396 protein-coding genes and 10 pseudogenes (2 of these 406 running past the window's edge) are annotated in these 460,022 nt (G+C 60.0%); 189 read left to right on the forward strand and 217 right to left on the reverse strand.

What is annotated here, in order from left to right; translation table 11 throughout:
* The 9 genes from ACEN8R_RS06750 to ACEN8R_RS06790 form a co-directional block, all read right to left on the reverse strand.
* On the reverse strand, positions 1–484 hold the 5' portion of the coding sequence (locus ACEN8R_RS06750) for an ABC transporter permease (protein WP_064618600.1). The gene continues 227 nt to the left of window position 1, outside the view; only the first 484 of its 711 coding nucleotides appear in the window; it begins with the start codon at positions 482–484; the stop codon falls past the left edge of the window.
* The gene (locus ACEN8R_RS06755; protein WP_018925638.1) at positions 481–1,209 is read right to left on the reverse strand and encodes an ABC transporter permease; all 729 of its coding nucleotides are present in this window, start codon (positions 1,207–1,209) and stop codon (positions 481–483) included. Before ACEN8R_RS06755 ends, ACEN8R_RS06750 begins: the two co-directional genes overlap by 4 nt.
* Positions 1,210–1,265: 56 nt before the next feature.
* Positions 1,266–2,048 (reverse strand): transporter substrate-binding domain-containing protein, encoded by a 783-nt coding sequence (locus ACEN8R_RS06760; RefSeq protein ID WP_495624682.1) that lies wholly within the window; start codon positions 2,046–2,048, stop codon positions 1,266–1,268.
* Between the two features lie 291 nt (positions 2,049–2,339).
* On the reverse strand, positions 2,340–3,107 hold the full coding sequence (gene phnE, locus ACEN8R_RS06765) for a phosphonate ABC transporter, permease protein PhnE (protein ID WP_018925640.1): 768 nt from the start codon (positions 3,105–3,107) through the stop codon (positions 2,340–2,342).
* Positions 3,104–3,931 carry a phosphonate ABC transporter, permease protein PhnE gene (gene phnE / locus ACEN8R_RS06770; RefSeq protein WP_018925641.1) on the reverse strand — a complete coding sequence of 276 codons (828 nt, stop codon included), beginning with the start codon at positions 3,929–3,931 and terminating at the stop codon, positions 3,104–3,106. Before phnE (ACEN8R_RS06770) ends, phnE (ACEN8R_RS06765) begins: the two co-directional genes overlap by 4 nt.
* A complete protein-coding gene (locus ACEN8R_RS06775; RefSeq protein WP_018925642.1) occupies positions 3,925–4,722 on the reverse strand; it encodes a phosphonate ABC transporter ATP-binding protein in 798 nt (265 codons plus the stop codon). The genes phnE (ACEN8R_RS06770) and ACEN8R_RS06775 overlap by 7 nt, the downstream gene beginning before the upstream one ends.
* Positions 4,719–5,570 carry a putative selenate ABC transporter substrate-binding protein gene (locus tag ACEN8R_RS06780; protein ID WP_018925643.1) on the reverse strand — a complete coding sequence of 284 codons (852 nt, stop codon included), beginning with the start codon at positions 5,568–5,570 and terminating at the stop codon, positions 4,719–4,721. The genes ACEN8R_RS06775 and ACEN8R_RS06780 overlap by 4 nt, the downstream gene beginning before the upstream one ends.
* Before the next feature lie 534 nt (positions 5,571–6,104).
* Positions 6,105–6,440, reverse strand: a complete 336-nt coding sequence (locus ACEN8R_RS06785; protein ID WP_111455126.1) for a c-type cytochrome — start codon at positions 6,438–6,440, stop codon at positions 6,105–6,107.
* A 572-nt stretch (positions 6,441–7,012) separates the two neighbouring features.
* Positions 7,013–7,675, reverse strand: a complete 663-nt coding sequence (locus ACEN8R_RS06790; RefSeq protein WP_495625003.1) for an NADPH-dependent F420 reductase — start codon at positions 7,673–7,675, stop codon at positions 7,013–7,015.
* 101 nt (positions 7,676–7,776) lie between these two features.
* On the opposite strand from ACEN8R_RS06790, the gene ACEN8R_RS06795 reads away from it, so the two are divergent.
* Positions 7,777–8,673, forward strand: a complete 897-nt coding sequence (locus ACEN8R_RS06795; RefSeq protein ID WP_177431133.1) for a LysR family transcriptional regulator — start codon at positions 7,777–7,779, stop codon at positions 8,671–8,673.
* Positions 8,674–8,930: 257 nt separating this feature from the next.
* Here the strand turns inward: ACEN8R_RS06795 and ACEN8R_RS06800 are convergent, their stop codons facing one another.
* Positions 8,931–9,743 carry a DeoR/GlpR family DNA-binding transcription regulator gene (locus ACEN8R_RS06800; RefSeq protein ID WP_429541933.1) on the reverse strand — a complete coding sequence of 271 codons (813 nt, stop codon included), beginning with the start codon at positions 9,741–9,743 and terminating at the stop codon, positions 8,931–8,933.
* 222 nt (positions 9,744–9,965) lie between these two features.
* Between ACEN8R_RS06800 and ACEN8R_RS06805 the strand changes: the two genes are divergently transcribed.
* A complete protein-coding gene (locus ACEN8R_RS06805; protein WP_495624683.1) occupies positions 9,966–11,246 on the forward strand; it encodes a haloacid dehalogenase-like hydrolase in 1,281 nt (426 codons plus the stop codon).
* Between the two features lie 289 nt (positions 11,247–11,535).
* Here the strand turns inward: ACEN8R_RS06805 and ACEN8R_RS06810 are convergent.
* A pseudogene (locus ACEN8R_RS06810) lies at positions 11,536–11,847 on the reverse strand (NADPH-dependent F420 reductase); the annotation flags it as partial.
* Between ACEN8R_RS06810 and ACEN8R_RS06815 the strand changes: the two are divergent.
* Positions 11,842–12,645: pseudogene (locus ACEN8R_RS06815) on the forward strand (LysR substrate-binding domain-containing protein); the annotation flags it as partial. The pseudogenes ACEN8R_RS06810 and ACEN8R_RS06815 sit on opposite strands and share 6 nt — an antisense overlap.
* Positions 12,646–12,778: 133 nt before the next feature.
* Here ACEN8R_RS06815 and ACEN8R_RS06820 read toward each other — a convergent pair.
* Both ACEN8R_RS06820 and ACEN8R_RS06825 read right to left on the reverse strand, forming a co-directional pair.
* Positions 12,779–14,020: an OprD family porin gene (locus ACEN8R_RS06820; protein ID WP_495624684.1), complete on the reverse strand. Its 1,242-nt coding sequence runs from the start codon at positions 14,018–14,020 to the stop codon at positions 12,779–12,781.
* Between the two features lie 121 nt (positions 14,021–14,141).
* Positions 14,142–15,437, reverse strand: coding sequence for an MFS transporter (locus tag ACEN8R_RS06825; RefSeq protein ID WP_230175042.1), 1,296 nt, complete (start codon positions 15,435–15,437; stop codon positions 14,142–14,144).
* A gap of 284 nt (positions 15,438–15,721) precedes the next feature.
* Between ACEN8R_RS06825 and ACEN8R_RS06830 the strand changes: the two genes are divergently transcribed.
* From ACEN8R_RS06830 to ACEN8R_RS06840, 3 genes are all read left to right on the forward strand, one after another.
* Entirely contained in the window at positions 15,722–16,669 is a 948-nt protein-coding gene (locus ACEN8R_RS06830) for a LysR family transcriptional regulator (RefSeq protein WP_495624685.1), read from the forward strand.
* Positions 16,670–16,760: 91 nt separating this feature from the next.
* Entirely contained in the window at positions 16,761–17,564 is an 804-nt protein-coding gene (locus ACEN8R_RS06835) for a putative hydro-lyase (RefSeq protein WP_495624686.1), read from the forward strand.
* Positions 17,565–17,645: 81 nt separating this feature from the next.
* A complete protein-coding gene (locus ACEN8R_RS06840) occupies positions 17,646–18,179 on the forward strand; it encodes a hypothetical protein (RefSeq protein WP_495624687.1) in 534 nt (177 codons plus the stop codon).
* Between the two features lie 5 nt (positions 18,180–18,184).
* On the opposite strand, the gene ACEN8R_RS06845 is transcribed toward ACEN8R_RS06840, so the two are convergent.
* The 7 genes from ACEN8R_RS06845 to ACEN8R_RS06875 form a co-directional block, all read right to left on the reverse strand.
* Positions 18,185–18,496 carry a DUF7693 family protein gene (locus ACEN8R_RS06845; protein ID WP_081626570.1) on the reverse strand — a complete coding sequence of 104 codons (312 nt, stop codon included), beginning with the start codon at positions 18,494–18,496 and terminating at the stop codon, positions 18,185–18,187.
* Positions 18,497–18,550: 54 nt separating this feature from the next.
* Entirely contained in the window at positions 18,551–19,582 is a 1,032-nt protein-coding gene (locus tag ACEN8R_RS06850; RefSeq protein WP_111455118.1) for an HlyD family secretion protein, read from the reverse strand.
* A gap of 6 nt (positions 19,583–19,588) precedes the next feature.
* Positions 19,589–21,085, reverse strand: coding sequence for an MFS transporter (locus tag ACEN8R_RS06855; protein WP_495624688.1), 1,497 nt, complete (start codon positions 21,083–21,085; stop codon positions 19,589–19,591).
* 71 nt (positions 21,086–21,156) lie between these two features.
* Positions 21,157–22,683: an efflux transporter outer membrane subunit gene (locus tag ACEN8R_RS06860; RefSeq protein WP_495624689.1), complete on the reverse strand. Its 1,527-nt coding sequence runs from the start codon at positions 22,681–22,683 to the stop codon at positions 21,157–21,159.
* Positions 22,684–22,796: 113 nt separating this feature from the next.
* Complete coding sequence (locus ACEN8R_RS06865) at positions 22,797–23,198, reverse strand: cupin domain-containing protein (RefSeq protein WP_018930042.1); 402 nt, start codon at positions 23,196–23,198, stop codon at positions 22,797–22,799.
* 73 nt (positions 23,199–23,271) lie between these two features.
* On the reverse strand, positions 23,272–23,751 hold the full coding sequence (locus ACEN8R_RS06870) for a carboxymuconolactone decarboxylase family protein (protein ID WP_018930043.1): 480 nt from the start codon (positions 23,749–23,751) through the stop codon (positions 23,272–23,274).
* Between the two features lie 72 nt (positions 23,752–23,823).
* Positions 23,824–24,573 carry an SDR family oxidoreductase gene (locus ACEN8R_RS06875; protein ID WP_026286720.1) on the reverse strand — a complete coding sequence of 250 codons (750 nt, stop codon included), beginning with the start codon at positions 24,571–24,573 and terminating at the stop codon, positions 23,824–23,826.
* Between the two features lie 226 nt (positions 24,574–24,799).
* Here ACEN8R_RS06875 and ACEN8R_RS06880 point away from each other — a divergent pair, with 226 nt between their 5' ends.
* Positions 24,800–26,374: a winged helix-turn-helix domain-containing tetratricopeptide repeat protein gene (locus ACEN8R_RS06880; protein ID WP_018930045.1), complete on the forward strand. Its 1,575-nt coding sequence runs from the start codon at positions 24,800–24,802 to the stop codon at positions 26,372–26,374.
* Positions 26,375–26,461: 87 nt separating this feature from the next.
* Here the strand turns inward: ACEN8R_RS06880 and ACEN8R_RS06885 are convergent.
* Together ACEN8R_RS06885 and ACEN8R_RS06890 are read right to left on the reverse strand one after the other, a co-directional pair.
* Positions 26,462–26,554: pseudogene (locus tag ACEN8R_RS06885) on the reverse strand (VOC family protein); the annotation flags it as partial.
* Positions 26,555–26,657: 103 nt separating this feature from the next.
* A complete protein-coding gene (locus ACEN8R_RS06890) occupies positions 26,658–27,005 on the reverse strand; it encodes a darcynin family protein (RefSeq protein ID WP_026286721.1) in 348 nt (115 codons plus the stop codon).
* An 85-nt stretch (positions 27,006–27,090) separates the two neighbouring features.
* Here ACEN8R_RS06890 and ACEN8R_RS06895 point away from each other — a divergent pair, with 85 nt between their 5' ends.
* A complete protein-coding gene (locus ACEN8R_RS06895; protein WP_018930048.1) occupies positions 27,091–27,702 on the forward strand; it encodes a TetR/AcrR family transcriptional regulator in 612 nt (203 codons plus the stop codon).
* 283 nt (positions 27,703–27,985) lie between these two features.
* On the opposite strand, the gene ACEN8R_RS06900 is transcribed toward ACEN8R_RS06895, so the two are convergent.
* Positions 27,986–28,375: a MerR family transcriptional regulator gene (locus tag ACEN8R_RS06900; RefSeq protein WP_018930049.1), complete on the reverse strand. Its 390-nt coding sequence runs from the start codon at positions 28,373–28,375 to the stop codon at positions 27,986–27,988.
* A 74-nt stretch (positions 28,376–28,449) separates the two neighbouring features.
* Between ACEN8R_RS06900 and ACEN8R_RS06905 the strand changes: the two genes are divergently transcribed.
* Positions 28,450–29,529 carry an SDR family oxidoreductase gene (locus ACEN8R_RS06905; RefSeq protein ID WP_018930050.1) on the forward strand — a complete coding sequence of 360 codons (1,080 nt, stop codon included), beginning with the start codon at positions 28,450–28,452 and terminating at the stop codon, positions 29,527–29,529.
* A 147-nt stretch (positions 29,530–29,676) separates the two neighbouring features.
* The gene (locus tag ACEN8R_RS06910; RefSeq protein ID WP_018930051.1) at positions 29,677–30,576 is read left to right on the forward strand and encodes a DMT family transporter; all 900 of its coding nucleotides are present in this window, start codon (positions 29,677–29,679) and stop codon (positions 30,574–30,576) included.
* 87 nt (positions 30,577–30,663) lie between these two features.
* Here ACEN8R_RS06910 and ACEN8R_RS06915 read toward each other — a convergent pair whose 3' ends face one another.
* From ACEN8R_RS06915 to xylA, 4 genes are all read right to left on the reverse strand, one after another.
* Positions 30,664–31,800: a sugar ABC transporter permease gene (locus ACEN8R_RS06915; protein ID WP_018930052.1), complete on the reverse strand. Its 1,137-nt coding sequence runs from the start codon at positions 31,798–31,800 to the stop codon at positions 30,664–30,666.
* Complete coding sequence (xylG, locus tag ACEN8R_RS06920; RefSeq protein ID WP_018930053.1) at positions 31,801–33,357, reverse strand: D-xylose ABC transporter ATP-binding protein; 1,557 nt, start codon at positions 33,355–33,357, stop codon at positions 31,801–31,803. It lies immediately after the preceding gene.
* Positions 33,358–33,436: 79 nt separating this feature from the next.
* Positions 33,437–34,438 carry a D-xylose ABC transporter substrate-binding protein gene (gene xylF, locus ACEN8R_RS06925; RefSeq protein ID WP_018930054.1) on the reverse strand — a complete coding sequence of 334 codons (1,002 nt, stop codon included), beginning with the start codon at positions 34,436–34,438 and terminating at the stop codon, positions 33,437–33,439.
* Positions 34,439–34,586: 148 nt separating this feature from the next.
* Positions 34,587–35,903, reverse strand: a complete 1,317-nt coding sequence (gene xylA / locus ACEN8R_RS06930) for a xylose isomerase (RefSeq protein WP_018930055.1) — start codon at positions 35,901–35,903, stop codon at positions 34,587–34,589.
* 175 nt (positions 35,904–36,078) lie between these two features.
* On the opposite strand from xylA, the gene ACEN8R_RS06935 reads away from it, so the two are divergent.
* A complete protein-coding gene (locus tag ACEN8R_RS06935) occupies positions 36,079–37,254 on the forward strand; it encodes a XylR family transcriptional regulator (protein WP_018930056.1) in 1,176 nt (391 codons plus the stop codon).
* A gap of 105 nt (positions 37,255–37,359) precedes the next feature.
* Here the strand turns inward: ACEN8R_RS06935 and ACEN8R_RS06940 are convergent, their stop codons facing one another.
* Positions 37,360–38,136, reverse strand: a complete 777-nt coding sequence (locus ACEN8R_RS06940) for a nucleotidyltransferase domain-containing protein (protein WP_018930057.1) — start codon at positions 38,134–38,136, stop codon at positions 37,360–37,362.
* A 353-nt stretch (positions 38,137–38,489) separates the two neighbouring features.
* Between ACEN8R_RS06940 and ACEN8R_RS06945 the strand changes: the two genes are divergently transcribed.
* Complete coding sequence (locus ACEN8R_RS06945; protein WP_026286722.1) at positions 38,490–39,473, forward strand: GlxA family transcriptional regulator; 984 nt, start codon at positions 38,490–38,492, stop codon at positions 39,471–39,473.
* An 84-nt stretch (positions 39,474–39,557) separates the two neighbouring features.
* Here ACEN8R_RS06945 and ACEN8R_RS06950 read toward each other — a convergent pair whose 3' ends face one another.
* From ACEN8R_RS06950 to ACEN8R_RS06960, 3 genes are all read right to left on the reverse strand, one after another.
* A complete protein-coding gene (locus ACEN8R_RS06950) occupies positions 39,558–40,484 on the reverse strand; it encodes a sugar ABC transporter substrate-binding protein (protein WP_018930059.1) in 927 nt (308 codons plus the stop codon).
* A gap of 99 nt (positions 40,485–40,583) precedes the next feature.
* Complete coding sequence (locus ACEN8R_RS06955) at positions 40,584–41,372, reverse strand: TIM barrel protein (protein WP_018930060.1); 789 nt, start codon at positions 41,370–41,372, stop codon at positions 40,584–40,586.
* Positions 41,369–42,391 (reverse strand): Gfo/Idh/MocA family oxidoreductase, encoded by a 1,023-nt coding sequence (locus tag ACEN8R_RS06960; RefSeq protein WP_018930061.1) that lies wholly within the window; start codon positions 42,389–42,391, stop codon positions 41,369–41,371. Before ACEN8R_RS06960 ends, ACEN8R_RS06955 begins: the two co-directional genes overlap by 4 nt.
* A 193-nt stretch (positions 42,392–42,584) precedes the next feature.
* On the opposite strand from ACEN8R_RS06960, the pseudogene ACEN8R_RS06965 reads away from it, so the two are divergent.
* Positions 42,585–44,601, forward strand: a pseudogene (locus ACEN8R_RS06965) (sigma-54 interaction domain-containing protein).
* 60 nt (positions 44,602–44,661) lie between these two features.
* Here the strand turns inward: ACEN8R_RS06965 and ACEN8R_RS06970 are convergent.
* Positions 44,662–45,711, reverse strand: coding sequence for a substrate-binding domain-containing protein (locus ACEN8R_RS06970; RefSeq protein ID WP_018930063.1), 1,050 nt, complete (start codon positions 45,709–45,711; stop codon positions 44,662–44,664).
* Between the two features lie 181 nt (positions 45,712–45,892).
* Here ACEN8R_RS06970 and ACEN8R_RS06975 point away from each other — a divergent pair, with 181 nt between their 5' ends.
* The 4 genes from ACEN8R_RS06975 to ACEN8R_RS06990 are packed head-to-tail and all read left to right on the forward strand — an operon-like array spanning position 45,893 to position 49,463.
* Positions 45,893–47,005, forward strand: coding sequence for a fatty acid desaturase family protein (locus ACEN8R_RS06975; RefSeq protein WP_018930064.1), 1,113 nt, complete (start codon positions 45,893–45,895; stop codon positions 47,003–47,005).
* 36 nt (positions 47,006–47,041) lie between these two features.
* Positions 47,042–47,362 carry a MocE family 2Fe-2S type ferredoxin gene (locus ACEN8R_RS06980; protein WP_018930065.1) on the forward strand — a complete coding sequence of 107 codons (321 nt, stop codon included), beginning with the start codon at positions 47,042–47,044 and terminating at the stop codon, positions 47,360–47,362.
* An 18-nt stretch (positions 47,363–47,380) separates the two neighbouring features.
* Entirely contained in the window at positions 47,381–48,622 is a 1,242-nt protein-coding gene (locus ACEN8R_RS06985; RefSeq protein ID WP_018930066.1) for an NAD(P)/FAD-dependent oxidoreductase, read from the forward strand.
* A 1-nt stretch (position 48,623) separates the two neighbouring features.
* Positions 48,624–49,463, forward strand: a complete 840-nt coding sequence (locus ACEN8R_RS06990; protein ID WP_018930067.1) for a sugar phosphate isomerase/epimerase family protein — start codon at positions 48,624–48,626, stop codon at positions 49,461–49,463.
* Between the two features lie 42 nt (positions 49,464–49,505).
* Here ACEN8R_RS06990 and ACEN8R_RS06995 read toward each other — a convergent pair whose 3' ends face one another.
* A complete protein-coding gene (locus ACEN8R_RS06995) occupies positions 49,506–51,047 on the reverse strand; it encodes a sensor domain-containing diguanylate cyclase (RefSeq protein WP_032834283.1) in 1,542 nt (513 codons plus the stop codon).
* A gap of 125 nt (positions 51,048–51,172) precedes the next feature.
* Positions 51,173–52,411: an SGNH/GDSL hydrolase family protein gene (locus ACEN8R_RS07000; RefSeq protein ID WP_018930069.1), complete on the reverse strand. Its 1,239-nt coding sequence runs from the start codon at positions 52,409–52,411 to the stop codon at positions 51,173–51,175.
* A 109-nt stretch (positions 52,412–52,520) separates the two neighbouring features.
* Here ACEN8R_RS07000 and ACEN8R_RS07005 point away from each other — a divergent pair, with 109 nt between their 5' ends.
* Positions 52,521–53,426 (forward strand): LysR family transcriptional regulator, encoded by a 906-nt coding sequence (locus tag ACEN8R_RS07005; RefSeq protein WP_026286723.1) that lies wholly within the window; start codon positions 52,521–52,523, stop codon positions 53,424–53,426.
* A 47-nt stretch (positions 53,427–53,473) separates the two neighbouring features.
* Positions 53,474–54,505 (forward strand): bifunctional helix-turn-helix transcriptional regulator/GNAT family N-acetyltransferase, encoded by a 1,032-nt coding sequence (locus tag ACEN8R_RS07010; protein WP_018930071.1) that lies wholly within the window; start codon positions 53,474–53,476, stop codon positions 54,503–54,505.
* Here ACEN8R_RS07010 and mug read toward each other — a convergent pair.
* Together mug and ACEN8R_RS07020 are read right to left on the reverse strand one after the other, a co-directional pair.
* Positions 54,417–54,956 carry a G/U mismatch-specific DNA glycosylase gene (gene mug / locus ACEN8R_RS07015; protein WP_081626571.1) on the reverse strand — a complete coding sequence of 180 codons (540 nt, stop codon included), beginning with the start codon at positions 54,954–54,956 and terminating at the stop codon, positions 54,417–54,419. The genes ACEN8R_RS07010 and mug overlap by 89 nt on opposite strands.
* Before the next feature lie 8 nt (positions 54,957–54,964).
* Positions 54,965–55,591, reverse strand: coding sequence for a TetR/AcrR family transcriptional regulator (locus tag ACEN8R_RS07020; RefSeq protein WP_018930072.1), 627 nt, complete (start codon positions 55,589–55,591; stop codon positions 54,965–54,967).
* Positions 55,592–55,851: 260 nt separating this feature from the next.
* Between ACEN8R_RS07020 and ACEN8R_RS07025 the strand changes: the two genes are divergently transcribed.
* From ACEN8R_RS07025 to ACEN8R_RS07045, 5 genes are all read left to right on the forward strand, one after another.
* Entirely contained in the window at positions 55,852–56,979 is a 1,128-nt protein-coding gene (locus ACEN8R_RS07025; protein WP_018930073.1) for an HlyD family secretion protein, read from the forward strand.
* Positions 56,979–58,463: a DHA2 family efflux MFS transporter permease subunit gene (locus ACEN8R_RS07030; protein WP_018930074.1), complete on the forward strand. Its 1,485-nt coding sequence runs from the start codon at positions 56,979–56,981 to the stop codon at positions 58,461–58,463. Before ACEN8R_RS07025 ends, ACEN8R_RS07030 begins: the two co-directional genes overlap by 1 nt.
* A 19-nt stretch (positions 58,464–58,482) precedes the next feature.
* A complete protein-coding gene (locus tag ACEN8R_RS07035) occupies positions 58,483–59,973 on the forward strand; it encodes an efflux transporter outer membrane subunit (RefSeq protein WP_495624690.1) in 1,491 nt (496 codons plus the stop codon).
* Between the two features lie 31 nt (positions 59,974–60,004).
* Complete coding sequence (locus ACEN8R_RS07040) at positions 60,005–60,955, forward strand: aldo/keto reductase (RefSeq protein WP_138867833.1); 951 nt, start codon at positions 60,005–60,007, stop codon at positions 60,953–60,955.
* A gap of 66 nt (positions 60,956–61,021) precedes the next feature.
* A complete protein-coding gene (locus ACEN8R_RS07045) occupies positions 61,022–61,969 on the forward strand; it encodes a LysR family transcriptional regulator (protein ID WP_019020948.1) in 948 nt (315 codons plus the stop codon).
* 48 nt (positions 61,970–62,017) lie between these two features.
* Here ACEN8R_RS07045 and ACEN8R_RS07050 read toward each other — a convergent pair whose 3' ends face one another.
* The 12 genes from ACEN8R_RS07050 to ACEN8R_RS07105 all read right to left on the reverse strand — a co-directional run bounded on the left by ACEN8R_RS07050 (position 62,018) and on the right by ACEN8R_RS07105 (position 74,344).
* The gene (locus tag ACEN8R_RS07050; protein WP_026286724.1) at positions 62,018–62,290 is read right to left on the reverse strand and encodes a DUF2790 domain-containing protein; all 273 of its coding nucleotides are present in this window, start codon (positions 62,288–62,290) and stop codon (positions 62,018–62,020) included.
* 270 nt (positions 62,291–62,560) lie between these two features.
* Positions 62,561–64,276, reverse strand: a complete 1,716-nt coding sequence (locus ACEN8R_RS07055) for an amidase (RefSeq protein WP_018930079.1) — start codon at positions 64,274–64,276, stop codon at positions 62,561–62,563.
* Between the two features lie 198 nt (positions 64,277–64,474).
* Positions 64,475–64,690: a hypothetical protein gene (locus tag ACEN8R_RS07060; protein ID WP_018930080.1), complete on the reverse strand. Its 216-nt coding sequence runs from the start codon at positions 64,688–64,690 to the stop codon at positions 64,475–64,477.
* A 158-nt stretch (positions 64,691–64,848) separates the two neighbouring features.
* Positions 64,849–66,009, reverse strand: coding sequence for an iron-containing alcohol dehydrogenase (locus tag ACEN8R_RS07065; protein ID WP_018930081.1), 1,161 nt, complete (start codon positions 66,007–66,009; stop codon positions 64,849–64,851).
* Positions 66,010–66,012: 3 nt separating this feature from the next.
* Positions 66,013–67,404, reverse strand: coding sequence for an aldehyde dehydrogenase family protein (locus ACEN8R_RS07070; protein WP_018930082.1), 1,392 nt, complete (start codon positions 67,402–67,404; stop codon positions 66,013–66,015).
* 7 nt (positions 67,405–67,411) lie between these two features.
* Positions 67,412–68,785, reverse strand: a complete 1,374-nt coding sequence (locus ACEN8R_RS07075; protein WP_495624691.1) for a glutamine synthetase family protein — start codon at positions 68,783–68,785, stop codon at positions 67,412–67,414.
* A gap of 449 nt (positions 68,786–69,234) precedes the next feature.
* Positions 69,235–69,597: a DUF6124 family protein gene (locus ACEN8R_RS07080; protein WP_018930084.1), complete on the reverse strand. Its 363-nt coding sequence runs from the start codon at positions 69,595–69,597 to the stop codon at positions 69,235–69,237.
* A gap of 454 nt (positions 69,598–70,051) precedes the next feature.
* On the reverse strand, positions 70,052–71,728 hold the full coding sequence (locus ACEN8R_RS07085) for an MFS transporter (RefSeq protein WP_018930086.1): 1,677 nt from the start codon (positions 71,726–71,728) through the stop codon (positions 70,052–70,054).
* 228 nt (positions 71,729–71,956) lie between these two features.
* The gene (locus ACEN8R_RS07090; protein ID WP_018930087.1) at positions 71,957–72,337 is read right to left on the reverse strand and encodes a RidA family protein; all 381 of its coding nucleotides are present in this window, start codon (positions 72,335–72,337) and stop codon (positions 71,957–71,959) included.
* 171 nt (positions 72,338–72,508) lie between these two features.
* Positions 72,509–72,835 (reverse strand): hypothetical protein, encoded by a 327-nt coding sequence (locus ACEN8R_RS07095; RefSeq protein ID WP_495624692.1) that lies wholly within the window; start codon positions 72,833–72,835, stop codon positions 72,509–72,511.
* Positions 72,836–72,899: 64 nt separating this feature from the next.
* On the reverse strand, positions 72,900–73,199 hold the full coding sequence (locus ACEN8R_RS07100) for a hypothetical protein (protein WP_495624693.1): 300 nt from the start codon (positions 73,197–73,199) through the stop codon (positions 72,900–72,902).
* Positions 73,200–73,255: 56 nt separating this feature from the next.
* Positions 73,256–74,344 carry a LacI family DNA-binding transcriptional regulator gene (locus ACEN8R_RS07105; protein ID WP_495624694.1) on the reverse strand — a complete coding sequence of 363 codons (1,089 nt, stop codon included), beginning with the start codon at positions 74,342–74,344 and terminating at the stop codon, positions 73,256–73,258.
* 138 nt (positions 74,345–74,482) lie between these two features.
* Between ACEN8R_RS07105 and ACEN8R_RS07110 the strand changes: the two genes are divergently transcribed.
* The 4 genes from ACEN8R_RS07110 to ACEN8R_RS07125 all read left to right on the forward strand — a co-directional run bounded on the left by ACEN8R_RS07110 (position 74,483) and on the right by ACEN8R_RS07125 (position 78,605).
* Positions 74,483–75,406: a TIM barrel protein gene (locus ACEN8R_RS07110; protein WP_064618506.1), complete on the forward strand. Its 924-nt coding sequence runs from the start codon at positions 74,483–74,485 to the stop codon at positions 75,404–75,406.
* Positions 75,407–75,431: 25 nt separating this feature from the next.
* The gene (locus ACEN8R_RS07115; RefSeq protein ID WP_018930092.1) at positions 75,432–76,601 is read left to right on the forward strand and encodes a Gfo/Idh/MocA family protein; all 1,170 of its coding nucleotides are present in this window, start codon (positions 75,432–75,434) and stop codon (positions 76,599–76,601) included.
* Between the two features lie 100 nt (positions 76,602–76,701).
* Positions 76,702–77,922, forward strand: coding sequence for a hypothetical protein (locus ACEN8R_RS07120; RefSeq protein ID WP_018930093.1), 1,221 nt, complete (start codon positions 76,702–76,704; stop codon positions 77,920–77,922).
* Between the two features lie 50 nt (positions 77,923–77,972).
* A complete protein-coding gene (locus ACEN8R_RS07125; RefSeq protein WP_018930094.1) occupies positions 77,973–78,605 on the forward strand; it encodes a Vgb family protein in 633 nt (210 codons plus the stop codon).
* 18 nt (positions 78,606–78,623) lie between these two features.
* Here ACEN8R_RS07125 and ACEN8R_RS07130 read toward each other — a convergent pair whose 3' ends face one another.
* Positions 78,624–78,893: a hypothetical protein gene (locus ACEN8R_RS07130; protein ID WP_018930095.1), complete on the reverse strand. Its 270-nt coding sequence runs from the start codon at positions 78,891–78,893 to the stop codon at positions 78,624–78,626.
* 370 nt (positions 78,894–79,263) lie between these two features.
* On the opposite strand from ACEN8R_RS07130, the gene ACEN8R_RS07135 reads away from it, so the two are divergent.
* Together ACEN8R_RS07135 and ACEN8R_RS07140 are read left to right on the forward strand one after the other, a co-directional pair.
* Positions 79,264–80,364 carry a hypothetical protein gene (locus ACEN8R_RS07135; RefSeq protein ID WP_018930097.1) on the forward strand — a complete coding sequence of 367 codons (1,101 nt, stop codon included), beginning with the start codon at positions 79,264–79,266 and terminating at the stop codon, positions 80,362–80,364.
* Positions 80,365–80,380: 16 nt separating this feature from the next.
* Positions 80,381–80,734 (forward strand): DUF1428 domain-containing protein, encoded by a 354-nt coding sequence (locus tag ACEN8R_RS07140; RefSeq protein WP_018930098.1) that lies wholly within the window; start codon positions 80,381–80,383, stop codon positions 80,732–80,734.
* A gap of 13 nt (positions 80,735–80,747) precedes the next feature.
* Here ACEN8R_RS07140 and ACEN8R_RS07145 read toward each other — a convergent pair whose 3' ends face one another.
* Positions 80,748–80,942 carry a hypothetical protein gene (locus tag ACEN8R_RS07145; protein WP_018930099.1) on the reverse strand — a complete coding sequence of 65 codons (195 nt, stop codon included), beginning with the start codon at positions 80,940–80,942 and terminating at the stop codon, positions 80,748–80,750.
* A gap of 125 nt (positions 80,943–81,067) precedes the next feature.
* Between ACEN8R_RS07145 and thpR the strand changes: the two genes are divergently transcribed.
* Positions 81,068–81,607 carry an RNA 2',3'-cyclic phosphodiesterase gene (gene thpR, locus ACEN8R_RS07150; protein ID WP_018930100.1) on the forward strand — a complete coding sequence of 180 codons (540 nt, stop codon included), beginning with the start codon at positions 81,068–81,070 and terminating at the stop codon, positions 81,605–81,607.
* 175 nt (positions 81,608–81,782) lie between these two features.
* Here the strand turns inward: thpR and ACEN8R_RS07155 are convergent, their stop codons facing one another.
* The 5 genes from ACEN8R_RS07155 to ACEN8R_RS07175 form a co-directional block, all read right to left on the reverse strand.
* A complete protein-coding gene (locus ACEN8R_RS07155; RefSeq protein WP_018930101.1) occupies positions 81,783–82,880 on the reverse strand; it encodes a polyamine ABC transporter substrate-binding protein in 1,098 nt (365 codons plus the stop codon).
* A 218-nt stretch (positions 82,881–83,098) separates the two neighbouring features.
* The gene (locus ACEN8R_RS07160) at positions 83,099–83,983 is read right to left on the reverse strand and encodes an ABC transporter permease subunit (protein ID WP_018930102.1); all 885 of its coding nucleotides are present in this window, start codon (positions 83,981–83,983) and stop codon (positions 83,099–83,101) included.
* Positions 83,980–84,861 carry an ABC transporter permease subunit gene (locus ACEN8R_RS07165; RefSeq protein WP_177343113.1) on the reverse strand — a complete coding sequence of 294 codons (882 nt, stop codon included), beginning with the start codon at positions 84,859–84,861 and terminating at the stop codon, positions 83,980–83,982. Before ACEN8R_RS07165 ends, ACEN8R_RS07160 begins: the two co-directional genes overlap by 4 nt.
* Positions 84,862–84,890: 29 nt before the next feature.
* Entirely contained in the window at positions 84,891–86,033 is a 1,143-nt protein-coding gene (gene potA / locus ACEN8R_RS07170; RefSeq protein ID WP_018930104.1) for a polyamine ABC transporter ATP-binding protein, read from the reverse strand.
* Between the two features lie 244 nt (positions 86,034–86,277).
* Positions 86,278–87,039 carry a gamma-glutamyl-gamma-aminobutyrate hydrolase family protein gene (locus ACEN8R_RS07175; RefSeq protein ID WP_495624695.1) on the reverse strand — a complete coding sequence of 254 codons (762 nt, stop codon included), beginning with the start codon at positions 87,037–87,039 and terminating at the stop codon, positions 86,278–86,280.
* Positions 87,040–87,318: 279 nt separating this feature from the next.
* On the opposite strand from ACEN8R_RS07175, the gene ACEN8R_RS07180 reads away from it, so the two are divergent.
* The 4 genes from ACEN8R_RS07180 (at position 87,319) to ACEN8R_RS07195 (ending at position 92,544) form a co-directional block, all read left to right on the forward strand.
* Positions 87,319–88,695 (forward strand): glutamine synthetase family protein, encoded by a 1,377-nt coding sequence (locus ACEN8R_RS07180; RefSeq protein WP_018930106.1) that lies wholly within the window; start codon positions 87,319–87,321, stop codon positions 88,693–88,695.
* Positions 88,696–88,807: 112 nt separating this feature from the next.
* On the forward strand, positions 88,808–90,298 hold the full coding sequence (locus ACEN8R_RS07185; protein WP_495624696.1) for an aldehyde dehydrogenase: 1,491 nt from the start codon (positions 88,808–88,810) through the stop codon (positions 90,296–90,298).
* A gap of 52 nt (positions 90,299–90,350) precedes the next feature.
* On the forward strand, positions 90,351–91,634 hold the full coding sequence (locus tag ACEN8R_RS07190; RefSeq protein WP_495624697.1) for an NAD(P)/FAD-dependent oxidoreductase: 1,284 nt from the start codon (positions 90,351–90,353) through the stop codon (positions 91,632–91,634).
* A 361-nt stretch (positions 91,635–91,995) separates the two neighbouring features.
* Complete coding sequence (locus tag ACEN8R_RS07195; RefSeq protein ID WP_008011722.1) at positions 91,996–92,544, forward strand: cupin domain-containing protein; 549 nt, start codon at positions 91,996–91,998, stop codon at positions 92,542–92,544.
* Positions 92,545–92,659: 115 nt separating this feature from the next.
* Here the strand turns inward: ACEN8R_RS07195 and ACEN8R_RS07200 are convergent, their stop codons facing one another.
* Positions 92,660–94,477, reverse strand: coding sequence for a di-heme-cytochrome C peroxidase (locus tag ACEN8R_RS07200; RefSeq protein WP_495624698.1), 1,818 nt, complete (start codon positions 94,475–94,477; stop codon positions 92,660–92,662).
* Positions 94,478–94,864: 387 nt separating this feature from the next.
* Between ACEN8R_RS07200 and ACEN8R_RS07205 the strand changes: the two genes are divergently transcribed.
* The 10 genes from ACEN8R_RS07205 (at position 94,865) to ACEN8R_RS07250 (ending at position 112,125) form a co-directional block, all read left to right on the forward strand.
* Complete coding sequence (locus ACEN8R_RS07205; RefSeq protein ID WP_495624699.1) at positions 94,865–96,571, forward strand: ShlB/FhaC/HecB family hemolysin secretion/activation protein; 1,707 nt, start codon at positions 94,865–94,867, stop codon at positions 96,569–96,571.
* Between the two features lie 24 nt (positions 96,572–96,595).
* Entirely contained in the window at positions 96,596–105,187 is an 8,592-nt protein-coding gene (locus ACEN8R_RS07210; RefSeq protein ID WP_495624700.1) for a two-partner secretion domain-containing protein, read from the forward strand.
* Positions 105,188–105,191: 4 nt separating this feature from the next.
* Positions 105,192–105,440 carry a hypothetical protein gene (locus ACEN8R_RS07215; RefSeq protein ID WP_155944825.1) on the forward strand — a complete coding sequence of 83 codons (249 nt, stop codon included), beginning with the start codon at positions 105,192–105,194 and terminating at the stop codon, positions 105,438–105,440.
* A 764-nt stretch (positions 105,441–106,204) separates the two neighbouring features.
* On the forward strand, positions 106,205–106,867 hold the full coding sequence (locus ACEN8R_RS07220; protein WP_495625004.1) for a transposase: 663 nt from the start codon (positions 106,205–106,207) through the stop codon (positions 106,865–106,867).
* An 87-nt stretch (positions 106,868–106,954) separates the two neighbouring features.
* A complete protein-coding gene (locus ACEN8R_RS07225) occupies positions 106,955–107,512 on the forward strand; it encodes a hypothetical protein (RefSeq protein ID WP_230172385.1) in 558 nt (185 codons plus the stop codon).
* 80 nt (positions 107,513–107,592) lie between these two features.
* On the forward strand, positions 107,593–107,997 hold the full coding sequence (locus ACEN8R_RS07230; protein ID WP_155944826.1) for a hypothetical protein: 405 nt from the start codon (positions 107,593–107,595) through the stop codon (positions 107,995–107,997).
* Positions 107,998–108,312, forward strand: a complete 315-nt coding sequence (locus ACEN8R_RS07235) for a hypothetical protein (protein ID WP_177325213.1) — start codon at positions 107,998–108,000, stop codon at positions 108,310–108,312.
* A gap of 313 nt (positions 108,313–108,625) precedes the next feature.
* Positions 108,626–109,621, forward strand: coding sequence for an isocyanide synthase family protein (locus ACEN8R_RS07240; protein ID WP_111453411.1), 996 nt, complete (start codon positions 108,626–108,628; stop codon positions 109,619–109,621).
* Positions 109,621–110,337, forward strand: a complete 717-nt coding sequence (locus tag ACEN8R_RS07245) for an HAD family hydrolase (protein ID WP_018930227.1) — start codon at positions 109,621–109,623, stop codon at positions 110,335–110,337. The genes ACEN8R_RS07240 and ACEN8R_RS07245 overlap by 1 nt, the downstream gene beginning before the upstream one ends.
* 27 nt (positions 110,338–110,364) lie before the next feature.
* Positions 110,365–112,125: an isocyanide synthase family protein gene (locus ACEN8R_RS07250; RefSeq protein ID WP_018930228.1), complete on the forward strand. Its 1,761-nt coding sequence runs from the start codon at positions 110,365–110,367 to the stop codon at positions 112,123–112,125.
* A 72-nt stretch (positions 112,126–112,197) separates the two neighbouring features.
* Here the strand turns inward: ACEN8R_RS07250 and ACEN8R_RS07255 are convergent, their stop codons facing one another.
* Complete coding sequence (locus tag ACEN8R_RS07255) at positions 112,198–112,491, reverse strand: fructose-bisphosphate aldolase (RefSeq protein ID WP_018930229.1); 294 nt, start codon at positions 112,489–112,491, stop codon at positions 112,198–112,200.
* 519 nt (positions 112,492–113,010) lie between these two features.
* On the opposite strand from ACEN8R_RS07255, the gene ACEN8R_RS07260 reads away from it, so the two are divergent.
* Positions 113,011–113,433, forward strand: a complete 423-nt coding sequence (locus ACEN8R_RS07260; RefSeq protein ID WP_495624701.1) for an HD domain-containing protein — start codon at positions 113,011–113,013, stop codon at positions 113,431–113,433.
* A gap of 720 nt (positions 113,434–114,153) precedes the next feature.
* On the opposite strand, the gene ACEN8R_RS07265 is transcribed toward ACEN8R_RS07260, so the two are convergent.
* Positions 114,154–115,569 carry a purine-cytosine permease family protein gene (locus ACEN8R_RS07265; protein WP_495624702.1) on the reverse strand — a complete coding sequence of 472 codons (1,416 nt, stop codon included), beginning with the start codon at positions 115,567–115,569 and terminating at the stop codon, positions 114,154–114,156.
* 376 nt (positions 115,570–115,945) lie between these two features.
* On the opposite strand from ACEN8R_RS07265, the gene ACEN8R_RS07270 reads away from it, so the two are divergent.
* Positions 115,946–116,857 carry a LysR family transcriptional regulator gene (locus ACEN8R_RS07270; RefSeq protein ID WP_018930232.1) on the forward strand — a complete coding sequence of 304 codons (912 nt, stop codon included), beginning with the start codon at positions 115,946–115,948 and terminating at the stop codon, positions 116,855–116,857.
* A gap of 15 nt (positions 116,858–116,872) precedes the next feature.
* Here the strand turns inward: ACEN8R_RS07270 and argE are convergent, their stop codons facing one another.
* The 5 genes from argE to ACEN8R_RS07295 all read right to left on the reverse strand — a co-directional run bounded on the left by argE (position 116,873) and on the right by ACEN8R_RS07295 (position 122,087).
* The gene (gene argE / locus ACEN8R_RS07275) at positions 116,873–118,024 is read right to left on the reverse strand and encodes an acetylornithine deacetylase (RefSeq protein ID WP_018930233.1); all 1,152 of its coding nucleotides are present in this window, start codon (positions 118,022–118,024) and stop codon (positions 116,873–116,875) included.
* The gene (locus tag ACEN8R_RS07280; protein ID WP_018930234.1) at positions 118,021–118,698 is read right to left on the reverse strand and encodes a DUF1028 domain-containing protein; all 678 of its coding nucleotides are present in this window, start codon (positions 118,696–118,698) and stop codon (positions 118,021–118,023) included. The genes argE and ACEN8R_RS07280 overlap by 4 nt, the downstream gene beginning before the upstream one ends.
* A 156-nt stretch (positions 118,699–118,854) precedes the next feature.
* Positions 118,855–119,271 (reverse strand): RidA family protein, encoded by a 417-nt coding sequence (locus ACEN8R_RS07285; RefSeq protein ID WP_018930235.1) that lies wholly within the window; start codon positions 119,269–119,271, stop codon positions 118,855–118,857.
* Between the two features lie 24 nt (positions 119,272–119,295).
* Positions 119,296–120,606, reverse strand: a complete 1,311-nt coding sequence (locus tag ACEN8R_RS07290; RefSeq protein WP_018930236.1) for a flavin-containing monooxygenase — start codon at positions 120,604–120,606, stop codon at positions 119,296–119,298.
* Between the two features lie 686 nt (positions 120,607–121,292).
* Entirely contained in the window at positions 121,293–122,087 is a 795-nt protein-coding gene (locus tag ACEN8R_RS07295) for an NAD(P)H-dependent oxidoreductase (protein ID WP_495624703.1), read from the reverse strand.
* 86 nt (positions 122,088–122,173) lie between these two features.
* Between ACEN8R_RS07295 and ACEN8R_RS07300 the strand changes: the two genes are divergently transcribed.
* The 5 genes from ACEN8R_RS07300 (at position 122,174) to ACEN8R_RS07320 (ending at position 125,060) form a co-directional block, all read left to right on the forward strand.
* A complete protein-coding gene (locus tag ACEN8R_RS07300) occupies positions 122,174–123,067 on the forward strand; it encodes a LysR family transcriptional regulator (RefSeq protein WP_026286736.1) in 894 nt (297 codons plus the stop codon).
* A gap of 95 nt (positions 123,068–123,162) precedes the next feature.
* Positions 123,163–123,951, forward strand: a complete 789-nt coding sequence (locus ACEN8R_RS07305; RefSeq protein ID WP_018930239.1) for a DeoR/GlpR family DNA-binding transcription regulator — start codon at positions 123,163–123,165, stop codon at positions 123,949–123,951.
* A gap of 61 nt (positions 123,952–124,012) precedes the next feature.
* Entirely contained in the window at positions 124,013–124,249 is a 237-nt protein-coding gene (locus ACEN8R_RS07310) for a hypothetical protein (RefSeq protein WP_007942075.1), read from the forward strand.
* A 123-nt stretch (positions 124,250–124,372) separates the two neighbouring features.
* Positions 124,373–124,597 carry a hypothetical protein gene (locus ACEN8R_RS07315; RefSeq protein ID WP_081626573.1) on the forward strand — a complete coding sequence of 75 codons (225 nt, stop codon included), beginning with the start codon at positions 124,373–124,375 and terminating at the stop codon, positions 124,595–124,597.
* A gap of 58 nt (positions 124,598–124,655) precedes the next feature.
* Positions 124,656–125,060, forward strand: a complete 405-nt coding sequence (locus ACEN8R_RS07320) for a YfeK family protein (RefSeq protein ID WP_018930241.1) — start codon at positions 124,656–124,658, stop codon at positions 125,058–125,060.
* A 43-nt stretch (positions 125,061–125,103) separates the two neighbouring features.
* On the opposite strand, the gene ACEN8R_RS07325 is transcribed toward ACEN8R_RS07320, so the two are convergent.
* On the reverse strand, positions 125,104–125,955 hold the full coding sequence (locus tag ACEN8R_RS07325; protein WP_258612278.1) for a CAP domain-containing protein: 852 nt from the start codon (positions 125,953–125,955) through the stop codon (positions 125,104–125,106).
* Positions 125,956–126,136: 181 nt separating this feature from the next.
* On the opposite strand from ACEN8R_RS07325, the gene ACEN8R_RS07330 reads away from it, so the two are divergent.
* Positions 126,137–126,757, forward strand: coding sequence for a cell wall hydrolase (locus ACEN8R_RS07330; protein WP_018930243.1), 621 nt, complete (start codon positions 126,137–126,139; stop codon positions 126,755–126,757).
* Positions 126,758–126,792: 35 nt separating this feature from the next.
* Here ACEN8R_RS07330 and ACEN8R_RS07335 read toward each other — a convergent pair whose 3' ends face one another.
* The gene (locus ACEN8R_RS07335; RefSeq protein ID WP_018930244.1) at positions 126,793–128,139 is read right to left on the reverse strand and encodes a PAS domain-containing HWE histidine kinase family protein; all 1,347 of its coding nucleotides are present in this window, start codon (positions 128,137–128,139) and stop codon (positions 126,793–126,795) included.
* 517 nt (positions 128,140–128,656) lie between these two features.
* Here ACEN8R_RS07335 and ACEN8R_RS07340 point away from each other — a divergent pair.
* From ACEN8R_RS07340 to ACEN8R_RS07350, 3 genes and pseudogenes are all read left to right on the forward strand, one after another.
* A complete protein-coding gene (locus tag ACEN8R_RS07340) occupies positions 128,657–130,558 on the forward strand; it encodes a potassium transporter Kup (RefSeq protein ID WP_050563969.1) in 1,902 nt (633 codons plus the stop codon).
* Positions 130,559–130,578: 20 nt separating this feature from the next.
* Positions 130,579–130,749, forward strand: a pseudogene (locus ACEN8R_RS07345) (LysR family transcriptional regulator); the annotation flags it as partial.
* Between the two features lie 235 nt (positions 130,750–130,984).
* Entirely contained in the window at positions 130,985–132,034 is a 1,050-nt protein-coding gene (locus ACEN8R_RS07350; RefSeq protein ID WP_018930246.1) for an alpha/beta hydrolase family protein, read from the forward strand.
* 135 nt (positions 132,035–132,169) lie between these two features.
* Here ACEN8R_RS07350 and ACEN8R_RS07355 read toward each other — a convergent pair whose 3' ends face one another.
* On the reverse strand, positions 132,170–132,331 hold the full coding sequence (locus tag ACEN8R_RS07355) for a DUF2986 domain-containing protein (RefSeq protein WP_018930247.1): 162 nt from the start codon (positions 132,329–132,331) through the stop codon (positions 132,170–132,172).
* A 228-nt stretch (positions 132,332–132,559) separates the two neighbouring features.
* Between ACEN8R_RS07355 and ACEN8R_RS07360 the strand changes: the two genes are divergently transcribed.
* Positions 132,560–133,282: a tetratricopeptide repeat protein gene (locus tag ACEN8R_RS07360; RefSeq protein ID WP_026286737.1), complete on the forward strand. Its 723-nt coding sequence runs from the start codon at positions 132,560–132,562 to the stop codon at positions 133,280–133,282.
* Between the two features lie 119 nt (positions 133,283–133,401).
* Here the strand turns inward: ACEN8R_RS07360 and ACEN8R_RS07365 are convergent, their stop codons facing one another.
* The 3 genes and pseudogenes from ACEN8R_RS07365 to ACEN8R_RS07375 form a co-directional block, all read right to left on the reverse strand.
* Positions 133,402–133,800 carry a hypothetical protein gene (locus ACEN8R_RS07365; RefSeq protein WP_245220381.1) on the reverse strand — a complete coding sequence of 133 codons (399 nt, stop codon included), beginning with the start codon at positions 133,798–133,800 and terminating at the stop codon, positions 133,402–133,404.
* A 227-nt stretch (positions 133,801–134,027) separates the two neighbouring features.
* A pseudogene (locus tag ACEN8R_RS07370) lies at positions 134,028–134,255 on the reverse strand (transposase); the annotation flags it as partial.
* Positions 134,256–134,618, reverse strand: coding sequence for a winged helix-turn-helix transcriptional regulator (locus ACEN8R_RS07375; protein ID WP_018930252.1), 363 nt, complete (start codon positions 134,616–134,618; stop codon positions 134,256–134,258).
* 113 nt (positions 134,619–134,731) lie between these two features.
* Between ACEN8R_RS07375 and ACEN8R_RS07380 the strand changes: the two genes are divergently transcribed.
* Both ACEN8R_RS07380 and ACEN8R_RS07385 read left to right on the forward strand, forming a co-directional pair.
* Positions 134,732–135,466, forward strand: a complete 735-nt coding sequence (locus ACEN8R_RS07380) for an SDR family NAD(P)-dependent oxidoreductase (RefSeq protein WP_018930253.1) — start codon at positions 134,732–134,734, stop codon at positions 135,464–135,466.
* A 59-nt stretch (positions 135,467–135,525) separates the two neighbouring features.
* Complete coding sequence (locus ACEN8R_RS07385) at positions 135,526–136,125, forward strand: NADPH-dependent F420 reductase (RefSeq protein ID WP_018930254.1); 600 nt, start codon at positions 135,526–135,528, stop codon at positions 136,123–136,125.
* Between the two features lie 252 nt (positions 136,126–136,377).
* Here ACEN8R_RS07385 and ACEN8R_RS07390 read toward each other — a convergent pair whose 3' ends face one another.
* Positions 136,378–136,830, reverse strand: a complete 453-nt coding sequence (locus ACEN8R_RS07390) for a winged helix-turn-helix transcriptional regulator (RefSeq protein ID WP_018930255.1) — start codon at positions 136,828–136,830, stop codon at positions 136,378–136,380.
* Positions 136,831–136,988: 158 nt separating this feature from the next.
* Here ACEN8R_RS07390 and ACEN8R_RS07395 point away from each other — a divergent pair, with 158 nt between their 5' ends.
* The 4 genes from ACEN8R_RS07395 to ACEN8R_RS07410 all read left to right on the forward strand — a co-directional run bounded on the left by ACEN8R_RS07395 (position 136,989) and on the right by ACEN8R_RS07410 (position 139,879).
* On the forward strand, positions 136,989–137,624 hold the full coding sequence (locus ACEN8R_RS07395) for an NADPH-dependent F420 reductase (protein WP_018930256.1): 636 nt from the start codon (positions 136,989–136,991) through the stop codon (positions 137,622–137,624).
* Positions 137,625–137,671: 47 nt separating this feature from the next.
* The gene (locus ACEN8R_RS07400; protein ID WP_018930257.1) at positions 137,672–138,637 is read left to right on the forward strand and encodes an SDR family oxidoreductase; all 966 of its coding nucleotides are present in this window, start codon (positions 137,672–137,674) and stop codon (positions 138,635–138,637) included.
* Positions 138,638–138,751: 114 nt separating this feature from the next.
* A complete protein-coding gene (locus ACEN8R_RS07405) occupies positions 138,752–139,372 on the forward strand; it encodes an NADPH-dependent F420 reductase (RefSeq protein ID WP_018930258.1) in 621 nt (206 codons plus the stop codon).
* A 90-nt stretch (positions 139,373–139,462) separates the two neighbouring features.
* A complete protein-coding gene (locus ACEN8R_RS07410) occupies positions 139,463–139,879 on the forward strand; it encodes a nuclear transport factor 2 family protein (protein WP_018930259.1) in 417 nt (138 codons plus the stop codon).
* Positions 139,880–139,970: 91 nt separating this feature from the next.
* On the opposite strand, the gene ACEN8R_RS07415 is transcribed toward ACEN8R_RS07410, so the two are convergent.
* Positions 139,971–140,585, reverse strand: coding sequence for a LysE family translocator (locus ACEN8R_RS07415; RefSeq protein ID WP_018930260.1), 615 nt, complete (start codon positions 140,583–140,585; stop codon positions 139,971–139,973).
* 230 nt (positions 140,586–140,815) lie between these two features.
* On the opposite strand from ACEN8R_RS07415, the gene ACEN8R_RS07420 reads away from it, so the two are divergent.
* Positions 140,816–141,394 (forward strand): DUF4337 domain-containing protein, encoded by a 579-nt coding sequence (locus tag ACEN8R_RS07420; protein WP_018930261.1) that lies wholly within the window; start codon positions 140,816–140,818, stop codon positions 141,392–141,394.
* A gap of 210 nt (positions 141,395–141,604) precedes the next feature.
* Positions 141,605–141,988 (forward strand): tautomerase family protein, encoded by a 384-nt coding sequence (locus ACEN8R_RS07425; protein ID WP_018930326.1) that lies wholly within the window; start codon positions 141,605–141,607, stop codon positions 141,986–141,988.
* Between the two features lie 166 nt (positions 141,989–142,154).
* On the opposite strand, the gene ACEN8R_RS07430 is transcribed toward ACEN8R_RS07425, so the two are convergent.
* Entirely contained in the window at positions 142,155–142,613 is a 459-nt protein-coding gene (locus tag ACEN8R_RS07430; RefSeq protein WP_245220384.1) for a DUF6196 family protein, read from the reverse strand.
* A 127-nt stretch (positions 142,614–142,740) separates the two neighbouring features.
* Between ACEN8R_RS07430 and ACEN8R_RS07435 the strand changes: the two genes are divergently transcribed.
* The 3 genes and pseudogenes from ACEN8R_RS07435 to ACEN8R_RS07445 all read left to right on the forward strand — a co-directional run bounded on the left by ACEN8R_RS07435 (position 142,741) and on the right by ACEN8R_RS07445 (position 147,144).
* Positions 142,741–143,637, forward strand: coding sequence for a LysR family transcriptional regulator (locus tag ACEN8R_RS07435; RefSeq protein WP_018930328.1), 897 nt, complete (start codon positions 142,741–142,743; stop codon positions 143,635–143,637).
* A gap of 47 nt (positions 143,638–143,684) precedes the next feature.
* Positions 143,685–144,364, forward strand: a pseudogene (locus ACEN8R_RS07440) (transposase); the annotation flags it as partial.
* 68 nt (positions 144,365–144,432) lie between these two features.
* On the forward strand, positions 144,433–147,144 hold the full coding sequence (locus ACEN8R_RS07445) for an AAA domain-containing protein (RefSeq protein ID WP_018930329.1): 2,712 nt from the start codon (positions 144,433–144,435) through the stop codon (positions 147,142–147,144).
* Between the two features lie 594 nt (positions 147,145–147,738).
* Here ACEN8R_RS07445 and ACEN8R_RS07450 read toward each other — a convergent pair.
* Positions 147,739–148,680 carry a LysR family transcriptional regulator gene (locus tag ACEN8R_RS07450; RefSeq protein ID WP_064618400.1) on the reverse strand — a complete coding sequence of 314 codons (942 nt, stop codon included), beginning with the start codon at positions 148,678–148,680 and terminating at the stop codon, positions 147,739–147,741.
* A gap of 98 nt (positions 148,681–148,778) precedes the next feature.
* Here ACEN8R_RS07450 and ACEN8R_RS07455 point away from each other — a divergent pair, with 98 nt between their 5' ends.
* The 7 genes and pseudogenes from ACEN8R_RS07455 (at position 148,779) to ACEN8R_RS07485 (ending at position 157,444) form a co-directional block, all read left to right on the forward strand.
* Positions 148,779–149,993, forward strand: a complete 1,215-nt coding sequence (locus ACEN8R_RS07455; protein ID WP_495624704.1) for an MFS transporter — start codon at positions 148,779–148,781, stop codon at positions 149,991–149,993.
* A gap of 397 nt (positions 149,994–150,390) precedes the next feature.
* Positions 150,391–151,227, forward strand: coding sequence for an AraC family transcriptional regulator (locus ACEN8R_RS07460; protein WP_018929790.1), 837 nt, complete (start codon positions 150,391–150,393; stop codon positions 151,225–151,227).
* A 108-nt stretch (positions 151,228–151,335) separates the two neighbouring features.
* Complete coding sequence (locus ACEN8R_RS07465; protein WP_018929789.1) at positions 151,336–151,932, forward strand: LysE family translocator; 597 nt, start codon at positions 151,336–151,338, stop codon at positions 151,930–151,932.
* Positions 151,933–152,150: 218 nt separating this feature from the next.
* Positions 152,151–152,330, forward strand: a pseudogene (locus ACEN8R_RS07470) (integrase); the annotation flags it as partial.
* 211 nt (positions 152,331–152,541) lie between these two features.
* Complete coding sequence (fabV, locus tag ACEN8R_RS07475; RefSeq protein WP_018929787.1) at positions 152,542–153,738, forward strand: enoyl-ACP reductase FabV; 1,197 nt, start codon at positions 152,542–152,544, stop codon at positions 153,736–153,738.
* 321 nt (positions 153,739–154,059) lie between these two features.
* Entirely contained in the window at positions 154,060–155,919 is a 1,860-nt protein-coding gene (locus tag ACEN8R_RS07480; protein ID WP_258614476.1) for an ABC transporter ATP-binding protein, read from the forward strand.
* A 472-nt stretch (positions 155,920–156,391) separates the two neighbouring features.
* Complete coding sequence (locus tag ACEN8R_RS07485) at positions 156,392–157,444, forward strand: alpha/beta hydrolase family protein (protein ID WP_495624705.1); 1,053 nt, start codon at positions 156,392–156,394, stop codon at positions 157,442–157,444.
* A gap of 158 nt (positions 157,445–157,602) precedes the next feature.
* On the opposite strand, the gene ACEN8R_RS07490 is transcribed toward ACEN8R_RS07485, so the two are convergent.
* From ACEN8R_RS07490 to ACEN8R_RS07500, 3 genes are all read right to left on the reverse strand, one after another.
* On the reverse strand, positions 157,603–158,121 hold the full coding sequence (locus tag ACEN8R_RS07490; RefSeq protein WP_349747399.1) for a cysteine hydrolase family protein: 519 nt from the start codon (positions 158,119–158,121) through the stop codon (positions 157,603–157,605).
* A gap of 307 nt (positions 158,122–158,428) precedes the next feature.
* The gene (locus tag ACEN8R_RS07495; RefSeq protein ID WP_495624706.1) at positions 158,429–158,854 is read right to left on the reverse strand and encodes a GNAT family N-acetyltransferase; all 426 of its coding nucleotides are present in this window, start codon (positions 158,852–158,854) and stop codon (positions 158,429–158,431) included.
* A gap of 47 nt (positions 158,855–158,901) precedes the next feature.
* On the reverse strand, positions 158,902–159,756 hold the full coding sequence (locus ACEN8R_RS07500) for a LysR family transcriptional regulator (protein ID WP_495624707.1): 855 nt from the start codon (positions 159,754–159,756) through the stop codon (positions 158,902–158,904).
* A 104-nt stretch (positions 159,757–159,860) separates the two neighbouring features.
* Between ACEN8R_RS07500 and ACEN8R_RS07505 the strand changes: the two genes are divergently transcribed.
* A complete protein-coding gene (locus ACEN8R_RS07505; protein ID WP_495624708.1) occupies positions 159,861–160,502 on the forward strand; it encodes an FMN-dependent NADH-azoreductase in 642 nt (213 codons plus the stop codon).
* Between the two features lie 20 nt (positions 160,503–160,522).
* Here the strand turns inward: ACEN8R_RS07505 and ACEN8R_RS07510 are convergent.
* A pseudogene (locus ACEN8R_RS07510) lies at positions 160,523–160,663 on the reverse strand (AsnC family transcriptional regulator); the annotation flags it as partial.
* 335 nt (positions 160,664–160,998) lie between these two features.
* Between ACEN8R_RS07510 and ACEN8R_RS07515 the strand changes: the two are divergent.
* The gene (locus ACEN8R_RS07515; RefSeq protein ID WP_495624709.1) at positions 160,999–161,502 is read left to right on the forward strand and encodes a hypothetical protein; all 504 of its coding nucleotides are present in this window, start codon (positions 160,999–161,001) and stop codon (positions 161,500–161,502) included.
* Between the two features lie 123 nt (positions 161,503–161,625).
* On the opposite strand, the gene ACEN8R_RS07520 is transcribed toward ACEN8R_RS07515, so the two are convergent.
* The 3 genes from ACEN8R_RS07520 to ACEN8R_RS07530 form a co-directional block, all read right to left on the reverse strand.
* A complete protein-coding gene (locus ACEN8R_RS07520) occupies positions 161,626–162,216 on the reverse strand; it encodes a helix-turn-helix domain-containing protein (protein WP_230172704.1) in 591 nt (196 codons plus the stop codon).
* Between the two features lie 53 nt (positions 162,217–162,269).
* Positions 162,270–162,431 carry a hypothetical protein gene (locus ACEN8R_RS07525; RefSeq protein WP_230172414.1) on the reverse strand — a complete coding sequence of 54 codons (162 nt, stop codon included), beginning with the start codon at positions 162,429–162,431 and terminating at the stop codon, positions 162,270–162,272.
* A 118-nt stretch (positions 162,432–162,549) separates the two neighbouring features.
* Positions 162,550–163,410 carry a LysR substrate-binding domain-containing protein gene (locus ACEN8R_RS07530; RefSeq protein WP_258612264.1) on the reverse strand — a complete coding sequence of 287 codons (861 nt, stop codon included), beginning with the start codon at positions 163,408–163,410 and terminating at the stop codon, positions 162,550–162,552.
* A 251-nt stretch (positions 163,411–163,661) separates the two neighbouring features.
* On the opposite strand from ACEN8R_RS07530, the gene ACEN8R_RS07535 reads away from it, so the two are divergent.
* The 9 genes from ACEN8R_RS07535 to metC all read left to right on the forward strand — a co-directional run bounded on the left by ACEN8R_RS07535 (position 163,662) and on the right by metC (position 173,752).
* The gene (locus tag ACEN8R_RS07535) at positions 163,662–164,504 is read left to right on the forward strand and encodes a transporter substrate-binding domain-containing protein (RefSeq protein WP_026345767.1); all 843 of its coding nucleotides are present in this window, start codon (positions 163,662–163,664) and stop codon (positions 164,502–164,504) included.
* A gap of 65 nt (positions 164,505–164,569) precedes the next feature.
* Positions 164,570–165,421 (forward strand): transporter substrate-binding domain-containing protein, encoded by an 852-nt coding sequence (locus ACEN8R_RS07540; protein WP_026286690.1) that lies wholly within the window; start codon positions 164,570–164,572, stop codon positions 165,419–165,421.
* The gene (locus ACEN8R_RS07545) at positions 165,418–166,842 is read left to right on the forward strand and encodes an FAD-binding oxidoreductase (protein WP_028940218.1); all 1,425 of its coding nucleotides are present in this window, start codon (positions 165,418–165,420) and stop codon (positions 166,840–166,842) included. Before ACEN8R_RS07540 ends, ACEN8R_RS07545 begins: the two co-directional genes overlap by 4 nt.
* Positions 166,839–168,050: an aminotransferase class I/II-fold pyridoxal phosphate-dependent enzyme gene (locus ACEN8R_RS07550; RefSeq protein WP_018929772.1), complete on the forward strand. Its 1,212-nt coding sequence runs from the start codon at positions 166,839–166,841 to the stop codon at positions 168,048–168,050. The genes ACEN8R_RS07545 and ACEN8R_RS07550 overlap by 4 nt, the downstream gene beginning before the upstream one ends.
* Complete coding sequence (locus ACEN8R_RS07555) at positions 168,047–168,781, forward strand: amino acid ABC transporter permease (RefSeq protein ID WP_495624710.1); 735 nt, start codon at positions 168,047–168,049, stop codon at positions 168,779–168,781. The genes ACEN8R_RS07550 and ACEN8R_RS07555 overlap by 4 nt, the downstream gene beginning before the upstream one ends.
* Positions 168,771–169,559: an amino acid ABC transporter permease gene (locus tag ACEN8R_RS07560; RefSeq protein ID WP_019579457.1), complete on the forward strand. Its 789-nt coding sequence runs from the start codon at positions 168,771–168,773 to the stop codon at positions 169,557–169,559. Before ACEN8R_RS07555 ends, ACEN8R_RS07560 begins: the two co-directional genes overlap by 11 nt.
* Positions 169,546–170,382 carry an amino acid ABC transporter ATP-binding protein gene (locus ACEN8R_RS07565; RefSeq protein ID WP_019579456.1) on the forward strand — a complete coding sequence of 279 codons (837 nt, stop codon included), beginning with the start codon at positions 169,546–169,548 and terminating at the stop codon, positions 170,380–170,382. Before ACEN8R_RS07560 ends, ACEN8R_RS07565 begins: the two co-directional genes overlap by 14 nt.
* Positions 170,383–170,399: 17 nt before the next feature.
* On the forward strand, positions 170,400–170,996 hold the full coding sequence (locus ACEN8R_RS07570; protein WP_064618368.1) for a cysteine dioxygenase family protein: 597 nt from the start codon (positions 170,400–170,402) through the stop codon (positions 170,994–170,996).
* Positions 170,993–173,752, forward strand: a complete 2,760-nt coding sequence (gene metC / locus ACEN8R_RS07575; protein WP_495624711.1) for a cystathionine beta-lyase — start codon at positions 170,993–170,995, stop codon at positions 173,750–173,752. Before ACEN8R_RS07570 ends, metC begins: the two co-directional genes overlap by 4 nt.
* 212 nt (positions 173,753–173,964) lie before the next feature.
* Here metC and ACEN8R_RS07580 read toward each other — a convergent pair whose 3' ends face one another.
* The 4 genes from ACEN8R_RS07580 to ACEN8R_RS07595 all read right to left on the reverse strand — a co-directional run bounded on the left by ACEN8R_RS07580 (position 173,965) and on the right by ACEN8R_RS07595 (position 177,315).
* On the reverse strand, positions 173,965–175,152 hold the full coding sequence (locus tag ACEN8R_RS07580) for an MFS transporter (protein WP_495624712.1): 1,188 nt from the start codon (positions 175,150–175,152) through the stop codon (positions 173,965–173,967).
* 53 nt (positions 175,153–175,205) lie between these two features.
* Positions 175,206–175,904, reverse strand: coding sequence for a dienelactone hydrolase family protein (locus ACEN8R_RS07585; RefSeq protein WP_018929765.1), 699 nt, complete (start codon positions 175,902–175,904; stop codon positions 175,206–175,208).
* A 47-nt stretch (positions 175,905–175,951) separates the two neighbouring features.
* Complete coding sequence (locus ACEN8R_RS07590; RefSeq protein WP_018929764.1) at positions 175,952–176,467, reverse strand: HvfX family Cu-binding RiPP maturation protein; 516 nt, start codon at positions 176,465–176,467, stop codon at positions 175,952–175,954.
* A 206-nt stretch (positions 176,468–176,673) separates the two neighbouring features.
* Positions 176,674–177,315 carry a ferric reductase-like transmembrane domain-containing protein gene (locus tag ACEN8R_RS07595; RefSeq protein WP_495624713.1) on the reverse strand — a complete coding sequence of 214 codons (642 nt, stop codon included), beginning with the start codon at positions 177,313–177,315 and terminating at the stop codon, positions 176,674–176,676.
* Positions 177,316–177,543: 228 nt separating this feature from the next.
* Here ACEN8R_RS07595 and glsB point away from each other — a divergent pair, with 228 nt between their 5' ends.
* The 4 genes from glsB (at position 177,544) to ACEN8R_RS07615 (ending at position 181,743) form a co-directional block, all read left to right on the forward strand.
* The gene (glsB, locus tag ACEN8R_RS07600; RefSeq protein WP_018929762.1) at positions 177,544–178,452 is read left to right on the forward strand and encodes a glutaminase B; all 909 of its coding nucleotides are present in this window, start codon (positions 177,544–177,546) and stop codon (positions 178,450–178,452) included.
* Positions 178,453–178,541: 89 nt separating this feature from the next.
* Positions 178,542–179,660 carry a DUF3616 domain-containing protein gene (locus tag ACEN8R_RS07605; RefSeq protein ID WP_495624714.1) on the forward strand — a complete coding sequence of 373 codons (1,119 nt, stop codon included), beginning with the start codon at positions 178,542–178,544 and terminating at the stop codon, positions 179,658–179,660.
* An 82-nt stretch (positions 179,661–179,742) separates the two neighbouring features.
* The gene (locus ACEN8R_RS07610; RefSeq protein WP_495624715.1) at positions 179,743–181,245 is read left to right on the forward strand and encodes an aldehyde dehydrogenase family protein; all 1,503 of its coding nucleotides are present in this window, start codon (positions 179,743–179,745) and stop codon (positions 181,243–181,245) included.
* Positions 181,246–181,392: 147 nt separating this feature from the next.
* Entirely contained in the window at positions 181,393–181,743 is a 351-nt protein-coding gene (locus ACEN8R_RS07615; protein WP_081625598.1) for a BON domain-containing protein, read from the forward strand.
* Positions 181,744–181,861: 118 nt separating this feature from the next.
* Here the strand turns inward: ACEN8R_RS07615 and ACEN8R_RS07620 are convergent, their stop codons facing one another.
* Together ACEN8R_RS07620 and cynS are read right to left on the reverse strand one after the other, a co-directional pair.
* On the reverse strand, positions 181,862–182,521 hold the full coding sequence (locus ACEN8R_RS07620) for a carbonic anhydrase (RefSeq protein WP_495624716.1): 660 nt from the start codon (positions 182,519–182,521) through the stop codon (positions 181,862–181,864).
* Between the two features lie 92 nt (positions 182,522–182,613).
* The gene (cynS, locus tag ACEN8R_RS07625; RefSeq protein ID WP_018929757.1) at positions 182,614–183,081 is read right to left on the reverse strand and encodes a cyanase; all 468 of its coding nucleotides are present in this window, start codon (positions 183,079–183,081) and stop codon (positions 182,614–182,616) included.
* A 118-nt stretch (positions 183,082–183,199) separates the two neighbouring features.
* On the opposite strand from cynS, the gene cynR reads away from it, so the two are divergent.
* Positions 183,200–184,084 (forward strand): transcriptional regulator CynR, encoded by an 885-nt coding sequence (gene cynR / locus ACEN8R_RS07630; RefSeq protein WP_495624717.1) that lies wholly within the window; start codon positions 183,200–183,202, stop codon positions 184,082–184,084.
* A 1-nt stretch (position 184,085) separates the two neighbouring features.
* Here the strand turns inward: cynR and ACEN8R_RS07635 are convergent, their stop codons facing one another.
* The 4 genes from ACEN8R_RS07635 to ACEN8R_RS07650 all read right to left on the reverse strand — a co-directional run bounded on the left by ACEN8R_RS07635 (position 184,086) and on the right by ACEN8R_RS07650 (position 187,959).
* On the reverse strand, positions 184,086–184,388 hold the full coding sequence (locus ACEN8R_RS07635; RefSeq protein ID WP_018929755.1) for a hypothetical protein: 303 nt from the start codon (positions 184,386–184,388) through the stop codon (positions 184,086–184,088).
* Positions 184,389–184,540: 152 nt separating this feature from the next.
* Positions 184,541–184,870 carry a hypothetical protein gene (locus tag ACEN8R_RS07640; RefSeq protein WP_018929754.1) on the reverse strand — a complete coding sequence of 110 codons (330 nt, stop codon included), beginning with the start codon at positions 184,868–184,870 and terminating at the stop codon, positions 184,541–184,543.
* A gap of 537 nt (positions 184,871–185,407) precedes the next feature.
* Positions 185,408–185,947, reverse strand: coding sequence for a GNAT family N-acetyltransferase (locus ACEN8R_RS07645; RefSeq protein ID WP_495624718.1), 540 nt, complete (start codon positions 185,945–185,947; stop codon positions 185,408–185,410).
* 62 nt (positions 185,948–186,009) lie between these two features.
* On the reverse strand, positions 186,010–187,959 hold the full coding sequence (locus tag ACEN8R_RS07650) for a DNA topoisomerase III (RefSeq protein ID WP_495625005.1): 1,950 nt from the start codon (positions 187,957–187,959) through the stop codon (positions 186,010–186,012).
* Positions 187,960–188,190: 231 nt separating this feature from the next.
* Between ACEN8R_RS07650 and ACEN8R_RS07655 the strand changes: the two genes are divergently transcribed.
* On the forward strand, positions 188,191–188,553 hold the full coding sequence (locus ACEN8R_RS07655) for a DUF427 domain-containing protein (protein WP_018929751.1): 363 nt from the start codon (positions 188,191–188,193) through the stop codon (positions 188,551–188,553).
* 66 nt (positions 188,554–188,619) lie between these two features.
* On the opposite strand, the gene ACEN8R_RS07660 is transcribed toward ACEN8R_RS07655, so the two are convergent.
* The gene (locus tag ACEN8R_RS07660) at positions 188,620–190,242 is read right to left on the reverse strand and encodes an MFS transporter (RefSeq protein WP_096480041.1); all 1,623 of its coding nucleotides are present in this window, start codon (positions 190,240–190,242) and stop codon (positions 188,620–188,622) included.
* An 80-nt stretch (positions 190,243–190,322) separates the two neighbouring features.
* Positions 190,323–191,972, reverse strand: coding sequence for a GMC family oxidoreductase (locus ACEN8R_RS07665; RefSeq protein ID WP_495624719.1), 1,650 nt, complete (start codon positions 191,970–191,972; stop codon positions 190,323–190,325).
* 134 nt (positions 191,973–192,106) lie between these two features.
* Between ACEN8R_RS07665 and ACEN8R_RS07670 the strand changes: the two genes are divergently transcribed.
* Positions 192,107–193,003: a LysR family transcriptional regulator gene (locus ACEN8R_RS07670; RefSeq protein WP_018929748.1), complete on the forward strand. Its 897-nt coding sequence runs from the start codon at positions 192,107–192,109 to the stop codon at positions 193,001–193,003.
* Between the two features lie 235 nt (positions 193,004–193,238).
* Here ACEN8R_RS07670 and ACEN8R_RS07675 read toward each other — a convergent pair whose 3' ends face one another.
* From ACEN8R_RS07675 to ACEN8R_RS07705, 7 genes are read right to left on the reverse strand one after another with little or no spacing between them, the layout of a single operon-like run.
* Positions 193,239–194,615 (reverse strand): sensor histidine kinase, encoded by a 1,377-nt coding sequence (locus ACEN8R_RS07675; RefSeq protein WP_138867771.1) that lies wholly within the window; start codon positions 194,613–194,615, stop codon positions 193,239–193,241.
* Entirely contained in the window at positions 194,612–195,274 is a 663-nt protein-coding gene (locus ACEN8R_RS07680; protein ID WP_018929746.1) for a response regulator, read from the reverse strand. Before ACEN8R_RS07680 ends, ACEN8R_RS07675 begins: the two co-directional genes overlap by 4 nt.
* A gap of 12 nt (positions 195,275–195,286) precedes the next feature.
* Complete coding sequence (locus tag ACEN8R_RS07685; protein ID WP_495624720.1) at positions 195,287–195,931, reverse strand: tetratricopeptide repeat protein; 645 nt, start codon at positions 195,929–195,931, stop codon at positions 195,287–195,289.
* Positions 195,928–196,737, reverse strand: coding sequence for an SDR family oxidoreductase (locus ACEN8R_RS07690; RefSeq protein WP_477742942.1), 810 nt, complete (start codon positions 196,735–196,737; stop codon positions 195,928–195,930). Before ACEN8R_RS07690 ends, ACEN8R_RS07685 begins: the two co-directional genes overlap by 4 nt.
* Positions 196,724–197,398 carry an iron-containing redox enzyme family protein gene (locus tag ACEN8R_RS07695; RefSeq protein ID WP_349747417.1) on the reverse strand — a complete coding sequence of 225 codons (675 nt, stop codon included), beginning with the start codon at positions 197,396–197,398 and terminating at the stop codon, positions 196,724–196,726. The genes ACEN8R_RS07690 and ACEN8R_RS07695 overlap by 14 nt, the downstream gene beginning before the upstream one ends.
* Complete coding sequence (locus ACEN8R_RS07700; RefSeq protein WP_495624721.1) at positions 197,395–198,876, reverse strand: AMP-binding protein; 1,482 nt, start codon at positions 198,874–198,876, stop codon at positions 197,395–197,397. Before ACEN8R_RS07700 ends, ACEN8R_RS07695 begins: the two co-directional genes overlap by 4 nt.
* Positions 198,866–199,543, reverse strand: a complete 678-nt coding sequence (locus tag ACEN8R_RS07705; protein WP_495624722.1) for a thermostable hemolysin — start codon at positions 199,541–199,543, stop codon at positions 198,866–198,868. Before ACEN8R_RS07705 ends, ACEN8R_RS07700 begins: the two co-directional genes overlap by 11 nt.
* A gap of 186 nt (positions 199,544–199,729) precedes the next feature.
* Here ACEN8R_RS07705 and ACEN8R_RS07710 point away from each other — a divergent pair, with 186 nt between their 5' ends.
* A complete protein-coding gene (locus ACEN8R_RS07710; protein WP_495624723.1) occupies positions 199,730–200,302 on the forward strand; it encodes a cytochrome b in 573 nt (190 codons plus the stop codon).
* 83 nt (positions 200,303–200,385) lie between these two features.
* Here the strand turns inward: ACEN8R_RS07710 and ACEN8R_RS07715 are convergent, their stop codons facing one another.
* Positions 200,386–202,194 (reverse strand): monovalent cation:proton antiporter-2 (CPA2) family protein, encoded by a 1,809-nt coding sequence (locus ACEN8R_RS07715; protein ID WP_018929739.1) that lies wholly within the window; start codon positions 202,192–202,194, stop codon positions 200,386–200,388.
* A 193-nt stretch (positions 202,195–202,387) separates the two neighbouring features.
* Between ACEN8R_RS07715 and ACEN8R_RS07720 the strand changes: the two genes are divergently transcribed.
* Entirely contained in the window at positions 202,388–203,302 is a 915-nt protein-coding gene (locus ACEN8R_RS07720) for a LysR family transcriptional regulator (RefSeq protein ID WP_018929738.1), read from the forward strand.
* On the opposite strand, the gene ACEN8R_RS07725 is transcribed toward ACEN8R_RS07720, so the two are convergent.
* The 4 genes from ACEN8R_RS07725 to ACEN8R_RS07740 form a co-directional block, all read right to left on the reverse strand.
* A complete protein-coding gene (locus ACEN8R_RS07725) occupies positions 203,292–204,068 on the reverse strand; it encodes a substrate-binding domain-containing protein (protein ID WP_018929737.1) in 777 nt (258 codons plus the stop codon). The genes ACEN8R_RS07720 and ACEN8R_RS07725 overlap by 11 nt on opposite strands.
* A 32-nt stretch (positions 204,069–204,100) precedes the next feature.
* On the reverse strand, positions 204,101–205,393 hold the full coding sequence (locus ACEN8R_RS07730) for an MFS transporter (protein ID WP_018929736.1): 1,293 nt from the start codon (positions 205,391–205,393) through the stop codon (positions 204,101–204,103).
* 171 nt (positions 205,394–205,564) lie between these two features.
* Entirely contained in the window at positions 205,565–206,638 is a 1,074-nt protein-coding gene (locus tag ACEN8R_RS07735) for a sensor domain-containing diguanylate cyclase (RefSeq protein WP_018929735.1), read from the reverse strand.
* A 216-nt stretch (positions 206,639–206,854) separates the two neighbouring features.
* Positions 206,855–207,316 (reverse strand): hypothetical protein, encoded by a 462-nt coding sequence (locus tag ACEN8R_RS07740; RefSeq protein ID WP_018929734.1) that lies wholly within the window; start codon positions 207,314–207,316, stop codon positions 206,855–206,857.
* A 272-nt stretch (positions 207,317–207,588) separates the two neighbouring features.
* Here ACEN8R_RS07740 and ACEN8R_RS07745 point away from each other — a divergent pair, with 272 nt between their 5' ends.
* Positions 207,589–207,927 carry an FKBP-type peptidyl-prolyl cis-trans isomerase gene (locus ACEN8R_RS07745; RefSeq protein ID WP_018929733.1) on the forward strand — a complete coding sequence of 113 codons (339 nt, stop codon included), beginning with the start codon at positions 207,589–207,591 and terminating at the stop codon, positions 207,925–207,927.
* A gap of 166 nt (positions 207,928–208,093) precedes the next feature.
* Here the strand turns inward: ACEN8R_RS07745 and ACEN8R_RS07750 are convergent, their stop codons facing one another.
* Positions 208,094–209,212 carry a cytochrome P450 gene (locus ACEN8R_RS07750; RefSeq protein ID WP_495624724.1) on the reverse strand — a complete coding sequence of 373 codons (1,119 nt, stop codon included), beginning with the start codon at positions 209,210–209,212 and terminating at the stop codon, positions 208,094–208,096.
* A gap of 81 nt (positions 209,213–209,293) precedes the next feature.
* Here ACEN8R_RS07750 and ACEN8R_RS07755 point away from each other — a divergent pair, with 81 nt between their 5' ends.
* Positions 209,294–210,058, forward strand: a complete 765-nt coding sequence (locus tag ACEN8R_RS07755) for an ArsR/SmtB family transcription factor (protein ID WP_495624725.1) — start codon at positions 209,294–209,296, stop codon at positions 210,056–210,058.
* On the opposite strand, the gene ACEN8R_RS07760 is transcribed toward ACEN8R_RS07755, so the two are convergent.
* Complete coding sequence (locus ACEN8R_RS07760) at positions 210,055–210,663, reverse strand: LysE family translocator (protein WP_111453481.1); 609 nt, start codon at positions 210,661–210,663, stop codon at positions 210,055–210,057. The two genes, ACEN8R_RS07755 and ACEN8R_RS07760, sit on opposite strands and share 4 nt — an antisense overlap.
* A 105-nt stretch (positions 210,664–210,768) precedes the next feature.
* Here ACEN8R_RS07760 and ACEN8R_RS07765 point away from each other — a divergent pair, with 105 nt between their 5' ends.
* On the forward strand, positions 210,769–211,692 hold the full coding sequence (locus tag ACEN8R_RS07765) for a LysR substrate-binding domain-containing protein (RefSeq protein ID WP_018929729.1): 924 nt from the start codon (positions 210,769–210,771) through the stop codon (positions 211,690–211,692).
* Here the strand turns inward: ACEN8R_RS07765 and ACEN8R_RS07770 are convergent.
* From ACEN8R_RS07770 to ACEN8R_RS07795, 6 genes are all read right to left on the reverse strand, one after another.
* Positions 211,682–212,023: a hypothetical protein gene (locus ACEN8R_RS07770; RefSeq protein ID WP_018929728.1), complete on the reverse strand. Its 342-nt coding sequence runs from the start codon at positions 212,021–212,023 to the stop codon at positions 211,682–211,684. The genes ACEN8R_RS07765 and ACEN8R_RS07770 overlap by 11 nt on opposite strands.
* A 135-nt stretch (positions 212,024–212,158) precedes the next feature.
* A complete protein-coding gene (locus ACEN8R_RS07775) occupies positions 212,159–213,178 on the reverse strand; it encodes a branched-chain amino acid aminotransferase (RefSeq protein WP_018929727.1) in 1,020 nt (339 codons plus the stop codon).
* A gap of 316 nt (positions 213,179–213,494) precedes the next feature.
* Complete coding sequence (lpdA, locus tag ACEN8R_RS07780) at positions 213,495–214,880, reverse strand: dihydrolipoyl dehydrogenase (RefSeq protein ID WP_477742948.1); 1,386 nt, start codon at positions 214,878–214,880, stop codon at positions 213,495–213,497.
* Between the two features lie 3 nt (positions 214,881–214,883).
* Positions 214,884–216,158, reverse strand: coding sequence for a dihydrolipoamide acetyltransferase family protein (locus ACEN8R_RS07785; RefSeq protein WP_495624726.1), 1,275 nt, complete (start codon positions 216,156–216,158; stop codon positions 214,884–214,886).
* A complete protein-coding gene (locus ACEN8R_RS07790) occupies positions 216,159–217,217 on the reverse strand; it encodes an alpha-ketoacid dehydrogenase subunit beta (protein ID WP_495624727.1) in 1,059 nt (352 codons plus the stop codon).
* 1 nt (position 217,218) lies between these two features.
* Entirely contained in the window at positions 217,219–218,454 is a 1,236-nt protein-coding gene (locus tag ACEN8R_RS07795; protein WP_018929723.1) for a 3-methyl-2-oxobutanoate dehydrogenase (2-methylpropanoyl-transferring) subunit alpha, read from the reverse strand.
* A gap of 185 nt (positions 218,455–218,639) precedes the next feature.
* Between ACEN8R_RS07795 and bkdR the strand changes: the two genes are divergently transcribed.
* Positions 218,640–219,128, forward strand: a complete 489-nt coding sequence (gene bkdR / locus ACEN8R_RS07800) for a Bkd operon transcriptional regulator BkdR (RefSeq protein ID WP_017339472.1) — start codon at positions 218,640–218,642, stop codon at positions 219,126–219,128.
* A 66-nt stretch (positions 219,129–219,194) separates the two neighbouring features.
* Here bkdR and ACEN8R_RS07805 read toward each other — a convergent pair whose 3' ends face one another.
* Positions 219,195–220,058 carry an MBL fold metallo-hydrolase gene (locus tag ACEN8R_RS07805; protein ID WP_495624728.1) on the reverse strand — a complete coding sequence of 288 codons (864 nt, stop codon included), beginning with the start codon at positions 220,056–220,058 and terminating at the stop codon, positions 219,195–219,197.
* 163 nt (positions 220,059–220,221) lie between these two features.
* On the opposite strand from ACEN8R_RS07805, the gene ACEN8R_RS07810 reads away from it, so the two are divergent.
* The 4 genes from ACEN8R_RS07810 to nahK all read left to right on the forward strand — a co-directional run bounded on the left by ACEN8R_RS07810 (position 220,222) and on the right by nahK (position 226,433).
* A complete protein-coding gene (locus ACEN8R_RS07810) occupies positions 220,222–221,028 on the forward strand; it encodes a sulfite exporter TauE/SafE family protein (protein ID WP_495624729.1) in 807 nt (268 codons plus the stop codon).
* A 208-nt stretch (positions 221,029–221,236) separates the two neighbouring features.
* Positions 221,237–222,421 (forward strand): porin, encoded by a 1,185-nt coding sequence (locus ACEN8R_RS07815; RefSeq protein ID WP_086946228.1) that lies wholly within the window; start codon positions 221,237–221,239, stop codon positions 222,419–222,421.
* A gap of 282 nt (positions 222,422–222,703) precedes the next feature.
* Entirely contained in the window at positions 222,704–223,867 is a 1,164-nt protein-coding gene (nosP, locus tag ACEN8R_RS07820) for a nitric oxide-sensing protein NosP (RefSeq protein WP_019648886.1), read from the forward strand.
* A complete protein-coding gene (nahK, locus tag ACEN8R_RS07825) occupies positions 223,797–226,433 on the forward strand; it encodes a hybrid sensor histidine kinase/response regulator NahK/ErcS' (RefSeq protein WP_495624730.1) in 2,637 nt (878 codons plus the stop codon). Before nosP ends, nahK begins: the two co-directional genes overlap by 71 nt.
* 144 nt (positions 226,434–226,577) lie before the next feature.
* Here nahK and ACEN8R_RS07830 read toward each other — a convergent pair whose 3' ends face one another.
* The 6 genes from ACEN8R_RS07830 to ACEN8R_RS07855 form a co-directional block, all read right to left on the reverse strand.
* Entirely contained in the window at positions 226,578–227,243 is a 666-nt protein-coding gene (locus ACEN8R_RS07830) for a response regulator transcription factor (RefSeq protein ID WP_018929713.1), read from the reverse strand.
* Positions 227,244–227,300: 57 nt separating this feature from the next.
* Entirely contained in the window at positions 227,301–227,858 is a 558-nt protein-coding gene (locus ACEN8R_RS07835; RefSeq protein ID WP_477742954.1) for a PQQ-dependent catabolism-associated CXXCW motif protein, read from the reverse strand.
* 125 nt (positions 227,859–227,983) lie between these two features.
* Positions 227,984–228,775, reverse strand: coding sequence for an ABC transporter permease (locus tag ACEN8R_RS07840; protein ID WP_064618314.1), 792 nt, complete (start codon positions 228,773–228,775; stop codon positions 227,984–227,986).
* Entirely contained in the window at positions 228,772–229,515 is a 744-nt protein-coding gene (locus tag ACEN8R_RS07845; protein WP_018929710.1) for an ABC transporter ATP-binding protein, read from the reverse strand. Before ACEN8R_RS07845 ends, ACEN8R_RS07840 begins: the two co-directional genes overlap by 4 nt.
* Entirely contained in the window at positions 229,512–230,471 is a 960-nt protein-coding gene (locus ACEN8R_RS07850; RefSeq protein WP_018929709.1) for a YVTN family beta-propeller repeat protein, read from the reverse strand. Before ACEN8R_RS07850 ends, ACEN8R_RS07845 begins: the two co-directional genes overlap by 4 nt.
* A gap of 33 nt (positions 230,472–230,504) precedes the next feature.
* Positions 230,505–231,689: an ABC transporter substrate-binding protein gene (locus ACEN8R_RS07855; RefSeq protein WP_111453490.1), complete on the reverse strand. Its 1,185-nt coding sequence runs from the start codon at positions 231,687–231,689 to the stop codon at positions 230,505–230,507.
* Positions 231,690–231,940: 251 nt separating this feature from the next.
* Here ACEN8R_RS07855 and pedF point away from each other — a divergent pair, with 251 nt between their 5' ends.
* From pedF to ACEN8R_RS07915, 12 genes are all read left to right on the forward strand, one after another.
* Positions 231,941–232,402 carry a cytochrome c-550 PedF gene (gene pedF, locus ACEN8R_RS07860; protein ID WP_007937645.1) on the forward strand — a complete coding sequence of 154 codons (462 nt, stop codon included), beginning with the start codon at positions 231,941–231,943 and terminating at the stop codon, positions 232,400–232,402.
* 3 nt (positions 232,403–232,405) lie between these two features.
* Entirely contained in the window at positions 232,406–233,284 is an 879-nt protein-coding gene (locus ACEN8R_RS07865) for a substrate-binding periplasmic protein (protein ID WP_111453491.1), read from the forward strand.
* On the forward strand, positions 233,281–234,030 hold the full coding sequence (locus tag ACEN8R_RS07870) for a quinoprotein dehydrogenase-associated SoxYZ-like carrier (protein WP_064618306.1): 750 nt from the start codon (positions 233,281–233,283) through the stop codon (positions 234,028–234,030). Before ACEN8R_RS07865 ends, ACEN8R_RS07870 begins: the two co-directional genes overlap by 4 nt.
* 15 nt (positions 234,031–234,045) lie before the next feature.
* Positions 234,046–234,984: a quinoprotein relay system zinc metallohydrolase 1 gene (locus ACEN8R_RS07875; RefSeq protein ID WP_495624731.1), complete on the forward strand. Its 939-nt coding sequence runs from the start codon at positions 234,046–234,048 to the stop codon at positions 234,982–234,984.
* Positions 234,985–235,167: 183 nt separating this feature from the next.
* Positions 235,168–236,943 carry a PQQ-dependent methanol/ethanol family dehydrogenase gene (locus ACEN8R_RS07880; protein WP_018929703.1) on the forward strand — a complete coding sequence of 592 codons (1,776 nt, stop codon included), beginning with the start codon at positions 235,168–235,170 and terminating at the stop codon, positions 236,941–236,943.
* Between the two features lie 302 nt (positions 236,944–237,245).
* Positions 237,246–238,766 carry an acetaldehyde dehydrogenase ExaC gene (exaC, locus tag ACEN8R_RS07885; protein WP_019648895.1) on the forward strand — a complete coding sequence of 507 codons (1,521 nt, stop codon included), beginning with the start codon at positions 237,246–237,248 and terminating at the stop codon, positions 238,764–238,766.
* A 310-nt stretch (positions 238,767–239,076) separates the two neighbouring features.
* Positions 239,077–239,148 carry a pyrroloquinoline quinone precursor peptide PqqA gene (gene pqqA, locus ACEN8R_RS07890; RefSeq protein ID WP_081499480.1) on the forward strand — a complete coding sequence of 24 codons (72 nt, stop codon included), beginning with the start codon at positions 239,077–239,079 and terminating at the stop codon, positions 239,146–239,148.
* Positions 239,149–239,201: 53 nt separating this feature from the next.
* On the forward strand, positions 239,202–240,116 hold the full coding sequence (pqqB, locus tag ACEN8R_RS07895) for a pyrroloquinoline quinone biosynthesis protein PqqB (RefSeq protein WP_258612241.1): 915 nt from the start codon (positions 239,202–239,204) through the stop codon (positions 240,114–240,116).
* Positions 240,117–240,164: 48 nt separating this feature from the next.
* Positions 240,165–240,917 carry a pyrroloquinoline-quinone synthase PqqC gene (gene pqqC / locus ACEN8R_RS07900; RefSeq protein ID WP_495624732.1) on the forward strand — a complete coding sequence of 251 codons (753 nt, stop codon included), beginning with the start codon at positions 240,165–240,167 and terminating at the stop codon, positions 240,915–240,917.
* Complete coding sequence (gene pqqE / locus ACEN8R_RS07905) at positions 240,914–242,047, forward strand: pyrroloquinoline quinone biosynthesis protein PqqE (protein ID WP_495624733.1); 1,134 nt, start codon at positions 240,914–240,916, stop codon at positions 242,045–242,047. Before pqqC ends, pqqE begins: the two co-directional genes overlap by 4 nt.
* Before the next feature lie 116 nt (positions 242,048–242,163).
* Positions 242,164–243,327 (forward strand): alcohol dehydrogenase-like regulatory protein ErcA, encoded by a 1,164-nt coding sequence (gene ercA / locus ACEN8R_RS07910; RefSeq protein WP_253424277.1) that lies wholly within the window; start codon positions 242,164–242,166, stop codon positions 243,325–243,327.
* Positions 243,311–245,038: a hybrid sensor histidine kinase/response regulator gene (locus tag ACEN8R_RS07915; protein WP_018929697.1), complete on the forward strand. Its 1,728-nt coding sequence runs from the start codon at positions 243,311–243,313 to the stop codon at positions 245,036–245,038. The genes ercA and ACEN8R_RS07915 overlap by 17 nt, the downstream gene beginning before the upstream one ends.
* Before the next feature lie 15 nt (positions 245,039–245,053).
* On the opposite strand, the gene ACEN8R_RS07920 is transcribed toward ACEN8R_RS07915, so the two are convergent.
* From ACEN8R_RS07920 to ACEN8R_RS07945, 6 genes are all read right to left on the reverse strand, one after another.
* Positions 245,054–246,334, reverse strand: coding sequence for a TRAP transporter large permease (locus ACEN8R_RS07920; protein ID WP_018929696.1), 1,281 nt, complete (start codon positions 246,332–246,334; stop codon positions 245,054–245,056).
* On the reverse strand, positions 246,335–246,862 hold the full coding sequence (locus tag ACEN8R_RS07925) for a TRAP transporter small permease (RefSeq protein WP_018929695.1): 528 nt from the start codon (positions 246,860–246,862) through the stop codon (positions 246,335–246,337). It abuts the gene before it with no gap.
* A 77-nt stretch (positions 246,863–246,939) separates the two neighbouring features.
* Positions 246,940–247,923, reverse strand: a complete 984-nt coding sequence (locus tag ACEN8R_RS07930) for a TRAP transporter substrate-binding protein (protein WP_018929694.1) — start codon at positions 247,921–247,923, stop codon at positions 246,940–246,942.
* A 60-nt stretch (positions 247,924–247,983) separates the two neighbouring features.
* Positions 247,984–248,877 (reverse strand): SMP-30/gluconolactonase/LRE family protein, encoded by an 894-nt coding sequence (locus ACEN8R_RS07935; protein ID WP_111453496.1) that lies wholly within the window; start codon positions 248,875–248,877, stop codon positions 247,984–247,986.
* A gap of 43 nt (positions 248,878–248,920) precedes the next feature.
* A complete protein-coding gene (locus ACEN8R_RS07940) occupies positions 248,921–249,745 on the reverse strand; it encodes an NAD-dependent epimerase/dehydratase family protein (protein ID WP_018929692.1) in 825 nt (274 codons plus the stop codon).
* Between the two features lie 264 nt (positions 249,746–250,009).
* Positions 250,010–250,960, reverse strand: a complete 951-nt coding sequence (locus ACEN8R_RS07945; protein WP_018929691.1) for a polysaccharide deacetylase family protein — start codon at positions 250,958–250,960, stop codon at positions 250,010–250,012.
* A 332-nt stretch (positions 250,961–251,292) separates the two neighbouring features.
* Between ACEN8R_RS07945 and ACEN8R_RS07950 the strand changes: the two genes are divergently transcribed.
* Together ACEN8R_RS07950 and ACEN8R_RS07955 are read left to right on the forward strand one after the other, a co-directional pair.
* Positions 251,293–252,957 carry an MFS transporter gene (locus ACEN8R_RS07950; protein WP_495624734.1) on the forward strand — a complete coding sequence of 555 codons (1,665 nt, stop codon included), beginning with the start codon at positions 251,293–251,295 and terminating at the stop codon, positions 252,955–252,957.
* The gene (locus ACEN8R_RS07955; RefSeq protein ID WP_018929689.1) at positions 252,954–254,093 is read left to right on the forward strand and encodes an HlyD family secretion protein; all 1,140 of its coding nucleotides are present in this window, start codon (positions 252,954–252,956) and stop codon (positions 254,091–254,093) included. The genes ACEN8R_RS07950 and ACEN8R_RS07955 overlap by 4 nt, the downstream gene beginning before the upstream one ends.
* A gap of 28 nt (positions 254,094–254,121) precedes the next feature.
* Here ACEN8R_RS07955 and copD read toward each other — a convergent pair whose 3' ends face one another.
* Positions 254,122–254,982, reverse strand: a complete 861-nt coding sequence (gene copD, locus ACEN8R_RS07960; protein ID WP_495624735.1) for a copper homeostasis membrane protein CopD — start codon at positions 254,980–254,982, stop codon at positions 254,122–254,124.
* A 3-nt stretch (positions 254,983–254,985) separates the two neighbouring features.
* On the reverse strand, positions 254,986–255,351 hold the full coding sequence (gene copC / locus ACEN8R_RS07965; RefSeq protein WP_495624736.1) for a copper homeostasis periplasmic binding protein CopC: 366 nt from the start codon (positions 255,349–255,351) through the stop codon (positions 254,986–254,988).
* A 139-nt stretch (positions 255,352–255,490) separates the two neighbouring features.
* Between copC and ACEN8R_RS07970 the strand changes: the two genes are divergently transcribed.
* Positions 255,491–256,111, forward strand: coding sequence for a TetR/AcrR family transcriptional regulator (locus tag ACEN8R_RS07970; RefSeq protein ID WP_007937670.1), 621 nt, complete (start codon positions 255,491–255,493; stop codon positions 256,109–256,111).
* A gap of 139 nt (positions 256,112–256,250) precedes the next feature.
* Here ACEN8R_RS07970 and preA read toward each other — a convergent pair whose 3' ends face one another.
* The 3 genes from preA to hydA all read right to left on the reverse strand — a co-directional run bounded on the left by preA (position 256,251) and on the right by hydA (position 260,539).
* Positions 256,251–257,525, reverse strand: coding sequence for an NAD-dependent dihydropyrimidine dehydrogenase subunit PreA (preA, locus tag ACEN8R_RS07975; RefSeq protein ID WP_064618286.1), 1,275 nt, complete (start codon positions 257,523–257,525; stop codon positions 256,251–256,253).
* Positions 257,526–258,893, reverse strand: coding sequence for an NAD(P)-dependent oxidoreductase (locus tag ACEN8R_RS07980; RefSeq protein WP_138867746.1), 1,368 nt, complete (start codon positions 258,891–258,893; stop codon positions 257,526–257,528).
* A gap of 206 nt (positions 258,894–259,099) precedes the next feature.
* A complete protein-coding gene (hydA, locus tag ACEN8R_RS07985) occupies positions 259,100–260,539 on the reverse strand; it encodes a dihydropyrimidinase (protein WP_018929684.1) in 1,440 nt (479 codons plus the stop codon).
* A gap of 621 nt (positions 260,540–261,160) precedes the next feature.
* Here hydA and ACEN8R_RS07990 point away from each other — a divergent pair.
* Together ACEN8R_RS07990 and ACEN8R_RS07995 are read left to right on the forward strand one after the other, a co-directional pair.
* Positions 261,161–262,645, forward strand: a complete 1,485-nt coding sequence (locus ACEN8R_RS07990; RefSeq protein WP_018929683.1) for an NCS1 family nucleobase:cation symporter-1 — start codon at positions 261,161–261,163, stop codon at positions 262,643–262,645.
* A 147-nt stretch (positions 262,646–262,792) separates the two neighbouring features.
* Positions 262,793–264,076, forward strand: a complete 1,284-nt coding sequence (locus ACEN8R_RS07995; RefSeq protein ID WP_111453504.1) for a Zn-dependent hydrolase — start codon at positions 262,793–262,795, stop codon at positions 264,074–264,076.
* A gap of 21 nt (positions 264,077–264,097) precedes the next feature.
* Here the strand turns inward: ACEN8R_RS07995 and ACEN8R_RS08000 are convergent, their stop codons facing one another.
* Positions 264,098–264,511 carry a DUF6691 family protein gene (locus tag ACEN8R_RS08000; protein WP_477745666.1) on the reverse strand — a complete coding sequence of 138 codons (414 nt, stop codon included), beginning with the start codon at positions 264,509–264,511 and terminating at the stop codon, positions 264,098–264,100.
* A 2-nt stretch (positions 264,512–264,513) separates the two neighbouring features.
* The gene (locus ACEN8R_RS08005) at positions 264,514–264,948 is read right to left on the reverse strand and encodes a YeeE/YedE family protein (RefSeq protein WP_111453505.1); all 435 of its coding nucleotides are present in this window, start codon (positions 264,946–264,948) and stop codon (positions 264,514–264,516) included.
* Positions 264,949–265,119: 171 nt separating this feature from the next.
* Here ACEN8R_RS08005 and ACEN8R_RS08010 point away from each other — a divergent pair, with 171 nt between their 5' ends.
* Entirely contained in the window at positions 265,120–266,616 is a 1,497-nt protein-coding gene (locus tag ACEN8R_RS08010) for a helix-turn-helix transcriptional regulator (protein WP_495624737.1), read from the forward strand.
* A 194-nt stretch (positions 266,617–266,810) separates the two neighbouring features.
* Positions 266,811–267,059 carry a DUF1652 domain-containing protein gene (locus ACEN8R_RS08015; RefSeq protein ID WP_064618276.1) on the forward strand — a complete coding sequence of 83 codons (249 nt, stop codon included), beginning with the start codon at positions 266,811–266,813 and terminating at the stop codon, positions 267,057–267,059.
* Between the two features lie 454 nt (positions 267,060–267,513).
* Here ACEN8R_RS08015 and ACEN8R_RS08020 read toward each other — a convergent pair whose 3' ends face one another.
* From ACEN8R_RS08020 to ACEN8R_RS08030, 3 genes are all read right to left on the reverse strand, one after another.
* Positions 267,514–268,629, reverse strand: coding sequence for a Gfo/Idh/MocA family protein (locus ACEN8R_RS08020; protein ID WP_495624738.1), 1,116 nt, complete (start codon positions 268,627–268,629; stop codon positions 267,514–267,516).
* A 187-nt stretch (positions 268,630–268,816) separates the two neighbouring features.
* Positions 268,817–269,584, reverse strand: coding sequence for an SDR family oxidoreductase (locus tag ACEN8R_RS08025; RefSeq protein ID WP_018929676.1), 768 nt, complete (start codon positions 269,582–269,584; stop codon positions 268,817–268,819).
* 25 nt (positions 269,585–269,609) lie between these two features.
* On the reverse strand, positions 269,610–270,677 hold the full coding sequence (locus tag ACEN8R_RS08030; RefSeq protein WP_258612232.1) for a phosphotransferase family protein: 1,068 nt from the start codon (positions 270,675–270,677) through the stop codon (positions 269,610–269,612).
* Positions 270,678–270,865: 188 nt separating this feature from the next.
* Between ACEN8R_RS08030 and ACEN8R_RS08035 the strand changes: the two genes are divergently transcribed.
* Complete coding sequence (locus tag ACEN8R_RS08035; protein ID WP_018929674.1) at positions 270,866–271,261, forward strand: DUF4280 domain-containing protein; 396 nt, start codon at positions 270,866–270,868, stop codon at positions 271,259–271,261.
* A gap of 194 nt (positions 271,262–271,455) precedes the next feature.
* On the opposite strand, the gene ACEN8R_RS08040 is transcribed toward ACEN8R_RS08035, so the two are convergent.
* The 10 genes from ACEN8R_RS08040 to tssB all read right to left on the reverse strand — a co-directional run bounded on the left by ACEN8R_RS08040 (position 271,456) and on the right by tssB (position 284,083).
* Positions 271,456–271,998, reverse strand: a complete 543-nt coding sequence (locus ACEN8R_RS08040; protein WP_495624739.1) for a toxin-antitoxin system YwqK family antitoxin — start codon at positions 271,996–271,998, stop codon at positions 271,456–271,458.
* 12 nt (positions 271,999–272,010) lie between these two features.
* Positions 272,011–274,020, reverse strand: coding sequence for a type VI secretion system Vgr family protein (locus ACEN8R_RS08045; protein ID WP_495624740.1), 2,010 nt, complete (start codon positions 274,018–274,020; stop codon positions 272,011–272,013).
* Positions 274,021–274,081: 61 nt separating this feature from the next.
* Positions 274,082–275,533, reverse strand: a complete 1,452-nt coding sequence (locus tag ACEN8R_RS08050) for a hypothetical protein (RefSeq protein ID WP_064618264.1) — start codon at positions 275,531–275,533, stop codon at positions 274,082–274,084.
* Between the two features lie 140 nt (positions 275,534–275,673).
* Entirely contained in the window at positions 275,674–278,217 is a 2,544-nt protein-coding gene (gene tssH / locus ACEN8R_RS08055; protein WP_495624741.1) for a type VI secretion system ATPase TssH, read from the reverse strand.
* A gap of 2 nt (positions 278,218–278,219) precedes the next feature.
* The gene (gene tssG, locus ACEN8R_RS08060; protein WP_111453516.1) at positions 278,220–279,245 is read right to left on the reverse strand and encodes a type VI secretion system baseplate subunit TssG; all 1,026 of its coding nucleotides are present in this window, start codon (positions 279,243–279,245) and stop codon (positions 278,220–278,222) included.
* On the reverse strand, positions 279,209–281,002 hold the full coding sequence (gene tssF / locus ACEN8R_RS08065) for a type VI secretion system baseplate subunit TssF (RefSeq protein ID WP_495624742.1): 1,794 nt from the start codon (positions 281,000–281,002) through the stop codon (positions 279,209–279,211). Before tssF ends, tssG begins: the two co-directional genes overlap by 37 nt.
* Positions 280,986–281,429 carry a type VI secretion system baseplate subunit TssE gene (tssE, locus tag ACEN8R_RS08070; RefSeq protein ID WP_111453518.1) on the reverse strand — a complete coding sequence of 148 codons (444 nt, stop codon included), beginning with the start codon at positions 281,427–281,429 and terminating at the stop codon, positions 280,986–280,988. Before tssE ends, tssF begins: the two co-directional genes overlap by 17 nt.
* Positions 281,430–281,444: 15 nt before the next feature.
* Positions 281,445–281,942 (reverse strand): Hcp family type VI secretion system effector, encoded by a 498-nt coding sequence (locus ACEN8R_RS08075; RefSeq protein WP_007937704.1) that lies wholly within the window; start codon positions 281,940–281,942, stop codon positions 281,445–281,447.
* Between the two features lie 75 nt (positions 281,943–282,017).
* Positions 282,018–283,505 (reverse strand): type VI secretion system contractile sheath large subunit, encoded by a 1,488-nt coding sequence (gene tssC, locus ACEN8R_RS08080; protein ID WP_495624743.1) that lies wholly within the window; start codon positions 283,503–283,505, stop codon positions 282,018–282,020.
* A gap of 29 nt (positions 283,506–283,534) precedes the next feature.
* Positions 283,535–284,083 (reverse strand): type VI secretion system contractile sheath small subunit, encoded by a 549-nt coding sequence (gene tssB, locus ACEN8R_RS08085; protein WP_026331704.1) that lies wholly within the window; start codon positions 284,081–284,083, stop codon positions 283,535–283,537.
* A 228-nt stretch (positions 284,084–284,311) separates the two neighbouring features.
* On the opposite strand from tssB, the gene ACEN8R_RS08090 reads away from it, so the two are divergent.
* The 5 genes from ACEN8R_RS08090 (at position 284,312) to tssA (ending at position 291,942) form a co-directional block, all read left to right on the forward strand.
* Entirely contained in the window at positions 284,312–284,761 is a 450-nt protein-coding gene (locus ACEN8R_RS08090) for a hypothetical protein (protein ID WP_007937709.1), read from the forward strand.
* Between the two features lie 154 nt (positions 284,762–284,915).
* Entirely contained in the window at positions 284,916–286,247 is a 1,332-nt protein-coding gene (tssK, locus tag ACEN8R_RS08095; RefSeq protein ID WP_064618253.1) for a type VI secretion system baseplate subunit TssK, read from the forward strand.
* An 18-nt stretch (positions 286,248–286,265) separates the two neighbouring features.
* Positions 286,266–287,033, forward strand: a complete 768-nt coding sequence (locus tag ACEN8R_RS08100; RefSeq protein ID WP_258612227.1) for a DotU family type IV/VI secretion system protein — start codon at positions 286,266–286,268, stop codon at positions 287,031–287,033.
* The gene (locus ACEN8R_RS08105; protein ID WP_495624744.1) at positions 287,030–290,848 is read left to right on the forward strand and encodes a type VI secretion system protein; all 3,819 of its coding nucleotides are present in this window, start codon (positions 287,030–287,032) and stop codon (positions 290,846–290,848) included. Before ACEN8R_RS08100 ends, ACEN8R_RS08105 begins: the two co-directional genes overlap by 4 nt.
* Positions 290,845–291,942 carry a type VI secretion system protein TssA gene (gene tssA, locus ACEN8R_RS08110; RefSeq protein WP_018929657.1) on the forward strand — a complete coding sequence of 366 codons (1,098 nt, stop codon included), beginning with the start codon at positions 290,845–290,847 and terminating at the stop codon, positions 291,940–291,942. Before ACEN8R_RS08105 ends, tssA begins: the two co-directional genes overlap by 4 nt.
* Here tssA and ACEN8R_RS08115 read toward each other — a convergent pair.
* The gene (locus tag ACEN8R_RS08115; protein WP_495624745.1) at positions 291,939–292,913 is read right to left on the reverse strand and encodes a 2-hydroxyacid dehydrogenase; all 975 of its coding nucleotides are present in this window, start codon (positions 292,911–292,913) and stop codon (positions 291,939–291,941) included. The genes tssA and ACEN8R_RS08115 overlap by 4 nt on opposite strands.
* A 520-nt stretch (positions 292,914–293,433) precedes the next feature.
* Here ACEN8R_RS08115 and ACEN8R_RS08120 point away from each other — a divergent pair.
* Positions 293,434–294,714 carry a serine/threonine transporter gene (locus ACEN8R_RS08120; protein ID WP_064618247.1) on the forward strand — a complete coding sequence of 427 codons (1,281 nt, stop codon included), beginning with the start codon at positions 293,434–293,436 and terminating at the stop codon, positions 294,712–294,714.
* 12 nt (positions 294,715–294,726) lie between these two features.
* On the opposite strand, the gene ACEN8R_RS08125 is transcribed toward ACEN8R_RS08120, so the two are convergent.
* Together ACEN8R_RS08125 and acnB are read right to left on the reverse strand one after the other, a co-directional pair.
* Positions 294,727–295,407 carry a glycosyltransferase gene (locus ACEN8R_RS08125; RefSeq protein WP_158538457.1) on the reverse strand — a complete coding sequence of 227 codons (681 nt, stop codon included), beginning with the start codon at positions 295,405–295,407 and terminating at the stop codon, positions 294,727–294,729.
* 147 nt (positions 295,408–295,554) lie between these two features.
* On the reverse strand, positions 295,555–298,164 hold the full coding sequence (gene acnB, locus ACEN8R_RS08130; RefSeq protein ID WP_018929654.1) for a bifunctional aconitate hydratase 2/2-methylisocitrate dehydratase: 2,610 nt from the start codon (positions 298,162–298,164) through the stop codon (positions 295,555–295,557).
* A gap of 409 nt (positions 298,165–298,573) precedes the next feature.
* Here acnB and ACEN8R_RS08135 point away from each other — a divergent pair, with 409 nt between their 5' ends.
* Positions 298,574–299,044 (forward strand): DUF1289 domain-containing protein, encoded by a 471-nt coding sequence (locus ACEN8R_RS08135; RefSeq protein ID WP_007937731.1) that lies wholly within the window; start codon positions 298,574–298,576, stop codon positions 299,042–299,044.
* A 169-nt stretch (positions 299,045–299,213) separates the two neighbouring features.
* On the opposite strand, the gene ACEN8R_RS08140 is transcribed toward ACEN8R_RS08135, so the two are convergent.
* The gene (locus ACEN8R_RS08140) at positions 299,214–300,077 is read right to left on the reverse strand and encodes a universal stress protein (RefSeq protein WP_018929653.1); all 864 of its coding nucleotides are present in this window, start codon (positions 300,075–300,077) and stop codon (positions 299,214–299,216) included.
* Positions 300,078–300,236: 159 nt separating this feature from the next.
* Between ACEN8R_RS08140 and ACEN8R_RS08145 the strand changes: the two genes are divergently transcribed.
* From ACEN8R_RS08145 to ACEN8R_RS08155, 3 genes are all read left to right on the forward strand, one after another.
* Positions 300,237–300,845 carry a MiaE family protein gene (locus ACEN8R_RS08145; RefSeq protein WP_018929651.1) on the forward strand — a complete coding sequence of 203 codons (609 nt, stop codon included), beginning with the start codon at positions 300,237–300,239 and terminating at the stop codon, positions 300,843–300,845.
* A 160-nt stretch (positions 300,846–301,005) separates the two neighbouring features.
* Positions 301,006–301,713, forward strand: a complete 708-nt coding sequence (locus ACEN8R_RS08150) for a winged helix-turn-helix domain-containing protein (RefSeq protein ID WP_064621290.1) — start codon at positions 301,006–301,008, stop codon at positions 301,711–301,713.
* Positions 301,714–303,000 (forward strand): ATP-binding protein, encoded by a 1,287-nt coding sequence (locus ACEN8R_RS08155; RefSeq protein WP_018929649.1) that lies wholly within the window; start codon positions 301,714–301,716, stop codon positions 302,998–303,000.
* Here the strand turns inward: ACEN8R_RS08155 and ACEN8R_RS08160 are convergent.
* From ACEN8R_RS08160 to ACEN8R_RS08175, 4 genes are all read right to left on the reverse strand, one after another.
* Positions 302,997–303,485: a GFA family protein gene (locus ACEN8R_RS08160; protein WP_019648936.1), complete on the reverse strand. Its 489-nt coding sequence runs from the start codon at positions 303,483–303,485 to the stop codon at positions 302,997–302,999. The two genes, ACEN8R_RS08155 and ACEN8R_RS08160, sit on opposite strands and share 4 nt — an antisense overlap.
* A gap of 145 nt (positions 303,486–303,630) precedes the next feature.
* On the reverse strand, positions 303,631–304,902 hold the full coding sequence (locus tag ACEN8R_RS08165; RefSeq protein WP_018929647.1) for a cation:dicarboxylate symporter family transporter: 1,272 nt from the start codon (positions 304,900–304,902) through the stop codon (positions 303,631–303,633).
* A gap of 89 nt (positions 304,903–304,991) precedes the next feature.
* Entirely contained in the window at positions 304,992–306,200 is a 1,209-nt protein-coding gene (locus ACEN8R_RS08170; RefSeq protein ID WP_018929646.1) for a pyridoxal phosphate-dependent aminotransferase, read from the reverse strand.
* Between the two features lie 10 nt (positions 306,201–306,210).
* A complete protein-coding gene (locus tag ACEN8R_RS08175; RefSeq protein ID WP_018929645.1) occupies positions 306,211–306,876 on the reverse strand; it encodes an RraA family protein in 666 nt (221 codons plus the stop codon).
* A 128-nt stretch (positions 306,877–307,004) separates the two neighbouring features.
* Here ACEN8R_RS08175 and ACEN8R_RS08180 point away from each other — a divergent pair, with 128 nt between their 5' ends.
* Positions 307,005–307,901, forward strand: coding sequence for a LysR family transcriptional regulator (locus ACEN8R_RS08180; protein ID WP_018929644.1), 897 nt, complete (start codon positions 307,005–307,007; stop codon positions 307,899–307,901).
* A gap of 46 nt (positions 307,902–307,947) precedes the next feature.
* On the opposite strand, the gene ACEN8R_RS08185 is transcribed toward ACEN8R_RS08180, so the two are convergent.
* The 3 genes from ACEN8R_RS08185 to ACEN8R_RS08195 form a co-directional block, all read right to left on the reverse strand.
* Positions 307,948–308,565 carry a DNA-3-methyladenine glycosylase family protein gene (locus ACEN8R_RS08185; protein ID WP_018929643.1) on the reverse strand — a complete coding sequence of 206 codons (618 nt, stop codon included), beginning with the start codon at positions 308,563–308,565 and terminating at the stop codon, positions 307,948–307,950.
* A 74-nt stretch (positions 308,566–308,639) separates the two neighbouring features.
* Positions 308,640–309,452: an isocitrate lyase/PEP mutase family protein gene (locus tag ACEN8R_RS08190; protein ID WP_018929642.1), complete on the reverse strand. Its 813-nt coding sequence runs from the start codon at positions 309,450–309,452 to the stop codon at positions 308,640–308,642.
* Between the two features lie 45 nt (positions 309,453–309,497).
* Positions 309,498–310,580 carry a bifunctional transcriptional activator/DNA repair enzyme AdaA gene (locus ACEN8R_RS08195; protein ID WP_138867728.1) on the reverse strand — a complete coding sequence of 361 codons (1,083 nt, stop codon included), beginning with the start codon at positions 310,578–310,580 and terminating at the stop codon, positions 309,498–309,500.
* A gap of 126 nt (positions 310,581–310,706) precedes the next feature.
* Between ACEN8R_RS08195 and ACEN8R_RS08200 the strand changes: the two genes are divergently transcribed.
* Entirely contained in the window at positions 310,707–311,120 is a 414-nt protein-coding gene (locus tag ACEN8R_RS08200) for a VOC family protein (protein ID WP_018929640.1), read from the forward strand.
* A 3-nt stretch (positions 311,121–311,123) separates the two neighbouring features.
* On the opposite strand, the gene ACEN8R_RS08205 is transcribed toward ACEN8R_RS08200, so the two are convergent.
* Positions 311,124–311,744: a LysE family translocator gene (locus ACEN8R_RS08205; RefSeq protein ID WP_019579340.1), complete on the reverse strand. Its 621-nt coding sequence runs from the start codon at positions 311,742–311,744 to the stop codon at positions 311,124–311,126.
* 174 nt (positions 311,745–311,918) lie between these two features.
* Entirely contained in the window at positions 311,919–312,131 is a 213-nt protein-coding gene (locus ACEN8R_RS08210; protein ID WP_007937743.1) for a DUF1059 domain-containing protein, read from the reverse strand.
* A 241-nt stretch (positions 312,132–312,372) separates the two neighbouring features.
* Between ACEN8R_RS08210 and ACEN8R_RS08215 the strand changes: the two genes are divergently transcribed.
* Positions 312,373–312,960 carry a LysE family translocator gene (locus ACEN8R_RS08215; RefSeq protein WP_018929638.1) on the forward strand — a complete coding sequence of 196 codons (588 nt, stop codon included), beginning with the start codon at positions 312,373–312,375 and terminating at the stop codon, positions 312,958–312,960.
* Positions 312,961–312,984: 24 nt separating this feature from the next.
* On the opposite strand, the gene ACEN8R_RS08220 is transcribed toward ACEN8R_RS08215, so the two are convergent.
* The 3 genes from ACEN8R_RS08220 to ACEN8R_RS08230 all read right to left on the reverse strand — a co-directional run bounded on the left by ACEN8R_RS08220 (position 312,985) and on the right by ACEN8R_RS08230 (position 318,211).
* Complete coding sequence (locus tag ACEN8R_RS08220) at positions 312,985–316,668, reverse strand: hypothetical protein (protein ID WP_495624746.1); 3,684 nt, start codon at positions 316,666–316,668, stop codon at positions 312,985–312,987.
* Positions 316,669–316,839: 171 nt separating this feature from the next.
* Positions 316,840–317,673, reverse strand: a complete 834-nt coding sequence (locus tag ACEN8R_RS08225; RefSeq protein WP_495624747.1) for an AraC family ligand binding domain-containing protein — start codon at positions 317,671–317,673, stop codon at positions 316,840–316,842.
* A 34-nt stretch (positions 317,674–317,707) separates the two neighbouring features.
* Positions 317,708–318,211: a VOC family protein gene (locus tag ACEN8R_RS08230; RefSeq protein WP_018929635.1), complete on the reverse strand. Its 504-nt coding sequence runs from the start codon at positions 318,209–318,211 to the stop codon at positions 317,708–317,710.
* Positions 318,212–318,476: 265 nt separating this feature from the next.
* Between ACEN8R_RS08230 and ACEN8R_RS08235 the strand changes: the two genes are divergently transcribed.
* The 4 genes from ACEN8R_RS08235 to ACEN8R_RS08250 all read left to right on the forward strand — a co-directional run bounded on the left by ACEN8R_RS08235 (position 318,477) and on the right by ACEN8R_RS08250 (position 322,400).
* Positions 318,477–318,932: a (2Fe-2S)-binding protein gene (locus ACEN8R_RS08235; protein ID WP_007937751.1), complete on the forward strand. Its 456-nt coding sequence runs from the start codon at positions 318,477–318,479 to the stop codon at positions 318,930–318,932.
* A gap of 36 nt (positions 318,933–318,968) precedes the next feature.
* Positions 318,969–321,137, forward strand: a complete 2,169-nt coding sequence (locus ACEN8R_RS08240) for a xanthine dehydrogenase family protein molybdopterin-binding subunit (protein WP_495624748.1) — start codon at positions 318,969–318,971, stop codon at positions 321,135–321,137.
* A 1-nt stretch (position 321,138) separates the two neighbouring features.
* Entirely contained in the window at positions 321,139–321,717 is a 579-nt protein-coding gene (locus ACEN8R_RS08245; RefSeq protein ID WP_018929632.1) for a hypothetical protein, read from the forward strand.
* 74 nt (positions 321,718–321,791) lie between these two features.
* Positions 321,792–322,400, forward strand: coding sequence for a GGDEF domain-containing protein (locus ACEN8R_RS08250; RefSeq protein WP_064618228.1), 609 nt, complete (start codon positions 321,792–321,794; stop codon positions 322,398–322,400).
* Here ACEN8R_RS08250 and ACEN8R_RS08255 read toward each other — a convergent pair.
* Together ACEN8R_RS08255 and ACEN8R_RS08260 are read right to left on the reverse strand one after the other, a co-directional pair.
* Positions 322,391–323,668, reverse strand: a complete 1,278-nt coding sequence (locus tag ACEN8R_RS08255) for an amidase (protein ID WP_111453536.1) — start codon at positions 323,666–323,668, stop codon at positions 322,391–322,393. The two genes, ACEN8R_RS08250 and ACEN8R_RS08255, sit on opposite strands and share 10 nt — an antisense overlap.
* Complete coding sequence (locus tag ACEN8R_RS08260; protein WP_495624749.1) at positions 323,665–324,090, reverse strand: VOC family protein; 426 nt, start codon at positions 324,088–324,090, stop codon at positions 323,665–323,667. The genes ACEN8R_RS08255 and ACEN8R_RS08260 overlap by 4 nt, the downstream gene beginning before the upstream one ends.
* 113 nt (positions 324,091–324,203) lie before the next feature.
* Between ACEN8R_RS08260 and ACEN8R_RS08265 the strand changes: the two genes are divergently transcribed.
* Positions 324,204–325,058, forward strand: a complete 855-nt coding sequence (locus ACEN8R_RS08265; protein ID WP_018929628.1) for a LysR family transcriptional regulator — start codon at positions 324,204–324,206, stop codon at positions 325,056–325,058.
* A gap of 69 nt (positions 325,059–325,127) precedes the next feature.
* Here the strand turns inward: ACEN8R_RS08265 and fabI are convergent, their stop codons facing one another.
* The 8 genes from fabI to gloB all read right to left on the reverse strand — a co-directional run bounded on the left by fabI (position 325,128) and on the right by gloB (position 335,933).
* On the reverse strand, positions 325,128–325,922 hold the full coding sequence (fabI, locus tag ACEN8R_RS08270; RefSeq protein ID WP_007937760.1) for an enoyl-ACP reductase FabI: 795 nt from the start codon (positions 325,920–325,922) through the stop codon (positions 325,128–325,130).
* 22 nt (positions 325,923–325,944) lie between these two features.
* The gene (locus tag ACEN8R_RS08275) at positions 325,945–327,555 is read right to left on the reverse strand and encodes an ABC transporter ATP-binding protein (RefSeq protein ID WP_018929627.1); all 1,611 of its coding nucleotides are present in this window, start codon (positions 327,553–327,555) and stop codon (positions 325,945–325,947) included.
* A 1-nt stretch (position 327,556) separates the two neighbouring features.
* A complete protein-coding gene (locus tag ACEN8R_RS08280) occupies positions 327,557–328,576 on the reverse strand; it encodes an ABC transporter permease (protein ID WP_007906755.1) in 1,020 nt (339 codons plus the stop codon).
* 1 nt (position 328,577) lies between these two features.
* Entirely contained in the window at positions 328,578–329,651 is a 1,074-nt protein-coding gene (locus tag ACEN8R_RS08285) for a microcin C ABC transporter permease YejB (protein ID WP_018929626.1), read from the reverse strand.
* A 4-nt stretch (positions 329,652–329,655) separates the two neighbouring features.
* Positions 329,656–331,497 carry an extracellular solute-binding protein gene (locus ACEN8R_RS08290; protein WP_018929625.1) on the reverse strand — a complete coding sequence of 614 codons (1,842 nt, stop codon included), beginning with the start codon at positions 331,495–331,497 and terminating at the stop codon, positions 329,656–329,658.
* Positions 331,494–333,326, reverse strand: a complete 1,833-nt coding sequence (locus tag ACEN8R_RS08295; protein ID WP_018929624.1) for an extracellular solute-binding protein — start codon at positions 333,324–333,326, stop codon at positions 331,494–331,496. The genes ACEN8R_RS08290 and ACEN8R_RS08295 overlap by 4 nt, the downstream gene beginning before the upstream one ends.
* Positions 333,327–333,611: 285 nt before the next feature.
* Positions 333,612–335,066 (reverse strand): transglycosylase SLT domain-containing protein, encoded by a 1,455-nt coding sequence (locus tag ACEN8R_RS08300; protein ID WP_018929623.1) that lies wholly within the window; start codon positions 335,064–335,066, stop codon positions 333,612–333,614.
* A gap of 99 nt (positions 335,067–335,165) precedes the next feature.
* Positions 335,166–335,933, reverse strand: a complete 768-nt coding sequence (gene gloB, locus ACEN8R_RS08305; protein WP_018929622.1) for a hydroxyacylglutathione hydrolase — start codon at positions 335,931–335,933, stop codon at positions 335,166–335,168.
* Between the two features lie 65 nt (positions 335,934–335,998).
* On the opposite strand from gloB, the gene ACEN8R_RS08310 reads away from it, so the two are divergent.
* From ACEN8R_RS08310 to ACEN8R_RS08330, 5 genes are all read left to right on the forward strand, one after another.
* Entirely contained in the window at positions 335,999–336,757 is a 759-nt protein-coding gene (locus tag ACEN8R_RS08310) for a methyltransferase domain-containing protein (protein WP_018929621.1), read from the forward strand.
* A gap of 93 nt (positions 336,758–336,850) precedes the next feature.
* Complete coding sequence (rnhA, locus tag ACEN8R_RS08315; protein WP_003180633.1) at positions 336,851–337,303, forward strand: ribonuclease HI; 453 nt, start codon at positions 336,851–336,853, stop codon at positions 337,301–337,303.
* A gap of 91 nt (positions 337,304–337,394) precedes the next feature.
* The gene (gene dnaQ / locus ACEN8R_RS08320) at positions 337,395–338,153 is read left to right on the forward strand and encodes a DNA polymerase III subunit epsilon (protein ID WP_007937771.1); all 759 of its coding nucleotides are present in this window, start codon (positions 337,395–337,397) and stop codon (positions 338,151–338,153) included.
* A 292-nt stretch (positions 338,154–338,445) separates the two neighbouring features.
* Entirely contained in the window at positions 338,446–340,701 is a 2,256-nt protein-coding gene (locus ACEN8R_RS08325; RefSeq protein ID WP_495624750.1) for an Orn/Lys/Arg family decarboxylase, read from the forward strand.
* 14 nt (positions 340,702–340,715) lie between these two features.
* Positions 340,716–341,330, forward strand: a complete 615-nt coding sequence (locus ACEN8R_RS08330) for a GNAT family N-acetyltransferase (protein WP_007937773.1) — start codon at positions 340,716–340,718, stop codon at positions 341,328–341,330.
* Here ACEN8R_RS08330 and ACEN8R_RS08335 read toward each other — a convergent pair.
* Positions 341,296–342,189 (reverse strand): LysR substrate-binding domain-containing protein, encoded by an 894-nt coding sequence (locus tag ACEN8R_RS08335; RefSeq protein ID WP_018929618.1) that lies wholly within the window; start codon positions 342,187–342,189, stop codon positions 341,296–341,298. The genes ACEN8R_RS08330 and ACEN8R_RS08335 overlap by 35 nt on opposite strands.
* Positions 342,190–342,277: 88 nt before the next feature.
* Positions 342,278–342,514, reverse strand: a complete 237-nt coding sequence (locus ACEN8R_RS08340) for a hypothetical protein (protein ID WP_018929617.1) — start codon at positions 342,512–342,514, stop codon at positions 342,278–342,280.
* Between the two features lie 184 nt (positions 342,515–342,698).
* Between ACEN8R_RS08340 and ACEN8R_RS08345 the strand changes: the two genes are divergently transcribed.
* Together ACEN8R_RS08345 and ACEN8R_RS08350 are read left to right on the forward strand one after the other, a co-directional pair.
* A complete protein-coding gene (locus ACEN8R_RS08345; protein ID WP_018929616.1) occupies positions 342,699–343,259 on the forward strand; it encodes an NADPH-dependent FMN reductase in 561 nt (186 codons plus the stop codon).
* Positions 343,260–343,403: 144 nt separating this feature from the next.
* Positions 343,404–344,687, forward strand: coding sequence for an arsenic transporter (locus tag ACEN8R_RS08350; protein WP_018929615.1), 1,284 nt, complete (start codon positions 343,404–343,406; stop codon positions 344,685–344,687).
* Between the two features lie 22 nt (positions 344,688–344,709).
* Here ACEN8R_RS08350 and ACEN8R_RS08355 read toward each other — a convergent pair whose 3' ends face one another.
* Positions 344,710–345,660, reverse strand: a complete 951-nt coding sequence (locus ACEN8R_RS08355; protein WP_018929614.1) for a DUF1853 family protein — start codon at positions 345,658–345,660, stop codon at positions 344,710–344,712.
* A gap of 123 nt (positions 345,661–345,783) precedes the next feature.
* Between ACEN8R_RS08355 and ACEN8R_RS08360 the strand changes: the two genes are divergently transcribed.
* The 8 genes from ACEN8R_RS08360 (at position 345,784) to ACEN8R_RS08395 (ending at position 356,840) form a co-directional block, all read left to right on the forward strand.
* Positions 345,784–346,674, forward strand: coding sequence for an NAD(+) kinase (locus ACEN8R_RS08360; RefSeq protein ID WP_495624751.1), 891 nt, complete (start codon positions 345,784–345,786; stop codon positions 346,672–346,674).
* Positions 346,671–347,645, forward strand: a complete 975-nt coding sequence (locus tag ACEN8R_RS08365; protein WP_172901237.1) for a metallophosphoesterase — start codon at positions 346,671–346,673, stop codon at positions 347,643–347,645. The genes ACEN8R_RS08360 and ACEN8R_RS08365 overlap by 4 nt, the downstream gene beginning before the upstream one ends.
* Positions 347,642–348,511: a rhomboid family intramembrane serine protease gene (locus tag ACEN8R_RS08370; protein WP_018929612.1), complete on the forward strand. Its 870-nt coding sequence runs from the start codon at positions 347,642–347,644 to the stop codon at positions 348,509–348,511. Before ACEN8R_RS08365 ends, ACEN8R_RS08370 begins: the two co-directional genes overlap by 4 nt.
* 31 nt (positions 348,512–348,542) lie before the next feature.
* Entirely contained in the window at positions 348,543–348,803 is a 261-nt protein-coding gene (locus ACEN8R_RS08375) for a YeaC family protein (protein WP_007937782.1), read from the forward strand.
* The gene (locus tag ACEN8R_RS08380; protein WP_018929611.1) at positions 348,800–349,630 is read left to right on the forward strand and encodes a DUF2797 domain-containing protein; all 831 of its coding nucleotides are present in this window, start codon (positions 348,800–348,802) and stop codon (positions 349,628–349,630) included. Before ACEN8R_RS08375 ends, ACEN8R_RS08380 begins: the two co-directional genes overlap by 4 nt.
* Positions 349,631–349,640: 10 nt before the next feature.
* A complete protein-coding gene (gene pepN, locus ACEN8R_RS08385; RefSeq protein ID WP_018929610.1) occupies positions 349,641–352,298 on the forward strand; it encodes an aminopeptidase N in 2,658 nt (885 codons plus the stop codon).
* 1,061 nt (positions 352,299–353,359) lie between these two features.
* Positions 353,360–354,427 (forward strand): WD40/YVTN/BNR-like repeat-containing protein, encoded by a 1,068-nt coding sequence (locus ACEN8R_RS08390; RefSeq protein WP_477742990.1) that lies wholly within the window; start codon positions 353,360–353,362, stop codon positions 354,425–354,427.
* 28 nt (positions 354,428–354,455) lie between these two features.
* Positions 354,456–356,840 (forward strand): efflux RND transporter permease subunit, encoded by a 2,385-nt coding sequence (locus ACEN8R_RS08395; protein ID WP_495624752.1) that lies wholly within the window; start codon positions 354,456–354,458, stop codon positions 356,838–356,840.
* A 64-nt stretch (positions 356,841–356,904) separates the two neighbouring features.
* On the opposite strand, the gene ACEN8R_RS08400 is transcribed toward ACEN8R_RS08395, so the two are convergent.
* The 3 genes from ACEN8R_RS08400 to ACEN8R_RS08410 form a co-directional block, all read right to left on the reverse strand.
* Positions 356,905–361,620 (reverse strand): dermonecrotic toxin domain-containing protein, encoded by a 4,716-nt coding sequence (locus ACEN8R_RS08400; protein WP_495624753.1) that lies wholly within the window; start codon positions 361,618–361,620, stop codon positions 356,905–356,907.
* A gap of 144 nt (positions 361,621–361,764) precedes the next feature.
* Positions 361,765–362,484, reverse strand: a complete 720-nt coding sequence (locus ACEN8R_RS08405; RefSeq protein ID WP_018926179.1) for a FadR/GntR family transcriptional regulator — start codon at positions 362,482–362,484, stop codon at positions 361,765–361,767.
* A 122-nt stretch (positions 362,485–362,606) separates the two neighbouring features.
* A complete protein-coding gene (locus tag ACEN8R_RS08410; RefSeq protein ID WP_018926177.1) occupies positions 362,607–364,343 on the reverse strand; it encodes an IlvD/Edd family dehydratase in 1,737 nt (578 codons plus the stop codon).
* Positions 364,344–364,536: 193 nt separating this feature from the next.
* On the opposite strand from ACEN8R_RS08410, the gene ACEN8R_RS08415 reads away from it, so the two are divergent.
* The 9 genes from ACEN8R_RS08415 to ACEN8R_RS08455 all read left to right on the forward strand — a co-directional run bounded on the left by ACEN8R_RS08415 (position 364,537) and on the right by ACEN8R_RS08455 (position 371,382).
* Positions 364,537–365,859 (forward strand): MFS transporter, encoded by a 1,323-nt coding sequence (locus tag ACEN8R_RS08415; protein WP_018926176.1) that lies wholly within the window; start codon positions 364,537–364,539, stop codon positions 365,857–365,859.
* Between the two features lie 43 nt (positions 365,860–365,902).
* Positions 365,903–366,895, forward strand: a complete 993-nt coding sequence (gene araD1, locus ACEN8R_RS08420) for an AraD1 family protein (protein ID WP_018926175.1) — start codon at positions 365,903–365,905, stop codon at positions 366,893–366,895.
* A 10-nt stretch (positions 366,896–366,905) separates the two neighbouring features.
* A complete protein-coding gene (locus ACEN8R_RS08425; RefSeq protein WP_018926174.1) occupies positions 366,906–368,486 on the forward strand; it encodes an aldehyde dehydrogenase (NADP(+)) in 1,581 nt (526 codons plus the stop codon).
* A gap of 186 nt (positions 368,487–368,672) precedes the next feature.
* Complete coding sequence (locus ACEN8R_RS08430) at positions 368,673–368,969, forward strand: DUF5629 family protein (protein ID WP_018926173.1); 297 nt, start codon at positions 368,673–368,675, stop codon at positions 368,967–368,969.
* Positions 368,962–370,131, forward strand: a complete 1,170-nt coding sequence (locus ACEN8R_RS08435) for a lactonase family protein (protein WP_018926172.1) — start codon at positions 368,962–368,964, stop codon at positions 370,129–370,131. The genes ACEN8R_RS08430 and ACEN8R_RS08435 overlap by 8 nt, the downstream gene beginning before the upstream one ends.
* Before the next feature lie 155 nt (positions 370,132–370,286).
* Positions 370,287–370,466 carry a hypothetical protein gene (locus ACEN8R_RS08440; RefSeq protein WP_018926171.1) on the forward strand — a complete coding sequence of 60 codons (180 nt, stop codon included), beginning with the start codon at positions 370,287–370,289 and terminating at the stop codon, positions 370,464–370,466.
* A 208-nt stretch (positions 370,467–370,674) separates the two neighbouring features.
* The gene (locus tag ACEN8R_RS08445) at positions 370,675–370,800 is read left to right on the forward strand and encodes a hypothetical protein (protein WP_007901166.1); all 126 of its coding nucleotides are present in this window, start codon (positions 370,675–370,677) and stop codon (positions 370,798–370,800) included.
* Positions 370,801–370,915: 115 nt separating this feature from the next.
* Positions 370,916–371,128, forward strand: coding sequence for a hypothetical protein (locus ACEN8R_RS08450; RefSeq protein WP_018926170.1), 213 nt, complete (start codon positions 370,916–370,918; stop codon positions 371,126–371,128).
* A complete protein-coding gene (locus ACEN8R_RS08455; RefSeq protein WP_018926169.1) occupies positions 371,125–371,382 on the forward strand; it encodes a hypothetical protein in 258 nt (85 codons plus the stop codon). Before ACEN8R_RS08450 ends, ACEN8R_RS08455 begins: the two co-directional genes overlap by 4 nt.
* Before the next feature lie 170 nt (positions 371,383–371,552).
* Here the strand turns inward: ACEN8R_RS08455 and ACEN8R_RS08460 are convergent, their stop codons facing one another.
* The 10 genes from ACEN8R_RS08460 to ACEN8R_RS08505 all read right to left on the reverse strand — a co-directional run bounded on the left by ACEN8R_RS08460 (position 371,553) and on the right by ACEN8R_RS08505 (position 384,762).
* Positions 371,553–372,149 (reverse strand): glutathione S-transferase, encoded by a 597-nt coding sequence (locus ACEN8R_RS08460; RefSeq protein WP_495624754.1) that lies wholly within the window; start codon positions 372,147–372,149, stop codon positions 371,553–371,555.
* Positions 372,146–375,787: an AAA family ATPase gene (locus ACEN8R_RS08465; RefSeq protein ID WP_495624755.1), complete on the reverse strand. Its 3,642-nt coding sequence runs from the start codon at positions 375,785–375,787 to the stop codon at positions 372,146–372,148. Before ACEN8R_RS08465 ends, ACEN8R_RS08460 begins: the two co-directional genes overlap by 4 nt.
* On the reverse strand, positions 375,784–377,028 hold the full coding sequence (locus ACEN8R_RS08470) for an exonuclease SbcCD subunit D C-terminal domain-containing protein (RefSeq protein WP_019650037.1): 1,245 nt from the start codon (positions 377,026–377,028) through the stop codon (positions 375,784–375,786). Before ACEN8R_RS08470 ends, ACEN8R_RS08465 begins: the two co-directional genes overlap by 4 nt.
* A 275-nt stretch (positions 377,029–377,303) precedes the next feature.
* Entirely contained in the window at positions 377,304–378,944 is a 1,641-nt protein-coding gene (locus ACEN8R_RS08475) for a BatD family protein (RefSeq protein WP_495624756.1), read from the reverse strand.
* Positions 378,941–380,677 carry a tetratricopeptide repeat protein gene (locus ACEN8R_RS08480; protein ID WP_018926164.1) on the reverse strand — a complete coding sequence of 579 codons (1,737 nt, stop codon included), beginning with the start codon at positions 380,675–380,677 and terminating at the stop codon, positions 378,941–378,943. Before ACEN8R_RS08480 ends, ACEN8R_RS08475 begins: the two co-directional genes overlap by 4 nt.
* Entirely contained in the window at positions 380,674–381,768 is a 1,095-nt protein-coding gene (locus ACEN8R_RS08485; protein WP_258612132.1) for a vWA domain-containing protein, read from the reverse strand. Before ACEN8R_RS08485 ends, ACEN8R_RS08480 begins: the two co-directional genes overlap by 4 nt.
* Positions 381,761–382,255, reverse strand: a complete 495-nt coding sequence (locus ACEN8R_RS08490) for a DUF4381 domain-containing protein (protein WP_019579298.1) — start codon at positions 382,253–382,255, stop codon at positions 381,761–381,763. The genes ACEN8R_RS08485 and ACEN8R_RS08490 overlap by 8 nt, the downstream gene beginning before the upstream one ends.
* On the reverse strand, positions 382,252–383,196 hold the full coding sequence (locus ACEN8R_RS08495) for a DUF58 domain-containing protein (protein WP_019579297.1): 945 nt from the start codon (positions 383,194–383,196) through the stop codon (positions 382,252–382,254). The genes ACEN8R_RS08490 and ACEN8R_RS08495 overlap by 4 nt, the downstream gene beginning before the upstream one ends.
* 5 nt (positions 383,197–383,201) lie before the next feature.
* Complete coding sequence (locus ACEN8R_RS08500; RefSeq protein WP_007941298.1) at positions 383,202–384,161, reverse strand: AAA family ATPase; 960 nt, start codon at positions 384,159–384,161, stop codon at positions 383,202–383,204.
* Between the two features lie 247 nt (positions 384,162–384,408).
* Entirely contained in the window at positions 384,409–384,762 is a 354-nt protein-coding gene (locus ACEN8R_RS08505; protein ID WP_018926161.1) for a hypothetical protein, read from the reverse strand.
* A 515-nt stretch (positions 384,763–385,277) separates the two neighbouring features.
* Between ACEN8R_RS08505 and ACEN8R_RS08510 the strand changes: the two genes are divergently transcribed.
* On the forward strand, positions 385,278–390,185 hold the full coding sequence (locus ACEN8R_RS08510; RefSeq protein WP_018926160.1) for an NAD-glutamate dehydrogenase: 4,908 nt from the start codon (positions 385,278–385,280) through the stop codon (positions 390,183–390,185).
* 225 nt (positions 390,186–390,410) lie between these two features.
* Here the strand turns inward: ACEN8R_RS08510 and ACEN8R_RS08515 are convergent, their stop codons facing one another.
* From ACEN8R_RS08515 to pdxR, 3 genes are all read right to left on the reverse strand, one after another.
* Entirely contained in the window at positions 390,411–390,830 is a 420-nt protein-coding gene (locus tag ACEN8R_RS08515; protein ID WP_495624757.1) for a cupin domain-containing protein, read from the reverse strand.
* 174 nt (positions 390,831–391,004) lie between these two features.
* The gene (locus ACEN8R_RS08520) at positions 391,005–391,298 is read right to left on the reverse strand and encodes a putative quinol monooxygenase (RefSeq protein ID WP_018926158.1); all 294 of its coding nucleotides are present in this window, start codon (positions 391,296–391,298) and stop codon (positions 391,005–391,007) included.
* A gap of 123 nt (positions 391,299–391,421) precedes the next feature.
* Positions 391,422–392,855: a MocR-like pyridoxine biosynthesis transcription factor PdxR gene (gene pdxR, locus ACEN8R_RS08525; RefSeq protein WP_018926157.1), complete on the reverse strand. Its 1,434-nt coding sequence runs from the start codon at positions 392,853–392,855 to the stop codon at positions 391,422–391,424.
* A 207-nt stretch (positions 392,856–393,062) separates the two neighbouring features.
* Here pdxR and ACEN8R_RS08530 point away from each other — a divergent pair, with 207 nt between their 5' ends.
* The 3 genes from ACEN8R_RS08530 to ACEN8R_RS08540 all read left to right on the forward strand — a co-directional run bounded on the left by ACEN8R_RS08530 (position 393,063) and on the right by ACEN8R_RS08540 (position 395,182).
* Positions 393,063–393,503 (forward strand): carboxymuconolactone decarboxylase family protein, encoded by a 441-nt coding sequence (locus ACEN8R_RS08530; RefSeq protein WP_018926156.1) that lies wholly within the window; start codon positions 393,063–393,065, stop codon positions 393,501–393,503.
* 92 nt (positions 393,504–393,595) lie between these two features.
* The gene (locus ACEN8R_RS08535; protein ID WP_026286425.1) at positions 393,596–394,582 is read left to right on the forward strand and encodes a LysR family transcriptional regulator; all 987 of its coding nucleotides are present in this window, start codon (positions 393,596–393,598) and stop codon (positions 394,580–394,582) included.
* Positions 394,583–394,663: 81 nt separating this feature from the next.
* Positions 394,664–395,182, forward strand: a complete 519-nt coding sequence (locus ACEN8R_RS08540; RefSeq protein ID WP_018926154.1) for a GNAT family N-acetyltransferase — start codon at positions 394,664–394,666, stop codon at positions 395,180–395,182.
* Between the two features lies 1 nt (position 395,183).
* Here the strand turns inward: ACEN8R_RS08540 and ACEN8R_RS08545 are convergent, their stop codons facing one another.
* Positions 395,184–395,876, reverse strand: coding sequence for an aspartate/glutamate racemase family protein (locus ACEN8R_RS08545; protein WP_018926153.1), 693 nt, complete (start codon positions 395,874–395,876; stop codon positions 395,184–395,186).
* Between the two features lie 77 nt (positions 395,877–395,953).
* Between ACEN8R_RS08545 and ACEN8R_RS08550 the strand changes: the two genes are divergently transcribed.
* Positions 395,954–396,730, forward strand: coding sequence for a helix-turn-helix domain-containing protein (locus tag ACEN8R_RS08550; RefSeq protein ID WP_018926152.1), 777 nt, complete (start codon positions 395,954–395,956; stop codon positions 396,728–396,730).
* Positions 396,731–396,800: 70 nt separating this feature from the next.
* Positions 396,801–397,295, forward strand: coding sequence for a hypothetical protein (locus tag ACEN8R_RS08555; RefSeq protein WP_064618184.1), 495 nt, complete (start codon positions 396,801–396,803; stop codon positions 397,293–397,295).
* Positions 397,296–397,416: 121 nt separating this feature from the next.
* Here the strand turns inward: ACEN8R_RS08555 and ACEN8R_RS08560 are convergent, their stop codons facing one another.
* Complete coding sequence (locus ACEN8R_RS08560; RefSeq protein ID WP_018926150.1) at positions 397,417–397,638, reverse strand: hypothetical protein; 222 nt, start codon at positions 397,636–397,638, stop codon at positions 397,417–397,419.
* A 15-nt stretch (positions 397,639–397,653) separates the two neighbouring features.
* Complete coding sequence (ccoN, locus tag ACEN8R_RS08565) at positions 397,654–399,081, reverse strand: cytochrome-c oxidase, cbb3-type subunit I (RefSeq protein WP_026286424.1); 1,428 nt, start codon at positions 399,079–399,081, stop codon at positions 397,654–397,656.
* 264 nt (positions 399,082–399,345) lie between these two features.
* Between ccoN and ACEN8R_RS08570 the strand changes: the two genes are divergently transcribed.
* The 4 genes from ACEN8R_RS08570 (at position 399,346) to ACEN8R_RS08585 (ending at position 403,357) form a co-directional block, all read left to right on the forward strand.
* Positions 399,346–401,019 carry a nitrite/sulfite reductase gene (locus tag ACEN8R_RS08570; RefSeq protein ID WP_495624758.1) on the forward strand — a complete coding sequence of 558 codons (1,674 nt, stop codon included), beginning with the start codon at positions 399,346–399,348 and terminating at the stop codon, positions 401,017–401,019.
* The gene (locus ACEN8R_RS08575) at positions 401,016–401,510 is read left to right on the forward strand and encodes a DUF934 domain-containing protein (protein ID WP_018926147.1); all 495 of its coding nucleotides are present in this window, start codon (positions 401,016–401,018) and stop codon (positions 401,508–401,510) included. The genes ACEN8R_RS08570 and ACEN8R_RS08575 overlap by 4 nt, the downstream gene beginning before the upstream one ends.
* An 86-nt stretch (positions 401,511–401,596) precedes the next feature.
* A complete protein-coding gene (locus tag ACEN8R_RS08580; protein WP_495624759.1) occupies positions 401,597–402,565 on the forward strand; it encodes a hypothetical protein in 969 nt (322 codons plus the stop codon).
* 120 nt (positions 402,566–402,685) lie between these two features.
* Complete coding sequence (locus ACEN8R_RS08585) at positions 402,686–403,357, forward strand: DUF3313 domain-containing protein (protein WP_019650018.1); 672 nt, start codon at positions 402,686–402,688, stop codon at positions 403,355–403,357.
* Between the two features lie 455 nt (positions 403,358–403,812).
* Here the strand turns inward: ACEN8R_RS08585 and ACEN8R_RS08590 are convergent, their stop codons facing one another.
* Positions 403,813–404,238, reverse strand: a complete 426-nt coding sequence (locus ACEN8R_RS08590) for a YciI family protein (RefSeq protein WP_019579276.1) — start codon at positions 404,236–404,238, stop codon at positions 403,813–403,815.
* Positions 404,239–404,419: 181 nt separating this feature from the next.
* On the opposite strand from ACEN8R_RS08590, the pseudogene ACEN8R_RS08595 reads away from it, so the two are divergent.
* The 8 genes and pseudogenes from ACEN8R_RS08595 to ACEN8R_RS08630 all read left to right on the forward strand — a co-directional run.
* Positions 404,420–404,716: pseudogene (locus tag ACEN8R_RS08595) on the forward strand (SRPBCC family protein); the annotation flags it as partial.
* A 149-nt stretch (positions 404,717–404,865) separates the two neighbouring features.
* A complete protein-coding gene (gene tpx / locus ACEN8R_RS08600; protein WP_018926141.1) occupies positions 404,866–405,366 on the forward strand; it encodes a thiol peroxidase in 501 nt (166 codons plus the stop codon).
* Positions 405,367–405,532: 166 nt separating this feature from the next.
* A complete protein-coding gene (locus ACEN8R_RS08605) occupies positions 405,533–406,849 on the forward strand; it encodes an MdtA/MuxA family multidrug efflux RND transporter periplasmic adaptor subunit (protein WP_019020895.1) in 1,317 nt (438 codons plus the stop codon).
* The gene (locus ACEN8R_RS08610) at positions 406,846–409,950 is read left to right on the forward strand and encodes an MdtB/MuxB family multidrug efflux RND transporter permease subunit (RefSeq protein WP_018926139.1); all 3,105 of its coding nucleotides are present in this window, start codon (positions 406,846–406,848) and stop codon (positions 409,948–409,950) included. The genes ACEN8R_RS08605 and ACEN8R_RS08610 overlap by 4 nt, the downstream gene beginning before the upstream one ends.
* The gene (locus ACEN8R_RS08615; protein ID WP_018926138.1) at positions 409,947–413,054 is read left to right on the forward strand and encodes an efflux RND transporter permease subunit; all 3,108 of its coding nucleotides are present in this window, start codon (positions 409,947–409,949) and stop codon (positions 413,052–413,054) included. The genes ACEN8R_RS08610 and ACEN8R_RS08615 overlap by 4 nt, the downstream gene beginning before the upstream one ends.
* Positions 413,051–414,532, forward strand: a complete 1,482-nt coding sequence (locus tag ACEN8R_RS08620; RefSeq protein WP_018926137.1) for an efflux transporter outer membrane subunit — start codon at positions 413,051–413,053, stop codon at positions 414,530–414,532. The genes ACEN8R_RS08615 and ACEN8R_RS08620 overlap by 4 nt, the downstream gene beginning before the upstream one ends.
* 259 nt (positions 414,533–414,791) lie before the next feature.
* Entirely contained in the window at positions 414,792–416,873 is a 2,082-nt protein-coding gene (locus ACEN8R_RS08625; protein WP_026286423.1) for a putative bifunctional diguanylate cyclase/phosphodiesterase, read from the forward strand.
* 249 nt (positions 416,874–417,122) lie between these two features.
* Entirely contained in the window at positions 417,123–417,869 is a 747-nt protein-coding gene (locus ACEN8R_RS08630) for an SDR family oxidoreductase (protein ID WP_018926135.1), read from the forward strand.
* Positions 417,870–417,944: 75 nt separating this feature from the next.
* Here the strand turns inward: ACEN8R_RS08630 and mapR are convergent, their stop codons facing one another.
* From mapR to ACEN8R_RS08645, 3 genes are all read right to left on the reverse strand, one after another.
* Positions 417,945–419,354 carry a GntR family transcriptional regulator MpaR gene (gene mapR / locus ACEN8R_RS08635; protein ID WP_018926134.1) on the reverse strand — a complete coding sequence of 470 codons (1,410 nt, stop codon included), beginning with the start codon at positions 419,352–419,354 and terminating at the stop codon, positions 417,945–417,947.
* A gap of 169 nt (positions 419,355–419,523) precedes the next feature.
* On the reverse strand, positions 419,524–420,954 hold the full coding sequence (gene ccoG / locus ACEN8R_RS08640; RefSeq protein WP_026286422.1) for a cytochrome c oxidase accessory protein CcoG: 1,431 nt from the start codon (positions 420,952–420,954) through the stop codon (positions 419,524–419,526).
* A gap of 195 nt (positions 420,955–421,149) precedes the next feature.
* A complete protein-coding gene (locus tag ACEN8R_RS08645; RefSeq protein WP_018926132.1) occupies positions 421,150–421,383 on the reverse strand; it encodes a DUF3203 family protein in 234 nt (77 codons plus the stop codon).
* Positions 421,384–421,661: 278 nt separating this feature from the next.
* Between ACEN8R_RS08645 and ACEN8R_RS08650 the strand changes: the two genes are divergently transcribed.
* The 3 genes from ACEN8R_RS08650 (at position 421,662) to glgB (ending at position 429,413) form a co-directional block, all read left to right on the forward strand.
* Positions 421,662–423,659: an alpha-1,4-glucan--maltose-1-phosphate maltosyltransferase gene (locus ACEN8R_RS08650; protein WP_018926131.1), complete on the forward strand. Its 1,998-nt coding sequence runs from the start codon at positions 421,662–421,664 to the stop codon at positions 423,657–423,659.
* Positions 423,660–423,837: 178 nt separating this feature from the next.
* Positions 423,838–427,179, forward strand: coding sequence for a maltose alpha-D-glucosyltransferase (gene treS, locus ACEN8R_RS08655; protein WP_018926130.1), 3,342 nt, complete (start codon positions 423,838–423,840; stop codon positions 427,177–427,179).
* 2 nt (positions 427,180–427,181) lie between these two features.
* Positions 427,182–429,413, forward strand: a complete 2,232-nt coding sequence (gene glgB / locus ACEN8R_RS08660) for a 1,4-alpha-glucan branching protein GlgB (protein ID WP_018926129.1) — start codon at positions 427,182–427,184, stop codon at positions 429,411–429,413.
* Positions 429,414–429,522: 109 nt separating this feature from the next.
* Here glgB and ACEN8R_RS08665 read toward each other — a convergent pair whose 3' ends face one another.
* From ACEN8R_RS08665 to ACEN8R_RS08730, 14 genes are all read right to left on the reverse strand, one after another.
* Positions 429,523–430,587, reverse strand: coding sequence for an autotransporter domain-containing protein (locus ACEN8R_RS08665; protein ID WP_026286421.1), 1,065 nt, complete (start codon positions 430,585–430,587; stop codon positions 429,523–429,525).
* 426 nt (positions 430,588–431,013) lie between these two features.
* The gene (locus ACEN8R_RS08670; RefSeq protein ID WP_018926127.1) at positions 431,014–431,814 is read right to left on the reverse strand and encodes an endonuclease/exonuclease/phosphatase family protein; all 801 of its coding nucleotides are present in this window, start codon (positions 431,812–431,814) and stop codon (positions 431,014–431,016) included.
* Between the two features lie 251 nt (positions 431,815–432,065).
* The gene (locus ACEN8R_RS08675) at positions 432,066–432,824 is read right to left on the reverse strand and encodes a PIG-L deacetylase family protein (protein ID WP_018926126.1); all 759 of its coding nucleotides are present in this window, start codon (positions 432,822–432,824) and stop codon (positions 432,066–432,068) included.
* 266 nt (positions 432,825–433,090) lie between these two features.
* A complete protein-coding gene (gene glgX, locus ACEN8R_RS08680) occupies positions 433,091–435,247 on the reverse strand; it encodes a glycogen debranching protein GlgX (protein ID WP_018926125.1) in 2,157 nt (718 codons plus the stop codon).
* A gap of 93 nt (positions 435,248–435,340) precedes the next feature.
* Entirely contained in the window at positions 435,341–435,682 is a 342-nt protein-coding gene (locus tag ACEN8R_RS08685; RefSeq protein ID WP_018926124.1) for a DUF2934 domain-containing protein, read from the reverse strand.
* A 21-nt stretch (positions 435,683–435,703) separates the two neighbouring features.
* Complete coding sequence (locus ACEN8R_RS08690) at positions 435,704–438,490, reverse strand: malto-oligosyltrehalose synthase (protein ID WP_018926123.1); 2,787 nt, start codon at positions 438,488–438,490, stop codon at positions 435,704–435,706.
* Positions 438,487–440,565 carry a 4-alpha-glucanotransferase gene (gene malQ, locus ACEN8R_RS08695; protein WP_018926122.1) on the reverse strand — a complete coding sequence of 693 codons (2,079 nt, stop codon included), beginning with the start codon at positions 440,563–440,565 and terminating at the stop codon, positions 438,487–438,489. The genes ACEN8R_RS08690 and malQ overlap by 4 nt, the downstream gene beginning before the upstream one ends.
* Entirely contained in the window at positions 440,562–442,358 is a 1,797-nt protein-coding gene (gene treZ, locus ACEN8R_RS08700) for a malto-oligosyltrehalose trehalohydrolase (RefSeq protein WP_026286420.1), read from the reverse strand. The genes malQ and treZ overlap by 4 nt, the downstream gene beginning before the upstream one ends.
* Positions 442,359–442,371: 13 nt before the next feature.
* Entirely contained in the window at positions 442,372–443,958 is a 1,587-nt protein-coding gene (gene glgA, locus ACEN8R_RS08705) for a glycogen synthase GlgA (RefSeq protein WP_018926120.1), read from the reverse strand.
* 570 nt (positions 443,959–444,528) lie between these two features.
* Complete coding sequence (locus tag ACEN8R_RS08710) at positions 444,529–445,482, reverse strand: D-2-hydroxyacid dehydrogenase family protein (protein WP_018926119.1); 954 nt, start codon at positions 445,480–445,482, stop codon at positions 444,529–444,531.
* Between the two features lie 13 nt (positions 445,483–445,495).
* Positions 445,496–446,539 carry an alpha/beta fold hydrolase gene (locus ACEN8R_RS08715; protein ID WP_018926118.1) on the reverse strand — a complete coding sequence of 348 codons (1,044 nt, stop codon included), beginning with the start codon at positions 446,537–446,539 and terminating at the stop codon, positions 445,496–445,498.
* Positions 446,540–446,678: 139 nt separating this feature from the next.
* Positions 446,679–447,113: a YqaA family protein gene (locus ACEN8R_RS08720; protein WP_018926117.1), complete on the reverse strand. Its 435-nt coding sequence runs from the start codon at positions 447,111–447,113 to the stop codon at positions 446,679–446,681.
* Complete coding sequence (locus ACEN8R_RS08725; RefSeq protein WP_018926116.1) at positions 447,113–447,559, reverse strand: DUF411 domain-containing protein; 447 nt, start codon at positions 447,557–447,559, stop codon at positions 447,113–447,115. The genes ACEN8R_RS08720 and ACEN8R_RS08725 overlap by 1 nt, the downstream gene beginning before the upstream one ends.
* A gap of 240 nt (positions 447,560–447,799) precedes the next feature.
* Positions 447,800–448,795, reverse strand: coding sequence for an aldo/keto reductase (locus ACEN8R_RS08730; protein ID WP_018926115.1), 996 nt, complete (start codon positions 448,793–448,795; stop codon positions 447,800–447,802).
* Between the two features lie 115 nt (positions 448,796–448,910).
* On the opposite strand from ACEN8R_RS08730, the gene ACEN8R_RS08735 reads away from it, so the two are divergent.
* A complete protein-coding gene (locus ACEN8R_RS08735) occupies positions 448,911–449,837 on the forward strand; it encodes a LysR family transcriptional regulator (RefSeq protein ID WP_018926114.1) in 927 nt (308 codons plus the stop codon).
* Here ACEN8R_RS08735 and ACEN8R_RS08740 read toward each other — a convergent pair.
* The 5 genes from ACEN8R_RS08740 to ACEN8R_RS08760 are packed head-to-tail and all read right to left on the reverse strand — an operon-like array spanning position 449,826 to position 456,912.
* Positions 449,826–450,785 carry a GNAT family N-acetyltransferase gene (locus ACEN8R_RS08740; protein WP_018926113.1) on the reverse strand — a complete coding sequence of 320 codons (960 nt, stop codon included), beginning with the start codon at positions 450,783–450,785 and terminating at the stop codon, positions 449,826–449,828. The genes ACEN8R_RS08735 and ACEN8R_RS08740 overlap by 12 nt on opposite strands.
* Positions 450,785–452,074, reverse strand: a complete 1,290-nt coding sequence (locus ACEN8R_RS08745; RefSeq protein ID WP_167331179.1) for a phenylacetate--CoA ligase family protein — start codon at positions 452,072–452,074, stop codon at positions 450,785–450,787. The genes ACEN8R_RS08740 and ACEN8R_RS08745 overlap by 1 nt, the downstream gene beginning before the upstream one ends.
* A 40-nt stretch (positions 452,075–452,114) precedes the next feature.
* Entirely contained in the window at positions 452,115–454,517 is a 2,403-nt protein-coding gene (locus ACEN8R_RS08750) for an aldehyde dehydrogenase family protein (RefSeq protein WP_018926111.1), read from the reverse strand.
* A gap of 1 nt (position 454,518) precedes the next feature.
* Positions 454,519–455,649 carry a LuxE/PaaK family acyltransferase gene (locus ACEN8R_RS08755; RefSeq protein ID WP_026286419.1) on the reverse strand — a complete coding sequence of 377 codons (1,131 nt, stop codon included), beginning with the start codon at positions 455,647–455,649 and terminating at the stop codon, positions 454,519–454,521.
* Positions 455,650–455,670: 21 nt separating this feature from the next.
* Complete coding sequence (locus ACEN8R_RS08760; protein ID WP_026286418.1) at positions 455,671–456,912, reverse strand: MdfA family multidrug efflux MFS transporter; 1,242 nt, start codon at positions 456,910–456,912, stop codon at positions 455,671–455,673.
* Positions 456,913–457,506: 594 nt separating this feature from the next.
* On the opposite strand from ACEN8R_RS08760, the gene ACEN8R_RS08765 reads away from it, so the two are divergent.
* Complete coding sequence (locus tag ACEN8R_RS08765) at positions 457,507–457,695, forward strand: hypothetical protein (RefSeq protein ID WP_018926107.1); 189 nt, start codon at positions 457,507–457,509, stop codon at positions 457,693–457,695.
* On the opposite strand, the gene ACEN8R_RS08770 is transcribed toward ACEN8R_RS08765, so the two are convergent.
* Positions 457,685–458,086, reverse strand: a complete 402-nt coding sequence (locus ACEN8R_RS08770; RefSeq protein ID WP_018926106.1) for a hypothetical protein — start codon at positions 458,084–458,086, stop codon at positions 457,685–457,687. The genes ACEN8R_RS08765 and ACEN8R_RS08770 overlap by 11 nt on opposite strands.
* A 235-nt stretch (positions 458,087–458,321) precedes the next feature.
* Between ACEN8R_RS08770 and pvdQ the strand changes: the two genes are divergently transcribed.
* Positions 458,322–460,022: the 5' portion of a bifunctional acylase PvdQ gene (gene pvdQ / locus ACEN8R_RS08775; RefSeq protein ID WP_026286417.1), read on the forward strand. The gene runs 645 nt beyond the window's last position; 1,701 of the gene's 2,346 nt are visible here — the first part of the coding sequence; it begins with the start codon at positions 458,322–458,324; its stop codon lies beyond the right edge, outside the window.

The raw sequence follows: 460,022 nt of genomic DNA on the forward strand, positions 1-460,022 counted from the left end.
AAGGCAGCGAGCGACGCAGGGCGGAGGGCATGATCACGTAGGTGTACAGCTTCCAGCCGGTCAGCCCGTAGGCTTTGGCCGCTTCGACTTCACCGTGGTTCATGCTGCGAATCGCCCCGGCGAAGATCTCCGTGGTGTAGGCGCAGGTGTTCAGGGCGAAGGCCAGGATGGTGCAGTTCATCGCATCGCGAAAGAACGCATCCAGTACTGGCTGCGCACGCACCGCGGCCAGGCTGTAAATGCCGGTGTAACAAATCAGCAGCTGGATATACAGCGGCGTACCGCGAAACAGGTAGGTGTAGAACTGCACCGGCCAGCGCACCCAGACATTGCTCGAGACCCGGGCGATCGACAGCGGGATCGACATCACGAAGCCGAAGAAGATCGAAGCGCTGAGCAGCCAAAGGGTCATGGCCAGCCCGGTGATGTGATTGCCGTCCTGGAACAGGAACGGTTTCCAGTATTCCTGCAGTAGCTCGATCATCGCACGGCCTCCCGGGTGCCTGCGGCGTAGAAGATTTCCATCCGGCGCAAGACGTAGTTCGAAACGGTGGTGATCACCAGATAGATCAAGGCGGCCAGAATCAGGAAGAAGAACAACTGATAGGTGCTCTTGCCCGCGTCCTGGGCCACCTTGACCAGATCGGCCAGGCCGATGATCGACACCAGCGCGGTGGCCTTGAGGATCACCATCCAGTTATTACCGATGCCCGGCAGGGCAAAACGCATCATTTGCGGGAACACCACCAGGCGGAAGCGCTGGGCGCGGGTCAGGCCGTAGGCGGTAGCCGCTTCCATCTGCCCTCGCGGTACGGCAAGGATGGCGCCACGAAAGGTTTCGGTGAAATAAGCCCCGTAGATGAAGCCCAGGGTAATGACCCCGGCGCTGAACGGGTTGATCTCGACGTATTCCCATTCCATGAAGTCGGTAAACGAGGACAGCCAGGTTTGCAGGCTGTAGAAGATCAGCAGCATCAGCACCAGGTCCGGCACCCCGCGAATCAGCGTGGTGTAGGCCTGCGCAGGGACACGCAGCAGTGCCGATTTCGAAAGCTTGGCGCTGGCGCCGATCAGGCCCAGGCCAACGCTCACCAGCAAGCACAGAAAGGATAATTTGACCGTCATCCAGGAGCCTTGCAGCAACAGCGGGCCGAAACCCTTGAGGCTAAAGTCTGACAGCCCAAGAATCTGCAATAGGTTTTCTAACATTGAGCAGCCCTACGTCAAATCAAAAAAGCGCCCATCGGGAAATGGGCGCAGGGTCATTATTTGCCGCTGTAGAGATTCATATCGCCAAAGTGCTTCTGCTGGACGGCCGCATAGGTGCCATTGTCGTGCAGTACCTTGATACCTTTGTTCAGCAAGGCCTGGAGCTCGACGTTGCCTTTGGCGAGACCCACGGCGGTCTTGGCTGGAAGGAGGGGGTTTTCGACCGGTTCGCTGACCTGGAAGTCGGCGCCTGGTGGCGACTTCAGGAAGCCCAGTTCGGCTTGCAGCATGTCCTGGATCGAGGCATCGAGGCGTCCGGAGATCAAGTCAGCGTACACCTGGTCCTGGTTGGCGTAGGCCTGGGTCTCTACCCCGGCCTTGTCCAGCACGGCCTTGGCGTAGGCTTCCTGGATGGAGCCTTGCTCGTAGCCGATTTTCTTGCCCTTGAGGGAGGCCGGATCGGTGCCGATGGCCGCGCCTTTCTTGAATACCAGCGCGGTCGGGCCAGAGAACAGCTCGTTCGAGAAATCGATGACTTTCTCACGCGCCGGCGTGACGGTCATGGAAGAGATCACGCCATCGAACTTGTTGGCCTTGAGGCCGGGAATCATGCCGTCGAAGTCGCTTTCAACCCACTTGCACTTGACCTTCAGCTCCGCGCAGATCGCGTTGCCCAGGTCGATATCGAAGCCCACCAGGCCGCCGTCGGCGGCCTTGGATTCGAACGGCGCATATGAGGGGTCGACGCCAAAGCGCAACTCCTTGTACTCCTTGGCCAGCGCAGAACCGGCAGCCATACACAAAGCCAATGCAGAAAGAGTGAGAAATGCTTTTTTCATTATTTTATTCCCAGGGACCATCGAAAGCGCTTGTGCCGCAAGAGCGCGTGTACTGCGCTGCGAAATGTCCTATGCACACGCAAGTACTTGTACAGACAAGCATATGCAATCACCCGGCCAATTCGCCGATTGGGCGCTTGAGAAAGCGCGTACAGCGCTCTGGGATGGGCTTGGCAGGCAGGTGAACGCTGGGGAGAGGTAGCCTGCGAGGCTGTTACCTAAGCAGGCTTTTACACCCGGCTGGGGTATGCGGTAACAAAGTGTGGGGTTAAGGGCGCTGACTTTCCTGGCTCAAGCCTTGACCCAACGCTGACGGCTCCAGCTACTCAATGTATCGACGGCCAAGACCAATAACAGCATCGCCAGAATAACCGTGCTGGCTTGAGCTTCCTGGAACAGGCTGAGGCTGACATAGAGCATTTGCCCCAAACCACCGGCGCCGACGAAGCCGAGCACACTGGCCATGCGGATGTTGTTTTCCCAGCGGTACAGGATGTAGGCCAGTAGCTGTGGCAACAGATTGGGCAGGGTGCCGTAACAGAACGCCCATACGGCATTGGCGCCCTGCAAACGGATAGCGTCGGCCGGTTCTGGTGGGGTGTTTTCCAGTGCTTCGGCGAACAACCGGCCGAGCACGCCGGTGGTGTGCAGGGCCAAGGCCAGGGTGCCGGCGTTGGGGCCGAGCCCGGCGGCCAGGACCATCAGTGCGGCCCATACCAGTTCCGGCACCGCGCGCAAGGCGTTGAGCACCAGGCGTGACGCGCTCTGCAAAGGCCAGCCGTAGCGCCCGGCTGCGGGCAATGCCAATAACAGGCCGAACACCGCCGCGAGCAGGGTGCCAAGGGCCGACATGGCCAGGGTTTCCAGGGCGCCGTGGCCGATGGCTTGCAGATGGCCCGGGCTCAGGTCCGGGCTGAGAAAACGCTGGGCATAAGCGCCCATCTGCTTCAGGTTGCCGGCGCCGCCGAGCTCGCCGAGGTCGATGCCCAGGTAGTTGAACGAGGCGATGACCGCTGCGCCGATGCACAGGAGCAGTGCCAGGTTGAACAGGCGATTCATGTCAGCCTCCAGCGCAGCAGACGGCTGAGTTGATCGGCGAGCAGCACCAGGACGAGGAACGTCAATAACAGACTGGCCACTTCACCGCCGGCGAACATGCGCAACGACAAATCCATTTGCTGGCCCAGGCCGCCGGCTCCGACGAAGCCCATCACCACTGAGGCGCGGATTGCGCATTCCCAGCGGTACACCGTGTACGACAGCAGTTCCGCAGCGACATTGGGCAGGATTCCGTAGCAAAAGGCGGCGAGCCGACCACTGCCGGACTGCAGTAGCGCGTGTACCGGGCGCTGGTCGACCGACTCGAAAATTTCCGCATAGACCTTGCCCAACATGCCGCTGTAGGTGATGGCAATGGCCAGTACCCCGGCCGTCGGACCGAGGCCGACGGCGCGCACGAACAGCAGGGCCCAGACGATTTCCGGCACGCTGCGCAGGAAGATCAGCAAGCCGCGTATGGGCCAACGCAGCAGTTGGCCCCAATAGCTCGGGTGGCCAGCGCGGGAGGCAGCAGACAGCGACAGGGCACGACTGGCGAGCAGGCCGGCGGGAACAGCCAACAGCAACGCCAGGGCCATGCCGGCCGTGGCGATGGCCAGGGTCTGCAGGGTGGCTTGCAACAACAGCTGGATGAACTCGTCGCCATGGGCCGGTGGCCAGAAGGCGGATACAAACCGGCCCATCTCGCTCTGACTGTCACTCGCCACCAGCACGCGGAGGTCCAACTCGCTGAAGCGGATGCCGGGCCACAGCAAGGCAAGGGCCAGCAGGGTGAGCAGCAGACGGGGCAGTGCGGCCGGATCGCGGGTGTCAGACGTCAGCATCGGGGGATCTGCACACTCAAGGGAGCCGGAGGAATCGGCGAGGACTGCAACTGCTCATTGGCGTAGAGCTTGTCGAGCAGCTCGCGATCGACGGCGCTGGCCGCAAGGTCGAACAGGATCTGTCCATCACGCAAGCCGATGATGCGCGAAAAGTGCGCCAGGGCCAGCTCCACCGCGTGCAGGCTGGCGACCAGGGTGACGTTCTGCTCCCGGGCATGGCGGCACAGCACCGAAAGCGTGTGCTGGGCCAACACCGGGTCCATGGCCGATACCGGCTCATCGGCCAGCAACACCTCGGGCGCTTGATATAACACGCGGGCAATGCCCACGCGCTGTAGCTGTCCGCCGGACAGTTGCTGGCAATGCGCGAACAACTTGTCACTCAGGTCCAGCCTGGCCAATGCCGCGCGTGCGCCCGGAACATCCAGCGGATGCAGCAGGTTCAGCAGGCTCTTGCCCAGACCCCACTGACCCAGCTTGCCGGCCAGCACCGCGGTGACCACGCGCTGGCGCGGGGGCAGGGGAGGCGCCTGATGAATCAGGCCGATGCGCGCGCGCAGCCGCTGACGCTGACGGGCAGAAAGCTGCCAGACACGCTCGCCGAGCACCTGCAGCTCGCCGTTGCCCGGTCGCAGGGCGGTGGCCAGCAGGTTGAGCAGACTCGACTTACCCGCGCCGGACGGGCCGATGATCGCGACCTGTTCGCGTGCACCGATGTGCAGGTCCACGCCACGCAGCGCCTGGACACCGTTGGCGTGGGTAAGGCTGACCTCGGTCAGATGCAATGTCATTTGAGCAGTTCGGCGGCGCGTGCGGCTTCCTCGATGCCCTTGTAGTTCTCAGGCTTGGTTTCGATGAAGCGGCTGGCGGCCTGCAGGTCCAGAATCTCCTTGTCCCTCGGGTTCGCCGGATCGAGCGCCAGGAACGCAGCCTTTATCTTGGCCGCCAGCGCCGGGTCGAGGGTTCCGCGCACCGTCCAGTTGTAGTCGAAGTACGCAGGGGTGGTCGAAAACACTTTGACCTTGGTGGTATCGACCTTGCCGGCGGCGACCAGTTTTTCCCACACGCTGGCGTTGAGCACCCCGGCGTCGACCTTGCCAGCCTGGACCCAGGCAACGGTGGCGTCATGGGCGCCGGAGTACCCCACGCGGCTAAAGTACGTTTCCGGCTTGATGCCCTCCTTGAGCATGAAGTAGCGCGGCATGAGACTGCCGGAAGTCGAGGACACCGAGCCGAAGGCAAAGGTCTTGCCCTTGAGATCGGCGAGGGACTTGACGGCTGGGTCGGCGGTGATGAATTTGCTGGTGAATTGGGCGTCCTGTTCACGCTGCACCAACGGAATGGCATTGCCGGTTTTCAGGCGTGCCTGCACGAACGTGAAGCCGCCCAGCCAGGCCAGATCGATGCGATCGGTAGCCAGCGCCTCGACCACCGCCGGATAGTCACTCACGGGCACGAACTCGACCTTCATGCCCAATTGTTGTTCCAGATAGGCGCCAAGCGGCTTGAACTTGCGCAGCAGTTCGGTCGGGGCCTCATCAGGAATCGCGCTGACTTTCAGGGTCTCGGCGGCTTGCGCCAGCAGGGTGCAAAAAGACAAGGACAAGCCGACGGCCAGTGCCAGGGTACGCTTGAGCATGGAAGATCTCCGGTGCATTTACGGAAGAATGTCGAGGCGCCTGGCACAAGGTGATTGCTGCGTGGCGCTTTGTGAGGGTAGCCGAAATGGAGCGAAATTGACTGCTTTTGGGCTATTGCGGTTTATTGCGAAGGGCGGCATACGACCCATAGCAGCCCTCCATAACAGCCTCCCGACCTAACGTAGCCGCCAATGCTAACAGTGCTAAATGACTTCTTACGATAGCCCGCAGCCTAGATCTGGCCGCCAGCTCCATCCGTACTGCTAGATGCCTTTGGCGCGTTTAGGTTTGTGGGATGCTAACCACTCTTTCTGCTCAGCGTCGATGAAGCTGCCGAAGATGCGAAACATAGACGTCAGGTATGGCCACTTCTCCTTTGAATCAGGAGCGCGTAGCAGCCAAAAAAATGGCCCGCATGCGGGCGGGCCAAATGGGAATTCTTCAAAGGAGCAGGGGTAGTCTGCGCTCCATTCTGTGAGCACTGCGTGAAAAGCATGTCGCCGAAACGAAAGCATTCGGTCGAAGCAAGCACACTACTTTTGCTGATGCAGGTATTTCTGAATTGCATCAATTTCAAGTTTGCTTGGCTTTACACCGCTGTCAGATTTGAAGCTAGCGCTAGCCCAATGCGGCATTGGCGCCTTCAGAGGCTTCCCATGGTCGTCGATACCGCTCAGCACTGCTCGCTCAAATACTTTTGATTTCCATTCACTGGCATCTCCGGCCAGCTTAGGTGCCGATCCTCCCGTGCCTCGAGGCCCGTGACAAACAATGCAGTTATCTTGAAAAAGTGTTTCTCCATCTGGCGGTGATGCTATTGCCGATGAGCAGGTGAGTAGGGTTATGAACGTCAGAAATGCGCATTTCATTTTAGGCTCCTGGCGACCCAACGATGCCGTGAGCTGCTTAGGGGCGCTAAGTGAGAGCGTAGCAGGAGGCGAATGGCGATGGGCGAGAGGACTTCAGGTAGCGAATCCCGAAACTGGGCCGGACTGCTTTCTCATGCGTGCTGGATTAGCTTGATCCGCCGCTGGACTGCGGTAAGCGACTCGCCAGCCTCCTTGACGGCTGATCTTATCTCATTCTTGGAATCCACAATTTTTTTGTGCCCAGTACTTAAGCTCGCTACCGTCCTTAAGGTGAACTCTGATCTCGTCTGTGCCGCAAATGTGTTTGTGCTGCTCCATAGGGCTCTCCGTGTCTTGTTCATGATGTGAGGCGATTAAAGGATTTTGGGTATTCGGCGCGAGTACGCGCCGCTTAGCTATCCAGTCGTGCAGATATGCAGAAAAAGCGGCCCATTTGGGGTGCTGGAGTTTTAGCGATTGACTGCTTCTGGCCGATTGCTGCGAGTCGCGACTGACCGAAATCCACAACCCAAAGCTGACACTGTCCGCAGTCAGCTCCAAGCCTTCTCTCGATCCAGCAGGTTGTGGGCTATTCAGCGGCGCCACGATCCCTCGGGCAATTCGACCTGCCGATGGGCCGCAGCCAAGGCAACCTTCAGCCCCTCTTTATCCAGCGGTATGCAGTAGGCGGGTTTAGCCCGTTCGAATCGCCAGCTTTCATCAAGACTGCCCGCATCTACCGCGTCGAATCCAATCTCGTCCAGTAACTTGATCACCAGCGCTTTCGCCGCCGGATCATCCGCCGCGATCGGCAGTGCGCGTCGGTCGGGCGCTGCTTTCGGGCGCGCGTCCTGCACCAGGTCCTGGGCAAGGATTGCATTGAACACCTTGACCACGCTGGAGTGGGGCAGGTGCTCGGCGAGCAAGCGGCTGGTGGTGGTTTCGAATCGGTCGAGAGCGGCAATGTGACCGTCGCGCTCCGGGTAGTAATTATTGGCATCCAGCACGGTTTTGCCCTCTAGCCACTTGGCCGGCACGCTTCGGTAATGCTCAAGAGGAATTGCCACGAGTACAACTTCGCCAAATTGTGCTGCGTCCTCGATAGTGCCGACCTGACTGCCAGGAATGCCATTGCGCACGCTGCTCATGGTCTGTGGCCCACGTGAATTGCTGAGCATCGCCTCGTGTCCCGCGGCGATGACCAATTGCGCCACTGCACGTCCGATGAAGCCTGCCCCAATAATGCCGATACGCATGTCCTTGCTCCGCTGGTTAAGTAAGAAGAAACCATGATGATTGCCAACCAACAGCAGATAAATAATCATCGGCTACTTAGTCTCGTTACCAGGAGTGTTGAATGATGGACCGTCTGACGAGCATGGGAGCGTTTGTGATGGCGGCGGAATCCGGCTCCTATGCCAGTGCTGCCGAGCGATTGGGCCTGTCGGCGCAGATGGTGGCCAAGCATGTTGCCGCGCTTGAGCAGAGGCTAGGTGCGCGGCTGCTGAACCGGACCACCCGACGCCAGAGCCTGACTGAGTTGGGCAGCGCTTACTACGAACGCTGTAAGCACATTTTGAGCGAAGCTCAGGCTGCCGACTCCCTGGCGCAGATCATGAACGACACCCCGCGCGGCAAACTGAAAATCAGCGCTCCCGTCACGTTCGGTTCCTATAGCCTCATGCCTTTTGTGACGGAGTTTTTGCGTCAACATCCGGAAGTCGAAATCGATCTGCATTTGACCGATCGCTTCGTCGATCTGGTGGAGGAGGGTTATGAAGTGACTTTCAGAATTGGCCCGTTGACCGCGTCCAGTTTGACCGCCAGGCCGTTGGCGCCTTATCGGTTGGTAGCCTGTGCGGCACCGAGCTACCTGATCGACCGCGGAGTGCCACAAATACCGGATGATCTGAAGAACCATGAGTGTCTGGGGTATGCCTATTGGTCCCGGCCGGCCGACCGCGAATGGGTATTCTGCAAAGGCTCCGCAGTTGAACGGGTACAAGTCGTCAGTCGATTGCAGGTCAACGAGAGCAAAGCACTGCTGTCGGCAGCGCTGGACGGGTTCGGGATTGTCCTTGGTCCCGAAGACTTTCTTGAGCCCGCGTTGCGCAGCGGTGAGTTGGTTCGACTGTTAGCTGATTACGAAGCACCGAGCCGACAAATGCATTTGCTCTACACGGCCAATCGTCAGAGAACAGCCAAACTCCGACGATTTATCGAGGCTGCGCTCGTCCGCTTTGGTGCTCCTTGAGCAGGCTTTTGAGTTGTCTCAGCCGCATTGGCTTGTGATTGATCGCGGTCGCAGGCCACTGCTTCATTGACTGGCTGTTGTTGGGCCGATTGTTGCCTGTCGCCAAGGGCAGTAAACGACCCATTGCAAGCGATCGCAGCCAATGCAGTTACGGTCAGTTTGCCCGCGCCGAGAGTCGCGTCGTGCAAGATCTACCCGGTTGCGCCGCACTGGAGCATCACGCTGCGTCAATGCCTGTTGCAACCGCCGAGCCACTACTACACCAGGACAATACGTTTGAGCTTGGCGTTCAGTGCGGCGAACGCCGCTTCGGTACTGGCCTTGTGGTTGGTGATGAGCACGTCGATGCGTTCTGGCGGGCAGAAAGCGACGCGGCTCTCCACGCCGATCTTGCTGTAGTCGGCGAGGATGACCACGCCTTCGGCATTGTCGGCCATGGCGCGCGCCACTTCGGCTTCGCGGTGGTCGTAGTTGCTGGCACCGCGCTGGGCGTCGATGCCGACGGGCGATAACAGCGCGAGGTCGGCCCGATAGCGGCCAATTTCCGCCACCGTGGTGCCGCCAACCGTAGCGGGAGCACGGTCGCCGAGTGAACCGCCCAGTACGATCACCTCGTTGTGCTGGCCGCCTGGCACAGCGGGATTACGCAATTGCAACGCCACGTTGAACGAGTTGGTGATCACGGTCAGCCCTCCCAGCTTGGCCAGCTCTTCGGCGAGGATGACGGTGGTGGTGCCCGCGTCGATAAACACAGTCTGTCCGTGCGACAGCAGACTGACCGCTGCGCGCGCGAGGTCACGCTTGAATTTGACGTTGATGTTCGCCCGCTCGGCGATGGGCGCTTCGTCTTCAACGCGGATGGCGCCGCCGTGTATCCGCTTCAACTCCCCCTGTTCCTCCAGAGCGACCAGGTCGCGTCGCACCGTCTCGCGTGAAACGTTCAGCTCCGTGACAATGCGGTCGGTGGTGACGCGCTGCAAAGTCGATAGTAGTGCGCGGATCCGCTGGTAACGCTCTTCTTGCCACATACCGGGTGTCCCTGCTGTTCGAGTCGCTGTCCGAGCACGCATTGTGGAGAGGCGTCAGTCGCTGTCAAGTTTGGCGCGGCCTTGTGATCATTGGGTTGGCGCAGCCTGCGCGTCATGTTTGTGTGATATTGAGGCATTATTGTTTTTTTGTGTATTTGGAGCTAGCCTCGTGGCCGGACGGTTTCTTCCCCTCGTCCGCATTTCGAAACACGCTTTCGCCATCGCCTCGGTTGTAACCTCTCATTTAGAAGTAGGAGCTATGCCATGCAGCGTCGCCAGTTTCTGAACACCCTCGCCACCGTTTCCGTTGTCAGTCCGCTGTTGTTGTCGTCCCGCATAACGCAAGCCGCCACGCCCCCGGCCACACCAAGTGCGCTGGACCCGGCGCGCTGGTCGCCGCTCAACCAAAAGCGTCTGCAGGCGGTGATCGATGAGCACGGCGTCAAGAGCGCGTCCTACCGCCCTGACCAGCGCCCGTACGCGGTGTTCGACTGGGACAACACCTGCATCATGAACGACTGTGAAGAAGCGCTGCTGGTCTACCAGATCAATCATCTGCAGTACAAGCTGACGCCCGATGAGTTCGCTGAGGTGGTGCGTCAGGACGTGCCGAACGGCGCGTTCATGAAGGACTACACCACGGTGGACGGCAAGCCGGTCAAGATGGAAGACATCGCCAGCGACGTAGAAGCGGATTACCGCTGGTTGCACGCCAACTACAAGGGGCTCGCCGGCGACAAGAGCCTGGAAGAGATTCAGGCCAGCGAGCAGTACAAGGATTTTCTCGCCAAGCTCTACTTTATGTACGACGCGATCTGCGACAGTTACCCGGTGGAGATCGGCTATAAGTGGATTCTGTATTTCTACAAGAACATGACCACGGCTGAGTTGCAGGCGATGGCCGAGGCTTCCAACAACTACGCCATCGGCGACGCACTGCGCAAGGTCAAGTACGAGAGCTCACGCACGTTGCCGGGCAAGGCCGGGGTGGTGGCGGATACGCACTTTCATGGCATCCGCATCCATGAGGAAATCCGCGGCCTGATGCACACGCTGCGCGCCAACGGCATCGACGTCTATGTCAGCACCGCCTCCATCGACGATGTGGTACGCGTGTTCGCGGGCAATTCTCATTACGGATACGACGTTCCGCCTGAGAACGTGATCGGCCTGCGCATGGCGATGGAAGGCGGCAAGTACACCACTCGCTATCAGCCGGACTGGCACTTCAACTACGGGCCGGGCAAGACCGTCGGCATCAAGAACGTGCTGGTTAAACAGAAGGGCTATGGCCCGGTGTTGGTGGCTGGCGACAGCGATGGCGATGCCTGGATGCTGCGCGACTTCAACGATACGGCGGTGGGGGTGATCGTCAACCGCATGAAGAAGGGCGAGATCGGCGCCGACAGCCAGCAGGCCGCTACCCAGTTGGGCACCCCGAACGCCCGCTTCATCCTGCAGGGGCGCAACGAGCACACTGGCCTGATGATTCCAGACGAGAAATCGCTCAAGTACGGTAAAGACGAGCTTAAGCTGCTGGCTTGATGGCACTGGCTCGCGGGTGGCCGGCGGCCATCCGCGAGCCGCAGTGCAACTCGCCTTGTACCTGCGGGAATGATGATTCTGCGCCGGAAAGTCGTTACCGCTACCGGCCCGAGTGAGTCAGTCGTATCGAGTCAAAATTGTGAGTGACCCTGGAATTACGAGGCGCGCTCCACAGACCGCTTTTTGGCCGAATGCTGCCTGTTACGTCGACCGGTTGAATCCACAACCCAAAGCTGACTGTCCGCAGTCAGCTCCAAGCCTTCTCTCGATCCAGCAGGTTGTGGGCTATTCAGCGGCGCCACGATCCCTCGGGCAATTCGACCTGCCGATGGGCCGCAGCCAAGGCAACCTTCAGCCCCTCTTTATCCAGCGGTATGCAGTAGGCGGGTTTAGCCCGTTCGAATCGCCAGCTTTCATCAAGACTGCCCGCATCTACCGCGTCGAATCCAATCTCGTCCAGTAACTTGATCACCAGCGCTTTCGCCGCCGGATCATCCGCCGCGATCGGCAGTGCGCGTCGGTCGGGCGCTGCTTTCGAGCGCGTGTCCTGCACCAGGTCCTGGGCGAGGATTGCATTGAACACCTTGACCAGGCGCAGATGGTGGCCAAGCATGTTTCCGCGCTTGAGCAGCGGCTAGGTGCACGGCTACTGAACCGTACCACCCGACGCCAGAGCCTGACTGAGTTGGGTAGCGCTTACTACGAACGCTGTAAGCACATTTTGAGCGAAGCTCAGGCTGCCGACTCCCTTGCGCAGATCATGAACGACACCCCGCGCGGCAAACTGAAAATCAGTGCTCCCGTCACGTTCGGCTCCTATAGCCTCATGCCTTTTGTGACGGAGTTTTTGCGTCAACACCCGGAAGTCGAAATCGATTTGCATTTGACCGATCGCTTCGTCGATCTGGTGGAGGAGGGTTATGAAGTGACTTTCAGAATTGGCCCGTTGACCGCGTCCAGTTTGACCGCCAGGCCGTTGGCACCTTATCGGTTGGTAGCCTGTGCAGCACCGAGCTACCTGACCGACCGCGGAGTGCCACAAATACCGGATGATCTGAAGAACCATGAGTGTCTGGGGTATGCCTATTGGTCCCGGCCGGCCGACCGCGAATGGGTATTCTGCAAAGGCTCCGCAGTTGAACGGGTACAAGTCGTCAGTCGATTGCAGGTCAACGAGAGCAAAGCACTGCTGTCGGCAACGCTGGACGGGTTCGGGATTGTCCTTGGTCCCGAAGACTTTCTTGAGCCCGCGTTGCGCAGCGGCGAGTTGGTTCGACTGTTAGCTGATTACGAAGCACCGAGCCGACAAATGCATTTGCTCTACACGGCCAATCGTCAGAGAACAGCCAAACTCCGACGATTTATCGAGGCTGCGCTCGTCCGCTTTGGTGCTCCTTGAGCAGGCTTTTGAGTTGTCTCAGCCGCATTGGCTTGTGATTGATCTCGGCCTTGTGTATTCCGCGGTAGCAAGGGTTCATAGGCATGACCTGAAGCTAGCCGGCAAAAGAAGCTGCGCCTTAACTGACTGGCATTTACCAAAGCGCCAGGGTGTAGCTGAGGATCAAGCGGTTCTCATCCAGATCATTACCGAAGTTCGAACGCACCGACGCGTTGCGCCATTTGAGGCCCAGCCCTTTCAGCGTACCGTCCTGCACCACGTAAGCGATATCGGTGTTGCGCTCCCATTCCTTGCCTTCACCTGGCGCTGCGCGTTGCACATTGTCGCCAGAGATGTAGCGGGTCATAAAGCTCAGCCCCGGCACACCGAGTGCGGCAAAGTTGTAGTCGTAGCGTGCTTGCCAGGAATGCTCGTCGATGTTGGCGAAGTCGCCGATCTGCACGAAGTTGACCAGGAATGGATCGCTGCGCCCAATATACGGAAACGGATCGTTGCCGCTCATGCGTTGGTAGCCGAAGCCCAGAGCATGGCCACCAAGGCTGTAGGTAAACAGTGCACCAAAGGCCTTGTTGTCGAGCTCACGGAAGCTGCCGTCTTCGGTACTGCGCGCATAGCGCACGTCGCTCTTGAGCGACTGGCCCTTGCCCAGGTCCAGCAAGTGCACCAGCCCGAGGTAGTTCTGCTGGTAGATATTCTCCAGCGTGCCATAGCGGTACTGCGCAGTCAGGTTTGGCATGAACTGATAGTCAGCCCCGGCAAACTGGAACTTGTCGCTTTGCCCGCCGATGCGGTTGGCGGTCATGTTCTGATAATTGGTAGAGTCAACAACATTGATCTGTGTGAGTTGACCTCCTGTAAGTTTCAAACGGTCGATTTCCTGCACATTGACCATGCCGCCCTTGAAGGTTGACGGCAACAAACGAGTGTCATTGGAGTTCACTACCGGGTCCTTGATTTGCAAAGTCCCAAGCTTCAGGGTGCTGTTGGACAAGCGCACTTTGGCGGTCATGCCCAATTTGCTGTAGCTATTCTGGGAGCCACCGGACAAATCTGCCGGCAACAGATTGGTGCCCGCCGTCCCCCCACCGGAGTCCAGTTTGAAACCGGCCATGCCCAAGGCATCCAGGCCAAAGCCCAGAGTGCCGGCGGTGTAACCGGACTCCATCCGCAACAGGAAACCCTGCGCCCATTCCTCTGCCTTGTCCCGCGAACCTGCCTGGCGGAAATCGCGATTGAAATAGAAGTTGCGCGCTTCGAGACTGCCTTTACTGTCGGCAATGAAATCCGCCTGGGCAACCGGTGCACAGAACAGGCTCAAGCCGAGCAATGTGCCAACCGGGACGTACACGCGCTGGGTGGAAATGAAATCGTTCATGCCATGCTCCTTTTGCAGGCGCGAGCGAACCCTCTCGGGGGGCGTTGCCGCTCGCGACCGATGTTGTCGATAAGAAGTGGATCAGCGACGTCTGAGCAGTCTTGCTCAGACGTGTCGGGGCTCAGGACTCGAGTTGTCGACCGCGGGTTTCCGGCAGACTCAGCGCCGCCAGAATCACCACGCCATAAGCACCTGCTGCGAAGATTCCGATACCCGTACCAATTGGCAGCTTGTCGCTCAGCGCACCGATGAGCAACGGGAACAGCGCGGCGATGGAGCGTCCGGCGTTGTAGCAGAAGCCCTGGCCCGAACCACGCATGCGAGTCGGAAACAACTCAGTGAGAAAAGCCCCCATGCCGGCGAAGATGCCCGAGGCGAAAAAGCCCAGCGGGAACCCGAGCCAGAGCATCAAGCTGTTATCGATGGGCAACTGGGTGTAGGCCAGGACTATTGCCATGGAGCCGACAGCGAACAGGATGAAGTTCTTCTTGCGACCGATGGCATCGGTCAGCAGTGCACTGGTCACATAACCAATGTACGAACCGACGATAACCATCGCCAGATATCCCCCGGTGCCGAGCACGCTCAGGCCCCGTTCGGTTTTCAGGTAGGTCGGCAACCAGGTGGTGATCGCGTAGTAGCCGCCCAGCGCGCCGGTGGTCAGCAACGACGCACGCAAGGTGGTGCTGAGCATCCGTGGTGCGAAGATTTCGAAGAACGCCCACGGCGAATCCTGCTCGGGTTTGGCCTTGCGCTCACGCCGGGTGTGCTCAAAGGTGTCCGATTCCTTGACCAGCCGGCGAATCACCAGCACAAACAACGCCGGCACCAACCCGATCATGAACAGCGCCCGCCAGGCTTCTTCCGGCGGTAGAAAGCTGAACAACCCGGCATAGAGCAACGCCGTCAGCCCCCAACCCAGAGCCCACCCGGCCTGCACCATGCCTACCGCTTTGCCCCGATCCTGTGAGCGAATCACTTCGCCGATCAGCACCGCGCCCGCCGTCCACTCTCCACCGAAGCCAAAGCCCATCAACGTCCGGGCCACCAGCAATTGCTCGTAGTTCTGCGCCAGCCCACACAAAAAGGTGAAGAACGCGAACCACAGGACCGTCAGTTGCAGGGTTCGTACCCGGCCGATGCGGTCGGACAAAATCCCGGCAACCCACCCGCCTGCCGCCGAGGCCAGCAGCGTACAGGTGCCGATCATTCCGGCATCCCCCTTGGAGATGCCCCAGGTGGCGATCAGTGTGGGAATGACGAAACTCAGCATCTGGGTGTCCATGCCGTCCAGGGCATAGCCGATTTTGCAGCTCCAGAATGTGCGTTTTTCATTTTTTGACAGAGGGCCGTACCAACTGAACGGACCGGCGCGGCCCGTGCCTGAAGGCACGCTGTCAATTATGGTCTTTTCCATAGGGGTTCCTGCGGCAGCAAGCGAAGATGACGGACACGCCTCATTATTTTTTTGTGAAGGCGGTGTCGTGGGAGGCAGGCGCAGTGGCTGCGTCATGGCGTGGATTCTTCGCGCCGCGGCAGAATGGCGTCAAACGGGAAAAAAGCGAGGTTGCACATAAGAAAATTTGATACCTGCGCGACGGCTTCTGGAGTAACAATTGCCAGGTGCCGAACATGTTTCCCTGTGGGAGAGCAGTGTCCGCACTCCCACATACAAAAGCTGCGAAAGCCACGAGAGTCGCCATGAACCTCAAATTTCTCGAAACCTTCGTCTGGGTTGCCCGACTGCAAAGCTTCAGCCTGACCGCGGAGAAAATGTTCAGCACTCAGGCCGCCATCTCCAGCCGGATTGCCTCGCTGGAAGAGGAGTTGGGCCTGCGCTTGTTCGTGCGTGATTCGCGGGGGGTGTCGCTAACACCCGAAGGTGTGAAAGTGCTCGACTATGCCGAGCAGATGCTTGAGGTTCAGCGAGCGTTGAAGCACTCGCTGGACAACACCAGCCAGCAGCAGGGCCTGGTGCGTATCGGCGTGATGGATACGGTGATCCACACCTGGCTCAGCCCGTTCATGTCGACCTTGATGCAGACTTTCCCCACCGTGGAAATCGAGATCAACGCCGACGCCGCGCGCAACCTGTGCGACCAGCTGCAAAAGGGCTATCTGGACATCGTTTTCCAGACTGACCTGATCCGCCACGAAAGCGTACGTAATCTCGAACTGGCGCACTATCCCATGCACTGGATCGCCGCCAGCAACTCAATCTATGCCCGCCCCTTTGCCTCCCTTGCCGAGTTGGCCAGCGAGCGCATCATCACCTTCGTTAAAAACTCACGACCCCATCAGGATGTGCTCAACCTTATGCACGCCCATGGCATCAGTACGCCGCGAGTCAGTTGCGTCAACTCTGTTTCGGCCATGACCCGGTTGATTCGAGACGGCTTCGGTATTGGCGCATTACCGGCCGCATTAGTGGCTAAGCCCTTGGCCAGTGGCGAGCTGATTCAGCTGGAACCGGGCACAAGCTTGCCGCAATTGGATGTCGTGGCTTCGTGGCGCGCCGGGGTCGGCCTGGAATTGATCGAGAGCATCGTAAACATGAGCCGCCAAGTGGTTTGCCAATACGCTGAGGATGTCGGCCCGCTTCGAATGGTTCCAACGCCCGGTCTCAACAGTCGACAGCCCCTTGAATAATTATTAGTTGTTCGGGGGTAACAACATTCCTAGTTGGACGGCGTCGTCATGGTTTTCTAAAAAGAGTCATCGAACCTGAAGAGATGCCGTGATGAATCAGTCAGTCCTGTCCTTTGAGCAATTACAGCAGCGTTCCCCTTTGGCCCTGCGCCAAAGCATCGCCGCCGGGCAATATCGGGACCACACCAGCGGCTTGGCCCAAGGTCGGGTGCAAGCCAATATCGTGATTCTGCCCACTGATTGGGCTAACGAGTTTCTCCGGTATTGCACACTCAATCGGCAGGCATGTCCGGTGCTCGACGTTACTGAACCGGGTGATCCATATTTTCGTAATCTCGGGACGGCCATTGATATCCGCCATGACGTGCCCCGATACAGGGTCTATCGCCATGGCGAGCTGAGCGAAGAACCGTCGGATATCGAGCATTTGTGGCAGGACGACATGGTCGCCTTTGCCCTCGGCTGCTCGTTCTCTTTTGAACAACCTCTGCTTGAGGCTGGTATCCGCCTCAGGCACATAGATCTGGGGCGCAATGTCGCAATGTTCCGGACCAACATCGACACACGTTCCACCGCTCGCCTGTCTGGCAAAATGGTGGTGAGCATGCGCCCGATGAAAGCCGCCGCAGTGATCCAGGCGATTCAGATCACCGCACGCATGCCCAATGTCCATGGGGCGCCCGTACACATCGGTGATCCGGCGCTAATCGGCATCCATTCGCTAAGCAACCCGGACTACGGCGATGCCGTACCGATCGAAGCCGACGAAATCCCGGTGTTCTGGGCCTGCGGCGTGACCCCGCAATCGGTGGTGCAAGCTTCACGTCCGCCGCTGTGCATCACCCATGCGCCCGGTTGCATGCTGGTGACGGATTTGTGGAATAGCGCTTTATAAAGGCGTACGGGGTCTGTGTAATAGTCATGTGAGCCTCGTATGAGGCGGCTCTCAACCCAGAATGGATGCGACGGACACACAATGAACACTGCTCAACTATCGATTCGACAGTACATCAAAGCCAAGGACGGCAACCGTCCACATTTGTTAGACCAGGCCTTTGCGCCGGACGCGATCCTGGACATGGTCGTGCACACCGGATCCATCTCGTTTCCACCCCACGTCGAAGGCCTTGGGCCTATCGGTGATGTGCTGGTCAGGCGGTTCGGCCAGACCTTCGAAAACGTCTATACCTTCTGCCTGGGACACCCACCTGAACCGCAGGCCAAAACCTTCCAGTGCAAATGGCTGGTCGGCATGTCCGACAAGCACTCCGGCGACGCCCGGGTCGGTTGCGGTCTGTATGAATGGCAGTTCAGCCCCGAGTCGGGACTTGTCCAGAGGCTCACTATCACCATCGAGCACATGAAAACCCTGCCAGCGACTGATCTGCACTGCATCATGGAGTGGCTATCGCATCTGGATTACCCATGGTGCCGCCCGCAAGCGTTAGTGAGCAATGCTCCAGACATAGACACGCTTGAAGAGGTGATCCATTACGTGAAGCAGGGCTGATCGCGCTATCTCAATAGTCGCTCAACCTGCGCCAACTCCCAGGTGCTCAGTAAACTGACCGGGTCAGTGCCGTAACGCCAGGCCTGGAGTGTTCCCTCGCGACCGTCCGGACTCCGGCAGTGTTGGCAGTGGTGCAAGCGGTTGCCGTCGAAGTCGAGGGTCAGATGCCAGCCTTCGATATCGACCTGTACCTGACCGGGTTCACACGGTTCGTGGAGGCGCCGCAACGGGAGGACTTCCAGGGCGGCGTCTCGCAGGCGTTGGCAGACTTCGCGGGCGGTGAGGGCGGGTGTCGGGGTTAGGCTCTGCAAGGTCATTCTCATTCTTGGGAGTAGCTTTGGAGCATTGTAACGAGACACGCCGGCGTCATATCACCGGATACGGATTTTCGGCGTCACGGACATGCCGACTCGCAGCTTCGCCGCCGCGGGCTGATCGGGATCGATGCGAATGCGTACAGGCAAGCGCTGGACGATCTTCGTGAAGTTGCCGGTGGCGTTGTGCGGCGCGACGGCGGAGTAGGTGACTCCGCTGGCCGGTCCCAGGCTGTCCACCGTTCCTTGCAGCGTCTCGCCCGGCAAGGCATCCACCTCGATATCCACGGCTTGACCCTTTTGTACGCGCGCCAGTTGCGTCTCCCTGTAGTTGGCCGTGACATAGACGGCATCGAGCGGAACAATCGCCAGCAAGGGTTTCCCTGCATTGACGAAGGCGCCGATACGTACCGATTTCTGCCCGATCGTGCCGCCGATTGGCGCCGTGATGCGGGTGTAGGAAAGTTTCAGCTCTGCGGTGGCTTGTGCGGCTTGAGCGTGGGCAAGAGCCGCCCTGGCTTTCTCCAGATCAGCTTTCAGGATATCCACTTGTTGCCGAGCGGCCTGTAAACCTGCCTGGCTCGTTTCCCCACGGGCCTGTTGAATGCTCAGTTGCGCTTCGGCCTGTTGCCGCGCTTGCACCGTTCCCGAGCCGTCGGTGGCCAGGTTGCGATAACGGGTCTGATTGACGCTGGCCAGCTTGAGCGCAGCATCGTCTGCGGCAACGGCCGCTTGGGCCTGGCGGATGGCGGTTTCCTGCTGAATCAGGTGCGCTTGCAGGCTGGCGATGCCGGCCCGGGCACTGGCGACCTCGGCCTTCGCCGCGTTCAGGGTCGCAACGAAATCACGGTCGTCAATGATTGCGAGTAGATCGCCTTTCTTGACCAGCTGGTTGTCTTCGACCATCACTGAGTCGACCGTTCCCGACACCTGCGGTGCAACCGTGGTGAAGTCGGCGAGGACGTAGGCATCGTCCGTGGACTGGGTCGATGCGCTGGATTCGGGGCGATTGAGATAGAGAACACCGCCGATCGCCACTGCAAGCAGTAGCACCGCACTGATGATCCTGGCTTTCTTTGGCAAGGCCATGATGAGTTATCCGTGTGAGGAAGATGAAGGAGAGGTAGAGGGTGAGGCCGCGCGCACGTCGGGTGCGGGGATGTAGGTCAGCCGCAGCACCAGAGGAATCAACACCAGCGCCAGAATGCCCAGCACGCGATAGGCGTCGGCGATCGACAGCACCTGCGACTGCTGGCCGATGAGGTCCATCAGTTGGGACGGCTCAAGCGCCAGGGCGTTATCTGTCAGGGCTGCATGGTCCAGCAGCATTTCCCCATGGAAACGACTGCGCACGGTCATCAGCTGTCCGACCACTGCCGCACCGGCCAGTGAACCGAAGGCGCGCAGGGTGTTGATGGTGCCGGACACATAAGGTCCTTCGGGGGGCTGCACAACGCTGGTGACCAGAAACAGCATCGATACCACCGCCATTGGCTGGCCGAACGCTTGCAGCGTTTGCACCACGACGAACTGCTCGCGGTTCCAGTCGGAAGTCAATTGCGCCCCGCAAAAACAAGCCAGCGCGATCAACAACAGCCCCAACGCGAACACGATGCGCGCATCGACCCGCTTCTGATACAGCAGCAGCGCCACCACAGGCCCCAGGACCAGTTGCGGCAAGGCGACGATCAAACCGATCGATGCCATTTGCAGGGGCCGGTAGTTCTGCAAAGGGCCGAGATAACTGGCCGGCAAGAGTGAGCTGGACATCAGCACCACCAGCAGGCAGACGAACAGAATGCAGCCCAGCCCCAGGTTGCGGCGGCCGAGAATCTGCAATTTGATGAACGGTGAGGGGTGATACCACTCGGTCAGCAGGTAGACGGCCAGCAGGGCCAGCCCGGCCACCAGCGATAAGGTGATCAAGGGCGAATGAAACCAGTCCAGCCGTACGCCTTGATCCAGTGCGACGGTGATCAAGCCGAGCGCGGGCACACCGCAGGTCATGCCGGACCAATTGGCCTGCCCAAAGCGTGGGATCTGGATGGGCTCCCGCGGCAGTCCCCACCCGACCAACAATCCGGCGATGAGGGTCAGGGGAATGATCTGCCAGTACACCCAGCGCCAGTCGAACAGCCCATCCGTCCAGTACCCGGCCAGCCAGATCGAGAGATTGGGCGCGAAGGTCGCGGTCATCGCATACAACGCCAGCCCATACAGCCGGATGGGCGCTGGCAGGAATTTCAGCGCCGCCATCATCAGCAACGGAATCGTCGTGCCGCAGGCAATGCCTTGCACAAAGCGCAAGGTCAGCAGCAGGTTCAGATCGTGGATGAAGGGCAGGATCACCGCCAGCAGTGCACAACTGCCGAGCATCCACAGCTCGAAGCGACGCAGCGAAAGGGTAATGGCAAACCACGCCGCAAAGGGCATGGCAATCAGTTCCCCGGCGCTGTACGCGGTGGTCAGCCAGGAGGCGTCGTCGAGGCCAAAACCGAGTGCGCCGCGTACATCCGCCAACGCCAATGCGCCGACGCGGGTGTTCAAACCCGCCATCATGGCTGCGATGAAAATCCCGACGAGACCTGCCATTGGGCGTATCGAGGGTTTGGCCCCGGGCGTTGTGGTAGCAGGGACGTCCGCTGGCGACAGTGCGACTCCGTTCATTGGTCGGCCTTCGAAGGTGAAACAACCGGAGACGCGAGGGCAACCGATGGAGGTGCCGTTGAATGATCGATGCCAGCCTGCGGGTCCCAACCGCCACCCAGCGACTTGTAGAGGTTGACCACGGTGAGCGTGGCGTTGGTCGCGCTGTCATTGAGACTGGTTTGGCTGGCAAGCACATTGAGCTGCGCCGTCAGTACGCTCAGATAGTCCGTAGCGCCTTGCTGATAGCCGCGTTCGGCAGACTGCAGTGCTTGCTTGTTCTGTTCGTACGAATCCAGCAATTCAGCGTGCCGGCGTTGTTGTGCCGCCCAGGCATCCAGGGCGTTGTCCACTTCATGCCAGGCTCGCAATACCGTTTGCCGATAAGCCAGCGCGGCGGTTTTTTGCCGTGATTCGTTCAGGGCCAGACGCTGCGTCAACCGCCCTCCCTGGAAGATCGGAAGGTAAACCGTCGGGCCGACGGAAAAGAAGCGCGAGTCCCAACTCGCGAGATCGCCGCTTTCAAAAGCTTCCACGCCGACTTTTCCTTTCAAGCCGATACGCGGGTAGAAATCAGCCTTGGCCACACCGATGGCGGCTGTCGCGGCATGCAGCTGGGCTTCGGCGCGCAGGATGTCGGGTCGCCGGTGAGCCAGTTCAGAAGAGACGCCGACCGGTACGTGAGTCGGCAGCGAAGGCAAGGGCATGGCTTGACGCAGTTGCGCATCGAGTGCGCGCGGCTGCTCTCCCAACAGCAACGCCAGAGCATTCATCAGGGCATTGCGACGCTGGATCAGTTCGGGAACCAAGGCTTTGATCGTCGCCAATTGCGCGCGAGCGGACGAGGTTTCGAAGCGCGTCGCGACGCCGTTACGCTCGCGGCTTTCGGCCAGGCCGAGGGTGCGTTCGGCAATCCCCAGATTTTGCTGTGCAATGTCCAGTTGTGCCTGCGTTCCGCGCAACTGCAAATAGGTGCGCGCCACTTCGGCGGACAAAGCTACCCGTGCCGCTTCGCGGTCATACACCGTGGCTTCCAGGGTCGCTGCAGCACCTTCACGCGTACGTTGGGCTCGGCCCCACAGGTCGAGCTCCCAACTGGCATCGAATCCAAGCTGCCAGAAATTATCGGGGGCAGTAGGCGCTCCCAGGGCGGCGAACTTGCCATGTTCGCTGAGCCCCTCACGCGTGTAGCTGGCATTGGCCGCCACGCTGGGCAGCAACTGCGAGGAGGCGATGCCCAGTTGCGCTCGGCTTTGCTCAATGCGTTCGGAGGCTATGAGCAGATCAAGGTTGTCAGCCTGCGCACGTGATTGCAGCTCGGCGAGCACGGCGTCGTTGAACAACAACCACCACTGGGAGGGCACTGTGGCGTCGGAAGTCAGGGCGGCGCTTGGGTAGTCCTGTCTGGGCGCTAGCACCGTTTGGTGAAGACCGTTTTCAGGCTTCACGAAGTCGGGGCCGACCATGCAGCCGGCCAGCGAAACTGCGCCTAGGGTTGCGATTGCGCACTGCCGTAATTGTGAAAGCAGCCGTTGAGAAGTCATTGCAGCGTCCTGTCGAGGAAGGGAGCGCCCCAGGCCGATATCGTTGAACGGATGATGTCGGCCGAGTAGGGCGTCACCGAGCACGCAGCTGGCCGCGTGTGCGGGCGGTGCTGTCAGTGCACCGGAGTAAAAATGGGCTTGCTCTTGTCCTTCAACAGGACGACCAGAAACTTGGCGGGTTTGGTGAGGCTGGCGTTGCGCCCGACCGTGTGGACGTCGTCCGGGCCTTCGTAGAAGGTCTGGCCCGGTGTCAGCGTGACGGATTCGCCGCCGCGCACGCCCATCACAATCGAACCCTCCAGCACATAGATGAATCCGTGTGCATTGTGCCGATGCACGGGATCGCCTCCACCCGGTGGAAACTCCACCGTGATCATCACCGCCTCCTTATCGGGATAGTCCGCCAGTGCTTTGGTCATCAGCGGTGTTACCTGCGCCGGTGGCAATGCCTCCTGTGCGCCGGCGGTGCCGGTGGTCAACAGGAGCCCTATGGCGAACGTTCTGAAAATGGACATGGCGTGTTCCTCGTTGTCGATTAGTAGATGGCGCGGCACCCTGGCGGGGCTGCGCCTGTGTGCCGATGCCTGATCAGGACAGGCCGGACTTGTCTACGCCGAATGCCTTGTCGTACGAGCCGGGCACGACCTGGAAGCCCACGTTGATGCGATTCCAGGCATTGATCGACATGATCAGGAAGGTCAGGTCCGATAGCTCTTTCTCGGACAGTTGTATACGAACACGCTCATAGAGCTCATCAGGCACGCCATGGGCGGGAATCTGGGTGAGGATTTCGGTCCATGCCAAGGCCGCGCGTTCGCGTGGGCTGAACAGCGTTGACTCACGCCAGATGGCGACATGGTGGATCCTGAGCGGCCGCTCGCCATGGATCGTGGCTTCCTTCACGTGCATGTCCACGCAGAAGGCGCAGCCGTTGAGTTGCGATGCCCTGATATCCACGAGATCGCGCAGCGACTCCTCGATGGCGCATTGCTTGAAGGCAAGGCTGAACTCGACGAACTTCTTGAACAGCTCGGGGGATTGCTTCTGGTAATCGATGCGCTGGGTCATGGTGAATCCTCTGTGTGAGAAATACGTAGGTGGAGATTCGATAGCGTCCTGCCTGGCTGACTGGCGCGGTCTTTAAGCCGATGTGCGGCTGAGCCAGTTCAGGAAGCGTGTCGGACCGATGTGCGCGTCGTCGCCCGCGACCAAGGATCGATCATTCAACTCATCGCCGAAGTAGCGCGCATGCACGTCGGCGATGACCTGCCGTTTGTCGTGGTGCGCGGCAAGAAACTTGCGCGCCAGTTCATCGAGAGGGAAACGATCCGGTCCGCCCACTTCGACGATGCCATTGACCGGTGCCCCGACCGCAAGATCGGCCAGCACCGCCGAGACGTCATCCGATGCGATGGGCTGGATAAGGGCAGGCGAGAGGCGAATCGTGTCGCCGTCGGCACCCGAATTGACAATGCCTTCGATGAACTCGAAGAACTGCGTCGAACGCAGGATGGTGTAGGGGATCTTCGACGCCTTGATCAGCTCTTCCTGGGCGACTTTTGCCCGGAAGTAACCGCTTTGCGGAAGACGATCGGGGCCTACGACAGAGAGCGCGACATGGTGCTCCACCCCAGCGGCCGCTTCGGCTGCAAGCAGGTTTCGACCGGACGTTTGAAAGAACTCCATGACGGCCCGGTCTTCAAATGAGGGGGAGTTCGCCACATCGACGACGACCTGGGCACCGGCAAGCGCTTCGGCCAGCCCCTCGCCGGTGAGGGTGTTCACGCCCGTACGTGGAGAGGCCGCCACCGTCTCGTGTCCATAGAGACGTAGCCTGCTGACAATGTTCGACCCGATCAGTCCGCTACCGCCAATAACGACAATTTTCATGTCCCGCTCCTCGGTTGGGTGTCGATCAAATTCGTTGCAGTGATCGATGTAGGGAGCATGCTCGCCAGACGGGCGCGATACTTTGTCGAAGCCTTGGGTTTCCATTGAATTTGGCTTGGCTATTTGTCCAGGAACCCGTGTTATAAATCACGTCGCCTGGCCGCCAATCGTCGGCCGGTAACCACGGGCATGTGCCCGGCGCGTGAGTACGGGACAGGAGCCCTGAATGCTATTGGTGTTTGATGACTGCGTGCTCGACCTGGACCGGCGAGAACTCCTTCGGGCCTCCCAGGTCGTTGCCACTGCGCCCCAGGTTTTCGACCTGCTGGTTTACCTGGCGCAGAACCGCGAGCACGTCGTCAGCAGGGACGATCTGATCAATGCGATATGGACCGGCCGAATCGTCTCCGAGTCGACCCTGGCCAGCCACATCAATGCGGTGCGCAAGGCAGTCGGTGACAACGGTCAGCAGCAGCGTGTGATTCGAACGGTGGCCCGCAAGGGATTCCGCTTCGTCGCCGACGTCAAGTCGCTGGATTGCGTTGGCCTTCCAGGCACCGAATCCGCCCCCTCGGTTCAAGCCTCTGCATCCGAGCCGGCGCTGCCGGCCAAACCGTCCATCGCGGTCTTGCCGTTCGTGAACTTGAGCGGGGACGAAGAGCAGGATTACCTGGCCGACGGCGTGGTAGGGGACATCATCGCGGCGCTGTCGCAGTATCGCTGGCTGTTTGTCGTCGCGCGCAACTCGAGCTTTACCTACAAGACCCGTACGGTGGACGTGAAACAAGTCGGTCGCGAATTGGGCGTTCGCTATGTGCTGGAGGGCAGTTGGCGCAAAGCCAACAATCGCGTGCGCATCACGGCCCAGCTGATCGATGCGACAACCGGGGCTCACCATTGGGCGGGTCGTTTCGAAGGTGTGCTGGGGGACATTTTCGAACTGCAGGACCAGATCACCGAAAGCGTGGTTGGCGCGATCGCGCCACAGCTTGAGCGGGCGGAGATCGAACGTGCGAGGCACACGCCCACCGAAAGTCTCGACGCCTACGATTACTATCTGCGCGCAATGGCCAAGCTTCATCATGGCACCCGGGAGGCCATCGACCAGGCGCTGCCGCTCTTCCATAGGGCCATAGCGTTTGACCCGGATTTTGCATCGGCCTATGCGATGGCGGCCTGGTGTCATAGTTGGCGCAAAGCCAATCGCTGGATGACTGATCACCCACGGGAGGTCGCGGAGGGTATCCGACTCGCTCGCCGGGCAGTGGAGTTGGACAAGGGCGATGCGGTCGCTCTCACCCGAAGCGGCCATACGCTTGGCTATCTTGCCGGCGACCTGCGGGGTGGCATTGCATTGCTGGACAAGGCACTCGTGCTCAATCCGAACCTCGCCGCCGCATGGTTCCTCGGCGCGTTCCTCAGGCTCTGGCACGGCGAAACCGATGCAGCCATCGAGTACTTTACGCACGCCATGCGGTTCAGCCCCCTCGACCCGGAGCTGTACAGAATGCAAGCCGGAATGGCAGTCGCGAATCTCTTCGTGGGCCGCTTCGATACGGCGTCGTCATGGGCGGAGAAAGCACTTCGGGATTTGCCCGATTTTCTGTTGGCTGTCGCCATCCTTGCAGCGAGCCATGCGCTTGCCGGACGGATGGCCGAAGCGCAGCGTGCGATGGACCATTTGCGCAAGCTCGATCCTACGTTGTGCCTCAGCAATATCTCTGATTGGCTACCGATCCACAGGCCGGAGAATCTCGCCACGCTGGTGGACGGTCTACGCAAAGCGGGACTGCCGGAATAAGGGGCACCGCCTGTTCACTGCGCGGGGAGAGGCGTCTGGAGCAGCCAGAATCGACATATCCAAACGCCCAGCCCCAAGCAGCGTTGGCTAACGCCCCAGCGCCGCTTCGATCGCTGCGATGTCGATCTTGCTCATCCCCATCATGGCGTCGAACGCGCGCTTGGCCGCCGCTCGATCAGGAACAACTCTTTACGGGTCTGCTTGCGTTTTCCGGCGTACTCGGCATCGGCGAAAGTCATTTGCTTCATCGGAAAACTTGGCGGGTGGAGTCGGGGTATTTTCATTACGCACTCAACAACGGTGCCTGATCATAATTCTTGGCATAGGCATTCTCCACCCCCGGCAAAATCTCGACGATGGTGAAATACCGATCCCAGAACGGCGTCTCCCGCAGATCCTCCACCAGCAGTTCATACGCATGATGACTGTCGGTTTCCCACAACCACAGATCGGTGACCCGCGCCGAATAGAACTCGATGTCGAAAAACCGCATCGAGACCTGCGCCGCATGCTTTTGCAAAATCGGCTCCATCTGCGTGCGCATCAGCTCAAAGCGATGCTCGACTGAAAACCCCAGCCATTCCTGGGTGGTCTTGACCAACATGAAAACACTCAGTGATGTCGTAGCCATGATAATGATTCCTGGTAGTTGAAGAGTGGGGAAAGCCAATCCAGAATACGAGTCATAACTCATATTTAAAACTCGCATCCCGATCATGACCAAACACCGCGAAATGCCGCCCTTAAACCCCCGCAAACTCCCGAGCCAGCGCCGTTCGGCCAACACCGTCGAGACCATTCTCGAAGCCGCTGCTCGCATTCTCGAAACCGACGGCCTCGCCGCCTGCTCCACCAACGCCGTGGCGCAGCGCGCCGGCGTAAGCATCGGCTCGCTGTACCAGTACTTCCCCAACCGCGACGCCCTGACCGTCGCCTTGATCGAACGCGAAACCACTCAGTTGCTCGATGACGTCCAGCACGTCCATCAACACGACGACGCCCTCGCACGCATCCGCGCACTGGTCCAGGCCTCCGTCGCCCACCAGCTACGGCGCCCGGAACTGGCCAGAATCATCGACTTCGAAGAGCGCCGCTTACCGCTGCAAGAGCGCCATGAGCGCGTGGCCAACGTCATTCTTACCGAACTGATAGCGGCGCTGACCCTTCCGTCAGCCCCGTGGGTCTGCGCCAATGTACTGCAGACCGCGCAAGACCTGCTGGCGATGGCCCACGGCATGATCGATGCGGCGGGGGAGCGGGGGGAGACGGATGCGGTGAGTTTGGAAGGACGGGTGATGCGAGCGTTGCTGGGGTTTTTGTGCGGGTAGTGGGCTGTCTGGGCCAGCTCTTGGCGGCCAGGAGACAAGACCGGATGGTGTAAGGGTGGTGATCGATTGTGCTCGGCGAACCTCTGACTGGAACGGTGGGCGAGAGGAAGCGCTATCGGAACTCTCTGGAAGCTCGGCGGGGGAAGTCCGGAAATTTTGCCAAAACCAGGAAGTCTTTTTCAGAATTTCCCTAGGGCCTGGCCACAAGGTTTTAGAACATGCGTAAGCGATGGGCTTGAAACGGTAAGCAGGCTACAGCTTCCGTTTCCCAGAAGCTGACAGTTCAGTTGGAAGCGTTGTTCCGCTGCTGAAGCTCAAGTTGCTTGGCAGCACTGGCTTCGAGGTTTGCACGCTCTTCATCCAGATATCGATAAATGCTTTGGAAGCTGGCGATTTTCTGTTTGATTTCTGCCATCTTTTTTTCAATTAGCTTAGCGCCGTCAGCACAATCGATCAGCTTGTTCCGCTGCGCATCCAGAATCTCGCCTATTTCCCCCAGGGAAAACCCCATGCTTTGCGCGCGCTGGATAAAGTCCAGATCCTGCAGAGTTTGCGCTGTGTAAACGCGATAGTTGTTAGTTTGCCGCAGCGATGAGATCAGGCCGATTTGCTCGTAGTAACGCAGCGTATGGCGGCTGGCGCCGCTGCGGGTTTCGAGTTCACCGATTTTCATGAAAACACCTCTTGACTGTAGAGTTGGGTCGATAGTTTACGCTTGATTTCTCACCTTAAACAAGGAACAGGGAAATGAGCGTGGAGTGCTTTGTCACGGGGGGTACCGGCTTCATCGGTCAACATTTGGTGGCGTACCTGAGTGCAAAAGGTCACACCATTCGGGTGTTGATGCGTCGCCCGGAGCGACTAGCTGCACTGCGGGAGCAAGTCGATAATTTGGGAGGGTGCGCAACCCGGGTATTTGCCGTAGCTGGCGATCTGGAGCGGGACAACCTCGGGCTGAGTCTTGCTGACCGAGAAGTGCTAAGGCGTGCCAGAGTCATATTCCACCTGGGCGCCCACTTCGCATGGGGGCTTTCAGTGGAGCATTCTCGTGCGGTGAATGTGGAAGGGGCAAAGCGCGTGGCGCTGTTGGCGGCTGAGCAAAAAAGCCGGTTAGTGATGATCGGCGGCTACATGCTGAAAAATCATGAACATCTGCAGCGCATCGGAATTGATCCTCGTTATCCGGAGCTGACGAATTGGCCTGCCGTCTACCGACATGTCGGTGGTTACGAGGGGAGCAAGCTGGAGGCGCATTTTGCGACCCTGGAGGTCATGTCCGCCAAGGGCGGGGAGATGACCGTTGTCCACCCCTCGACGGTTTGTGGCCACAGCCGCACGGGGCATATCCTTGAAGGTCAGCCGCTGGTGGAGCTGATACGCAACCTTGTGCAGGGAAAGCTGACTGCAGTGCCCGGTACCGCCGAGCACTGGCTGCCACTGGTCACCGTGGATTACCTGGTTGAGCTGGTGGCGGTTTGTGCTTTTGATCCTGCCATGGTGGGCCAGGAACTGCTGGCGCTGGATGACCAAACTCCCAACTTGCGAGAACTCCTGGTACAGGTGGCACAACCTTTGGGCTTAAAGTCTCCCAAGCATTACATTCCACTCCGTTTGCTGAAGTTGCTACTGAGTATTCCTCCCGTGGCGCGGTTTTTGAATACAAAACCCGAAGCCTTGGACTTTATCCAGACCACTCGTTTTGATACAGCAGCGGTCGAGCAATTTGCCAACAGACATGGAATAGCCAAACCGGATATACGTCAGTCTTTGCAGCACACTGCAACGTTCGTCAACTCATATTGCATAGCCAAAGGCGAGGCTCTCTGACTTCGCCCTTGGGGGCGACAAAATCGTTAGCCCCTTATGTCACAATAAATAGTGGGGTTGGGGGGATCTTCGTATCCTCAACCTTTGCGCCGTCGATGTAGGGCGGCATTCTATCGAACGACAATTCAGCGACAGGGATCGTCATCAATGCAATCTACTTTCAGCAAAGGCATCATATTTGCCCTCTCCGCCGCGGCACTGAACGCAACGATCGGTGTACTCAGCAAAGTACTCATGAGTAATGGCTTCACCGCCAGCAGTGTCGCTGTCATCAAGACCGTACTGGGTTGCATGCTTCTCTCGATCTTGCTGCTTTTCCTCAAGCGTCCGGCGTCGACGACCAAATGGACTCAGGCGGCTATCTGCGCATTCCTTGGCATCTTTGTGCTGTTCCACTTCGAAACGTCCGCCTATCGGCACTACGCTGCGGCAGGTGTGGTGGTTGTGCTGATGGCCAGTGCCTCAATTTCCTCGATCATTCTGGGGCGCATTTTCCTCAAGGATGCCATCACCGCGAACGCGACCGTGGGCGCCGCACTGGCTATCGCTGGGATCGCGGTGATCTTCGGCGCCGACCTGCAGCAGGGCTTTACCCTGCAAGGTGCCGCGCTAGCTTCCATGGCCGGCTGCGGCTACGGGGCCTTTTCGGTTGCCATGAAGCGGATGGGTGTGTCGGGGGGGCTGCACTTCACCCGGCAATTGTTGTTCTTTGGCAGCCTGTACCTGCTGATGCCGGCTGCGGCCGATGGTTTCGCGATCGGCGAGCTGTCGCCGCTGGCGATCGCCGCACTGCTGGCGCTGGCCGCGCTGCCGACAATCCTGGGCTTCTTCTGCACCACCAAGGCCATCGAGTATCTCAAGCCATCCCAAGTGCAGGCGCTGGAGCTGACCGAGCCGTTGTTCGCCGCGCTGCTGGCGTTTGTGGTGCTCAATGAAGTACCGCGCGAAAGCCTGTACGCAGGGGCAGTACTGATCATCGTCGGCCTGTGTTTTTCCAATGAGCTGATCCGCTTGGGCAGCAAAGCATCCGTCCCTTCGACCGAGTGAGCTATTTTCGGATCCTGATTGCTTTAGCAATCAGTGGCTTTTAAGTGTTTTGAGCGACTGACCGCTTCTGGCCTCATCCGCAACGGATCAGCGTCGTCCGGTCCGGGTGCTTACATCTACCCACACGGCCAACACCAGAATGCTGCCCTTGACGATCATCTGCCAATAACTGTCGACGTCGAGCATGGACATGCCGTTGTCCAGGCTGGTGATGACCAGCGCGCCGAGGAGGGCGCCGTAGACAGTGCCGGAGCCGCCGCGCATGGAGGTGCCGCCGATGAAGCAGGCGGCGATGGCGTCGAGTTCGCCCATGCTGCCGGCCGAGGGCGAACCGGCAGCCAGGCGCGCGGTGTTGACCACCCCGGCGAGGGCGCACATCACGCCCATGATCCCGAAAATCCAGAGCTTCACGGCCTGTACATTGATACCGGACAGGCGCGTCGCTTCCATGTTGCTGCCCACGGAATAGACGCGTCGGCCGAAGACGGTCTGACTGGTCACGTAGCTGAACCCGCCCAGCAGGATCAGCAGAAGCAGGACCGGCACGGGAATGCCGTCATAGCTGTTGAGGGTCTGGACGAAGCCGGCCAGTACCGCGCCGATCAACAGCACGCGTGCTACGTCGCGCACCAGTGAATGTGCCGCCAGGCCGTGAAGGGCGCGATTACGCCGTTGTTTCCAGGTCAGGAACAACGTCAGTGCGAACAGCAGAACGCCCAGGCCCGTGCCGATCGTGTGTGGCAAATAACCCTGGCCAATGTAGACGAGCTCCGGCGACACCGGGGCGATGGTCGTGCCGCCGGTAATCCCCAGCAAAATGCCCCGGAAAGCCAGCATGCCCCCCAGCCCCACGATGAATGACGGAATGCGCAGGTAGGCGGCCATGTAGCCGTTGGCGAGGCCGATCAGCAGTCCGCACAGGACGACAAGGCTCAGGTTCGCCAGCAGCGGTATGTGGTAGATAACGTCGAGAATGGCCGCGACGCCACCGAGCAGGCCCAGCAATGAGCCGACCGACAAATCGATCTCGCCGCTGATGATGACCAGCACCATGCCGCAGGCGAGAATCCCGGTAATGGACATCTGGCGCAGCAGATTGGAGAGGTTGCGCGGTGTCAGGAATCCGCCCTCGGTCTGCCAGCTGAAGAACAGCCAGATAAACGCCACGGCAAACACCAGCGCGAGCATCTTGTAGCGGGTGAAGAGTTGTTTGACCTGATTCATTTACGCGGATTTCCGATCTTTATTGTTATGGCTGTCAGGCTGGCTGAGTGCGGCGGCGAGCAGCTGTTCCTGAGTGAGTTCATGGTTGATGAAGTCGCCCTGCAACCGGCCTTCGCCGATCACCAGTACGCGGTCGGAAACGCCGAGCACTTCGGCCAGCTCCGAAGACACCATGATGATCGACACGCCTTCGGCCGCCAGCGCCCCCATCAGCTTGTAGATCTCGTACTTGGCGCCGACATCGACACCTCGGGTGGGCTCATCGAGAATCAGGACCCGGGGTTTGGTCAGCAGCATCTTCGCCAATACGGCTTTTTGTTGATTGCCGCCGGATAGACTGGTGATCGGCAGGAACGGGCTCGCGGTCTTGAGGTGCAGGCGCGAAATTTCTCGATCGATGCTGCCCAGTTCGGCTTCGGCATCGATGCGGGTCAGTTTCGAGTAACTGTCCAGCACGGCCAGGGTGATGTTCTGTCCGACTCCCAAGTCTGGAATGATGCCCTGGCGCTTGCGGTCCTCGGGCACCAGGCACAGGCCGGCACGGATTGACTTGAGCGGCGTGCGGGTGTCGATGAGTTGGCCATCCAGCCAGACTTCGCCTTCGTGACGACCGGGGTAGGCGCCGAACAGCGCGGTCACCAGTTCGGTGCGGCCTGCACCGACCAGCCCGGCGATGCCGAGGATTTCCCCGCGTTTGAGGGTGAACGAAATATCGTCGACCCGTTTGCGTCTGGGGTTGTCGACGTCGTAGCAGGTGATGTGGCGGGCTTCGAAAATCACCTCGCCGATGTCGTGTGGCTCGGTGGGGTAGAGGTTGCTCATTTCCCGTCCGACCATCTGGGTGATGATCTGTGGAATATCCATGTCCGCCATGGCGGTCGTGGCGATGTGTTTGCCGTCCCGGATTACCGAAATGGTGTCGCACACGGCGGCCACTTCATCGAGCTTGTGGGAGATGTAGACACAGGCAACACCCTTGGCCTTGAGGTCGCGGATGATGTCCAGCAACACCTCGATTTCCGAACGGGTCAGGGCCGATGAAGGCTCGTCGAGGATCAGCAGGCGTGCCTGCTTGTTCAGTGCCTTAGCGATTTCCACCAGTTGCTGATAGCCGCCGCCGTATTGCGAAACCGGCAGCGATACGTTCATGTCCGGCACTTTCAGTTCACGCATCAGGGCTTCGGCGCGGTGGATCATCGCCGGGTAATTCATCCGCCCACCAGGCAGCGTCAGTTCATGGCCCATGAAAATGTTCTCGGCCACCGACAGGTCGGGAACCAGCGTCAGTTCCTGGTGAATGATGACGATACCGGCGGCTTCCGTTTCGCTGATCGATTGCGCCTTGAGCGGTTGACCGTCCCAGAGGATCTCACCGTCCCAGGTGCCATGGGGGTACACCGCGGAAAGGATCTTCATCAGCGTGGACTTGCCGGCGCCATTCTCGCCGCACAGCCCGACGCACTCACCCGGCTTGACCTTAATGTCGATGCCATTGAGCGCTTTGACACCGCCGAAGGTTTTGACGATACCGTTCATTTGCAGCAGATAGTCGGACATGGCAGAGACTCATAAGCGGCAGGTACGAGGCTGGTCCCGCAGGAGCGAGCTCCTGCAGGGGGGCATTACGGGGTGATGATCACTTTCCGGCAATCTGCGCCTTGGTGTAGAACCCGTCCTGTTCCAGCAGGTCGATGTTGTCCTTGGTCAACGGAGTCGGAGTGAGCAGGATGGTGTCGACTTTTTTGCTGCCGTTGTCGTACTGCGAGCTGTAGGCGGGTTTCTCGTTACGCGCCAGTTGCACCGAGAGCTTGGCGGCTTCGGAGGCGATGAGTTTCAGCGGCTTGTACACGGTCATGGTTTGAGTGCCGGCGATCACTCGCTTGACCGCTGCAAGGTCCGCATCCTGCCCCGAAATCGGCACCTTGCCGGCCAGTTGCTGAGCGGCCAGGGCCTGGATGGCGCCGCCTGCCGTGGCGTCGTTGGAGGCGACGATGCCGTCGATTTTGTTGGCGTTGCGGGTCAAGGCGTTTTCAACAATGCTCAGCGCTTCGGTAGGGTTCCATTCCTTCACCCATTGTTGGCCGACGATCTTGATATCACCCTTGTCGATGGCCGGTTGCAGCACTTTCATCTGCCCTTCGCGCAGGACTTTTGCGTTGTTGTCGGTGGGCGCTCCACCGAGCAGGAAGTAATTGCCCTTGGGCGCTGCGTGCAGCACGCCGCTGGCCTGCATCTCGCCGACCTTTTCGTTATCGAAGGAAATGTAGGCGTCGATATCCGCGTTGAGTATCAGACGGTCATAGGACACGACCTTGATTCCGGCTTTCTTCGCTTCGGCCACTGCGTTGGTCAGGACCGTGGCGTTGAACGGCACGATGACGATGACATCGACGCCACGGGAAATGAGGTTTTCGATTTGCGAAATCTGCTTTTGCTCGTTGGCATCGGCCGACTGTACGAAGACCTTGGCGTCCATTTTCTCCGCCGCCGCAACGAAGTAATCGCGGTCACGTGACCAGCGTTCCAGCCGCAGATCATCAATGGAGAAACCGATTTTCGGGTGGGCGGCATCGGCCATCACCGGCAGCGACAGCAGAGCCAGGGCGCTGGCCAATAGCGCGCGTTTTACTTTCTTCATGGTGGTGCGTCCTTTTATTTTTGTTTGAAAGACACGGCCTGACGATGAGTATCGGGCTGGTAGAACTGTAGAGAATCTGCAGACGCAGCGGACACAGATTTGTCGTGCGAATGTCACAGCGTTGTTGCGCCCGCAGACCCGTTGGCGATCAGCGATAGATAAACCGGTTGACGAGGTTTTCGAGCATCTCCTGCCTGCCGCTGACGGCCTGCGGATTCAGCTCGTTGGCGAATGCGTGTTCGGCTAACGACTGGAGGTTGAACTCACCCGCCAGCACCGCCTGCCCGAACGGCTGCTGCCAGCCCGCGTAGCGTTGATCCTTGAGCAGCTGGAGCTGGTCGTTCTGCACCATGGCGGCTGCCCGCTCCAGGGACAGGGCTAAGACGTCCATTGCGCCGACGTGACCATGGAACAGATCGATCTCATCGAGGCTCTGGCGGCGGACCTTGGAGTCGAAGTTGAACCCGCCATTCTTGAACCCGCCGGCCTTGAGAATTTCGTAGGTGACCAGGGTCATTTCTTCGACGCTGTTGGGGAATTGATCGGTGTCCCAGCCGTTTTGCGGATCACCGCGGTTGGCGTCGATGCTGCCGAAAATCCCCAGCGAGACGGCCGTCGCAATCTCGTGATGAAAGCTATGACCGGCCAGGGTCGCGTGGTTGGCCTCGATGTTGACCTTGATTTCCTTTTCCAGGCCGAACTGCTGGAGAAAGCCAAACACGGTGGCGCTGTCGTAATCGTATTGGTGCTTGGTCGGCTCCTGCGGCTTGGGTTCGATCAGCAAGTCGCCTTTGAAACCGATCTTGTGCTTGTGCTCGACCACCATGCGCATGAAGCGACCCAGTTGTTCGCGTTCACGTTTCAAGTCGGTGTTGAGCAGGGTTTCGTAGCCTTCGCGACCGCCCCACAACACGTAGTTGGACCCTTTCAGCCGTTGGGTCGCGTTCATGGCGCTGAATACCTGGGCAGCAGCGCAGGCGAACACTTCGGGGTCAGGGTTGCTGGCGGCGCCTGCGGCAAAGCGCGGGTTGCTGAAGCAGTTGGCGGTTCCCCACAGCAGCTTGATCCCGCTTTCTTCCTGGTGTCGCTCCAGGTGATCAATCATTTGCGCGAAGTGGTTGCGGTACTCCTTCAGCGAATTGCCTTCCGGGGCGACATCCGTGTCATGGAAGCAGTAATAGTCGATACCCAATTTGGAGAAGAACTCGAACGCGGCTGCCGCCTTGCCAATGGCCAGCTCCATCGGGTCGCCGGCGTGTTGCCACGGGCGCTTGAAAGTACCTGCACCGAACACATCGGAACCCGGCCAGACGAAGGTGTGCCAATAACAGGCGGCCATGCGCAGGTGTTCGCGCATGGGTTTGCCGAGGATGATTTTGTCGGCGTCGTAGTGACGGAAGGCGAGGGGAGAATCACTGGCAGGGCCTTCGTAGCGGATCCGGTCGACATCGGGGAAGTACGGCATTGGCAATGTCCTTGTTGTTCTTGGGCGTGTCTCGATACTAACAACGGCCCCGTGCCTGCTGATTATGAAAATCACCAACAGCGGGTGCGATTTTGCGTATTGAGATTCGCCGTCTGCACGCCTAGTCTGTGCAAATCGCCTCCGTGACAAGGGGCCCGGAACAAGCCTGAAAACAATGAAAACCGTACCGCCTGTTCACCGCATCGCACTGTTGTTCAACGGGAGCAAGATCTATGACCGCGGCATCATCAGCGGCATCGGCAACTACCTGAGCAGCACCCGCGCGTCCTGGGACCTGTTCCTGGAAGAGGATTTTCTCTGCCGGTTGAAAGGGATCGAGCGCTGGCAAGGTGACGGAATCATTGCCGACTTCGACGATCCGCTGATTGGCGAGGCGCTGGCCGATATCAAGTTGCCCGTGGTGGCGGTGGGTGGTTCTTATCAGGATGAACGGGCCTATCCCAAAGGGATCCCGTACGTCGCTACCGACAATAACGCACTGATCACACTGGCTTACACGCACTTGATCGAGGCAGGGCTGCAGCGTTTTGCCTGCTTCAGCCTGCCTGAAGCGCAGGCAAATCGTTGGGCTCAGGAGCGGGAAAAATCCTTTCGACGACTGATGCAACGTGACGGCTTGCACGCCGAGGTCTATCGCGGCATGGGTACCAGCGCACCGCTCTGGGACAGCGCCGTCGAACAACTGATCGCCTGGCTCCAGAGCCTGCCCAAGCCCATTGGCATCATCGCCGTCAGTGACGCCCGCGCCCGGCAGTTGCTGCAAGCCTGCCTGACCGCAGGAATCGCCGTACCGGAGCAGGTGGCGTTGATCGGCATCGACAACGACCCCCTGACACGCAGCCTGACCCGGGTCCCCCTGAGCTCGGTCATCCAGGGCACTGAAACCATGGGCCGCACCGCCGCGCAACTGCTGCACCAGATGCTGCATGGCAAGCCGTCCACGGGCACGCACATCCTGATCCCGCCTGATGCGATCAACGTGCAGGTGTCGAGTTTGCACCAACCTTTGGGCAACCCCTACGTCATGCAAGCGCTGCTGTTTATCCGCCAATATGCCTGCCAGGGCATCAAAACGGCGCAAGTGGCGGCTTATGTCGGCGTGTCGCGCTCATCGCTGGAGTCGCACTTTCGCACTGTGCGAGGCTGCAGCGTGCACGACGAGATTCTGCGTTTCAAACTGGCGGCCGCCACCAGCGGGCTGGAAAATACCGACACAGCGATTGCGGACGTTGCCCGTAATTGCGGTTTCAAATCCGCACAATATCTACACACGGTGTTCCGTCGCGAGTTTGGATGTACGCCCCGTGAATACCAGCAGGGCGTCAGATAGCGATGCGGGGTGCAATTGGTCGATTGTTGTGTGGTGCGAAGGGCTGGATTCAACTGGTCGATACAACACTCCTTCTACCTGTTGAATCCACAATCCAAAGCGGACCTAACCGGTTTTTGAAGTCATCCAGGTCAAAAAATTATTGAGCTGAGTCGTAAACTCTTTTGGCTTAGCGTACGGGTTCCTGGCCTGGGACAAGAAAAAAGATATCTGCATTCTCATACACGGGTAATGCTGAACAAACAGCTCGACATGCTCTTCCAGTGTTTGCGGCCACATCAGGTCCTGTTCAGAGCGAAGTACTTGAGTTGACCGGATGAGTTTGCGCGAAGCTTCGCGTTGCAAGCGTAGCGATTGCGTCGGTGTGGTCGCCTGATCAATAAGATCGGCATATCGGGTCAGTACGGATTCAAAGTCACCATTCACGGCAATGGCGATATCACGCGACGGCTTGAACCGGTCGAAGCGCTTGGCCAGATCATTCCCCCATAAGCAACGACAGTGATGCTTGAGCCAAAAACCCCAGCTCAATCGATTGTCAGCCGCCAATATTTCAGAACGACTACCGATGTCGAAATCGATCTTGATGACTTCGGTATGCCGACTTTCCAGCGTGCGCCTTTTCGACTCCAACATTTCGAGACTCTGCGACGTAGGAGGGCTGTGCAGAACAAGGGTTAGGTCCAGGTCAGAAACCCCCGGGACAGCATCGCCCCTAGCGACGCTGCCATAAAGATAAACCCCGTCCAGCAGAGGTTCCGATCGAGCGAGCATCATGCAAACGTCCACCAGTAAGTCCTGAAACTGTGGCTGCACCTCGACGTTGGGCACGGTGAGGATATAACCGTCTGCATCAATGCCACGAGGATGGAATCGTTCCATGAAGCCGTCCGTGAGTTGTGTTCAGAGAGGTACTTTAACAGCCAATAGTGACTGCTTTTGACCCCGAGTATGTCAAAACCCTTGTTAGCCGCTTTCCACTCCGGAATGTTTTGCTCTACTCAACCATCACCCGGGATCAGCCGGCTTTCCAGCAGCTTTATGATGAACGCCTCTCCACGCTGCCTAACGTCCAGCGCCTGGCAAAGACCCGCTTCGTCACGGCTTTCAACTGGCTTGATCGGTCGCATAATGTTGCTAGGGCTTTTTGCGCTTCTACAGTTAGCATTAGGCTTTATCTACGCAGTAACCGAGTGGGTCGAACATTGATCGAACGACGCCAATTCAGCGGAGGCATGAAGGGAAAAAATCTCCGCTATCTGAATGAAAACCCTGATGAGCCTGCTCGTATGACCCGGGCAGGCTTTGTGCTGCTCGAGCATTTTTCGCTGCCCGCATTCACCCAGGCACTGGACACCATTGTCACCGCGAATCTTCTACGACCCAGGTTGTTCTCTTCGCGAACGTTCGGTTTGAACGACGGCGAGGTCATCAGCGATTTGGGGCTGGTCATCCGGCCGGATGCACGTCTGGATGCTTCAGCCATTCACGACCTGGATCTGCTGGTGATTTGTGGCGGCTACAGGACAGAGCTCAAGGCTGATGATGAGTTCATCAGCCTGTTGCGTATGGCGGCGAACCAGGGTGTCTGCCTGGCCGGGTTGTGGAATGGCGCATGGTTTCTGGGCAGCGCAGGTTTGCTCGATGGGTATCGTTGCGCCATTCACCCCGAACATCGCCCCGCACTCGCGGAAATCTCCAAGGCGACGCAAGTCACCAGTGAACCCTACGTCATTGATCGCGAACGCCTCACCGCGTCCAGCCCCTCAGGGGCATTTCATATGGCGCTGGACTGGATCAAGGGCCTGCACGATAAAGCCCTCGTCGAGGGGATCGAGGACATTCTGGCGTTCGAGGAGTCTCGCTATCGGCGCATCAAACCGGCCGAAAATATCTGTGTGAGCGCGCCCTTGCGCGAGGTGGTCAAGCTGATGGACGCCAACCTCGAAGAGCCTCTGGAGCTGGAGCAACTGGCGGCCTATGCTGGCCGTTCCCGGCGGCAACTGGAACGCTTGTTCAAGGAGCAACTCGGTACAACGCCGCAGCGGTATTACATGGAACTGCGGATCACCGAAGCACGGCGACTGCTCCAGCACACCGAACTGTCCCAGGTCGACGTGTTGGTGGCCTGTGGCTTCGTGTCGCCCAGTCATTTCAGCAAGTGTTATAGCTCGTACTTCGGGTACAGACCTTCCAAGGAAAAGCGGCTCGTTAAATAAAGGCTTTCCTTCACCTCTGCGCACCTGACTTCCGGCCCGATTGCTGCCCCGTCCCGCAGGGCAGCCATCGATCGGCTTTTGACGCTATTTGTAATGCTGCTCAAACATCGCCACCTGATCCGGCGTGATCAGCTGAAAGGGTACCCAGACATCCGCTTCGACCGGCTCGCCCTTGATCATCTTGATGGCCGCTTGTACCGCGCTGGTCGCCTGGGCCTTGGGGTCTTGAAAGACGGAGGCGACCAGCATCCCGCGCTTGATCGCCGCCAGGCCGTCGGGCAGGCCATCGATGCCGACAATCGCAATCTCGCCCTTGGCTTTGCCGGCTTGCTGCAGTGCCATGGCCGCGCCGATGGCCATCTCGTCGTTGTTGGCGACGATGGCATCGAAGCCAGTGCCAGCCAGCAGCCAATTGCTGGTCAAGTCCATCCCTTTGTTGCGCTGCCACTCGGCACTTTGCTGTTCGATGATTTTGATCCCGGGGTAGTCCTTGAGCACCTGTTTGACCCCTTCGGTGCGGTCGTGCGTGGAGTTCTGTGCCAGGTCGCCCATGATGATCGCGATGTTGCCTTTGCCCCCCAGCTTGTCGGCCAGGTAGCGCATTTGCAGTTGCCCGGCCTCGATGTCATTGGACGCCACCGTGACCACGCCTTTGGGCAGCACGCGTTCGTCCGGGTGGCGGTTGACGTAGACCAGAGGAATCTTCGCCTCGACGGCTGCGCGGGTCATGTTGGCGGTGGCGGCGGTATCCACGGGCAGGACGATGACGGCATCCACCTTTTGACCGAGAAAGCCCTGAATCTGATTGAGCTGGCGAACCACATCGCCCTGGGCATCCTCGAACTGGATCTGGACGTTCTCCTTCCTGGCGGCATTTTCCAGGCCGCTGCGCACATAGGTCATGAAGTTGTCGTCAACCCTGGCAATGCTGACGCCGATGCGATAGTCGGCGGCGGCCCATTGGCTGACGAGTAATAACAGCGTGGCGAATAGCAGTGTGCAGCGACGCATGATGGTTTTCCTTTTGTTGTTATGAGTTGAAATTCATCAAGATCAAACGTGAGGTTTGTGGCGCTCTCTGAATCAGATTCGCCGAGAGCGCCAGCGTCCTCAATCAAGCGTGAAGGCTTGCCGAAAACGCTCAAGTGCCACTTCGCTGTCGCCGCTGGCCCAGCCCTCGAGCCCGACGACCCCGGTGTATCCCATGCGGAACAAGGCCTTGGCAATGGCCGGATAATGGATTTCACCGGTGCCGGGCTCCATGCGGCCGGGGACATCGGCCACCTGGATTTCGCCGATGGCGCTGCCGGCGCGCTGGATCAGTTCGATCAGGTTTCCTTCGCCGATCTGGGCGTGATAAAGGTCCAGGTTCATCTTCAAATGCGGGCTGCCCACGGCCTCGATCAGCGCCAGGGTATCGTCTGCGCGGGCGAAGGGTGTGCCGGGGTGGTCCACTTCGGTATTGAGGTTTTCCAGCAGGAACACTCGGCCCGCGTCTTCGCCCAGGCGAGCGATTTTTTCCAGGGTCTTGCAGGCGCTCAACCACATGCGTCCGGTGGTGTGGGCCACGGGTTTGACCGGCAAGCCTTTATCGCCCAAGCCTGTGCCATGCAGGTTGAGGCTCGGGCAATTCAGTTGTGCGGCGACGGCCAGCGATTCCCGTGCGCTGTCGAGCAGATGCTGGATGCCTTCGGCGTCGGTCAGGTTGCCTGAGATGTAGCCGGTCATGGAGGTGAAGTCGGCGCCGGTGGCGACCAGGGCCGGAATGTCTTTCTGGGTCCAGTCCCAAATTTCGGCGCTGAAACCCAGCGCGTGAATCCGTTTGACGCGTTCGGTGAACGGCAGGTCGAGGAATACCATCTCGGCGCTGATCGCCAGTTTGAACGGGATAAAACTCATGAACGGGCTCCTTGCACGCGCACTGCTTTGCCCTGTTGGACGGACTCGATACACGCGCGGGCAATGGTCAGTGCCGCTCGGGCATCTTCACCGCTGGCCAGTGGTTTTTCACCGGTGCGCAGGCAGTCGACAAAGTGATTGAGCTCGGCCACATAGGCATCCCGCAACAGGTCGGTGTCCATGCGTTGGGTGTCGGCCTGGATGCCATTAGCCAAGTAGCGCACCAGGTCTGAGTCATTGACGCTGCCCATGGTCAGCATGCCGGCGCTGCCGAACACTTCCCCCCGAACATCGTAGCCATAAACGGCCTGGAAATTGGCCTCGGCGGTGGCGATGGCGCCGTTGTCGAAACGGATCGTGACCACGGCGGTGTCCAGAAACCCTTTGCTCTTGTAGTCCGGTGCAATCAGCGCATCGGCCATGACATAAACCTCGACCGCTTCGGCGCCGGGATTGAGGTAGCGCAGGGTATCGAAGTCATGGATCAGGGTTTCGAGAAAAATCACCCACTGCGGCGAAGCGGCCGGATTGTTCAGCGCCGGGTCGCGGGTCAGCGAGCGCAGCAGTTGCGGCGTACCGATACGGCCGGCGACCACGTCCAGATGGGCGGCGCGGAAGCTTTTGGCAAAACGACGATTGAAGCCAACCTGCAGCGGCACGCGGGCATCGGCGGCTGCGGCGATAGCGCGGTCGGCCTCGTCGAGGGTGATGGCCATGGGTTTTTCACAGAACACCCCTTTGCCGGCCCGGGCCGCACTGATCACCAGTTCGGCATGGCTGCGGGCGGGGGCGGCGATCAGGACGCCGTCAATTTCCGGGTCATCGAGCAGTTGCTGTGGATCGGTATAGACCTTCTGCACCCCCAACTCTGCCGCCAACCGAGCGGCCTGGCCGGGGGTAGGGTCGGCGATGGCGGCCAGGCAGGCGCCGGGGATGTGCCGGGCGGCCGTCTGGCCGTGAAAACTGCCCATGCGGCCGGCGCCGATGAGGCCCAGGCGGATGATCTTGGACGTACTCATGAATTGACTCCCTTTTATTGTTGTTCAATGACTTGGCCGCAGGAATGTCCTCGCTGGCATAACCCTTTGAGCAAGTGCTGTGCCAGTATTTAAGTCATTGATATTCAAAGGGTTAATCAATATTTTTTGAAAGAAGTGTTCATTCTCAGGACATGTCTACACTGACATGTCTAAAACATGAACATGGAAGCGGATGTCGATGATGGTCAACCCGCAGGTAACAGCCTTCAGCGCGCAAGACCTCGATTACATCACCGCTCTCGGCCCCGCGTCGTTGAACGAAGGCTCGATCGCCGCGCTGGAACAGGCCTGGCTGGCGTGTCTGAACGGGCGCACCGATCGACCTGCCGGGGTCAGGCAGGTGATTTGGGATTCCTGGCGGCGCAGCGTCGGCACCGGCCTCGATCCTGAGGATGGCGAATATCGATTTGTTGCTCCTGCCGTTCTGGCCGCGACGCTGGCGGCCAATCGCACGTTGATTGCAGCGGCGGCGCAGGTCATGGGGGGATTGCTGGCCTACAACCCCAGGGGGCCATATCAACCTGACCGATGCTCAAGGCACGACCCTGTATTTCTGTGGTCTGGACCTCACACCGGTGGGCAGCCGATTGCTGGAGTCGGTGCAGGGCACCAACTGCACGGGGCTGGCGCTTGCCGAAGATCGCTTGGTGTATGTGCTGGCCGAGGAAAACTTCGCCAGCGGCTTGCGTCGACGGCGCATGCACTGCGCCGCCGCGCCGATCAGGGATGCGCAGGGCAGGACGCTCGCCATGCTGACCCTGACCGCTGAGCCGGGCTGGTTTCATTTTCATACGCTGGGCACCGTCCAGGCCGCGGCCGAAGCGGTCTCGCGGCAGATGGCGCTGCAGAGCCTGCTGGAAGAACAACAAACCGTGCTTGAAGTGCTCAACGAGGGACTGGTGGTGCTGGATGAGCAGGGCTGCATCAAGGCGCTCAACCGTTATGCCCGGCAATTGTTCCGCGTGGGCCAGGATCTGCTCGGCAGCCCGTTCCGTCGTCTGGGGCAAAGCGAACTGACCGATAAGATTCTGCTGCATGGCGGGGAAGGGCTACGAGATCTGGATTGCACGTTTGAACTGCATGATCGCAGCCATTTGGCGTGTCTGGTGTCGGTGTGCCCGCTGGAGCAGGGTGGGCGGATTGTTTCGTTGCGTGAGAACCGGCGCATCCGCGAAATTACGCGCCGGGTCATCGGCACTCAAGCCAGCTACACCTTCGAGACCATTCAAGGTAATTCGCGAGCGATACAAGACGCCTTGCGCCTGGGACGGATCGCCAGTCGCAGTGAATCGACCACGCTGATTCTGGGTGAGAGCGGTACCGGCAAGGAGCTGTTCGCCCAGGCGATCCATAACGCCAGCGAGCGTTGCGACGGTCCTTTCGTGGCGGTCAATTGCGGAGCCATTCCGCGCGATCTGGTGCAAAGCGAACTGTTTGGTCATGTCGAGGGTGCCTTCACCGGGTCGGCCCGTGGCGGATCTGCCGGGAAGTTTGAGTTGGCCGATGGCGGAACGATCTTCCTCGACGAAATCGGTGACATGTCTTTCGATGCCCAGGTCAGTCTGCTACGGGTCTTGCAGGAAGGTGAGGTGACGCGCGTGGGGGCGAAAAAATCGCAGCAGGTGGATGTGCGCATCATCGCCGCCACCCACCGCAACCTGAGCCAGGCGGTGGCCAATGGCGCTTTCCGTGAGGATCTTTACTACCGGCTCAACGTCCTGAATCTGACGGTTCCGCCGCTGCGGATGCGCCGGGAAGATGTGCCCTTGCTGGCGCGACATTTTCTCGCTCGTTGCGCGCGGTCATTGCGCAAATCGGTGCAGGGCATCTCGCCAGAGGCGCTGGATATTCTTTCGGCCTACAGCTGGCCGGGTAATGTTCGGGAGCTTGAAAACACCATCGAGCGCGCAACCAATCTGGCGATGACCGAGATGATCCAGCCGGGTGATCTGCCACTTGAAATCAAGCAAAGGCTGCGGCCATCGGTGCCGGGAAGTGTGCCCGAGCCCCGGGCTGCGCTGGACCTTGGCACCCATGAAATGAACGCGATCATCGCCGCCCTCAAGGATGCCCGAGGCAACATCCGCCTGGCCGCCCGGCAACTGAACGTTTCTCGTGGCGGCTTGTACAACAAGATGAATCGGTTCGGGCTGAGCGCCGATGCTTTTCGTGCGAGCACCGACCTCTGACAGGCGGCACCCCTGTGGCGAGGGAGCTTGCTCCCTCGCCACAGGTTCAGTGTTTCACTGTCAGCTTCTAGCGTTCTCTGAGGTAATGATCTGCAACGGGATATGCACCCGATGCCGGAGCGGATCGAAGTCCGGCGTGGTCTGTAACTCGACCAGCAAGTCGACCAGCGCGGCCGCCAGCAATCGCGGCTGGGAGTCGATGACCAGGTCGATCAACCCTTGATCCAGTGCTTGTCGCGACAGCTCGGTCGACTCCTGCAAAATGCAGCACAGCGACGGCCGCTTCGGCAGCTGCGACAGGGCGCTGATAATGCCGTCGCCGCCACCGCCGACCACGCACAGCCCTCGCAAGTCAGCATGGCGCGCGAGGAGTTCCAGCGTCGCCTCTTCGGTGACGTCGCAGTTGTCCAGGTTGATCACCGCTTCGAGTAGCCGCAGCCCCGGTGCGCGCTCCGCCAGGTAACTGCGCAACCCCTCGACCCGAGCCTGATGACCAAGAAAACGATGACCGCCGAGCAGCACGCCGACGCTGCCCTTGCGTGCACCGCAGGTGTGGGCCAGCAGCCAGCCCATGGTGCGCCCGACCTCATGATTGTTCAGACCAACGTAAGGTTCTTCCGCCGCCTCGTGGATGTCGGACAGCAGGGCGATCACCGGCACTCCCGCTGCTCTGATTTGCGCGATGGCGGCATTGATCAGCGGGTGAGCGAAGCTGACCACCGCCAGGCCATCGCACTGCACCGCCAGTTGTTCGATCTGGGCAATGATGGCGCCGGGTGTGCGATCGAAGACGTATTCGAACTGGCAGCTCAGGTTCGCGCCGGTCTGACGCTGTGCCGCCTCGGTGATGGCGGCGGCAACGTTGGCATAGAACGCCTGGGCAGTACCGAGCAGCAGGATGCCGAAACGATAGCTGGGACGACGTTCGCGAATGCGCTGGCCGATCAGCCGGGCGGCGAAATAACCGACCGCTTCGGCGGCCTGGAACACCTGCTCGGCGGTGGCTGGGCTGACCGGAGCCCGGGCGTTGAGCACCCGGTCCACGGTGGCGACACTCAAGCGAGCGTGCTCGGCAACGGTGGCGATGGTGGGGCGTTTTTTGTTGTTCATGCTGGGCCCTTGAGTCGCTTTGATAGAAAACTATCAAGCTGCAATGGGCCTGGATGATAGCTTGATAGGGAATGTATTCAAGGGATTGAGGGTGGTTTGTGCGCTCTCTATATTTTCTCCAGCGATGCCATCCGCATCGAAAGCAAGTGCTTAAACCATCAAGCTTGCGGAGAACAATAAAATGCACGAACACAACGCAGCCTTTGAAAAAACCGATAAACCCGTGCCAAGGGATTATCGATTGACCGGTCCCGAAGCCGCCCGAGCGGCGCAAAAAGGTTTGGTATCGGCAACGTGGTACCAATCGCCCATCTCCCGCAAACGCATGAAAGAATTGATGCAGCGTCGCGATGGCCCGGCCCTGCGTGATACCGCCATCTGGCTGTCGGCGATGGCTGTGACCGGCTTCGGTGGCTACTGGTTCTGGGGCTCCTGGGCCTGCGTTCCGTTCTTCTTCGTCTATGGGCTGCTCTATGGCACCGCGTCCAATGCCCGTTGGCACGAAACGGGTCACGGTACGGCATTCAAGACCCGCTGGATGAATGATGCGGTCTACCAGCTGTCGAGCTTCATGTTCATGTTTGAACCCCAGGTCTGGCGCTGGAGCCATGCGCGGCATCACACCGACACCATCATCGTTGGTCGCGATCCGGAAATCGTCGAGCCGCGTCCACCGAGTCTGATCATGATGGTGCTGAGTCTGTTCAGAATGCCTTACGCGTTGAAGACGATGGGGTCAGTTTGCCGGCATGCAGTCGGGCGGATGGGTGAAGAAGAGCAGACCTTCATCCCCGAATCCGAATGGCCCAAAGTGGCGCGAGACGCACGCGTCTGGCTGGTCATCTATGGGCTTACCGTGGGCACGGCGCTTTTTCTGCAGAGCTGGTTGCCGCTGATGTTTATCGGTCTGCCGACCCTCTATGGCGGTTGGTTGTCCTACCTGTTCGGCCTTTCGCAGCACGTCGGCCTGGCGGAAGACGTACTCGATCACCGCAGCAACTGCCGCACGATTTACATGAACCGACTGCTGCGTTTCCTGTACCTCGACATGAACTATCACCTGGAACATCACATGTATCCGATGGTGCCTTTTCATGCGCTGGCGCAGCTTCACGAAGAGATCCGCCGCGACTGCCCGCCGCCTTACGGCAGCCTGTCCGAGGCCTTCAAGGAAATCATCCCGACTATCTGGAGGCAGCGCAAAGACCCGAGCCATTTCGTCTGTCGTCCTTTGCCACAACGCGCAGCATCGGCCGCCACCGTCCAGGCAGAGCCTGAAGTAACGCCGGCCTGACACCTTCCTGTCTGTACCACTACCAGAGAAAACGCCATGACCGATCAATGGATCGATGTATGTGCCGTGGGCGATATCAACGAAGAAGATGTCATTCGTTTCGACCATGGCCCGCACACCTATGCCGTCTACCGCTCTGCCAACAGCGAGTTTTTCGCCACGGCGGGCCTATGCACCCACGAGTCCATTCACCTCGCCGATGGCCTGGTGATGGAGCACGTCATCGAGTGCCCCAAACACAACGGGCGTTTCGACTACCGCTCCGGCAAAGCCCTCGGCGCACCGGTGTGCGTCAACCTCAAGACCTATGAAGTCCGGGTCGAGGCGGGGCGTGTGTTGCTCGCCATCACGGTTTAACTGCACGGAGTCTGTGCCATGAGTCCTGCCAATGCTCCACTGGTCATTGTTGGCGCCGGGCATGCCGGTGGCCGCGCGGCCCTGACCCTGCGCGACGAAGGTTATAGCGGTCGCCTGATCCTGATAGGCGACGAGTTTCACCCGCCTTATGAACGTCCGCCGCTGTCCAAAGGGTTGCTGCAGGGCACGGTCGATCTGGCGGGCTACAGCCTGTGCAATAGCGCTCGGCTCGCTGAACTGGGCATCGAACACCTGGCCGGCAACCCGGTAAAAGGCCTGGACCCGCAACGGCATCGTCTGCAATTGGCCGACGGCAGCTGGCTGCATTACGCCCGGCTGTTGCTGGCGACGGGAGGGTGCTCGCGCAAGCTTGCCTGTGTGCCCGAGCATCTGCGCAATGTGCTTTATCTGCGTAGCCATGACGAGGCACTGGCACTGCGCGCTTCGTTGCGGCCCGACACCCGACTGGTGATCATCGGCGGTGGCTTCATCGGCCTCGAAGTCGCAGCCACCGCCCGAGCCTTGGGTTGCGCGGTGACCTTGCTCGAAGCCGGGCCGCGTCTGGCGGGGCGGGTGTTGCCGGAACGGTTGTCCAGCGTTCTGTTGGAACTGCATCGCAGCCAGGGTGTGGATGTCCGACTCAACGTGGCGATCGAGGCGGTGCAGGGCACTACTCATGTTGAATCGGTGCAACTGGCCGATGGCCAACTGCTGCCCTGTGATCTGGTGGTGGTAGGCATCGGCATGCAACCCAACACCGAGTTGGCCATGGCTGCCGGGCTTGAGGTCGGCCAAGGCATTCGCGTCGATGCCCAATTGCGCACCAGCGCGCCGGACATCTTTGCGGCAGGGGATGTCTGTGAATTTCGGCTGCACCCGCAAGGCGGTTTCCAGCGTCAGGAAACTTGGCGCAACGCCGAAACCCAGGGCCGCCACGCCGCCCTGAATCTGCTGGGCGGCGAGCTGCCTTTCGAAATCATTCCCGGTTTCTGGTCCGACCAGTACGACTGGGGATTGCAGACCGTGGGTGTGATCGCAAACACAGAACCCACGGCGAGCCGGACAACCCCGGGCGGCGGTTTCCTGCTGTTCTACCTCGATGCTGAGCAGCGTTTGCAAGGTGCTTGCGGCTGGGGCCGGGGCAATAGCGTCGCCAAGGACATCAAGTTGTGCGAACGACTGATCGCTTCGCATAACCCCCTCTTGGTAGAGGCTCTGGCCTACGCCGAAGTATCGCTCAAACAACTGCTGAGGAACTGACATGCGTGAATTCCTGGTCTTCCAGTCCCTTTGGGCCATGCAAGATCACCATGGCCAATGCGAACTTGCGTTGGAAGCGCAACTGGAGAAAATCGCTGCCGCCGGTTTCGACGGAATCACTGACCATTTCTGGGTGGCGAACCATGCCGCACGCTTGCATGCCGCCGCCAAGGCGCAGGGCCTGCAAATCGAAGGTCAGGTGTTCCCCCGCACCGTGGATGATCTGGCGGCAGCGATCGACGTCGCGTCCCGCTACGGCTGCCACCATCTCACGCTGCAAGCCGACGTCCGGCCACGCACGCTGGCGCAAGCCATCCAGTTGATCGAGGGGTGGCAGCGACTGGCCGAGCAGGTGGACTTTCCGATCCTGCTGGAAACCCACCGTTATCGCCTCACCAGTGACCTGTTGTTCACCCTCGACATTCTCGCGCAAATGCCCGATCTCAAACTGTTGGCCGACTTGTCCCACTATGTCGTGGGCCGCGAACTGCCGGAGCCGGCCGCGGCCGAAGACGACGAACAGATCCAGACCATTCTGCGCAATAGTTGGGGGTTTCACGGCCGTGTCGCCAACAGCGAACAGGTCCAGGTGCCTTTGAGTTTCGCCCAGCATCGACCTTGGCTGGAGCGTTTCCTGGGCTGGTGGCGCTATGGGATCGAGAACTGGCTGGCCCGACCGGACACGCCCAGCAGCCTGTCCTTCACCTGTGAACTCGGCCCGCCACCCTATGCCATCACCGGGGCCGACGGACGCGACATCACCGACCGCTGGGCCGAGGCGTTGATGCTTAAGGAATTGATGCGTGAGGTCTGGGATGAGTGTCGGGAACGGTCTTGCTGAGCGACGAAAACCCTGGAGCGAGCGGTGCTCGCTCCTACAGCCTTATCCGGCCTCGATCAAAGACAAGCAGGCAGTCTGATTCCGGCCTGAGCGTTTCGCCCGGTACAGTGCCGAGTCCGCCTGTGTCAGCAGGTGCTTATATTCGGCAGCCTCCGGCACGCAGGTATAAACCCCTAAACTGACGGTCACACTCTTGGCCGGGTTGCCATCGTGTGCAATAGCAAGGTTCAGCACCGCGAGCCTGATGTCTTCGGCAATGGAGTAGGCACCTTCGGCATCTGTATCGGGTAGTAATACCGCAAACTCTTCGCCACCGTACCGCGCGGCTAAATCCGATGGCCTGTGAATGCATTGTGCGATTGCCTGCGCTACGGAAGCGATGCAATGGTCGCCGGCAATGTGCCCGTATTGATCGTTGAAGCTTTTGAAATAATCAATGTCGAGCATTATCAAACTGATCGGAGAGTGATGTCTTACCGCGCGAAGCCATTCCTGCTGCAAGCTGTTTTCGAGGTGGCGTCGGTTTGCAAGTCCGGTGAGGGCATCTTGCAATACCAGTTTTTCCAGGGCTGCCCGGGTCTGCTTCAAATGATTTTCTACCGAGACGCCGTAACGTATTTTCTTGATGAGCAAGAGGCCGACAAGAAGGTTGACCAGCAACACTGCGCCAATCATCAATGCCATCTTGATTGTTCCGGTTTTCCACTCGGCAAAAATGGCTTCCCGTGAATTGGCGGCAGCGACGACCAGCGGATATTTTTGAAGCAACCTGTAGCCGAAGAGTCGATCAACGCCGTCGATAATCGATTTGATCATGACGGTATCAGCCGGAGACTTGGGTAAATAGATGGAAAATATTTCCCCTTTGGCTAGCGACGCACCGATGAACTCTTCAGCAAATGGCCGCCTGGCGATTATCGTTCCGTCGGGAAGGGCCAGGAAAATGGCGCCTTTGCGGTCAATGGAGAACGTTGAGAAGAACTTGTCAAAGTAGGCCATTTTGATCGTGGCCAGCACGACACCCTTAAAATGGCCCTCGCTATCGTTGATTCGTCGGGAAAGAGGAATAATCCATTCGCCGGTCGTGCGGCTGCGGATGGCCCGGCCGATGCGAGGCGACAGGGTTACGTTGTTTTTGTGAAAGATGAAGTAATCACGATCGGCATTGTTGGGCGCTTCAGGTTTCGAATCGAACGAAGTCAGGATCCAGTTGCCGTTTTCATCATAGTAAAAAAGGCCGTGCAACTGTTCGGTGGTAAAGACTCTGCGCTTAAGCAGTTTTTGCGTTTTATCGAGCTGTTGGGCACTTGGGTTGTCTTTTATTCTGTCGATCAGTTCATCCAGGATCAGGTTGGCTTCATCAAACGTGTCAGTCGCTTGTTGGGCCATCGACCACGTCAAATTGCCTGATACCAGTTTTGCTTGTGAGAGTTCATAGGCTTTACTTTGGGCGGCTTGAAGCCAGTAAATACTCAGTATCGAGAGGGTGACTAAAGCCATGAACACGACGGAGATCGCTGTTGCCGGCAGTCTTCTCGGCTGCAAAGGGGAGTGGCGGGTATTGTCTTCGGAGCGGTTTTCCACAAAACCCCCTGGGATGAATTTCGACTACATTATCTGCTGATCTCCATCGGTGCCAACAGTTCATGTCATTCTCGAACTTGGGCAATTCAAGATCCATATGGTTTTTCGCGTTTTGTTTCAAACGACTAGATCAGCGTTTTCAGGTCGATATTCTCGGCCATCGCCTTGTTGCCGGTATCGCCGGGATGCAAGTGGTCGCCGGAGTCGATAGTCGGCAGTAAGCGACTTGGGTGTTCAGGGTCGCGGGTCATTAGATCGAAGTCGATCACGGAATCGAATGCGTGGCTGCTACGTATCCAGTCATTAATGGCCTGGCGCAGTTGTTCTTTCTCGGCGCTGTGATAGTTCTTCACGATCGTTCCATCCAGGGCGCCTTCGACCGGCATCAGGGTTGTTCCAATGATGCGAATGTTGTTCAGGCGCGCTTGATCGATCAGTTGCCGATAGCCCGCGATCAACTGTTCCTTGGCTGGCAGGTGTTCGTTCGGAGCGAAGGAGGAGCCCGGCCAACTGATGTCATTGATGCCGAGCATCACAATCACCGTTTTGACTCCGGGCTTGCCCAGCACATCGCGCTTGAAACGCGCCAGTGCACTGACACCCATGCCATCTTCGAGCAGGCGAGCCCCGGATATCCCAGCGTTGAGCACCGCGAGCCTCTGCGCGGCCAAGCGTTGAGCGAGGAAGTCCGGCCAGCGTCGATTGCTGTCCAGGGTCGAGCCATTGCCATCGGTAATCGAGTCGCCGAGCACCACAAGGGCACGGGTGTCGAGCGGTGCATCCACCAGGATGTCGCTGAGAAACAGCCGCGCCTCCACCTGCTCGCTGCCTTCCAGTCGCTGAGCGTCGACATGTTTGCCAGGGGTGATAAATGCGGTTTGTTTGCCATCCCAGTGAAAGGTCGTCAACGGCGTGTGCTGCGGCAGATAAAGAGCGATCGCAAGCTCACTGAGCGCCGGCACTGCCAGTTCTATCGGATCACTGATCCGCGTTTCACCCGCAGCGAGGGTGACCTGTTCCTGATCACTGAACTTCAGCGTGTGCCCGGAGCCTGGGCGAATCTGATCGACGCCCTCAGTGAAGGCGATACGCGCGGCACCGATGACCAGCGGTTGCTTGCCATATTCGTTGGAAACCACCACCCGTAACCGGCTTCCGCCGCTGCTGATGCGCACCCTCTGGTGAAGGGTGCTATCGGTCAGCGCTTCCGGAATTCGCGTGGGCAGTGGCAGTTCGTTGCCCCAGGTGGGTTGAGGGCTGGCCATCCAGGTGGTGACCCAGTTTTCCGCCGCCATGACAGGGCTTGCGGCAAGCAGGGCAGTCAAGGCAAGAGGTAACGGTATTCTCGAGTGAAAGGCTTTCATCCAGGTATCTCCTTGGGCGGTAATGATTCAAGAAGGCCAGATTGGTCTATTCAAAATGCGTGTGGTAGAAGGGGAAACTGCATACAGCCCATTCCAGAATCGAATGCCCATGGACAGTCTTAGAGCGATGCATTGTTTTGTCCGCGCCATTGAGCTCGGAAGCCTGTCATCTGCCGCGCGTGAGTTAGGCAGCACTCAGCCCACCGTCAGCAAACTGGTCGCGGCCCTGGAAAAGCAATTGGGAGCCCGTTTGTTGATTCGTGGCACCACCGGGTTGACGCCTACCGAACAGGGAAAGCGTTTCTACGAGCGTGCCAAAGGCGTGCTGGAAGAGTACGGCGAGGCCGTTGCGGATGTGCGTGGTCTGACCGAACGCCCCGAAGGTTTTCTGCGCGTCAACGCTCCGGTCAGCCTCGGTGTGTTGCGGTTGAATGTGTTGCTGTTGTCGTTCATGGAGCAGTACCCGGCTATTGAAGTGGAGCTGATCCTCAATGATCGTTTCGTCGATCTCACTGAGGAAAACGTCGACCTGGCCCTGCGCCTGGGGGGCAGCCTGCCGCCGAACGCCGTTGCCCGACGCATAGCGACTTCACCGCGCTATCTGGTGGCCGCACCGGAATACCTGCGCAACCATTCCCCATTGAAAATCCCGGCGGACTTGAGCGAACACAACTTCCTGCGTTTTGCGTGGTTGACCGCGGGCGACCGTCTGGAGCTCAACGGCCCCCATGGTGAGCTAATCAGTGTCACGACTCAGGGGCGCTATCGAACCAACAGCTCATTGGCCATTCGCGACGGTCTTCTGCAGGGTGCGGGGCTGTGTATCACGCCGGCCTGGCTGGTCAGCGACCTGCTTGAAAACGGGCAGTTGGTCCGGGTGCTGCCCGACTGGAGCGGCCCACCGAACGACGCTTTTCTGATCTATCCCGAACGCCGCTACCGCCCGCTGCGCACGCGTTTATTGATGCAGTATCTGGCCGAACGGGTAGGGCAATTGCCTGGTTTCTTGCCTTGACGTAGCACCCTTGATTTGACGGGTATTTGGTTGTGTTATACAACTAAATGCACATTCTGTTCGAGGTGCTTGCCGTGACCCGTACCCAGTCAGACCTGATCAACCAAGTCCGTTCGGCGTCGCGCCTCATGGTTCGCGAGTTGGGGTTCATGCAAACCACGCTGGCGGCGACGGACTATTCGCCTTCGTTTGTTCACACGATCGTGGAGATTGGAGATCGGGGGGCGCTGACAGCAGGGGAACTTGTGGAACTGCTCGGCCTGGAAAAATCCACCGTGAGCCGGATGGTGCGCAAGCTCATTGAGGCCGGCGAGATCGAAGAAATTCCACACGAGGAGGATGCGCGCTCCAAGAAGCTGCGACTCACGGCACAGGGCAAGAAAACCCTGCGAGCCATTGATTCGTTCGCCAGGCAACAGGTGGACGCTGCCTTGGTTTATCTGACGAATGAGCAACAACAAGCGGTGAGTGAGGGCATCGCCAACTATGCCGGCGCACTGCAAGCTCATCGACTCGGTACAGCGCCGCAGCCACCCGCGCAGCTGGAGATCGCTCGGGGCTACCGGCCCGGAATCATCGGCCGCATGGTGCAAATGCATGCCGACTACTACGCACGGCATTCGAATTTCGGCCAGCCATTCGAAAGCCTGGTTGCATCGGACATGGCGGAGTTGATGGGGCGTTTGCACAATCCACGCAACGAGGTTTGGGCGGCGTTGGATGGCCAGCGAATTGTCGGTTCCATCGCCATAGACGGTGAAGGCGAGGGCGGCGAAGCGATTCTGCGCTGTTTCATTCTGGATGACTCGGCGCGAGGCAAAGGCGCAGGCAAACGCTTGTTGGCTGAAGCCATGAAATTCTGTGACGAACAGGGCTTTTGCGCGACGCGGTTGTGGACGTTCAAAGGCCTGGATGTGGCTCGTAAACTGTATGAAGACTTTGGCTTCAAGTTGGAACAGGAGCAGGAGGGCCAGCAGTGGGGGGCGACGGTTATCGAACAGTGTTTTGTGCGACCTGGCCCGGTTGCTGGGCCGCTAAATGGAGTTGGCGATACGCATCCACCAATTGATCTTGCGTGAACGCGCGATTTCGCCCGCTGGGATTGGGCAGTACCCAGACCGAGGCATCACCAAAAGTTTTTGACTGAAGCCCCCACGCGATGTCCCGTTGACCGGACAACGCGCTGTACGCAGCTTTGCCGAGAAACGCCACAAAGCGTGGCGCATAGTGTGCGATCTTTTGTTCAAAATCCGCGGCGGCAGCGGTGAACTCACGCACGGACAGCTGATCCGCTCGCGCTGTAGGCCGTTCAACCACTGCGGTTAATCCACATTGATATTGCAAGATCGTCCGGTCGTTTTCCGGGTGCACCTCTGTAGGCGTAAAACCGGCGAGATGGAGTGTGCGCCAGAAGCGATTGCCTCGACCCGCAAAATGATGGCCCAGGGCGGCGGCAGTCACGCCCGGATTAATGCCACAAAAAATCACCGCAAGCCGTTCGGTGAGAATGTCTTCGAGTCCTTCACTCACCCTACACCTCACACACCGCAAATCACGTTGACCGCATTGCGGGCAAGCTCCGTCAATTCCGCGCGGGATTTGCCCGCTCGCGCCCGTATCGAAATGCTATGCAACAGGGATGAGGCGAGTACGGCGAGGGCGGCTGGGTCGACATCGTCTTTCAACTCACCGGCGCTGACTGCCGCGCGTAGACGTGTTTCGAGATCGGCATCGAGCCGGCTGAGCCGGTCCGCAAGAACCTCTCGTATTGCAGAATCCTCGACGGCTTCGGTCGTCGCCGTGCCGATCGCAAAGCAGCCACGCGGTTGCCCCTCGCCCGAGAAGTAGATCGACAACTGTCCCTCATAGAAGCCCATTAGCGCCTGCTCCAAAGTCAGGTCTTTGTCCATAAGCGCCTCCTGCATGGCAGCGGAGGCAGACTCCCAATACTGCTCAAGCGCCTTGATGTAGAGCGCGTGCTTGTCACCGAATGCCGCATAGAGGCTTGGGCGATTCATGCCGGCGGCGGTGGCGATGCTGTCCAGGGAAGCGCCGGAATATCCAGTGCTCCAGAAAACCCCAAGTGCCTGTTGCAGCGCTGTCTGCGGGTCATATGCGCGGGGGCGGCCTCGGCCTTTGCCCTCTGTAATCTTTTTTTGTGCCATGTCGTACAAAATCCTTGTGTGGGGATGGACTGCTCTATATTCTTACATCATCGCACAAAATTAAGGAACCAGAAGTTCCTGAACGTCAGGTTTGTTGTAGCTGAGCTCGAACTGGGTGTTGCGGCGACGAAACCGGTGCGGTGGAGCGATCCTCCCTGACCGTGCACGGGTTTGCTTTCTCACAGCAATTTTTGCCATCAGGGCCGCAGGCGATTCTCGCAGGTGCTGGCCCGATTTCCCGGTTAAAGGTGTATTCGATCATGACTAAACAGTTCGACATCCCGGCTACGCAGACCTTCGAGCACGCAAGGCCTGACGCGCCCATCAAAAAACCGTTCAAGCAGAAATTTCGGCCCTTGTTGATTGTCGGTTTGCCGGTGCTCTTCGCAGCGCTGGGCTATGCCCGCTATCAAGCAGGCGAGGCGTTCATTTCGACCGATAACGCCTACGCTCGAGTGGCGAAGGCGTCGATCAACGCGCGTATTTCCGGACAAGTCGTCGAAATCGCCGTCGAGGACAATCAACCGGTTCACAAAGGCCAGATGCTGTTTCGGATCGACCCGAAACCGTTCCAGATCGCGGTTGACCGTGCGCAAGCACAGCTGAGCGTGGCGCGGCTGCGCATCGATGGGCTCAAGGCCGGTTATCGCCAGCAGCAGGCTGAACTGCAATCGGCCAAAGAGTCGGCCGATTTCGATCAGCGCGAGTTTGCCCGCAAGAAAGCGCTGGTCGCTACCGAGTTCGTCTCGCGGGCGATTTACGAGCGCGCCGACACCGACCTCAAAGTTGCCCGGCAACGCATCGCGTCGATCGAACAACAGATCGCCAGCACGGTTGTCGCGTTGAACGGTAATCCAGACATCGAAGCCGATAACCACCCGACGGTTCGTGAAGCGAGGGCGCAGCTGGACGAGGCGCAACTCTACCTCTCGTACACGACGGTATATGCGCCGGACGATGGCATCGTGGCCAAGGTCGACGATCTGCAGGTTGGCAACTATGTCAGCAACGGTGCACCGGCTTTTGCGCTGCTGTCCGATCGGCAGATTTGGGTCGAGGCCAACTTCCGCGAAACGCAGGTGACCCACATGCGCCCAGGCCAGGAAGCAACCATCAGCATCGATACCTATCCCGATCATGTTTTCAAAGCCCACGTGACCAGCATGAGCCCCGGTGCCGGATCGGACTTCGCCTTGCTGCCGCCTGAAAATGCCACCGGCAACTGGGTCAAGGTTGTCCAGCGGGTACCGGTGCGCCTTGAACTCGACGAGGCCGACCCTGCGTTTCCGCTTTTTTCGGGCACCAGCGCCACGGTCAAGGTCGATACCGGGTATCACACGCCATGGTGGCATCCGCTCAAGGCGCTGTTAACCGCAGGTAACTTCTGATGAACGCCAATTCTATCGGGCCTCAAGGTGCGGGAACATTGAGGTTCGCCGCGCTGCTCGCGACCTATATGCAGTCGGCGAACCTGCCGTTGCCGAATGCGGTACTCAGGTTTATCCAAGGCAGTCTGTCGATGACTGACGACCAGGCAGGCTGGGTATTCACCTCATACCTCGCGGCGAGCGCCATCACCATGCCGGTTGCGCAGTGGCTGGCCGGGCGTTATGGCCTGAAGCGGGTTTATCAGGCCGCGCTGGCCTTCTTCGTTCTTGGCTTGCTGCTCGCCACGGTTGCGACGACTCCGCTGGAGTTCGTCGGTGCGCGAATTATCCAAGGCCTGGCGAGTGGCGTGCTGGCGCCGCTGTCGATGGCGATTTCAATGGAGACGTTGCCACTGGAGAAGCGTGCGAAATTTGGCGCGACATGGACGGCAATCGTGCTCTTCGGAATCGTCAGCGGCCCGAGCATCGGTGGTTGGGTCAGCGAGCATTTCGGCTGGCGGCCGATCTTCTACATCAGCCTTCCGTTGTCGGCATTCATCTTCCTGGTGATGGCGCTTTTGCTTGCCGAGAAGAAGGCCGAGCAACGTCCGTCGTTCGATTTCTTCGGCTTCGGCAGCTTCACGCTGGCGTTGATCAGCCTGCAAATGTTGCTCGACCGCGGCGAACGCCTGGACTGGTTTGCCTCGACCGAAATCTGGCTGGAGGCGGCGGGCTGCGCGTTGGGGCTGTATCTGTTCGCCGTGCATCTGTTGAGCGAGAAGGTGCATTTCCTCAACAAGCGTCTGTTCAAGGACCGCAACTTCGTACTGTCGACGATTATCTTTTTCGCCGTGGGTTTCGTGCTGTTGTCGACCATGGCACTGACGTCGCCGATGCTGGACGAGATCCTCGGCTATCCGCCTGATACGACAGGTTCGCTGACGATACCGCGCGGTATGGGGCTGGTAGGGGCGTTCCTGCTGATGGGTCGTGTTCCCGAGCGTTTCGACCGTCGGTGGTTCGTGGCGATTGGCGTGGCCGTGGTGATTTACGCCAACTGGCTGATGCTCGGTTATTCGCCGTTGATGGACTGGTCGCCGGTGGCGATCGCCGGGGCAATCCAGGGGATTGGCATCGGCATCTTGATGCCGTCGCTCACCAAGATCGCGTTCAGCACGCTCGATCCCAAGTTACGCCCGGAAGGCACCGGCTTTTTCAATCTGTCGCGTGTTTACGGGAGCACCCTCGGCGTTGCGATCGTGCAGATTTTCTTCTTCAACAATACGCAAGCGATGCACCTGGCACTGGTCAGCCATCTGACGCCTTATCGCACCGCTGCGCATGCCGCGCCGATGTCCCTGCAAGCACTGGCGGGGCTCAACGAAATGATCACCGGCCAGGCGGCTTTTATCGCGGTGGTCGACCAATTCAAGCTGTTGATGGTGGCGATGCTGGTGGTCAGTCCACTGGTTGTCTTTCTTCGCAAGCCCGTTCCGACCAACTAGTTTTCGTGGAGTTTGCCCAATGAAATCCAATGCACGCTTCATCAACAGACAGACGTTAAAAACCACGTTCGGTGCGGTGTCGGTTCTTGCGTTCCTGACGGCTTGCACCGTCGGCCCCGACTATCAAATGCAGCCGCCGAGCCTGTCGCAGCACTACGACCGACAGGCCGAGCAGCGTCTCGGCCAGGGCGGCAACCAGCCTGGCGGGCAACACATCAACCTTGGCCAAAAGGTCAGCGGTGACTGGTGGACGGCCTTCCATTCGCAGAAGCTCGACCAGGTTGTGCGTCGCGCCATCGAGGGCAATCTTGAGCTCGTGGCGGCGGATGCAACGATCCGGCAAGCGGCGTCGTCCGTCGCGGCGGCGGAGGGTGCGCTTTATCCGCAGGTCGACTTTGGCGCCCAGGCGGGTCGTCAGCGGGTACACAACGCGAAAGAGCCTTCGATCTCCAATTTCTACGCGATCGGGCCGCGGGTCGGTTTCGACCTTGATGCGTTCGGCGGTAACAAGCGGCGGGTCGAGCAGCAGCAAGCGTTTGCCGATCTTCAGAAGCATCGATACGAAGCGGCGTACCTGACCCTGACGGGGAATGTCGCCAGCCAGGCATTGTTGGTGGCGTCTGCCAATGCGCAGATGGCAGCCGTCGAAAAGCTGCTCGCCAATGACGCCAAGAACCTCGACCTGGTGCGCAGGGCACACGCCAGCGGCGTCACCACGCAGATCGACGTTTCGCTGGCCGAGACCCGGCTCGCCCAGGACCGCACACTGTTGCCGCCCCTCGCCAAGCAGCGTGATGCCGCGCGCCATGCGCTGTCGATTCTCACCGGCAAAGGCCCTGGCGACTGGATCGCGCCGGACTTCGATTTTGCCGAGTTCGTATTGCCGGCCAACGTGCCGGTGAGTGTGCCTTCGGAAATGGCCCACGGCCGACCGGACGTCCTGCAAGCAGAGGCGGAACTGCACATGGCCAGCGCGGCAGTCGGTGTCGCGACTGCGAACCTCTATCCCCATGTAACGCTGTCCGCCTCGCTGGTACAGGCCGCTTCCGGCAATGGTGGTGCCGCGCTCTGGGGTTTGGCTGCAGGGTTGGCGGGGCCGATCTTTGACGGCGGAACGCTCAAGGCTGAACGTCAGGCTGCCGTCGACGGTTACAAGGCGACGCTCGCCGGTTATCAGCAGACGGTCATTCAGTCGTTCGGCCAGGTCGCGGACTCGTTGCAGGCGATCAACCATGACGCCGAGCAAAACCTGGCGCAGGAAGACGCGTTACGCGCTGCAGAAACCAGTTTTCGGTTGAACCAGCAAGCCTACGCGCAAGGCGAGAACAGCACTCTCCAGGTGCTGGAAGCGGAACGAGCCTATGAGCAAGCGTTGCTGGGGCAAATTCGGGTGAAGACCGCGCAGTATCTCGACACGGTGCAACTGTATGTAGCCCTCGGTGGTAATTCCGTCGGCGCGTTTGAGCAACGGATTGCCAGTCGCGAAGCACATAACCCTTCGTATCAATAACGGCTACGGCCCCGAACATTGGAGTCAAGAGATGTCTTACGAAGCTTTTCACGATGCACTTCGCGATACCCGGTTTGCGCTGAACCACGGCTCAGGTGAAATGCCGGCCGTTGGGTTTGGCACGCTGTTCAGTGATCTCAGCGTCACCACACAAGCGGTCAAGGACGCCTTGGAAGCGGGCTTTCGCCATTTCGATTGTGCAGAGCGCTATCGCAATGAGGAGAGTGTCGGCGCTGCGATAAAAGAGATGCTGGAGGCGGGCAAGATCCGCCGGGAGGACGTGTTCATTACCACTAAACTGTGGAACACCAACCATCGTCCCGAGCGAGTCAAACCTGCCTTCGAGGCCAGCTGCCGCCGCCTCCAAGTGGACTCTATCGACTGCTACCTGATCCATACGCCGTTTGCCTTTCAACCCGGTGAGAATCAGGACCCGAGAGACGAACAGGGTCGCGTCATCTACGACTCCGGCGTGACACTGATCGAGACCTGGAGAGCACTCGAACGCCTGGTGGATGAAGGCCGCTGCAAGTCCATCGGCTTGTCTGATATCACGTTGGAAGCGTTAAAAGAGATTGTGGCAGTGGCCCGGATCAAACCTGCCGTGGTGCAGGTTGAATCCCACCCTTATCTGCCGGAATGGGAACTGCTTGAGTTCTGCAAACAGCATGGAATCGTACTCCTGGCGTTCGCGCCACTGGGCCATGGCATGGAGCCGAAAGTGTTGGAGGATTCGGTGATTACAGGGATCGCCAAGCGCTTGCAGAAGACTCCGGCTCAAGTGGCATTGGCCTGGTCTGTACAGCGGGGCGTTGCTTTTTTGACCACGTCCGCTACACCAAGTCATATCAAGGAAAACCTGGATATCTCCACCCTGCCGCATAGGGCGATGCTTGAGATCAAGGAAGATATTACGACCAGGGTACGATTCAACTCGGTCGTGGAAACCGGTGTGCCTGGATTTATTCCACGGAAAAAGTGACACGTGACGAGGAGGGCGGCCTGCTGTAAGGCCGCCCCTGTTATCCACGGCCTTGAGGTGAAAACGATGGACGTTTTCCAAACCATGCGGTTTTTCATGGCTGTTGCCCAGAGCGGCAGTTTTACCGCGGCAGCCGAGCTATTGGACACCACGACAACCAACGTCTCCAAAGCCGTTTCCAGCCTCGAGACCAGGCTTCAAACCCGTCTGATTAACCGCACCACCAGACGCCTGGCGCTGACCGAAGCCGGTGCGCGCTATTTGCAACGATGCGAGAGGATTCTTGACGAGGTACGTGAAGCCGATGAGGAAGCCGGGAGCGCTCACACCCGGCCCGTGGGCAGGCTGAAAATTCATGCCATGTCAGCCATCGGTAATCACTATGTGATCGATACCATTGCCAAATACAGAGAGACTCATCCCTCGGTCATGTTTGATTTGACGCTGACCAATCGGCTACCTGACTTGCTTGAGGAAGGGTATGACATGTCGATTGTTTTAGCGCGGGATCTGCCCGATTCAGGGTTTGTCGCTCAGCGGCTTGGCATCACTTACAGCATTCTCTGCGCTTCGCCTGCTTATCTGAAGAAACGCGGAATCCCGGACTCTCCGGGTTCTCTTGGTACACATGATTGTTTGAGGATTGTTAATACGGTAATGCCGGTTGAACACTGGGCATTTGAGGGGCCTGAAGGCGTGGAGTCAATCAACGTCCCATTGTCTCCCTTTCACATCAATACGGCTGATGGAATGACCGTTGCGATAACAAACGGGATGGGCATCGGTATTCAGCCGATTGCTTCTGCGGTCAATGGTCTCAGGGCCGGCACGTTAGTGCGCGTGTTGCCGGAGTATCGGCTTGAAGAGTTGAATCTATTTGCAATCTACCCATCACGAAAATTCGTGGATGCGAAGACAAAGACTTGGGTGGAGTTTCTTAAACATCACATCCCGGGCATGTTGGCATCCGATGAAAAAATCGTAGGCTCAGGCAAAACATCAGTTTTTGAGTGAGTTGCACCACAGGCAAGGAGTGTCGACCCTCCTTCGTCCGCACGGTATTCAACCGTTTGAACATCCAGTGCCCATCACTTGATATTGCATGACATGCCGTTGATCGTGGGAGTCTTCATAGGTCATTTGCACCGGGACCGGTTTGCACTCGTCCGGAATCTCTGAGAGGTAAATGACTTTCTTAATGTCGAGCTTCGTTTCGTACGTGTAGATCTCAACAGGTGTTTTGCTGGTCGCGTTAATTGAATGGCCATCGTCTGCAAAGGCGTGTGCGCCTATACCGGCAAGTGCCAGAAGAACCGCAATTTTTAAAGTTTTCATTATCTTCACCGTATCGTCCAAGGTTTACTCTGGGGCCGAGATGATCGTAAAACTCATCTCGGTTTTTCGAGTGGCTACCTCGTGAGCTAATGGATACTGACGCTATTGGCTCACTGGGTAGAGACGATGTTAGGTGTTTGAACTTCTTTCAAATAGCAGCCGACTGGACAAACACTGTTGCCGGAATTCGCATGAATGGCCCAAAGATCGCAGGCTCCTACAGGGCATGGGTACGGGTGTACTCAACCTCTGCAGGAACCTGCGATCTTTCTATTTTTGGCTACCCGACAAGGGCGGGGTACGCGGTGGGATCAAGCGTTTCGTCCCCGTCGACTCGAACGCCGAAGCCAGGCGAAGCAGCGTCGAGTCGTCATAGGCGCGACCGGCAAATGTCAGCCCGACGGGCATGCCGATATCCGGCATGACACCCATCGGCACCGTGACCGTGGGAACGCCCAGGTGGCGGATGGCGAGATTGCCGTTGGCAACCCATACCCCGTTACTCCACGCGATGTCCGCAGACTTCGGATCGACATCGGCATTCGCCGGCCCAACGTCGGCTACCGTCGGAAAGATCACCGCGTCGAGCCCCAGCCGATCCATCCATTCCTCCAGATCGATTCGACGGGTCTGTTCCAGCCCGCGCAATCCATCCGGCAGCGTGTCGATCTGATCCCACGGCGTAATACCGCGTTCGGCCATCCGTACATACTCGTCCATGCCCGCGGCAAGATCGCCCTCGCGGTTGGGCAGCGTCCCCGGGTCGTGGGGGAAAATCAGCGGCCCGTTCACGTCGACCAGGCGATTGAGTTTTGGATCGCCGTTGGCTCGCAGAAAATCATCGAACGCCCAGGCCGTCAGATCCCACAACTCATGGCGCAGGAACTCTTTGGACACCAGGCCCCGGTTAAACACCGTTGGCGCCCCAGGACGATCACCCTCGCAATTGGAAACCAGCGGGAAATCGACCTCGAGCACTTCAGCACCGGCCGCTTCGAGTGCCTTGCGCGCCTGCTCCCAGAGCCCGATCACGGAAGGGCGGGTGTTGATGCGCTGGCCCGTCGGCCCACCGATGCCAGGCGCATCGCTGGTGCCCGCGTCGGGATCGGCGTTGATGTACATACGAGGCACGCCGAAGCGCTTTCCTTTCAGCGCATCGCTTTTCGCGGCCAGCGATCCGTAGGAAGCGGGGCGCACCGAAGCGACACTCGGAATTGGCACCCAAGGTTGCATCCGCCATAGATCACCGCGTGTGTCGGGATCATCGGCCACCACCACATCGAGCACCTCGAGCAGGTCCGCCATCGTCCGGGCGAACGGCACGACCACGTCCATCGTCGGCGTCAACGGCCAGTTGCCGCGCACCGAGATCACCCCACGCGAAGGCGTATAGGCGCACAGGCCATTGTTCGAGGCAGGGCCACGTCCGCTCGACCAGGTTTCTTCCGCCAAGCCAAATGCCGAGAAACTGGCGGCGGTTGCGGTACCGGCGCCGTTCGAAGAGCCCGAAGCGAAAGGGGCGGTGAGGTAGTCGGCGTTGTACGGACTCTCGGCACGGCCATACACCCCGCGCTGCATCCCGCCGTTGGCCATTGGCGGCATATTGGTCTTGCCCAGGCAGATCGCCCCGGCGGCGCGAAGCCGTTCGATGGTGAACGCATCGCGATAAGCGATCAGGTTGGCGAAGGCGGGACTTCCAGAGGCGGCGGTCAGCCCCTTCACCAGATAACTGTCCTTGGCCGTGTAGGGGATACCGTCGAGCGGGCCTAGCGTTTCGCCCTTGGCCCGACGGGCATCGGACGCCTGCGCGTCTTTGAGCGCATCGGGGTTGCGCACCACCACCGCGTTGAGGGCGGTGGGCGTGTCAGCGCCATTGTAGGCGTCGATCCGGGCGAGATAGGCCTGCACAAGCTCAACCGCCGTGGTCCGGCCGGATTCGAGCGCAGCACGCAGCTCGGCAATGGAAACCTCGGTGACCTCGATCATGCTGTTACCGCCTGCTGCAGACGGGTAGCGTGGTGAAGGTTGCTGTTACGCCGGGTTTTCGGCTCAGGGACATCACTTATTTCACAATGGGTTTTCATTTCGGTTCTCATTGCACTGCATTTACGCGACAGTATCGGAGAACTCATTGCCCTCTGTCATTCGCCTGTGCCCTGAACCTGATGAGGCGCGTGTTTTTTTCTAATTGCCATCCGCCACCTTGCGTTCGATCTCGGCTATTTTTCGGCTGCGCTCTTCAGCTTCCTGCTTCTGGGTTCGAGTCGCAGTGGCATCTTCAACGTTGCTGTCCTCAAGCTCTGTGTCGACCACATCGATGGGTTCATCAGACGGATCGGTGGGTGGGGTGTTCGAGGTTGTTTCTGATTCGACGTCGTTGACACGGTCATCATTGTTCATTTCGCTTACCTCCGTTGGCCTACACATTGGATTCAGCGATACGGTCTGAGTTCGAGATTTTTCCGGTATGCCAGCCCAATGGATACCAGAAGCTTGATGGCGCTGATATCAAAATCACATAAGTGTGATGTGTACCCAAAAAGGCAGATTGCTGAGCTCTAAAGACGGCCGTGGTAAGCCGCTTCGAAAATTTCGGCCGCGCCATTTCGTGTCAATGGCAGCGGATTACCGCCAGCGCAGGGGTCGACAATCGCCATATCCGCGATCAGGTCGGCCTGCTGATCATCCACCCCCAGCTCCACCAGCGTATGCGGTACGCCGATGTCCTTGCGCAGTTTGAGGACGAAGGCCATAAAACTGTCGAAGCCCGGGGAGGGCAGGCGCAGATACGCCGCCAGACGGGTGATGCGCTCCTCGATGGCCGGGCGATTGAACTTCAGCACATAGGGCATGAACGTGGCATTGGTCATGCCGTGATGGGTGTCGTACAGGGCGCCCACCGGATGCGAGAGCGCGTGCATGCCTCCCAGACCTTTCTGGAATGCGGTGGCGCCCATCGCCGCCGCCGCCAGCATTTGTGCGCGCGCGTCGAGGTCGGAAGGGGTGTGCACCGCCCGCACCAGGGCATTGGCCACCAGGCGCATGCCTTCCACCGCAATGCCTTCGGCCATGGGATGAAAGCCGGGAGCGCAGTACGATTCCAGGCAATGGGAAAACGCGTCCATGCCGGTGCCGGCGGTGACCTTGGCTGGCATGCCGACGGTAAGGGCGGGGTCGCTGATGACCACCCGCGGCATCATCTTCGGATGGAAAATGATGCGTTTGGTGTGCGTGCGCTCGTCGATGATCACCGCCGCACGGCCGACCTCGGAACCGGTGCCCGCCGTGGTCGGCACCGCGATGATCGGGGCGATGCGGCTTTCGTCGGCGCGTGTCCAGTAGTCGCCGATGTCTTCGAAATCCCACACCGGTCGGGTCTGGCCGCTCATGAACGCAATGAGCTTGCCCATGTCCAGGCCGCTGCCACCGCCGAACGCCACCACGCCGTCATGGTTGCCGTCGCGCCAGGCGTCGAGCCCACCCGCCAGGTTGGCTTCAACCGGATTGGGTTTGAGATCACAGAACAACGCGACACCGAGGCCGGCGGCGCGCAAGGACTCCAGCGCCGCCGTGGTGATCGGCGCACGCGCCAGGCCACTGTCGGTGACCAGCAACGGTCGCTGGATCCCTTGACTGCGGCAGATATCGGCCAGTTCGGCGATTCGGCCGACACCGAAGCGGATGCTCGTGGGGTAGTTCCAGTTCGCGGTCAGGCTCATGGCTCAGATCTCGTGGCGCAAGTGGAAGGATTTGGCTCGGGTCAGGTGCTCATAGCCCAGGCGTGACAGCGTTACGCCGCGCCCGCTGTTCTTCACCCCGGTCCAGGCCAGGGCCGGGTCCAGGTAATCGCAGCGGTTCATGAACACGGTGCCGGTGGCGATCTCGTTGCCGATGCGTTCGGCGGCGGTCAGGTCCTGGGTCCAGATCGAGGCACTGAGCCCGAACTCGCTGTCGTTCATCAAGGCGATGGCTTCGTCGTCGCTGGCCACCGGCATGATGCCCACCACCGGGCCGAAGCTTTCCTCGCGCATCACCGCCATTTGATGGGTGACGTCCACCAACACCTGCGGCGCGAGGTAGGCGCTGCCCGGCGGGCCGGCAGCGAAGTCCTTTGGATCGATCAGCGCCCTGGCCCCTTGTGCCAGTGCATCGGCGATCTGCTTGCGAACGAACTCAGCGGCGCCCGGTGTGACCATTGGCCCGAGGGTGGTGGCTTCGTCCAGCGGGTTGCCCAGCACGTATTGGCGGGTCAGGGCAGCGAAGCGCTCGACAAAGTCCGGGTAAATTTTTTTATCGACATAAATACGTTCGACGGCGCAGCAGCTCTGCCCGGAGTTGAAGAAGCTGCCGTCCACCAGGTTTTCCACCGCATGCTCAAGGTTGGCGTCTGCCCGGACGTAGGCCGGGTCTTTGCCGCCAAGCTCCAGCCCCACGCCGAGGAAACCTCCGACGGCCGCGTGTTCCATGGCCTCGCCGCCGCTGACAGAACCGGTGAAGTTCACCTGCTGCACCCGTCCAGAGGTAATGATCGCCGCGGCATAGACATGACTGAGCAGCAGGTTATGGAACAGCCCTTCGGGCAGCTGGGCGCGGCGAAAGGCTTCGGCGAAACGCTCCCCGACCAGCAGCGTTTGCGTGGCGTGTTTGAGGATCACGCTGTTGCCCGCCATCAGCGCCGGGATGATCGTATTCACCGCCGTCAAATACGGATAATTCCACGGCGCGACGACCAGCACCGTACCCAGCGGCTCGCGTTTGATATAGCGCCGAAAACCCGCGACAGGCGTGGGCTCTATCGCTGCCAACGCTTCAGGCGCAATGGCGATCATATGCCGGGCACGTTCTTCGAAACCGCGCAGTTCGCCAGCGCCGAAGCGTATCGGGCGGCCCATCTGCCAGGCCAATTCCGGCACGATCTCATCCTTCATCGCCAGCATCGCGTCCACGGCAGCGCTGCAAAACGCGGCGCGTTCGCTCAGTGGTCGGCGTTTCCATTGCGCCTGGGCGGTTTCGGCCGCCGTCAGGGCTTGCTCGATCTGTACCGCATCGGCACGGCGGCGTTCGGCATAGACCCGGCCATCGACCGGGGAGATAAGTTGAACGGTCTCAGTCATGGCGTGCTCAATAGCGCTCGAAGCCGCGCTGCAGTTCCCAGTCGGTTATCCGTCGGTCGTACTCTTTCTGTTCCCAGTCGGCGGTGTGCACGTAGTGGTCGATCACTTCATCACCGAACGCCTCGCGCAACATGCTCGACGCCTTGAGGGCGGCGCAGGCCTCGCGCAGGGTTTTCGACACTTCAGGCAAATGCTCATCGACATAGGCATCGCCCTCGAACGGCGCCGCGAGTTCGAGCTTTTCGTCGATCCCGGCCAGGCCTGCGGCGATCAACGCGGCGAAGGCCAGATAGGGGTTGAGGTCGGCACCGCCGATGCGGCATTCGATGCGGATGGATTTGCTGCCCTCGGCGCACAAACGAAAGCCGGCGGTGCGATTGTCCCTGCTCCAGACCGCCCGCGTTGGCGCGAAGGTGCCGGCCTGAAAGCGCTTGTACGAATTGATGTAGGGCGCCAGAAAACAGGTGATGTCGTTAGCGTATTTGAGCTGCCCGGCGACCCACGAGCGCATCAACTTCGACATGCCGAACTCGGCCTTGGGGTCGAAGAACAGCGGCTTTTTCGCATGCTTGTCCCACAACGAATTATGGATGTGGCTGCTGGAACCGGCGGCGTCATAGCGCCACTTGGCCATGAAGGTGATCGCCTTGCTTTGTAGTTGCGCGATCTCTTTGCAGGCGTGCTTGATGATGACGTGGTGGTCGGCCATGGTCATGGCATCGGCATAACGGATGTTGATTTCTTCCTGCCCCGGCCCCCATTCGCCCTTGGAGTTTTCCACGGGAATGCCGGATGCCTGCAGGTGCTTGCGAATCGCCCGCAACACCGGTTCCTCGCGGGTGGTCTGCAGGATGTTGTAGTCCTCGATGTAATGGCCGGCGGTCTTCGGCTGGTGGTAGTTGCGCTCGTGGATCGCCTCATAGCTCTCATCGAACAGATAGAACTCCAGCTCAGAGGCGAACATGCCGGTATAGCCGCGCTCGCGCAGGCGCTCGACCTGTTTTTTCAGGATCGCTCGCGGGCTGTGGGGCAGGTCTTTTCTATGGTGATGATCGAGCACATCGCAGAGCACCAGCGCCGTGCATTCCAGCCACGGCACACGTCGTAACGTGGACATGTCGGGTTTGAGCACAAAGTCGCCATAGCCTTTGCTCCAACTGGCAGCGGCGTAACCCGGCACCGGCTCCATGTCGATGTCGTCGGCCAGCAGGTAATTGCAGCAGTGGGTTTCTTCGTGGCCGCTGTCGATGAAAAATTCGACCTGGAAGCGCTTGCCGACCAGTCGCCCCTGCATATCGACCATGCACACCAGCACGGTATCGATCTCGCCGGCGGCAGCGGCGCGTTTAAGTGCTTCGAAACTGAGAAGGGGCTCGGTCATCGCGTCAGTCCTGCGTGAATGATCTGGACCTGTCTGAAATAGCTGTTGCAGACGCTCTCCAGAAAAAACCCAAACCTGCAGACGCGAGCATCGTGAGCAATAAGCTGCTGAAAGCTTAGCCTACTGTTGCTAGGCGCACGTTTCGGTGAGTGGGGCTTGATGATTCAATGCTGTTCACGTAGGCAATTTTGGTCGCGACGCGTTCTTTCGTAGCAGCTGCCGAAGGCTGCGTTCGGCTGCGAAGCAGTCGTCAAACCAGACATTTCGGTACGTCAGGCAGGCCGCGTCAGCCGGATTCACGACTGCTGCGCAGCCGAACGCAGGCTTCGCCAGCTGCTACAGATCGCGGCATTGGCCTGTTTGGCGGTGGTTTGCTCCACCGCTTGGGACGTTCGTTTCCCCAATCTGGTGTGGCGAGGAGCAAATCCCCTCGCCACTGGTTGCGTTAGTTACTCCTTTGGTTCGACGTGATCCAGTGCCTGGTTCACCGCCAGTTCACCGAGCATGACCACTTGCGCAATGCCCAGCAGGGTCTTGCGATGTGAGGTCTCCAGCAACGCTGCGAAATTGTTGAGCATGAGGGTGGCGGAGCCGAGTGTTTCGCTGGCGTTGGCCAGCAGGGATTCGGTGTTGTACTTCGGGTTGGCGAAGTACATGGGCTCGGGTTCGTTGGCCGTGGCCATGATTTGGGCGGCGGGGTTGAGGTAGTGGTCGAGGGCGCGCTCGGCGGCTTCGTGGAGTTTTTTTGAATCGAGGGATTCGTAGGGGGATGTCGGGTCTGTGATCGGCGGATTGGGCGTAGGTTTGAACATGGATGAAACTCCTGGAATAACTATTTAAGGAGCCATCACCCTTTGCTACCAAACGAAGGGTGGCGGCCATGCACAGGTTGGTAGACCGGTCCAGGAACCCGGCGCGCCCGAAGGAGCCCTACGCATGGCCACCATAAAAACAGAGATGAAAAAACAACCTCTGCAAAAGGCGGCGCTATGCGCCTGGAAATACCGGGCTACCAAACCCGATCACTGTTTTTCAGTGACCGGGAAGCGATAAAACCCGAGCCCAAAGCGCACAAGCCGGCGGATTCTGGCGCAGGCGTAGGCAACGACGCAAGGCGTTGTAGCCTTGATGAAGTAACACCGGGTGTCTTTAAACACGCAGCTTAAACACCGTGGGTGTATGTGGTGATTCGCCCCGTCAGGAACGGACTGACGGGGCGTTTTTATTGCGTGGGATGCAAATCTATCGCGGCCCAACCCTGAACGCTTACGTGTGATGAATCTCCCGATCCTTGGTTTCCGGCAGGAAGAAAGTACCAAGGATGGCCGTCATCACCGCGATCACGATCGGGTACCACAGCCCGTAGTAGATATCACCCGTGGCCGCGACCATGGCGAACGCCACCGTGGGCAGGAAGCCGCCGAACCAGCCATTGCCGATGTGGTAGGGCAGCGACATCGAGGTGTAGCGGATGCGCGCCGGGAAGAGCTCCACCAGCCAGGCAGCGATCGGGCCGTAGACCATGGTCACGTAGATCACCAGGATGGTCAGGAGCAGCAACACCATCGGGTAGTTGGTCTTGGCCGGGTCGGCCTTCTCGGGGTAGCCGGCGTCCTTGAGGGCGGTGCCGAGGGTGGCGATGAAGGCATCATTGTGGGTCTTGAAGTCAGCGGCCGGCATGCCGGTGCCTTCGAAACTCGGGATGACCTTGTCACCGATGCGCACCTGCGCGACGGCGCCAGGCGCGGCTTTCTCGTTTTTGTAGGGGATGGCCTTCTTCGCCAGCACAGTCTTGGCGAGGTCACAGGAACTGGTGAATTTGGCCTTGCCCACCGGGTCGAACTGGAACGAGCACTGGCCGGGATCGGCGACCACCGTGACCGGATTCTTCGCCTGCGCGGCAAACACGTCGGGGTTACCGAACTCGGTCAACGCATGGAAGATCGGGAAGTAGGTCACGGCGGCGAGGATGCACCCGGCCATGATGATGCCCTTGCGGCCGATGCGGTCGGACAGGCTGCCGAACAGGATGAAGAACGGCGTGCCAATCAGCAGCGAGCCGGCAATCAAAAAGTTGGCGGTTTGCGGGTCAATCTTCAGCGTCTGCAGCAGGAAGAACAGCGCATAGAACTGCCCGGTGTACCAGACGACGGCCTGGCCAGCCGTGCCGCCGAGCAAGGCCATGATCACTATCTTGAGGTTGTCCCAGCGGGCGAAGGATTCGGTCAGCGGTGCCTTGGAAGACTTGCCTTCTTCTTTCATCTTCTTGAACACCGGCGACTCGGCGAGTTGCAAGCGAATGTAGACCGAGACGATCAGCAGCAGGATCGACACCAGGAAGGGAATCCGCCAGCCCCAGGCCTCGAAGGCTTCGGTGCCGAGGAGGGTGCGGCAGGCGAGGATCACCAGCAACGACAGAAACAGGCCGAGGGTCGCGGTGGTCTGGATCCACGAAGTGAAGTAGCCGCGCTTGCCTTTGGGCGCATGCTCGGCCACGTAAGTCGCCGCGCCACCATACTCACCACCCAGGGCCAGGCCTTGCATCAGGCGCAGGCTGATCAGGATGACCGGTGCCGCCACGCCGATGGTCTCGTAGCCGGGCAGAAAACCCACGACAGCGGTGGAGACACCCATGATCACAATGGTGATGAGAAAGGTGTGCTTGCGCCCGATCATGTCGCCCAGTCGGCCGAACACGATGGCGCCGAAGGGCCGCACGGCGAAACCCGCGGCGAACGCGAGCAGCGCAAAGATGAAGGAGGTTGTTTCATTGACGCCCGCGAAGAAGTGCTTGGCGATGATCGCCGCGAGGGAGCCGTAAAGATAGAAGTCGTACCACTCGAAAACCGTGCCCAGGGACGAGGCGAAAATGACCTTGCGTTCCTCCTTGGTGATCCCTCGGTTGGGCATGCTGCCCGTGGCTGTAGTGTCAATCGTGGCCATGAGTCTTCTCCGTCTTGCTCTTGTTGAAGGCCGGAGTACCTCACCAACTTTATTACCGCACCCAGGCCCTAGGGCTGATGTCGTCGGATTACATAATGCGCGAAGCAGAGGAACAGGCTGACGGCCTCGCATTGCTGCATGGTTTCTTAAAGCATAATCACCTTCTCGCAGATATCCACTCGCCAACGTGCCCGGCGATGGCCACTCCCACCGGGCACGTTCGCGGATTTAGCCCTTGGCCGCCATCGCAGTGACTTCCACACGCATGCCTTCGACCGCCAACGCGGCCACGCCAACGGCGGCGCGAACCGGCCAGGGCTTGGCGAAGAAGCGCTGGTAGACCTCGTTGAACGCGGCGCGGTCGGCCATGTCGGTGAGGTAGATGGTCAGATGCAGCACCCGGTCCATCGAACTGCCGGCGTTCTCCAGAGCGACCTTGAGCGCCTGCAGAGTGCACTCGCTTTGCAGGGTGATGTCGCCCAGTTCCAGGCTGCCGTCGGCGTGGGTAGGAATTTGAGTGGAGACCAGCAGGCCGCCGAAACCGGCGACGTCGGAGGAGATGGATTCCGCGTCGGGATCGGGGAGGAACGTGATGTCGTGGTTTGCCATGGGGATCTCTTGTTTGTGGGGGTGAAGGGGCGCCGGGGTATTCAATGATGCAGCGCCTTTTTTTGCGCGGCCAGTTTACAGCCTCGTCGTCGGACCGTTCGTGAATCAGCTCGAAAACTCGGAAGGCAAGCAGGCGGGTGCTCCCCGCGGCATGGCAGCCGCCCAACGTAGTCAGCTGAGCGAGGTTATTTTCAATGTCGCAATAACGTCTTTTGGCTTGCGTTTATAACAACGAACCATGTGTTCACAATAATCGCCGACGGTGTAAATGGTCAGGTTGCCAGAGCTTATGGTCTTGTACGTCTCTCTGTCGCATACATCAAGAATGTCGCCTTCAATTGCATCATATTCATTTCTAGTGAATAGACCGGAAGAACGGGTGGCTTTCAAGTCTTCCCCAAATACGTTTTCTTCATTAAGAAGGTCCACGGAAATGTTGAAGAGGTTCGCAATTCTCTGTAAGGCAAATGTACGAACGATTTCATCTGGATCGCTCATGATGCACGCTCATCTTATTGCTTCAATAAACACGGTCGACTGATAAGTAGCGCATGGCTGCAAGTCATGCTCCACGAGTGTTTAAAATTATAAATAGTGAAAGTGCTAATACAAAAATAGCTGTGACTGTGGCATAGCAAAGACCAAAGCCGATTTTGATGAGGCGTATTTCATCTGCCAGGGCTTTATAGCCGATAAAACCTCCAAGCAATGCAGAGGTGGCGATTCCGATGACTAGAATGTAGTAGGTCTTATAGGCGGGTGCAAATGCCGGGATGACAACTGCATACGATCCGCTTATCAGGGTAGTGAATATGACAATAAATTTTATTGCCGAAATAATGCTGTTTTTTGTCATGCTCATTTTTTGTTTTTCTCCTGACAAAGCACCTCGGAATGTTCTAGGCCTGCTGCCGACCACTAAACACTTTCAGCCACATCAATCTGCAACGAAAGCATGAACTTCGCTGCGCTGTCCGACGCTGGATCTATCGCGGCATCCACCATGGCCCTGACCGCCATTTGCGCCAGCGCCTCGACAGGGTGTGACAGCACGGCTTGAACGATGCCGTCACGCAGGGCTGCCCGGGTGATGGGGGTCAGGTCGTGGCACACCACGACGGGTAGCGCGATGTGCTGGGCTTTCAGTTCGCGCAAGGCGTTGATGACCCCCTCGATACCGCCACCTGCCACATACAGGCCGACAAGGTCGGGTTGGCTGGTGAGCAGGTCGAGCGTGCCGGCATAGGCGAATTCCTCGTCCTCCAGAGTCAGGCGCGTAGCCAGCAATTCCCAGTCCTGGGGTTGTTCCGACAGGAAGGAGCGAAAACTCATTTCACACAGTTCCTGGCACTGAAAGCGCTGGGTGCCGACCATCACGGCCGCTGGCCCCGGTTGCGCTGCCAGGTGCTTGATGAACCAGCCGGCGGTGCGGCCCATGGCACGGTTGTCGACGCCGACATAACCGGCGCCGGCCGAGGCGCTCAGCTCGGACACCAGGGCGACCACAGGAATACCGGCCGCTCGCAATTGCGCCATGGCCTCGCGCACAGCCGGATGGTCGGCGGCCACCACGCCCAGGGCATCGACTTCGCCCTGCAACTTGAGAATGCGTTCTGCGGTGGCGGCCGGGGCCAGGTCGTCGATGTAGTGGATCATCACCCGAACCTGGGCCCGCACGCTGGCCGTCGCCGCCTCAGCCAAGGCCTTGGCCAGCCCTTGATAAAACGCCACTCCACGCTTTTGCAGCAGAAACCCCAAACGCACGGTCGGGCGCTGCTGCAGCACTCGTTGTTCGATCACATTACGCCCGTAGAAGCCCAGTCGGGCGGCGGCCTCGGCAATGCGTTGCGCGGTATCGGCGCGCACATTGGCCCGCAGATTCATCACCCGGTCCACGGTGGACAGGCTCACCCCGGCGGCCAGGGCCACGTCTTCCATGGTTGAACGACGGCCGAGCGGGTTGTCGGCTTTTGACGAGGAATGTTCTGACGAAGAATGCTCTGACATGAAATGAAAGCCTATCTGAAACTTTTGACGGGTTTTGACAGGTATCGCTCAGGGACTATAGCAGCCGTGCATCTGCCCACCTTAGGATTTCTCCCAGCGAAACATCGCCACCCATAACAATAATCATCGGAGCCTGACATGACCCTCCACATCTCCACCGCGCCTTGTTGCTGGGGCGTCGACGACGTCAACAATCCTCATCTGCCGGCGTGGCAACAGGTTCTTGGCGAAGCGGCGCAAGCGGGGTATCGCGGCATCGAATTGGGGCCATACGGTTACCTGCCACTGGACGCCGATGCGGTGGGCTCGGTGCTGGTCAAACACGGCCTGCACGTGGTGGCCGGCACGGTGTTCGACAATCTGGTCGATCCCGCCAACCTGCCCAGCCTGCTGCATCAAACCCGTAATATCTGCGCATTGCTCAAGCAGCTGCCGGCAATTCCCCTGGAGCCGGGGCAACGTTTCGCCATGCCGTGTCTGGTGGTCATCGATTGGGGGCATGAGGAGCGTGACTACGCCGCTGGCCACTCTGACCGCGCGCCGCGCCTGGCGCCCGATGCCTGGCGGGGCATGATGGCCCATATCCGCGCCATCGCCGAGTTGGCGTGGACGGAATTCGGTGTGCGCACGGTGATTCATCCGCACGCCGGGGGCTACATCGAGTTCGCTGATGAGCTGGCCCGACTGGTCGAAGACATCCCCTACGAAGTGGCTGGCCTGTGTCTGGACACCGGCCATCTGTACTACGCCGGTATGGACCCGGTGCAGACCCTGCGCCAGTACGCGGACCGCGTGGATTACCTGCATTTCAAAGACATCGATCAGGCCGTGTTCGATCAAGTGCTGGGCGAACACATCACCTTCTTCGCCGCGTGCGCAAGAGGCGTGATGTGCCCGATCGGCCAGGGTGTCATCGACTACGGCGCCTTGCGCGAGCTGATCACCGAGATCGGTTACCAGGGTTACATCACGGTCGAGCAAGAACGTGATCCACGTAACGCCCACGGCAGTCTGCGCGACGTGGCTGCCAGCCGTGACTACCTGTCCCGGGCGGGTTTCTGATTTCTCTCATGCGAAGGACTTTTCGATGATCAATGGCAGCAAGCGAATTCCTCAACCAATCCGCTGGGCGATGGTGGGCGGCGGGCGTGACAGTCAGATCGGCTACATCCATCGTTCGGCGGCCCTGCGTGACCAGTCGTTTGCACTGGTGGCCGGCGCCTTCGACCTGGACCCGCAACGCGGTCGCGACTTCGGTGTGCAACTGGGGGTCGACCCCGAGCGTTGCTACGCCGACTATCGCAGCCTGATTGAGGGCGAAGCCGGGCGGGCGGATGGTATCCAGGCCATTTCCGTGGCGACGCCCAATGGCACTCACTTTGAAATCACCAAGACCGCTCTGGAAGCGGGGCTGCATGTGGTCTGTGAAAAGCCGCTGTGCTTCACCCTCGAGGAGGCGCAAACCCTGCGCGAAATCGCGTTGTCGCGAAACCGGGTGGTGGGGGTGACCTACGGCTATGCCGGGCACCAGTTGATCGAGCAGGCGCGGGAAATGATCGCCCAGGGTGAGTTGGGTGAGGTGCGCATGGTGCACATGCAGTTTGCCCATGGCTTCCACTGTGAGGCGGTCGAGGCGCAGAGCGAGGCGACCAAATGGCGGGTCGATCCGCGCCTCGCTGGCCCCAGTTATGTGCTGGGAGACGTTGGCACTCATCCGCTGTACCTGTCGGAAGTCATGCTGCCCGAGCTCAAGATCAAACGGCTGTTGTGCACACGCCAGAGCTTTGTCAAAAGCCGCGCACCACTCGAGGACAACGCCTACACACTGATGGAATACGAAGGCGGGGCCATGGGCAGTGTGTGGTCGAGCGCGGTGAACGCCGGATCCATGCATGGCCAGAAAATTCGGGTGATCGGCTCCAGGGCCAGCCTTGAATGGTGGGATGAGCGGCCGAACCAGCTGTCATTCGAAGTCCAGGGTAAACCTGCCCAGGTGCTGGAGCGCGGGATGGGTTATCTGCATCCCCATGCGTTGCTTGATGACCGGATCGGTGCCGGGCATCCGGAAGGGCTGTTCGATGCCTGGGCCAACCTCTATTACCGTTTCGCCTTGGCCATGGACGCCGCCAACCGTGGTGATCATGAACAACTGGCAACGCTGCGTTATCCAGACATCAATGCCGGTGTCGAAGGCGTGCGCTGGGTCGAGCGCTGCGTCCATTCTGCGGACCTGGGTGGGGTGTGGGTCGATTACTGAGTAACGGGTGCCCCTGGCGGATCGGCGTGCGGCTGAGCAGTCGTGAGATAGACTGATCAGCGGACATCGGACGGTGGGGGTCACAAGTGGCGCAATTCACATGGATTCGCTGATCACCGCAGCAGCGCGTGCGCTCGCGGCGGGTGATCCGCTCGGCGCGCTGAACCGCATCGCCTTGCGCAACGACGCGCCTGCACTCGCGCTTCGAGGCATCGCGATGGCGCAACTGGGTGACCTTGTGCGGGCGAAGGCGCTGGTGCGAAGTGCCGCGCGGGCGTTCGGTGCGAAGGAGGCCTTGGCCCGCGCGCGGTGTGTTGTTGCCGAGGCCGAGATCGCGCTCGCCTCGCGTGACCTTAACTGGCCGGCGAAGGCGCTCGACACCGCACGGACGACGCTTCAGGCACACGGCGATAGGGTCAACGCCGCCCATGCGCGCTATCTCGAGATTCGCCGCTTGCTGCTGATCGGGCATCTCGACGAGGCCGAGGGCCGTCTCGCCGAACTCGACCCGACGCCATTACTGCCCGCGTCGAGGGCTGCTTACGAACTGGTTCTGGCGGGCATCGCGATGCGTCGTCTGCAAACGAAAGCGGCGCGCGCGGCACTTGAGCGGGCCGGGCATGCTGCGCAGCACGCGGGCATTGCGGCACTCACCGCCGAGGTCGAAAGCGCCAGGCATATCCTCGATACACCAGCGGCGCGGCTGATTATCGGTGGGCAGGAACAGCCGCTGCTGCTCGATGAGATTGAAGCGTTATTGGCATCCCCCACGCTGGTGGTGGACGCTTGCCGGTATGTGGTGCGCGACGCAGGCGCGTCGGTTTCGCTCGCCCGGCGTCCGGTGTTGTTCGCGCTCGCCCGGGCGCTGGGCGAAGCGTGGCCGGCCGACGTGCCGAGGGAAACGTTGATTGCGCGAGCCTTTCGGATGAAGCACGCGGATGAGTCCCATCGCGCACGGTTGCGCGTCGAACTCGGGCGGCTGCGCGGGGCGCTGCACTTGATTGCCGACGTGATCGCGACCCCACGAGGGTTTGCACTGGTGCCACGGGTTGCGCCTGACGTCGTGGTGCTGGCGCGGCCTGTCGAAGAACAGCATGCGACGCTGCTCGCTTTTCTAGCCGACGGTGAGTCGTGGTCGAGTTCGGCCCTGGCGTTGGTGCTCGGCGCCAGTCAGCGCACCGTGCAACGAGCCCTCGACACGCTGGCGGCGACCGGCAAGGTGCAGTCGTTCGGTCACGGTCGGGCTCGTCGCTGGATGCTCCCGCCGGTACCTGGATTCGCGACGGGATTGTTACTCACGGCGTTGCTGCCCAGTGATTAGCATCCTCTTCACTACCCCAGTGAACGCAGTCAGTAAACGAGGAGCAAGACATGAAACATTCAACGGCTGAAGTCATCCGCGAATACGGGCCTTTTCCGGGCATCGACCATGTGCATGGCGTCACCCATGACGGCCAGCGTGTCTGGTTTGCCTCAGGCGATAAACTCAACGCCCTGGACCCGGCCAGCGGCAAAACCCTGAAATCGATCGATGTCGCCGCCCATGCCGGCACCGCCTTCGATGGCCAGCATCTGTTTCAGATCGCCGAGGATCGCATCCAGAAGATCGACCCGCAGACCGGCCGCGTGCTCTCCACCATCCCCGCGCCCGGTGGCGGTGGTGACTCGGGGCTGGCGTGGGCCGAAGGCACGCTCTGGGTCGGTGAGTATCGCGAGCGCAAGATCCATCAGGTCGATCCCCAGACCGGAGCGGTGCTGCGCACCCTGGAATCCAACCGCTTTGTTACCGGGGTGACCTGGGTCGAGGGTGATCTGTGGCACGGCACCTGGGAAGGTGACGAGAGCGAGTTGCGGCGAGTCGATCCTGCCACGGGCGAGGTGCTGGAGAGTGTCCAGATGCCGGCTGGCGTCGGCGTGTCGGGGCTTGAGTTCGATGGCCACGACCGGTTTTTCTGTGGCGGCGGCAACAGCGGGAAGGTGAGAGCCGTGCGCCGGCCAGAATGACAGGCTGCACCCAGCCCGTCAGAAGGTGAACGCTTGCGCCGAGCGTGAAGGACGCTGAGTCATCTCGATTTCCAGCAGATGCTCAACCAGCACATCATTCAAAAAGCGGAACTGATCGTTAAGCCCGACCACTTCGTTACTGAAGTGGTGGGTGGCCGCCGGCATCAGCAAGGTTTCGAATTGCTTGTCGAACACCAGCGCGACGGCTTTTCGAGAGACGACCTGCTGCGAATAGTAGTTGCTGCCGAACACCGGAAAGCTCACGGCGAGGCTGACGGAATAAATCATGATGTCGGCTCCTCGGTTTGACCGATATCCAGCACCAGGCGGGAAAACAGGGTCAGGGTGATGGCCGTCAGGGCCAGGCAGGTCAGAAGGTGGATCAACATGGTCTGCCCCTCCGATGCGGGGTTTGAGTGGCGATGAGTTGATCCTGCACCTGACGGTTTTTTTGCGGAAGGCATTCGCGGCGATGGTGAATATCGACGTGGATGATGGTGGCGTTCCTCGATGGACTTGCGGGTCTGCTCGCGCAGGTATTTTTGAGGGCGCTACCACACTTCCTGACGGACGGCCCCCAGCCCCGACCTATACTCAAATCAACATGCTTTTACGCGTCGAACGCTCCGTTCGACGCAGACTGTAGGACACTGCGATCTTGAACCTGCGTTCGCTGATCGTCGCTGTGTTGGTGGTACTGGCGGGATGCGTAACGACTGCGCGTGCCCCGGTAGTCGTGGCGCCGGTAGTGGTTTCCCAGAGCACCTGGCAGCAGGTTGACCAGGAAATTGTCGCGGCTTCGCAGCAGGCCACCGAACAGGCCAGGGTCTATGCCCGCGGATCCATGGAGCATTGGCGCACGCGGGTTTACGAACAGACCGAAGAAGTCTTCATTCCGTGGTTCAGCAGCTATTGGACCCAGGAATGGCTGTCGATGAAGGTCAGCTGGTACACCCTCAGTGCCGGGGGTGAGCAGGATGCCTCGGCCAAACGCCTGGCGGCCTATCTGTTGGAGCAATATCACCACAAAGTGCTGGACCCGGTAGCGGTGGAGATCGATCCCGACGAGATCCTCGGGCAGGCGACAGCGTATTACGTGCAAGCTCTCGGCCAGCAACTTCAGGTCATCTCCCAGCGTCATGGCGTGCCGATGGCGCAGCTCAACGACCGTATCCAGAAAATTCCGGCGATTTCGCTGGGACCGCCGCCCGCCCGTGACGCGTCGCTGTATCAGGTGGTGCACAGTGAACCGCTGACTAAGTTGCCGGCCTACGCGGCGTTGATCGACAAGATCCACACGGCAGGCGGTGAGAAGGGCATTGCCTCGACGGACGCCGGCATGACGCCAGTGGCCAAGCGCGCGAGCAAACGAATGGAAGCCGAAATGGCCCCACGAGGCGCGGCTGGTGCCGTGGCGGCAGCGGCGGGGAAACTGGCCGGGGCGGTGATTTCCCTGGGAGTGGCGGGGGTGCGTGCGGTTATTCAAGCCAACGACCGACCCGATAGCGAGGCGCTGATCCGCAGCAGCCTGGGCGACTCATTCGACAAGGCGTGGCTGAAGCTGGTGCAAAACCCCACCACCGGTGTCATGGCCGGAACGCTGTACATGGCCGGGCAAATCGAAGGCGGCTTGGCCCAGTCCCTGGCCCAGCCTGTTGCACAACCTGTTGCTCAGCCCGTCGAGCCGTCGGTCGGCTTGGGTGCGGGAACTGTCGATTGGAGCCACGCTGGATCGACTACCCAGCAGATCAACCCATAACCCGAGGAGAATGATCATGGCTTACGTTGATGGCTTCGTCGCAGCGGTGCCCAAGGCCAACCGCGAAAAGTTCAAGAAACACGCGGAGTCCGCCGCCGCGATTTTCAAGGAAAACGGCGCGCTCAGCCTCGCTGAATGCTGGGGCGACGACGTGCCTGATGGCAAAGTGACGTCGTTTCCCATGGCGGTCAAACTCAAGGAAGACGAGACCGTGGTGTTTTCCTGGATCGTCTGGCCGGACAAGGCCACCCGTGACGCTGGCATGGCGAAACTGATGAGCGATCCGCGGATGCAACCGGACGTCAATCCGATGCCGTTCGACGGCCAGCGGGCGATTTTTGGCGGTTTCGAAATGCTCGTCAAAGCCTGAAGAGGCGGCAGGATCACTCCGGCGTCGGGGTGATCCTGCAGCTTTTGCGATTGCGAATCTCGCTGTCCGACGGCCGCTCCTTGATGAACTCGAAGCGCGGCTCGCCTTCGTTGTAATGAACCAGCCAGCCCCATTCCAGCTCGGACTCATCCTGGCCGGGCTTCGGTGGTACGGCCCACCATGGCTCTTTGCTGATGACCTGACGCATGGCGTCCTCCCGTCGATTCGGTTGCTTCAACTATAACGCGCATGCCGGCAGGTGCCAGAAATGGGCTTGCTGGCGGGGTATCCCTTTGTAAAATCAAAGGGTCCCCAAGCATTGAGGTGCCAGACATGAGCGATGAAACCCGCGAGCCGTTCAAACGGCTGTTTTTCGCCCTGAACTGCGCCCCCGAACAACGCCGGGCCATCGCCCAGTGGCGTGGCGCGCTGGGGCTCAACGTCGGGCGCCCGGTGCCGGCAGAAAACTTTCATCTGACCCTGCTGTTTCTCGGCACGGTGGGCATGGCGCAAATAGCCGGTGTCTGCAAGGCCGCCGCCAATATCCGCACGTCCGGCGTGCCGTTGACGGTGGTGCTGGATCGGCTGGACGTCTGGCGTCGCTCCGGGGTGTTGCTGCTGGCGCCCGCGCAGGCGGCACCGGAGCTGCTGCGCCTGGTGTATGCGCTGGAGCAGGCCATGTTGCCGTTCGGTTTTGAAGACACCCATCGGGAATTTCGCCCGCATTTGACCCTGATGCGCGACTACCGGGCGCCGGTCCCCGAATCCGCGACGCCGCCGGAGTTTTACCTGCGCGCCGATCGCTTCAGCCTGTTCGAGTCCCATAAAGGCCGATACATAGCGCTGGCCGAGTGGCCGCTGGTCACTTCATAAGCCCACAAAAAAAGGCGCCCGAGGGCGCCTGAATTCACCTAAACCGAGGAAGCCAGGTGAAGCCGTTCTGCAGAGAGGAGTGCAGCGGTGGTAAGGCGCTGCGTGAACGGAAAAGGGAAAGCTGTAATGGATGATCGTTCCCACGCGGAGCATGGGGACGATCAGTGAGGCGGGATTACTTGCCCAGCTTCACCCGCGTCCAGCCCCGGGTCATGATCCGCTGGGTGGCAATCGGCATGTCAGGAATGGCATACAACGTCGCCATCACCGCTTGCGGCGGATACGATCCCGGGTCGTCACGAATCGCTTCGTCCACCAACGGCGTGGCCGCCGCGTTGGCATTGCTGTAGCCGATGCTGTTGGTGACTTCGGCGATGATGTCCGGGCGCATCAGGAAGTTCATGAACAGGTAGGCGTTGTCGACGTTGGCGGCGTCCCGAGGGATGGCGACCATGTCGTAAAAGCTGCCGGCGCCTTCTTTCGGGATGCTGTACTCGATCTTGACCTTGTCGCCGGCTTCCTGGGCGCGGGCCTTGGCTTGCAGCACGTCGCCGGAGTAACCGACGGCGACGCAGATGTTGCCGTTGGCCAGGTCGGAGATGTATTTCGACGAATGAAAGTAGGCCACCGATGGCCGGATCTTCATGAACAGCGCCTCGGCTTCGGTGATTTGCGCCTTGTCCCGGGAGTTCACCGGATAGCCCAGATAGTGCAGGGCAGCCGGAAGCATTTCCGTCGGTGAATCAAGAAAGCTGATGCCACAGGCTTTGAGCTTGGCGGCGTTTTCCGGTTTGAACAGCAAGTCCCAGGAATTCACCGGGGCATCAGTGCCGAGCACTTCCTTGACCTTGGCCGGGTTGTAACCGATGCCGATCGAACCCCACATGTACGGGAAGGCGTGGCCGTTATCCGGGTCGCTGGCCGAGGCATTTTTCAGCAGCACCGGGTTGAGATTCTTCCAGTTCGGCAGCTTCGATTTGTCCAGTTCCTGATAGACCCCGGCCTTGATCTGCTTGGCCAGGAAACTGTTGGACGGCACCACGATGTCATAGCCCGATTTTCCCGCCAGCAGCCGTGCTTCAAGGGTTTCGTTACTGTCGAACACATCGTAGGTCACGCGGATACCGGTCTCGTCTTCGAACTTCTTGACGGTGTCCGGGGCGATGTAATCCGACCAGTTGTAGACGCGCAGTACCTTGTCATTGGCCTGGGCGCCAGCGGTGATTGCGCCCAATAAGGACAGTGTCAGCAGAGTCCTGCCAAACATTTTCATCGGTACAACTCCATTCTTTTTATTCAAATCACATAAAACAAAAATGCGGTGAACACAAAACCTGTGGCTAGCGGACTTACCTGTGGCGAGGGAGCTTGCTCCCGCTGGGCTGCGTAGCGGCCCCAAAATTCTGGCAACCCATACCTATTTGTGAGTGCTGCGCACTCAAGCGCGAGCAAGCTCGCTCGCCACAGGTCAGTGCTCACTTGACAGTGGCACTAGACCGTCGCTTCTACCATTTGCTTTTTCGGTTGTTGCCAGGACTCGCTGGCAGTCTGGTCCATCGCTTCCTGAATCGCTCGTTTGCGGGTGGCTTCGGCCCTGCGGCTGAAATACCAGACCATGAACGTGACGATCGACACCGCCAGCAGAATCAGGCTGGCCACGGCATTGATCTCAGGCTTAACGCCCAGGCGCACCGCCGAGAACACTTCCATCGGCAGGGTCGTGGAGCCTGGCCCCGACACGAAGCTCGCCAACACCAAATCATCCAGCGACAAGGCAAACGACATCATGCCGCCGGCCGCCAGTGACGGCGCGATCATTGGAATGGTGATCAGGAAGAACACCTTGAGCGGCCGTGCACCGAGGTCCATGGCCGCTTCTTCGATGGACAAATCCAGCTCACGCAAGCGCGCCGACACCACCACCGCCACATAGGCTGCACAGAATGTGGTGTGAGCGATCCAGATGGTGACGATGCCGCGCTCCTGCGGCCAGCCGATCATCTGCGCCATGGCCACGAACAGCAGCAGCAGCGACAGACCGGTGATCACTTCCGGCATCACCAGCGGCGCCGTCACCAAGCCACCGAACAGCGTACGGCCCTTGAAGCGGGTCACGCGGGTCAGCACGAACGCCGCCAATGTGCCGAGCGCCACCGCGGCAATCGCCGTGTAGCAGGCGATTTCCAGCGAGCGCACCACCGAGCCCATCAGTTGCGTGTTGTCGAGCAGGCCGACATACCACTTCACCGACCAGCCGCCCCACACCGTCACCAGCTTCGAGGCGTTGAACGAGTAGATCACCAGAATCAGCATCGGCAGGTAGATAAACGACAGGCCGAGCACCAGCATCAATCGTGAAAATCCGAAACGGTTCATCCCCGTCCCTCCATCTCTTTGGCCTGGCTACGGTTGAACAGCAGAATCGGCACAATCAGGATCGCCAGCATCACCACCGCCAGGGCGGACGCCACCGGCCAGTCGCGGTTGTTGAAGAACTCCTGCCACAGCACGCGGCCGATCATCAGGGTTTCCGGGCCACCCAACAGTTCCGGAATCACGAACTCACCGACCACCGGAATGAACACCAGCATGCAGCCGGCGATGATCCCGTTCTTGGCCAGCGGCACGGTGATTTTCCAGAAGTTGTTGAAGTTGCTCGAACCCAGGTCCGACGCGGCTTCCAGCAGGCTGCCATCGTGCTTCACCAGGTTGGCGTACAGCGGCAGCACCATGAACGGCAGGTACGCGTAAACCACCCCGATGTACACGGCGGTGTTGGTGTTGAGGATCTCGATCGGCTGTGACGTGAGCCCGCTCCACATCAGGAACGCATTGAGCAATCCGTTGTTGCTGAGGATGCCCATCCACGCATACACGCGGATCAGGATCGCGGTCCAGGTCGGCATCATGATCAACAGCAGCAAGACGTTTTGCGCTTCCTTGCTGGCCTTGGTGATCGCATAAGCCATCGGGAAACCGATCACCAGGCACATCAGCGTACTTAAGAATGCGACCTTCAACGAGCCGAAGTAAGCCGAGATGTACAGCTCATCCTCGGTCAGCAGCGAGTAGTTGCCGAGGTTCAGCAGCAGCTGGAATTTCTGTTCGGCGAAGGTGTAAATCTCGGAGTAGGGCGGAATGGCCAGGGCTGCTTCCGAGAAGCTGATCTTCATCACCAGGAAGAACGGCAACAGGAAAAACAGGCACAGCCACAGGAATGGAATGCCGATGACCATTTTGCGGCCACTGGGCACCAGGCGCAGGAACTGCTGATTGAAGGTTCTCATGAGCGCAGTACCACGCCGCTGTCGTCTTCCCACCACACGTAGACCTGATCGTCCCAGGTCGGGCGTGCGCCACGGCGTTCGGCGTTGGCCATGAACGACTGGACGATCTTGCCGCCAGGCAGCTCCACATAAAACACCGAGTGGCCACCGAGGTAGGCGATGTCATGCACCTTGCCTTCGGACCAGTTGTAGCGGGTCTCGGGCTTGAGGGTGCTGACCAGCATTTTTTCCGGGCGGATAGCGTAGGTGATCGACTTGTCCTGCACCGAGGTACTCACGCCGTGGCCGACGTAAATCTTCTGCGCAAGGTCCGGGCTGTGGATGATCGCGTGACCTTCCAGGTCTTCCACAACGGTGCCGTCGAAGGCGTTCACGTTGCCGATGAACTCGCAGACCATGCGGCTGACCGGTGCTTCATAGATGTCGACCGGGCTGCCGATCTGGGCGATCCAGCCCAGGTGCATGATCGCGATGCGCTCGGCCATGGTCATGGCTTCTTCCTGGTCGTGGGTCACCATCACGCAGGTCACGCCGACGCGCTCGATGATTTCCACCAGCTCCAGTTGCATCTGCGAACGCAGCTTTTTATCCAGTGCGCCCATCGGTTCATCGAGCAGCAACAGCTTCGGTCGCTTGGCCAACGAGCGCGCCAGTGCCACACGCTGACGCTGACCGCCGGACAATTGATGCGGCTTGCGTTTGGCGTATTGGGTCATGTGCACCAGGCGCAGCATTTCTTCGACACGGGCGTCGATTTCGCTGGCAGGCAAACGGTCCTGCTTGAGGCCGAAGGCGATGTTCTGCGCCACCGTCATGTGCGGGAACAGCGCATAGGACTGGAACATCATGTTGATCGGCCGTTCGTAGGGCGGCATGTCAGTGATGTCGACACCGTCGAGCAGAATCCGCCCTTCGGTCGGGCGCTCGAAGCCGGCGAGCATGCGCAGCAGCGTCGATTTGCCCGAGCCGGAACCACCGAGCAAGGCGAAGATTTCGCCTTGATGGATTTCCAGGGACACATCGTCCACGGCGGTGGTTTCGTCGAATTTCTTGGTGACGCGGTCGACTTTCACCAGCACCTTTTTCGGTGCCTGGTGACCATCAAGAGCCTTCCTGTAGATGCTGGAGGCGTTTGCCATATGAAACTCCCAACAGGTTTCAGTCGTCGGGCCAACACGGCCTGACTTAAGAGTGGATTGCAAACCCGGGCCGGGCGATGCCATTGAATTCAACGCTTACCGCTCGGGCTTATTCGGCACCGCCGTCCTGGCTGCCTGGTCGTACTTGTTGTTATTGCGGTTCATCTATTACGTGAGCCACCGGCGCGCAAAGGCACGCCCGCCAGACTCACGGGGGCAGTCAATCGATTGGTAACGTCTGAAGTCAGCGCGTATTGCGCAGCGCCGCCCGTTGTCGGCACGCCTCGCCAAACGCCTGGAAAATACTCAAGTAAGGGGGATTCGAAAGCACCTGCCATTCCGGGTGCCATTGCACGCCGACGGCGAAGGTCTTGCTGTGCTCGACGGAGATCGCCTCGATCAAACCATCCGGCGCGATCGCCTCAGCGCGCAGGCCCGGTGCGAGTCGGTCGATGCCCTGGCTGTGAATCGAATTGACCTGGAACACCTGCGGCAGGTCCAGTGCTTCGAACACACCGCCCGGTTGCACATTCACTGCATGGGCCGCTGCGTACTGCACGGCCAGATCGGGACTGTCCGCTTCCCGGTGATCGAGCATGCCGGGCAGTTCGTGCACCTTCTGATGCAGGCTGCCGCCGAACGCCACGTTCATTTCCTGAAAGCCCCGGCAGATGCCGAGCACCGGAACACCGGCGGCGATGGCTGCACGCAATAAGGGCAGGGTGGTGGCGTCCCGTTGCGGATCGTGATTCGTACCGGGAGCGCTGGCCGGGCCTTGATAGTGGAAAGGCTCCACATTCGACGGCGAGCCGGTCAGCAACAGACCGTCGAGCTGCACGAGCAGCGCATCGGTTTCGGTCAGGTCGCCTAAGGAAGGAATGACCACTGGCAGCCCCAATGCCGCGACGCTGACAGCACGCAAGTACTTGTCGCCGCTGACGTGGTAGGGGTGCAGGCCAATCTGTTTGACGCACGCAGTAACGCCGATCAATGGCTTGAATGCCATTTTTATCACCTCGAAGTTTCACACTTGAACGAGCTTTTCCGGAGCTTAGCCTTGTTGATTTTAATTAACAACTCTCATGTAAAAAATTCTAAACGCCGAACGTCCGATGCTGAGGGTCTGCGCGGTGTGCAAGCCTGATATGGCACTCTGGCGCCCAAAAAAGGCCAGAAAATAAAGGCTGAAAGGCCATGTGTTCGCTATTGACTTCACTTTGCCGTTCGGGTTGACTGGCTATCGCAAGTGAAGTGAACATAATAATTAACAGCTAATAGGTGCATCATGTCGGTCCCTCTGCGTGCCGTTCAACTCAACGAAGCAAACGCATTCCTTAAGCAACATCCTGAGGTTTTGTACGTCGACCTTCTGATTGCGGATATGAACGGCGTGGTGCGCGGCAAGCGCATCGAGCGCACCAGTCTCCACAAGGTCTACGAAAAAGGCATCAACCTGCCGGCGTCACTGTTTGCCTTGGACATCAACGGTTCCACGGTGGAAAGCACTGGCCTGGGTCTGGACATCGGCGACTCGGATCGCATCTGCTATCCCATCCCCGATACCCTCAGCATCGAACCCTGGCAGAAGCGCCCGACCGCGCAGTTGCTGATGACCATGCACGAGCTCGAAGGCCAGCCGTTCTTTGCTGACCCGCGCGAAGTGCTGCGTCAGGTGGTGAGCAAGTTCGATGACATGGGTCTGACCATTTGCGCGGCGTTCGAACTGGAGTTCTACCTGATCGACCAGGACAACGTGAACGGTCGTCCGCAGTCGCCACGCTCGCCGGTGTCGGGCAAGCGTCCGCACTCGACGCAGGTGTACCTGATCGACGATCTGGACGAATACGTCGACTGCCTGCAAGACATCCTCGAAGGCGCGAAAGAGCAGGGCATCCCGGCTGACGCGATCGTCAAGGAAAGCGCCCCGGCGCAATTCGAAGTCAACCTGCATCACGTCTCCGACCCTATAAAGGCCTGCGACTACGCGGTGCTGCTCAAGCGTCTGGTGAAGAACATCGCCTACGACCACGAGATGGACACCACGTTTATGGCCAAGCCATATCCGGGTCAGGCGGGCAACGGTTTGCACGTGCACATTTCGATTCTCGACAAGCAAGGCAACAACATCTTCGCCAGCGAGGATCCCGAGCAGAACGCCGCGCTGCGACACGCGATCGGCGGTGTGCTCGAGACCCTGCCGGCGCAGATGGCGTTCCTCTGCCCGAACGTCAACTCCTACCGTCGTTTCGGCGCGCAGTTCTACGTACCGAACTCGCCAAGCTGGGGCATCGACAACCGTACCGTGGCGGTGCGCGTACCCACCGGTTCGGCGGATGCCGTGCGCATCGAGCATCGTGTCGCTGGCGCCGATGCCAACCCGTACCTGCTGATGGCCTCGGTGCTGGCTGGTATTCACCACGGCCTGACCAACGAAATCGAGCCGGGCGCCCCGGTTGAAGGCAATAGCTACGAGCAGAACGAGCAAAGCCTGCCGAACAACCTGCGCGACGCATTGCGTGAACTGGACGACAGCGAAGTCATGGCGCGCTACATCGACCCGCTGTACATCGACGTGTTCGTGGCGTGCAAGGAAAGCGAGCTGGCCGAGTTCGAGAACTCCATTTCAGACCTTGAGTACAACTGGTACCTGCACACGGTTTAACGGGGGCTGACACTAAACCTGTGGAGAGGGAGCAAGCTCCCTCGCCACAGGTTACTCATCGCTTGCCCATCGGTTAACACGATCACTTATTCCTCTGCGTAGAGTCACAACCATGACAAACACTCGCAGCGACTGGGAGCAACGCTTCCAGTCCTTGACACTAGAAGGCCGCGCATTCATCGACGGCCAATACTGCCCGGCACTCAGTGGCGACACCTTCGAATGCATCAGCCCGGTCGACGGCCGCTTTCTGGCGAACATCGCCAGCACTGACGAAGCCGACGCCAATGCGGCAGTCGCCGTCGCGCGTCGTGCATTTGAATCCGGCATCTGGGCGCGGTTGGCGCCTGCAGAACGCAAGCGCATCTTGATTCGCTTCGCGGACTTGATCCTGGCCAACCAGGAAGAACTGGCGCTGCTGGAAACCCTCGACATGGGTAAACCGATCAGCGATTCCATGGCCATCGACATTCCAGCGGCCGCCAACGCGATCCGCTGGAGCGCCGAAGCCATCGACAAAATCTACGACGAAGTCGCCGCCACCCCGCACGACCAATTGGGCCTCGTCACTCGTGAGCCGGCAGGCGTTGTCGCCGCAATCGTGCCGTGGAACTTCCCGCTGATCATGGCCAGCTGGAAGTTCGCCCCAGCCCTGGCGGCAGGCAACTCGTTCATCCTCAAGCCCTCGGAAAAATCACCGCTGACGGCGATCCGCATCGCGCAACTAGCCCTCGACGCCGGCATTCCCAAAGGCGTGTTCAACGTGTTGCCGGGCTTCGGTCACACCGTCGGCAAGGCGCTGGCGTTGCACATGGACGTCGACGTGCTGGCCTTCACTGGCTCCACCGCGATTGCCAAGCAACTGATGATCTACGCCGGGCAAAGCAACATGAAGCGCGTGTGGCTGGAGGCGGGCGGCAAGAGCCCGAACGTGGTGTTCGCCGACGCGCCGGACTTGCGCGCAGCGGCTCGGGCAGCGGCCAGTGCGATTGCCTTCAACCAGGGCGAAGTCTGCACCGCCGGCTCGCGCCTGCTGGTGGAGCGCTCGATCCGCGAGCAGTTCATTCCGCTGCTGCTGGAAGCGCTGCAAGCCTGGAAACCAGGCCATGCGCTCGACCCTGAAACCACCGTCGGCGCCGTCGTCGATCAGCGCCAATTGGACAATGTGCTGCGCTACATCCAGGTCGGCAAAGAGCAGGGCGCGCAACTGATTGCTGGCGGCAATCGCACCCTTGAAGGCACCGGTGGCCTGTACGTGGAGCCAGCGATATTCGACGGCGTGACCAACGCCATGACCATCGCCCGGGAAGAAATCTTCGGCCCGGTGCTGTCGCTGATCACCTTTGACACCGCCGAAGAAGCGCTGCAGATCGCCAACGACAGCATCTTCGGCCTCGCCGCCGGAGTCTGGACCAGCAACCTTAGCAAGGCCCACACGTTCGCTCGCGGCTTGCGCGCCGGCAGCGTCTGGGTCAACCAGTACGACGGCGGCGACATGACCGCGCCGTTCGGCGGGTTCAAGCAGTCGGGCAACGGTCGGGACAAATCGCTGCACGCGTTCGACAAGTACACCGAACTCAAAGCGACCTGGATCAAGCTCTGACACCTTTACAGCGGCGGTCGCCGGCACATGCCGGCGGCCCTCGGAGAAATGTATGAAGCACACCCATGTAAACAGCTATTACGCCGCAACCCGCAACCAGACCGGCGATTACCCGATTCTTGAAGAATTGGTGGAATGCGACGTCTGCGTGATCGGCGCTGGCTACACCGGCCTGTCCTCGGCGCTGTTCCTCAGCGAAGCGGGCTATAGCGTAACGGTACTGGAAGCCGCCAAAGTCGGCTTCGGCGCCAGCGGTCGCAACGGCGGTCAGTTGGTCAACTCCTACAGCCGCGACGTCGATGTAATCGAAGAGCGCTACGGCGACAAGACCGCCGGAGTCCTTGGCAGCATGATCTTCGAAGGCGCCGACATCATCCGTTCGCGCATCAAGGAGTACGACATCAAATGCGACTACCGCCCCGGCGGCATCTTCGCAGCGCTGAACAAGAAGCAACTCAACGGCCTGGCCGAGCAGAAGCGTAACTGGGAACGCTACGGCAACAACAACCTGAAAATGCTCGACGCCTCGGACATCCAGCGCGAAGTCGGTTGCGACAACTACGTCGGCGGCCTGCTGGACATGCAGGGCGGCCATATCCACCCGCTGAACCTGGCCCTCGGCGAAGCCGCTGCGATCATTCGCCTGGGCGGCAAAATCTACGAACAATCCGCCGCCGTGGACATCTCCTACGGCGAGCCAATCACCGTGCGCACCGCCAAAGGCGTGGTGCGGGCCAAGTACCTGCTGATCGCCGGCAACGCCTACCTGCCGCAAGACCTCGACAACCGCGTGACCCGCAAAAGCATGCCCTGCGGTTCGCAAATCGTCGTCACCGAGCCGTTGTCGGAGAAGATCGCCCGCAGCCTGATCACCAATAACTACTGCGTCGAAGACTGCAATTACCTGCTCGACTACTACCGCCTCACCGCCGACAACCGCCTGCTGTACGGCGGCGGCGTGGTCTACGGCGCCCGCGAGCCGGACGACATCGAACAACTGATCCGCCCGAAGATCCTCAAGACCTTCCCGCAACTCAAGGACGTGAAAATCGACTACCGCTGGACCGGCAACTTCCTGCTGACCATGTCGCGCATGCCGCAATTCGGCCGCATCGAGAAAAACGCCTACTACATGCAAGGCTACAGCGGCCACGGCGTCACCTGCTCGCACCTGGCCGGCAAACTGATCTCGGAAATGATCCGCGGCGACGCCGAACGCTTCGACGCCTTCGCCTCCCTGCCACACATGCCGATGCTCGGCGGCCGCACTTTCCAGGCCCCACTCACCGCCATGGGCGCGGCTTATTACGCCTTGCGAGATCGCTTCGGCATCTAGCTTTAACCTTGCCGGCGGCCTCCGCCGGCCAAGGCTGCGCATCACTCCCGTGGCGAGGGAGCTTGCTCCCGCTGGGGCGCTAAGCGGCCCCGCTTTTTGCCATTGATGCAATCCATGCGGGACAAATCTTCGTGGCGAGGGGGCAAGCCCCCTCGCCACAGTTTCTAAACCAGAACTGACTGACATCAGAAGCCGACAGCTTTTTTGCCAGCCGTTTATCGAACCTGCTGAGCAACACCCACAAACGTGATTTAATACCCGCCTTCCACGGTTCCGGGACGGGAAACGGCGTAATCCGCGGCCACCAGTCGCCCGCCACCCACCCCCATTACCCCTTAAGTAGTTCTCACATAAGGCTGTCATGGACACGGGCTCACGACTCAAATTAGTACGCGAAAGCTACAAACTGTCCCAGCGCGAGCTGGCCCGGCGTAGCGGCGTCACCAATGCCACCATCTCCCTGATCGAACAGAATCGCGTCAGTCCCTCCGTCAGCTCCCTCAAAAAACTGCTCGAAGGCATCCCCATGTCTTTGGCGGACTTCTTCACCTTCGACCAACCGCCGCGCGAGCATCAGTACGTGTTTCGCGCCAATGAACAGCCGGACCTCGGGCGTCATGGGCTGCGGTTGTTGCTGATTGGCGCTTCGGTGCCGAGTCGGCAGATGCGGCTGTTGCGTGAGCAGTACGCGCCTGGGGCGAGTTCGGGGGAAGAGCCGATTGTGCATGCTGAGGGGGAGGAGTGTGGGCTCGTAACCCGTGGCACCGTCGAGTTGACGGTGGATGGGCAGATTAGTGTGTTGAATGCCGGGGATGGGTATTACTTCCCGACGACGCTGCCGCATCGGTTTCGCAATATTGGGGCGGATGAGGCTGAAATCATCAGTGCCAACACCCCGGCTAACTTCTGATACCTGAAGCAAACATTAAATCTGTACAGGCCTCCGGCGGGGCGACCAATACTTTCGGTCGCCCCTACCAGCAATTACCACTCCATACCTCAAGTGAGAGCGTCTGCGACGCCGTTCAAAGTGACTTCAAGTAGTCGAGAAGTTGTGACCTTTGGACATCACTGAGGCTGCCCACGCCATAGTCATGCCCGGCGTTGCTATTGCCATCAAGCTTGGTGTCGAAAAGAAACCAGTTCTTGTCCGATTTCTCGGTCTTGAATCCAACCCTTTTGTTATCGAACTCATTGGTCCCTGTGTAAAAACTCGACGGGCGCTGATGGGGTGGCAGCAGAAGGTCATTCAGGCTCGGTACAGAGCCGTTATGCAAATAGGGAGCGGTGGCCCAGATGCCGGTCAGGGGTCTTGCTTTATAGGCGAGAAGAGGAACGGTTGAGCTGGCACGGTAGCAGTTGTATAGCCGTAGCGCTTTCTCATCCAAACGACTGAACAGGGCACGGTCCTTGAAGCCAGGGACTTTTTGAGGTTTGGTATCTATACCAAGCAATCCATCGAAAGCCAGTTCGGCGACATCGCGTCCTTTACCCAGTAACGTCTCCAGGACGGTCACACCCAGCATGTTGTAGAGAAGGTCATTTGACTTGATGGGTCCTGTTTTATCGACTTTGGAATAACCCGCCAACACTCCAGAATCCGCTTTAAATTGATAGGCATTGCACGCCATCCAGGGATCCGTGCCAATGGTCGAGTCTTTTGGGCTCTGGGCATTGAAATTGTCATTCGCAGAGATTGGAATCATGACCGCTTTGATGGGCGTGGCGAGATTGTTTCTATCAAGGGGGGCATGGCAGCCGGCACAATTTTCCGTAAATAATTTGGCGCCAGGCGTGAGGTCTTTTGGCAACTGCCCAGGCCACCGCGGAGGCTTCAGGGTATAAAGAGAACGTTCTAGAACATCCAGATTTTTCACGTTCACACTGGAGACAAACCCTGCCTTGGCCGCGGATTCTTTAACCGGGCGAATGTCGGCGAACACACCGATGGCCTCTCCTGCATTACGCCCCAGACCTCCGACATCGAGGCCTTCGCCCGTGAGCGAGAAGAGTTTTGCTTTACTGACCATTCCGTTCCATTGGAGAACGTTGTGTTGAGGCGTATTCCAGAGAAATGGATAACTCACCGGCGCATCGGAGGGGTTAGGGGTAGGCGGTTTCGCTTGGGTGACTTGACTGATTTTGTTGAGAATGTGGCCCACTGCATCAAGGCGACCTGGGCCATATTGCAGATCTGTGGCATTCAGTGTCTCGTTTTGGGCATAAAACGCATTCAAGCTATCCAGGGATTTTTTCAACCGTTGGCGATTCCCTTTCGACAGATCATCACCCAGGACACTCTTTGCAAAGCGTTCAAATTTTTCAGGGTCGGAAGCCGTTTTGCTCAAGGCCTCTCTAAAATATTTAAAGAAATTTTGAAAGTCGGCGTTCGTTGGCCCGCCATTGATCACAAGATTCTGCTCTTCAAATTTGATCTGAGCCGTGTGACAAGCAGAACAGTTCATCCCCACCCACGGTTCTCTCGACCCTTGTCCAAAAAACCAGCGGAGTTTCGTGAAAGACAACTTGCTGTCGTGACTGTCATCCAAAACGAAACCCATCGGCAACGTAAAGCGCTTACCGTTATAAGACGGACGATAAGGCGTGTAACCGTAGGCGGAGATCGTTTTGTCACTCATGAACTTCTCCTCTGAACCAGGCTCTTCCAATGCAAGCGCCCAGGAGAGAGGGAGAATTCTCGATCCTTGTGAAAGTTCAAGCCAATTGGACTGGGTGGTGTCACTCCATCCCTGATCCAGAATGTCGGCAGCCTGAGCCATGGAATGAGCGCCGAAAAACAACAATGCAGCGCAGGCAAACGGGGGGGCTTTTAACGTGTTCATCAGATTCCCTTCTATTTGTAATTCCTGTTGAGACCCATCACGTTGGTAGCCAATAGCTACCAGCCATGAGTGTAGCCACAAAAAATACGGCTCTTTAATTTTGTTCCATGCCCCGTACCCGGACAGAGCCCGGGTTGTTCATTACGTAAAAAAGACCTTGCCGTTTGGCACTCGGCTTTTTCTCTGCGGACTACAGCGCCTTGGTGTTGTGAGCATTTTTCTACACCACATCAGGAAACGTCCTGCGCTCTCATCGGAAGCGCCCGATTTAGCCATTACAAGTCATCCCTTAACCTCCTCGAATGAATCCATTCATTGACGTCAAAATAGTGGCCATCTAATATCGCGCCACTATTGTGCTATCAGTCTCCATTCGAGGGATCGAACATGTATCCACCCGCCCTCGTGGCGAGGTTGTGCCTGGCTTTGCTGTGCCTTTCTCCGCTGAATCTTGCTCACGCTGCCCCCACCCCCGGTGAAACCGATCTGATCCGCGAACGTCAGGATCGCTTGCTCGACGAGCAGCGTCGGCGTCTCGAGGAGCTCAAGGAATTACCCGGCAAGGCAGCCAAACCCGCGCCCGCGACGGCCCCGGCCGACGCCCGTTGTTTCCCCATCAAGGACATCGAACTCAAAGGCGCCGACAGTCTTTCGGACAGCGAGAAAAATCGCCTGCTCAAGCCATATATCGGCCAATGCCTGGGCGTCACGCAGCTCAACGAGCTGCTGAAAGTCATCACCGATCTGTACATCGAGAAGGGCTTGGTCACCAGCCGGGCCTACTTGCCGCAGCAGGATTTGTCCGCTGGGCATCTGAAGGTGCTGGTGGTCGAGGGTCGGCTCGAAGGGTTGAAGGGCGCGCAGGATAGCAAGCTGTCGGACCGCGAATTGGCGATGGCTTTCCCCGGTAAGAGCGGGGAGCTGGTCAATCTGCGGGAAATCGAGCAGATGGTGGATCAGCTCAACCGTTTGCCGTCGAATCAGGCGCAGATGGAGTTGTCGCCGGGCAAGAACGTCGGTGGCAGCGAAGTGCTGGTCAAGAACACGCCGCAGAAGCCGTGGCGTGCCGGGTTGTCCCGCAGTAACGACGGCCAGCGCAGCACCGGCGAGCAGCAGTGGGGCACGACGTTCGATTGGGACAGCCCGCTGGGCCTGGCCGATCAGTTGATGCTGCGCGGTGGTCACGATGCGATGACCGATCACCAGCACACCTCCAACAACGCCATGCTCAATTACAGCCTGCCGTGGGGCTGGTGGAACTTCAGTTACACCTACAGCCAGAGCGAGTACCGCTCGCAAGCCCAGGCCAACGGTTTCAATTTCAAGCAGACCGGCGACAGCGAAAACCATCAGTTGCGCGCCGAGCGGGTGATCCATCGCGACGCCCTGAGCAAGACCTCCCTCAGCACCGGCCTGTCGTACCTGCGCACCAGCAACTTCATCGAAGACAGCAAGCTCAAGCTGAGCAGCAACCGCATCAGCGAAGCGCAGTTCGGCATCAACCACGGTCGGCGGGTCGGCAGTGCCTTCGTCAACCTCGACCTGGGCATGCAACAAGGCATTGGCGCGTTCGACGCCCAGGGTAACGGTGATCCGGGCCCCGGCGAGCCGAACGCGCGTTACCGCAAATACACCGCCACCGCGAGTTATCTGCAGCCGTTCAAGCTGTGGGGCGAGTCCTTCAGTTTCAGCAGCCTGATGACCGGCCAGCGTAGTGAAGACGTGCTGTTCAGCCCGCAGCGCACCAGCCTCGGCGGGCAGTCGTCGATCCGTGGCTATAAGGACCAGTCGTTGTCCGGTGACAGCGGCGGCTACTGGCGCAACGAACTGCGCTGGAGCCATCCGATCACTTTGGAATGGCTGCGCCCGGTGTTCGCCGAGTACGGCACCAGCCTCGGTTACGACCAGGGCGTGATCCGTGGCGACCGCTATAACGGCGATCAGCACGGGCGCATGTCCAGCGATTCCGTGGAGTTGTTCGCCCGGGGTCAGCATGTGGCCGCCAGCGTGACTTTTGCCCATTCCCTAGAACGCCCTGACGTGCTGACCGAGCGCGAAGCGCCGATCTACTTCCGCGTGGATTTCTTCCTCTAAATTCTGTTTTAACGAGATTCGATCATGGATGTTCGCCAACTGGCCTTTCTGGCCGGCCAGCCCGCTGCTGCCTTAAAAAACCGTGAACGCTTCTGGGGCATGCCCAAGCGCGGGCTGGCGTTCCTGTTGGCCAACGTCATGTTCTGGCAGCCGATGTGGGCCCAGGCCGACGGGATCGTGGTGGCCACGCCCGGCACCAGCCTCGGCCAGGCGGGCAACGGCGTGCCGATCATCCAGATCGCCACGCCCAACGGCACGGGCCTGTCGCATAACCAGTTCCACGATTACAACGTCGGCAGCCAGGGGGTGATCCTCAACAACGTCGCCGCGCAGACCGGCGCGACGCAACTGGGCGGGATCATTGTCGGCAACCCGAACCTGACCAACGGGATCGCGGCGCAAACCATCCTCAACGAAGTGGTCGGCGGCAGTCCCAGCCAGTTGCGCGGCTACACCGAAGTGGCGGGGCAGTCGGCACGGGTCATCGTCGCCAACCCCTACGGCATCAGCTGCAACGGCTGCGGCTTCATCAACACCCCGCGCGTGACGTTGACCACCGGCAAGCCGGTGCTCGACGGTAGCGGTCGCCTCGATCGCTTCCAGGTCGATCAGGGCAGCGTCACCATCGACGGCGCCGGGCTGAACGCCAACAACGTCGACCGCTTCGAAATCATCACCCGCAGCGCGAAGATCAATGCCGAGATCCAGGCGAAGAACCTGACCATCGTTGCCGGTCGCAACGACGTCAACGCCGACAGCCTCAACGCCACTGCCCGTGCCGATGACGGCAGTGCCAAACCGCAACTGGCGATCGACTCCTCGGCGTTGGGTGGCATGTACGCCGGGGCGATCAAACTGGTGGGCACCGAGGCCGGGGTCGGGGTGAAACTCGATGGCAACCTGGCCGCCAGCGGTGGTGATATACAGCTCGACGCCAACGGCCATCTCAGCCTGGCGCAAACCTCGGCCGCAGGCGCCGTCAATGTCAAAGCCGCCAGTCTCGATGCGCGTGGCCCGGTCTACGCCGGCACCGCCGTCAACGTGCAAACCCAAGGCAACCTGACCAACCAGCAAACCCTCGCCGCCCGGGACAGCATCGCGCTGACGGCCGGTGGTGTATTGACCAACAACGGCATCATCGAAGCCGGGGTCAACGCCGATACCAGCCGCAATGCCAGCGGTGATGTGAACCTGAATGCGCAGAACCTCACCAACACTGGCAAGAGCGTGGTGGCCAGCCGCAACCTGACGGTCAATACCAGCCAGACCCTGAACAATCAGGGCGGCACGTTGAGCGCCGGGCAAACCGCCAACATCACCGTCGGGACTTTGGACAACCAGAACAGCGGTCGGGTGCTGAGCAGCGGCAACCTCAACCTCACGGCCAATCAGGTCCTCAACAGCAACGGTCTGATCACCAGTACCGGTCATCTCGACGCCACCCTCGGTCACCTGAACAACCGCACTGGCGAGCTCTCGAGCCTGGCCACCGCGACGCTGCGCATGGCCACACTGGATAACGTAGCGGGGCTGGTGAACGCCGGTCAGGCCTTGAGCATCACCGCCACGGGGGCGGTGAACAACCAGGGCGGCAAACTGACCAGCCTCGACAGCCTGAGCCTCAACGCCGGCCAAGTCGATAACAGCAGCAAGGGCCGGATCGCCAGCAACAAGGCCCTGACGATCAGTGTCGGCAGCCTCGACCAACACGATGGCGGGCAGCTCACCAGTAACACGTCGCTGACCCTGGACCTGAATCACGGCGAGCTGAACAATCAGAACGGTTTGATCAATGCCCCGGCACTGGTGCTGAAAAACCTCGCCCAGGTGAACAACCGCAACGGCGAAATATCCAGTGCCCAGGCGTTCACGCTGGCGGCCGACAGCCTCGACAATAGCGACGGCAAACTGCTCGGCAATCAGGCCGTGACCCTGCGCGTGCAGCAGGCGCTGACCAACATCAAAGGCTTGATCGCGGCGGCCAACGTCGATGTGCAGGCCGGTAGCCTGAACAACAACGGCGGCACCCTGACCAGTCGCACCGGCCTCGAACTTCGGGTTACCGGCCAGCTCGACAATCAGGACCAAGGACTGATCAACGCCAGCCAAAACCTGAACATCAACGCGGCGAGCTTGAACAACCAGAACGGCGGCTCGTTGCTCGGCAGCGCCATTGCCATCGACTTCAGCGGCGCCATGGGCGACCTGAACAACGCCAACGGCCTGATCACCACCACCGGTCAATTGAGCATCCGCAACCTGCGGGATTTGAACAACCGTGGCGGTGAACTTTCCAGCAGCCAAAGCTACACGCTGACGGGCCGTAACCTGGACAACAGCGACGGCAAACTCATCAGTCGTCAGCAACTGGACCTCACCGCCGATGTCACCACGAACCTCAATGGACTGATTTCCGGCTGGCAGAGTTTGAGCCTTCTGGGCGGCAGCCTCGACAACCGCAATCAGGGCACCTTGTCGAGCCGCGACGGTGACGTGCTGGTGGACCTCACCGGCGCCGTGCGTAACAGCAACGCCGGCGCTCTGGTCAGTCACGGCACGCTGAAGGTCACGGCGGCCAGCCTCGACAACAGCGACAACGGCATTCTTTCCAGTGCCGGTGCGCAAACCTTCGTCATTGCCGGAACACTGAATAATGCCCAGGGCGGTTTGATCGACAGCGGCGCCGCTCTGGATATTCAGGCCCAAACCCTCAGCAACGCCAATGCAACCATCAATGCCCAGCAGGACATCCGCTTCACCGGTACCGATCTGAACAACAGCGCCGGTACCTTCGCGGGCAAGGGCGCGATCACCCTCGATCTGCTCGGCACCCTGACCAATACCAGCGGCAAACTGGCGAGCAACGGCCCGCTGGTGATTCAGCGCGCGCGGCAGATCGACAACCAGGGCGGCCAGCTTGCAAGCCAGGGTTTGCTGAACCTGTTGACCGGTGGCCTCGATAACCGCAATGGCGGCACTGTCGCGGCCACTGATGGGTTGACGCTCACGGCCAATGGCGTCGTACAGAACAGCGCCAACGGTCAGATCTTCAGCAGCAACGCGGGCCTGACGCTCAACGCCGCCAGCCTCGATAACGCCAAAGGCACCCTGCAAAGCCAGGGCGACCTGACGGTGAAAACCAGCGGCGCCATCGATAACCAGAGCGGGCGCATCGTCGCCAAGGACGGCAACCTCGACATCACCGCCGCCAGCCTCGACAGTCGTGGCGGTGTGCTCTCCAGCCTGAAAGGCGCCTTCAGCAGCCACATCACTGGCGTACTGCGCAACGGCTATGACCTGAACAATAACCGTCAGGGCGGGGTCATTCAGGCCCAGAGCCTGAACCTCAAGGCACTGGCCGGCCTCGACAATTATGGCGGGCGGATCACCGCGCAAACCGGTGACGCCATCGTCGACACCGGCACCAACGGCAACTTCGACAACCGCAATGGCGGCCTCTACGCCAAGGGCCGGGTCAGCGTCACCGGCAATAACTTCGACAACAGCGGCGACAACGACGGGCAGATCGGCGGGCAACAGATCGACCTGAGCCTGCGCGGTGCATTGAACAACCGCCTGGGCATCATCGAAAGTGAAAGCACGCTGACCATCACCGCCGCCAGCCTCGACAACCAGACCGGTCAACTTCGCGCACTGGGCGACAATGGTAAAACCGCGTTCGCCATCGGGGGCCTGTTCGACAACCGCAATGGCACCGTGGAATCCGCCAACACCAACCTGACCCTCACTGCCGGTAGTTTGCTGAACGTCAGCGGCAACGTGCTGCACGTCGGTACCGGTATTTTCGACATCGCCACCGGTCAACTCGGCAGCGCCGGCGGCACCTTCGTCACCCGTGGCAGCCTGACGCTCAACGCCGACGGCTGGACCAACAGCAGTGTGATCCAGGCCGATCGCCTGACCGTCAACGTCAACAGCCTCAATCAGACATCCGGCGGCCAATTGTTGGCGGTCAGCCAATTGACCGGCAACGGCGGCAATTGGAATAACGATGGCTTGATCGCCAGCGATGGCAAACTCAATCTGACCCTCTGGGGCAACTACAGCGGCAATGGTCGCACCAGCAGCCTCGGTGATCTGACACTCAAAGCCAATCAACTGACCCTCAACGCGGCGACCAGCATCGCCGGTGGTGGCAACACCACGGTTAACATCAATGGCGAGTTGAACAACCAGGGCCGTTTGACCTCCAGCGGCGACCTGATCATCAGCGCCGCCAACCTTAACAACTACGGCACGATCGGTTCCGGTAAAGACCTGACCCTCACCACCGGCGCACTGCTCAACAGTCGCGGCCTGATTTCCAGCGGCGGCGATATGCGGCTGCTGCTGTCCAGCTTCACCAACGCCTATGGCCAGGTTTATGGCCTGAGCAACGTGCACATTGGCCGGGACCGCGACAGCGGCAAGGCCGACTTGCTGGACAACCGTTCCGGCGACATCTACAGCGCGCAGGACCTGACCATCAATGCCCTGACCGTGAACAACGTACGGGACATTCTGGAATACACCGCGCATGAGAAAAGTTCGGTGGTGATCACTGAGCTGGACTGCAACCTGATCCCGATTGCGGGGTGCGACTTCCGCAGCGGTTCGCGTCGTAACGGCCATTGGGAGATTGCCGAGACCGACCGCCTGAAGGTTTCTGACAGCAGCGAGGCTGCGAGTCTGACCAGCGGCGGCGACATGACGATCAACGCTCAGGTGCTGAACAACACCAGCAGCACCATCGCGTCCACAGGCAACATCACTGTCACTGCCGACACGATAAATAACACCGGCCTGCAAGAGCAGGACATCATCACCAAGCGCACATTCTGGAACTACGTCGACCAAATCTTCGCCACGGTGCCTGCAGCGGCTGAGTTCAATCAGAAAAACAGCCCAGCCCCCTCGGCCACGGTCGAATCCGACCTGAGCTACTTCATCAGTTTGCTGGGCGGCGGCATGCTGACCGAAAGCACCACCACGGTAGCGGGCTCCGGCAGTTCCTATGATGCGGTGATCCAGGCCGGCGGCAACATTTCACTCAACGCGACGCAGACCATCGACAACAGCGTGGTGCGTCCTTATTACAGCTACGTCGCTGGCGGAAAGACCAACACTGACACGGGTGCCGGCAACGGCTTCTCCACGCCGGTGACTATCAACGCGCAACTGCCGCCGGACCTTGCCCAGCAGCACGTCAACCCGGTGGATCTGCCCGGCTTCAGCCTGCCCACCGGCCAGAACGGGATGTTCCGTCTGAGCCAGGAAGGCATCAGCGTCCCGACCTCGACCGGCCCGCAGAGCTGGACGCTTAGCGGCGGCAAAGTCACCGCCGGTGCATCGTCTGCGCCGGTCACCATCAACCGCGTCCAGGGCCTGCCCAGCAACGCCGGCAAATCCCAGCCGCACAAATACCTGATCGAAACCAACCCGGTACTCACCGACCTCAAGCAATTCATGAGCTCGGACTACCTGCTCCAAGGCTTGGGTTACAACCCCGACCAGAGCGCCAAGCGCCTGGGCGACGGCCTCTTCGAACAGAAACTGATCCAGCAAGCCGTGGTCGCCCGCACCGGCCAGCGCTTCATCGACGGCCAGACCTCGGAGGAGGCGGTTTTCAAGTACCTGATGAACAACGCCATCGCCAGCAAGGACGCGTTGAACCTCAGCCTCGGCGTCACCCTTACCGCACAACAAGTCGCGGCCCTGACCCACGACATCGTCTGGCTCGAAGAGCACGAAGTGAATGGCGAAAAAGTCCTGGTGCCGGTGCTGTACCTGGCCAACGCCAACAACCGCCTCGCCGCCAACGGCGCATTGATCCAGGGCAGCGACGTGACCCTGATCGCGGGTAAAGACCTGAACAACGCCGGAACCCTGCGCGCCAGCCAGAACCTGGAGGCGACGGCCAAAAAAGACCTGGTCAGCAGCGGGTTGGTGGAGGCGGGAGAGCGGTTGGACTTGCTCGCCACCAATAATTTGACCAACAAGGCGGGGGGGATCATTGCCGGGCGGGACGTGACGCTCAAGGCCACGAACGGCGACGTCGTCAACGAACGCACGGTGACCTCCCACGACAGCAGCGTCGGCGACTACAGCCATGCGCGCGACTTCGTGGACAGCGCCGCCCGCATCGAGGCCGCCAACAAACTGGTGATCAACGCCGGGCGCGACGTCCTCAACAGCGGCGGTGTGTTGAAAAGCGGTGGCGACATGACCATCGATGCCAAGCGCGATGTCAGCATCATCGCCGTGGAAGAGCGCCACTCCGACAGCCGTACCGACTTCCTCGACTCAACACTCACCCAGCACGGCGCCAGCGTCAGCGCGGGCGGTGGCCTGACGGTCAATTCCGGCGGCGACGTGACCGTGGTGGCGAGCAAGCTCGACGCCAAAGGCGACGTGACGATGGACGCCAAGGGCAACCTGCTGTTCGCCTCCGCCGCCGACGAACAACACAGCTACTTCAAGGACAAAAAAGAAACCCGCCAGGAAGACCACGTCAGCCAGATCGGCACCACGCTGGAGGCCGGCGGCAAACTCACCCTCAAGTCCGGCAAGGACATGACCCTGATCGCCAGCGACATCAGCGCCGGCAAAGAAGCCTACCTGCACGCCGACGGCGACCTGCAACTGCTGGCCGCACAGGACCGCGACTACACGCTGTACGACATGAAAAAAAGCGGCAGCTGGGGCAGTAAAAAGACCCAGCACGATGAAGTGACGCAGATCACCCACATCGGTACGCAGATCAAGTCCGGTGGTGACCTGACGCTGTCCAGTGGTGGGGATCAGCGGTATCAGGTGGCGAAGCTCAATAGTGATCAGGACATCATTCTCGACAGTGGTGGAAACATCACGTTTGAAGGCGTGAAGGACCTTCACGACGAGAGCCATACCAAAAGCGATGGCGACCTGGCCTGGTTTAAGGCCAAAGGTTCGGGCACCACGGATGAAACCCTCCGTCAGAGTCAACTCGTCGCTCAGGGACGACTGGTGATCAAAGCGGCTGGCCAGATCAGCATCGACATCAAACAAGTCGATCAGCAAAGCGTCAGCCAGACCATCGACGCCATGGTGAAAGCCGATCCGGCCCTTGCCTGGATGAAAGAGGCTGAGGCTCGAGGCGACATCGACTGGCGTCAGGTGAAGGAGATTCACGAGAGCTTTAAGTACGACACCTCAGGGCTTGGTGCCGGCGCAAAAATCGCCATCGCCATCCTGATGTCTTTCATCATGGGGCCGGCGGGACTGGGCTTGGTGGGCGCTGGCGCCGGGGGAGCAGTTGTCACCAGCCTGGCGACCACTGCGGTCACCAGCACCATCAGTAATAAAGGCAACCTGGGCGCGGCATTCAAGGAAACATTCAGTGCTGACAGCCTCAAAGGCGCCGCCATTGCTGGATTTACTGCGGGCATGCTCGATTACGCGGACGCCAATTGGTTTGCCGGTGCGTCGGAAGGTACAAAGTCCATTCTCACCAGTACCAACTTCACCGACATTGCGACACGGGTGGCTGGGCGTGCGGTGATTTCCAGCGGCATCTCAACCGCCATTGGGGGCGGCAGTTTTGGCGACAACCTCGGTGCGGCACTGGTGGGGGAGGCGGGCAATGTGGCCATGGCTACCGGGTTTAACTGGATTGGCGACATTACGATCAAGTTCCCGGAAGGCAGTCTCGAGAAAGTAGTCGCTCATGCGTTGATGGGCGGCTTGCTATCGAAGGCGATGGGGGGCGATTTTGCCACTGGCGCAGCGGCGGCGGGGCTCAACGAAGCGATGATGAATCAGCTGATCAGCCTTGCGAATGGCAACGATCAATTGCAAGTAATGATGTCGCAGTTGACGGGGCTTGTGGCTGCTGCGGCGGTAGATGGGGATCTTCAGCAGGGAGCCAACATTGCGGAGAATGCCACGACCTACAACTATCTCTATCACCGTGAGGTGAAAGAAATGCTGGCGGAAATGGATAGCAAGGAGACTGAGGAAGAGAAGCGAGCTGTTAGAGATCGATACACCGCCCTCGACGAGCAGCGTGAGTTGGAGCGTGATGAGCTTTGCAAGCGGTCCCCCGAAATCTGTCAAGCAATTGCTCATGGCCTGGTGGATGATGATCAGAAACTGACAGCACTGATTGAGCAACTGAGAGCTGAAGGTAAGGGGGGGGCAGCTTTCTACGTAGGTCATATACAGGAGGGGAATCTAAGCTCAGCAGGGTCCATGGCGGCTGATGTGAGTTCTTTGAACGGTAGCGCCCTGACTAGGGTTGCTGCAGATTTTGTAAAAATGGGCATCGGAATTATTCCTGGTCTAGGAGCTGGAAAGGGAGCAACTACACCGAAAGAGATTGGGACCATTACGACAAGAACAACAAAAAATGAAACCCGTCTAGGTGGTCAACCGGGGGAGCCTGGTGTAAAAATAGTATTCAAGGATGGCACCGAGTTTGATATGACGCGAACTAGAGTTAAGGAAACAGAGAGTAATCCTTATGTTCCAGGTCGCACTAGACCAGTAAAATTTGACGACGCTGTTAATAAACAAGGTGATAAGCGAGCTCCGACTAAAGCGGAGTTAGAGTGGTTTGATAGTATTAAATGGGACTGATGAGATGATTGACTCAAAAACTGGTGAGCGAATTTTGGTCCAAATGGATGAGGTATATGGTCCTTATATTCGCGTGTCAACATTTCAAGATGGTGGCGCCTTGGAAGAAGTTTTGGATGAGATTTATTATGTGCTTTATTGGAAGGGAACCCCTGAGGATCTCAAAGATTTTGGCGGTAATGAATACTACTTTGGTGGTGCTGCTGATCCGGTAAAGTTGCAAGCTATTCTCGATGCTATTGAATTTCACTGACGGCGGATGTCCGTAACGGAGAGGATTTATTTTGCTAGGGGGGGCACCGTGAGGGTGGGAAAAAGAAGAAAAGGGGCCGCCCATTAGCCGGTCTCAAGTCAAAGAGAAAAGGGGACGGATTTATTTGTTTGTAACGGAGATATCGTACGTTATAACCCGACTACAGATGAGTTTGGTGTCGTATCGAGCGGGGGAAATATTCGCACATATTACAAACCTGATCCAGCAGTGCATGGGAAGGGATCTAATTTGGACTATTTCAATGCTCAATAGTAATAAAACATATATTTGTCCGGTCTGTAGGTGTCCTGATCTTAATGAGGCCGCATATGATGGTATTGGCTGCGCTTCGTATAATATTTGTCCATGTTGTGGAACGGAATTTGGATATGATGACTCGACAGTAGCTCACGCTGATTTACGTAAAAAATGGATTTCTGAGGGGATGCAATGGTGGAGTAAACATCAGCTAAAACCCACTGACTGGGATCCAGTTAGGCAACTAAAAGCAGCTAAAGTCATCGATTAGTTTTTGCGAAAGGTGGGGCGCAAAAGGCGATCCCCCCCCCAAAAAAAAAGAAAAACGGGGACAGACCACGTTTATCCTGAGAATGGGGGGCAGACTACGTTTTTCTGTGTCGCACTTTAGCGATCTGAAATAGTGTGAAATAGATAGGGAGATTGTTTTTCATAGAATTGACTAAGCTATTGGCATCATTAATTGTGAGCGGATTCACCATATGCCACGCAGAGCACGTCTCTTGATGCCAGGTGTCCCCTTACATCTGATTCAACGAGGAAATAATAGATCAGTTTGCTTTTTTTCAGAGGATGATTACCTTTTTTATTTAGAGCTGCTTGCTGAACAGGTCAACAAAAATTCGTGTGAAATTCACGCATGGTGTCTTATGACTAATCATGTCCATTTGTTGATTAGCCCTCATGAGTACAGCAGTACCAGTTCGCTTATGAAAGGAATAGGGCAACGATATGTGCAATACATAAATCGTACATATGGACGTAGTGGGGCTTTATGGGAAGGACGCTTCCGTTCGTGCCTTGTTCAAAGTGATAGTTATGTATTGGCCTGTTATCGCTACATTGAGATGAATTCTGTCAGAGCCAAAATGGTGACGCATCCTGCGGAATATCGTTGGTCGAGTTATCGTGCTAACGCACAATCAGAGTTTTCGCATCTCATTACCCCGCATGCTCAGTACCTATCGCTTGGGGACACAGATGTATCGACTGCTGAAGTCTATCGCGAGCTTTTTAGAGGCGAGTTGGAGATAGGATTGGTTGACCAGATTCGGGCTGCCACCAATGGCAACTATGTACTTGGTGGTTCGCGATTTGCAGCCGAAATTGAAGCTATGATTGGGCGACGAGCTCGGCGGGGATGCCCGGGCAGACCGAAAAAGCACTAGATTTTTTAGATGGAAAACGTGGTCTGTCCCCGTTTATACTCTTACTTATGTCCCCGTTTATACTGCTAACAATACGTGGGTGCCAAAATGACCCTGTCTAAAGAGTTTTCAATATCGTGGGTGGCACCAATTGTGCCATCTGTGTCACTTGCAGGAATACCATTGCATGTCGATGCGGATGTATTGAAGTGCGTGTTGTTAGGGTGTTTGGTTGATGAGGGTAACTCTCTATACCAATTCGATGGCTCTCCAGTGCTTCGTTTAAAGTTTTATAGTTTGGACGAAGGCGGAAATGGTGGCTATTCTTTTGCTCTGGCGGATGTAAGTGTTGTTAATGATTTAAATAAATTTATCCCTGCTTTATCAGTTGTGATTAAAAGTGGTGAGGTGTGCGCTGTTAAAGTTTATGATTTTAGCTTTTCTGGTGAGCAGGCTCAAAGTTTAATTTATAAGGGTACCTTGCCGGAAGGTATTGGTTTGGGTGGTTTGGTTTCGGATTTATTATCATTTACAACTTTGGAGTTTGACGAGGCTGAAGAGTGGTTTTATACCGACGAGGACTATGGTGGGCTTGAAGTTACCGGCTGGGGAGTTTTTCTGGAAGATCATCCCAATCAAGTTATTACTGCTTTATGTGTGATATAGGAAAAAAGGGGGCACCCGCTAGCTGGTCTCGAGTCAAGGTTAAAAGCCGCCGCGCCCTGCAGAACGAAAACGGGGGGGGGGTGTCCAGAAGAAAAGGGGACGGATTTATTTGTTTGGTAATGGAAAAAACATATCTTATGACGTGCGAGCAGTGTGGCGGAGAGTTGGCTAGTTTCAGACAAGGCAGCGCTCAGGGGGTGAAGTGTACTCGGTGCGGCTGGTCGGTAGTGACAACAAATATTCAGGGCATTAAAGTTGATGAGACGAAGTATGAAGTGCGTTGTCACGGTGACTATCAAGATAAAGCTCATATAAGAGCTGTTTCTGAAGTGACAGGTAGCAATTTTTTAACGTCAAGAAATATGCTCCAGAAAGGCCTTGTTCTAGTATTTGTCGGTGAGGCGGAGGAGGTTTTGCGAGTTCGAACTATTCTTGTGTCTGCTGGGGTTGTTTGTGAAATTACGCCTGATTTTAACTGGGTGTAAATGGGGCGTATTCTGAGCGCGGGAGCTCAGCCTGTTAGCCCTACATTGATGTGGGAGGGAATCCCTTTATTTGATGTTTCAGACGCGATTAGGCTAATTGAGTATTGTGAGGGTAATGATATTGCAGTTCTCGGCATAGAGGGGTTTAGAATTGCAGGCGATAAGAGAGTTCCAGATATGGATTGTATTGTGGGTTTTTCTGCATCGATAAATGAGGATGGGTTTGTTGGTAAGTCGCTAGAGGTGAGTAAGCGAATTATAAAGGAAGTAGATGATTTGGAAACTTTGCTAGAGTTTTTGTTGGTTAAAATTTAGTGAGGAAAGGGGACGGATTTATTTGTCTTGTCTGGTTTGTCCCATCCTGAACAAGGTTCACACCTTCCGATCTATTTTTCAGGAGAGCGTAATGGAATCAGGACCAGACACACTTGTGTGGCCGCAGTATGGCCTTGCCAGCCTGGACGTTGCATGAGCCTGTGTGAGGGTTTTCGGTGATTTTGGTGCCGTAATATTCCGGATTGCCACGATTGACAGCCCTCACAACTTGTAGGAATTTAGCCGCCCGCAGGTAAGGGATATCTGCTGATGGCCAAAAGATGGCCGTTGTTCACCACACAAGGGATTGTCTATGCAAGGTTCAAACACCGTTGCTCAACAGGTGTGCGGTCAGCTGGTGCACGAGCATCAGAACACCCCACACATGAACATTGCCGAGCAAATCCTTGAATGCCTGTTTCGCCGTCGTAGCCTCGCCCCGGGGCAGGATCACGAACTGTCGTCGCAGGTGCTGGAACCCCATCTGACCAAGGTCATGCAGGCGGTCGAGAGCGGTCGCAAGATTGAAATGGTCTTGCCAGCCTTTCCCGGCAAGTCGCCCAGCCGCAAGAAAACCCTCAGCCATCTGCCTGATCTTGCGGAACATCATGCAATCGACGAGTTACATCGCCTGTGCAAGGAGATCCAGGAGATCTACGCACCGGGCGCGCTGATTCATATCTGCTCCGATGGCTATGTGTTCTCTGACTTGGTGCATGTTCCCGATGCGGACGTTAAGGCCTACACCGACGCTATCCAGGACTACGCCGAACAGCACTATCCCGGCACGTTCGCCCATTTCGACCTCCAGGATGCCTACCCTCAGCTGGATTGTCTGGACGCCATGCGTGAAGAGATGATGATCGAGCACGGTCAGTCATTGATCTTGTTGCAGCAGCGCTTCAAGGATGATCCGCACATGATGTTGATGTACTGCGGCATCCATCGCTTTCTTTCCGAGGATTACTCGGGACTGAAAGTATTCGCTGGCATGAGCCTCAACGCGGTGAAGAAGGTCGCCAAACCGGCCTCGCAGCGGGTGATCCAGCGCAGTGAAGCCTGGGGGGCGCTGTTGCAGGCGCGTTACCCGCATTGCCTGCGCTTGTCGATTCACCCGCAGTTGGCGGTCTCGACGAAGATCGGTATCCGGTTGGTGCCAACCAGTGACCTGTGGCGTACGCCCTGGCATTCGGTGGCCATCAAGCGACGGGGTGTGGTCACCCTCGAAAAACGCAGCAATGTCGATGAGCGCTATCACCGCCTGGTGTTCCGCAAGGGGCGTCCTTGTCACTACGCCAGTGCTCAATGATGACGTCTCGGTTACGGGTCGAAGCCGTACTCTTCGATTTGGACGGGACTCTGGTCGACACCTTGCCCGACATCACCTGGTGCTTGAACCAAGTGCTGCTCGAACACGGTTGCCCGGCGCTGACCACGGAAATAGTGTGCGGGTATATCGGCGGCGGCACCACGGCGATGATCGAGCGAGTTGCCACGCAGTTTGGTGTCGCTGATGCGCTCGCCATGCACCAGCGCTATGTAGCGCTCTACCAAAACAACCTGGTTCAATTTTCCCGGCCATTCAGCGGCGTATTGGAATTGCTCGAAGGCTGTCGCCGGTTGGAAGTGCCGCTAGCTATCGTCACCAACAAGGCTGACAAAATGGCCCGGCAAGTCGCCGATGCACTGCTTCCACAGAATACCTTCGGGACGATTCTGGGGCATCGCGCGGGCAGGGCGCTCAAGCCTCAGCCGGATGTGGCATGGGAAGCCGCCCGGCGATTGTCGGTTGATCCGCACCACTGCTTGTTCGTCGGTGACACGGAGATCGATCTGCAAACGGCCCGTGCTGCAGGCATGTATTCGGCGGCAGTCACTTGGGGCTATGGCCTGACACCAGACTTGCAGGCCCAGGCCCCGAACTTGTGCTGTGAACACCCGGCCGAATTGCTGCGCGTTTTGCAGCGAGCCTGCGGGGCTGCGCATGCGTTCACCGAGCATGGCGACACCGTCAAATCCTATTGATACACACACCCTCAAGGAAGTTGTTCTATGGAACATAGAGACGCCTGGATCGCTGCCGTCAGCGATTTGCTGGCCGGTTATCTGCTCAAAGGCACGGATGATTGTTTCGACACACAAGGCAGGGCGCATCTGGCGCTTCGATTGGGGCACTGCTTCGATCAGGGCCTGCCAGTGCGTCTGGTTTTGCCAGGCTTTCCCTGCAAGTCGCCAAACGCCAGCGACCAGACCTTCGGCGTGCTGCCGGACTACGGCGAGGTCATGGCCATCGAGCGCCTCGACCAACTCGGCCAAGCCATCGCCGCGTTGCACGCACCGGGCTGCGTGGTGTCGATCCTCAGCGACGGCACGACCTTCAATGACATCGTCGGCGTGGCCGACGACGTTCGCGCCGCTTACAACCGGGCGTTGCGTGAACTGTGCACCACCCACACGATTGAGTGGGTCAGCATGGAAGACCTGTTTCCCCAGGCCCAAAGTGCCGAGTCGGTTCGCGCCAGCCTGATCAAGCAGGCCCGTCTACCGTGGAAAAACCTTGGTGACCTGATCGAGCAGAGCCGCGACGATGAGTCCCTCAGCCGGGCGCATGACAACCTCTGCAGTCACCTCTACAACGACCTGCGTCTGTGCCGCGAAGAAGGACAGAGCGAGGACGAGTACCTGCAACAAATCAACTTCAAAGCCTACCAAATGATGTATCGCGGGCACGCATTGAACGCGGCGGTGGACCGTTTCTTTGGCGATGACATTCGCTTGTCGGTCCATCAATACAACAATGCCGGCCCCAAATTCACCTTCGGCCTGGCCGAAGGGCTGACCCGCGCGGACAGCCCTTGGCATGCCGTGCCGGTGTGCAACCTGGATGGCGGCCAAACCCTTCGCGCCCGCGCCCAGGTCGACCTCGACCACCATGTGCTGGTCACCTATGAGGGGCGGCCATGGCTCTACCATCAAACAGAAAACCCGCAGGCCCAAGGCTTCGAGTACGAACTGCAAAAACTTCCGCTGTTTGGCCTGGTGGTGCGAGACCCGTTGGGGCTGGGGTTCGAACGACTGTCCACCGGCCTGCTGGAAGCACTGGTGGAAACCTTCGGTTTCGTCTGCCTCAAAGGCTGCCGCTTCGATGACCAGGACAGCTTTGCTCGCAGCTGCGAACGCTTCGGCACGCTCTACGAATGGGCCTTCGGCGCCGTCCACGTGGTCAAGCCTGCGGACAAACCCCAAGGCGTGGTGCACTCGCTGGAAAAAACTCCGTTGCACTGGGACCTGAACATGCTGCCCGACAGCGACGCGCAAGTTCAACGCAACCCGAAATTCTGCGCCAGCAAATTCATGCTGTACTGCAAGACCGCGCCGCAGCCGGGCGAGGGTCAGACCACCATCGTTGACAGCCGTAACGTACTGCGCAAAGTCGGGCAGCAAGTCGCCCGACAATGGCAGGGCGTGAACATCACCTACTACACCAAAATGACCTACTTCGGCGGCTCGCCGCGCATGTACAGCCTGGTGGACCACCACCCCCGCAGCGGCGAGCTTATCCTGCGCTACCAAGAGGGCACCGACTCGACATTGCAGACCTTGAGCCAGTCGGTGCAGGACCATGACGAGCAGGCTCAGCAGGCGTTGCTGGAACAGGTCAACGCGCTGGTTTATGACCCGGAGTGTCTGCTTGCTCATCAATGGAGCGAGGGGGATTTGGTGCTGATCGACAACTATCGGACGCTGCATGGGCGACTGCCGATGTCGGCGGGTTCTTCGTCGCGGGAGTTGTGGCGGGTGCAGGTTTACTGATTGTTGTTGTCAGAGTCGGAGCAGGAAGCAGAAAAACCGCAGTAATGCGGTTTTTCTACGACTGAAATTTAATCACTGCCCCTTGGGCGTATCGAACCCACGCTGCTCAATCACCCGAAACACATCACTCACATCCTGGACCATAATCCGCGCGATATTGGTGACGGTGTTGATGTCGTGTTCGGCGTAGTCGGGGAGGCTGGTGCAGGCCATGAGGTTGAGGTATTTGAGGACGGCGTTTAAGCGTTCGCTGAGGCAACTGTGGAGTTCGCGTATCGGAGCGTCGGCGTCGATGAGGAGGACGGGGTGGTCGGTGGCGAAGTGGGACATTGGGGTGTAGTGGCGGAGCGGGGTATTCGTGCTCATAAGTAAATCTTCCTCGTATCTGTAAGAAGAACTACTGCCGTTCGCTGCGAAACGAATGGGTGGTAGCTATGTGCGGGTTCGCAGACCGAGGATACGAGGAACCCGGCAGACCCGAAGATCTCCCACACACAGCCACCATAAACGGAGTACGGGCGCGTTTGTGCGACCGTTGCTGGTTTTGGGGTGCAAGGTTACTACACGTATCGTCAGGGCTGCGAAACCCTATCGCTGAATTCGCTCAGCGACAGACTCACTCTAGGCAGTGATTTTGATAGCCGCAATCGGGGTGTAGGACGCTCGGATGGTCATTTCGCAAAGTGGCTTTTCTCCACTCCATGGCGAAAACGCAGTAAAACCGGGCGTTGCGGTGTGTCTTAGGAAACGGGCTAGCAGGGTTTGGGGTTGCTTCGCAGCCCAGCGGGAGCAAGCTCCCTCGCCACAAAGGGCAAATTCCTACATATTTTACAGACTTCAAAATCCTGACCGCGACGTCACGGCATTTAACCCAAGGAGAACCCCATGAGTCAGTCACTGGAACGCGCCATTGCCATCGCCGCCGCGGCGCATGAGGGGCAGGTGGACAAGGGCGGGGCGCCTTACATCCTGCATCCGCTGAAAGTCATGCTGCGGGTGAACGCGCTGGAAGAGCGCATCGTCGCGGTACTGCATGACGTGGTCGAGGACTGCGGCGTCAGCCTTGACGATCTGCGCAAGGAAGGCTTCAGCGAAGCGGTGCTGACGGCGATTGCGTCGGTGACCAAGGTGCCGGGCGAGTCCTACGAGGCGTTCGTCGAGCGCGCGGCGAAGAACCCGATCGGGCGGGTGGTGAAGCTGGCTGATCTGGAAGAGAACAGCGACTTGTCGCGGATTGCGCAGCCGTCCTGGGACGATCTGGAGCGCGTGGAGAAGTATCGGCGGGCGATGGGGGTGTTGCGTTCGTAGCGGGTATTGGCAACGCGGGCGTTGCGGATGTCAGAATCAAAAGACCGGCAACCCCTAAGCGGATCGGGACTCGGTAGTTATTTTGTGCCCTGACAACCTCGCGAGCGGTCTTAACGTGATTCGACTCTGTCTGTCGACTGCCATTGCCTGACCATTGGATTTACGGATGAAACCAACGATGCGACTCCCGTTCCACACCAAGAAAATCATCGCCATAACAGCCATGTTCCTGTCTCTCTCTGGTTGTGTCGGGGTGGTGGTTACAACGCCGGAACCGGAAAGAGAACGCATTCCCCTGACCTATCAGAAAACAGATGGCGACCTGACTACGCGGGCGTGGTGTGGCGTAACGTTATGGGCGGTGATTGTACCTGTCCCCTTGAAGTTGCCCGTCTGCAAGCTTCACGAGGGGCAGTCTTTAACATCATCCTTTTCTGCTTGCGGTCCACTGATGACCCTGGGACCTATCTCTCAGGGTTATAAGGGAAATGCCCTATGTGGGACATTTCACGGGTGGTGAACATGACGGTAGGAGATACCGGGGACAGACCACGATTTCTCCATTCAACGATTTTTTGAAATCGTGGACTGTCATGTGCTGAAGATCAAAAGATCGCAGCCTTCGGCAGCTCTACCGGGAGAAGTGGAATAGCTTGCCGGCGATGTTGAGGACGTCTTCGCCGGCAAGCCTGGCTCCTATAGGGTTTTGCGGTGCTTCGGTTATAGGCTGTTGGCCAGTTTCCCAGTCGCCAACCGGCGCTTGTAGGCGCTGTCGCGGTTGGCCAGCCAGTAATACAGCGGAGAGGTAATCAACAACCCCACCACCCAAGACAAATCCGCCCCATTGATGTGCGCCGAGATCGGCCCGACATACAACGGCGTGTTCATGAACGGAATCTGCACCGCAATCCCTATCGCATACGCCAACAACGCCTGCGGGTTGTATCGGCCATAGATTCCGCCATCGACCTGGAAGATCGAATCAATGTCGTACTGACCTTTATGAATGGCATAGAAGTCGATCAGGTTGATCGCGGTCCAGGGCACCAGCACCACGAGTAATACCAGCACCATGTCGACGAAGTGGCCGATGAAGTCGGCCGAGGCGCCGACGGCGGCGAAGCAGCAGGCGGCGAGGACGATGACCGAGAGGACGGCGCGGCTCTTGGCGGTGGGGATCCAGCGGTAGGCGAAGGTTTGCACCAGGGTGATCAGTGACAGCACGGCGCCGTAGAGGTTGAGGGCGTTGTGGCTGATGACGCTGAGCAGGAACAGCACGAGCATCAATGGGCCGATGGAGCCGGTGGCGAGTTTGACCGCGTCCATGGTGTCCATGCCGACGGGCGTGGCGAGGACTGCGACGGCGCCGAAGATGAACGACAGGCTGGAGCCGAGTGCCGAGCCCAGGTAAGTGGTCCAGAACGTGGCGGCGACGGGCACGTCTTCCGGCAGGTAGCGTGAGTAATCGGACACGTAGGGGGCGAAGGCGATTTGCCAGAGCGCGGCCAACGATACGGTGGCCAGCCAACCGGAGATGTTGAAGTTGCCGCGGGTGAGGAAGTCGGCGGTCTGTACGTGGGTGAGGATGTAGCCGAAGCCCAGCACGATGCCGATACCCAGCACCCAGGTACCGATGCGGTTGAGCACGTGGATGAAGCGGTAGCCGATGATGCCGATGATGCCCGACCCGAGCGCGCCGATGACGATGCCCACCGGTACCGGCACGCTGTCGACCACGCCGTGCAGGGACTTGCCGGCGAGGACGATGTTGGAGGCGAAGAAGCCGATGTACATGATGCCGGCGATCAGCACCACCAGCAGGGCGCCGAGGGAGCCGAACTGGGCGCGGCTCTGGATCATTTGTGGAATGCCCATCTGCGGGCCTTGCGCCGAGTGCAGGGCCATCAGCACGCCGCCGACCAGGTGGCCGACCAGAATGGCGACGATGCCCCACACCAGGTTCAGCTGGAACAGCTGCACGCCGAGGGCGCCGGTGACGATGGGCAACGGCGCGATGTTGCCGCCGAACCAGAGGGTGAACAGGTCTCTTACCTTTCCGTGGCGATCTTCCGGGGGGACGTATCCAATCGTGTGTTTTTCGATGAGCGGAGCGGAGGGTGTTGCTGCGGTGGACATGGTGAACTCCAAGGCAAGGATGAGTACGTGGACGTACTTCGGTGAGCGCCGCGCGAGCGACGCTTTTCTTGTTGGAGCGATGATGTGCAATGCGTCGGGATAGATAAATTAGTAAGTTTGTTGCTTCAAACCTTAAAAAATATATGCCCGGGGTTTGGGTGTGTCGGGTATGTTCAGGCTTGAACGTGTGCCCAAATAATACGAAGTCGAACGCTGTTCTGTGGCGAGCGAGCTTGCTCGCGCTGGGCTGCGTAGCGGCCCCAAAAAATATGGCAGTAGCTGCCGATTTTTGTGAGTGCTGCGCACTCAAGCGGGAGCAAGCTCCCTCGCCACGCGCTACTCATTTGTGCGCGAACCGGTATTTTCTGGAGGTCCCATGGCCGCTTACAACCTGCGACAGCTTCGATATTTCGTCACCACCGCCGACTGCGGCAGCGTGGCGGAGGCTTCGCGCAAGCTTTATATCGCGCAGCCGTCGGTGTCGACGGCGATCAAGCACCTTGAAGAAAGTTTTGGCGTGCAGCTGTTTATCCGGCATCACGCCCAGGGTGTTTCGCTGACGCCGAGCGGGTCGCGGTTTTATCGCAAGGCGCTGGAGCTGCTGCGGGTCGCCCATGAGTTTGAACAGAACGCGCTGGCGGACAACGACGTGGTCGCGGGGCAGATCGATATCGGTTGTTTTGAAACGGTGGCACCGCTGTACCTGCCGCGTTTGATCGCCGGTTTCAAAGAGCGTTGGCCAGGTGTGGAGATCCGCATTCGCGATGGCGAGCAGCAGGAACTGGTGCAGGCACTGACCGCCGGCAGCATCGACCTGGCGATGCTGTTCGAACACGATCTGGACAGCACGATTGAGACAGTGCCGCTGATGCCGCCGCAACAGCCTTACGCCTTGTTGCCGGCGGATCACCGCTTCGCGCAACAGGCGAAAGTGTCGCTGAATGACCTGGTGCTGGAGCCGATGATTCTGCTGGATGTGGTGCCGAGCCGGACCTACTTCGTGAGCATTTTTGAAGAGCGTGGGCTGACGCCACACATCGTGTTCAGCTCGCCTTCGATCGAGATGGTGCGGGGGATGGTCGGGCGCGGTTTTGGCTTTTCGATTCTGGTCACCAAACCGTTTTCCGAATACACCTATGACGGGCAGAAAGTCGTGTGCATACCGCTGGCCGAAACCGTGACCGGTTCGGGTCTGTCGGCGGCATGGTTGAGAAGGTCGCAGCTGACCAAACCGGTACAGCTGTTCGTGGATTACTGCCAGGAAGAACTGGCCCGACTGTATACCTGAGCGTCGGGCCAACCATCAGCGGCTGATTGATAACAGCATTCGTTGCAGCATTTGGTCGCAGCCGTTTAGTTGTTCGAGGCTGACAAATTCGTCCGGCTTATGACCCTGATCCATGCTGCCCGGACCGCACACCACTGTCGCAATTCCCGCCGCGTCAAACAGACCGCCCTCGGTGCCAAACGCCACCGTACCGAACTCCCCAGAACCGGAAAATGCCGCGATCAGCTCAGCGGCTTCGCTGTGCGCATCGGTCGCCAAACCGGGATAGGCCGACAATTCACTGAAGCGGATTTCACTCTGATCACTCACGGCGCGCATGCGCGGTAGCACTTGTTGCTCGGCGTAGGTCTTCAACTCTTGCGCCACCTCGCTTGGATCGTGTGAGGGCAGGGCGCGGATTTCAAAGTCAAAGCGGCAATCGGCGGGGACGATGTTCAAGGCTTTGCCGCCGGAAATTACGCCGGTTTGCACCGTGCTGAACGGCGGATCGAAACGGGCGTCGTGATGCTCCGGTGCCCTGAGCCTGTGGCCAATCCGCCCCAGTTCACCGATCAGTTCGGCGGCGTATTCAATCGCATTGACCCCGAGCGGCGCGTACGCCGAATGGCAGGCTTCGCCATGAATGTCGCAGCGCATCGCCAGCTTGCCCTTGTGGCCCAGCACCGGTTTGAGTTCGGTGGGTTCGCCGATGATGCAGAGCATCGGTTTGACCGGGCGCTGTTCGAGGGCTTTCAAAAGCGAACGAACGCCGAGACAGCCGACTTCCTCATCGTAGGACAGCGCGATGTGCACTGGCAGCCGCAGCGAGGCCTGCACCAGTGACGGCACCAGGGCAAGTACACAGGCGATGTAGCCTTTCATGTCCGCGGTGCCGCGACCGTACAGGTTGCCGTCGCGTTCGGTGAGCTGGAATGGCGCGACGGTCCACGGCTGGCCGTCGACGGGCACCACATCGGTGTGCCCCGACAACACGATGCCCGGCTGATCCGCCGGGCCAATGGTGGCGAACAGATTGGCCTTGCTGCGCTCGTCGTTGTAGATCAATTCGCAAGGCACCTCGAAGCGGGCGAGGTAGTCGCGGACGAACTCGATCAGCTGCAGATTTGATTCGCGGCTGGTGGTGTCGAACGCCACCAAGGCTTCAAGCAAATCGCGGCTGCTGCTCATCGGTCGTCTCCGGCGACACCGTAGCCAGGGGATTTGTCGGGGGCGAGGGCGCGGTCGATGTAGTCCTTGACCTGTGGGCGATAGGCGTCCCACAACTGCTGCAATTTGCCTATCGGATCTTCATCAGCCCAATCGACCCGCAGGTTGATGATCGGCCAGGTCAGTTCGCCGACCACTACAACGGCAGCCGAATGCACCGGCCCGGCTTCACCGCCTGCGACCACCGCCGCTTTCATCGCGGTGAGCAAGCGGTCGGTCAGTTGGCCCTCGCCATGTTCGTACGCCTCGACCATGACCTCGATCACGGCTCGGTCCGCGAGCATGTTGCCCGCGGCCACGCATTGCTCGCCCGACACGGCATTGTGGTTGCCCAGGGTTTCTGAACCGCTGAAATGCGCAGTGCGGCCGAGGTGGTCAATCGCCGTGATTTGTCGGTATTGGCTGTAGCCGTTGCGGGTCAATGCCTTGTCCAGAGCCTCGGCAGGTGAGAGCCCTTGTTCCATGAGGGCGAGGGTTTCCGGGCCGAGGGATGGCAGGGTGATATTTTGTGTGGAGACCGCGCCGACACCGGGCAATAGCCAGGGGCAGCGGGCGCCGACGGCGATGCTTGAGGAACTGATTGCAATGCCGAACTGACCGGTTTCGGGGCAACGGGCGGCGATGGAGAAGGTCATGGTTTTGCTCCTTGGTTGGCCTTGGCAAAGTTGTTGTCTGTGCGGGCGTCTTCGCGAGCAAGCTTCGCTCCTACAGATGATCAGGGTCGTTCATGAAACAGCGATCTACTGTAGGAGCGAAGCTTGCTCGCGAAAGCCGCGACTCGGTCTACCTGCTTACTCAGGAATCACCGCAATCACATCAATCTCCATCAACCACTGCGGCTGCCCCAGTGCCGACACCACCAACCCGGTGGAAATCGGAAACACCCCTTTGAGCCACTTGCCCACTTCCCGATAAACCGGCTCGCGGTAACGTGGGTCGATCAGGTAAGTGGTGGTTTTGACGATGTGGCTAAGGTCGCTGCCAGCTTCTTCCAGCAACTGTTTGACGTTGCGCATGGCTTGCTCGGTTTGCGCGCGCGGGTCGCCGAGGCCCACCAGGTTGCCTTCGAAATCGGTGCCGACCTGGCCGCGAACATAAACGGTGTTGCCGGCCCGCACGGCCTGGCACAGGTCATTGTCCAGGCTCTGGTTCGGGTAGGTTTCCTTGGTGTTGAACATGCGAATACGGGTATGGGTTGGCGTGGACATCTGAGGCTCCTGAAGAACTATTCGTTAAGCGCTGACGGTGGTTTTATGCACGACGGGGGCGGTTTCAGCTTCGCGTTGCAGGGCATCGCGGTAGTCGTGGTATGAGCGCTGAATGGCGATCTGATCAGCCACGTACTTGGCGTCGTGCCAAACACCCCAGATGAACGAAGAGCCGCGACGCGATTGCCATGGCAGGCCGAGGAAATACACCCCAGGCTCGCTCGACACTCCGCGCTGATGCTGCGGCTTGCCGTTGTCGTCGAACGCGTTGACCTTCAGCCAGCTGTAATCCGTGGCAAACCCGGTGGCCCAGATGATCGAAGTCACGCCAGCCTTGGCCAGGTCGAGTTCAAGAATCGGGTTGGTGACGCAATCCGGATCCGGGAAGGTATGCCGCGCCTCAGGTTCCTCCGGCAAGTCCAGGCCATTGCGCTCGACGTAGGCGTCGGCGGCATTGAGCAGCGCCAGATAGTTCTCATCGCCGCGTGCCAGGTTGTCGGCAAGGTTGGGCTGGAACGTCGCCACGCTGCCATTGAACGATTGGGTCAGACCCACCAGCGTCATTCCGCGATGGGCTAGCCCACGGAAGTCCACCGTACGGCCACCATGCGCGCCGCTCACCGCGATGGTCACGTGTTCCCGGCCGGGTTTCATCGCGGCCTGATCCCACTCGCCGAGCACGCCCAGCCACCAGCAGAAATCACGGTTGCGATAGGCGCGAGGAGGGCGATCGTGCGCACCCACCGAGAGGTAAACCTGCTTGCCGGCACTCTGTAATTCATCGGCGATCTGCACCCCGGACGAGCCGGCGCCCACCACCAGCACAGCGCCCTCTGGCAGTTGCTGCGGGTTGCGGTATTCGGCGGAGTGGATCTGGGTGAATGGCTGATCTTTCGGCGCGATCGGCGGAATAACCGGGCGCTGGAAAGGTCCGGTGGCGGCCACTACGCGGTTGGCCTCGATCACGCCTTCGGAGGTTTCAATGGTGAAGCCTGGACGACCGACATTGCGCTCGACTTTCTTCACGTCCACGCCGGTGCGGATGGGGGCGTTGAACTTCTTCGCGTAGGCTTCGAAATAATCCGCCACCCGTTCTTTCGGGGCAAAGCTGTCGGGGCTGAGATCGTCGAACTCAAGGCCCGGAAACCGATCGTGCCAGGCCGGGCCGTTGGCCACCAGCGAATCCCAACGACCGCTGCGCCAGCGCTCGGCGATGCGGCTGCGCTCCAGTACGAGGTGAGGCACGCCGAGTTTGCTCAGGTGTTCACTCATGGCCACGCCAGCCTGACCGGCGCCCACAATCAGCGTATCTATTTTTGTTTTTTCAGTGGTCATCTCTATACCCATCGAAGTTGGAATCAGGTCGGTTGTGGCCTGCCATTTCTTGGGTCAAGACTAGGGATCACCCCTGGATCGGTAAAATATTATAAAGCTGGCATTTGAATACAAATTACCGATGTAGCGCCTGCAAAGATTGCGGGCGTGTTGGAGGCAGCGCGGAAGTCCGTCCTGCGGCGTTAGTATTTTTCCATTTACCCATCATTTCTCTTGAAAATAATCAGTCTAAAAACCCCGACCCAGGTTTCGTATGGTTTGCTATTCTGAGGTTGTAGGTGAAGACGCAGACTGATGCGCAAAGGGATAGCGAGGAGGCGTGGGGCGCGCTCCCAAGGGTACACGGTTAGAAAGATCTCCGCGCTGAGATCCAGCCCTTATGCCGTGTGAGGCAGAACAGCCCAAAGCTAAAAATCCTGTTCTGTGAGAGGCCCGATAAACCTTGTAAGCCAGAGACCAGCGCTGGCCACCTACTCGATTTCTAAAGCCCGCCTTGTGCGGGCTTTTTCGTGTTCGCTGTAGCAGCTGTCGAGCCTGCGAGGCTGCGTTCGGCTGCGAAGCAGTCGTGAATCCGGCTGACGCGGTCTGCCTGACACACCGCGAGTTCTGGTTTGACGACTGCTGCGCAGCCGAACGCAGCCTCGCAAGCTCGACAGCTGCTACGGCGAACGCAGCCTCGCAAGCTGCTACAACGAATGTGCCGCCTGACTGACGTGAGCCGCAAAGCCCGACTGATCCGCAGCAATCTCATCACGCAATGTGAGTTGCGGAATGTCATACGCCCCTGAATTTTGCGGTCGGAACGCAATCGGCGCGGTTTCCCACAGGTCATCCAACCGTTGGCCGAGCGCCTCACAAGTTGCTGAAAATCTCGCCTCATCCATTCGGCTGGTCCGATAGATCACGAACGGTGGCAGCACGTCGAAGCCGGGGTAGAACAGTACGCCATGCTGGATCGGGAATAGCACATCGTCGATCGGCCCGTTGATGCCCCGTGGGCTGTAATGAGATTCCCAGCCACCCGTGGTGACGACCAGCATCGCCCGTTTGCCCGCCAGCGTGCCTTCCCCGTAACGGTCGCCCCAGCGCGCATCGGAATGCTCCCCTACGCCGTAGGCAAAACCATAGGCATAGACGCGTTCCACCCAGCCTTTGAGGATCGCCGGCATCGAGAACCACCACAGCGGAAACTGCAGGATGACGGTATCGGCCCAGAGCAGTTTTTCTTGTTCGAGGACGATGTCCTGGCGTTGCCGGCCTTCTTTGAAGGCACGCTTGGAGTCTTGCGACGGATCGAATCGTGCGTCGGCAGGCCGGCCGAAACTGTCATCGGCGTCCAGCGAGGCTTTCCAGTCCATCGCATACAAGTCGGAAACCTGTACCTGGTGGCCGGCAGCTTCCAGGCGTTTGACGGCAAAGTCCTTGAGCGAACCGTTTAACGATTTGGGTTCGGGATGGGCGTAAACGAGCAGAACATTCATGGGCTGAGTCTCCGTTGTCAGAAGCCAGCAGAATCAGGCCTTACCCGGTATATTGGAAATGAATAACCAATATGCCAGGTATTGTCATGAATAATCTGCGACGTCTGGACATCAACCTGCTGCTGACGCTTGATGTCCTGCTCTCGGAACACAACGTGACCCGTGCGGCGCAACGTCTGAATCTGTCGCAACCTTCGGTGAGCGTTCATCTCGCCAAATTGAGGGATATTTTCAACGATCCGCTGTTACTGCCAGGGCCACGGGGCATGCGGCCCACGGCTCGGGCGGATGAGTTGCGCGAGCCGTTGCGCCAGGCCCTGGAAGCCCTGGAGCGCGCGGTGTCGCCCGCCAGCCCTTTCAACCCGGCCGAGGCACGGCAGACGTGGAATGTCATGGCGTCGGACTACGGCGAGTCGACCATCATCTTGCCCGCGTTGGCCGGGCTGCGTTCGGCGGCACCCGGCACGCGTTTGGCGGTGCTTGACCTGATGCCGTCACAATTGGCCAAACAAGCGGAGCAGGGGGCAATCGACCTGGCGTTTCATACCACCGAGGATGCTCCCCCAGGCTTGCGACGTCGTGCATTGTTTACCGAACGCTATGTGTTGGTGGGGCGTACTGGCCATCCGCTGTTGAGAAAGCGACCGACACTCGCGCAGTTCTGCGAACTCGACCACGTCATCGTATCCCGGGATGGCGGAGGCTTTCAGGGTGTCACCGATCAGGCGCTTTCCCAGCTGGGCATGACGCGCCGAGTGGTGCTTTCGCTCCCCCATTTTCTGTTTGTCCCGTCGGTGGTGGAGAGCACCGATATGGTCGCGATGCTGCCAGCGCGCCTGGTTCGCGATACGCATGCCTTGGCGATGATCGAGCCTCCCCTTGAAGTTCCGGGATACGAGATGTCGATGCTCTGGCCCGAGCGCTGTCACCGCGACCCTGGGCATCAATGGTTGCGTGAGTTCATCGTGAGTGCCTTGTGATGGGTATCAATCAAACACAATCCCTTGTGGGAGCGCCTTGTGTTCATTGAGGTGTTTGGCTAATCTCGCACAAACACGCAAAAACAGGCATAACCATGCACGCTGAGCATTCCTCCGCCGAACTCCCCCAACTGCGCCGCCAAAAAATCCTGCTGATCCTCGAACGTGACGGCAAGGTCATGGCTTCCGAGCTGAGTCAGCATTTCGCCGTGTCCGAGGACACCATTCGCCGGGACCTGTCGGAGCTGGCCAGTGCCGGGCTGGTGCAGCGGGTGCACGGCGGGGCGTTGCCGCGTCCCAAGGACACGGGCAAGGATTACTTCACTCGGGTCAGCGAAACCGACGAGGTGAAAACCCGGTTGGCGCAGCTCGCCGCGCGCCGGGTCAAGGACGGCCAGATCGTGATGTTCGATTCCGGGAGCACCACGCTGCAGATCGCACGCTCGCTGCCCACTGACATTGTCATCACGGCCGTCACCGCGTCGCCGATGATTGCGATCACCTTGGCCGAATACAAAGGCATCACGGTGATCGTCGCCGGTGGTCAGCTCAACCCTGCGACGATGTCTTCCAGCGGGCATGAAACCCTGCGGCTGATCGAGGGCATCAAGGCCGACTTGGTGTTCACCGGGGTCTGTGCCATTCATCCGGAAGTCGGCCTCAGCTCGCTGCATTTCGACGAGGTGCCAGTGAAACAGGCGATGCTCGCCAGCGCCTCCCACGTGATTGCCGTAACCACCGCGGACAAACTGGGGGCGGTTGAGCCCTTTGTGGTTGCGCCTTGTGCCCGTGTGCATACGCTGATTACCGAGCGTCACGTGGCCTCGGGCAATCTTGAGGATTATCAAAAACTGGGGATCGAGGTGGTGCAGGTAAGCGTCTGAGCGTCATCGCGCTCGGCGCCGCATGGGTTACGCTGATAGCAACGACGGGAGGAATGCAGTTATGACTGAGCGCCATATAACCCACTCAGAAACGCTGTCGAACGGATGCACGATTGAGGTTAAAGCCGAGATTTTGAGAGACGGTTCGCTGAAGATGTTCATGGGGGTCTATTGGCCGGACGGCTCGGCCATCGTTGAGGACAAACACCCCTCGCCGCATCTGCTGGACATGGAAGCGGCGATGGAGTGGGCCATCGAAAAAGCCAAAACCATCGGTAACAGCCAGAGAACGCTGTAAGGCCCGGCGATAACGGAATCATTGATCGGCTTGAGGGTCGTAATTATGGGTTTGAACGCACTGCGATCGATTCGCCGCTAGCGTCACCTCATCCCCGTAGTTCTGACCTTTTAGGACGTTAAAATGAAGCGCACCGCGATAATGACCCTGGCCATTGCAAGTACTCTCCTGCTGGGAGGTTGCTTTCCTTACTGGGAAGAGGGAGACAGGTACGATCGGGATCACCGTGAATACCGTCGCGACCATGACCGTGGCTATTATTACCGTGATGATCGTGGGTATGACCGGGATTACGATCGTCGTGATGATCGCCGTCGGCACCGCGACCATGACGACCGAGACGATTGACCTGTCTGCGCCCAGCTCCAGAGCGGCCATCACCGCTCTGATCTCCTGAGGAATAATCATGCGAAGGCTGACTGGGCATATTGTTGCACCCCTCACTCAATGGCTGACGGCGGCAGGTATCGGCCTGACTGCCGTGGTGTTCAATGCACAGGCACAAATCCCACCTCAAGCCACTCAGGAAATAAACAGCTTGCTGGACTTTGTCGAGCACAGTGAATGCCGGTTTGTGCGCAACGGAAGCGAATACGGCGGCCCTCAAGCCCGGGCGCATCTGGAGAAGAAGCTGGAGTACCTTGAAGAACAGGACAGGGTGAACAGCGCCGAAGACTTTATTGAGCTGGCGGCCACCCAAAGCAGCATGAGTGGCCGCGCCTATGAAGTGCGCTGTCCGGCAGGCATACAACCGGCCAACCTCTGGTTGAAGACCGAGCTACAGCGGCAGCGGCAGCGGCAACGTCATTGATGGTGTCTTGATGCGCTAGCGCAGCACAATCAAGCAGCCGCCTTTACGGCGTGCCAAACATCGCCGTCCAGTAAATACCCGCGTCACTCTTCGGGTCCACCGCATAGGCTGCACCCAATTCGCGAAATTGTGGGTTCATCAGGTTGGCGCAATGCCCCGGGCTGGCCAGCCAGCCATCGACCACCTTGCGCACTGTGTCCTGCCCGGCGGCGATGTTCTCACCGACCTGCTGGCCGGCGTACCCCGCCAGTTCAGCCCGATCACCCGGCGTGCGGCCGTCGCGGTCCTTGTGATCGAAAAAGTTTTGGTTGGCCATGGCCCGGCTATGGCCCTCGGCGGCTGATCCCAGCGTGGCGTTCCAGACCAGCGGCGTGGTGGCGGCGAAGGATTGGGTACCGCACTGGCGCGCTTGCGTGCGGGCGCTGTTCATCGCTTCAAGGAGTTTCTGTCCCTCCGCCTGCCAGTCGCCCAAGCGCCCCGTCAACAGCGGGCGCGCCAGCACGATGCGCCACTCGCGGCCCTCCCGGCTGACGCCTATATCGACAAATTGCGGGTCCAGCACCACCCGGCAGAAGCTCTCCTGAATCGCCTTCATCGCGGCGGGCGCATCACGTGGGCCGGACAAGCTGATCGCCTGCACATTAACCATCGGGTACGCCGCGCGGGCCAGTGCCTGCTGCAGGTCGCCGATGCTGTTGGCGGACAGCACCAGGCGCGGATCGCTGGCCAGCGGTGGTAACTCCGAAGACGCCTGTCCGGCACAGCGCTGTACCTGGCTGCGGTAAACGTTGATCGACTCTACCAGCTGTTGTTCATCGGCCGCCGACGCGATGACGCTGAACACCAACCCGAATGACAACACGCCAAGATGCAAAACGGATGACAGGCTGCGCATGAAAATCTCCCTGGAATGGACCCTGCCATGATGCGCGATGTCACCCCTCCTTATGCAATGCCTTTTCGCGCCCAAATGCAGTTTACTGCCTGCCTGTTGGCATGAATTCCGGCGACTACAATCAACTCAGGTCTGCGATCGTGTCGTTGTTCACATCGGTTTCAATCAGAAGGATCGGAACATGCGATTTAAAGGGGTAGCCACCTGCTTCGCAATCATCCTTCTGTGCGGCCAGGTGTGGGCGACTGATCAGGAGCAAAAAAAGGAAGTGGCTGAAGACAAGGCACAGGTCCTGGAGCAGAAAGCGGCAGAGAAGGGTAACGAAGCTCCGGTGCCCAAATCCGAGGTCATCACCCCCTCCGAAGCGCAGGCGGTCGATCCGGCGGGCACGGCGCCGCTGGAGGATGCCATTACGTGCCTTGCACGCAGTATCTACTGGGAAGCCAAAGGGGTAACTGCTGCCGACATGGAAGGCGTCGCCAGCGTGGTCATGAATCGGCTGGGTCACGAAGGTTTTCCGGATACGGTGTGCGCTGTGGTCAAGCAAGGTTCCGAAAAGCATGCCTGCCAGTTTTCCTGGTGGTGCGACGGGCGTGCGGATCAGGTAAAGGAAGACGACGCATATGCCATCGCCAAGGAGATCGCGCGCAAGGCACTCAACAAGCAACTGACGGACCGCACCCACGGTGCCTTGTATTTCCACGACAGAACGGTGAAACCCGACTGGGCGAAGCAGTACATCAAGACGGGCGAGACCCGGAAGTTTCTGTTCTATAAACCTGGTGGCGGGACGGCAAAGTAGGTGCGAATCGCTTCGCACCACCTGGAGCCAACCCTCTACTGGCCGCTTATGCTACGGGTGGGAAACGCCACGGTGATGGTCAGCCCCTCGCGCTTCCAGTCACGGCGGATTTCGCCGTGAAGCTGGCCATGCACGGTCGCTTTGGCGAGAAGGGTGCCGAACCCGGTGCTGTCGGGTTCCCGGTCAATGAGCGGGCCATTCCTTTCGCTCCAGACCACGGTGAATACCTCCTCACTCTCGCTACAGGCAATATCCAAAAGCCCTTCAGGCAAAGAGAGCGCCCCATATTTCGCGGCGTTGGTTGCGAACTCATGCAACAGCAGAGCGAAGCTGGTGACTGATGCACCGTCAATCGTTATGTCAGGGCCGGTCACGACGGCGCGTGACTGGCTGGTATCCCCGCTATCGGCATAAGGCGCGAGAATGGTTTGAATGAGGGCATGCAATGTCGTTGGCTGCTCGTTACTCAAACCGTGCGGTATGGTCAGGGTATGGGCTCGCGCCAATGCGTTCAGCCGTGCGCAAACGGCGGAGGCGAGTTCACCGGGGGTCGTTGCCGAACGGGCGCTCAGTGAGACCACGCTGTTCGCCAGGGTGAACAGGTTTTTCACCCGGTGATCCATCTCTCTGATGAGCAGGCTCTTTTGTTCTTCCGCCTGTCGTCGCTCGGTGATATCGCGAGCGATTTTGGCCGCTCCGACAATACGGCCTTGCCGATTTCTGATGGGGGAGACGGCGAGAGAGATCTCGACCAGGCTGCCGTCTTTGCGCCGCCGGAGGGTTTCATAGTGTTCGATGCGCTCGCCTCGACGGATGCGCGCCAAAATGCCGGGTTCCTCATCCCGCCGATCCAGGGGGATGAGCATATCAATGGGTTGGCCGACCGCTTCCTCGGCCGTGTAACCGAAGAGTCGCTGGGCGCCAGCGTTCCAGTTGGTAATCGTGCCGTTCAGGTCTTTGGCGATGATCGCGTCGGCGGACGATTCGACCAGCGCGTCATGGATCAGCGCGGCTTTGTCGGCGACGGTCTGGTCAGTCAGATCGATCAGCATGTTAACGGCGCCTATCAGGCTGCCTTCTGCATCGAAGATCGGCGAGGGGCACGCCAGAAAACGAACGCGTGTGCCATCCGGACGCTCGGCGATGGCTTCAATCCCTCTGACAGGACGTTGTTCCTTCAATGCCATGGACATGGGGCATTCATCGTGGGGCAGCGGCGTGCCGTCAGGCCAATAGAGCTTCCAGGAGCCGCAAAAGGTGCTCTCCCCAAGCGTCGGGGTCACTCCCCACAGTGCCACCGCTGCACGGTTGTAAAAGGTGATCAGACCCTTGGCATCGGTGGTGTAGATGGCCTCGGGCAGTGCCTCAAGGACATCGCTCAACCCCAGGTCATGAAGGGACGGGGAGGTTTGCTCGCTACCTTCTGAGGGTGTACAGGTAGGTCCAATAGCGGTGTCGTCCTCATGGACAGGCCCTTGGCTCATTCGCAAACTCCATGCTGGTGGTGCCTTGGCACTCGATTCAGGTGATTCGGGTTGAAACACAGGATATAGCGATGTGGCGAGGTCCCGGAAAGAACCTTGCCTCTAATTAAGGACTATTTTTGGTCGCGCACAAGAAGCTTGATCGAAATTCGCTCGCTGCTGCCCGTACATTTTTACGCTTTCTTTACGGTAGGTGTTTTCCCTTGCGAGGATACTTGCCGCGTTTTTTTGATCGTCGACAGGCCTGCAAACTCTCCAGGTCGCTTGAACGAACGGCATGACACCCATGGACTAATCTCATTATCAAGCCGTGGGGTTTCAAGGCTGAGTTCCAATGTTTGCCCGGTAGCCCCGCAAACCCTCTTGCTCGAAGGTGGCATGCCATTTATTTCCTTCAATCTCAGAGAAGCTACCCGTGAGCGAAACAGCGATCCCCGCCCATGAAAACTCCCACGCCAAAACATCAGGAGTGGGCTTGCTCGTCGCCGCGGTCGGCGTGGTTTATGGGGACATTGGTACCAGCCCGCTTTACACCCTCAAGGAAGTGTTCGCCGGCCACTATGGTGTCCAGGCCAATCAGGACGGTGTACTGGGCATTCTGTCGTTGATTTTCTGGTCGCTGATCTGGGTCGTCTCGATCAAGTACGTGCTGTTTATACTGCGCGCCAACAACCAGGGCGAGGGCGGCATCATGGCCTTGACGGCACTGGCACGCCGGGCCTCGGCGCCTTATCCGAAAATGAGCCGGAACCTGGTGTTGCTCGGGCTGTTTGGCGCGGCACTGTTTTACGGGGACAGTATGATCACCCCGGCCATTTCGGTGCTCTCCGCGGTTGAAGGTCTGCAACTTGCGTTCGAGGGCATCGGGCACTGGGTCGTTCCGCTGTCCGTTATCGTTCTGGTAGCACTGTTCCTGATCCAGAAACATGGCACGGCGCGTATCGGCATCCTGTTCGGCCCGGTCATGGTGCTGTGGTTCGTGGTGTTGGGCATTCTCGGTACATTCGGCATTCTGCAACGCCCGGAAGTGCTGCAAGCGCTCAATCCTGCTTGGGCGGTGCGATTCTTCGTGGTTCATCCGGGCATTGGCATCGCCATTCTGGGCGCCGTGGTATTGGCATTGACCGGTGCTGAAGCGCTGTATGCCGACATGGGCCATTTCGGTCGCAAACCGATTGCCCGTGCCTGGTTCATGCTGGTGCTGCCTGGCCTGGTGCTCAATTACTTTGGCCAGGGGGCGTTGATCCTCGGGAACCCGGAAGCGGTACGCAACCCATTCTATCTATTGGCACCCGACTGGGCGCTGCTGCCGATGGTCGCGCTGTCGACACTGGCCACCATCATCGCCTCCCAGGCGGTTATTTCCGGGGCGTTCTCACTGACTCGCCAGGCTATTCAGCTGGGTTACGTGCCGCGTATGTTTATCCAGCACACCTCCAGTCAGGAGCAGGGGCAGATTTACATCGGCCTCGTGAACTGGGCGCTGATGGTCGGCGTCGTGTTGCTGGTCATCGGCTTCGAGTCGTCCAGTGCGCTGGCAGCGGCGTATGGCGTGGCGGTGACGGGGACCATGTTGATCACGACCATCCTGTCCTCGGCCGTGGTCCTGCTGCTGTGGAAAACACCGCGCTGGCTGGCGATTCCGATGCTATTGGGTTTTCTCGTGGTCGACAGTCTGTACTTCGCCGCCAACATATCGAAGATCTTCCAGGGTGGTGCGTTCCCGGTAATCGCCGGTATTGCCCTGTTCATTTTGATGACCACCTGGAAGCGCGGCCGCAAGATCATTGTCGAGCGACTGGACGAAACCGCTCTGCCGCTGCCGTTGTTCATCAGCAGCATTCGCGCGCAACCACCCCATCGTGTGCAGGGTACGGCGGTATTTCTGACGGCCAGATCCGATGCAGTTCCCCATGCGCTGTTGCACAACCTGTTGCACAACCAGGTGCTGCACGAGCAGGTGGTGTTGCTCACCGTGGTGTCTGAAGACCGCCCGCGTGTGCCTGCGGATCAGCGGTTCGAGATCGAGTCTTTTGGCGAAGGGTTCTTCCGGGTCAGTCTGCACTTCGGCTTTATAGAGGAGCCCGATGTGCCGCTGGCGTTGAGCCTGTGTCATTTGAAAGAGCTGGATTTCAGCCCGATGCGCACCACCTATTTCCTCAGCCGCGAGACGGTCGTCCCGACCAAGCGTATCGGCATGGCCCGTTGGCGCGAGACCCTGTTCGCGTTCTTGCTGAAGAACGCCAACAGCAACCTCAAATACTTCAATTTGCCGCTCAATCGTGTGATTGAGCTGGGTACGCAGGTTGAGATGTAGCGACTCATCCCTGTGGGAGCGGCGGTGCGCTGCTCCCACAGGTAGACCTCGCCGATGGCACGCTGCGCAGAGTGTTGCCGCTGTGGCAGGCTTCGCCCGTCTCGGTTTATGCCCTCACCGAGACGCGACTGTTACCGGCGAAAACCCAACGGTTCATCGAGTTTCTGCGTGAGAAATTGCAGGATGCTTAGTGGGTGGTGACTGCCTTTCACTAGGCAAGACCCGCGGGAAAGCGGACGTTCAGCCTTCTCTCTAAAAGACCGCGAACAGAGTTAACGATGAAATTTATGCCCGTGGATTCGATTGTGGGCTTTAATGTCCGTGCTCACTATGCAGCCACGTTAGCTTCGACTCCGTACGAAGGTGGATGCGCCTGACGGCGGATTCAGGTTGCTGTGCACTTGTCCAATCAAGGAAGAAACGACATTGAAAATAGCTTTTGGCGCCCTGTTGTTGATCTGCCTGACTACTCTCGCACTCGCTGACGAGAACCCTGTCGGCTTCCAATCTTCCACACTGGCGGACCCGCACAGTGACCGCTCACTGGAGATGGTCGTTTGGTACCCCAGTGCGACTACCGCCGCCACGCAATTGATCGGCGATGATGTGGTGTTTGTCGGTGCTTCTGCCGTTCGTAACGCGCCGCCCGCTGCTGGCAAGCATCCCTTGTTGGTGCTCTCCCACGGATACAGGGGGAACTGGAGCAACCAGATCTGGCTTGCCAGTGCTCTGGCTCATAGGGGGTACATCGTCGCCGCAATCAATCACCCTGGCACCACCACTCATGACCGTAGCCCTCAAGCTGCGGCGCAGTTATGGCAGCGCCCGGTTGATTTACGCCGAGCCATAGATGCGGTCACGACTCAACCAGAAAAATTCGGCTTGGTCGCCAATGACCGAATTGCAGTAGTGGGCCATTCACTCGGCGGCTGGACCGCCCTGGAGATAGCCGGCGCTCGTTTCGATCCAGACCGCTTCGCCCTTGACTGCAAAGCTCACCCGCAGTTAGCGAGTTGCACCGTCTACGAAACGATAAACCCTGCAAGCACCTCAAAATCAAAGGCCGCGTTGGCCGCCGATTTGCGCGATAAACGCGTCTCTGCTGTGGTCACATTGGACCTGGGCCTTTCACGGGGCCTGACCGATGAAAGCCTGGCGGCGCTGCCGGTACCAACGCTGGTGATCGCTGCCGGTGTACCGTCGCGCGAGCTTCCTGCTGAGTTGGAGTCTGCCAACCTGGCCAAACGCTTGCCTGCGGCGACAAGCCGTTACGTCGAAATCAGCGACGCAAGCCATTTCAGCTTCTTGTCGATGTGCAAACCTGGCGCGCAGAAACTGCTCGAAGACGATGTACCAGGCGATGGCATCATTTGCCTGGATGGCGACGGCGGTCGCTCACGTGGGGTGATTCAGCAGCAGATCACATCGCTGATAGCAGAGTTTCTTCAGTCATCCTACAAAGAAGCAAGTTTGTAAACTCGTGGTGCGGGAACTGCTGCAGCTCAACAAAAAACCGCTGTAGCAGTTTTGGCGTCCGCGCGATCTGTCAGATCGGTTGGGCAGGGAAGTGGGCTCTGGGGCGGAAGCGGTCGGTTGCGAAGGCTAGGTAGATCAGCTCTCAGCGCAAGTGATTGAGTCCTGACCGGCTTCAGCCGCCAGCTTCAATCGGTCAGCTTTACTAATGTATTTAGTCTTGCTTTTCGGTGCCAGTTTGGCGCTGGCCTTTTTGGCGTTAGCCTTTAATAACTGATTTATTTTTTTACGACGATTCATATTTTCTGCTCGGTTTGTCAGTGCTTGAATGATACCAGCTTAAAATTTCAGGTAAAAATTGATACCGGTGCGGCGGCCTGCGAATTCCACTCCGTCTGCAGTGGCGGTTGCGGCGGGAACTTCAGGGTACTGGCCAGGTCAATGGGGGCCCTGTATCGCAGATGCCGAGCAGTGCTGGTGGCCTGTTTTACGACAGTGCCGTCCGAGATCAGCTGAGTCCGCCCCCTGATGCCAACCAAGATTTCTCTGCCGAGCCTCCTCCTGGCGTTCTGCGTCGTCACGTCGCTTTGTTCGGTTGCTGCCGAGCGAAGGGCGCCCTCGCAAAGCAACAGCGCATCAACCACCCTGATCGAAACCGCATCGCGGCAGTATGGAGATGGCCAGTTGGACCAAGCCGCTGCCACGCTGGAGCGTGCTCTGCATATCCAGCCGAACAATCCCGCGACGCTGCATTATCTCGGTGTGTTGCGTCTTCAGCAGGGGCAGTACCAACAGGCTGAAACGTTGGCGGTGCGCTCGAACATGAGAGTTGGTAGCAACGTAGCGTTACGCAACCGCAACTTCCAATTGATCCAGGCGGCGCAGCAGGCCAACGCATCGAGCACCTCACCCAACGCCAAAGAGGACCAGGTCGCAGTACAGAAGGGGCTTGAAGAGGAGGCCCAAAGGCTGCGCGAAGCAGAAATGGCCGCTGCTGAACAAGCCGCTCCGGATACTGGGCGCGATGCTGGCAACTTCGCTCGCGCAATGCCCGAAGGAGAATTGCAATCGGCTTCCGCCGAGCCAGCGCCCGCGTACGATGGTGTTGAGATTCCCCGTGGCCATTGGCCGTCTCCGGGTAAATGCCGAATCTGGTTTCCTGATCGTCCGCCCGGGCATCAGCCCCCACCGGGCAAATGCAAGAAGCTACGGCATCGGGTTCCGTTGGGAGCCTATCTGGTACACGGATGAGTTTCTGAGTGTCTTCTGGCGGGTCGGCGACGGTCCAGCTTCGACCGTCGCGTCACATCAATTGTCAGACTTCCGTCTGTTCCGCCATTCCCAAGGCATCATCGATATCTATTCTCAGGCTAGCGACGATAGTAGCGGTGATCGTCCTCGTAGCGGTGCCGCATGGGCCGATCATCGTGGCGCTCCCAATAACGATGGCGTTCAGCTTCTCGACGGGCTTGCTCTCTGCGCCACTGTTCTCTACGCCATTCGTCTCGGCGCCAATCGTCTCTACGATCGTGCCAACGGCCGTCATGCCAGTATCGGTCGTCATGGGCCAGCAAGGGGCCTGGCTGTTTGCCGGCCGTACTGGCCAAGGTTGGCCAAGGGTTACCGGCGGCCTCGACCGGAGCCTGAACGGCTGCCACTTCAGTTGCGAAAACAGGGGTTGAGGTCTTCATTTGTGTTGCTGATGCGGAGCCCATTGCCGCGAACGCGAACAGGCCGAAGAGCACCATCCGTGGGTCATGGAATTTCATGAGCGAAGACAACCTCTGATTGACAATGGACGTGTGGCCATCTGACTGCGGGAAGCCTGCGAGGTCGCGCTTACCGAGGATGTGCCTGTCCACATAGACCGATAAAAAGAGAAAAGTTCTAGGACCCCGCGGCTTAAATAGCCGACGACCTCATTGTTCGGCTTCTTTGAGGTTTGTTATCTAGTGGATTGGGTTAATTTGAGATTTATTACTTGGTGCAGGCGCACCTATCCCGTGACCGGTGGCCCTTGCGGTAAAAGTTTGGCCAGCCGGCGCAGGTTCTGCACTGCGGCGGCCAGCGTGAACTCATCGGTTGCGCCACTCATGCCACGTAGTCGTAAACGATCCACTTTCAAGATGCGCTTGAGGTGGGCAAACGACATTTCAAGATTCTTGCGTTCGTGGCGAGAGCGCATGTACTCCGGTGTCGCTGCAATATGCCGAGCCACATCCCGCTAGGGCAGCGTGTCGCGCTTGGCGAAGATGCTTGCCACTTCCGCCATGTTCTCGGTTCCCCAGGTGCACAGCGGGATGATCGCGTCAGCCAGGCTGCGACCGAGCGGGGTCAGCGTGTAATCCACGCGCGGCGGCACTTCCTTGTAGTCGGTCCGCGCCAGCACGTGATCGGCCTCCAAATCCTTCAATTGCTGGATCAGCACCTTGTCACTGACGCCAGGGATCAAACGCTTGAGTTCGCCATAGCGCTTTGGGCCGTCGCGCAGGAAAAACAGGACCAGCGGTTTCCACTTGCCCGAGATGATGCGCAGCGTGGCGTTGAGCCCGCAGCCGGGGTCGCAGGTTTCAGAAGGTGTGGTCATATTGGGGTACTTACCTAAAAGTGCATACTTGTCGTTAGGTTATTAGATCCGCATAGTCGTTCTCAAGCAAGCAGCTCCCTGCTTCCATACAACGCTTAGGAAGGATGTACGACATGACCAGACTGAATGGAAAGACCGCTGTGATCACCGGTGGCGCTACGGGCATCGGCCTCGCCGCTGCAAAACGCTTCATCGAGGAGGGCGCCTTCGTCTTCATCTTTGGCCGCCGGCAGGAAGCGCTTGACGCCGCTGTGGCCGAACTTGGGCCCAATGCCCGCGCGGTGAAGGGCTCGGTCTCCGATGAGGCCGACCTCGACCGACTCTACGCGGCGGTGAAGGCCGAGCGCGGAACCCTCGACATCGTTTTCGCCAATGCCGGGGCGGGAGGCCCGCTTCCGCTCGGCAAGCTCACTGCCGAGCACATTGACGAAACCTTCGAAACCAATGTGAAGGGGACGATCTTCACGGTCCAGAAGGCGCTGCCGCTGATGGGCCAGGGCGGTTCGATCATCCTGACCGGGTCGAGCGCCGGCACCACGGGCGCCCCGGCATTCAGCGTCTACAGCGCGAGCAAGGCGGCAGTGCGCAACCTCGCGCGGACCTGGGCGGAGGACTTGAAGGGCACTGGCATCCGGGTAAACGTGCTGTCGCCCGGGCCGACGGCGACCGAACTCGCGAAGGCCGCGCTAGGCGAGGAGGGCATGAAGGTCTTCGCCTCGATGAATCCGCTCCAGCGCATGGCCGATCCAGCGGAGATCGGAGCGGTGGCTGCCTTTCTCGCGTCGCAGGACAGCAGCTTCATGACCGCCAGCGAGGTCGCCGTCGACGGCGGCCTGGCGCAAATCTGACTCGCCACGCCCGGCCCGCTATTTGGCGCCGCCGGGGGTGGTAAACCTGAGGAGAATATATGAGCTACGCAATCATCGGTTTCGGCAATATCGGCCAGGCCCTGGCCAAGGCGTTTGCCCGCAACGGCATCGAAGTAGCCGTTGCAACCACGCGCGCCCCGGAAAGCTTTGCATCCGTCGCAGCAGCGATCGGACCTCAGATCATTCCCAAAAAACTGGCGGACGCGGTCAAGGCGGACATCGTCTTTTTGGCTGTCCGTTTCGAGTCGCACCCGGATGTCGCTAAGGCGTTGCCGACCTGGAAGGGGAAGACCATCATCGATGTGACCAATGCCTACGGCGTGTCCCCTGAAGAACTGGGAGGAGAGCCATCTTCCAGAGTCGTCGCGCAGGCCTTTACTGGTGGACGACTGGTCAAGGGCTTCAATCATTTGGGCGCTGCCGTCCTTGGCCAGGATCCGGCCGTACAGGGTGGCAGGAGAGTCGTGTTCCTGGCGAGCGACGATGACGGCGCCGCAACGGAAGTGGGTGCGCTTGCAGAAAATCTCGGTTTCTCGCCGATCAAACTGGGCGGGCTTTCGGAAGGTGGACTGCTTGTGCAGGCGCGCGGAAATACCTGGGGTCAACTGATCTTCAAGGACTTGGTCAAGTTCGGCTGATGAATCGCGATCGTAAATGTTGATGCGGTCCTGGCCACAACTTGGAAAGTCAAAGCCACGAACAGGAGGTTTGAGGACCATTTTGTCTTCGCCATCACTGTTCGCAATGGCAAGCTGACGAACATCCGGGAGTACGTCGACACGCAAGCATTGGCGCGGGCCTCGGAAATGGTCGCGAGCCCTCGGACCTGAGTCATCGGAACCGATACCAACTCATTTGCGCGCTGTGACAGGGCGCGTTCGCTGCCTTGTTCATCCCCCGCTCTCAGGAAAGAGGCACCCGCCATTGCGGACCAGCGCCTTCACTTCCTCGCTCACCTGCATGGGGTTTTGACTTAATCGAGCAACCAAATCCTCGTGGCGCCGCACGTACGACTTCGAATCATGCTTCGCGCTCCAGAGCACAATGTTGATCACGATGGGAATGAGGTCCAGGCCCTTCTCGGTCAACGTGTAAAAGTCCTTGCGTCTGTCGTCGGGGCTGGGCGCCTTCGAGAGAACGCCTTGCTCCTCAAGAAAGGCAAGTCGGGAAGCAAGAACATTGGTCGCGATTCCCTCTTCCGATTTCAGAAACTGGCCATACGTCTTCTTTCCAACAAAAACGATGTCGCGAATGATCAAGAGCGACCACCGGTCGCCAAAAATCTCCACGCCGTAGTTCACCGCGCAATGGGATCGAAAGTCTTCTTTAAGAGTTGTCTTCATGGCTGGATCTTAGCATCGCTTGCATGTTGCAAGTAAAATTCCATAGATCACTTGCTATTTGCAAGTAAAGCGACCAGCATGGATCGCACGTTGAATGAGTTCGCCGGATCGCACCAGCAGCCATGGAATGATCAACCCCATACCTGCGGAGACTGCGCATGAGCACTATCAGCATCATCGGCTCAGGTGGCATGGCCGCAGCGATCGGCGGCCTTGCCGCCCAAGCCGGACACACCGTCGAGGTGATGAGTCGTGACGCCACCAAGGCGCGGGCGCTGGCCGAGCAGATCGGAGCCGGCGCGACGACAGGAACGTTCGGCGCCGCGCCGGCCGGGGATATTGTCATTCTGGCGGTTCCCTATTCAGTCGTTCTCGACGTGGTGAAGCAGTACGGCGAAGAATTGGCAGGCAAGCTTCTTGTCGACATCACCAACCCCGTCGCCCCCGACTTCACAAGCTTTGTGACTCCTGAGAATAGTTTCGGCGCGCAGGAAATCGCCAAAGCAGCCCCAGCCGACGCCGAAGTCATCAAGGCGTTCAACACCCATTTCTCCCACGTCCTGGCTGCCGCTCCTGTCGAGGGCCACCCGTTGGACGTGTTCATCGCTGGAGACGACGCGCAGGCGAAGGCACGCGTCTCGGCATTCATCGAGAGCCTCGGATTACGCCCGATGGACACCGGGCCGTTACTCATGGCGCGAACGTTGGAGCACGCCTGCCTGCTTTCGCTGGGCCTCATTGCCCACTCCGTCAAGCACACGCACTTCTCAATCGGCGTCAGCCTTCTCGGCTGACCGCACCCGCAGCACCATTTTTTATCCCACTTACAAGGAACACCAACATGCGCGTTTTCGTAACTGGCGGGACCGGCCATTCCGGTCCATACATCATCTCCGACCTCATCGCTGCAGGCCACGAGGTCACCGCTTTGGCCCGGTCAGACAGCGCGGCGGAGGCGATCACTGCGCTCGGCGCAAAGGTGCGTCGCGGTGATCTCGATGATCTCGAGGGGCTCAAGGAGGCGGCTGCAGCCGCCGACGGCGTAATCCACGTCGCGCACCGACAAGACCTGCTTCCGGTCGGCGGGATCGACGCTGTTGCCGCAGCGGAGGTCCAGATCATGCTCGCATACGGTGATGCACTGGCTGGAACGGGAAAGCCGCTGGTCGTGTCGGGCAGCATCGGTTCGCCGACTAACGAGGGTTGGCCGGTTCCTGGGCCGCTCCAGAGCCGACCGGCGACCGAGGAGGATCCGGCTCTTTCTCCGGCTGGCGATCAATATAAGGGCTCCCTGCGGGTTCGTAACATCGTGGAGCTGACTGTAATCGGTCTCGCAGAGCGGGGCGTACGGTCTTCGGTCGTGCGCATTTCTGAAATCATGCACAGCTCAACCGACAAGGCCGGTTTCCTTCAGGTCCTCATCGGGCAAGCAAAGGAAAAGGGCGTCGTTGGCTTCCCCGGCGACGGCTCCAACCGGTGGGCGGCAGTGCATGCCCGCGACCTCGCTACCCTGTTCCGCCTGGCGCTGGAGAAGGGGCCCGCTGGCAGATCCTGGCATGCGGTTGCCGAAGGGGCTATCCCGTACCGCGAGATCGCGCAGGCCATTGGCAGCCGTCTGAACCTTCCCGTCGTGCCCATTCCTGCGGACGTAATGATGGGGCCGGGTTTCTTCGGCTTCCTCGCGAACTTGGTGACGCTGGATACCCCGGCGTCGAGCGATATCACGCGCCGGATGCTCGGCTGGACACCAATGCAGCCGGGCCTGTTTGCCGATATGGACAATGGCCATTACTTCCCTGCCGCCTGAGTGAGCTGAGGCTGTTCGCCGGGTCGCAACGAGCCCGGCACAACACGGGATACCGACCGGGGGAAGCCCGTTCAGAGATTGCGGGCAATACCCCAACTCATTTGGAGATTACACATGAGCACTATCAGCATCATCGGTTCAGGAGGCATGGCTGCGGCCATTGCCGGTCGTGCCGCCAAAGCTGGACACACCGTCGAGGTGGTCAGCCGCGACCCCACCAAGGCGCAGGCGCTGGTCGACAAGTTCGCAGCAGGAGCGACCACAGGAACCTATGGGGCCGCGCCCGCTGGCGACATCGTCATCCTCGCCGTGCCTTACACCGGTGCGGCCTCGGTGGTGGCCGATTACGGGGACGCGCTCGACGGCAAGGTGATCATCGACATCACCAACACGGCCTCGCCGGACCTCACGGGTCTCGTCTCTCCCGCCGGCAGTTCTGGTGCGCAGGAGATCGCCAGGATCGCCCCCGCCAGCGCGCATGTCGTGAAGGCATTCAACACCCTTTTCGGCCACGTCCTTGCCAAGGGAGGCCCCCTCGATGCGTTCATCGCCGCCGACGATCCGCAGGCCAAGGCACGCGTCTCGACGTTCATCGAAAGTCTCGGGCTGCGTCCGTTGGATGTTGGTGGCCTGCACATGGCCCAGACGCTCGAGGCGCTCGGCCTGATGATGATCGGCCTGGCGAAAAACGGCGCCGGCACTTGGGACATCGCCTTGAAAGTCGATATCGGCTGAGTCTCCGACACCACGCCCCTCACCGGCAGGTCCACAAGGTATCTGATTAGAACGGACGCGAGCAGATGCGAGAGAAGCGGAGAGATTTTGGTGAACACACAAAAGAATGTTCAGGTTGTTAAGGACTTCTTTACTGCAATGGGCCGCAGCGATAGGCGAGGTCTAATGGCGCTGACTTCCGAAGATATTGAATGGATCATTCCGGGCGAGGACTGGCCGCTGGCTGGCACGCATCGCGGGCACGCGGGATTGGAAGATCTGCTTCAGAAGGCTTCCGAAAAGATGGAAACCTCTGTCATGGAGTTCCACGAATACGTGGCGCAGGGTGACCGGGTTCTGGTCGTCGGCTTCGCCAAGGGGAGAATCAAAGCCACGAATAAAACGTGGGAGGACGATTGGGTCTTCGCCATTACCGTGCGAAATGGAAAGCTGACGAACATCCGGGAGTATATCGATACGCAAGCACTGACGCGGGCCTGCGAAATGGACGCGGGCTCCAGGCCCTGACCCATCGAGAAGAACTGTACGCAGCCGGGGAGGGGAGCGGGGAAGACATCGCGAAGTGTGTCTCCTTCTTCTCGGATAAAGGAGAGGATTGCTAAACCAGTTGGCGAATCCCCAAAGACAAAATCAACCCACCGCACAGTCGATCAATTGCTTTTTTCCTCCCTTGGTACCCGGCAGCGATCTTGGATTGCGAAAGAGCGATTGCGACCATTCCATACCAGGTCATTGAAACCACCACGACAACTGCCAGCATCGACAAAAACGTGCCTGGCGAAACGTGGGCGGGGGCTGCGGCTGAAAAGACAGCGGCATAGAAAGCCATGGACTTGGGGTTGCCAATATTGGTAACCACACCCTGAATGAAGGACTGCCGGCAACTGCCGGCGATGGCATCATTTAGCGGGCCAAGCGCATTCTTCCCTGCGTTGATCAGCAGTCGGAATCCGAACCACATCAGGTAGGCGGCGCCCAGAACCTTTACAACAAGCGCAGCCCAAGGGAGCGCAGCAAATACAACCCCGAGACCTGCAATTGCACAGGTGGACCAGAACAAGTTGACCAGTACGATGCCCGCGACCAAAGCCAGAGCTTCTGACCGCGTAGCAGCCACCGCTTTATGGACCACCGCAACGAAATTTGGCCCGGGGATAACGACGCCGGCCAAGTAGACCAAAAAGACTGTCAAAACGGCGGAACCATCGATCATGTGTTTCCTCGCGAGTCCTGTGGACGGTGACCGTCACGGGTGAGATGTACTAAGAGCTAAGGTCGCTTGTGACCTCAACGTCCATCGAAATAAGAGTCTTGCACAGCGTTATCGAGATCAGGGGCTTTTTACACACTTTGGACCACTGGCTGCCAGTCAATTGTGTCCAAAGAATCAGGGACAATTCATAATGCTGTCCATCTCCACTAACACCTCCAAGATCGACACCCATGCCTGAAGAGTTCGAAGTCCCCAGCCCTCACGAGCAACACATTGAGCACACCACCCATCATGCGCATGCACAAGGCGACAGCTTTGCCAGCAAGATTGCGGTGATGACAGCCATCATGGCGACCGTCGGCGCCCTGATGAGCTATCAGGCCGGCTCAACGGAGAATGAGGCGGCCATGGACAAAAACAACGCCGCTATCCAGAAAACCGAAGCCGCCAACGAGTGGAATTATTACCAGGCCAAGTCCAGCCGGCAGAACCTGTCGGATCTGGCAAGCCATCTCCCAGGGCTGGACTCCGCCCATTATGTTGCTGAGGCGCGGCGGTACGGGGAACAGAAGGAGGAGGCGCGCAAGAAGGCTGAAGCATTCGAACAACGGGCAAGAGAGTGGGACGAGAAGTCAGAGCAGGCGTTGCATCAGCATCACCGCTGGGCCCAGGCAATGACAGCGATTCAAATAGCAATTTCACTGGCGGCCATTACCTTGCTGACGCGTAAGGAATGGCTCAAGCGGCTCTCGTTTGGGGCCGCGGGTGTTGGCGTCATGCTGGGTTCGCTGGCTTGGCTGCATATCTGAGCGAGGCGCTCAGACGTTCACCTGTCGAATGCGACCGCTACTGGTCGATTTCTGCCCTTCACGAACGGCAGAAATCGGTCAAAAGTGGACGGTGGACACGGTGATGGCAAAGCTAGACAAGGACTTACAGGACGACAAGGAACTTTATACGGCACGCCATCGCGACATGGCATGTCACCTATAGTAGTTATACGCTTGCAAGGAATCGCAATGATCACCGTCTATGGAATTGACTACAATTTAAATGCCAAAAAAGCACAGATGTCCGATGTGCTACATAATTGCATGACTACCGTTCTTGGGTTACCCGAAGACAAGCGTGCTCACCGTTTCGTCCCGCTAGATAAAACTAATTTCTATTACCCCGGCGGCAGATCTGAAAAATACACAGTAATCGAAATAAGCATGATTTCTGGGCGAACGGAAGAAACAAAAAAGAAGCTCATAAAGCAAATATTTACAGACTTTGAGCGAAACTTGGCTATAAATCCGGTTGACGTTGAAATCACAATATTTGAGCAACCAAGTCATTGCTGGGGATTCCGAGGGATCACAGGCGATGAGGCAACCTTGAGTTACAGGGTTAACGTATAACAAGCGGTTCAAGCCGTTCGCTTCGCTCTCTGGGACCGCGCACCGCGGTTCCTTGATTTATTTTCTCGACTCAAATCATCCACTTTTTGGCCGGTTTAGGTCTTCCGGGAACGGCTGCTATTCAATCGGCCAAAAGCGAACACTTGGGCACGCGCGACCATATCCGCTACAGGGAAACTCCCATTTCCCCGGCCGCTCGGCCATCAACCAAAGCCTGGATCTCTGCGAAGACACCCGAAGCAAGGCTGGCCGGGACGCCCCAATAATCAAATATCCCGCCCTCATCTCTGTTTTGGCCGCAAGTGACGAAAACGCCAGTTCCAAAATGCCGCTTCAGACGCATCGCCAACCAGCCCACGAATCCGCTGTTGTCTACGTTTTCAGGGAAATGGAAACGGAAGACGCCGAACAGTTCTCGCTCGATGTCGTCGCAAGGGACCAGTTGACTCCATACCTTGTCGTCTCGAACGAGCGCCAGTGCGTCGGGATATGCCGCACCAGGAAACGATGACAAGGGAAACTCCAAAAACGTATATGTGCCAGGAAAGAACCGGACGCGCGCCTGAGAGGTCACGTGCAGTAGTCGGCGCTCGGTATCCGCTGCCGTTTCATGCGATATGTTCACCAATTCATAATCTCCGCTCTACGAAGCGCAACGCGCTTACTTTGATTGACCCGAGGCATGATGAACAGCAAGATCTTGAAGATAAATGCTCAAGATTTAATAACATTGACAACTAAAGGTTGTAGATATGGACAAGCTGAAAAGCATGGCAGCGTTCGTGGCGGCAGCCGAATCAGACTCGTTCTCGGCAGCCGCTGCCTTGTTAGGCGTGACCCCGCAATTGATTGCCAAACAGGTCGGCAATCTGGAATCTGAGCTAGGCCTCAAATTGATCACGCGAACCACTCGCCGTCAAAGCTTGACTGCCGTGGGCAGGGAATATTACTCACGCTGCAAGGCCATTCTGAGCGACGTTGATGACGCCGATGCTCTGGCCTTGGCAGCGAACTCAACACCGCGAGGAAAAATAAGGATCAGCGCGCCGTATAATTATGGCTCTCATCGACTGATCCCGTTCCTCACCCAATACCTGACGCGTTACCCCGAAACGGAAATCGAGTTGGAGTTGACGGACAGGTTCGTGAATGTCGTGGAAGAAGGTTACGAAGTCGTCTTCCGGCTGGGAAAACCTCAACTGGCCGACAGTGCAGCTCTGGTTCAACGCGGTTTGAAACCTTTCAGGATGTTAGCCTGCGCATCCCCCGCTTATCTCTCCCGCAAAGGGGTCCCGCTCCATCCTGAGCAGCTCGTGGACCATGACTGTCTGGGCTACCTGTTTTCCGATCGAATGACAGACAAGCTCTGGCGATTCACTAAAGATATGCAGACGTTCACGATCCCCATTGCGAGTCGACTGAAAGTAAACAACACCATGGCCAAGGTGAACGCCGCATTGTCGGGTTTCGGTATTACGCTCTGCGTCGAGGACGTGCTGACGCCCTACGTGCGACGAGGTGAGTTGGTCGTGCTTTTTGAGAACTTCGAAGGCCCCATCTACCCTGTCAACCTGATCTACCCCGCCGACCGTCGCCCTTCAGCAAAGCTCCGACACTTCGTGGATGAGGTCATCCAAAGCTTGGGTTGACCGCAGCTAGAGCTGATTGCACACAGCTTGAGCAAGCGTGCCAGTCGATGGATGGCGAGCACTGCGTGATCATGGATGTGGAACCCACACCGGCTCATCGAACCCCAGAAGTCGAGAGCACCAAGACGATGATCGATCGGGTCGAAGTGCAGTTCGACATCAAGCCAGAGCGCCTCATTGGCGACACCGCTTACGGTACTGCGCCGATGCTGGCCTGGATGGTGGAGAAAAAAGACATCGAGCCGCATATGCCGGTGTGGGACAAAACTGAGCGCAAGAACGACAGCTTTTCGAGTAACGATTTCCACTGGAATGAAGAGGCCGAGGAATACCGCTGCCCGGCCGGCAACGTATTACGCAGCGAATGGCGAGCCTTCAAGACGAGCGTTCGCACGTCACCAACACCATCATCTTCCGATCCAGGCAGACCGACTGCGCGACATGCCTGCTGAACGCCAAGTGCTGTCCGAACACCTCGATTCGCAAGATTGCTCGCAGCGTCCATGAAGCCGCTCGTGATGTGGCTCGGCGCATTGCAGCAACGCCGGAGTACGTGCGCTCTCACCATGAGCGCAAGAAGGTCGAAATGCTGTTTGCCCACTTCAAGCGCATCCTGAAACTGGATCGCCTGCGACTACGGGGCATGAGTGGTGCGGCCGACGAATTCACGCTGGCCGTCGCAGTGCAGAACCGGCTATCGATCCTGCACGCAATGATGGCAATATGACTCATCTTGGAGAAAGTAACATTCGGCGCGAGGCGAAGCCGGATGTCATGCGCATAGGGATAAGGAATATGGTTTCGATTCAGGTGGATGGTGAGGACAAGACCGCAAAGATCAGCGACTGGGCGATTCGCTGGAGCGACAAGTACGAAGCCCTGGAACTGACCTGTCACTTCCCCTCCAAGAAAAAATACACCCGTGCGCTCAGTAACTGCCAAGTTTCGCCCACCCGCGAGTTGACCAATGTATTGCTGCACAAGCCCGGCAGCACGATCGTCACGCCCATTGCCAAAGCTACGATTTACGGCGAGCGATATGCCGTCGTGCACTACCCGGGCGCCGAAAAGCCCTATGTCTACAAGATGGACGGTATCGGCTTTACCGCCCCGACATCGATGAAGGAAACGCCGGTCTTCCGCTATTTCACTCTCGTGGCGAATGCCCGACAGGATCACGCTGAGTCGAAAACTGATCGTGAAATTGCCGACAATGTGGTGCGCCAGCTCGGAAAACTGCCCGCCATCGCTGGCACTGCCCTGCAAGCCTATTGTACGGGGCGAAACGGCACGCTGGCGCCGGGTCAGGGGCTCATCTATCCGTTCGGGCTTAACGAGAGTCAGCTTCAGGCGGTCGAGCGGGCGTTCAGCGCGCAAATCAGCGTGATCGAAGGCCCGCCAGGGACCGGCAAGACCCAGACGATCCTCAACATTCTTGCCAATATTCTGTTACGTGGGCAGACGGTAGCGGTGCTGTCCAACAACAATGCTGCCGTGGAAAACGTCTACGAAAAGCTGGAGAAATACGGCCTGGGCTACTTGGTCGCCAAGCTTGGCAACCAGGACAAACGTGAGGCCTTCTTTGCCGATCTGCCTGCTTGGCCATCAAACGCGCCCGAGCCGGCACCATCCCTAGATGAAATCCAGGCCTTGCTGACCCGCTTGAAGCAGCACCTGCAAGACCACAACAGGGCGGCACAACTGCAAATCGAGCTGGACGAGCTGGTCATCGAGCGGCGCTACCTGCAGCAGTGGCAGGCAGAAAGCGATGTACAGGCCACAGTCTCGCTCGACAAGTACGGCCTGACACCGCGCAAGACTGCGGACCTCATGGCCTACCTGGCGTACCTCGGCGAGCAGCGCATTCATCTCAAAGACCGTATCGAGCTTCTGTTCAAATTCAGAATCTTTCGCACCAAGCCATTCACCGAGGGCGAGGCGCGCATGGCCGTTTTCCATGCACTGCAGATGCATTACTACGACAAGTCGCTACGGGACAAGGAAGCGGAGCTGCGGGCGTGCCGTGAATCGTTGGCACGCGCGAATTTCACGGCCCTGCTGAAAGAACTGACAACAGCATCGATGCACCATCTCAAGCAGCATCTGCAACTTCAGGTACCGCCGTCGGACAGCTTTGATGTCAAAACTTACCGCAGGCATTTCGATGTCTTCTTGCAGCGCTTCCCTATCCTGGGCAGCGGCACGCACTCCATCGTCAATTCGATCGCGCCGGGAGCGGTCCTCGACTACGTGATCATCGACGAAGCCTCTTTGCAGGACATCGTGCCGGGCATCCTGCCACTGGGCTGCGCAAAGAACCTGATCGTCGTTGGAGACAACCGCCAGTTGCCGCATATCCCTGTGGCACTGGGGCTTCAAGCGCCCGCCGAAGTCTACGATTGCGAGCACTACAGCCTGCTGGATTCGTGCATTGCCGTGTTTCAGGACACGCTGCCCAGAACCCTGCTGAAAGAACATTACCGCTGCCACCCCAGGATCATCCAGTTCTGCAACCAGCAGTTCTACGACAACGCACTGGTGCCGATGACCGAGGACAAGGGCGAAGCCCCCCTGCGCCTGGTGGTGACAGCCAAGGGCAACCACGCCAGGAAGAACACCAACCTTCGGGAATTGGACTCCCTGCTGAAGGTGCTTGGGGACGAGGGGCCGCCCGTCGGTATGGACGGCGAAGGCCGCGGTTACATCGCCCCGTTCCGGGCGCAAGTCAACCTTTCCGACACGCACTTGCCGACGGATTTCGTCAAGGACACCGTGCACAAGTTTCAGGGGCGCGAATGCGACGAGATCGTCTTCTCCACCGTGCTGGACAAGAAGCGCTACAACCAGGCGCGAACTCGCCTGGATTTCGTCGACGACCCACGCATGATCAACGTGGCAGTTTCGCGGGCCAAACATCGCTTCACCCTGGTGACTGGCGACGAGGTGTTCACTGACAACAATGGCCACATCGCCGCGCTGATTCGCTACATCAGCTATTACGCGCAGGACGATCAGATCGTACGCGCGCCGGTGGTGTCGGCATTCGACTTGCTGTACCGCGAGTACGACCAGTCTCTGGCACGCTTGGACGCCCGCCTGCGGCCCGAGGATTCACGCTACAAGTCCGAGCAGATCGTGGCACAGTTGCTGCGTGAAGCGCTGTCAGCCCCGGCGTGCCAGGCATTGAAGTACCACACACAGATCCAGCTGGATAAGCTTGCATCGCCGGGTAGCCTCGACTGGACGGAGCCCCAGCGGGCGTTCATGAGGCGCGCCAGTTGCGATTTCGTGATCTATTTCAAAGTGGGCAAAAAACCGATAGGGGTGATCGAGGTTGATGGCGGGTACCACGACCGACCCGTGCAGGCAGCTCGGGACGCCATGAAAAATGAGATTTTGGCTAGAAGTGGCATTCCTATTCTGCGGCTGCGGACAGTTGAGAGTGACATTGAGCGGAGAGTTGGCGACTTTATCGGGCAGTGGGCTAGTCCTACGCATGGCGCATAAGAACTGGGTCAGAGGTCGTCAGTCGTGGATAGTAGCAATCGACCCGAAGCTGCCTGTAGCTAAGCCGCAAGCTAGCCGATCGAAGGGTTACCGAAAGTATTCGCGACTCCTGTGGGAGCGGGCTTACCGGAGTGCCGCACCACCGCGAACACGGGCGAAGCCCTTGCCATCCAACACGATGCCAGAGACAGCATTTCGCATGTAAGGATCAGGCTTGGTCAGTAATCGCTTCAGGGATCGGGTCGAAAGCAGCCGCTGGTGAGGGACCGCTTTCGACCCAGGCTGTGTAAAAACGTTTTAGAGCAGGTTTGAAGGTTCGAATCGGAACGAAAACCGCGTTCCTACGCACATTTCAGGACCACTGATCTGCCAATCACGGTCAGATTTTACGTAGCGACACAGACTTCAAAACGAGGCCTGCGTTTTTACACAGCCTGGACCCATAGCGGACACTCCAGCAGCCAGTCAGATGTGTCTGCGAGACCAGAGGGCCATTCAACTTACTGGAAATTGTCTGCCCCCGACCTAGGCAACCTCATTGCGCACTTGACGGCAACTCTTATCCGGTATGGCGTGGCTTACAACCTCCTAACATCAGGCATTAGGTACTTTAAGGTCGAACAACAGCTCATCGGTTGCGCGATCAAAATGGTCGGTAAGGAAATCCAGCAATACACGCACGCGGGGAATCCGGTAACGATTGCCGTGTAATACCGCGTAGACGCCGGCCTCTCGGACACAAAAGTCAGGTAACAGGACCTTCAGTCGTCCAGCACGGATATCGGCTGCCGCATCCCAAATAGTCTTGCGTGCGATGCCATGTCCAGCCAACGCCCATGCGCGCGCGAGGGCGCCGTCGTTGGTTTCCCATGCCTGGCTCATGGGAACGGTGTGGTTCCATTCCTGACCATCCACCACAAAGTGAAAGGTGTTCAATGGACCTGCAGACGTCACCAGCACGATGAACTTGTGGCTAGGCAAGTCAGTAGGGGTTTGGGGTTCACCGTATCGCGCCAGATAATCAGGCGAAGCGCACAGTACTCGCCAGTTGGGAGCCAACTGCCTGGCGATCATCGAGCTGTCATGCGGCTGTCCAAACCGGATTGCCAGATCGACATCGTCCTGCACCAGATTTGACACCGAGTCCGACAACGTCAGTGCGACGTACAGTTCCGGGTGCAATGTACTGAATGTCTCAAGCCAGTCATTTAAAAGATTGCGGCCAAAATCGGCGGATGCGGATATCCGGACCTTGCCACGCACCTCTGTTTGACTGGCTTGAAGCCCAGCTTCCGCCTCATCGATAGCCCGCAATGCGACCCAGCATTGCTGCAAATAAAACCGACCTTCTTCCGTGAGGCGCAACTGACGCGTTGTGCGATCAAACAACTTGGTGCGCAGCGCCGCCTCAAGCTTGATAAGTCGCGCGCTGGCCGCGGCCGGCGACAGCGCCAGTTTGCGCCCTGCGGCAGACAAGCTGCCGAGTGCTGCCGCTTCGACAAACAAACGCATGTCGCCCAATCGGTCAGTAGCCATATTCAATTCAAATTTGATGGTTCATCAAATGGTAGACCAATTATCAAATTCGTAGCAATTCATCACACTCACGTCTCCCATTCCTCTGAGCACAGGTCATGACCGGCAAATCGCAATTTGAAAATGGCTCTTTCACGACATCGGGCAATACCGAATACCTCACTACTGGGCGTCTCCCATTGGCGGCCCTGTTGGCGCTGACAATGGGGAGCTTTATCGCCACCGCCAACGAAACGGTGCCAGCAGGACTTTTGCCGCAAATCGCCGAGGCATTTGGTGTGTCGCAAGCGTGGGCTGGTCAGATGGTGACCCTATGTGCGCTGGGCTCAGGGTTAGCGGCTATTCCATTGACTCTCGCGTTGCAGGGCTGGCGTCGGCGCTTGGTGCTATTACTGGCTGTCGGGGTGTTTTGCGCCTGTAATGCGGTGACCGCCCTGTCGCCCTGGTTTTCATTGACGCTGGCTGCCCGCTTCGTGGTGGGTATCGCAACCGGTCTGGCCTGGAGCCTGCTGGCCGGCTATGCCAGACGATTGGTCGCCCCACAGCAGCACGGTCGCGCAATGGCGCTGGCCATGCTCGGCATCCCTTTGGCACTTGCCCTAGGCGTACCGCTAGGTGCCTGGCTCGGCAAGCTGCTGGGATGGCGTTGTGTGTTCGGGACTCTCTCAGGACTCAGCCTTTTGCTGATGGCCTGGATATATCGGAAAGTGCCTGATTATCCCGGACAACGCTCCGATCGACGCTTGCCGCTACGCAGGGTCCTGCAAACCCCAGGCGTGCGGCCCGTGCTGGCGGTGGTCATGCTCTGGATCCTGGCTCACTACACCCTCTATACCTATATTGCTGCGTTCCTGGCTTCTGTTGGATTGGCCGATCAGATAGATCGGGGCCTCCTTTCATTCGGTATTGCGGCCTTGTTCGGTCTATGGATGATCGGCACGCTGATTGATGACAGGCTTCGGAGTCTGGTACTGCTCAGCCTGACAGCATTCATCCTGGTTTCGTTTGCCCTGGGCCTGGGTGACCTGCCCGTCAGTGCGATCTATATCGGCATCGTCCTGTGGGGGATGAGCTTCGGTGGTGCGCCAACCTTATTGCAAACCTCCTTGGCTGATGTTGCCAGTGACGGCGCTGATATTGCGCAATCAATGTTGGTGACCGTCTTCAATCTGGCGTTTGCAGGCAGTGGTGTGATCGGCGGCATTTTCCTGGAAACATGGGGGGCAGGTGCTATTCCCTGGGTAGCGCTGGCATTGTTACTACCAGCGCTGTTGATTGTTTCGATAGCCAAGGGGCATGCTTTCAGGCGTTAACTACTGCCGAGGTGTTGAGGATTTATCAACCCTAAGAGGGTGGGCAGAGGTGATCATTGAGGCTTCATTTGATTTGGCCTTGATACACCCTTGGTTTAAGGGCGATCCCTTCAATGAGCCTCCGTAGTTGTGCTCGCGATCGCCCTCGTGATGAGCAAGTGACCGATCTCTACCTATAAACGCGGTCAGCTGCTGGTCGATTTCTATCCGCGAAAGGCTGTTTCTGGTCGCTTTCTGCCTATCACGACTGACGGAGATCGACCCGTTTTCTGCCTTTCAGCATAGGCAGCTATGGCTCAGCATCAAACCGCACAAATCTTCTAAACGTCCTTTTCAAAAGCGCGGTAATTTAGTCGCCCGCACAGTTCAAAGCTGAACCATACCTCTGGAGCCTTCCGTGGATAAACGCAACTGGATTGAGCTGTCCCAGGATGCCGATACCGGGATTGAATCGATTCGTGCCCATTTTCAGGGGCATGCCTACGATCCGCACTGGCATGACAGTTTTCTGGTGGGGGTCACCGAACAGGGGGTGCAGCAGTTCAATTGCCGACGCGTTCGCCATCTTAGTACGCCGGGCAAGGTATTCATGCTGGAGCCGGGGGAAATCCACGATGGGCATGCGCCGACCGAGGAAGGGTTTACCTATTCCATGCTCTACCTCGATCCGCACTGGCTTGAACGGGAGTTGCATGCGTTGTTTGAGCACGCGCCGGCCGATAGTCAGCCGGGCTTTGCCGACACCCTGAGCCAGGATCCGGGCCTGGCCACTGCCATTTATCAAGCCTTCCACGTGCTCCATGAGGGGGACTTGCGCATCGTGCGCCAGAGCGCCATCGATACCTTGTTGGGGTCGCTCACTTGCCACCTTGATTGGCGCAAGCGGCAGGCCTTTGATCCGCGTCTGCCGTTGGTGGCCCAGGTTGCGCGTGACTATCTGCATGCCCATGTCTACGAGGACATCGGGTTGGATGATCTGGCTCAAGCCTGTGGTGTTGATCGCTTTCGCTTGACGCGGGCCTTCAAGGCAGCCTTTGGGCTGGCGCCTCATGCTTATCTGATCCAGCTGCGCCTGGCCAAGGCGCGGCAGCTACTGGCGCGGGGCGAGTCGCCGGTGCAGGTGGCCAGTGCTCTCGGGTTCTCCGATCAAAGCCATATGGGGCGCTGGTTCCGCCGTGCCTACCAGCTCACGCCAGCGGACTATCGCAAGCGTTGCTCAAACCTTCCAGACTGAAACCAGCTGACCCGCGACCATGGCCTCCTATCTGATCAAGGAGTCCATGCCATGTCTTTTTCGCTGTTCCTTTCTGCGCCTTCGATGTGTCCTCAGGGAGTCTGAGTCATGGAATCGTTGTTGCCTTTCCTGCTGTTTGCGTTCGTTGCCTCGATCACTCCGGGGCCGACCAATATTCTGGTGCTGAGCCACAGTTCGCGGTGGGGGCTGGGCGCTACGCTGCCGATCATTTTTGGCGCATGCGTGGCGGCGGCGCTGATTGTGTTTGCCGTCGGGCTCGGCGTGGGCGAGACGCTGCTGCGGTTTCCGCGAGTGCAGCAGGCGATGGCCTGGATCGGGGCGTTCTGGTTGAGTTGGCTGGCCTGGCAGATCTTTCAAAGCGCGCCGCCGTCCCTGAACCCGACTACCCCGCGCGATGAGGGCCTGAGCGTGTTCGGTGCCGCCACCCTGCAATTGCTCAACCCCAAAGTCTGGATGATGGCGGTGGCGGTGGTGAGCGTGTTTGCCGGTGGCGGCGACAAGACCATGCGGTTGGTGTTGTTGTCGCTGGTGTTCCTGTTGGTCTCTTTGCCGTGCATGACTCTGTGGGCGTTGCTCGGCGTGGGTAGTGCTCGGTTTTTTGGTTCGCCACAGGCGTTCAAACGCGTGAACCATGCACTGGCTTTTTTGCTGCTGGTGTCGGCCTGGTTGACCGTGCTGGTGTAGGTCGAGCATGCCTGGGCAGGGCGCTTTAATCAGCAGCCAGACCCCGCCTGTCACGACAGGCAGAAAACGACCCAAAGCTGCCGGTGGCGATAGATAGTCAAAAACGGCCAAGTGCGGACTGACACACGGATTCCGTCCATTTGCGCGAGCCAATGGGCACTCCGTAACAACCGCTGAACCTAACGACTTTCGTAGAGAGGCTGCCGATGCAGGACATTCCAACCATGTACGGTACCCACACGCTACGGAGAATCAAGGTATCGCTAATCTATCGCAGGACGAAGAACCTGAGAGCAGTGCAACTCCTGCTTGGCCGTACGAAGCTTGAATGTACCGTTAGATACTTGGGGATCGAGGTCGATGACGCCCTGGAAATGGCGGAACAGACGGACGTCTGACCACCCACTGCAACGGTCGAGACTAGACCGTTGCAGTCTCTTGCCAGGCTCTAGGTCGCCAATGCTATATGACCAGTAGGAAGGATTTGTTCAAGCATTGCTTGGCGAGGTACCAATCGCTGCAGATCCTTCATCGTGACGTTCCAGCTTTCCAGGCGTCTATAACTTCGTAGCCAAGGTTGGCTCTCATCCTGGAAGAGGGAGATCTTTTATGATCATTAAACCGCGCGTTCGCGGCTTTGTCTGTGTGACTACCCACCCCACTGGCTGCGAAGCCAACGTCAAGAATCAGATCGATTACGTTACTACGAAAGGATTGATCACCGGGGGGCCAAAGAACGTACTGGTGATTGGTGCATCGACCGGATACGGACTTGCTGCGCGGATAACGGCAGCTTTTGGTTGTGGCGCCAGCACTCTCGGTGTGTTTTTCGAACGTGAAGGCGATGAGGGCAAGCTCGGCACCGCCGGCTGGTACAACACAGCGGCCTTTCACACGTTTGCCGAGTCCGACGGACTCTACGCCAAGAGCATCAACGGCGATGCTTTTTCCGATGAGATCAAACAGAAGACTATCGACGTTATCAAGCGCGACTTCGGGAAGGTCGACCTGGTTGTTTACAGTCTTGCCGCACCGCGCCGGACACACCCCAAGACGGGTGAAGTATTCAGTTCTACCCTCAAGCCGCTCGACAAGGCCGTGACCTTGCGGGGCCTGGATACTGATAAGGAAGTGGTCAAGGACACCACGCTACTACCCGCGACCCAAAGCGAAATCGATGGCACGGTGGCCGTGATGGGCGGCGAAGATTGGCAGATGTGGATCGATGCCCTGCACGAAGCGGGTGTTCTGGCTGATGGGGCGAAAACGACCGCGTTCACTTATCTGGGCGAAAAGCTGACTCATGACATCTACTGGAACGGCTCCATTGGTGCGGCCAAGAAGGACCTGGATCAGAAAGTCCTTGGTATCCGTGAACGGTTGGCTGTTCTGGGAGGTGACGCGCGGGTCTCGGTATTGAAAGCGGTGGTTACCCAGGCAAGTTCAGCTATCCCGATCATGCCGCTGTATCTGTCATTGTTGTTCAAAGTCATGAAGGAGCAGGGCACACACGAGGGATGCGTCGAGCAGGTCTACGCGCTCTACAAAGACAGCTTGTACGGCCATTCTCCAGTTATGGATCAAGAGGGTCGCCTGCGCGCGGACTACAAGGAGCTGGCTCCCGAAGTCCAGGACCGGGTCAAGCAACTATGGGATCAGGTCAGCAATGACAACCTTTATGAACTTACTGATTTTGTCGGTTACAAGGCGGAGTTCCTGCGTCTCTTCGGTTTCGGGATCGAAGGGGTGGACTACGAGGCTGACGTCGATCCGGACGTCAAGATCTACAACCTGCTCCAAGCTTAGGTCGTAAGTATGGATAGCTGCCTCGATGCCCATGCAGAGGCAGCTGCTGCCCAAGAGGGGTTGTAACGGGATGTCTGTTTTGGCCGGTTGAATCCACAGCTGAAAGCGGTGCTTCGATGAACGTCCGGTCTTGGCCAGCCCCCTTCGATACCGACAAATTTATCCCTGCCGAGCGGATCTCTGGCAGCGTATAAGAGGCCGCCCCCGGCAGCCCAATCCTCAGAGCGACCTGCCTAAGCGCCATACCTCTAACTTCGCAACCCCCTCAAAGCAACCGTTCAATGGCAGAATCTCCTCAACTTGATCGTTTTGGAGAACACCATGCTTCGTGCGTTTGAACGAAGGCTCGACCCTTTTCCTCCTGACGAGGTACCACCGCCACCCGACGGCCTGGCTCGCTTCCTGTGGGCCTGTACGCGGGGTGCCCGCGGTTACATTCTGGTGTTTGCGCTGCTCAGTGCCGGTGTGTCGATTTACGAAGCCTGGCTATTTTCCTTCCTCGGGCAGGTCGTGGACCTGCTCTCGACCTGGCAGGCAGGCGGTGAAGCGGCTGCGCAGGAAAGTCGCGTGTTGTGGGGCATGGGCATCATCATGGTGGCCAGTGTCGGGCTGGTGGCGTTGCGCACCATGGTGCAGCATCAGATATTGGCGATTAACTTGCCGTTGCGGCTGCGCTGGGACTTCCATCGCTTGATGCTGCGGCAAAGCCTTTCGTTTTTTTCCGATGAGTTTTCCGGCCGGGTCACGACCAAGGTGATGCAGACGGCGCTAGCGGTGCGCGACATGCTATTCACCCTTATCGAGATCGCGCCCGGGATCGGGGTATATTTCATCGCGATCATCGCACTGGCCGGCGGCTTCGCCCTGAAACTGATGCTGCCTTTCATTGCCTGGGTCGTGTTGTTCGGGCTGGCCATGTGGTACTTCGTGCCCCGCCTGGGGAAAGTCGGGCAGGAACAGGCCAATGCGCGGTCGATGATGACCGGGCGTATCTCAGACGCCTACACGAACATCACGACGGTGAAGCTGTTCTCCCACTCCAATCGTGAAGCGCATTTCGCGCGTGCAGCGATGGAGGATTTCAAACAAACCGGCTTTCGTCAGATGCGCCTGGTAAGCCAGTTCGAGATCGTCAACCAGGCATTGGTGGTGGCGTTGATCATGGCAGCAGGGGGGTATGCCCTGTGGCTATGGCACCAGGGTGAGGTCGGCGCAGGTGCCGTGGCGGCAATCACCGCCATGGCGTTGCGTATCAACGGCATGTCGCACTGGATCATGTGGCAAATGACCTCGCTGTTCGAGAGCATCGGCACCGTGCAGGATGGCATGGCAACCTTTACCCGGGGCCCAAAGGTGCAGGATGCGCCGGACGCGGGCGTGCTCGTGACCTCCGGCGGCGCGGTCACCTTCGATAAGGTGAGCTTCAACTACAATGGCGAACGTCAGGTGCTCGATGGCCTGAGCCTGCACATCCGTCCGGGCGAAAAGATCGGTCTGGTTGGCCGCTCTGGCGCCGGCAAATCCACACTTATCAACTTGCTGCTGCGCTTTTATGACGTCGACAGCGGGGAGATCCGCATCGACGGCCAGAACATCGCAAAAGTGACGCAAGACAGCCTGCGCGGCGCCATCGGTATGGTCACGCAGGATACCTCCCTGCTGCACCGTTCCATTCGTGACAACATCGCCTACGGCCGCCCCGATGCGACCGACGCGCAAATCCGCAGCGCCGCGGCCAATGCCCAGGCCGACGAGTTCATCAGCCAACTGAGCGACCGGCAAGGCCATACCGGTTACGACACCCTTGTGGGTGAGCGCGGCATCAAGCTGTCGGGCGGCCAGCGCCAACGCGTCGCGATTGCCCGGGTGATGCTCAAGAATGCCCCGATCCTGCTTCTTGACGAGGCCACCAGCGCGCTGGACTCGGAAGTAGAAGTGGCCATACAGGAAAGCCTCGATGAAATGATGCAGGGCAAGACGGTGATCGCCATCGCCCATCGACTGTCCACCATTGCGGCCATGGACCGGCTCATCGTCATGGACAACGGACGCATCATCGAGCAGGGCACCCACACCGAATTGCTCGGGAAGAACGGGATTTATGCGCGGCTGTGGCAGCATCAAAGCGGCGGGTTTCTGGGTGAGGATCAGGGAGTGGTCGAGGCTATGGATCAGGTGTGAGCGTGAAGAGGGCGCAGCAGGGGGGGGCGATAGGGGCGGGCCACGACCATTCCACACGGCAACGGCTGCTGTCGGCTGATTCTGTTGAAAAAGTCGGTCTGCCCAAACTGCCTGATCATTGACTGGTGAAAACACCTTTTTTGCACGCTGCTACGTGAAATCTGAGTCCGGAAGCCACTGCAAAAAGTAAAGATTTCAATCTCGGACGCGTACTTTTCTGATACGCAAACCATGGCCGACTTTTTCAACAGAATCGGCTCATAGCGGCCCTTCGGACTTGCCCAGAAAGCCCGGCTGCTGACCGGTCAATCCAGATAACGAAAACTATGCATGTCAGTCGGAGTACGGGCTTTAATGTCGGTGCAGATTCACCTGCTCACGGCGCTGGATTTCTATAATTTGCGAGATGTGATGCACGCTATCGGTGGGTTCCAGGTTCTGAACCCCTATTTAAATCAAGGAAGACAACCCATTGAAAACAGCTCTCGGCGCTCTGCTTTTAACCTGTCTGACGACCAGCGCTCTCGCTGACGTCAACTCTGTCGGCTTCCAATCCTACACCCTGCCGGACCCACACAATGAGCGTCCGCTGGAGATGGTCGTTTGGTATCCCAGTACAACGACCGTCACCCCACAGTTGATCGGCGACGATGTGGTGTTTGTCGGTGCTTCTGCGGTTCGCAACGCGCCACCCTCTGCTGGCGAGCACCCATTGGTGGTGCTCTCCCATGGATTCAGAGGCAATTGGAACAATCAGAACTGGTTGGCGAGTGCATTGGCCCATAAGGGTTACATTGTCGCAGCGGTCAACCACCCCGGCACCACGACCCATGATCGAAGCCCGCAAGCGGCGGCGCAGTTATGGCAACGGCCCATTGACCTGCATCGGGCCATTGAGGCGGTCACCACTCAACCTGAAAAATTGGGCGTGGTCACAAAGCGTCAAATTGCTGTAGTGGGCCATTCACTCGGCGGCTGGACTGCAATGGAGATCGCCGGCGCTCGTTTCGACCCGGCCCTGTTTGCCCGTGACTGCAAACTCCATCCGCAGTTATCCAGTTGCACCAATTATCAAAAGATCAACCCTGAGAGTACTCCGGCATTAAAGGCTGGTCTGGCCGGCGATTTGCGCGATCAACGCGTCACCGCTGTGGTTTCTTTGGACCTGGGACTCTCGCGCGGGATGACCGATGAGAGCCTTGCGGCACTGCCGGTGCCGGTGCTAGTTATCGCTGCCGGCGCACCATCGGTGGAACTGCCTGCTCAGTTGGAGTCCGCCAATCTGGCCACACGCCTGCCCCAAGCGTCCAGCCGCTATGTCGAGATAAGTGACGCCAGCCATTTCAGCTTCTTGCAGATTTGCAAACCAGGTGCTGTGGCATTGCTCGAAGAGGACACTCCTGGCGATGGCATCATTTGCGGGGATGGCGACAATGCTCGCCCGCGCAAGGTAATCCAGCAGCAGGTTACGTCACTGATCACCGAGTTTTTGACGCAGTCCGCGAACAACAAAGTGGAGCTCTAGGATTGCTGGCGCTCGGCAACTCGGCAGACCTGAAATTTGCGTAGGAGCGCAATTTTTGTGTCGAATCCAGCCACCTATTACGATCAAAAACGTTTTTACACAGCCTCGACCCAAAACGGACAGATCGGTCCTGACTCGGACCGGTCTGTCGATGGCGGTTAGAAACACCAGTCCTCAGCATATACGACGCGACAGAATGGTCCTGCCAGAGTCGCATTGTGATGAGCAACAATCTCTTCAGCCTTCAGCGCAGGGGTGCTGTTGCAGGTGTGGCCATCGGCGATCAGCACTGCATCGAATCCAAAATCCCGTGCAGCGCGGCAGGTGCTGTCGACACAGTATTGGGTCTTCATTCCGGTAATGACCACGCCCTGAGCGCCACAAGCTCGTAGCTGATCGGCCAGAGCAGTCTTGGTGAAGGCGTTGGGTCGGCTTTTCTCGAAGATCACTTCGTCACCCTGTAGCTCCAGTTCCTGCACCAGTTGCGTCAACGGACTTCCGGACTCGATAGGCGAACCAGGTGGACCAATATGGCGTGCGAGAAAAATCGGCGCACCTGCACGCCGGGCTTTACTCAACAGGTTATTCAATGTGTCTAGCAGCGCTTCGCCAGCCCACGGTTTATCCGGGCCATGAAACAACCCAACCTGCATATCGAGAATCAACAGTGCATACATAGTGCTTTTCCTTGCGTTTGGACCAGCGACACAAGGGCAAAAGAAAAGGCCCTATCCATCACTGGCGGGCCTTTGAAGTTCGTGTGTTATTGGCTCACGTCACCTCTCACGACCCGCCTCTGGCGGTCGTGGTAGTCGTGGTCAAGGCAATTCGTGGCTGATTCATAACGCTGACAGTAGCTGCACGGCACCGGGTTGGCAAATGAGCGCATGAAGGTGAGGACTGATTCACCATCGTTAAGGTTCGCTTTTGGCCGATAGCCGTCCGCTGTAAAGCGCAACTAACGGCCCTGGATCGAAAACGCGGTCAGCACAACAACTTCTGGTAATAGAGCCGGGTATGTCCTGGTGGATAGTCTGCCAAGCGTCCGAATTCGGAGTAACCCAGTTTTCGATAAAAACCGGGAGCCTGAAAACTGAAGGTCTCCAGCCAGATACCAATGCAGTGTTTTTTCTGCGCGACTTCTTCAGCCATGCGCATTAGCCGTTCTCCGATACCCTGACCGCGCATTGACTCGGGAACGCTGACAAGATCGATGAGCAGCCATCGATAAGAGATCTTGCCGTACAGCCCACCAATAACTTCGTTACTGTCAGCGTCTCGTAGCAACAGAGCAAAAGTTTCATAGGCGTCGTCGCCACCGTTGGCCAGGTTATGGGCCAGCAATGGGCTCAAAATTCCTAGTCGCTCTGCTTCGGTCGCATTTTCCGAAAGCTGGATTTCTACAGACATGGCGCTCTCCCTGAGCAGTGAGTAACGGGGTCAACAAGGTATGATTCTTAGGTCCTGCGCGTAGAGCAATACTCCACAATGAGTTGAGTGACCGCTGCCACAATCGCCTGATCCGCTTCAGGAGCGCTGAACAACCGATACTGCGCATCCGGCAAATCCGGCAATCCTTGTTCCGCGCCAAGAACCGCCAGTCCTTGCCCCAACTGGCTGACTGGCGTGGGCGCTACCGCGAAGCCAGCAAGCGCCGCGGCTCGCAATCCGGCCGCGCTGCTGCACAACATCGCCGTTCGTTGGGCGATCCCCGCCCGAGCCAGTTGTGTCAGGGCCACCTCGCGATAAGGGCACGGCTCGGGGAACAGGGCCAGCGGCAACGGCGTCGGTAACTCGGTGACGGGCTGCGCCGACCAGGCCCACACCAGCGGTTCTTTCCACAGCAGCAGCCCCGTGTCGCTGGTTTCGCACAGAGAGCCGATGACCAGTTCCAGATGCCCTTGTTTCATCGAGGCCAGCAACGTGCCCGGAATGCCCACCTGCACGTCGATCTCCATCCCCGGGTACTGCGCCGCGAAATCCTGAAAAGTCCGCATTAATCGCGATTCGACAAAATCTTCGGATACCCCGATCCGCAGTCGCCCGTGAAACGGCGTGCGTGTCAGTTCTGCCCAGGCATCACGGTTCAGCGCGAGGATGGTGCGTGCATAAGCCACCAGGCGTTCGCCATCGGGCGTCAGTTGTTGGGAACGGGTGGTACGCCTCAACAGGGGTTTACCAATCTGTTCTTCCAGTCGTCGCACGTGCCCACTGACCGCGGACTGGGTCAGGTGCAGCTTCTCGGCTGCACGGCTGAAGCCTTCTTCATCGACGACCGTGACAAATGTCTTGAGTAGCAGAGCATCGAACATAGTTTGATACGTGATTAATGGCTTATTTATTTACGATTTATATTCCAAATAAAACTATGTTGCAATGTTTGCCGCCCCCCATCTCCCATTACCCGAGGCGTGCCATGACTACTCTTCTACATATCGAATGTTCCCCGCGCAAACAGCGCTCGGCCTCCCTTGAAGTCGCCCGCAGCTTCATTGCGCGCTATCAGGAAAACACCCCGGACACCGAAATCATCACCCTTGACCTTTGGAACATGGCGTTGCCGGAATTCAATGATCTGGTCATGGAGGCCAAATACGCCGGACTCAATGGCACGCCCTTGACCCCGGTACAACAAGACGCCTGGAACACCTTGAAAGATCTGGCCGCGCATCTGCACAGCGCGGATGTGCTGGTGATGTCCGTCCCACTGTGGAATTTCAGCATCCCGTACAAACTCAAGCACTTCATCGACCTGGTGTCGCAGAAAGACATCCTGTTCAGCTTCGACCCGGAGCGCGGTCTGGAAGGCATGCTGCACAACAAGACCGCTGTGGTGATGTATGCCCGCGGCCTGGATTTTTCGGCGCAGTCGATCACCCCGGCAGAGCGCTTCGACTTCCAGAAGCCCTACGTTGAAGCCTGGCTGAAATTTATCGGCGTGACGGATGTGCACTCGGTGACTGTAGAGAAAACCATCCTGGGGGAAGACGTTGACCTCTGCGCGCGTGAGGTCGCGACTCAGCAGGCCAGGGGGGTGGCGGATAGTCTTGGTCGTTGACGCTTCCACTGCACCGTAGGCTATTCAACGCCCAACGGGATATTCAAACCCAGCTTCACGGTGCTCATCGAAACAAGGGTTTTGAATCGTTTGACGTTATTGTTCTCAAAGAACAACTGGCGGGTCAGGTCGGTGTGCTGCTGCATGCTCCTGACCGCAACAGCGCCAGCAGGCCTGGTTGCGAATGCACAAGCCTTGCTAGCTCCTGGCACGGGTAAAAAACTCTGCGCTGTTTAGATCGATTATTTCTTTCGGTTCTTTATATAGCGCTGGGTCGAATATCCATAACCGATAAAACCACGTCTTCGCTTTGATTCTGTATGCGATGAATTCCATAGGGGCGCTACAGCAGACAACGGCGTCCCCGCCACGGCACTAAAGCGGTTTCAACATCAATTTCTGCTGCTCGGCCATCATCTTGTCGTCCCTTCGCCAGTCCTTAGAATCCGCCCCCATCAGCTTCGTCCAACTATCGAATCGCTTAGGGAGTTACACCATGATGAACGCCATGCAGATGCCAATGCCGATGATGAACGCCAACATGCCGATGATGGGTATGCCGATGATGATGGCGACCATGAGCTGCGAAATGATGGACGACGGCATGATGTGCAAAATGATGCCGGCCGCTGGCATGGACATGGCGATGTTCAAGAACAGCGCTGAAATGATGCAGATGATGATGAACTGCGGCATGCCGATGATGATGCACTGCGGCAACATGAGCATGATGTGCATGTCTCAGGCGAGCATGGCCATGCCCATGATGAACATGATGATGCCAATGCCCATGATGGGCATGCCGATGCCATCGATGAAGTGCATGATGGAATGCACCATGATGGCCGACGGCATGATGTGCAAAATCATGCCGATGGCTGGCATGAACATGGACATGATGAAAAGCTGCTGCGCCCTGATGATGAAAATGATGAACGATTGCAGCATGCCGATGATGATGAGCTGCAACGGCATGCCAATGATGTGCTGCACCTGCTGATCCCTGGCAGCAGACATTTAAAGGCCCCCGCAACCTGACGGTTGCGGGGGCTTTTTCATTCATTCCAGCAGGCACTGCATTCCCTTGTAGGAGCGAGGCTTGGGTGTTTAGACCTGAAGGGGGTTAGTCCAGGCGCTCCGGGTAGGTCACCACCAGATAAGCCACGGCCTCACTGTCGGCGGGGTTGCGATAGCGGTGGGGCTGGTCGGCGTAGAACAGGATCGAGTCGCCGGTGGACAGCAGATAACGTTCATCGTTGACGCTGATTTCCAGTACTCCCTGCGACACCACCAGGTTCTCCTGCACACCCGGGCCATGGCCCTCGGAGTGGTCTTCGCCCAACGGGCTCAAGCGTAGTTCGTAGAATTCCGATTGGCGTGCCACGTCGAACGGAAACAGCGCGCGGCTGACGAAGGCGCCACTGGCGCTGACCAGGCGTTTGCTCTGGTTCGCCGACAGCACGGCCACACCTTCGAAAGCCCGGTGCTCGAGAAACGCCGCCACCGAAACCTTCAGGCCTTTGGCAATTTTGCACAGCACTTTGATCGACGGCACGCTGCGTCCGGATTCGATCTGCGCCAGCATGGCCCGACTCACGCCGCATTGCCGGGCCAGAGCGTCGAGGGACAGATGACGCTTGCCCCGCAGCCGTTGCAGGTTCTGCGCGACCCGCTCGCAGATCGGCTCTTCTTCCAGTTGTTCGAGGTTATTCAAGTCCGTCACGGGGTCGTCCGTGCTCACCAGAAAACGCGAGGGTTGCTGCGCGTTCACGCGTGACGGGTCTCGGTCGATTGGGCAGCCTGGACCCACTGAAAAGCCTGCAGGCCGGCGTTGCGTGCGTACATTTCCCACATGGCCCGTGCCCGTTGCTGAGCCTGTTTGCGTTTGCGGTAGCTGGCGAAGTCAATGAGGTTGTCAGTCGGATTCATGGGGCACTTCACTGTGGTGATGAATGACGGGATGAGCTGAGAGTACGCGGATATTTTTATAACGATAAATACTGATTTTGTATTTATTAATGCTCTTTGGTTCTTATGATTGGCCGCGTCAAAGCCCCCGACTGCTCCTGATCAACTCATAGGCCCGACGCACCAGCGGATTCACGGTATTGGGTCGAATCCACAAGTGGTAGGTCACGTCCGGCAGCCGTGGCAGGCCATCGTTTTCGCCGAGCACGCGCATGTCCGGGCCGAGCATTTCCATGCTTCTGGGCGTGACGCCCAGCCCGGCACGCGTTGCGGCCTTGATGCCGATCAGGTTCGACGCCAGGTACGCCTGGCGCCATGGAATGTTGGCGCGCTCCAGCGCCTCCAGGGCGTAGCGACGATAGATGCTCGGCTCATCCACCAGAATCAGCGGCAAAGGCTCACCGGGCGTATGGATGTACTGCGCCGAGCAAATCCACCACACCGGCGAGGTGCGCAAGGCGAAGCCTTCGAGCGTCGGGTCTTCACGGGTGGAGATCACCATGTCGACCTTGCCTCGGTGCAGGTCGTCCATCAGAAACGGGCTGCGGCCGACATCGATCTCCAGGCGCAAGCGCGGGGCCGAGCGGGCGATATGGCTGAGGATCGGCGGCAGGATGGTGTCGGCGATGTCATGGGGCGAGCCGATCCGCAGCACACCGCTCAAGTTGCTTTCGCGCAGGGAATTCAGCGCATCGTCGTTGAGCGAAAGCATCTGCCGCGCATGACGCAACAACTGCAAACCGGCTTCAGTCAGTTGCTTCTGACGCCCGCGCTTCTCGAACAGATTCACCCCCACTTGTTGTTCCAGGCGTTGCATGTGCTGGGTGACCGACGATTGTGTGCGGGCCAGTTGCGCACCGGCCTCGGCAAAACTGTGGTGATCGACCACGGCAATGAAGGTGCGCAGTAATTCGAGATCGAGGGTAGGTGAGGTCGGCATGGCCATTTCCGGGGCTGTTTTTATATCAAGGCTGCAAACATAAACATTACATTTGTTTATGTGTTTTTGGCGATATTTTAGTGTTTAGGTCGATGGCGTCAGTAAATTCGGGCGTCGTGAAGGTTGTTACTTGGAGCAAACACAGCAAGTTATAACGATATTAGATATTTGAATTTCCGTTACTTCAGGACTGTACCTAGGATGCCGCCTCATCAGGTCGGGGAACGCCGATCATCCATGAGGGGAAATCCATGTTGCTTGAGCGCTCACCTGTAAAACGCTGGTTGCCTGTAATGCTGGGCGCCTTGATCTCATTGGCCGCCAGTGCCGGGGCTCAGGCTGATGCCACGCTGGACAAGATCCAGCAACGCCATGTGCTGACGGTGGGGGTCGTACTGTCCGGCGGCCCTTTCGGCAGTATTGATCCGGGTACTCAGAAACCTCGGGGCTTGAACGTCGACCTCGCTCAGGAACTGGGCCGGCAGTTGGGCGCCGAGGTGCAACTGGTGCCGGTATTGCCCGCCAACCGCGTGCAGTTTTTGCAGCAGGGCAAAGTGGATTTGTTGATCGCCAACATGGAATGGACCGCCGAGCGCGGTGAGATCCTCGGTTTTGTGCCGACACCGTTCTACCGCGTCGGCGGTACCGCGGCGCTGCTCAAGGACAGCAAGATCAGCCGTTGGGAAGACCTCAAGGGCCAGCCCGTCTGCACCTCTCAGGGCAGCAGCTACATCAAGCCGCTCACCGAGTTGGGCGTGGAGATCAAGGCATTCAAGAGCTCGTCGGAATCCTTGCTCGCGCTGCGTGGCAACAACTGCGTCGCGGCAGTGCATGACGCCACGCTGATCAACCCGTTGATCGCTGACAACGCCGAATGGCAGGGCTATCGCGCGCTGAGTCCGGAGCTCAACCCGGCCCCTTCGGTGATCTGGACCCGACCTGGCGAACGCGATACCCAGGCCCGGCTCGACCCCATCGTCAAGGAACTGCACCGCAGCGGCTGGCTGATCGACGCCCAGACCCGCAACCGCATAACGCCCGCGTCACCGGCCTTGGTGGAGTTGCAGAAACAGTTCCAGGCCAACGGCGCCTGAGCGGTTCACCTCATTGTTTTCAATAGACCGCCGACGGATTCGGCGGTCGTTCAAGGTAGTCGTGCATGAACCGATATTTTTCCGCTAGAAGCCTGGCCATGCTGTGCCTGGCAGGATGCGCCGTGCTGGGCGCCAGCCTCGCTCAGGCCGATGCCACGCTGGACAAGATCGAACAACGCCACGCGATCAGCGTCGGGGTGATGCTCAGTGGTCCGCCGTTCGGCACCCTCGACCCCAAGACCGGCGAACACCTGGGGTACAACGTCGAACTGGCTAAGGGCATCGCCAAGGCGCTGGGTGTCGAGGCCCAGACTGTTTCGGTGCTGGCACCCAACCGGGTGCAGTTCCTGCAGCAGGGCAAGGTCGACATCCTGATCGCCAATATGCAGTTCACCGAAGAACGCGCCGAGATTCTCGATTACGTGCCCACGCCCTATGAAGAAGTCGGTGGCGCCGCGTTGATTCGCAAGGGTGCGGGTATCACCCAGTGGAGCGACTTTAAGGACAAACCGGTGTGCGTGTCCCAGGGCAGCAACTTCATCAAGCCATTACAGGAAACCTACGGCGCGCAGATCAAGGCGTTTCGCAGCCAGTCCGAATCGCTGTTGTCGTTGCGCGGCAATGGCTGCGTGGCGGCGGTGCATGTCAGCCCGACCATGCATACCTTATTGAGCGATGCTGAGTGGGCCGGGTATGAAATTCCGCTGCCGGGTGACTTGATCCCGTCGAACTCGGTGATCTGGATACGCAAGGGCGAGCACGATACCCAGGCGAAGCTGGATGCCATCGTGCGCGACTGGCACCGCAGCGGCTGGCTGATCGAATTGGGCGAACGCACGGGCATGGCACCGTCGCAAGCCTTGCGTGACCTGCACGAGCAATACCGCAACGCGGCACCGCTGGCAGTGCGGTCATGAGTCGACCGTTGTTCGTGGCCTTGCAGCAACTGCTCGGCGCCCGTCATGTGCAGACCAGCGAAGAGGCCGCGCCGTACCTGACCGACAAACAGGGCCGTTACGTGGGGCAGGTGATTGCCGCCGTGCACCCGGCAAGCACCGAAGAAGTTGCGGCGGTGGTGCGCGCGTGCGTGGCCTGCGATACGCCGGTGGTGGTGCAGGGCGGCAACACCGGGCTGATGGGCGGCGCGACTCCGGACGCCAGTGGCCGCGCGGTGTTGTTGCTGCTCGACCGGATGAATCGCGTTCGGGCAGTGGACACCGACAACGACACCCTGACCGTCGAGGCGGGCTGCATTCTGCACACCATTCAGGGCGTCGCCCGCGATGCCGGGCGCCTGTTCCCGCTGAGCCTGGGCGCCGAAGGCAGCTGCACTATTGGCGGCAATCTGGGCACCAATGCCGGTGGCACGGCGGTGCTGCGCTATGGCAATACCCGCGAATTGACCCTTGGTCTGGAAGTGGTCACCGCCCAGGGCGACATCTGGAATGGCCTGCGCGGTTTGCGCAAGGACAACACCGGCTACGACTTGCGCGACCTGTTCATCGGCAGCGAAGGCACCCTCGGCATCATCACCGCCGCCACCCTGAGACTGTTCCCGTTGCCCAAGGCCCAGGCCACAGCGCTGTTGGCCTTCGACTCGCTGGCCCAAACGGTGACGTTCCTGTCCCATGCCCGCGCCGGTTTCGGTGCCAGCCTGACCGCGTTCGAACTGCTCAGTGCCGGGTGCCTTGCGTTGCTGCGCGAGCAATTTCCCGAAGGCCCACAACCCTTTTCCGGTGCCCGTCAGCCTTGGTTTGCGTTGTTGGAATTGTCCGATAACCACAGCGAAAGCCATGCCCGCGAAGCGTTTGAACAGGTACTGGGCGAGGCCTACGAGCAGAGCCTGCTGGCCGATGCGCTGATCGCCGAAAGCCTCGCCCAGAGCCAGGCGTTTTGGCTGTTGCGCGAGAACATGAGCGAGGCGCAGAAGCGTGCCGGTCGCAATATGAAGCACGACATCTCGGTGCCGATTTCCCAGGTCGTGGCATTTGTCGCCCATACCGATGCGCTGTTGCAGCGCCATTTCCCTGGTGTGCGGCATTACACCTTCGGCCATCTGGGCGACGGTAACCTGCATTACAACGTCGCCCATCCGCACAACTCAACGGTCGAGGCGCACATGGCCCATTACGCAGCACTCAGCCAACTGGTGCACGACAGCGCCCACGCTCACGGCGGCTCCATTAGCGCCGAGCACGGTGTCGGCCAGCGCAAACGGGACATGCTAGGGCGCTACAAAAGCCCGGTGGAACTCGACCTGATGCGCCGGATCAAGCAAGCGCTGGACCCGAACAATCTGCTGAACCCCGGCAAGGTTTTGAAGGGGAGTCAGTCATGACGCTTCGTCTGTCCAAACGCGTACAGCGCGTCTCGCTGTCGGCCAATGCCGCCGCGAAATCTCAAGCCACGGCATTGCGCGAGGCTGGTCGCGACATCCTCGACCTGACCACCGGCGAGCCGGATTTTGACACCCCGGAGCACATCAAGCAGGCCGCTTATGCCGCCATCGCCGCCGGTGCCACCAAGTACACGCCGACACCGGGCGTGAAGGCCTTGCGCATCGCGGTGCAACGCAAACTACAGCAGGAAAACCAGCTGGACTATCCGCTGGAATCGATCGTGATTGGCAACGGTGCCAAACAGATCATCTTCAATGCCTTTGCCGCCACCCTCGACGACGGCGATCAGGTGCTGGTGCCAACGCCGTACTGGCCGTCGTTCCCCGACAGCGTGCGCTTCAATGGCGGCGAGCCGGTGTTTATCGAATGCGGGCTGGCGCAGGGCTGCAAACTGACGGCCGAACAATTGGAGCAACGGATTGGCGAACGGACTCGCTGGCTGATCCTCAACGGCCCCGGCAACCCCAGCGGCGCGGTGTACAGCGCGGCCGAGCTGCGCGCCCTGGCCGAGGTGCTGCGGCGCCATCCCCACGTGCTGATTCTGCTGGATGAGCTCTACGAACATATCCGTTTCGACGGTTTGCCTGCCCAGAGCCTGCTCAACGTTGCGCCGGATTTGCAGGCGCGCAGCCTGCTGGTGGGCGGGGTGTCCAAGACCTACGCCATGACCGGTTGGCGCATCGGTTTCGGCGCCGGACCGCAAGCGCTGACCCAGGCCATGACCGTGGTGCAATCGCAATCCACCTCGGGCGCTTCCTCGGTCGGACAAGCCGCCGCATTGGCGGCATTCGAAGGTGGACTGGATTTCTTGCGGTCGCAAGTCGCGGCCTATCAACAACGCCGGGATTCACTGGTCAGCGCCTTACGCGAAGTGGACGGTCTTGAAGTGCTCGAACCTCAAGGTGGTTTCTTCGTGTTTGTGCGCTGCGCCGGGTTGTTGGGGCGCTATCGCCCGGACGGTCGACGTCTGCAAAGCGATGCCGACGTCGTCGCGTATTTGCTGGAAGAGGGCGTGGCCGGCGTGGCGGGCAGCGCTTATGGCTTGTCGCCGTGGTTTCGCCTGTCCATTGCCACGGCGACCGACACCGTAGTCGAAGCCGGATGCCGCATCGCTCAAGCCTGCAGGCAATTGCGGGGCGAACCATGAGTCATTTGTTGGAACTGTTCGTCCACTGGGCCGCCGGATTCGGCCTGAACTACGGCTTTCTGCTGGACGCTTATCAGCGCGGAACCCTGGAGAAGGGCGCGCTGACCACGGTGCTGCTGTGCCTGTTCACCATCGTCGGCAGCCTGCTGGCGGGGGTCGGTTTGGCGGCGATGCTGACCTCGGGTAAACCTTGGCTGGCAAAACCTGCGCGGGTGTTTGTCGAAGTCACCCGCAACACGCCGACGCTGGTGCAGCTGTATTGCGCGTTCCTGGTGCTGAACATGCTGCTGACCCAGGCCGTTGGCGCGGCCAACCCGCTGACGCCGTTCGCCTGGGTGGTGATCGTGATTTCGCTGCACAAAGGCGCGTTCCATGCCGAAGCCTTGCGCGCCGGGATCGAAGCGGTGCCGGCGGTGACGATGGAGGCAGCCAGTTCGCTGGCGTTCAGCAGCCGCCAGTTGTTGTGGAATGTGCAACTGCCACTGGCCTTGCGCTTCGCCTTGCCGTCGCTGATCAACAACCTGATCGACCTGGTAAAAATGACCGCTGTCGCCTCGGCCATTGCCGTCGGCGACATCACCTACGCGGCGATCATGATCTGGACCCAGAGCGATAACGTGTTGGAGCTGATGATTCTGATCCTGACGTTCTTCGGCTTGCTGAGTTTTACCGTCAATTGTGTGGGACGCCTGCTCGAAGCGCGCCTGAGGATGCCCGGTTATGGCCATTGAATCGTCCGTCACCGCGCCGCTGGCCTGGCCGCGTCGGCATGTCGGCAAGTTGCTGCTGTTGGTGGGGGCCGTGCTCTGGCTGGTGTATTTCGCGCCGCACAGCCCGGTACTCAAGGCTTTGCTGCAATGGTCGCCAGCCTTGGTCATCGGGTTTGGCCAGAACATTCTGATCAGTCTGGTGGCGATCGGGCTGGGCTCGTTGCTGGGGTTGTTGGTCGGTGCCCTGACGTTGTCGCCGTTGCGGCTGCTGCGCTTGCCGGCGCGGATCTGGGTGCAGATTTTTCGCAACGCGCCGTGGCTGGTGCTGATCTATTTCACCACCTATGTGTTCCCGTTCGAGATCCACATCGGCAGCACTTATGTCTCGTTCCCGGACTGGGTCAAGGTCACGATTGGCCTGGCGTTGCCGGCGAGCGCCAATGTTGCGGAGATCTTCCGTGGTGCAGTCGCCTCGATCCCCAGTACCCAGTGGGAAGCGGCGCGATCCCTGGCCTTCACTCGCGGGCAGATTTTCCGCTCGATCATCCTGCCGCAGTGCTTCAAGCGCATGTTGCCGCCGTGGATGAACCTCTACGCGGTGATCACCATGGGCACCGCACTGGCGTCTTTGGTGGGCGTGCATGACGTGATCGACACCGCGCAAATCGCCAGCAACACGGTGAACCTCACTGGCTTCACCGTGGTGATTTACCTGAGCCTGCTGGTGCTGTTCTTTGCTTACTGCTACCCGATTTCCCGACTCACCCAACGCCTGGAGCGACGTTATGCCTTCTACTGAAACCGTCGCCGAGCCCTTGGTCAGCCTGCGCGACCTGCACCTGTCATTTGGCAGCAACCCGGTGCTCAAGGGCATAGACCTCGACGTGCACCGCGGCCAGGCCGTGTCGATCATCGGCCCGTCCGGCTCCGGCAAGTCGACGATCCTGCGCTGCATCACCGGCCTGTTGCAGCCCCAGCGCGGGAGCATCCGCGTCGGCGCCACCGAGGTTCACACCCTGGCCCAGGAAAGTCAGCGTATCGAATTGCGCAAGCGTGTGGGGTTTGTGTTCCAGCAGTACAACCTGTTTCCGCATTTGTCGGTGCTGGAGAACCTGGTGATCGCCCCGCGCAAAGTGCTGGGGCGCAACCGCGCCGAGGCCGAAAAAGACGCCCGCGCCCTGCTGGCCAAGGTGCGCATGGAGCACAAGGCCGATGCTTATCCGGGGCAACTCTCCGGCGGTCAGCAACAGCGGGTGGCGATTGCCCGGGCGTTGGCCATGCGCCCGGAACTGATTCTGTTCGATGAGGTGACTTCGGCCCTCGACCCGGAAACCGTTGGCGAGGTGCTGACGGTGATTCGCGAACTCACCGAAGAGGGCATGACCTGCGTGCTGGTGACCCACGAAATGCGCTTCGCCGAAGAGATCAGCGACATCGTCTACTTCACCGAAAACGGCGTGATTGTCGAACGCGGCAGTGCCGAGCAGATCTTCCAGCACCCCACCAGCGAACGGACCCAGGAGTTTCTGCGTCACGCCCTGGGCGATCCGGGACGCCGTCCCCGTGTCGCCAACGATCCATATCTGTTGAGTAACCTGAGCCGCTACAGCCTGTCCGTCTAATACCGAGGAGTCTGTTCATGAGTACCGATAACCGTGCCGCCGTCATCGAGGATTTCCTCAAGAAAATCCGCGTCATCCATCAGCGTGGCGTCGACCGCGCCGCGTTGACGGAGATCGTCGCCTTGCTCGAAACCCTGGCCGAGCGCCGTGATCTGTTCAATTTCGACGCGTTCCCGGCGCCCGTGCCGGGACAGGGCAGCACCGCGTTCCGCTACCGCCTCAACGACGATGGCGACACACCGACGCTGTACCTCAACTCATTGCTGCCGGGTAAAAGTACGATCCCGCACAACCACGAAACCTGGGCGATCATCAGCGCCATCGAAGGTCAGGAAATCAATTACGTCTACACCCGTGATGACGAGGGCCGCGAGCCTGGGTTCACCACGTTGCACCTGGAAAAGGAAGTGATCGTGCAACCCGGCACGTCGATCTCGTTTCTCGGTGAAGACCTGCATGGCATCCGTGTCGAAGGCGAGCAGCCGACCCTGCATTTCCACCTGTACGGCTTGCCGCTGGAATCGCTCAACGGCCGTTACGGGGTCGAGGCCGACGGGCGCATTCTCAATTACAACGCCTCGCAAATGGCGCCGTCGATCAAGGCCTACACATGAGCCAGACCGTAACCCCAGGGCAACTGCAGCAATGGCTGTTCGACGGGCAGGAAATTGCCCTGTTTGATGTGCGTGAGCATGGCCAATATGGCGAAGCCCACCTGTTTCACGGGGTGAACCTGCCCTACAGTCGCCTGGAGCTGGAGGTCCGACGCCTGGCGCCGAATCCTCAGGTGCGGCTGGTGATCTATGACCAGAACGGCGGGGACATCGCGGTGCGCTCTGCTCGGCGTTTGCAGGCGCTGGGGTACAGCCGCGTGCATATTCTCGACGGCGGTGCCGATGCCTGGCAGGCGGCAGGCCTGCAACTGTTCGCGGGTGTGCATGTGCCGTCCAAAGCCTTTGGCGAGTTGGTGGAAGAGGCCAGTGATACGCCGCATGTCACTGCCAGGCAGTTGGCTGAATGGCAAGCCCGGGGCGAGCCTCTGGTGGTGCTGGACGGTCGGCCGTTCGACGAATACCGCAAGATGACCATCCCCGGTTCTGTCTGCTGCCCGAACGGCGAGCTGGGCTATCGCGTACAGGATCTGGTGCCGGACGACAGCACGCCGATCGTGGTCAATTGTGCCGGTCGAACCCGCAGCATTATTGGCGCCCAGACCCTGATCAATCTGGGATTGAAGAATCCGGTCTACGCCTTGGAAAACGGTACGCAGGGCTGGTACCTGGAAGATTTCCGGCTGGAACATGGCAGCACCCGCCGCTATGCCGATGAGGTGTCATCCAAGACCTTGCCGCAACAACGCCTCGCCGCGGCACAACTGGCCGCACGGGCCGGGGTAAACACCGTTACGGCGGCGCAGGTCGAGCAGTGGGCCGGGGAGGCCGCACGCAGTTTGTTTCTGTGCGATGTGCGTACCGCCGAGGAGTTTGTCGCCGGCAGTTTGCCCGGCGCGCAACACACGCCGGGCGGGCAGTTGATTCAGTCTACCGACCTGTACATCGGCGTACGTCAGGCGCGGTTGGTGCTGATCGACAGTGATGGCATACGGGCGCCGATCATCGCCAGTTGGCTTCGGCAGTTGGGGCATGAAGCTTATGTGCTGGAAGGTGGGGTGAGTAGCGGTCTGGCGTTGCCCGCGCTTGAGGTATCCATTCACGAAACATTGCCCGTGATCACCGCGCAGGCCTTGGCCGATGCGTTGAAGGACAGCGCGGTGGCATTGGTTGACCTGCGCCCGAGCATGACCTTCCGCAAAGGTCATATCGCCGGCTCACGCTGGTCGATTCGTTCGTTGCTGGCAAGTGAAGTGGCCGGTGAACAGCGACCTCTGGTGTTGCTGGCCGATGACCCGCAACTGGCAGCGTTCGCGGCGCTGGAATTGCCCGATGTTCAACGTGCGCAAACCCGGCTGTTGAGCGGCGGTGTTGACGCCTGGCGCGAGGCGGGTTTTGCGTTGCAAGAGGATGCCAACACGCCGCCGGATCAGCAGTGCATCGATTTTCTGTTCTTTACCCATGATCGCCACGCCGGTAACAAGGACGCGGCGCGTCAGTACCTGGCCTGGGAAGTCGGTCTGTTGGCGCAAATGAGCGCAGACGAAATCGCCAGCCTGAAACCGCTGCGTGCGCCGTCTCAAGCGACTCGTGATGCGCGGGTGCGTACCCGTCTGGTGCAGGCGGCGCGTACCGAAAAGGGCAGTGGCAGTCGAGGTGTCAACGTGCCCGTCACTCGTTTGAGCACGGTGCTGTTCGACAACCTGGCGCAGATGCGCGATGCCCGTGCTCGCCGTGACCGGGAGCGGGTGCTGAGCTATGGCGCTCGGGGCAATCCGACCGCTTTTGCCTTGGAAGACCTGGTGACGGAGCTGGAAGGCGGTTATCGCACCCGCTTGTTTGGCACCGGGCTGGCGGCGGTGGCGCAGACCTTCCTGGCCTACCTGCGGCCCGGCGATCATGTGCTGATCACCGACGCGGTGTATGCGCCCGTGCGGCGTCTGGCTCGGGAGCTGCTTGGGCCGTTCGGCATCCAGGTCAGCTACTTCGCGCCTGACGGCAGCGGCCTGCAAGGGCAACTGCAAGCCAACACCAAAATGGTCTACACCGAAGTGCCCGGCTCGCTGCTGTATGAACTCTGCGACCTGCCGGCCATTGCCGCGCTGTGCAAACCACGGGGTATCCTGCTGGCCGTCGATAATACTTGGGGCTCGGGCTACCTGTACCGGCCGCTGACCCTGGGCGCGGACATCTCGATCATGGCGTTGACCAAGTACCTGTGTGGCCACAGCGATGTGGTCATGGGCAGCGTCTGTACCCGGCAAGAAGTCTGGCAGCCGCTGGCGTCCATGAGCGACACCTTTGGCAGCGCCGTCAGCCCCGACGACGCCTGGCTGGTGCTGCGCGGCGCCCGAACCCTGGCGCCACGCCTGGAGGTGCACGAACGCCAGGCCCTGGAAATCGCTCATTGGCTACAAGCGCAACCGCAGGTGAAACGGGTGTTCCATCCGGCGCTGGCCGATCATCCCCACCATGCACTGTGGCGACGGGACTTCACGGGCAGTAACGGCTTACTGTCCTTCGAACTGCGTGATGCCGACGCTACGTATGTAGAGCGCTTCATCGATGCGTTGCAGGTGTTTGGTCTGGGCGCGTCCTGGGGCGGCTATGAAAGCCTGGTCACCGTCGCCGACACCCAGGATCGCAACAGTGCGGCAGATCGCGCATTGAACCCGGTGCTGCGGTTGCACATTGGCCTGGAAGATGTCGACGCGTTGATCGAGGATTTGCAACGCGGGTTCACCGCGATCGCGGACTAGGACTTGCGCTGATGCGGGTAAGTCGCATCGCGATCTGTAGCAGCTGTCGAGCTTGCGAGGCTGCGTTCGGCTGCGAAGCAGTCGTCAAACCAGAACTTGCGGTGTGTCAGGCGAATCGCGTTAGCCGGATTCACGACTGCTGCGCAGCCGAACGCAGCCTCGCAAGCTCGACAGCTGCTACAAAGAGTGCGCTGCGGCTTAATTTGCCGGCATTAGGACTTGCGTAGCAGGAGCAACGCCAGCGCCGCAGCCGCCAGCACCGCCCCGGCGATGAAAGTGCTGGTGGAGCCCGAGGTTTCCCATAGCGCGCCAGCCAGTACGCTGGCGATCAACAGGCACACGCCGCTGATCAGATTGAACAGGCCGAAGGCCGTGCCCCTGAGATGTTCGGGTGCGGTGTCGGCGATCAGCGTCGCGAGAATGCCCTGGCTGAACCCCATATGCAGACCCCACAAGGCCACGCCCGCCATCATGGTCATGATTGAATCCGCTTGCGCCAGCAGCAGGTCCGCCAGGATCAGCAGCCCCATGCCGACACACAGCAACTTGGTGCGGCTGATCCGGTCGGACAACCATCCGGCAGGGTAGGCCGACACCGCATACAGCAGCGACATGACCACCATCACCATCGGCACCCAAGTGGCCGTCAGGCCTGTCTGCTGCGCTTTCAAGACCAGAAAGGCCTCGCTGAAACGGGCCAGCGTGAAGAGCCCGCCGACGATCACCACCCACCAGTAACCCCGGGAAAACTCCCGCAGTACCTTCCAGTGGATAGGCGAGCGAAAGGTGTGTTTCCCGGCGACATCGGTAGGTTCTTTGACGCCACCGACAATCAACGCCACCGATATCACCGCCGGGATCACCGCAAACCACAACACCAGATGGATCTGCCCGAGCCAGAGCATCAGCACGATCGCCAGAACCGGACCCAGAATCGCCCCCACGGTGTCCATCGACTGGCGCAGACCAAAGCAGGCGCCACGAATTTCGGCGGGGGCGACATCGGCGACCAGCGCATCGCGCGGCGCGCCACGAATGCCTTTGCCGATGCGGTCCAGAAAGCGCGCGGTAAATACCACATCAACCGAGTGCGCGAGGGGAAACAGCGGCTTCGACAACGCCGCCAGACCGTAGCCCATCAACAGCAGGCCTTTACGCCGGCCGATAAAGTCGCTGATGGCGCCGGAGAATATCTTGACCACCATCGCGGTCGCCTCGGCGATGCCCTCGATCACCCCGACGGTCAGTGCGCTGGCGCCTAAAGTAGTGACCAGAAATACCGGCAACAGGCTGTGCACCAGCTCTGACGAAAGGTCCATGAACAGGCTGACAAAACCCAGGGCCCAGACCGTGGAGGGGATACGCAGTGAGGCTGATCTGGGTTTTGCGAGGTTGTCCATGCTGGTTTCCGGGTTGAATACTCATCGATTATTGATAGTGCCAACCTCGGCTATCAAAGGTTCTGACTTAAAAAGATCAACGTATTGCCATGCGCCTCGGCCGCCGCCCGTTGGTTGTAGCTGTCACGGTGCGAGCAGTTGAAACCATGTTCGGCCCCCGGATACACCTCGATATCGACATCGTCGTTGAACTCGAAACGCTCGGCGATTTGCTTCACGGCGTCGATGGGGATGTGGCTGTCCTGTTCGCCAAAGTGCATCAGCAGCGGCACCTTGATTTCACCGGCCCGATCCAGTTGATTCTGAATGCCGCCGCCGTAATAGGCGATCGCCACGTCGACGAAACCGTTGGCTGCGGTGTTGTACGACAGCATGCCGCCGAAGCAGTAACCGATGGAGGCGATCCTGCCGTCGAGCCCGGTATGCGTCTTCAGGGTATCGATGGCCAGTTTGATGTCAGCCTGGGCTTTATAGCGGTCGGTGGCGTTCATCAATTCGACGGCGCGTTTCCAGCCGGCTTCGTCGTAGCCCAGTTCGATACGGTGGCCGTGGCGCCAGAACAGATCCGGCGCTATGACCAGATAGCCATCGGCGGCGTATTGCTCGGCGACCGAGCGGATGTGCTCGTTGACCCCGAAGATTTCCTGAATCAGCACGATCCCCGGCCCTTTACGGGTGTGGGGGATGGCCAGGTAAGCGCCGAAGGTGCCTTCGGGGCTGCTGATTTCGATCCATTGGCTGGTTACGCTCATGATGGCTCCTTTGCATAAGTTGGATGGGGTATCGAGACGCTGGCGTCTCAGCGGTGACTGCGCCGCCAGAAGAGTCGAGCCAACAACGCGTCCATGCTGAGTTTGCCGGCCCCCGAGAACAACAACGGCATGAGGGCTACGAGGTAGATCAACGGCAGCTTGAAGTTGCCGTGGCCCTTGTTGCTGATGGCATAACCCTGGGCAAGTTCACTCAATGTAGACCAATCGGCCGGCCAGTGGACGGCAGCGGTCGCGACGACCGTGACCACCACCAGAATAATCGCCGAGAGCCGTGTCCCGAGGCCTGCCAGCAGGGTGAGGGCGCAGATCAGCTCGGCCCACATCGCCAGTTCCCAGTTCAGCGTGGCGGGAACGTGGTTGAAGGGAAACGGGAAGCGGTCCTGGATGTCCGCGAACCAGTTCTGGCCGTTCCATTTTTCCAGGCCAGACTCGAAAAACTCCCAGGCCAGAAACAGCCGCAGGGTGAGGGGCGCGATCCAGTTGCCGACGCGGTCGAGGTTCAGGTGCAGGCCTTTGACGGCTGATGAAAGGGAAGTGTTCATGGGTTTGATCTCCGTGAGTTTGATCGTTGGCAGGCAATCACCCGTAGCCGCTGTAGCAGCTGCCGAGCAGCGCGAGGCTGCGTTCGGCTGCGAAGCAGTCGTACAGCCTGACGTTGCGGTGCGTCAGGCTGACCGCGTTAGTCGAATTCACGACTGCTGCGCAGCCGAACGCAGGCTCGACAGCTGCTACAGCGAGCGCAGAGCTGCTACGGGGTGTTGTTGGTCAGGGGATAGGCGCGGGGCAGGCTACGTTTGTACTTCTGCGCAATCGTGCCCAGCAGCCGAATGACAATCGCTGAAAACATCAGGCCGAACGGCAGGACGTACCAGGCGCTCAGTGGGATGCGTTTGAAGTTGGAAAAGGCGAACACCGCCGCGATCACCCACATGCCGCAGGTGTGCAGGGCTTTCCAGGCTTTGGGGCCGATCAGGCGCGCCGTGGTTTTGAATGAGGTCAATGCCATCAACAGAATGAACAGGTAACCGACCGAACCCGGAATATTGCCGACGGTGGTGCGACCGGGCCAGAACTCGGGGTTCAGTTGGCCGTAGCTGTAGATCAGAATGGCGTGGACCAGATGGGAAAACGCGAAGGCCAGGCCGATGAAGCGTCGTTCACGCACCAGCGAGCGGCTGAAAGGCGAGGGCACCAGCACCGCCAGGGCCGATGCAGTGAACGCAGCAAGAAACAGCGCAAACGAAGTGCGTGCGGTGGCGCGAATGGCGCTGCGGGTGGCTTCCACCAGATCGGGGTTGAGCAGCAGAATCAGGCCGGTCATCAACAGCACCAGCATGGCCAGCAGGCCAAACAGCGACCAACCATGGTAACGGGGGACTTGGGTCATCATGACGACACTCCTGAGCAAGGGCCGACCCGGTTTGCCGGTGGTCAGCGGACGACAGAAGTGTTGCAATCAGCTGTATTGGCGATATGTCTGAAACGCCGCCCGGTGCAAGTTGGTGTATCCCGGACCGTGACAGATACATTCCCATACAAAACTGTGATTCAGCGCCGTCCAGCGGCGTCTAGCGACAGTGTCCCCGCAATCCCATGGGGCGAGACTTCGGAACCCGGCATGCAAGCGCTGTTGAACGAGATCCTTGACGCAGTCCGACCGTTGATCGGTCAGGGCAAAGTGGCTGACTACATTCCCGCCCTCGGCGAGGTACCGGGCAATCAATTGGGCATTGCCGTGTATGGCAATGACGGCGAGTTGTTTTGCGCGGGGGACGCCGACACGCCGTTCTCGGTGCAGAGTATTTCCAAGGTGTTCAGCCTGGTGCAGGCCATCGAACACTCCGGCGAAGCGATATGGGAACGCCTGGGCCACGAGCCGTCGGGCCAGCCGTTCAACTCGCTGGTGCAGCTGGAATTCGAGCGCGGGCGCCCGCGCAATCCCTTCATCAATGCCGGTGCGCTGGTGATCTGCGACATCAATCAATCGCGCTTTGCAGCGCCGGCATTGTCGATGCGCGATTTTGTCCGGCGCTTGTCCGGCAACCCGAACATCATGGTGGACGGCAAGGTCGCCGAATCCGAATACCAGCACCGCGCGCGTAACGCGGCTATGGCGTATCTGATGCAGTCGTTCGGCAACTTCCATAACGATGTCGAGGCGGTGCTGCGCAGCTACTTCAGCCATTGCGCGCTGCGCATGAGTTGCGTGGACCTGGCCCGGGCGTTCTGCTTCCTGGCCAACGACGGTTTCTGCAAACACAGCGGCGCACAGATCCTCAGCGCCCGCCAGACCCAACAAGTCAACTCGATCATGGCCACCAGCGGGCTGTACGACGAAGCGGGCAACTTTGCCTATCGCGTCGGTCTGCCGGGCAAGAGCGGCGTGGGCGGGGGGATCGTCGCGGTGGTGCCGGGGCAATTCACGGTGTGCGTCTGGTCCCCGGAATTGAACGCCGCCGGTAACTCGCTCGCGGGCATGGCGGCGCTGGAGTTGTTGAGTCAGCGGATTGGCTGGTCGGTGTTCTGATGGCGCTCCTTGACTTGCACCGGGTGGTCGCTAACGTGAAGTAGATCTTTTGACTGCTCACCCGATCGGGTGGAGGCGCGGGTGAATCCATGATGAAGTTCGGTTCCGCGCTTCTCGTCTTCAATGAGGCGGACGCTCATTTGCGCGACGGGTTGTCTGCCGTGGTGCAGGTCGGTAATACCCTGTGGGTCGCCAATGATGAATCATTGAGCCTTGAACGTTTCACCCGGCGCGAGCGCGCCAGCCCGGGCCAATTTCTGTTTGATCAGCAGAAGCGGTTCCCGTTGGCATCCCTGTTGACGCTGCCGGTCATGCCGGACGTTGGCAAAGAAGACGTTGAAGCAGACCTGGAGGGCATGAGCTACGACCGCGACACAGGGTATCTCTGGATCGTGGGCTCTCACAGCCTGAAACGGAAAAAGCCCGATAGCACCAAGTCCCTGAAGAAAAACGCCGAACGTCTGGCCATTGTCAGCCGTGATGGCAATCGTTTTCTCCTGGCCCGGATTCCGCTGGTCGAAGAAAACGGGACGTTCACTTTGGTGAAGAGCACCACCAGCGATGATCGAGTCGCCGCTCAATTGGCCGGCAATCAACTGGGTAACGAATTGCTCGATGAACTCAAGGACGACGAACATGTCGGGGCATTCCTGCACATTCCCGGCAAGGACAACGGGTTCGATACCGAAGGCCTCGAGGTCAATGGCAAGCGTGTTTTTATAGGGTTGCGAGGGCCTGTGCTGCGGGGATGGGCAATCATTCTGGAGGTCGAACCCGAAGACCATCCCAAGCTTGCTCACACACTGAGGCTGAAGAAAATCGGGCCGGGTGGGCGAAAGTATCGAAAGCATTTTTTCCAGCTGAATGGACTCGGCGTCAGGGACTTATGCCTCGATGGTGACGATATGTTGATCCTGGCTGGACCGACGATGGACCTCGACGGGCCCGTCACTGTATTTCGATGGCGCGACGGCGCCAGGCCAGCAGATGAAGGTTTCGTTTTCAGCGAACAATTGACGTCGGTCCTGGAGGTTCCTTACGGGCAAGGAGAAGATAAAGGCTGCGATCATGCCGAAGGGATGACCTTTATAGGCACCGATGGTGTAGAAGAGCCCTTGTTGCTGGTGGTTTATGACGTGAATTCGGACAAGCGTAAACAAGGTAGCAATGGACTGGAGCAGGACGTATTTCGACTTGCGAAAAAGTAACCACCACCGCGTCCCGGTGAATGACGCTCCACGGATTTTCCTATACATTTTCCGACCGTCCCCTGCATGGTGAAACCGCTTCATGTCTCTTGCGCTCGAACGTCTAGTCGCTGGCACGCCGATCCCATTTGCCGGTAATCGTGTCACGGTCGTCAGCCCCGAACTGGCGGCGCGCTTTCAGCCCGGCGACCATCTGCTGGTGGAGCAGGTCAGCGGCGAGTTGTTGCTGATCCCTGTGGTGGATCAGCAAGCGGCGACGATCGCCATCGAGCGCGCCGAAGCGGCGTTTGCCGCAATGTCCAGCGTTTCGGATCACGCCATCAGCGAGTTCTTCGATCGCTTCGCGCAACGCCTGGAAACCCCGGAATGCTGGGCTTTGATTGCAGCCGCCAACCTGGCCGACATCGAGCGGGCCAAGGCACGCGGGCGTTCCACCACGCGATTGCTGGCTGATGAGCGCATGCGCCGCGACATGATCGCCGGCCTGCGGGCCTGGCGCGATGCGCCGGCCACCCGCGGTCAAGTCGTGAGCTGCGTCGAGCACGACGGCTGGAAAGTCGAGCAGGTGGTTTCGCCGCTGGGCATCGTCGCTTTTGTGTTCGAAGGCCGGCCCAATGTCTTCGCCGACGCTGCCGGTGTGCTACGCACTGGTAACACCGCGGTGCTGCGCATTGGCAGCGACGCGTTGGGCACCGCCCAGGCCATCGTCACCCATGCATTGAATCCGGCACTGGCCGATGCCGGGTTGCCGAGCGGTGCAGTGTCGCTGGTCGAAAGTGTCAATCACGCCGCCGGCTGGGCAATGTTCGCCGACCGGCGCCTGTCGCTGGCCGTGGCCCGTGGTTCGGGGCATGCGGTCAGCCAGTTGGGCAGCATCGCGCAACAGGCCGGTACCGCCGTCAGCCTGCATGGCACCGGTGGCGCCTGGCTGATCGCGAATAAAGATGCCGATGCCCAGCGCTTCGCCGCCGTGGTGCGCAATTCGCTGGACCGCAAAGTCTGCAACACTTTGAACGTTTGCCTGATCCACCGCGACCGAGCAGCCGAACTGGTGCCGCTGTTTCTCGATGCACTGCAACAGGCCGGCACCGCGCGAGGCCAGGGCTGCAAACTGCACATCGTCGAGGGCAGCGAGCAGCATTTGCCGAGCGATTGGCGCACCGCGAGCGTCGAGGTGTACCGCGCCGAAGGCTATCAGACCGAAGCACAGGCCGAACCGCTGCCCGAGGACCAATTGGGCCGCGAGTGGGAATGGGAAGAAACCCCGGAAGTCAGCCTGAAGATCGTCGACGATCTGGATCAGGCCATTGCCTTGTTCAACCGCTACAGCCCGCAATTCACCGTGTCGCTGATCAGTGAAGATGCCCAGGCGCAGGCGCGGTTCTACAACGCGGTCAACGCGCCTTTTGTCGGCAACGGGATCACCCGCTGGGTCGACGGACAGTACGCGCTGAACAAGCCGGAACTGGGGCTTTCGAACTGGGAGAGCGGTCGCCTGTTTGCGCGCAGCGCGATTCTCTCGGGTGATGGCGTGTTCACGATCCGCAGCCGCATGACCCAGACGAGTCTGTCGGTCAAACGCTGAGAGCGGTAAGTAAAGCTGCTCCCAGAGGATTTTCATCGCTCATCAGGAGCCGCCGGCCGCAGGCAACGGCACGCACTATACTTATTGTGTGTCCGTGCCCGCGCGGGGACGGACAGCGCATCTGATTACGTGTGAGAGGATTGCGCCATGAAACTTCATGACTTCCAACATTACTCCCATGGTCTGGAAACGGTCGTTCACGACACGTGGATTACCACCCGAGTGAAGTCGGCCCTGGCCTTGGCCGATACCACTCTTGGCCTGAATGTCCATGTCAAAACCCATGCGGGTGCGGTGGCATTGAGCGGTCGCGTCAATACCCATAGACAGTGTGAGCACGCTGTTGCTCTGGCCCGTTCGGTTCCTGGTGTCGTCAACATCGATGCCAGCGAATTGCTCACTCATGTGTTCACCCCAGGCAGTTTTCCAGAAGCGCCCAACGCTGAAGACACACCTGAACGTCGGCCACAATCGTCAGCCAAGACGGACGACAAATAACCAGGGCGACCGTGTGAGTGTCACATTCCCGGCCGGGAAACGAGGATGGGCGCAGTAGCGCGCCTGTCCACTTTGTAACGCTGCGCCAAGCCTGGTGCAGCTTGTGCGGTCGACACCTTCAGGCGGCTTCGACCGTTTTGCCGTGCACGGCGCAAGTGCCGGGGTGTTCGGCCAGCGACACGAAGCTGTGACTGCCGGCATCCAGGGCATCGACCGAGCCGGTTTCGATGTCATAGACCCAGCCATGCAGGTTCAACAGGCCTTTTTCCAGGGCCAGGCGCACGCTCGGGTGGGTCTGGATATTCGCCAGTTGGGCGATGACGTTTTCCCGCACCATCGAACTGACCTTGGCCGCGTCGCTGGCATGAGGGCGGGCTTCGTTGATCACCTTGGCCGACTCGGCGTGCTGCAACCAGCCGCTGACGGCGGGCAGGTGATCCATGCATTTGCACTGGGCAATGGCGGTCATGGCGCCACAGTCCGAATGCCCGCAGATCACGATGTCCGTCACGCCCAATACCGCGACCGCATATTCCACCGTGGCCGACACGCCGCCCGGATGCGGGCTGTAAGAGGGCACGATATTGCCGGCGTTGCGCACCACGAACAGTTCGCCGGGTTCTTGCTGGGTCAGCAGTTCCGGTACCACGCGGCTGTCGGAACAGGTGATGAACAAGGTGCCGGGATGCTGGGCGGTGGCCAGGTGTTTGAACAGGTCGGTACGTTGCGGAAACGCTTCTTTCTGAAACTTCAATAAACCTTCGATGAGCGCTTTCATGGCGGACTTCCTTGCAATGAATGAGGGGGCGTAGCAGCCTCGCAGGCTCGGCAACTGCTACGGGGTATCGCTTGCTAAAGGTGGCCAGTTACTTAGAACGGACGCAGCGGCAGGAACTTGCCGTCCAGGGTAATCACGGCGCGGGAGCCGCCTTCCGGGTCTTCGACCTTTTTCAGGTCCAGCTTGAAGTTGATCGCGCTGATGATGCCGTCGCCGAACTGCTCGTGAACCAGGGCTTTGAGCGTGGTGCCGTAGATCTGGATCATTTCGTAGAAACGGTAGATGGTCGGGTCGGTCGGAACACCCGACAGGCTGCCGCGCAGCGGGATGATTTGCAGGCGGGCCACGGAGTCGGCGTCCAGCTCGAGTTTTTCGCCGATTACTCTGGCGGCGGCTTCCGGCAGTGGATGCTGACCGAGCAGGGCGGCGGTGACGTAGGCCAGACCCAGGCCGGTGCCGTCAGTCAGATCCTGCCAGGACAGATTCTTGCGCGCCTTGGCATCGAGGATCGAAGTGGTCAGGGCCAGACTGGTGTCCTGGTAAGCGTGGGACTGTTGCATGGTGTGACTCCTATCGGTTGTGGCTGGAAAGTGGAGCCATCTTCGGTTGATTGATCCATAGCGTCCAAGATCGATATACAATGCTTTGCATAAGTCTTGCCTATAGATGATGAGCCCCATGCTGCTCCGACATTTGCGCTACCTGCTGGCGGTCGCCGACCACGGCGGCTTCACCCGCGCTGCGGAGGCGTTGCACGTCTCCCAACCGACGCTGTCCCAGCAGATCCGGCAACTGGAGGAAACCCTGGGTGTCAGCCTGTTCGACCGCACCTCGCGCACGGTCAAAGCGACCGACGCGGGGCAGGCCTATATCGAATGCGCCCGGCGGGTGCTGGTGGAACTGGAAGCGGGCAAACGCGCGCTGCATGATGTGAAGGACTTGTCTCGCGGCACCTTGCGACTGGCCATGACGCCAACGTTCATGGCGTATCTGGTGGGGCCGCTGGTGCGCGATTACGCGGCGAAGTTTCCGAACATCCATCTGCAGATTTTCGAGTTGTCGATGGATGACATCGAGACGGGGTTGCTTGATGACTCGCTGGACATTGCCATTGCCTTCACCCCGGTGAGGAGCCCGGATATCGAGTGCGTGCCGGCGTTTGTCGAGACTCTGGGTGTGGTGGTCGGGCACCGTCATCCGTTGTACGAACGGCAGATCCCGCTATCGCCCAAGGAGATGGCGCAATTGGAATTCGCGTTGCTGACGCCGGACTTCATCACCCGATCCTCAGTCGACGAGTATTTTCGGCAGCAGAACATCACGCCCAAGGTGACGATCGAGGTGAATTCGGTGAGTACGTTGCTGGAGGTCATTCGCCACACGCCGATGGCCACCATCCTCCCGGAGCCCATCGCCACGGCGGAACGGGCATTGCGCCGAATTGAATTACAGGGCGAGGCACCCCGGCGCGACGCGGCATTGCTGCGCAGGAAGAACAACTATCACAGTGCCGCGTCTGTGGCGTTCGCGAACCTGGTGATGGCCGGCAGCGCCAGCGTGTGAATCAATCATCCACCGACTGACAGATGCCATTGCCGCCTTTCTTGCTGGTATAGGTCACGGCTACCGTGTCGTCATCCGCGATGCTGATCGAGATCGTCACATCCGGTCCCTTGGCCTCGAAAAGGCGATCATTGATCATTTTGGTCTGGGCTTCTTTGCTGTTGATCATCACCGGACCATCCTGGTCGGCGTGGACCATGATTTTTCCAGGGCAGTCCACATCGAAGGCGGGAATGCCGGGGAGACTGTTCGCATGGGCTGCACTCGCCAATGCCAGTAGCATGAATGTCAGGGTTGTTTTCATCGCAGACCTCCAGCGGATAAACCGATGTCCAGCGCACTGTTAACCATAGCCCTGTTCTTTTGACCCGGTGCAAAGTCAGAGGTGCAGACGGTGACGAATAAAAAAGGCCCCGCTCGATAAAACGAGCGGGGCCTTCTTGTGTTTGGGAGAGATCAGTACAACCGATCAATCACCCGAACTTCATTCTGGTTCTGCAGCGAGGCCCACGCCTGTGTCAGCGTTTGCAGCACATTACCGATGAAGTCCTTGTCGGCCGCGGCTTTCTTGCCGACATAGCCCTGGCCGCGACGGTACATCTTCATGCGGGCCAGCAGGTTCTGGTTGTTCTTGTCGAACTCTTCTTCGTGGGCATGGGGCGACAGGCAGTCGATATGGACCTGGCCCGATTTGCTGATCCACAGAATATGGCTGTCATGGCTGTCTTTTTGCGCAGCGAACAAACGAGCCAGTTCATCGATAGTAGGTTGATTGTTCAGATTCATTGTAAGCCCCTTGACCATTTGGTGATCTTTCAAAGTTGATTCGCTAATACAGGTAGCCCATCGGTTAGTTGATCCCTGGCACCGAAACCAGGACGTCAGCGGTCGACCGTCAATACGACGGGGTCGCGCATCTGTTGCATGTAGTCGTGTTGAATAACTGCTACGCAATAGCGTCACAACGAAGAGAAGCAGCGAAAACCTGGAGGCCACTGCCGACGTTTTCAGGGTCGGCCACAAGCTTCATGAGGATTGATCGCTAGCGTTTCTCGCCCTTGTACTGGACGTTCAGGCCAGGTCAGCTTCTTCAATCTGCCTTGTGGGCAGCGTGTATCCGGGAAAAACAGCTCGGCGGTCAGACGAACTTGCTCAAACGTGTTGCCTGTACTCCCGATCGGGGAGACGTCTGCATCATGCAAGGGCAAATCGGAGGCGTCAACGGTTTTGTAGTGATTATTTTTGTTCACTACATATTGTCGGACAAAGTGGTTTTGGAATTAGAAAGTCAGCGTGGCCACCGTTTGGAATCTTCGGCAGCGCTTACCCCGGCCCCGTAGGCGTTGCCGAGGGCTGCGATCTTTCAAAGCGGTAAACGGTGCATGGATAACCGTCGATCGGCAGCTGATGCACGGTGAACACTCCGGCCGTGAGATCGGGCATCACCCTGGCCCAGAACAGCCGCGCAGGCTGGTTGGCATCGATGTGGAAAATCTGCCATTGACCGGGGAAGCGGCTCAAGAGGGCAGAGACGACAAACTTCGCGACACCTTGGCCACGAAAGCGTCGACTGACAAAAAAGTAGCCGATGTTGTACTCGGCGCCGACGATATGGGTTTGGTTATCCACGGTCACGAACCCTGCCAGCTCGCCGTCGACCTTGATCAGAAACGGCCGGGTTGCCGGGTTGCGCCAGTAGTCCAGTTTGGGCTGGATGTTGAAGTAACCATGTTCCCCGAGCTTCAGCGGCAGCCATTCGCTGAAATCGTACATGTAGAACTGCATCAGGTTTTCGATGGTTTCCAGTTCGTCGCGCTGGGCGGGGTGCAGTTCTATCGAGGGCTGGCTCCTGATTGTCGCCATGGTCGTACCTTCGGTGTCTTAACTGACATTGAAGAACACTAGACCATTTCGATTCGCTGCCCTCAAACCTTGCCCGCCGGTTTCGCCGCGCGCTTGGTTCCAGTCGAAGGCTTGCGTTTGGCGGGTTTGCGTTTGTTTTTCCACGGTGTGGCGCCACGCCCGGCCGGGCTTGCCGGCCCGCTGATGGTCAGGTTCAGGCCGGCGCAGCGTGCCACTTGCTTGCTCATCCACGCGGCCTGTTTGGTGACGAATTCTTCCAGGCTCATTTCACCGCTCTGCACCATGTCCAGCGCCTGTTCCCAGATCGCCGTGGTGCCGGGGTCGGCAATCGCTCGCGGCACCGCATCGATCAGGCTGAAAGCCGCCGGCGTCGCGGCCAGGGCCTTGCCGTTCTTGATCAGATAACCACGATCCAACAGGCCCTGGATGATCGAGGCGCGTGTGGCTTCGGTGCCGATGCCGGTGGTGTCCTTGAGCTTTTGCTTGAGCAGCGGATCTTCCACCAGTTTGGCAACATTCTTCATTGCCTTGATCAGATCGCCTTCGGTGAATGGCTTGGGCGGCTGGGTCCAGAGGTCCTTGAGTTTCACGTCAGCCACCGCGCAGTCACGCCCTTCGGCCAGTGTCGGCAGTGTTTGCGGTGCCGGTGTTTCGCGGCCCTTGGCGGGCGCGAGGGCTTCGGGCAGGGCGCGTTTCCAGCCGGGCTCGACAATCTGCTTGCCCACGGCGCGCAAGGCTTCACCGGCGCAGTCGAAGTCGGCCTGGGTGCGGTCGTATTCGTGGTTGGGCAGGAACTGCGCCAGGTAACGCGCACGAATCAGGGTGTAGACCGCCCGTTGCTTGCCCACCAGTCGATCAAGATTCTTCGCCGCGGCGGTCGGAATGATGCCGTGGTGCGCGCTGACCTTGGCATCGTTCCAGGCCCGCGATCGGCGTTGCGGCTCCAGATAATCGTGCAAGGCGTTCAGGGCCGGATCGGCTTGCCGGAGCGCCGCCAGAATACCCGGCGCTTCGCTGTGCTGACTCAGGGGCAGGCAGCCGCAGTCGCTGCGCGGGTAGGTGATGACTTTATGGGTTTCATACAGGGCCTGGGCGATATCGAGGGTTTCCTGGGCGCCGAGCCCGAGTTTTTTCGAGCAGACTTCCTGCAAAGTACCCAGGTCGAACGGCAGCGGCGCGACTTCGCGCATGCGCTCGGTACGTAGCTTGATCACCCGAGCGCTCGCCGCATTGCCAATGGCTGCAGCCGCCTGCTGGGCCAGCGCCTGGTTCAGGCAGCGATCCTGATCGTCACAAGCATCGGACGCCGCACGCCACTGGGCCATGAATGCCGTGCCATCGTGCAGCAGTTGCACATCGATAGCCCAGTAGGCCACCGGGACGAAATCGGCAATGCTGCGGTCGCGATCCACCACCAGGCGCAAAGTCGGCGTCTGCACCCGACCGACCGGCAACACGCCCTGATAGCCGGACTGACGCCCCAGCAGGGTGAACAGCCGACTCATGTTCATCCCGATCAACCAGTCGGCCCGGGAGCGCCCCAACGCCGAATGATAGAGGCTGAACGTCTCGGCCCCCGGCTTGAGCGCCGCCAGCGCCTTGCGGATCGATGCATCGTCCAGGGCCGACAACCACAGCCGCTGGATCGGCCCGCGATAACGGCAATGTTCCACCAGTTCCCGGGCGATCATCTCGCCCTCACGGTCGGCGTCGGTGGCAATCACCAGTTCACTGGCCTCGCCGAGCAGGCGTTTGACTGCCTTGTACTGGCTGGCCGTGCGCGGCTTGACGGTCATTTTCCATTTTTCGGGAATGATCGGCAGATCCGCCAGCACCCAACGTTTGTAACGCGCGTCGTAGGCATCCGGCGGCGCGGTTTCCAGCAGGTGGCCGATGCACCAGGTCACCGTGACGTCCGTTCCCAGCCAGCAGCCGTCGCCTCGACGCCTGGCGCCGAGCACGGCCGCGATATCTTTGGCCTGGGAAGGTTTTTCACAGAGGTACAGCCGCATAACCACCATCATCGATCAGTGTTCGAGAGGTGCACAGAATGGCGGTTGATGAGCGATGGAGCAATCTTTATCTGTATGGATGTACAGCTTGAGCTGTTGCGTTTGATGACAGCGGTCAATTCAGCGACTGAAGCACGCTCCGTTCGGCTGCGAAGTACTCGCGATACCAGAACATGGGGTATACCTGTTGGGGCGCGGAAACCGCACAACAGCAACAGAGGAACCTACTTCATGAAAGTCCCAGGTGCCGGTAGTCCCATCTCCATCGTCCCCCAACCCGGCTGCGTGGTGGTGAAGTTCCATGGCATTCAAGTGGCGTCGTCCACTCGGGCGCTGGTCATGCATGAGACCAATTATCCTCCGGTGTACTACATCCCGCGGGAGGACATCGCCGAACAGTATTTCGCCCGCACCGACCACACCAGCTATTGCCCGTACAAGGGCGATGCCAGCTATTACAGCCTGCAGATCCCCGGGCATGAAGGTGCCAATGCGGTATGGAGTTATGAGCACCCCAAGGTGTCGGTTGCGCAGATTGGCGGGTATGTGGCGTTCTATCCTGACGAAGTGACGTTTGAGGTGCTCAAGACCTGATGTGCAGAAAACATTTTGTGGCGAGGGGGCTTGCACCCTCGCCACAAACTAACCTCCCGTTAGCGCTCAGTTTTTATCGAGGTCCACGTTTTTCGTCTCCCGCAAACACATCATCCCCACCACCAGGCTCACCCCGGTAATCACCACCGGGTACCACAGCCCGTAGAAAATATCCCCGGTGTACACCACCAGGGCAAACGACACCGTCGGCAGGAAACCACCAAACCAGCCGTTGCCGATGTGATAGGGCAGGGACATCGAGGTGTAGCGAATGCGGGTCGGGAACAGTTCGACCATCAGCGCCGCCAGCGGGCCGTAGCACATGGCGGAGATGATGATCAGCGCGACGATCAACACCACGATCATCGGTTTATTGATCAGCTGGATGTCGGCTTTTGACGGATACCCGGCCAGGGTCACTGCGCCGCGCAGGGCCGCTTCGTCAAAGCCGTCGAGCTTCACGTCACCGACGCTCACCTGCACACCGCTGCCGGTCGGGGCCGCTTCGCTGTTGTAGGGCAGGCCCTGTTTGACCAGGAAGGTTTTGACCTTGTCGCACGGGCTATCAAATTTCGCCTTGCCCACCGGGTCGAACTGGAAGGTGCAGGTGGCCGGGTCGGCCAGCACGGTGATCGGAGCCTGACGGCTGGCCTGGTCGATGGCCGGGTTGGCGTAGTGGGCGATGGACTTGAAGATCGGAAAGTACAGTGCAGTCGCCAGCAGCAGGCCGATCATCAGCACGGGTTTGCGTCCGACCTTGTCCGACAGCCAGCCAAAAAAGATGAAGAACGGCGCGCCAATGATCACGCTGACAATCAGCAGACTGTTGGCCAGGGCCGGGTCCATTTTCAGGAACTGCGTGAGGAAGAACAGCACGTAGAACTGCGCGGCATAGAAGGTCACCGCTTGCCCGGCGTTGATGCTGAACAGGGCGATCAGCACCACTTTAAGGTTTTCCCATTTGCCGAAGGAGTCGCGCAGCGGCGACTTGCAGAGTTTGCCTTCCTCTTTCATTTTCACGAACGCAGGCGACTCGTGCAGGCTCAGGCGAATCCAGGTGGAAATGCCCAGCAGCACGATCGAAAACAGAAACGGAATACGCCAGCCCCAGACTTCGAACTGGTCGCCGGTGAAGTAACGGCAGCCGAGCACCACCAGCAGCGACAGCAGCAAGCCGAGGGTGGCGGTGGATTGAATCCAGCTGGTGTGGAAGCCGCGCTTGCCGATCGGTGCGTGTTCGGCGACGTAAGTGGCAGCGCCGCCGTACTCACCACCCAGCGCCAGCCCCTGGAGCATGCGCAGCACCACGAGGATGATCGGCGCGGCGATGCCGATGCTCGCGTAAGTCGGCAGCAAACCGACGCAGAAAGTCGCCAGGCCCATGAGGACGATGGTCGCGAGGAACGTGTATTTACGTCCGATCATGTCCCCCAGGCGTCCGAACACCAACGCACCGAACGGGCGCACGATGAAGCCGGCGGCGAAGGCCATCAGCGCGAAAATGAACGCCGTGGTGTCGTTGACCCCGGCGAAGAACTGTTTGCTGATGACCGCCGCGAGGGCGCCGTAGAGGAAAAAGTCGTACCACTCGAACACCGTCCCCAGGGACGAGGCGAAGATGACTTTCTGGGTTTCCTGACTGGTGCCCGCGCTGCGGACGGCTTCCAGGGGCTGAACATGTTCTGACATATCGGTATCCCTCACAGTGATTGTTTTTGTTGTTCCACTGTCGACGCCAGCCTTGTGGGCGGGTGCCGCTATTCCTTTGCTCAAGAGACTGCGGTCAGTGCTTTTTCGTCAGGGGCAAAACTCCTTGCGGTTGTTTCGAGGATCAGTTGCGCGGCTTTCTCGGCGATCATCAATGTCGGCGAGCAGGTGTTGCCCGAGGTGATGCGCGGCATGATCGAGGCGTCGGCGATGCGCAGGCCGGGGATGCCATGAACGCGCAGCTCAGCGTCGACTACCGCGTCCGCGTCGTTGCCCATCCGGCAGGTGCCCACCGGGTGGAAAATGGTGGTGCCGATTCGGGCGGCGGCTTCGTGCAATTGCTCTTCGCTCTGCAAGCTGTCGCCGGGCAGGTATTCCACCGGTTTGAACGCTTGCAGGGCGGGGGCGCGAACGATGCGGCGGGTCAGGCGGATCGCGTCGGCCGCCACTCGCAAGTCTTCGGGATGGCTCAGGTAATTGGGCTGGATCAGCGGCGCTTCTCGCGGGTCGGCGGAACGAATGTCTATGCGCCCACGGCTTTGCGGGCGCAGATCGCAGACCGACGCGGTGAAGGCGGGGAAGGCGTGCAGCGGTTCGCCAAAGCGCTCCAGCGACAGGGGTTGCACGTGGTATTCGAGGTTCGCCGAGGTCTGTTCCGGCCCCGAACGGGCGAAGGCGCCGAGTTGGCTTGGGGCCATGGACAATGGGCCGCTGCGGTCATACAGATAACGCAGGCCCATGCCCATCTTGCCCCACAGCGTGCCGGCGATCTGGTTCAGGGTACGGGCGTTTTCCAGTTTGTAGATCAGCCGCAGTTGCAGGTGATCCTGCAGGTTGCCGCCCACGCCGGGCAGTTCATGGGCAACGCCGATGCCAAGTTGTTGCAACAGCGGGCGAGGGCCGATGCCGGAACGCTGGAGGATGCCTGGTGAACCGACGGAGCCGGCACACAGGATGATTTCCTTGCGAGCCTTGAAGGTTTTCGCCTGATCTTGCCAACGGGCGCTGATCGCCGAGGCACGGCCGTTTTCCAGCAGCACGCGGTCGACTTCAACATCAGTCAGCACCGTGAGGTTGGTGCGGTGACGGACCGGTTTGAGAAACGCCTTGGCCGCGTTCCAGCGCACCCCGGCTTTCTGGTTGACCTGGAAATAGCCGCAGCCTTCGTTGTCGCCCTGGTTGAAGTCATCGATGCTGGCAATGCCGCTTTGTTCGGCAGCGGTGCGGAAGGCATCGAGAATCGGCCACGACAGACGTTGCCGCTCGATCCGCCATTCGCCGGCGGCGCCGTGAAACTCCGAATCGCCAGCAAAATGGTTTTCGCTTTGTTTGAACAGCGGCAGCACGTCTTGCCAGCCCCACCCAGGATTACCCTCGGCCGCCCAGCCATCGTAGTCGCCAGCCTGGCCGCGCATGTAGATCATGCCGTTGATCGAGGAACAGCCGCCGAGTACCTTGCCGCGCGGGTAGCTCAGGGCGCGGCCTTGCAGGCCCGGTTGCGACTCGGTCTTGAAACACCAGTCGGTGCGCGGGTTGCCGATGCAGAACAGGTAACCCACGGGGATGTGAATCCACGGATAGTTGTCGCGGCCGCCGGCTTCGAGCAGCAACACGCGGTGTTGCGGGTTGGCTGACAGTCGATTGGCCAGCAAACACCCGGCCGGCCCGGCGCCGACCACGATGTAATCGTATTCATCAAGGGAAGTCTGCATCCCTGACCTCGTATTGTTGTTCTTGTTGTCGGTCATCCTAGTTGTTAGCTTTCGTTAAAAGAATGTTAGTTTTTGCGCAGCTGCTGTGCGTTTTTAAACAGCCGTTAGTAACGGCATAACGTCAAGGATGGTTCATGTTCGACTGGAATGACCTGCGGTTTTTTCTTGAATTGCAGCGCAGCGGCCGCTTGCTGACCGCCGCCCGCCGCTTGAACACCACCCACGCCACCGTGGCCCGGCACATCGAGGCCATCGAAAAAAGCCTCGGCACCGCGCTGTTCGTCCAGCATGCCCAAGGCTACGAATTGACCCCGGCCGGCGAAGCGCTGCTCAAGCATGCCGAGGCCATGGAAAACGTCGCGTTGCTGGCCCAGGAAGAAATCACCCAATCCACCGCGCCGCTGGGCAAGATCCGCGTCGGGGTGACGGAGGGGCTGGGCATCATGTTCCTCGCCAGCCGCATGAACGGGTTGTTCGAACGCTATCCGGGGTTGGAAGTGGAACTGGTGGCGGTGCCGCGCTTCGTCAGCATCCTCAACCGTGAAGCGGAGATCAGCATTCACCTCGAACGCCCGGCCGCCGACATGCTGGTCACCCGCAAACTCACCGACTATCGACTGGCGCTCTACGCCAGCCAGGCCTATCTGGACCGCTCGCCACCGCTGCGCAGCCGCGAAGACCTCGGCCGCCACGCGTGGATCGGCTACGTCGATGATTTGCTGTTCAGCCAGGAACTGATGTTCCTCAACAGCTTTTGCCGCAACCCCCAGGTGGTGTTTCACAGCACCAGCGTCATCGCCCAACAACAGGCCGCACGCTCGGGCCTGGGGATCGCCGTGCTGCCGTGCTACATGGCCAGCGCCGATCCTGAACTGGTGCCGTTGCTGCCGGACGAAAGCATCCAGCGCAGTTATTGGATCAGTACGCGGCGCGAGCTGCACAAGTCGGTGCGGCTGCGGGTGTTGTGGGATTACGTGGTGGAGTTGTGTGAGCGTGAGCAGGCTCTGCTGCGAGGCTCCATTCCTTTGTAGGAGCGAGCGGTGCGGCGATCCGACTTGCCTGCGAAGGCGTCAGGTCTGGCACACCGCGTTATCGTTCTTCGCGGGCTAGCCTCGCTCGGGTAATGGAATCTTGAGTCAGTGAGAAACCTGTGGCGAGGGAGCTTGCTCCCGCTTGAGTGCGTAGCACTCACAAAAATCGGCGATTGTTCAGATTTTGGGGCCGCTACGTAGCCCAGCGGGAGCAAGCTCCCTCGCCACAGAGTGTTCAATGGTGCTGGTCAACAGGAATCGACAGCGTCGCCCGCAACCCGCCTTCGGGCGGATTGACCAGGGTAATCCGCCCACCCAGCTGGGTCGCGATGGTGTTGACGATGGCCAGCCCCAGGCCCGCGCCGCCGGTGTTTCCACGGCTGTAAAAGCGTTCGAACAATCGTGCGCGATCCGCTTCGTCGATGCCCGGTCCCTGGTCCTGGACGCTCAAGTTGTAGAACCCGTCATCCTGGCTCAATTGCACGGTGATGACGCCATGCTCCGGCGAAAAATTCGCCGCGTTGGTGACCAGGTTGTTCAGGGCGATGTCGATGGTGCCGGCGTCGGCGAGGACTTTGAAAGGTCGGTCCTCGGCGTCGAAAGCCAGTTCCAGGTTCCTGCTCAGCAGCCAGGGTGTGAGCTGGGCCAGGCTGGCGCGCACGGTTTCACTCAGGTCGATGCTGTGCAGCACCGGCGTCACGGCCTTGGGTTCGAGACGGGCCATGGTCAGCAATTGATTGACCAGACGGCTGGCGCGGTCGACCCCGGCAATCAGAAACGCCAGGGACTCACGACGCTCCTGTTCCGTGCCGGCTTCCAGCAGGTTTTGCGCATGCACCCGCAACACGGCCAGTGGCGTACGTAATTCGTGGGCGGCGTCGGCGATGAAGCGCCGCTCACGGCCAAGCACCTCTTGAATTTGCGCGAGCATCCGATTGAGCGCCGCTTGCATCGGTTCCAGTTCGCTGGGCAACGGGGTCAGTTGCAACGGCTCCAGAGAACCGCTGTGCCGTGCCCGCAACGTTGCCGCCATATCGGCCAGGGGTTTGAGCCCCCAGCCAATGGCCAGCCAGACCATGGCCGCCAGCATCAGGCTGCCCAGCACATTGGGCCACAGGGTGTGACGCACGATCCGGTCGACCAGGTCTGCACGCACGTCGTCCCGTTCACCGACCCAGATGCGCAGGTCATTCTCTTTGTCTTCGAGCACGAACACCCGCCAATGACGGCTGCTCAAATCCACCACATCGCTGAAACCATGTGTCGTCGGCGGCACGGTGAAGGAGGGGGCGCTGGCGGTGTGCACCAGCACTTCGCCTTTGCTATTCCACACCTGAAAGGCAATTTTGCCTTCATAGGGGTGACCATCGACGCCCGGCACCGCTTCACTCAAGGCCTTGTTGAACGCTTGATACAGTTCGGCGTGTTCATGGCTGGCCAGCGGCATGCGCATCACACCCTGCAGCAGCCGGGCATTCTGCGCCAGTTGGGCGTCGTAGACTTCGGCGATTTCGTGATTGCTGTCGTGCAGGTTGAACACGCTGAGGATTGCCAACCCCGTCAGCATCAGGCCGATGATCAGCGTCAGGGTGCGACGCCGGATCGAAGTCATCGACGCTCCTCCACCAGATAACCCACTCCACGAATGGTGCGGATCAGGTCGGTGGAGAACTTCTTGCGCAAGTGATGGATGTGCACTTCCAGGGTGTTGCTTTCGGCTTCTTCGTTCCAGCCGTAAAGCAGTTGCATCAGGTGATCGCGGGTCATGACCCGGCCCGGAGGCGAGAGCAATTCATGGAGCAGTTGATATTCCTTGGGCGTCAGCGCCACCGGTTCGCCCTGATAGCTGACTTGCTGGGTGCCGGGGTTCAGGCAGATGCCAGCGTGTTCGATCAGCACTTGCGCGCGACCGGCACTGCGGCGCAACAAAGCTCGCAGGCGAGCCTTGAGTTCGGCCAGATCGAAGGGTTTAACCAGGTAATCGTCGGCGCCGGCATCCAGCCCGGCGATGCGGTCTTCAGTGGCATCCCGGGAGGTGAGGATCAGCACCGGCAGGTTCGAGCCGCTGTCACGCAAGCGGCGCAACACTTCCAGACCGTCCATGCGCGGCAGGCCGAGGTCGAGCACGGCCACATCGAAGGTTTCGCTGAGCAGTGAATGCAAGGCGTTGCTGCCGTCCTGCAGCCAGTCGACGGTGTAACCCTCACGGCCCAGGGCCTGATGAATGCCCTCGCCAAGGGCTACGTCATCCTCGATCAGTAATAAGCGCACACGGGACTCCTGTCAGTCGAGTTTCTTGTTCACATCACCCAGTAATGCTTCGATCTCTTTGCGACGCCCGGCGTCGGCGCTTTCCCGGCCAGGACGGGGCGCGGCGTGCAGGGCTTTTTGCAGTGCATCCCGAGCTTCACCATAGCGCTTTTGACGGTAAAGGTGATCACCCCAGAAGTACAGGCTGTCGATGCCGGTCGGGTTCAGCTCCAAGGCCTGCTTCAACAGTTTTTCGGCCTTGTCGGCGTCGCCGAAACCGATAGGCCAGCCGGGCACCCGATCATACAGCGCCGCGAGGCTGGTGTAGGCCGAGCCTTGCAGGGCCTTGGGATCGATGGCCAGGGCTTTTTCCAGATCGACTTTGGCGGCCTTGGCCTTGCTCAGGGCACCGAGGCCACCCTGGGCGCCGGCCCAACTGCTGGTGACGATGCCGGACCAGATCCACGCTTCGGCCAGGGACTGGCGTTCCCGGGTGAACGCCGAGGCCTGGGCTGCGAGTTTTTCGAAGGCGGCGCTGCGCTGCTCGGCGGGCAATTCGTACTGGATGTGCGCCCAGCTTTGTTGAATGGCATTGAGGCGCTGCTGATCGGCGGCTTCCAGCGCCCAGACGCTTTGGCTCAGCACGGCGAACAACAAGCAAGTGAGAATTTTCTTCATGGTTTGAGGCTCTCCTTATCGGGCTTCTGACTCAGGCGACGGATCAGCGGCAATTGCTTGCGCAAGCCACGGTCCACCAGATGCGGCAACAGACTGTTCAGGCGCACGAAAAAGCGTTCCGGCCAGCCCAGGTACAAGTCGCGACGGTCACCGGCAATGGCGTGGATGACCGCCGAGGCAACGGTTTGCGGGTCGTCGACATTGGCTTTGAGCGCATCGTTCAGCGCTTGGGCCGCCGCACTGTTCATGCTGGTGCGGGTCGCTCGGGGGGCGACGTAGAGCACGTTGATCCGGGTATCGGCCAGTTCCCGGCGCAGGGCTTCGGAGAAACCGCGCAGGGCAAACTTGGTGGCGCAATAGCTGGCGTAACCGGGGTAGCCGATGGAGCCGTAGGTCGAACCGACGTTCACCACCATGGCACTCTCGGCCTGCTTGAGCAGCGGCAGCAATAACTTGGTCAGGCTGATCGGCGCGCCGACGTTCACCGCGAGCATGGCGTTGATCTCGCTGTCATCGAGTTGTTCGAGCATGGCGAAGTGATTGACGCCCGCGGCATTGATCAGCAGGTTGATGCCGCCGATGGCCTCGGCCGCCGCCAGCACTTTGCGCCGGTCGTCGGGCAGGGTCAGGTCCGCCCCGACCCAGCGCAACTGCTCCGGGTAGCGCTCGAGCAAGGGCTCCAGCGACTCTCGATGCCGGGCCACGGCCAATACGTGTGCACCACTGGCACACAGGGTGCCAGCGATGGCCAGGCCGATGCCGCCGCTGGCACCGGTCAATACCACGCGAGCCTCAGACGGGCGCATGCAGATTCTCCCCATCGCGCGGCAGGCCACGGAACATGTCGGTGTAGAGCGTGTACACGACCTTCGAGGCATGAATCACCGCAGCCTGGTCGGCCGGGTCTTCGAGCAGGTTCATCAAGCGGCGGTAGGTCTGCATGTGTTCGATATCCAGTGAGCCGTGGGAACTGAGGTAGCTGAAGGCGCTTTCCGGCAGCGCCAGGCGTTCACGGATGCTGCCGGCCGCGTGGGTGGCCAGGGCGATGCTGGTGCCTTCCAGCACGTTGACCATGCCGAACAGGCCCACCGGGTTGTCCCGGGCAATCAAGTCGTAAAGAAAGCTGACCATCAACTCGATCGGCAGCGATGGACGACCATCACGCACGGCGTCTTTGTCGCCGCCACAGGCTGCGATGTCGTCGAGCACCCACTGTTCGTGGCCGTATTCGTCCTCGATGTACTCGCACACCGCTTTGCGCAGCCATTCCAGACGCTGCGGCAGACGTGCGCCGCACGCCATCATCAACGGCACGGTATGGCGCACATGGTAGTAGGCCTGGGTGAGGAAGGCGCGGTAGCTGTCCAGGCTCACGTTGCCCTCAAGGGCATCGCGGATGATCGGCAGATTGAACAGCTCGTGGCGTTCTTGATAGGTGGCTTCTTGCAGCGTGTCGAAAAAACTCATGGTGCAGATACCTCGGGGAAAACGGATTCAGTGAGCAGCGCCCGGTAACGCTCGACAATGGCATCGCGGCGCGGTCGGCCATTGGCGGTCAGCAGGCCGTTGGCGGGGGTGAAGGGTTGATCGAGACGGGTCCAGTGATGAACCTGGGCGTAATCGGGCAAGGCCTCATTGGCCTGGGCCACGGCGGTGGCCAGCTCTTCATCGGTGCAGTCCGGTCGATGGGGCCAGAGCAGGGCGTGGTTGCTCGGCATCGCTTCGCCGTAGACGAACGCCTGGGCGATGTGGCGACGCTGGGTGAGTTCGGCCTCGACCCATTCCGGGTTGACGTTGCGGCCGAAACTGGTGATGAACTGATGTTTCTTGCGCCCGTTGAGGTAGAGAAAGCCTTCCGGGTCGAACTCGCCGAGATCGCCGGTCGGCCACCATTCATCGTGGTAGGGCGCTTGCCCCAGATAGCCGAGCAGGGTCGAGCCCTTGACCAGCACTTCGCCGTCGTCGGCCAGGCGAATTTCTACATGGGGCAGGGGCCGGCCGACGCTGCCGGGGCGGTGTGCTCCGGGGCGATTGAGGCACACCACCGACGCGCACTCCGACAACCCGTAACCCTCGTACACCGGCATGCCGATGCGTTGGGCACGGTGCAGCAGCTCTTCGGAAACCCGCGCACCGCCCACGGCGGCAAAACGCAACGATTGGGGGGTGAACGCCTTTTGCTCGGCGGCGCTGACCAGCATCAGCAGCAACTGTGGCACCAGGATCAAGCTCTCGGGCGCGCGGGAGGCCAGACACCCCAACAAGCGCGGCACATCGACACCGCTGGCCCCCTGAATGCCCAGGGTTTTCTGGCTCGGCACGCTCAGGGTCGCGCCGGCATACAGCGCGGCATAACAGCCGAGGTTTTCCAGCAGAATCGCCAGGGGCAGCAGTGCCAGGTGATGTCGCGGATGGGTGGGCTTGCTCGCCTGATCCAGTTCACGGGCCACTCGCAAAAGGCTTTCGGCGCTCAGGCATACACCTTTGGGGGTGCCGGTGGTGCCGGAAGTGAAGGTGAGTTTGGCGGTGCCTTCGGGGATGAGGTTCGGGCCGCTGAAGGAACGACGCCAGAATTCGCCTGTGTGTTCATAGCCGGCCCCTTGCAGTTCGGCGTCCAGTTCCGGCTCGGCAATCACCCGTTCGGCCTGGCTCTGTTGCAGGCAATGAATGCGTTGTGCCGGGCTGAAGAAGGGCGGCAACGTCAGGCAGGTCAGGCCTTCGAACAGGATGGCCAGGTCCCAGAGCATCGCCTCGGTACCGTTGTCCAGAGCCAGCGCGACCACTTTGACGTGCTCATCACGAAGACGCTGTTGGCGATCCGTGACCTCGGCGTACAGCGTGGCGTAGTCGAGTTTCAACTGATCGCCCCACAGAGCGACGGCGTTGCCTTTGTGTTCGGCGTGATGGCGCAGGGTTTGTTTGAAGCGCTCCATTTCAGGCGACATGGCTGGACTCCTCAGGGGAGGTTGGCAGCCCCAGGCGATTGAACAGGCCGATGTTGCGCAGATGAATGAAACCGGCACGGATGTTGCCGACATGCACCCATGGCTGGCTCTCGTAATAACTGCCCCAGTGGTGACGGTCGTCGCCCAACCGCTCGGGATCGGCGGCGCAGAGCGTCACCGGCTTCAAACCCAGGCGATGAAAACTGTTTACCAGCCCGATGTTGCCGGTGAACGCCACCCATTCCAGCCCGCCCATGGCCAACAGATAGGTGATGGCGACGATGCTCAGCCGCGCGCTGCCGGTATCGCTGGCTGCGAGGTTACCGACCTCGACAATCCCGGCCCGGTCCACCGGTTGGCCGGCAGCGGCGCTGATCAGCGGATCGATCGCCTCGTCCAGGTAACGCTCCAGAAACAAGGGCTCGGTACTGGCGAGTCGTAGGCCGGCCACCGCACACAGCGTGTCGGACTCATCGCTCAGGCCGAACAGTTGCGGCATGAAATGGCGGATATCGGCGCCATGGGCCTTGCGAAAACGCTGCTGGATAAAAGCTTCGAAGACGGGTCGCTGGGTATCGTCCGGCAAGGCCCTGGCCAGACTCATCTGCGAGGATTCGGCTTGACCGAAGTGCAGGGGCAGAGGGATGTTCCAGTCAAAATCGTGCATGGGCAAGAACGCCTCCCCGAGTCAGTTTGGGGGGAGTATCAAAGGCGATTCTTAACGAAGTCTGAAGGTTATCTTCAGATTGTCTTAAGACTGGACAGGCAGGGTGGCGCCGGTCGGTTCGACGAAACCGGATCCAGGCTGCACGAAATGAGTCGGCAGCCGCCACCGATCTTCAAGAGGCTCTGTATGACCCGAGATTCAGCAGTACACCGGTATGGAAAACTCTCGATCACCTTGCACTGGCTGATGTTGGCGCTGTTCGTCGGCGTTTATGGCTGCATCGAGATCAAAGGGCTACTGCCCCGTGGAAGTGATTTGAGGGGCCTTTTTCTGGGGCTTCACGGCTTATTCGGATTGAGCATTTTTGCGTTGGTCTGGGTCCGCCTGCTCGGGCGCCTCACCCCCCGGCCACCGATTACCCCGGCTCTGTCAACCTGGCAGACCGGCGTCTCGCACCTCATGCACCTGGCGCTGTATGTGCTGATGATCGCAACACCGCTATTGGCCTGGTTGATGCTGGCCGCCGGCGGCAAGCCAATGCCGTATTTCGATTTCTTCCTGCCGGCGCCCGTGGCGGTTGATCCCGTGCTGGCCAAGCAATTCAAGCATTGGCATGAGTGGCTCGGCAGTGCCGGTTACTGGCTGATCGGTTTGCACGCGGCGGCGGGGTTGGTCCATCACTACTGGGTTCGCGACAACACGCTCACGCGCATGCTGCCCGAGGGCTTTGGTGCGGGTGTCAACGAGCGTCAGCGATAAGTTTCCCTGGACGTTCGGGCTGCCTCGAACACTGCGTTATCGTTCATCGCGAGCTTGCTCGCGATGAAGTCATCACTGTCACCTCAAACCTTGCCCGCTTGCTCTTCCAGCTGATCCGATTCAAACAACTTCGCCAGTTCCGCCCGCGCTTCCTGCGCCGTCTGCATCACCTTGGCCGCATCGTCATACACCGCGTGCTGAGCCTCCAGCACCTGTTCGTCGTGATGGGTAAAGCGCTTGATCCGCGCATCCGCCTGGGCTTGGGTCAGCCCCAGTCCAACCAGGGTGCGCCGGGTCATTTCCAGGCTGGAGTAATAGGTTTCCCGCACCGCCTGCGCCCCGACATCCACCAACCGGTGCACATGCTGACGGTTACGGGCACGGGCGATGATTTTGATGTGCGGATACAGCTTGTGCACCACCTCGGCCGTCTTGATGTTGGTGTCCGGATCATCGGTGGCGATCACAAAGAACTCCGCTTGCTCGACCTTGGCCGCGCTGAGGATTTCCGGGCGCATCGGGTCGCCGTAGAACACCGGCACGCCGCCGAAGCTGCGGGACAGTTCGATGGTTTCCACCGAGGTGTCGAGGGCGATGAACTTGATGTTCTGCGCCCGCAGAATCCGCGCCACGATCTGACCCATACGGCCCATGCCCGCGATGACCACGCGGGGCGTGTCGGCGTCGATTTCGCGGAACTTCTGCGGCACCTCCACCGGTTGCACCTTGGGTTTGACCAGGCGTGCGCAGGCGAGCAGCAACAGCGGCGTCAGCGCCATCGACAGGGTGATGGTCAGCACCAGCAAGTCGTACAGGCGCGGCTCGAACAAGCCCTGGTCCCGGCCGATCTTGAACACCACGAAGGCAAACTCACCACCGGCCGCCAGCACGATCCCCAAACGAATCGCATTGACCTTGCCCAACCCCCCGGCCAGTCGACCGACCACAAACAGCAGCGGCAGCTTGATGGCGATCAGCAGCAGGGTCAGCCCCAGCACCACGACCGGCGCACTGAGCAGCAGACTCAAGTTGGCACCCATGCCGACGCTGATGAAAAATAGCCCCAGCAGCAGGCCCTTGAACGGTTCGATCTGCGCTTCCAGTTCGTGACGGTATTCGGAGTCCGCCAGCAGCAGGCCGGCGAGGAACGCGCCGAGTGCCATGGACACGCCCACCAGGTCCATCAGCCACGCCGTACCGATCACCACCAGCAATGCGGTGGCGGTGGACACCTCCGGCAGACCGGTCTTGGCCACCACGCGAAACACCGGGCGCAACAGATAGCGCCCGCCGATCACCACCACCGCGATGCTGCCCAGCACCCGCAAGCCATGGTTCAAATCTTCGGCCGCACTGCTGGTGTGATCACCGCCGGCCAGCAACGGCACCATCGCGATCAACGGGATCGCGGCGATGTCCTGGAACAGCAAAATCGCGAACGCCAACCGCCCATGGGGGCTGGTCAGTTCCTTGCGCTCGGCCAGGCTTTGCAAGCCAAACGCGGTGGACGACAACGCCAGGCCGAGGCCCAACACGATGGCACTGTTCAGGGACTGGCCGAACACGAACAACGCCAGCACACCAATCACCGAACCGGTCAACAGCACCTGTGCCAGGCCCACGCCGAACACCGATTTGCGCATCACCCACAAACGTCGCGGCGACAGCTCAAGGCCGATGATGAACAGCAACAACACCACCCCGAGTTCGGAGATGTGGCTGACGCTTTGTGGATTACCGATCAAACCCAGCACCGACGGCCCGATGATCACCCCGGCAAACAGATAGCCGAGCACCGCCCCCAATTGCAGGCGCTTGGCCAAGGGAACGGCGAGCACCGCCGCGAACAAAAAGACGACAGCGGCTTGTAACAGGTTGCCTTCATGGGGCATGTGAAACTCCAAAAACTCGATACGGCGGGGGCGATAAGGATAAAGGCTGGAGCCGGATGCGTCAGCCATGAACGAAAATGTTTGGGCCTCGCGATGGCAATTTTGCAGGCACCCAAGATGTCGTTACATTTAGCATCAATTAGTGACATTCATAGGATAAGCTGATCAAACTGTTCGTTCCCGAGTGCGCACCATGACCATCAACTTCGACCTTAACGATCTGCAAGCCTTTCGCGCCGTGGTGGAGCAGGGCAGCTTTCGCAAGGCTGCGGACACCGTACGCATCTCCCAACCAGCCCTCAGCCGGCGGATCGAAAAGCTCGAAGACGCTCTGGGCGTGAAATTGTTCGAACGCACGACTCGCCGGGTCAGCCTGACTCAGGCCGGGCGTGGTTTCATGCCCAGCGTCGAGCGCCTGCTGGATGACCTGGACGTGGCGCTACTGGGTATCAGCGAAGTCGCCTCGACCCGGCTCGGGCATGTCACCGTCGCCTGTGTGCCGTCGGCGGCGTACTACTTCATGCCGCGTGTGATCGCCCACTACCATCGGCAATTTCCGCGGATCAAGGTCAAGGTGCTCGACTCCAGTGCTCACGAGGTATTGAGTGCCGTGGTCAACGGTGAAGCGGACTTTGGCCTGAGCTTCATGGGCACCCTGGAAGCCGAAGTCGAATTCGAGCCGCTGGTGCAGGAAGGTTATGTGGTAGCGTGCAGACGAGATCACCCCCTTGCAGGACGCAGCAGCGTGACATGGGATGAGTTTTATCAGCAGGATTACATCTCGCTGGACAAGACTTCGGGCAATCGCTTTTTGCTGGATCAAGCGCTGGCTGGCGTGGTGCCGCAGCGGCCGAGCATCTGCGAAACCCGTCATGTGACGACCATGATCGGTCTGGTGGAGGCCGGGTTGGGCGTGGCTGCCGTGCCGTTGATGGCGATGCCGGCGGCGGACCACCCGATTCTGACGCGGGTACCGTTGACCGATCCGCAGGTGATGCGCAATGTCGGGTTGATCAAGCGCCGGGGTCGTACGTTAACCCCGGCGGCATTGGCGTTGGAGCGCCTGGTGGTGGAAATGAAAGTCCAGCAACCTTCGGTCAGTGGCTGACTGAGTCCAGCCCCGTCGCTTTTACGTCCGGCTGGGCTGCGCTGGAGGCCAGGTACTCAAGCAGCGCCTTGGCCTCGGCCGGGTGTTGCGCATTGACCGGAATACCGGCGGCGAAACGGGTGACCGATTGCACCGATTCCGGAATTTTCGCCACAAAACTCACCCCAGGCACCGGTAGCAATTCGCTGACCTGCTGGAAGCCCAGTTGATAATCGCCGGTGGCAACCACCGAGCCCACCGGGATTTTCGGGATCATCTTCGATTTGGGTTTGAGCTGGTTTTCGATGCCCAGACGCTTGAACAGTTGATCCTCGATATACACGCCGCTGGCACTGTCGGAGTAGGCGACTGACTTGGCGTCGAGCAGGGTTTTTTTCAGGCCTTCCACCGAGCTGATGTCCGGCTTCGGCGCACCTTCACGCACCACCATGCCGATCCGCGAATCCGCCAGTTCGACCCGTGAAGCGGGATCGACTTTGCCTTGCTTGATCAGGTCGTCGAGGGCATAGCCGACCATGATGACCACGTCTGCTTTCTCACCGCGGGCCAGACGATTGGGAATCGCTTCCGGGGCTTTTCCCATGGATGGACCGAGGGCGGTGTCCAGGGTGTTGCCGCTAGACTCGGCGAATTTCGGACCGAGGATTTTGTAGGCCGCCGTGAAACCACCGGAGGTCATTACACGGATTTCTTCGGCCTGGGCGATCGAACTCAGACCGAGACTGGCCACCAGGGCCAGGGCGGTAAAGTTGAAAAACCTTTTCATCAAATAGCTCTCGCAGTTAGAGGTTGGGTGGTTCACGACACGGCCGGTTGCAGGCGGCCAGAGGCACGGCGATAGAGAAACAGCGTCGCGCACAGGGCACAGAACGCGGCGAAACTCATCCAGTAACCGGGTGCGGCCTTATCGCCGGTGTACTGGATCAGGAAGGTCGATATGGCCGGTGTGAAACCGCCGAACACCGCCGTCGCCAGGCTATAAGCCAAGGAGAAACCTGCGACCCGAACCTCGACCGGCATGATTTCCGTCAGCGCGGCGATCATTGCGCCGTTGTACAAGCCATAAATGAACGACAACCACAGCAGCACCAACAGCATGTTGATGAAACTCGGTGCTTGCACCAGATAGGTCAGCGCTGGGTAGGCCGTGGCCAACGTCAGCAACGCCATGGCGATCAGTACCGGGCGACGACCGATGCGATCTGAAAGCGCGCCGCCAATCGGCAACCAGAAAAAATTCGAAACGCCCACCAGCAAGGTCACCAACAGCGCATCGGAGGTATTGAGGTGCAGCACGGTTTTGCCGAAGGTCGGCGCGTACACGGTGATCAGATAGAACGCGGTAGTGGTCAGGGCGACCATCATCATCCCGGCGAACACGATGACCCAGTTCTGTCCCAGGGTGCGGAACACGTCGCCCATGCTTGGCCGGTGTTTACGGGCGGTGAACTCTTCGGTTTCTTCCAGGTTACGGCGCAGGAAGAAGATGAAAGGCACGATCATGCAGCCGACGAAAAACGGAATCCGCCATCCCCAATCGGCAATCATCGTCGGCGCCATCCATTGGTTCAGACCATAGCCCAAAGCCGCCGCGACGATGATCGCCACTTGCTGGCTCGCGGATTGCCAACTGGTGAAGAAACCTTTGTTGCCGGGAGTGGCGATCTCCGCGAGGTACACTGATACACCGCCCAGTTCCGCACCGGCCGAGAAGCCTTGCAGCAATCGGCCGATCAGCACGATGGCCGGGGCGAACAGCCCGATGGTTTCGTATCCGGGCACCAGCACAATCAGAATCGTACCGCTGGCCATGATCGACAGGGTGACGATCAGCCCTTTGCGGCGCCCCACATCATCGATGTAAGCGCCCAGTATCACGGCGCCCAACGGACGCATCAGGAAGCCCGCGCCGAACACCGCGAACGTCATCATCAGGGACGCAAACTCGCTGCTGGCAGGGAAAAATACGGCAGCGATCTGCGTGGCATAGAAGCCGAAAAGGAAGAAATCGAATTGCTCGAGGAAGTTGCCCGAGGTCACTCGGAAAATCGCACTGGTCCGGGAGCGACCGGAATGGATTGATGCTGTCATTGACGTGTACTCCACCGCTTTTATGACGTGCACTGCCTGGACGCGGTGCACGGTTCTTATTGGGGTGGATAGTGGAGCAGGGACATCGATATGTTAATTGCATAGTTGGTATGTATTGATGCATGAAGCGGATCAATGCTGCCGACCCAGAGACGCGGCGTTTACCCAAGGCTATTCGCTGTGTACGCGTATCGGGCTGATGTTCCCCAACCGATACTGATTATTCCCGCTGCGCTTGGCCTCATACATCGCCAGGTCGGCAATGTGAATCAACCGGTCCATGCTCGGCGCATGGTCCGGGAACACCGCAACCCCAAGGCTGCTGCCGATGTGGCGCTGGTCGTTGCCAATGGTCACCGGCGGTGCGAGTTCGATGAAGATTTTCTGGCAGATGCTGCGGGCTTCGTCTTGCAGGCTGTTGCCTTGGGGAAGTCCTTGGAGGATGACCACGAACTCGTCGCCGCCGATCCGGGCAACGGTGTCGGTTGAACGCAGGATCTTCTTCAGGCGTGTCGCGGTGGTGATCAGCACGCGGTCGCCGGCCGCATGGCCATAGTGGTCGTTGATCGCCTTGAAACCATTGAGGTCGACAAATACCAGTGCCACCCGCGTGGCGCTGAGGCGGGCGTGTTCCAGGGCAGCGGACAGGCGCTCTTCGAGCACCAGGCGATTGGGCAGGCCGGTCAGCGGGTCGTAATGGGCCAGGTGTTGCAGGTAGCTGGCGGAGGCTTTTTCCTCGGTGATGTCGCGGACCACGCCCATCATCTTGATCGTTGCGTCATGCTCATTCTTGACCACATTGCCGGTCTCCCGCAGCCAGCGGATGCTGCCGTCCGGCCAGACCACGCGGTATTCCTCGTCGTGGTTTTCGCCGGTTTCCAGGCAACGCAATTCACCGGCGCGGACCTTGACCCGGTCGTCCGGGTGCACACAGGAACAGAACAGGGCGTAGGAGGGCGTCACCTCGCCGATCTTGAACCCGAACATCCCGTAGATTGCATCCGACCAATAGAGCTTGTCGGTATCAACCTCCCAGTCCCAGGTGCCGATGCGGGCGAAGTATTGGCTGCGTTTGAAGCGCTCGGCGTCGCCTTCCTGGTGGATACTTTGTCCCTCGGTGAGGCTATCGATCAGCGCACGGCACTCGGCCAACTGCTTTTGCAGCGAACGATCGCGCCAAATCAGCGCGACGATCAGGGCAAGGGTCAGCGAGCCGATGGTGACGTCGGTCCAGAGCTGACTCATTGAGAAATTGCGCTCATGGCGTATCGAACCGTGGGGGAGGTGGCGGGTATATTAAGGCTCTGTACGAAAAACTGCCTGCGTGTCGATCATGCTGCGTTAAAAACAGGCTCGGAATGCTCATTTACAACCCGTAAACTCCGCTTCATCGCCTGTTTTTGCCTTGCCTGATCGACACTCGGCGACTTTTCGTACAGACCCTGGCAAGCAGGAGGTGGGTCAGTTCACCACTGACGGTTGCGTCGCGACCGAGACGGTGAAGGTCACGACAACCAGCACGACGAGTACCCAGAACATCACCATGACTGTCAGCATGACGACCTTCAGGCTTTGATAAAGCCAGCGCAACCAATGGCCTTCGGGTTTTGCTTCTGAGCGGGTTCTGAGTACGCCTTTCAAATAGAAGCCGAGGAGGGCCAGCAGTGCGCCGTCAATCAACAGCGCAGGCAGGCCGGCTTCGGGGAAAATGCTTCCCCACCGATAGAATGACGACCGGCTCAGGAACACCACATAACAAATGAGGCTGCCGTAGGGGATGGCTCTCCACCATTTACCGGCCAGCGCTCCGACCATCAGGCACATAATCACCATGAACGGGTTGAAGAGAATATTGATCATCCACTCCAGTACGTTGGGGAAGTAGCCCGGGGAATGGATGCTGCGCCAGATGTGTTCAAACATTGTTCAGGCTCCTGCCTTCTATGGAGTAAGTGCTGCTTCGGTGCTTCCGTGCCGCTGCACGGTATCGGCGTATTGTCGGGTTACATAAGTCCTGTTGTGTAAATTAGGGTCTGTACGAAAAGTCGCCGAGTTGCGATCAGGCAGTTTTCGTACAGTGCCCAGTTCACGACCACTGCCGGATGCAGAGCGAAATGGTTGCCAATAGCCTGCATTTCTGGGAAAACGGCGCCCATCAAGCCCGCTCGGGCAAGCGCACAGATAGAGTGAATGTAATGAATGATGAGTTGCAGGTAATCGACCTTGAAGTGGGCGACGGCAAAGCCGCCGTCAAAGGCGCGCTGATCACTACCCAATATCGCGGGTGGTTGGAAGACGGCACCGAATTCGATTCTTCCTACAGCCGGGGCAAACCGTTTCAGTGCGTGATTGGCACCGGGCGGGTAATCAAGGGCTGGGACCAGGGAATCATGGGCATGCAGGTCGGCGGTAAGCGCAAGCTGCTGGTGCCGGCGCACCTGGCCTACGGCGAGCGCTCGATGGGGGCGATTACGCCGAATTCGAATCTGATTTTCGAGATTGAATTGCTGGAAGTGCTGACGCGGGATGATTGATGGGCGAGTGAATTGAAATGATTAACCCCGCTGTCTCTGAGAGGAGAGAGCGGGGTTTTTGCTATCTGTGGCGAGGGGGCTTGCCCCCTTGGGTTGCGCAGCGATTTTGCTGCAAGCCTGATCCGCTATTACCGCGATACAAGGCGAAGAGCGATGACACGGTCTGTCAGGCGTTCGGCAGATCAGTAAACAAAGGAATGCGCCCGTTCAGAGAGGCGCGGTAGTGCCAGGTCAACCGGCTCAAAGCAGGTTTCATCGCCAGGATCTCAACCAACGTCGCGCGGGCAATGCTCAAGGCCAGCACTTGCCCCGGGCATTGATGACGGCCGGCGCCGAAGGTGAAGCTGCGGCGGTTTGGGCGTTCGAGCAGGAATGTATCGGGATCGTCATTGAGCAGCGGATCACGATTGGCCGAGGCCAGCAGCACCAGAATGACGTCGCCGGGGTTCAGGTTCACGCCGTCGATTTCGCAGGGCGCTGCGACGAAGCGGCGGGTGTTCTGTACCGAAGGATCGAAGCGCTGCACTTCGGCGATCAGGTCGTTGACTTGAGTCGAATCGATCTGCGGGTTGCGACTCAATGCCAGTAGCGCATTGCCGATCAGCCCGGCGGTGGCTTCGTAGGTCTGGGAGAACAGGCCGATCAGGTTGGCGATCAAGGTTTCCGGGTCGGTCGAGGTGGCGAAGCGCTGCCGGATACCGGCGAGCACGGCGCTTCGATTGTTCGGATCAGCCAGAAGCTCGATGAAATATCCCTTCAGCTGTTCTGCCGCAACATGGGCAGCGTCCAGTTGGGCCTGGTCGCTGAGGGGTGACAGGCAGGCGACGAAGTCTGCGGTCAGCTCGCTGATGGCCCGGCCCTGAGCCGGAGAAAAGCCCAGCAACGTCGCCACTACACAGACCGGCCCGCGAAACATCGCCGCGTACAACCCATCGGCTCCAGGGGTAATCAACCGAGCGCTGACCAGTGAATTGACGTCATTCCCATCAATCAGCGTCAGCCCCGGCTCAATCGCTGCCCTCGGGCAACGCTGCCGCTCACCCTCGTTCATCCGCATTAGCTGACCGAACACTTTGCCCGCCATGCCCTGAGCAATTGCCTTGGGCACCGGCTCATGCGCCGGCCGCACATGGCAATCCGGATGCGCCAGCACGGCAGCAACCGCTCGGGCGCTGCTGGCCACCCACAGTTTCAGTCCCTGATGAAAAACCAATCCACCCTCGGCACGCAGTTGCGCGTAGTAGGGGTAAGGATCGGCGTGAGTCGCAGCGATGATCGGGTCCATGGGTCGCAGCCTTATCGATGGTTGAAAAGTGTTGCTACTATCACCAGTCCGAAAGGGCCTTGATTCGTCCGGGAGCGAAATATGAACGCAGAACAACATGACGTTGGCGTCTCTCAAGTGGCCGCAGCGATTGCAGAGCCTGCGCGGACGAAAATCCTCTGCTCGCTGATGGACGGCCATGCCCGCACCAGCACCGAGCTGGCGGCGGTTGCCGAAGTCAGCGCCTCGACCGCCAGCGCACACCTGGCCAAGCTCAAGGAACTGGCGCTGGTGCGTTTGCACGTTCAGGGCCGTCACCGCTATTACAGCCTCGCGGACAAGCGCGTGGCCCAGGCACTCGAAGCACTGATGGTGATCGGCCAGAACGCCGCGCCGACGTTCAACCCGCGCACCCCGGACCGTCTGCAATTCGCCCGTACCTGTTACGACCACATGGCCGGCACGTTGGCAGTGGTGCTGCATGACCGGATGATCGACGCGGGGTGGTTGCTGCAAACCGATGAGCAGGCTTATCGATTGAGCGACAGTGGTGAAGCGTTGTTCGAAGGATTGGGCATCGACGTCAAAGACCTCGGCACTTTGCGCCGCCGCTTTGCCTGCCCGTGCCTGGACTGGAGCATGCGTCGGCCGCACCTGGGCGGTGCCTTGGGCGCGGCGTTGCTGCAAACGGCGATCAAACGCCAATGGGTGACGCAGGATCTGGACAGTCGGGCGTTGGCGTTGACGGCGGTGGGGCGAAAGGAACTCGGTCACCGGTTCGCCGTTGAACTGCCGATTCAGGGAATGACAGCGCCACTCACGTCCACCGGGAACAGGCGCCGCGCGATCGCCAGTCCTGCGACTTAGCGACTGGCCGAGGCCATGAGCACGCCAAAACCGGCGAAGGTCACGCCCGAAACTTTTGCGGTCAGCCAGGAACCTTTCGGGCTCGACAACCAGCCTTTGGCGGCATTGGCGAGCAAGGCATAGCTGCCGTGCACCAGGATCACCAGTACGCCGTAGGAGGCGACCAGCTTGATGAACTGGCTGTAGAAGTGCGCCGAAGTGTCGATGAATTGCGGGAACACCGCCAAAAAGAAAAACACCGCCTTGGGGTTCAGAAGCTGCATCGAAGCCGCTTCAAGGAAGCGATAACCCGGGCTTGAAGGGCGTGTTTCAAGCAGCGTGCTGAAACGATCCGAGCGCCAGCTTTTGTAGCCCAGGTACAACAAATAGGCGGCTCCTGCGTATTTCAATGCGATAAAGGCGTTCGCCGAGGTGCTGAGTATCAGGCCAACACTGGTGGCGCTGATGGCAGCGACCACAAACGCCCCCGACGCGATCCCCAGAATGCCCGGCACGGCCCCCCTCCAACCGTGGCGCACCGCGTTGGACAGGGTCAGGACCACACCAGGTCCCGGGCTCAAAATGGTCAGGGTGGCGAAGAGTACAAAGAGTCCGTAACTGTTCATGGCTTGCTCTGTCAGGTGGCATTGGCTGCGTGCTGGCAGATTGGCGTGGCGAGGAGGGCGTGACAAACGCTTTAATTACAGCGCATAGGTGACTAAATTAGACGCATGAATCCACTACCGCCTCTTAATGCTGTTCGCGCCTTCGCCGTTGCTGCTCGTCATCAGAGCTTCAGCCTGGCGGCTGAAGAGCTGCATGTCAGCCACAGTGCCGTCAGCCGGCATATCAAATTGCTCGAGGAATACCTGGGGGTGCTGCTGTTTGAGCGACGTATCCGGCAATCTGTGCTGACGCCGGCCGGCCAGCGCTTTTATGAGCAGGTCAGCGCCGGGCTGTCGCAGATCGCCAATGCCGCCACTGCGCTCAAGCAGCATGCCTCGCTGCCTACCGTGAAGATCAATGTACGTCCGTCCTTCGCCATGCTTTGGCTGACGCCCAGGCTGGCGGATTTCGTTGCGCGGCACCCCGGCATCAAGCCGCAGGTGATCACCCAGACCCAGGCACCCGATCAGGCACGCGACGGGTTCGATATCGTCATTCGCCGTGGTCGTGACGATTGGGCACCGGCGATTGAGGCGCGAGCGCTGTTCGAAGACGAACTGTTGCTGGTCGCGGCCCCTGCGCTGATCGAGCGCCTGCCACTTGAAGACCTCACGTCCCTGAGTCGGCATACGTTACTGACCGCCAAGGCCCGTCGCGAAGACTGGCACAATTGGGCCATGCACTTTGGTCAAAGCCAGTCAGCCACTCAGGTCACCCGGCAGTTTGATCACATGCACCTGGTGCTTCAGGCCGCAGTGGATGGACAGGGCGTTGCCCTGTGCCCGACCTCTTTGTTGGGCAGCCATATCTCGAGCGGACGCCTGATCTGCCCGTTACCCGAGTTGCGCATGCCGTTGCCGCGTTATTACTACGGTGTTGCGCCGGACGTGACGGCTCACACGCGGATCTTTGTGGAGTGGTTATTTGCCCGGATCGCTCAGGATGAGCTGAGTTGGCAGACACCTCGTGCCGTGACCGCTACGCTCTGAAATCCCAGACGATCTCCACCACCCGCACCGCCAGCACCAGGTAAACCAGACCCAGGATGATCTGGAACGCCGTGTGATACGGCAACCTGGACAGCCGGCGCAAGCCGTCGCTGACACTGAGCAGCATCAACAGTGCTGATATTGCAATCAACCCCCAGCCGGCAAGGTTTGAGGCGAGCAATCCCATAAACAGTTGATGACCGCCTCGCAACGCGTTGGTGCCCGCCGCGAACAACAGGGCGCACACCAGCAGGTTCTTGATGTTGTCGAACACCTGCGTGGTGAAGTCGGTTTCCAGCAAGGCCAGATACTTTCGCCAGAATTTATCCATGGTTGTGGTGGCACCTGTTGATGGCGGTTGCACGTGGCAAGTCTAGTGGCGTTTTGCACGAAACGCGGGCGAAAAAAAGCCCGGCCTTCAATGTGATGGCCGGGCTTTTGTGTTCAAACGGACTGTGGCGTCAGATCAAACCTTGACGATCCAGCCCGCTGGCGCTTCGATGTCGCCGGTCTGTACACCGGTCAGCTCTTTGTAGAGCTTCTGGGTGACCGGACCGACTTCGGTTTCGCTGTGGAACACGTGCAGCTTGTCGTTGTAGCTGATGCCGCCGATCGGGGTGATCACCGCGGCAGTACCGCATGCACCGGCTTCCTTGAAGTCGGACAGCTTGTCGATGAACACGTCACCTTCAACCACTTCCAGGCCCAGACGGGTCTTGGCCAGTTCGATCAACGACAGACGGGTGATGCCCGGCAACACCGAAGGGGAGTTCGGGGTGACGAACTTGTTGTCGTGGGTGATCCCGAAGAAGTTGGCCGAGCCGACTTCTTCGATTTTGGTGTGGGTCATCGGGTCCAGGTAGATGGCGTCGGCGAAGTGCGCCTTCTTGGCCTGGGAGCCTGGCATCAGGCTGGCGGCGTAGTTGCCACCGACCTTGGCCGCGCCGGTGCCTTGTGGAGCGGCACGGTCGTAGCTGGAGATCTGGAAGTTGTGTGGGGTCAGGCCGCCCTTGAAGTAGGCGCCGACCGGGATGCAGAAGATCGAGAAGATGAACTCGGGTGCGGTACGCACGCCGATGTTGTCACCCACGCCGATCACGAACGGACGCAGGTACAGCGCGCCGCCGGTGCCGTAAGGCGGAATGAAACGCTCGTTGGCGCGGACCACGTCCTTGCACGCTTCGATGAACTGTTCGGTGGACACTTGCGGCATCAGCAGGCGCGCGCAGCTGCGTTGCATGCGGGCGGCGTTCTGGTCCGGGCGGAACAGGTTGATCGAACCGTCCTTGCAACGGTAGGCCTTCAGGCCTTCGAAGCACTGCTGGCCATAGTGAAGGGCAGTCGAGCCTTCGCTGATGTGCAGCACGTTGTCTTCGGTCAGGGTGCCTTTGTCCCACTCGCCATTACGCCAGTGCGACAGATAGCGCTTGTCTGTCTTGATGTAGTCAAAACCCAGCTTGTCCCAATTGATGCTTTCGTTACCCATGACACCCTCTATCACTTAACAACCGTCGAAACGGTTCAAGGCTTCTGACATTTTTCTGGATGGGGACAACAATACTTCATTCCGGGCCTAAATCGCAGCCCGGACTATCGGGTGATTGGCAGATTTCTTAGCCAGCTCATGAAACTTGTCGCCGATCTTTCATCATTCGAAACCCTGTGGCGAGGGAGCTTGCTCCCGTTCCGGTGCGCAGCACTGGTAAAACCGGACACTGCGGTGCATCAGGCAGATCGCAGTGACGCGGTTGGGGCCGCTTCGCAGCCCAGCGGGAGCAAGCTCCCTCGCCACAGTTGAGCGGTTACAGATGCAGCGCGTGCCCCAACGCACGCAGCGCCGCTTCCTGCACCGCCTCGCCGAGCGTCGGATGCGCGTGGATGGTGCCGGCGATGTCTTCCAGTCGGGCGCCCATTTCCAGGCTCTGACCGAACGCGGTCGACAACTCCGAAACACCCACACCCACCGCCTGCCAGCCAATAATCAGATGATTGTCACGCCGCGCCACGACCCGAACGAAGCCACTTTTGGACTCCAGTGTCATCGCCCGGCCATTGGCGGCGAACGGGAAGCTGGACACGATGCAGTCCAGCCCCGCAGCCTTGGCCTCGTCCGGGGTCTTGCCGACCACCACCAGTTCCGGGTCGGTGAAACACACGGCGGCAATGGCGGTCGGGTTGAATTCGCGGTGTTTGCCGCTGATCAGTTCGGCAACCATCTCGCCCTGGGCCATGGCCCGGTGGGCGAGCATCGGTTCGCCGCTGAGGTCGCCGATGGCGTAGACGTTGCGCATGCTGGTCTGGCAACGGTTGTCGATCTTGATCGCCGAACCGTTCATGTCCAGGTTCAAGGTTTCGAGGTTCCAGCCCTGGGTGTTGGGTTTGCGACCGACGGCCACCAGCACCTGATCGGTTGCAAGATTCAGGATGTCGCCGTTCGGGTCGCGAACTTGCAGTGAATTTCTTTGAGAATCAAAGCCTTCAACGCTGTGCTTCAAGTAAAGCTTCACGTCGAGTTGTTTGAGTGCTTCGTGCACCGGATGGGTCAGTTCGGCATCGTAAGCCGGCAGAATACGATCCTGCGCCTCGACTACGCTGACCTCGGCGCCGAGCTTGCGATAAGCAATCCCCAGCTCCAGACCGATGTAACCGCCACCGACCACAACCAACCGTTTCGGCACGCTTTTCGGCGCCAGGGCTTCAGTGGAGGAGATGATCGGCCCGCCAATCGGCAGCATCGGCAGGTTGACGCTTGTCGAACCGGTGGCCAGCACCAGGTGCTCGCACTGAATCCGCGTGTCGCCGACCTCAACGGTTTTGCCGTCGATCACTTTCGCCCAGCCGTGGATGACCTGGACCTTGTGCTTCTTTAATAGCGCGGAGACGCCAGTGGTCAGGCGATCAACGATGCCGTCCTTCCACTCGACGCTTTTGCCGATGTCCAGGGTCGGCGCCGATACGCTGATACCCAGCGCCGAGTATTGGCTGTGGTGCTGTGTCTGATGGAACTGTTCGGCGACGTGGATCAACGCCTTGGACGGAATGCAGCCGATGTTCAGGCAGGTGCCGCCCAACGATTGGCCTTCCACCAGAATGGTCGAAATACCCAATTGACCGGCACGGATCGCCGTCACATAGCCGCCAGGGCCGCCGCCGATGATCAGCAGCGTAGTATTTAGAGTCTGTTGCATTCCTTACTCCACAAACAGCGTTGCGGGTTGTTCGAGCAAGCCACGAACGGCCTGGATGAATTGCGCCGCGTCCATGCCATCGACCACGCGGTGATCGAAGGAGCTGGAGAGGTTCATCATCTTGCGGATCACGATCTGGCCTTTGATCACCATTGGTCGCTCGACGATTTTGTTCACGCCGACGATCGCCACTTCCGGCAGGTTCAGCACCGGCGTGCTGACGATGCCGCCCAGGGCGCCGAGGCTGGTCAGCGTGATGGTCGAGCCGGACAGCTCATCGCGGCTGGCCTTGCCAGTGCGTGCGGCAGTTGCCAGGCGGGAGATTTCCGCGGCGTTGTCCCACAGGCTGCGGGCTTCGGCGTGACGCACCACCGGCACCATCAAACCGATGTCGGCTTGCGTGGCGACGCCCACATGCACCGCGCCGAGGCGGGTGATGACCTGGGCCTCGTCGTCGTAACGGGCGTTGATCTGCGGGAAGTCGCGCAGGGCCACGACCAGGGCGCGCACCAGGAACGGCAGCAAGGTCAGCTTGCCACGGGTCGCGCCGTGTTTTTCGTTCAGGTGCGCACGCAGCTCTTCGACGGCGGTTACGTCGATTTCTTCGACGTAACTGAAGTGGGCGGCACGCTGGGTGGCGTCCTGCATACGCTGGGCGATCTTGCGGCGCATGCCGATCACCGGGATTTGCTGTTCGTCGTCGCGCTGGGCGTAAGCGGCGGTGGCCGTCGATGCGTTCGACTGACCCTGAGCCAGATAAGCTTCGAGGTCTTCGTGCAGAATCCGCCCGGCAGGGCCGCTGCCACGCACCAGGCGCAGTTGAATGCCAAGGTCCAACGCATGCTTGCGCACGGCCGGGGAGGCCAGCGGACGTTCGTCGGCTTCGCGGGCGACCATCGGTCCTTGGCAAGCGGCAGCCGGACGCGGGGCCGCTGCAGCCGGTGCGCTTTCTACGACGGCTTCAACTTTCGGCGCCGCCACAGGTGCTTCTTTAACAACAGCCGCTGGCGCAGTCGATTCCTTAACGTTACCCGCGCCTTCGACTTCAATGCTGATCAGCACGCTGCCGACCGCCATGACTTCGCCCGGCTGTCCGCCCAGTGCAATCACCTTGCCGTTCACCGGCGAGGGGATGTCGACCATCGCCTTGTCGGTCATGACATCGGCCAGCACCTGATCTTCGACGACCATGTCGCCGACCTTGACGTGCCACTGAGACAATTCAACTTCTGCAATGCCTTCGCCAATGTCCGGCATTTTAATAACGTGCGTGCCCATTCAGACCTCCATAACCCGATGCAAAGCCGCGCCCACACGGGACGGACCAGGGAAATACGCCCACTCTTGCGCGTGCGGGTAGGGGGTGTCCCAACCGGTCACGCGCTCGATTGGCGCTTCCAGGTAGTGGAAGCAATGCTCTTGCACCAGCGCGACCAGCTCGGCGCCGAATCCGCAGGTACGGGTCGCTTCGTGAACAACTACGCAGCGTCCGGTTTTCTTCACCGACTTGACGATGGTTTCCAGGTCCAGCGGCCACAGGCTGCGCAGGTCGATGACTTCGGCGTCGATGCCGGTTTCTTCAGCGGCGACTTGCGAGACGTAGACGGTGGTGCCGTAAGTGAGCACGGTCACGTCCTTGCCCGGGCGGGTGATGGCGGCAACATCCAGCGGTACGGTGTAGTAGCCGTCCGGCACTTGCGCGGCGGGGTGTTTCGACCACGGGGTTACCGGGCGGTCGTGGTGGCCGTCGAACGGGCCGTTGTACAGGCGTTTTGGCTCAAGGAAGATCACCGGGTCATCGTTTTCGATGGAGGCGATCAGCAGGCCTTTGGCGTCGTAAGGGTTGGATGGCATGACGGTGCGCAAGCCGCAGACCTGGGTGAACATCGCCTCGATGCTCTGGCTGTGAGTCTGGCCGCCATAGATGCCGCCGCCGCAGGGCATGCGCAGGGTCATCGGCGCGGTGAACTCGCCGGCCGAGCGATAACGCAAGCGCGCCGCTTCGGAAATGATCTGGTCCGACGCCGGGTACACGTAATCGGCGAACTGGATCTCGGCCACTGGCCGCAAACCGTAAGCACCCATGCCCACGGCGACGCCGACGATGCCGCTTTCGGAGATCGGTGCATCGAATACGCGGGAGGTGCCGTACTTGTTCTGCAGCCCTTCGGTGCAACGGAATACGCCGCCGAAGTAGCCCACGTCCTGGCCGAACACCACGACGTTGTCGTCACGCTCAAGCATCACATCCATGGCCGAGCGCAGGGCCTGGATCATGGTCATGGTGGTCGTGGTCATGGCGGTTTCCAACTGAATATTATTGTTGTGATCGTTCATGTCAGATCCCCAACTCCTGACGCTGGCGCTTCAAGTGCTCCGGCATCTCTTTGTAGACGTCTTCGAACATGGTCGCGGCGCTCGGAATCTGACCGCCGGCGAGGGTGCCGTACTGCTCGGCTTCTTTCTGCGCGGCGATCACTTCGGCTTCCAGTTCGGCGCTGACAGCGGCGTGTTCCTCCTCGGACCACTGACCGATTTTGATCAGGTGCTGCTTGAGGCGAGCAATCGGGTCACCCAACGGGAAGTGACTCCAGTCGTCGGCCGGACGGTATTTGGAAGGATCATCGGAGGTCGAGTGCGGGCCGGCACGGTAGGTGACCCATTCGATCATGGTCGGGCCGAGGTTGCGCCGCGCGCGTTCGGCAGCCCAGGCGGATGCAGCGTAGACCGCGTAGAAATCGTTGCCATCGACCCGCAGGGAGGCGATGCCGCAACCGACGCCGCGTCCGGCAAAGGTGGTGGCTTCACCGCCGGCAATCGCCTGGAACGTCGAGATCGCCCACTGGTTGTTGACCACATTGAGGATCACTGGCGCACGGTACACGTGGGCGAAGGTGAGGGCGGTGTGGAAGTCCGATTCAGCGGTGGCACCGTCGCCGATCCACGCCGAGGCGATTTTGGTGTCGCCCTTGATCGCCGAGGCCATGCCCCAGCCCACCGCCTGGACGAATTGGGTGGCGAGGTTGCCGGAGATGGTGAAGAAACCGGCTTCCTTGACCGAGTACATGATTGGCAACTGACGGCCCTTGAGCGGATCGCGCTCGTTGGACAGCAGTTGGCAGATCAGGTCCACCAGCGGCACTTCGCGGGCCATCAGGATGCTTTGCTGACGGTAGGTGGGGAAGCACATGTCGTCGATGTTCAGGGCCAGGGCCTGGGCGCTGCCGATGGCTTCTTCGCCGAGGCTCTGCATGTAGAACGACATTTTTTTCTGGCGCTGGGCGACCACCATGCGGTTGTCGTAGATCCGCGTCTTGAGCATGGCGCGCATGCCTTTACGCAGGATCTCGACGGGTACGCCTTCAGCCCATGGGCCGAGGGCATTGCCCTGGTCGTCGAGCACGCGAATCAGGCCTTTGGCCAGATCAGCGGTATCGGCCGGTTCTACGTCGATTGGGGGTTTGCGCACCGTGCCGGCATCGGTCAGATGCAGGTAGGAGAAGTCGGTTTTGCAGCCGGGACGGCCCGAAGGTTCGGGAACGTGCAGGCGCAGCGGTTCGTACGCTTGGTTCATGGCTTCTACGCTCGATCTTGTGAATTTCTTGTAGTGAGCTGGCAGTCATTCTTCGGTAAAAGAATTCTTGTCCTACAACAATCATAGGCCGGGCCAAGAAGAATATTTCTCTGTGTTTCGTTGCGCTGGAGGTCATTTGAGGATAAAAAATCTGCATAAACATAAAAAACAGGTGTTTTTGTCTCATGCGCAAACTGGACCGTACCGACATCGGCATTCTCAACAGCCTTCAGGAGAACGCGCGCATCACCAACGCCGACCTCGCGCGCTCGGTGAACCTGTCGCCCACGCCGTGCTTCAATCGGGTCAAGGCGATGGAAGAATTAGGGCTGATTCGCGAGCAGGTGACGTTGCTGGATGCCGACTTGCTGGGGCTGCATGTGAATGTGTTCATTCACGTCAGCCTGGAGAAGCAGGTGGAAGAGGCGCTGCAGCATTTCGAAGAGGCGATTTCGGATCGCCCGGAAGTGATGGAGTGCTATTTGATGGCCGGTGACCCGGACTATTTGATCCGCGTGCTGGTGCCGACCATCCAGTCGCTGGAGCGCTTCATGATGGACTTCCTGACCAAGGTGCCGGGGGTGGCGAACATTCGTTCGAGCTTTGCGCTCAAGCAAGTGCGCTACAAGACGGCGTTGCCGTTGCCAGCCAACGGCCTGACCCTGGCCAATTGACGATCGCAGTTGTAGCGGCTGTAGCAGCCGTAGCAGCTGTCGAGCACCGCGAGGCAGCGTTCGGGGCTAGAGTTGGTTCAGGGGGATCTTCAGGTAAGTGACGCCATTGTCTTCCGCGGGCGGCAAATTCCCCGCCCGCACATTCACCTGAATCGCCGGCAGCAACAGCGTCGGCATGCACAAACCGGCGTCACGCTGGGTACGCATGGCGACGAAGGCGGCCTCATCAATACCATCGTGGATATGAATGTTGCTTTTACGCTGCTCGCCAACCGTGGTCTGGCACTGTGGAGCGCGACTGTCGGGCGGGTAATCGTGGCAAACGAAGAGACGCACACTGGCGGGGAAGGCCAGCAGTTTGCGGATCGAGGCGAACATCTGGTTGGCGTTGCCGCCGGGGAAGTCGCAACGCGCGGTGCCGACGTCCGGCATGAACAACGTGTCGCCCACCATAATCACATCGCCGTCGATCAAATAAGCCATATCTGCCGGAGTATGCCCTGGCACATGCAGGGCCGTGGCCTTGAGATTGCCAATGCGGAATGACTCGTCCGGCGCGAACAGGTGATCGAACTGCGAACCGTCGGTCCTGAATCCTGGTTCAAGATTGAACAGTGTCTTGAACACCCCCTGAACCTTGCTGATCGACTGACCGATCGCAATCTTGCCCCCCAGTTCCCGGCGCAGATAAGGCGCGGCCGACAGGTGGTCGGCGTGGGCATGGGTTTCAAGCAGCCATTGCACCTGCAACTGGTGTTGGCGAACGAAGGCGATGATCCTGTCGGCCTGGACGGTCGAAGTGCGCCCTGCGGCGGCGTTGTAATCGAGCACCGGGTCGACAATCGCGCAGTGCCCGCCATCGTGCTCGTAGATCACGTAGCTGTAGGTCTTGGATGCGGGGTCGAGGAAGGCTTCAATCAAGGCGGGCATGGTGGCTGTTTCTGTTTGGACAAGCCTTGAGGGTAGTTTCATTTTCCCTGCGTTGACCAGCCCCGCATCAATTCAATTAATGAAAAAAACTGTGCGGGCTCTATCCTGTCACTCAATCGATACCGGGCGTCCCCGGCCTTTTTTCGCGGATCATGAGTGTTTTATGTTGTTGGCAAGTTTTTTTGGCCTGGTCATGGGCCTGGTGCTCGGTTTGACTGGCGCCGGTGGCGGTATTCTTGCGGTGCCGGCGCTGGTGCTCGGGCTGGGTTTGACCATGACCCAGGCGGCGCCCGTCGCCTTGTTCGCGGTGGGCAGTGCGGCGGGGATCGGTGCGATCGACGGGTTGCGCCATGGTCTGGTGCGCTATCGCGCGGCGCTGTTGATTGCTTTGCTTGGCGCGGTGTTTTCGCCGGTGGGTATCTACTTCGCTCATCAGTTGCCGGAAAAGATCCTGAAAATCCTGTTCAGTCTGCTGATGGTCATGGTGGCCTGGCGGATGCTGCGCCCGGAAAAGCTCGATGCCGGCCCCAGCGACCACGGCCACGCCAACTGGGGCCAGAAGAACTGCATGCTCGATCAGCAGACCGGGCGTTTTTCCTGGACCGCCAAATGCACCGCGACCCTCGCCGCGCTCGGCGCGGTCACTGGTGTGGTCTCGGGGTTGCTCGGGGTCGGTGGCGGTTTTCTGATAGTGCCGGCGTTCAAGCAACTGACCGATGTGCAGATGCGCGGGATCGTCGCCACGTCGTTGATGGTGATCAGCCTGATCTCGATCATCGGGGTGATTGGCGCGTTTCACGCCGGGGTGCGGATCGATGGTTTGGGCGTGTCGTTCATTGTCGCCAGCATCGTCGGGATGATCCTCGGCCGAAAACTCTGCGCGCGGGTGCCGGCCCGAGGGTTGCAGATCGGCTTTGCCAGCGTCTGCGTGGTGGTTGCCGTTTACATGCTGTTTAGAGCACTCGCCTAGCGCGCACCGGTTCCTGTGGACGTCTGTGTGGCCCGCAGGCTTACGCCCTAAGTTCCGGGCCTGGCCGACGGGCGGTCTTACACCGAATTTGCCGCGCGCTACCGGCCAGCCCAAAGCACCCGACAACCGCCCCCAAGGCAGCGTATGACGCCGCCTGTCCGCTTTCGATAATCGCCTCCGACATCAAGTCCCCGTAGCGGAGCGCGTCATGCACAACAATAAGAATTTCAAGCATCGTTTCTTGCCGGCTTTCATCGTTAGTCTGTCATCCCTGGGCCTGAGCTCGATGGTCCAGGCTGAGATCATGCTGTACGACAAGGACCAGACCACTTTCTCCACCGATGGCTACATCAACGCCTTCTACGTCAATAGCAACGTGGACCGGGCCGGCGATCAGTACGACCGGCGCCAGGCGCGGGTGAAGATGGGTTTTTTGCCTAACTATCTGGGTTTCAACATGGGCAAGCAGGTCGATGACCTCAAGCTCGGCGCCCGGGCCTCGTTCTGGGTGACCATCAACGACAGCGAAACCAACGGCACCAACACCGCCATTGACGTGCGGCAGTTCTACGGCACGGTGGCCAACCCGGAATGGGGCGAGGTGTTGATCGGCAAGGATTTCGGCCTGTTTGCCCGTTCCAACATCCTGCTCGACGAACTGCTCTCTGGTTACGGTCAGGTCAGCGATACGTTGGGCCTGGTGGACGGCGGCGGGGTGTCGTTCGGCAACATCGGCAGCGGTTATCCGTACCCGTTCCCGACCTCGCAGATTACCTATCGCACCCCGATGATGGACGGCTTGCGGGTGGCGGTGGGGATCATGGACCCGGTCGACACCAACGACAGCAGCGCAACCGGCAAGGCGTACCAGAAGAACCCGCGCACCGAGAGCGAGATCACCTATCAGTTCGACCTCGGCGGGGCGAAGATTTACAGCTGGCTCAACGGCAGCTACCAGACCTCGGACAACACCGATTCCAGCGTCGGGTCCGTCACCTCCAAAGGCGTCGGCTATGGCTTGCAGGCGAAGATGGGCGGGCTGTCGCTGACCGGCTCCGGTTTCCAGGCCAAAGGCATTAACCCGTTCTTCACCAACAATGCCGGTGAACCGACCCTGCGCAATGTCGACAGCAACGGTTACCTGTTGCAGGGCTCCTACAAACTGGGCAAGAACCGTCTGGCCTTGTCTTATGGCAAGACCAAGGACGACGGTAACGGCGTGGTCGGCAGCGGCGCCGATTATGAGACTCGCGGCGTTGCGCTGTTCCATGACGTCAACGACAACCTCAAGCTGGTGGCCGAGTACAACCAGTTCGAAATCAACGGCCACGACACCAGCGCCCAGAATGAAAACACCGATACGTTTGCGGTGGGGGCGGTGTTGACCTGGTAGGGGCTGACTAACCACTCCTTGTGGCGAGAGCGCTTTCTGTGGAGAGGGAGCTTGCTCCCGTTGGGTCGCGCAGCGGCCCCGATCCTGGTCGCGCATCGGCCAGTATTCGGGGGACTGCTTCGCAGTCCAGCGGGAGCAAGCTCCCTCGCCACAATTGCGCTAGTCACCCACTGATCAGGCCACCATTCTCATCCCATCGAACCACCCACCCGCTACCCAAGTAGCATTCGTCGCCGCCCGCAGGCTTCGTACACTCGAGCCTCATACAGGCGAGGGGCGACGATGCAGCAGGTTCAGAGCGACGGTGTGGTCAGTGCCATGTCCCAGGCCATCGATGCCCAGCAAGCGGCGCAGGATCTGGCGCGACAACTCCTGCACCCGCATCTGGGCTTCGTGCTGTTCTTCTGTTCCGCCGAGTACGACTTGCAGGCGCTGGGGCAGGCGTTGCAGCAGAGCTTCGGCGGCATTCGGCTGGTGGGCTGCACCAGTGCCGGCGAAATCACCCCCCAAGGTTATGGCCGCAGCTGCGTGACGGCGGTGGGCTTCGATCATCGGCACTTTTCCATCTCTACCGAACTGATCGATGAGATGGAGCATTTCAGCCTGATCGATGCCCAGCAAATGGTCGAGCGCCTGGTCAGCGGTTGTCGCAGCAATACCCTGGCGCCGATCAAGGGCAACAGCTTCGCCCTGACCCTGCTCGATGGCTTGTCCAGTCGTGAAGAAATGGTGCTCGCGGCCTTGAGCGCGGCGTTGGGCGATATTCCGCATTTCGGCGGTTCGGCCGGCGACGACAATTACCTGACCCACACTCATGTGTATTTCGGCGGCGAGTTTCACAGCGGCGCGGCGGTGGTGGTGCTGGTCAATACCTGGCTGGACTTTGAAGTCTTCACCACCCACCACATCCTGCCCAGGGCCGAAAAACTGGTGGTCACCGCTGCCGACAGCACTTCGCGCCGGGTATTCGAACTCAACGCCGAACCGGCCGCCGAGGAGTACGCCCGGCATATCGGCGTGCCGGTGGCCGACCTCGATTACCGGACCTTTGCCGCACACCCATTGGCGGTACGGATCAACGATCAGTATTACGTGCGGGCGATCCAGCAGGTTCACCCAGACCTGAGCCTGAGTTTCTACTGTGCGGTGGAAAACGGCATCGTCCTCACCGTCATGAAACCCGGCCCCATGCTGCCGAATCTGCAAGGCCTGTTCGAGGGCTTGCGCGAGCGTCTCGGGGACTTGTTGCTGACCATCGGCTGTGACTGTTTTCTCCGGCGCCTGGAACTGGAAGACGCCGGCAGTCTCGAGCAGATCGGCGCGTTTTTGCGGGACCAGCGGGTGATGGGTTTCAACACCTACGGAGAACAGTTCAATGGCATGCACATCAACCAGACCTTCACCGGGGTCGCCATTGCCCGAGGACGCGCCCCTGGACAGCGCTGACCTTCAGGCGCAAATCGCCAGCCTGCGGCACGAGAACCAAAAATTGCAGCGCATCAATGACGCGTTGATCGAACGCATCGAGTCCGGTATCACCCGGGGCAACGACCCGTATGCGGCGTTCCAGCATTCGGTGGTGCTGGCCGAACAGGTGCGTGAGCGCACCGACGCCCTGAACCAGGCCATGGCCGAACTCAAGGCTGGCAACCATTTGCTCAGCGAAGCGCGACTACGGGCCGAAACCGCCCATCAACACTTGATCGACGCCATTGAAAGCATCTCCGACGCTTTTGTGCTGTTCGATGCCGAGCAGCGGATCGTGCTGTTCAACAGCCGTTTCAAGGCGTTTTGGGGTAACAGCCGGGTACGGATCAACGCGGGCATGCGCCTGAGTGAGGTCAAACGGTTGATGACTTCGACCGGGTTGTTTAGTGAAGAACCCCGGTCGCCTGTCGACGAAAGCCTGCTCTATCGCCTGCACAATGGCCGTTGGCTGCAAGTCAGCGAGCGGCCGACCCAGGAAGGCGGGCGGGTGATCCTGTTCACCGACATTACCGACGTCAAACTCAGCGAAACCCTGCGCCGCGAGCAGGCGGTGGCGCAGAAATCGCACCTATTGCAACGGGCGGTCGACAACCTGTCCCAAGGGGTGGCGATGGTCAACGCCGAGGGCATTCTGGAGTTGTGGAACCGGCGCTTCCTGGAACTCAGTGGCCTGGCCCCGGTGGCGGCTCATCGGCCGTTCGCCGAAGTGATCGCCGACAGCGAATTGAACCTGCTGACCCCGGCCAGTCGCGATGCCAACGGGCGGTACGTGCAGGAATGCGAGCAGCGCCTCTACGATGGCCGGGTCCTGGAAATCCGCACCCATCCGTTGCCCACCGGCGGCTTCGTCAACACCTTCACCGACATCACCGAACGCTATCAGCATGCCGAAGCCCTCAGCGAAAGCGAGCGCTGGATTCGCTTGATCACCGACCATGTGCCGGCGCTGATCGCCTACCTGAATGCCGATCTGGTCTATGAGTTCACCAACAAAGTCTATGAAGAATGGTACTGCTGGCCCCGGGGCGTGATGCTCGGGCAGAGCCTGCGCGAAGTGCACAGCGAGCAGCACTATCAGCGCCTCGAGGCCTATGTGGCTCGTGCCCTGGCCGGCGAGAGCGTGACGTTCGAGTTTGCCGAAACCAACATCAACAATCAGGAGCGCTACATGCTGCGCTCCTATGTGCCCAACCGCCTGGCCAGCGGGGAAGTGGTGGGGATTTTCGTGTTGATCCGCGACATCACCGAGCGCCGCCGTACCGCCGAGGCGCTGCATCAGGCCTATCAGAACCTTGAGTTGCGGGTACGCGAACGCACCACCGAACTGACCACCCTCAATGACCAATTGCTGCGCGAAATCGACGAGCGCCGCCGCGTGGAATCACGCTTGCGCGAGGCCAAGCTCGAGGCCGAGCAGGCCAACCTGTCGAAGACCAAATTTCTCGCCGCCGTCAGTCACGACCTGCTGCAACCGCTCAACGCCGCACGATTGTTTACCAGCGCGTTGCTGGAGCGCCGGGAACCGGTGGCCAACGAGAATCTGGTGCGCAATGTCAGCAATTCCCTGGAAGACGTGGAAAACCTGTTGGGCACACTGGTGGACATTTCCAAACTGGATGCCGGGGTGATCAAGGCCGACATTGCGCCGTTCGCCCTCAGCGAATTGCTGGAAAACCTGGCCGCCGAATACACCCAAGTGGCCCGCAGTGAAGGCCTCGAGCTGCATTTCATCCCGTGTTCGGCGCTGGTGCGCAGTGACATTCAATTGCTCGCGCGGATCCTGCGCAACCTGCTGAGCAACGCAATCCGCTATACCTACAGCGGGCGGGTGGTACTCGGTTGCCGGCGCCATCACCAGCGGCTGACCATCGAAGTCTGGGACAGCGGCATGGGCATTGCCGAGAACCGTCTGGAGGAGATTTTTCAGGAGTTCAAACGCGGTGACGTACAGCGCCCCGATCAAGATCGCGGCTTGGGGCTGGGCCTGGCGATCGTCGAGAAAATCGCGCGTATTCTTGGCCACCGGATTCACGTGCGTTCATGGCCGGGCAAGGGCTCGATGTTTTCCGTCGAAGTGCCTTTGAGCGCCACGGCGCCGAAGGCATTGCCGAGTTTGTTGATGAGTGAACCGATGCTCGAGCGCCTGCGCGGTGCACGGGTGTGGGTGCTGGACAACGACGCGGCAATTTGTGCCGGGATGCGCACCTTGCTCGAAGGTTGGGGCTGCCGGGTGGTTACGGCGCTGTCGGAGGAGGATCTGGCGCGGCAAGTGGATAATTATCACGCCGAAGCCGACCTGTTGATCGCCGACTATCACCTGGATGACGAGCAGAACGGTGTCGACGCCGTGGCCCGCATCAACGCCCGTCGCGCTTCGGCGATCCCGGCGATGATGATCACCGCCAACTACAGCAACGAACTCAAGCAACAGATCCGCGAACTGGGCCACACCCTGATGCACAAACCGGTGCGGCCGATGAAGCTCAAGACGGCGATGAGTCATTTGCTCGGCCCATCCAGATAACACCGAACCTGTGGCGAGGGAGCTTGCTCCCGCTGGGGCGCGAAGCGGCCCTTTACAAACCACCGAGTCGCCTGGATTGACGACTGCTTCGCAGCCGAGCGGGAGCAAGCTCCCTCGCCACAGGTCAGCTTTCAAACCGGGCAGTTACCGCCGCAAATACGACCCGAAATCAATATCCCCGGCACTCAATATCGCCTGCACCCGGTTGTGCACATTGAGTTTGCGCAAGATCGCCGAGACGTGGGCCTTGACCGTGGTTTCGGCGATTTCCAGGGTGTAGGCGATCTGTTTGTTCGACTCGCCCTTGGTCATGCGTTCAAGCACCAGCAGCTGTTTGCGGGTCAGCGCCTGGAGCAGCTCCGGCGGGAAGCTCGGGGTCTCGCTCATGCGCCGGCTGGCACCGCTCTTTTGCGTGCGGATGATGTCCGGCGGCAGGTACACATTGCCATTGAGAATCTGCTGGATGGCTTCGGTCATCTGCACCCGTGGCGAGGACTTGGTGATGAACCCCACCGCACCATAGGTGATGGCTTGCAGCACGATCTGCTTGTCCTGTTCGGCCGAGACGATCACCACCGGAATGGTCGGCGCCTCGTTGCGCAGGTTGATCAGGCCATTGAGGCCGTGCATGCCGGGCATGTTCAGGTCGAGCAGGATCAGGTCCAGGTCGTCGTGCTCCTGGGTCAGGGCCAGGGCGCTGTCGAGGTCGGCGGTTTCCATGACCTCGCTGCCGGGGAAACCGTCGCTGATGACGTTATGAATGGCTTCGCGAAACAGCGGGTGATCGTCGGCAATCAGAATTTTGTACATGGCCTTTCACCTCATTATTTTTTTTCAGGGTGTGGCAACAACACGCAAATGCTCAAGTCAGGGAAAAGGCTCGGGCTTCGCCTGCGTCACGGGCAGATTCGCCGCTTGCCAGGCATCCAGTCCGTCGCGGTACCAATACAGTGTTTTATAGCCCATGGAAGCAGCGCGTTTTACCGCGTTCCAGCTCAACCAGCAATCGGAGCGGCAGTAAAAGACCAACGGTTGCGTGTGATCGCCAGCGGTCAATGTGTTCAGGTTACGCGCAAAATAGTCTTGCCAGTCGGGCGTCAGATCGCCGTCACCGGTATTGGCCAACCAATGGCTGCCGGGCAGGTTTTCGTGGGGCTGGTCTTCAATGAAGCGGCCTTGCAGCCATTGTCGGCGGTAGACGTCGATCAGCACCGGCGGGGGTGTCTGCTTGAGCAGGTCTTGCAGGGCGGGCGTGTCGATGATGCTCGCGCCCTGAAGCTGAGTCGGGGTCGGGCTGCGGTACAGGCCGATGCGATAACCGTCGGCGGAGAACAGCGCTGTTTCGGCCTGCGCGGTGCCCAGCAACAGGCTCAGCGACAGCGCAGCGAGAGCAGGGCGCAACAGAACACGTCGGGCACGCGGCATAGGGGTCAGTCCTTATAGTTATGAACCCATTACATGCCAGTAGCGATGCGTTGTGAATGCGACGATAGACAGGTAAACCAGTACCAAAGTAGTAATTTTGTCCTGTTTTTTATCGTTCGGAGTAGTCAGCCGGATTTACGCAAGGCCGCATGTTGCGGGTTGAAGGTGAGCACGGCGAGCAGGGCGAACACCAGCGTCAGCCCCGCGCACACCGCCAGCGCCAAGAGGTTGAAGCGTTCGTACAGCGCGAAGCGCACCAGCTCCACCGCATGGGTGAACGGGTTCAAGGCGCACAGCCAATACAGCCACTCGCTGGAATCGCGCATTTTCCACAGCGGATATAGCGCCGACGACAGGAAAAACAGCGGGAAGATCACGAAATTCATCACCCCGGCAAAGTTCTCCAGTTGGCGAATCGCATTGGACAGCAACAGGCCCAGCGCACTGAGCATCAACGCCACCAGCAGCAACGCCGGCAACGCCAGCAACAGGCCCATGGCCGGCGGTTGCACGCCGTACAGCCAGGCAATCGCGAGGAAGGCGTACACCTGCAACAACGAAATCAGCGACGTCGCCAGTAATTTGCTGCACAGCAGAAAGGTCCGGGGCAGGGGGCTGGTCAGCAGCACGCGCATGCTGCCCATCTCCCGGTCATACACCATCGACAACGAACCTTGCATGCCGTTGAACAGCAGGATCATGCAGGCAAGGCCGGGGATGATGTAAACCTCATAGGGAATGTAGGTGTCGTAGGGCTCGATGATGGCGATGCCCAGTGCCGCGCGGAATCCAGCGGCGAACACCAGCAGCCACAACAACGGCCGCACCAGCGCACTGAGAAACCGCGTGCGCTGCAACACGAAGCGCAGCCATTCGCGCAGCACGATACCGCTGAAACATTGCCAGTAAGCGTTCATCTGCTGACTGCTCCTGAAGGGGCCGAGGTGGTCAGGCGAGCGAAGGCCGAATCGAGGTCGCCGCCATGTTCCAGGCTCAGCGCATCAGCTTGTCCGCTGGCGACCAAACGGCCTTGATGCAGGATCAGCAAGTCGTCGCTGGGCTGCACTTCATCCAGCAAATGAGTGGTCCAGAGCACGCTGATGGTTTGCTCGCGGCACAGGCTGCGGATGTGCTGGTTGAGCGCCAGGCGACTGGCCGGGTCGAGGCCGACACTCGCCTCGTCAAGCAACAACAGGCGTGGTTCGTGCAGCAACGCGCGGGCGATTTCCACCCGCCGGCGGTGGCCGCCATTGAGTTCGCGTACTCGCTCGCGACGGCGCTCGGTCAGGGCCTGACGCGCCAGCTCCGCGTCGACCCGCAGCCCGGTCTGGCGTCGGGACAGACCATGCAGCGCGGCGTGATAACGCAGGTTCTGCTCGACGCTGAGGTCCAGATCCAGCGTGCTTTGCTGAAACACCACCCCTAATTGCTTGAGCGCCGGGCGTGCCGCGTCGCGCAACGAGCAGCCGCCGACCCGGATATCACCGCGTTGCAGATCATAGAGGCGGGTGAGCAGGGCGATCAGGGTTGATTTGCCCGCGCCATTGGGCCCAAGCAGCGCCGCAAAACGCCCCGGTGCCAGGCTGAAACTCACCTGGCGCAAGGCCTCGCGTGGGCCGTAGGCGAAACTCAGGTCGCTGACCTCAAGGGCGTTCATGGCGTCACCACCACGCCCCAGGGATAGCGCCCGACCTTCACCGATTTGCTGACTTTGAGGGTGTCGACATCGATCACCGACACATCGCCACTGACGCCATTGGTGGCCAGCAATTGCCGTTGATCCGGGGTAAACGCCATCTGCCAGACCCGTCGCCCCACCAGCAGGTAATCAACAATCTCGAAGGTCTTGGCGTCGATCACCGCCACATGGTTGGCCGGGCCGAGGGCGACGAAGCCGTACTTGCCGTCGGCGCTGAGCTTGATGCCGACAGGCTGGACTTTGTCCGGGTGCACGCCTTTGATCTGAAAGCTCAGGGTCTTGAGGATCTTGCGGCTGGCGACGTCGAGAATCGTCACCGTGCCACCGATTTCCGCCGAGGCCCAAAGCTGCGAGCCATCGGGATTGAACTCGACGAAACGTGGCCGCTGATCCACCAGCGTATTGTCGGCCAGTGTCTGGGTGCCGGTGTCGATCCAGTGCAGCATGTTGGTGGTTTCGCTGGTGTTCACCGCCCATTTGCCATCGGGGCTGACCGCCATGCCTTCGGGCTCGACGCCGACGTTGATCTGCCCTAGCACCTTGGAGGTTTCGGTGTCGATCACCGTCACCAGCGCATCGTCCTCGTTGGAGACATACAACCAGCGATTGTTGGGGTGCAGGGCGAATTGTTCGGGGTCTTTGCCCGAGGGCAGTTCCTTGATGATCTTGCGCGTGGCGACGTCCATCACCTGGACCCGGTCCGAATCGCTGGCGCAGATGTACAGCAGCTTGTTGTCGTGGGACAGCAACAGGCCGCGCGGGCGCTGGCCGACGGGCAGGGTGTCGGTGACTTGCAGGGTCTGCATGTCGATCAGGCTCAGGCTGTTGTCCTTTTCGTTGGAGACCCAGGCGGTGCTGGCCGCCGCATGCCCGGCGGCGAGCAGTAGAGCGCATGAAAGCAGGGTGCGGCGCATGGCAGATTCCTTATTGTTGTGGTGGTAGAGCTTTCAGGGAAAGCGGCAGCTGACCTCGGCTTTGTCGTAACCCAGGCTGTCCATTTCGTTGAAGGGGTGCAGGAAACCGTCTTGCGGCGAGGTGCTGACCAGCGCCCGGGGTTGCACGATGGGAATCGGTTGGCGCAACTGACCGTTCCATGGCCGATAACTGAGCTTGCGACCCTTGAAGCCGTCCAGCGGCAATTGCTCGCTGATTTCAAGGGTACGAATCGCCATGGCATCGGCCTGACGCAGTTTGCCCACCGCGCTGGCAATGCTGCGCACCGCCATCCATGCGGCGAAATCCCGGTCGTTCATCCAGCGCCCGGCCAGGGCTTCGAAGCGTTTTTGCAACTGCGCGGCACCGTAGGTTTCCACGGTCTTGTGCCAGCCCACCGGGGTCAGGCCCTGGGTGCCGGCGACCGGGCGTGGGTACCAGGTCTGGTAGGGCACGTACTCGCCGAAGTCACCGCGTTCATCGGCCACCAGCACCACGTCGTACTCGGCGGTTTGGGTGAACAGCGGCATGTCGGCCTGGGCGCTGCGCCGTTGATCGTTATCGAAGCTCCAGGCTTTCTCCGCCACCAGTTGCAGGCCGAAGCGTTTTGCCGCCCGGCGCAGGGCGGCGGCGTAGGCTTGATCGTCGGCGGTGGGGCCGACGATCAGCAGCGCCCGTTGCCATTTGCGCAGCACCAGAAACTGCGCCAACGCATCGGCCAGCATCGCCCGGCTCGGCAGGCTGTGCAGCACGTTCGGCAGGCAATCGGTAGTGCGCAGGCTGTCATCGGGGCTGCCGGCATTGAACAGCAGGCTGTCGGGGAGCATGGCGCTGAGTCGGCGCAGGTTTTCCGCCGGTGCATTCACCACAAACAGCCGCAGGCCTTGTTCGTGTTGGGCTTTGGCGGCTTCGAGCAAGGCGTCGGGGTTGTCGACATTGGCGCTGACCAACTCGTAGCGCTGGTTGAGAAAGTGCCCGGTGCTGTTGCTGTCGATGATTGCCAGTTCAGCGCCCCGCAGGCCGGCATCGGTCGGTTCAGGAATAACGTTCGACAGCAATGGCCCAGGATCGGGGCGATACCCCAGGTAGCCGATCCGCACCTGCAACGGAGCATCCGCCGCCTGACTCTGGGTCGCCAACCCGGCGGCGCAGGCAATCGCCAGCAGGTAGATCAAGGCATAAGGGGCGAGCTGGCGCATAAGGCACTCCATCACAGGTAGCGCCAGCATAGGAACCCCGGTCGGTCGGGGAAATATGCAGAAAGTACCGATGAGCCAGTACCAAGGTAGTAACGGCGCCAGAACGCCCCCGGACTGTTCGCCGCAAGCCCTACTACCAAGGGAGTAGGCCGCGACCACCAAAGCAGCATGGGGTTGGCGCGAAGCCGTTCCTAAGATGGGTGCCATAGCCTCTTCAGAGAGGTCTTGCGTGCAATCTTGAGGGCATAACAATGACAACAAAACGCAACGCCTTGCTCGTTGCCGGACTGCTGGCCGGCTTCATCAGCGCAGGTTCCGTCTGGGCTCACGGCAACGTGGTACCCCAGGCCGTCGAAACCAAGGGACTGACCCCGATCAAGGATGCCGGCGTGCAGGTTAATGCCGATGGTTGGGCGGCGGTGAACCCGTACCGCTCCTCCCCGGAACACGATAAAGCGTTGGAGATCGGCTCTTCGGCCTACAACCAGAACTGCGCGGCCTGTCATGGCCTCGAAGCCAAATCCGGCGGCATTGCCCCTGACTTGCGCATGCTCGATGTCGGCGAGGCTGGTGATGAGTGGTTCGTCGAACGGGTGCGTAATGGTGCCGTGCGTGATGGCCGGGTGTACATGCCGAAGATGGCCGACTACTTGAGCCAGGAAGCCTTGTGGGCGGTACGCACCTACCTGGACAGCGTGCACGTCGAGGAGTGACCCATGCGCCTGCTCGCGGTGTTGATCAGCGCTGTGTGGTTGTGCTGCCAGGCAGCGCAGGCACAGGTCCGGACCTATGACGAAATGATCGCCGCCGCCGAGCTGAAAGTCGCGGTCTACAAGGACTTCGCGCCCTACAGTTTCGAGGACGCCGGCCAGCCTCGCGGAGTCGATGTCGAACTCGCCCAGGCCTTGGCCAAGGCCATGGGGGTACGCCTGAAACTGATCTGGGCACCCGCCGGAGAGAAGCTCGACGACGACCTGCGCGATTACATCTGGCGGGCCAGTCAGCTGCACAATCAGCAACTGGCCGACCTGATGATGCGCGTCCCCTACGACCGCGATTACTCACAGAAACGCAATGAGCTGGGCGAACTGGAGAACGGCCATGTGGTGATGTTCGGGCCGTACCAGACCGAACAATGGCAGGTGGCGTATGACCGTCGTCGACTGGACTCGGTGGCCAGCGTCGCGGTGTTCCAGCAGCACCCGATTGGCGTCGAAGTCGACAGTGTGCCCTCGTTTTACCTGACCTCGGTGTTCAACGGCATGCTCGCCGCCAAGACCCACCATTACCCCGGTGTGCCCCAGGCGTTTGCCGCGATGAAGGCCGGTGAAGTCGACGCGGTGATGGCGATGCGCGGCGAGATCGACTGGCAGGTGCATCAGGCCGCCGATCCGCAAGTGGCGCTGGCGGAAAACGCCTATCCGAACATGGGTAAGCAACGCTGGGAGATCGGCATGGCGGTGCATGAAAGCAACCGGCAACTGGCCTATGCCGTGGAAGAGGCGTTGGAAACGTTGATTCGCGAGGGCACGCTCAAAAGCATTTATGCCCATTACGGCCTGCGCTATGACGTGCCCGAGATGTATCAACAATGAATTGGCGCGCGCGTTGGCTGTTGGCCTGCTGGTTGCCCTTGGCCGCGCAGGCGGTTGAGGTCGATCCGGTGCCGTCGGTGATGTGGGCGTTCTATCACAAGCAGATGCTTGGCGACGCACCGTTCGTGTTCGACGAGCGGGTCAAGCTGCTGGCGCCGCCGTTCGCCGAAGACGCCCGGCAAGTGCCGTTGGAAATCGACGCTCGGGCGTTCAAGGGCGAAGTGGTGCGAATCCTTGCCTGGGCCGAACTCAACCCGCTGCCGAAAATCGTCGACTTCGAGCCTTTGACCGGTGTGCTGCCCTGGCTGTCGATCCGCATCCGCGTCGAACAGGCCACGCCATTGCGCGCGGCGGTGTTGACCCGCGACGGGCTGTGGCATGTCGGCTCGACCCTGATCGACGCGGCCGGCGGCGGTTGCACGGCGCCGAGCGTGGTGCGCACCCAGCCGGGCTGGGAAGAACACATCGGCGAAGTGCTCGGCGGTCGTTATCCCCGTGGTGAGTTCAGTCGCGTGCGTTTGCAAGTGGCGCATCCGATGGACAACGGCATGGTCAGCGGCATCCCGGAGTTTTTCCTCAACCAGGCCGAGCTGCGGGACTCAGACAACCGGGTATTGGCGCGTCTGGAGCTGTTCCCGGCGGTCAGCGAAAACCCCAACCTGGCTTTCGACATCGAAGGGGCGGGGCAGACGCGTCTGATACTGCGCGACAACAGCGGCAATCAATTCGATGCGGCCATACCCTGACCCAAGGAGCGTGTGATGCGCTGGATGCTGTTGTTGTTCATCTGTGTGAGCCTGCCGACCCTGGCCGATCCCGATTACGCACTCATGCCCCGACAGATTGCCGAAGACACCTGGCTGCTTGAGGGCAGCACCGATAACTTCGCCAAGAACAACGGCGGCAACATCGTCAACACCGCGTTCATCGTCACCGGGCAAGGGGTGGTGGTGATCGACACCGGGCCATCGAAGCGCTACGGCGAGGCCCTGCGCAAAGCGATTGCCACAACCACCGATAAACCGGTGATCCAGGTGTTGCTGACCCATCACCATCCCGACCATGTGCTGGGCAATCAGGCCTTCATCGACGTGCCGATTGGTGCACTGGCCGGCACCACCGAGCTGTTGCATCAACAGGGTGATGCGATGGCCGAGAACATGTATCGACTGGTGGGTGACTGGATGCGCGGCACCGAAGTGGTGTTGCCGACGCAGACGCTGACGCCTGGCGTGCAAAGTTTTGGGAACCACGATTTGCGGCTGCTGAGTCTGGGTGGGCACACCGGCGCGGATCTGGCTATTCTCGACCAGAAAACCGGCGTGCTGTTTGCCGGGGATCTGGTGTTTTATCAGCGGGCCTTGACCACGCCGAATAGCCCGGGGTTGTCGGTGTGGCTGGCGGATATCGCCACGCTTCAGGGGCTGCCGTGGACGCTGATTGTGCCCGGGCATGGGCCCGTGGCAACGGACAACAAACCGTTCGAGCAGATGCGCGATTACCTCTCATGGCTCGATCAACTGATGCGCGACGGTGCGGCGAACGGCAGCGACATGGCCGAGATGATCCGCAGTCCCATCCCCGAACGTTTCGCCGGGATCAACCTGAGCCGCTATGAACTGATCCGTAGCGTCAGCCATTTGTACCCGCGCTATGAGCGCGCGCAGATGACGCGGGTGGATTCCGGCAAGGATCAGTAGTCCATCTCAGATACGACGCATCCTTTGTGGTGAGCCTTCGTTGATTGGCATCATCCGACCCGCTACCAAGGAACTAGAAATCTCCGCATTGCGGGCAATTGTTGCAAGGGCGGCGGCGCCCAAGAATCTGCACCAGACCGGGAAAATTTCCCGGGTATAACAAAAACCGCAGAGGTAGCCGTCATGACCCAACCCGCACGTCGCCAACCCTTCGTCTTGAGCGTGCTGCTCAGTGCCATGCTGTTGTCCGGCCAGGCAATGGCCGCAGTCTCCGATCAAGACATCCTCCAGGATCCGAAGAATCCGGAACAGGTCGTCACCAATGGCCTGGGCGTCCAGGGTCAGCGCTACAGCCCGCTGGACACCCTCAATGTCGACAACGTGAAAGACTTGCGCCCGGTCTGGGCCTTTTCGTTCGGCGGTGAAAAACAGCGCGGTCAGCAAGCGCAGCCGATGATCAAGGACGGCGTGATGTACATGACCGGTTCCTACTCACGGGTGTTCGCCGTGGATGCGCGCACCGGCCGCAAGCTCTGGCAATACGACGCGCGCCTGCCGGATGACATCCGTCCGTGCTGTGACGTGATCAACCGTGGCGTGGCGCTGTATGGCGACCTGGTGATCTTCGGCACTCTCGACGCCAAGCTCGTGGCCCTGAATAAAGACACCGGCAAAGTGGTATGGAGCAAGAAAGTCGCCGACCACAAGGAAGGCTACTCCATCAGCGCCGCGCCACTGGTGATCAACGGCAAACTGATCACTGGCGTGGCGGGTGGCGAGTTCGGGGTGGTGGGCAAGATCGAAGCCTACGACCCGAAAAACGGTGATCTACTGTGGACCCGGCCAACGGTCGAAGGCCACATGGGTTACGTCTACAAAGACGGCAAGGCCGTAGAGAACGGCATCTCCGGCGGCGAAGCGGGCAAGACCTGGCCGGGCGATTTGTGGAAAACCGGCGGCGCGGCGCCGTGGCTGGGCGGCTACTACGACCCGGAAACCAATCTGCTGCTGTTCGGCACCGGCAACCCGGCACCCTGGAACTCGCACCTGCGCCCTGGCGACAACCTTTACTCGTCCTCGCGCCTGGCGCTGAACCCGGACGACGGCACGATCAAATGGCACTTCCAGAGCACCCCTCACGACGGCTGGGACTATGACGGCGTGAACGAACTGGTGTCGTTCAACTACAACGAAGGCGGCAAGGAAATCAAAGCCGCGGCCACCGCGGACCGTAACGGTTTCTTCTATGTGCTGGATCGCACCAACGGCAAATTCATCCGCGGCTTCCCGTTCGTGGACAAGATCACCTGGGCCAGTGGCCTGGATAAAAACGGTCGGCCGATCTACAACGAAGACAGCCGTCCGGGTGCACCGGGCTCCGAGGCCAAAGGCAGTTCGGTGTTTGTAGCGCCGGCGTTCCTGGGGGCGAAAAACTGGATGCCGATGGCCTACAACCGCGACACCGGCCTGTTCTATGTGCCGTCCAACGAGTGGGGCATGGACATCTGGAACGAAGGCATCGCCTATAAAAAAGGCGCGGCGTTCCTCGGCGCCGGTTTCACCATCAAGCCATTGAATGAAGACTACATCGGCGTGCTGCGCGCCATCGACCCGAAAACCGGCAAGGAAGTCTGGCGCCACAAGAACTTCGCGCCGTTGTGGGGCGGGGTGCTGACCACCAAGGGCAACCTGGTGTTCACCGGTACGCCGGAAGGTTTCCTACAAGCGTTCAACGCCAAGACCGGCGAGAAAGTCTGGGAATTCCAGACCGGCTCCGGCGTGCTCGGCTCGCCCATCACCTGGGAAATGGATGGCGAACAATACGTTTCGGTGCTCTCCGGCTGGGGCGGCGCGGTACCGCTGTGGGGCGGCGAAGTGGCCAAGCGCATCAAGGACTTCAACCAGGGCGGCATGCTGTGGACCTTCAAGCTGCCGAAGGACCTGGTTGCCAAGCACTAACCCTGGCAACCACAACCTGAGTGGCGATGAATGACCTGTGGCGAGGGAGCTTGCTCCCGCTGGGCTGCGAAGCCGCCCCCAACGTTCCCGGCCCCAACCGAGTCGTTTGGATTTACGACTGCTTCGCAGCCGAACGGGAGCAAGCTCCCTCGCCACAAAAGCCCGCTGACACAGCGGCGCCTTCTACTACCAAATAACGAGAGTCCCCCTGCCAACGGCGCATTCGTCTGACAGGCGGGGCTCTCTACTATCGGTTCATCGCCTGTTGGCCTGACAGGCATCGACCCAGACAGAGGCCCATCATGATCTACGCACAACCCGGAACACCTGGCGCCATCGTTTCCTTCAAACCGCGCTACGGCAATTTCATCGGCGGCGAGTTCGTCGCCCCGGTCAATGGCGAGTACTTCACCAATACCTCACCGGTCACCGGTGAAGTGATCGCCGAATTCCCGCGCTCCAGCGCCGCCGACATCGAAAAGGCTCTCGACGCCGCCCATGCCGCCGCTGATGCCTGGGGCAAAACCTCGGCGCAGGACCGCTCGCTGGTGCTGCTGAAAATCGCTGACCGCATCGAACAGAACCTGGAAATCCTCGCCGTCACCGAAACCTGGGACAACGGCAAGGCCGTGCGCGAAACCCTCAACGCTGACGTGCCGCTGGCCGCCGACCACTTCCGTTACTTCGCCGGTTGCATCCGCGCTCAAGAGGGCGGTGCCGCTGAAATCAACGAACTGACTACCGCCTATCATTTCCACGAACCACTGGGCGTGGTCGGGCAGATCATTCCGTGGAACTTCCCGCTGCTGATGGCCGCGTGGAAACTCGCCCCGGCGCTGGCGGCCGGCAACTGCATCGTGCTCAAACCCGCCGAGCAAACACCGCTGTCGATCATGGTGTTCGCCGAGCTGATCGCCGATTTGCTGCCGGCCGGCGTGCTGAACATCGTCCAGGGCTTCGGTCGCGAAGCCGGTGAAGCGCTGGCCACCAGCAAGCGCATCGCCAAGATCGCCTTCACCGGTTCCACCCCGGTGGGCGCGCACATCATGCATTGCGCAGCCGAGAACATCATTCCAAGCACCGTTGAGCTGGGCGGCAAGTCGCCGAACATCTTCTTCGAAGACATCATGAACGCCGAGCCACAGTTCATCGAAAAAGCTGCCGAAGGCCTGGTGCTGGCGTTCTTCAACCAGGGCGAAGTCTGCACTTGTCCGTCGCGGGCACTGGTGCAGGAATCGATCTACGAGCCGTTCATGGCCGAGGTGATGAAGAAGATCGTCAAGATCAAGCGTGGCAACCCGCTGGACACCGAGACCATGGTCGGCGCCCAGGCGTCCGAGCAGCAATACGACAAGATCCTCTCGTATCTGAAAATCGCCCAGGAGGAGGGCGCCGAGCTGCTCACTGGCGGCGCGGCCGAGCGGCTGGAAGGCGACTTGTCCAGCGGCTATTACATCCAGCCGACGCTGCTCAAGGGCCACAACAAAATGCGCGTGTTCCAGGAAGAAATCTTCGGCCCGGTGGTGGGTGTCACCACCTTCAAGGACGAAGCCGAAGCCCTGGCGATCGCCAACGACAGCGAATTCGGCCTCGGCGCCGGCCTGTGGACCCGCGACATCAACCGCGCCTACCGCATGGGCCGGGCGATCAAGGCCGGGCGCGTCTGGACCAACTGCTACCACCTGTACCCGGCCCACGCCGCGTTCGGTGGCTACAAGAAGTCCGGTGTCGGCCGTGAGAACCACAAGATGATGCTCGACCATTACCAACAGACCAAAAACCTGCTGGTGAGCTACGACATCAATCCGCTGGGGTTCTTCTAACTCATAAGCACACCACAGACCCTTTGGGAGCGAGCCTTTGTGGCGAGGGGGCTTGCCTGTGGCGAGGGAGCTTGCTCCCGTTCGGCTGCGAAGCAGTCGCGAAGCTTTTGGGGCCGCTTCGCGACCCAACGGGAGCAAGCTCCCTCGCCACTCAAACCCGCTCCCACAGGATTTTGTGTGGTGCTTAAGATCTGCGCGCCCCCCTACCAACGCACGCCGCCACCTCCTTCGAAAGTAGCATTCGGGCAGTCGGCGCCCCGTGCATTAATGGCTCCACCGGAATCGTCCGGCACAAGAAGAGGAATGACCCATGTGGCATAAACCCGCGTTTACCGATCTGCGCATTGGCTTCGAAGTGACGATGTATTTCGCCAACCGTTGATTGATCGCCCGGTCAGCCGTCGCGTTGGCCGGGCCTGCTTTCTGGAGCCTGCCATGCACATCCGCGTTCTCGGTTCCGCCGCCGGCGGCGGTTTTCCGCAATGGAACTGCAACTGCCGCCAGTGCGCGGCGATGCGTCACGGCAACCTGCGTGCGCAACGCCGTACGCAGTCGTCCATTGCCCTGAGCGACGACGGTGTGGAATGGATACTCTGCAATGCTTCACCAGACATCCGCGCCCAACTCGAAAGCTTCCCGACGCTGCAACCGGCCCGCCGCGTGCGTGACACGGCGATTGCCGGCGTGGTCCTGCTGGACAGTCAGATCGACCATTGCACCGGCCTGTTGAGCCTGCGCGAAGGCTGCCCGCATTCGGTCTGGTGCACCGAGCGGGTGTATGAAGACCTGAGCAGCGGCTTCCCGTTGTTCACCATGCTCAAACACTGGAACGGTGGTTTGCAGTGGCAACCGATCGAACTGGACCGTGAGCCGTTCAGCATCGCAGCCTGCCAACACCTGCAATTTCGCGCCATTCCATTGGTCAGCAACGCACCGCCGTATTCCCCCAACCGTGGCAACCCGCAGCCGGGGGACACCATCGGCCTGTTCATCGAAGACCTGCGCAACGGTGCATCGGTGTTCTATGCGCCGGGTCTGGGGCAGGTCGATGCCGAGGTATTGAGCTGGATGCAGCGCGCCGATTGCCTGCTGCTGGACGGCACGCTGTGGCGCGACGATGAAATGCGCGTATGTGAAGTCGGCCAGAGCCTGGGCCGCGAAATGGGCCACCTGCCACAAAGCGGTCCCGGCGGGATGCTCGAAGTGCTGGAGGGCTTCAATCGCCAGCGCAAGGTGCTGATCCACATCAACAACACCAACCCGATCCTCGACGAAGACTCGGCCGAGCGGGCGTTGCTGGAACGGCGGGGGATTGAAGTGGCTTATGACGGCATGAGTATTGAGCTGTAGCGGATGGCCTCATCGCAGAACCCAACGGTTATTCCCCGGAGAACCGCAATGACTGACACCCCCATGACCCCCACCGAATTCGAAGCAGCCCTGCGCGCCAAAGGCGCCTATTACCACATCCATCATCCATTCCACCAAGCCATGTACGCCGGGCGCGCCACCCGCGAGCAGATCCAGGGCTGGGTCGCCAATCGCTTCTACTATCAGGTGAACATTCCACTGAAGGACGCGGCCATTCTCGCCAACTGCGCGGACCGCGACGTGCGGCGGGAATGGCTGCAACGGATTCTCGACCATGACGGAGTCCCCGGCAGCGAAGGCGGCATCGAAGCCTGGTTGCGTCTGGGCGAAGCGGTGGGGCTGGATCGCGAACAAATTCTCTCGCAAGAGTTGGTGCTGCCGGGTGTGCGATTTGCCGTGGACGCCTACGTCAATTTCGCCCGCCGTGCTTGCTGGCAGGAAGCGGCCAGCAGTTCGCTGACCGAGCTGTTCGCGCCGCAGATCCATCAGTCTCGGCTCGACGCCTGGCCCAGCCATTACCCATGGATCGACCCGGCCGGTTACGACTATTTCCGTACGCGCCTGAGCCAGGCCCGGCGCGATGTCGAGCATGGTTTGCGCATCACCCTGGCGCATTACGTCACGGTCGAGGGCCAGCAGCGCATGCTGGAGATTCTGCAGTTCAAGCTTGATGTGCTGTGGAGCATGCTCGACGCGATGAGCATGGCCTATGAGCTGGACCGCCCGCCGTATCACACGGTCACCGCCGAGCGGGTCTGGCACCGGGGGATCGCCCTGTGAACGCGATCGAGCAGCAACCCGGCCCACCGTTGTGGCTGTTGGCGGAGCTGACCTATCGCTGCCCGCTGCAATGCCCGTATTGCTCCAATCCCTTGGATTTCGCCCAACAGGGTGAGGAGTTGAGCACAGAAGAGTGGATCCGGGTGTTTCGCGAAGCCAGGGAGATGGGCGCCGCGCAACTGGGGTTTTCCGGTGGCGAGCCGTTGGTGCGCCAGGACCTGGCCGAGCTGATCAAGGCCGCGCGGGATATGGGTTACTACACTAACCTGATCACCTCGGGTATCGGCCTGACCGAGCAGAAGGTCCGCGACTTCAAGGTCGCCGGGCTGGACCACATCCAGATCAGCTTTCAGGCCGCCGACGAAGCGGTCAACAACATGCTCGCCGGCTCACGCAAGGCCTTCGCCCAGAAACTGGCCATGGCCCGGGCGGTGAAAGCCCAGGGCTACCCGATGGTGCTGAACTTCGTTACCCATCGGCACAACATCGACCAGATCGCGCAGATCATCGAGCTGTGCCTGGAGCTGGAAGCGGATTTCGTCGAGTTGGCGACCTGCCAGTTCTATGGCTGGGCCGAACTCAACCGCGTCGGCCTGTTGCCGACCCGCGAACAATTACAGCGCGCCGAGCGCATCACCAACGAGTATCGCCAGCGGCTTGAGGCCGAGGGCCACCCGTGCAAGCTGATTTTCGTCACCCCGGACTATTACGAAGAGCGCCCCAAGACCTGCATGAATGGCTGGGCCAACCTGTTTCTCGACATCACCCCGGACGGCACGGCGTTGCCTTGTCATAGCGCGCGTCAGCTGCCGGTGCAGTTCCCCAATGTGCGCGAGCACAGCGTCGAACATATCTGGAACGACTCCTTCGGTTTCAACCGGTTTCGTGGCAATGACTGGATGAAAGAGCCGTGCCGTTCCTGCGATGAAAAGCATAAGGACCTGGGCGGCTGCCGCTGCCAGGCGTTCATGCTCACGGGGGACGCGAGCAACGCCGACCCGGTGTGCAGCAAGTCGCCGCACCACAGCGTCATCCTCAAGGCCCGGGACGAAGCCGACGCGCCGGGGCAGGGCATGGAACACCTGACATTGCGCAATGAAAAGGCTTCGCGGCTGATCTATCGCGGATAAATTGCGAACGCGAAGCCCCCACCCCCGGTAGTTGCTACCCATTGGTCTGATTGCATTCGCAGCCGGATGCTTTAGTGTTGGCTTTACCTTTCAAAACAATAAAAACAGGCTTTCCAATGAGCCAGAATCTCAGTCAACTGCGTAAATTCGTTTCACCTGAAATCATCTTCGGTGCCGGCTGTCGGCATAACGTCGGCAATTACGCCAAGACCTTCGGCGCCCGCAAGGTGCTGGTGGTCAGCGACCCCGGTGTGATCGCCGCCGGTTGGGTCGCCGATGTCGAGGCCAGCCTGCAAGCCCAGGGCATCGATTACTTTGTGTACAGTGACGTTTCGCCCAACCCGCGGATCGAGGAAGTCATGCTCGGCGCCGAGCTGTACCGGGAGAATCATTGCGATGTGATCGTTGCAATCGGCGGCGGCAGCCCGATGGATTGCGGCAAGGGCATCGGCATCGTCGTCGCCCACGGGCGCAACATCCTTGAATTCGAGGGTGTGGACACCCTGCGCATGCCCAGCCCACCGCTGATCCTGATCCCGACCACCGCCGGCACGTCGGCCGATGTGTCGCAGTTCGTGATCATCTCCAATCAGCAAGAACGCATGAAATTCTCCATCGTCAGCAAGGCTGCGGTGCCGGACGTGTCGCTGATCGACCCGGAAACCACCTTGAGCATGGACCCGTTCCTGTCGGCCTGTACCGGCATCGACGCGTTGGTCCACGCCATCGAGGCCTTCGTTTCCACCGGCCACGGGCCGCTCACCGACCCGCATGCGCTGGAGGCGATGCGGCTGATCAACGGCAATCTGGTACAAATGATCGCCAACCCCGGCGATATCGCCCTGCGGGAAAAGATCATGCTCGGCAGCATGCAGGCCGGGCTGGCGTTCTCCAACGCGATCCTCGGCGCGGTGCACGCCATGTCTCACAGCCTCGGTGGATTCCTCGATCTGCCTCACGGCTTGTGCAACGCGGTGTTGGTGGAACACGTGGTGGCGTTCAACTACAGCTCGGCGCCGGAGCGCTTCAAGGTGATCGCCGAGACCTTCGGCATCGATTGTCGCGGCCTGAACCACCGGCAGATCTGCGGACGTTTGGTCGACCACTTGATCGCCCTCAAACACGCCATCGGTTTTCACGAAACCCTGGGCCTGCACGGGGTGAGCACGTCGGACATTCCGTTCCTGTCGCAACATGCCATGGATGACCCCTGCATCCTTACCAACCCGCGCGAGTCCAGCCAGCGCGACGTCGAGGTCGTCTATGGCGAAGCCCTCTGACGAACAGCAACGGGCGCTGACCGGGTTACTCGGCCTGGGCAATCACTCGGCGCGCAAGAGTCATTACCCGGAACTGGCCGCGCGCCTGGATGAACTGGAGGCCGAGCGCAATCGCTACAAATGGCTGTTCGAAAACGCCGTGCACGGAATCTTCCAGGCCAGCCTGCAGGAAGGCATGCGCGCCGCCAACCCGGCGCTGGCGCGGATGCTTGGCTATCAGGACCCGCAGGAGGTGCTGTTTTCCCTGACGGACCTGGCGGGCACGCTGTTCGTCGGCGGCGCGCAAGAGCTGGAAGGCATCGGCGAAGTCCTCCAGCGTGAGCGCAGCCTGCTGGGCTATGAAACCCAGCTGCGGCGCAAGGACGGCACTGTCCTCGACGTGTTGATGAACCTGCTGCTCAAACCGGATCAGGAAGGCCTGGTGGAGGGGTTCGTCGCCGACATCACCGAACGAAAACAGGCCCAGGAGCGCTTGCAACAGCTCAATGATCAACTGGAGCAACGGGTCACCGCGCGCACCAATGAGTTGCTGGACGCCAACCGCAATCTGCAACAACAGATCACCGAGCGTAAACAGATCGCCGAAGCCTTGCGCGACGCCCGTGATGCCGCCGAAGCGGCCAATCGCAGCAAGGACAAATACCTCGCCGCCGCCAGTCACGACCTGCTGCAACCGCTCAACGCCGCGCGTTTGCTGATCTCGACCTTGCGCGAGCGCAAGCTGCCCGACGTCGAGCAGGTGTTGGTGGAACGCACGCATCAGGCGCTGGAAGGGGCCGAGGACTTGCTCACCGATCTGCTGGATATTTCCCGGCTCGATCAGGCCGCGGTAAAGCCGGACATCGCCCTGTACCGCCTCGATGAATTGTTCGCGCCACTGGTTTCGGAGTTTCAGTCGGTGGCTGCGGCGACCGGGTTGAACCTGCGGGTGCACATGGGTGATTACGCGATTCATACCGACTTGCGGCTGATGACGCGGATTCTGCGCAACTTCCTCAGCAATGCCTGCCGCTACACCGACGACGGCAGCATCCTGCTGGGTGCCCGGCGCCGGGGCGACGTACTGCGAATCGAAGTCTGGGACACCGGGCGCGGGATCCCGGCGGATCGTCTCGATTCGATCTTCCTTGAATTTAACCAACTGGACGTTGGCCGCGCCGCCGATCGCAAGGGCGTGGGCCTGGGACTGGCGATTGTCGAACGCATCGCCAAGATCCTCGATTACCGGATTCAGGTGCATTCGCGGCCAGGGCGCGGTTCGATGTTCAGCATCGAGGTGCCGATTTCCCGTGAGATTCCACTGCCGATCAGCCAGGCCGCGCCGCAGCCGAGCACCGGCAACCCGCTGCCGGGGCGGCGCCTGCTGGTGCTGGACAACGAAGTCAGCATCCTTGAAAGCATGAGCGCACTGCTCGGGCAGTGGGGCTGCGAGGTGGTCACCGCCACCGATGAGGCCACCGCGCTGGTGGCTTTGCAGGGGCAGGCGCCGGAACTGATTCTGGCGGACTACCACCTGGATCACGGGGTGGTGGGTTGTGAAGTGGTCCGGCATCTGCGCGAGCATTTCAGCCGGGCGATACCGGCGGTGATCATCACCGCCGACCGCACCGACCAGTGTCGGCGTTCGTTGCAGCGACTCGACGCGCCGCTGCTGAATAAACCGGTGAAGCCCGGCAAGTTGCGTGCGGTGTTGAGTCAGCTGTTGGCGTAGCGATTTTTCAAAGGGTCACAACACCAAATGCGGTAACCACAGCGAAATGGCGGGGATGTAGGTCACGGCCATCAGCACCAGGAACAGCACGCCGTAGAACGGCAGCAGCGCTTTCACGGTGCTTTCGATGCTGACCTTGCCCACCGCCGAGCCGACAAACAGCACCGCGCCCACCGGCGGTGTGATCAAGCCGATCCCCAGGTTCACCAGCATGATCATGCCGAATTGCACCGGGTCTACGCCGATGCCGAGAATCACCGGCATCAGAATCGGCGTGAGGATCAAAATCAGCGGCGCCATATCCATCACCGTGCCGAGCAACAGCAGCATCACGTTGATGCACATCAGGATCACGTAACGGTTGTCCGACAGGGTCAGGAACATCGTGGTGATCTTCGCCGGGATCTGCATCAGCGTCATGATGTAGCCGAAGCTGGCAGCGAAGCCGATCAGGATCATTACGATCGAGATGGTGCGCACCGTGCGGTGCATCAACTTGGGCAGTTCGCGCCATTTGTAGTCGCGGTAGATGAACATGGTGACGAAGAACGACCAGAGCACCGCGATCGCCGCTGATTCGGTGGCGGTGAAAATGCCCGAGAGAATGCCGCCGAGGATGATCACCATCGCCATCAAGCCCCACATCGCTTCACCGCAGATTTTCAGCGCCTGGCGCATGGGGATGACTTCGCCCTTGGGGTAGTTGCGCTTTCTGGCGAAGAGCAGACACAGCACCATCAGGCACGCGCTCATCAACAGCCCCGGCACCACGCCGGCCATGAACAGCGAAGCGATCGAAACGGTACCGCCGGCAGCCAGCGAGTACAGCACCGAGTTATGGCTGGGCGGCGTCAGCAGGGCTTGCACCGAACCGCTGACCGTCACTGCGGTGGAGAAATCCCGCGGGTAGCCGCGACGCTCCATTTCCGGAATCAGCACCGAACCGACTGACGCCGTGTCCGCTACCGAAGAGCCGGAAATCGCCCCGAAGAAGGTCGAGGCCATGATGTTCACCAGCGACAACCCGCCCCGCACGAACCCCACCAGCACGCCGGCAAAAGCCACCAATCGCCGGGACATGCCGCCCTCGGCCATGATCGCCCCGGCGAGCACGAAGAACGGAATCGCCAGCAACGAGAATTTGTTCACCCCACCCGCTACCTGAATCATCAGCGCCTGGAACGGAATGTCGATCCACCACGCACCGATCAGGGCCGAAAGCCCCAGGGCGTAGGCGACCGGCATGCCGATCAGGATCAACGCGATAAAACTGCCCAACAGGATCAATGCGTCCATTCATGCCGCCCCTTCGCTTTCTTCAACCAGATCGAAACGCACGACCCGACGGTTGCTCTGGTCACCGAGCAAGAGTTTTTCCAGCACGAAAATCAGCGTCAGTACACCGCCCACTGGGATCGGCATGTAGGTGATGCCCACGCGCAGGGTGGGCAGAGAGCTCATGAACTGGTTCCAGGTGGACAGGCAGAGCTTGGTGCCCCAGATGGCCATGAACAGGCAAATGGTCGCCATCAGCAGCTGCGAAACGATGCTCATGGTCTTGCGCAGTCCGGGGGCCATGCGGTCGGTGAGCATGGCCACGGCCATGTGCGCACCGGCGCGATAACTGGCGGCGGCGCCAATGAAGGTGAACAGCATCATCAGCAGAATCGCGGTGGGCTCCGGCCAACTCGAACCGGTGCCCAGGACATAACGGGCGAAGACGCCCCAGGGAATGATCAGGGCAATGGCCAGGACCGACAGGCCGGCGACCCAGATGCAGGTCATGTAAATCCTGTCGTTGATGCGCAGCAGCAGATTCTTCATCGGGTTTCACCGTAACCGGGCGTCGCTGACGATCCGTTCGTCAACGGTGCCGGGCCTTTCATGAAGGTTAGGGAGGGTTACTGAACGGCTTCGATGCGCTTGATCAGGTCGGCGTAAGGCGCGCCGTATTTTTCCCGGACCGAGGCTGTGGCTTCATAGAAAGGTTTCTTGTCGACCGTGATGAACTCGACGCCGGCAGCCTTGAGTTTCTCTTCGCTACTGGCGGATTTGGCGTCCCACAGCGTGCGTTCCTGGGCCTGTGCGGCTTTGGCGGCTTTCTTCACAAGGGCTTGCTGATCGGGGGTGAGTTTTTCCCAGGTGATTTTCGACATCACGATTGGCTCGGGCAGGATCAGGTGCCCGGTCAGGCTGTAGAACTTGGCGTTCTGGTAGTGGTTGTGTTCAAGCAGGGTCGGCGGGTTGTTTTCCGCGCCGTCGATCACCCCGGTCTGCAAGGCGCTGAAGATCTCGCCGGTGTCCATCGCGATGCCGTTGCCACCCATGGCGTTGATGGTGTCGATGAACATCGGGTTGCCTTGCACGCGGATCTTCATGCCCTTGAGGTCGGCGAGGCTGCGCACCGGTTTCTTGGTGTAGATATTGCGCGTGCCGCCGTCCATCCAGGCCAGGGCGACCAGGTTGAATTCGGAGTGAGTGATCTTGTCGAGGATCTCGTCACCGACCTCACCGTCGATGACTTTGCGCATGTGCGCCTGGTCGCGGAACACGAACGGCATGTTGAACACGTTCACGTCCGGCACCACTGGTCCGACGATGCCAAGGCTGACCCGGGCCATCTGGATGGCGCCGACCTGAGCCTGTTCGATCACCTCTTTTTCCGAGCCGAGCACACCGCCGGCGAACATCTTGAAGGTCAGCTTGCCGTCGCTGTCGGCCACCAGGGTTTTACCCAGCTGTTCCTCGGCGATCACGGTCGGGTAACCGGCGGGGTGGATGTCGGCGAATTTGATTTCCAGCGCCTGGGCGGCACTGCTGAGGGAGAAGGTGAGTGCTGCGGTGATGGGAAGTGCGGCGGCGAGCAAGGTGCGTTTGAAGTCCATGGGGTGGTTCTCCAGTCTTGTTATTTTTTTATTCAAGGCACAGCGGTGCGGCGGGAGCGGTTAAAGCGAGTCGTTGAACTGGGGTTCGGGTAAACCTTGAACGCCGGGGTTGAGGGCGAATACGCCGCCGGCCAGGGACTGTTCGTCATGGTCGTCAGCGGGGCGGATCGAGGTCACGAACAGCGTGTCGAGCCGGCTGCCACCGAAGGCGCACATGGTCGGTTTCTTCACCGGCACGGGGAGGGAACGTTCCAGTCGGCCATCGGGGGTGAAACGGTGAATCAGCCCGACGTCGTTGGCGCAGATCCAGTAGCAACCTTCGGCATCCACGGCGGCGCCATCGGGGCGGCCAAGGAAGTGATGCATGTCGACGAACAGTCGACGGTTGGACGGCGTACCGCTGTGGATGTCGTAATCGAAGGCCCAGATCTGCTGCACGTTCGGGTGCGAGTCCGAGAGGTACATCGTCTTGCCGTCCGGGCTGAAGCCCAGGCCATTGGGCACGATGAAATCGCCGAGTCGGGCGGCGAGTGGTCCGGGTTGCCCGGCGCTGTAGCGATAGAGCCGGCCGTCAGCGGCGTTGGCGCCCATGTTCAGCACCATGCTGCCGGCCCAGAACCGCCCCTGACGATCACAGCGGCCATCGTTCAGGCGCATGTCGGGGCGGGTGTGATCGACGTGGGCCAGCAGTTCGCTGTCGAGGCTGCCATCGTTGTGCGGATGCAGGTGAAACAATCCGCTTTCCATGCCGGCGATCCAGCCACCGGCGCTGTGACGGGCGATGCAGGCGAGCATTTGCGGGGCTTTCCAGACGTGAACGTGCCCGCTGTCGGCACTCCAGCGCTGCAACCTTCCGGCCGGAATATCGACCCAGTACAGGGCGTTTTCCTCGAGGACCCACACCGGGCTTTCACCGACCGCATTGCGGGCATCGACAATCAATTCGGCTTGCATGGCAACTCATTCCCTTGGGTTGTGATGGGGCAGTGGCGAGGGTTCAGTCGCCGAACGGCCCGGCCGCGACAAAGGCTCCGCCCTGATAGACCCGGGCCGGATCATCCTCGGCGGGCATCGGCTGGGCTTCGACTGTTTCGCGGAACACTTCGGACGTGTCTTGCGGCGCATAACCCAGGTGCGCGGCGAAACGGTTGTCCCACCAGACGTGCTGGTTGTCGGACATGCCATACACCACGGTGTGGCCGACATCCGGGGTGTACAGCGCGCGTTCGAGCAGCTGGGTCAGGTCGCCGAAGCTCAGCCAGGTGCTCATCATTCGACGGTTTTGCGGTTCCGGGAACGAGGAGCCGATGCGGATGCTGACAGTCTCGATGCCATGGCGATCGAAGTAGAAACTGGCCATGTCTTCGCCGTAGGACTTGGACAAGCCGTAGTAGCCGTCCGGGCGGCGAGGGGAGTGGGCGTCGAGGGTTTCGTCCTGCTTGTAGAAGCCAATGACGTGGTTGGAACTGGCGAAGATCACCCGCTTCACGCCGTGATGGCGGGCCGCTTCGTAGATATGGAACACCCCGCAGATATTGGCACCGAGGATCTCTTCGAACGGACGCTCCACCGACACGCCGCCGAAGTGCAGGATCGCGTCCACGCCTTCGACCAGCTGATGCACCGCTTGCTTGTCGGCGAGGTCGCAAGGCACGACTTCTTCGCGGTCATCGATGGCCGGCGTCATGGCGGCGATGTCCGACAGGCGGATCACGTTGGCGTATGGCCGCAGGCGTTCGCGCAGGACTTTACCGAGGCCACCGGCGGCGCCGGTCAGGAGCAGGCGATTGAAAGGCGCACGGACTGGGGGGGTGGTCGTCATGAAAGTCCCTGTACATGAAGTTGTTATTGGTTTGTTGTAGGTTGTCGTATGACTTAGCGAAGTATTGGTAGGCTTTCCGGTGCTTGTCAACGACAGGTTCGTGGAAATTGACGGAGGGTCATTCCACATTGCAGGCGACCGAGTGCTGAAATAGATCGCCGTGATGGTGACCTATCAATGAGCCGGATAACCGCCCGGCCAAGGGTGGGTTATACGATGACTTGCCGAAGGATGCAGCCCCGGCAAGGGCTGCGTTCACCTGAGTCAGTGGTTATACGCCGCCTCGGTGTTATCGATCAGCGGGTTCTTTTCGGTCAGCACGATCTGGGCGATCTGATCCTTGCGCATGAAGCTGACCTTCGGATGGGACTTGGCGTAACGGATAAAACGCTCCACCGCCTCGACCATCGCCGGAGTGCCGCCGATGCGGTCATGCAGACTCACCGACATCATCCGCCGCTGGCTGGCACCTTCGGCGTACAGGCGGTCGAATTCCAGCACCAATTGCCGGTAGAACTGTTGCGCCGAGAAGTGCCGGCCTTCGATCAGCACGATGTCGTTGTTGCGCAGGGTGTAAGGCACCACGGCGAATTTCCTGCCACGGACCAGTGTCACAAACGGCTCATCACGGCTGACGTCATCGATGTGATAGGTGAAGTTCAGATCCTGCAGCACTTTCAGGGTATTGGGGCTGCGCCGCAGCCAATTGGCGTTGTAGCCCACCGAGCGCTGGCCGGTGAGTTTCTGCACCGCCTCGACGCCGTCGCCGATGAAGGCCTTCTCTTGCTCGTAGCTCATGTTGTAGGAGTCGGCCCAGCGCATGCCATGGGCGGCGACTTCATGGCCGCGATCGGCGATCGCCCGCACCAGTTCAGGGTGTTTCAATGCCGCTTCGCCCACCACATGGGACGTGACCTTGATGCCGTTGCGGTCCCACAAGTCGAGCATCCGCCACAGGCCTTCCTTGTAGCCGTAGTCGAACCAGGTCTGTGCCGGCATGTCCGGGTAACCCTTGGGCAATGGAGTGCCGGAGAACGGACTTTCGGCACCGTCGGGCTGGCCGCCGGTTTCGAATTGCATGGAGAACGAAATCACCAGTTGCGAGCCATCCGGCCACGGGCGTTCCTGGGCGAACGCGAGGGACGGCAGCAGCAGGGCGGCGGCCAGCAGATTTTTCAGCCAGCGGGGGGAGCGTTGCCAATGGGCAGTGGTCATAAGGGGCACCTTTTGAGTTGAACAGTGCCGTGAGGGTGTCATTTGGATTGCCCCGGAAAAATCCGCTACGGGCGAGAAGACTTTTAAACAGAATTTACGAATCCCGCCGAACACACCGTCCAGTGCGGGAGAAGTCCTGTGGCGAGGGGGCTTGCCCCCGTTGGGGCGCGAAGCGGCCCCTATTTTTTCCTGCATGTCGAGTTGTCTGAATTGCGACTGCTTCGCAGCCGAACGGGGGCAAGCCCCCTCGCCACAGGCTCGTGTTTGCAAGGGTGTGTTCTCCCCGTGATTTTGCGGCAAACTGACAACACTCCTTGAACCAAGGCCACTGAATGAATCACTACACCCCGCGCGACTGGCAGCCCCACGAGCGGCCCAGCCTGCCCGGATCGCCCTCGACGCCGTTGCACTCCAACCCCAGGCGGCTGGCCTACGCGCTGGTGGGGGTGTTGGTGGCATTGACCGGTGGTCTCGGCAACTCGCTGGTGGTCGCCAACCTGCCGTATCTGCAAGGCGCGCTGGGCGCGACCACGGCCGAGATGGCCTGGCTGCCGGCGGCCTTTGTCATGACCAACGTGTCGATGAACCTGCTGCTGGTGAAGTTTCGTCAGCAGTTCGGCCTGCGGGCTTTCACCGAAGTGTTCCTGATGCTTTATGCGCTGGTGACCTTCGGCCATTTGTTCGTCAACGACCTGAGTTCGGCGATCGCCGTGCGCGCGGCCCACGGCATGGTCGGCGCAGCGCTGAGTTCGTTGGGCCTGTATTACATGATCCAGGCCTTCCCGGCGAAATGGCGGATGAAGGCGCTGGTATTGGGCCTCGGCACCTCGCAACTGGCTTTGCCCATGGCGCGGTTGTTTTCCGAAGACCTGCTGCAGATCGCCGAATGGCGCGGGCTGTACCTGTTCGAACTGGGCATGGCGCTGTTGTCCCTGGGCTGCGTGTTTCTGCTGAAACTGCCGCCGGGTGACCGCTTCAAGACCTTCGAAAAACTCGACTTCCTGACCTTCGCCATCCTCGCCACCGGCGTGGCCTTGCTCTGCGCGGTGTTGTCTTTGGGGCGGATCGACTGGTGGCTGGAAGCGCAGTGGATCGGCGTGGCGTCGGCGGCTTCGATCGTGTTGATCCTCGCGGGCCTGGCCATCGAGCACAATCGCAGCAACCCGATGCTGATGACCCGCTGGCTCGGCAGCGGGGCGATGATTCGCCTGGCCCTGGCGGTGATCCTGATTCGCATGGTGACGTCGGAACAGTCCACCGGCGCGGTGGGGTTCATGCAGACGCTGAACATGAGCAGTCAACAGCTGCACAGCCTGTATGTGGTGATGTTGATCGGCAGTATCGCCGGCCTGGTCACCAGCGCCCTGACCATCGACCCCAAGCACCTGATCATGCCGCTGAACATCTCCCTGGCGCTGATGGCGGTCGGTTCGGTGATGGACAGTTATTCGAACAACCTGACCCGCCCGGAAAACCTGTATTTCAGCCAGTTTCTGCTGGCCTTCGGCGGGACGTTCTTCCTCGGGCCGACCATGGTCTTCGGCATGCGTAACGTGCTGTCCAGCCCGCGCAACCTGGTGAGTTTCTCGGTGCTGTTCGGTATCTGTCAGAACCTCGGCGGCTTGATCGGCGCGGCACTACTGGGGACGTTCCAGATCGCGCGCGAGAAGTTTCATTCCAGTCACATCGTCGAGCAGCTGACGTTGCTCGACCCGCGTGTGGCGGCGCGGGTCCAGAGCGGCGGCAACGCGGTCGGCTCGATAATTGCCGACCCGAGCCTGCGCAACCTGCAGGGCATCCGTAGCCTGGCCGCTGCTGCCACTCGCGAGGCTAATGTCCTGGCCTATAACGATGTGTTCATGCTGATTGCCGTGATCGCGGTGCTGACCATGATCTGGATTTCCATTCGCGCCCTGTGGCTGATGAGCACTACCCAAGCCGTTGCCCCGGCGCCTGCCACTCCAACCAAACAATCCAGCGGTGCCACTTCTTCATGACCGAACCGACCACCACGACCACCAACACTATTGCCGCCACCCCCGAAGGCGTGACGCCGCCATCCTCGCCGGGCTCTGAACCGCGCTCGCTGGGGGTGCGGATCATCTCGTCCCTGGGCTTTGCGGCGATTGCTCTCGTCGGTGTACTGATCGTGTTGTACGCCTGGCAACTGCCACCGTTCAGCAGCGCGGTCGAGACCACGGAAAATGCCCTGGTGCGCGGGCAGGTGACGATCATCGGCCCGCAACTCAGCGGTTACGTGTACGAAGTGCCGGTGCAGGATTTCCAGTTTGTGAAGGCCGGGGATTTACTTGTGCGCCTCGACGACCGCATCTACAAGCAGCGTCTCGATCAATCCCTGGCACAACTGGCGGTGCAGAAAGCCGCGCTGGCCAACGTGGTGCAGCAACGCAACAGCGCCGAAGCGACCATCAAATTGCGTCAGGCCGCCGTCGCCGACGCCCAGGCACAGTTGCGCAAAAGTGAAGCGGATTTGCGCCGCAACAAAGAGCTGGTCGGTGATGGCTCGGTGTCGAAACGCGAGCTGGACGTGACCCTGGCCGCCAACGCCCAGACCGTTGCCGCCGTGGCGCAAGCCCAGGCCAATCTGGACATCGCCCGCCAGGATCTGCAAACGGTGATCGTCAATCGCGGCTCGCTGGAAGCGGCGGTGGCCAGTGCTGAAGCGGCGGTGCAACTGGCGCGGATCGACCTGTCGAACACCCGCGTGGTGGCGCCGCGCGACGGTCAACTCGGGCAGATCGGCGTGCGCCTTGGCGCCTACGTCAACTCCGGGGCGCAGCTGATGGCGTTGGTGCCGAACCAGTTGTGGGTGATCGCCAACATGAAGGAAACCCAGATGGACAACGTGCGGGTCGGCCAGCCGGTGAGCTTCACCGTCGATGCGCTGAACCACCAGAAATTTCACGGGCGGGTGCAGCGGATTTCACCGGCCACAGGCTCCGAGTTCAGTCTGCTGCAGGCTGACAATGCCACTGGCAACTTCGTCAAGATCGCCCAGCGGGTGCCGGTGCGGATCAGCGTCGATGCCGATCAGGAACAGAGCGAACGGCTGCGGCCGGGGATGTCGGTGGTGGTGAGTATTGATACCGCTGCGCCGATTACCCCTGACTGACACCGCCCTTGTAGGAGCGAGGTGTGTTTCAGTTGGCGATCATTGGGGGCAGGGTGCCCAGCAGTGAAACCGCCGCTACCGCGCCGATTCCCAGTATCCATTCCAGCATGACGCTGGTGCGCAACAGCCCCGGACGCTGCTGGCAATCTTTGACCCGCAGCCGATTGAACAGCGCCAACCCCAGCATCGCGATCACCAGCACAACCTTGATCAACAGAATCAGCGCAAACCCGGACAGCAACGGCGTCGGCCAGAACACGCCGGTCAGTACGCGCACGTTGATCAGGCCGGTCATCACCAACCCCGCCACCAACGTGTAACCGATCCCGCTGAAGCGTTGCAGTATCGCGCTCAAGGGATGATCGTCCGGTTGGCGCAGGGTCATCACCAGCAACATCAAACCACCGAGCCAGGCGCCGACGCACGTCAGGTGAACAATCTGGTTGAGGATTAACAGTTGGCCTTGCAGGCCATCGAGCATGGCGCCATGACCGACCGGGGCCAGGGTCGCCAGCAGCAGGCTGGAAAGGCCGATGTGCCAGGCCATGTTGGAACGCCAGGGCGTCAACAACAATGCCACGAGCAACAGATTTAGCAGCAGATGCCAGCGCCATACCTGACCGAAAAAGGTATTGCTCAGCACCAGGTTCAGCATCGCCGGGTCGAATGCCGCCTCCGGGGAACTGGCCATGCTGGCGGTGATCAGCAGCAACCAGCCGACGCCGCTGAGCAACGCCACCACGCTGAGCCAGCGGGTCACTCGCGCCAGTGCCGGATCCAGCCATTTCGTTTCGCGGCCCAACAGCAAAGGCCTGAACACCCAGGCCCCAAACAGCATCAGCACCACGGTGAAATGCAGGAAGCGGCACAGCACCAGCGCCTCGGTCATGAATTACTGACCCACCTTGAAGCGGTAGGCGCCTTCACTTTTATGGGTGTCGACCGACACGGCATGCCATTCGACCTTGTAATCGCCAGCGGCCAACGGCGCTGCCGGGGTGACGATCAGGGTTTTCTTGTCGCTGCCTTCAGTGGCCAGGCTTTTCACCGGCACGTCGGCACCGTCCTTGCTGATCGTCACTTTGGTGAACGATGCTTCAACCCCTTCGGAAAACACCAGGCGCAGTTCCGTAGGCGCGCTCACCGTGCTGTCGGCCGCCGGGGTCTGGCTTTTCAGATGGGCGTGGGCAAACACCGATGAGGCGGCGAGCAGCGAGCCGAGCAGGGCAGCGGTGGTCAGGGCGTTCTTGATCAGCATCGTGAAGACCTCAGCGGCAGGTTCAAAGTGGCGGGCAGTTTACCTGCCGCAGGGCTGCTGTACGAAGTTTCGTTTTCCCCTGTCGCCGCGACGTAGAGCGGATGCTAGTCTTGAGCAACGCTGTTGTCAGGGAGCCCTCATGGGCAATCACAAGATCGAGATTCGTCGCAGTAACGTCGAAAAAATCCTGTTGGCGGCCGAAAAGGTCTTCGCCGAAAAAGGCTTCGGCAGCACCGCCATGGCCGACATCGCCGCTGAAGTGCAACTGCCGCGCTCCAACCTGCATTACTACTTCAGCACCAAGAGTGAGCTGTACAGCGCGGTGCTCCTGGGTTTGCTGGAGGTCTGGAAGCAGGACGCCCTGTGCTTCGAAATGTTCGACGACCCGCGCGTGGTGCTCAGCAGCTACATCCGCGCCAAGATGAACCATTCCCGCAGCCGGCCGTACGGTTCGAAAGTCTGGGCCAACGAAATCATCCACGGCGCGCCGACCCTCGGTGAGAAGCTGGACGCGAGCCTGTACGACTGGGCCAAGATGAAGGAAGCGAAAATTCGCCAGTGGGTGGAAGACAAACGCATCCTGCCGGTGGAGCCTTCCAGCCTGTTGTACATGATCTGGGCCTCGACCCAGCACTACGCCGACTTCGATCATCAGGTGAACATCCTGAATGATCATCAGCCGTTGTCGGACATGCAGTTCGAACGGGCGGTGCAGACGGTGACCAGTGTGATCTTGCGTGGGATCGGGTTGGAGCCTTGAGGTTGGTGGTGCGGCTGCCGACCTCTTCGCGGGCAAGCCTCGCTCCTACAGATTTAGCGTCGATCATTTGATGTGGCTCGACATTAAACTGTAGGAGCGAGGCTTGCCCGCGAAGGCGTCAGTTCAGGCAACGCTGCGTTCAGACCGTGACATGGTAGGGATTCCTCGGATCATGGTTCCAATCCAGAAACGGCTTGCCCGTATCCACCGGCACCATCTCGATGCAATCCTGCACCGGGCAGGTGATCTGGCACAGGTTGCAGCCCACGCACTCCTCATCGATCACTTGATATTTATGCGTGCCGTCCGCCTGTTTGAGGCTGGCAATCGCCTGGTGCGAGGTGTCTTCGCAAGCGATGTGGCAGCGACCGCAACCGATGCACGCCTCCTGATCGATTTTCGCAATCACCTGATAGTTGATGTCCAGGTACTTCCAGTCCGTGGTATTGCCCACTGCGCGCCCGGAAAAATCCGACACGCGGGCGTAGCCCTGACTGTCCATCCAGCGTGACAAACCGTCCTTCATCTCCTCGACAATCCGGAAGCCATGCAGCATCGCCGCCGTGCACACCTGCACCGAGCCGCTGCCCAGGGCAATGAATTCCGCCGCATCGCGCCAACTGCCGATGCCGCCAATGCCGCTGATCGGCAAGCCCTGGGTCTGCGGGTCGCGGGCGATCTCGGCGACCATGTTCAACGCAATCGGCTTCACTGCCGAGCCGCAATAACCGCCGTGGGTGCTTTGGCTGCCGACGGCGGGATTGGCGACCATGCGCTCCAGATTGACGCTGGTGATCGAGTTGATGGTGTTGATCAACGACACCGCATCGGCGCCACCACGGTGGGCGGCGCGGGCGGCGACGCGGATGTCGGTGATGTTTGGCGTGAGCTTGACGATCACCGGCAACGAGCAATAGGTCTTGCACCAGCGAGTGACTTGTTCGACGTATTCCGGCACCTGGCCGACCGCCGCGCCCATGCCCCGTTCCGGCATGCCGTGGGGGCAACCGAAATTCAGCTCGATGCCATCGGCGCCGGTGGCTTCCACCAGCGGCAGGATGTTTTTCCACGACTCCTCGACGCAGGGCACCATCAGCGACACGATCAGTGCGCGGTCCGGCCAGTCCTTTTTGACCTGGGTGATTTCCCGCAGGTTGATCTCCAGCGAACGGTCGGTGATCAGCTCGATGTTGTTGAAGCCCATGACTTCACGGTTAGCCCCGAAGTGCGCCGAGTAGCGTGAGGACACGTTGACTGCCGCCGGGTCTTCCCCCAGGGTTTTCCAGACCACGCCACCCCAGCCAGCCTCGAACGCACGGACCACGTTGTAGGCTTTGTCGGTCGGCGGCGCGGAAGCGAGCCAGAACGGGTTGGGGGCCTTGATGCCGGCGAAGACAATCGAGAGATCGGCCATTTACGCAGCCTCCACGTTGAGCATGAGTTGAGCGTTGATCGCCTCGGCGGCCAGCTTGCCGTGCTGCACGGCTTGCACGGTGAGGTCCTGATCGAGGCTGGTGCAGTCGCCACCGGCATACACGCCGGGAATGCTGGTGCGCAGCTGCTCGTCGACGAGGATGCGATCGCCCTGACGCTTGAGTTCACGGGCCAGCGGGTCGGCGAGGGCGGAAGTGTCGAAGGTCTGGCCGATGGCTTTGAAGATCGCATCGGCGGCCAGTTCAAAGGTTTCGCCGGTGGTTTGCAGGCGACCTTCCACCAGGCGGGTACGGGCGAAGCGCATGCCGCGCACATTGCCCTGATCGTCGAGCAGCACCTCTTCGGGTTGCGCCCAGGTCAACAGCCGCACCTGATTGGCCTTGGCGATGTCCTGTTCGTGACCGGTGGCGCCCATGTCCGCGACACCACGGCGGTACACCAGGTTCACGTCCCGGGCACCGAGACGGGCCATTTGCACGGCCATGTCGATGGCGGTGTTGCCGGCACCGAGGACGATGCAGCGTTCGGCCAGCGGCAGTTGCGTCAGGTCATCGGCCTGGCGCAGTTCGCGGATGTAGTCGGTGGCGGGGAGCAGGCCGGGGGCATCCTCGTTGGGCAGGCCCAGTTGTTTGCTGGCGGCCAGGCCCAGGCCGAGGAACACCGCGTCGAATTGCTGATGCAGTTCGCTGAGGGTCAGGTTGTCGCCGAGTTTCTGCCCGTGACGAATCTCGATCCCGCCAATCCCCATCAGGAACTCAAGCTCCTTCTGCGCGTAGTCGTCCACCAGCTTGTACTTGGCGATCCCGTATTCGTTGAGGCCGCCGGCCTTTTCCCGGGCCTCGAAAATCACTACGTCATGGCCGTGCATGGCGCTGCGGTGCGCGCAGGACAAACCGGCCGGGCCTGCCCCCACCACGGCAATGCGCTTGCCGGTTGCGGCGGCGCGCTGGAACGGGTGTTCGCTGAAGTGTGCGTTGTCCACGGCATAGCGTTGCAACAGGCCGATCAGTACCGGCGCGCATTCCTGGGCGTTGTTGCGCACGCAGGCTTGCTCGCAGAGGATTTCCGTCGGACAGACCCGGGCACAACTGCCACCGAGGATGTTGGCCGAGAGGATTTTCTGCGCCGCACCCTGCACGTTTTCCTGATGGATATTGCGGATGAACGATGGAATGTCGATGTCGCTTGGGCACGCGTTCACGCACGGCGCGTCGTAGCAATACAGGCAGCGCGAGGCTTCCAGATGCGCCTGACGCTCGTTGAGCGGCGGCGCCAGGTCGGTGAAATGGCCGGCGAGGGCGGCCGCGTCCTCATGGGGATGCGGGAGGTGGTTCAAAGTCTTGATCACGGTGTTGGCCTCACGGTTAATTGAGGTACTGCCTCTGGTGGGCATTGGTTTTTTCGCATCATCCTGTGGCGAGGGAGCTTGCTCCCGCTGGGTGGCGAAGCCGCCCCACATCCTGCCAAATCGGTTGTCCTGCCCCCCCGAGTCGACTGGCTTTGGGCCTGCTGCGCAGTCCAGCGGGAGCAAGCTCCCTCGCCACAGAGGGCAGATCAGCGTTTCACTGCGGTCGGCTTGTGCAACTCAGCCCGCTTGCTCAGCAAATCAAACACCGCCGGATACGCCGGCCGTTCGATATACCGGCCCGCGCCACGCTCGGCGCGCAAATCACCATCGGCCCACACCACACGGCCCTGGCTGACGGTGTGACTCGGTACGCCACGCACGGTCTTGCCTTCGAAGATGTTGAAGTCGACCTGCTGGTGGTGAGTCTTGGCTGAAATCGTCCGCGTGCCTTCCGGGTCCCACAGCACCAGATCGGCATCGGCACCGACACGGATCGCACCTTTGCGCGGGTAGAGGTTGAAGATCTTCGCGGTGTTGGTGGAGGTGAGCGCTACGAAGTGCTGCATCGACAAACGCCCGGTGTTCACCCCTTCATCCCAAAGCACTGCCATGCGGTCTTCGATACCGGCGGTGCCGTTGGGGATCTTGCTGAAGTCGTCACGGCCGGCGGCTTTTTGCTCGGCGCAGAAGCAGCAGTGGTCGGTGGCGGTGGTGTGCAGGTTGCCCGCTTGCAGGCCGTGCCAAAGGGCTTCTTGATGACCGCGCGGGCGGAAGGGTGGGCTCATCACGTAACCGGCGGCGGTCTGCCAGTCCGGGTGTTGGTAAACGCTGTCGTCCAGCAGCAGATGCCCGGCCAGCACTTCGCCGTACACCGGTTGGCCCTTGGCGCGGGCGTAGGTGATTTCGTCGAGGGCTTCCTTGGTCGAGACGTGGACCAGGTACAGCGGCGTGCCCAACGTTTCGGCAATGCGGATCGCCCGGCTCGCGGCTTCACCTTCCACCTGCGAAGGTCGTGATAGCGGATGTGCTTCCGGCCCGGTGATGCCCTGGGCCATCAACTTGCGTTGCAGGTGATAGACCAGCTCGCCGTTTTCCGCGTGCACGGTCGGCACCGCGCCCAATTCCAGGCAGCGCTCGAAACTCGCCACCAGCGTATCGTCGGCGGCCATGATCGCGTTCTTGTAGGCCATGAAATGCTTGAAGCTGTTGACCCCGTGCTGGCTGACCAGCTCGGCCATTTCCTCGCGGACTTGCTCGCTCCACCAGGTGATGGCGACGTGAAAGCCGTAGTCAGACGCCGACTTCTCGGCCCAGCCACGCCATTGATGAAAGGCCTCCATCAATGATTGCTGTGGGTTGGGTATCACGAAGTCGATGATCGACGTGGTGCCACCGGCCAATCCCGCTGCGGTGCCGCTGAAAAAATCTTCGCTGGCCACCGTGCCCATGAAGGGCAGTTGCATGTGCGTGTGCGGATCGATGCCGCCGGGCATCAGGTATTGGCCGCTGCCGTCGAGCACTTGCGCATCGGCGGGAACATCGAGGTTTTCACCGATGGCTTTGATCACGCCGTCGGCGCAATAGACGTCGGCGCGATAACTTTCATCATGGGTAATAACGGTGGCGCCACGGATCAACAGAGACATTCCGAGTTCCTCGCAGGCATGACCGACTATTGCCGGTTCTAGATGTTTTATATGAAGCAGACGCCAATCGGTGTATTCCTGTCAGCGCTGTCAAGAATAGACGCTAGCTGCAGTTTGTGGATTGAGCAAGAATATTTTTTATAAGCTTATTATTGTTTTAACTATTTGATAAATAACAATAAAAAATGAAAATCACCAAAATGGTGAGACCGCTCACCATTTTGACGCACTTGACAGGTTGGAAATATGGTCAAGATTTTCTATGTGAAATCAGCCGGTTGAGGATGGTCTATGGTTGATGCGCAACCTTACAAAAAAGATCGACGCACCAGATTGAGTCCTGACTGTTCGGACAACTTGCCTGGCATTCGGCCTGAGTGACAGGGCAACTGACCGGGGACTCGCTAGTTGGATAAATAAAGCTGATTAACATCAGTTGGTTAGCAAAGTTTTATGGCACTGCCCGAGGCGCAAGCGGGGCACCCGGCACGTTTATTGATGCCGCCGCTGACACCGTGGCCGGTCCGTAAAAGTTGTCAGTTTCTCCGGCCATCGTCCGGCTCGCGCGCATTGCGCCAGCCTCTGATGAGCAAAAATAATCAAAAGAACAGTGGAGCGGCCATGCAACAGATCAGATCGCAAGTGACCGAGCGCGACGGCTTGTTTGAGCTCGAAGCCGGCAGCGATGTCCTCGACAGTCCCCGATACAACCACGACATGGCTCCGACCAAGGTGCGCGAACGAACCTGGAACAAATGGCACATCACCGCGCTGTGGGTCGGCATGGCGATCTGCGTGCCGACTTACACCCTCGGCGGCGTACTCACGGCCTACTTCGGCCTGACCGTGGGCGAAGCGCTGCTGGCGATTCTGTTCGCCAATATCATCGTGCTGATCCCGCTGACCCTGAATGCCTTCCCCGGCACCAAGTACGGCATTCCGTTTCCGGTATTGCTGCGCTCGTCCTTCGGCATTCTCGGTTCCAACATCCCGTGCCTGATCCGCGCCCTGGTGGCGTGTGGCTGGTTCGGCATCCAGACCATGTTCGGCGGGCTGGCGATTCACCTGTTTCTCGGCTCGGTGTTCGATGGCTGGAAGGCCCTCGGCGGTACCGGCGAGGTGATCGGCTTCATGCTGTTCTGGGCCTTGAACCTGTGGGTGGTGATTCGCGGCGCGGACTCGATCAAGTGGCTGGAAACCCTATCGGCGCCGTTGTTGGTACTGGTGGGCGTGGGCCTGCTGGTGTGGGCTATGCCAAACGTGTCGATGACCGAGTTGCTGGCGATCCCGGCCAAGCGTCCGGAAGGGGCCGGCGTGGCCAGTTATTTTGCCGCCGGGCTGACCGCCATGGTCGGCTTCTGGGCCACTTTGTCGCTGAATATTCCAGACTTCAGCCGCTACGCGAAAAGCCAGAAGGACCAGATCGTCGGGCAGATCATCGGTTTACCCCTGACCATGTTCCTGTTCGCCTCCCTCGGCGTGGTGATGACGGCCGCGTCGGTCAAACTGGTGGGTGTCACCGTCTCTGATCCGGTCACCCTGATCGGCCATATCCAGAGCCCGGTCTGGGTCGCACTGGCCATGGCGCTGATCATCATCGCCACCTTGTCCACCAACACTGCGGCCAACATCGTGTCGCCAACCAACGATTTCCAGAACGTCGCGCCCAAGTACATCAACCGCACCACGGCGGTGATGCTCACGGGGTTGGTCGGGTTGGCGCTGATGGCCCATGAACTGCTGAAAAAGCTCGGGCTGATTGTCTCGGATCTGAGCCTGGAGACGGTGTATTCCAACTGGTTGCTCGGCTATTCGAGCCTGCTGGGGCCGATCGCCGGGATCATGGTGGTGGACTATTTCCTGATCAAGAAACAGCAACTGGATCTGGCCGGCCTCTATCGTGATGACGTGTACCCGGCGTGGAACGGGTTTGGCTTCATCGCGTTCGGCGTGCCGGTGGTGTTGACGCTGCTGTCGCTGGGCAGCGATGCCTTCAGCTGGTTCTACAGCTACGGCTGGTTCACCGGCTCGGCCTTGGGAGGGCTGATTTATTACGGGTTGAGTTCGATGCGGCCGAGTCCGACTGTCGTGAAATCTCCAGTGTGATGAGTGATCGTTCCCACGCTCTGCGTGGGAACGCAGCCAGGGACGCTCCGCGTTCCAGGAGCGGACGCAGAGCGTCCAGGGATGAATTCCCATGCGGGGCGTGGGAACTAGCGAAGAAACCGATAACAACTGCCTGAGGAGATCACCATGAACGCTGCTGTAGACGTTCTGCAATCCACCCATCAGCACATCAATCGCGACCGTCTGTGGCAGTCGCTCATGGACCTGGCCAAGCTCGGCGCGACGGTCAAGGGCGGTGTCTGCCGGCTGGCCCTGACCGACCTCGACCGCCAGGCGCGCGATATCTTCGTGAAGTGGTGCGAGGAGGCCGGTTGCACGGTCAGCATCGACGCCGTCGGCAACATCTTCGCCCGTCGTCCGGGGCGCAATCCGAACCTGCCACCGGTAATGACCGGCAGCCACATCGACACTCAGCCCACCGGCGGCAAGTTCGACGGTTGCTTCGGCGTGCTGGCCGGGGTCGAAGTCTTACGTACCCTCAACGACCTCGGCGTGGAAACCGAAGCGCCGCTGGAAGTGGTGGTCTGGACCAACGAGGAAGGCTCACGCTTCGCCCCGTGCATGATGGGCTCCGGCGTGTTCGCGGAAAAATTCACCCTCGAGGAAACCCTGGCCAAGGTCGATGCCGAGGGCGTGACTGTCGGCGAAGCCTTGAACGCCATCGGTTACGCCGGGCCGCGCCAGGTCAGCGGTCATGCTGTGGGTGCGTACTTCGAGGCGCACATCGAGCAAGGGCCGATTCTTGAGGACGAACACAAAACCATCGGCGTGGTGATGGGCGCGCTGGGGCAGAAATGGTTCGACTTGAAACTGCGCGGCGTCGAAGCCCACGCCGGTCCGACGCCAATGCACCTGCGCAAGGACGCGCTGGTCGGCGCCGCGGTGATCGTTGGCGCAGTCAATCGCGCAGCCCTCGGTCATCAACCCCACGCCTGCGGCACCGTCGGCTGCCTGCAAGCCTATCCCGGTTCGCGCAACGTGATTCCCGGCGAAGTGCGCATGACCCTGGACTTCCGTCATCTGGAACCGGCGCGACTCGACTCAATGATCGCCGAAGTCCGCGAGGTCATCGAAACCACCTGCGAGCAACACGGCCTGACCTTCGAACTGACACCCACCGCCGACTTCCCGCCGCTGTATTTCGACAAGGGCTGCGTCGAAGCGGTACGCGGTGCGGCTCAAGGGCTCGGTCTGTCGCACATGGACATCGTCAGTGGAGCAGGGCACGACGCAATCTTCCTCGCCGAACTCGGCCCGGCCGGGATGATCTTCGTGCCTTGTGAAGGTGGCATCAGCCACAACGAAATCGAAAACGCCGCGCCGGATGATCTGGCCGCCGGGTGCGCCGTGTTGTTGCGGGCGATGCTGGCGGCGTCGCAGGCGATTGCCAGTGGTAAGCAGGCGGCTTGACCACTGGCCTGGCGGGGATGCTCAACGGCGGGTTTGCAGCGCTTTGAACATCAGCATCCCCGCCAGCATGGCGATGGCGAACACCCAGGCCTGCCAGTGCCCCGTCGGCAACAACACCAGTGCCGGGCCGGGGCAGATGCCGGCAATACCCCAACCGATGCCGAAGAGCAGGCTGCCACCGATCAGGCGTCGGTCCAGCTCACGGCTGACCGGCAATTGCATAGGCGCACCCAGCAAGGACGTCGATTGTTTCATGGCCCAGTGAAACGGCCCCCAAGCCACGGCAATGGCGCCGATCATGACCAGCGCCAGTGACGGATCCCACAGGCCGGCAATGTCCAGAAAACCCAGCACTTTGGCCGGGTTCGCCATGCCGGCCAGCAACAGGCCGACGCCGAACAGCAGGCCGGCGAGGAAAGCGGTCAGTTTGCGCATGTTCAATACCCCAGCAGATGGCGCAGGACGAACACGGTCACGAAGCCTGTGAACATGAAACTCAATGTCGCGGCAATGGAGCGTGGTGACAGGCGCGAGATACCGCACACGCCGTGGCCACTGGTGCAGCCGGAGCCATAACGAGTGCCGATGCCGACGCACAATCCGGCGATGATCAGCCCCACCGTACCGGTTTTGAATTCGATGGTCGGCCACACATGAAACAGCGCCCACACCAACGGTGCCGCCAACAGTCCGAGCAGGAACAGGGCTTTCTCACCTCGTCCTGAATCATTACGCTCAAGCAGGCTGCCCAACAGCCCGCTGATCCCGGCAACTCGCCCGTTGGCCACCACCATTACGCTTGCGGCGAGGCCAATCAGCGCTCCTCCCGCGAGGGCAGACCAGGGGGTGAAGTGAAGAGAATCAAACACCATGGCAACTCTCCGTATAGACAAAAAGCGGCACTAAACCACTCTTTCCCTATTGAGCATAGGGCTACTTTGGGAGGGCCGCGGGTGCCAGGCTTTTTGCACTATCACAAACGTCTGCGGTCGTAATCTTCACTGGGCAGCGCGCAAAAGTGCCGCCGCAATTGTGGAGTTCCAATGAGCCAGGACGTCCTGAGCACTGAAACCAATCGCCGCCAGTTGCAGCAGATCATCGCCGGCCTGTCCGATGGGGTGATTCTGCTGGAGCTCGACCAGACCATTCTCTGGGCCAATGACGCCGCGCTGGCCATGCACGGTGTCAGCGAGATTGGCGAGTTGGGGGCCAATGCCGGGGAGTACGCCAAGCGTTTTGCCTTGCGTTATCGCAACAATCATCCGGTAGCGATCGAGAACTATCCGATCAGCCGCGTGGCCCATGGCGAGACGTTCAGCGATGTGATGGTGGAGGTGACGCAGCTGGAAAATGAAGAGCGCACCTGGGTTCACAGCGTGCGCAGCATGGTGCTGGCGGACCGTGCCGGTGAGCCGGAATCGTTGGTGCTGATCATGAACGATGTCACCGACTGGGCCAGCGCCGAGCAGCGTTTCGAAAGGACCTTCAACGCCAACCCGGCCCCGGCAGTGATCTGCCGCCTCAGCGATTTGCGCTACATCAAGGTCAACCAGGGCTTCGTGGACATGACCGGCTATGCCCGTGATCAGGTGATCGGCGCTTCGGCTTATGAGCTGGATGTGCTGGAGCGCGCCGAGAACAAGGACCTGGCCAAGCAGCGTCTGCGTGACGGCGCGACCATTCCGCAGATGCAGGCAGAACTGCAATTGGCCGACGGTGGCAGCAAGCAGGTGATCGTTGCCGGGCAACCGCTTGAGCTCAACGACGAAGCTTGCATGCTGTTTTCCTTCGTCGACATGGAGCTTCGGCACAAGGCCGAAATCGCCCTGCGCCAGAGCGAGGAACGGTTCGCCAAAGCCTTTCGCCTCACTCCGGTGCCGATCCTGGTGTGCCGCGCCGCCGACCAAGTGGTGATGGACGTCAACGAAGCCTTTCTCGAGTCTCTGGCGTACCCCAGTGATGAGGTGCTCGGCAAGACCGTGGCGCAACTCGGTTTCATTGATGACGCGGGCGCTCGCACGCGACTGTTTGCGACCCTGGAGAAAAGCGGGCGCGTGGATCGTGTCGATGTCAGGGTGCGCCGGAAGGATGCCGGGCTGATTGATTGTGCGGTCTCGGCGGACACCGTGAACATTCAGGATGGCTCTTGCTACCTGCTGGTGTTGATGGACATCACCGAGCGCAAACGCACCGAGCTGGAGTTGGTGTCGGCGATTGAAGAGGTGATGAAAGATGCGTCCTGGTTCAGCCGCACGCTGATCGAAAAACTGGCCAATGTGAAGAACGTCAATTCGCCGCAGTTACTCAGTGTGTCGTTCACCGACATGACCACCCGGGAGCGCGATGTGCTCGGCCTGATTTGTGAAGGCCTGGCCGACAAGGAGATCGCCGCGCGCCTGAAACTCGCGCCCAATACAGTGCGCAATCATGTGTCGACGGTGTATTCCAAACTCGATGTGCATAGCCGTAGCGAGGCGATTGTCTGGGCTCGCGAGCGAGGTCTGTTCTCCGGCGTGAAGCGGACCAAGGGGCAACGTTAAGGTGCAAATGCACTAGTGCGGGTGGTGCAATTTCATGTATTGATCAGATGGGGCTTTTTTCTAGGCTGTCGGGGTGCGAGACGTGGCTTGGGCCCGGTATCGCGTCCTCTTCGATGCAGCTGAAGGAGCAACCTCATGGGTGCGAAAAGAACAGGCGGGCAGTCGACGTTACGCTGTCGCCAAGGTGAGTCGGGATGAGTTACCTGGTGCAATTGCGTATGCGGTTGGAGCGGAGCTTTTTGCCGTTGGCCTGTGAGTGTGCGCTTGCCGGGGATAATTCGTTGACGGTGAAGCTTTACCATCCGGCGACAGGGCAGGTGGATCTGGTGGTCAGCGGGTTGAACGTGGCGACGCTCCGGACGCCGGAGGCAGTGGCGGCGTTGATTGAAGAGCTGCGCTATGAGCTTGAAAGCAGTGGCTTGAATCGATCCTCCGCTCTTTAGGCGTCATATCCCGCAGGCCTGCGGTAATGGAATGGTCGCTGTCTTTCTGGCATTGGCGGGTAGCTAAGCTATAAGGAATGCGAGGGTATTTCTTTTCTGTGACAGGGCCGCGGGTTCGCGGGATGGTTTTCGAGTCGCGGAAAATGTCGATTACTTACCGCGGGTCAGCCTATGAACAATTTTGGGAAATGTGCTTTTTCACCACTGTCGCTCGCACTCTGCATGGCGATTCTGGGTGGTTGCGCCAGTCCGCCGCCTCCACCCCCGGCCGTACCGCCACCGACACCGGTTCGTACCTGTTCGACCACCGAAAGTACCGATGTACAGGGTGATATGAGGGCTGAAGGGCAGGTGACCCGAACCACGACCCTGACCCGTTGCGTCACTCAGTAAACCGGGTCCGGTGTACCGCCAGTAGCACGTGCAACTGGCGGTGTATGACCTGAGCGTCGGTTCAGACTTCCTCGATCCTGACCCACCGCGACTCCCGTGCCGCCAGACGAATCGCCGTCGCCAGGCGTTCGACTTCCCACGCCTGCTCGAAATCGGTCCCGTCCTGGCCGAGACCGGCCAGCGCCATCACCAACTCATGCACTTCAAGGGTCTTGAGTTCGTTGTAACCCAACTGGTGCCCCGGCGCCGGGCTGAAGGCGGCGTAACCCGGCAAATCCGGCCCCGCCAGCAGCCGTTGGAAACCGTCTTGCCCGGCACGATACAGCCGCAGTTCATTCAAGCGTTCCTGATCGAACGCCAGGGTGCCTTGGGTGCCGCTGATTTCAAAACTCAGGTGATTCTTGTAACCGTGTTTGAGCCAGCTGCTGCTGAACGTCCCTCGCGCGCCATTGGCGAACCGCAGCAACGCGTGGACCTGATCGTCGACCGCGACCTCGCGTCGTTCCTGACCACCCGCCATCACGGGGCGTTGCGCATGTACGGTCTGGGTATCCGCGCACACCGCCTCGACGTCGCCCAGCAGATGACGAGCCATGGCCAGTAAATGACTGCCCAGGTCCGCGAGGGCGCCGCCGGCGTAATTGGCGTCGCAGCGCCAGGACCAGGGTGAAACGGGATCGGCCATGAAGTCTTCGCTGAACTCGCCCTGGAAACTGATGATCTGCCCCAGCGCGCCGTTTTGAATCAAATCCCGAGCCAGGCCGATGATCGGGTTGTGCTGATAGTTGTAACCCACCCGCGTCACCACGCCTGCGGCTTTGGCTGCAAGGTGCATGGTACTGGCCTGCTGGAGGCTGACCGCCAGCGGCTTTTCGCAATACACCGGTTTACCGGCGGCGATGGCAGCCATGGCCATGGGGTAGTGCAGATGGTTGGGGGTGGTGATGGCGATCAGGTTGACCTTGGGGTCATCAATCAGCTGTTGCCAGTCGCTGTGAGCAGCATCGAAGCCCCAAGCGTCGGCGCAGTGGCGGGCGCGCTGCGGGTCGGCGTCGGCAAGGGCGGCGAGTTTGAGCTTCAGCGGCAATTCAAAAACAGCGCTGACATTGCGAAAGGCCAGGGCGTGGGCGCGGCCCATGAAACCTGTGCCGATGAGTCCGATACCGAGTTCGCGCATAGCCGGGGTCCTTTGGATTTTTATTTTCAGGAGGGCTATTTATGGAATAAAAATTCGCAATATGCAAATTTCGGAATAAATATTCTTGTAGTGAGAGTGCCAATCCCCCTACGCAGGGGCGGGGTGCACGCGAGGGAAACAAAAAAGGCAACCCTGAGGCTGCCTTTGATTTATTCGCAAAACCGAATCAGGACAGGAACCCGCCATCCACATTCAGCGAAACCCCGGTCGTATAACTCGAAGCATCACTCGCCAGGTACAACACCGCACCGGCCATTTCACTCGGATCCGCCACGCGCTTGAGTGGAATCTGCTGCAATGCGGTGTTCAAAATTGCCTCGTTCTTCACCAGCGCCGATGCAAACTTGGTGTCGGTCAAACCCGGCAGCAAGGCGTTGCAGCGAATGCCGAACTGCGCGCATTCCTTGGCGAACACCTTGGTCATGTTGATCACCGCTGCCTTGGTCACCGAGTAGATGCCCTGGAAGATCCCCGGCGAGATGCCGTTGATCGAGGCGACGTTGATGATGCTGCCGCCACCGTGTTCGCGCATCAGCTTGCCGGCTTCCACCGACATGAAGAAGTAGCCGCGAATGTTCACGTCGACGGTTTTCTGGAAGGCGCTGAGGTCGGTGTCCAGCACGTTGCAGAACTGCGGGTTGGTCGCGGCGTTGTTGACCAGGATGTCCAGACGCCCGAATTGTTCGCGGATGGCGGCGAAGACCTGGGTGATCTGTTCCATCTCACCGATGTGGCAGGCAATGGCGGTGGCCTTGCCGCCGGCGGCGATGATCGCGTCGGCGACGTGCTGGCAGCCGTCGAGCTTGCGGCTCGAAACGATCACGTGGGCACCTTGCTGCGCCAGCAGTTTGGCGATGGCTTCACCGATGCCGCGACTGGCACCTGAGACGAAAGCGATCTTGCCGTCGAGGTCGAACAACTGAGTCTTGGACATGATTTTTCCTTGTTATGGGGCCTGATCAGAGGCTGGATTTCTGAATGACCTGCAAGCTCATCTGCTCCAGCAGTTTGTTCATGTGAATGAACTGTGCGAAGCGTTTGTCCTGGGTCTGACCATGGAAGAAGCGGTAGTAGATCTGCTGCACGATGCCGGCCAGACGGAACAGGCCATAGGTGTAGTAGAAGTCGAAATTGTCGATCTGGATGCCGGCGCGCTCGGCGTAGTAATCGACGAATTCGCGGCGGGTCAGCATGCCGGGGGCGTGGCTTGGCTGGCGGCGCATCAGTTGCACCGGTGCCGGGTCGTCGGCTTCGATCCAGTAGGCGAGGGTGTTGCCCAGGTCCATCAGCGGGTCACCGAGGGTGGTCAGCTCCCAATCCAGCACGCCGATGATCTGCATCGGGTTGTTCGGATCGAGGATCACGTTGTCGAAGCGGTAATCGTTGTGGACGATGCTCGACGTCGGGTGATCGGCTGGCATCTTGTCGTTGAGCCAGGCCTTTACTGCTTCCCACTTCGGCGCGTCCGGGGTCAGGGCTTTTTCGTAGCGCTCGCTCCAGCCTTTGATTTGCCGCGCGACATAACCTTCGGGTTTACCGAGGTCACCCAGGCCATAAGCCTTGTAGTCGACCCGGTGCAGTTCGACGAACTTGTCGATGAAGTTCTTGCACAGGGTTTCGGTCTTCGCCGAATCCAGGCCCAGTTCCGGTGGCAGTTCGGCGCGCAGGATGATCCCCTTGACCCGTTCCATCACATAGAACTCGGCGCCGATCACCGATTCGTCGGTGCAGTGCACATAGGCTTTGGGGCAATAGGGAAAACCGTCCCGTAGCTGATTGAGGATGCGAAATTCACGGCCCATGTCGTGGGCGGACTTGGCTTTGTGGCCGAACGGCGGCCGACGCAGGACGAATTCCTGTTCGGGGTATTCCAGCAGGTAAGTCAGGTTCGACGCACCGCCCGGAAACTGGCTGATCACAGGCAAACCACTCAGACCCGGAATGTGCGCCTTGAGGTATGGATCGATCAGGCTGGCATCGAGTTCTTCGCCAGAGCGGATACGGGTGGACTGGTCAGTAAGCGCCATGCTTATCCCTTCTGCTTATTTTGGAGGCCAGACATCATTGGCTAATCTAATGGCGCGCCGGGGTGGCCACAAGCGCGGCACGGTCTTATAGGTTAGCGTGTTGCCGGATAATCAGCGTTCCTGATGTGCGCGAACAGGCGCGGCGGACTATGGTTCAGGGAGCGTCGCTTCCAGGAAGGAGATTCAACATGGGCTGTCCGCAAGTTTGCGCCACCGCGACCCTGCAATGCAGTTTCGGCGCGGCGCCGGCGGTACTCAACGTGCTGCCAGTGAACCGCACAATGACCGGGGGCATGCCGGCGGCGAACATCATGGACCACATTCCGTTGGTGAACGTCATGCCGTTCGGCACGTGCATGAGCATGGCCAACCCGATGGTCGCGGCCGCCACCGCCGCGGCGCTTGGCGTGCTGACGCCGATGCCGTGCATCCCGGCCACCGCCACCCCGTGGATCCCCGGCGGCGCGCCGACCCTACTGCTGGGTGGCATGCCGGCCATCGATGCCAACAGCACCTTGATGTGCAACTGGGCCGGAGTGATCAAAATCGTGATGCCGGGGCAAATGCAGATGCTGATTCCCTGATCGCCACAACCTCTGTAGCAGCTGCCGAAGCCTGCGTTCGGCCGTAGCAGCTGTCGAGCTTGCGAGGCTGCGTTCGGCTGCGAAGCAGTCGTAAAACCTGAGACTGCGGTACATCAGGCAGACCGCATCAGCCGGACTTGCGACTGCTTCGCAGCCGAACGCAGCCTCGCGCTGCTCGGCAGCTGCTACAGAACTTAGGCTTGAGCAGGATCGCTCCAGCGCCTGAACCACCAGCGCACCCGTGAGATCGGCTTGCCGTCGGCGTCCAATGGTCGTCCGTCGCTGGCGAAGCCCTGTTCCGGTTCCAGCAATTGACCGTTGAGATATCGAGCCTCGACGGCCGGCTTGCCGTTCGGATGAAAGCGTTGATAGCGCCCGTCGCGCACGCCGTCGCGGTAAAACTCGACCTCCGCCAGTTGCCCATCGGGAAAGTAATTGAACGCCTCGCCATGCAACAGCCCTCGGCGATAAGTCGCCTTGCGCTGCAGACTGCCTTCGGGGGCATAGAAACTGGCAACCCCCTGCAGCTTGTCATGGACAAACGGCAGCTGCGCCGAGACCTTGCCATTGGGGTGGTAGAGCAGGGTGGTGCCTTGCAGCTCGCCGTGGCTGTAGTGCAAATCAGCCTGCGCACGCCCGTCATCCTTGATGTGCAGCGCACCGTCGAGCTGGCCATCGAGCAGGCGCCCTTTGAGCTGTTTATCGTTCTGTTGCAAATCCAGCGGCGTGATGGCCATGGGTTCTCCTTGTCAGTTGACCTGCACCAGACCCCCCTTGATGGTCAGCATGCCGCCGCCATCCACGGTCTGCGAAGCGGCGCCCTTGTTGGTCAGGCTGATCCCGGCATCGTTGGTCATCGTCGTGCCGGCCTTGTTCTCCAATGAGGTACCAGCCTGATTGCTCATAGAGGTGCCGGCCTTCTGGCTGATCGAAGTACTGGCCTCGGCCGCCAGATCGGCGCCGCTCTTGATCGCGAAACTGCCACCGCTTTGCAGGGTCAGGGTGCCAGTCACTTTAATGGTCAGGTTGCCGTCCACCGTCAGGCTGTAATCGCCGGTGACCTTGTGCGTGTAATTGCCACCGGTACTGTGGGTCTGGTCAGCGCCCACGGTCACCGTGCGGCTGTCCTTCACATCGAGCGTGTCGCTGCCGGTCTGGATGGTCACGCTGCGTTTGCCTTTCTCCAGGGTCACGGTCTCGTCGCCGTCCTTCACCGTGCGCGTGCGGGCGTTCTGCACGGTCAGGGTTTCATCGTGGCCGACCGTGGCGGTGGTGTCGTTGAGCACGTTGATCTTCAGGTCTTTCTGCGCCTGCAAAAACACCTCTTCGGCGTCTTTCTTGTCCTCGAAGCGCAACTCGTTGAAACCGCCGCCGCCCTTGGACGATTGGGTCTTGATTCCCGACTGGGTCTGATTCGCCGGCAGCGCATAGGGCAGCGCGTTGTCACCGTTGTAGACGCAGCCGGTTACCAGCGGTCGATCCGGATCGCCATCGATAAAGGTCACGATCACTTCCTGGCCGATGCGCGGCACGAACTGCATGCCGAAGCCCTTGCCGCTCCAGGGCAGTACAACTCGCACCCAACAGGAACTGGTTTCGTCGTTCTTGCCGTCGCGGTCCCAAGGGAACTGCAACTTGATCCGGCCGTATTCGTCGGTCCAGATTTCTTCGCCCGACTTGCCGACGACAATTGCCGTTTGCGGGTGCATGCGCGGTTTGGGGGTGATGCGTTCCGGGCGGTACGGCGTGGCCTTGGGGATTGCCTCGAAGCGATTGCGATAGCTGTCGTGACTGGCGTCATGTGTCACCGCCGTCACCACCCAATCGATGTTCAATGTTGAATCATCGTGCCCGGCGAGGGTGAACCAGTGCCCCGGCACCAGCCAGCGGCAGTCGCTTTCACCGACAAAGCGTTTCTCCTGACTGCGCAAGCCGTCGACCCGCTGCTTGGTCAATGCATCGCCGCGCGCCTTGGCGTTGTAGCCGCCCGGATGCTCATACATCGAACGCGGCCCGGCCACCGCTTCGGCTTGGCCGTACAGCGATGTGGTCGGGGTGGTGAATTCATAATCCGTCGACCGATACACACCAGCCACGGCCTGAACGCAGACCTGCCCGGAGCGAATGCCGTGCAGTTCACGTTCGCCCAGTTGCTGGCCGAGATAGCTGACCTTGGGTCCATTGGGAATCGGCACAAACGCATCGGTACTGTCACCCAGCACCAGCGTGTGCTTGCCGTCCTCATGGGTGAAAAACCAGAAAATCCCTTCTTCCTCCAGCAACCGCGAGACGAACGCGAAATCGGTTTCGCCGTACTGCACGCAGTATTCGCGCGGGGTGTAACTGCCGGTGAGTGAGAGCTTGAAGTCGGTGAAGGCGTGGGCCTTGAAAATCGTGGTGACGATGTCCGAGGTGCTGAGGTTCTGGAACACCCGGTTGTTGCTGGCGAGGGTCAGCCACCAGAGCCATGGCCGTAGTACAAGCTGATAGCGCTCGGCGGTGGCGTCGGCGGGGAGTTGTCGGATTTCGGCGACCAGCGCGTCCAGCGGGCGGGTGAGGGCGTCGTTGTGCAGGGTGGCGGTGACGTGGGTGGCGACGGCGGTGGTCAGGGTGAGCGAGGAGCCGTCGTTGAGGCCGTTGAGAATTTGCGAGCCGAGCTGGTTGAGGGCCTCTTCGCCGGAAAGGGATTCAGGGTAAAGCGCCGACAGCGAGGCGGCGGTGAGGGAAAGGCTGGTGGTGGCATCGACGGAGCGGGGCATCAAGTAGCCTCAGGTGGTCAATGAATCAGCTTCGCAGCGAACCATTCTTGGCGCGGCGGCATCAACTAAGCTTAAGTCCGGCCAATGAGCAGCGTTCATCTATTGAAGTGTCTGATATGAAACTAATTCTCGACTTGATAAGGTTGTAGAAGTCGCGTTTGCTGAGGCCGAATACCTCAGTGCTACCCTTGGTTTTTCTGCTGCGGGCCATGATGGTCCGAATCACAAGATCGTTGATCTGATTGGCCGATAACTCGTCAAACATTAAGGTGAACAATACGGCTAATTGGTTGGCGTCTGCCAGATTTATGTTGGTGTTGTTTTCAGTAATGGCATATTCCTGATAGGTGTTCTGATAGTTGAGTGTCAGACGCTGTTTGATGGGAATATAGTGGTTCAGGGCAGAAATACTGGCCACCACCACGGCGATACCATCGGGAACTTGAGCATTCCAGGGTAAATGGGCCATGGGGGCCGGTTTCTTTTTAGTGGGAACCGGTTTTCCTGAGGTAGGATTGACTGTCATGGCGGTGAAGTTGTAAGTGGCAGCACCGACAATCATCACTCCGTTGTCACTGGTGCCCAGTGCCAATACACTTTTGTATTGCGTGCCTAATGCACCGCTGGCGTCGAGGATAGGAGAAAGGTCATCCCTGATGTCTGGGTCCATTACCTGATAGATATGATCCGTAACAGTAGGGTTGTCGTCCCCGCCTAATGAATAAATGAACTGATCGGCGATATAACAGAAATCTTCGTCTTTGACGTGTATATGCAACCGTTCACCAACATATTCGACCTCGGTAACCTCTTTTAATAACTGCAGGTTGTGAGTTTCGCAAAGCTTGATGATCTTTGCATTCCTGGCCCCAGGCAGTACTGCTCCCGTGAATTCGGAGCCGCCGGGGCGGGCAAGCCAGTTCATCTTTGGCGAGTGTTTGCTGGCAATATCGACCACCCAGGCGGCGGTGGCGCTACCGCCGTAGATAGCGCGGTCAATATTGGGAACTTGTTGCTCCTCGTCTTCAAGAAATTCGATACCTTCGATAACTTGTGAGTATTCAACACCGGGCGCAGGTGTTCCTGTTATTTTGGGCGGTTTACGTTGGGCGCCAATGCCGGTGGCAATCACTATTTTTTCAACGATTAAGGCATGCGAGGTATCAAACCATGCGACGTAATTTCCTGGTTGGGTGAGTGACTTGGATATCCGCCGTACCTTGCGTGAAGGATTGTGACCGTAGCGACTACCTTTGACGATTTCACTGACGCCTTGCTGAAAAACACCTGAGGAGAGGAAGTTGTCCAGGCTCATTTCACCATTGGCAACCGTGAACGACGGTGGTGGAGAACCCGGTAAGTGCAGGAGGTGGGCGGGCTGGCCCATGGGGTGTTCTACGAGTTTTGCCCATAGTCCATCCTCACCGACAACTACAGTTTTATAGCCATCGGATGAGGTGTTCAGGAACACTGCAGCGGAAACGCCTGCGCCTATTATCAGTCGGGTCGGCATGATGACTTACCTCATATTGGCTGCACTACCTTCATCGAAAAATAACCAGCACAGCACATGGCAACTGCTTCCTCTGCTATGCGACATCTTCGGGTTTACACTTTGCTCCTGTTTACACAAGAGAGTCAGTCGTCCGGGACTTACTCCAACACCCACTCCGCCAACTTCCCCGTCACCTGCGTCATCAACACATTCTCGACATCCCTCGCCCCGGCAGCACTGCACTTGGCCAACACCGCCTGCACGATCCCGGCATCGAACTCAAACTGCTTGCCGGTCGCGGCCTTGTACCGGCTGCGCAATTTCTCCAGCTTCGCCAACACAATCCCTTCCAGCGTCGCTTCATCCAGCGGTCGATACGCCACCACCGTCATGCGCGCCAGAAACGCCGGGCGAAAGGCTTTCAGCAGCACGTGATGCAGCACTTCGTTGAAGGCATCGGTGCCCAGTTGAGCGGTCGGTGTGTCGAGCAGCAACTCAGCCCCGACGTTGCTGGTGGCGAGCATTACGGTGTTTTTGAAGTCCACCACCAGCCCGGTGCCGTCTTCCATCACGCCTTTGTCGAAGACGTTGTAGAAGGCTTCGAGCACGTCCGGATGGGCCTTTTCGATTTCGTCGAGCAGCACCACCGAATAGGGTTTGCGCCGCACCGCTTCGGTGAGTACACCGCCGCTGCCGTAGCCGACGTAGCCGGGTGGGGCGCCTTTGAGTTGGCTGACGGTGTGGGCTTCCTGGTATTCGGAAAGGTTGATGCTGATCAGGTTGCGTTCGCCGCCATACAGCGCGTCGGCCAGGGCGTAAGCGGTTTCGGTTTTGCCGACGCCGGTGGGGCCGACCAGCAGGAACACGCCGACCGGTTTTTGCGGGTCGGTGAGGCCGGCGCGGTAGGCTTGCAGGCGTTGGGCGATGGTGTTCAGCGCGGTGCTCTGGCCCATCACCCGCAGGCCCATGCGCTGGCCGAGGGTGCGCACGGCGTGGGCTTCGTCGGCGAGCATCTTGCCCACCGGGATGCCGGTCCATCCGGCGATCACGGCGGCCACGGTTTTGCCGTCGACCTGTTCCGGCACCAGCGGATCGTCCTGGCGAATGGCATCCAGCCCAGCCTCCAGGCGCACCAGTTCGGCGGCCAGATGATCGATGTGGCTGTCGGTGGCTTCGTCCGGTTTGTCGTTGTCGGCGCGTTCGCTCAAGGCGAGTAATTCGCGACGGGTTTCCAGCAGTTCGCGCACGGCGACCCGTTCTTCGTTCCAACGGGTTTCCAGCTCGCGAATGGCCTGCACGTTACCCACGGATTCGGTTTCCAGCAGGGTGATGCGTTCACGGTGATCGAGCCCGGTGGCCTGTTCGCGACGCAGGCGTTCGACTTCCTCCTTGAGGCTCTGCTGACGATGGCGCAGGCTTTCCAGCGGTGGCGGCACGTCGTGCTGGCCGAGGGCGACCCGGGCGCACGCGGTGTCGAGCACGCTGATGGCCTTGTCCGGTAACTGGCGCCCGGAGATGTAGCGGTGGGACAGTTTCACCGCTTCGTGGATCGCCGCGTCGAGCACCTGCACACCGTGATGCTGTTCCAGTTTCGCAGCCACGCCACGGAGCATTTCCACAGCGGTGATTTCGTCCGGCTCCTCGACTTGCACCAACTGAAATCGCCGGGCGAGGGCGGGGTCTTTCTCGAAGTATTTTTTGTACTCAAGCCAGGTGGTCGCGGCCAGGGTGCGCAACTCGCCACGGGCCAGCGCCGGTTTCAGCAGATTGGCCGCGTCGCTGCCGCCTTCCGCGCCGCCAGCACCAATCAGGGTGTGGGCTTCGTCGATGAACAGAATGATCGGTTTGTCGGCGCTGCGCACCGCGTCGATCACGCCTTTGAGGCGCTGCTCGAACTCGCCCTTGACCCCGGCGCCAGCTTGCAACAGACCGAGGTCGAGTACCCGCAGGCTGACCTCTTGCAACGACGGCGGCACATCCCCGGCGGCAATGCGCAACGCCAGGCCTTCGACCACCGCCGTTTTGCCCACCCCCGGTGCGCCGACCAGGATCGGGTTGTTCTGCCGACGGCGCAGCAGGATGTCGATGCACTGACGAATCTCGCCGTCGCGGCCGACGATGGGGTCGATGCGCCCAGCGTGGGCATCGGCGGTCAGGTCCTGGGTGAACTGGTCGAGCACCGAATCCTGTTTCGGTTGCGGATGGCCGGCACTGACCGGCCGCGTGCCGCCAACGTGTTCGCGCGAGTTTTCGGTCCACTCCAGCAAATTACTGCGCAAGGCTTCCCGTGGAATTTTCAACAGCGACGAGGCGCTATTGAGCAGCAGGCTGCGACGTTCATCACGGTCGAGCAGGGCCAGTAGCAGCAAACCCGAGCGGATGCTCTCCAGGCCAAGCACACTGGCCTGAACCACCGCATCTTCAAGCAGGCCGATGGTGTGCGCCGAGAGCGCCGGGGTGCGGGTACTGCCGGATTTGAACAGTTCCAGGGCCTTGTTGATTTCCGCCGTCAGGGCATCGCGCTCCAGCCCGAAGCGCGGCAGCAGCCAGGCGAAGTCGCCGCCCTCGATGTCCAGCAACTCCAGCAGCAAGTGTTCGATTTCGACGTAATGATGACCCCGTTGCAGGCAGCGCTGTGCGGCCCGTTCGAGGGCGCGGCGGTTGTCCGGGTTGAGGCGTCCGATCAGACTGGCCAGTTCCATGTTCAGGTGATCTCCAGCTGACGAAGGCGGGTTTCGATCCGTTGCACGGCAAGGCTGGTCTGGCGTTGCAGGCCGCCGTTCCAACTGAGCAAGGGCGGGGCCTGGCGACCGAGTTTCATCGGACTGGCACCGCGCACCAACAGCACCAGTGTGCAATCCAGGTCGGGGCCGAAATACAGCGCGCTGAGACTGGCCAGCGCCGGATGGGCTTCACCGTCCGGCAGAAACCGCGCCGCCTGCGCCGAGGTCAGTGGGCCAAGGGTCAGGCGGATGCCGGCGTGTTCATCCCAGACCCGAGTGCCGGCCACCGCGTTACGACCCAGTTGCAGGTTGCGCCCGCCCGGTTGCAGTCGACTGCGACTGGCCGGCGGGATTTCCCGCCAGGCACCTTCATAGGCGCTGAGTTCTACCGGCAATTCGAAGTGCTCGCGCACGATCGCGGCGAAGCCGGCCAGGGAACGACGACCGTCGGCAAACAGTGCGCTGCACGCCAAGACGGCAGAGTCGGGTACGGCCTGGCGTTCCTGCAAGGCTTTGGGCAACAGCCCGGTCAGCGCCCGCAGTTGCGCCTGCACCGGCGACGCGCCGGGGGCCGTGAAGCCGACGGCGATCCGGTGTTTGCGCATCACCTTGTACAGCAGGCTGAGCAAGCGATGCTGGAACAGATCGAGGAACTCGGCCGGGGCATAGTCCTTGGCGCGGGCCCGTTGTTGCAGCCATTCCTGATAGGCGTAGGGCAGGGGGCCGTCCGGCCCGCCGAGGCCAAACACTGGTGTCGTGAGCGTCGGTGGCTGGCCCGCGTCCAGGGTCAGACTTTCAATTTCACTGGCGGAAAACAGCGGCGTCAACGGCCCGCGCAGGCGCAAGGCTTCTGCTTGAGGGGCGGTGCCGCTGCCCAGGGACTCGGCTTGCGGGTGTTCGCGTTCCAGCAGCAACAACGCCTGCAACAACTCGAACGCCTGCGGATCGCGCCGCAGCTTCTGACTCAGACTCAGAGGGACAGCGGCATGCCGGCTTGGGGTTGCCATGTCTTGACCTCCTTGTCTGACTGGACCAGAACCGTGCGCACGAAGCGATTGGCCGTGGCATAGAGTGAAAAGAACTGCGCCAGCACCGCTGAGAACAGCACGGCGCTGCTGCCGACGAAATGCTGTGGGTCGAGTTGCAGCCGGACCTCCAGCCCATTGCGCCAGCCGCGCCAGGCGTCTTCACCAACATGGGCGATCACCCGTTCGCAGCCGAGGCTTAACAAACCGTCGATTTGCCGCAAGGCGCTGGCCTCGTCACGCAGGTTGTGCAACTGGAGGATTTCCTTGAGGGCATCCAGCGCTTGCGGCCCCTCGACCAGTGACAAATGATTGAGGGTCAGTTGCGACACCAGCCGCCAACGGGATTCGCCATCCAGTCGCGGCAAACTCTGCGGGCTCGGCGGGTTACGCAAACGGGCCCAGGCCACCGGCCCCGGTCGTTCGAAACCCAGGGGCGTGCCGGCCGGCAGGCTCTGGGCCAGATGCCGGTTGGTGCACAGCAGTTCCCCGGTGAGGCTGTATTCGCTGGCCTCGGTCAGCGGATCGAGCCGGGTGTCCACCAGACTCACCATCAGGTCGGTGCCCAGACGATTCGGGGTCATGCCGCTGACCCGTCGCGTATGCCAATAGCATTGTTTGTCGCCGCCGATATGCTGACTGCCGTAATACGCTGGCACCCGTTGCACGCCCTGGCTTGAGCTGGCGCGCATGGCGCGGATGCTGTGGATCTCGACGCTGTTTTCCCGGTGACTGTCGGCGACCAGGCGATACTCGCTGCGGGTGCCGTCCGGGCGCAGTGGTTCCGAGGTTCGTGGAAACAGGTTGATCACCGGTGCGCAGCCCAGGGCGAAGTCGCTGGCCTGAAGGTGCAGGCGGTTGGCCGGGGCACGGTCGAACACGATGTACAGGTACAGCGTCTGGCTGTCGCTGGAGGCGCCGGCCAATGGAATGTCGAAGAAGTTGAATTTGTCCGGGAATGCAAAGTACTCGGCGAGCAGGCGCATGCCCGGATGCACACCATCCTCGTCCGGCAACAGCACTTCGTCGCTGGCAAAACCGACGATTTGCGGTAACCCCGCCAGCATGACCGGCACGCTGCCGACCGGTCCGGCCAGCACCTTCACCGCGTGGGCGCCGAGCAGGTCATACAGGCAGGCGTTGATCACCGGTGAGGCGGCCAGGTGCACGCGCAATTGTTTGATGGCCAGCGTCGACCACTGGCTCTCACCCAGGCAACGCAGGCTCAGGCGCAAGGCCGAACGCGCCTGCGCCACACCGGTCAGGGCCTGTGCTTCATCGCTGCCCAGCAGCAGCGCTTCGTTGATTTCCACCGGCCACAATCGAACCGCAGCGCTGGTGCGAAAGTGGATGCTCTCGCCTTTGCTGGTGGTGACGAATAGCGGTGTGTCGCGGGGCAATGGATAACCATCGTTCAGGTTGCCCTTGCTCGGGTCCGGCTCGAACTGCACGATCGCGCAGGACGGCAGCGGCCGCATGGCCAACGGGTAAAGCTGTTCGAGCAAGGCGTCGCTGAACTCGGCGTAATCGTCATCGAGCCGCCGTTGCAAGCGTGCGGCGAGCAGGGCGAAACCTTCGAGCAGTCGTTCGACATGTGGGTCGGGGCATTCACCGGGGGACAGTTCCAGGCGTCTGGCGACCTTGGGATAACGCTCGGCAAAAATGCTCCCGGCGTGGCGCAGCCAGGTCAGTTCGCGTTGGTAGTAATCGAGCAGTTGCGGGTCAATCGAGTCGCTCATGACGCACCTCAAGACCATGGCTGGCCTTCTCGATGACAAAGGCCACGGGCCAGTGCTGCTGGCCGCTGCGTAACTCGCCCACCAGCCGAATGCTCAATTGCTGCGGATGGCCGGGGACCGGATTGACCTGGACCTCGCCCAGTTGCAGGCGCGGTTCGAAATGGGTGATCGCCTCGCGGACTTCCCGCGCCAACTGACGACGGTCATCGCTGCGCTGCTGTTGCAAGGCCGTCCAGTCAGCGATGCCGTAGTCGAGAATGCTCGGTGGAGAGGTCAGCGGACGTGAGCCGCGTCGGGTGTTGAACAGGCGTAGCAACTCCGTGTGCACCGAGTCGAGCAGCCCCTGGCGATCGAACACCTGCACGGTGTCGACCTCGCTGGCGGCGAGGCGCTCGAACAACGGTGGGAGCATGCCGGTGCCTGCCATGGCCGACGCGCCCGCTTACTTGACGAGCTTGTTGGCGGCCATGTCCCAGGTCGAGGCGGCCGTGCCTTCCTTGGTGCCGTCGTCTTTCTGGGCGGTGAGCTCCCACTTGATCTTGGTGAAGTTCAGGGAAATGGTTTCCACCGGTTTGCCACCCGTGCCGCCGCTGACGCTGACGTTGGACAGCACCACGTTGGTCAGGGTGTAGATAATGAACGGCATCAGCTGACCGCTGCCTTCGGCGGCGTTACGGCCGATGGTGATCTTGGCTTCGGGGATCGGTTTGCCGGCGCAGCAATATTCGTTGAGGGAAGGCGTCGAGCTGTCGACGAACTTGGTCAGGGTGAACTCGCCGATGTGCGGCTTGCCGGAGGTGCGCTCCGAGTTGCTGACGTCATTGGTCACCTGCATGGCCACGTTGTGGCTGTAGGACATGACTTCGATCTTGTCCTTGTAACCCTCGAGCAAGCTATCGCCTTTGATGTCGCCGCCGAGGTCGAGAATGATTGCATCCATCGCATGAAACTCCTGAAAGTAATCGTGCTAGATAAGCAGGGGAATCCCGCCGGGTTGACCCCGACGGGAGGCAGGTCAGGCGGCTACCGGTGGCGGCAGGGTCGCGACCAGGCGGATCGACGCGGTCAGTTCCTCAAGCTGGAAGTGCGGCCGCAGGAACACCGTGGCCTTGTAGGCTCCGGGCTTGCCGGCGACCTCGGTCACATCCACCCGGGCTTCACGCAACGGGTACTGCGCCTTGATCTCTTGCGGCGCGTTGTCGTTGATCAGCACGTAGTCGGCGATCCAGTTGTTGAGGTAGGTCTGCACGTTGTCGCGGGTCATGAAGCTGCCGACTTTGTCGCGCATGATCACCTTCAGGTAGTGCGCGAAACGCGAGGCCGCGAGCACGTACGGCAGCATCGCCGAAATCCGCGCGTTGGCATTCGCCTCGTTGGTGTTGTAGACCTTGGACTTGTTGGTGGTCTGGCCGCCGAAGAACACCGCCACGTCGCTGTTTTTCTTGTGGCACAGGGCGATGAATCCGAGATCGTTGAGCTCTTTCTCGCGACGGTCGGTGATCGCCACTTCGGTCGGGCATTTGAGCGACAGGTCGCCGGAGGTTGTACGGAAGGTATGGGCCGGCAGGCCCTCCACCGCACCACCGCCTTCGGCACCGCGAATCGCCGCGCACCAGCCGTATTTGGCGAAGGCTTCGGTGATCCGTTGCGACAAGGCCCACGCGGCGTTGCCCCACAGGTATTTGCCGTGGTCGCTGCCGTTGACGTCTTCGACGTAGTTGATGCCTTCCACCGGCGACGTGTCAGGACCGTAAGGCAGGCGCAGCAGGAAGTGCGGCAGCACCAGCGACACGTAGCGCGAATCTTCGCTTTCACGGAACGAGCGCCACTTGATCAGCTCCTGGCTCTCGAACACTTTCGACAGATCCCGTGGCACGGCCAGTTCGGTGAAGCTGTTCATGTCGAACAACCGAGGGCTGGCGGCGGCAATGAATGGCGCATGGGCGGCCGCCGCGACGTTCGACAGTTTCTCCAGCAGGCCGATGTCCTGCGGGTGCCGGCCGAAGGTGTAGTCACCCACCAACAGGCTGAACGGGTGGCCGCCGAAGGTGCCGTATTCCTCTTCGTAGATCTTCTTGAACAGCGCGCTCTGGTCGAACTCGACGGCTTTTTCCAGGTCGTTCTGCAGCTCTTTCTGGGTCACGTTGAGCAGGCGCAATTTCAGCCGGGAACTGGTCTCGGTGTTCTTAACCAACAAGTGCAGGCCGCGCCAGGAGGCTTCAAGTTTCTGCAGGTCCGGGTGGTGCAGCACTTCGTTCAGTTGAGCGCTGATCAGCTCGTCGATCTGGCTGATGCGGTCGTTGATCATCGCCACGGTGTCCTTGTCGACGGCCATGCCTTCATCGAGGACCTGGGTGGCGAATTCCGCGAGCATGTCGCGGGCGTAATCCTGTTGGCTGTCGTCATGGGCCATGCGGCCTTTGGCGATTATTTCATCGAGCAAGGACAAGGTCTCGCTTGCACTGTCACTGGCTTGGGTCTCGGCGGCGGATGAGGCGGGCATGGCAAAATTCTCCCTGGGTGGATGAGCGATCAGGCTTGCGGTTCAGCCGGTGCTTCGCTGTCGCCAGCAGGAGCGGGAGCGGCGGTGTCCGGACGAGCCGACTTGATCTCTTGCAGTCCCTCGGTGTTGGCAATGACGTCACGCAACAGCTTGTCCAGATCATCGTTGCCGTCGAGTTTGGTCAGCAGGTCGCGCAGACGTTGACGCGCTTCGAACAGGCGCCGCAGCGGAGTGACTTGCTCGACCACCTTGACCGGATCGAAGTCATCGATGTGTTTGAAGTTGAGCTCGATGTTGAGCTTGCTGTCGTCGCCGCTGAGGGTGTTGTTGACCTGCAAGGTGGCGCGCGGGCCGATCGAGGCGAGGACTTCATTGAAGTTGTCGCGGTCGATTTCGGTGAAACGCCGTTCATTCAATTTCGGGAGTGGTTCGAGAGGCTTGCCGGAGAGGTCGGCAAGAATACCGACAACCAATGGCAATTCTTTCTTCTCGATCGCGTTGCCGATTTCGACGTCGTAGGTGATTTGCACCCGGGGTGGGCGAACCCTGTCTAGCTTGTGCTGAGTACTTTCTGCCATGGTGGCTGACTCCGATGCATGAGGCGGGAGCAATGCATCGGGAGGCCCGTTTCATCGCATTCCCTTACTGGACCGTAGGTTAGAAAGGGAGGGCAGAGGACCTGTCATTCCTTTGACGAACCTTCCGAATTCGTCGTGCCGACCGAACTACCCAAGACGCTAGAACAGGTCTATAAAAAAGCAAACGAAAAACGTTTTTGGACCGTGTCGAGAAAAGGAAAATTCATTTTGTACGCACGTCTCTTTTCTTTGGTTCTGCTCCTCTCACTCGCCGGGTGTTCGTTGTTCGGGCCTCGCGTCGATCTCGATAACCTGACGCTGGACGTCGCGCCCCGCGCCAACGACGACACCCCGATTGCGGTGGACTTCATTGCGGTGAACGACGCAGATCTGCTCAAGCAATTGTCGGGTATCACCGCCCGCCAGTGGTTCGCCGAGCGTGAGCAGTATCAGCGCGACTACCGACAGCTGATGACAGTCTGGGGACTGGAGCTGGTGCCGGGTCAATTCATCGACAAACAACCCTTTCCGCTGGGGGGCAAGCGGGCGGCTGGACTTTTAGTCTTCGCCAGCTATACCACTCCCGGAGCACACCGGTTGCGGCTGGACGATCAAAGCAACGCCTGGCTCAAGTTCGACAGTCGCGAGATGACATTGGTCAGCGACCACCCGAACTGAACACCGGGGGATTAAGGCGCGTAAACAGACATGTAGGAGCCAGGCTTGCCGGCGAAGGCGTCCTTGCGAGCGCCTTCGCCGGCAAGCCTGGCTCCTACGAAAAGCGGGCCAGGCCGCCATTGGTGCGGCGTCACGAGAGGTCGAAGGGAATCGTATGAGTCTGCTTCCTGACGCGGTTTGCTGGCATGAGGGCATGCAGTTGCTGCCCCAGCATTTTCAGTTGCAAGGGCTGCGGGCCGAGGCGTTGGTAGCGCATTTCGCCCAAGCATGTAATCCGTGGTTCTGGGGCGTGACCCGCGTTGAATTCGACCCCTCGGCACTGAGCGCCGGGCTGGTGCGCCTGCTCAATTTGCAGGCGACGTTGCCGGACGGTTTGCCGGTCAATTTGCAGGCCGGTGTCGGGCCGATGCTGGAGCTCGACGTCAGTGAAGCGATCGACGCCACGGACAACGCCACTGTCACCGTTTACCTGGCGGTCAGTCCGCTGTGGCGTGCCGGTCAGTTACTGCCGCTCAAGGGGCGATTGCAGTCTGTCGTCGGCGATGCGCTGCCGGATCTCACCAGCGGCGAGTACCCCGAATCGATCACGGTGTGGCGCCCGAATCCGCGTTTGTGCACGCAACTGAACAAGGCCGATTCGGTCTGCCTGCCGCTGCTGAGAATTCGCAAGGAAGGCGGCGGTTTTCTTGCGTTGCCTTACACACCACCGACGCCGTGCCTGTTACCCGAATCGGTGGTGGGCCGGCGCGTGGCGGGACTGTGTGCCAGGGCGCGGGAGAAATGCATGTTCCTCGCCGGTCGCTTGCGCCAGGCGCAGCAGGCCGGCAATCAGGATGATTCGATGGAAATCCGGCGTCAGTTGACCGCGCTGTGGGCGCGGTTGCCGGAAGTCGAAGGTCTGCTGAACAGTCGCGTGGCCACGCCGCAGGCGCTGTATGGCTCGCTGCTCGGGCTGACCGGCGCCTGGTCGGCGCTCGATCCATTGGCGGGTGTTCCGGCGTTCGCCCCGCTGGATTTTCTGGAGTTGCAGCGCGGCTATGAAACGGTGCTCGACTGGCTGGAAAAGACCCTCGAACTGATCCGCGCCGGCTATCGCAGCCTGGCGTTCGAGCGCAACGAACAATCCTTCTCGATTCAATTGCCCGACGACCAACCGAGCCAACGGCTGGTCATCGGTTTGCGCATGCCCAATGGCGCCAGCGAACAGGCCGCCAGCGAATGGCTGAGCGGAGCGATCATCGCCTCGCAGCCGCACATCCCGTTGCTCAGCCGTCAGCGCATGAGCGGTTTGTCCCATCAGGCCATGAGTCGCAATGAGCAAGTGGCCTACGGCGTCGGCGACGATACGCGGTTGTTCGTGGTGACGGCCGAAGGCCAATGGTTCGACGGGCAGTTGCCGTTGCTGATTGCCGCACCGGCTTCCAGGCTGGCCAGCAGTCCATGGCAAGTGGTGTTGTTTGTGGCCCAGGCGAGTGAAAGTGCTTGATCGAGGAAGGAACGTCATATGTCTGAGGGGAATGCCGGGACAGGTACACGAGGCCTCAACGAAGCGCCGCTGAGCAGTGCTTTTCGCCAGGCCTGGCAGCAATGGTCCCAGGACTGGAGCCAGTTGCCCAAGGACAGCGAAGACGAAGCGCTGGTGGAAGCGGTGGTCGAACTCTCCACGCAAATCTCCCAGCGACTCTGGCGAACGGCTTTTGCCAAAGTCGGTGATGCCGCCACCGAACAAGTCAAAGCGCTGGTTTATGCCTTTGTCGCGCTGGTCGATGAAACCTTGCTGTTCACGCCGTGGCCGGGCCAGTCGGCCTGGCAGGATAAACCCCTGGAATCGCGGATGTACTCCAGTCGTCAGGCCGGCGAGCGGATACCGTTGGCGATCAAGGAACTGCTGGATGAGCAAATCCCTACCACTCGCGATCTGGCCAATGTCTATTTGCAGTGCCTGGTGCTGGGCTTTCAGGGGCGTCTGCGGGGTGAACAGAATCAGGCCCAGCATGAAAAATGGCGCCTGGCGCTGTTCACCTTTGCCTGGCAGCACGAGGCGGATTATGCCGATGTCAGCGCCCGGCTCGAACAACCTTCGGCGGTGACGCCGCTGCAATTGCCGGTGCGTCTTTCGTTGCCCGATGGCTTTCGCCTGGGGTTGGGAATTCTTGCCGTGGTCCTGCTGCTGACCGGGTTGGGGCAGTTGTTCTGGCGTGACATTCGCCAGGAGCTCGAACCGGTCTTGCAACTGACCGATTCGGTGGCCACCTCGGAGCAAGACTCATGAGCACGCTGGGGATTATCGGCCTGATCATCGTCGTGCTGTTGGTGCTGGCGATCGTCGCCGTGGCGGTCTGGTGGTTGCGCACGCAAAGCGGCGCGGCGATCCGCAGTTTTTACCTGGCGGTGCGGCAGATGGAGCAGGAGCAGGGCACCCGGGATCGCTACCAGATTCCCTGGCTGCTGATGCTCGGCAACGAGACTCAGGGCACGCAGTTGTGCACCCAGTGGCGCTTGCAGCCCACCGACAAACCGGGCTGGTTCGGTCGCTGGTGGTCGGACCCCGAAGGTGCCGTATTGGTGGTGCCCCAGGCGCTGTTTTTGCCGGATGAAGGCATGCACCTGCAACGGGGTGGCTGGTGGCGCTTGCTGGGGTTGATCCTGCGCTTGCGCAGTCAGCGTCCGCTGGACGGCGTGATCTGGACGGTGCCGATCAGTCGGCTGGGCAATGCCGAGCAGGCGGCGGCCCTCGGCCTGGCGGCGCGTCGACGTTTTATCGATCTATTGCAGCGCTTCGGTTTGAGTCTGCCGGTGTACGTGGTCGTTACCGGCATGGAAGAGTTGCCGGGTTTTCAGGAGTTGATTAGCGCGCTGCCGGCCGAGGCTCGCGAACGTACGCTCGGCTGGTCCTCGCCCCACGGGCCCGATGCGGTGTGGCAGGCGCAATGGAGCGATCAGGCGCTGGATCAGGTCAACCGGGCCCTGGCGGAATCGATCATCGAAATCGGCGCCTTGTCCGGGCAATTGAGCGTCGATCTGTACGGCTTGCCGGAGCGCTTCGAAGCCTTGCGGCGCAATCTGCAATCCTTGCTGGAACCGGTTTTCCAGGGTAATGCGCAAGGCGAAGCACCGCGTTTTCGCGGGGTTTATTTCACCGCCAACCAGCCCTCGGATGACAGCGCCGACGGGTTTTCGGCCTACGACACCGGCTTGCAGCAGAGCGCTTTCGCCCGGCAACTGTGGCAGCGGCGGGTGGTCGCCGAGCGCGGTCTGGCTCAGGTGGTGCCGCGTCTGTTACGCCTGCGTCAGCGCTGGCAGCGCGTGACCGGTGGGGTGGCGCTGGTGGTCGCGCTGCTCTGGGGCGCTGGCATGCTGTGGGTGTGGCAGGACTCGGAAAAGGATGCCCATGAGTTGTCGCGCCTGATGCAAGGGGCGCAGAAAAATTACGTGGCGGTCACGGATGAATCTCATCGGCTGGAGGCGACCCGGCGCAACGTCCAGGGTTTCTGGCGGGTGCTGGAGAAGGCGCAGCGCTGGCGCTTCACCTCGGTGGTGTTTCCGACCTCCTGGTTCTCCTCGCTGGATGCGCAGTTGGAGAACGAATTGCGCCTGACCGCACAAAGTCACTTGTTGTTGCCGCTGCGCGATCTGTTGAGCGCGGATCTGGCGCAACTCAAGACCATTCGCAACACCGAACGACGGGGCAACGTCGAAAGCGAAGACCCGGCCCAATGGCAAAACTACGTCAAGGCCACGGAGCTGGTCGGGCGTGCGGTGAGTCTGGAGCAGCAGAACCAGTGGTTCAGTCAGGCGCTGAACAACACCAAGGCGCCGCTCGAAGACCTGGTGTTGCTGAGCAACAACGCCCTGTCGCTGAACCTCAACGCAGGCACTCTGCACCGCGCCGGCTTTTACAACCGGGCGCTGTTGGATGCCGACAACAGTGAGTTGAAGCCGCTGGACCTGACCGTCGAGCGCGCGCAGATCGAGGAAAACTTCCTCGGGCTCATGGAGCGCTGGCTGGACCAGTATTTTCTCGCTGACAACTTTGTCCGTCAGGCCGGTTATCTACGTTTGCACCTGGAGCGGCTGGAGGTCGGCAGCGGCAATTCCCTCACCGAGCTGGAAGATCTACGGGCGTTGATCGACGACCTGCAAGCGCTGGTCGGCTTGACCAACTCGGCGTGGAGCCGGGGCAAGGGACAGGATCTGGTGCCCGGTTACCGGGCGATGATGGACAAGGTGCGCCAAAGCACATTGCTTGGTCCGCAGGTCGAACAGCAACTGGATCAACAGGCGTCGAAGTTGCAGCAGAGCTTTCGTGACCAGTGGATCACCCAGACCGGGGCCAGGGACAATTTGCTGATTCAGCTAGGCAGCGGGCAACTGGTCTTGCAGGAGCATGTGGTGCAGTTGAACAACGCCGTGCAGGCACTGTTCAAGCGTGATTTTGTCGCCATCGCCTTGCAGGCGGATCAGTCCGACGTCCCGGATGGACAGGGGCGCGGTGTTGATGGCGACGACCTCGACAGTGCGCTGAACTACTTCGCCAGTTACAAGAGTTATGCCGCCGAAGAGCTGCCGCGCATCCCCCCGGCGTATCGCGGCGCGTTGCTGCAAGCGGCCGAAGGCGCGGTGGTCAAGGCCATGTTGTCGAGCCTGCGCGAGCACAATGCGCAGGTCCAAAGTGGTGTCTTCAATGTGCAGGCCTCTCAGGCGATTGCCTTGCAAAAGGCTTTTGTCGAAGTGCGCCGCAGCGATCTGGCCACGCGTTTGCAAACCGCTTTGAACCGCCGCGCCCTGGCCGACATCGTCAGTGGCCTCGATGAAATCGTCGCCCAGCCGCTGTTCAGCGGGCGCACCGAAATCAGCCAGTGGGACGGCTCGAAAAACTTCGGCCTGCAACTGTATGGCGCCAATGACGTTCAGGATCTGAAACTGAGCCTCAAGCAGCAGTTCAATACCATGCTCGGCATCACCGAGCGCCGCACTTCGGCGCTGGAATGGCTGAAAGTCCAGCAACAGAACCTCTCGGCGCTGGATTACGAACGGGTGACGCAGTTCAGTGCGCTCAACGATGAACTGCTCAAATACAAAGAACAGAACCCCGCCAGTTCGCCAGCGCAGATCGAGCAGTTGGTGAGCCGCGACTTCATCGAAATGGACGTCGCGTCCTGTGGCCAGATCCTGCAAACCGCCAACCTGTCCGGTGGGCGCGGAACGTTGGCATTGCGCGCCGTGGATCTGCAACAAACCGCCATGCAACGCTGCCAGTTCCTGCAACAGCAGCAGGCTGCGGCGGCCTGGAATGAGTTGGCCAATTATTTCAACCAGTACCTGGCAGAGCGCTTTCCGTTTGCCAATGGCTTGCAGGCCAGCGACGCCGACCCGGCCCGGGTCCAGCATTTGCTGGAGCTGATCGACAAGCGTTTGCCGGTGGCGCAGGCCGGATTGGCTCTGAGCCAGACCCCGGAACGCCTGGCCGCCGAGGACTTTCTCAATCGTCTGAAGCAAGCCAGCACCTGGCTGGGGCCGATGTTCGTGCGCGACAAGAGCGGCGTGCTGGGGTTGGAGATGGATGTGCGCTGGCGCACCGATCGGGAGGAAGAGCGCGGTGCCGACCAGGTGATTGCCTGGGGCTTGAATGCCGGGAATCAACAGATCAACTACCCCGGCGAGGCTCAGCAGAACCTGCGCTGGATGGTCGGCCAACCAGTCCGGCTGACCTTGCGTTGGGCCAGAAATGGCTATCAGCGTCCGGCCAACGATCCGTTACAGCCGAGCCTGGTGGTGCGTGATCTGGAAGCGGGTTGGGAGTACAGCGGTCCATGGTCGCTGTTGCGCTTGATGCGTTCGCACGTGTCGGTGCAGCGCCAGCCGAACCTGGACTACACGGATTTTCCGTTGACCTTGCGCTTGCCCGTGACCACGCAGGCCAGCGCAGCGGAGCAAACCCTGATGTTTGTGCGCCTGTCGTTGATGACCCAGGGCTCGAAACTGCCGTTGTCCATTCAGCCCTTGCCGACCCGGGCTCCGCGTTCACCGTTCCTGGTGACGCGCTCGACCGCGGCGATTGATTCCCATGAGGAGGAGGGCCTGTGAATCAACCATCAACACCGTTGCCGGAACTGATTGCGCAACTGCTCGAACCGATCAGCAAGGAGGCGCCTTGTGGTCAGGATTTGCGTTATGAACCCGAGTTCGACCGGTTGCGCGAATTGCGCCGCGAGGATGACACCAGTTTGCCGACGGGGGTGTGGCAGTCGTCGATCAAGCGCGCCCAGTGGCCGGAGCTGGAAAAACTGGCCACGAGCCTGCTGCTCGAGCGCAGCAAGGATTTGATGCTCAGCGCCTGGCTGGGGGAGGCCTGGCTGCATCAGGACGGGCTCGATGGGTTGCCGGGCAGCCTGGCGCTGGTGGCCGGGTTGTGCGAACGCTATCCCGAACACCTGCACCCACAGGCTGAGGATGGCGACCTGTCGTGGCGAGTGATACCGCTGGAATGGTTGGCTCGACGCTACGCTGAAGTGTTGCTGACCCGAGTGCCGTTGTTCGAACCGCACAACCACGAATTCGACGGCTTCTGTCTGGACGCCTGGCGCCGGTTGCAGTTGCAACAGGTGCAGGGCAGCGACAGTAAAGCGGCCAAGACCTCGGCCGAGAACGCGCGCAACGAACAGAAAAAAATCACCGAACAGATTCGTGCCACACCGTTGTCATTCTGGTTGCGCAGCCAGGGCAGCCTGCTGCTCAGTCAGCAGCACTTGCAGCGCCTGGAGGTGTGGAGCGACGCTTTTCTCGGGAATCAGGCCCCAGGCTTCAAGGCGCTGCAGGACGTGATCGACGCGTTGTTGACCCTGGTTCAGGAGTTTATCGCCATGCATCCACGAAAACCGACCCCGGCGCCTCCGGTCGAAACGCCAGTGGTGGCTGCATCGAGCCCCAGCCCGACCGCCGCGCCTGAAGTCCTTGCAGTGCCCCAGGTGTTCAGCGAACCGGCGAATCGTGAAGAGGCGTACCGGCAATTGCTGCTGATCGCCGAGTACCTGGCGCGCACCGAACCCCACAGCCCGGTGCCCTATCTGATCAAGCGGGGTGTGGAGTGGGGCAACAAGCCCCTGAGCGAGCTGCTGGGCGAACTGATCAGCGCCGATGCCGAATCCCGACGACTCTGGACACTGTTAGGCGTTCTTTAGTGATTGAGCCGGGTGGTTGTTGTCGATGGTGGCGGTAACGCAATGGGCGTCAGTACCGGTTGACCGGAAAAAAAAGCCGTCAGGTTTTTGCCGGCCAGTTCGACGGTGCCTTGGGTGGCCTCCGGGGACAATCCGGCGACATGCGGAGTCAGAATCACGTTGGCCAACCCCTTGAGGGCGTCCGGTACCTGGGGTTCGTGGTCGAAGACATCCAGCGCGGCACCGGCGATCCGCCGCTGTTCGAGCGCGGTGATCAGGTCTGCCGTGACGACCACGCTGGCTCGGGCGATGTTGACGAGGAATCCGTTGGGCCCCAGGGCGTCGAGCACTTGCCGGTTGATCAGGTGTTGGGTGCCGATCCCGCCCGGGGTGGCAACTATCAGAAAGTCTGATTGGCGTGCCAGCTCGGTAGGCGTCGAGCAATAGCTGTACGGCACATCGCTGCGATGCTGGCGGTTGTGGTAACTCACTCTCATATCGAAGCCGTTGGCGGCACGTTTGGCGATAGCGAGGCCAACGGCACCGAGGCCGAGAATGCCTATGTGTTTGCCGGCCAGCGAAGGACGCATGATCTTCGGCCACTCGCCCCGACGGACGGCAGCATCTGCCCGAGGGATGTCACGAACCAGTGCCAGCAGCAACGCCATGGCGTGATCGGCAACGGAGGAGGCATTGACGCCGGCGCCGTTGGTGACAGTGATGCCCCGGTTGACGGCGGCCTGCAGGTCAACGTGTTCGTAACCGGCGCCGATCACGCAGATGATCTTGAGGTTGGGCAGGGCGGCGATTTCATTGGCATACAGGCCCAACGGGCCACGCGTCAGCACCGCATCGATCTGGCTGCCCTGCCGGGCAATGGCGGCAGCGCGCTCGGCCGGGGTTGGGGCCAGGATCAAATGAAACCCCTGATGTTCGAGAATCGGCAGGTATTCATTGATGGTTTCAACCAGTACCAGAACGGTTGCGGTCATGCTGGGCTCCTGTGGGCAGCGGAGTGTGGGGCTCGAACGTCGCGTCAGATTGCTGACTCCAGAGCAGATTGGCAATGGTCCGAGATCATAGGCTATTGGTTGGCAAGCACCTGTGCAGGCGTTGGCGATACCGGCGAGCTTCTTAGATACAACACTAGATCAGTGCGCGGCAGGTGGAGAGGATTTGTCCGCGATGAAATTGCCGCAGCAGTTGTCGAGCCTGCGTTCGGCTGCGCAGCAGTCGTAAAGTCAGGCGCTGCGGTTCGTCAGGCACACCGTACATTAGGGTTTACTAAAGCGTGTCAGAAAACGACACATCGCATACCCGCTGCCGACAATTATTTTTCTAAAAGCGACAGGCCTTTGATCTGCTCCGCACAACCATTGCTCAGCTAAGCCTTTGCTTCTGCTCGTTTATCGCGGAGAATCCCGCCCCTGTTTCGGCCGGAGCATGTCTGTCGGTTTTTTCCGACGCGTCCTGACCGAGTGGCAAGTGACCGGAAAGCGGAGATCCGACCGGATGAATGATCAGGCCAATAGCGTCGACGAACGCTATGTAGCGGCGACACCAGCGAGCCTCGAAAGCTGGAATCGCCATGACACCACCTGGATGCTGGGCCTGTTTGGCACGGCAATCGGGGCCGGTACCCTGTTTTTACCCATCAACGCGGGGCTGGGCGGCTTTTGGCCGTTGCTGATCCTGGCGTTGCTGGCGTTCCCCATGACGTTTTACGCGCACCGTGGCCTGACCCGCTTTGTGCTGTCCGGTCGTGAAGGTGCAGACATCACCGAAGTGGTGGAAGAACATTTCGGCATTAAGGCCGGCGCGCTGATCACCTTGTTGTATTTCTTCGCGATCTTCCCGATCCTGCTGATCTACAGCGTGGCCCTGACCAACACCGTGGGCAGTTTCCTCGAACATCAGCTGCACATCATGCCGCCACCGCGCGCCGTGCTGTCGTTCGTGCTGATTCTCGGCCTGCTGGCGGTGGTGCGTTGCGGTGAGCAGGTGATCGTCAAGGCCATGAGCCTGATGGTGTATCCGTTCATCGTCGCGCTGCTGTTCCTGGCGGTGTTCCTGATTCCTCACTGGAATGGCGGCATCCTCAGCACCGCGTCCACGCTGCCTGAGTCGTCGGCGCTGCTGCACACCCTGTGGCTGGCGATTCCGGTGATGGTGTTCTCGTTCAACCATTCGCCGATCATTTCGGCGTTCGCGGTGGACCAGAAACGTCGCTACGGCACGCATGCCCAAGAGCGCAGTTCGCAGATCCTGTCCCGCGCCCACCTCTTGATGGTGGTGATGGTGCTGTTCTTCGTCTTCAGCTGCGTGTTGACCCTGTCGCCGGCGCAACTGGCGGAAGCCAAGGCACAGAACCTGTCGATCCTGTCGTACCTGGCCAACCACTTCAGCAACCCGACTATCGCCTTCGCGGCGCCGTTGATTGCCTTCGTGGCCATTTCCAAGTCATTCCTGGGCCACTACATCGGCGCCAGCGAAGGCTTGAAGGGCTTGATCGTCAAGAGCGGCAAACGCCCGGCGCCGAAGACCCTGGACCGCATGACCGCAGCGTTCATGCTGGTGGTCTGCTGGGTCGTCGCGACCCTGAACCCGAGCATTCTCGGCATGATCGAAACCCTCGGTGGCCCGGTCATCGCGGCGATTCTGTTCCTGATGCCGATGTACGCGATCCGCAAAGTACCGGCGATGGCGCGTTACCGTGGCCAAGCCTCCAACGTCTTCGTGACGCTGGTGGGTCTGGTGGCCATTTCGGCGTTGATCTACTCGCTCAGCGCCTGAAACAGCGGGCGATCAATCGGAGCTGCCCCGGTTGATCGCCCCCTTCGAATGCCCGGCCAGACGACCTTTGGTTCGCTGGCGGCAATGCTCGATAGCCGCAACGGCTTTTTCGCAGGCCTTGCACAGCGTGGCCGGCGCAGAAGCTTGCTGCGGTGCGAACCACTCGGGGCAGAAGCTGATCACACCGTCCGGCGAATGCATCCATTGGCTCATAACGTGTTGAACCGTCCCGCTCAGGCCCTTTCTGGCGCGCAAGGCGTTAAGTGATGGCGCACAGAGCTGGTCCAGCGCCAGCCGATGGACCTCGCGCAAGAACGGTGAAATCTGTACCGAAAGGTAGGCAATGCCGAACGTCTCCTGGGCCACTCGTGCGCCCAACGCCCAAAACGAGCCCACCACCACGATATCCTCATGGCGCCGCGCTGCGATGTAGTCATAGGTCGGTTCGAGCAGGTGCGAGACTGCGTTCCACTGCTCTGCCAAAGCGCTTTTCGAGTCTCGCGGGCGGGGCGTGTCGTCGCAGGTTTGCTGGCCTAACGGCTCGAATTCCAGCCCGTACTGTTCGACGGTGGCTTTGAACGCCGGCAGGCTGCACAAGGTCGCGCGATGACCGCGCAGGTTCAGCGCATTGGCCAGGCCAATGAAGGGGAAAACGTCACCGGGCGAACCGATGGCGATCAGGATGACCCGCATGACTCCTCCTTGAGATAAGGCCCGTGGGGCCTCGTGGCACGCCGTCCTGGTGCCGACATCAGGCAAAGATAGCTGGGTAATCGGCGTCAGGTATAAAAAAACGCCGCTCATCTCACGATGGGCGGCGTTTTTTATGGCTTTGTAGCGTTAGGCTTGAACGACCGGGATGTTGGCGTTCGCAGCAGCTTCACGGAACTCGGCGATCTGGTCGAAGGACAGGTAGCGGTAAACGTCGGCCGCCATGCTGTCGATCTTGCCAGCGTATTCCATGTACTCCTCGACGGTCGGCAGGCGACCCAGGATGGACGCAACGGACGCCAGCTCGGCCGAAGCCAGGTAGACGTTCGCGCCGTCACCCAGACGGTTCGGGAAGTTACGGGTCGACGTCGACACCACGGTGGAGTTCGGCTCTACACGTGCCTGGTTACCCATGCACAGCGAGCAGCCCGGCATTTCCATGCGTGCGCCGGCCTTGCCGTAGATGCCGTAGTAGCCTTCTTCGGTCAGCTGGTGAGCGTCCATTTTGGTCGGCGGCGACAGCCACAGACGGGTTGGCAGCTGACCTTTGACCTGTTCCAGCAACTTGCCGGCAGCGCGGAAGTGACCGATGTTGGTCATGCACGAACCGATGAACACTTCGTCGATCTTCTCGCCAGCAACGCTGGAGAGCAGACGGGCGTCGTCCGGATCGTTCGGTGCGCAGAGCACAGGCTCATTGATGTCCGCCAGATCGATTTCGATGACTTCGGCGTATTCGGCGTCGGCATCGGCTTCCATCAGTTGCGGGTTGGCGATCCAGGCTTCCATCGCTTGAGCGCGACGCTCCAGGGTACGTGCATCGCCGTAGCCTTCGCCGATCATCCAGCGCAGCAGGGTGATGTTGGATTGCAGGTACTCGGTGATCGACTCTTTCGACAGCTTGATGGTGCAACCGGCAGCCGAACGTTCGGCCGACGCGTCGGACAGCTCGAAAGCCTGTTCCAGCGTCAGGCCTTCCAGGCCTTCGATTTCCAGGATGCGGCCGGAGAAGGCGTTTTTCTTGCCTTTCTTCTCGACGGTCAGCAGACCGTTCTGGATGGCGAAGTAAGGAATGGCATGAACCAGGTCACGCAGGGTGATGCCAGGTTTCATTTTGCCTTTGAAGCGCACCAGGATCGATTCCGGCATGTCCAGCGGCATGACGCCGGTGGCTGCGGCGAACGCGACCAGACCGGAACCGGCCGGGAACGAGATGCCCATCGGGAAACGGGTGTGCGAGTCGCCACCGGTACCCACGGTGTCTGGCAGCAGCATGCGGTTCAGCCACGAGTGGATGATGCCGTCGCCCGGACGCAGGGAAACGCCGCCGCGGGTCATGATGAAGTCAGGCAGGGTGTGGTGGGTGGTCACGTCGATCGGCTTTGGATAAGCCGCGGTGTGGCAGAAGGACTGCATCACCAGATCAGCGGAGAAGCCCAGGCACGCCAGGTCTTTCAGTTCGTCACGGGTCATAGGACCGGTGGTGTCCTGGGAACCCACGGTGGTCATCTTCGGTTCGCAGTAGGTGCCAGGACGAACGCCTTTGCCTTCTGCCAGGCCGCAAGCCTTGCCGACCATTTTCTGCGCCAGGGTGAAACCCTTGGTGCTTTCGGCCGGTGCTTCAGGCTTCTTGAACAGGTCGAACGGTGGCAGACCCAGTTCGGCGCGAGCCTTCTCGGTCAGGCCACGGCCGATGATCAGCGGAATACGGCCGCCAGCGCGGACTTCGTCCAGCAGAACCGGGGTCTTCATTTCGAAGGTGGTCAGGACTTCGTCGCTGTTGTGCTTGGTGACTTTGCCAGCATGCGGGTACAGGTCGATCACATCGCCCATGTTCATGTTGGAAACGTCGAACTCGATTGGCAGTGCGCCGGCATCTTCCATGGTGTTGTAGAAGATCGGAGCGATTTTGCTGCCGAAGCAGAAACCGCCAGCGCGCTTGTTCGGCACGTAAGGAATGTCGTCGCCGAAGAACCACAGTACCGAGTTGGTAGCGGATTTACGCGAGGAACCGGTACCGACCACGTCACCGACGTAGGCGATAGGGAAGCCCTGGCCGCGCATTTCTTCGATCTGCTTCATCGGGCCGGTCTTGCCTTGCTCGTCCGGAACGATGCCGTCACGGGCCATTTTCAGCATGGCCAGGGCGTGCAGCGGGATGTCTGGACGCGACCAGGCGTCTGGAGCAGGGGACAGGTCGTCGGTGTTGGTTTCGCCGGTCACCTTGAAGACGCGCAGGCTGATCTTGTCGGCCAGCACCGGGCGCTTCTTGAACCACTCGCCGTCAGCCCAGGACTGCAGCACGGCCTTGGCGTGAACGTTGCCGTTCTTGGCTTTTTCAGCCACGTCGTGGAAGGCATCGAACATCAGCAGGGTGTGCTTGAGTTCTTCGGCAGCCACTGGCGCCAGTTCGGCGTCGTCCAGCAGGTTTACCAGGGTCACGATGTTGTAGCCGCCCTGCATGGTGCCGAGCAGTTCAACAGCGCGCTTCTTGTCGATCAGAGGGGATTTGGCTTCGCCCTTGGCGAGGGCAGACAGGAAACCGGCCTTTACATAGGCGGCTTCGTCCACTCCTGGCGGAACGCGATTGGTGATCAGGTCAACGAGGAAAGCTTCTTCGCCAGCCGGGGGATTCTTCAGCAGCTCGACCAGGCCTGCAGTTTGTTCGGCGTTAAGCGGCTGGGGAACGATACCCAGTGCTGCGCGCTCTTCGATATGTTTGCGGTAGGCTTCAAGCACAGTTATTACCCTCATCAGTGGTCCCAAATGGGTGTCCGGGACGCTCATCCCGAAATTGCCGTACTCATGCGCTGCGTGGCGTTGTGGGCCGCTTAGCCAGAATTACCGGCAATTCCTTACAGAAGCTGCTTTCAAAGTTTTACGCCTGCAGAACGGGGAGCTGATGAGGGTTGGCGTTGGGCTTTTCCCCGCTGGAAAAACCCTTCGCCAACACCGCTCTGAAGGAACGACTGTGCTCGTGACGCTTTGAAAACAGCTTCTTAACGGACATTGGCGCCTTAAAAGGCTGGCTGATTCTACGGCAAAAAAATTTGAAAGGTAAGTTAGGTCCAAAACTTTGAGGGGTGATGAATGTTAGACAAAGGGCTAACATGCCGACCTGTTCTGCTTTCCCGTGTTTTGTCTACCTATGCCCAATCAGACCATCAAGACCCCCTGCGTCGGCCTCTGCTCCACTGTTTACGGTGATTTGGTGTGCCGTGGCTGCAAGCGTTTCCACCACGAAGTGATCCATTGGAACGGTTACAACGAGGAAGAAAAACGCGCGGTGTGGTTGCGGCTTGAGCAGCTGTTGTCGCAGGTGATGGCTGCCAAGGTAGAAATTTTCGATCCCGCGCTGCTGAGAATGCAGCTGGAACAGCGCAAGATCCGCTTTGTGCCGCATCAGTCGGAGTATTGCTGGGCTTATCAGCTGATCGCCCGGGGCGCGCGGGTCATCAATAATCTGGAAGCCTACGGGATGGTGCTGCTGCCGGAGTTCCGCGACTGGAACCTGCCGGAATTGCGCGATGCCATTGATCGGGAATTTTTCCTGCTCTCGGAAGCGCATTACCAGCGCTACATTGCGCCGGGGTTCCTAAAAGACGCCTTTGGCGGCTGATTGCTTAACCTGTGGCGAGGGAGCTTGTCGGAACGCCGCACCGTCCCGTTCGGCTGCGCAGCAGTCGTCAATCGGCCAATGATTTTTGTCTGACACACTGCGCTGACCGAATTGGGGTCGCTTCGCAACCCAACGGGAGCAAGCTCCCTCGCCACAAGTCTTCGTAGCCTCAATGCCGGGTCACGATCTCTTCCAGGTGATCCATGATGTCGTCCGGCTTGAGCACCAGCACATCGCTTTCCAGCGCATCGAGCACCACTTCCGCCGTATTGCCGATCAACGCCCCGGACAACCCGGTCCGCGCCACCGTGCCGATCACCGTCACGGAGGCCCCCAGCTTATGGGCCATGAATGGAATCAATACATCCGCCGGGCCTTCCTCGATGTGCAGGTGGTCGTCGTCGATGTCGAACTCGGCCTGGAACGCCTGGCACTGCTCGCGGTAACGGGCCTCGATGGTTTCCTTGAGCTGCATCGTCGGGTCGGCCGCCGACAGCATCGGCGACGGATGGGCGCTGATGACATGCAAGTGGGCTTTGGCCAGGCTGGCAATGTCGTAGCCATGATCGATGATGCTGGCATGCAAGGTGCGGTGTTCGCCGTCCATGTTGCCGACATCGATGGCCGCCAGGATCACTCCACCGGTCCAGGGTTTGGCGGTTTTCACCAGCAGCACCGGAGTCGGGCAGTAGCGCAGCAGTTTCCAGTCCGCCGGAGTCAGCAGGGCCTTTTTCAGTGGGCTGTCGGGATAATGCTGCTTGACCACCAGCCCGCAACCTTCAGCCTGCTGCACATCGATAATGGTGTCGTGCAGGCTTTCGTTCCAGGCTTGCTCGGTGGTGACGTTGTACCCGTCCGCCAGCAGAGCCGCCTTGAGCACGCCGAGCATCGCGCTGTGATCATGCTTTTTATCGCAGACCAGCAGGTGCAGATGAGCCTGGGTCACGCCAGCGATCAATTTGGCCCGTTTGAGCGCCAGGCTTTCCGAGTGTTCGGGTTCGATGACCACCAGAATGCTGCGAATGGCTTGCATGATCGGGATCTCCAGGAAGGTAAAAACACTGCGTTGGACAACTATAGTTGCTGGTCGGGCATTCGCGACTTGATGCATATCAACGGTGGCGACTGGTGGTCTGTCGGCAGGCCGGTATAATCGGCGCCCTTCGTTTTGAACCTTTTATCCGTGAGCCCCATGATCCTTCCCGAAATTCACGAGTTCCTCGGCTGCCGCACGCCCGACGGTTGGGTCCAGGCCGCGCTGGCCGATCAGGAAACGCTGCTGATCGACCACAAAAACTGCGAATTCAAGGCGGCCAGCACGGCGTTGAGCCTGATTGCCAAGTATCACTCCCACGTCGATCTGATCAACCTGATGTCGCGTCTGGCCCGGGAAGAGCTGGTGCACCACGAGCAGGTCATGCGCCTGATGAAAAGGCGCAAGATTGAACTGCGCCAGCTGTCCGCCGGGCGTTACGCCTCGGGGCTGCGCAAAGTGGTGCGCAGCCACGAGCCGGTGAAGCTGGTGGATACGCTGGTGGTCGGCGCGTTCATCGAAGCCCGCAGTTGCGAGCGTTTCGAGGCGTTGGTGCCGCATCTGGATGAGGAGCTGGGCAAGTTCTATTTCGGCCTGCTGAAAAGCGAGGCCCGGCATTTCCAGGGGTATCTGAAACTGGCCTATCAATACGGTGACGCCAAGGACATCGCCCAGGTGATCGACAAGGTGCGCGACGCCGAACAGGCGTTGATCGAGTCGCCGGATGTGGAGTTCAGGTTTCACAGTGGTGTGCCGGTCGCGGCGTGAAAACGTGTCATCTTCAATAATTGTAAAAAACTCTTAAAAGAATGAAACATCGCCAAAAACCGGCTCTCGTGGCCGGTTTTTGCTGTCTGCGATAACCGTCCCTTCACCGATTGGCGCCATAATGCCGGCCATTTCATTCAAGGGTTGGCAGACGGTCATCATGGAGAGTCTGGGTTTTGGCAAAGTATTGCTGGTGGAAGACGACGAGAAGCTCGCCGGGCTGATTGCGCATTTCCTGTCCCAACACGGTTTTGAAGTCCGCGAGGTACACCGCGGAGATCTCGCGGTAGCCGCTTTCCTTGAATTCAAACCGAAAATCGTCGTACTCGACCTGATGTTGCCGGGCCAGAGCGGCCTGCACGTGTGCCGCGAAATCCGCAGCGTATCCGACACCCCCATCGTCATTCTCACCGCCAAGGAAGACGACCTCGATCACATTCTCGGCCTGGAATCCGGTGCCGACGACTACGTGATCAAACCCATCAAGCCCCCTGTGCTGCTCGCTCGTCTGCGTGCCTTGCAACGCCGTCAGATGCCGGACAGCAGTGTGTGCAGCTCACTGGAATTCGGCCATCTGAGCATCGATCGCAGTTGCCGCGAAGTGCGCCTGGCGGGCGAAGGCATCGAGCTCACCACCATGGAATTCGAACTGCTGTGGTTGCTGGCCAGCGCCGCCGGCAAGACGCTGTCCCGCGACGACATCCTCAACCGCATGCGCGGTATCGCCTTCGACGGCCTCAACCGCAGCGTCGACGTGTACATCAGCAAACTGCGCGGCAAGCTCAAGGACAACCCGCGCGAACCGGTGTGCATCAAGACCGTGTGGGGCAAGGGTTATCTGTTCAATCCGTTTGCGTGGGAGCTGTAAATGCTGCGGTTATTTTTGGGACTGTTTCTGGTGATGACGGTTGGCCTGGTACTGGGGCTGCAAACCGTCGAGCGCACGTTCGATGCGCTGCTCGACGGTCAGATGCGCAGCTACAACCAAGAGGCGGTGCGTGGTCAGGCCTGGTCGCTGGTCGAGCAATTGCGCGGCCTGGACAGTCCGGCCCGGGAGCGACAGCTGGAAGCCATACGCCCTCACTACGGTTTGGGCCTGGCTCTGGTCGAGACCGATCAATTGTCTCTGACCGATCAGGAACAAGCCGAGTTGGCCCAGGGCCTGCTGGTGATGCGCGACAAGTACACGCAGTTCATCTCGCGCATTGACGACGGTTCGCAACTGCTCAGCATCAAGCTGCCGGCCGAGCCGAGTCTGATGCCGTTCTACATTGCCGCTGCCTATCTGATGATCGCGGTGATGATCGGTTTTGTATTGTTTTTCTGGGTGCGCCCGCACTGGCGCGATCTGGAGACACTGCGCCTGGCCGCCGAACGCTTTGGCGATAACGACCTGTCGGCGCGTATCCAGTTGTCCAAGCGCTCGAACATTCGTGACCTGGCCGAACACTTCAACCTGATGGCCGCGCGCATCGAGGGGCTGATCGCCAACCAGCGCGAGCTGACCAACGCGGTGTCCCATGAGCTGCGCACACCCATCGCGCGGTTGTCGTTCGAACTCGACCAACTCAAGCAACAGCCCGACCCAACCCAGAGCCGCGAGTTGATCGCCGACATGTACGCCGACCTCGGCGAGCTGGAAGAAATGGTTTCCGAGTTGCTGACGTACGCCAGCCTTGAACGCGGTGCTACGGTGATTACCCGGGAGAACATTCAGGCCAGCCATTGGCTAGACAGCGTGGTGGGCAGCGTGACGCTGGAGGCTGAAGCCGCCGGGGTGCAACTGCTGATTGTCGAATGCCAGGTTGACGAAGTTCGTATCGAACCGCGCTTCATGGCCCGGGCAGTGATCAATTTGCTGCGCAATGCCATTCGTTATGCCGACCAGAGGGTAGAGGTGTCGTTGGTGCGCACCGGTGATCGTTACGAGGTGCAGGTCAATGATGATGGGCCGGGCGTGCCGCTGGACGGGCGGGAGAAAATCTTCGAACCGTTCTCGCGCCTCGATGCCAGCCGCGACCGCCGCACCGGTGGTTTCGGCCTGGGCCTGGCGCTGGTGCGGCGGGTGTCTCAATCCCATGGCGGGCAAGTGGAAGTGGCGGATTCGCCGTGGGGCGGGGCGTCGTTTCGCATGACCTGGGCGCATCTGGATTAGCGGCTCAAGCCCAGGCGTTCATGCCACTGGGCAATGGACTCTACGGGGTAGACCTCGAATTGCTGGTCCCCCGGATACACCTCGACTTCCACCCACGGCGCCTTGGAGCCGAGCATCAGGTGCGTGTGCTCGGGCGGCACCGGCAACGGGGTGTCGATGGCCGAGGCAAACGGGTGAATCAGCTCCGGCCATTCAGGGCTGAACAGCCATAATCCCGAGCCGCACAGGGAACAGAAATGCCGCTCGGCGGTGCTGCGCCGGGCGCGCTTATCGCCTTCGTCCTTGAGCCGCGCATGGTAAATCGAGATGTGCTTGCGACCTCGCACCTTGAGGCTCTGGGCGTCGCCCGCCAGGTTGATCGCGTAACCGCCACCGCCCTGGGTCTTGCGACAGATGGAGCAGTAGCAACGCTGATAAGGGTAGGGGTGGGCGCTGGTCAGGCTGAACGACACCGCGCCGCAATGGCAGGAGCCTTCGAGCTGCATGGGGGCCTCCGATGGGGTTGGGATGACTCAAGACAGACTAGACCGTAAGCGTTTCTGGACAGTTGAATTTATGGTGGCCGTTCAGGCGCCTTCGCGGGCAAGACACAAGCGGGCTTGCTCGCGAAGAGCGATGACGCGGTCTGCGCTACGAGCACTGCCCCTGCGGCACCCTCAGGCAATGAGCCTCGCGACCCTCCCACTTGGCGATCACCAGTGGCGCCAGTGCATTGCCAAGCACATTCAGGGCGGTGGTCGGCATCTCCATCAACCGATAAACCCCGGCAATGAACGCGATGCCTTCCAGCGGTAATCCGGCACTGGCCAGGGTGGCCGAGAGAATCACGAACATGAACCCCGGCACGCCGGCAGCCCCTTTGGACGTCAGGACCATGGTCACCACCAGCAACGCCTGATCGCCCAGGCTCAGGTCGATGCCGTACAACTGGGCGACGAACAAGGTGCCGATACCGAGAAACAGCGACGCACCGTCAAGGTTGAAGGAATAACCCACCGGCACCACGAAACTGACCAGCGACGGGGGCACGCCATAGGTCTCGAGTTTCTTCATCAGTTGCGGCATCACCGCCGCCGAGCTGGCGCTGGAGAAGGCCAGGACCAGTTCATCCTTGATGTGGCGCATCAGCGCGAACAGGTTGATCCCGCACAGTCGCGCCACCAGGTTGAGCACCACCAGCACGAAGAACGCGATCGCCACGTAGCTGACCATGATCAGCTTGGCCAGTGGCAGCAAAGAGCTGAAACCGAAGTTTGCCACGGTCACGGCAATCATCCCGAACACACCGATCGGCGAGTAGGCCATGATCATCGATGTGACCTTGAACATCGCTTCCGAGACACCGCGCAGCAACGCGATCAACGGCTCCTTGCGTTCGTTGCCCAGCTTCGAAACGCCGAGGCCGAACATCACGGCGAAGAACAGCACCGACAGCAGACTGCCTTGGGCCATCGCGTTGATGACGTTGTCCGGAATAATGCCGACGATGATTTGCCCCAGGCTGTGCCCTCCGGCTGCGCTGCTGGTCGGCAGGGTAACGGCGGCCGCCTTGAGGCTCGCCAGATCAGTGCCGGCACCGGGTTTGAGCAGGTTGCCGATTACCAGTCCGACGATGATTGCCAGCGTGGTGATGCTGAAGAAATACGTCAGCGACTTGACCCCGATGCGGCCCAGGGATTTGCCGTCGCCATGACCGGCAATGCCGACCACCATGCAGGAAAACACAATGGGTACGACGATCATCTTCATCAGCTTGATGAAAATGTCGCCGGCCGGTTGCAGCAGGTTGTTCACCAGCCATGGACGAGACTCGGGAAAGCTGTGCAGCAGGGCGCCGATGGCAATGCCGGCGAGTAGGCCGATCATGATTTGCCAGACCAGCGCGATACGGGGCTTGTGCATGGGGGATGCCTCGATGACATGATTATGAGTGTTGTTCTAGGCAGTCAATGAGCAGCCGTCCGATGGCTGTCGGGTGTTGCGATCAGCCGTCAGCGCAAGCGTTGGCACGCTTGTTCAAGTCGACGGCAACCTTCTTCGATCACGTCCAGCGAACTGGCGAATGACAGGCGGATATACGGCGACATGCCGTATGCCGCGCCGCTGACCGTGGCCAGGCCGTGCTCCCTGAGCAGGTAGGCGACCAGTTGCGTATCGCTGTCGATGCGCTCGCCGCTGGTGGTGGTTTTGCCCATCAACCCGCTGACGTTGGCGAACACATAGAACGCCCCGTCCGGTGGGGTGAAGCTCAGGCCGTTGATCGGTTGCAACAGTTCGAGCATGCGGTCACGGCGTTGTTGGTAAACCTTGCGCATGCCGGCAATCGGTGCCTGATCTCCGGCGAAAGCCGCGACCGCTGCCGCCTGGCTGACCGAACTCGGACACGTGGTGGTCTGCGACAGCAGTTTGCCGATGGCACCGATCAACCACGCCGGACCTGCGCCAAACCCAAGACGCCAACCGGTCATGGCGTAACCCTTGGACGCGCCGTTGACGATCAGCGTGCGCGGTTTCAGGTCTGGGGCGAGCAGGGTCAGCGACACATGCCGGGCGTCGCCATAAACGAACTGCTCGTAGATTTCGTCGGCCATGATCAATACGTGAGGATGCCGACGCAGGACGTCTGCCAGTGTCAACAGCTCGGTTTCGCTGTAGACCGCGCCACTCGGGTTGTTCGGCGTGTTGAGGATCACCCATTTGCTGCGCGGGGTGATTGCCTGCTCCAGCGCCGCTGGCGAGAGCTTGAAACCGTTGGATTCATCGCCGGGAATGATGACTGGAGTGGCGTCGTTCAACCGGGCGATGTCCGGGTAAGACACCCAGTACGGCGTGTGCACGATCACTTCATCGCCCAGGTTCAGTGTTGCGGCCAGGGCGTGGTAGATGATGTGCTTGCCGCCGCAGCCGGTAACCACTTCGTCGAGCCCGTAATTCAGACCGTTATCGCGCTCAAGCTTGAGGCAGATCGCTTTTCGCAAGGCGAGTGTGCCGTGGGTGGCCGTGTAGTGCGTGTCACCGCTGTGCATCGCGGTGCTGGCGGCGTCGAGGATATGTGCCGGGGTGTCGAAATCCGGTTCGCCCATGGTGAAGTTGACGATGTCCCGACCCTGGGCGCGCAACTCTGTCACCAGTGCGTTGGCGGCGATGCTCGGCGAAGGCTGAATGCCCAGCACCCGATCAGACAAGAATGAAGTGCTCATTGTGTTCCCCTTAATCGGCCAGGCCGGCCTGCTGCAAGACCTTGTCCATCCAGCTCTGGCGCAGGGCACCGGTGGCGATTTCGGCTTTGACTTGTTCTTCGTGGGCCGCATGTTGTGCCGCGCGACGCAGTACTTCGGCAGCATCGGCCTGGGAAAACGCCACCAGGCCGTCTTCGTCGCCGACCAGCAAATCGCCCGGTTGAACCAGCATGCCGCCAATCGACACCGGTACGTTGATCTCGCCCGGACCGCTCTTGTAAGGGCCGCAGTGCACGACGCCGCGGGCGTAGCAGGGGGTATCGTCGAAACTGGCGACATCGCGAATCGCGCCGTCAATCACGAAACCGACGCAGCCACGCTGCTGGGCGTAGAGCTTGACCAGTTCGCCGATCACCGCGTTGTTGGTATCGCCCTGGGCGTCCACCACCAACACATGGCCGGGTTGCAGCATGCTCATGGCCTTGTAGATCAGCAGGTTGTCGCCCGGACGGGTTTTGACGGTCAGGGCGGTGCCGACCAATTTGCCGCTGCGGTTGTAGCGGGTCAGGCCGCGAGCACCAATGTGCCGGCCGAGGTTGTCGCTGATGTGCGGCGTGACCACATTGGCGAACGCTTCGAGCACTTCGGCAGCGGCCAGCGGTGGGTTGGGAAGAATGCGTGAACCGGGCAAGGACATGGCTGATCTCCTGAAGAATGAGTTAGCAGCCGATGAGGGCTGTGGCTCGATCTTAGGAGTGATAAACAAACAGTTTTAGCGATATTTTATTATGCGGTAGTATCGCTTTTTTTCATGTGGTGTTTGCAATGATCACCTTCAAGCAGATTGACGCGTTGTTCTGGATTGCCGAGTTGGGCAGCTTCGAAGCCGCAGCGAACAAGCTGAACATGTCTCAGTCGGCGATTTCCAAACGTATCCAGGAGCTGGAAGAAACCTTCGACGTGGAGATTTTCGACCGCAGCAAGCGCAACGCACGGCTGACCGAGAAGGGCGGCGAACTGCTGGATTACGCCAAGGATTTGCTGGAACGCCGTGACTATTTGCTGGAGCGGGTCAGCGCCCGTGAAGTATTGGTGCGCAGGTTTCGCCTCGGGGTCACCGAACTGACGGCGTTGACCTGGTTACCGGCGCTGGTCGAGTCGCTACGGCAGGCTTACCCCAAGGTGCAAATCGAGCCTTCGGTGGAACTGAGCAGCGAACTGTTTCGCAAACTGGAAAACGATCAACTCGATCTGGTCATCGTCCCGGATGTCTACAACGATGCGCGGTTCGTCAGCACCCCACTGAAGTCCGTCGAAAACGCCTGGATGTGCGCGCCAGGTCTGATTACCGACCCGGATCCGGTGAGTATCGAGCGCCTGGCCGGTTGCACGGTGTTGACCCAGGGTTCGCAGTCCGGGACAGGCTTGATCTACGAGCGCTGGATGGCCTCCCACAACGTGCAGATGCCTAAAACCATCACCAGCCATAACTTGCTGGTGCAGGTCGGATTGACCTTGTCCGGAGTTGGCGTGAGTTATTTGCCCAAGGCTTGCCTGTCGCACTTGATCGAACGAGGCGCATTGCGCGCCTTGGTGACGACGCCGGGCCTGCCACGGATTCGCTACGCCGCGTTGCACCGCACCGATCGTCAATTCGGTCTGAACCAGGATGTCGCGCAACTGGCGTTGCAGTGTTGCGATTTTTCGCGGCTGTTGCTCTAAGCACTCTGTAGCCGCCAGGCTTGCCCGCGATGAACGATAGCGCCGTCTACCGGTTAGGCACCCGCCACAAATACCACGACGCCACCGTCCGATAAGGGCTCCATGCCAGCCCGATATCAATCATCTGCTTGCGACTCGGCTGTTGTTCCAGCCCCTTCAACCGGCGATAACCCTCTCGCACTCCAAAGTCATCGGCCGGCAAAACGTCCGGGCGCTCCAGGCTGTAGATCAGCAGCATCTCCACGGTCCAGCGGCCCACTCCGCGCAAGGTGATCAAACGCTCGATCAATGCTTCATCGTCCATCGCCAGCGCCGTGGCGTAGTCCGGCACCACGCCGTCCAGAGCCGCCTGGGCGATGCCCTGAATGGTTGCGATCTTGCTGGCGGAAAAGCCGCAACCGCGCATCTGCTCGAAGTCGGTCGCCAGGATCTGCTCGGGTCTGAGGAAGGTGCTCGCGGGAAACAATGCCAGCAGCCGGCCGACAATCGCATCGCCAGCCTTTGCATGCAGTTGCTGATAGGCAATCGCCCGCACCAGCGACTCATAAGGATCGCGCGCCGCATGGGGTTGATGCAGGCAAGGGCCGATGGCGCTGATGTGGCGCTGCCAGTCGGTATCGAGGGCCGAGAGAAATTCGCTGGCCAGTTGATAGGTGTCGGGCATGGAGCATCCTGAGGGGCGGGTGGCTGCGGGAAGACTAGTCGTCTCCCCGCAGCGCCGCACTCCATTGCTTGCGGTCAAACTTTCCCGGTCGGGGCCAGCAGGGCGTTCACTTGGCTGTAGGTGAAGGCCTTGAGGTGACTGCTGTCGAGCGTGCCGGTTTGCAGAAAGCTTTTGGCCAGGCCGGCCATGGCGCCGTAGAGGAACTCGGCGATGCCCGAGCCGGCACTCAAACGGCGCACGCCAAGGGCTTGCAGTTCTTCAGGCGAAGGCAGGCCCGGGAAGCCGAGCACGTTCAGCGGCAGCGTCGTGCCGTGGCACAGGGCGTCGATCTCGTACGCCGCCGTGACGCCAGCGGCGAACAGTCCGTCGGCACCGGCCGCCTGATACAACGCGGCGCGTTTGAGCGTCTCGGCGACGCGATCTTCGGCCGGCACCAGGCCCCTGAGGTACACGTCAGTGCGGGCATTGATGAACAGCTTCACATCCCGGCGATTGGCAACCTGGCGCGCGATTTCGATCTTGCGGGCCAGCAGGTCGGGCGAGGCAGCACCGTCCTCGATATTGATCCCCACGGCACCGGCGGCGATCACCGCGTCGACCACTTGCGCAACTCGCTCCAGGTCATCGGAATAACCCGCCTCAATGTCCACGCTCAACGGCACGCTGATGACCCGGGCGATGGATTCGACGGTGGAAACCAGCCGCTCAAGCGGCAAGGTGTTGCCATCCGGATAACCATGCACCCAGGCCACCGCTGCGCTGCTGGTGGCCACGGCTTTGCTGCCCAGCTGCTCCACCAGTCGCGCCCCGGTGGCATCGGCGACGTTGGTCAGAATCAACAGCCCGCTCTGGTGCAGTTGATGGAATTGAGTGTCGAGTGTGTCCATTGAATGTCCCTCCTTATGACTTTTTATTGAAAAACAATGGAGTGATCAGAATGCCAGTTGTTGGGTGATTTGCACCGCGGCGCTTTCCAGCCTGAGCAGAAACGCTTTACGCGGTTGTCCACCACCATAGCCGGTCAACGAGCCGTCTGCGCCGATCACCCGATGACAGGGCAGCACAATCGCCAGGCGGTTTTGTCCGTTGGCCATGCCTACGGCGCGACTGGCGCCGGGCTTGCCCAGTTGCGCGGCAATCGCGCCATAGGTGCTGGTCTGGCCGTAGGGGATCTTCATCAATTCGCTCCACACCTGCTTGGCGAACGCGCTGCCGGGCAGGTGCAGGGGCACGTTGAATTCGCTCCGTTTGCCGGCGAAGTATTGCGCCAGTTCTTCTTCAATCTGCTGCAAATGGCCGTTGTGGCCGGGGGCCACGGCGTAGCCATAGTGGTTCTGCAGTTCTTCGATTTCCTTGGTCAATGCCGGTCGGTCGAGAAACTCCAATAGCACCAGCCCACGCCGTTCGGCCATGGCGATCATCGGTCCCAGTGGCGTGGTCAATCGGGTGAACAGCAACGGCTCGCTGTGGGCGGCGCGACCGGGGGTGATGTGGAATGACTTTTGAAACGCATCGCGAAAACCGCTCAAGGATTCGTAGCCGGAATCGAACGCCGCGTTGTCGATGGATTCGCCCTGTTTGATGCCACCGAGGGCGATGCCCAGGCGTCGGCTGCGCAACCAGGCGTGAAAGGTCATGCCGAAATGCTGCTTGAACCAGCGCCGCAGTTTCAGCGGCTCGATGCCCTCGGCGAGCAATTGGGCATCGGTCCAGCGCTGGTCGGGGTCGGCGTCGACGGATTTCAGCAGTCGTTGCACCCAGTCCGGCGCAATGGCCGCGGCGTCCAGCGGCTTGCACCGCAGGCAGGCCCGATAACCCGCCGACATCGCCTCATCGGCATGGGCGAAGAACTCGACGTTTTCCGGCTTCGGTTTGCGCGCCGTGCAACTGGGGCGGCAGAAGATGCCGGTGGTTTTGACCGCGGTAAAGAACACCCCCTCGTAGGCGGTGTCGCGTTCGAGCATGGCGCGAACCATCTCGGCGTGGGGCGGAAGCACAGCGTTTTGTAGGTTCATGGGCTGAGCATAAGCCGCGTTGCCTGGCGCCTCCACCGGAAAATCGACAGAGAATTTTTGTACCCTGAGCTACAGTCATCGGGTCACCGGCAATGCTGTAAACGATATGTTCAGGAATCCATCCCAATGCAAGCATTCACGATTAAACACATCGATCACATCGTCCTGCGCGTCGAGGACCTCGAACGCAGCATCGCGTTTTACGGCGAGGTACTCGGCGCCGAACTGGTCAAGCGCCGCGACGATCTGGGCCTGGTGCATTTGCGTGCGGGCACCTCGATGATCGACCTCGTCGATATCCAGGGCGAACTCGGCCGCACGGGCGGGGCTGCCGCTGGTCGCGAACGGCGCAACGTCGATCACTTCTGCCTGCGCATCGAACCGTTTGACGAGGATGCGCTGGTCAGTCACTTGCAGTCCTTCGGCCTGAAACCCGAGAAAGCCGCCGTGCGTTTTGGTGCCGAGGGCAACGGGCTGTCGATCTATTGCTTCGATCCGGACGGCAACCAGGTCGAGCTGAAAGGACCGTCCCAAGCGTAAAGGTCAGGCCCGTTTCGCCATCAACAGCACCGAAGCTGCCGCCGACAGCAACCCCGCGCAGCAACGGTTGAACATCCGCTTGCCCCGTGGTTCAGCGAACCAGCGGCGCATGTGCAGGCCCATGTAGGCGTAGGCGCTGATGGCGATCCATTCCAGCAGCAGGAACAACGCGCCGAGCACCGCGAATTGTGGCGCCACCGCCTGGGTCGGGTCGACGAACTGCGGCAGGAAGGCGGTGAACAGCAAAATGGCCTTGGGATTACCCGCTGCCACCAGAAACTCCTGCCGCGCCAGGGCCAGGATCCCCACTGGCGTGCCGGTGATGTGCTGCTCGGCCTCGGGATTGGCACGCCACAGTTGCCACGCCAGGTACAACAGGTAGGCGGCACCGATGATCTTGATCGCGTAGAACAACCATTCCGAGGTTTTCAGCACCACCGACAATCCGGCGGCGGCCAGGCCAATCATCCCGGCAAACGCCAGCAAACGCCCGACGCCGGCCACACAGGCGCGACGATAGCCATAACGGGTGGCGTTGCTGACCGACAACAGATTGTTTGGGCCGGGGGCCATGTTCAGGGCGAAGCAGGCCGGCAAAAACAGGAGGAGGGTGGCGAGGTCCATGAACGGGGCTCCAGGAACGAGAGCGGTATTTTTATCATGGGTGGTTGGTGATTTGGCCCATACAGCGGTGGATGCAAATAGCCGTACAGAGAAAAACACAGGACAGACCACGATTGTTCGGCATTTGCCTTGAATCGTGGTCTGTCCCTTTTTGCGTTTAGACTTCGGCAGTTCCTACGCCGGACGCGGTGCTTCTACGGGCGGGGTGCCGTCGTGGAACATTGTCTTCAGTTGAGCACGCAGTTCTGGTGAATCGGTGTGCTTGTGAACACTGACCGCATGCTGTGCCGCGGCCTCCAGCAGTTCGTTTTCAGAGTCTGCGGACAGTGCGACCGAGCATTTGGAAGCGCTTGGGAACTCGCGGCAGTCGATGTATTTACGCGCCATGATCTTCTCCTCCCTACGATGAAGGCAGGCTGTGGCCTGCGTGAACGATCACTCGACGCGCCCCGCATCGAGTGTGCCGACTCTTGAAGTATAGGCCCGCCATAAGGTGCCTCGTGACGGTCTTGCAACCTACAGGAAGTGACATGCGTCGCGGGACAGGCAAGGGTTGTTTTCTTCAATACAGCATTCCCCTGGCTCTTTACCTTGAGCCCTGGTTCAACTGAATTGAAGAAGGTATGCAATGAGTCTGATTCTTTCCATGGCGGCGTTTGCCTTGGTCGCTTCCATTACACCGGGGCCGGTGAACATTGTGGCGTTGAGTTCGGGGGCGCAGTTCGGTTTTCGCGCCAGTCAGCGACATGTCGCCGGAGCAACGCTGGGTTTCGTTTTATTGCTGGTATTGATGGGATTGGGGTTGCATGAGGTATTGCGGTTGTGGCCGGCGCTGACGCAAGTGGTGCAACTGGCGGGTGTTGCGTTTCTGTTGTTCATGGCCTGGAAACTGGCGGCGGACGATGGCCGCATCGATGCGGATAAATCGCGCCGGGCGCCGTCGATGTTATATGGCGCGATGATGCAATGGCTCAATCCGAAAGCCTGGCTGGCCTGTGTAGCGGGCATGGGCGCGTTCGTCGCGGACGGTGAGGCGCGGCTGGTCTGGCAGTTTGCGGCGGTGTATCTGGTGATCTGCTATGTGTCAGTCGGCTGTTGGGCGTATGCCGGGACATGCCTGCAGGGTTATCTGAATAATCCTGTAGGCATGCGATGGTTCAACCGGCTCATGGCATTGTTGCTAGGGCTGAGTGCGGTGTATTTGTTGCTTTCCTAAGCAACATACCCTCAGTCATTCACCTTAATCGAGTCCGTGCAGCAAACTGAACTCTTGTTTTGTCAGCGGTGTGAACCGGTTGTTTCGAAGCTGGCTGATGGCATACAGGGCACGACCCGTACGGCCATTGCCGTCGCCTAGACCGTGGAAACCTACGACGGTCGCCAGCAACTGTTTGTCGAAATGCTCATGACTGGAGTTCAGTGTTTTCAGATGCTGTTCCATCGCGGCGAATCCACTGATGTTGCTAGCGTATTTCTTGTCATTGACGCCCACGCGCACGACGTCCGAGGTGGCTGGCGCGATACGGGCATGCAGCTGTTTGATCACGGTTGGATCAGTCAGTGCTTTTTGATTGCCGGCGTACTCGCGCAGTACCGAAACGATGCTGTCGAGGTCGTTGCCAGGGGAGGTAGAACCATTGACGATCCAGGCACCGGCCCTTTGCGAGTTATCGGTAAAACCCATTGGATTGAAGGCTGACTCTGGCATGACTTGATTGAATGGAGCCTTGCCCAGGTTTTTCTCTAATAGATTTTGTTGGTAATTCTTCATGTAGGTGACGTTTTTCGCTTCGACCTGGGCAAAGGTTGCCAGTGTATCGGCGTAACCTTGAGCACCGGATGCGGAGCGGGCGCTGGTGTAGCTGTATTGAGCTTTTTCCAGGACTGCCTTGAAAAGATCTTCAACAGGCGTTCGACCGATCAATCCCTGCAGATCTTGCGCTTGCTTGAGTCCGAGCGCCGATTCAACAAGCGCATTGTTGAACAGATGCTCCAGTTCGGACGGCAGAGCGCCATCTGGCAGTCGACTGTGCTTGTTGCCCAGGCGGGTCACAATCTGTTCAACGGTTTGAATGCTGTCGTCCTTGAACAGCGCTCGACCATGGGCAACCGTGTCCAGCGACATTCGAATCCGGGGGCCTGCGCCGGTATGGTTGATGGCCCGGAGCAGATCATAGCTGTTCGCGCCCGTCAGATAGCGCAACTGCCGCCGAGCCAGATACGGGGTGGAGAGCGCATGAGCGCCTAGTTTCTTCACGCCCCGAGCCAATAGTTTTCCGCCGCCCTTGAGCAGTTGAGGCACTCCGTCAATGGGGTTGAAAAGGCTGATGACAGTACTGCCAACAACTTTGGACGTGGAAAGGAGTTTGGAGACCAGGGTCGTGGCCTTGGCGCTGATAGCGGTAACTTTAATGCCGACGACGGCAAAGGAAACAGCGAGGGCCGCCGCGTCCATGACACAGCCGTGAATAGCGCGGTTTTGTCGGGCAGCAACCCCCGAGGAAAGCTCCTCGACGCACTCCTTGAACGGAATGATCAGGTTCAGAATGAATGTGAAGATGGCGTCGGTCTTTTCAATCGCTTTTTCCCGTCGTGTCTGATCGAGGCCCAGTTGCATCAGTTCATCTACAGTGAAATAGGGGTTCTCTTTTGCAATAAGGTCGCTGATTGCTTCTTTTCGCGTGGAACGAAAGTAACGGTTCGGCGAGGGGGGGCCTGCACTGGCCGACGATGGGTTGAATTCTCCGATCTTGCGGATAAAAAAGGCGGACCGGGAATAGCTGCGGGGGGCCGTGTTCGCTCGATAAGCCTGTATATCCAGACGGCCTTCCAAATGGTGTTTGTGGTTCACAAACGTCGCTACAGCGGACCCACTGGCCATGAAGAGAGGGCGAAACACTTCGCCAAGTTCCTCGCTGTATACGCATTCCGTCCTCATTGGAAACAGTTGATAACAACGAAGCTCTGAATCAAGTACCGCACAAATGAGAACGCCATAACGGCCCGTCTTCCCTGGAACGGGCGTCGCTGGTCTGACTACGCCCGTCGGGTTGGGAATATTGGTAAATCGGGTGGTTGTGTATTCCTGAACACTATAGATACCCAGGTGGCCGTCCTCGATGAACGACCTGTCCGTCGGGCTTAGTTGCGAGAAGGTAACGCTGATAATGGCCGCCAATGCTTCGGTCATTGAGTTGTGATGATTGTGGATCGCTTGCTGAAATAGATCCGCAACGGGGTACATGTCAGCCAGATCAGGAAAGGACTCGTAAATGCTGGTGCCTTTGGCTCGATCCCAATCCCGGGTGTGAAGCTCATCGCCCAGGTAAAGATCGACAACCGATACCCGCCTTCCTGCGCCGCCGCCCGTTCCGCGATGTTTGACCAACAGTTCCTCGGGGTCACAATCCGGCACCTGGGATTTCAGTTCTTTAAGCGCGAGCGCCTTGCGATGGGGCGGCGGTTTGCCCAGATCAATCAAGGCGCTCGTCATCATGTCCGCATGTTGCTTGTACTCATCCATCGCCACCGTAACGGCTTGCTGATTGAGGTTGCCCTCTGAATCCCGGGAGATCAGGTCGTTCATCAGCGCCCAAGTGATCACCGGGTCAGCCGAGTGTGCGGCAAACACTGCTTTGAGCTCGGGTGTCAATTGCGATGCGCGGGCGAACCCCAGCAGGTGTTGGTAGGCCATGCTCCGGGAAACACCGGGGGTGATCGCTTCGGCAAAGTGTACGGCCTGGGTGAAGACGACCCACGCCGGTGTGCCGATACGCAGATTGGACGGCAGTTCATCGGCAAGATATTCCGGCGCCATGCCACCCAGGACCAGTTCCGCGACGAGCGGGGCAATCATGGCGTCGAGCTTGAGTTGGCTGACCAGATGCTGTTCAAGTTGCGTGCGGACCGCTGAGGGGGAAAGCAGTAAATGACGTTTCGAGTAGAGGTCAAAACCTGCAAACGAGGTATTGGCGCTGTCCAGTTCCGGATCAAGGTCAAGCAGCATCACCGCAATCATCAGCTGTTCGATGAACTGCTCGGTGGGCTTGGGGCCGTTTTCATCTGCGAACCAGCCTAATGCCGTCATGAACGCATGCCCATTATTCGCGCTCGACACTGCAATATCGATCAGCCGTGTCAGACGGTAACCTTGGCTGGTGGGCAGTTTGTCGGCGGAAAAGCTTTCAAGTTTCAGCGCATGGCCATAAAGCGAAACCAAAGGAAGTTCGCCTCCGGTTTCTTCCTCGATCACATCGCGAATGAGGGCGCGATTTTTCTCCGTGAGTTCGAACGGTGAGTCTTTGGGAGGGCTCAGCAACTCCCAGTAGTTCCCATAGGGCGACGGTGCTGGAAGGGGGGTGACATTCAGTAAATCAATTAACTCTTTTGCACTTTCCACGCTGGCCGGAAGTGGCAAGCTGTGAAAACGCAACCACTGACTTATTGTGATTTTTTCGGTGGACGTCACCCATCCGCCAGTCAGCTTGGCACTGCCTGAAAGGAGGCGTAGTTGTTCATCGATATCGGCAACGCCAGTTAAGTGATGGGCGATATCGTTACGCTCGGAGAAGAAACTGACAGTGATCAGCTCACCGTTGGCTTCACGGGTACTGATGTTGTCATAGGAATAAAAGAGTTGGCCGTGTTCATTGACATGAAAGATGTTTGTTCGGGAGATGCCTTGTTCGACTGCGATTTTTTTGAAGTCGGGTTGCCGGCTGAGCCTCGCCAGGCAGGTAGTAGCTGGACGATGTAGTTGGGAGAAGTCGGAATTCGGGTCACAGGTAACTGATACACGATCCCACGACCATCCAACGGTTGCCATGACGTCTTCATCGCTGAGGAAGTTGGCGATGGCTTCAATGACTAATTGTTTTTCGCGTTGGTTGCTGGAATGAAATACGTTGTTGTTCGGCGTGTTCAAGTAAGAAGCTCCATCTTCTGATATTGGGTTGTAGCGTGGGAAGGGAGCTTAAATAAGAGTTTGGAGTGTTGTCATATTAGTTATATGACTTTGTATGAATTTTACCGGCATGGCTCGTGGGTTTATATTAACTAACCTGTTTTTGACAGGGGCGCATGTCGACATATTAACTTACCCGCGATATTGCCCTGGTGTCGCCGCCAGATGTTGCTTGAACGCCCGCTGAAAATGCGCCTGATCAGCAAATCCGGCCTCCAATGCGACATCGGCGATCAGCCTGCCGCTACGCAGTCGATCCCGGGCGAACTGGATGCGCCGGTTGACCAGAAATGCATGGGGCGTCATGCCGTAATGCTGTTTGAAGGCGCGGATAAGGTAGGACGGCGACAGTTGCGCCGCTTCGCAAATGTCTTCGAGCTTGAGCTGATGCGTGCAGTTATCGCGGATGTAGTCGGCGGCCCGTTCGAGCTTGAAATTGGGTTCGCGCAGCGGTTGATCGACCGGGTTGAGCCGCTGTTGCACCTCGGTGAAAAACTCCACCGCCGCGCTGTGCTTGCGCAGCACGTCTTGCTGCTGATCGATCAACACCTCGTATACGTTCTTCAGGCCGGCAAACAGCTCGAGATCGCGATTGTGGGTGATGGAAAACCGGCGAAACGCCGAATCCTGGCTGAAGCCGAGCTGATGCTGCAAGTCAGTCAGCCAAGGCGTCTCGACGTACAGCATCAGGTACGACCAAGGCTGGTCATCGATCGGATTGCAGGCATGCACATCGCCGGGGTTCATCAACACCACGGTACCGGCGCTGACCTGAAACTCCGATTGCTCGTGGATGTAGGTGCTGCGCCCAGCGGTGATAGCACCGATGGAAAAGTGTTCGTGGGAATGCCGGGCGTAGCAGACCTCGCGGCCGTCGGCGATGGAGCGGGCTTCGATGAAGGGCAGGGCGTCGTCGCGCCAGAAACGCGGGGCTTTGTCTGCATCTTTGGCGACGGTGTGCTTCATCTCGATGTCCTTGGCGGGCCAGTGCCTGAGTGTATTAGCTCTGGCCCGCAAAGGCTCGTTCCAGTTCGGCGATGTCGAGCTTTTTCATTTGCAGCATCGCTTGCATCGCGCGCTGGGACTTGTGCGTATCGGGGTCTTGCATCATGTGCATCAGCGCGATCGGCACGATCTGCCATGACACGCCGAATTTATCCTTGAGCCAACCACATTGCTGCGCCTGCACAGGCCCACCGGCGGACAGGTTGCCCCAGAAGTGGTCGACTTCCTCCTGATTCTGACAATTGACCTGGAACGACACCGCTTCGTTGAAGGTGAACACTGGCCCGCCATTGAGACCGGTGAAGGTCTGGCCATCAAGCTCGAAGCTGACCGTCATCACCGAACCTTCCGGGCGGCCGTGGATTTCCTGACCGGCCTTGCCGTAATGGGTGATGGCGGTGATTTTCGAGTGATCGAAGATCGAGCAATAGAATTTCGCCGCCGTTTCGGCCTGATCGTCAAACCACAGGCAGGGCGTGATTTTTGGAAAGCGTTGCATGGCGGTTGTCCTCGGCAGGTTGAACACACTGGATTATCAGATTAGCCAGTCCGCAGTAGACGGGTGGCGCCGTAGATCGACAAGTCCGTAGCAGCTGCCGAGCTGTGCGAGGCTGCTGCTACGGGACGGGAGCGACCGGTGGTCGATGAACATGGCTTGTGGGTCAAATTGCGCTTAGCTGTAGGGATGACCCAAGGCGCCGCGTAGGTATTTCGCTGCCACAACGGCGCCCCTTCAGAACACCGTGAGTCTGAGGAAATCAGCCATGCTGACCCTGAATATCAATGGCAAGGACCAGGAACTGGATGTCCCCGCGGACATGCCGTTGCTCTGGGTTCTGCGCGATGTCGCGCACCTGACGGGCACCAAATTCGGTTGCGGCATGGCCCAGTGTGGCGCCTGCACCGTCCACGTCGACGGCGCGCCGCTGCGCTCTTGCATCACGCCCGCCACGGCGGTGGCCCACGGGCAGAAAATTCTCACCATCGAAGGCCTGTCCAGCGACGGCTCGCACCCGGTGCAACAGGCCTGGGCCGAACTCGATGTGGTTCAGTGCGGTTATTGCCAGTCCGGGCAGATCATGTCGGCGGCCGCGTTGCTGGCGAAGATCCCCAAGCCTACCGACAGCGACATCGACCAGGCGTTGTCCGGCAACATTTGCCGCTGCGGCACCTACCCAAGAATCCGCGCCGCGGTCAAACGCGCTGCCGAGATCGGGTGAGGCGACGTTGAAGCCACGTTGAAGGGAGTCTGAGCAATGAACAGCATCAACCCTGTTTCGCGTCGCGGTTTTCTCAAGGGCAGTGCCGTGTTGGGAGGCGGTCTGGTGGTGGCGTTTGTCATTCCTGGCGGCCATCGCTTCGCCTTCGGTGCCGAGAATCAAGGAGAGGTGTTCGCGCCCAATGCCTTTTTACGCATCGGCAACGACAACAGCGTCACTGTGCTGCTCGGCCATTCGGAAATGGGCCAGGGCATCTGGACCGGCCTGACCATGTTGATCGCCGAAGAACTGGACGCCGATTGGTCGAAAATACGCGTCGAACACGCGCCAGCCTCGGCCGCCGAGTATGGCCTGCCGGCGTTTGGCGGGATGCAGATCACCGGCGGTTCGACCTCGACCTGGATGGAGTTCGATCGCTATCGCCAGGCTGGAGCGGCGGCGCGCCTGATGCTGATCGAGGCGGCGGCCAAGCGATTCGACATGGCGCCCTCGCAGATCCACACCGAATCGGGCGTGGTCATTGCCGGCGACAAACGCGCCACTTACGGCGAACTGGCGGATGACGCCGGCAAGTTGCCGGTGCCGGATCCAGCCTCGATCAAGTTCAAGGAAGCCAAGGACTGGAAGGTCATCGGCAAACCCACCAAGCGCCTCGATACCCCGGAGAAAATCACCGGGCAGGCGAAGTTCGGCATGGACGTGCAATTCGACGGGCTCATGACTGCGGTGGTCGCTCGGCCGCCAGTGTTCGGTGGTAGCGTCAAATCCTTCGAAGGCGCCGAGGCGCTGGCGGTGCCTGGCGTGCACAAAGTGGTGCAGGTGCCCACGGGAGTCGCGGTGATTGCCGATCATTATTGGGCGGCGAAGCTGGGGCGCGATGCGCTGAAGGTTGTATGGGAACCGGGGCCGAACGCCGGGCTCGACAGCCAGCAACTGCTGGAAAGCTTCCGTAAACTCGCCGCCACCCCCGGGACCTCGGTCAGCCAGGCCGGGGACGCGACGGTCATGTTTGGCAGGGCGGCGAAGACTATCGAGGCCGAATACAGCGTGCCGTACCTGGCCCACGCACCGATGGAACCGCTCAATTGCACGGTGAAAATCACCAAGGACAAATGCGAAATCTGGACCGGCACGCAGTTCCAGACCCTGGATCAGATGATCGCGGGGAAGATCACCGGGCTCAAACCCGAACAGGTCGAGATCCACACCCAATTCCTCGGTGGCGGCTTCGGGCGTCGGGCCAACCCGACCTCGGATTTTGTCAGCGAGGCGGTGTACGTCGCCAAAGCGGCGGGCGAACCGGTGAAAACCGTCTGGTCCCGAGAGGATGACATTCGCGGCGGTTACTATCGCTCGGCATTCCTGCATCAGGCACGCATCGGGCTGGACGCCGACGGTATGCCGATCGCCTGGAAGCATGTGCTGGTCGGGCAGTCGATCATGGCCGGCACGTCGTTCGAGGCGACCATGGTCAAGGACGGTGTCGACAAAACCTCCGTCGAAGGTGTGGCCGACAGTCCTTATTTTGAGGGGCTGGCCAATCACCTGATCGACCTGCATTCCCCGCAAACCGGCATCAGCGTGCTGTGGTTGCGGTCGGTGGGGCATACCCATACGGCATTCGTCATGGAGTCGTTGATCGATGAGTTGGCCGAGGCGGCCGGCAAGGATCCGGTGGAATACCGACGAACCTTGCTCAAGGCGCATCCACGGCATCTGGGGGTGCTGAATCTGGCAGTGGAGAAAGCCGACTGGAAAGCGCCGTTGCCGGACGGCCACGCATTGGGCGTGGCGGTGCATGAGTCTTTCGGCAGCTACGTCGCCCATGTGGCGGAGGTGTCGCAGGACAACCTGGCGATTCGCGTACACCGGGTGGTGTGTGCGGTGGACTGCGGCATTGCGGTCAACCCGCAGAGCATCGCCGCGCAGATGGAGTCAGGCATCACCTTCGGTCTCGGATTTACCTTGCACAGCAAACTGACGTTCAAGAACGGCCAGGTGCAGCAATCCAATTTTCACGACTATCAGGTGTTGCGCCTGAACGAAATGCCCGTGGTCCAAGTGCATATCGTCCCCAGCACCGACAAACCCGGCGGCATCGGCGAGGTTGGTGTACCGCCCGTGGCGCCGGCCGTGGCGAACGCGGTGTTTGCCCTGACCGGGCAGCGTCTGCGGGAACTGCCGCTGCAATTGTCGGGGGTGTGACATGAAACGACATCTGTTGCTGGGCGCGGTGGTGCTGATCGGGCTGACTGGCTATGCCTCGGACCTGTTCGCTGATGATAAAGAGGCGCTGAAGGCGTTTGACACGGTACAGAAGGTGTTCCAGAGCCCGCGCTGTCAGAACTGCCATATCCCCGGCGATTCGCCTTTACAGTTCGACGCCGGCAATCCTCACGCGATGAGGGTGGTTCGCGGGATGGATGGCAAAGGGGCGGCCGGTCTGCCGTGTGCCAGTTGCCATGCCGACAGCAATCCGCCCGCCAGTTATGGGCCTCACACACCGCCCGGAGCGCCGCATTGGAGCCTGCCGCCAGCCGCGCACAAAATGGCCTGGATCGGCCTGCCGCCCGACAGGTTGTGCGCAATGATCAAGGATCGTTCCAGTAATGGCGATCGTGATTTTGCGGCACTGATCAAACATGTCAGCGAGGACAAACTGGTGCTCTGGGGCTGGCATCCAGGTGAGGGACGGACGCCGGTGCCGGTGCCCCACGACATTTTCGTCACCCAGTTCAAACTCTGGGCGGACGCTGGAGGGCCGTGTCCGGTGGCGGGTAGCTGACCAGCGGCGCGTTTATAGGGAGTCAAACCGGGTGTGAACGACTCTAACGTTTATATCCATCAAGGGAGTGAGTAATGCTAACCCCAGAAAAACCGCTCAAACCCGGCGTGGGCACGCCGAACGTCCTCGACGGCGCCGTGCAGGACCGCGATGTACTGCGCGACCTGGCGCGCAAGGCCGAGCAAGAACTGATGGGCGTGCAGATGGCGAGCATGGATGAGTTGACGCTGCTGTCCAATCGTCATGGCTTCGAGGCTCTGGCCCAATTGGCGCTGGAGGCTTGTCGGCAGTTGGGCCAACCTGCGACCCTGTTGTTTTTCGACCTTGACGACTTCAAGCGCATCAACCGGTTGTATGGGCGTGCCGAGGGCGACAACGCCCTGAAAACCTTTGCCGACGTGCTGCGCATCGCTTTTCGTGAAAGCGATGTGATCGGTCGGCTGGGCAGCGATGAGTTTGCTGCCTTGTTGACCGGCGCCAACACGGTGGAGATTGCCGCGATCAGGGCGCGCCTCGAAGAAATACTCGATGAGCGTAATGCCACGGTGCATCGTGGCTATGACATTCGCTTCAGTGTCGGGCAGATCGAGTTTGATGCTCAGCTAACCCAAACGGCGCAAGATCTGCTGGCTCTGGTCGATAAGGCGTTGCGTGCCCGACAGTTCGAAGCTCGTCATTCTTGAATGGCGCCTTGCAAAACCGCTGCAACGTGCTCGGCCGTTCGTAACAGCCGACCATCCTCTCTGAACCTTCCGATCATCTGTAGCCCGACAGGCAACATGGCTTGGCCGGGCCTCAGCGGTATGTTCAGTTGCGGCCAGCCAAACGCCCCCCAGAACTTGATGAAGTCCGACGGCCCGGTGCTTTCCAGGCCGACCGGCGCGACCATCCCGCAAGAGGCGCCGAGCATGGCGTCGAAGGGGCGGCAAAGCTCGCTCAAGCGTGGGGCAAGATCGGCCAGGCGCGCCTTGGCAGCGGATTCCTGTTGCCAGGTTGTGGTTGCCGCCCGCTCGAACATGGCCAGGGTCGAAGGGCTCAATTGTGTTCGGTGTTGTTGAAACTCCTTTGCCAGCGAGCGGGCACCTTCGCAATCGTTAATCAACTGATGATCGTCGAACACACCGGCAAACTCATCCGGCAGCCGTACGTCGCTCACGTGATGGCCGGCGCTGCGCAACTGATCCACCGCCTGTTCCAGGGCAAGGACCACGTCGGGGTCCACTTGATCCCAGCGCGACGTGCGGCAGAACCCCAAGTGCAGCGGACGTCGCTCGATGTCCGGCACCACGAACCCGGGAATCAACACGCGCGCTACCAGGTGCAGGTCGCGCACTGACTGGCCATACCAACCCACGGTGTCGAAGCTCGGCGCCAACGGTTTTACCCCTTCCAGCGACACCAGTCCCAGCGACGGTTTGAAAGCGAAGAGGCCGCAGTAGGATGCCGGCTTGAGCAACGAGCCAGCGGTCTGGGTGCCCAGCGCCAGGGCAAAGAACCCTGCAGCCATCCCGGCCGCCGAGCCCGCGCTGGAGCTGCCCGGCGTTCGCGTAAGGTCGTGGGGATTGCGGGTTGGACCGGTGTGCATGTACGCAAACTCGGTGGTATGGGTCTTGCCCATGATCAGCGCCCCGGCCTGGCGCAGCAGCGTCACGACGTGGGCGTCCCGGGAGGGTTGATGGTCGGTATAGATGGGTGAATAGAACTGCGTGGGGTGGGTCGCAGTGTCGAAAATGTCCTTGATACCCACGGGGACGCCGGCCAGCAGACCCTGGCCGTTGTGCTGCGCCGCATCGGCGCGGACCTGCCGGGCGTCGAACGAGACAAAAGCCTGGATATCCGGCTCTTGCGCCTGAATGCGTTGAAGAAAGGTTTCGACGACGATGGCAGCGGTGGTCTCGCCATTGACCACCGCTTCACTGAGGGTGGTGGCGTCAAGGGGCAGGCGGATCATTTGGCGAACAACTGATTGATATTTTTGAACGCCTTGAACTCCAGAGCATTGCCGCAGGGATCGAAAAGAAACATCGTGGCTTGTTCGCCCACCAATCCCTGAAACCGGATGCCCGGCTCGATCACGAAGTGTGTACCCAGGGCTTTCAGGCGTTCGGCCAGCGCCTCCCATTCTTCCATCGGCAATACCACACCGAAATGCGGCACCGGTACGTTGTGGCCGTCCACGGCGTTGGTATGGGCGGCTTCCTGAGAAGCGTTTTTCGGGGCCAGATGAATCACCAGTTGATGGCCGAAAAAGTTGAAATCGACCCAGTGATCGCTGGAGCGACCTTCTTCCAGGCCGAACACCTCACCATAGAAACGCCGGGTAGCGTCCAGATCGTAAACCGGGATGGCCAAATGAAAAGGGGACAGTTGCATCGGATGTGCCTCGACGGGTTGAGCGTTGAGGCTGAGTTTAGTCCTGTGCTTTTTGATTAAAAGACGATAATTTTTGCAGCGAGCTCAAATTATTTCGATCAATTGGGGGCAGTATGCTGCGGGAACTGAAAACCTTCATTGCTGTGACGCGCCATGGCACGTTCGCAGCGGCAGGCATGCACATCGGCCTGACTCAGTCGGCGGTCAGCGCGCAGATCCGCAATCTGGAGCAGGCGTTGGGCATCCGTCTGTTCGATCGCACCGGGCGTCAGGCACTCCTCAATGCCGCAGGGCAGCGAGCGTTGCCGATGGCTCAGGAAATGCTCGAGATCTTCAGTCGCATGGCCGTCAGTGATGACATCAGCGAGTTTCGTGGCGAATTGAAGATCGGCGCGGTGGCCACCGTCCAGACCGGTTTGTTGCCACGGGCGCTGTTGCGACTCAGGCAACAGGCGCCGTTGCTGGAGGCGAAACTGGTGCCGGGGGTATCCCTGAACCTGCTGAGCCAGGTGGACACTGGCGAAGTGGACCTGGCGATTCTGATCAAGCCGCCGTTTGAATTACCCAAGGAATTATCGGTGCAAGTCATTCGCCGGGAGCCGTTTGTGCTGATCGTGCCGGCCGACCTTGAGGGGGATGACCCGCTGCAGTTACTCGCCAGCCATCCTCACGTACGCTACGACCGCAATTCATTCGGTGGGCGATTGGTGACGCGTTTTTTGCGCGAGCAGCAGATTGATGTACAGGTGGCTCTGGAGCTGGATGAGCTGGAAGCCATTGTCAAGATGGTGGAATGCGGGCTGGGTGTTTCGCTATTGCCCGAGGCGGGGCTGTGGCTTGAGCATGGGGCGAAGGTCAGGATCATCCCGCTGGGAGAGCTGACGTTCTACCGGGAGATCGTGCTGTTGCAGCGTTATAGCCAGCGTACACAGCCGATCCAGCAGTTGTTTGCTCAGTGTTTGTTGTGAAGATCTTTTGAATTTGAGGGCACAAAAAACCCGCCTGAAGAGGCGGGTTTTTTAACGGCTAACCGAAGATCACTCTTCGATGTTGCCCATGGCGGTGGTGTTGAAGCCGCCGTCTACGTACATGATTTCGCCGCTGATGCCGGACGCCAGGTCCGAGCACAGGAAGGCGCCGGCGTTGCCGACTTCTTCGATGGTGACGTTACGACGCAGCGGGGTTTGCGCTTCGTTGGCGGCCAGCATTTTGCGGAAGTTCTTGATGCCGGAAGCGGCGAGGGTGCGGATCGGGCCAGCCGATACGCAGTTGACGCGGGTGCCGTCCGGGCCCAGGGAGCCGGCCAGGTAACGTACGCCAGCTTCCAGGGAAGCCTTGGCCATGCCCATTACGTTGTAGTTCGGCATGGTGCGCTCGGCGCCCAGGTACGACAGGGTCAGCAGGCTGCCATTGCGGCCTTTCATCATTTCGCGACCAGCCTTGGCCAGGGCCACGAAGCTGTAGGCGCTGATGTCGTGAGCGATGCGGAAACCTTCACGGGTGGTGGCTTCGGTGAAGTCGCCGTCCAGTTGGTCGCCCGGGGCGAAGCCGACGGAGTGCACGATGCAGTCCAGGCCGTCCCACTTCTTGCTCAACTCTTCGAAGACCTTGGCGATTTCGGCATCGCTGGCCACGTCGCACGGGAAGCACAGCTCAGGGCTCGAACCCCAGCCCTGTGCGAATTCTTCGACACGACCCTTGAGTTTGTCGTTCTGATAAGTGAAGGCAAGCTCAGCGCCCTCGCGATGCATGGCGGCAGCGATGCCGGATGCGATGGACAGCTTGCTGGCGACACCGACGATCAGTACGCGCTTACCGGCGAGAAAACCCATGTGTTGCTCCTCTCTTTCAGGTTTATTGCGCAGTGGCTGGTGCCAGAAAAGCGGCTTCCAGCAACTGCTGTGTATACGGATGTTGGGGGGCGGCAAAGATACTTTGCGCGTCTCCCTGTTCGACCACTTGGCCATGCTTGACCACCATCAGCTGGTGGCTCAGCGCTTTGACGACAGCCAGGTCATGGCTGATAAACAAATACGTCAGGTTGTACTTGGTTTGCAGTGAACGTAGCAGCTCCACCACTTGGCGTTGCACGGTGCGGTCGAGGGCCGAAGTCGGCTCGTCCAGCAGAATCAACGCCGGTTTTAGCACTAAAGCCCGGGCAATGGCGATTCTCTGCCGCTGCCCACCGGAAAATTCATGGGGGTAGCGGTGCCGGGTTTCCGGGTCCAGGCCTACCTCCTTGAGTGCCGCAATAATCGCTTGTTCCTGCTCGGCCTCGGTGCCCATCTTGTGGATCCGCAGGCCTTCGCCGACGATCTGGCTCACGCACATCCGTGGGCTCAGGCTGCCGAAAGGGTCCTGGAACACCACCTGCATTTCCCGCCGCAGCGGCCGAACCTGTTGCTGCGTCAGGCAGTCTAGCTGCTTGCCTTCAAAACGGATTGCCCCTTTGCTGCCGATCAGCCGCAAAATCGCCAAACCGAGCGTCGACTTGCCGGAACCGCTTTCTCCCACAATCCCCAGAGTCTGTCCCTGGGGCAGGCTGAAATTGATGCCGTCCACCGCCTTGATGTGGTCGACGGTCTTTTTCAGAAAGCCTTTCTTGATCGGGAACCAGACTTTCAGGTCCTCGACCTGCAGCAATGGCGGGCCAATTACATTGGTCGCAGGCTTGCCGCTGGGCTCCGCTGCCAGCAGTTCCCGGGTGTACGGATGCTGCGGCGCGCGGAACAATTCTTCGCACGATGCCTGTTCGACGATGCAACCGCGCTGCATGACACATACGCGATGCGCAATTCTTCGTACAAGGTTCAAATCGTGACTGATCAGTAACAGCGCCATGCCCAGGCGGGCCTGCAATTCCTTGAGCAATTCGAGGATTTTCAGCTGAACAGTCACGTCCAGAGCGGTGGTCGGTTCGTCGGCGATCAGCAGTTCCGGCTCGTTGGCCAGGGCCATGGCGATCATGACCCGCTGGCGCTGGCCACCGGACAATTCGTGGGGCAGGGCCTTGAGACGCTTCTCGGGTTCCGGGATGCCGACCATCTCCAGCAGCTCCAGCGTGCGCCTGGTCGCGACTTTGCCGGTCAGGCCCTTGTGGATGCCCAATACCTCGTTGATCTGCTTCTCGATCGAGTGCAGTGGGTTGAGCGAGGTCATCGGCTCTTGAAAGATCATCGCGATCCGGTTGCCGCGGATGTGGCGGATGGTTTTCTCTTTCAGCTCCAACAAGTTCCGGTCGGAATAGGTGATGGTGCCGGACGGATGCCGGGCCAGCGGATAGGGCAGCAGCCGCAGGATCGAGTGGGCAGTCACCGATTTGCCGGAGCCGCTTTCACCCACCAGCGCCAGGGTTTCGCCGCGCTTGATGTCGAAGCTGACGCCTTCGACCACCCGCTGAACGTGCTCGCCAACGACAAATTCGACGGCCAGGTCGCGCACTTCGATCAGATTGTCCTGATTCATTTCACTTCCTCGGGTCGAAGGCATCGCGAGCGGACTCGCCGATGAATACCAGCAAACTCAACATCAACGCCAGCACCGCAAACGCACTCATACCGAGCCACGGCGCTTGCAGGTTGGATTTGCCCTGAGCCACCAACTCACCCAGCGACGGGGCGCCCGGCGGCAAACCGAAGCCGAGGAAGTCGAGGGCGGTCAGCGTACCGATGGCGCCGGTCAGGATGAACGGCATGAAGGTCATGGTCGAGACCATGGCGTTGGGCAAAATGTGGCGGAACATGATCGCACCATTCTGCATGCCCAGCGCCCGGGCCGCGCGCACGTACTCCAGATTCCGCCCGCGCAGGAACTCCGCGCGCACCACATCCACCAGGCTCATCCACGAAAACAGCAACATGATCCCCAGCAGCCACCAGAAGTTCGGCTGCACGAAACTGGCGAGGATGATCAGCAGGTACAGTACCGGCAGCCCGGACCAGATCTCCAGGAAACGCTGCCCGGCCAGGTCGACCCAGCCGCCATAAAAGCCCTGCAAGGCGCCGGCGATCACGCCGATGATCGAGCTGAGAATGGTCAGCGTCAAAGCGAACAGCACCGAAATCCGGAAACCGTAAATCACCCGGGCCAACACGTCGCGGCCCTGGTCATCGGTGCCCAGCAGGTTGTCGGCGGACGGCGGCGCCGGGGCCGGGACTTTCAGGTCGTAGTTGATGCTCTGGTAGCTGTAGGGGATCGGCGCCCACACCACCCAGGCGTCCTTGGCCTTGAGCAGTTCGCGGATGTACGGGCTCTTGTAGTTGGCTTCCAGCGGGAATTCACCGCCGAACGCGGTTTCCGGATAGCGCTTGAGCGCCGGGAAGTACCAGGCGTTGTCGTAATGCACCACCAGCGGTTTGTCGTTGGCGATCAGCTCGGCGCCGAGGCTTGCGCCGAACAGAATCAGAAACAGCCACAACGACCACCAGCCTCGCTTGTTGGCCTTGAACAGCTCGAAACGTCGGCGATTGAGAGGGGACAGGTTCATCTCAATGCTCCCGGCTTTCGAAGTCGATGCGCGGATCGACAAGGGTGTACGTGAGGTCGCCGATCAGCTTGAGCACCAGCCCCAGCAGCGTGAAGATGAACAGCGTGCCGAAGACGATCGGGTAGTCGCGGTTGATCGCTGCTTCGAAACTCATCAGGCCGAGGCCGTCGAGGGAGAAGATCACTTCCACCAGCAATGAGCCGGTGAAGAAGATCCCGATGAGCGCTGAAGGGAAGCCGGCGATCACCAACAGCATCGCGTTGCGAAACACGTGGCCGTAGAGCACGCGGTGACGGGTCAGGCCCTTGGCTTTGGCGGTGACCACGTATTGCTTGTTGATTTCGTCGAGGAAGCTGTTTTTGGTCAGCAGCGTCATGGTCGCGAAGTGGCCGATCACCAGTGCAGTGACCGGCAGAGCCAGGTGCCAGAAATAATCGAGGATCTTGCCGCCGGTGCTGAGCTCATCAAAGTTGTTCGAGGTCAGGCCCCGTAGCGGGAACCAGTCGAAATAGCTGCCGCCGGCGAACACCACAATCAGCAGGATGGCGAACAGGAACGCCGGGATCGCGTAACCGACGATGATCGCCGAACTGGTCCACACATCGAAGTGGCTGCCGTGGCGTGTCGCCTTGGCGATCCCCAGCGGGATCGACACCAGGTACATGATCAGCGTGCTCCACAGCCCGAGGGAGATCGACACCGGCATCTTTTCCTTGATCAGGTCGATGACCTTGGCGTCGCGGAAGAAGCTGTCGCCGAAATCCAGGGTGGCGTAGTTCTTGATCATGATCCACAAGCGTTCCGGCGCCGATTTGTCGAAGCCATACATGTGCTCGATTTCCTTGACCAGCGCCGGGTCCAGGCCCTGGGCGCCGCGATAGGCGGAACCTGCCACCGACACTTCGGCTCCGCCGCCGGCAATGCGGCTGGTGGCGCCTTCGAAGCCTTCGAGTTTGGCGATCATCTGTTCCACCGGCCCACCGGGGGCGGCCTGGATGATCACGAAGTTGATCAGCAAAATGCCAAACAGGGTCGGGATGATCAGCAGCAGTCGCCGAAAAATATACGCCAGCATCTGATTACTCCGTGCCCGCAGGGTCGGCTTGCAGTTTTGTTTCGACTTCTATCGCAGGTGTCGCGTCGGGCTTGACCCACCAGGTATTGATGCCGATGTCATATTTGGGTGAAACCTTCGGGTGGCCGATGTGGTTCCAGTACGCCACACGCCAGGTCTTGATGTGCCAGTTGGGGATCACGTAATAGCCCCATTGCAGCACCCGGTCCAGCGCCCGGGCGTGGGCCACCAGGCTTTTGCGCGAATCGGCGTTGATCAGTTGCTCGACCAGTTGGTCCACTACTGGGTCTTTAAGGCCCATGGAGTTGCGGCTGCCGGGTTTGTCGGCGGCGGCAGTCATCCAGAACTCGCGCTGTTCGTTACCCGGTGAGTTGGATTGCGGGAAACTGCCGACGATCATGTCGAAGTCCCGGGAGCGTACGCGGTTGATGTATTGCGAGACGTCGACCCGACGGATCACCAGATCGATGCCCAGGTCGCTGAGGTTGCGCTTGAACGGCAGCAGCACCCGCTCGAACTCGGTCTGGGCCAGCAGGAACTCGATGGTCACCGGTTTGCCGGTGGCGTCGACCATCTTGTCGTCGACGATCCGCCAGCCGGCCTCTTGCAGCAGTTGATAGGCTTTGCGCTGCTGGGTGCGGATCATGCCGCTGGCGTCGGTCAGCGGGTTCTGGAACGCCTCGCTGAACACTTGCTCGGGAATCTTGCCGCGGAACGGGTCGAGAATCGCCAGTTGATCGGCGTCCGGCAGGCCAGTGGCGGCCATTTCCGAGTTTTCGAAGTAACTGCGGGTACGCACGTAGGCGCCGTTGAACAGTTGCTTGTTGGTCCACTCGAAGTCCAGCAACAGGGTCAGCGCCTGGCGCACGCGCACATCCTGGAACACCGGACGACGCAGGTTGAACACGAAGCCTTGCATGCCGGTGGGGTTGCCGTTGGGAATTTCTTCCTTGATCAGCCGCCCTTCGGTCACCGCCGGAAGGTTGTAGGCCTTGGCCCAGTTTTTCGCGGACATTTCCAGCCAGTAGTCGAACTGACCGGCCTTGAGCGCTTCCAGCGCGACGGTGTTGTCGCGGTAATAGTCAGTGGTCATCACATCGAAGTTGTAGAACCCGCGATTGACCGGCAGGTCCTTGCCCCAGTAATCCTTGACCCGTTCATAGCGCACCGAACGCCCGGCCTTCACTTCGGTGACTTTGTACGGGCCGCTGCCCAGCGGCAGTTCCAGGTTGCCCTTGTTGAAATCGCGGGTGGCCCACCAATGCTTGGGCAATACCGGCAATTGGCCGAGGATCAGCGGCAGTTCGCGGTTGTTGGTGTGCTTGAACTTGAACAGCACGGTGAGCGGGTCTTCGGCGATCGCTTCTTCCACGTCGCTGTAATAGCCGCGGTAGAGCGGGGCGCCGTCCTTGATCAGGGTCTGGAAGCTGAACACCACGTCTTCGGCGCGCACCGGGTGGCCGTCGTGAAAACGAGCTTCGGGACGCAGGTAGAAGCGCACCCAGCTGTTGTCCGGGGCTTTCTCGATTTTGCCGGCGATCAGGCCGTATTCAGTGAAGGGTTCATCCAGACCCTGTTTGGCCAGGGTGTCGTAGATCATGCTGATGTCGTCGGCCGGCACGCCTTTGCTGATGAACGGATTGAGGCTGTCGAAGCCACCGAACCCGGCCTGACGGAAGATCCCGCCCTTCGGCGCGTCGGGGTTTACGTAATCGAAGTGCTTGAAGTCGGCCGGGTATTTCGGCGGCTCGTTGTACAGGGTCAAGGCGTGTTGCGGGGCGGCGCAGGCCAGCCCGGCGAACAACAGACCGCTGGCCTGCAAGAGCAGGGCGCGTAAGGGAGTCATTGATCTTTCTCCGAAGATTTCAGCCACCAAGCGCTCAGGCCCAGGGTGTAGGGCGGCGTGGTGACGAAGGCGAACCGGTTGCGGTAGGCCAAGCGGTGATAATTGAGGTACCAGTTGGGAATGATGTAGTGCTGCCATAGCAGCACCCGGTCGAGCGCCTTGCCGGCGGCGACTTGTTCATCCCGGGTCTGGGCGCCGAGCAGTTGTTCGAGCAAATGGTCGACCACCGGGTCGGCGATGCCTGCGTAGTTCTTGCTGCCCTTGATCCCGACCTGGCTGGAGTGGAAGTACTGCCATTGTTCCAGGCCCGGGCTGAGGGTCTGGTTGAGGGTCATCAGGATCATGTCGAAATCGAATTGATCGAGGCGCTGTTTGTACTGGGCGCGATCGACCGTGCGCAGCCGTGCGTCGATACCGATGCTGGCGAGGTTCTCGACGTAAGGCTGAAGGATCCGCTCCAGGTTCGGGTTGACCAGCAGGATCTCGAAGCGTAGCGGTTGGCCGATGCTGTTCTGCAGCCGCTGGCCATTGAGCTTCCAACCGGCTTCGGCGAGCAGGCCCAAGGCCTTGCGCATGGTTTCGCGCGGAATGCCGCGGCCTTCGGTCTGCGGCAGGCTGAACGGCTCGGTGAGCAGCTTGGCGGGCAACTGATCGCGATAGGGCTTGAGCAACAGCCACTCGTGGCCGACCGGCAGTCCCGTGGCAGAGAACTCGCTGTTGGGGTAGTAACTCATGGCGCGTGTGTAGGCGCCGCTGAACAGCGTGCGGTTGGTCCACTCGAAATCGAACATCAGTCCCAGCGCTTCACGGACCTTGATCTGGGCGAAGGTCGACCGCCGAGTGTTCATGAACAGGCCCTGGCTCTGGGTCGGGATCTGGTGCGGGATCTGCGCCTTGATCACCTCGCCACGGCGCACGGCCGGGAAGTCGTAGCCGTTGTCCCAGTTTTTCGCCTGATGCTCGATGTAGATGTCGAACTCGCCGGCCTTGAACGCTTCGAAGGCCACGTCGCTGTCACGGTAGAACTCGACTTCCATGCGATCGACGTTGTATTTGCCGCGATTGACCGGCAGGTCCTTGCCCCAGTAATCCTTGACCCGTTCGAAGACGATCTGCCGCCCGGGGGTTACCGAAGTGATGCGATACGGCCCACTGCCCAATGGCGGCTCGAAGGTGGTGGCCTTGAAGTCGCGATCTTTCCAGTAATGCTGGGGCAACACCGGCAACTCGCCCAGGCGCAGGATCAGCAACGGATTACCGGAGCGCTTGAAGACGAAGCGAATGCGCTGCGGGTTGAGGATGTCGACCCGCGACACTTCCTGCAGGTTGGTGCGGTATTGCGGATGACCTTCCTTGAGCAGCAGACGGTAAGAAAACGCGACATCGTAAGCGGTGATCGGCGTGCCATCGTGGAAGCGCGCTTCGGGGCGCAGGTTGAACACCACCCAGCTGCGGTCTTCGCTGTATTCCACCGATTGGGCGATCAGGCCATAACTGGACGTCGGCTCATCGCCCGACGGTGCGTACTGGCCGGTGCCGACCATCAGCGGTTCGTTGAGTTCGTTGATGCCGTATTGCAGGAAGTTGGCCGTGGAAACCGGGCTCGAACCTTTGAAGGTGTAAGGGTTGAGCGTATCGAAGGTGCCAAACGCCATCACCCGCAACGTACCGCCCTTGGGCGCTTGCGGGTTGACCCAGTCGAAGTGGGTAAATCTGGCCGGGTACTTGAGCGTGCCGAACTGCGCATAACCGTGGCTTTCGCTGATCGTCGCGCTTGCGGGGGAGCTCAAGGCCAGGCTGATCAGGAGCAGGAGGAGGGGACGCTTCAAGTCAGAGATCCGATCCAGGCGGCTTGGGCTTTGTGGGCCGTACAGTAACAGCTTGTATCGACAGGAAAAAGACGGGGGCTTAATGCATTGTTAACCGCTGCCTCGATAGCCCTGCGGATCGCAGAACCTGTGGCGAGGGAGCTTGCTCCCGCTGGGTTGCGAAGCAGCCCCAAAACCTGAAATCCGGTAACTTCTGACACGCCGCGTACTTGGGTTTACGACTGCTTCGCAGCCGAGCGGGAGCAAGCTCCCTCGCCACAAAAGCCCCTAGGCAGGGCGTGCTGATTAATGCGGGGAAGAAACCGTCAGCATCTGACCCGGTTTCAGCGCCTGGCCTACCCGAGGGTTCCAGCGCTTGAGGTGTTGCATTTCGACATTGAAACGTTTGGCAACCATGTACAACGAGTCACCTTGCTGGACCTTGTACTGGGTCTGCGGCTTCTGTTTGTCTGACTTGCCGCTGGTTTTGCTGTTCGCCGCCACGACAGTGTTGATGCGACCGCCGCTGCGCTTGGTGGTGTCCTGCATCACAAGGGTCTGGCCGACCTTGAGGTTCTTGCCGTTCAGCTTGTTCCAGCGTTGCAGGTCCTTGACGTCAACCTTGTTGGCCCTGGCAATGGAGGCCAGATTTTCTCCGCGCTTGACCCGGTAGGCGCGCTTGATGCTGGCGATTTCGTTGTCGTCGGCACCTTCGAACACCGGCTTGAGCGGCCGCTGGCTGATCAGCTCTTCAGGACGCATGGTCGACAGGCTGGCAGTCAGCAGTTGCGCCTTGGACGTCGGCACCAGCAGATGCTGGGGACCGTCGATGGTAGTGCGTTGCTTGAAGGCCGGGTTGAGCTGGAACAGTTCGTCTTCGTCGATGTTGGCCACCGCGGCAACCTTGGACAGGTCCATGCGCTGGTTGATTTCGACGACCTGGAAGTACGGTTCGTTGGCGATCGACTTGAGGTTCACGCCATAGGCATCGGGCGCCAACACCACTTGCGACAGAGCCAGCAGCTTCGGCACATAGGCCTGGGTTTCCGCTGGCAGCGGCAGGTTCCAATAGTCGGTTGGAAGACCGAGTTTCTCGTTGCGCTCGATGGCCCGGCTGACCGTGCCTTCGCCGGCGTTGTAGGCCGCCAGGGCCAATAGCCAGTCACCGTTGAACATGTCGTGCAGGCGGGTCAGGTAATCCATGGCCGCGGTGGTCGAGGCGGTGATATCGCGACGGCCATCATAGAAACGGGTTTGACGAAGGTTGAAGTAACGCCCGGTGGAAGGAATGAATTGCCAAAGGCCCACCGCGTCGGCCCGGGAATAGGCCATCGGGTTGTAGGCGCTTTCAATCACTGGCAACAGCGCCAGTTCCAGCGGCATGTTGCGCTCTTCAAGGCGTTCGACGATGTAGTGAATGTAGAGGCTGCCGCGTTCGCCGGCGTTTTCGAGGAAGGACGGGTTGCTGGCGAACCACAGGCGCTGCTGCTCGATGCGCGGGTTGACGCCCAGGTTGTCCTGCAACTGGAAGCCCTGGCGCATGCGCTCCCAGACGTCCTGGGGAACTTGCGGTGTTGGTTTTTCGCTGAGCCAGATTGGTTTTTGCTTGGCTCGCGCTGCGATATTCGGTGTGTGTGTCGCTTCGGTCTGCGGCACATGGCTTGAACAGCCCGCCAAAGTGGCGGACACAGCCACCGCGATGGCTTGAGCCAAGCGGGTCAATGCGTCTGAATTGGTGGCTTTACGAATAGGTGACGACATTGGCTGGAAGTAAGTTCCGGGCGAAAATGTCGGGCGATTCTAGAAAGCACACCCCCTGCGGTCAACCATTCAGAATTTTTGTACCATTGCGCAGGCAGCTTAGAACGTATCTTTCCAAGCCCGCAATGCAGCAAAGACCGCACTCGGAGCCCGGTTTTCGGTTCCATTCCGTTCGTCCACTTTTTCTTTAACGGATGTTTCGCCGGTACGCAAAAACGGATTGGTGAGCTTTTCCAGCGCCAGGGTCGAAGGCAGCGTCATGATTCCGGCTTCCCGTTGACGGGTGACTTTGGCCAGTCGTTCGAGGGTGTCGGGATTGCCCGGTTCGACCGCCACGGCAAACTTCAGATTGCTCAGGGTGTACTCGTGGGTGCAGTAGACCAGCGTGTCTTCGGGAAGCGCCGCGAGGCGGCTCAGCGAGTGATGCATTTGCTCGGGCGTGCCTTCGAACAAGCGTCCGCAACCGGCAGCGAACAGGGTGTCGCCGCAAAACAGATGACCACGGTGGTAATAGGCGATATGCCCGAGGGTATGGCCCGGTACTGTGATGACATCGAAATCCCAGCCCAGCACGTTGATCCGGTCGCTGTCCTTGAGGGCCACGTCCCGTGCCGGGATGGTCTCGCTGGCCGGGCCATGGACGGTTGCGTCTGTCGCTTTTTTCAGCCGCTCGACGCCGCCGACATGGTCATGATGGTGATGAGTGATCAGAATATCGCTTAGCACCCAACCCGGGTGCGCCGCGAGCCACGCCTCTACGGGCGCGGCATCGCCCGGATCGACTACGGCGCAGCGCTGGGTGCTGTGGTCTTGTAGCAACCAGATGTAGTTGTCGGTGAAGGCGGGCAGGGCACTGATCTGTATCATCGTCGGATTCGCCAAGCGGAAAACATTGGCGCATCTTAGAGCTTCCTGGCGCGTTGGAGAATGCAATGACCGATAAAGCGTTCGCTCAGGCTGATCCTGACTGGCTGGCATTGATCAGCGCGGCCCGTGACTGGCTGTCCGGTCCCATCGGGCAATTTTTGCTGGACGAAGAACGACGCATGCTCGAAGACGAGTTGGGGCGTTTCTTCGGCGGCTATCTGGTGCATTACGGCCCCTCGGCACAGACGCCACCGGCGGCGCCGCAGGTGCAGCGCAATGTGCGACTCGGCGCGCCGTTGCCGGGGGTCGAGATCGTCTGCGAAGAGCAGGCCTGGCCCTTGAGCGAGCATGCCGCCGATGTGGTGGTGTTGCAGCATGGGCTGGATTTCTGCCTGTCGCCACACGGCTTGTTGCGCGAAGCGGCGAGCAGTGTGCGCCCTGGCGGGCATCTGCTGATTATCGGGATCAACCCCTGGAGCAGTTGGGGCCTGCGTCATGTGTTCGCCCATGACGCCTTGCGCAAGGCGCGCTGCATTTCGCCGTCGCGGGTCAGCGACTGGCTGAACCTGCTGGGCTTCGCGCTGGAGAAACGCCGCTTCGGGTGCTATCGTCCGCCGCTTGCGTCACCTGCCTGGCAAGCTCGTCTGGCCGGTTGGGAGCGCAAGGCCGGTGACTGGCAATTGTCGGGTGGCGGCTTCTATTTATTAGTCGCGCGCAAGATCGTGGTGGGGCTGCGGCCGGTGCGCCAGGTACGGCGCGAGCCGATGGGCAAGCTGATTCCGTTGCCGATGGCCAAGGTCAATCGTCGTCACATCGAACCGTAATACACTTTTTTATATTCCCGGCCGGGTATGCCCCGGCCTCGGGCATCGTCGGTCACCGATCGGCGAGCCAGCGCATTTTCTGGATAGATTGGCATGAGCGATAGCGTAGAACTCTTCACCGATGGCGCCTGCAAGGGCAACCCTGGCCCAGGCGGCTGGGGCGCGTTGCTGGTGTGCAAGGGAGTCGAAAAAGAACTCTGGGGCGGCGAAGCCAACACCACCAACAACCGCATGGAGCTGATGGGGGCGATCCGTGGCCTGGAAGAGCTCAAGCGTTCTTGCGACGTGCTGCTGGTGACCGACTCCCAGTACGTGATGAAAGGCATCAACGAGTGGATGGCCAACTGGAAGAAACGCGGCTGGAAAACCGCCGCGAAGGAACCAGTGAAAAACGCCGACCTGTGGAAACTGCTCGACGAGCAGGTCAACCGCCACAACGTCACCTGGAAATGGGTGCGCGGGCACATCGGCCATCATGGCAACGAACGGGCCGACCAACTGGCCAACCGTGGCGTGGATGAAGTGCGCGGGTACAAGCAGGCTTGATTCCGGCGTAACACGGTCTATCTGAAAGACCCCCGCGAGCGTGTTAACATCGCCGCTTTTGCACGATTGACCCGTTGAGAGCTGAGCACTGATGGCCACCAGATCCGTTGTACTCGATACCGAAACCACCGGCATGCCGGTGACTGACGGCCACCGGATTATCGAAATCGGTTGTGTCGAGTTGATCGGTCGGCGGCTGACCGGCCGGCATTTCCACGTTTACCTGCAACCGGATCGCGAGAGTGACGAAGGCGCCATCGGCGTCCACGGCATCACTAACGAATTTCTGGTGGGCAAGCCGCGTTTCACTGAAGTGGCCGATGAATTTTTCGAGTTCATCAAGGGCGCGCAGCTGATCATCCATAACGCGGCGTTCGACGTTGGCTTTATCAACAACGAATTTGCCTTGATGGGCCAGCACGATCGCGCGGACATCACACAACACTGCACGATCCTCGACACCCTGATAATGGCCCGGGAACGTCACCCGGGGCAGCGCAACAGCCTCGACGCCTTGTGCAAACGCTATGGCGTCGACAACTCCGGCCGTGAACTGCACGGCGCCTTGCTCGACTCCGAGATTCTCGCCGACGTTTACCTGACCATGACCGGCGGCCAGACCAGCCTGTCGCTGGCCGGTAACGCGTCCGATGGCAACGGTTCGGGCGAAGGCGCCGATAATTCCGCCACGGAAATCCGTCGTCTGCCGGCCGATCGTCAGCCGACCCGGATCATCCGCGCCAGTGAAGAGGATCTGGCCCAACACGTTGCGCGCCTGGAAGCCATCGCCAAATCCGCCGGCGCGCCGTCGCTGTGGCAGCAATTGGCCGAGGCCAAGGCTCAGGCCTGAGTCCCTTCGAGCGGAAGGTTTTTTGTGGCGAGGGAGCTTGCTCCTGCTCGACTGCGCAGCAGTCGCAAATCCTGCCAATATGGTTCCGAGCGAATGCAGGGGGGGGCGCTTCGCAGCCCAACGGGAGCAAGCTCCCTCGCCACAGGTATCTTTCTCGACACCGAGTTTGCTGGCCACATGATGGTGCGCCGGCCGGCCCACTTCAGGGCATCCCCCTCGCCACATGCGCTCCAACCCTCTACCCTGAGGTGATTGGCAGGCCACGGTCTGCCGCCTCAGGACGCCGAGCCTCATGTATAAAGATTTGAAATTCCCGGTCCTGATCGTCCACCGCGACATCAAGGCAGACACCGTTGCCGGTGATCGTGTGCGTGGCATTGCCCAGGAGCTGGAGCAGGAAGGTTTCAGTATCGTTTCGGCGGTCGATTACACCGAGGGGCGTCTGGTCGCCTCGACCCATCACGGCCTTGCCTGCATGTTGATTGCCGCCGAAGACGCCAGCACCCACGCGCATCTTCTGCACAACATGGCCGAACTGATCCGCCTGGCGCGGGTTCGGGCGCCGGACCTGCCGATTTTCGCCCTGGGCGAACAAGTCACCCTGGAAAACGCCCCGGCCGACGCCATGGCCGAGCTCAATCAGCTGCGCGGCATTCTCTATTTGTTCGAAGACACCGTGCCATTCCTTGCTCGTCAGGTTGCCCGCGCGGCGCGCAAGTACCTGGACGGCCTGTTGCCGCCGTTCTTCAAGGCGCTGGTGCAGCACACCGCAGACTCCAATTATTCCTGGCACACGCCGGGGCATGGCGGCGGCGTGGCGTATCACAAGAGCCCGGTAGGGCAGGCGTTTCACCAGTTTTTCGGGGAAAATACCCTGCGTTCGGATTTGTCGGTGTCGGTGCCGGAACTCGGTTCGCTGCTCGATCACACTGGCCCGCTGGCTGAGGCGGAAGCGCGAGCGGCTCGCAACTTCGGCGCCGATCACACCTTTTTCGTGATCAATGGCACCTCGACCGCCAACAAGATCGTCTGGCATTCCATGGTGGCACGCGATGATCTGGTGCTGGTGGATCGCAACTGCCACAAGTCAGTGTTGCACGCGATCATCATGACCGGCGCGATTCCGCTGTACCTGTGCCCGGAGCGCAATGAGCTGGGGATCATTGGCCCGATTCCGTTGAGTGAGTTCAGCCGCGAATCAATCCAGGCCAAGATCGACGCGAGCCCGCTGACCCAAGGCCGCGAGCCCAAGGTCAAGTTGGCGGTGGTGACCAACTCGACTTATGACGGCCTCTGTTACAACGCCGAACTGATCAAACAGAGCCTGGGCAACAGCGTCGAGGTGCTGCATTTCGACGAGGCCTGGTTCGCCTACGCGGCATTCCACGAGTTCTTCGCCGGCCGTTATGGCATGGGCACGTCCCGCAGCGAAGACAGCCCCTTGGTGTTCACCACTCACTCCACACACAAACTGCTGGCGGCGTTCAGCCAGGCGTCGATGATTCACGTGCAGGACGGCGGTGCGCGGCAGCTGGATCGCGATCGTTTCAACGAAGCGTTCATGATGCACATCTCGACCTCGCCGCAGTACAGCATCATCGCCTCGCTGGACGTGGCCTCGGCGATGATGGAAGGGCCGGCCGGTCGTTCGTTGCTACAGGAAATGTTCGACGAAGCGCTGAGTTTTCGCCGGGCGCTGGCCAATCTGCGCCAGCATATCGCCGCCGATGACTGGTGGTTTTCCATCTGGCAGCCGCCCTCGGTCGAAGCCATCGAGCAGGTGGCCGCCGAAGACTGGCTGCTGCAACCCGACGCCGATTGGCACGGCTTTGGCGGCGTGACTGACGACTATGTGCTGCTCGATCCTATCAAGGTCACGCTGGTGATGCCGGGGCTGACGGCGGGCGGCGCGCTGAGTGCGCGGGGGATTCCGGCGGCGGTAGTCAGCAAGTTCCTCTGGGAACGCGGGCTGGTCGTGGAAAAGACTGGGCTGTATTCATTCCTGGTGCTGTTCTCGATGGGCATTACCAAGGGCAAATGGAGCACGCTGCTGACCGAGTTACTGGAGTTCAAGCGCAGCTACGACGCCAACGTCAGCCTGGCCACCTGCCTGCCGTGCGTGGCGCAACAGAACATGGCCCGTTATCAAGGCATGGGGTTGCGCGATCTGTGCGATCAATTGCACGCCTGTTATCGCAGCAACGCCACGGCCAAACACCTCAAACGCATGTACACGGTGTTGCCGGAAGTCGCGATGAAGCCAGCGGACGCCTATGATCAATTGGTACGCGGGGAAGTGGAGGCCGTTTCGATCGATGCCCTGGACGGGCGGATCGCGGCAGTGATGCTGGTGCCATACCCGCCGGGGATCCCGTTGATCATGCCCGGCGAGCGTTTCACCGAGTCGACCCGCTCGATCATCGATTACCTGAAGTTTGCCCGGGCGTTCGACAGCAGCTTCCCCGGGTTTGTCGCCGATGTGCATGGCTTGCAACATGAAGACGAGGGCAATGGACGGCACTACACCGTCGATTGCATCAAGGAATGAGGACCTTTGCGAGTATGCAGCCCGTCATGAATCCCAAATACCCGGGCCTCTCGGTGCGTGTCGCCGATGAGGGTTTTGCGGCTTATATCTGGGGCAGTGATTTCAGTTTTGAAGTCGCCGCCTATGGCGCAGCAGAAATCGGCAAGCCGGTGGCGCAGTGGCCGGTGACGCCAATCACCCCGTATCGCAAGTGCTACGGCATCGATCCCGAAGAGTTCAGCAGCTTTCGCGACGCCGCCGACAGTGCGATTTTCATGGCCTATCTGGATGATGAGCCGGTGGGCCACCTGGTGGTCAGCACCAACTGGAACGGTTTCGCCCATATCGATGAATTGGCGGTGCATGCACCGGCGCGTCGCCATGGTGTGGCCAAGGCGTTGCTGGACGTAGCGCAGTTCTGGAGCCGCAAGAAAAAGCTGCCGGGCATCATGCTGGAAACCCAGAACAATAATCTTGGGGCCTGCCGGCTGTATGAACGCTGTGGCTACGTGGTTGGCGGGATCGATCATCTGCGTTATCGCGGGATCGACCCGAACACCGCCGAAGTCGCATTGTTCTGGTATCGATTGTTCGATAACCCGCTGGAAAAACCGATCAGCTCGCCAGCATCGCCGCGGCTTGTTCCGTGATGATGTCCAGCAGCGTCTGAACCGCCGGAGAGGGCTCGGCGTTTTTCAGGCGCAGAGCGTAGACGCTGACCGGTACCGCAGGCGCCAGCGGGCAGGCATCGAGCCCGGCCGATTTGGCGCCGAGGGCGGTAAATGGATCGACAATCGCCAGGCCTTCACCGGCCTCGACCATGCTGCGCATCATTTGATGCGTCTGCACTCGGGTCTGGATGACCGGGGCAGGGCGCAGCGCATGCAGCTTGTTGTCCAGCGCCGGACTGAGCGGGTCGTGACCTTCCAGGCCGACCATTGACTGGCCGGCCAAGTCTTGCAGGGAAATGTACTTTTGTTTCGGTTGCAGCCAGCCATGGGGTGCCAATAGCTGGAGCTTGCCCTGGGCGATGACCTGGCAATCGATATCGGCATGGTCCGGGTCGTGCAGGCTCAGGCCCAGATCGCTTTCGCGCAGCAGCAGGCTTCTGACAATCTCGCGGGTCGGTTGGCTCAGGAGGGTGCAAGGTGCATCGGGGAGACGTCGGCGCAGCGCCGCGATGCTCTGCGGCAACAGTTGTTGCGCCAGCGGCGGGGTGCAGATGATTCGCAGGGGCGGGGCCAGATATTGCTTGAGGCTGCTGGCCAGTCGCTGGACCGGCTCAAGGGCCTCGTAGACGCGGGCGATCTCGACCTGCAACTCCCGCGCCTCGCGCGTGGCTTGCAGACGGCCACGCACGCTGGCAAACAGCATGAAACCCAACTGATCCTCGGCATCGCGCAACGTGCGTTCAACCTCGGTCACGGGCAACTGCAACCATTCGGCCGCGGTGCCCAGGTGACCGGTCTGCAGGAGCGCCTGGATCACTTCGATATGACGTAAACGCATGCGTGAAGTCCATGTTCAGCAGGTGAGGGAGTCAGTGACTGAATCCTAACTCAAGTGCGCGCATATGACTTCTGCTCATAACAGCGGGTTATGAAGCGACGTTCGTTTCAGGCTCGCGAATGAGGGTGACACCGGTTTGCACCAGCACAAACGCGTTGTCGTCGAGTTTGTTGACCCGATCGCCAATGGCCAGTTTATAGGTGGTGACAGGCGCAGAGCCGGCGAGGCCGTCGTGCGACAGGGTGGATTCCTGGAACTCATGCACGGAATAAACACGGCCTTCCGCGTCTCTTGCATGGAACTGACCGACGAGTACTGCTGCCATCTGCTTAGAACCTCTGGAGATAAATCACTCAATTTGCGGTTCTGTAGACCGTGGTTGGGCGAGGTAAGTTTTCCTACAGGAAAAAAATAGTCAGGGGCGGCGATTTTCCGTCGCCCGCTGGTTGAATCGTCATTTGATCATCTATAACTAGAAGCTCTTTCCATCGAACAGTCGAGTATCTTCCATGAGCAACGTCTACGAGATCGCCGTTCTGGTCGGCAGCCTGAGAAAAGCATCGATCAACCGCAAGGTCGCGCTGGCGCTGGCCGAGCTGGCGCCTGCCAATCTGAAGCTGACTATCGTCGAAATCGGCGATTTGCCGCTGTACAACGAAGACATCGATGGCGATTCACCGCCGGCAGCCTACAGCACTTTCCGACAACAGGTGCGTTCATCCGACGCGGTGCTGTTCGTGACCCCGGAATACAACCGTTCGGTGCCGGCGCCGTTGAAGAATGCGATTGACGTTGGTTCGCGTCCCTATGGCCAGAGTGTCTGGGACGGCAAGCCGGGTGCAGTGATCAGCGCTTCACCGGGCGCCGTCGGCGGATTTGGCGCCAACCACAATGTGCGCCAGTCGATGGTGTTTCTCAATGTGCCGTGCATGCAGCAGCCGGAAGCTTATCTGGGCGGCGCGGGTTCAGCGTTCGACGAGGCGGGCAAGTTGTCGGAGTCGCTCAAGCCGTTCCTGCAGAAGTTCATCAATGCGTATGCGCAGTGGGTCGAGCAGCATAAAAAGCCATGACCGCTTCCTTTTAGCTCGTAGCGGCTGTCTCGCAGGCTCGGCAGCTGCTACATCGGGCATTTCATCCCACCTTCACTTTACGGCCTATTCAAACCTCCCTATATTCCGCGCTTCGTTTTTCCGTCGGGCTGGAACCGGGTTTATATGCTCATCGCATCATTGATTTTTTTGCTGACCATCACCCTGGTGATCTGGCAACCCAAAGGCCTGGGCGTTGGCTGGAGTGCGGTATTCGGCGCGGTGCTGGCACTGCTGTCCGGGGTGGTGCACCTGAGCGATATTCCGCTGGTATGGCAGATCATCTGGAATGCCACTGGCACCTTCGTTGCGCTGATTATCATCAGCCTGCTGCTGGATGAGGCGGGGTTCTTTGCCTGGGCCGCGTTGCATGTGGCCCGTTGGGGGCGGGGCAGCGGGCGCAAGCTCTTTGCTTATATGGTGTTGCTCGGCGCACTGGTGTCGGCGTTGTTCGCCAATGACGGCGCGGCGCTGATTCTTACGCCGATCGTGATTTCCATGCTGCTGGCGTTGCGTTTTTCCCCGGCGGCGACCCTGGCGTTCGTGATGGGGGCCGGTTTCATCGCCGACACCGCGAGCCTGCCGCTGGTGGTGTCGAACCTGGTGAACATTGTTTCGGCTGACTTCTTCAAGATCAGTTTCAACCGCTACGCCGCGGTGATGATCCCGGTCAATCTGGTAAGCGTGGCAGCGACCCTGGCGATGTTGATGGTGTTTTTCCGTCGCGACATCCCCCGTGATTACCATCCCGAGCAATTGGCAGACCCGGCCACCGCGATTCACGACACTGCAACGTTTTATGCCGGTTGGGTGGTGTTGGTGATTCTGCTGCTCGGCTGCTTTGCCCTTGAGCCGTTGGGCATTCCGATCAGCGCGATCTCCGCGGTGTGCGCTGCATTGCTGCTGGCCATTGCCGCCCGTGGCCACAAGATTTCCACGCGTAAGGTGATGAAAGAAGCGCCGTGGCAGATCGTGATTTTTTCCTTAGGGATGTACCTCGTGGTGTATGGCCTGCGCAACGCCGGGCTAACCGGGTATCTGGCCGGTTGGCTGGATGGCTTCGCCGGTTACGGCGTGTGGGGCGCGGCCATGGGCACCGGGGTGCTGACGGCGTTGCTGTCGTCGGTGATGAACAATCTGCCGACCGTGCTGATCGGCTTGCTCTCGATCGATGCCAGTCAGGCGACCGGCGTGGCGAAAGAGGCGATGATCTACGCCAACGTCATCGGCAGCGACCTGGGGCCGAAAATCACCCCGATCGGCAGTCTGGCGACCTTGCTGTGGCTGCATGTGCTGCAGCGCAAGAATATCCGGATTGGCTGGGGCTACTACTTCAAGGTCGGGGTTGTGCTGACGGTGCCGGTGTTGTTGGTGACGTTGGCGGCCTTGGCGTTGCGGTTATCCATCTAGACCGGGCGGGCACTGCAAGCGCTCAACCACTGCCCGGCACATTCGGCCAAAGATCGGACACCAGAAACAGCCGCTCGGCCTCTTCCCAATCCCCTTTGGCATTCTCTGTCAGCCGCACCATCAATTGCGCCGGTGCCAGCGGGTCCAGATCGCTCAGCCACGTGTCCAGCTGTTCAGCGCTCCAGGTCTGCTCCTTGGGATAGTGCGCTGGCGCCAGCCAGGCATGGCGGGGCAGGGGTTGCCAGCGACCGTACGGACGCTGGACGACAAACTCCGCCCAGTCCTTCTGGTGCAGCCAGCTACCGCGTAAATGCTGAGGATGTGCACCGCTAGGTGGTTCGGCCTGCCCCGGCCACGGATAGAGCAGATAACCGCCCAGCCATAGATGCGCGCTGAACTGCTGGATATCCAGCGACGCCAGCACATCACGGCTCTCCGCCCGCGCGGAAATCGGCAATTGATGCCGGCTCAGGTGTTCCAGTTTGCGGTCCAGCCGATCATGACAGCCTGGTCCGAGCCACTGCGCGGTGTCACGGCCGTCACCGTTCTGCGGGCCGAGATAGAGCTTGATCGCCAGTTCCAGGTGATGCACGCCATCGCGATCGCGCAGCAGCATGTCCAGCTCGCCCAAGGTGTGGCCTTCACGGCGGATCGGCATGTTGGCGGCGATCAGCTCGATCCCCGGCGCGTGCCGCACGGCGTACTGCCACAGCCGTTCGTAGTACAAACCCAGGCGCCGGGTCCTGGCCTGGGCCAGCCAGTGCAGCAAATCGTAACTGTCACGATCCAGATGCCTGAGCCAGTGTTCCAGGCGCTCCGGCGCCTGCACCCAATCGCTGCCGGCCAGGGGATGACGCTGCGGCCACGGGGTGGCGTCGAGCATCGGCGGCGCGAGGATGACCCAAGCCAGGTCGCGCACTTCAGGGTGGCGCAACTGGTGAGGTAACTGGAGCAAGTCTGGAAATAGGATCATCTTGCGAGCATAGCCCGAAACTAGAGCACACCGTTGTGGCTGAAAGGGTTTTGTCTACGCCGCGCTTTCGCCCATAATCGTGTTTTTCGCCGTCGCAGGCCGCCGCGTCCCAATAGGAGCCCCATGGAGCAATTACGTAATATCGGCATCATCGGTCGCCTGGGCAGTTCTCAGGTGCTGGATACCGTCCGCCGACTGAAACGGTTTCTGCTCGATCGTCACCTGCACGTGATCCTCGAAGACACCATCGCCGAAGTCCTGCCGGGCCATGGCCTGCAAACTTCGTCGCGCAAGATGCTCGGTGAAGTCTGTGACATGGTGATTGTGGTCGGCGGTGACGGCAGCCTGCTGGGCGCTGCCCGGGCGCTGGCCCGGCACAACATCCCGGTGCTCGGTATCAACCGTGGCAGCCTGGGATTCCTCACCGATATTCGCCCCGATGAGCTGGAAGTCAAAGTCGCCGAAGTGCTCGACGGCCATTACCTGGTGGAAAACCGCTTCCTGTTGCAAGCCGAAGTCCGGCGCCACGCCGAAGCCATCGGCCAGGGCGATGCGCTGAACGATGTAGTGCTGCACCCCGGCAAGTCGACGCGAATGATCGAGTTCGAGCTGTACATCGACGGCCAGTTCGTCTGCAGCCAGAAGGCCGACGGCCTGATCGTTGCCACGCCGACCGGTTCGACCGCTTACGCGCTGTCTGCGGGCGGCCCGATCATGCATCCCAAGCTCGACGCTATTGTGATTGTGCCGATGTACCCCCATACCTTGTCGGGTAGGCCGATTGTGGTCGATGGCAACAGTGAGCTGAAAATCGTCGTGTCCAAAGATATGCAGATTTACCCGCAAGTCTCCTGTGATGGGCAGAACCACTTCACCTGCGCGCCCGGTGACACCATCACCATCAGCAAGAAAGCGCAGAAGCTGCGGCTGATTCACCCACTCGACCACAACTACTACGAAGTCTGCCGGACCAAGCTCGGCTGGGGCAGCAAGTTGGGTGGTGGAGGCGACTGATGCTCGATCCCGCGCGTAGCTACGACCTGATCGGTGACGTGCACGGTTGCGCTCTGACCCTTGAGCACTTGCTCGACCGGCTCGGTTACCACAAACAGGCAGGTGTCTGGCGGCATCCGTCGCGCATGGCGGTGTTCCTCGGCGACATCATCGACCGCGGCCCGCGGATTCGCGAGGCGCTGCACATCGTCCACGACATGGTCGAGGCCGGCCAGGCGCTGTGCATCATGGGCAATCATGAATTCAACGCCCTCGGCTGGAGCACGCCGGCGCTGCCGGGCAGCGGCAAACAGTTCGTGCGCGAGCACACCCCGCGCCACGCCCGCCTGCTTCAGGAAACCCTGACCCAGTTCGAAGATCATCCCCAGGATTGGCACGACTTCCTGCAATGGTTCTACAAGCTGCCATTGTTCGTCGATGCCGAGCGTTTCCGCGTGGTGCATGCCTGTTGGGATGCCAGCCTGATCGAGCCGTTGCGCGGGTTGTTCCCCGACGGTTGCATCGACGAGCATTTCCTCCAGGCCTCCGCAGTGCCCGGCAGTTTCGCCTGCACCGTGTTCGATCGCCTGCTGCGCGGCACCGACATGCGCTTGCCCCACGGTTTGACCATGACCAGCGGCGACGGCCTGACGCGCTCGTTTTTCCGCACTAAATTCTGGGAAGACGACCCGCAAACCTACGGAGACATCGTGTTCCAGCCCGACGCCTTGCCCGAGCCGGTGGCCCGCACGCCGCTGTCGTCCAGTGAAAAAGACAACTTGCTGCGCTACGGCATCGATGAGCCGATGCTGTTCGTCGGCCACTACTGGCGCAGCGGCAAACCGGCGCCGATCCGCCCGAACCTGGCGTGCCTGGATTACAGCGCGGTGCTCTACGGCAAACTGGTCGCTTATCGTCTGGATCAGGAAACCCGTCTCGACCCGCATAAATTTGTCTGGGTCGATGTCGAGCGGCCGGAGGTGTTGCAATGACGGCGGTGGCGGTATTGCGTCTACCACTGGCGGTAGATTTGAGCGGGTTCGTCAAACTGCTGCAGCGCATGCAAGTGCCCCATCGGGTCAGCGAAGAGGCGGGCGAGCAGGTGCTGTGGGTACCGGCCAGCATCAGCGAAGACGTTCGCTCGTTGTACGAACGCTTTCCGGCCGGCGACCCCGATCAGCAACTGGATATCCCGGTGGCGCCGACCCTGCAACGTCCGGGTTTTGTCGAGCAGTTGCGCCACAGCAAGGCCACGGCGTTCGTGCTGTTGCTGAGCCTGATCGTCGGCGTGGTGACGCTGCTGGGCGAAAACCTCGAGACGATGCGCTGGCTGACCTTCCTCGATTTCCGCGTGGTCGGCGACTACATCCATTTCACGCCACTGGCCGACAGCCTGGCGGCGGGGCAGTGGTGGCGTCTGGTGACGCCGATGCTGATCCACTTCGGCATCCTGCACCTGGCCATGAACGGCATGTGGTATTGGGAGCTGGGGCGGCGCATCGAGTCGCGTCAGGGCAGCATCAACCTGATCGGCCTGACGTTGCTGTTCAGCCTGGTATCCAACTATGCCCAGTTTTTTTTCAGCGGCCCGACCCTGTTTGGCGGGTTGTCCGGGGTGCTGTACGGCCTGCTCGGGCATTGCTGGATCTTCCAGTTGTTGTCGCCGAACCCTGCTTATCGCCTGCCTCGTGGGGTGTTGGTGATGATGCTGGTGTGGCTGTTGTTGTGCCTGTCGGGGCTGGTCTCGATGATCGGTTTCGGCGAAATTGCCAACGCGGCCCACGTCGGCGGGTTACTCATCGGATGCTTCACCGGTTTGTTGGGCGGTTTGTACAACCGCCGTAAACTGGCCGTCTAATCAGTTATGAATGAAGAGCGCGGAGCCCTTGATGTCCTCTTTTAACGAAATGATCAAAAACATTACCCCGGATATCTACCAGAGCCTGAAACTGGCGGTGGAAATCGGCAAATGGTCCGACGGTGGCAAACTCACCGCCGAGCAGCGCGAACTCTCCCTGCAAGCGATGATCGCCTGGGAAATCCAGAACCTGCCCGAGGAACAGCGCACCGGCTACATGGGCCCGCAGGAGTGCGCGTCGAAGTCGATCGAAGTGCCGAATATTCTGTTCAAGTCGGATGCCATCCATTGATCGAGATTGGCCGCGGTGCAATCAGCAAAATGTCGGCGCGCCTTGACGGGCCGAACGTGCAGTACGCTTTTCGTCTGGGCGACGCCGAGGTACCGGTCAATCCGTTGATCGGCACCACGGTGCGCCTGGAGTACCTGGGGGCGATCCACTGCACCCATTGCGGACGCAAGACCAAAACCAGTTTCAGCCAGGGTTACTGCTACCCGTGCATGACCAAACTGGCCCAGTGTGACATCTGCATCATGAGCCCGGAGCGTTGCCACTACGACGCCGGCACTTGCCGGGAGCCTGAGTGGGGCGAGAAGTTCTGCATGACCGACCATGTGGTTTACCTGGCCAATTCGTCGGGGATCAAGGTCGGCATTACCCGCGCCACCCAACTGCCGACCCGTTGGCTCGATCAGGGTGCCAGCCAGGCCTTGCCGATCGTGCGCGTCTCGACCCGCCAGCAGTCGGGCTTCGTCGAAGACCTGTTCCGCAGTCAAGTCGCTGACAAGACCAACTGGCGTGCTTTGCTCAAGGGCGATGCGGTGTCGGTGGACCTGGCGCAGGTTCGCGATCAGCTGTTTGAAAGCTGTGCCGAAGGTTTGCACAGTTTGCAGGAACGATTCGGCCTACAAGCAATCCAGACAATTACCGACGTCGAACCGCTCGAAATCCGCTATCCGGTCGAGCAGTACCCGGCCAAAATCGTCAGCTTCAACCTGGACAAGAACCCGATTGCCGAAGGCACGCTGTTGGGGATCAAGGGTCAATACCTGATTTTCGACACCGGCGTGATCAATATTCGTAAATACACGGCCTACCAGCTCGCCGTGCATCAGTAAGGACTCAAGCATGCGCACCGAACAACCGAAGATGATTTACCTGAAGGACTATCAGGCGCCCGAGTACCTGATCGACGAGACGCACCTGACCTTCGAGTTGTTCGAGGACCACAGCCTGGTCCATGCGCAACTGGTGATGCGCCGCAACCCTGAGCGTGGCCCGGGCCTGCCGCCATTGGTGCTCGACGGCCAGCAACTCGAGCTGCTGTCGGTGACCCTGGCCGACCAGGAGCTGAGCGCCACCGACTACCAACTGACCGAGAACCATCTGACCCTGCACCCGACCGCAACAAGCTTCACGGTCGACACCAGCGTCCGGATCCACCCGGAAACCAACACCGCCCTGGAAGGCCTGTACAAATCCGGCACGATGTTCTGCACCCAGTGCGAGGCCGAAGGTTTCCGCAAGATCACCTATTACCTCGACCGCCCGGACGTGATGAGCACGTTCACCACCACGGTGGTCGCCGAGCAGCACAGCTATCCGGTGCTGCTGTCCAACGGCAACCCGATTGCCTCCGGTCCCGGCGAAGACGGCCGCCACTGGGCGACCTGGGAAGACCCATTCAAGAAGCCTGCCTACCTGTTCGCGTTGGTGGCCGGTGACTTGTGGTGTGTCGAAGACACCTTCACCACCATGACCGAGCGCTCCGTGGCGCTGCGCATTTATGTCGAGCCAGAAAACATCGACAAGTGCCAGCACGCCATGAACAGCCTGAAGAAGTCCATGCGTTGGGACGAAGAAGTCTACGGTCGCGAGTACGACCTGGACATCTTCATGATCGTCGCGGTCAACGACTTCAACATGGGCGCCATGGAGAACAAGGGCCTCAACATCTTCAACTCCAGCGCCGTGCTGGCCCGTGCCGAAACCGCTACCGACGCCGCGCACCAGCGGGTCGAAGCGATCGTCGCCCACGAATACTTCCACAACTGGTCGGGCAACCGCGTGACCTGCCGCGACTGGTTCCAGCTGTCGCTCAAGGAAGGCTTCACCGTGTTCCGCGATTCGGAGTTCTCGGCCGACATGAACTCGGCCACGGTCAAGCGCATCCAGGACGTGGCGTACCTGCGCACCCACCAGTTCGCCGAAGACGCCGGCCCCATGGCTCACGCCGTACGCCCGGACAGCTTCATCGAGATTTCCAACTTCTACACCCTGACCGTGTACGAAAAGGGTTCGGAAGTGGTCGGCATGATCCACACCTTGCTCGGGGCCGATGGCTTCCGCAAAGGCAGCGACCTGTACTTCGAACGCCATGACGGCCAGGCCGTGACCTGCGACGACTTCATCAAGGCCATGGAAGATGCCAATGGCGTCGACCTGACCCAGTTCAAGCGCTGGTACAGCCAGGCCGGCACACCGCGTCTGGCGGTGAGCGAGTCCTACGACGCCACGGCGAAAACCTACAGCCTGACCTTCCGCCAGAGCTGCCCGGAAACCCCGGACAAGGTTGAGAAGCTGCCGTTCGTGATTCCGGTGGAGCTGGGTCTGCTTGATTCGAAAGGCGCGGCAATTGCATTGCGTCTGTCCGGTGAAGCCAGTGCTCAAGGCACTTCGCGGGTGATCTCGGTGACTGAAGCCGAGCAGACCTTCACCTTCGTCGACATTGCTGAAAAACCACTGCCGTCGTTGCTGCGCGGCTTCTCGGCGCCGGTAAAACTGAGCTTCCCGTACGACCGCGATCAACTGATGTTCCTGATGCAGCATGACAGCGACGGTTTCAACCGTTGGGATGCCGGCCAGCAGTTGTCGGTGCAGGTGCTGCAAGAGTTGATCGCCCAGCAGCAGAAGGGCGAGGCGCTGGTGCTGGATCAGCGTCTGGTTGCAGCCCTGCGTACCGTGCTGTCCGACGAGACGCTGGATCAGGCGATGGTCGCTGAAATGCTCTCGCTGCCAAGCGAGGCATACCTGACCGAAATCAGCGAAGTGGCTGATGTGGAAGCGATCCACACCGCTCGCGAATTTGCGCGCAAGCAACTGGCGGACACGCTGTTCGAAGCGCTGTGGCTGCGTTATCAAGCCAATCGCGATCTGTCGAAGAAGACTCCGTATGTGGCCGAGGCCGAGCACTTCGCCCGCCGCGCACTGCAGAACATTGCGTTGTCCTACCTGATGCTCAGCGACAAGCCAGAAGTATTGGCGGCAACCCTTGAGCAGTTCGACAGCTGCGACAACATGACCGAGCGCCTGACCGCGTTGGCCGTGTTGGTGAATTCGCCGTTCGAAGCGCAGAAAGCCAAGGCACTGGCGAGCTTCGCCGAGCACTTCAAGGACAATCCGCTGGTCATGGATCAGTGGTTCAGCGTTCAGGCCGGCAGTGTATTGCCCGGCGGTCTGGCGCGGGTCAAAGCCTTGATGCAGCACCCGGCGTTCAACATCAAGAACCCGAACAAGGTGCGGGCACTGGTCGGCGCGTTTGCCGGGCAGAACCTGATCAACTTCCACGCGGTGGATGGTTCCGGGTATCGCTTCCTGGCGGATCTGGTGATTGAGCTCAACGGCTTCAATCCGCAGATTGCTTCTCGCCAACTCGCGCCGTTGACCCGCTGGCGTAAGTACGACAGCGCCCGTCAGGCGTTGATGAAAGGCGAACTGGAGCGGATTCTCGCTTCGGGGCAGCTGTCCAGCGACGTGTACGAAGTGGTCAGCAAAAGCCTGGCCTGATTTGGTTGCCTGCTCTCTCAAGTGTTCACTCGGACCTTGTGGGGGCGGGCTTGCTCGCGATGGCGGCCTGATAGCCGACCGGGATTTTTGATGGAGTACATATCCATTTCTGCGGTAACGGCTACTTAGGGTTTCGCCCTTACGGCGAGGCACTTTTGGCAAACGCCCCAAAAGTACCCAAAAGGTCTCGCCCCAAGCGTCGGCCCCTCGCTGAGGCTCGGCGTTCCTTCGCTCCGGTATCCATCTGGGGGCATCGCCCTACGGTCTGCTTCGCTACGACCTACATGCGATGGGTTCGACTGCGTCGAACGGCGCTGCGCGCCAATCCCCAGATGAACACCTGCGCTCAGCCTCCCGAAGGGGCGGGTAGATCAAGATCAAGATCAAAAGCCAAAGCCAAAGCCAAAGCCAAAGCAAAGCAAAGCAAAGCAAATGCAAGATCAAAAGATCGCAGCCTCGCTTCGCTCGACATCTCCTACAGGGAAATGCGTGCACGTGAGATCAGGCCGGCCGGTAGGCCGCCTTGTTTTTGATTTTGACGCACCGCCCCCTCGAGAGGCCGAGTGGAGGTTCTGCGTAGTGGGCAACCCGGCATGGATGCCGGGTTAGCCGCCCCCGGCCATGGATGGCGGATGGCGGCGGGCCCACGGAGCAGGACCGGAGCGAGGGCATGCCGAGCCTGGGCGAGGCACCGAACGAAAGGGGCAAAAGCGCTTTGGTTACTTTGGCGCTTTTCCAAAGTGACCCGCTGTAAGAGCGGAACCAATAGCCGCCGTTACCGCAGAAACGGATATGTACCCCAGACCCCAGACCCCAGACTCCAATCACCGCTCCGAATGCCTCCCCATTCACCCACACCCCATATCCCCCCGGTTAACAAAACATAACGTGGCGTCGATTGTCAGACCTTTCCAAACCCCGATAGGATAAGCCCAGCTTCCGAAGGGGCTCTGGATTGCGGGTTTCAGGACTATGCTCTGGAATAGGGCAGTCCCGGTGAGCACCCCCTTACGGCGCCCTGAAAGGTTGAATGACCTAACAATAATAATGGGGGAAGGTCTATGAGTGAGCCTGTCATGGGTGTGAGTATTTGCCGCCCGCCGGCGTTACGCAGGTTCGCGTTGCTGGCTACAGCGCTCTCGCTGTTGGGTTGTGCCGTGTTGTCGGCTCCTGTGCTGGCCGCTGCCGCGCCGACCACCGACGTGGTTTATTCCATTGAATCCGCCAAGGCCAGCAAAGGCCTGATGCTCGATGTCGTGCATGCCGGCAAACGCCTGGTGGCGGTCGGCGATCGCGGGCACATTCTTTATTCCGATGACCAGGGCGCAACCTGGACCCAAGCCAAGGTGCCGACCCGGCAACTGCTGACAGCGGTATTTTTTGTCGATGACAAGCACGGTTGGGCCGTCGGCCATGACGCGCAGATCCTCGCCAGTGAAGACGGCGGTGTCACCTGGACCAAGCAATTCGAAGACCTGCGCCGCGAATCGCCGCTGCTCGACGTCTGGTTCAAGGACGTCAACAGCGGCTATGCCGTGGGCGCCTACGGTGCCTTGCTGGAAACCACCGACGGTGGCAAAAACTGGGAAGACGTCAGCGATCGCCTGGCCAACGAAGACCAGTACCACCTCAACGCCATAGCTGCAGTCAAGGATTCCGGCATTTTCATCGTCGGCGAGCAGGGCAGCATGTTCCGTTCCGCCGATGAAGGGCAGACCTGGGAAAAGCTTGAAGGCCCCTACGAGGGCTCGCTGTTCGGCGTCATCGGCACCGCGCAACCGGCCACGCTGCTGGTCTACGGCTTGAGGGGCAATCTCTACCGCTCCACGGATTTCGGCACCACCTGGGAGCAGGTCGAACTCAAGGCTGCACGGGGTGCGCTGGAATTCGGCCTGTCCGGCGCCACATTGCTCGACGACGGTTCCATCGTGATCGTCGGCAATGGTGGCAGTGTCATTCGCAGCAGCGACGACGGCGAGACCTTCAGCGTGTTCAACCGTCCCGATCGCATTTCCGTCTCGTCGGTCACGGCGGCGGGTAACGGTAATCTGATTCTGGCAGGCCAGGGCGGCGTGCGCGTCACCTCGCCAACGGGCGCAGAGAATGGCACAAACGGGTCGTCCAAATGAGCCGGGCAAATAATAAGAAGGCGGGTCTATGACATCCTTAAGCACTCCTCATCAGGATAAGGCGACGTTTCTTGAGCGCCTGATCTTCAACAACCGCCCGGCGGTGATCGTCATCTGCCTGCTGGTCAGTATTTTCCTGTTCTGGCAGGCGACGCTGATCCGGCCGTCCACCAGTTTCGAAAAAATGATCCCGCTCGAGCATCCGTTCATTGAAAAGATGATGGAGCACCGCAACGATCTGGCGAACCTGGGCAACACCGTACGGATTTCCATTGAAGCCACCGATGGCGACATCTTCTCCAAGGAGTACATGGAGACTCTGCGCCAGATCAACGACGAGGTGTTCTACATCTCCGGCGTCGACCGTTCCGGCCTCAAGTCGCTGTGGAGCCCGAGCGTGCGCTGGACCGAGGTGACGGAGGAGGGCTTCGCCGGTGGTGAGGTGATTCCCCAGAGCTATAACGGCTCCCAGCAGAGCCTCGACCTGCTGCGCAATAACGTGCTCAAGTCCGGGCAAGTCGGGCGGCTGGTGGCCAACGACTTCAAGTCGAGCATCGTCGACATCCCGCTGCTGGAGTCCTACCCGGACCCGCAAGACCAGGGCAAGTTGCTGGCACTGGACTACCGCAAGTTCTCACACGAACTTGAAGACAAGATCCGCAACAAGTTCGAAGCCCAGAACCCCAACGTGAAGATCCACATTGTCGGGTTCGCCAAGAAAGTTGGCGACCTGATCGATGGGCTGGTCATGGTGGTGATGTTCTTCGGCGTTGCCTTCGTCATTACCCTGATCCTGCTGTACTGGTTCACCAACTGCATGCGCAGCACCGTGGCAGTACTGAGTACGACGCTGGTGGCGGTGGTCTGGCAGCTCGGCTTGATGCACTTTTTCGGCTTCGGGCTGGATCCGTACTCGATGCTGGTGCCGTTCCTGATCTTCGCCATCGGGATTTCCCACGGCGTGCAGAAAATCAACGGTATCGCCTTGCAGTCCAGCGAGGCGGACAACGCACTGACTGCGGCGCGGCGAACATTCCGTCAGTTGTTCCTCCCGGGGATGATCGCGATCCTCGCGGATGCGGTGGGCTTTATCACGCTGTTGATCATCGACATCGGCGTGATTCGTGAACTGGCCATCGGCGCGTCCATCGGCGTGGCGGTGATCGTATTCACCAACCTGATCCTGCTGCCGGTAGCTATTTCCTACGTGGGTATCAGCAAACGCGCCGTCGACCGCAGCAAGAAAGACGCGCACCGCGAGCATCCCTTCTGGCGCCTGCTGGCGAACTTTGCCAGCCCGAAAGTCGCACCGGTCTCCATTCTCCTGGCGCTGATCGCCTTTGGCGGTGGCCTTTGGTACAGCCAGAACCTGAAAATCGGCGACCTCGACCAGGGCGCGCCGGAACTGCGTCCGGACTCGCGTTACAACAAGGACAACAGCTTCATCATCAACAACTACTCCACCAGTTCCGACGTGCTGGTGGTAATGGTCAAGACCAAGCCCGAAGGTTGCTCGCGCTATGAGGCCATGGCACCGATCGACGAACTGATGTGGAAGATGCAGAACACCGAGGGTGTGCAATCGGCGATCTCGCTGGTGACCGTGTCCAAGCAGATGATCAAGGGCATGAACGAGGGCAACCTGAAATGGGAAACCCTGTCGCGCAATCCGGACGTGCTGAACAACTCCATCGCCCGTGCCGATGGTCTGTACAACAACAATTGCTCCCTGGCGCCGGTGCTGGTGTTCCTCAACGATCACAAGGCCGAAACCCTGGATCGCGCGGTTCATGCGGTGCAGGACTTCGCCAAGGACAACAACAAGGAAGGCCTGGAATTCCTCCTCGCGGCCGGTAACGCCGGGATCGAGGCCGCCACCAACGAAGTGATCAAGCGTTCCGAACTGACGATTCTGGTGCTGGTGTACATCTGCGTCGCGACCATGTGCATGATCACCTTCCGTTCCTGGGCGGCGACCTTGTGCATCGTGCTGCCGCTGGTGCTGACCTCGGTGCTCGGCAACGCACTGATGGCGTTCATGGGCATCGGTGTGAAAGTGGCGACCTTGCCAGTGGTGGCACTCGGGGTGGGGATCGGCGTGGATTACGGGATCTACATCTACAGTCGCCTGGAAAGCTTCCTGCGTGCCGGTCTGTCGCTGCAAGAGGCGTACTACCAGACGCTGAAGTCCACCGGTAAAGCTGTGTTGTTCACCGGTCTGTGCCTGGCAATCGGCGTGTGCACCTGGATCTTCTCGGCGATCAAGTTCCAGGCCGACATGGGCCTGATGCTGACCTTCATGCTGCTCTGGAACATGTTTGGCGCGTTGTGGCTGCTGCCGGCGCTGGCGCGGTTCCTGATCAAGCCAGAGAAACTGGCGGGGCAGAAGGGCAACTCGCTGTTTGCTCACTAGGCGTCAGCCTGACCCAAAAAGCCGCAACTCAGGTTGCGGCTTTTTTTATGGGGGACCGAATCACTCAGCGTGGTTGTAGCGTCAGGAATGCACTGTTGGCCAGTTCCTTGCTGATGATCCCGCGGTGGATATCGATTTTCTGTTTCGGATCTGTAGCCTTGGCCATCGCCGATTCGTAGGTTTCGAACCGTTGTTCCCTGGTTTTCAGATGGGCCTGGGTATATTGCGTCTTGGCATCATCGAAGCGCTCATAGTGGAAATGCGCGTACCCCCAGGGTTGATCGTCTTTGTTCAACAGGACGTACTCCTGCATGAAGTCTTTACGTCCGGTTTTCAGTTGTACGCGATTACCGATCATGCGTGGGTAAACCTCCTTGCACCGTAACAGAAACTCCACACCCTCACTGCTGGGGGGCTGGGCCAGTGTCATGCGGATGCGCAGTTCCGATGCCTTACTGTCGAGGGCTCGCGCGTGATCGCGTAAATCGCGAATTAACGAGGCATCTTGTTCCCGGTTTGGCGAGGGTGCCTCATGGTGTTCCAGGCCCTCGGCATACCCGGTCAGCTTTTGTGCTTCGCGTTGCAATTGCTCTTCAATTTCCTTGGGTGAGCTTGCGCGTTGCGCGTAACCCTCGATCTTCCTTACCTGTTTGTCGACATTGGCGATTGCCTTGCGGGCATCCCCTTTGAGCTGTGCGTAGGAGTGCGCGGAGGCCTTGGGTGCGGGCTGCCTGACCTCGATCATTTCTACCCAGACATTCGGTTCATGTTCATGGAACGAAGCCAGTGGTGCATCTTCGAGTGGACCGTTGATATCAACAATGTCTCCGCCCTGGTTAGCCACGCGGGGGCGAATATCACCGATCAGAGTGCCCTTGGCGGTTTTGATGACCCGCTTGCGACTGGCCCATGAAGAGGGGCGCTGGATCGGGGGCTTGCTGGTTGCGGGTGAAGACGGACCGGGCTCGGAGACCGAAGGTCGCGGGAGATTTTGAAGGTCGTCGGCCAGACGTCGCTCGGCATCGAGGCGCAGTTCACCGATGATCTCTCGCAAGCGATTGAAAGCCGCCGGCTGTAATTCTTCTGCATTGAAGATGCCGATACTTTCAAGCCCGTCCAGTGCTTTGCGGTAGTGATCGACCAGGTTGTCCAGAACGGCGATCCGATCGCTATTGTTATAAGTGCGAGAAGTTTGCAGTTCGGAATGGGAGCGAGACAGCAACATCAGGGGATCGAGTGCGCGTTCGAGTGGGGCCATGGTGGCGCTACCCAGTTCCTTCAGGCTGAGAATACGCAAGATGCTCAGTTGGTAGGATTTGACTCGCAAAGCGGTCAATTCATTCTCGGAGCGATTGTCGGTCAACCGTTTCCAGTCCTCCAAGCCCAAGCGAGACAGGTGTTTAAGCTCCGCAAGTCGGCTCTCTGTTTCTTCGTAGAACCTGATCATGGTTTCGTTGACTTCGGAGGTCCTGCGCATGAATTCGAAGTATCGATCCAGTACGACGTTGCCCTTGTCCTTGATTGCTTCGCGCAAGTGTTCGATACCGCGGGTCAAGTCCGCGTAAGTTCGATTGATGGCTTCCCGTTCCCGGTCAGCGATGACCACACGTTTGCGCGCGTTGTTGATGAGATTCTCCAGCAAGTTGCGCTGCAGGTTTGGATCGGGATCGGATTTGCTCAGAGCGCTTTTTTCGCGGATTTCGGCAAGCGCCGTGACATAGGTTTCGCTCTGTTTGTCCAGCTCGTCTGCGAACCGTTGGCGAAAAGTGGTGCGATCCTGCTCGCTGCTGGCGGGGTCGTTTGTTTTCAGCTCCATCAGCTTTTCCGCGATATCAACGCGTTTTTGCACCTGCGTCTGTTGCTGCAAGAATTCCTGGTGGTTCAGTTCCAGCAGGCTGATGCGTTGTTGTTTGCTCTCGCGCAGGGCATCCCGCCTGGCGTTACGTCCTCCGCCGAGCAGTTTCAGCCCTTGATCCAGCGTCCACCGGCCGTATCCATCGGTTTTGAGCTTGATTCCCGGATGGTCGGGATGCTCGGGATGCACCAGGTAGGCCTCACCGAAACCGGGCACGACACTCACGCGAAACAGCAGGCCGGCGACCGTGACGTGCCATTTGTTGTCGATCCGGTACAGCCCCTTGAACGGACCGGTTGCAACAGGCTCTGGCAGAGACGCGGGCCATGCAACCTTGACCGCCTGCAGCTTGTTGAACAGCCGCGCCGAGGTCGAGTCCCGAGCGGTCGACAGGTTGAAATCCAGCAACGTATTGCCACTGCCCGGCGGTTCGGAGGGCAGTCCGGGTGTTTCTTGAGTGATGGTTGTCTCGGGATGCAGCAAGTCCAGTGGCAACAGACGGCGCAGCGGATCGAGGGTCACCGGAGCGTCTTCGCCCATGCGCTCTGGCGCGAGTGCAGGCCGTTCACCTTGAGTTCGTGCGACATGCAAAAGGAGCAGGCCGATGTTCAAGAGCACATCGATCCAGGCCAGATTCCGGGTAGTTGGGTCATCACTGTCCAGTGCGGGCAGGTCGTTGATCAGGCTATGGGTGATTTGCAGCATCCAGCCCACCAGCATTGCCGGGCCGCGCAACAGTGGCAGTACCAGGTTGTTAAAGACCAGCCAGCCACCCTCAAGGATGATCGCCCAACGGCTTTCGGCATTGGACACCGATTGCCTGTCAGCCAGATCGGCCAGCGCCCGGGCGTTGCTGGCGAACAGGCTGGCCGGCAATCGACCTTCCTCCACTGCACTGAGCCACCGGGCCGCAGCTTCGTCGCCTGCCAGAATCGCCGGTTTCGGCTTGTCGGGCGGCGAGAACTCGTCGCCGATGTGAAAGTGGTTGATATGCGGTTCGTTGAAACCGTTGTTGTCGTAAACCGGACGTGCGCGGTCCGGGAGCCAGGTCAGCACGCTGGTTTGCAGCGCGCCCTGTTGCGCGACCGCTTTGAGCAAGTCGCTGCGTGCGGCGTATTGCTGCAGTGACGGGGTGTACAACGGGCGATAGAGGATATGCGGACCACTGGCCTGCAAGTCTTTGGGCTCGATGATGAACATGTTGGCGGCCACATCACAGTCGGCGCCGTCCTTGCGTTGGAACGCCAGGGGCCGGATGACCACGGCCTGTTCGTTGACGACCCGTTCGGCGGCGGTGCGATTCATCAACGCATCGACATAGCGATACCCCAGATGGGTGAACCCGTGCTCACCCTTGATCGAATGCTCGAGGGCCAGCAGGGGGAGATGAACCGACAATTCCAGCGCGAACAATCGTTCCCGCTCCCGTGCGTCGTCGGTCTCGCCGAGCAGCAAGGTTTCGATCAGTTCGGGATAGTGCTGGCCGACATTGAGCCGGCTCACCAGGTCCAGCAGGTAGGCGTCGGTAGTCCACTGCTGAATCAGTTGATCTCCCGTGTGACGGACAGTCATGCGGCCCTTGGGTTTTGCGGCGAGATTGTTGATCGCCAGCTCGGTCAGGGTCATTTTGACGGTTTCGATGTAGCCGCTGCCGAGGTCACCGACGGGTACATGAAAGGTCAGTTCCAGTTCGTCGGAGTTGTAACCGGGCGCCAGCGGATAATCTTCCTGCATCTGCTTGTGCAAGGCTTTTCGGGCAAACGTACGAAGGTCGTCGATGCCATCGTTGAAGGTGCGCCCCTGGGTCTGTTGCTTGACGCTGGCCATGGCCAGGACGTGCTTGCGATAGGCCATGCGGTCAGTGGGTGTCGCCGCTTGCAACCACCTGGGAATCGACGCCTGTATCGGTTGAAAAACGGCCTCGTCCGGTTGGCTGTCGATGAACAGCGTGGCGACTTCGGTGATCGCATCAACGTGTTTCGCCAACTCGCCCAGGCCCTGGCTGGCGGGCAGTTTGAGCGCAGCCAGATCTTCCAGTTGCCGGTTCAGGAGCAGGGCAGCCTGAATGTCAAAGATGTTGCCGTCCGGCTCAAACCGCTTCCAGGTGATGACATCGGCTTTGTATGCCCGCTGAAACCGTGCGCCCCAAGCCAGGCCGAAAGCTTCCAGGGAAGCGAAGGGCTCGATTTTGCCGGTCACGCTGCACAACAAATGGGTTTCACCACAAGTCACCAGGAGCTCGGAGGCCTGCAGCGTAATGGAGACGTCACCGTTGGTCAGGGTGGTTTGTAGGGTGCAGGCTTGTATGGGGCCTTTTGACCAGGATTGCTGGAGACGCTGCAGGTTGTCCGGGTGGCTGGCCAGCTCCGCGAGAATCCCGGCCTGCACCGGGTTGCTTTTCGACAGGCGGGTCGCGGATGTCTGCAGGACGCCGGCCAGCAAGTTTCCCAGCCATTGCCAGCGGCTGACGCCGGCCTCGTCCTTCTGGTTCCAGTAAAGGGTCAGCGATTCCTGGAGCCCGATGTGCAGCAAGTCGGGCAGCTCAAGGATGACCCCCGCAATCACCTGGAGATCAGGCAGGCGTGATGTGGTTTTGCCGACAGTCAGTTGCGCGGGCGCACGGTTGGTCAGAAAGCAGGCACGACCGAACCGCTCGCTGAAATCGACAGGTGTGCCGCTGGCCAGATAATCCAGTACCAGGTCCAGCAGTAACGTGAGGCGCCAGGCCCCGTTGGGAATCGGCTGCGCGATTTTGGTTCGCTCGGGGTCGAAGTCCAGTTGCGGGTACTTTTCCAGTACGCCGTCCTTGAGCAGGCGAGCGGTTTCCGAGCGCAGGGTGGGGCGGGAGCTGAAGCGGGCGCTGACGGCGTGCGCGATGATATCGGTCATGTCCGCCGTGGCAGGGGGGGATGCAGGTATCGGCATGATGCAATCCTTTGCATGGGTTGAGTCACGCAAAGTAAGGCGAGGCCGGAATGGATGTGCGGTAACGGGATACCGCAGATCCGACAATTCGATGATCTAAGGGATGACTACGTGGTGGCAATGAGCCCAGGGGAATTGTGGTGGTTATGCGGGATCGGTGCCGAGCACCACATTCAGCGCGTTACGCGCATCGTCCAGTTGCACCAACGTCGCATGCCGCGCACCCAGCGCATCGCGATTCTCGATAGCCGTGAGAATCGCCTTATGCCGAGGCAACGCCAGTTCATGCAGGTTCGGCCGTTGGTTGGAGTGTTTCAAGGCTTCTGCAATCGCCACCGACAACATGTTGCACAGGTTCGCCAGCAGGTCGTTGTGGGTCGCGTCGGCGATGCGGCTGTGGAAATCCAGGTCCGGCTGCAACAAGGCTTCAGGCGTCGGTGCTGACTCCATGCGTTGGTAGGCTTCACCGATGGAGGCGATGTCTGCGTCGGTGGCGAACTGCGCGGCCAGGGCTGCAGCGGCCGGTTCAATGATGCTGCGCACGCTGGTCAGCAGGCTGAAGAACTCATTCTGCGGGCTGCTTTGCATCAGCCAGTGCAGCACGTCCGGGTCGAGCATGTGCCACTCCCGGCGCGGCTTGACCACGGTGCCCACCCGCGGACGGGAATACACCAGGCCCTTGGCAACCAGCACTCGGGTCGCTTCGCGCAGGACTGGTCGGCTGACCGCGTATTCCTCGCACAACAGGGCTTCGGCGGGCAGTTTGTCGTCCGGTTTGAAGCGTCCCGAGACAATCTGCATGCCCAATTCCTGGACGATGCGCGAGTGCATGCTTTTGCGGTCGGAGGGTTTGCGGTAATCCATGGGGAACGGCGCGGTCCTGTGCGATGGGGTGCTGCGCATGATAGCAGGCGTGGCGGGCACAATCATTGTGGCGAGGGAGCTCCCTCGCCACAGGTTCTGCTGTGGTTACAGAATCCAGAGGGTCAGTGAGAGTGACGCGGCACCTCGGCTCCACGACAACCGACGAGGAAGTCGAAGTCGCAGCCCTGATCCGCCTGCAGCACATGGTCGATGTACAGCTGGCGATAGCCGCCCACCAGCAACTGTTGTGGCGGTTGCAGATCGGCCATGCGCGCGGCCAGTTCGGCATCCGGAATGTCCAGATGCAAACGTCCACTGGCGCAATCGAGCTCGATCCAGTCGCCTTCCTTCACTGCCGCCAAAGGCCCGCCGGCGGCGGCTTCCGGTGCCACATGCAAGACCACGGTTCCGTACGCCGTGCCGCTCATGCGTGCGTCGGAAATCCGTACCATATCCGTCACACCCTGGGCCAGCAGCTTGGCCGGCAAGCCCATGTTGCCGACTTCGGCCATGCCCGGATAACCCTTCGGCCCGCAGTTTTTCATCACCAGAATCGAGTTGGCGTCCACGTCCAGTTCCGGATCGTTGATCCGCGCCTTGTACATGTCGAAATTCTCGAACACCACCGCGCGCCCGCGATGTTGCATCAGCTCGGCACTCGCCGCAGAGGGCTTGAGCACCGCACCCAGTGGCGCCAGGTTGCCGCGCAACACGCAGATGCCGCCGTCGGCGCGGATCGGGTTGTCGAGGGTGCGGATCACTTCATCCTGGCCATAGATCGGCGCGTCCTTGGTGTTCTCGCCGAGGGTTTTGCCGTTGACGGTGAGGGCGTTCGGGTTCGGAATCAGGTTGGCTTCGCCCAGGCGACGCAGCACTGCAGGCAAGCCACCGGCGTAGTAGAACTCTTCCATCAGGAAGCGCCCGGACGGTTGCAGGTCGACAATGGTCGGCATGCCGCGACCGATGCGGGTCCAGTCGTCCAGGTCCAGTTCGACACCGATGCGTCCGGCGATGGCTTTCAAGTGGATCACCGCGTTGGTCGAACCGCCGATGGCAGCGTTCACCCGGATGGCGTTTTCGAAGGCTTCCTTGGTGAGGATTTTCGACAGCTTCAAATCCTCGCGAACCATCTCCACCGCACGCATACCCGACATGTGCGCCAACACATAACGGCGCGCATCGACTGCCGGAATCGCCGCGTTGTGGGGCAGGGACGTGCCCAGCGCTTCGGCCATGCAAGCCATGGTCGAGGCAGTGCCCATGGTGTTGCAGGTCCCGGCGGAACGGGACATGCCACCCTCGGCCGCGAGGAAATCATCAAGGGTGATCGTGCCAGCCTTGACCTGTTCGCTGAGCTGCCACACCACCGTGCCCGAACCGATGTCCTGGCCCTTGTGCTTGCCGTTGAGCATCGGCCCACCGGTGACGACGATCGCCGGCACGTCGCAACTAGCCGCGCCCATCAGCAGCGCCGGAGTGGTTTTGTCGCAACCAGTGAGCAGTACCACACCATCGATCGGGTTGCCGCGAATGGCTTCCTCGACGTCCATGCTCGCCAGGTTACGGGTGAGCATGGCGGTGGGGCGCAGGTTCGATTCGCCGTTGGAGAACACCGGGAATTCCACAGGAAAGCCACCGGCTTCGATCACCCCGCGTTTGACGTGCTCCGCGATCTGGCGGAAATGCGCGTTGCACGGGGTCAGTTCCGACCAAGTGTTGCAAATGCCGATGATCGGCTTGCCGTGGAACTGATGGTCGGCGATGCCCTGATTCTTCATCCAGCTGCGGTACATGAAGCCGTTCTTGTCGGCAGTGCCAAACCATTGGGCGGAGCGCAGGGTGGGTTTCTTATCAGTCATGATCGGTTCTCTTATTGTATGACTATATTGTTCGAGCTGTGGCGTAACATAAGCGCAATTTCGGCTGTTTGGAAGTGTTGTTGGTTAAATAGTAATACTATATAGTCGTTTTCAACGGAGGGATGGCCCTGATGGTTTTCCGCGAGAGGCGTCCCCCGAGGTTCTATAACAACAACAATCGGAGACCGAACTCATGAGCCAGGAATTGCGGCTTATCCGTCGCATCACGTTGAAACTGATTCCCTTCCTGATCCTGCTGTACCTGATCGCCTATGTGGATCGCTCCGCCGTGGGGTTCGCCAAGCTGCACATGGGCGCCGACGTCGGCATCGGTGATGCGGCTTACGGATTTGGTGCCGGGCTTTTCTTCATTGGCTACTTTCTGCTGGAGATCCCCAGCAACCTGATGCTCGACCGCTTCGGCGCCCGACGCTGGTTCGCGCGGATCATGGTCACCTGGGGCGCTATCACCATCGGCATGGCGTTCGTCCAGGGCCCGAACAGCTTCTATGTGATGCGTTTTCTGCTCGGTGCGGCCGAAGCCGGGTTCTTTCCAGGCGTGCTGTACTACATCACCCAATGGTTCCCGATTCGCCATCGCGGCAAGATCCTCGGGCTGTTCATCCTTTCCCAACCCATCGCCATGATGATCACCGGCCCGGTGTCCGGCGGTTTGCTCGGTATGGACGGCACGCTTGGCCTGCACGGCTGGCAGTGGCTGTTCATCGTCATCGGTACGCCAGCGATCCTGCTGACCTGGCCGGTGCTGCGCTACTTGCCGGACGGCCCGGACCAAGTGAAATGGCTGGATCAATCCGAGAAAGACTGGCTGACCGGGGAACTGAAAAAAGACCTCGCCGAGTATGGCCAGACCTGCCACGGCAATCCGTTGCATGCACTGAAGGACAAACGGGTGTTGCTGCTGGCGCTGTTCTATCTGCCGGTGACCTTGAGCATCTATGGCCTCGGTTTGTGGCTGCCGACGCTGATCAAGCAGTTCGGTGGCACGGACCTGGTGACCGGGTTCGTGTCATCGGTGCCGTACATCTTCGGAATCATCGGTTTGCTGATCATTCCGCGCAGTTCCGACCGCCTCAATGATCGCTACGGTCATCTGGCGGTGCTGTATGTGTTGGGTGCCATCGGCCTGTTCCTCAGTGCCTGGCTGTCGGTACCGGTGCTGCAACTGGCGGCGCTGTGCCTGGTGGCGTTCGCGCTGTTTTCCTGCACGGCGGTGTTCTGGACCTTGCCGGGGCGCTTCTTCGCCGGCGCCAGTGCGGCGGCAGGAATCGCGTTGATCAATTCGGTGGGCAACCTCGGCGGCTACATCGGCCCGTTCGTGATTGGTGCGCTGAAGGAGTACACCGGCAACCTGGCGTCGGGGCTGTATTTCCTGTCCTGCGTGATGGTGTTCGGCCTGGTCCTGACCGGCGTGGTGTATCGCCTGCTGGAACGCAAGCATGTGCTGCCGGCCGACCAGTTCGCGGCAAGTGCCCGCGGTGCTACCCGTACCTGACGTGAGATTGGCCAACAAGTTTTGCATTAACAGGAGAAGGTTCATGCGTTTAGTTCAGTTCGAATTGAGTAATGGCGAACGCCGCGTCGGCGTGGTCGAAGACGGTCTGGTGCGTGAAGTGCAGGATGCGCACACGGTGCGGGATCTGGCGCTGGCGGCGATCGAGGCGGGCACCACTCTTGAGCGACAGGTTCAAACCCTGGGGCTGGGCATCAGCCACAACTATGCCGAATTGCTGGCCAAGCTGCGCATCCTGCCGCCGCTGGATCACCCGGACCCGGCGCATATGCTGGTCAGCGGCACCGGCCTGACCCATTTGGGCAGCGCCTCGGCTCGGGACAAAATGCATCAGCAGGCCGGCGATGAAGCGGCGATGACCGACACCATGCGCATCTTCAAGTGGGGTGTGGAGGGCGGTAAACCTGCAGCCGGCCAGGCCGGCGTGCAACCGGAATGGTTCTACAAGGGCGATGGCAGCATCGTCGTGCGACCGGGCAAGCCTTTCCCGCTACCGCCCTTTGCTGAAGATGCCGGGGAAGAGCCCGAGCTCAGCGGCCTCTATGTCATCGGCCACGACGGCAAACCGTATCGCCTCGGTTTTGCGGTGGGTAACGAGTTCTCCGATCACGTGATGGAACGCAAGAATTACCTTTACCTGGCCCATTCGAAACTGCGCAGTTGCAGCTATGGCCCGGAGCTTCGGGTCGGCGAACTGCCGCAACACCTGGCAGGCACCAGTCGCATCCTGCGCGACGGCGAAGTGCTGTGGCAGAACGAGTTCCTCAGTGGCGAAGCCAACATGTGTCACAGCCTGGAAAACCTCGAGTATCACCATTTCAAGTACAGCCAGTTCCTGCGCCCCGGCGACGTGCACATCCACTTCTTTGGCACCGCGACCCTGTCCTTCGCCGATGGCATCCGTACCCGGCCGGGTGATGTGTTCGAGATCAGCCAGGCCGAGTTCGGCGCACCCTTGATCAACGGCATCGCACCGGTTGAAGCAGCGTTCGAACCCGGCACCGTCGGCACACTTTAAGGAGACACCCATGACCCGGATTCTTGGTCACAACTACATCGGCGGCCAGCGTAGCGCTGTCGGCACCGTCAAACTGCAGAGCGTCGATGCCAGCACTGGCGAGGCCTTGCCCCACGATTTCTACCAGGCCACCGTTGCAGAAGTCGACGCCGCCGCGAAGGCTGCCGCCGCCGCTTACCCGGCCTATCGCAGCCTGAGCGCCGAGCGCCGTGCGCAATTTCTGGACACGATTGCCGATGAACTGGACGCCCTTGGCGATGAGTTCGTGGCCGTAGTCTGCCGCGAAACCGCGTTGCCGGCGGCGCGGATTCAAGGTGAGCGTGGGCGCACCAGCGGCCAGATGCGTCTGTTCGCCAAGGTGCTGCGGCGTGGTGATTTCTATGGCGCGCGGATCGATCTGGCGCTGCCGGAACGCCAGCCACTGCCGCGTCCGGACCTGCGTCAGTACCGTATAGGTCTGGGGCCGGTGGCGGTGTTTGGCGCGAGTAACTTTCCGTTGGCGTTTTCCACGGCTGGCGGTGACACCGCTTCGGCCTTGGCCGCCGGCTGCCCGGTGGTGTTCAAGGCCCACAGCGGCCATATGGCAACCGCAGAGTTGGTGGCTGACGCGGTGATCCGCGCTGCCGAAAAAACCGCCATGCCGGCCGGTGTGTTCAACATGATCTACGGCGGTGGAGTAGGGGAAGCACTGGTCAAGCACCCGGCGATTCAGGCGGTCGGTTTTACCGGTTCACTGAAAGGCGGTCGGGCGCTGTGCGACATGGCCGCGGCACGGCCGCAGCCGATTCCGGTGTTCGCCGAGATGTCGAGCATCAACCCGGTGATCGTGTTACCGCAGGCGCTGGATACTCGTGCTGAAAGCATCGCCCGTGACCTCACGGCTTCAGTGGTGCAGGGCTGCGGGCAGTTCTGTACCAATCCGGGGCTGGTGATCGGCATTCGTTCGCCGCAGTTCAGTGCGTTCGTGCAGCAGGTGGCCGGGCTGATCGGCGATCAGCCGGCGCAAACCATGCTCAACGCCGGCACCTTGAGCAGCTATGGCAAAGGCCTGCACAAGCTTCTTTCGCATCCGAAAATCGAGCACTTGGCCGGTAATCCGCAACAAGGCAATCAGGCGCAGCCGCAATTGTTCAAGGCGGATGTGAGTCTGTTGCTCGATGGCGATGAAGTGCTGCAAGAGGAAGTGTTCGGCCCGACCACGGTGTTTGTTGAAGTGGCGGATCAGGCGCAACTCAGTGCTGCGCTGAACGGCCTGCACGGGCAACTGACGGCAACGATTATCGGTGAGCCGGCGGACTTCGAACGCTTCGGTGAGCTGACGCCCTTGTTGGAGCAGAAGGTCGGGCGGATCTTGCTCAACGGTTATCCGACCGGTGTGGAAGTCTGCGATTCGATGGTCCATGGCGGGCCGTATCCGGCGACTTCCGATGCGCGCGGCACCTCGGTGGGCACCCTGGCCATCGACCGTTTCCTGCGCCCGGTGTGCTTCCAGAACTACCCCGACAGCCTGCTGCCGGACGCGTTGAAAAATGGCAATCCGTTGCGCATCCAACGTTTGGTCGATGGCAAACCATCACGAGAAGCGCTCTAACGGCTGTGGCGAGGGGGCTTGTCGGAACGCCCCACCGCCCCGTTGGGCTGCAAAGCAGCCCCAAAATCGCTGATGTACCAAAGATTTTGTGAGTGCTACGCACTCAAACGGGGGCAAGCCCCCTCGCCACAGTCCGTTCCCGCATTGAGCTATCATTGCGTCTTTCCCATTCAAAGATTGACTGCCATGACTGCCGTAAACGACACCTTGCTCAACGCCCTCGAACATTGCGACATGCTGGAGATCGACGGGCTGCACGCTTTCGACTTCTCTCTCGATGAAGACGATAACCTGCACATCGAATGCATGGACGGTCGGGCGCTCAAGCGCTGGGAGTTCAGCATGGCGCAGATCAAGGCAGCGACTTTCGATCCCGATTTGAAGAGCTGGATCATCACCGGTGATTCCGGTGAACACCGGCTGGTGCCTATGGAAGCGTTTGGTGGTCAGGATGACGAGGACGAAACGAATGAGGATGCGTAACTTCTGGCCACTGTTGATCGCCGGCAGCGTCGGCGCGATGGGCGTGCAGGCGGCGTCGGTCGACAACTACGAATTGCTGGTGGGGTCGTACACCGCCGGCCAGAGCCAGGGGATTTATCGCCTGAACTTCGACAGCCGCACCGGGCAGATCGATGCCAAGCCGCTGCAAGTGGTGAAGAGCGCCAACCCGTCCTGGCTGACCGTGTCCAAGGATCAACGTCGCTTGTTCGCGGTCAACGAAAACGGCCCGGGGCAGGCCGATCCGGTAGGGCGCGTCAGCAGTTACGCAATCGATCCGAAAACCCATGAGCTGAGCCTGATCAACCAGGTGCAAACCCTGGGCAACGAGCCGACCCATTCGAGCATCAGCGGTGATGCCAGCCATCTGTTTGTCAGCAACTACTCGGTGGCTGAAGACCCGGGCGGCACCCTGGCGGTGTTACCGGTGAGCCCCGATGGCAAGCTGAAACCCGTCGTGCAGATGAGCGGTCATCCGTCCAGCCGGATCGACCCCGTGCGGCAGATGTCGGCGCACGTGCATTCGGCGATCTCTTCGCCGGATGGTCAATACGTGTTTTCCAATGACCTGGGCGCGGACAAGATCTTTATCTATCGCTTCGACCCCAAGGCCAATCCGGAACTGCCGTTGACTGCCGCCAAACCCGCGTCCGTCCCGTTGCCCCCCGGCAGCGGGCCGCGACATTTACTGTTCAGCGCCGATGGCAAGCACGCCTGGTTGACCATGGAAATGAGCGCGCAGGTGGCGGTGTTCGATTACAAGGACGGCCAACTCGAACAAACGCAGTTGGTCGATCTGGCGGCGGGGCTGCCCACATCGGGCAAGGCCGCGGCTGCGCTTCACGCCTCGGTCGATGGCAAGTTCCTTTACGTCAGTAACCGTGGCACCGCCAATCAGTTGCTGGTGTTCGCCATCGACCCGGCAACCGGCCACCTCAAGGAGCTTCAGCGCCGCTCGGTGGACGGCGATCACCCGCGCGAGTTCAGTCTCGACCCGAGCGGCAAATTCGTGCTGATTGCCAACCAGAAGAGCAACCAGATTGTCGTCATCGAGCGTGACGCCAAGACCGGTCTGTTGGGCAAAACCGTGCAAAAACTGCCGATGGATGCCCCGAGCGATCTCAAGTTCCTGCTGCGTCAATAGGCCGCAGGCCCCGGTTGATGGGGCCTGCAACCTTCTATTAATGAGACTGATATCGGCTAATGCTACAAAGCATTTCAAGGCGCCGACCCTCGGGAGTTAAGTTTGCTTCACGGCCCAACCGGGCAAGCAAGCCAACTGAATCGAGGAATACCGCCATGAACTTCAATCTCTTCTCTGTTATCGCCGCTTCCGCTATTTCCGCCACTGTTGCTCTGCCTGCCAGCGCCAACGTTGAAATCAGCGACAAAAAATCCCACACCCAAAGCTACACCCAGAAATACCTGCAACAGAGCGCCAACTTCTACGCCGCACTGGATCACAAAAACCAACACTGAAATGTCAGCCCTGCACCCTTTATGCAGGAGCGAAGTCACTTGCCGATCGGCCCAAACAGGCGTCGAAAAGCCTCGAAGTGATGTCGCTCCTGCATAACGCATTTACGACAGCATCATATTGCCATCAATGTATTGCTTGATATCACATAGCCATGTGTTTAAATTTGACGCTGATTTTTTGACTCCTTCTCTAATAAGGATCGACAGCATGGCAATGCGTCTGGCAGTGGTTCTCCTGTTTCTCTATTCCACCCCGATTCTGTCGGCTGCCCAGCCCGTTCCCAACGAGCCGGACGCGGCCCGTGAGCGCTTGATGAGTTTTATCGAGGATTGAAACGCGCTGGGTTAAAGATCAATAAAACTGATAGCTACTATGCATAAAGGTCGCTAGTTATCTTCTGTTTTTTGATCGATTCTGTGGGCACTGAAACATGCCCACGGAGATCACCATGGCCAGCACCATCCTCACTTCTGCCAAACACGGCGCCTACCTGGCCATTGGTCTTTACGTGGCCATGGTGTTGGTCGTCAGCCTTTCGGCTCAATCGCAACACAGCCTTCAAGCACCGATTCAGGTCGCTTATCCCGGCATCCAGTTCGAACACCGCGCTCAACATGCGGTGGTTGATGACGTCGACTTGGCGGGGGTGGCAGGGGCATGAAAGGACGCAGACTCTGGGTCATCGCCTTTCTGGCGTTCATGACCAATGGCGCTTCGTTGTTGGGGATCGGGCAGGGCTCGGCGGGCTCGGTGGCACGGGCCATCGAATGCAACCACAACATCGCCCACAACATCCAGACCGCCAAAGCGCTGGAGTTGCTGGTGGGTAATCCGCCGAGCAAATCCAATGGCGAATTTTTCGGGCCATTCCAGGTGGATTGCTCGGCGTTGGGGATGTGTGAAGTGTTGGCCTGATTCCCTTACCTGCACACACCCACACCTGTAGCAGCTGCCGAAGGCTGCGTTCGGCTGCGAAGCAGTCGTAAAACCAGAGCTTGCGGTGCATCAGTCAGACCGCATCAGCCGAGTTTACGACTGCTACGCAGCCGAACGCAGCCTCGCACGCTCGGCAGCTGCTACAAAGGCTACTTCTGCATCACACCGGTGAACAGATCCGATTCCAGAAAGCGCTGCAACCAGCCCTGCAATCGCACATAAGGTGTCTGCCCGAACCACTCGCGATCCACATGGGCGAATTGCCGCACGAACGGCATCAAGGCGACATCGGCCAGGCTCGGGTGCTCGCCCAGCAAGTAGGCGCGCCCCTCCAGCAATTGATCCAGCTTGCGCAAGAACACCTCGCCCTCGGCGCGATAAAACGTCATTGGTTGCTCGGGATAACGCTCGGCGTATTTGTAGCGATTGAGGTGCACCTTGAACACCTGATCATTTTCTTCGATCAGCCCGGCGATGTATTGCTGCCCGACAGGGTCATCGTTGAGAAGCCAGTCCTGCGGATCGTTCTGCGCCAGCGCCCAGCGCATGATTTCCAGGCTTTCATCGATCACCCGGCCGTCCACGCTAAGCACCGGTACCGTGCCTTTGCTCGACAGCGCGAGCATTTCGGCCGGTTTGGCCTTGAGGCTGACCTCGACGATATTCACCGCAACCCCCGAATAACGCAGGGCCATGCGAGCGCGCATGGCGTAGGGGCAGCGGCGGAACGAATACAGCGTGATCATTTCACCTCCAGGGTACTCAGGCCGTTGCCCTGACGGTGGACCTGGATCTGCACCGGAATCCGTTCATGCATTTCCTGTACGTGGGAAATCACCGCGACCTTGCGTCCTTGCGCCTGCAGGCCGTCGAGGGCGTCCATGGCCAGTTGCAGGGATTCGGGGTCGAGGCTGCCGAAGCCTTCGTCGATGAACAGCGATTCGATTTTCAGCGTGCTCGATGCCATCGATGCCAAACCGAGCGCCAGCGCCAGCGACACCAGGAACGTCTCGCCGCCGGACAGCGAATGCACCGAGCGCAGTTCATCGCCCATCTCGGTGTCCATCACCAATAACCCGAGCATGCTGCCGCCCCGTTTCAGGCGATAGCGCCGCACCAGTTGCCGTAACTGGACGTTGGCGTGATGCACCAGCAGGTCGAGGTTGTAGGCCTGGGCGATTTTGCGGAAGGTGTCGCCGGTGGCCGAACCGATCAGCGCACTCAAGCGCGCCCAGCGCTGGTACTCGGCGTAGGCGTCGGCGATCTGCTGCGCCAGCGCCTGATTGGCGTTTTGTCGACGCTGATCTTCGGTTTGTTCAGCACGCAATTCGGCGCAGCGATGCTCGCTGGCGGCGAACAGGTTTTGCAGCTCGGCCAGTGCCGTGGCCAGTTGTCCGGCGTCCAGGTTGCCGTTGTGCTGCGCCTGATGATCGCGCAAGCGCTGATCCCGCTCCTGCAACAGCACCTTGGCTTGCGCGATGTCTTGTTCGCTTTGCTGCAATCGTTGACGCAGCTCGCTGAGCTGTTGGTCGTTGACACCGAGCAGCGCTTCCAGCCCACCGTCGTCCAGCTCCGGATGCTGCGCGCGCCAGTCGGCGATCTTGCTGCTGAGCTCGCGGTCTTCGCTTTCCAGGGCTTGCGCACGTTCCTGTTGCGCCTTGAGTTCGGCGGCCAGTTGCACCAGGCCCGTGCGCACGCTTTGCAGTTCCTGATTGGCCGTCGCTTCGGCATTGCGCGCCTGTTCGACGGCCTGATCCAGTTGCTGTTGCCATTGTTCGGCGCTGGCGTGTTCGCCCAGCAGTTGCGTCAGTTTTTCCTGGCAAGCCTGTTGTTGCCCGGCCAACGCGCTGAACTGCTGCTGCGCGGCGTCCAGTTGCTGGGTGCGGGTCTGCTGGCGGTCCTGTTCTTTGTCCAGCGTCTGCTGGCGTTGTTGTTGCTCGCCGAGTTCATCGCGCTGCTGCTCGAGTTGTTGCAGGCGCTGGGCGATCTGCTGGTCAAGCTGCATGAAAGTCGCGGCGGGTTCGTTGCGCAGCGCTTCCAGCGTCTGGGCTGGCAGCAGGCTGCTGAACGCGCTCAGCTCTTCGTCCAGGCGTTGGCGATCGCTGCTCAACTCCCTTTGCTGGTTGAGCAGGTGTTGTGTCGCCTGTTGGTTCGCCGCTTCGGCGCTGCGCAGTTGTTGCGCCAGTCGCGCGGCATCCTGTTGCAGGGTGAGCAGGGCAGTTTGCCGCTGTTCGTCCTGGGTGATGCTCTGGTTCAGCTGGCTGCTTTGTTGGGTCAGCCAGGCATCGCGTTTGTTCGCGTCCTGGGCCAACAGTTGGGCGGACAACGGGTGCGCTTCCAGGCTCGGTGTCAGGCTCTGTTGTTGAGTGGCGAGTTGTTCTTGCTGCTGCAGCAATTCCTTTTGTTGAGCAATCAAGCCGCCAACTTCTGCGCGCAGCTCGGTGAGTTTTTCCTTGAGCAGGTCGACGGCTTTCTGGGCGTTGGCCTGTTCGTTTTCATCGTGCCGACCGAGGCTTTGCAGCAAGGCTTCGGGCTGATGATAAGGATGGTCCGGGCTGCCACAAACCGGGCACGGCTGATCGTCCAGCAGTTGTGCACGCAGCTCTTCGACGCTGGCACTGCGTGCCAGGCGCTGACGTTCCAGCAGTTCGCGGGTGACGGTCAGGGTCTGTTCGGCAACGGTCAATTCGGCTTTGGTTTTCACGCCGTCCTGAGTCAGACGATCACGCTCTTGCTGAGCGGCGAGTTGGCGCTGCTGCAACTCGGCGCCGCGTTTGTCCAGTTCCTGCTGGCTGGCCCACAGCCGCGTCAGCTCTTCAATGGCCCGCAGTTGCTTGCGGTTGTCCTGTAGCAGGCTGCCGAGGATCTGAATCTGCTCGGCCACCGCTTCAGGTTCGGCGCCGGCCTCTTTGTACAGCAGCTCAAGGCTCTGGCGCTGGGTGGCCAGATCCTCGGCGGCGCGGGTGGCGTTTTGCTCCAGGCCGGCCAGTTCGGACTGGCCCTTGTTCAGGCGATTGCCGATCAGCATCAGTTGTTGCAGACGATCACGGTAGGCGTTCCAGGCGTCGCTCAGTGGCGCCAGATGAGTGCTCTGCTCAAGCTCACCGGCGATACGCTGCAACCGTTCTGCGACCTGTTTCTGCTGGTCAAGCAAGCCCTGAATCGTGCTTTGGCCCTGCGTGCAGGCCAGTTCCGCCTGCTGCTTGAGGTCGGCGCTGAGACTGGCGTCCTTGACCAGGCGGGCGAGGGTGCTTTGCTCTTCGAAGGCCTGACGCAGCAGTGGCGCGCTGTTGCTGTGTTGGCTTTGTGCGGCGGCCAGTGCCGACTGCGCCGCGCTCAGGCTGTGTTCGAGCTGAGCCTGACGCGCGTTCAGTTCGGTTTGCTGTTGGGTATGCTGCTGAATCTGTGCCGCCAGCGGTGTGAGCTGGGTGGTCAATTCGGTCTTTCGCGCGAATTGGTGCCGTTGCGGGGCCAGTTGCTCCAGACGGGTCAGCTTCAAGCGCTCGCTGGCCAGGCTGTCCCAGTGTTGTTGGGCGGATTGCAGTTGCTCGGTGGCGCTCTGTTGCGCGTCCTGCAATTGGCGCAGGTCCTTGAGCCAGGTGTGTTGCAGCTCCAATTGCTTGAGCTGCGCCTGCTGGGTCTTGAGTTGCTGCTGCGCGTCATTGAAGCGCTCATCAAGCTCGGCCCGGGCTTCAGGCGACAGTGGCGTGACCCCGGTGGCCTGGTCCTGCAACAGCTTGTGGGCTTCGCGCGCTTCTTTGGTCTTGTCGAAGGCGCGGCGACCGAGGCGGGTGTAGAGCGCGGTGTCGGTGAGCTTTTCCAGCAGTTCGCTACGGTCGTTGTCGTCCGCTTTGAGGAACGCACTGAACTCGCTCTGGGCCAGCAACACGGCGCGGGTGAACTGTTCGAAGTTCAGGCCCAGCGCGGTTTCGAGCTGAGTCTTGTACTCGCCTTTCTGGCTGGCCAGCAGTTGATCCTGATCGATGTCGCGCAGGCTCTGGCGACTGGCTTGCAGCTTGCCGCCGGCCTTTTCCCGAGCGCGATTGGCCTCCCAGCGCGCGCGATAGCGGCGACCGTCGATGCCGACGAAATCCACTTCGGCATAACCTTCGCCGGTGCCACGACGCAGCAGGGTCCGCGGGTCGCCGGTGCCGATTTCGCCATCGGCGTCCGGAACCTTGGCATCGCGGCCGGTGTTGTTCAGCCGCGGCACGGCGCCAAACAGCGCCAGGCACAGCGCGTCGAGCAGCGTACTTTTGCCGGCGCCGGTCGGCCCGGTAATCGCGAACAGGCCGGCGCTGGCCAAGGGCTCGGCGGTGAAGTCGATTTCAAATGGCCCGGCCAGGGAGGCGAGGTTTTTCAAGCGGATCGCGAGGATTTTCATGGCTGTTCGCTCTCCATCTGCACGTCTTGCAGCAGCTCGGCGAAGTCCCTGAGCGTTTGCTCGTCGACCTCGCTGCCGTAGTTGTCCTGCCAGGCGCGGCTGAACAGTTCCTGCGGCGTCAGTTGGTCCAGTTCGATCAACGTGGCGCCGTCCTCGACGCCGTCGCGGCTGCCGTTGCCGGCGTATTCGGCGGCAATCCGCACCAGCCGTACCGCTTTGCCTTGCAGGGCCGTTTCCACTTGATGGCGCAGGTCCGGTTGCGGTTCGTCGAGACGCACCCGCACTTCTAGCCACGGCTGGCGCTGGATGTCGGCGAGCAGGTCGATGTTGGGCAGGTCGGCCAGTTGCAGCAGGATCTCCGCCAGCGGCGCGGGGCCGAGGCGTTGCAGGTTCACTGGTCGGGGAATGAGCTTCGGTTCGACGCTGAGCAGGGTTTCGCCATCCAGTTTGATGTCGAGAATCTGATGCTGATAACCGATCTCGGAGAATGACAGCGGGATCGGCGAGCCGCTGTAGCGGATGCGCTCTTCACCGTTGACCTTCTGCGGCTTGTGCAAATGCCCGAGGGCGACATAGCTGATGCTCGGCCCGAACAGGCTGGCGGGCAGGGCTTCGGCGTTGCCGATGATCAGGCTGCGCTCGGAGTCCTCGGACACCGAACCGCCGGCCATGTGCGCATGGCTGATAGCGATCAGCGCCTGACCCGGCTTGCGCTTGGCGTTCGCCGCTTCAATCAGCCATTCGTGAACCTGGCCGATGCCGCGCAAATAGTTGTCACCCAGCTGCGCGCCGGTCACTTCGGCGGGGCGCAGGAACGGCAGCGCCAGGCACCAGGCAGCGATTGCGCCGCTGGCATCCGGCAACGGCAGCAACAGGCGTTCGGCATCCAGTTGGCCGTCATCCAGCCACAGCACGCGCCCCAGGGCGTGAGTGCGCAAGCGGCGCATCAACGGCGCGGGCAGTTCGATACGCGAGCCGGAGTCGTGGTTGCCGGCGATCATCACGATGGTCAGCAAGGGCTGCTGCTCGTGGGCGCTGACGATGAAATCGTAGAGGCGTTCCTGGGCTTTGACCGGCGGGTTGACCGTGTCGAAGATATCGCCGGCAATCAGCAGCACATCAGGCTGGTCCAGCTTCAGCTGACGCAGCAGCCAGTCGAGAAAACAGGCGTGCTCGAAATCGCGTTCCTGGCCGTGCAGGTTCTGCCCAAGGTGCCAGTCGGAGGTGTGGAACAGACGCAAGGCGTACTCCGCAACAAAATAAGGTGATGGCCGCGGGGGAAATGATGGCGGCTAAAGAGGGGAGAGTTTACTGGCAAATACTTGGGATGGCGCGATGGATCTGATCGAGCCGAAGGCCTGTGGCGAGGGAGCTTGCTCCCGCTGGGCTGCGAAGCAGCCCCAAAACCACACCCCTCATTTCTTCCGGTATGGCGCATCAGCCATTTGCGACTGCTGCGCAGCCGAACGGGACGGTGCGGCGATCCGACAAGCTCCCTCGCCACAAGGTCCAGTGATTATTTGGGATAAAGCGGCGGCAACCCGCTGTCGCCGACCACGCCTTGAAACCCTTCGGCCGTCGGGATCGCCCGGATGGCGCGCCAGAGTTCTTCACCTTGCCAATACTGCCCGGTTTCGCTGTAGAGCGCGCCGTTCAGGCCGTCGAGGGCATCGGACAGCGGCACGAAGCGGGCGGCCATGTCGGCCAGGGTTTCCGGTTGTTGCCGGGCCCAGGCGTCGAGGGCCTGGCGGGTGGCGTGGGTGTCGTTGGCCTGGCAGGCGCGTTTGAGGTCGTCGAGCAGCGTGCGTGGGCTCGGGCCGGTCTGCGCTGCCCGCAGGACTGCCGGTTGCGAGCGGGCGCGCCACCAGAGGCCGAAGCCCAGCAGGGTGGTGCAGGCCAGAATTGCCGTACTGAGTTTCCACCACCAAAGGGCTTCGTTGCTTGCGCCGGACATCACCAGCGGGCCGCTCGCCGGGGTGTCGACGATCAGGCTCGGATTGCTCGCCACTTGCAGCGTGCGGGCCGGCAGGCTGGTGTGTTCCAGATGATCCTCGAAGGTGTTCCACCAGATCACTTCAACGCTCGGCAAGTCGATGTCGCCGGTGCGGGTCGGCACCAGGGCTTCACGGTCCTCGCGACTGCCGACCAAGCCACGCTCTCCGCTCTGGTTGCTCAGCACCGGTTGATCCGGGTAGCGCCGCAGGCCGTTGATCTCGGTGGCGGGCAACGGTGGCAGTTGAGAGCTGGCGAGGCCTTCGGCGCTCAAGGTCAGGCTGCGGGTCAGCGAGTCGCCGACCTGCGCATGATCCGGTTCCGGGCTCCAGCTTTCACTCAGGCTCAGGCTGCGGGCCGGTAGCCAGGGAACATCGGCTGGATAACTGCCGGGCTTGGCCTTGACCGTCAGCGGAATCTCGGTGGAACTGACGCGCATCAATTTGCCCGGTTTTGGCCCCTGGGACGATCCGTCCTGGGACGGTTGGGCATCGACCAGTGTGGCACTGAACACTTGCGCCGGAATGGTCAATACACCGCTGTGCTGTGGGTAGATCGCGTAGCGCATTTCGATCACGCCGTGGCGCAAACCGTTGATGGCTTTCTCGTAGGTGCGCGACTCGCCCAGTTGTTCGATGCGCGCATCGGGAATCTGCAACGGGGTCAGGCTGCTGTCGTCGTACAGCGACACCGAATGATAAATGCGCAAGGTCAGGATCGCCTGAGCCTGCACATAGACGCTGTTCTGGTCGAGGCTGGCTTCGATGAACACCGGCGCTAGCGTGTTGCTGCTGTCCTGGGTTTCGCTTTCGATCACCTGCACGGTAATCGGTTGGCTCTGCGCCTCGCCCAGTTGCAGTGACGGAATTACCACACTGCCGTTCTGCCGGGGCAGCAGGGTGATGATCCAGCGGGTGGTCGCTTGAGTGTTGCCGTTGAGGGTGTTCGGTTGGTTGACCTGACGGGTACCGCGCACCTCGAACTGCGGCTCCAGCGGAGTCAGGTCGGGTTTGCCGAACTGGGTCACGTCGCTGGATTCCAGAGTCAGTTCGACCGTCTCCCCGGAATTCAGGCGACTGCGATCGACACTGGCGACCAGCTCCGCGGCCTGGGCCTGAGCGGTCCAGAGAAGCAGTGCAAGCAAGAAGGCGGTGAAGCGGGTCATCGAGTTTTTCCCTGATCCTGATGTTGTTGCTGTTCGTACCAGAATTTGCGCCGGAGCAGTTCGCCGGGGTCATCCGGGATCTTGCGCAACCATTGCTCCAGCGCCTGTTGCTGTTCGCCTTCGAGCATGTCGCTGGCGGGGCGCCGTGGTGGCGTGGTGCTTTGTTCATCCCCCAATTCGCTGCCCGGAACTTCATTGGCGCCCGGTTGCGGTGGTGCCGTGGGCGGCTGCTCGGCGTCCGGCGTGGCCTGTTGGGCATCGGTTTTCGGCTCGCCATCGCTCGGCTGGGTGGCGCTGCCCGGTGGCGGTTCCTGAGGCATGGTTTCGGTTTCGCCCTCGGCGGTTTTGTCCGGCTCGACGGGCGGTGTAGCGGTTTTCTGCTTGAGCAGCGCTTCCACCAGTGCCTTGTTGGTCAGCGCCGGGCGCAGGTCTGGCTGAAGTTCCAGCGCTTGCTCATAAGCATCCAGCGCCGCTTCCAGTTCGCCGCTTTTGGCCAGTGCGTTACCCCGATTGTAGTGGGCGTGGGCGTCGTTGCCTTGGGCAAACCGCTGGGCGGCGCCACTGTAGTCGCCAGCTTCATAGAGCGCCACACCTTGCCATTGCGGGTCTTCGAAATGCTGCGCGGCTTCGGCAGGGCGCTTTTGTTTGAGCAAGTGCAAACCCTGCTGATCGGGCCGCAGCCACAAGTCTTCGAAATCGAAGGCATAACTCGGTTGCGGCAGCAGGAACAGCAGCGGCAAGCAGAACAGCCAGCCGCGACGCCCGGCACAGGCGGCCAGCAATAATAACGGCAGCAGCAGCCAGTAACCCTGATCGGCCCAGGTGTCGAGGCGTAACGTCTGGCCGTCGTTGCGCAGGTCCCGTGGGCCGTCGAGCAGGCCGAGGTCGCGCAGGTCGGCATCGTCCAGGCGTGCCTGGGCGTAACCTCCACCCAGGCCATTGGCAAAGGCTTTCAGGCTGGGGCCGTCCAGATGCGGCACCAGAATCGCGCCCTGATCGTCCTTGAGGAAACTGCCGTCGTCCTGTGCGACCGGCGCACCTTCGGCGGTACCGATGCCGAGCATCAGAAATTGTGTGGACTTGGCGTCCAGCGCCTGACGAATCCCTTGGCGTTCGTGTTCCGTCAGCGACGAACCGATCAGCAGGATCCGCCCCTGGCCAAGGGCTCCCTGATCCAGCAGCGTCAGGGCCTTGGCCACCGCCAGATCGGCGCGATGACCGGCCTGGGGCATCAGTGACGGCTTGAGCGCATCCAAAAGATTGCGGCTGGTCGACAGGTCATCCGACAGTGGCACCAGCGTATGGGCGCTGCCGGCGTAGACGACGATGGCGGTCTGCGCGTCGCTGCGGTTTTGCAGCAGATCCAGCAGTTTGCGCCGGGCCTGTTCCAGCCGGTTTGGCGCAACGTCTGCGGCGAGCATTTCCGGGGTCAACTCAAGCAACACCACCAGCGGGTCAGCGGGTTTCTGGCCGGTTTGCTCAACGCGTTGCCAGCTCGGCCCCAGCAGGGCCAGCACGGTCAGCACCCAGGCCAGGCCCAGGGCGACCCACGGCAGTTTGCTCTCGCGACCGCTGCCACCACTGAGCAAGGCGGCATGGAAGGCCGGTGGCAGAATCATTTGCCAGCGACCCGCGCGCTTCTGCCGGTGCCAGAGTTGCCAGAGCAACCAGCCCAGCAACGGCAGCAATAACAGCCACCAAGGGCGGAACCAGTACGGCCAGAGAGCGATCATCGGCGCCTCCGCAGACGCAGGCGTTTGAGGCGCTGACGCCAGTCGGGCAGTTGCGTATGCAGAAACCGCTCTTTGGTAAACAGCTTCTTGGTGAATAGACGTTGCAACGGGTTATCCGGCCAGCGCTCACGGATCACCAGCAGCATGCTCAACAGCAGCGCCATTGCCAGAGGCCAGTGATACAACGCCTGGGCCGGACGGGCCTGCGTAGGTTGCTGGGCTACCGGTTCCAGTTTGTCGAGGGTGGTCTTGATCGCCTGCAATTCCTGGCCGTCGCGGGCGCGGAAATACTGGCCTCCGGTGGCTTGGGCAATGGCTTTCAAGGCCGGCTCGTCGAGGTCCAGGCTCGGGTTGATGCCCAGGAAGCCCAGGGTGCCGCTTTGTTCCGGGTCGGCGCCGATGCCGATCGGGTAGATTCTTACGCCTTCATTCGCCGCCAGGCGTGCGGCGGTCAGCGGATCGATTTCGCCGCCATTGTTGGCACCGTCGGTGACCAGAATCAGCACGCGGCTTTGTGCCGGGCGTTGGCGCAGGCGTTTGAGGGCCAGGCCGATGGCGTCGCCGATGGCGGTGTTCTTGCCGGCAATACCGATTCGCGCTTCGTCGAGCCAGACACGCACGGTATGGCGGTCGAAGGTCAGCGGCGCTTGCAGATAGGCCTGGCTGCCGAACAGGATCAACCCGACCCGGTCGCCATCGCGACTTTCGAGAAAATCACCGAGCAAATGTTGCACCAGTGACAGTCGGCTGACGTCTTCGTCCTGCCACTGCATGTCGGGGAAGTCCATTGAGCCGGAGACGTCCACCGCCACCAGCAAATCGCGGCCACTGGCGGCAATCGGTAGCGGTTCGCCGAGCCATTGCGGGCGCGCCGCGGCGATCAGCAGCAATAGCCACATCAGAATGAACGGGGCTTGCTGGCGCCAGGTCGGCAGGTTGGCCCGGGCGCGGCGGCGAGCGAGGCCTTCGAGGTCGCTGAGGAAGCTGACCTTGAGCGCCGGTTCGCCACTGTCGGCCACTGGCAACAGCACCCGCATCAGCCACGGTAGCGGCAGCAGGGCGAAAATCCACGGCCAGGCGAACTCAAACATGTTTGCGAATCCAGGTGTCGACGGCTTGAGTCAGGCCGGCGATGGCCTTGTCGTCGAGTTTGCACTCGGGCTTGTAGGCACCTTCCACCAGCACCATCCAGCGTGTAAGGCCAGCAGCCGGGCAGCGGTTGTCGAGGAACGCCAGCCACTGGCGGCCGTTGAGGGTGTGGCTCTGACTGTAGGGGTAATGGTTGCGGCACAGGCGTTTGAGCAAACCGTTGAGTTGCTGCAGCCAGGCACCGGCCGGGGCGCCGTCGTAGGGTTTGGGCATCAGCGCGAGTTCGGCCAGGGCGGCGAGGCGCACCGGGTCCAGCGGTTGTTCGGCGCGCACGACAGGGCGCTTGTCCGGAATGAAGCGTCGCAACTGCCATACGCCGAAACCGATCAGCGGCAGCAACAACAGCAGCAGCCACCAGCCCGGTGCCGGCGGCCAGAAGCCGATCGGTGGCGGGGAAATCAGCGGTTGCAGTTGATCGAGGCTGCTCATCGACCTTTCCCCGGACGTTGTGGGTTCAGGTATTCACGCAATTGCTCGACCATTTCGCTTTGGGTGCTCAACGGCATCAGCAACACCCGCAGCTTCTGCGCCAGCAGCTCCCAGCGGGCGATGCGTGCTTCCGCTTGGGCGCGATAGGCCTGGCGCAGGTCGAAATTCAAGGTGTCGAGTTCCAGTTGCGCGCCGTGTTCGGCAAAACGAAGCAGGCCGGCGGCGGGCAGGGCGTGATCCAGCGGGTCGGACACCGGCAGCAGCAACAGGTCGCAATGGCGCGACAACAGGCTCAGTTGCTGCTCGGCACTGTCGGACAAGGCGCGTTCGTCGCAGATCACAATCACCAGGCTGCCAGGGCGCAGCACTTCCCGGGCGCGGCGCAGGGCAATGCCGAAGGCATCGCGGTCCGGTTCGCGCTCGGTGTGCAGCGATTGATTGACCCGCACCAGCCGGTTGAGCAGTTGCAGCAGGCTCTGCTTACTGCGTCGAGGCTTGATTTCGTAATGCTCGTTGTCGCCGAACACCAGCCCGCCGACCCGGTCGTTATGCCCCAGCGCGGCCCAGCCAATCAGGCTCGCGGCCTGGGCGGCCAGCACCGACTTGAACATCAACCCGGAGCCGAAAAACAGCCGACGGCTCTGTTCGACCATGATGAAGATCGGCCGCTCACGTTCCTCATGGAACAGCTTGGTGTGCGGTTCCTGGGTCCGGGCGGTGACGCGCCAGTCGATGCTGCGCACATCATCGCCGGCCTGATAGACCCGCACCTGATCGAAGTCCACCCCGCGCCCGCGCAGTTTGGAGTGGTGCAGGCCGATCAGCGGGCTGCGCTGGCTCGGCGTGGAAAACAGCTGCACTTCGCGCACGCGATGGCGCATCTCGATCAGCTCGGCGAGGCTGATGCGGATGCCCGGCTCGGGCGGCAGCAGGGTGTTCATCGGGGTCAAGCGACGGCTACGACGTCGAGAATCCGCTGGACCACCCGGTCCTGGTCGATGCCAGCGGCTTCGGCTTCAAAGGAAAGAATGATGCGGTGACGCAACACATCGAACAGCACCGCTTGAATGTCTTCGGGGCTGACGAAGTCGCGACCGGCCAGCCAGGCATGGGCCCGGGCGCAACGGTCAAGGGCGATGGAGCCGCGTGGACTGGCGCCGTAGGCGATCCATTCGGCCATTTCCGGGTCGAACTTGGCCGGGATCCGCGTGGCCATGACCAGTTGCACCAGGTATTCCTCCACGGCGTCGGCCATGTACAACCCGAGGATTTCCTTGCGCGCGGCGAAGATCGCCTGCTGGCTGACCCGGCGTTCAGGTTTGGTTTCGCCGTGCAGTGCTTCGCCACGGGCCTGTTGCAGAATCCGCCGTTCGACGGTGGCGTCGGGGAAGCCGATTTTCACGTGCATCAGGAACCGGTCGAGCTGGGCTTCGGGCAACGGGTAGGTGCCTTCCTGCTCGATGGGGTTTTGCGTGGCCATGACCAGAAACAGCGGCGACAGCTCGTAGGTGCTGCGCCCGACGCTGACCTGGCGTTCGCCCATGGCTTCGAGCAGGGCCGACTGGACCTTGGCCGGGGCACGGTTGATTTCATCCGCCAGCACCAGGTTATGGAAGATCGGACCTTGCTGGAACACGAAGCTGCCGGTTTCCGGGCGATAGATTTCCGTGCCGGTGATGTCGGCCGGCAGCAGGTCGGGGGTGAACTGGATGCGATGGAACTGTGCTTCGATGCCTTCGGCGAGTTCTTTGATGGCCTTGGTCTTGGCCAGCCCCGGGGCGCCCTCGACCAGCATGTGACCGTCGGCGAGCAAGGCGATGAGCAAGCGCTCGATGAGTTTTTCCTGGCCGAGAATCTGCGTTGAAAGAAAGGTTCGCAGCGCGAGCAGCGCTTCACGATGTTCCATCGATGACTGTTCCTGGAAAGGGTGACCGAAGACGTTCGAATAACGCCAGGGCTGGGGGCGTTACTTTAATCCATCGCGGGGGGCGCCGACTAACGGCATTTTGTAGAAATGTGCGGATTAACGCTCGTTCCCACGCTCTGCGTGGGAATGCATCACCGGACGCTCTGCGTCCCACTTTAAAATCGTGACGCAGAGCGTCACAGGCTGCATCCCCACGCAGAGCGTGGGAACGATCACTAAACCGCCATCAGATTTCGCTGATGTAAGTACCAATCCCATTGAGGATGTTCTGCAAGGTTTCTTCCACCTCAGCCAGATCGCTGGCATCGGTACTGTGCAGGATTTCCAGCGAATCATTGCCACCCAGCGCATCGGCGTCCACGGCGGCGATTTCGATCAGCAGACGGTCAGGGCTGAGGGTGACTTTCACGCCATCCAGGGCCGAAGGCTTGTCGTGGAAGATGATCTCCAGCTCGTCCTCGTCCGGAAAACGGCTCATCAGGAACATTTCGCCCTCGGCACTGGTGCAGCAGAGCATGGCCAGATTGTCTTCCTCGTCATCGCACGGATTGACGATCAAGAGGTCGGTTGTCATTTGCATGGGAAAAATCCTGGCTCGGCGAGCGTTGTGAACACAACAAACGGCAATTCTGCCAGCCCTGGGGAATTTCTGCTTGGCTGAGTGTCAGAGGATGCGTCGTGAACATCCGATGCATCTCGAGTCATTTCTGGTACGAAGGTGCCGTAAATCCGGGCATAAAACGCCCATTTTTCTGCACGGCTGCTAGTGTTGTTCGAGGCGCATGCCACGAGTTACGTGCCGATGACCGAATATGTCGCAGCGCTGCAAGCACGGCCCTTGCCGCACTGGTTAAGCTGCGCAACGGATGAGCACCCGTAAAGGCATTGTCGATGGCTCAATGGTAGCCCCGCCAGTCGTTTTTGCAGATGCCCATTCTAATGGAAGGTGAATGTGACCTGAGTGTCTCGTCCAGCTTCACCCAACTGTCGTCCTGTTTCCTCTGCCCGAGAATCAGGAACAGGGTGACGGATTGCCCCGAAAGGGGTTTGCACGCGACGCTTCCATCAATAACAAGCCCAAGCGGAGTACCACAGATGGCGTTCTTCACCGCAGCCAGCAAAGCCGACTTCCAGCACCAACTGCAAGCGGCACTGGCGCAGCACATCAGTGAACAGGCACTGCCACAAGTGGCGCTGTTCGCCGAACAATTTTTCGGCATCATTTCCCTCGACGAGCTGACCCAACGTCGGTTGTCCGACCTCGCCGGTTGCACCCTTTCTGCATGGCGCCTGCTTGAGCGCTTCGATCACGCTCAATCGCAAGTGCGTGTCTACAACCCCGATTACGAACGCCACGGCTGGCAGTCGACCCACACCGCGGTCGAAGTGCTGCACCACGATCTGCCATTCCTGGTGGATTCGGTGCGTACCGAGCTGAACCGTCGCGGCTACAGCATTCATACCCTGCAAACCACTGTGCTGAGCGTGCGTCGCGGCAGCAAGGGTGAGCTGTTGGAAATCCTGCCGAAAGGCACCCAGGGTGAAGGCATTCTGCAAGAATCGCTGATGTACCTGGAAATCGACCGTTGCGCCAACACGGCCGAATTGAATGTCCTGACCAAAGAGCTGGAGCAGGTTCTCGGTGAAGTCCGCGTTGCGGTCGCCGATTTCGAACCGATGAAAGCCAAGGTCCAGGAGCTGATCGAAGGCATCGACAATAGCCAGTTCGCCATCGACGCCGAAGAAAAATCCGAAATCAAGAGCTTCCTGGAATGGCTGGTGGGCAACCACTTCACCTTCCTGGGCTACGAAGAGTTCGTGGTGGGCGAAGATCAGAACGGCGGTCACATCGACTATGACCAGAGCTCGTTCCTCGGCCTGACCAAGCTGCTGCGCGCCGGCCTGACCGTCGATGACCTGCGCATCGAAGACTACGCCGTCAACTACCTGCGTGAACCGACGCCGCTGTCGTTCGCCAAGGCGGCACACCCAAGCCGTGTCCACCGTCCGGCCTACCCGGACTACGTGTCGATCCGCCAGATCGATGCCAACGGCAAGGTCATCAAGGAATGCCGCTTCATGGGCCTGTACACCTCGTCGGTGTATGGCGAAAGCGTGCGGGTCATTCCTTACATCCGTCGCAAGGTCGAGATCATCGAGCAGCGCTCGGGCTTCCAGGCCAAGGCTCACTTGGGCAAGGAACTGGCCCAGGTACTTGAAGTGTTGCCTCGCGATGACCTGTTCCAGACGCCGGTGGATGAGTTGTTCGCTACCGTGATGTCGATCGTGCAGATCCAGGAACGCAACAAGATCCGCGTATTCCTGCGCAAAGACCCGTACGGTCGTTTCTGCTACTGCCTGGCCTATGTGCCGCGTGACATCTACTCCACCGAAGTGCGCCAGAAGATCCAGCAAGTGCTGATGGATCGTCTGAAAGCCTCTGACTGCGAGTTCTGGACCTTCTTCTCCGAATCCGTGCTGGCCCGTGTGCAGCTGATTCTGCGGGTCGACCCGAAGAACCGTCTGGACATCGACCCGGTTCTGCTGGAAAAAGAAGTGGTGCAGGCCTGCCGCAGCTGGCAGGACGACTACGCCAGCCTGGTGGTCGAGAGCTTCGGCGAAGCCCAGGGCACCAACGTGCTGGCCGACTTCCCGAAAGGCTTCCCGGCTGGTTACCGCGAGCGCTTCGCCGCCCACTCGGCTGTGGTCGACATGCAGCACCTGCTGAGCCTGAGCGAAAAGAATCCGCTGGTGATGAGCTTCTATCAGCCGCTGGGTCAGGTATCGGGCCAACGTGAGCTGCACTGCAAGCTGTATCACGCCGACACGCCGCTGGCGTTGTCCGATGTGTTGCCGATCCTGGAAAACCTCGGCCTGCGCGTACTGGGTGAATTCCCGTATCGCCTGCGCCACAACAGCGGTCGCGAGTTCTGGATCCACGACTTTGCGTTCACGGCTGCCGAAGGCCTGGAACTCGACATCCAGCAACTCAACGACACCTTGCAGGACGCTTTCGTCCACATCGTGCGTGGCGATGCCGAGAACGATGCGTTCAACCGTCTGGTACTGACCGCCGGCCTGCCATGGCGCGACGTGGCGCTGCTGCGCGCCTATGCCCGTTACATGAAGCAGATCCGTCTGGGCTTCGACCTGGGTTACATCGCCAGCACCCTGAACAACCACACCGACATCGCTCGCGAGTTGACCCGGTTGTTCAAAACCCGTTTCTACCTGGCGCGCAAGCTGGCCAGTGACGACCTGGAAGACAAGCAACAACGCCTGGAACACGCGATTCTGAGCGCACTGGACGATGTTCAGGTGCTCAACGAAGACCGCATCCTGCGTCGTTACCTGGACCTGATCAAGGCGACCCTGCGGACCAACTTCTACCAGACCGATGCTCACGGTCAGAACAAGTCCTACTTCAGCTTCAAGTTCAACCCGCACCAGATTCCAGAGCTGCCGAAGCCGGTTCCGAAGTTTGAAATCTTCGTTTACTCGCCGCGCGTCGAAGGCGTGCACCTGCGCTTCGGCAACGTGGCTCGCGGCGGTCTGCGCTGGTCCGACCGTGAAGAAGACTTCCGCACCGAAGTCCTGGGCCTGGTAAAAGCCCAGCAAGTGAAGAACTCGGTCATCGTGCCGGTGGGTGCGAAGGGTGGCTTCCTGCCGCGTCGCCTGCCACTGGGCGGCAGCCGTGACGAGATCGCGGCCGAGGGCATCGCCTGCTACCGCATCTTCATCTCGGGCCTGTTGGACATCACCGACAACCTGAAAGACGGTGCGCTGGTGCCACCGGCCAACGTCGTGCGCCATGACGACGATGACCCGTACCTGGTGGTGGCGGCGGACAAGGGCACTGCGACCTTCTCCGACATCGCCAACGGTATCGCCATCGACTACGGCTTCTGGCTCGGCGACGCGTTCGCATCTGGCGGTTCCGCCGGTTACGACCACAAGAAAATGGGTATCACCGCCAAGGGCGCGTGGGTCGGCGTACAACGCCACTTCCGCGAACGCGGTATCAACGTCCAGGAAGACAGCATCACCGTGGTAGGCGTCGGCGACATGGCCGGTGACGTGTTCGGTAACGGCTTGCTGATGTCCGACAAGCTGCAACTGGTCGCAGCCTTCAACCACCTGCACATCTTCATCGACCCGAACCCGGAGCCTGCCAGCAGCTTCGCCGAGCGTCAGCGCCTGTTCGACCTGCCGCGTTCGGCCTGGTCGGATTACGACACCAGCATCATGTCCGAAGGCGGCGGGATCTTCTCCCGTAGCGCGAAGAGCATTGCCATCTCCGAGCAGATGAAAGAGCGCTTCGACATTCAGGCCGACAAGCTGACCCCGACCGAACTGCTCAATGCCTTGCTCAAGGCACCGGTAGACCTGTTGTGGAACGGCGGTATCGGCACGTACGTCAAAGCCAGCAGCGAAAGCCACGCCGATGTCGGCGACAAGGCCAACGATGCACTGCGCGTGAACGGTAACGAACTGCGCTGCAAGGTTGTGGGCGAGGGCGGTAACCTCGGTATGACCCAACTGGGTCGCGTCGAGTTCGGCCTCAATGGCGGCGGTTCTAACACCGACTTCATTGACAACGCCGGTGGCGTGGACTGCTCCGACCACGAAGTGAACATCAAGATCCTGCTGAACGAAGTGGTTCAGGCCGGCGACATGACCGACAAGCAACGTAACCAGTTGCTGGCGAGCATGACCGACGAAGTCGGTGGCCTGGTGTTGGGCAACAACTACAAGCAGACCCAGGCACTGTCCCTGGCGGCCCGTCGTGCCTTGCCACGGATCGCTGAATACAAGCGCCTGATGAACGATCTGGAAGCCCGTGGCAAGCTGGATCGCGCCATCGAGTTCCTGCCGTCGGAAGACGCGATCAACGAGCGCGTCGCGGCAGGCCATGGCCTGACCCGTGCCGAGCTGTCGGTGCTGATCTCCTACAGCAAGATCGACCTCAAGGAGCAGTTGCTGGGCTCCCTGGTGCCGGACGACGACTACCTGACCCGCGACATGGAAACCGCTTTCCCGCCGACGCTGGTCAGCAAGTTCTCTGCCGCCATGCGCCGTCACCGCCTGAAGCGCGAAATCGTCAGCACCCAGATCGCCAACGATCTGGTCAACCACATGGGCATTACCTTCGTTCAACGGCTCAAAGAGTCGACCGGCATGAGCCCGGCGAACGTGGCCGGTGCGTATGTGATCGTGCGTGACATTTTCCACCTCCCGCACTGGTTCCGTCAGATCGAAGCCCTGGATTATCAGGTCTCGGCCGACGTACAACTGGAGCTGATGGACGAGCTGATGCGTCTGGGCCGTCGCGCTACGCGCTGGTTCCTGCGTGCCCGCCGCAACGAGCAGAACGCCGCCCGTGACGTCGCGCATTTCGGTCCGCACCTGAAGGAGTTGGGCCTCAAGCTTGACGAACTGCTCAGTGGCGAGATTCGCGACACCTGGCAGGCTCGCTATCAGGCGTACGTCGAAGCCGGTGTGCCGGAGTTGCTGGCACGCATGGTGGCTGGCACCACGCACCTGTACACCCTGCTGCCGATCATCGAAGCCTCCGACGTGACCGGCCAGGATCCAGCAGATGTGGCCAAGGCCTACTTCGCCGTGGGCAGTGCGCTGGACATCACCTGGTACCTGCAACAGATCAGCGCCCTGCCGGTTGAAAACAACTGGCAAGCCCTGGCCCGTGAAGCGTTCCGCGATGACGTCGACTGGCAACAACGTGCGATCACCATCTCGGTCCTGCAACAGGGCGACGGCACCCAGGACGTGGAAACACGCCTGGAGCTGTGGATGGAGCAGAACGAAGGCATGATCGAACGCTGGCGCGCCATGCTGGTGGAAATCCGTGCCGCCAGTGGCACTGATTACGCCATGTACGCGGTGGCCAACCGTGAATTGCTGGATGTCGCGTTGAGCGGTCAAACGGTAGTACCTGCCGTTATCACCGCTACTGCGGGTGCCGAGCTGGAACCGGCTGCCTGATTGAGCGTTGAATGAAAAAGCCCCGTCTCGAGAGAGACGGGGCTTTTTTTTGCCTGAAAGTTTTGTGCTGTCTGGTCGGGCCTCTTCGCGGGCAAGCCTCGCTCCTACACTCATACGTTCATACGTTCATACGTTCATACGTTCATACGTTCATACGTTCATAGGACACTAACTTTGTAGGAGCGAGGCTTGCCCGCGAAGAGGCCATCAGCAACGCCTCAGCTATCAGTTCTCCAATGGAATCAACACTTTCTCATCCGGGGCCAACACCATGAACACCAACAGCTTGGCGGGTTGGGTGGCGCTGGCATTTTTCGAGACCAGATGTTCCGAACCGGCCGGCTCATACCAGAATTCGCCAGCCTTGTAGGTAATCGCTTTTTCGCCTTTGACTTGAGAAGTGATCTCCCCCGAAAGCACATAGGCCATGGCCGTACCCTGGTGTTTATGGGCAATGGAAGATTGGCCCGGCTGGTAATCGACTTCGATCATCAAGGCTTTTTTGCCGGGGGCGTTTTTTAGCATCTGATCTTGCAGGATGGTGACATTTTCCGAAGGGGCGGCGGTTTTGTCGGCGAATGCCGAGGCTGAAACGCTCAGGGCCAGGGCGGTGAGAGAGACGGCAAAAAAACGAAGTGCATTCATGGTTGATTACCTGTGGTGGTGAGTCGTCAGGGACCACGGTAAGCCGCGCCGTCGGGCAATCAAACGGCCAATTTTCCGGAAGGTGAGGGGACCAATCACTGATGTTACGTTCCCTGTAGCAGCAGCCTCGCAGGCTCGACAGCTGCTACGGGGCTGCGATCTTTTGATCTTGTTTTAGACGATAGGAAAGCTGTTGAAGTCGACGGCATTGGCCAGTCGGCTGTCGATCAGGCCGATAAAGCCTTGCACTTCGGGGCGATTGAAATGCGCTTGCATGGCCGCTTCCGATTGCCAGCGGGCGCTGACCGTCCAGCGGGTGTCGTCTTCGGGGCAGCGGTCGACCATATAGCCGTCACAGCCCGGAAGTTCGCGCAGGGTGTCGACAATCTTTTGCAGTTGTTTGCCCAGTTCGTCCGAGCGACCGGCGGCAGCTCGTATCTTTACAGTGTTGAACACTTGGTTGGACATTACTCACACTCCTGAATCAGGCCGGACGAATCCTGCTCATTGAGGGATAACGCCCATGCAGGATAGGCCTGCCCCCTTGGGCCGCCAATAGCCAATCACCGGATAAAACCGCAGACCAATCCCTCAACCAACCTGCTGCAAAATGTCCCGCAAACGGTCCAGGGCGATGTCGATGTCCAGGGTTTCGATCGCCCCGAATCCCAGGAAAAGCCCGGCCCGTGGCGTTTGCTGGTAAAAAAAGTCGTCCAGGGTATAGAGCCCCACTTCGACTTTTTTCGCGAGTTCGATCACCAATGGAATATCGACCGGCACCTTGCACAGTACCGCCATGTGAAACCCGGCCGTGGTCGGCACCGCTTCGAACCATGGCGAAAGGTCGCCCGCCATCCTCGCCAGGATCCGTTCGCGGCGCCCGGCGTAAATCGTGTGGCAACGCCGGATGTGCTTGAGCAGACAGCCTTCGGCGATGAACTTGGCCAGCGCCCATTGGGGCAGGGTGGAGGTGTGCCGGTCGGTGAGCTGCTTGGCGCTGATCACCGCTTCGAGAATCGCTGGCGGCAAAATCGCGTACCCCAGCCGCAACTCCGGCAACAGGGTCTTCGAGAAGGTGCCGACGTAGGCGACGATGCCGCGTTCATCCAGGCTTTGCAGCGAGTCGGTGGGCCGTCCTTCATAGCGGAACTCGCTGTCGTAATCGTCCTCGATGATGATCGCCCCCAGTTCGTGGGCCCGCTCCAGCAGCGCCAGCCGACGCTCGTGGCTCATGGGCATGCCCAAGGGGAACTGGTGCGAGGGGGTGACATAAATCAGCCGCGTGCCGTCGGGAATGTGCTCGACCTGGATGCCTTGCGCATCGACCGGCACGCCGACCACCGTTGCGCCATGAGTCCCGAACAACAGGCGCGCAGGAGGGTAACCGGGGTCCTCCATGGCCACGAGGCTGCCCGGTTGGGTCAACACCCGGGAAATCAGGTCCAGCGCTTGCTGCGCGCCATTGCACACCACAACGTCTTCGTCCCGACAATTGACCCCGCGGGAAAATGCGATGTGCTGTGCGATTGCATTGCGCAGCGCCGGCAGGCCTTCGGGCTGGCTGTAGAAACCCTTGGAGCCGGCGATCTGGCGCAAGGCATGGGAGGTACAACGGCGCCAGTCGTCCTGCGGAAATTGGCCCTTGCTGGTTGCACCACCGATAAAGTCGTAGCGCAGCGAGCCTTCCAGCGTCGGGTGGCGCAAGAACGTCGGCAACTTGCGCCAGCTCTCGATGACATCGAAGCTGGCCAATTCCGAATGGCTCTGTTTACGGACGACTTTTGCCGCCCGGGCATTGACGTAGGTGCCTTTGCCGATCACCCCGGTGAGGAAGTTTTCGTAGGTCAGTTGTGCATACGTGTCGGAAATGGTCTTGCGGGAAATCCCCAGTTGTTCGGCCAGCAAACGGCTGGGCGGCAGCTGCGTGCCGGCTGCCAGGCGCCCGGATTCAATCGCGCTGCGCAGTTGCCGGTACAGCTGGCCTGCCAGATCCTTGCGGCCGTTGATGACAACGTGAAGTTCCATACCGGCGGGGCTCCTGGGCGATTGTGAGGCGACTGTGCGTCGCGCCAGATTACCTGCATGAGTGACTGCACAGAAGTTGCGTGGGTGAAAAACCGGCGATTGGTCTTCTGTCGGGCGGTCCATGGCTTTTTCGCTGAATTGGCTCTGTAACGCTCGTGCATCAGCGCCTAACGTGGAGATACCGATTCGCGCCACGAGGCCGCCGCCATGACCGTTCGCCTGGATTACTACAGCGCATCGCCCAAGGCGATGAAAGCCATGATCGCCATGGAGGCCTTGACCCGTGATCTGAGCATCGAACCGGCGTTGCTGAACCTGATCAAGATCCGCGCCTCGCAGCTCAATGGCTGCGCCTTCTGCACTGACATGCACTCGGTGGACGCACGTCGTATCGGCGAGACCGATCGGCGGCTGTATGCAATCGTGGTCTGGCGCGACAGCGGCTTTTTCAGCCCTCGGGAGCGGGCGGCCCTGGCCTGGACCGAAGCGGTGACCCTGCTCGCGCAAAGCCATGTGCCGGACGATGTTTATGCACTGGCCCGGGAGCAGTTCGGTGAAGGGGAATTGGTCGACCTGACGATGGCCATCAGCGCCATCAACAGCTGGAATCGCCTGGCGGTGAGTTTTCGGCAAACCCCCGGCGGTTGATTATTGGTTTGGTTTTTGCCTGCTTGTCACATCAGGTTCATGAGCGATCAGCAGGATGAATCGCTCAAGGACAGATCGACAGGGAGTCATCAATGTCATTCATGGAATCCGCCGGGCGTCAGGGCGTGGCCGAGTACCATTCGCCCGTAGAACACAGTAACTCCTTACACTCACGGATAGCCGGAATCGATCCGGTGTTGCTGCAGTCTTTCAGGGTCAGCGCCCGCTGTGGCTGTTTCATGCAGGCGGCCCGCAGTCTCAATATCAAGTCGACCCAGTTGCGTAAACAATTGGCGCAACTTGAAACACAACTGCAGCGCTCGTTGTTCTGCCATTCGGGCAATGGCTTTGCCCTCAGTCGTGACGGGTTGCAGCTTCAGGCGCAGTTGATGGCCTTGGCCCGTGAACGCGACTTGCCGGTGATCGAACAGCCCTTGATTCGCCTGGCCGTGGCCGAGTCGATCCTGCACGACATCCTCGGTCGCGACCTGGTCTCGCTGCTGCGGCGCAACGCCAGTGTGCGCCTGGACATCATTTCCCTCGACAGCGAGTTGTCCCTGCGGGCGATCAGCGCCGATGTGGTGGTGTGGCTGGCGGGCACCGATTCGCCATCGCCCGGCCCCAGTTTCGCCATCAGCGAGCCCCAGCGTCTGGCACGGCTGGACTATCTGCCGCACATTGCCAAACGTTACTCGCGGGTCGCGGCCCGCCCGGACAGCCTGGGTGACCTGGCCGACTTCATGCTGGTGCAATGGCAGCACGACCGCCAGGTCGAGACCTTTGGGCCGTGGAACCGTCTGGTGGAGCAGCGCCTGGCGGGGGTGGTGCAGTTGCATTCCTATGAGTTGATGCTGGAGATGATCCGTTGCAGCGCTTGCATCGGTTTGTTGCCGCACTACATGAGCCGATTCGATCGAGGGCTGCTGGCGTTGCCCGGGCTGTTCAACCAACCGATGCAGCGCCAGGTGTGGATGGCGGTCAATGCCGACTCCCGAAATGAGGCCGAGGTGCAGGGAGTTGTCGAGCTGATCCGCAATACCTTCAACGAGCGGCGGGAGTGGTTTGAGCAGCTCGACTGATCTTCCGACAAGCCCCCTCGCCACATGGGTTTGCGCCGTTATAGAGTAAGCGGCCATGTACGCATCAAGGACGAAACATTCATGCCCGCCGACTCCGTCATTACCCTCGAACGCTTCAACGAATCCCACATCGAGGGCGTCACCGCCCTCTACAACGACCCGGCTGTGGCCCGTCAGGTGCTGCAGATGCCGTTTCAGTCCACCGAGGTCTGGCGCCAACGCCTGATGGCCGACAACGAACGGGCGGTGAAACTGGTGGCGCTGCACCAGGGAACGGTCATCGGCAACATCGGTCTGGAACAGTTTTCGCGAGTTCGCCGCAGCCACGCCGGCAGCTTCGGCATGGGTGTCGCCGTGGCTTGGCAAGGCAAGGGTGTCGGTTCGAAGCTGCTGGCGGCGGCGCTCGATGTCGCCGACAACTGGATGAACCTGCAACGGGTCGAACTCTCGGTGTACGCCGACAACGAAGCGGCCATCGGCCTGTACCGAAAATTTGGCTTCGAGACCGAAGGCCTGTTCCGCGACTATGCCGTGCGTGACGGTCGCTTGGTCGATACCCTGAGCATGGCGCGCTTGCGTCGCACGCCCAAGGAAGGTTGAGTCAGTCGCCCAACGCAAACGCCACCGCCGCCTGCGCATGCAGTTCGGTGGTGTCGAACAAGGGCAGGGCGCTGTGCTCGGATTTGATCAGCAGGCCGATCTCGGTACAGCCGAGGATGATCGCCTGGGCGCCGCGTTCGGTCAGCGCTTCGATCACCCGTTGATAGGTTTGGCGCGACGCCTCGCTGATGACCCCGACGCACAACTCGTCATAGATGATCCGGTGTACCGCCTGACGTTCTTCGGCCTCCGGCACCAGCACCGTCAGGCCCTTGGCCGTCAGACGCGCCTTGAGAAAGTCCTGCTCCATGGTGAATGCAGTACCGAGCAGGCCCACCCGCAGCGCACCGGCGTCCAGCGCCGCCTGAGCGGCCGGGTCGGCAATGTGCAGGAACGGAATATCAATCGCAGACTGAATCTGCCCGGCCACCTTGTGCATGGTGTTGGTACACAGCACCACGCAGTCAGCGCCGCCAGCCTCCAGGCGTCGCGCGGCATCCACCAGAATCGCCGCCGCATCGTCCCAGCGCCCGGCATGCTGGGCCTGTTCGACAGGGCCGAAGTCGACGCTGTACATTAGCAATTTCGCCGAACGCAACGGCCCGAGGCGGTCGCGTACCTGCTGGTTGATAAGACGGTAATACTCGGCGCTGGACTCCCAGCTCATGCCGCCGATAAGGCCGATAGTGCGCATGTCGTGCTCCTGTGAATGGCAAATCCTTGGGGAGAGTGTCCAGTGGATCCTTGTTCCGATCTATCAGGAAATTTCACATGCCCGGTGTGCTGAGCGAGAACCTGTTGGGCGGCAGACTCTGCCTGCAACTTTTGCCCCGTGCGCCGTACAGCGCGCGGGATCCGGCGCAGTCACAAACCCTCGGGGTGACGCTTGAACGTCAGCAGGGCGTGCATGCGATCGATTCTGACCGGCGGACGGATTTCGATACCTGGCCGGGCGTATTGGCGTACACGCCGGTCGGCGTGGAGGTGTTTTCCGAATCGGCCAGCGGTGGCGAGTATCTGCTGATGCGGCTGGACGAACAGTTCGCCAGCGAACAATTACCCAGTGTCGCCCACCGTGTGCAGTCTTGCGGCAATCGACGTGCGCTGACCATCGCACGTGAGATTCGTCGTCAGTTGCTCGCCACGCAGCCCGACCTGCTGGCGCTTGAGCAATGTGCCGTGGCGCTGGTTGGCGTCGCGGGTTCGATAACCGATACAACGCAGCGTGCCACGCCCAAGGCCTTTGCCCGAGTCATGGAACAGATCGTCGAGCAGTTCCAGCACCCCCTGACGCTGGAACAATTGGCTGTCACCTATGGGCACAACGAACTGCGCTTTCTGCGCGATTTCACCCAGGCTATTGGCCTGACGCCTCACGCCTACCTCATTGAAGTGCGGCTTCAGGCCGCACGCAGGCTGATCGAGCGCACGGCTCTGCCCTTGGCCAGCATCGCTCTGGATGTCGGCTTCGCCCATCAGTCCCACATGGGCAGTGCCTTTCGCAAATACCTGGCCATGACCCCCAGCCAGTACCGCTCGCGCTTTTAGTCGTACGCCGGCAGCGCGCATCTGCCATGCTCAAAGTCCGCAGCACCGCTTCAACCAAAGGAACACCGCAATGGACGACGTACAGCAACTGGGCGAGATGCTTCGCCACTACGCAGAAAGCGAAGCGCACAAGAAGCAACTGTTTGAAGCGCAATCGGCCGTGTGGGCGACGCGCATCGGGGAGTTGTTCGATCAGATCCAGCAGTGGCTGGCACCGGTCCTGGCACCGAACCTGCTGGAAGTGAGCCGCGAGGCGTATGTCGCATCCGGGCCGAGTGTGCCGGTGGAGACGTCGACGTTCAAGACCGAGAAACTGAGCGTCGTTATCGCCGGCAAACCGGTGGAGTTTGTGCCGGACGTGATGGGCGTTGGTGGGCAGATTTCCCTTGCCGTGATGGGGTTGACCGCGGCGCGCTATGGCAGTATTTCGCTGGTGTGCCTGCCACCGTCCAGCGCCTGGCAATGGCGCAAGACCAACGGCCTGAAAGACCCGGACACGTTTGCCTTCGATGCAAACTTTTTGGCGCAGCAACTGCAGAGCCTGATTCCCCGCGAGCGCAACTGACGCGATGATCGTTCCCATGCTCCGCGTGGGAATGCAGCCGGGACGCTCTGCGTCCCATTGGAACGCGGAGCGTCCGTTGAGGCATTCCCACGCAGAGCGTGGGAACGATCAGCAACGATCATCAAACTTCTAGGTTGCCCCAGCCAGGTTTCAACTCTTGCGGCGCTACCGCTTTCACTGTCTTGCCGGTAGCCAATTCCACCCGCCGCGCCACCTCGGGGTCATCGGCAAACGGAATCAGGCTGGCATCGTCCAGGCTCTCGGTCGTCTGCTGTTTCAAGCAGTATTCGATCGCCAGCCAAAGCCCCAGCACGCCCAATAGATTCAATGCCATTTCGATCATGTCAGGCTCCTTGCCTCAGGCATACTGCGCTTCAAGTTCGGCCATCTTCACATCCGCAACCCGCACCGTACGCCACACGTTATACGCCATCAGCAGCATGCCGCTGAGGAAGAACACCCCGCCGACAAACCGCACGATGAAGCCCGGATGACTGGCCTGCAACGCCTCGACGAACGAGTAGGTCAGCGTGCCGTCGTCGTTGATTGCGCGCCACATCAAGCCCTGGGTGATGCCGTTGACCCACATCGAGGCGATGTACAGCACGGTGCCGATGGTCGCCAGCCAGAAGTGCAGGTTGATCAGCGGCACGCTGTGCATTTGCGTGCGGCCGAAGACTTTCGGAACCATGTGATAGATCGCGCCGAAGGTGATCATCGCCACCCAACCGAGGGCGCCGGCGTGCACGTGGCCGATGGTCCAGTCGGTGTAGTGGGAGAGGGCATTGACCGTCTTGATCGCCATCATCGGCCCTTCGAAAGTCGACATGCCGTAGAAGGCCAGGGACAGCACGAGGAAGCGCAGGATCGGGTCGGTACGCAACTTATGCCAGGCCCCCGACAGCGTCATCATGCCGTTGATCATGCCGCCCCAGCTCGGCGCCAGCAGAATCAGCGACATCGCCATGCCCAGGGACTGCGCCCAGTCCGGCAGTGCGGTGTAGTGCAGGTGGTGGGGACCGGCCCAGATGTACAGGGTGATCAGCGCCCAGAAGTGCACGATCGACAAGCGATAGGAATACACCGGCCGACCCACCTGTTTCGGCACGAAGTAATACATCATCCCGAGGAACCCGGTGGTGAGGAAAAAGCCCACCGCGTTGTGCCCGTACCACCACTGCACCATGGCGTCGGTGGCCCCGGAGTACACCGGATACGACTTGAACCAGTCCACCGGAATCGACAGGTGATTGACCACGTGCAGCATGGCGATCACCACGATGAACGCGCCGAAGAACCAGTTGCCGACGTAGATATGCTTGGTCTTGCGGCGCACCACGGTGGTGAAGAACACGATGGCATAGGCGAGCCAGACCACCGTCATCCACACCGCGCCGGAGAACTCGATCTCGGCGTATTCCTTGGTGGTCGTGTAGCCCAGCGGCAGGCTGATCAGCATCACCACGATCACCGATTGCCAGCCCCAGAAGGTGAATGCAGCGAGTTTGTCCGAGAACAGCCGAACCTGGCAGGTGCGCTGCACGGCGTAGTAACTGGCGGCGAATTGCGCACTGCCGGCAAAGCCGAAAATCACCAGGCTGGTGTGCAGCGGGCGCAAGCGGCCGAAGGTGGTCCACGGCAGGTCGAGGTTCATCTCGGGCCATACCAGTTGCGAGGCGATCCATACCCCCATCGCCATCCCGACGACGCCCCATACCACGGTTGCCACGACGAATTGGCGGACGACCTTGTAGTTATAGGCCAGTCCGATTGTTGCTGTGCTCATGGTCAGTTCTTCCACGGTTGCAAAGTCTTGCCAGGCCACCCGGTCTGGCATGCGATGAACTGTAGAAACCCTGCCGGAAACAAAACAGTCTCAGGAAACTTTCATTTATACGGATCAGATACGGGGCACGCCTGCGGCCATCAGTCGCGTCCTGATACGGTTTTTTAGTGTTTAGCTGAATCTGTAACGTGCTGTGCCGCAGGTTCATAGTCGCTACCTCGAGAGCGAGCCGCAGAGCCCGATCAATCCTGATGAGGTAGCCACATGTATCAATACGATGACTATGACCGGGCCCTGGTGTTCGAGCGTGTTGCGCAGTTTCGCGATCAGGTCGAACGTTTCATGGCCGGCGAATTGAGCGAAGAAGAGTTCCTGCCCCTGCGTTTGCAGAATGGCCTGTATATGCAAAAACACGCCTACATGCTGCGCGTGGCGATTCCTTACGGCACCCTCGGCGCACAGCAGATGCGCACCCTGGCGAGCATTGCCCGGGACTACGATCGTGGTTACGGCCACTTCACCACCCGGCAAAACATGCAGTTCAACTGGATCGAACTGGCCCAGGTCCCGGACATCCTCGAACGCCTGGCCCAAGTGGAAATGCACGCGATCCAGACCTCCGGCAACTGCGTGCGCAACATCACCACCGAAGCCTTCGCCGGCGTTGCGGCGGACGAGCTGATGGACCCGCGTCCGCTGGCGGAGATCCTGCGGCAATGGTCGACCATCAACCCGGAATTCCTGTTCCTGCCGCGCAAGTTCAAGATCGCCATCTGTTCGGCGAAACAGGACCGCGCGGCGATCATGATGCATGACATCGGTCTTTATCTTTATTGCGACGACAGCGGGCAAATGCTCTTGCGGGTGATCGTTGGCGGCGGGTTGGGGCGTACGCCGATTCTCGGTCTGCAGATTCGCGAAGGCTTGCCGTGGCAGCATTTGCTGTCTTATGTCGAGGCGGTGCTGCGGGTCTACAACCGCCACGGACGGCGCGATAACAAGTACAAGGCGCGGATCAAGATTCTGGTCAAGGCCCTGGGGATCGAAGCGTTCGCCAAGGAAGTGGAGGAGGAGTGGCAACACCTCAAGGACGGCCCGGCGCAGTTGACCGACGTCGAGTATGAGCGTGTCGCCAGCGCCTTTGTGCCACCCGATTACCGTTCACTGGCCGGCACCGACCTGGACTTCGGCACGCGCCTGGCCGAGCACCCGGCGTTCGCCCGTTGGGTGGCGCGCAACGTTCAGCCGCACAAGGTGCCGGGTTACGCCAGTGTGGTGCTGTCGACCAAGCCGGGTATCGCCGCGCCGCCGGGGGATGTCACGGCCGAGCAAATGGAAGCGGTGGCGCAATGGTCCGAGCAGTTCGGTTTCGGCGAAATCCGCATCGCCCATGAACAGAACATCGTCCTGCCGGACGTGCCCAAGGCAGACCTTTACGCGCTGTGGTGCCTGGCCTGCGAGCAAGGCCTGGGGAGTGCCAACATCGGCTTGCTGACTGACATCATCGCTTGCCCTGGCGGCGACTTCTGCGCCCTGGCCAACGCCAAGTCGATCCCCATCGCGCAAGCGATTCAGGCACGTTTCGACGATCTGGACTACCTGCATGACCTGGGCGACATCAGCCTGAACATCTCCGGCTGCATGAACGCCTGCGGCCATCACCACATCGGCAACATCGGCATCCTTGGCGTCGACAAGAACGGCAGCGAGTGGTACCAGATCACCCTCGGCGGCGCCCAGGGCAAGGACAGCGCGTTGGGCAAGGTCATCGGCCCGTCCTTCAGTGCCGCCGAAGTGCCCGATGTGATTGAACGGATCATCGGCACGTTCGTGCGCTACCGCGAGAGCGAAGAACTGTTCGTCGATACCCTGGCGCGCATCGGTCTGGAGCCATTCAAGGAACGGGTTTATCCAAAGGTGCTGGAGGTGTCGGCATGAACAATCTGCTGCGTTTGCGAGAGGGCGGTGCCGAGTGGGTGCGCGATGACCCGTGGCAGTTGATTCGTGAAACGACCGGTGAACCGCCGGCCGGGCCGCTGATCCTGCCGTTACCCCAGTGGCTGGCCCTTAACGCCGACACCACAACCGCGCTCGAAGGTGTCTGGCTCGGTCCTGACGACGAAGTGACAAATCTGATTCCGTGGTTCCCCGACCTGCCGCTGATTGCCCTGGACTTCCCGAGTTTTCGCGACGGACGTGCCTACAGCCAGGCCTATCTGTTGCGCACGCGATTCGGATGGCAAGGCGAATTGCGCGCGATTGGCGATGTGCTGCGCGATCAACTCAGCCACATGCGCCAATGCGGTTTCGACAGCTTTGCCGTGCGTGAAGACAAGTCTGCCGAAGATGCGCTGAAGGGACTGGCGGGGATGAGCGTGTTGTATGGGCGTTCGGTGATCGAGCCGCGGCCGTTGTTTCGGCGGCGGTAGGGCATCGAAATCTTTTGCTTGGGCCAATGATGGCATTTTGATAGAGTCCGCGTCTCATAAGGAGTTGGTGAAGAAAGGAGTCTGGTTTGGGCGCGGGCAAGAAGATTTTAGGGTTGATAGCGCTGTTGCTGATGGCGGCCCTGTGGGGCAGTTATTTTTATGTGTTCAAAGAGAACCGTAACGGCCAGCTCGGGGATGCGTTCGACAGCTACGCCTGGTGCGGCACGCCGCCGGCCAGCGATAGCGGCGGGCAGGGCAAGGATCAACTGTCGCTGCGCATCACCAACAACGTTCGCGGCGAGTTCATGCTCTCGGGGGCGGTTGTCGTTTCCGAGCGAACCTTTGATCGCTACGACCTGGGCCGCAACGAACTGCGGCTGCGCATGGAGCCGCTACAGTGGTCCTACGGCGTTGCGCCGATTTTCATGGAACAGGTCAAGATCAAACCCCTGAGCCGTAACCTGTCTTCGGTCAACAAAAGTGTCTACGCCGAACTTGAGTCCCGGCCCATCGACGTCCAGGGGCGTGCGACCGACTTTCCGTTCGACACCTACCGCTACGGTTACAAACCGGTGTTGTACTACCTCAAGGGTAACGAGCGCGTCGACCTGCGCTTCAAAAACGTCACCACCAGCATGCAGATGTCCAACACCTTTACGCCGATCCAGAAGTACAACCGTGTCGAGTACATCAACGAGAAAAATTCGCTGATCAGCGAGCAGGACTACAAGCCCTACGGCGCCAACGAATGCGCGTTCAGCGTCGAGCGCAAGGGCTCGTTCAAGGTGATTGTGTTGCTGTTGTTGCTGGTGATGTGCCTGCCGCTGCTGCACGTGTTCTATCGCGACGAGCCGGGTATCGACTTTCTCGCGACGCTGGTGAGTATTGGCGCGATCCGGGTGTTCCTGGTGGGGCCGTTGAACGATTTCCAGTTGTACACCATCGACTTCCTGTTCGGCGCGGTGATCATCCTGGTGGGCACGGTATCGTTGATCAAGGCGATGCGGGCCAATAGCCGGCGGGAGTTGGCAGCGAAAAGCGGGTCTTCGTGGTGATTGCCGCGACCGTGGCGAGAGCTGAAAATTGTGATTTTCGATACAAAAACGCCGGGCATTAGCTATACCTGTAACTCTCGTAGGCAATACCGTTGCCGTCCTTCTGACAGGAGTTAAAGCATGAAGCTTGCGTTAATGATGAGCACACTGTGCATCGCCTCTCTCGGGGTGGCGGGTTGCGCCAGCAAAGTCGTCGAGCCAGACCAGTACTCCGGCTTTCTCAAGGACTACAGCCAGCTCAAGGAAGCCAAGTCGCCATCGGGCGCCGTGGTGATGCGCTGGGTCGATCCCAAGCTCAACGTCAACAAATACACCAGTGCCTACATCGAGCCGACTCAGCTCTATCCCAAACCGCAACCGACAGCGAAAATCCCTCAGACCACGTTGAACGGCATCACCAGCTACTACGATCAAGCGCTCAAGCGCGAACTGGGTAAATCCCTGCCACTGGCCAGCGGCCCCGGCCCAGGCGTGATCGTGGTACGTGCGGCGATCACCGCCGTCAGCAGCAAGACCGAAAGCCTCAAGCCATATGAAGTGATCCCGATCGCCCTGGTGGCAGCGGCCGTCACCACCGCCAGCGGTGCTCGCGATCAGCAAACCGATCTGGCCACCGAAGCGGTGTTTCTCGACGGCGGCACCAACAAAGTCATCGCCCAGGTGGTGCGCAAGGGCACCGGCAAACCGCTGGAAAACGAAGCTCAGGTGATGAAAGCCGATGACGTGAAAAACGTGATCGATGGCTGGGCTTCGGACATGAATCAGTCGTTTGTAAAATTCAAGTCCAAGTAACGCGGGTTTATTGTTCGCGCAAGATCGTTCCCAGGCATGGGAACGATCAATCCCCTTGGCTATTCCCCCGGGATGTCGGCCGGTATGACAGTGAGCGCAACCGGCGCCGCATGACTTTGCATTGTCTGGGCACCGACACCACAACTTGCGAAAAGCGCCATCAGGCTGAATCCCGCAACGCGAAGCAAACCTTTCATAGACGTTTCCTCATTTTCCGAAGATGACATTCGGTCTGGCCTGCATGAAGGCTTTTTTTACTCTAGCAGGTGGTTGTCGCGTCAACGGGTTTGCTTGTTGAATTGAAGGTCCATTCGCGGGCAAGCCGCGCTCCCACAGGTATTGAATGAGCCTTGGCTGATTTGCCAACCACAATCTCCTGTGGGCATGGGCTTGCTCGCGAAGAAGGATTGTCAGTCAACATCACTGTTGAATGCTGAGTCGCGCGTAGGTGTGCTTCAGTGCTTCTTCGCCTGTGCCCGCACGCGCTCTTCCTGTTCACGCAGTTCCGGGGTGAACTCTGCACCGAAATCTTCGGCCTCGAACACCTGGCGAATCTCGATCTCGGCCTCTGTACCCGGCATCGGATTGGGGCAGCGCTTGACCCACTCGATCGCTTCCTCTTTCGACTTCACCTGCCACAGCCAGTAGCCGGCGATCAGCTCTTTGGTTTCGGCGAACGGGCCGTCGATCACTGTGCGTTTATCTCCCGAGAAGCGCACACGGGCACCTTTACTGCTGGGCTGCAGGCCATCGCAGTCGATGAGGATGCCGGCCTTGGCCAGTTCCTCGTTGTAATTGCCCATTGCGGTCATCAGTTCTTCGCTGGGCATCACGCCGGCCTCGGAATCGGGGCTGGCTTTTACAATGATCATGAATCGCATGGTCTTGTCTCCGTTGAAGTTGAGTGATTCATTGCATAGTCGAATGGGCGTGACTTGAATCGACAACGCACCTAAACAAAAATTGTCCTTTTCGTTTTAGTCGATGTTGTAGGGAACAGATGTATTTTCGACATCCTCCTCGCGATCAAATATTCCTGTGAGACCCATCCAACGACCAACGGAAGGTGCCCTCCAGTTCCGCTTCAGGCACTGGATGTTCAACATGATCCCGTCGAACTGGACGGTGGTGATCCGGGAGGTCGGCGATACGCATTTCATCGATGAAATGCTCAAGGGGCCGTTGCGTGCCTTTCGTCATGAGCATCGGGTGGCGGCGGGAGAGGGCGGTACGCTGTACACCGACCGCGTGACCTATGCGGCGATTGGCGGTGCCTTGACTGAAGGGCTGCTGGTGAATGCCTGCATGCGGCGGATTTTCGCGGCGCGGCACCGCAATATGCTGCAGTTACTTGGGTAGTGCACGTGCATCCAGCCCTGTGGAATTGCAGGTTTGCCTCTCCCGCCACTCATGACAATTTGTGTTTTTGCATAGGTCCCCGGCTCATTTCGTGGTTAACTTCGGCCTCGTCAAAATTCTCTACATCAACGTTCAGAAGGACTCCGTTCATGGCTCAAGTCACTCTTAAAGGCAACCCGGTTCAAGTCAACGGCCAACTGCCACAAGCCGGTTCCCAGGCGCCAGCCTTTTCCCTGGTTGCCGGCAATCTGTCCGACGTGACCCTGGCGAGCTTCGCCGGCAAGCGTAAAGTGTTGAACATCTTCCCAAGCGTCGACACCCCGACCTGCGCCACCTCCGTGCGCAAGTTCAATGCCCAGGCCAATGACGTGGCCAACACCGTGGTGCTGTGCATCTCGGCTGACCTGCCGTTCGCCCAAGCCCGCTTCTGCGGCGCCGAAGGCCTGGAAAACGTACAGAACCTGTCGACCCTGCGCGGTGCCGAGTTCAAGGAAAACTACGGCGTGGCCATCGCCGATGGTCCACTCAAAGGCCTGACCGCCCGTGCCGTCGTGGTTCTGGACGAAAACGACAAGGTCCTGCACAGCGAACTGGTCAAGGAAATCGCTGAAGAACCGAACTACGACGCAGCGCTCGCCGTTCTGAAGTAAGCAAAGTTTTACAATTGTTAACGGCCTGGCCCTGTCCAGGCCGTTTTCATTTGTGTCCTAACTTCCTGTTACGTAAGCCAAAGGTAAATTGCCGGTAAAGGCGCTTTGCTTAATACCCGCCAGTGCTTATCGTTCAGCCTCCCGTAGAAAAAAGCGCACGCGCCCAATGGTTGATCATTCCATGCAATCCTCCGCTTCCCGCAATCCTCGTCGCTGGCTGTTCGGCCTGCTTGTCCTGTTGGTCATCGTCGGCCTGTGCTGGAAGTTCTGGCCCGCTGGCAGCAGCCCGAAGGAGGGCGCAGGGCAGAAAGCCGTTGCCGGGCATACCGGTCGGTCGGGGGGGATGCGTCCGGGATTCGGCGGGGCGACGGGACCGGTTCCGGTGCGCGTGGCGCCGGTGGTCAAAGGCGATTTTCCGCTGTATTACAAGGCGCTGGGCACGGTCACGGCGCTGAACACCATCAATGTGCGCAGCCGCGTCGGTGGCGAACTGGTCAAGGTCTATTTCGAAGAAGGGCAGATGGTCAAGGCGGGTGACCTGCTGGCCGAGATCGATCCACGTCCTTATCAGAATGCCTTGCTCCAGGCCGAAGGCACCTTGCTGCAGAATCAGGCGCAATTGAAAAACGCCCAGGTCGACGTCGAGCGTTATCGTGGCCTGTACCGCGAAGACAGTATCGCCAAGCAAACCCTGGACACCGCCGAAGCGCTGGTCGCCCAGTATCAGGGTACGGTCAAGACCAATCAGGCGGCGGTCAACGACGCCAAGCTCAATCTGGAATTCACCAAGATCCGCGCTCCGATCACCGGGCGTGTGGGTCTGCGGCAGCTGGACGTCGGCAACCTTGTGGCGGCCAACGACACCACGGCGCTGGTGATCATCACCCAGACCCAACCGATCAGCGTGGCCTTTACCTTGCCGGAAAACAGCCTGGACACCGTGCTGACCCGCTATCGCACCGGCGCCAAGCTGCCCGCCGAAGCCTGGGACCGCGGCGACACCCAATTGCAGGCCACCGGCGTGTTGCAGAGCCTCGATAACCAGATCGACGTCACCACCGGCACCCTGAAATTCAAGGCCCGCTACGAGAACCGCGATCAAGCGCTGTTCCCCAATCAGTTCGTCAACGTGCACCTGCTGGCCGATACCCTTAAAGATGTGGTGCTTGCACCCTCGGCGGCGATCCAGTTCGGCACCAACGGCACATTCGTCTATGCGCTGGACGGCGACAAGAAGGTCACCATCCGCCAGTTGAAAGTCGGCGCCAGTGACGGGGAAAACACCGTGATCACTGAAGGCCTGGCCATCGGTGATCGGGTGGTGCTGGAAGGCACCGACCGCCTGAAGGACGGCAGTGAAGTGGAGGTGGTCAACGACAGCAAGGATGTACCGACCACTCCGACCGAACATCTGCAAGGCAAATCGGCGGCGACCCCAGGCGAGCCGGCGGCCACCGACAAGGCGAAAAAGGGCGGCGCATGAACATCTCGCGGCTGTTCATCCTTCGCCCGGTCGCCACGACCCTGAGCATGCTGGCCATTATTCTGGCCGGGGTGATCGCTTATCGGCTGCTGCCGGTGTCGGCATTGCCTCAGGTCGATTACCCGACCATCCGCGTCATGACGCTCTATCCCGGCGCCAGCCCGGATGTCATGACCAGTGCCGTGACTGCGCCGCTGGAACGTCAGTTCGGCCAGATGCCCGGCCTGACCCAGATGGCCTCGACCAGTTCCGGTGGTGCCTCGGTGCTGACCCTGCGGTTCAGCCTCGACATCAACATGGACGTCGCCGAGCAGCAAGTGCAGGCCGCGATCAACGCCGCGACCAATTTGCTGCCCAAGGATTTGCCAGCGCCGCCGGTGTACAACAAGGTCAACCCGGCGGATACCCCGGTGCTGACCCTGGCCATCACCTCCAAAACCATGCTGCTGCCCAAGCTCAATGACTTGGTCGACACCCGTATGGCACAGAAAATCGCCCAGATCAGCGGCGTCGGCATGGTCACTATTGCCGGCGGTCAGCGTCAGGCGGTGCGGATCAAGGTCAACCCCGAGGCCCTGGCGGCCAACGGCCTGAACCTGTCGGACGTGCGCACCTTGATCGGTGCCTCCAACGTCAACCAGCCCAAGGGCAACTTCGACGGCCCGACCCGGGTGTCGATGCTCGACGCCAACGACCAGCTGACGTCGCCCAAGGACTACGCCAACCTGATTCTGGCCTATAAAAACGGCGCGCCGTTGCGGCTCAAGGACGTGGCGGAAATTGTCGATGGCGCCGAGAACGAACGCCTGGCGGCATGGGCCAATGAAAACCAGGCCGTGCTGCTGAACATCCAGCGTCAGCCCGGCGCCAATGTCATCGAGGTGGTCGACCGGATCAAGGCCTTGCTGCCGAGCATCACCGACAACCTGCCGGCCGGCCTCGACGTCACGGTGCTCACCGATCGCACACAAACCATCCGCGCCTCGGTCACCGACGTGCAACACGAACTGCTGATCGCCATCGCCCTGGTGGTGATGGTCACGTTCCTGTTCCTGCGGCGAGCCAGTGCCACGATCATTCCGTCGGTGGCGGTGCCGCTGTCGTTGATCGGCACCTTCGGCGTGATGTACCTCGCCGGGTTTTCGGTCAACAACCTGACCCTGATGGCGCTGACTATCGCCACCGGTTTCGTGGTGGACGATGCAATCGTCATGCTGGAGAACATTTCCCGCTTCATCGAAGAGGGCGACAGCCCGCTGCAAGCGGCGCTCAAGGGCGCCAAGCAGATCGGCTTTACCCTGATTTCCCTGACCCTGTCGTTGATCGCGGTGCTGATTCCGCTGCTGTTCATGGCCGACGTGGTGGGGCGCTTGTTCCGCGAGTTCGCGATCACGTTGGCGGTGGCGATCCTGATTTCGCTGGTAGTGTCCCTGACCCTGACGCCGATGATGTGCGCGCGGTTGCTCAAGCGTGAGCCCAAGGAAAAAGATCAGGGCTGGTTCTACCGCTCCAGTGGCGCGACCATCGACTGGATGATCGCCGCCTACGGGCGCAAGTTGCAGTGGGTGCTCAAGCATCAACCAGCGACTTTGCTGGTGGCCATCGGCACGCTGGCATTGACCGTGTTCCTGTACATGGTGGTGCCCAAGGGTTTCTTCCCGGTGCAGGACACCGGGGTGATCCAGGGGATTTCCGAGGCGCCACAGTCGATTTCCTTCGCGGCGATGAGCGCGCGCCAGCAGGAATTGGCCAAGGTGATCCTGGCTGACCCTGCGGTCGAAAGCCTGTCGTCCTATATTGGCGTCGACGGTGATAACTCGACGCTCAACAGCGGCCGGTTACTGATCAACCTCAAGTCCCACAGCCACCGCAACCTGAGCGCCACCCAAGTCATTGCCCGCTTGCAACCGGAGCTGGACAAGCTGGTTGGCATTCGCCTGTTCATGCAGCCGGTGCAGGACCTGACCATCGAAGATCGGGTCAGCCGTACGCAGTACCAGTTCAGCATGTCGTCGCCGGATGCCGAGTTGCTTGGCTTGTGGAGCGGGCGTCTGGTCGAAGCCCTGGCGCAACGGCCGGAACTGACCGATGTCGCCAGCGATTTGCAGGACAAGGGTTTGCAGGTTTATCTGGTGATCGACCGCGATGCGGCGTCGCGGGTTGGCGTATCGGTATCGAACATCACCGACGCGCTCTACGACGCCTTCGGCCAGCGGCAGATTTCCACCATTTACACCCAGGCCAGCCAGTACCGCGTGGTGCTGCAATCGCAGTCCGGCGAGAAGATCGGCCCCGATGCGCTGAACCAGATTCACGTCAAGACCACCGATGGCGGGCAAGTGCGCCTGTCCAGCCTGGCGCATGTCGAGGAGCGTCAGGCGCAACTGGCGATCACCCACATCGGCCAGTTCCCGGCGGTGATGATGTCGTTCAACCTGACGCCCGGCGTGGCGTTGGGGCATGCGGTGCAGATCATCGATCAGGTGCAGAAAGACATCGGCATGCCGATTGGCGTGCAGACCCAGTTCCAGGGCGCGGCCGAAGCGTTCCAGGCGTCGCTGTCGAGCACCTTGCTGCTGATTCTGGCGGCGGTGGTGACCATGTACATCGTGCTCGGCGTGCTCTACGAGAGCTACATTCACCCGATCACCATCCTCTCGACCTTGCCCTCGGCGGCGGTCGGCGCCTTGCTGGCGCTGCTGTTGAGCGGTAATGACCTGGGGATGATCGCGATCATCGGCATCATCTTGCTGATCGGTATCGTGAAAAAGAACGCGATCATGATGATCGACTTCGCCCTCGAGGCTGAACGTAATCAGGGCATGGACCCGCAGGCTGCGATCTATCAGGCGGCTCTGTTGCGTTTCCGGCCGATTCTGATGACCACCCTGGCGGCATTGTTCGGCGCGGTGCCACTGATGCTCGCCACCGGTTCCGGCGCGGAGTTGCGCCAGCCTCTGGGTCTGGTGATGGTCGGTGGCTTGTTGGTGAGTCAGGTACTGACGCTGTTCACCACACCCGTTATCTACTTGTACTTCGACCGCCTCGGGCGGCGCTGGGGCCGTAAGACCCAGTCCGTGGACCCGGTAGAGCAGCCATGAACCTGTCCGGACCTTTCATCAAGCGCCCGGTCGCGACGATGTTGCTGAGCCTGGCGATCATGCTGCTGGGCGGCGTGAGCTTCGGCCTGTTGCCGGTATCGCCACTGCCGCAGATGGATTTTCCGGTGATCGTGGTCCAGGCGAGCCTGCCTGGTGCGAGCCCGGAGGTCATGGCCTCAACCGTGGCCACGCCGCTGGAGCGTTCCTTCGGCACCATCGCCGGGGTCAACACCATGAGCAGCCGTTCCAGCCAGGGCTCGACCCGGGTGATTCTGCAGTTCGACCTGGACCGCGACATCAACGGCGCGGCGCGGGAAGTGCAGGCGGCGATCAACGCCTCGCGCAACCTGCTGCCCAGCGGAATGCGCAGCATGCCGACTTACAAGAAGGTCAACCCATCGCAAGCGCCGATCATGGTGCTGTCGCTGACCTCGGATGTGTTGGAAAAAGGCCAGCTCTACGATTTGGCCTCGACCATTCTGTCCCAGAGCCTGTCTCAGGTGCAGGGCGTAGGTGAAGTGCAGATCGGCGGCAGTTCGTTGCCGGCGGTGCGCATCGAGCTCGAACCCCAGGCGCTCAACCAGTACGGCGTGGCACTGGACGATGTGCGCACCACCATCGCCAACGCCAACGTGCGCCGGCCCAAGGGCTCGGTCGAAGACGGCCAGCGGCTGTGGCAGGTCCAGGCCAACGATCAACTGGAAAAGGCCAAGGATTACGAGTCGCTGATCATTCACTACGCAGACGGCGCAGCCCTGCGATTGAAGGATGTGGCCAAGGTCAGCGACAGCGTCGAGGACCGCTACAACAGCGGGTTCTTCAACGATGACGCGGCAGTCTTGTTGGTGATCAACCGCCAGGCCGGCGCCAACATCATCGAGACGGTCAACGAGATCAAGGCGCAGTTGCCGGCATTGCAGGCGGTGCTGCCGGCCAGCGTCAAGCTGAACCTGGCGATGGACCGTTCGCCGGTGATCAAGGCCACCCTGCACGAAGCGGAAATGACCCTGTTGATTGCCGTGGCGCTGGTGATTCTGGTGGTGTTCCTGTTCCTCGGTAACTTTCGCGCCTCTTTGATTCCGACCCTGGCGGTGCCGGTGTCACTGGTGGGCACGTTTGCCGTGATGTACCTCTACGGCTTCTCCCTGAACAACCTGTCGCTGATGGCGCTGATTCTGGCCACCGGGCTGGTGGTGGACGATGCCATCGTGGTGCTGGAGAACATTTCCCGGCACATCGACAAGGGCGTACCGCCGATGAAGGCCGCGTACCTCGGGGCGCAGGAGGTCGGCTTCACGCTGCTATCGATGAACGTCTCGCTGGTGGCGGTGTTCCTGTCGATCCTGTTCATGGGCGGGATCATCGAAAGCCTGTTCCGCGAGTTTTCCATCACCCTGGCGGCGGCCATCGTGGTGTCGCTGCTGGTGTCGCTGACGCTGACGCCAATGCTTTGTGCGCGCTGGCTCAAGCCGCATACGCCGGGGCAGGAAAACCGTTTGCAACGCTGGAGCCAGCGGGCCAATGAGTGGATGGTCGGCAAATACGCCACCAGCCTCGACTGGGTGCTGCGTCATCGCCGACTGACCTTGCTCAGTCTGTTCGTGACGATTGGCGTAAACATTGCGCTGTATGTTGTTGTTCCCAAAACCTTTCTTCCCCAGCAAGACACCGGCCAGCTGATCGGTTTCGTGCGTGGCGATAATGGCCTGTCGTTCAGCGTGATGCAGCCGAAGATGGAAACCTTCCGCCGCGCCGTGCTCAAGGACGACGCGGTGCAAAGCGTTGCAGGGTTCATCGGTGGCAACAATGGCACCAATAACGCGTTCATGCTGGTGCGGCTCAAGCCGATCAAGGAACGCAATCTGTCCGCGCAGAAAGTCATCGAGCGTTTGCGCAAGGAAATGCCCAAAGTGCCCGGTGCGCAACTGATGCTGATGGCCGACCAGGACCTGCAATTCGGCGGCGGTCGCGAGCAGACCACCTCGCAGTATTCCTACATCCTGCAAAGTGGCGATCTCGGTGCGTTACGCGAGTGGTATCCGAAAGTCGTTGCCGCCTTCAAGGCCCTGCCTGAGCTGACGGCGATTGACGCCCGTGAAGGCCGTGGCGCCCAGCAAGTGACGCTGATCGTCGATCGCGATCAGGCCAAGCGGCTGGGCGTGGACATGAACATGGTCACGGCGGTGCTGAACAACGCCTATAGCCAGCGGCAGATTTCGACGATCTACGACAGCCTCAACCAGTATCAGGTGGTGATGGAGGTCAATCCGAAATACGCCCAGGACCCGGTCACCCTGAACCAGGTCAAAGTGATCACTGCCGACGGCGCGCGAATTCCGTTGTCGACCATCGCCCACTATGAGAGCAGCCTGGAAAACGATCGGGTCAGCCACGAAGGCCAGTTCGCTTCGGAAAGCATCGCCTTCGACATGGCCGAAGGGGTGACGGTGGAGCAGGGCTCGGCGGCCATCGAGCGGGCGATTGCCAAACTCGGCCTGCCGGAAGACGTGATCGCGAAAATGGCCGGCACCGCCGATGCCTTCGCCGCCGCACAGAAGAGCCAGCCGTGGATGATTCTCGGCGCGCTGGTCGCGGTGTATCTGGTGCTGGGTGTGCTGTATGAAAGCTACATTCATCCGCTGACCATTCTTTCGACCTTGCCATCGGCCGGGGTCGGCGCGCTGCTGTCGATCTATGTGCTGGGCGGTGAGTTCAGCCTGATCTCCTTGTTGGGACTGTTCCTGTTGATTGGTGTAGTGAAGAAAAACGCCATTCTGATGATCGACCTGGCGCTGCAACTGGAACGGCACCAAGGCCTGGAGCCGCTGGAATCGATCCGCAGCGCCTGCCTGCAACGGCTGCGACCGATTCTGATGACCACCCTGGCGGCGATCCTCGGTGCCTTGCCGCTGCTGCTGAGCCGCGCCGAAGGGGCGGAAATGCGTCAGCCGCTGGGCCTGACCATCATCGGCGGGCTGGTCTTCAGCCAGGTGCTGACCCTTTACACCACCCCGGTGGTTTACCTCTATCTCGACAAACTGCGCCATCGTTTCAACCGCTGGCGTGGGGTGCGTACCGATGCTGCTCTGGAAACTCCGCTATGACTGACCGTTCGCTTCTCAACCTGGCTGCACCGCTGATCACGGCCCGAGGCTCGCGTTTGCTGAGCCTGTCGCTGTGCGTGGCAATGCTCAGTGCCTGCGCCATCGGCCCGGATTACCAGCGCCCGCAAGCCGCCGCACCTGCGCAGTACAAAGAGGCGGCCGGCTGGCGTCAGGCCAACCCCAGCGATTCGTTGGCGCGTGGTGCCTGGTGGGAGCTGTATGGCGATCAGCAGCTCAACGGCCTGATCGAAAAGCTCAACAGCGCCAATCAGACCGTTGCCCAGTCCGAGGCCCAGTACCGTCAGGCCCAGGCCTTGGTGCGCAGTGCCCGTGGGGCGTTTTTTCCGACGGTGGACCTGACCGTCAGCAAGAACCGCTCCAGCCAGGGCACCGGCAGCAGCAGTTCGAGCCTGAGCAGTTCGTCCAGCGGTATCCGTGACACTTACTCGGCACAGGCCGGGGTCAGTTGGGAAGCCGATATCTGGGGCAAATTGCGTCGAGGCCTGGAAGCCGACACGGCCAACGCCCAGGCGAGTTTTGCCGACCTGGCGGCGATGCGCCTGAGCCAGCAATCGGAGCTGGTGCAGAACTACCTGCAATTGCGGGTGATCGATGAGCAGAAACGCCTGCTGGAAGCGACAGTCGAGGCCTATCAGCGCTCGCTGAAAATGACCGAAAACCAGTACCGCGCCGGAGTTTCCGGCAAGGATGCGGTGGCCCAGGCCACCACTCAGCTCAAAACCACCCAGGCGGAGATGGTCGACCTGATCTGGCAGCGCGCGCAGTTCGAGAACGCCATCGCCGTGCTGATCGGCCTGCCACCGGCCGAATTCAGCCTGGCCGAAACCCCAGACATCCCGGCGCTTCCCCAGGTGCCGCTGAGCTTGCCTTCGCAGCTGCTGGAACGGCGCCCGGACATCGCCTCCGCCGAACGCTCGGTGATGGCCGCCAACGCCAACATCGGCGTGGCGAAGGCGGCCTACTACCCGGACCTGACCCTGAGCATGAACGGCGGCTATAGCAGTAGCACTTACGCCAACTGGATCAGCTTGCCGAACCGTTTCTGGTCGGTCGGCCCACAACTGGCCATGACCCTGTTCGACGGTGGTCAGCGCTCGGCGGAAGTCGATCGCAGTGAAGCGGCCTACGACGAGACTGTCGCCAAATACCGCCAGACCGTGCTCGATGGTTTTCGCGAGGTAGAAAATTACCTGGTGCAGCTCAAGGTGCTGGAAGACGAAGCGGTCGTGCGCCAGGAAGCTCTGGATGCGGCGCGCGAGTCTCTTCGCTTGACCCGGAATCAGTACAAGGCCGGGTTGATTGCCTATCTGGATGTGGTGGTGGTTCAGGCTACGGCGTTGAACAACGAACGCAACGCGCTGAGCCTGTTGCAGAGCCGGCTGATTGCCAGCGTGCAGTTGATTGCCGCGCTGGGCGGTGGGTGGGACGGGCAGCTTCAGGTGAGTGACAAGCAATAACCCCATCCCTGTGGCGAGGGAGCTTGCTCCCGCTCGGCTGCGAAGCAGTCGCAAACCGATTGATGCGTTTTGACTGAATGTACGCGTGAGCATCTTTGGGACGGCTTCGCCGTCCAGCGGGAGCAAGCGCCCTCGCCACAATCATCTTGATGGCCTTTTGATTACTTTGTGAGTGCGTTCGTCCGCGGAATCAGTACAATCGCCGGCTTTGCTCCCCGAGAACAAACACAGTATGGCGGGGGCTGTTGCGAGAAATCCCATGCTCATTGGTAGTTATTCCCTTACGCTGGTTTTCATATCGCTGTGCGTGGCGATACTGGCCTCTTATACCGCGCTTGACCTCACCGGACGCATCGCCACGGCTAAGGGCCGAGCGGTGCATTTATGGACGGCGGGCGGCGCTTTTGCGATGGGCATCGGCGTGTGGTCGATGCATTTCATCGGCATGCTTGCGTTCACATTGCCGATCGACCTGGGCTACGACACCACCCTCACGGCACTGTCGCTGTTGATCGCGGTGCTGTCTTGCGGCTTTGCCCTTTGGCTGGTCAGTCAGCCACGGCTCCCGGCCTGGCAACTGGCGTTCGGCGCGCTGGTCATGGGCGCGGGTATCAGCGCCATGCATTACACCGGCATGGCCGCCATGCGCATGCAGCCGGGAATCGATTACGACCCGACTCTGTTTGGCGCGTCGTTGCTGATTGCCGTCGGCGCGTCGGGCGCGGCGTTATGGATCGCTTTCCGCCTGCGCCAGCACACGCCGCATGTTCGCCTGTTCCGTGCGGGTGCTGCAGTCATCATGGGCATTGCCATCGTCGGCATGCACTACACCGGCATGGCCGCGGCGCGCTTTGCCGCCGGCAGTTTCTGTGGTGCGGCGGTCAGCGGCTTGAACGGCAAGGGGCTGGACAGCCTGGTGCTGATCACCACCTTGGCGATATTGAGCATCGCCTTGCTGACGTCGATCCTCGATGCCCGCCTGGAGGCTCGCACCGCGGACCTCGCCCACTCGCTGACCGTGGCCAACCGTGAACTCACTCAACTGGCCTTGCACGACACCCTGACCGGTTTGCCCAACCGCATGTTGCTGGCCGACCGTATCGATCAGGCCATATCGAAAGTGCAGGAGCAGGGCAGCTGTTTTGCGTTGATGTTCATTGATCTGGACGGCTTCAAACCGGTCAACGATGCGTTCGGCCATCACATGGGCGACCAGCTGTTGCGTGAAGTTGCACTGCGCCTGCGCGAAGACCTGCGTAGCCAGGACACCCTGGCGCGGATCGGCGGCGACGAGTTCGTGTTGCTGGTGCGCCTGAACGAGCCAAACGATGCGCTGAGCCTGGCGGAGCGTCAGGTCGGGTTGATTGCGCGCTCGTTCCGGGTCGCCGAACATGACTTGCAGATTTCCGCCAGTGTCGGTATCGCGCTCTATCCGGGCAACGGTCAGACGGCCGATGAGTTGCTGATGAACGCCGATGCCGCGATGTACCACGCCAAAGGCGCCGGGAAAAACGGTCATCGCTTCTTCGACGCCTCGATGAACAGCAACGCGCGCAAACAGCTGCAATTGCTCCAGGACTTGCGCAGTGCCGTCGATCAGCAACAGTTCAAGCTTTATTACCAGCCCAAATTCGACGCCGGTCATGGCCGGCCAGTGGGCGCCGAGGCGTTGCTGCGCTGGGAGCATCCGACCCTGGGCCTGCTGCAGCCGGACACGTTCATTGACCTTGCGGAGAAGACCGGGCTGATCATTCCGATTGGCGAGTGGGTGCTCAACGAGGCCTGCCGGCAGATGCGCGAGTGGTACGTGCTCGGTTACACCGATTGGCGTATCGCGGTGAACCTCTCGGCCTTGCAATTCTGCCACGCGGGGCTGGTGCAGAGCGTTGCCAAAGCCCTGGCCACCCATCATCTGCCGGCCAACAGCCTGACCCTGGAAATCACCGAAACCACCGCCATGAGCGACGCCGATGCGAGCATGACGGTGTTGCAGGAGCTGTCGGAAATGGGCGTCGACCTGTCCATCGATGACTTCGGTACCGGCTATTCGAGCTTGATGTACCTCAAGCGCCTGCCGGCCAATGAACTGAAGATCGACCGGGGTTTCGTCCGCGATCTGGAGCACGACAGCGACGACGCGGCCATTGTCTCGGCCATCGTCGCCCTCGGCCAGGCGCTGGGCCTGCGGATCGTCGCCGAAGGGGTGGAAACCGGCGTCCAGCAAGACTTCCTGACCCAGCTGGGCTGCGACTCGTTGCAGGGCTACCTGCTCGGGCATCCGCTGCCGGCCGATCGCTTCATGGTCGACATACACCGCGGGGAGCAATCGGCTACCGGCTGACGGACCCCTGAGATGATGGGGGAATGCCTGTGGCGAGGGAGCTTGCTCCCGCTGGGCAGCGAAGCGGCCCCCCTCATTTCTTCAGATCTACCAGGTTGCCTGAATTTACGACTGCTTCGCAGCCGAACGGGAGCAAGCTCCCTCGCCACAGGTTTGTCATCACAGGGTTGACGCAGGTCCATGCAAAACCGCGCAATGGCGGTTATTCTTGGCCCCGACTGCTTACGCTTGGAACGGGGGAAAGCCAGCATGGACAAAGTCATCGTCATCACCGGCGGCAGCCGTGGAATCGGCGCCGCCACGGCCCTGTTGGCCGCCGAACAAGGTTATCGGATCTGCATCAATTATCAGTCCGACGAACAGGCGGCGCTCAGTGTGCTGGAGCAAGTCCGCGCACGCGGTGCCCAAGCCATCGCCGTGCGTGCCGACGTCAGCATCGAAGACGAAGTGATCGCTCTGTTTCATCGGGTGGACACCGAACTGGGTCGGGTCACCGCGCTGGTGAACAACGCCGGCACCGTCGGGCAAAAGTCGCGGATCGACGAAATGTCGGAATTCCGCATTCTGAAAATCCTCAAGACCAACGTCCTGGCGCCGATCCTCTGCGCCAAACACGCGATTTTGCGCATGTCGCCCAAACACGGCGGGCAGGGCGGCAGCATCGTCAACGTCTCCTCGGTCGCCTCGCGTTTGGGTTCACCCAACGAGTACGTGGATTACGCCGCGTCCAAGGGGGCGCTGGACACCTTCACCATCGGCCTGTCCAAGGAAGTGGCGGGCGAGGGGATTCGCGTCAATGCGGTGCGTCCGGGTTACATCTACACCGATTTCCATGCATTGAGCGGCGATCCGGACCGGGTCAGCAAACTTGAGTCGGCGATTCCGATGGCCCGCGGTGGGCGGCCGGATGAAGTGGCGGAGGCGATTGTGTGGTTGTTGTCGGATAAGGCGTCGTATGCGACCGGGACTTTCGTCGATCTTGGTGGTGGGCGGTAAAGATCAGAAGCAAGATCAAAAGATCGCAGCCTTCGGCAGCTCCCACGCGCCTGTGGGCGCCGCGATCTTTTGCTGTTAAAAGGACCTGACAATCCGCCCCAACGTCTCCATCGCCTTCTCCGAATCCTCGGTCCACGGGCTGCCATAATTCAACCGAATACAATTCCTGAACCGCTGGGTCGGTGAAAAAATCGGCCCCGGTGCAATGCTGATCCCCTGCGCCAATGCCATCTGAAACAATTTCAACGAATCCATCTGCGGTGGCAGTTCCAGCCACAGGAAGTAACCGCCGGCCGGTTGGCTGACGCGGGTCTGGGCCGGGAAGTAGCGGGCGATGGCGGCGAGCATGGCACTTTGCTGTTCTTCCAGGGCGTAACGTAGTTTGCGCAGGTGCCGGTCGTAGCCGCCGTGTTGCAGGTAATCGGCGATGGCGGCCTGGGCGGGCATTGAAGCGCACAGCGAGGTCATGAGTTTCAGCCGTTCGATTTTCTGCGCATAGCGCCCGGCGGCGACCCAGCCGATGCGGTAGCCGGGGGCCAGGCTCTTGGCGAACGAACCGCAATGCATCACCAGCCCTTCGGTGTCGAACGCCTTGGCCGGTTTCGGCGCCTGTTGGCCGTAATAGAGCTCGGCGTAAACGTCATCCTCGATCAGCGGCACCTGATGGCTGCGCAACAACTCCACCAGTTCCTGTTTCTTCGCCTCGGGCATGGTCGCGCCCATGGGGTTCTGGAAACTGGTCATGCACCAACAGGCCTTGATCGGGTGCCGTTCCAGGGTCTGGGCGAGTACGCCGAGGTCGATGCCGTCTCGCGGGTGGACGGGGATTTCCACGGCTTTGAGCTTCAGCCGTTCCAGCACTTGCAGGCTGGCGTAAAACGCCGGGGCTTCGATGGCCACCAGATCGCCAGGCTCGGTGACGGCTTGCAGGCACAGGTTCAGCGCTTCCAGCGCACCGTTGGTGATCAGCAGTTCTTCCATCGGCAGCATCAGCCCGCCGACCATGTAGCGCAGGGCGATTTGCCGACGCAGTTGCGGGTTGCCCGGCGACATGTCGGTGACCACCATGCGCGGGTCCATCTCCCGGGAAGCACTGGCCAGCGAGCGGGACAAACGCTGCAGCGGGAACAGCGTGGGGCTGGGGAAGGCCGAGCCGAAGGGCACGGTGGTGGGGTCCTTGATCGAGTCCAGCACTGAGAACACCAGTTCGCTGACGTCGACTTCGGTGGACTCGTTGACCTGGCTGCTGATCACCGGCTCCGAGAACGGGCTTGGTGCATGCGCATTGACGAAGTAGCCGGAACGCGGTCGCGCGCGGATCAGGCCGCGACGTTCGAGCAGGTAATAGGCCTGGAACACCGTGGACGGGCTGACGCCGTAGGTCTGGCTGGCGTAGCGTACCGACGGCACCCGATGGCCGGGGCCAAGAACGCCGGAGCGGATCAGTTCAGCGATGTCGTCGGCGAATTTTTCGTAGCGTTTCATCGAGTGCCCGATTTGGAGTTATTCATGTAGTGCGCTGTTGTGGCGAGGGAGCTTGCTCCCGCTCGGCTGCGTAGCAGTCGTAGATTTTCAGGGGCGCTTCGCACCCCAGCGGGAGCAAGCTCCCTCGCCACAGGGGACCGCATCCGACAAAGGATTGCATCTTAAAGGCTCAGCGGTTCATCGGTGCAACAAAGCGGCTCTTGGCCACGCTATAGATACCCGGCTCATCGCTGTCGACAATCTTGAAACTGATCGTCTGCGAGCTGCTGCTCGGCCGTTCCGTGGTCATCGCCACCGACACCGGTACATCGACGATTTCACCGGGGGCCAGGCTCAGTTCGGTCTTGCCTTGCAACTGGAAGCCGTCGTCGTCGACCAGTGTCAGACGGTACTCCTGACGTTGCTGGGTCTTGTTGATGACCTTCAGGCTGTAGATGTTTTCGATCTGGCCTTCGCTGTTCTCGCGGAACAGGCCACGGTCCTTGCTCACGTCCAGCGACACCATCGGCCGCTCCACCAAGGCCAGGGCGAAGGCGCCGATCATCACCAGCAGCACCGCGGTGTAACCGATCAGGCGCGGGCGCAGCAGGTGGGTCTTGCCACCCTGCAATTGATGCTCCGAGGTGTAGCTGATCAGCCCTCGGGCGTAGCCCATTTTGTCCATGATCGAATCGCAGGCGTCGATGCATGCGGCGCAACCGATGCATTCCATCTGCAAGCCATCGCGGATGTCGATGCCGGTCGGGCAAACCTGGACGCACACCTGACAGTCGATGCAATCACCCAGGCCGACCTCGGCGGGTTTCACTTCACGTTTGCGCGGGCCACGGTTTTCGCCGCGAGCCACGTCGTAGGAAATGGTCAGGGTGTCCTTGTCGAACATCACGCTCTGGAACCGTGCGTATGGACACATGTGCATGCACACGGCTTCACGTAGCCAGCCGGCGTTGATGTAAGTGGCACCGGTGAAAAACAGCACCCAGAACAGGCTGACACCGCCGATTTGCAAAGTCAGCAGTTCTTCGGCCAGGGGCCGGATCGGTGTGAAGTAGCCGACAAAGGTCAGGCCGGTGAGCAGGCTGATCGCCAGCCACAAGGTGTGTTTGGCCGAGCGACGGAGCAGTTTGTTCAGGCCCCAGGGCGCGGCTTGCAGCTTGATCCGCTGGTTGCGCTCGCCTTCGGTGATCTTCTCGCACCACATGAAGATCCAGGTCCAGGAGCTCTGCGGGCAGGTGTAACCGCACCAGACCCGGCCTGCGAACACGGTGATCGCAAACAGACCGAAGGCGGCGATGATCAGCAGCGCCGACAGCAGGATGAAATCCTGGGGCCAGAAGGTCGCGCCGAAGATGTGGAATTTGCTTTCGGACAGGTCCCAGAGCACCGCCTGGCGGCCGCCCCAGTTCAGCCACACCGTGCCGAAGAACAGTAGAAACAGAAACCCCGCGCCGCTCATGCGCAGGGTGCGGAACAGGCCGGTGAAGCTGCGGGTGTGGATCAGGTTGTCACTGGACTTGGCCTTCATCTTTGGACGCGAAGGCTCATTGTTTTTTATAAACGAGGCAGGTTCAACGGTTCGGACGGGGATTCTATCGCTCATGGTCTTTCGCTCATCAGCCTCCATCAGGCCTGAGCACTATGACCAGCGATCTGTTTGCATAACAGACTCAGCTAACGCAATAAAAAGCGGATCAGATGGGCTGCCCACACCCGCCTGCGACAACTTGATGCACCCGCAAGGGCGGGCTGCGAGTACCTATGTCAGGCGCTGGCGGGGTGTGTTGATGCGGGTCAGTCAAATCACCGAATCACTGTTCGTGGCCTTCAAATGCCGACGACCGTCCACGGCGCCTGCTACGGTCAATGCGTCGGCTTCTGCTTCGGTGATGTAGAAGCGCTGGCCGTCGAGTTCCACTGCCGACATGGATTTTTCCTCGTCAGTGATTATGGTGATATCAGGGCAAAGGCGAATTTCTTCGCCGTTTTCGGTGATGAAGAAGCAGGTCTGGTTGTCGATGCGCACGGTCATGGAGGAGGCCTTTTTGCGGATTCGTTAAGTGTTAGGGCGCATTTGCCGGTGATTGTTCTGTGCAACCGATAGATGGCGTGAGTCGTGCTTAAGTTGGTTGACCCGTGCCCGGGGGATTGATTCCTCGAAGGACCTGGCAAATCCCTCTGAACTTTGCCGGCGCCTGTGGCTCGGAACTTATGTGTGTTCATACCCTTGAGTTCATCTCGGGGCAGATCGCTTCGTGTGAGTGATGACCAGGCACAAGAGCGTCCTTGGGGCGTAAGGAGAGATGCTCGATGACCGCTGAAAAAACCACAGAGCTGAGCTACAACCCGCATATACCGCTGTCCCAGGCGTTGCTGCTGCCGCGTATCGTGATCGAAAACACCATGCCGACCCTCGATGGCGGGCAATTTGCCGTTAAAGCCGTGGTCGATCAGGACGTGGTGGTGACCAGCAAAGTGTTTGCCGACGGTCATGACAAACTGGCCGTGCGCATCCGTTGGCGTGCCGAAGGCGACGACACCTGGCAGAGCGAGGTGATGGCCGAGTTGGGCAATAACGGCTGGCAGGGCCAGTTCCGTGTCAAGAAGCAGGGCCGCTATGCGTTCTGTATCGAAGCCTGGATCGATCGGTACGCCAGTTTTTGTTATGAGCTGAAAAAGAAGCACGGGGCCTGCATGTCGGTCAGCCTGGAATTGCAGGAAGGGCGCCTGCACGTCAAGCAGGCAGCGGAACGCAGTGAAGGCCTCCTCAGCGAGCAGCTGGCGGCGTTGCACCATGAGTTGTCCGGTCTGCTCGAAACCGAGCAGGTTGCCTTGTTTCTGCACCAACGCAGCGCGGACTTGATGGCCCAGGCCGATCATCGTCCCTTCGTGAGCCTGAGTCCTGAATTTCCGGTGGACGTGGAGCGGGAGTTGGCGCAGTTCGCCAGTTGGTATGAATTGTTCCCACGCTCGATCACGGATGATCCGGCCCGTCATGGCACCTTTAATGACGTGCATACGCGGCTGGCGATGATTCAGGACATGGGCTTCGACGTGCTGTACTTCACGCCGATCCACCCGATCGGCCGCAGCTATCGAAAAGGCCCGAACAACTCGTTGACCGCCGGCCCCGACGACCCGGGCAGTCCTTACGCCATCGGCAGCGAAGAAGGCGGGCATGAGGCGATTCACTCGGAACTGGGCAGCCGCGAAGACTTTCGCCGGCTCGTCGCGGCGGCCGCCGAACATGGGCTGGAAGTGGCCCTCGACTTTGCGATTCAGTGTTCCCAGGATCACCCTTGGCTCAAAGAGCATCCGGGCTGGTTCAACTGGCGCCCGGACGGCACGATCAAATACGCCGAGAACCCGCCGAAGAAATATCAGGACATCGTCAACGTCGATTTCTATGCCGTGGATGCGATTCCCAGCCTGTGGGTTGAATTGCGGGACATCGTGGTGGGCTGGGTCGAAGAGGGCGTGAAGCTGTTTCGCGTTGATAACCCCCACACCAAACCGTTGCCGTTCTGGCAGTGGTTGATCGCCGATGTGCGGGCGCTGTACCCCGAGGTGATATTTCTGGCGGAAGCCTTTACCACGCCGGCGATGATGGCGCGCCTGGGCAAGGTCGGTTACTCCCAGAGCTACACCTATTTCACCTGGCGCAACACCAAGACCGAACTGGCGACTTATTTCACCGAACTCAACGAGTCGCCATGGCGTGAATGCTACCGGCCGAATTTTTTCGTCAATACGCCGGACATCAACCCGGCATTCCTGCATGACTCCGGGCGCCCGGGTTTTCTGATTCGCGCGGCGCTTGCGACCATGGGTTCCGGGTTATGGGGCATGTATTCGGGCTTCGAGCTGTGTGAAGCGGCGCCGGTGCCGGGCAAGGAGGAGTACCTCAATTCCGAGAAGTACGAGATCCGCCCGCGGGACTTCAACGCGCCGGGCAACATCATTGCCGAAATCGCCCAGCTCAACCGCATCCGCCGGCAGAACCCGGCGCTGCACACGCATCTGGGCCTGAAGGTCTACAACGCCTGGAACGACAACATTCTGTATTTCGGCAAGCGCAGTGAGGATGGCAGCAATTTCATTCTGGTGGCCGTCAGCCTCGATCCGAATAACGCCCAGGAAGCGAATTTTGAATTGCCGCTGTGGGAAATGGGCCTGCCCGACGATGCCAGCACCCAAGGCGAAGACTTGATGAACGGTCACCGCTGGACCTGGCACGGCAAGTACCAGTTCATGCGGATCGAACCGTGGCATCTGCCGTTCGGGATTTGGCGGATTACCGCTTCTTGACTGTGGCGAGGGGGCTTTTGTGGCGAGGGAGCTTGCTCCCGCTGGGTCGCGCAGCGGCCCCAGACAATATGTCAGTCACACCTCATTTGCAGGTTTTACGACTGCTTCGCAGCCGAGCGGGAGCAAGCTCCCTCGCCACAGGTCCGGCGGTTTTATTCGAATTAAACAGGAGTTACAAATGGCGAAGAAACCCAGGTCAGCCACCTTCATCAAAGACCCGCTCTGGTACAAGGATGCGGTGATCTACCAGGTTCACGTTAAGTCTTTTTTCGACTCCAACAATGACGGGATCGGAGACTTTCCCGGCCTTATCGCCAAACTCGATTACATTGCCGATCTGGGCGTCAACACCATCTGGCTGTTGCCGTTCTACCCCTCGCCACGACGCGACGATGGCTACGACATCGCCGAGTACCGTGGCGTGCACCCCGACTACGGCACCCTGGCCGATGCCAAGCGTTTCATTGCCGAGGCCCACGAACGCGGCCTGCGGGTGATCACTGAACTGGTCATCAACCACACCTCGGACCAGCACCCGTGGTTCCAGCGCGCGCGCAAGGCCAAGCCCGGCTCGGCGGCCCGCGACTTCTATGTCTGGTCCGATAACGACCAGAAATACGACGGCACTCGTATCATCTTTCTCGACACCGAAAAGTCCAACTGGACCTGGGACCCGGTGGCCGGTCAGTACTTCTGGCACCGCTTCTATTCCCACCAGCCGGACCTGAATTTCGACAACCCGCAAGTGATGAAAGCGGTGCTGTCGGTGATGCGCTACTGGCTCGACATGGGCATCGACGGCCTGCGGCTGGACGCGATCCCGTACCTGATCGAGCGCGACGGCACCAACAACGAAAATCTCCCCGAGACCCACGACGTCCTCAAGCAGATCCGCGCCGAGATCGACGCCAATTACCCCGATCGCATGCTGCTGGCCGAGGCCAATCAGTGGCCGGAAGACACTCAGCTGTATTTTGGTAACACCGACGCCAAAGGCCAGAACGGCGACGAATGCCACATGGCGTTTCACTTCCCGCTGATGCCGCGCATGTACATGGCGCTGGCCCAGGAAGATCGTTTCCCGATTACCGACATTCTGCGCCAGACTCCGGAAATCCCTGCCAACTGCCAGTGGGCGATTTTCCTGCGCAACCACGATGAATTGACCCTGGAAATGGTCACCGACAAGGAGCGCGATTACCTGTGGAATTACTACGCGGCCGACCGTCGGGCGCGGATCAACCTGGGGATTCGCCGGCGTCTGGCGCCGTTGATGGAACGCGATCGTCGTCGCGTGGAGCTGCTCAACAGTCTGTTGCTGTCGATGCCCGGCACGCCGACCCTGTATTACGGCGATGAAATCGGCATGGGTGACAACATCTACCTCGGCGACCGCGACGGTGTGCGCACGCCGATGCAATGGTCAATCGACCGTAACGGCGGCTTCTCCCGCGCCGACCCGGCCAGTCTGGTGTTGCCGCCGATCATGGACCCGCAGTATGGCTATCTGTCGGTCAACGTCGAAACCCAGGCCGGCGACCCTCATTCATTGTTGAACTGGACCCGGCGCATGCTCGCGATACGCAAGCAGTCCAAGGCCTTCGGTCGCGGCACGCTGAAGATGCTGTCGCCGAGCAATCGCCGGATCCTGGCTTACACCCGTGAATTCACCGGCGCGGACGGCAAGCACGAGATCATTCTGTGCGTGGCCAACGTGTCCCGCAGCGCGCAAGCGGCGGAGCTGGATTTGTCGGCGTATGTCGGCATGGTCCCGGTGGAAATGCTCGGCGGCAATGCGTTCCCGCCCATCGGTCAGTTGAATTTCCTGCTGACGCTGGCGCCTTACGGTTTCTACTGGTTCGGCCTGGCGGCGGAGAACCAGATGCCGAGCTGGCACGTGGAGCCGGCGCAAAGCCTGCCGGACTTCACCACGCTGGTGCTGAAGCAGCGCATGGAAGAGCTGCTCGAAGCGCCGTCTCGGCAGTCACTGGAGCAGGGCATTTTGCCGAGCTGGTTGCAGAATCGCCGCTGGTTCGCCGGCAAGGACGGCACCATCGACAGCGTCAACCTCGCTTACGGCGTGCGCTTCGGCGACCCGCAGCATCCGGTGCTGTTGAGTGAAATCGACGTCACCAGCGCTGGCCAGACCAGCCGCTATCAGTTGCCATTCGGCTTTATTTCCGAGGAGCAGGTTGGCGCGGCTTTGCCGCAGCAATTGGCGCTGGCCAGGGTCCGTCGCGGTCGTCAGGTCGGCCTGATCACCGACGCCTTCAGCCTCGACAGCTTTGTTCATGCAGTGTTGCAGGGCATGCAGGCCAGTACGGTGTTGCCCTCGGACGGTGGCGAGATCCGTTTCGAGCCTACTGATGAATTGGCCAAACTGGGGCTGAGTGCCGAGTCGCAGGTGCGTTACCTGTCTGCCGAGCAATCCAACAGTTCGGTGGTGATCGGCGCCAGTCTGGTGTTGAAGTTGATCCGCAAGGTCGCGTCTGGGGTGCACCCGGAACTGGAAATGAGCGCGTACCTGACCCATGCCGGTTTCAAAAATATTTCGCCGCTGTTGGGGGCGGTGATTCGTCGCGATGCGGCGGGCGAGGACACGCTGTTGATGATCGCCCAAGGTTACTTGAGTAATCAGGGCGACGCGTGGGAATGGACCCAGAACAACCTCGAACGGGCGCTTCGTGACGAGCTCGCCGATGCCGTGTCCGAGCAGGAACAGCACTACAACGCTCTCGGCGAGTTGAAGGATTTTGCCGGCATGCTCGGCCAGCGTCTGGGGGAAATGCATCAGGTGCTGGCGACCCCGAGCGCCAACCCGGACTTTGCCCCACACATCATGAGTCAGAAAGATGCCCTGGACTCGGCCAAGGACGTGGCGGCGCAGCTGGAGCATGCACTGAAGCTGCTCAAGCAACATCAAACCGAACTGAGCGCGGCGGACCAGACATTGGTCAGCCGCTTGCTGGACAACAAGAAAGCCATCCTCGGACATATCCAGGAGCTGGGCAAAAAGGCCGCTGGCGGCTTGCGTATCCGCGTCCATGGTGACTTGCACCTGGGGCAAGTGCTGGTGATCAAGGGTGATGCTTATCTGATCGATTTTGAGGGTGAACCCGCGCGGCCGCTGCATGAGCGCCGTGGCAAACACAGCCCCTATAAAGACGTCAGTGGGGTGTTGCGCTCCTTCGATTATGCCGCGGCGATGGCGATCAACGTGCACAACGTCGATAACACGGCGGATGCTCAGGCGGCGCGTCAAAGGGTTGCCGAGCGTTATTTAAGAGAGGCGCGACAATCATTTGTCGACGCTTATCGGCTGGCGGCAGCTAGTCTTGCTCATGCATGGCAAGATCCTGAAGGCGAGGATGCTGCGCTGGCGTTGTTCGGTCTGGAGAAGGCGGCTTACGAAGTGGCCTATGAGGCTGAAAACCGCCCCACTTGGCTACCGGTGCCGTTGCACGGTTTATATGGATTATTGAGTGGGCTTAAACCCTTTTCCGATCTTGGTGGAGAGTAGTCATGAGTTTCTCGAACAAGGAACAGGGGCACGTTAAAGAGGCGCTGCTGCCCAAAGCGCGGGATATCGACGCATTGGTACGCGCCGAACATCAGGATCCCTTCGCAATTCTCGGCCCGCACAGCGATGGCGCTGGCGGGCAATTCATTCGGGCGTATCTGCCGGATGCCTTGAGCGTTCAGGTGGTGGACAAGGCGTCCGGGGAAGAACTCGGCAGCCTTGAGACGACCCAGACTCCGGGACTGTTCGTCGGGCACTTCGAGCAGGCCCGGCCCTATTTATTGCGAACCCGTTGGGCCGGCGGAGAACAACTCGCCGAGGACCCTTACAGCTTTGGTCCGTTACTTGGCGAGATGGATTTGTACCTGTTCGCCGAGGGCAATCACCGGGATCTGAGCAGTTGCCTCGGCGCGCAACTGAAGACAGTCGATGGCGTGGAGGGTGTGCGCTTCGCCGTGTGGGCGCCGAACGCCAGAAGGGTCTCGGTGGTCGGCGATTTTAACGTCTGGGACGGTCGTCGGCATCCGATGCGCCTGCGCCATCCCACTGGGGTCTGGGAGTTGTTCATCCCGCGCCTGCAAGCGGGGGAGGCCTACAAATACGAAATCCTCGGCGCCCACGGCATTCTGCCGCTCAAGGCCGACCCGATGGCTCTGGCCACCGCGCTGCCGCCGGATACCGCATCAAAAATCGCCTCGCCGCTGAAAGTCGACTGGCAGGACCAGGACTGGATGCTGTCCCGCAGCGAGCGTCAGCGAACCAGTGCACCGCTGTCGATCTATGAGTTGCATGCCGGTTCCTGGCAATGCGAGCTGGATGACCTGGGCGAAGTCGCCCGTCAGTACACCTGGCCCGAGTTGGCCGAGCGGCTGATTCCGTACGTCAAAGAGCTGGGTTTCACCCACATCGAACTGATGCCGATCATGGAACATCCATTCGGTGGCTCCTGGGGTTATCAATTGTTGTCGCAGTTTGCCCCGAGCGCCCGTTACGGCTCGCCGGATGAGTTCGCCGCTTTCGTCAACGCGTGTCACCAGGCCGAAATCGGCGTGATCCTTGATTGGGTGCCGGCGCATTTCCCGACCGATGTCCATGGCCTGGCGCAGTTCGACGGCACCGCGCTGTACGAATACGGCAACCCGATGGAGGGCTTTCACCAGGACTGGGACACACTGATCTACAACCTGGGCCGCACCGAGGTGCACGGCTACATGCTGGCGTCGGCGCTGCACTGGCTCAAGCATTTCCATGTCGATGGACTGCGGGTCGACGCAGTGGCGTCGATGCTGTATCGCGATTACTCGCGCAAGGCTGGCGAGTGGGTGCCCAACCGTCACGGCGGTCGGGAGAATCTGGAGGCCATCGATTTCCTGCGTCATCTCAACGACGTAGTGGCTCTGGAAGCACCGGGCGCACTGGTGATTGCCGAGGAATCCACCGCGTGGCCGGGTGTCAGCCAGAGCACGCAACAGGGCGGGCTGGGTTTTGCCTATAAGTGGAACATGGGCTGGATGCACGATTCGCTGCATTACATTCAGCAGGATCCGGTGTACCGCGCCCATCATCACAACGAACTGAGTTTCGGCCTGGTGTATGCCTGGTCCGAGCGTTTCATCCTGCCGATTTCCCACGACGAAGTGGTACACGGCAAGCATTCGCTGATCGACAAAATGCCCGGCGACCGTTGGCAGAAGTTTGCCAACCTGCGGGCTTACCTGAGTTTCATGTGGACCCATCCGGGCAAGAAACTGTTGTTCATGGGCTGCGAGTTCGGCCAGTGGCGGGAGTGGAATCACGATCAGCAGCTGGACTGGTACTTGCTGCAATATCCGGAACACCAGGGTGTGCGCAAGCTGGTCGGCGACTTGAATCGGTTGTATCGCGAAGAGCCTGCCCTGCACGATCAGGACGATGTACCGCAGGGCTTCCAGTGGTTGATCGGCGACGACGCGATCAACAGCGTTTATGCCTGGCTACGCTGGAGCAAGGAGGGCAGGCCGGTATTGGTGGTGGCCAACTTCACCCCGGTGCCGCGTCAGTCCTACCGCGTCGGCGTGCCGTTTGCCGGGCGCTGGGTCGAGTTGATCAACAGCGACGCCGACACCTATGCCGGGTCCAATTACGGTAACGGTGGCGGGGTGTTCACCGAGGAAGAACCGAGCCATGGGCAGGCACTTTCCCTGGTGTTGAATTTGCCGCCGTTGGCGGTGTTGATTCTGCGACCGGAGGGTTGATCGAAAAGATCGCAGGCTTCGCCAGCTCCTGCAGGATCGGGACCGTCCCAGGTGGGCGGGACAACGTTGAACTGTAGGAGCTGCCGAAGGCTGCGATCTTTTGTTTTTTTTACCAACGCATCCGCACCCCAAGGCTACCAATCAACCCATTCAAATCATTGTCATCCACATTGCTGCTGTAATCGGCGCTGACGTACAGGCTGACCAAAGGCGTCACTCTGGCCACCAATCCCAGACCCACATCCACCGTTGATGAATTGCGACTGCTGCTGATTTTGTCGACCTGATCCAGGCTCACGGTATTACCGGTGTACACCGTGTGCCACACGTTGGTCCGCACATAGGGTTCGACCGGCAAGCCATTGATATCGTAATTGCCTTTCAAGCGTGCACCGACCCGACCGCTCCAGGAGGTCAGGTCGCTGGACGAGGCGTTGCCTGACCCGGCATACGGCGTATCCAGCGTGATGCGTTGATTGATCAACTGCGCCTGGGGTTCAACCACCCAGTTTTCGCTCAGGCCTATCGGGAAACCACCTTCCACCGACACTGTCATCGCGCTGCCTTCGGTGGTTTGTCGCACACCCTGGTCGTTGCGGCTAAAACCGCTGACCCGGCCGCCGCTGGCCGTCAAGTCGACGTGCCAGCCTTGCGCCCCGGTCAGGCTCCAGTAGGCACCAAGGCTTTGACCTTGAAGGTTGAGCGTGTCGTGGCTGGGGTCGGCGAGGGCGCGGCTGGTCAGCAGGCCGTTGTCGTTACCCTGGAATTGAGCGGTGCCGCCGATCAGTCCGACCCGTTGGGTACTACCGCTGTTGCTTTGCACGGTCAGGAGCGCCGGGCCTTTGAATTCGCTGGCTCCGGGGATCGTGCCCTGGGCCAGATAATCGGTTTGGGCCTGCCGCGACGTCGGGCCATAGACGTGGTCCCAGGCCAGGGGGGCGGCGTCTTCGATCGTCAGGCGTGAGCTGGGTAAGTCTGAGTTGACGCGTAAGCGGTCGGGATACGTGGCCAAGCCGAAGGGCAAGGTAATTGTCGGCAGTTGCTGGCTGTACCAGGGCGTTGTTTCGTCCTCGGCAGACGACGCTCGCACCTCCATGGATGAGCACAGCAGGAGTGAACCGGAGACAACGCAAAAAGTGAATTTTATCTCTTGTGGGGTGAATGAAGTTCTCATGGAGGTCTACCTTGCAATCGCATGCGTATCTCGCTGTGGCGTCTCTCCTACCCCGAATGAGGGGCGACCGAATGGATTGAGGCAAGGTCCGACCCGCCCGTTTTACGGGTGTCTGGAGGCTTGCCCCTGATGGATTTCCGGGGGTAGTAAGGACTAGCTAAGAAGACCGATGGCGCTGCGTCAAGAAAATGGCCGATAAGTGGTACGGCTATTTTAGACTCTGTAAGTGACTGATTTTTGGCACTGATCTAAGTTGTTGTTTGTGCGAAAAATCATCCTGAAAGGTGCAATCCAGACGTATTGGGTAGTGGGCTATCGGTTGCGTGACGGATGAACAGTGCAAAATCCATGAGCAAGTCCGTGACGTGATTACTGTCATTTTTTCTGCTTCAGGCAGCAGTTCTTGGCGCCTGTCGCTTGACGGTCTTACAGGCGCACCTCCACCGCCAGCGGCAAATGGTCCGATAGGTGCGTCCAGGGCTTGTAGCCGAGTATGCGTGGCTCATGACTGCTGGCATTGCGCAGGTAGATGCGGTCCAGGCGCAGCAGGGGAAACCGTGCCGGGTACGTTTTCGCCGGGCGGCCGTGGTGGCGTTCGAATGCTTCATGCAGGTAGTCGCGTCGGGCGAGGGTGGCATTGCCTTGCAACTGCCAGTCGTTGAAGTCGCCGGCAATGATTACCGGGGCGTCCTCTGGCAACGATTCGAGTAACAGGCAGAGCAACTGCAGCTGGAGTTGTCGATGGCTTTCCAACAGGCTCAGGTGCACGCAAATGGCATGCACTTCAGCATGGCCCGGCACATCCAGCACACAGTGCAGCAAACCGCGCCGCTCGGGGCCGGTGATCGAGACATCGAGGTTGCGAAATTCGCGGATCGGGTATTTCGACAGCAGGGCATTGCCGTGATGGCCGTCGGGGTAGACCGCGTTGCGACCGTAAGCGAAATCGCTCCACATGCTGTCGGCCAGGAATTCGTACTGCGAGGTCGGTGGCCAGTCGTTGTAACGGGAAGAATGCCGGTCATGCTCACCGACCACTTCCTGCAGAAACACCAGGTCCGCCGACGTACTGCGTACCGCTTCGCGCAGTTCCGGGAGGATGAAACGTCGGTTGAGGGCGGTGAAACCCTTGTGAGTATTGACCGTCAGTACTCTGAGTCGGCGAATCGCCGGGGGCGTGTTCGATGGCACTGATTCGACGGCTTGGCGTTCGGCATCGTGGGTCACGTTCACTCCTCTGAATCAGGGCTGCTGTATGTATGCGACTGATGCGTGGGCGAGCAGTTCAAACACATTCACCACACCCGTAGCAGCTGTCGAGCACCGCGAGGCAGCGTTCGGTGTGGGCCGCATTCGGACGTAGCCGTCGTGAATCCGGCTGACGCGGTTTGCCTGATGCACCGTAAGTTCCGGTTTTACGACGGCTACGCCGCCGAACGCAGCCTCGCAGGCTCGGCAGCTGCTACGAGCGAGTCCGATCAGACAAACACAATTTCATACGGCAACCGCATGCGTTCCAGAATCACTCGTGGCAGCAGCGGGGCGATGCCGATCGCCGGTTCGCCGTCGAGCTGGCTGGCGTAGGCATAGGTGGCGTGGCTTTTGCGCGCGACAGTCCAGGTGTCGAGGCGGAGCTTGCGCGCGCGATGCCAGGGGATCAGCCCGTGCTCGCGCATCGGCCAGTGCCAGGCCCAGACCGGTATTTCGTTGAGCGTCGCCCCGACCAGGGCGGCAGCCCTGGCGCTGGCCCGGCCGACAGCGTCGTGGTCGACGATGCCGTCTTCGCGCCAGGTGGTGAACACCACATCGCCGGGGCGCAGGTAGCGGACGATGAATTGGGTCAATTCAGACTCTCGCTCGGCCAGAGCGTTGTCGGTGAAGCCGCCGCGAATCCACTTCAGGCTGTGCATCGGCAAGCCGAGTCGACGCAAGGCTTCGACACTTTCCTGGGGGCGGAACACGCTCAGGCGCTTTTCCGACCACTGACGCGACCCCGGATGGCTGGCGCTGCCGTCGGTGATCGAGATCAGTTGCAGAGGATGACCAAGGGAGCACAACAGTTGCAGCAGGCCACCGCAAGTCACCACTTCATCGCCGGGATGCGGGGCGATCACCACCGCGCGAGCTCCAGCAGGGACCAGTGTTTCGGTGTTGATGACGGGGATGTTGTCCAGTTGTGGGGCGCTGTTCCAGATCTGCGCAGGCAAGCTGTTTTCGCTGATGGAAACCGGTCTCATAGGCGCTACGTCCTTGTTCTGTCTGGCCCTCAGTCGTGCGCAATGCTTACGGGAGCAAGCCTGGCAGACCCGTGAAGGCGGGTAGATAGCAATGTGCGGCGCTCCGAACCCTGGATTGCCGCGTTCAGAGTATTGCTCATGAAACGCTATTCGTCGCCTCAGCCTTTGGTCTGATGCGTTTTTTTTAACCCAGGCTGTGTCAGGCTTCGCAAAAAGTCACCGAAACCGTCCCTCGGCAGCTGCTACAGATATTATGGTGATCACTCTCACTCTTCTTCCTCATGCTGCAGTTCAAACAACAGCAGCGAACGGCCGGTAACCGAGTATTGGCGACCAAACTCAAAGCGTTCCTGGCCCCGAATCGACGGTTGATTGGTATCGATCATGCAGGTCCAGAAACCGCCGTCAGGCACTTCCGGCAGCAGGAAGTTGACGATGTCATGGTGCGCGTTGACCACCAGCAGCAGGGTCGCGTCGGCACCCTTGCGGCGAATGCCGGTTTCCTGGGCGCGGCCATCGAGCAGTATGCCCATGCAGCGACCGTGGCCTTCTTCCCATTGCTCATTGGACATTTCGCTGCCGTCCGGGGCCAGCCAGGTCACGTCCTTGACGCCGATGTCCTCGTTGTAATTACCCACCAGGAAGCGCCCGCGCCGCAGGATCGGATAGGCCAGGCGCAACTTGATCAGGCGTTTGACGAACTTGAGCAGCGCCTTGCCGTCTTCGCTCATGTCCCAATTGACCCAACCGATCTCGCTGTCCTGGCAATAAGCATTGTTGTTGCCTTTCTGGGTGCGGGCGAACTCGTCGCCGGCCACCAGCATCGGCGTACCCTGGGACAGCAGCAGCGTGGCGAAGAAGTTGCGCATCTGCCGCAGGCGCAGGGCATTGATCTCGGGATCGTCGGTGGGGCCTTCGACGCCGTGGTTCCACGACAGGTTGTTGTTGCTGCCGTCCTGATTGTTCTCGTCGTTGGCCTCGTTGTGCTTGTCGTTGTACGACACCAGATCGTTGAGGGTGAAGCCGTCATGGGCGGTGACGAAGTTCAGCGAAGCATACGGTCGACGGCCGCGCTGGTTGAACATCTCACCGGAGGCGGTCATGCGGCTGGCGAAGTCGGCGAGCTGGCCGTCGTCACCTTTCCAGAACGCGCGCACGGTGTCGCGGAATTTGTCGTTCCATTCGACCCAGCCCGGCGGGAAGTTCCCGACCTGATAACCGCCGGGGCCACAGTCCCAGGATTCGGAAATCAACTTCACCTGACGCAGCACCGGGTCCTGGCGACAGGCGACGAGGAAGCTGTGCCGTTCGTCGAAGCCGTCATGGTAGCGGCCGAGGATGGTTGCCAGGTCGAAACGGAAACCGTCCACGTGCATTTCCGTGGCCCAGTAACGCAGCGAGTCAGTGACCATTTGCAGCACGCACGGGTGGCTCAGGTCCAGGGTGTTGCCGGTGCCGGAATCGTTGATGTAGTAGCGTTTGTCGTCGGGCCTCAAGCGGTAGTAAGAGGCGTTGTCGATGCCGCGCATGGACAGGGTCGGGCCTTGTTCGTTGCCCTCGGCGGTGTGGTTGTAGACCACGTCGAGGATCACTTCCAGATTGGCGTCGTGCAGGTGCGCGACCATCTCCTTGAACTCGGCGATCTTGCCGCTGGCCAGGTAGCGCGGGTCCGGGGCAAAGAACGCAATGCTGTTATAACCCCAATAATTGGTCATGCCTTTGTGCAGCAGATGCTGGTCGTTGACGAAGGCATGGATCGGCAGCAACTCCACAGTCGATACGCCGAGCTTGCGGATGTGTTCCAGCACGTCATCGACCATCAACCCGGCGAAGGTGCCGCGCAGGTTCTCGGGAACGGCGGGGTGAAGCATGCTGAAACCGCGCACGTGAGTCTCATAAATGATCGTCTTGTCCCATGGCACGCTGACCCGATGGTCATGGCCCCAGGTGTGGGCCGGGTCGATCACTTTGCACTTGGGCACGAAGGGCGCGCTGTCCCGCTCATCGAAACTGAGGTCGGCGTCGGGGTGGCCGATGGTGAAGCCGAACAACGCTTCGGACCATTTCAATTGGCCGACCAACTGTTTGGCATAGGGGTCGATCAACAGTTTGTTCGGGTTGAAGCGATGACCGTTGGCCGGGTCGTACGGCCCGTACACGCGATAGCCGTAGATCAGCCCCGGATGGGCGTCGGGCAAGTAGCCGTGGTAGGTCTCGTCGGTGTATTCCGGCAGCTCGATGCGCTCAAGTTCCACTTCACCGGCATCGTCGAAGATGCACAGTTCGACCTTGGTCGCGTTAGCCGAAAACAGCGCGAAATTGACCCCCAGGCCATCCCAGGTCGCGCCTGGCGGGAAGGGCAAGCCTTCACGGATTCGCGAGGCCTCGTGAGGTTCGGGCGCGGTTTTCTTTGGACTGGTCATAGCTGCTCCTGCAACGGTATTTTTCGAGGGCGAATGCGCTCTCGGTGGCGAGCGGGCTCGCCACGAAGTCAATCAGGACAAGACAGTGAAGCGTCAGACCTCGGGTGGTTTACGCGCGGTGCGCGGCTTTTTCACTGTGGTTTTTTCGCCCGGCGGGATCACTGCCGAAGCGGCAGCGGGTTTGGCTTTGGGCTTGGTGCGGGGTTTGGTTTCGAGGCCCTTGGCATTGACCAGCTTGCCGTCGGGCTTGCCGGCCGCGGGCTTGCTTGCGGTTTTGCTGCCGCTCGCTTTGGCTGGTTTGCCGGGCGCCAGGGCTTCGGCCTCGGCGAGTTTGCAGGCCATCTCCCAATGGCGGGCTTCCTGGCCCTCGGGTTTTCCTTCGGACTCCCAGATTTGATAGGCAAATTCGCGGATGCGTTTTTCGTCGGTACTCATCGCAATGCTCCTGAACTGAACTCAAGTTTGGGTAAAGAGATTGACCGGGAAATCCCCCAGCGCGGCGCCGACCATCAGCTCCTTGTGTTTTGTGACTGCGACGCTGGTAAAAAGTCCCTTCAGATTTTCTTCGGTGGTCGTGAACGGCAATTTGATTCGGGTATCGCCCCACAGCGACGCGTCAATCCGGGGGGCGGCACTGTTTTCCAGCAGTCCGGCACAACGTATCGGTACGGCCACGATTGCCCGTTTTCCCTGCCATTCTCGAGCAAACGCCAGTACCCGGTGAGCTTGGCTGCCAATCACTTCAAGGGCTTGGTAAGTGCCTTTTTGAAACAGTTCGGCATGCTCGGCACGCCGGTTCAGCGCCCGGGCGATCAGGGTTTGCTTGATGCGCCCGTCACGCCAGTTCGCCAACAGAGCGGGCAGGTCAAGCGGTAGGTGCATGGCCTGCTGACGGCTGACGTAATCCACCGGCCGGCGGTTATCCGGATCGACCAGCGAGAAGTCCCAGAACTCGTTGCCCTGATAGAGATCCGGCACCCCCGGCACGGTCATTCGCAGCAAGGTTTGCGCCAATCCATTCAGTGCACCCGGGACGGCAATGCATTGAGCGGCTGCCTCGATGGCCGCGCGCAATGGCTGACCTTCGGGGCTTAGCAGCAGGCGTTCGAGAAACCCGTGGGTCGCCTGTTCATATGCCTCGTTTGACGCGCTCCAGCTGCTTTGCAACTTGGCTTCGCGCAGGGCTTTGCATTGCCACTGCCAGAGGCGTTTGGCGTAGTCCTCGAGCGCAGGTTGATCGTCGCTACACAATTCCAGTGGCCAACTGCCGAGGATTGCTTGATAGAGAATCAGCTCGTCGCCCGCCGAGGGCGCGCCGGGGTCGCTGCGCAGTTCGCCCGCGAGGGTTCGCCAGTGCTCGACCTGTTCGGCGTACCAGGCGCTGCGCTCGCTTAACACCGCCAGCCGCGCGCGGGTGTCTTCACCGCGTTTGTGGTCGTGGGTCGCGGTGGCCAGCAGGTTGTCGGGGAATTCGGCGAGGCGATTGGCGCAGGCGGCATGGAAGTCGGCAACCGGGGCGCTGAACTGCTCGGTGTTGTAGCCGACATCGTTGCGCGACAGCAGCACCGCCGAGCGATAAAGCGCGGTGTCTTCCACCGCTTTGGCCGCCGTCGGTGAGGTCAGTTGCTGGAAGCGCACGCAGGCGTGCTTGAGCAGTTTGCGTGGACGGCCCACCGGGCGCTTGCGCCAGGGTTGGCCACCGAGCCAGCCGGCCAGGCAATCGAGCACCGGCCAGTCGGCCTCGCCAAGGGTTTGCCTGGCACCGGCCATGGCCTGCTGGAAAAACACCTCATCCTGGGCCGCACGACCCAACGGGCTGATGTAAGTGCGGTACACCGGGAAGTGCACGATCAGTTCCTGCAAGGCCCGTCGGATCGCGCCGAGGGTCAGGTCCCGGGTCATCAGGTCGTCCCGGGCCACTTGCAACAGGGCGTGGGCAACACTTTCGAAATCCCCGGCGAGGGAACCGTTGAGAATCTGCTGGCGCGCCAGTTGTGCTTCCTGGCGGAAATCGGCGGGCCGTTCGCTGTGCCGGCTCCAGAGTTCGCCCAAGGCCTGGGCGCCTTCGGGGTCGTGTTGCAGCAGCGACAACTGGTTCATGAATTCGTAACCGGTACTGCCATCGACGCACCAGTCGCGGTGCAGGGTTTCGCCTTCGCCGAGGATCTTTTCGACGTAGATCGGCAGGTGTCGGCCGGGTGCCAGTCGATCAACTCGACGTCGCAGTTTGCGGCAGTAGCCCCGCGGGTCGGCGAGGCCGTCGATGTGGTCGATGCGCAGTCCGTCGACCAGACCTTCGGCCAGCAGCTCGAAGATTTTTGCATGGGTCGCTTCGAACACCGCCGGCCGCTCGACGCGCAGGCCGCCCAGTTCATTGATATCGAAAAAGCGCCGCCAGTTGATGTCGTCCGCCGCGGTGCGCCAACTGGCCAGGCGATAACTCTGGCGCTCCAGCAGGTTATGCAGGCGCTGGAAACCGTCGGGAGTGAGCGAGTCGTAAGTGTCGAGGGTGTGCTGGATGGCGTGCAGAATGGCCGGATCACTGGCCAGTTCCCGCAGCTCGGCTTTCAGTGGAATCGCCAGGCTGTACACGTCGGACTGATAACTCAAGGTGTCGAAGCGGTCTGCCAGGGATTTGAGCCGTTCAGCCTGCTTGGCATTCAATTGGTCATTGGCCTTGAGCAGTTCGCCGTAGTCGGTGGGGCATATCGGGAAGTGGTGTTCATAGTGCTCGACATGAAAGGCGCCGCGCCGGGCATCGAAACGCAAGGGCAGGGTGCCGTCCTGCAGGGCGATGCCGTAGTCGCTGCCCAGAAAAGGCAGCAGCAACTGGCCTTCCATCAACGGGTCGGGCGAGTGCCATTGAATGTCGAAGAACTCGCCGTAAGGGCTCAGTCGCCCCCATTCCAGCAAGTCGAGCCACCAGGGATTGTCGCCACCGCCGACGGCCATGTGGTTGGAAACGATATCGAGGATCAGCCCCATGTTCTGTTCGCGCAACGCTGCGACCAAACGGCGTAACGCCGCTTCGCCGCCAAGTTCAGGGTTGACCGTGGTCGGGTCTACCACATCGTAGCCGTGCATGGAGCCGGCGCGGGCGGCGAGCAGCGGTGAGGCATAGACGTGGCTGATGCCCAGGCTGGAAAAATACGGCACCAGTGGCACCGCTTGATCCAGGGTGAAGCCTTTATGAAATTGCAGCCGCAGGGTCGCCCGCAGCGGCTGGCTGAGCGGTTGATTCATTGGTCACGCTCGGCCGCCTGAAGTCGCGCGCAGGCGAGCAGTTCCAGGCGGCGGGCGGCGTCCGGATCATCGAGCAGGCTTTCGCTGTCGCCGGGCAATCGGCGGGACCAGTTGGGGTGGGTGTCGGTGGTGCCGGGCAGATTGGCTTGCTGTTCGATACCCAGGGCATCTTCCAGCGGCAGCAACACCAGCGGCGCGCGGGTATGACCGAGGAAGCGGATGGCGGCGTCGAGCACCTGATCGGTTTCATGGGACTCTTCACGGAAATTTTGCGGGTCCTGACTCAGCACCCGGCGCAAGCCTTCGCGCTCGCGTTCGCGATGTTGACGCCATTCGATTTCACCCGTGGCGTCGACCAGGCCCAGGCGTGCGCTCCAGTCGATATCGCGGCCATGCCACCAGCCATTGAGCGTCGGCAGGTCGTGGGTGCTGGTGGTGGCCAGGGCGTTGTCCGGCCAGTCGAGAATCGGTTTGAAGTGTGTGTTGTCCTGTTCGAACAACAGCACGCGCATGCCGAGGATCGAGCGCGCGATGAGTTTTTCGCGCAGGCCATCAGGCACGGTGCCAAGGTCTTCGCCGAGGACGATGGCCTGATGCCGATGGGATTCGAGGGTCAGAAGGCGCAGCAGATCATCCACCGGATAATAAAGGTACGCTCCGTCGCTGGGCGGTGCGTCTTTAGGGATCACCCACAGCCGCTGCAGGCCCATGACGTGATCGATGCGCAGGCCGCCGGCATGGGCGAAATTGGCCCGCAGCATTTCGATGAACGCGCGAAAGCCGTTACGCACCAGACCTTCGGGGGAAAACGCGGAAATCCCCCAGCCCTGGCCGGTGCGGTTGAGGATGTCGGGTGGCGCACCCACGGTCAGCGAGGCGAGCAATTCGTCCTGGCGACTCCAGGCCTGGCTGCCGCCGCCGTCAGCGCCCACCGCCAGGTCGGCGATCAGGCCGATGCCCATGCCGGCACCACGGGCGGCGGTTTGTGCGCGCTCCAGGCTGCGCGCAATCAGCCATTGGCAGAATGCGTAATAGCCGATGCGGGCCGAGTTCTCTTCGGCAAATTGCGCCAGAGCGGCGCTGCGCGGGTTACGCCATTGCTCGGGCCACTCGCGCCAGTCGAGGCTTTCACCGCGCCTTGCACGGGCTTCCTGGATCGCTTCGAAGCGGCAATGATTTTCCAGCGCTTCGCCACCGGCGTGACGGAAGCTGCTGAAGTCGGCATGCAAGGGGTGTGCGCCGTGGGTGAATCCTTCGTACAAGGCTTCCAGCAAGCGATGCTTGGCCTCGGCGGCGGTGGGCCAGTCGATGAGCTGTAAGGTTTCCAGATGCTTGAGTTCGCCAGCCAGGCCCGTGGCGTCGATTGCGGTGCGCAGGGCACGCTCACCGAGAATCGCGCCGGGCGCTGCGTACAGGCTATTGAGAAACAGACGGCTGGACGGCGAGTAAGGGCTGTAGCGCTGGGTGTCGCCGCTGAACATCGCATGCAGCGGGCTGATCGCTAATGCTTCGGCGCCCCGTTCGCCGGCCACTCGGGCCAGATCTTCGAGGGCCTGGGTATCGCCGAAACCGCCATCGCCGGGGCGGCGCAGCGAATACAACTGCACGCTCAGGCCCCAGGCGCGCGGGGTTTGACTGTCAACGGCTTCGCCGACGCTGTAGCAGCGCTCGGGCGCCACCGCCAGGGTGAACGACTGATCGTCGATGCTGACGTGCTGATATCCCACCGGCACCAAACCGGGCAAAACAGCGTTGTCATCGAGCTTGAGGTTGAGCCGCGAGCCGTCTTCGAGATGGATCTCACACGGGGTTTGCGGTGCAAAGTAGTGGGCCAGATCAAGACCGACACCAACGTCGCAGGTCAGCAGCGGCGGCAGGTGCCGGGTTTGCTGTGCCTCCAGCAGTTGCAGCAGGCTGGCGTCGATTTCCTGGGCGGTGCTGGCGGGATGGCCAAGCCCGGCCAGCACTGAACGCAGCACCGCCGGCGTGACTTTTTGTGGACGGCCGTTGGCGTCGATCCAGTCGACGGCCAGGCCGGCTCGGCTGGCCAGTATTTCCAGTTGCGCATCGCTCATGGTCGCTCTCCATCCGGGGGTAGCAAAGGGGCTGCGGCTGTGAGGCTGACGAGCGCGCAATACGGGGCAAGGGTGCCCTGATCCAACAGACCGGCCGAGTGCGGCGGGTATTCGAACAGCAGTGTCGCGTCGGCCTGTGGGGAGTGGACCACGGCTGCGTCGCTGAGGTTCAGGTCAATGCGCAGCTGACTGCCATCGCCCAACCGCCAGCGCGCCGTCACCGCGCCCACGGCCAGTACCTGCGCCCCCAGCGCGTGGGCACCGGGCAGGTGCGGGATGATGTGTTGATGGCGGATTTGCAGCAGTCGACGATACAGCTCATGAATGGCCGGTTGCCGGGTGGTGGTCAGCTTCGGCCGCGACGCTTCGAAAGTCTGCATCGCGTTCGGGTCGGGAATCTGCTCGCGTTTGTGCGGGTCGGCAAAGGCGCTGAAGGCTGCGAATTCATTGCGTCGACCTTCGCGCACCAACTCCGCCAGCTCACCATGGTGGCTGGTGAAAAACAGGAACGGTTGCTCGGCGGCGAACTCATCGCCCATGAATATCAGCGGGATCATCGGCGACAACAGCAGTAACACGGTGGCGGCACAGAGGGCCTCAGGCCGGGCCAGTTGATGCAAGCGCTCGCCAAAGGCGCGGTTGCCGATCTGGTCGTGGTTCTGCAAAAAAAGCACGAAGGCCGTCGGCGGCAAGTGACCGCTCGGCTCACCGCGCGGCGTACCGTGGCGGGTGATATGGCCTTGAAACACGAAGCCCTGGCTCAGGCAACGGGCGAGTTGTTCGGTGGGATTTTGGGCATAGTCGGCGTAATAGGCATCGGTTTCACCGGTAAGCAACACGTGCAGGGCGTTATGACCGTCGTCGTTCCACTGCGCGTCGAAACCTTGCTCCAGCAGGCTGGCCTGGTTGTGCTCGTTTTCCGCCATCAGCCACACATGCCGCGCCGGATTGATATGTTGGCGAACCCGTTGCGCCAGCTCTTGAAGGAAGTCCGGGTCTTCGATGGCATGCACTGCATCCAGGCGCAGGCCGTCGAAACGGTACTCCAGCAACCACATCAACGCGTTGTCGATAAAGAAGTCGCGTACCTCGCGCCGGCGGAAGTCGATGGCTGCGCCCCACGGCGTGTGTTGGTCTTCGCGGAAAAAACCTTTGGCGTAGCGATGCAGGTAATTGCCGTCCGGGCCGAAGTGGTTGTAGACCACGTCGAGAATCACCGCCAGGCCATAGCCGTGGGCCGTGTCGATCAGGTGTTTGAGTTGTTCGGGCGAACCGTAGGAGGCCTGCGGTGCGTAAGGCAGAACCCCGTCATAGCCCCAATTGCGCTCGCCGGGAAACTGCGCCAACGGCATCAGTTCGATGGCGGTAATCCCCAACTCGACCAAGCGCGCCAGATGCTGCTCGACCTCGCTGAAACCGCCGAGCGCACCGACATGCAGTTCGTAGATCACCGCTTCGTTCCATGGCCGACCTTGCCAGGCAGTGTGTTGCCAGCGATAGGCGAGGGGATCGACCACCACGCTGGGGCTGTCGATATCGCCCGCCTGGGCGCGGGAGGCCGGGTCCGGCACCTCCAGTTCGCCATCGATGTTGTAGCGGTAGCGGGTACCCGCGGGACAGCGGGTCTTGATCACAAACCAGCCGTCGGCCTGAGGCAGCAGCGGCAGGGATTGTCCGTTTTCCAGTTCAAGACTGACGTAAAACGCATCTGGCGCCCACAAGGCAAAACGCGTGTGTTCAGCGTCCAGCATGATTGCGCCGTGGGGCCAGGTTTCAAGAGTCCGTAACGGCATCGTTGAAAACCTCTTACTGTTTGCCCGATTTACCCAGCGCTTTAGCCACCAGTTGTTCGTAGAGTTCGGCGTAGGGTTCGACCGCCTTGCACCAGTTGAAAGGCGCCGCCATGGCCCGGCAACGCATGGCGTTGAGCAGGCCGGGGAAGGCGAACACCTTGAACGCGCGGCTCAGGGCTTCGCGATAGCTCTCCACGGTGGATTCGTCGAAAAGAAAACCGGTCACGCCGTTTTCAATGGTGTCGGCCAGGCCGCCGGTATTGCGCGCCACCGGCAATGAACCGAAGCGCTGGGCGTACATCTGGCTCAGGCCGCAAGGTTCGTAACGCGAAGGCATCAGCAGGAAATCACTGCCGGCAAACATCCGGCGGGCGTCGGTTTCATTGAAGCCGATGTGCACGCCGATTTGCCCTGGGAAGCGCAACGCCAGCTCACGCATGGCTTGTTCTTCTTCCGGTTCGCCACGGCCGATGATCGCAATCTGGCCGCCATTGGCGACAATGTATTCGGCCACCGCTTCGGTCAGGTCCAGGCCTTTCTGGTAGACAAGTCGCGAGACCACGGCGAACAGCGGGCCTTCGGAATCATCCAGGCCGAATAACCGGCGAACGTGCGCCGCGTTGACCGCTTTGCCGTCCCAGTCACCGATGCCGAACGGGTGGAACAGGTGCGGATCGGTGGCTGCGTCCCAGCTTTCATCGATGCCATTGGGAATCCCGCTGAGCAGACCTTGCTGGGTCTTGGCGGCGAGAAAACCGTCGAGGCCGCAGCCGAAGGCCGGCGTGGTGATTTCCTGGGCATAGGTGGCGCTGACGGTGGTGATGTGGCTCGAGTAGGCCATGCCGGCCTTGAGGAACGACATCTTGCCGTAAAACTCCATGCCTTCCTGCTGCAAGGCATGCACGGGAATACCGAGTTCCGGGCATGAGCCGAGGCTGGTGACGCCTTGGTACGCCAGGTTATGGATGGTGAACAGGGTCGGGGTGCGTTGGCCACGCCAGTGCATATAGGCAGGGGCCAGGCCGGCGGGCCAATCGTGTGCATGCACCAGATCCGGGCACCAGTGAATTTGAGCGAGGTTGGCGGCGATATCGGCGGCCGCAAGGCCCAGGCGGGCGAAACGAATATGGTTGTCTGGCCAGTCACGGCCGTTGTTGGCGCCGTAGGGTGAACCTTCGCGCTCGTACAGTTCAGGGCAGATCAACACGTAAATGACCAGGCCGTCGGGCATGTCCATGCGCCCGATCTTGCAGGGCGGCAACGCGGCGTGCCCGCCCAGTTCACCGATGATATGAATTGGATTTTCGCTGTTCAGCACTTGCGGGTAACCGGGGATCAACACCCGGACATCGTGCAGGTGAGCCATGGCTCGCGGCAGCGCGGCGGAAACGTCTCCCAGGCCACCGGTCTTCACCAGATCGGCAATCTCCGAGGTGACGAACAACACTTTTTTCTTGTTGGGATTCTGACGGACTACCGGTGCCAACGCCTTGGTGACCGGGACGCTGACCGATTTGGCGGTAAGGGCTCCCACGGTGCTGGCTTCGCCGACCTGTTGATGAGCACGTTCTCCCTGAACATCTAACGCCGTATTGATCATATGCATCTCCCCGTGTTGTTGATCTGATTCCAAACCTGGCACAAACGGTGTTGGCCAATTCCTGTGGCCGGGCGCAAACGCGCTACGCATCGGTGAGCAAGTGCTGCCCATGCGCTGTAGCTCAATGGGTGAAGTGGCTGTTGCAAGGAATGCACCAGTCGCTGTGCCCTACCTTTCAGCTGACCTGAAGCCAATACGAAAAGTTTCTATTTATTTCACCGAATGACCAGTCGGTTTTATTCCCCGAAAACAGTCTAGGCCAGAACCTAGAGCGGGGTGGTCAACCGGACAAATTGTTCGACAATCGGTTGGGGGAGGGTACAAAACACACGGGCTTTATGGGGAAACGCACCGACGAAGGGCAGGTTTGTTTTTTTGGGTGGGTCAAGACGGGACCGGGAAGTCACGATAGTTGGGCACGATGGAATAGGGATTGCACCATTGCGGTGCGCAGGATTTAGGAGGGTGTGGTGGATTTGAGGGACTCTTCGCGGGCAGGCCTCGCTCTCACAGGGGAATGCATTTCACATGTGGGGGCGCGGCTTGCCCGCGAAGAACGATAACGCCGTCTCAGCCCAGCAACCGAATCGGCGCCCCGGCCGCCCAAGCCTGAATGTCCTCGATCATCTGCGAAAAGAACAGCTGATAGTTCTGTCGGCTGACGTACCCGACATGGGGCGTGGCCAACACATTGTCCAGGGTTCTGAACGGATGATGGCGGGGCAACGGCTCGTGCTCGAACACGTCCAGAGCTGCGCCCGCCAGGCGCTTTTTCTGCAGGGCCTTGATCAGCGCGGCTTCATCGACAATCGGCCCGCGCGCGGTATTGACCAGCCATGCCGTGGGCTTCATCCAGTCCAGCGCCTGAGCGTCCACCAGCCCTCGGCTGCGCTCGCTGAGCACCAGATGGACTGACAGCACATCGGCTTGCTCGAACAGTTCCTGCTTGCTGACATAGGTCACGCCGACTTCGGCCGCTCGTTCACTGGTGAGGTTTTCGCTCCACGCAATGACGCGCATGCCGAACACCTGGCCGAATTGGGCAACCCGTTGACCGATACTGCCCAGGCCGAGGATCGCCAGCGTCTTGCCCTGCAAGTCGCCACCCAGGCCTTGCTGCCAAAAGCCCGCGCGCAAGGCGTTGGCTTCGGCCACCAGGTTGCGGGTCGCGGCCATGATCAGTGCCCAGGTCAGTTCTGGCGCGGCATGTTTGTAGCTGTCGGTGCCGCAGACCTGGATGCCCAGCGCGGCGGCGGCCTTAAGGTCCAGGGCGGCGTTGCGCATGCCGCCGGTGACCAACAGTTTGAGGGTGGGCAAGCGGCGCAGCAGGTCTTCGTCGAACCGGGTGCGCTCGCGCATCACACAGATCACCTCGAATGCGCCCAAGCGCTCGGCCAGGGTTTCGTTACCGGCCGGGTAGTCATGGATAAAACTCACCTGGCCGATGCTGTCCAGCACTGACCAGTCCACCACGTCGCGCGCTACGTCCTGCCAGTCATCGATCACCGCAATCTGCACCGCCATCAGCCTTACCTCATCAACGAACGGGATTGGTTTTGTTCAGCCAGCCGAGCAACGCCTGATGAAACTTCGCCGGCTCCTCCATCTGCGGCGCGTGGCCCAGACCCGGGAATTCAATCAGTGTCGACTGGGGGACCAGCTTCGCCACTTGCTTGCCGAGTACATCGTAATGACCGATTTTCGCCTTGACCTCGGGCGGTGCGATGTCTTTGTTGATGGCTGTGGTGTCGGAGGTGCCGATCAACAGCAGGGTCGGCACTTTCAGGTCCTTGAACTCGTAGTACACCGGCTGGTTGAAGATCATGTCGTAAATCAGCGCCGAGTTCCACGCCACCGCTGTTTTGCCCGGTCCTTTGGCCAGGCCTGCGTACATGTTCACCCAGCGGTCAAACTCGGGCTTCCAGCGGCCGTCGTAATAGGTGGTGCGTTGGTAGTCATGAATACCTTGCGCGGTCACTTTCAGCTCGCGCTCATACCATTGATCGACCGAGCGATATGGCACGCCGAGGGCTTTCCAGTCTTCCAGGCCGATGGGGTTGACCAGCGCCAGTTGTTCGACCTGATCGGGGTATTGCAGCGCATAGCGGGTGGCGAGCATGCCGCCGGTGGAGTGGCCGAGCAGGGTCGCCTTTTGTATGCCGAGGGCTTTGAGCAGTTGCTGAGTGTTGCTCGCCAGTTGCTGGAAACTGTACTGATAGTGGTCCGGTTTACTGGAGGTGCAGAAGCCGATCTGGTCCGGGGCGATGACTCGGTAACCGGCCTCGCTCAGTGCCTTGATCGAGCTGTCCCAGGTGGCTGCGCAGAAATTCTTGCCATGCATCAACACCACGCTGCGGCCGTTGGCCTTGCCTTGGGCGGCAACGTCCATGTAGCCCATTTGCAGGGATTTGCCCTGGGATTGAAAGGCGAAATGCTTGACCGTGTAGGGGTAGTCAAAGCCCTGGAGTTCCAGGCCGTATTCTGGTGTTTCGGCCTGGGCCTGGTTTTGGGCATAAACGAGAACCGGCAGTGCCGCCGTTAGCAGCAGGCCGGGTAACCAGCGGGAAAGGATGGGCGACATGGGGAAACTCCACAGGAAATCCGCCGATGCTGGATTGGCGTGATTAGGGTGACATTAAACGCAGTCAAGCCATTCCCCTCGCGATGCACTCTTTTTGTAGCAGCTGCTACGGCGAACGCCGATACACGGGGCCTTTCGTTCAACCCATCCAGCCCAACGTGGCCATTGCCAGCACGCCATAGCGGGCAGCCTTGGCGAGGGTCACGATCATCAGGAAACGCCCCAGCGGTTCGCGCATGACGCCGGCCACCAGCGTCAGCGGGTCGCCGATGATCGGTACCCAACTCAGCAGCAAGGACCAATGACCGTAGCGCAGATAATGTATTTGGGCTTGTTGAAGATGACGAGGGCTGACCGGAAACCAGCGCCGCTCGCGAAACCGCTCGATGCCGCGTCCCAGCCACCAGTTCAGCAGCGACCCCAGCACGTTGCCCAGCGTTGCCACTGCCAACAGCGACCAGAGCCAATACCGGTCGCTGAGCAACAACCCCACCAGCACCGCTTCGGACTGCAAGGGCAGCAGGCTCGCGGCGCCGAACGCCGCGAGAAACAACCCGATGTAGGCACCGAACATCAATGGGCGGGGTAGTCCGCCACCACCACGTCAGTGCCATCCTTTTGCAGGCCGATCACCTGATAGGCATCGCTCATGCCGTCCATTTCCATCCCGGGCGAGCCCATCGGCATACCGGGGGCTGCAACTCCCAACAGATCGTCACGTTTGCTCAAGGCCAGCACTTGGTCGGCCGGCACATGGCCTTCGACGAACTTGCCGTTGATCAAGGCGGTGTGGCACGACGCCAGGCGAGGCGGTACGCCGTGTTGTTGCTTGAACTGGCTCATATCGGCTTCGACGTGGTCTTCGACCTTGAAGCCGTTGGCTTCCAGATGGCTGACCCATTTTTTGCAGCAGCCGCAATTGGCGTCGCGGTGCACTTCGATCGGGATCAGGTCGGCGGCCTGGGCCAGGGAGGAGATGAAGAGGGCGCTCAGGGCGGCCAGACGCAGGTGGGTTCGCATGGGAGTCTCGTCTCGGGTTACGGCCAAAAAGGTGCATTTTGACTCTTTTATCCGACTGGGCATTGCGCGAGTGTTTCTAAGTTATACAAGGTCGGCTGGCCAGATCATCGCAGGTTGATGCTGTCAGCTGAATGAGCGAGGAATGACAAAAATGTCAGGTGTGCCGTCTGAGCGTCGAAAACCGGCGCTCAGGGGGACTTACGAACTGTAAAATTTGCAAGCCTACGGCAAGGGCAACGGCTACCGGTCTAGCAACTTCATGACCTCTTCCGGATAGCGCAAGCCAGCGGTGGCATTGGCCGGGAATATCGCTTCAAGGGCCTGCAACTCTTCGCGGCTCAGTTTCACCTCCAGCGCGGCCACATTTTCCTCCAGGTATTTACGTTGTTTGGTGCCCGGAATCGGGATCAGGTAATCCCCTTGAGCCAAGACCCAGGCTAAGGCCAATTGGCCGGCTGTCACGCCTTTGTCGGTGGCCAGTGTTTGTACCTGCTGCACCAGCAACAGGTTTTTGGCAAAGTTTTCCCCTTGGAAACGTGGGCTGAAGCGACGGTAGTCGTCTGCGGCGAAGTCATCCGGGCTTTTCAGTGCCCCGGTCAAAAAGCCCCGGCCCAACGGGCTATAAGGTACAAAGGCCACGCCCAGGCGCTGGCATGCGGCCAGGCAACCGTTCTCTTCCTGATCGCGGCTCCACAGCGAATATTCACTTTGCAGGGCGCTGATCGGATGAACCTTGTGCGCTCGCTCCAGTGTATCGACCGAGGCCTCACTCAATCCCAGGTAACGCACCTTGCCGGCCCTCACCAGTTCGGCCATGGCGCCGACGGTTTCCTCGATGGCCACCTGCGGATCGATGCGGTGCTGGTAATACAAATCCAGGGTTTCCACGCCCAGGCGCTTGAGGGTGCCGTCGATCGCTTCGCGAATGTATTCCGGGCGACCGTTGACGCCACGCGCGCCGGGGTTGGACGGGTCACGGACAATGCCGAACTTGCTGGCCAGGAACACTTGGTCGCGCTTGCCGACAATCGCCTTGCCGATTAGCTCTTCGTTGGTATGTGGGCCGTACATGTCTGCCGTGTCGAGCAGGTTGATCCCCAACTCCAGCGCGCGATGCAGCGTTGCCGTGGCTTCGCGGGTGTCCACGCCGGTGGTGTAGAAATCGGTCATGCCCATGCAGCCCAGACCGATGGCTGACACCTGTGGTCCGTTCTTGCCCAGTTGACGTGTTTGCATGAAATGAACTCCCTGTGGATGTAGGCGCTTAGTGTCGATCTCGACAGAACGAAGATAAACCGGCTAAAAGTGCTATCACTGTTCGTAATTTCTAAATAATCATCGAGTCCTGACCATGGATCGTTTAAACGCCATGCGTGTATTCACGCGAATCGTCGAACTGGGCGGCTTCACCAAGGCGGCGGACAGCCTGCAATTACCGCGTGCCTCCGTGACCATTCTGATCAAGCAACTTGAGGCCCACCTGGGCGTGCAACTGCTGCAACGCACCACCCGGCAAATCAGCCTGACGCTCGATGGCGCAGCCTATTACCCGCGTTGCGTGCGGTTGCTGGCGGATCTGGAGGAAACCGAAGCCGTGTTTTCCGCTGCTCGCCACAACCCCAAAGGCCTGTTGCGAGTGGATATGCCGGCGGGAGTGGGGCGTTTGATGGTGATCCCGGCATTGCCGCAATTCACTGCACGCTATCCCTTGATCGAGCTGGAAATCGGTTTGAATGACCGGACTGTGGATCTGATCCGCGAAGGTGTCGATTGCGTGTTGCGGGGCGGCTCGGCCCTGGACGAATCACTGGTGGCGCGACCGCTGGCCACACTGGATCAGGTCACGTGTGCGAGTCCCGAATACTTGCAACGTTGCGGGACTCCGCGGTGTCTGGAGGATCTGAAGGGGCATCAGATGGTGGAGTACTTTTCCAATAGCACGGGCAAACGCTACGGACTGGAGTTTGTCGTCGATGGGCAGTTGCGGTTGATCGACCTGCCCAAGCACGTCGCGGTCAACAGCTCCGATGGCTATCTGGCGGCGTGTGAGGCGGGATATGGCTTGGTCCAGGCTCCGTATTATCACGTTGCCCGTCAATTGAAGGAGGGACGTTTGATCGAGGTCCTGAGGGATGTGCCGCCACCGGGTATGCCGCTGACGGCGCTCTATCCTCCTCACCGCCAGTTATCCCGGCGGGTTAGGGTATTTGTCGACTGGCTGGTGGAACTTTGCGCTCAGCCGGGTAATGACTTTTACAGGAAACCCTCACGCGGCTGAGCGGGCTCCAATGGGTGCATCGGCGCAGCGCTGGCTTCTCGTGGCGCTCGCGTTCTGCTGCAAATCGTCATGCAACTGTTGCATGTATACGCAGCCCAGATCGAGGGATCGAACCTGCACGCCCCGATGAAACAGGGCGAACCAGCCATTGTCACCTGACGTAGGCATCAAGCCGGTAAAGGCGAAGCCCAGCGCCGAAAAACTGCACAAGTCCCGGGCGAAGTGCCGGGACAGTTCGAGCCGTGCCGAGATCACCCAGTGCCCGGGCAGTTGCCGGAGTTGCTCAAGTAAATCATTGTTCAAATGCTGAATGATAATGTCGACCCGATGCTGATGTTGTTCAATTTGCAAGGACGTGGCGAGGCGCGGAGTGTCCTGGTGGGTTCCGAACACCGAGCACAGGTGCTGCATAAGCGCCCGGCAGCTTTCGGGCCATTGGATATCGGGGAGTGGTCGTGTGTGTCCTTCGATCATGTGGCAACACATCACCATGGTTTCCGGAAGTGGTTCGCCAAATGGCGAGGGGACGTAGTCGGGAAGCAGTCCAGTGTTGTGGAAACCGAGTTTTTTTGCGATGCGTTGCGTGTAGGGATGGTGGGTCACTTGCATGATCGAGGCGCTTTTAAGCCCCAGAGAACCTGCCTGTCTCAGCAGTTCGCGGCCCAGACGAGTGGCGATGTCCTGCCCCTGCGCGGCGGGATGTACCACGGTGAGGGCCAGTTCCGCGGTATTCGAAGGTGTGTCGCGTCGCAACGCGGCATGACCGAGGACGGCTGTGTCATCCACAGCCAGCATTGATTGCCAGTGACCCTCGGCATTGTGCTGATTGATCATGTTCGGCAGGTAAACATCCGGCTGAGCGTAATGATCGCCGTAGACTTCTTGAAACAATCGACTCACTGCGTTTGCATCGGAAGGGCGGTAGGCGCGAATTATCAACGGGGTCATCACACGAACTCCTGCAAGGGAACGTCATACACTCGCAAATCCAGCACCCGCAATTGTTTGCCCGAGCGAGGGTGGAGTTTCAGGTCTGTGGTTGCGCAAGGCAGTACTCGAAACTCCAGCAGACCCTCGCGGCTCAGGTCGTCGATGGCGGGGTAGTGGGCGAGCAGCGCTTCACGCAATTCGCGGAGCACCGGTTCGACGGCTTGTAACTGAGGTTCGGGCACCCACTTCACGCTCAGCAGATCCTTGGGGCCGGTCTGCTCGATCAGCAATTGCCATTGTTCGCTGTGCGCTACACGCTGGACGATCTCGTGTATTTCTTCAGTGAACAGCGACAACACACCGACTCGTACTCGTTGACTGTGGGCACTGCGCCCTTTGAGCGCGAATTTACGCCTCGGGGTTGCGGCCGGCTCACGCCAACAGGCACGGTCGCCCACTGGGTAGCGCAGCAGCGGCATAAGCCGGCGTGTCAGGTTGGTCAGTACCAACAACCCGGTGCGATCGCACTCTTCAATCACTTCACCGGTGTGTTCGTCGACGATTTCCAGCAGGGTTTGTTGATCGAACACCCGATGCTCGCCCAATGCGCAGTCGCGATCGCTGGCGCCTATCAGCCCGGCGTCTACGCTGGCGTAGCCGATCGAGGCGATACGGGCATTGGGGAACATTTCCCCAAGGATTGCCAACTGCGGAGCAAACAGGCTTTCGCCGGCATATAACAGCGTCTCAACCCCGTACAACACACGCCGATGCTGCGCCAGGTAGGCGCAGAATTGCAGCAGTTGTGCCGGTACGCCGGCCAGAACGTTGATCCGATGCCGCTCTATGGCATCCGCCAATACGTCCGGCTCGACGTTTCCGGTAAACGGAAATTCGCAGATGGATCGCTCGACATAGGCCAGGGAGTCGTGGACGAACAGAAAGCTGGCGTAGAGATCCCCTGAAAAAAACAGGTTGGCAACCCGGTCGCCATTGTTCAGTTGAGCTGAGAGGCTGGCGCCGAACGTGCTAACCAAGGCTTGCCATTCCTCGTAGGAGTAAACCGCAAGTTTGCCTTGGCTGGTCGAGCCTCCGGTTTTTAATACCAGTGCATCATCGACATCTCCGGTCAGGACTGACCAATGACTCAAGTCGTTGCTACCGGACCAATAGTCGGCCACATGGGTTAATGGCAGATCTTTTAAAGTAAGCCCGTTCTCGGGCAAGTGTTCCAGATGTTTATGGTAGAAGTTGGAGTGTTGTCTTATATAAGGTACAAGTTGTTCAAGCGAATAAGTTGGCTTCACGGGATTCTCTTTTATAGTGGGCGTCTTGCGTCGACTTCTCTTATTTTCGTTGATCGATAACTAAGGGGGTTTTGCCACTGTGTTTGTTTCGGGTGAATGCTTGTTCAACGCATGTTGTCACCTCCACAATTAAAAGTTCAGCGCGCACCGCATTCGCCAAGGCTTCGTGGGTCAGCAGTTTTTCGTGTACCCACTCGGCGTCTGCATCCGCGAGAACGTACATGCGTTCGACCCCGTTGGCGGTGTGGTCCAGGACCACTTGAATGGGGGATCCCACACTGAGTTCCAGCGCCGCGGGCGAAATGAACTCCGTGCCAATGCGCACCAGTTTGTCGTGTCGCTGCAGCAGTTCGAATCGCGGCGTCTCCAGTCCACAAGGGCAGGTTCCGGGTATCCAGCGGCCGGTGTCGCCGATGTCATATCGGCGCACGTGCTGACCCTGCCGGGCGCGTGACGTAAACAGCAGGCGGCCGATCTCATTGGCCTGTACCGGCGCATCCTGTTCGAGCTGGACGATTTCCAGATGCTGGATTTCGCTCATCAAGTGGAATACGCCGTCCGCCGTTGCCCGGCAGGCATGCCCCAGGGGGCCTGCATCGACGGAGCCATACATGGCGGAGCGAATCGTCGACACCCCACAGCTTTCCATCAGGCGCCGACTGGCTTCTCCCGGATGTTCGCCGCCAAGGAATACTTTGCCGATACCGGCATAAGCGCGAAGTCGGGCCTGCTCTTTGAGAAACAGCCGATGCAACGTGCTGGGCATGCCGATCAGCACGGTGACACGCTGCTCCACGATCAGTCGGGCGATTTCGCTGAAGTCATCGTCCTGGGGAGCCCCCATGGGCAAATGCACAACCCCCATCCGTTCAAGAATGTTGGAACAACTGAAAAAACCACCATAAAGGTTGCCGCCGTAGAACAGGTTCATCACCCGGTCCAGTGACGGATCGAGCCCGACGCAGAACATGCCGTCGGCCGAGGCGCGCATTTGTCGATGAAAGTCTTGATAGCTGAAGCCAGCCAGCGCCGGGGTCCCGCTGCTACCGCCGGAGCGGAAGTACAGCTGTGCTGCGGACCCGATCGGCTGGGCCATAAAAGTGTCCTTGTCCATGATCGGGTCACGGGATGTGTCGGGGGCGGGCGGAACTGGGTCGAGCGTTGCACGACCTGTTAAGACATGCTGGGGCAAACTCACCGAGAGGCGGCGACTCAGACGCGACAGCGCGTAGACGCCATCGTGGGGCTCGCCGGTGTATCCGTCATGGATCGATTCGCAAGGTGCAATGCGACTGACGCCGGCATTGACCAATGTTCGAACGAGCTCAGGCGTTTTTGCCGAGGGGGACATCAACGCGCAGCTTTGCAGGAAGTTGCGCCAGGGCTGCAGCGTCTCGGCGAGCAGATACTGAGGAACCGGTTTGAGCACAATCGTACGAAACAGCGGTGACGGCGCGAGCTTTTGATGGTGCTCCCAGATGACGCGCCATCCGAGGCCAGTCCACACTTGGCCGGTCTGATTGGCAAAGCACTGATCGAGCCGTGCCATGGCGGTGCGGGTGGTGATTTCCGATGCTTCCTGATCTGTCGGCGTTAATGCCGGCCAGTGTGGGGCGCGACGGTTGAAGGCTTCGGCCAGTCGATCTCCGAGGTTCTGCAAGACGGCCGGATCGTTGCTGTCCACCAGCACCCATTGAGGACTGGAACACGCTTGTTGATCCAGTCGACAGACTTCATCCGCCAGGGCATCGAGCGCCGAAGGCGACGCCGCATCAGGTGACAGGTAGGCGAAGCTGATCTTGTGTCCCCAATCGATCCAGCGACAGCCGGACGGGATCTGCTGGCGTATCGATTTAAGCGCCGCTTCTGCGCCCCAGGCGGATACCCCATCGGCCTTGGCGCAGAGTTGAGCGATATAGGAGGTGTCCACCGGCAGAACCGCTACGAATTCGGCCAGTCTGCCACTGGTGTCGCAACGCAAAAGGGCGGCGAGCAATTGTGCGGTCAAACCCTGATCGCTGGAGCTGGGGCGCAGCCAGTTGATGTTGCCGGCCAATAGACTTTCGAGGATCGCGCAGAACGCCAGCATCGGCGCATTGCCCGGGGTGATATGCACCACCAGCCCCAATGGATGCCAGCTTTCGAAGCTTGGCTGGCGGTAGTCGATACGCCGCAGTGAACGCGGTTGCGGGCCCAATTCCCGTTCAAGCTTGGTGCTCAGGTTGCTGCGCTGGCAGAAGTCGATAAGCCCCTGACATTGGTCGTCGTCCAGGGGCAGATCCAGGCTGCGAGCTTGCAACTGCGTGGCAAAGCAAGCGGCGGACTCGATCACGATATCGCTGTCGATCGGCGTAGCCAGCAGCCGGGGCAGCGGTTGCTGAAGGAGGTCGAGGGCGCTTTGGGCAGAGATGTCGTCGCGCAGTTGGCCATTGATCAGGTACATATCAAGCTCCCCCGATCAGTTCTGAAGCGGCCATGGCACAGCTACGACTGGCGCTGGTGCCGGCACGTCCATGCAGTTCGAACCAATCGGTCGTCAGGCCGCATCCGCAACTGGCGCCGGGGTGCAACGTTGCCAGATCGCCCATGACCACAGCATGAGCAGGGCTTGAGGAAATGTAGGGGGAGACGAATTCCAGCAAACCGCGCTGGCCGTAGGGCTGGACAGTGAAATCGGATGGGTTGCGCACGAAAACCTTCGAGTAAATCGGTACATGAAAATGATGGTGGGCACACTGGATATAGGGCACGGCATGCTCTACGGCGCCGTAGCCGTCCCGGCAGCGGGACAGGTCGATACCCAATTGCCGGTTGATGCGGGCATACAACTGATGCAGGGGAATCTCCTGTGCCGCCTGGGTTTTCCAGCCGCCCCCCAGCAACACCAGTGACTGGGCAGGCAACTGCAAGTCGGCCACGCCTGTGTCCTCCATGTGCTGCAGTGCATGGGAAAGGAACGCCGGAAAACCGAGAATGCGAACGGGCAATCCTTCCTCGGCAAACTCCTGCAGGGCGCGAATGACACCGAAGAGGTCGAACTCGTGGCCTTTGCCGGTCAGACGCAAGCCGTAAGCGGCTCGGTTGACGGGGGCATAGCTACACAGAAATTGATCGGTATAGGCCGTGCCCAGGGTAATGACCGCCTCGGGTTCGTAGCTCAGAAGCAAATAATTGCAGGGGCTGTCCGGGGTGTCCCAGCCGTAGTGCCGGAAAATGTGGCTCACCATGCCTTGGGCGGCGACCATGCTGCGATGGTCGTAGCGCATGCGACTCTTCTGACCGCTGGTGCCGGATGAGGTCATCTCCAGCGCGCCTTCGCCTGTGGGACTGATCAGCAGATGACGTTTGAAGTAATTGGCGAAAATCGGCGGCAACCTTGACCAGTCATCCAGCGTCTCGAGAGTGCGGGCATCAAGGCCATTGGCGTTCAGCCAGCGCTCATATCCGGGCGTGTGATGACAATGAAACAGGCTGATTTCACCCATTGCCTGATCGAACAGACCTTCTGGCATGGATTCCAGGCAATAGGGTTGCGTTAACGCGCAAAGCGCATCGGCGTGGGGTAGATGGATCATCAAAAGACCTATGGGGTGGTATCAGACGGCAAGCGTGATATGAGAGCGACGCAGAAACAGTCGTAAGGGCGCCAGGCACAAGAGTCCCGTGAGGCCGGCCATCAGGGCGAAGGCTTCAAGGCTGTCACCGGCACCCAGTGCGGCGATAATTGAGCCGCCGCCACCCATGACGGCAATGGAGATCATGCCGATCATGGCCGAGACCAGGCCTTTGCTGTCGTCGCTGGAGAACAGGGCGAGCCGGTACAGCGCGGCATTGCTCATGCCGAGACCGATGGCGTAAAGCGATAGGCAACTGACCAACAGCACCGTTGAAGCACCGGTGAACGTTATGGTGATCAATGCAATGAGCCCGCCGCAAAATGGCCAGAGCGAATATCGAATCAGTTGGGGCAGTTCAGTGTTGGCAATCAATCGGTTGAGTATCAGATTGCCGAGAATGACGGCCGCAAATACCGGGATTTGCCACAGGCCATACTGCAGAGGAGGAAGTCCCTGGCTCTGGATCAGCAAGATTGGCGCCAAGCCGATCCAGGCAATCAACGGCAGGCTCATTAGTCCCAGGGCGACGGTAGCGCTCAGGAATTGTGTGTTGGTGAGCAACGCGGCGTATCGGCGCACGGTGCCGTTCCATTCAAAGGGCACTGCGGCCAATTGTTGACCGTCCTGGCGCGCGGTGCCCACGGTTTCCGGCATGAACAGGTAAAGCCCGAGCCAGACCGTCGCGCCGCCGACACCCAACACTAAAAACAGCTCCCGCCAGGAAAGCCATTCCAGCGCCAGGCTGCCGAGCAGGGGGCCGAGCAGCGGGGAGAGCAGCGCAACGTTCCCCAGCAACGCCATGATTTTTACCGCGTCGGCTTCGCAGAAGACTTCTTGCAGGGCTGGATAACTGACTGCAATGACAAATCCCAATCCGATGCCCTGAATCAGGCGCAAGCCGTTGAAGGCAAGAATGCTCTGCACGTAGAACGCCACGGCACAGGCCAGGGCGAACACCGCACAACCGATGAGCAACAGCCTGCGACGACCGAAGTGATCGGACAATGGTCCGATAAGCCACTGCAGAAGAACGCCGCCAATCAAGTAAAGATTGAAGGCATATGGAACGTGACTCGTACTGGCATCCAGTTGATGGGTGACGGTCAACATGGCCGGCATAATCATATCGCTGGCCATATAAGTCAGCAGTTCGAAAAGAGTGATTGCAAGACAAAAACCGAATAATCGAGGCGGACTTATATCTATCAAAGGTTTGCGCATGGCGTTCCCGTTGGTGCTGGAGTTGGATAAGGCAGCAGAGCAAGAGTAACCATGGCTCATGAATAATTACATGTGCTTATGTGAGGCTAAGAGTTTCAATACTTTTCGTTATGTGTCTGGCTGGAAGTTCAGGGGAAAGAGGAGTGGTGTTTTGTAAATAAAATTACAGCGAAATAAGAATAGTCCTACACAAAAATGCCCGCTATAGAGCAGGCATTTGTACGCGACTTGTAGGGTGATTTCTTCGTCTTGTGAGTGAATGGTAAGTTATTCACTGGTCAAGAAAGCAGTTTAACGTTATCGACGCTGATAGTAGCCGTGTCCGTCACGGTCGTAATGGTGGCCGCCATGCCAGCCGTTATTAGGAAAAATGATGCAGCCACTCAGGGTCAGGAGGGCGAGCAGTGGAATCAGCTTTGTGATTCGACGGAACATTTTAAAAAACCTCATGGTTATCGCCGCAATGAAGTCAAAACTCTTCATCGGCTGTAACATGAGACCCCGTTTGCAGCCCCGCATTCGCGCAGAACTGTAGGGGTTTGGTATGCAATCGGATACAAACCGGATACATTTTTTTTGGTTCAGGAACCCGTAATGACCCAGTCGCAACGTTTGAAATACTCGATTCTGATTTCCCTGGTGGTACTGGGGATCATGTTCGGCCTTTCCTGGCTGCAGAACGCAGGGTTCATCAGCGAGAAGCTGTTCCAGTACATCGCCATTGGCGTGGCGGTGGTCGTGGTGGTGATCAATGGCGTGATGCGTCGCAAGGTCAAGCCTTGAGCGACGCCTGCTGGCCTGATTGCTCGCCATGAAGGACGGCGACAGCCTGTGGATGCAGGCTGTAGCTTTTGTCTGGATTGAGCGTGATAACGCCTTCACTGCACAGGCGTTTCAACACTTCGCGGACACTGAGAAAGGACAGGGGAATGTCCAGGTCCAGCAAATGACTGTGCACACCGCGCACACCCAGGCTGCGGTCGCCTTCGGCGGCGCTTAGCAAGGCGTCGATGACTTTCAGGCGAATCAGGCTGGTCCGCAGGCCAAAGCACTTGAGCAAAAACCTGATCCGTTCGTTGCCCTGGCGTTCGGTCTGTTGATTGCAAGCACCGGAGCTCATGGCGCTGCCCTTTGATGCATGGCTACCATCCGTTGGCAGTTGCGGGTTGTACATGCAAAAACTCCTTTCCAGAGCCTGATCATGAAAATGTGATGGGTGCTCTTGATCAATAAGACGAACGAGCCGGGAAATAATGAAGACCTGCATGTAGAAAATTTGTCGCCGCGACGTCAGCGCTCTGTGAGAAGGGCATTTGGGGATGCCCTCGAAGACCTAATTTTTTTGGTGTTCGCTTCGTTTTTCTGGAAGGCGCATTGCGTGTCATACGTCTTTTCGATCAGGAGCGAGCGTGATTATTTCCAGGCAGTTAACCAGGTTGAGCCTGGCGGGTGTGTTTCTGGGGCTGAGCCTTGGGGCAAACGCGCGCAGTCAGCCAGAGCAGGCGACGGCCGACATCCGTCGAACCAGTTTCGGCGTACCGCATATCCGCGCCGAAAACGAGCGCGGGCTCGGCTATGGCATTGGCTATGCCTACGCCCAAGACAACTTGTGCTTGCTGGCCAATGAGATCGTCACCGTCAATGGCGAGCGTTCGCGGTATTTTGGCCCGGAGCAGGTGACGCTCGAGGAGCGCGGTAACCTGGCCAGCGATCTGTTTTTCAACTGGCTGAACACCCCTGAGGCTGTCGCCGGTTTCTGGCAGGCGCAAACTCCGGAAGTCCGTGAGCTCATTGAAGGCTATGTGGCGGGTTACAACCGTTCGCTGACAGAGCGTCGAGCGCAAGGTTTACCGCAGCAATGCCAAGGCGAATGGGTGCGCGCAATTACCGCCCAGGACCTGGTCAAGTTGACTCGTCGATTGTTGGTCGAAGGCGGCGTGGGCCAGTTTGCCGAAGCATTGGCCAGCGCGACTCCGCCTAAAGCCGTCGCTCATGCGGCAGGCGACCCGGCGTCGTTCCAGTTGGCGGCTTCGCGCATGCAACGCTTTGCTCTGGATCGCGGCAGCAATGCCGTGGCGGTTGGCAGCGAGCGTTCGTTCAACGGTCGCGGAATGCTGCTGGCCAATCCGCACTTCCCTTGGGTGGGCGGGATGCGTTTTTATCAGATGCACCTGACCATTCCCGGCAAACTGGATGTGATGGGCGCCGCGTTGCCCGGTCTGCCGATGATCAACATCGGGTTCAACCAGCATCTGGCATGGACCCACACCGTGGACTCGTCCAAGCACTTCACCTTGTATCGCCTGCAACTCGATCCGAAGGAGCCGACCCGCTACCTGCTCGATGGCAAGTCTTTGCCAATGAAAAAGCAGACGCTGACAGTCAGCGTGAAGCAACCCGATGGCCAGACCCGGCAGATTTCCCATGTGGTCTATAGCTCGGCGTTCGGGCCGATTGTGCAATGGCCTGGAAAACTGGACTGGAACAATCAGTTTGCCTACAGCCTGCGTGATGCCAACCTGGATAACGACCGGGTCTTGCAGCAGTGGTACGCGATGAATCGTGCCGCCAGCGTCAAGGATTTACAGGCCTCGGTGCACAAGATTCAGGGGATCCCGTGGGTCAATACCCTGGCGGTGGACGATCAGGGCCAGACGCTTTACATGAACCTGTCAGTGGTGCCGAACGTCAGTGCCGAGAAGTTGGCCAAGTGCAGCGACCCGCGAGCGGGGTTACAGATGATCCTGCTCGACGGCTCCAACAGTGCTTGTGCCTGGGACGTCGACCCGCACGCCGCGCAAAAAGGCATTTATGCCGCAGACAAATTGCCGCAACTGTTGCGCAAGGATTTTGTGCAGCATTCCAACGATTCGGCCTGGATGGCCAACCCGGGACAACCGCTCACTGGTTTCTCGCCATTGATCAGTCAGGACAGCCAGCCATTGGGGCTGCGTTCGCGCTTCGCCCTGGAGCGCCTGAGCTTTTTGAACAAGGCGGGTCCTATCGCGGCGGCGGATCTGCAACACATGGTGATGGACGATCAGGTGTATCAGGCGGCCCTGGTGATGCCGGACCTGCTGCAATTCTGTGCCGCGGACCTCGGCACCGAT

The sequence above is a fragment of the Pseudomonas sp. Pseusp15 genome, from assembly GCF_059492165.1.

Coding starts and splice junctions, on each gene's coding strand:
- ACEN8R_RS07970 (WP_007937670.1), top strand. CDS start 255,491: ATGGGCAATCACAAGATCGAGATTCGTCGCAGTAACGTCGAAAAAATC.
- ACEN8R_RS07110 (WP_064618506.1), top strand. CDS start 74,483: ATGACCCTCCACATCTCCACCGCGCCTTGTTGCTGGGGCGTCGACGAC.
- potA (WP_018930104.1), bottom strand. CDS start 86,033: ATGGCAAACGCCTCCAGCATCTACAGGAAGGCTCTTGATGGTCACCAG.
- ACEN8R_RS07380 (WP_018930253.1), top strand. CDS start 134,732: ATGACCAGACTGAATGGAAAGACCGCTGTGATCACCGGTGGCGCTACG.
- ACEN8R_RS07305 (WP_018930239.1), top strand. CDS start 123,163: ATGCACGCTGAGCATTCCTCCGCCGAACTCCCCCAACTGCGCCGCCAA.
- ACEN8R_RS06835 (WP_495624686.1), top strand. CDS start 16,761: ATGAATCAGTCAGTCCTGTCCTTTGAGCAATTACAGCAGCGTTCCCCT.
- ACEN8R_RS08740 (WP_018926113.1), bottom strand. CDS start 450,785: ATGACCCCGTTGATAATTCGCGCCTACCGCCCTTCCGATGCAAACGCA.
- ACEN8R_RS07670 (WP_018929748.1), top strand. CDS start 192,107: ATGTTCGACTGGAATGACCTGCGGTTTTTTCTTGAATTGCAGCGCAGC.
- ACEN8R_RS07090 (WP_018930087.1), bottom strand. CDS start 72,337: ATGGCAAACCACGACATCACGTTCCTCCCCGATCCCGACGCGGAATCC.
- ACEN8R_RS07610 (WP_495624715.1), top strand. CDS start 179,743: ATGTCTCTTGCGCTCGAACGTCTAGTCGCTGGCACGCCGATCCCATTT.
- ACEN8R_RS07055 (WP_018930079.1), bottom strand. CDS start 64,276: ATGATCGAGGTCACCGAGGTTTCCATTGCCGAGCTGCGTGCTGCGCTC.
- ACEN8R_RS06865 (WP_018930042.1), bottom strand. CDS start 23,198: ATGTCCATTTTCAGAACGTTCGCCATAGGGCTCCTGTTGACCACCGGC.
- ACEN8R_RS08765 (WP_018926107.1), top strand. CDS start 457,507: ATGACCCAGTCGCAACGTTTGAAATACTCGATTCTGATTTCCCTGGTG.
- pqqC (WP_495624732.1), top strand. CDS start 240,165: ATGACTGACACCCCCATGACCCCCACCGAATTCGAAGCAGCCCTGCGC.
- ACEN8R_RS07425 (WP_018930326.1), top strand. CDS start 141,605: ATGATCACCGTCTATGGAATTGACTACAATTTAAATGCCAAAAAAGCA.
- ACEN8R_RS08190 (WP_018929642.1), bottom strand. CDS start 309,452: ATGGACACACTCGACACTCAATTCCATCAACTGCACCAGAGCGGGCTG.
- ACEN8R_RS07065 (WP_018930081.1), bottom strand. CDS start 66,009: ATGAGCCTGACCGCGAACTGGAACTACCCCACGAGCATCCGCTTCGGT.
- ACEN8R_RS08160 (WP_019648936.1), bottom strand. CDS start 303,485: ATGCAGCTCGAAGGCTCCTGCCATTGCGGCGCGGTGTCGTTCAGCCTG.
- gloB (WP_018929622.1), bottom strand. CDS start 335,933: ATGATACAGATCAGTGCCCTGCCCGCCTTCACCGACAACTACATCTGG.
- ACEN8R_RS08715 (WP_018926118.1), bottom strand. CDS start 446,539: ATGTCGCCCATCCTTTCCCGCTGGTTACCCGGCCTGCTGCTAACGGCG.
- ACEN8R_RS07155 (WP_018930101.1), bottom strand. CDS start 82,880: ATGAAAATGTTTGGCAGGACTCTGCTGACACTGTCCTTATTGGGCGCA.
- ACEN8R_RS08250 (WP_064618228.1), top strand. CDS start 321,792: ATGCTAACCCCAGAAAAACCGCTCAAACCCGGCGTGGGCACGCCGAAC.
- ACEN8R_RS08050 (WP_064618264.1), bottom strand. CDS start 275,533: ATGCCGACCCGACTGATAATAGGCGCAGGCGTTTCCGCTGCAGTGTTC.
- ACEN8R_RS08450 (WP_018926170.1), top strand. CDS start 370,916: ATGGCCAGCACCATCCTCACTTCTGCCAAACACGGCGCCTACCTGGCC.
- ACEN8R_RS06975 (WP_018930064.1), top strand. CDS start 45,893: ATGCACGAACACAACGCAGCCTTTGAAAAAACCGATAAACCCGTGCCA.
- ACEN8R_RS07685 (WP_495624720.1), bottom strand. CDS start 195,931: ATGAAGAAAATTCTCACTTGCTTGTTGTTCGCCGTGCTGAGCCAAAGC.
- ACEN8R_RS08495 (WP_019579297.1), bottom strand. CDS start 383,196: ATGAACACCCTGCTGCCGCCCGAGCCGGGCATCCGCATCAGCCTCGCC.
- ACEN8R_RS07140 (WP_018930098.1), top strand. CDS start 80,381: ATGGCTTACGTTGATGGCTTCGTCGCAGCGGTGCCCAAGGCCAACCGC.
- ACEN8R_RS08750 (WP_018926111.1), bottom strand. CDS start 454,517: ATGTACCTGATCAATGGCCAACTGCGCGACGACATCTCTGCCCAAAGC.
- ACEN8R_RS07775 (WP_018929727.1), bottom strand. CDS start 213,178: ATGGGTAACGAAAGCATCAATTGGGACAAGCTGGGTTTTGACTACATC.
- ACEN8R_RS08020 (WP_495624738.1), bottom strand. CDS start 268,629: ATGCGCGAACTCGGTATCGGACTCATCGGCACAGGTTTCATGGGCCGC.
- ACEN8R_RS07755 (WP_495624725.1), top strand. CDS start 209,294: ATGAACGCAGAACAACATGACGTTGGCGTCTCTCAAGTGGCCGCAGCG.
- ACEN8R_RS08225 (WP_495624747.1), bottom strand. CDS start 317,673: ATGAAGCACACCGTCGCCAAAGATGCAGACAAAGCCCCGCGTTTCTGG.
- ACEN8R_RS07025 (WP_018930073.1), top strand. CDS start 55,852: ATGACTAAACAGTTCGACATCCCGGCTACGCAGACCTTCGAGCACGCA.
- ACEN8R_RS07220 (WP_495625004.1), top strand. CDS start 106,205: ATGCCAGGTGTCCCCTTACATCTGATTCAACGAGGAAATAATAGATCA.
- ACEN8R_RS07100 (WP_495624693.1), bottom strand. CDS start 73,199: ATGAGCATGACAAAAAACAGCATTATTTCGGCAATAAAATTTATTGTC.
- ACEN8R_RS08415 (WP_018926176.1), top strand. CDS start 364,537: ATGAGCCAGGAATTGCGGCTTATCCGTCGCATCACGTTGAAACTGATT.
- ACEN8R_RS07070 (WP_018930082.1), bottom strand. CDS start 67,404: ATGACTGAGACCGTTCAACTTATCTCCCCGGTCGATGGCCGGGTCTAT.
- ACEN8R_RS07160 (WP_018930102.1), bottom strand. CDS start 83,983: ATGAACCGTTTCGGATTTTCACGATTGATGCTGGTGCTCGGCCTGTCG.
- ACEN8R_RS08500 (WP_007941298.1), bottom strand. CDS start 384,161: ATGGAACATCGTGAAGCGCTGCTCGCGCTGCGAACCTTTCTTTCAACG.
- ACEN8R_RS07325 (WP_258612278.1), bottom strand. CDS start 125,955: ATGCGCAGCCTGTCATCCGTTTTGCATCTTGGCGTGTTGTCATTCGGG.
- ACEN8R_RS06780 (WP_018925643.1), bottom strand. CDS start 5,570: ATGCTCAAGCGTACCCTGGCACTGGCCGTCGGCTTGTCCTTGTCTTTT.
- ACEN8R_RS07640 (WP_018929754.1), bottom strand. CDS start 184,870: ATGAATCTGAACAATCAACCTACTATCGATGAACTGGCTCGTTTGTTC.
- glgA (WP_018926120.1), bottom strand. CDS start 443,958: ATGATCAATACGGCGTTAGATGTTCAGGGAGAACGTGCTCATCAACAG.
- ACEN8R_RS06985 (WP_018930066.1), top strand. CDS start 47,381: ATGAGTCCTGCCAATGCTCCACTGGTCATTGTTGGCGCCGGGCATGCC.
- ACEN8R_RS06905 (WP_018930050.1), top strand. CDS start 28,450: ATGAGCGTGGAGTGCTTTGTCACGGGGGGTACCGGCTTCATCGGTCAA.
- ACEN8R_RS07760 (WP_111453481.1), bottom strand. CDS start 210,663: ATGAACAGTTACGGACTCTTTGTACTCTTCGCCACCCTGACCATTTTG.
- ACEN8R_RS08625 (WP_026286423.1), top strand. CDS start 414,792: ATGCTCATTGGTAGTTATTCCCTTACGCTGGTTTTCATATCGCTGTGC.
- ACEN8R_RS07200 (WP_495624698.1), bottom strand. CDS start 94,477: ATGAACACGTTAAAAGCCCCCCCGTTTGCCTGCGCTGCATTGTTGTTT.
- bkdR (WP_017339472.1), top strand. CDS start 218,640: ATGCGCAAACTGGACCGTACCGACATCGGCATTCTCAACAGCCTTCAG.
- ACEN8R_RS08075 (WP_007937704.1), bottom strand. CDS start 281,942: ATGGATGCAATCATTCTCGACCTCGGCGGCGACATCAAAGGCGATAGC.
- ACEN8R_RS08485 (WP_258612132.1), bottom strand. CDS start 381,768: ATGTTTGAGTTCGCCTGGCCGTGGATTTTCGCCCTGCTGCCGCTACCG.
- ACEN8R_RS08650 (WP_018926131.1), top strand. CDS start 421,662: ATGACCGCTGAAAAAACCACAGAGCTGAGCTACAACCCGCATATACCG.
- ACEN8R_RS06935 (WP_018930056.1), top strand. CDS start 36,079: ATGAAAACCGTACCGCCTGTTCACCGCATCGCACTGTTGTTCAACGGG.
- ACEN8R_RS08375 (WP_007937782.1), top strand. CDS start 348,543: ATGTCCTCTTTTAACGAAATGATCAAAAACATTACCCCGGATATCTAC.
- ACEN8R_RS08310 (WP_018929621.1), top strand. CDS start 335,999: ATGACCGATAAAGCGTTCGCTCAGGCTGATCCTGACTGGCTGGCATTG.
- ACEN8R_RS07790 (WP_495624727.1), bottom strand. CDS start 217,217: ATGAACGATCACAACAATAATATTCAGTTGGAAACCGCCATGACCACG.
- dnaQ (WP_007937771.1), top strand. CDS start 337,395: ATGGCCACCAGATCCGTTGTACTCGATACCGAAACCACCGGCATGCCG.
- araD1 (WP_018926175.1), top strand. CDS start 365,903: ATGCGTTTAGTTCAGTTCGAATTGAGTAATGGCGAACGCCGCGTCGGC.
- ACEN8R_RS08395 (WP_495624752.1), top strand. CDS start 354,456: ATGACATCCTTAAGCACTCCTCATCAGGATAAGGCGACGTTTCTTGAG.
- ACEN8R_RS06910 (WP_018930051.1), top strand. CDS start 29,677: ATGCAATCTACTTTCAGCAAAGGCATCATATTTGCCCTCTCCGCCGCG.
- ACEN8R_RS07845 (WP_018929710.1), bottom strand. CDS start 229,515: ATGAACGCCCTTGAGGTCAGCGACCTGAGTTTCGCCTACGGCCCACGC.
- ACEN8R_RS08255 (WP_111453536.1), bottom strand. CDS start 323,668: ATGATCCGCCTGCCCCTTGACGCCACCACCCTCAGTGAAGCGGTGGTC.
- ACEN8R_RS07870 (WP_064618306.1), top strand. CDS start 233,281: ATGAATTGGCGCGCGCGTTGGCTGTTGGCCTGCTGGTTGCCCTTGGCC.
- ACEN8R_RS06845 (WP_081626570.1), bottom strand. CDS start 18,496: ATGACCTTGCAGAGCCTAACCCCGACACCCGCCCTCACCGCCCGCGAA.
- preA (WP_064618286.1), bottom strand. CDS start 257,525: ATGGCCGATCTCTCGATTGTCTTCGCCGGCATCAAGGCCCCCAACCCG.
- ACEN8R_RS07835 (WP_477742954.1), bottom strand. CDS start 227,858: ATGCCGCGTGCCCGACGTGTTCTGTTGCGCCCTGCTCTCGCTGCGCTG.
- ACEN8R_RS07315 (WP_081626573.1), top strand. CDS start 124,373: ATGAAGCGCACCGCGATAATGACCCTGGCCATTGCAAGTACTCTCCTG.
- ACEN8R_RS07920 (WP_018929696.1), bottom strand. CDS start 246,334: ATGGACGCATTGATCCTGTTGGGCAGTTTTATCGCGTTGATCCTGATC.
- ACEN8R_RS08575 (WP_018926147.1), top strand. CDS start 401,016: ATGAACAATCTGCTGCGTTTGCGAGAGGGCGGTGCCGAGTGGGTGCGC.
- ACEN8R_RS07210 (WP_495624700.1), top strand. CDS start 96,596: ATGGATGTTCGCCAACTGGCCTTTCTGGCCGGCCAGCCCGCTGCTGCC.
- ACEN8R_RS07310 (WP_007942075.1), top strand. CDS start 124,013: ATGACTGAGCGCCATATAACCCACTCAGAAACGCTGTCGAACGGATGC.
- ACEN8R_RS07195 (WP_008011722.1), top strand. CDS start 91,996: ATGGACACGGGCTCACGACTCAAATTAGTACGCGAAAGCTACAAACTG.
- tpx (WP_018926141.1), top strand. CDS start 404,866: ATGGCTCAAGTCACTCTTAAAGGCAACCCGGTTCAAGTCAACGGCCAA.
- ACEN8R_RS08685 (WP_018926124.1), bottom strand. CDS start 435,682: ATGAGTACCGACGAAAAACGCATCCGCGAATTTGCCTATCAAATCTGG.
- ACEN8R_RS08000 (WP_477745666.1), bottom strand. CDS start 264,511: ATGCGCAAACTGACCGCTTTCCTCGCCGGCCTGCTGTTCGGCGTCGGC.
- ACEN8R_RS07735 (WP_018929735.1), bottom strand. CDS start 206,638: ATGAGTCAGCTCTGGACCGACGTCACCATCGGCTCGCTGACCCTTGCC.
- ACEN8R_RS07080 (WP_018930084.1), bottom strand. CDS start 69,597: ATGTTCAAACCTACGCCCAATCCGCCGATCACAGACCCGACATCCCCC.
- lpdA (WP_477742948.1), bottom strand. CDS start 214,880: ATGCAACAGACTCTAAATACTACGCTGCTGATCATCGGCGGCGGCCCT.
- fabV (WP_018929787.1), top strand. CDS start 152,542: ATGATCATTAAACCGCGCGTTCGCGGCTTTGTCTGTGTGACTACCCAC.
- ACEN8R_RS07085 (WP_018930086.1), bottom strand. CDS start 71,728: ATGGCCACGATTGACACTACAGCCACGGGCAGCATGCCCAACCGAGGG.
- ACEN8R_RS07750 (WP_495624724.1), bottom strand. CDS start 209,212: ATGGACCCGATCATCGCTGCGACTCACGCCGATCCTTACCCCTACTAC.
- ACEN8R_RS08275 (WP_018929627.1), bottom strand. CDS start 327,555: ATGAATCAGGACAATCTGATCGAAGTGCGCGACCTGGCCGTCGAATTT.
- ACEN8R_RS06825 (WP_230175042.1), bottom strand. CDS start 15,437: ATGGAAAAGACCATAATTGACAGCGTGCCTTCAGGCACGGGCCGCGCC.
- ACEN8R_RS07365 (WP_245220381.1), bottom strand. CDS start 133,800: ATGAAATTCCATGACCCACGGATGGTGCTCTTCGGCCTGTTCGCGTTC.
- pepN (WP_018929610.1), top strand. CDS start 349,641: ATGCGCACCGAACAACCGAAGATGATTTACCTGAAGGACTATCAGGCG.
- ACEN8R_RS07585 (WP_018929765.1), bottom strand. CDS start 175,904: ATGAGCGTAACCAGCCAATGGATCGAAATCAGCAGCCCCGAAGGCACC.
- ACEN8R_RS07420 (WP_018930261.1), top strand. CDS start 140,816: ATGCCTGAAGAGTTCGAAGTCCCCAGCCCTCACGAGCAACACATTGAG.
- ACEN8R_RS08435 (WP_018926172.1), top strand. CDS start 368,962: ATGCGTAACTTCTGGCCACTGTTGATCGCCGGCAGCGTCGGCGCGATG.
- tssK (WP_064618253.1), top strand. CDS start 284,916: ATGAGTCTGCTTCCTGACGCGGTTTGCTGGCATGAGGGCATGCAGTTG.
- ACEN8R_RS07655 (WP_018929751.1), top strand. CDS start 188,191: ATGAAAGTCCCAGGTGCCGGTAGTCCCATCTCCATCGTCCCCCAACCC.
- ACEN8R_RS06820 (WP_495624684.1), bottom strand. CDS start 14,020: ATGAACGATTTCATTTCCACCCAGCGCGTGTACGTCCCGGTTGGCACA.
- ACEN8R_RS08465 (WP_495624755.1), bottom strand. CDS start 375,787: ATGAAAATCCTCGCGATCCGCTTGAAAAACCTCGCCTCCCTGGCCGGG.
- ACEN8R_RS07795 (WP_018929723.1), bottom strand. CDS start 218,454: ATGAACCAAGCGTACGAACCGCTGCGCCTGCACGTTCCCGAACCTTCG.
- ACEN8R_RS07815 (WP_086946228.1), top strand. CDS start 221,237: ATGCACAACAATAAGAATTTCAAGCATCGTTTCTTGCCGGCTTTCATC.
- xylF (WP_018930054.1), bottom strand. CDS start 34,438: ATGAAGAAAGTAAAACGCGCGCTATTGGCCAGCGCCCTGGCTCTGCTG.
- ACEN8R_RS08610 (WP_018926139.1), top strand. CDS start 406,846: ATGAACATCTCGCGGCTGTTCATCCTTCGCCCGGTCGCCACGACCCTG.
- ACEN8R_RS08615 (WP_018926138.1), top strand. CDS start 409,947: ATGAACCTGTCCGGACCTTTCATCAAGCGCCCGGTCGCGACGATGTTG.
- xylG (WP_018930053.1), bottom strand. CDS start 33,357: ATGTCCGACTATCTGCTGCAAATGAACGGTATCGTCAAAACCTTCGGC.
- ACEN8R_RS08185 (WP_018929643.1), bottom strand. CDS start 308,565: ATGCCCGACACCTATCAACTGGCCAGCGAATTTCTCTCGGCCCTCGAT.
- ACEN8R_RS07590 (WP_018929764.1), bottom strand. CDS start 176,467: ATGAACACTTCCCTTTCATCAGCCGTCAAAGGCCTGCACCTGAACCTC.
- ACEN8R_RS08240 (WP_495624748.1), top strand. CDS start 318,969: ATGAACAGCATCAACCCTGTTTCGCGTCGCGGTTTTCTCAAGGGCAGT.
- ACEN8R_RS08265 (WP_018929628.1), top strand. CDS start 324,204: ATGCTGCGGGAACTGAAAACCTTCATTGCTGTGACGCGCCATGGCACG.
- cynR (WP_495624717.1), top strand. CDS start 183,200: ATGCTGCTCCGACATTTGCGCTACCTGCTGGCGGTCGCCGACCACGGC.
- ACEN8R_RS07280 (WP_018930234.1), bottom strand. CDS start 118,698: ATGACCTTCTCCATCGCCGCCCGTTGCCCCGAAACCGGTCAGTTCGGC.
- ACEN8R_RS07295 (WP_495624703.1), bottom strand. CDS start 122,087: ATGAATGTTCTGCTCGTTTACGCCCATCCCGAACCCAAATCGTTAAAC.
- ACEN8R_RS07875 (WP_495624731.1), top strand. CDS start 234,046: ATGCGCTGGATGCTGTTGTTGTTCATCTGTGTGAGCCTGCCGACCCTG.
- ACEN8R_RS07990 (WP_018929683.1), top strand. CDS start 261,161: ATGCAACAGATCAGATCGCAAGTGACCGAGCGCGACGGCTTGTTTGAG.
- ACEN8R_RS08135 (WP_007937731.1), top strand. CDS start 298,574: ATGCCCAATCAGACCATCAAGACCCCCTGCGTCGGCCTCTGCTCCACT.
- ACEN8R_RS07040 (WP_138867833.1), top strand. CDS start 60,005: ATGTCTTACGAAGCTTTTCACGATGCACTTCGCGATACCCGGTTTGCG.
- ACEN8R_RS08710 (WP_018926119.1), bottom strand. CDS start 445,482: ATGGCGGTGCAGATTGCGGTGATCGATGACTGGCAGGACGTAGCGCGC.
- ACEN8R_RS08760 (WP_026286418.1), bottom strand. CDS start 456,912: ATGCGCAAACCTTTGATAGATATAAGTCCGCCTCGATTATTCGGTTTT.
- ACEN8R_RS07740 (WP_018929734.1), bottom strand. CDS start 207,316: ATGTTTGAACACATCTGGCGCAGCATCCATTCCCCGGGCTACTTCCCC.
- ACEN8R_RS07480 (WP_258614476.1), top strand. CDS start 154,060: ATGCTTCGTGCGTTTGAACGAAGGCTCGACCCTTTTCCTCCTGACGAG.
- tssG (WP_111453516.1), bottom strand. CDS start 279,245: ATGGCAACCCCAAGCCGGCATGCCGCTGTCCCTCTGAGTCTGAGTCAG.
- ACEN8R_RS07105 (WP_495624694.1), bottom strand. CDS start 74,344: ATGTCAGAGCATTCTTCGTCAGAACATTCCTCGTCAAAAGCCGACAAC.
- ACEN8R_RS06950 (WP_018930059.1), bottom strand. CDS start 40,484: ATGCGTCGCTGCACACTGCTATTCGCCACGCTGTTATTACTCGTCAGC.
- ACEN8R_RS06940 (WP_018930057.1), bottom strand. CDS start 38,136: ATGGAACGATTCCATCCTCGTGGCATTGATGCAGACGGTTATATCCTC.
- ACEN8R_RS08355 (WP_018929614.1), bottom strand. CDS start 345,660: ATGATCCTATTTCCAGACTTGCTCCAGTTACCTCACCAGTTGCGCCAC.
- ACEN8R_RS08570 (WP_495624758.1), top strand. CDS start 399,346: ATGTATCAATACGATGACTATGACCGGGCCCTGGTGTTCGAGCGTGTT.
- ACEN8R_RS07495 (WP_495624706.1), bottom strand. CDS start 158,854: ATGTCTGTAGAAATCCAGCTTTCGGAAAATGCGACCGAAGCAGAGCGA.
- ACEN8R_RS08100 (WP_258612227.1), top strand. CDS start 286,266: ATGTCTGAGGGGAATGCCGGGACAGGTACACGAGGCCTCAACGAAGCG.
- ACEN8R_RS08155 (WP_018929649.1), top strand. CDS start 301,714: ATGCTGCGGTTATTTTTGGGACTGTTTCTGGTGATGACGGTTGGCCTG.
- pedF (WP_007937645.1), top strand. CDS start 231,941: ATGACAACAAAACGCAACGCCTTGCTCGTTGCCGGACTGCTGGCCGGC.
- ACEN8R_RS06795 (WP_177431133.1), top strand. CDS start 7,777: ATGATGGACCGTCTGACGAGCATGGGAGCGTTTGTGATGGCGGCGGAA.
- ACEN8R_RS07355 (WP_018930247.1), bottom strand. CDS start 132,331: ATGAATCGTCGTAAAAAAATAAATCAGTTATTAAAGGCTAACGCCAAA.
- ACEN8R_RS08360 (WP_495624751.1), top strand. CDS start 345,784: ATGGAGCAATTACGTAATATCGGCATCATCGGTCGCCTGGGCAGTTCT.
- thpR (WP_018930100.1), top strand. CDS start 81,068: ATGAGCGATGAAACCCGCGAGCCGTTCAAACGGCTGTTTTTCGCCCTG.
- ACEN8R_RS08005 (WP_111453505.1), bottom strand. CDS start 264,948: ATGGTGTTTGATTCTCTTCACTTCACCCCCTGGTCTGCCCTCGCGGGA.
- ACEN8R_RS08370 (WP_018929612.1), top strand. CDS start 347,642: ATGACGGCGGTGGCGGTATTGCGTCTACCACTGGCGGTAGATTTGAGC.
- ACEN8R_RS06785 (WP_111455126.1), bottom strand. CDS start 6,440: ATGAAATGCGCATTTCTGACGTTCATAACCCTACTCACCTGCTCATCG.
- ACEN8R_RS07020 (WP_018930072.1), bottom strand. CDS start 55,591: ATGGCACAAAAAAAGATTACAGAGGGCAAAGGCCGAGGCCGCCCCCGC.
- ACEN8R_RS07605 (WP_495624714.1), top strand. CDS start 178,542: ATGATGAAGTTCGGTTCCGCGCTTCTCGTCTTCAATGAGGCGGACGCT.
- ACEN8R_RS08325 (WP_495624750.1), top strand. CDS start 338,446: ATGTATAAAGATTTGAAATTCCCGGTCCTGATCGTCCACCGCGACATC.
- ACEN8R_RS07525 (WP_230172414.1), bottom strand. CDS start 162,431: ATGAATCCGACTGACAACCTCATTGACTTCGCCAGCTACCGCAAACGC.
- ACEN8R_RS07010 (WP_018930071.1), top strand. CDS start 53,474: ATGCACATTCTGTTCGAGGTGCTTGCCGTGACCCGTACCCAGTCAGAC.
- tssH (WP_495624741.1), bottom strand. CDS start 278,217: ATGGAACTGGCCAGTCTGATCGGACGCCTCAACCCGGACAACCGCCGC.
- ACEN8R_RS08390 (WP_477742990.1), top strand. CDS start 353,360: ATGAGTGAGCCTGTCATGGGTGTGAGTATTTGCCGCCCGCCGGCGTTA.
- ACEN8R_RS07245 (WP_018930227.1), top strand. CDS start 109,621: ATGACGTCTCGGTTACGGGTCGAAGCCGTACTCTTCGATTTGGACGGG.
- ACEN8R_RS08585 (WP_019650018.1), top strand. CDS start 402,686: ATGAAGCTTGCGTTAATGATGAGCACACTGTGCATCGCCTCTCTCGGG.
- ACEN8R_RS06860 (WP_495624689.1), bottom strand. CDS start 22,683: ATGACTTCTCAACGGCTGCTTTCACAATTACGGCAGTGCGCAATCGCA.
- ACEN8R_RS07705 (WP_495624722.1), bottom strand. CDS start 199,543: ATGCACGATTTTGACTGGAACATCCCTCTGCCCCTGCACTTCGGTCAA.
- ACEN8R_RS08455 (WP_018926169.1), top strand. CDS start 371,125: ATGAAAGGACGCAGACTCTGGGTCATCGCCTTTCTGGCGTTCATGACC.
- ACEN8R_RS07060 (WP_018930080.1), bottom strand. CDS start 64,690: ATGAACAATGATGACCGTGTCAACGACGTCGAATCAGAAACAACCTCG.
- ACEN8R_RS07785 (WP_495624726.1), bottom strand. CDS start 216,158: ATGGGCACGCACGTTATTAAAATGCCGGACATTGGCGAAGGCATTGCA.
- ACEN8R_RS07415 (WP_018930260.1), bottom strand. CDS start 140,585: ATGATCGATGGTTCCGCCGTTTTGACAGTCTTTTTGGTCTACTTGGCC.
- ACEN8R_RS07765 (WP_018929729.1), top strand. CDS start 210,769: ATGAATCCACTACCGCCTCTTAATGCTGTTCGCGCCTTCGCCGTTGCT.
- ACEN8R_RS08035 (WP_018929674.1), top strand. CDS start 270,866: ATGGGCTGTCCGCAAGTTTGCGCCACCGCGACCCTGCAATGCAGTTTC.
- ACEN8R_RS07695 (WP_349747417.1), bottom strand. CDS start 197,398: ATGAGTTTTTTCGACACGCTGCAAGAAGCCACCTATCAAGAACGCCAC.
- ACEN8R_RS06955 (WP_018930060.1), bottom strand. CDS start 41,372: ATGAGTTTTATCCCGTTCAAACTGGCGATCAGCGCCGAGATGGTATTC.
- ACEN8R_RS06800 (WP_429541933.1), bottom strand. CDS start 9,743: ATGCGTGCTCGGACAGCGACTCGAACAGCAGGGACACCCGGTATGTGG.
- ACEN8R_RS08200 (WP_018929640.1), top strand. CDS start 310,707: ATGCAAGCATTCACGATTAAACACATCGATCACATCGTCCTGCGCGTC.
- rnhA (WP_003180633.1), top strand. CDS start 336,851: ATGAGCGATAGCGTAGAACTCTTCACCGATGGCGCCTGCAAGGGCAAC.
- ACEN8R_RS08180 (WP_018929644.1), top strand. CDS start 307,005: ATGATCACCTTCAAGCAGATTGACGCGTTGTTCTGGATTGCCGAGTTG.
- ACEN8R_RS07850 (WP_018929709.1), bottom strand. CDS start 230,471: ATGCGCCGCACCCTGCTTTCATGCGCTCTACTGCTCGCCGCCGGGCAT.
- ACEN8R_RS06900 (WP_018930049.1), bottom strand. CDS start 28,375: ATGAAAATCGGTGAACTCGAAACCCGCAGCGGCGCCAGCCGCCATACG.
- ACEN8R_RS07175 (WP_495624695.1), bottom strand. CDS start 87,039: ATGGCATTCAAGCCATTGATCGGCGTTACTGCGTGCGTCAAACAGATT.
- ACEN8R_RS08590 (WP_019579276.1), bottom strand. CDS start 404,238: ATGCGATTCATGATCATTGTAAAAGCCAGCCCCGATTCCGAGGCCGGC.
- ACEN8R_RS07215 (WP_155944825.1), top strand. CDS start 105,192: ATGATTGACTCAAAAACTGGTGAGCGAATTTTGGTCCAAATGGATGAG.
- ACEN8R_RS07930 (WP_018929694.1), bottom strand. CDS start 247,923: ATGGACTTCAAACGCACCTTGCTCGCCGCCGCACTTCCCATCACCGCA.
- ACEN8R_RS08015 (WP_064618276.1), top strand. CDS start 266,811: ATGAGTTACCTGGTGCAATTGCGTATGCGGTTGGAGCGGAGCTTTTTG.
- ACEN8R_RS07840 (WP_064618314.1), bottom strand. CDS start 228,775: ATGAACGCTTACTGGCAATGTTTCAGCGGTATCGTGCTGCGCGAATGG.
- ACEN8R_RS08040 (WP_495624739.1), bottom strand. CDS start 271,998: ATGGCCATCACGCCGCTGGATTTGCAACAGAACGATAAACAGCTCAAA.
- ACEN8R_RS08515 (WP_495624757.1), bottom strand. CDS start 390,830: ATGAATGCACTTCGTTTTTTTGCCGTCTCTCTCACCGCCCTGGCCCTG.
- ACEN8R_RS07730 (WP_018929736.1), bottom strand. CDS start 205,393: ATGACAGCATCAATCCATTCCGGTCGCTCCCGGACCAGTGCGATTTTC.
- ACEN8R_RS07745 (WP_018929733.1), top strand. CDS start 207,589: ATGAATGATGAGTTGCAGGTAATCGACCTTGAAGTGGGCGACGGCAAA.
- ACEN8R_RS08290 (WP_018929625.1), bottom strand. CDS start 331,497: ATGACTCCCTTACGCGCCCTGCTCTTGCAGGCCAGCGGTCTGTTGTTC.
- ACEN8R_RS07515 (WP_495624709.1), top strand. CDS start 160,999: ATGATGAACGCCATGCAGATGCCAATGCCGATGATGAACGCCAACATG.
- ACEN8R_RS06945 (WP_026286722.1), top strand. CDS start 38,490: ATGAAGGGAAAAAATCTCCGCTATCTGAATGAAAACCCTGATGAGCCT.
- ACEN8R_RS08345 (WP_018929616.1), top strand. CDS start 342,699: ATGAGCAACGTCTACGAGATCGCCGTTCTGGTCGGCAGCCTGAGAAAA.
- ACEN8R_RS08620 (WP_018926137.1), top strand. CDS start 413,051: ATGACTGACCGTTCGCTTCTCAACCTGGCTGCACCGCTGATCACGGCC.
- nosP (WP_019648886.1), top strand. CDS start 222,704: ATGCAGCAGGTTCAGAGCGACGGTGTGGTCAGTGCCATGTCCCAGGCC.
- ACEN8R_RS07550 (WP_018929772.1), top strand. CDS start 166,839: ATGACGCTTCGTCTGTCCAAACGCGTACAGCGCGTCTCGCTGTCGGCC.
- ACEN8R_RS07690 (WP_477742942.1), bottom strand. CDS start 196,737: ATGCGCCCGTCTGAGGCTCGCGTGGTATTGACCGGTGCCAGCGGCGGC.
- ACEN8R_RS07865 (WP_111453491.1), top strand. CDS start 232,406: ATGCGCCTGCTCGCGGTGTTGATCAGCGCTGTGTGGTTGTGCTGCCAG.
- ACEN8R_RS07700 (WP_495624721.1), bottom strand. CDS start 198,876: ATGTCGCCTGAAATGGAGCGCTTCAAACAAACCCTGCGCCATCACGCC.
- ACEN8R_RS07005 (WP_026286723.1), top strand. CDS start 52,521: ATGGACAGTCTTAGAGCGATGCATTGTTTTGTCCGCGCCATTGAGCTC.
- ACEN8R_RS07120 (WP_018930093.1), top strand. CDS start 76,702: ATGGATTCGCTGATCACCGCAGCAGCGCGTGCGCTCGCGGCGGGTGAT.
- ACEN8R_RS07500 (WP_495624707.1), bottom strand. CDS start 159,756: ATGTTCGATGCTCTGCTACTCAAGACATTTGTCACGGTCGTCGATGAA.
- ACEN8R_RS08540 (WP_018926154.1), top strand. CDS start 394,664: ATGCCCGCCGACTCCGTCATTACCCTCGAACGCTTCAACGAATCCCAC.
- ACEN8R_RS07715 (WP_018929739.1), bottom strand. CDS start 202,194: ATGCCCCATGAAGGCAACCTGTTACAAGCCGCTGTCGTCTTTTTGTTC.
- ACEN8R_RS06790 (WP_495625003.1), bottom strand. CDS start 7,675: ATGCGTATCGGCATTATTGGGGCAGGCTTCATCGGACGTGCAGTGGCG.
- ACEN8R_RS08690 (WP_018926123.1), bottom strand. CDS start 438,490: ATGAATCAACCGCTCAGCCAGCCGCTGCGGGCGACCCTGCGGCTGCAA.
- tssF (WP_495624742.1), bottom strand. CDS start 281,002: ATGAGCGACTCGATTGACCCGCAACTGCTCGATTACTACCAACGCGAA.
- malQ (WP_018926122.1), bottom strand. CDS start 440,565: ATGAGCGATGCGCAACTGGAAATACTGGCCAGCCGAGCCGGCCTGGCC.
- ACEN8R_RS08145 (WP_018929651.1), top strand. CDS start 300,237: ATGATCCTTCCCGAAATTCACGAGTTCCTCGGCTGCCGCACGCCCGAC.
- ACEN8R_RS07455 (WP_495624704.1), top strand. CDS start 148,779: ATGACCGGCAAATCGCAATTTGAAAATGGCTCTTTCACGACATCGGGC.
- ACEN8R_RS07255 (WP_018930229.1), bottom strand. CDS start 112,491: ATGAGCACGAATACCCCGCTCCGCCACTACACCCCAATGTCCCACTTC.
- ACEN8R_RS08175 (WP_018929645.1), bottom strand. CDS start 306,876: ATGTCCTTGCCCGGTTCACGCATTCTTCCCAACCCACCGCTGGCCGCT.
- ACEN8R_RS07270 (WP_018930232.1), top strand. CDS start 115,946: ATGGCCGCTTACAACCTGCGACAGCTTCGATATTTCGTCACCACCGCC.
- nahK (WP_495624730.1), top strand. CDS start 223,797: ATGGCATGCACATCAACCAGACCTTCACCGGGGTCGCCATTGCCCGAG.
- glgX (WP_018926125.1), bottom strand. CDS start 435,247: ATGACCAGTCCAAAGAAAACCGCGCCCGAACCTCACGAGGCCTCGCGA.
- ACEN8R_RS07235 (WP_177325213.1), top strand. CDS start 107,998: ATGGGGCGTATTCTGAGCGCGGGAGCTCAGCCTGTTAGCCCTACATTG.
- ACEN8R_RS08125 (WP_158538457.1), bottom strand. CDS start 295,407: ATGCGGGTCATCCTGATCGCCATCGGTTCGCCCGGTGACGTTTTCCCC.
- xylA (WP_018930055.1), bottom strand. CDS start 35,903: ATGCCGTACTTCCCCGATGTCGACCGGATCCGCTACGAAGGCCCTGCC.
- ACEN8R_RS07540 (WP_026286690.1), top strand. CDS start 164,570: ATGAACCGATATTTTTCCGCTAGAAGCCTGGCCATGCTGTGCCTGGCA.
- ACEN8R_RS07290 (WP_018930236.1), bottom strand. CDS start 120,606: ATGACCACTGAAAAAACAAAAATAGATACGCTGATTGTGGGCGCCGGT.
- mapR (WP_018926134.1), bottom strand. CDS start 419,354: ATGAAACGCTACGAAAAATTCGCCGACGACATCGCTGAACTGATCCGC.
- ACEN8R_RS07045 (WP_019020948.1), top strand. CDS start 61,022: ATGGACGTTTTCCAAACCATGCGGTTTTTCATGGCTGTTGCCCAGAGC.
- ercA (WP_253424277.1), top strand. CDS start 242,164: ATGAGCCAGAATCTCAGTCAACTGCGTAAATTCGTTTCACCTGAAATC.
- ACEN8R_RS07530 (WP_258612264.1), bottom strand. CDS start 163,410: ATGCCGACCTCACCTACCCTCGATCTCGAATTACTGCGCACCTTCATT.
- ACEN8R_RS07945 (WP_018929691.1), bottom strand. CDS start 250,960: ATGACCACTGCCCATTGGCAACGCTCCCCCCGCTGGCTGAAAAATCTG.
- ACEN8R_RS08645 (WP_018926132.1), bottom strand. CDS start 421,383: ATGACCGTGCGCATCGACAACCAGACCTGCTTCTTCATCACCGAAAAC.
- ACEN8R_RS08045 (WP_495624740.1), bottom strand. CDS start 274,020: ATGCCCCGCTCCGTCGATGCCACCACCAGCCTTTCCCTCACCGCCGCC.
- ACEN8R_RS08425 (WP_018926174.1), top strand. CDS start 366,906: ATGACCCGGATTCTTGGTCACAACTACATCGGCGGCCAGCGTAGCGCT.
- ACEN8R_RS06830 (WP_495624685.1), top strand. CDS start 15,722: ATGAACCTCAAATTTCTCGAAACCTTCGTCTGGGTTGCCCGACTGCAA.
- ACEN8R_RS07770 (WP_018929728.1), bottom strand. CDS start 212,023: ATGGATAAATTCTGGCGAAAGTATCTGGCCTTGCTGGAAACCGACTTC.
- ACEN8R_RS08215 (WP_018929638.1), top strand. CDS start 312,373: ATGAGTCTGATTCTTTCCATGGCGGCGTTTGCCTTGGTCGCTTCCATT.
- ACEN8R_RS08410 (WP_018926177.1), bottom strand. CDS start 364,343: ATGACTGATAAGAAACCCACCCTGCGCTCCGCCCAATGGTTTGGCACT.
- ACEN8R_RS07205 (WP_495624699.1), top strand. CDS start 94,865: ATGTATCCACCCGCCCTCGTGGCGAGGTTGTGCCTGGCTTTGCTGTGC.
- pdxR (WP_018926157.1), bottom strand. CDS start 392,855: ATGGAACTTCACGTTGTCATCAACGGCCGCAAGGATCTGGCAGGCCAG.
- ACEN8R_RS08280 (WP_007906755.1), bottom strand. CDS start 328,576: ATGAACCTGTCCCCTCTCAATCGCCGACGTTTCGAGCTGTTCAAGGCC.
- ACEN8R_RS07115 (WP_018930092.1), top strand. CDS start 75,432: ATGATCAATGGCAGCAAGCGAATTCCTCAACCAATCCGCTGGGCGATG.
- ACEN8R_RS07125 (WP_018930094.1), top strand. CDS start 77,973: ATGAAACATTCAACGGCTGAAGTCATCCGCGAATACGGGCCTTTTCCG.
- ACEN8R_RS07650 (WP_495625005.1), bottom strand. CDS start 187,959: ATGCGGCTGTACCTCTGTGAAAAACCTTCCCAGGCCAAAGATATCGCG.
- hydA (WP_018929684.1), bottom strand. CDS start 260,539: ATGTCTCTGTTGATCCGTGGCGCCACCGTTATTACCCATGATGAAAGT.
- ACEN8R_RS08560 (WP_018926150.1), bottom strand. CDS start 397,638: ATGATCGAAATGGCATTGAATCTATTGGGCGTGCTGGGGCTTTGGCTG.
- ACEN8R_RS08430 (WP_018926173.1), top strand. CDS start 368,673: ATGACTGCCGTAAACGACACCTTGCTCAACGCCCTCGAACATTGCGAC.
- ACEN8R_RS07995 (WP_111453504.1), top strand. CDS start 262,793: ATGAACGCTGCTGTAGACGTTCTGCAATCCACCCATCAGCACATCAAT.
- ACEN8R_RS06915 (WP_018930052.1), bottom strand. CDS start 31,800: ATGAATCAGGTCAAACAACTCTTCACCCGCTACAAGATGCTCGCGCTG.
- phnE (WP_018925640.1), bottom strand. CDS start 3,107: ATGAATCGCCTGTTCAACCTGGCACTGCTCCTGTGCATCGGCGCAGCG.
- ACEN8R_RS07375 (WP_018930252.1), bottom strand. CDS start 134,618: ATGACCACACCTTCTGAAACCTGCGACCCCGGCTGCGGGCTCAACGCC.
- ACEN8R_RS07535 (WP_026345767.1), top strand. CDS start 163,662: ATGTTGCTTGAGCGCTCACCTGTAAAACGCTGGTTGCCTGTAATGCTG.
- ACEN8R_RS08460 (WP_495624754.1), bottom strand. CDS start 372,149: ATGATCACGCTGTATTCGTTCCGCCGCTGCCCCTACGCCATGCGCGCT.
- ACEN8R_RS07240 (WP_111453411.1), top strand. CDS start 108,626: ATGCAAGGTTCAAACACCGTTGCTCAACAGGTGTGCGGTCAGCTGGTG.
- ACEN8R_RS07250 (WP_018930228.1), top strand. CDS start 110,365: ATGGAACATAGAGACGCCTGGATCGCTGCCGTCAGCGATTTGCTGGCC.
- ACEN8R_RS08735 (WP_018926114.1), top strand. CDS start 448,911: ATGGATCGTTTAAACGCCATGCGTGTATTCACGCGAATCGTCGAACTG.
- ACEN8R_RS08440 (WP_018926171.1), top strand. CDS start 370,287: ATGAACTTCAATCTCTTCTCTGTTATCGCCGCTTCCGCTATTTCCGCC.
- ACEN8R_RS08120 (WP_064618247.1), top strand. CDS start 293,434: ATGAATGATCAGGCCAATAGCGTCGACGAACGCTATGTAGCGGCGACA.
- ACEN8R_RS08755 (WP_026286419.1), bottom strand. CDS start 455,649: ATGATCCATCTACCCCACGCCGATGCGCTTTGCGCGTTAACGCAACCC.
- ACEN8R_RS07330 (WP_018930243.1), top strand. CDS start 126,137: ATGCGATTTAAAGGGGTAGCCACCTGCTTCGCAATCATCCTTCTGTGC.
- ACEN8R_RS06760 (WP_495624682.1), bottom strand. CDS start 2,048: ATGAAAAAAGCATTTCTCACTCTTTCTGCATTGGCTTTGTGTATGGCT.
- ACEN8R_RS07830 (WP_018929713.1), bottom strand. CDS start 227,243: ATGTACAAAATTCTGATTGCCGACGATCACCCGCTGTTTCGCGAAGCC.
- ACEN8R_RS07260 (WP_495624701.1), top strand. CDS start 113,011: ATGAGTCAGTCACTGGAACGCGCCATTGCCATCGCCGCCGCGGCGCAT.
- ACEN8R_RS08105 (WP_495624744.1), top strand. CDS start 287,030: ATGAGCACGCTGGGGATTATCGGCCTGATCATCGTCGTGCTGTTGGTG.
- ACEN8R_RS08025 (WP_018929676.1), bottom strand. CDS start 269,584: ATGTCCAAGACTCAGTTGTTCGACCTCGACGGCAAGATCGCTTTCGTC.
- ACEN8R_RS07035 (WP_495624690.1), top strand. CDS start 58,483: ATGAAATCCAATGCACGCTTCATCAACAGACAGACGTTAAAAACCACG.
- ACEN8R_RS08475 (WP_495624756.1), bottom strand. CDS start 378,944: ATGACCCGCTTCACCGCCTTCTTGCTTGCACTGCTTCTCTGGACCGCT.
- ACEN8R_RS08400 (WP_495624753.1), bottom strand. CDS start 361,620: ATGCCGATACCTGCATCCCCCCCTGCCACGGCGGACATGACCGATATC.
- ACEN8R_RS06775 (WP_018925642.1), bottom strand. CDS start 4,722: ATGACATTGCATCTGACCGAGGTCAGCCTTACCCACGCCAACGGTGTC.
- exaC (WP_019648895.1), top strand. CDS start 237,246: ATGATCTACGCACAACCCGGAACACCTGGCGCCATCGTTTCCTTCAAA.
- ACEN8R_RS08140 (WP_018929653.1), bottom strand. CDS start 300,077: ATGCAAGCCATTCGCAGCATTCTGGTGGTCATCGAACCCGAACACTCG.
- ACEN8R_RS07300 (WP_026286736.1), top strand. CDS start 122,174: ATGAATAATCTGCGACGTCTGGACATCAACCTGCTGCTGACGCTTGAT.
- ACEN8R_RS08555 (WP_064618184.1), top strand. CDS start 396,801: ATGGACGACGTACAGCAACTGGGCGAGATGCTTCGCCACTACGCAGAA.
- ACEN8R_RS07450 (WP_064618400.1), bottom strand. CDS start 148,680: ATGGCTACTGACCGATTGGGCGACATGCGTTTGTTTGTCGAAGCGGCA.
- ACEN8R_RS08605 (WP_019020895.1), top strand. CDS start 405,533: ATGGTTGATCATTCCATGCAATCCTCCGCTTCCCGCAATCCTCGTCGC.
- ACEN8R_RS07855 (WP_111453490.1), bottom strand. CDS start 231,689: ATGCGCCAGCTCGCCCCTTATGCCTTGATCTACCTGCTGGCGATTGCC.
- ACEN8R_RS07505 (WP_495624708.1), top strand. CDS start 159,861: ATGACTACTCTTCTACATATCGAATGTTCCCCGCGCAAACAGCGCTCG.
- ACEN8R_RS07385 (WP_018930254.1), top strand. CDS start 135,526: ATGAGCTACGCAATCATCGGTTTCGGCAATATCGGCCAGGCCCTGGCC.
- ACEN8R_RS06805 (WP_495624683.1), top strand. CDS start 9,966: ATGCAGCGTCGCCAGTTTCTGAACACCCTCGCCACCGTTTCCGTTGTC.
- ACEN8R_RS06875 (WP_026286720.1), bottom strand. CDS start 24,573: ATGAAAATTGTCGTTATTGGCGGTAGCGGACTGATCGGGTCGAACATT.
- ACEN8R_RS07265 (WP_495624702.1), bottom strand. CDS start 115,569: ATGTCCACCGCAGCAACACCCTCCGCTCCGCTCATCGAAAAACACACG.
- ACEN8R_RS07615 (WP_081625598.1), top strand. CDS start 181,393: ATGAAACTTCATGACTTCCAACATTACTCCCATGGTCTGGAAACGGTC.
- ACEN8R_RS08550 (WP_018926152.1), top strand. CDS start 395,954: ATGCCCGGTGTGCTGAGCGAGAACCTGTTGGGCGGCAGACTCTGCCTG.
- ACEN8R_RS07810 (WP_495624729.1), top strand. CDS start 220,222: ATGTTGTTGGCAAGTTTTTTTGGCCTGGTCATGGGCCTGGTGCTCGGT.
- ACEN8R_RS07320 (WP_018930241.1), top strand. CDS start 124,656: ATGCGAAGGCTGACTGGGCATATTGTTGCACCCCTCACTCAATGGCTG.
- ACEN8R_RS08300 (WP_018929623.1), bottom strand. CDS start 335,066: ATGTCGTCACCTATTCGTAAAGCCACCAATTCAGACGCATTGACCCGC.
- ACEN8R_RS08340 (WP_018929617.1), bottom strand. CDS start 342,514: ATGGCAGCAGTACTCGTCGGTCAGTTCCATGCAAGAGACGCGGAAGGC.
- ACEN8R_RS07710 (WP_495624723.1), top strand. CDS start 199,730: ATGACCCGAGATTCAGCAGTACACCGGTATGGAAAACTCTCGATCACC.
- ACEN8R_RS06890 (WP_026286721.1), bottom strand. CDS start 27,005: ATGGCTACGACATCACTGAGTGTTTTCATGTTGGTCAAGACCACCCAG.
- ACEN8R_RS08725 (WP_018926116.1), bottom strand. CDS start 447,559: ATGCGAACCCACCTGCGTCTGGCCGCCCTGAGCGCCCTCTTCATCTCC.
- ACEN8R_RS07935 (WP_111453496.1), bottom strand. CDS start 248,877: ATGCAAGCCGAATTGATTGTCGATGCCCGCAATGCGGTCGGTGAAAGC.
- ACEN8R_RS07940 (WP_018929692.1), bottom strand. CDS start 249,745: ATGACGACCACCCCCCCAGTCCGTGCGCCTTTCAATCGCCTGCTCCTG.
- cynS (WP_018929757.1), bottom strand. CDS start 183,081: ATGCAACAGTCCCACGCTTACCAGGACACCAGTCTGGCCCTGACCACT.
- ACEN8R_RS08490 (WP_019579298.1), bottom strand. CDS start 382,255: ATGAGCAGCCTCGATCAACTGCAACCGCTGATTTCCCCGCCACCGATC.
- ACEN8R_RS07595 (WP_495624713.1), bottom strand. CDS start 177,315: ATGATGACCCAAGTCCCCCGTTACCATGGTTGGTCGCTGTTTGGCCTG.
- ACEN8R_RS08675 (WP_018926126.1), bottom strand. CDS start 432,824: ATGAGACCGGTTTCCATCAGCGAAAACAGCTTGCCTGCGCAGATCTGG.
- ACEN8R_RS07580 (WP_495624712.1), bottom strand. CDS start 175,152: ATGGACAACCTCGCAAAACCCAGATCAGCCTCACTGCGTATCCCCTCC.
- ACEN8R_RS07050 (WP_026286724.1), bottom strand. CDS start 62,290: ATGAAAACTTTAAAAATTGCGGTTCTTCTGGCACTTGCCGGTATAGGC.
- ACEN8R_RS07490 (WP_349747399.1), bottom strand. CDS start 158,121: ATGTATGCACTGTTGATTCTCGATATGCAGGTTGGGTTGTTTCATGGC.
- ACEN8R_RS07445 (WP_018930329.1), top strand. CDS start 144,433: ATGGTTTCGATTCAGGTGGATGGTGAGGACAAGACCGCAAAGATCAGC.
- ACEN8R_RS07645 (WP_495624718.1), bottom strand. CDS start 185,947: ATGGCGACAATCAGGAGCCAGCCCTCGATAGAACTGCACCCCGCCCAG.
- ACEN8R_RS07030 (WP_018930074.1), top strand. CDS start 56,979: ATGAACGCCAATTCTATCGGGCCTCAAGGTGCGGGAACATTGAGGTTC.
- ACEN8R_RS08545 (WP_018926153.1), bottom strand. CDS start 395,876: ATGCGCACTATCGGCCTTATCGGCGGCATGAGCTGGGAGTCCAGCGCC.
- ACEN8R_RS07395 (WP_018930256.1), top strand. CDS start 136,989: ATGAGCACTATCAGCATCATCGGCTCAGGTGGCATGGCCGCAGCGATC.
- ACEN8R_RS07000 (WP_018930069.1), bottom strand. CDS start 52,411: ATGAAAGCCTTTCACTCGAGAATACCGTTACCTCTTGCCTTGACTGCC.
- ACEN8R_RS06895 (WP_018930048.1), top strand. CDS start 27,091: ATGACCAAACACCGCGAAATGCCGCCCTTAAACCCCCGCAAACTCCCG.
- ACEN8R_RS08405 (WP_018926179.1), bottom strand. CDS start 362,484: ATGGATTACCGCAAACCCTCCGACCGCAAAAGCATGCACTCGCGCATC.
- ACEN8R_RS08170 (WP_018929646.1), bottom strand. CDS start 306,200: ATGAGCACTTCATTCTTGTCTGATCGGGTGCTGGGCATTCAGCCTTCG.
- ACEN8R_RS07390 (WP_018930255.1), bottom strand. CDS start 136,830: ATGAAGACAACTCTTAAAGAAGACTTTCGATCCCATTGCGCGGTGAAC.
- copD (WP_495624735.1), bottom strand. CDS start 254,982: ATGACCGAGGCGCTGGTGCTGTGCCGCTTCCTGCATTTCACCGTGGTG.
- ACEN8R_RS08330 (WP_007937773.1), top strand. CDS start 340,716: ATGCAGCCCGTCATGAATCCCAAATACCCGGGCCTCTCGGTGCGTGTC.
- ACEN8R_RS08115 (WP_495624745.1), bottom strand. CDS start 292,913: ATGACCGCAACCGTTCTGGTACTGGTTGAAACCATCAATGAATACCTG.
- ACEN8R_RS06970 (WP_018930063.1), bottom strand. CDS start 45,711: ATGAACAACAAAAAACGCCCCACCATCGCCACCGTTGCCGAGCACGCT.
- ACEN8R_RS08150 (WP_064621290.1), top strand. CDS start 301,006: ATGGAGAGTCTGGGTTTTGGCAAAGTATTGCTGGTGGAAGACGACGAG.
- ACEN8R_RS07665 (WP_495624719.1), bottom strand. CDS start 191,972: ATGCAGACTTCCCTTGATGAATACGATTACATCGTGGTCGGCGCCGGG.
- ACEN8R_RS07145 (WP_018930099.1), bottom strand. CDS start 80,942: ATGCGTCAGGTCATCAGCAAAGAGCCATGGTGGGCCGTACCACCGAAG.
- ACEN8R_RS07925 (WP_018929695.1), bottom strand. CDS start 246,862: ATGAAGAATCTGCTGCTGCGCATCAACGACAGGATTTACATGACCTGC.
- ACEN8R_RS08260 (WP_495624749.1), bottom strand. CDS start 324,090: ATGCAACTGTCCCCTTTTCATTTGGCCATCCCGGTTTACGATCTGGAC.
- ACEN8R_RS07720 (WP_018929738.1), top strand. CDS start 202,388: ATGACCATCAACTTCGACCTTAACGATCTGCAAGCCTTTCGCGCCGTG.
- ACEN8R_RS07555 (WP_495624710.1), top strand. CDS start 168,047: ATGAGTCATTTGTTGGAACTGTTCGTCCACTGGGCCGCCGGATTCGGC.
- ACEN8R_RS08630 (WP_018926135.1), top strand. CDS start 417,123: ATGGACAAAGTCATCGTCATCACCGGCGGCAGCCGTGGAATCGGCGCC.
- ACEN8R_RS08720 (WP_018926117.1), bottom strand. CDS start 447,113: ATGTTCGGTGCCTACATCGGGTTGTTTCTCGCGGCGTTCGGCGCCGCG.
- tssB (WP_026331704.1), bottom strand. CDS start 284,083: ATGGCAGAAAGTACTCAGCACAAGCTAGACAGGGTTCGCCCACCCCGG.
- ACEN8R_RS06960 (WP_018930061.1), bottom strand. CDS start 42,391: ATGAGTACGTCCAAGATCATCCGCCTGGGCCTCATCGGCGCCGGCCGC.
- ACEN8R_RS06840 (WP_495624687.1), top strand. CDS start 17,646: ATGAACACTGCTCAACTATCGATTCGACAGTACATCAAAGCCAAGGAC.
- ACEN8R_RS08535 (WP_026286425.1), top strand. CDS start 393,596: ATGTCATTCATGGAATCCGCCGGGCGTCAGGGCGTGGCCGAGTACCAT.
- pqqB (WP_258612241.1), top strand. CDS start 239,202: ATGCACATCCGCGTTCTCGGTTCCGCCGCCGGCGGCGGTTTTCCGCAA.
- ACEN8R_RS07955 (WP_018929689.1), top strand. CDS start 252,954: ATGACCGAACCGACCACCACGACCACCAACACTATTGCCGCCACCCCC.
- ACEN8R_RS07285 (WP_018930235.1), bottom strand. CDS start 119,271: ATGTCCACGCCAACCCATACCCGTATTCGCATGTTCAACACCAAGGAA.
- glsB (WP_018929762.1), top strand. CDS start 177,544: ATGCAAGCGCTGTTGAACGAGATCCTTGACGCAGTCCGACCGTTGATC.
- phnE (WP_018925641.1), bottom strand. CDS start 3,931: ATGCTGACGTCTGACACCCGCGATCCGGCCGCACTGCCCCGTCTGCTG.
- ACEN8R_RS08445 (WP_007901166.1), top strand. CDS start 370,675: ATGGCAATGCGTCTGGCAGTGGTTCTCCTGTTTCTCTATTCCACCCCG.
- ACEN8R_RS06980 (WP_018930065.1), top strand. CDS start 47,042: ATGACCGATCAATGGATCGATGTATGTGCCGTGGGCGATATCAACGAA.
- ACEN8R_RS07075 (WP_495624691.1), bottom strand. CDS start 68,785: ATGACCGAGCCCCTTCTCAGTTTCGAAGCACTTAAACGCGCCGCTGCC.
- ACEN8R_RS07620 (WP_495624716.1), bottom strand. CDS start 182,521: ATGAAAGCGCTCATCGAAGGTTTATTGAAGTTTCAGAAAGAAGCGTTT.
- glgB (WP_018926129.1), top strand. CDS start 427,182: ATGAGTTTCTCGAACAAGGAACAGGGGCACGTTAAAGAGGCGCTGCTG.
- ACEN8R_RS08510 (WP_018926160.1), top strand. CDS start 385,278: ATGGCGTTCTTCACCGCAGCCAGCAAAGCCGACTTCCAGCACCAACTG.
- ACEN8R_RS06990 (WP_018930067.1), top strand. CDS start 48,624: ATGCGTGAATTCCTGGTCTTCCAGTCCCTTTGGGCCATGCAAGATCAC.
- ACEN8R_RS07950 (WP_495624734.1), top strand. CDS start 251,293: ATGAATCACTACACCCCGCGCGACTGGCAGCCCCACGAGCGGCCCAGC.
- ACEN8R_RS07130 (WP_018930095.1), bottom strand. CDS start 78,893: ATGATTTATTCCGTCAGCCTCGCCGTGAGCTTTCCGGTGTTCGGCAGC.
- ACEN8R_RS07405 (WP_018930258.1), top strand. CDS start 138,752: ATGAGCACTATCAGCATCATCGGTTCAGGAGGCATGGCTGCGGCCATT.
- ACEN8R_RS07880 (WP_018929703.1), top strand. CDS start 235,168: ATGACCCAACCCGCACGTCGCCAACCCTTCGTCTTGAGCGTGCTGCTC.
- ACEN8R_RS06870 (WP_018930043.1), bottom strand. CDS start 23,751: ATGACCCAGCGCATCGATTACCAGAAGCAATCCCCCGAGCTGTTCAAG.
- ACEN8R_RS07180 (WP_018930106.1), top strand. CDS start 87,319: ATGTCGGTCCCTCTGCGTGCCGTTCAACTCAACGAAGCAAACGCATTC.
- ACEN8R_RS08520 (WP_018926158.1), bottom strand. CDS start 391,298: ATGTCCAACCAAGTGTTCAACACTGTAAAGATACGAGCTGCCGCCGGT.
- ACEN8R_RS08205 (WP_019579340.1), bottom strand. CDS start 311,744: ATGGACCTCGCCACCCTCCTCCTGTTTTTGCCGGCCTGCTTCGCCCTG.
- ACEN8R_RS07565 (WP_019579456.1), top strand. CDS start 169,546: ATGCCTTCTACTGAAACCGTCGCCGAGCCCTTGGTCAGCCTGCGCGAC.
- ACEN8R_RS06880 (WP_018930045.1), top strand. CDS start 24,800: ATGCTATTGGTGTTTGATGACTGCGTGCTCGACCTGGACCGGCGAGAA.
- ACEN8R_RS06850 (WP_111455118.1), bottom strand. CDS start 19,582: ATGGCCTTGCCAAAGAAAGCCAGGATCATCAGTGCGGTGCTACTGCTT.
- ACEN8R_RS06855 (WP_495624688.1), bottom strand. CDS start 21,085: ATGGCAGGTCTCGTCGGGATTTTCATCGCAGCCATGATGGCGGGTTTG.
- ACEN8R_RS07635 (WP_018929755.1), bottom strand. CDS start 184,388: ATGAAAACAACCCTGACATTCATGCTACTGGCATTGGCGAGTGCAGCC.
- ACEN8R_RS07725 (WP_018929737.1), bottom strand. CDS start 204,068: ATGAAAAGGTTTTTCAACTTTACCGCCCTGGCCCTGGTGGCCAGTCTC.
- ACEN8R_RS08730 (WP_018926115.1), bottom strand. CDS start 448,795: ATGCAAACACGTCAACTGGGCAAGAACGGACCACAGGTGTCAGCCATC.
- ACEN8R_RS06755 (WP_018925638.1), bottom strand. CDS start 1,209: ATGTTAGAAAACCTATTGCAGATTCTTGGGCTGTCAGACTTTAGCCTC.
- ACEN8R_RS08010 (WP_495624737.1), top strand. CDS start 265,120: ATGAGCCAGGACGTCCTGAGCACTGAAACCAATCGCCGCCAGTTGCAG.
- ACEN8R_RS07660 (WP_096480041.1), bottom strand. CDS start 190,242: ATGTCAGAACATGTTCAGCCCCTGGAAGCCGTCCGCAGCGCGGGCACC.
- ccoG (WP_026286422.1), bottom strand. CDS start 420,954: ATGAGCGATAGAATCCCCGTCCGAACCGTTGAACCTGCCTCGTTTATA.
- ACEN8R_RS07570 (WP_064618368.1), top strand. CDS start 170,400: ATGAGTACCGATAACCGTGCCGCCGTCATCGAGGATTTCCTCAAGAAA.
- ACEN8R_RS07225 (WP_230172385.1), top strand. CDS start 106,955: ATGACCCTGTCTAAAGAGTTTTCAATATCGTGGGTGGCACCAATTGTG.
- treZ (WP_026286420.1), bottom strand. CDS start 442,358: ATGCCGTTACGGACTCTTGAAACCTGGCCCCACGGCGCAATCATGCTG.
- ACEN8R_RS08030 (WP_258612232.1), bottom strand. CDS start 270,677: ATGGCGCTTACTGACCAGTCCACCCGTATCCGCTCTGGCGAAGAACTC.
- ACEN8R_RS07560 (WP_019579457.1), top strand. CDS start 168,771: ATGGCCATTGAATCGTCCGTCACCGCGCCGCTGGCCTGGCCGCGTCGG.
- ACEN8R_RS08230 (WP_018929635.1), bottom strand. CDS start 318,211: ATGCAACGCTTTCCAAAAATCACGCCCTGCCTGTGGTTTGACGATCAG.
- ACEN8R_RS07675 (WP_138867771.1), bottom strand. CDS start 194,615: ATGACTTCGATCCGGCGTCGCACCCTGACGCTGATCATCGGCCTGATG.
- ACEN8R_RS07915 (WP_018929697.1), top strand. CDS start 243,311: ATGGCGAAGCCCTCTGACGAACAGCAACGGGCGCTGACCGGGTTACTC.
- fabI (WP_007937760.1), bottom strand. CDS start 325,922: ATGGGTTTTCTCGCCGGTAAGCGCGTACTGATCGTCGGTGTCGCCAGC.
- copC (WP_495624736.1), bottom strand. CDS start 255,351: ATGCTGATCAAGAACGCCCTGACCACCGCTGCCCTGCTCGGCTCGCTG.
- ACEN8R_RS08480 (WP_018926164.1), bottom strand. CDS start 380,677: ATGATCGCTCTCTGGCCGTACTGGTTCCGCCCTTGGTGGCTGTTATTG.
- ACEN8R_RS08350 (WP_018929615.1), top strand. CDS start 343,404: ATGCTCATCGCATCATTGATTTTTTTGCTGACCATCACCCTGGTGATC.
- ACEN8R_RS07185 (WP_495624696.1), top strand. CDS start 88,808: ATGACAAACACTCGCAGCGACTGGGAGCAACGCTTCCAGTCCTTGACA.
- tssC (WP_495624743.1), bottom strand. CDS start 283,505: ATGCCCGCCTCATCCGCCGCCGAGACCCAAGCCAGTGACAGTGCAAGC.
- ACEN8R_RS07400 (WP_018930257.1), top strand. CDS start 137,672: ATGCGCGTTTTCGTAACTGGCGGGACCGGCCATTCCGGTCCATACATC.
- ACEN8R_RS08245 (WP_018929632.1), top strand. CDS start 321,139: ATGAAACGACATCTGTTGCTGGGCGCGGTGGTGCTGATCGGGCTGACT.
- ACEN8R_RS08770 (WP_018926106.1), bottom strand. CDS start 458,086: ATGTACAACCCGCAACTGCCAACGGATGGTAGCCATGCATCAAAGGGC.
- metC (WP_495624711.1), top strand. CDS start 170,993: ATGAGCCAGACCGTAACCCCAGGGCAACTGCAGCAATGGCTGTTCGAC.
- ACEN8R_RS07805 (WP_495624728.1), bottom strand. CDS start 220,058: ATGCCCGCCTTGATTGAAGCCTTCCTCGACCCCGCATCCAAGACCTAC.
- tssE (WP_111453518.1), bottom strand. CDS start 281,429: ATGGCAGGCACCGGCATGCTCCCACCGTTGTTCGAGCGCCTCGCCGCC.
- ACEN8R_RS08210 (WP_007937743.1), bottom strand. CDS start 312,131: ATGGCGCGTAAATACATCGACTGCCGCGAGTTCCCAAGCGCTTCCAAA.
- ACEN8R_RS08530 (WP_018926156.1), top strand. CDS start 393,063: ATGACCGTTCGCCTGGATTACTACAGCGCATCGCCCAAGGCGATGAAA.
- ACEN8R_RS08235 (WP_007937751.1), top strand. CDS start 318,477: ATGCTGACCCTGAATATCAATGGCAAGGACCAGGAACTGGATGTCCCC.
- ACEN8R_RS08165 (WP_018929647.1), bottom strand. CDS start 304,902: ATGCACAAGCCCCGTATCGCGCTGGTCTGGCAAATCATGATCGGCCTA.
- argE (WP_018930233.1), bottom strand. CDS start 118,024: ATGAGCAGCAGCCGCGATTTGCTTGAAGCCTTGGTGGCGTTCGACACC.
- ACEN8R_RS08285 (WP_018929626.1), bottom strand. CDS start 329,651: ATGCTGGCGTATATTTTTCGGCGACTGCTGCTGATCATCCCGACCCTG.
- ACEN8R_RS07190 (WP_495624697.1), top strand. CDS start 90,351: ATGAAGCACACCCATGTAAACAGCTATTACGCCGCAACCCGCAACCAG.
- ACEN8R_RS08665 (WP_026286421.1), bottom strand. CDS start 430,587: ATGAGAACTTCATTCACCCCACAAGAGATAAAATTCACTTTTTGCGTT.
- ACEN8R_RS07095 (WP_495624692.1), bottom strand. CDS start 72,835: ATGAGCGATCCAGATGAAATCGTTCGTACATTTGCCTTACAGAGAATT.
- ACEN8R_RS07360 (WP_026286737.1), top strand. CDS start 132,560: ATGCCAACCAAGATTTCTCTGCCGAGCCTCCTCCTGGCGTTCTGCGTC.
- ACEN8R_RS07465 (WP_018929789.1), top strand. CDS start 151,336: ATGGAATCGTTGTTGCCTTTCCTGCTGTTTGCGTTCGTTGCCTCGATC.
- ACEN8R_RS07545 (WP_028940218.1), top strand. CDS start 165,418: ATGAGTCGACCGTTGTTCGTGGCCTTGCAGCAACTGCTCGGCGCCCGT.
- treS (WP_018926130.1), top strand. CDS start 423,838: ATGGCGAAGAAACCCAGGTCAGCCACCTTCATCAAAGACCCGCTCTGG.
- ccoN (WP_026286424.1), bottom strand. CDS start 399,081: ATGAGCACAGCAACAATCGGACTGGCCTATAACTACAAGGTCGTCCGC.
- ACEN8R_RS08335 (WP_018929618.1), bottom strand. CDS start 342,189: ATGCGTTTACGTCATATCGAAGTGATCCAGGCGCTCCTGCAGACCGGT.
- ACEN8R_RS07435 (WP_018930328.1), top strand. CDS start 142,741: ATGGACAAGCTGAAAAGCATGGCAGCGTTCGTGGCGGCAGCCGAATCA.
- ACEN8R_RS08195 (WP_138867728.1), bottom strand. CDS start 310,580: ATGAACCTACAAAACGCTGTGCTTCCGCCCCACGCCGAGATGGTTCGC.
- ACEN8R_RS08505 (WP_018926161.1), bottom strand. CDS start 384,762: ATGCAAATGACAACCGACCTCTTGATCGTCAATCCGTGCGATGACGAG.